General features: G+C 71.1%; 419 protein-coding genes, 3 tRNA genes, 3 rRNA genes, 1 other RNA gene, 8 pseudogenes and 2 riboswitches (1 of these 436 running past the window's edge). Of the genes and pseudogenes, 165 read left to right on the forward strand and 269 right to left on the reverse strand.

From position 1 onward, the window contains the following. The first annotated feature begins 152 nt into the window (after window positions 1–152). From G6N10_RS04615 to G6N10_RS04640, 6 genes are all read left to right on the forward strand, one after another. Entirely contained in the window at window positions 153–2,240 is a 2,088-nt protein-coding gene (locus tag G6N10_RS04615; protein ID WP_234810505.1) for an alkyl/aryl-sulfatase, read from the forward strand. Window positions 2,241–2,287: 47 nt separating this feature from the next. Beyond that, window positions 2,288–2,749 (forward strand): nuclear transport factor 2 family protein, encoded by a 462-nt coding sequence (locus tag G6N10_RS04620; RefSeq protein ID WP_085094695.1) that lies wholly within the window; start codon window positions 2,288–2,290, stop codon window positions 2,747–2,749. Between the two features lie 37 nt (window positions 2,750–2,786). Then, window positions 2,787–4,049 carry an MFS transporter gene (locus G6N10_RS04625; protein WP_085094693.1) on the forward strand — a complete coding sequence of 421 codons (1,263 nt, stop codon included), beginning with the start codon at window positions 2,787–2,789 and terminating at the stop codon, window positions 4,047–4,049. Window positions 4,050–4,059: 10 nt separating this feature from the next. After that, entirely contained in the window at window positions 4,060–5,070 is a 1,011-nt protein-coding gene (locus G6N10_RS04630; RefSeq protein ID WP_085094691.1) for an SMP-30/gluconolactonase/LRE family protein, read from the forward strand. A gap of 82 nt (window positions 5,071–5,152) precedes the next feature. Continuing rightward, entirely contained in the window at window positions 5,153–6,391 is a 1,239-nt protein-coding gene (locus tag G6N10_RS04635; protein WP_133055109.1) for an alpha/beta fold hydrolase, read from the forward strand. A gap of 9 nt (window positions 6,392–6,400) precedes the next feature. Then, window positions 6,401–7,867: a wax ester/triacylglycerol synthase family O-acyltransferase gene (locus G6N10_RS04640; protein ID WP_085094687.1), complete on the forward strand. Its 1,467-nt coding sequence runs from the start codon at window positions 6,401–6,403 to the stop codon at window positions 7,865–7,867. An 8-nt stretch (window positions 7,868–7,875) separates the two neighbouring features. On the opposite strand, the gene G6N10_RS04645 is transcribed toward G6N10_RS04640, so the two are convergent. Both G6N10_RS04645 and G6N10_RS04650 read right to left on the reverse strand, forming a co-directional pair. Next, window positions 7,876–8,358 (reverse strand): nitroreductase/quinone reductase family protein, encoded by a 483-nt coding sequence (locus G6N10_RS04645; RefSeq protein WP_085094685.1) that lies wholly within the window; start codon window positions 8,356–8,358, stop codon window positions 7,876–7,878. A 37-nt stretch (window positions 8,359–8,395) separates the two neighbouring features. Further along, window positions 8,396–9,697, reverse strand: coding sequence for a TrpB-like pyridoxal phosphate-dependent enzyme (locus tag G6N10_RS04650; protein WP_085094683.1), 1,302 nt, complete (start codon window positions 9,695–9,697; stop codon window positions 8,396–8,398). A gap of 121 nt (window positions 9,698–9,818) precedes the next feature. Between G6N10_RS04650 and G6N10_RS04655 the strand changes: the two genes are divergently transcribed. Together G6N10_RS04655 and G6N10_RS04660 are read left to right on the forward strand one after the other, a co-directional pair. After that, window positions 9,819–10,595, forward strand: coding sequence for an META domain-containing protein (locus tag G6N10_RS04655; RefSeq protein ID WP_085094682.1), 777 nt, complete (start codon window positions 9,819–9,821; stop codon window positions 10,593–10,595). Between the two features lie 176 nt (window positions 10,596–10,771). After that, entirely contained in the window at window positions 10,772–11,443 is a 672-nt protein-coding gene (locus tag G6N10_RS04660; RefSeq protein ID WP_179962873.1) for a cutinase family protein, read from the forward strand. On the opposite strand, the gene G6N10_RS04665 is transcribed toward G6N10_RS04660, so the two are convergent. The 5 genes from G6N10_RS04665 to G6N10_RS04685 all read right to left on the reverse strand — a co-directional run bounded on the left by G6N10_RS04665 (window position 11,424) and on the right by G6N10_RS04685 (window position 17,784). Further along, window positions 11,424–12,242, reverse strand: coding sequence for an acyl-CoA thioesterase domain-containing protein (locus tag G6N10_RS04665; RefSeq protein ID WP_085094678.1), 819 nt, complete (start codon window positions 12,240–12,242; stop codon window positions 11,424–11,426). The genes G6N10_RS04660 and G6N10_RS04665 overlap by 20 nt on opposite strands. Before the next feature lie 21 nt (window positions 12,243–12,263). Then, window positions 12,264–14,336, reverse strand: a complete 2,073-nt coding sequence (locus G6N10_RS04670) for a heavy metal translocating P-type ATPase (RefSeq protein WP_234810504.1) — start codon at window positions 14,334–14,336, stop codon at window positions 12,264–12,266. Between the two features lie 102 nt (window positions 14,337–14,438). After that, window positions 14,439–15,299, reverse strand: coding sequence for an alpha/beta fold hydrolase (locus G6N10_RS04675; protein WP_085094674.1), 861 nt, complete (start codon window positions 15,297–15,299; stop codon window positions 14,439–14,441). A 58-nt stretch (window positions 15,300–15,357) separates the two neighbouring features. Beyond that, window positions 15,358–16,884 carry a GMC family oxidoreductase gene (locus G6N10_RS04680; RefSeq protein ID WP_085094718.1) on the reverse strand — a complete coding sequence of 509 codons (1,527 nt, stop codon included), beginning with the start codon at window positions 16,882–16,884 and terminating at the stop codon, window positions 15,358–15,360. A 57-nt stretch (window positions 16,885–16,941) separates the two neighbouring features. Then, window positions 16,942–17,784, reverse strand: coding sequence for a DUF2249 domain-containing protein (locus G6N10_RS04685; RefSeq protein ID WP_085094672.1), 843 nt, complete (start codon window positions 17,782–17,784; stop codon window positions 16,942–16,944). A gap of 83 nt (window positions 17,785–17,867) precedes the next feature. Here G6N10_RS04685 and G6N10_RS04690 point away from each other — a divergent pair, with 83 nt between their 5' ends. The 3 genes from G6N10_RS04690 to G6N10_RS04700 are packed head-to-tail and all read left to right on the forward strand — an operon-like array spanning window position 17,868 to window position 22,316. After that, the gene (locus G6N10_RS04690) at window positions 17,868–18,578 is read left to right on the forward strand and encodes a helix-turn-helix transcriptional regulator (protein ID WP_085094670.1); all 711 of its coding nucleotides are present in this window, start codon (window positions 17,868–17,870) and stop codon (window positions 18,576–18,578) included. Continuing rightward, window positions 18,571–19,716 carry a DUF8744 domain-containing protein gene (locus G6N10_RS04695; protein ID WP_234810503.1) on the forward strand — a complete coding sequence of 382 codons (1,146 nt, stop codon included), beginning with the start codon at window positions 18,571–18,573 and terminating at the stop codon, window positions 19,714–19,716. The genes G6N10_RS04690 and G6N10_RS04695 overlap by 8 nt, the downstream gene beginning before the upstream one ends. After that, window positions 19,713–22,316 (forward strand): multicopper oxidase domain-containing protein, encoded by a 2,604-nt coding sequence (locus G6N10_RS04700; protein ID WP_085094668.1) that lies wholly within the window; start codon window positions 19,713–19,715, stop codon window positions 22,314–22,316. The genes G6N10_RS04695 and G6N10_RS04700 overlap by 4 nt, the downstream gene beginning before the upstream one ends. Window positions 22,317–22,347: 31 nt before the next feature. On the opposite strand, the pseudogene G6N10_RS04705 reads toward G6N10_RS04700, so the two are convergent. From G6N10_RS04705 to G6N10_RS04715, 3 genes and pseudogenes are all read right to left on the reverse strand, one after another. Further along, window positions 22,348–23,010 (reverse strand): annotated as a pseudogene (locus G6N10_RS04705) (phosphoribosyltransferase); the annotation flags it as partial. Window positions 23,011–23,119: 109 nt separating this feature from the next. Continuing rightward, the gene (locus G6N10_RS04710; protein ID WP_085094666.1) at window positions 23,120–23,446 is read right to left on the reverse strand and encodes a hemophore-related protein; all 327 of its coding nucleotides are present in this window, start codon (window positions 23,444–23,446) and stop codon (window positions 23,120–23,122) included. A gap of 128 nt (window positions 23,447–23,574) precedes the next feature. Further along, on the reverse strand, window positions 23,575–25,773 hold the full coding sequence (locus G6N10_RS04715) for an alpha/beta fold hydrolase (protein ID WP_133055108.1): 2,199 nt from the start codon (window positions 25,771–25,773) through the stop codon (window positions 23,575–23,577). Window positions 25,774–25,947: 174 nt separating this feature from the next. Here G6N10_RS04715 and G6N10_RS04720 point away from each other — a divergent pair, with 174 nt between their 5' ends. Beyond that, window positions 25,948–26,598 (forward strand): TetR/AcrR family transcriptional regulator, encoded by a 651-nt coding sequence (locus G6N10_RS04720; protein WP_234810502.1) that lies wholly within the window; start codon window positions 25,948–25,950, stop codon window positions 26,596–26,598. A gap of 24 nt (window positions 26,599–26,622) precedes the next feature. Here G6N10_RS04720 and G6N10_RS04725 read toward each other — a convergent pair whose 3' ends face one another. From G6N10_RS04725 to G6N10_RS04740, 4 genes are all read right to left on the reverse strand, one after another. Then, window positions 26,623–27,639, reverse strand: coding sequence for a phosphotransferase (locus G6N10_RS04725; RefSeq protein WP_085094710.1), 1,017 nt, complete (start codon window positions 27,637–27,639; stop codon window positions 26,623–26,625). Window positions 27,640–27,727: 88 nt separating this feature from the next. Then, window positions 27,728–27,961: a hypothetical protein gene (locus G6N10_RS04730; RefSeq protein ID WP_085094708.1), complete on the reverse strand. Its 234-nt coding sequence runs from the start codon at window positions 27,959–27,961 to the stop codon at window positions 27,728–27,730. Window positions 27,962–28,126: 165 nt separating this feature from the next. After that, the gene (locus tag G6N10_RS04735; protein ID WP_085094662.1) at window positions 28,127–29,140 is read right to left on the reverse strand and encodes a TIGR03617 family F420-dependent LLM class oxidoreductase; all 1,014 of its coding nucleotides are present in this window, start codon (window positions 29,138–29,140) and stop codon (window positions 28,127–28,129) included. Between the two features lie 32 nt (window positions 29,141–29,172). Then, window positions 29,173–29,763 (reverse strand): PadR family transcriptional regulator, encoded by a 591-nt coding sequence (locus G6N10_RS04740; RefSeq protein WP_085094660.1) that lies wholly within the window; start codon window positions 29,761–29,763, stop codon window positions 29,173–29,175. A 102-nt stretch (window positions 29,764–29,865) separates the two neighbouring features. On the opposite strand from G6N10_RS04740, the gene G6N10_RS04745 reads away from it, so the two are divergent. Beyond that, window positions 29,866–31,221 carry a YhgE/Pip domain-containing protein gene (locus G6N10_RS04745; protein ID WP_085094658.1) on the forward strand — a complete coding sequence of 452 codons (1,356 nt, stop codon included), beginning with the start codon at window positions 29,866–29,868 and terminating at the stop codon, window positions 31,219–31,221. A gap of 19 nt (window positions 31,222–31,240) precedes the next feature. Here G6N10_RS04745 and G6N10_RS04750 read toward each other — a convergent pair whose 3' ends face one another. Then, entirely contained in the window at window positions 31,241–32,155 is a 915-nt protein-coding gene (locus tag G6N10_RS04750) for an EamA family transporter (RefSeq protein WP_234810501.1), read from the reverse strand. Then, complete coding sequence (locus G6N10_RS04755) at window positions 32,148–32,750, reverse strand: helix-turn-helix domain-containing protein (RefSeq protein WP_085094656.1); 603 nt, start codon at window positions 32,748–32,750, stop codon at window positions 32,148–32,150. The genes G6N10_RS04750 and G6N10_RS04755 overlap by 8 nt, the downstream gene beginning before the upstream one ends. Window positions 32,751–32,905: 155 nt before the next feature. On the opposite strand from G6N10_RS04755, the gene G6N10_RS04760 reads away from it, so the two are divergent. Genes G6N10_RS04760 through G6N10_RS04775 form a run of 4 tightly spaced genes read left to right on the forward strand, consistent with a single transcriptional unit; the run spans window position 32,906 to window position 37,793 of the window. Further along, window positions 32,906–34,186, forward strand: a complete 1,281-nt coding sequence (locus G6N10_RS04760; RefSeq protein WP_085094654.1) for an acetyl-CoA hydrolase/transferase family protein — start codon at window positions 32,906–32,908, stop codon at window positions 34,184–34,186. A gap of 42 nt (window positions 34,187–34,228) precedes the next feature. After that, window positions 34,229–34,618, forward strand: a complete 390-nt coding sequence (locus G6N10_RS04765; protein ID WP_085094652.1) for a DoxX family protein — start codon at window positions 34,229–34,231, stop codon at window positions 34,616–34,618. Window positions 34,619–34,639: 21 nt separating this feature from the next. Beyond that, complete coding sequence (locus G6N10_RS04770; protein WP_085094650.1) at window positions 34,640–36,865, forward strand: 6-phosphofructokinase; 2,226 nt, start codon at window positions 34,640–34,642, stop codon at window positions 36,863–36,865. Between the two features lies 1 nt (window position 36,866). Next, window positions 36,867–37,793 carry an amidohydrolase family protein gene (locus G6N10_RS04775; RefSeq protein WP_085094648.1) on the forward strand — a complete coding sequence of 309 codons (927 nt, stop codon included), beginning with the start codon at window positions 36,867–36,869 and terminating at the stop codon, window positions 37,791–37,793. Between the two features lie 10 nt (window positions 37,794–37,803). On the opposite strand, the gene G6N10_RS04780 is transcribed toward G6N10_RS04775, so the two are convergent. The 7 genes from G6N10_RS04780 to G6N10_RS04810 form a co-directional block, all read right to left on the reverse strand. Further along, window positions 37,804–38,580: an SDR family oxidoreductase gene (locus tag G6N10_RS04780; protein ID WP_085094646.1), complete on the reverse strand. Its 777-nt coding sequence runs from the start codon at window positions 38,578–38,580 to the stop codon at window positions 37,804–37,806. Between the two features lie 89 nt (window positions 38,581–38,669). Further along, window positions 38,670–40,637: a flavin-containing monooxygenase gene (locus G6N10_RS04785; RefSeq protein WP_085094644.1), complete on the reverse strand. Its 1,968-nt coding sequence runs from the start codon at window positions 40,635–40,637 to the stop codon at window positions 38,670–38,672. A gap of 56 nt (window positions 40,638–40,693) precedes the next feature. Continuing rightward, window positions 40,694–41,803 carry an o-succinylbenzoate synthase gene (gene menC, locus G6N10_RS04790; protein ID WP_085094641.1) on the reverse strand — a complete coding sequence of 370 codons (1,110 nt, stop codon included), beginning with the start codon at window positions 41,801–41,803 and terminating at the stop codon, window positions 40,694–40,696. After that, window positions 41,800–42,627: a hypothetical protein gene (locus G6N10_RS04795; RefSeq protein ID WP_085094638.1), complete on the reverse strand. Its 828-nt coding sequence runs from the start codon at window positions 42,625–42,627 to the stop codon at window positions 41,800–41,802. The genes menC and G6N10_RS04795 overlap by 4 nt, the downstream gene beginning before the upstream one ends. A gap of 61 nt (window positions 42,628–42,688) precedes the next feature. Beyond that, complete coding sequence (locus tag G6N10_RS04800; protein WP_085094703.1) at window positions 42,689–44,353, reverse strand: phospho-sugar mutase; 1,665 nt, start codon at window positions 44,351–44,353, stop codon at window positions 42,689–42,691. A 5-nt stretch (window positions 44,354–44,358) separates the two neighbouring features. Beyond that, window positions 44,359–45,027, reverse strand: a complete 669-nt coding sequence (deoC, locus tag G6N10_RS04805) for a deoxyribose-phosphate aldolase (protein WP_085094635.1) — start codon at window positions 45,025–45,027, stop codon at window positions 44,359–44,361. Beyond that, on the reverse strand, window positions 45,020–45,586 hold the full coding sequence (locus G6N10_RS04810; protein ID WP_234810500.1) for a YceI family protein: 567 nt from the start codon (window positions 45,584–45,586) through the stop codon (window positions 45,020–45,022). Before G6N10_RS04810 ends, deoC begins: the two co-directional genes overlap by 8 nt. A 64-nt stretch (window positions 45,587–45,650) precedes the next feature. On the opposite strand from G6N10_RS04810, the gene G6N10_RS04815 reads away from it, so the two are divergent. Then, a complete protein-coding gene (locus G6N10_RS04815) occupies window positions 45,651–46,286 on the forward strand; it encodes a TetR/AcrR family transcriptional regulator (RefSeq protein ID WP_085094631.1) in 636 nt (211 codons plus the stop codon). Window positions 46,287–46,322: 36 nt separating this feature from the next. On the opposite strand, the gene G6N10_RS04820 is transcribed toward G6N10_RS04815, so the two are convergent. The 3 genes from G6N10_RS04820 to G6N10_RS04830 are packed head-to-tail and all read right to left on the reverse strand — an operon-like array spanning window position 46,323 to window position 48,836. Then, entirely contained in the window at window positions 46,323–46,886 is a 564-nt protein-coding gene (locus G6N10_RS04820) for a hypothetical protein (protein ID WP_085094628.1), read from the reverse strand. Window positions 46,887–46,893: 7 nt separating this feature from the next. Then, on the reverse strand, window positions 46,894–48,315 hold the full coding sequence (locus G6N10_RS04825) for a purine-cytosine permease family protein (RefSeq protein ID WP_179962813.1): 1,422 nt from the start codon (window positions 48,313–48,315) through the stop codon (window positions 46,894–46,896). A 26-nt stretch (window positions 48,316–48,341) separates the two neighbouring features. Continuing rightward, window positions 48,342–48,836, reverse strand: coding sequence for a MarR family winged helix-turn-helix transcriptional regulator (locus G6N10_RS04830; protein WP_085094622.1), 495 nt, complete (start codon window positions 48,834–48,836; stop codon window positions 48,342–48,344). 121 nt (window positions 48,837–48,957) lie between these two features. Between G6N10_RS04830 and G6N10_RS04835 the strand changes: the two genes are divergently transcribed. From G6N10_RS04835 to G6N10_RS04855, 5 genes are all read left to right on the forward strand, one after another. After that, window positions 48,958–49,329: a SpoIIAA family protein gene (locus tag G6N10_RS04835; protein ID WP_085094619.1), complete on the forward strand. Its 372-nt coding sequence runs from the start codon at window positions 48,958–48,960 to the stop codon at window positions 49,327–49,329. A 111-nt stretch (window positions 49,330–49,440) separates the two neighbouring features. Beyond that, window positions 49,441–51,423: a serine/threonine-protein kinase gene (locus G6N10_RS20565; RefSeq protein ID WP_085094616.1), complete on the forward strand. Its 1,983-nt coding sequence runs from the start codon at window positions 49,441–49,443 to the stop codon at window positions 51,421–51,423. Window positions 51,424–51,526: 103 nt separating this feature from the next. After that, window positions 51,527–52,765 carry a DUF7373 family lipoprotein gene (locus tag G6N10_RS04845; RefSeq protein WP_085094614.1) on the forward strand — a complete coding sequence of 413 codons (1,239 nt, stop codon included), beginning with the start codon at window positions 51,527–51,529 and terminating at the stop codon, window positions 52,763–52,765. Between the two features lie 61 nt (window positions 52,766–52,826). Next, window positions 52,827–53,537 carry a DUF4333 domain-containing protein gene (locus G6N10_RS04850; RefSeq protein WP_085094611.1) on the forward strand — a complete coding sequence of 237 codons (711 nt, stop codon included), beginning with the start codon at window positions 52,827–52,829 and terminating at the stop codon, window positions 53,535–53,537. Next, on the forward strand, window positions 53,537–55,177 hold the full coding sequence (locus G6N10_RS04855) for a serine/threonine-protein kinase PknH/PknJ (protein ID WP_085094609.1): 1,641 nt from the start codon (window positions 53,537–53,539) through the stop codon (window positions 55,175–55,177). The genes G6N10_RS04850 and G6N10_RS04855 overlap by 1 nt, the downstream gene beginning before the upstream one ends. A gap of 6 nt (window positions 55,178–55,183) precedes the next feature. On the opposite strand, the gene G6N10_RS04860 is transcribed toward G6N10_RS04855, so the two are convergent. Next, complete coding sequence (locus tag G6N10_RS04860; RefSeq protein WP_234810499.1) at window positions 55,184–56,386, reverse strand: DUF7373 family lipoprotein; 1,203 nt, start codon at window positions 56,384–56,386, stop codon at window positions 55,184–55,186. A 181-nt stretch (window positions 56,387–56,567) separates the two neighbouring features. Between G6N10_RS04860 and tenA the strand changes: the two genes are divergently transcribed. Beyond that, window positions 56,568–57,245 (forward strand): thiaminase II, encoded by a 678-nt coding sequence (gene tenA, locus G6N10_RS04865; RefSeq protein WP_407663968.1) that lies wholly within the window; start codon window positions 56,568–56,570, stop codon window positions 57,243–57,245. A 48-nt stretch (window positions 57,246–57,293) separates the two neighbouring features. On the opposite strand, the gene G6N10_RS04870 is transcribed toward tenA, so the two are convergent. Beyond that, window positions 57,294–58,325, reverse strand: coding sequence for a fused (3R)-hydroxyacyl-ACP dehydratase subunits HadA/HadB (locus G6N10_RS04870; protein WP_085094605.1), 1,032 nt, complete (start codon window positions 58,323–58,325; stop codon window positions 57,294–57,296). 107 nt (window positions 58,326–58,432) lie between these two features. Here G6N10_RS04870 and G6N10_RS04875 point away from each other — a divergent pair, with 107 nt between their 5' ends. Together G6N10_RS04875 and G6N10_RS04880 are read left to right on the forward strand one after the other, a co-directional pair. After that, window positions 58,433–58,969 carry a DUF488 domain-containing protein gene (locus G6N10_RS04875; RefSeq protein ID WP_085094602.1) on the forward strand — a complete coding sequence of 179 codons (537 nt, stop codon included), beginning with the start codon at window positions 58,433–58,435 and terminating at the stop codon, window positions 58,967–58,969. Between the two features lie 58 nt (window positions 58,970–59,027). Then, window positions 59,028–61,592 carry a DEAD/DEAH box helicase gene (locus G6N10_RS04880; protein ID WP_085094600.1) on the forward strand — a complete coding sequence of 855 codons (2,565 nt, stop codon included), beginning with the start codon at window positions 59,028–59,030 and terminating at the stop codon, window positions 61,590–61,592. 45 nt (window positions 61,593–61,637) lie between these two features. Here G6N10_RS04880 and G6N10_RS04885 read toward each other — a convergent pair whose 3' ends face one another. Next, entirely contained in the window at window positions 61,638–62,900 is a 1,263-nt protein-coding gene (locus G6N10_RS04885; RefSeq protein ID WP_085094699.1) for a hypothetical protein, read from the reverse strand. Between the two features lie 158 nt (window positions 62,901–63,058). On the opposite strand from G6N10_RS04885, the gene G6N10_RS04890 reads away from it, so the two are divergent. Further along, window positions 63,059–63,505, forward strand: coding sequence for a hemerythrin domain-containing protein (locus tag G6N10_RS04890; RefSeq protein WP_085094598.1), 447 nt, complete (start codon window positions 63,059–63,061; stop codon window positions 63,503–63,505). A 26-nt stretch (window positions 63,506–63,531) separates the two neighbouring features. On the opposite strand, the gene G6N10_RS04895 is transcribed toward G6N10_RS04890, so the two are convergent. Further along, window positions 63,532–64,482: an endonuclease/exonuclease/phosphatase family protein gene (locus G6N10_RS04895; RefSeq protein WP_234810497.1), complete on the reverse strand. Its 951-nt coding sequence runs from the start codon at window positions 64,480–64,482 to the stop codon at window positions 63,532–63,534. A gap of 97 nt (window positions 64,483–64,579) precedes the next feature. Between G6N10_RS04895 and G6N10_RS04900 the strand changes: the two genes are divergently transcribed. Next, complete coding sequence (locus G6N10_RS04900) at window positions 64,580–65,326, forward strand: alpha/beta fold hydrolase (protein WP_085094697.1); 747 nt, start codon at window positions 64,580–64,582, stop codon at window positions 65,324–65,326. A gap of 76 nt (window positions 65,327–65,402) precedes the next feature. Here G6N10_RS04900 and G6N10_RS20285 read toward each other — a convergent pair whose 3' ends face one another. Continuing rightward, window positions 65,403–67,430 carry an HNH endonuclease signature motif containing protein gene (locus G6N10_RS20285; RefSeq protein WP_244960450.1) on the reverse strand — a complete coding sequence of 676 codons (2,028 nt, stop codon included), beginning with the start codon at window positions 67,428–67,430 and terminating at the stop codon, window positions 65,403–65,405. Between the two features lie 141 nt (window positions 67,431–67,571). After that, the gene (locus G6N10_RS04915) at window positions 67,572–68,042 is read right to left on the reverse strand and encodes a DUF4262 domain-containing protein (protein WP_085100085.1); all 471 of its coding nucleotides are present in this window, start codon (window positions 68,040–68,042) and stop codon (window positions 67,572–67,574) included. A 203-nt stretch (window positions 68,043–68,245) separates the two neighbouring features. Between G6N10_RS04915 and G6N10_RS04920 the strand changes: the two genes are divergently transcribed. The 8 genes and pseudogenes from G6N10_RS04920 to G6N10_RS04960 form a co-directional block, all read left to right on the forward strand. After that, complete coding sequence (locus G6N10_RS04920) at window positions 68,246–69,052, forward strand: DUF1906 domain-containing protein (protein ID WP_085100082.1); 807 nt, start codon at window positions 68,246–68,248, stop codon at window positions 69,050–69,052. A gap of 89 nt (window positions 69,053–69,141) precedes the next feature. Continuing rightward, on the forward strand, window positions 69,142–69,399 hold the full coding sequence (locus G6N10_RS04925) for a DUF3297 family protein (RefSeq protein WP_085100079.1): 258 nt from the start codon (window positions 69,142–69,144) through the stop codon (window positions 69,397–69,399). A gap of 339 nt (window positions 69,400–69,738) precedes the next feature. Beyond that, a pseudogene (locus tag G6N10_RS20665) lies at window positions 69,739–69,870 on the forward strand (helix-turn-helix domain-containing protein); the annotation flags it as partial. 344 nt (window positions 69,871–70,214) lie between these two features. Then, the gene (locus G6N10_RS04935; RefSeq protein WP_133055190.1) at window positions 70,215–70,814 is read left to right on the forward strand and encodes a hypothetical protein; all 600 of its coding nucleotides are present in this window, start codon (window positions 70,215–70,217) and stop codon (window positions 70,812–70,814) included. A 280-nt stretch (window positions 70,815–71,094) separates the two neighbouring features. Next, entirely contained in the window at window positions 71,095–72,156 is a 1,062-nt protein-coding gene (locus G6N10_RS04940; RefSeq protein WP_085100076.1) for an IS110 family RNA-guided transposase, read from the forward strand. A gap of 62 nt (window positions 72,157–72,218) precedes the next feature. After that, a pseudogene (locus G6N10_RS20290) lies at window positions 72,219–72,966 on the forward strand (IS3 family transposase); the annotation flags it as partial. Between the two features lie 319 nt (window positions 72,967–73,285). Next, the gene (locus tag G6N10_RS04955; RefSeq protein ID WP_085101219.1) at window positions 73,286–74,500 is read left to right on the forward strand and encodes an IS110 family RNA-guided transposase; all 1,215 of its coding nucleotides are present in this window, start codon (window positions 73,286–73,288) and stop codon (window positions 74,498–74,500) included. A gap of 63 nt (window positions 74,501–74,563) precedes the next feature. Then, window positions 74,564–75,085, forward strand: a pseudogene (locus tag G6N10_RS04960) (DDE-type integrase/transposase/recombinase); the annotation flags it as partial. 58 nt (window positions 75,086–75,143) lie between these two features. Here the strand turns inward: G6N10_RS04960 and G6N10_RS04965 are convergent. Continuing rightward, window positions 75,144–75,380, reverse strand: a complete 237-nt coding sequence (locus tag G6N10_RS04965; protein WP_085097531.1) for a DUF7161 family protein — start codon at window positions 75,378–75,380, stop codon at window positions 75,144–75,146. 163 nt (window positions 75,381–75,543) lie between these two features. Here G6N10_RS04965 and G6N10_RS04970 point away from each other — a divergent pair, with 163 nt between their 5' ends. Then, window positions 75,544–76,422, forward strand: a complete 879-nt coding sequence (locus G6N10_RS04970) for a hypothetical protein (RefSeq protein ID WP_133055157.1) — start codon at window positions 75,544–75,546, stop codon at window positions 76,420–76,422. Further along, complete coding sequence (locus tag G6N10_RS04975) at window positions 76,422–76,934, forward strand: hypothetical protein (protein ID WP_133055156.1); 513 nt, start codon at window positions 76,422–76,424, stop codon at window positions 76,932–76,934. Before G6N10_RS04970 ends, G6N10_RS04975 begins: the two co-directional genes overlap by 1 nt. A 5-nt stretch (window positions 76,935–76,939) precedes the next feature. Here the strand turns inward: G6N10_RS04975 and G6N10_RS04980 are convergent, their stop codons facing one another. From G6N10_RS04980 to G6N10_RS05005, 6 genes are all read right to left on the reverse strand, one after another. Next, on the reverse strand, window positions 76,940–77,371 hold the full coding sequence (locus tag G6N10_RS04980) for a hypothetical protein (RefSeq protein ID WP_133055155.1): 432 nt from the start codon (window positions 77,369–77,371) through the stop codon (window positions 76,940–76,942). Between the two features lie 23 nt (window positions 77,372–77,394). Beyond that, on the reverse strand, window positions 77,395–78,138 hold the full coding sequence (locus G6N10_RS04985) for a hypothetical protein (RefSeq protein WP_133055154.1): 744 nt from the start codon (window positions 78,136–78,138) through the stop codon (window positions 77,395–77,397). Between the two features lie 36 nt (window positions 78,139–78,174). Continuing rightward, a complete protein-coding gene (locus tag G6N10_RS04990; protein WP_085097519.1) occupies window positions 78,175–79,116 on the reverse strand; it encodes an immunity protein Imm33 domain-containing protein in 942 nt (313 codons plus the stop codon). A 215-nt stretch (window positions 79,117–79,331) separates the two neighbouring features. Further along, window positions 79,332–79,595, reverse strand: a complete 264-nt coding sequence (locus tag G6N10_RS04995; RefSeq protein WP_085097537.1) for a hypothetical protein — start codon at window positions 79,593–79,595, stop codon at window positions 79,332–79,334. Window positions 79,596–80,344: 749 nt separating this feature from the next. After that, a complete protein-coding gene (locus tag G6N10_RS05000; protein ID WP_133055153.1) occupies window positions 80,345–82,180 on the reverse strand; it encodes a toxin glutamine deamidase domain-containing protein in 1,836 nt (611 codons plus the stop codon). 418 nt (window positions 82,181–82,598) lie between these two features. Beyond that, window positions 82,599–83,834 (reverse strand): IS256 family transposase, encoded by a 1,236-nt coding sequence (locus tag G6N10_RS05005; protein ID WP_085097510.1) that lies wholly within the window; start codon window positions 83,832–83,834, stop codon window positions 82,599–82,601. A gap of 374 nt (window positions 83,835–84,208) precedes the next feature. Between G6N10_RS05005 and G6N10_RS05010 the strand changes: the two genes are divergently transcribed. Continuing rightward, a protein-coding gene (locus tag G6N10_RS05010) for an IS3 family transposase (RefSeq protein ID WP_109750552.1) occupies window positions 84,209–85,434 on the forward strand; the annotation gives its coding sequence in 2 pieces (ribosomal slippage) (window positions 84,209–84,440 and window positions 84,440–85,434; 1,227 coding nt in all). Between the two features lie 78 nt (window positions 85,435–85,512). Here G6N10_RS05010 and G6N10_RS05015 read toward each other — a convergent pair. From G6N10_RS05015 to G6N10_RS05135, 26 genes are all read right to left on the reverse strand, one after another. Further along, window positions 85,513–86,496: a hypothetical protein gene (locus G6N10_RS05015; protein WP_133055152.1), complete on the reverse strand. Its 984-nt coding sequence runs from the start codon at window positions 86,494–86,496 to the stop codon at window positions 85,513–85,515. A 241-nt stretch (window positions 86,497–86,737) separates the two neighbouring features. Next, a tRNA-Pro gene (locus G6N10_RS05020) sits at window positions 86,738–86,814 on the reverse strand. A gap of 114 nt (window positions 86,815–86,928) precedes the next feature. Next, window positions 86,929–87,918 (reverse strand): sulfite exporter TauE/SafE family protein, encoded by a 990-nt coding sequence (locus tag G6N10_RS05025; protein WP_085097504.1) that lies wholly within the window; start codon window positions 87,916–87,918, stop codon window positions 86,929–86,931. A 211-nt stretch (window positions 87,919–88,129) separates the two neighbouring features. Beyond that, window positions 88,130–88,912, reverse strand: a complete 783-nt coding sequence (locus G6N10_RS05030; protein WP_085097501.1) for a sulfite exporter TauE/SafE family protein — start codon at window positions 88,910–88,912, stop codon at window positions 88,130–88,132. A 24-nt stretch (window positions 88,913–88,936) separates the two neighbouring features. After that, the gene (der, locus tag G6N10_RS05035; RefSeq protein ID WP_085097498.1) at window positions 88,937–90,364 is read right to left on the reverse strand and encodes a ribosome biogenesis GTPase Der; all 1,428 of its coding nucleotides are present in this window, start codon (window positions 90,362–90,364) and stop codon (window positions 88,937–88,939) included. Then, window positions 90,361–91,038, reverse strand: a complete 678-nt coding sequence (gene cmk / locus G6N10_RS05040; RefSeq protein WP_085097495.1) for a (d)CMP kinase — start codon at window positions 91,036–91,038, stop codon at window positions 90,361–90,363. The genes der and cmk overlap by 4 nt, the downstream gene beginning before the upstream one ends. Continuing rightward, a complete protein-coding gene (locus G6N10_RS05045; protein ID WP_085097490.1) occupies window positions 91,035–91,784 on the reverse strand; it encodes a pseudouridine synthase in 750 nt (249 codons plus the stop codon). Before G6N10_RS05045 ends, cmk begins: the two co-directional genes overlap by 4 nt. Next, window positions 91,781–92,494 (reverse strand): SMC-Scp complex subunit ScpB, encoded by a 714-nt coding sequence (gene scpB, locus G6N10_RS05050; protein WP_085097487.1) that lies wholly within the window; start codon window positions 92,492–92,494, stop codon window positions 91,781–91,783. Before scpB ends, G6N10_RS05045 begins: the two co-directional genes overlap by 4 nt. Next, window positions 92,491–93,327, reverse strand: coding sequence for a segregation/condensation protein A (locus G6N10_RS05055; RefSeq protein ID WP_085097484.1), 837 nt, complete (start codon window positions 93,325–93,327; stop codon window positions 92,491–92,493). Before G6N10_RS05055 ends, scpB begins: the two co-directional genes overlap by 4 nt. Beyond that, complete coding sequence (locus tag G6N10_RS05060) at window positions 93,324–94,187, reverse strand: ParA family protein (RefSeq protein ID WP_085097481.1); 864 nt, start codon at window positions 94,185–94,187, stop codon at window positions 93,324–93,326. Before G6N10_RS05060 ends, G6N10_RS05055 begins: the two co-directional genes overlap by 4 nt. A 98-nt stretch (window positions 94,188–94,285) precedes the next feature. Continuing rightward, window positions 94,286–95,248, reverse strand: a complete 963-nt coding sequence (gene xerD, locus G6N10_RS05065; protein ID WP_085097478.1) for a site-specific tyrosine recombinase XerD — start codon at window positions 95,246–95,248, stop codon at window positions 94,286–94,288. After that, window positions 95,245–95,874 carry an NUDIX domain-containing protein gene (locus tag G6N10_RS05070; protein WP_085097476.1) on the reverse strand — a complete coding sequence of 210 codons (630 nt, stop codon included), beginning with the start codon at window positions 95,872–95,874 and terminating at the stop codon, window positions 95,245–95,247. Before G6N10_RS05070 ends, xerD begins: the two co-directional genes overlap by 4 nt. Further along, window positions 95,867–97,612 (reverse strand): CTP synthase, encoded by a 1,746-nt coding sequence (locus G6N10_RS05075; protein WP_085097473.1) that lies wholly within the window; start codon window positions 97,610–97,612, stop codon window positions 95,867–95,869. The genes G6N10_RS05070 and G6N10_RS05075 overlap by 8 nt, the downstream gene beginning before the upstream one ends. Before the next feature lie 106 nt (window positions 97,613–97,718). After that, a complete protein-coding gene (locus tag G6N10_RS05080) occupies window positions 97,719–98,660 on the reverse strand; it encodes a copper transporter (protein ID WP_085097470.1) in 942 nt (313 codons plus the stop codon). A gap of 29 nt (window positions 98,661–98,689) precedes the next feature. Continuing rightward, entirely contained in the window at window positions 98,690–99,874 is a 1,185-nt protein-coding gene (gene steA / locus G6N10_RS05085; RefSeq protein ID WP_085097467.1) for a putative cytokinetic ring protein SteA, read from the reverse strand. A 116-nt stretch (window positions 99,875–99,990) separates the two neighbouring features. Then, entirely contained in the window at window positions 99,991–101,733 is a 1,743-nt protein-coding gene (gene recN / locus G6N10_RS05090; protein WP_085097464.1) for a DNA repair protein RecN, read from the reverse strand. Between the two features lie 18 nt (window positions 101,734–101,751). Further along, a complete protein-coding gene (locus G6N10_RS05095; RefSeq protein WP_085097461.1) occupies window positions 101,752–102,633 on the reverse strand; it encodes an NAD kinase in 882 nt (293 codons plus the stop codon). A gap of 16 nt (window positions 102,634–102,649) precedes the next feature. Next, complete coding sequence (locus G6N10_RS05100) at window positions 102,650–103,468, reverse strand: TlyA family RNA methyltransferase (RefSeq protein ID WP_085097534.1); 819 nt, start codon at window positions 103,466–103,468, stop codon at window positions 102,650–102,652. Between the two features lie 5 nt (window positions 103,469–103,473). Further along, window positions 103,474–103,644: a hypothetical protein gene (locus tag G6N10_RS20015; RefSeq protein WP_165757674.1), complete on the reverse strand. Its 171-nt coding sequence runs from the start codon at window positions 103,642–103,644 to the stop codon at window positions 103,474–103,476. Window positions 103,645–103,681: 37 nt separating this feature from the next. After that, complete coding sequence (locus G6N10_RS05105; RefSeq protein ID WP_179962814.1) at window positions 103,682–104,686, reverse strand: HAD-IIA family hydrolase; 1,005 nt, start codon at window positions 104,684–104,686, stop codon at window positions 103,682–103,684. Window position 104,687: 1 nt separating this feature from the next. Further along, on the reverse strand, window positions 104,688–105,566 hold the full coding sequence (locus tag G6N10_RS05110; RefSeq protein ID WP_085097455.1) for a tetratricopeptide repeat protein: 879 nt from the start codon (window positions 105,564–105,566) through the stop codon (window positions 104,688–104,690). A 191-nt stretch (window positions 105,567–105,757) separates the two neighbouring features. Further along, a 5S ribosomal RNA gene (gene rrf, locus G6N10_RS05115) occupies window positions 105,758–105,870 on the reverse strand. Window positions 105,871–106,076: 206 nt separating this feature from the next. Beyond that, window positions 106,077–109,195, reverse strand: a 23S ribosomal RNA gene (locus G6N10_RS05120). Between the two features lie 505 nt (window positions 109,196–109,700). Continuing rightward, window positions 109,701–111,218: ribosomal RNA gene (locus G6N10_RS05125) — 16S ribosomal RNA — on the reverse strand. Together the 16S, 23S and 5S rRNA genes form the textbook arrangement of a ribosomal RNA operon. A gap of 361 nt (window positions 111,219–111,579) precedes the next feature. Further along, on the reverse strand, window positions 111,580–112,872 hold the full coding sequence (gene tyrS, locus G6N10_RS05130; protein WP_085094594.1) for a tyrosine--tRNA ligase: 1,293 nt from the start codon (window positions 112,870–112,872) through the stop codon (window positions 111,580–111,582). A gap of 159 nt (window positions 112,873–113,031) precedes the next feature. Next, window positions 113,032–113,640 (reverse strand): DNA-3-methyladenine glycosylase, encoded by a 609-nt coding sequence (locus G6N10_RS05135; RefSeq protein ID WP_085094857.1) that lies wholly within the window; start codon window positions 113,638–113,640, stop codon window positions 113,032–113,034. A gap of 68 nt (window positions 113,641–113,708) precedes the next feature. On the opposite strand from G6N10_RS05135, the gene G6N10_RS05140 reads away from it, so the two are divergent. Continuing rightward, entirely contained in the window at window positions 113,709–114,233 is a 525-nt protein-coding gene (locus G6N10_RS05140; RefSeq protein WP_179962815.1) for a DUF6653 family protein, read from the forward strand. On the opposite strand, the gene G6N10_RS05145 is transcribed toward G6N10_RS05140, so the two are convergent. The 3 genes from G6N10_RS05145 to G6N10_RS05155 all read right to left on the reverse strand — a co-directional run bounded on the left by G6N10_RS05145 (window position 114,230) and on the right by G6N10_RS05155 (window position 117,981). Continuing rightward, window positions 114,230–114,430, reverse strand: coding sequence for a Trm112 family protein (locus tag G6N10_RS05145; RefSeq protein ID WP_085094841.1), 201 nt, complete (start codon window positions 114,428–114,430; stop codon window positions 114,230–114,232). The two genes, G6N10_RS05140 and G6N10_RS05145, sit on opposite strands and share 4 nt — an antisense overlap. Before the next feature lies 1 nt (window position 114,431). Then, on the reverse strand, window positions 114,432–114,917 hold the full coding sequence (locus tag G6N10_RS05150) for a hypothetical protein (protein ID WP_133055111.1): 486 nt from the start codon (window positions 114,915–114,917) through the stop codon (window positions 114,432–114,434). A gap of 85 nt (window positions 114,918–115,002) precedes the next feature. Continuing rightward, window positions 115,003–117,981, reverse strand: coding sequence for an acyl-CoA synthetase (locus G6N10_RS05155; protein ID WP_085094837.1), 2,979 nt, complete (start codon window positions 117,979–117,981; stop codon window positions 115,003–115,005). A gap of 109 nt (window positions 117,982–118,090) precedes the next feature. Between G6N10_RS05155 and G6N10_RS05160 the strand changes: the two genes are divergently transcribed. Next, a complete protein-coding gene (locus G6N10_RS05160) occupies window positions 118,091–119,866 on the forward strand; it encodes an ABC-F family ATP-binding cassette domain-containing protein (RefSeq protein WP_085094835.1) in 1,776 nt (591 codons plus the stop codon). 52 nt (window positions 119,867–119,918) lie between these two features. Here G6N10_RS05160 and G6N10_RS05165 read toward each other — a convergent pair whose 3' ends face one another. Together G6N10_RS05165 and G6N10_RS05170 are read right to left on the reverse strand one after the other, a co-directional pair. Beyond that, on the reverse strand, window positions 119,919–121,505 hold the full coding sequence (locus G6N10_RS05165) for a DHA2 family efflux MFS transporter permease subunit (protein ID WP_085094833.1): 1,587 nt from the start codon (window positions 121,503–121,505) through the stop codon (window positions 119,919–119,921). Between the two features lie 140 nt (window positions 121,506–121,645). After that, window positions 121,646–121,999 (reverse strand): nuclear transport factor 2 family protein, encoded by a 354-nt coding sequence (locus G6N10_RS05170; protein WP_085094831.1) that lies wholly within the window; start codon window positions 121,997–121,999, stop codon window positions 121,646–121,648. Window positions 122,000–122,155: 156 nt separating this feature from the next. Between G6N10_RS05170 and G6N10_RS05175 the strand changes: the two genes are divergently transcribed. Continuing rightward, complete coding sequence (locus tag G6N10_RS05175) at window positions 122,156–123,361, forward strand: ATP-binding protein (protein ID WP_085094829.1); 1,206 nt, start codon at window positions 122,156–122,158, stop codon at window positions 123,359–123,361. Here the strand turns inward: G6N10_RS05175 and G6N10_RS05180 are convergent. From G6N10_RS05180 to pheS, 12 genes are read right to left on the reverse strand one after another with little or no spacing between them, the layout of a single operon-like run. Beyond that, entirely contained in the window at window positions 123,358–124,845 is a 1,488-nt protein-coding gene (locus G6N10_RS05180) for a tetratricopeptide repeat protein (protein WP_085094827.1), read from the reverse strand. The genes G6N10_RS05175 and G6N10_RS05180 overlap by 4 nt on opposite strands. 2 nt (window positions 124,846–124,847) lie before the next feature. Further along, entirely contained in the window at window positions 124,848–126,260 is a 1,413-nt protein-coding gene (gene argH / locus G6N10_RS05185; protein ID WP_085094825.1) for an argininosuccinate lyase, read from the reverse strand. Continuing rightward, window positions 126,257–127,459, reverse strand: a complete 1,203-nt coding sequence (locus tag G6N10_RS05190; protein ID WP_085094823.1) for an argininosuccinate synthase — start codon at window positions 127,457–127,459, stop codon at window positions 126,257–126,259. Before G6N10_RS05190 ends, argH begins: the two co-directional genes overlap by 4 nt. A 38-nt stretch (window positions 127,460–127,497) precedes the next feature. Further along, on the reverse strand, window positions 127,498–128,034 hold the full coding sequence (locus G6N10_RS05195) for an arginine repressor (protein WP_085094821.1): 537 nt from the start codon (window positions 128,032–128,034) through the stop codon (window positions 127,498–127,500). Next, a complete protein-coding gene (gene argF, locus G6N10_RS05200; protein WP_085094819.1) occupies window positions 128,031–128,969 on the reverse strand; it encodes an ornithine carbamoyltransferase in 939 nt (312 codons plus the stop codon). Before argF ends, G6N10_RS05195 begins: the two co-directional genes overlap by 4 nt. After that, window positions 128,966–130,171 (reverse strand): acetylornithine transaminase, encoded by a 1,206-nt coding sequence (locus G6N10_RS05205; protein WP_085094817.1) that lies wholly within the window; start codon window positions 130,169–130,171, stop codon window positions 128,966–128,968. The genes argF and G6N10_RS05205 overlap by 4 nt, the downstream gene beginning before the upstream one ends. Next, window positions 130,171–131,079 carry an acetylglutamate kinase gene (argB, locus tag G6N10_RS05210; RefSeq protein WP_085094815.1) on the reverse strand — a complete coding sequence of 303 codons (909 nt, stop codon included), beginning with the start codon at window positions 131,077–131,079 and terminating at the stop codon, window positions 130,171–130,173. The genes G6N10_RS05205 and argB overlap by 1 nt, the downstream gene beginning before the upstream one ends. Further along, window positions 131,076–132,308, reverse strand: a complete 1,233-nt coding sequence (argJ, locus tag G6N10_RS05215) for a bifunctional glutamate N-acetyltransferase/amino-acid acetyltransferase ArgJ (protein ID WP_085094813.1) — start codon at window positions 132,306–132,308, stop codon at window positions 131,076–131,078. Before argJ ends, argB begins: the two co-directional genes overlap by 4 nt. After that, entirely contained in the window at window positions 132,305–133,339 is a 1,035-nt protein-coding gene (gene argC / locus G6N10_RS05220; protein WP_085094811.1) for an N-acetyl-gamma-glutamyl-phosphate reductase, read from the reverse strand. The genes argJ and argC overlap by 4 nt, the downstream gene beginning before the upstream one ends. Before the next feature lie 53 nt (window positions 133,340–133,392). Further along, entirely contained in the window at window positions 133,393–133,968 is a 576-nt protein-coding gene (locus tag G6N10_RS05225) for a hypothetical protein (RefSeq protein WP_085094809.1), read from the reverse strand. A gap of 39 nt (window positions 133,969–134,007) precedes the next feature. Next, window positions 134,008–136,515 (reverse strand): phenylalanine--tRNA ligase subunit beta, encoded by a 2,508-nt coding sequence (pheT, locus tag G6N10_RS05230; RefSeq protein ID WP_085094807.1) that lies wholly within the window; start codon window positions 136,513–136,515, stop codon window positions 134,008–134,010. Further along, entirely contained in the window at window positions 136,515–137,573 is a 1,059-nt protein-coding gene (gene pheS, locus G6N10_RS05235) for a phenylalanine--tRNA ligase subunit alpha (RefSeq protein WP_085094805.1), read from the reverse strand. The genes pheT and pheS overlap by 1 nt, the downstream gene beginning before the upstream one ends. A 183-nt stretch (window positions 137,574–137,756) precedes the next feature. On the opposite strand from pheS, the gene G6N10_RS05240 reads away from it, so the two are divergent. Next, window positions 137,757–139,337, forward strand: coding sequence for an FMN-binding glutamate synthase family protein (locus G6N10_RS05240; RefSeq protein ID WP_085094803.1), 1,581 nt, complete (start codon window positions 137,757–137,759; stop codon window positions 139,335–139,337). 76 nt (window positions 139,338–139,413) lie between these two features. Here G6N10_RS05240 and G6N10_RS05245 read toward each other — a convergent pair whose 3' ends face one another. From G6N10_RS05245 to infC, 5 genes are all read right to left on the reverse strand, one after another. Further along, window positions 139,414–140,307 carry an adenylate/guanylate cyclase domain-containing protein gene (locus tag G6N10_RS05245; protein WP_085094801.1) on the reverse strand — a complete coding sequence of 298 codons (894 nt, stop codon included), beginning with the start codon at window positions 140,305–140,307 and terminating at the stop codon, window positions 139,414–139,416. 156 nt (window positions 140,308–140,463) lie between these two features. Continuing rightward, complete coding sequence (locus tag G6N10_RS05250) at window positions 140,464–141,255, reverse strand: TrmH family RNA methyltransferase (protein WP_407664017.1); 792 nt, start codon at window positions 141,253–141,255, stop codon at window positions 140,464–140,466. A gap of 2 nt (window positions 141,256–141,257) precedes the next feature. Beyond that, window positions 141,258–141,647 (reverse strand): 50S ribosomal protein L20, encoded by a 390-nt coding sequence (gene rplT, locus G6N10_RS05255; protein WP_085094797.1) that lies wholly within the window; start codon window positions 141,645–141,647, stop codon window positions 141,258–141,260. Window positions 141,648–141,710: 63 nt separating this feature from the next. Continuing rightward, window positions 141,711–141,905, reverse strand: a complete 195-nt coding sequence (gene rpmI / locus G6N10_RS05260; protein WP_085094795.1) for a 50S ribosomal protein L35 — start codon at window positions 141,903–141,905, stop codon at window positions 141,711–141,713. Between the two features lie 44 nt (window positions 141,906–141,949). Beyond that, window positions 141,950–142,612, reverse strand: a complete 663-nt coding sequence (gene infC / locus G6N10_RS05265) for a translation initiation factor IF-3 (RefSeq protein ID WP_109750465.1) — start codon at window positions 142,610–142,612, stop codon at window positions 141,950–141,952. Between the two features lie 222 nt (window positions 142,613–142,834). Between infC and G6N10_RS05270 the strand changes: the two genes are divergently transcribed. From G6N10_RS05270 to G6N10_RS05285, 4 genes are all read left to right on the forward strand, one after another. Continuing rightward, window positions 142,835–143,188 (forward strand): DUF1844 domain-containing protein, encoded by a 354-nt coding sequence (locus G6N10_RS05270; RefSeq protein ID WP_085094791.1) that lies wholly within the window; start codon window positions 142,835–142,837, stop codon window positions 143,186–143,188. An 18-nt stretch (window positions 143,189–143,206) separates the two neighbouring features. Further along, window positions 143,207–143,542 (forward strand): hypothetical protein, encoded by a 336-nt coding sequence (locus G6N10_RS05275; RefSeq protein ID WP_109750464.1) that lies wholly within the window; start codon window positions 143,207–143,209, stop codon window positions 143,540–143,542. 72 nt (window positions 143,543–143,614) lie between these two features. Continuing rightward, window positions 143,615–146,926 (forward strand): bifunctional lysylphosphatidylglycerol synthetase/lysine--tRNA ligase LysX, encoded by a 3,312-nt coding sequence (gene lysX, locus G6N10_RS05280; RefSeq protein WP_163742235.1) that lies wholly within the window; start codon window positions 143,615–143,617, stop codon window positions 146,924–146,926. 148 nt (window positions 146,927–147,074) lie between these two features. Next, a complete protein-coding gene (locus G6N10_RS05285; RefSeq protein WP_085094853.1) occupies window positions 147,075–148,469 on the forward strand; it encodes an alpha/beta hydrolase in 1,395 nt (464 codons plus the stop codon). A 562-nt stretch (window positions 148,470–149,031) separates the two neighbouring features. Here G6N10_RS05285 and uvrA read toward each other — a convergent pair. Beyond that, window positions 149,032–151,941, reverse strand: a pseudogene (gene uvrA / locus G6N10_RS05290) (excinuclease ABC subunit UvrA); the annotation flags it as partial. A 106-nt stretch (window positions 151,942–152,047) separates the two neighbouring features. Between uvrA and G6N10_RS05295 the strand changes: the two are divergent. Next, on the forward strand, window positions 152,048–152,725 hold the full coding sequence (locus G6N10_RS05295) for an MBL fold metallo-hydrolase (protein ID WP_085094787.1): 678 nt from the start codon (window positions 152,048–152,050) through the stop codon (window positions 152,723–152,725). 94 nt (window positions 152,726–152,819) lie between these two features. On the opposite strand, the gene G6N10_RS05300 is transcribed toward G6N10_RS05295, so the two are convergent. Then, the gene (locus G6N10_RS05300) at window positions 152,820–153,263 is read right to left on the reverse strand and encodes a universal stress protein (RefSeq protein ID WP_085094785.1); all 444 of its coding nucleotides are present in this window, start codon (window positions 153,261–153,263) and stop codon (window positions 152,820–152,822) included. Between the two features lie 272 nt (window positions 153,264–153,535). Between G6N10_RS05300 and G6N10_RS05305 the strand changes: the two genes are divergently transcribed. From G6N10_RS05305 to G6N10_RS05315, 3 genes are read left to right on the forward strand one after another with little or no spacing between them, the layout of a single operon-like run. Beyond that, entirely contained in the window at window positions 153,536–153,916 is a 381-nt protein-coding gene (locus G6N10_RS05305) for a phage holin family protein (protein WP_085094783.1), read from the forward strand. 49 nt (window positions 153,917–153,965) lie between these two features. Beyond that, window positions 153,966–154,433 (forward strand): DUF2231 domain-containing protein, encoded by a 468-nt coding sequence (locus G6N10_RS05310; RefSeq protein ID WP_085094781.1) that lies wholly within the window; start codon window positions 153,966–153,968, stop codon window positions 154,431–154,433. Between the two features lie 57 nt (window positions 154,434–154,490). Beyond that, window positions 154,491–154,760 carry a YdeI/OmpD-associated family protein gene (locus tag G6N10_RS05315; protein ID WP_085094779.1) on the forward strand — a complete coding sequence of 90 codons (270 nt, stop codon included), beginning with the start codon at window positions 154,491–154,493 and terminating at the stop codon, window positions 154,758–154,760. A gap of 63 nt (window positions 154,761–154,823) precedes the next feature. Here the strand turns inward: G6N10_RS05315 and gcvP are convergent, their stop codons facing one another. From gcvP to secA2, 11 genes are all read right to left on the reverse strand, one after another. Then, the gene (gcvP, locus tag G6N10_RS05320) at window positions 154,824–157,676 is read right to left on the reverse strand and encodes an aminomethyl-transferring glycine dehydrogenase (protein WP_234810509.1); all 2,853 of its coding nucleotides are present in this window, start codon (window positions 157,674–157,676) and stop codon (window positions 154,824–154,826) included. Window positions 157,677–157,728: 52 nt separating this feature from the next. After that, window positions 157,729–157,838, reverse strand: a riboswitch (glycine riboswitch). Between the two features lie 2 nt (window positions 157,839–157,840). Next, window positions 157,841–157,938, reverse strand: a riboswitch (glycine riboswitch). Between the two features lie 72 nt (window positions 157,939–158,010). After that, the gene (locus tag G6N10_RS05325) at window positions 158,011–158,604 is read right to left on the reverse strand and encodes a MerR family transcriptional regulator (protein ID WP_085094775.1); all 594 of its coding nucleotides are present in this window, start codon (window positions 158,602–158,604) and stop codon (window positions 158,011–158,013) included. Between the two features lie 268 nt (window positions 158,605–158,872). Next, entirely contained in the window at window positions 158,873–159,370 is a 498-nt protein-coding gene (locus G6N10_RS05330) for a bifunctional nuclease family protein (protein ID WP_085094773.1), read from the reverse strand. An 87-nt stretch (window positions 159,371–159,457) separates the two neighbouring features. Beyond that, entirely contained in the window at window positions 159,458–160,192 is a 735-nt protein-coding gene (gene ftsR / locus G6N10_RS05335; protein ID WP_085094771.1) for a transcriptional regulator FtsR, read from the reverse strand. Then, a complete protein-coding gene (garA, locus tag G6N10_RS05340) occupies window positions 160,192–160,638 on the reverse strand; it encodes a glycogen accumulation regulator GarA (RefSeq protein ID WP_085094769.1) in 447 nt (148 codons plus the stop codon). Before garA ends, ftsR begins: the two co-directional genes overlap by 1 nt. Before the next feature lie 170 nt (window positions 160,639–160,808). Continuing rightward, entirely contained in the window at window positions 160,809–161,204 is a 396-nt protein-coding gene (gcvH, locus tag G6N10_RS05345) for a glycine cleavage system protein GcvH (RefSeq protein WP_085094767.1), read from the reverse strand. Between the two features lie 57 nt (window positions 161,205–161,261). Beyond that, on the reverse strand, window positions 161,262–162,137 hold the full coding sequence (locus tag G6N10_RS05350; protein ID WP_407663969.1) for a DUF881 domain-containing protein: 876 nt from the start codon (window positions 162,135–162,137) through the stop codon (window positions 161,262–161,264). Beyond that, window positions 162,079–162,411, reverse strand: a complete 333-nt coding sequence (locus G6N10_RS05355; RefSeq protein WP_085094763.1) for a small basic family protein — start codon at window positions 162,409–162,411, stop codon at window positions 162,079–162,081. Before G6N10_RS05355 ends, G6N10_RS05350 begins: the two co-directional genes overlap by 59 nt. A gap of 15 nt (window positions 162,412–162,426) precedes the next feature. Beyond that, entirely contained in the window at window positions 162,427–163,338 is a 912-nt protein-coding gene (locus G6N10_RS05360) for a DUF881 domain-containing protein (protein ID WP_085094761.1), read from the reverse strand. Window position 163,339: 1 nt separating this feature from the next. Beyond that, on the reverse strand, window positions 163,340–163,918 hold the full coding sequence (locus tag G6N10_RS05365) for a CDP-alcohol phosphatidyltransferase family protein (RefSeq protein ID WP_085094759.1): 579 nt from the start codon (window positions 163,916–163,918) through the stop codon (window positions 163,340–163,342). Window positions 163,919–163,931: 13 nt separating this feature from the next. Continuing rightward, a complete protein-coding gene (gene secA2 / locus G6N10_RS05370) occupies window positions 163,932–166,355 on the reverse strand; it encodes an accessory Sec system translocase SecA2 (protein WP_263993617.1) in 2,424 nt (807 codons plus the stop codon). Between the two features lie 149 nt (window positions 166,356–166,504). Here secA2 and G6N10_RS05375 point away from each other — a divergent pair, with 149 nt between their 5' ends. Beyond that, window positions 166,505–168,427 carry an ABC transporter ATP-binding protein/permease gene (locus G6N10_RS05375; protein WP_085094757.1) on the forward strand — a complete coding sequence of 641 codons (1,923 nt, stop codon included), beginning with the start codon at window positions 166,505–166,507 and terminating at the stop codon, window positions 168,425–168,427. 391 nt (window positions 168,428–168,818) lie between these two features. On the opposite strand, the gene G6N10_RS05380 is transcribed toward G6N10_RS05375, so the two are convergent. The 6 genes and pseudogenes from G6N10_RS05380 to G6N10_RS05405 all read right to left on the reverse strand — a co-directional run bounded on the left by G6N10_RS05380 (window position 168,819) and on the right by G6N10_RS05405 (window position 175,177). Continuing rightward, on the reverse strand, window positions 168,819–170,309 hold the full coding sequence (locus tag G6N10_RS05380; RefSeq protein WP_085094755.1) for an FAD-binding protein: 1,491 nt from the start codon (window positions 170,307–170,309) through the stop codon (window positions 168,819–168,821). Window positions 170,310–170,545: 236 nt separating this feature from the next. Continuing rightward, complete coding sequence (locus G6N10_RS05385) at window positions 170,546–171,133, reverse strand: LysM peptidoglycan-binding domain-containing protein (RefSeq protein ID WP_109750462.1); 588 nt, start codon at window positions 171,131–171,133, stop codon at window positions 170,546–170,548. A gap of 154 nt (window positions 171,134–171,287) precedes the next feature. Beyond that, on the reverse strand, window positions 171,288–172,454 hold the full coding sequence (locus G6N10_RS05390; protein ID WP_163742238.1) for a cation:proton antiporter: 1,167 nt from the start codon (window positions 172,452–172,454) through the stop codon (window positions 171,288–171,290). 5 nt (window positions 172,455–172,459) lie between these two features. Beyond that, entirely contained in the window at window positions 172,460–172,942 is a 483-nt protein-coding gene (locus G6N10_RS05395) for a cation:proton antiporter regulatory subunit (protein ID WP_085094847.1), read from the reverse strand. A 37-nt stretch (window positions 172,943–172,979) separates the two neighbouring features. Continuing rightward, complete coding sequence (locus G6N10_RS05400) at window positions 172,980–173,942, reverse strand: sterol desaturase family protein (RefSeq protein WP_085094749.1); 963 nt, start codon at window positions 173,940–173,942, stop codon at window positions 172,980–172,982. 30 nt (window positions 173,943–173,972) lie between these two features. Further along, window positions 173,973–175,177, reverse strand: a pseudogene (locus G6N10_RS05405) (MFS transporter). Between the two features lie 84 nt (window positions 175,178–175,261). On the opposite strand from G6N10_RS05405, the gene malQ reads away from it, so the two are divergent. Together malQ and G6N10_RS05415 are read left to right on the forward strand one after the other, a co-directional pair. Further along, a complete protein-coding gene (malQ, locus tag G6N10_RS05410) occupies window positions 175,262–177,433 on the forward strand; it encodes a 4-alpha-glucanotransferase (protein ID WP_085094845.1) in 2,172 nt (723 codons plus the stop codon). A 129-nt stretch (window positions 177,434–177,562) separates the two neighbouring features. Further along, entirely contained in the window at window positions 177,563–177,970 is a 408-nt protein-coding gene (locus G6N10_RS05415) for a hypothetical protein (RefSeq protein ID WP_085094747.1), read from the forward strand. Here the strand turns inward: G6N10_RS05415 and G6N10_RS05420 are convergent. Further along, a complete protein-coding gene (locus G6N10_RS05420) occupies window positions 177,967–178,878 on the reverse strand; it encodes an SDR family NAD(P)-dependent oxidoreductase (protein ID WP_179962817.1) in 912 nt (303 codons plus the stop codon). The two genes, G6N10_RS05415 and G6N10_RS05420, sit on opposite strands and share 4 nt — an antisense overlap. A gap of 16 nt (window positions 178,879–178,894) precedes the next feature. Here G6N10_RS05420 and G6N10_RS05425 point away from each other — a divergent pair, with 16 nt between their 5' ends. After that, window positions 178,895–179,683, forward strand: coding sequence for a hypothetical protein (locus G6N10_RS05425; protein ID WP_133055110.1), 789 nt, complete (start codon window positions 178,895–178,897; stop codon window positions 179,681–179,683). Window positions 179,684–179,791: 108 nt separating this feature from the next. Then, entirely contained in the window at window positions 179,792–180,517 is a 726-nt protein-coding gene (locus G6N10_RS05430) for a hypothetical protein (RefSeq protein WP_085094743.1), read from the forward strand. 55 nt (window positions 180,518–180,572) lie between these two features. Here the strand turns inward: G6N10_RS05430 and G6N10_RS05435 are convergent, their stop codons facing one another. Continuing rightward, the gene (locus G6N10_RS05435; protein WP_085094741.1) at window positions 180,573–180,866 is read right to left on the reverse strand and encodes a WhiB family transcriptional regulator; all 294 of its coding nucleotides are present in this window, start codon (window positions 180,864–180,866) and stop codon (window positions 180,573–180,575) included. Window positions 180,867–181,191: 325 nt separating this feature from the next. Here G6N10_RS05435 and G6N10_RS05440 point away from each other — a divergent pair, with 325 nt between their 5' ends. The 6 genes from G6N10_RS05440 to G6N10_RS05465 all read left to right on the forward strand — a co-directional run bounded on the left by G6N10_RS05440 (window position 181,192) and on the right by G6N10_RS05465 (window position 187,310). Next, window positions 181,192–182,274 (forward strand): FHA domain-containing protein, encoded by a 1,083-nt coding sequence (locus tag G6N10_RS05440; RefSeq protein WP_085094739.1) that lies wholly within the window; start codon window positions 181,192–181,194, stop codon window positions 182,272–182,274. A gap of 103 nt (window positions 182,275–182,377) precedes the next feature. After that, window positions 182,378–183,757, forward strand: a complete 1,380-nt coding sequence (locus G6N10_RS05445) for a rhodanese-like domain-containing protein (protein ID WP_085094737.1) — start codon at window positions 182,378–182,380, stop codon at window positions 183,755–183,757. Between the two features lie 48 nt (window positions 183,758–183,805). Further along, window positions 183,806–185,008 (forward strand): NAD(P)/FAD-dependent oxidoreductase, encoded by a 1,203-nt coding sequence (locus G6N10_RS05450; protein ID WP_085094735.1) that lies wholly within the window; start codon window positions 183,806–183,808, stop codon window positions 185,006–185,008. Between the two features lie 241 nt (window positions 185,009–185,249). After that, window positions 185,250–185,879, forward strand: coding sequence for a C40 family peptidase (locus G6N10_RS05455; RefSeq protein WP_163742241.1), 630 nt, complete (start codon window positions 185,250–185,252; stop codon window positions 185,877–185,879). Between the two features lie 180 nt (window positions 185,880–186,059). Continuing rightward, complete coding sequence (locus G6N10_RS05460) at window positions 186,060–186,902, forward strand: glycoside hydrolase family 16 protein (protein ID WP_234810469.1); 843 nt, start codon at window positions 186,060–186,062, stop codon at window positions 186,900–186,902. A gap of 42 nt (window positions 186,903–186,944) precedes the next feature. After that, window positions 186,945–187,310 carry a DUF488 domain-containing protein gene (locus G6N10_RS05465; RefSeq protein ID WP_085094000.1) on the forward strand — a complete coding sequence of 122 codons (366 nt, stop codon included), beginning with the start codon at window positions 186,945–186,947 and terminating at the stop codon, window positions 187,308–187,310. 98 nt (window positions 187,311–187,408) lie between these two features. On the opposite strand, the gene G6N10_RS05470 is transcribed toward G6N10_RS05465, so the two are convergent. Genes G6N10_RS05470 through G6N10_RS05480 form a run of 3 tightly spaced genes read right to left on the reverse strand, consistent with a single transcriptional unit; the run spans window position 187,409 to window position 190,744 of the window. After that, the gene (locus G6N10_RS05470; protein WP_163742244.1) at window positions 187,409–187,552 is read right to left on the reverse strand and encodes a hypothetical protein; all 144 of its coding nucleotides are present in this window, start codon (window positions 187,550–187,552) and stop codon (window positions 187,409–187,411) included. A 5-nt stretch (window positions 187,553–187,557) separates the two neighbouring features. After that, complete coding sequence (locus tag G6N10_RS05475; RefSeq protein WP_234810468.1) at window positions 187,558–189,990, reverse strand: Tex family protein; 2,433 nt, start codon at window positions 189,988–189,990, stop codon at window positions 187,558–187,560. Window positions 189,991–190,042: 52 nt separating this feature from the next. Continuing rightward, window positions 190,043–190,744 (reverse strand): DUF5078 domain-containing protein, encoded by a 702-nt coding sequence (locus tag G6N10_RS05480; RefSeq protein WP_163742247.1) that lies wholly within the window; start codon window positions 190,742–190,744, stop codon window positions 190,043–190,045. A 69-nt stretch (window positions 190,745–190,813) separates the two neighbouring features. Between G6N10_RS05480 and G6N10_RS05485 the strand changes: the two genes are divergently transcribed. Next, the gene (locus tag G6N10_RS05485) at window positions 190,814–191,329 is read left to right on the forward strand and encodes an Rv2253 family sensor-like surface protein (RefSeq protein ID WP_085093994.1); all 516 of its coding nucleotides are present in this window, start codon (window positions 190,814–190,816) and stop codon (window positions 191,327–191,329) included. Between the two features lie 113 nt (window positions 191,330–191,442). Here G6N10_RS05485 and G6N10_RS05490 read toward each other — a convergent pair whose 3' ends face one another. Next, entirely contained in the window at window positions 191,443–193,686 is a 2,244-nt protein-coding gene (locus tag G6N10_RS05490; RefSeq protein ID WP_085093992.1) for an NADP-dependent isocitrate dehydrogenase, read from the reverse strand. Window positions 193,687–193,813: 127 nt separating this feature from the next. Beyond that, window positions 193,814–194,653: an SDR family oxidoreductase gene (locus tag G6N10_RS05495; protein ID WP_085093990.1), complete on the reverse strand. Its 840-nt coding sequence runs from the start codon at window positions 194,651–194,653 to the stop codon at window positions 193,814–193,816. A 211-nt stretch (window positions 194,654–194,864) separates the two neighbouring features. On the opposite strand from G6N10_RS05495, the gene G6N10_RS05500 reads away from it, so the two are divergent. From G6N10_RS05500 to G6N10_RS05515, 4 genes are read left to right on the forward strand one after another with little or no spacing between them, the layout of a single operon-like run. Next, window positions 194,865–196,103, forward strand: coding sequence for an ABC transporter ATP-binding protein (locus G6N10_RS05500; RefSeq protein ID WP_085093988.1), 1,239 nt, complete (start codon window positions 194,865–194,867; stop codon window positions 196,101–196,103). Between the two features lie 14 nt (window positions 196,104–196,117). Then, window positions 196,118–197,308: a polyamine ABC transporter substrate-binding protein gene (locus G6N10_RS05505; RefSeq protein ID WP_085094014.1), complete on the forward strand. Its 1,191-nt coding sequence runs from the start codon at window positions 196,118–196,120 to the stop codon at window positions 197,306–197,308. 2 nt (window positions 197,309–197,310) lie between these two features. Further along, complete coding sequence (locus G6N10_RS05510; RefSeq protein ID WP_085093986.1) at window positions 197,311–198,189, forward strand: ABC transporter permease; 879 nt, start codon at window positions 197,311–197,313, stop codon at window positions 198,187–198,189. Beyond that, a complete protein-coding gene (locus G6N10_RS05515; protein ID WP_085093984.1) occupies window positions 198,186–198,986 on the forward strand; it encodes an ABC transporter permease in 801 nt (266 codons plus the stop codon). The genes G6N10_RS05510 and G6N10_RS05515 overlap by 4 nt, the downstream gene beginning before the upstream one ends. Window positions 198,987–198,995: 9 nt before the next feature. Here the strand turns inward: G6N10_RS05515 and G6N10_RS05520 are convergent, their stop codons facing one another. Beyond that, complete coding sequence (locus tag G6N10_RS05520; protein ID WP_085093982.1) at window positions 198,996–199,790, reverse strand: ketosteroid isomerase family protein; 795 nt, start codon at window positions 199,788–199,790, stop codon at window positions 198,996–198,998. Next, a complete protein-coding gene (locus G6N10_RS05525; RefSeq protein WP_085093980.1) occupies window positions 199,787–200,401 on the reverse strand; it encodes a nicotinamidase in 615 nt (204 codons plus the stop codon). The genes G6N10_RS05520 and G6N10_RS05525 overlap by 4 nt, the downstream gene beginning before the upstream one ends. A gap of 97 nt (window positions 200,402–200,498) precedes the next feature. Here G6N10_RS05525 and G6N10_RS05530 point away from each other — a divergent pair, with 97 nt between their 5' ends. Next, window positions 200,499–201,071: a TetR/AcrR family transcriptional regulator gene (locus G6N10_RS05530; RefSeq protein ID WP_234810467.1), complete on the forward strand. Its 573-nt coding sequence runs from the start codon at window positions 200,499–200,501 to the stop codon at window positions 201,069–201,071. A 40-nt stretch (window positions 201,072–201,111) separates the two neighbouring features. After that, complete coding sequence (locus G6N10_RS05535) at window positions 201,112–201,627, forward strand: RDD family protein (protein WP_085093976.1); 516 nt, start codon at window positions 201,112–201,114, stop codon at window positions 201,625–201,627. Between the two features lie 4 nt (window positions 201,628–201,631). Here G6N10_RS05535 and G6N10_RS05540 read toward each other — a convergent pair whose 3' ends face one another. Beyond that, window positions 201,632–202,576: a DUF7064 domain-containing protein gene (locus G6N10_RS05540; RefSeq protein ID WP_085093974.1), complete on the reverse strand. Its 945-nt coding sequence runs from the start codon at window positions 202,574–202,576 to the stop codon at window positions 201,632–201,634. Between the two features lie 52 nt (window positions 202,577–202,628). Next, the gene (locus G6N10_RS05545; protein WP_085093972.1) at window positions 202,629–204,134 is read right to left on the reverse strand and encodes a carboxylesterase/lipase family protein; all 1,506 of its coding nucleotides are present in this window, start codon (window positions 204,132–204,134) and stop codon (window positions 202,629–202,631) included. Window positions 204,135–204,207: 73 nt separating this feature from the next. Between G6N10_RS05545 and G6N10_RS05550 the strand changes: the two genes are divergently transcribed. Next, on the forward strand, window positions 204,208–204,930 hold the full coding sequence (locus G6N10_RS05550) for a hypothetical protein (RefSeq protein ID WP_085093970.1): 723 nt from the start codon (window positions 204,208–204,210) through the stop codon (window positions 204,928–204,930). Between the two features lie 19 nt (window positions 204,931–204,949). On the opposite strand, the gene G6N10_RS05555 is transcribed toward G6N10_RS05550, so the two are convergent. Beyond that, entirely contained in the window at window positions 204,950–205,285 is a 336-nt protein-coding gene (locus G6N10_RS05555) for a hypothetical protein (RefSeq protein ID WP_085093968.1), read from the reverse strand. 197 nt (window positions 205,286–205,482) lie between these two features. On the opposite strand from G6N10_RS05555, the gene rbpA reads away from it, so the two are divergent. Continuing rightward, window positions 205,483–205,824, forward strand: coding sequence for an RNA polymerase-binding protein RbpA (rbpA, locus tag G6N10_RS05560; protein WP_085093966.1), 342 nt, complete (start codon window positions 205,483–205,485; stop codon window positions 205,822–205,824). A gap of 102 nt (window positions 205,825–205,926) precedes the next feature. On the opposite strand, the gene G6N10_RS05565 is transcribed toward rbpA, so the two are convergent. Genes G6N10_RS05565 through G6N10_RS05585 form a run of 5 tightly spaced genes read right to left on the reverse strand, consistent with a single transcriptional unit; the run spans window position 205,927 to window position 211,087 of the window. Next, entirely contained in the window at window positions 205,927–206,688 is a 762-nt protein-coding gene (locus G6N10_RS05565; RefSeq protein WP_085093964.1) for a polyprenol monophosphomannose synthase, read from the reverse strand. Then, window positions 206,678–208,519, reverse strand: coding sequence for an apolipoprotein N-acyltransferase (gene lnt, locus G6N10_RS05570; protein ID WP_109750436.1), 1,842 nt, complete (start codon window positions 208,517–208,519; stop codon window positions 206,678–206,680). Before lnt ends, G6N10_RS05565 begins: the two co-directional genes overlap by 11 nt. Beyond that, on the reverse strand, window positions 208,512–210,119 hold the full coding sequence (locus G6N10_RS05575; protein WP_085093962.1) for an amidohydrolase: 1,608 nt from the start codon (window positions 210,117–210,119) through the stop codon (window positions 208,512–208,514). The genes lnt and G6N10_RS05575 overlap by 8 nt, the downstream gene beginning before the upstream one ends. A gap of 10 nt (window positions 210,120–210,129) precedes the next feature. Further along, window positions 210,130–210,657: an FxsA family protein gene (locus tag G6N10_RS05580; RefSeq protein ID WP_085093960.1), complete on the reverse strand. Its 528-nt coding sequence runs from the start codon at window positions 210,655–210,657 to the stop codon at window positions 210,130–210,132. 49 nt (window positions 210,658–210,706) lie between these two features. Further along, window positions 210,707–211,087, reverse strand: a complete 381-nt coding sequence (locus G6N10_RS05585; protein ID WP_085093958.1) for a PPOX class F420-dependent oxidoreductase — start codon at window positions 211,085–211,087, stop codon at window positions 210,707–210,709. 73 nt (window positions 211,088–211,160) lie between these two features. Here G6N10_RS05585 and G6N10_RS05590 point away from each other — a divergent pair, with 73 nt between their 5' ends. Together G6N10_RS05590 and G6N10_RS05595 are read left to right on the forward strand one after the other, a co-directional pair. Continuing rightward, entirely contained in the window at window positions 211,161–211,433 is a 273-nt protein-coding gene (locus G6N10_RS05590) for a type II toxin-antitoxin system Phd/YefM family antitoxin (protein ID WP_085093956.1), read from the forward strand. Between the two features lie 3 nt (window positions 211,434–211,436). Continuing rightward, window positions 211,437–211,850 carry a type II toxin-antitoxin system VapC family toxin gene (locus G6N10_RS05595; RefSeq protein WP_085093954.1) on the forward strand — a complete coding sequence of 138 codons (414 nt, stop codon included), beginning with the start codon at window positions 211,437–211,439 and terminating at the stop codon, window positions 211,848–211,850. Window positions 211,851–211,961: 111 nt separating this feature from the next. Here the strand turns inward: G6N10_RS05595 and G6N10_RS20295 are convergent, their stop codons facing one another. Then, window positions 211,962–215,708: a cobaltochelatase subunit CobN gene (locus G6N10_RS20295; protein WP_234810466.1), complete on the reverse strand. Its 3,747-nt coding sequence runs from the start codon at window positions 215,706–215,708 to the stop codon at window positions 211,962–211,964. A gap of 54 nt (window positions 215,709–215,762) precedes the next feature. Between G6N10_RS20295 and cobG the strand changes: the two genes are divergently transcribed. Beyond that, on the forward strand, window positions 215,763–217,004 hold the full coding sequence (gene cobG, locus G6N10_RS05610) for a precorrin-3B synthase (protein WP_085093952.1): 1,242 nt from the start codon (window positions 215,763–215,765) through the stop codon (window positions 217,002–217,004). Here cobG and G6N10_RS05615 read toward each other — a convergent pair. The 13 genes from G6N10_RS05615 to G6N10_RS05675 all read right to left on the reverse strand — a co-directional run bounded on the left by G6N10_RS05615 (window position 216,989) and on the right by G6N10_RS05675 (window position 234,792). Next, window positions 216,989–217,162, reverse strand: coding sequence for a hypothetical protein (locus tag G6N10_RS05615; protein WP_163742131.1), 174 nt, complete (start codon window positions 217,160–217,162; stop codon window positions 216,989–216,991). The genes cobG and G6N10_RS05615 overlap by 16 nt on opposite strands. A gap of 435 nt (window positions 217,163–217,597) precedes the next feature. Further along, window positions 217,598–219,064: a glutamate synthase subunit beta gene (locus G6N10_RS05620; protein WP_085093948.1), complete on the reverse strand. Its 1,467-nt coding sequence runs from the start codon at window positions 219,062–219,064 to the stop codon at window positions 217,598–217,600. Next, on the reverse strand, window positions 219,057–223,661 hold the full coding sequence (gene gltB / locus G6N10_RS05625) for a glutamate synthase large subunit (protein ID WP_085093946.1): 4,605 nt from the start codon (window positions 223,659–223,661) through the stop codon (window positions 219,057–219,059). Before gltB ends, G6N10_RS05620 begins: the two co-directional genes overlap by 8 nt. Before the next feature lie 268 nt (window positions 223,662–223,929). Then, the gene (eccA, locus tag G6N10_RS05630; protein ID WP_109750435.1) at window positions 223,930–225,798 is read right to left on the reverse strand and encodes a type VII secretion AAA-ATPase EccA; all 1,869 of its coding nucleotides are present in this window, start codon (window positions 225,796–225,798) and stop codon (window positions 223,930–223,932) included. A gap of 16 nt (window positions 225,799–225,814) precedes the next feature. Further along, on the reverse strand, window positions 225,815–227,407 hold the full coding sequence (gene eccE / locus G6N10_RS05635) for a type VII secretion protein EccE (protein WP_085093944.1): 1,593 nt from the start codon (window positions 227,405–227,407) through the stop codon (window positions 225,815–225,817). Then, window positions 227,404–229,056: a S8 family serine peptidase gene (locus tag G6N10_RS05640; protein ID WP_085093942.1), complete on the reverse strand. Its 1,653-nt coding sequence runs from the start codon at window positions 229,054–229,056 to the stop codon at window positions 227,404–227,406. The genes eccE and G6N10_RS05640 overlap by 4 nt, the downstream gene beginning before the upstream one ends. Further along, window positions 229,053–230,576, reverse strand: coding sequence for a type VII secretion integral membrane protein EccD (gene eccD, locus G6N10_RS05645; RefSeq protein WP_109750434.1), 1,524 nt, complete (start codon window positions 230,574–230,576; stop codon window positions 229,053–229,055). The genes G6N10_RS05640 and eccD overlap by 4 nt, the downstream gene beginning before the upstream one ends. Beyond that, window positions 230,576–231,556 (reverse strand): MinD/ParA family ATP-binding protein, encoded by a 981-nt coding sequence (locus tag G6N10_RS05650; RefSeq protein ID WP_109750433.1) that lies wholly within the window; start codon window positions 231,554–231,556, stop codon window positions 230,576–230,578. Before G6N10_RS05650 ends, eccD begins: the two co-directional genes overlap by 1 nt. A gap of 3 nt (window positions 231,557–231,559) precedes the next feature. Next, window positions 231,560–232,390 carry an ESX secretion-associated protein EspG gene (locus G6N10_RS05655; protein WP_085093940.1) on the reverse strand — a complete coding sequence of 277 codons (831 nt, stop codon included), beginning with the start codon at window positions 232,388–232,390 and terminating at the stop codon, window positions 231,560–231,562. 31 nt (window positions 232,391–232,421) lie between these two features. Then, window positions 232,422–232,709, reverse strand: coding sequence for a WXG100 family type VII secretion target (locus G6N10_RS05660; protein WP_179962818.1), 288 nt, complete (start codon window positions 232,707–232,709; stop codon window positions 232,422–232,424). A gap of 20 nt (window positions 232,710–232,729) precedes the next feature. Further along, window positions 232,730–233,056, reverse strand: a complete 327-nt coding sequence (locus tag G6N10_RS05665) for a hypothetical protein (RefSeq protein WP_085093938.1) — start codon at window positions 233,054–233,056, stop codon at window positions 232,730–232,732. Window positions 233,057–233,263: 207 nt separating this feature from the next. Then, entirely contained in the window at window positions 233,264–234,469 is a 1,206-nt protein-coding gene (locus G6N10_RS05670; protein ID WP_085093936.1) for a PPE domain-containing protein, read from the reverse strand. Next, window positions 234,469–234,792 carry a PE domain-containing protein gene (locus G6N10_RS05675; RefSeq protein ID WP_085093934.1) on the reverse strand — a complete coding sequence of 108 codons (324 nt, stop codon included), beginning with the start codon at window positions 234,790–234,792 and terminating at the stop codon, window positions 234,469–234,471. The genes G6N10_RS05670 and G6N10_RS05675 overlap by 1 nt, the downstream gene beginning before the upstream one ends. 348 nt (window positions 234,793–235,140) lie before the next feature. Here G6N10_RS05675 and G6N10_RS05680 point away from each other — a divergent pair, with 348 nt between their 5' ends. The 5 genes from G6N10_RS05680 to G6N10_RS20300 all read left to right on the forward strand — a co-directional run bounded on the left by G6N10_RS05680 (window position 235,141) and on the right by G6N10_RS20300 (window position 241,720). Next, entirely contained in the window at window positions 235,141–235,779 is a 639-nt protein-coding gene (locus tag G6N10_RS05680; RefSeq protein ID WP_085093932.1) for a precorrin-8X methylmutase, read from the forward strand. Then, the gene (locus G6N10_RS05685; protein WP_085093930.1) at window positions 235,776–237,239 is read left to right on the forward strand and encodes a precorrin-2 C(20)-methyltransferase; all 1,464 of its coding nucleotides are present in this window, start codon (window positions 235,776–235,778) and stop codon (window positions 237,237–237,239) included. Before G6N10_RS05680 ends, G6N10_RS05685 begins: the two co-directional genes overlap by 4 nt. A 35-nt stretch (window positions 237,240–237,274) precedes the next feature. Then, on the forward strand, window positions 237,275–237,565 hold the full coding sequence (locus G6N10_RS05690; RefSeq protein WP_085093928.1) for a YiaA/YiaB family inner membrane protein: 291 nt from the start codon (window positions 237,275–237,277) through the stop codon (window positions 237,563–237,565). Window positions 237,566–237,630: 65 nt separating this feature from the next. Beyond that, window positions 237,631–239,493: a hypothetical protein gene (locus G6N10_RS05695; protein WP_085093926.1), complete on the forward strand. Its 1,863-nt coding sequence runs from the start codon at window positions 237,631–237,633 to the stop codon at window positions 239,491–239,493. A 202-nt stretch (window positions 239,494–239,695) separates the two neighbouring features. After that, window positions 239,696–241,720 (forward strand): HNH endonuclease signature motif containing protein, encoded by a 2,025-nt coding sequence (locus tag G6N10_RS20300; RefSeq protein ID WP_244960451.1) that lies wholly within the window; start codon window positions 239,696–239,698, stop codon window positions 241,718–241,720. A gap of 161 nt (window positions 241,721–241,881) precedes the next feature. Here the strand turns inward: G6N10_RS20300 and G6N10_RS05710 are convergent, their stop codons facing one another. From G6N10_RS05710 to G6N10_RS05725, 4 genes are all read right to left on the reverse strand, one after another. Next, complete coding sequence (locus tag G6N10_RS05710) at window positions 241,882–242,607, reverse strand: cobalt-precorrin-6A reductase (protein WP_085099485.1); 726 nt, start codon at window positions 242,605–242,607, stop codon at window positions 241,882–241,884. Next, window positions 242,607–243,359, reverse strand: coding sequence for a precorrin-4 C(11)-methyltransferase (gene cobM, locus G6N10_RS05715; protein WP_085099537.1), 753 nt, complete (start codon window positions 243,357–243,359; stop codon window positions 242,607–242,609). The genes G6N10_RS05710 and cobM overlap by 1 nt, the downstream gene beginning before the upstream one ends. Next, window positions 243,356–244,531, reverse strand: coding sequence for a precorrin-6y C5,15-methyltransferase (decarboxylating) subunit CbiE (gene cbiE / locus G6N10_RS05720; protein WP_085099482.1), 1,176 nt, complete (start codon window positions 244,529–244,531; stop codon window positions 243,356–243,358). The genes cobM and cbiE overlap by 4 nt, the downstream gene beginning before the upstream one ends. A 123-nt stretch (window positions 244,532–244,654) precedes the next feature. Beyond that, window positions 244,655–245,404: a decaprenylphospho-beta-D-erythro-pentofuranosid-2-ulose 2-reductase gene (locus G6N10_RS05725; protein WP_085099479.1), complete on the reverse strand. Its 750-nt coding sequence runs from the start codon at window positions 245,402–245,404 to the stop codon at window positions 244,655–244,657. A gap of 35 nt (window positions 245,405–245,439) precedes the next feature. On the opposite strand from G6N10_RS05725, the gene G6N10_RS05730 reads away from it, so the two are divergent. After that, window positions 245,440–245,856 carry a F420-dependent biliverdin reductase gene (locus tag G6N10_RS05730; protein WP_085099476.1) on the forward strand — a complete coding sequence of 139 codons (417 nt, stop codon included), beginning with the start codon at window positions 245,440–245,442 and terminating at the stop codon, window positions 245,854–245,856. A gap of 52 nt (window positions 245,857–245,908) precedes the next feature. On the opposite strand, the gene G6N10_RS05735 is transcribed toward G6N10_RS05730, so the two are convergent. After that, window positions 245,909–247,039 carry a M24 family metallopeptidase gene (locus G6N10_RS05735; protein ID WP_085099473.1) on the reverse strand — a complete coding sequence of 377 codons (1,131 nt, stop codon included), beginning with the start codon at window positions 247,037–247,039 and terminating at the stop codon, window positions 245,909–245,911. Window positions 247,040–247,090: 51 nt separating this feature from the next. Between G6N10_RS05735 and G6N10_RS05740 the strand changes: the two genes are divergently transcribed. Further along, window positions 247,091–247,522 carry a nuclear transport factor 2 family protein gene (locus tag G6N10_RS05740; RefSeq protein ID WP_085099470.1) on the forward strand — a complete coding sequence of 144 codons (432 nt, stop codon included), beginning with the start codon at window positions 247,091–247,093 and terminating at the stop codon, window positions 247,520–247,522. Between the two features lie 5 nt (window positions 247,523–247,527). Then, entirely contained in the window at window positions 247,528–248,484 is a 957-nt protein-coding gene (locus G6N10_RS05745) for a 5'-3' exonuclease (RefSeq protein WP_085099467.1), read from the forward strand. A gap of 3 nt (window positions 248,485–248,487) precedes the next feature. Here G6N10_RS05745 and G6N10_RS05750 read toward each other — a convergent pair whose 3' ends face one another. The 8 genes from G6N10_RS05750 to pafA form a co-directional block, all read right to left on the reverse strand. Next, entirely contained in the window at window positions 248,488–248,943 is a 456-nt protein-coding gene (locus tag G6N10_RS05750) for a DUF1942 domain-containing protein (protein WP_085099464.1), read from the reverse strand. A gap of 108 nt (window positions 248,944–249,051) precedes the next feature. Then, window positions 249,052–249,936 carry a DUF4333 domain-containing protein gene (locus tag G6N10_RS05755; RefSeq protein ID WP_085099461.1) on the reverse strand — a complete coding sequence of 295 codons (885 nt, stop codon included), beginning with the start codon at window positions 249,934–249,936 and terminating at the stop codon, window positions 249,052–249,054. Between the two features lie 176 nt (window positions 249,937–250,112). Then, the gene (locus G6N10_RS05760) at window positions 250,113–252,839 is read right to left on the reverse strand and encodes a DEAD/DEAH box helicase (RefSeq protein WP_085099457.1); all 2,727 of its coding nucleotides are present in this window, start codon (window positions 252,837–252,839) and stop codon (window positions 250,113–250,115) included. Further along, window positions 252,836–253,729 carry a twin-arginine translocase subunit TatC gene (gene tatC / locus G6N10_RS05765; protein WP_109750603.1) on the reverse strand — a complete coding sequence of 298 codons (894 nt, stop codon included), beginning with the start codon at window positions 253,727–253,729 and terminating at the stop codon, window positions 252,836–252,838. The genes G6N10_RS05760 and tatC overlap by 4 nt, the downstream gene beginning before the upstream one ends. Before the next feature lie 54 nt (window positions 253,730–253,783). Next, on the reverse strand, window positions 253,784–254,026 hold the full coding sequence (gene tatA, locus G6N10_RS05770) for a Sec-independent protein translocase subunit TatA (protein WP_085099450.1): 243 nt from the start codon (window positions 254,024–254,026) through the stop codon (window positions 253,784–253,786). Between the two features lie 70 nt (window positions 254,027–254,096). Further along, entirely contained in the window at window positions 254,097–255,053 is a 957-nt protein-coding gene (locus G6N10_RS05775; RefSeq protein WP_085099447.1) for a helix-turn-helix transcriptional regulator, read from the reverse strand. Continuing rightward, window positions 255,050–256,051 carry a helix-turn-helix transcriptional regulator gene (locus G6N10_RS05780; RefSeq protein ID WP_085099443.1) on the reverse strand — a complete coding sequence of 334 codons (1,002 nt, stop codon included), beginning with the start codon at window positions 256,049–256,051 and terminating at the stop codon, window positions 255,050–255,052. Before G6N10_RS05780 ends, G6N10_RS05775 begins: the two co-directional genes overlap by 4 nt. A 54-nt stretch (window positions 256,052–256,105) precedes the next feature. After that, on the reverse strand, window positions 256,106–257,464 hold the full coding sequence (gene pafA, locus G6N10_RS05785) for a Pup--protein ligase (RefSeq protein WP_109750602.1): 1,359 nt from the start codon (window positions 257,462–257,464) through the stop codon (window positions 256,106–256,108). A 148-nt stretch (window positions 257,465–257,612) separates the two neighbouring features. Between pafA and G6N10_RS05790 the strand changes: the two genes are divergently transcribed. The 3 genes from G6N10_RS05790 to G6N10_RS05800 all read left to right on the forward strand — a co-directional run bounded on the left by G6N10_RS05790 (window position 257,613) and on the right by G6N10_RS05800 (window position 260,647). After that, complete coding sequence (locus tag G6N10_RS05790; RefSeq protein WP_085099437.1) at window positions 257,613–257,900, forward strand: DUF7162 family protein; 288 nt, start codon at window positions 257,613–257,615, stop codon at window positions 257,898–257,900. Next, complete coding sequence (locus G6N10_RS05795; protein ID WP_085099434.1) at window positions 257,897–259,609, forward strand: alpha/beta hydrolase; 1,713 nt, start codon at window positions 257,897–257,899, stop codon at window positions 259,607–259,609. Before G6N10_RS05790 ends, G6N10_RS05795 begins: the two co-directional genes overlap by 4 nt. Before the next feature lie 150 nt (window positions 259,610–259,759). Continuing rightward, on the forward strand, window positions 259,760–260,647 hold the full coding sequence (locus tag G6N10_RS05800; protein WP_109750601.1) for a DUF559 domain-containing protein: 888 nt from the start codon (window positions 259,760–259,762) through the stop codon (window positions 260,645–260,647). 72 nt (window positions 260,648–260,719) lie between these two features. On the opposite strand, the gene G6N10_RS05805 is transcribed toward G6N10_RS05800, so the two are convergent. The 10 genes from G6N10_RS05805 to arc all read right to left on the reverse strand — a co-directional run bounded on the left by G6N10_RS05805 (window position 260,720) and on the right by arc (window position 271,783). Beyond that, window positions 260,720–261,469: a succinate dehydrogenase/fumarate reductase iron-sulfur subunit gene (locus G6N10_RS05805; RefSeq protein WP_085099425.1), complete on the reverse strand. Its 750-nt coding sequence runs from the start codon at window positions 261,467–261,469 to the stop codon at window positions 260,720–260,722. 4 nt (window positions 261,470–261,473) lie between these two features. Continuing rightward, window positions 261,474–263,432, reverse strand: a complete 1,959-nt coding sequence (locus G6N10_RS05810) for a fumarate reductase/succinate dehydrogenase flavoprotein subunit (RefSeq protein WP_234810657.1) — start codon at window positions 263,430–263,432, stop codon at window positions 261,474–261,476. Then, entirely contained in the window at window positions 263,429–264,217 is a 789-nt protein-coding gene (locus tag G6N10_RS05815; RefSeq protein WP_085099418.1) for a succinate dehydrogenase cytochrome b subunit, read from the reverse strand. The genes G6N10_RS05810 and G6N10_RS05815 overlap by 4 nt, the downstream gene beginning before the upstream one ends. A 65-nt stretch (window positions 264,218–264,282) precedes the next feature. After that, window positions 264,283–265,548 carry a methyltransferase family protein gene (locus G6N10_RS05820; protein WP_085099415.1) on the reverse strand — a complete coding sequence of 422 codons (1,266 nt, stop codon included), beginning with the start codon at window positions 265,546–265,548 and terminating at the stop codon, window positions 264,283–264,285. Further along, window positions 265,545–266,489 (reverse strand): SRPBCC family protein, encoded by a 945-nt coding sequence (locus G6N10_RS05825; RefSeq protein WP_234810648.1) that lies wholly within the window; start codon window positions 266,487–266,489, stop codon window positions 265,545–265,547. Before G6N10_RS05825 ends, G6N10_RS05820 begins: the two co-directional genes overlap by 4 nt. A gap of 10 nt (window positions 266,490–266,499) precedes the next feature. Then, entirely contained in the window at window positions 266,500–267,246 is a 747-nt protein-coding gene (prcA, locus tag G6N10_RS05830; protein WP_085099407.1) for a proteasome subunit alpha, read from the reverse strand. Continuing rightward, window positions 267,243–268,121 (reverse strand): proteasome subunit beta, encoded by an 879-nt coding sequence (gene prcB / locus G6N10_RS05835; protein ID WP_085099405.1) that lies wholly within the window; start codon window positions 268,119–268,121, stop codon window positions 267,243–267,245. The genes prcA and prcB overlap by 4 nt, the downstream gene beginning before the upstream one ends. Next, a complete protein-coding gene (locus G6N10_RS05840) occupies window positions 268,118–268,312 on the reverse strand; it encodes a ubiquitin-like protein Pup (protein ID WP_085099401.1) in 195 nt (64 codons plus the stop codon). Before G6N10_RS05840 ends, prcB begins: the two co-directional genes overlap by 4 nt. A gap of 54 nt (window positions 268,313–268,366) precedes the next feature. After that, on the reverse strand, window positions 268,367–269,863 hold the full coding sequence (gene dop / locus G6N10_RS05845) for a depupylase/deamidase Dop (RefSeq protein ID WP_085099398.1): 1,497 nt from the start codon (window positions 269,861–269,863) through the stop codon (window positions 268,367–268,369). Between the two features lie 99 nt (window positions 269,864–269,962). Next, entirely contained in the window at window positions 269,963–271,783 is a 1,821-nt protein-coding gene (gene arc, locus G6N10_RS05850) for a proteasome ATPase (protein ID WP_085099395.1), read from the reverse strand. A gap of 147 nt (window positions 271,784–271,930) precedes the next feature. Here arc and G6N10_RS05855 point away from each other — a divergent pair, with 147 nt between their 5' ends. From G6N10_RS05855 to G6N10_RS05865, 3 genes are read left to right on the forward strand one after another with little or no spacing between them, the layout of a single operon-like run. Continuing rightward, window positions 271,931–272,428, forward strand: a complete 498-nt coding sequence (locus G6N10_RS05855; protein ID WP_085099392.1) for an MTB12 family secreted protein — start codon at window positions 271,931–271,933, stop codon at window positions 272,426–272,428. Between the two features lie 30 nt (window positions 272,429–272,458). Then, complete coding sequence (locus G6N10_RS05860) at window positions 272,459–273,073, forward strand: lipoprotein LppK (protein WP_085099388.1); 615 nt, start codon at window positions 272,459–272,461, stop codon at window positions 273,071–273,073. Between the two features lie 4 nt (window positions 273,074–273,077). Further along, a complete protein-coding gene (locus G6N10_RS05865) occupies window positions 273,078–273,371 on the forward strand; it encodes a DUF503 domain-containing protein (RefSeq protein WP_085099383.1) in 294 nt (97 codons plus the stop codon). A 38-nt stretch (window positions 273,372–273,409) separates the two neighbouring features. Here G6N10_RS05865 and G6N10_RS05870 read toward each other — a convergent pair whose 3' ends face one another. Next, window positions 273,410–274,204 (reverse strand): crotonase/enoyl-CoA hydratase family protein, encoded by a 795-nt coding sequence (locus G6N10_RS05870; RefSeq protein ID WP_085099534.1) that lies wholly within the window; start codon window positions 274,202–274,204, stop codon window positions 273,410–273,412. A gap of 86 nt (window positions 274,205–274,290) precedes the next feature. After that, the gene (locus tag G6N10_RS05875) at window positions 274,291–275,121 is read right to left on the reverse strand and encodes a tRNA (adenine-N1)-methyltransferase (RefSeq protein ID WP_234810647.1); all 831 of its coding nucleotides are present in this window, start codon (window positions 275,119–275,121) and stop codon (window positions 274,291–274,293) included. A 93-nt stretch (window positions 275,122–275,214) separates the two neighbouring features. Here G6N10_RS05875 and G6N10_RS05880 point away from each other — a divergent pair, with 93 nt between their 5' ends. Next, window positions 275,215–276,000: a thioesterase family protein gene (locus tag G6N10_RS05880; RefSeq protein WP_085099377.1), complete on the forward strand. Its 786-nt coding sequence runs from the start codon at window positions 275,215–275,217 to the stop codon at window positions 275,998–276,000. 81 nt (window positions 276,001–276,081) lie between these two features. Here G6N10_RS05880 and G6N10_RS05885 read toward each other — a convergent pair whose 3' ends face one another. The 6 genes from G6N10_RS05885 to metH form a co-directional block, all read right to left on the reverse strand. Beyond that, window positions 276,082–276,558 carry a DUF4126 domain-containing protein gene (locus G6N10_RS05885; RefSeq protein WP_085099374.1) on the reverse strand — a complete coding sequence of 159 codons (477 nt, stop codon included), beginning with the start codon at window positions 276,556–276,558 and terminating at the stop codon, window positions 276,082–276,084. An 88-nt stretch (window positions 276,559–276,646) separates the two neighbouring features. Then, entirely contained in the window at window positions 276,647–277,492 is an 846-nt protein-coding gene (gene hisG / locus G6N10_RS05890; protein ID WP_085099531.1) for an ATP phosphoribosyltransferase, read from the reverse strand. Between the two features lie 5 nt (window positions 277,493–277,497). Further along, window positions 277,498–277,779 (reverse strand): phosphoribosyl-ATP diphosphatase, encoded by a 282-nt coding sequence (locus G6N10_RS05895; RefSeq protein WP_085099371.1) that lies wholly within the window; start codon window positions 277,777–277,779, stop codon window positions 277,498–277,500. A gap of 32 nt (window positions 277,780–277,811) precedes the next feature. Next, window positions 277,812–279,260 (reverse strand): sugar porter family MFS transporter, encoded by a 1,449-nt coding sequence (locus tag G6N10_RS05900; protein WP_085099368.1) that lies wholly within the window; start codon window positions 279,258–279,260, stop codon window positions 277,812–277,814. A gap of 95 nt (window positions 279,261–279,355) precedes the next feature. Continuing rightward, entirely contained in the window at window positions 279,356–280,012 is a 657-nt protein-coding gene (locus G6N10_RS05905; protein ID WP_085099528.1) for an HAD family hydrolase, read from the reverse strand. A gap of 8 nt (window positions 280,013–280,020) precedes the next feature. Next, a complete protein-coding gene (metH, locus tag G6N10_RS05910; protein WP_085099525.1) occupies window positions 280,021–283,740 on the reverse strand; it encodes a methionine synthase in 3,720 nt (1,239 codons plus the stop codon). 297 nt (window positions 283,741–284,037) lie between these two features. Here metH and G6N10_RS05915 point away from each other — a divergent pair, with 297 nt between their 5' ends. Beyond that, window positions 284,038–284,901 (forward strand): PAC2 family protein, encoded by an 864-nt coding sequence (locus G6N10_RS05915; RefSeq protein ID WP_085099365.1) that lies wholly within the window; start codon window positions 284,038–284,040, stop codon window positions 284,899–284,901. A gap of 48 nt (window positions 284,902–284,949) precedes the next feature. Here the strand turns inward: G6N10_RS05915 and G6N10_RS05920 are convergent, their stop codons facing one another. The 3 genes from G6N10_RS05920 to G6N10_RS05930 are packed head-to-tail and all read right to left on the reverse strand — an operon-like array spanning window position 284,950 to window position 288,034. Next, complete coding sequence (locus G6N10_RS05920) at window positions 284,950–285,960, reverse strand: patatin-like phospholipase family protein (protein WP_085099362.1); 1,011 nt, start codon at window positions 285,958–285,960, stop codon at window positions 284,950–284,952. Between the two features lie 5 nt (window positions 285,961–285,965). Continuing rightward, window positions 285,966–287,207 carry a cysteine--1-D-myo-inosityl 2-amino-2-deoxy-alpha-D-glucopyranoside ligase gene (gene mshC, locus G6N10_RS05925; RefSeq protein ID WP_085099359.1) on the reverse strand — a complete coding sequence of 414 codons (1,242 nt, stop codon included), beginning with the start codon at window positions 287,205–287,207 and terminating at the stop codon, window positions 285,966–285,968. A gap of 47 nt (window positions 287,208–287,254) precedes the next feature. Beyond that, window positions 287,255–288,034: a 3'(2'),5'-bisphosphate nucleotidase CysQ gene (locus G6N10_RS05930; protein WP_234810646.1), complete on the reverse strand. Its 780-nt coding sequence runs from the start codon at window positions 288,032–288,034 to the stop codon at window positions 287,255–287,257. 48 nt (window positions 288,035–288,082) lie between these two features. Here G6N10_RS05930 and G6N10_RS05935 point away from each other — a divergent pair, with 48 nt between their 5' ends. Further along, complete coding sequence (locus G6N10_RS05935; RefSeq protein ID WP_163742250.1) at window positions 288,083–288,538, forward strand: META domain-containing protein; 456 nt, start codon at window positions 288,083–288,085, stop codon at window positions 288,536–288,538. 24 nt (window positions 288,539–288,562) lie between these two features. On the opposite strand, the gene G6N10_RS05940 is transcribed toward G6N10_RS05935, so the two are convergent. The 4 genes from G6N10_RS05940 to G6N10_RS05955 are packed head-to-tail and all read right to left on the reverse strand — an operon-like array spanning window position 288,563 to window position 291,558. Further along, window positions 288,563–289,441: an Rv2133c family protein gene (locus tag G6N10_RS05940; protein WP_085099353.1), complete on the reverse strand. Its 879-nt coding sequence runs from the start codon at window positions 289,439–289,441 to the stop codon at window positions 288,563–288,565. After that, on the reverse strand, window positions 289,425–290,009 hold the full coding sequence (locus G6N10_RS05945; protein WP_085099351.1) for an Rv2134c family protein: 585 nt from the start codon (window positions 290,007–290,009) through the stop codon (window positions 289,425–289,427). The genes G6N10_RS05940 and G6N10_RS05945 overlap by 17 nt, the downstream gene beginning before the upstream one ends. A 29-nt stretch (window positions 290,010–290,038) precedes the next feature. Beyond that, window positions 290,039–290,728, reverse strand: a complete 690-nt coding sequence (locus tag G6N10_RS05950) for a histidine phosphatase family protein (protein WP_085099348.1) — start codon at window positions 290,726–290,728, stop codon at window positions 290,039–290,041. Further along, entirely contained in the window at window positions 290,725–291,558 is an 834-nt protein-coding gene (locus G6N10_RS05955) for an undecaprenyl-diphosphate phosphatase (RefSeq protein WP_085099518.1), read from the reverse strand. Before G6N10_RS05955 ends, G6N10_RS05950 begins: the two co-directional genes overlap by 4 nt. A 154-nt stretch (window positions 291,559–291,712) precedes the next feature. Between G6N10_RS05955 and G6N10_RS05960 the strand changes: the two genes are divergently transcribed. From G6N10_RS05960 to G6N10_RS05985, 6 genes are all read left to right on the forward strand, one after another. Beyond that, window positions 291,713–292,741 (forward strand): YncE family protein, encoded by a 1,029-nt coding sequence (locus G6N10_RS05960; RefSeq protein WP_179962819.1) that lies wholly within the window; start codon window positions 291,713–291,715, stop codon window positions 292,739–292,741. Beyond that, window positions 292,738–292,989 (forward strand): DUF5703 family protein, encoded by a 252-nt coding sequence (locus G6N10_RS05965; protein WP_085099345.1) that lies wholly within the window; start codon window positions 292,738–292,740, stop codon window positions 292,987–292,989. Before G6N10_RS05960 ends, G6N10_RS05965 begins: the two co-directional genes overlap by 4 nt. After that, window positions 292,990–294,060: a quinone-dependent dihydroorotate dehydrogenase gene (locus G6N10_RS05970; protein ID WP_085099343.1), complete on the forward strand. Its 1,071-nt coding sequence runs from the start codon at window positions 292,990–292,992 to the stop codon at window positions 294,058–294,060. It begins immediately after the preceding gene. A 407-nt stretch (window positions 294,061–294,467) separates the two neighbouring features. Continuing rightward, a complete protein-coding gene (locus G6N10_RS05975; RefSeq protein WP_085099340.1) occupies window positions 294,468–296,192 on the forward strand; it encodes a GMC oxidoreductase in 1,725 nt (574 codons plus the stop codon). Next, on the forward strand, window positions 296,189–296,797 hold the full coding sequence (locus G6N10_RS05980) for a hypothetical protein (RefSeq protein WP_085099337.1): 609 nt from the start codon (window positions 296,189–296,191) through the stop codon (window positions 296,795–296,797). The genes G6N10_RS05975 and G6N10_RS05980 overlap by 4 nt, the downstream gene beginning before the upstream one ends. Continuing rightward, window positions 296,794–297,837 (forward strand): alpha/beta hydrolase family protein, encoded by a 1,044-nt coding sequence (locus tag G6N10_RS05985; RefSeq protein ID WP_085099334.1) that lies wholly within the window; start codon window positions 296,794–296,796, stop codon window positions 297,835–297,837. The genes G6N10_RS05980 and G6N10_RS05985 overlap by 4 nt, the downstream gene beginning before the upstream one ends. A gap of 7 nt (window positions 297,838–297,844) precedes the next feature. Here G6N10_RS05985 and G6N10_RS05990 read toward each other — a convergent pair whose 3' ends face one another. The 3 genes from G6N10_RS05990 to G6N10_RS06000 all read right to left on the reverse strand — a co-directional run bounded on the left by G6N10_RS05990 (window position 297,845) and on the right by G6N10_RS06000 (window position 302,429). Next, window positions 297,845–300,478: a helix-turn-helix transcriptional regulator gene (locus G6N10_RS05990; protein WP_407663972.1), complete on the reverse strand. Its 2,634-nt coding sequence runs from the start codon at window positions 300,476–300,478 to the stop codon at window positions 297,845–297,847. Window positions 300,479–300,547: 69 nt separating this feature from the next. Next, entirely contained in the window at window positions 300,548–301,075 is a 528-nt protein-coding gene (locus G6N10_RS05995; RefSeq protein WP_085099328.1) for a YbhB/YbcL family Raf kinase inhibitor-like protein, read from the reverse strand. A 19-nt stretch (window positions 301,076–301,094) separates the two neighbouring features. After that, the gene (locus tag G6N10_RS06000; RefSeq protein WP_085099325.1) at window positions 301,095–302,429 is read right to left on the reverse strand and encodes a M20/M25/M40 family metallo-hydrolase; all 1,335 of its coding nucleotides are present in this window, start codon (window positions 302,427–302,429) and stop codon (window positions 301,095–301,097) included. 127 nt (window positions 302,430–302,556) lie between these two features. Here G6N10_RS06000 and G6N10_RS06005 point away from each other — a divergent pair. Next, window positions 302,557–302,642 (forward strand) — tRNA-Leu (locus G6N10_RS06005). Window positions 302,643–302,676: 34 nt separating this feature from the next. Next, on the forward strand, window positions 302,677–302,859 hold the full coding sequence (locus tag G6N10_RS06010) for an antitoxin VbhA family protein (protein ID WP_085099322.1): 183 nt from the start codon (window positions 302,677–302,679) through the stop codon (window positions 302,857–302,859). A 56-nt stretch (window positions 302,860–302,915) separates the two neighbouring features. Here G6N10_RS06010 and G6N10_RS20305 read toward each other — a convergent pair whose 3' ends face one another. From G6N10_RS20305 to G6N10_RS06115, 23 genes and pseudogenes are all read right to left on the reverse strand, one after another. Then, window positions 302,916–303,251, reverse strand: coding sequence for an MDR/zinc-dependent alcohol dehydrogenase-like family protein (locus G6N10_RS20305; protein WP_234810645.1), 336 nt, complete (start codon window positions 303,249–303,251; stop codon window positions 302,916–302,918). Between the two features lie 2 nt (window positions 303,252–303,253). Beyond that, window positions 303,254–303,367, reverse strand: coding sequence for a hypothetical protein (locus G6N10_RS20705; RefSeq protein WP_337339129.1), 114 nt, complete (start codon window positions 303,365–303,367; stop codon window positions 303,254–303,256). A 189-nt stretch (window positions 303,368–303,556) separates the two neighbouring features. Beyond that, window positions 303,557–304,441, reverse strand: a complete 885-nt coding sequence (locus G6N10_RS20315) for an alcohol dehydrogenase catalytic domain-containing protein (RefSeq protein ID WP_234810643.1) — start codon at window positions 304,439–304,441, stop codon at window positions 303,557–303,559. Between the two features lie 122 nt (window positions 304,442–304,563). After that, entirely contained in the window at window positions 304,564–305,193 is a 630-nt protein-coding gene (locus G6N10_RS20320; protein WP_085099316.1) for a hypothetical protein, read from the reverse strand. 45 nt (window positions 305,194–305,238) lie between these two features. Next, window positions 305,239–306,027, reverse strand: a complete 789-nt coding sequence (wag31, locus tag G6N10_RS06025; RefSeq protein WP_085099313.1) for a DivIVA-like cell division protein Wag31 — start codon at window positions 306,025–306,027, stop codon at window positions 305,239–305,241. A gap of 194 nt (window positions 306,028–306,221) precedes the next feature. Then, complete coding sequence (locus G6N10_RS06030) at window positions 306,222–306,512, reverse strand: YggT family protein (RefSeq protein ID WP_085099310.1); 291 nt, start codon at window positions 306,510–306,512, stop codon at window positions 306,222–306,224. A 113-nt stretch (window positions 306,513–306,625) separates the two neighbouring features. Then, window positions 306,626–307,273 carry a cell division protein SepF gene (locus G6N10_RS06035; protein WP_085099308.1) on the reverse strand — a complete coding sequence of 216 codons (648 nt, stop codon included), beginning with the start codon at window positions 307,271–307,273 and terminating at the stop codon, window positions 306,626–306,628. 14 nt (window positions 307,274–307,287) lie between these two features. Further along, window positions 307,288–308,091: a YggS family pyridoxal phosphate-dependent enzyme gene (locus tag G6N10_RS06040; protein ID WP_085099306.1), complete on the reverse strand. Its 804-nt coding sequence runs from the start codon at window positions 308,089–308,091 to the stop codon at window positions 307,288–307,290. Beyond that, the gene (pgeF, locus tag G6N10_RS06045) at window positions 308,088–308,843 is read right to left on the reverse strand and encodes a peptidoglycan editing factor PgeF (RefSeq protein ID WP_085099304.1); all 756 of its coding nucleotides are present in this window, start codon (window positions 308,841–308,843) and stop codon (window positions 308,088–308,090) included. The genes G6N10_RS06040 and pgeF overlap by 4 nt, the downstream gene beginning before the upstream one ends. Further along, a pseudogene (gene ftsZ / locus G6N10_RS06050) lies at window positions 308,803–309,977 on the reverse strand (cell division protein FtsZ). The gene pgeF and the pseudogene ftsZ overlap by 41 nt, the downstream one beginning before the upstream one ends. Before the next feature lie 263 nt (window positions 309,978–310,240). Beyond that, window positions 310,241–311,179 (reverse strand): cell division protein FtsQ/DivIB, encoded by a 939-nt coding sequence (locus G6N10_RS06055; protein WP_085099300.1) that lies wholly within the window; start codon window positions 311,177–311,179, stop codon window positions 310,241–310,243. Beyond that, window positions 311,179–312,654, reverse strand: a complete 1,476-nt coding sequence (murC, locus tag G6N10_RS06060; protein ID WP_163742651.1) for a UDP-N-acetylmuramate--L-alanine ligase — start codon at window positions 312,652–312,654, stop codon at window positions 311,179–311,181. Before murC ends, G6N10_RS06055 begins: the two co-directional genes overlap by 1 nt. Then, window positions 312,651–313,799, reverse strand: coding sequence for an undecaprenyldiphospho-muramoylpentapeptide beta-N-acetylglucosaminyltransferase (gene murG, locus G6N10_RS06065; protein ID WP_085099295.1), 1,149 nt, complete (start codon window positions 313,797–313,799; stop codon window positions 312,651–312,653). Before murG ends, murC begins: the two co-directional genes overlap by 4 nt. Next, window positions 313,796–315,766, reverse strand: coding sequence for a putative lipid II flippase FtsW (gene ftsW / locus G6N10_RS06070; RefSeq protein ID WP_085099292.1), 1,971 nt, complete (start codon window positions 315,764–315,766; stop codon window positions 313,796–313,798). The genes murG and ftsW overlap by 4 nt, the downstream gene beginning before the upstream one ends. Before the next feature lie 6 nt (window positions 315,767–315,772). Continuing rightward, window positions 315,773–317,215: a UDP-N-acetylmuramoyl-L-alanine--D-glutamate ligase gene (murD, locus tag G6N10_RS06075; protein ID WP_085099288.1), complete on the reverse strand. Its 1,443-nt coding sequence runs from the start codon at window positions 317,213–317,215 to the stop codon at window positions 315,773–315,775. A 2-nt stretch (window positions 317,216–317,217) separates the two neighbouring features. Next, complete coding sequence (mraY, locus tag G6N10_RS06080; protein WP_085099285.1) at window positions 317,218–318,297, reverse strand: phospho-N-acetylmuramoyl-pentapeptide-transferase; 1,080 nt, start codon at window positions 318,295–318,297, stop codon at window positions 317,218–317,220. After that, window positions 318,294–319,838 (reverse strand): UDP-N-acetylmuramoyl-tripeptide--D-alanyl-D-alanine ligase, encoded by a 1,545-nt coding sequence (locus tag G6N10_RS06085; RefSeq protein WP_085099284.1) that lies wholly within the window; start codon window positions 319,836–319,838, stop codon window positions 318,294–318,296. The genes mraY and G6N10_RS06085 overlap by 4 nt, the downstream gene beginning before the upstream one ends. Then, window positions 319,835–321,364 (reverse strand): UDP-N-acetylmuramoyl-L-alanyl-D-glutamate--2,6-diaminopimelate ligase, encoded by a 1,530-nt coding sequence (locus G6N10_RS06090; RefSeq protein WP_085099281.1) that lies wholly within the window; start codon window positions 321,362–321,364, stop codon window positions 319,835–319,837. Before G6N10_RS06090 ends, G6N10_RS06085 begins: the two co-directional genes overlap by 4 nt. 72 nt (window positions 321,365–321,436) lie before the next feature. Then, window positions 321,437–323,353, reverse strand: a complete 1,917-nt coding sequence (locus G6N10_RS06095) for a peptidoglycan D,D-transpeptidase FtsI family protein (RefSeq protein WP_085099278.1) — start codon at window positions 323,351–323,353, stop codon at window positions 321,437–321,439. After that, on the reverse strand, window positions 323,350–324,561 hold the full coding sequence (locus tag G6N10_RS06100) for a cell division protein FtsL (RefSeq protein WP_234810642.1): 1,212 nt from the start codon (window positions 324,559–324,561) through the stop codon (window positions 323,350–323,352). Before G6N10_RS06100 ends, G6N10_RS06095 begins: the two co-directional genes overlap by 4 nt. Further along, a complete protein-coding gene (gene rsmH, locus G6N10_RS06105; RefSeq protein ID WP_085099275.1) occupies window positions 324,558–325,718 on the reverse strand; it encodes a 16S rRNA (cytosine(1402)-N(4))-methyltransferase RsmH in 1,161 nt (386 codons plus the stop codon). The genes G6N10_RS06100 and rsmH overlap by 4 nt, the downstream gene beginning before the upstream one ends. Then, a complete protein-coding gene (gene mraZ / locus G6N10_RS06110; protein ID WP_085099272.1) occupies window positions 325,693–326,124 on the reverse strand; it encodes a division/cell wall cluster transcriptional repressor MraZ in 432 nt (143 codons plus the stop codon). Before mraZ ends, rsmH begins: the two co-directional genes overlap by 26 nt. Before the next feature lie 258 nt (window positions 326,125–326,382). Next, window positions 326,383–326,778 carry an SCO2097 family morphological protein gene (locus tag G6N10_RS06115; protein WP_085099269.1) on the reverse strand — a complete coding sequence of 132 codons (396 nt, stop codon included), beginning with the start codon at window positions 326,776–326,778 and terminating at the stop codon, window positions 326,383–326,385. 329 nt (window positions 326,779–327,107) lie between these two features. Between G6N10_RS06115 and G6N10_RS06120 the strand changes: the two genes are divergently transcribed. Further along, window positions 327,108–327,677 carry a GNAT family N-acetyltransferase gene (locus G6N10_RS06120; RefSeq protein ID WP_234810653.1) on the forward strand — a complete coding sequence of 190 codons (570 nt, stop codon included), beginning with the start codon at window positions 327,108–327,110 and terminating at the stop codon, window positions 327,675–327,677. Between the two features lie 26 nt (window positions 327,678–327,703). Beyond that, window positions 327,704–328,396 (forward strand): LppM family (lipo)protein, encoded by a 693-nt coding sequence (locus G6N10_RS06125; protein ID WP_085099263.1) that lies wholly within the window; start codon window positions 327,704–327,706, stop codon window positions 328,394–328,396. Here the strand turns inward: G6N10_RS06125 and G6N10_RS06130 are convergent. Next, window positions 328,377–329,325: pseudogene (locus G6N10_RS06130) on the reverse strand (methylenetetrahydrofolate reductase); the annotation flags it as partial. The gene G6N10_RS06125 and the pseudogene G6N10_RS06130 overlap by 20 nt on opposite strands. A gap of 191 nt (window positions 329,326–329,516) precedes the next feature. On the opposite strand from G6N10_RS06130, the gene idsA2 reads away from it, so the two are divergent. Next, a complete protein-coding gene (gene idsA2 / locus G6N10_RS06135) occupies window positions 329,517–330,590 on the forward strand; it encodes a bifunctional (2E,6E)-farnesyl/geranyl diphosphate synthase (RefSeq protein ID WP_085099256.1) in 1,074 nt (357 codons plus the stop codon). A gap of 6 nt (window positions 330,591–330,596) precedes the next feature. Beyond that, window positions 330,597–332,132: an alpha-(1->6)-mannopyranosyltransferase A gene (locus G6N10_RS06140; RefSeq protein WP_109750598.1), complete on the forward strand. Its 1,536-nt coding sequence runs from the start codon at window positions 330,597–330,599 to the stop codon at window positions 332,130–332,132. Window positions 332,133–332,163: 31 nt separating this feature from the next. Here the strand turns inward: G6N10_RS06140 and G6N10_RS06145 are convergent, their stop codons facing one another. Beyond that, on the reverse strand, window positions 332,164–332,568 hold the full coding sequence (locus G6N10_RS06145; protein WP_085099253.1) for an Rv2175c family DNA-binding protein: 405 nt from the start codon (window positions 332,566–332,568) through the stop codon (window positions 332,164–332,166). Window positions 332,569–332,632: 64 nt separating this feature from the next. Here G6N10_RS06145 and G6N10_RS06150 point away from each other — a divergent pair, with 64 nt between their 5' ends. Further along, window positions 332,633–333,874, forward strand: a complete 1,242-nt coding sequence (locus tag G6N10_RS06150) for a protein kinase domain-containing protein (RefSeq protein WP_109750597.1) — start codon at window positions 332,633–332,635, stop codon at window positions 333,872–333,874. A 126-nt stretch (window positions 333,875–334,000) separates the two neighbouring features. Here the strand turns inward: G6N10_RS06150 and G6N10_RS06155 are convergent, their stop codons facing one another. Continuing rightward, entirely contained in the window at window positions 334,001–335,398 is a 1,398-nt protein-coding gene (locus tag G6N10_RS06155) for a class II 3-deoxy-7-phosphoheptulonate synthase (RefSeq protein WP_085099247.1), read from the reverse strand. 143 nt (window positions 335,399–335,541) lie between these two features. Between G6N10_RS06155 and G6N10_RS06160 the strand changes: the two genes are divergently transcribed. Then, the gene (locus G6N10_RS06160) at window positions 335,542–336,255 is read left to right on the forward strand and encodes a zf-HC2 domain-containing protein (protein ID WP_085099244.1); all 714 of its coding nucleotides are present in this window, start codon (window positions 335,542–335,544) and stop codon (window positions 336,253–336,255) included. 76 nt (window positions 336,256–336,331) lie between these two features. On the opposite strand, the gene G6N10_RS06165 is transcribed toward G6N10_RS06160, so the two are convergent. The 3 genes from G6N10_RS06165 to G6N10_RS06175 all read right to left on the reverse strand — a co-directional run bounded on the left by G6N10_RS06165 (window position 336,332) and on the right by G6N10_RS06175 (window position 337,745). Further along, a complete protein-coding gene (locus G6N10_RS06165; protein ID WP_085099241.1) occupies window positions 336,332–336,748 on the reverse strand; it encodes a type II toxin-antitoxin system VapC family toxin in 417 nt (138 codons plus the stop codon). Continuing rightward, window positions 336,745–336,996, reverse strand: coding sequence for a type II toxin-antitoxin system prevent-host-death family antitoxin (locus G6N10_RS06170; RefSeq protein ID WP_085099238.1), 252 nt, complete (start codon window positions 336,994–336,996; stop codon window positions 336,745–336,747). Before G6N10_RS06170 ends, G6N10_RS06165 begins: the two co-directional genes overlap by 4 nt. A gap of 62 nt (window positions 336,997–337,058) precedes the next feature. Continuing rightward, window positions 337,059–337,745 (reverse strand): DUF5134 domain-containing protein, encoded by a 687-nt coding sequence (locus G6N10_RS06175; protein WP_085099235.1) that lies wholly within the window; start codon window positions 337,743–337,745, stop codon window positions 337,059–337,061. Window positions 337,746–337,868: 123 nt separating this feature from the next. On the opposite strand from G6N10_RS06175, the gene G6N10_RS06180 reads away from it, so the two are divergent. After that, window positions 337,869–339,815 (forward strand): cytochrome c oxidase assembly protein, encoded by a 1,947-nt coding sequence (locus G6N10_RS06180; RefSeq protein ID WP_109750596.1) that lies wholly within the window; start codon window positions 337,869–337,871, stop codon window positions 339,813–339,815. A 4-nt stretch (window positions 339,816–339,819) separates the two neighbouring features. Here the strand turns inward: G6N10_RS06180 and G6N10_RS06185 are convergent, their stop codons facing one another. Continuing rightward, window positions 339,820–342,066: a heavy metal translocating P-type ATPase gene (locus G6N10_RS06185; RefSeq protein ID WP_085099232.1), complete on the reverse strand. Its 2,247-nt coding sequence runs from the start codon at window positions 342,064–342,066 to the stop codon at window positions 339,820–339,822. 103 nt (window positions 342,067–342,169) lie between these two features. Here G6N10_RS06185 and sigC point away from each other — a divergent pair, with 103 nt between their 5' ends. Next, on the forward strand, window positions 342,170–342,724 hold the full coding sequence (sigC, locus tag G6N10_RS06190) for an RNA polymerase sigma factor SigC (protein ID WP_085099229.1): 555 nt from the start codon (window positions 342,170–342,172) through the stop codon (window positions 342,722–342,724). On the opposite strand, the gene G6N10_RS06195 is transcribed toward sigC, so the two are convergent. Next, window positions 342,721–343,215, reverse strand: coding sequence for a polyadenylate-specific 3'-exoribonuclease AS (locus tag G6N10_RS06195; RefSeq protein WP_085099226.1), 495 nt, complete (start codon window positions 343,213–343,215; stop codon window positions 342,721–342,723). The genes sigC and G6N10_RS06195 overlap by 4 nt on opposite strands. Further along, window positions 343,161–344,102, reverse strand: a complete 942-nt coding sequence (locus tag G6N10_RS06200) for a hypothetical protein (RefSeq protein WP_085099504.1) — start codon at window positions 344,100–344,102, stop codon at window positions 343,161–343,163. Before G6N10_RS06200 ends, G6N10_RS06195 begins: the two co-directional genes overlap by 55 nt. A gap of 72 nt (window positions 344,103–344,174) precedes the next feature. On the opposite strand from G6N10_RS06200, the gene G6N10_RS06205 reads away from it, so the two are divergent. Next, window positions 344,175–345,458 (forward strand): glycosyltransferase 87 family protein, encoded by a 1,284-nt coding sequence (locus tag G6N10_RS06205; protein ID WP_085099499.1) that lies wholly within the window; start codon window positions 344,175–344,177, stop codon window positions 345,456–345,458. Here the strand turns inward: G6N10_RS06205 and G6N10_RS06210 are convergent. From G6N10_RS06210 to G6N10_RS06230, 5 genes are all read right to left on the reverse strand, one after another. Further along, entirely contained in the window at window positions 345,388–346,116 is a 729-nt protein-coding gene (locus G6N10_RS06210) for a lysophospholipid acyltransferase family protein (protein WP_085099223.1), read from the reverse strand. The genes G6N10_RS06205 and G6N10_RS06210 overlap by 71 nt on opposite strands. Window positions 346,117–346,225: 109 nt before the next feature. Then, the gene (locus G6N10_RS06215) at window positions 346,226–346,642 is read right to left on the reverse strand and encodes a hypothetical protein (protein ID WP_085099496.1); all 417 of its coding nucleotides are present in this window, start codon (window positions 346,640–346,642) and stop codon (window positions 346,226–346,228) included. Continuing rightward, window positions 346,639–347,904 (reverse strand): ArsA family ATPase, encoded by a 1,266-nt coding sequence (locus tag G6N10_RS06220; RefSeq protein ID WP_085099493.1) that lies wholly within the window; start codon window positions 347,902–347,904, stop codon window positions 346,639–346,641. Before G6N10_RS06220 ends, G6N10_RS06215 begins: the two co-directional genes overlap by 4 nt. Then, window positions 347,901–348,335: an SRPBCC family protein gene (locus G6N10_RS06225; RefSeq protein ID WP_085099220.1), complete on the reverse strand. Its 435-nt coding sequence runs from the start codon at window positions 348,333–348,335 to the stop codon at window positions 347,901–347,903. The genes G6N10_RS06220 and G6N10_RS06225 overlap by 4 nt, the downstream gene beginning before the upstream one ends. Window positions 348,336–348,437: 102 nt before the next feature. Then, the gene (locus G6N10_RS06230; protein WP_085099217.1) at window positions 348,438–348,821 is read right to left on the reverse strand and encodes a polyketide cyclase / dehydrase and lipid transport; all 384 of its coding nucleotides are present in this window, start codon (window positions 348,819–348,821) and stop codon (window positions 348,438–348,440) included. 116 nt (window positions 348,822–348,937) lie between these two features. Between G6N10_RS06230 and G6N10_RS06235 the strand changes: the two genes are divergently transcribed. Further along, window positions 348,938–350,749 carry an AMP-dependent synthetase/ligase gene (locus G6N10_RS06235; protein WP_085099214.1) on the forward strand — a complete coding sequence of 604 codons (1,812 nt, stop codon included), beginning with the start codon at window positions 348,938–348,940 and terminating at the stop codon, window positions 350,747–350,749. 79 nt (window positions 350,750–350,828) lie between these two features. On the opposite strand, the gene G6N10_RS06240 is transcribed toward G6N10_RS06235, so the two are convergent. The 4 genes from G6N10_RS06240 to G6N10_RS06255 form a co-directional block, all read right to left on the reverse strand. After that, on the reverse strand, window positions 350,829–351,971 hold the full coding sequence (locus tag G6N10_RS06240; RefSeq protein ID WP_085099211.1) for a glycosyltransferase family 4 protein: 1,143 nt from the start codon (window positions 351,969–351,971) through the stop codon (window positions 350,829–350,831). Between the two features lie 27 nt (window positions 351,972–351,998). After that, window positions 351,999–352,793 (reverse strand): hypothetical protein, encoded by a 795-nt coding sequence (locus G6N10_RS06245; protein WP_234810641.1) that lies wholly within the window; start codon window positions 352,791–352,793, stop codon window positions 351,999–352,001. Between the two features lie 40 nt (window positions 352,794–352,833). Further along, entirely contained in the window at window positions 352,834–353,997 is a 1,164-nt protein-coding gene (ripC, locus tag G6N10_RS06250; protein ID WP_085099206.1) for a peptidoglycan hydrolase RipC, read from the reverse strand. 168 nt (window positions 353,998–354,165) lie between these two features. After that, window positions 354,166–354,360, reverse strand: coding sequence for a hypothetical protein (locus G6N10_RS06255; RefSeq protein ID WP_109750594.1), 195 nt, complete (start codon window positions 354,358–354,360; stop codon window positions 354,166–354,168). A gap of 289 nt (window positions 354,361–354,649) precedes the next feature. Here G6N10_RS06255 and G6N10_RS06260 point away from each other — a divergent pair, with 289 nt between their 5' ends. Then, the gene (locus G6N10_RS06260; RefSeq protein WP_109750592.1) at window positions 354,650–356,467 is read left to right on the forward strand and encodes a DEDD exonuclease domain-containing protein; all 1,818 of its coding nucleotides are present in this window, start codon (window positions 354,650–354,652) and stop codon (window positions 356,465–356,467) included. On the opposite strand, the gene trpD is transcribed toward G6N10_RS06260, so the two are convergent. Next, on the reverse strand, window positions 356,451–357,524 hold the full coding sequence (gene trpD, locus G6N10_RS06265; RefSeq protein WP_085099200.1) for an anthranilate phosphoribosyltransferase: 1,074 nt from the start codon (window positions 357,522–357,524) through the stop codon (window positions 356,451–356,453). The genes G6N10_RS06260 and trpD overlap by 17 nt on opposite strands. 111 nt (window positions 357,525–357,635) lie before the next feature. Between trpD and ctaE the strand changes: the two genes are divergently transcribed. The 4 genes from ctaE (at window position 357,636) to qcrB (ending at window position 361,981) form a co-directional block, all read left to right on the forward strand. Further along, entirely contained in the window at window positions 357,636–358,250 is a 615-nt protein-coding gene (gene ctaE, locus G6N10_RS06270) for an aa3-type cytochrome oxidase subunit III (RefSeq protein WP_085099197.1), read from the forward strand. Between the two features lie 85 nt (window positions 358,251–358,335). Beyond that, window positions 358,336–359,157: a cytochrome bc1 complex diheme cytochrome c subunit gene (gene qcrC / locus G6N10_RS06275; protein WP_109750591.1), complete on the forward strand. Its 822-nt coding sequence runs from the start codon at window positions 358,336–358,338 to the stop codon at window positions 359,155–359,157. Further along, window positions 359,154–360,314 (forward strand): cytochrome bc1 complex Rieske iron-sulfur subunit, encoded by a 1,161-nt coding sequence (gene qcrA, locus G6N10_RS06280; RefSeq protein ID WP_085099192.1) that lies wholly within the window; start codon window positions 359,154–359,156, stop codon window positions 360,312–360,314. The genes qcrC and qcrA overlap by 4 nt, the downstream gene beginning before the upstream one ends. After that, window positions 360,311–361,981: a cytochrome bc1 complex cytochrome b subunit gene (gene qcrB / locus G6N10_RS06285; RefSeq protein WP_085099188.1), complete on the forward strand. Its 1,671-nt coding sequence runs from the start codon at window positions 360,311–360,313 to the stop codon at window positions 361,979–361,981. Before qcrA ends, qcrB begins: the two co-directional genes overlap by 4 nt. Before the next feature lie 140 nt (window positions 361,982–362,121). On the opposite strand, the gene G6N10_RS06290 is transcribed toward qcrB, so the two are convergent. The 5 genes from G6N10_RS06290 to ctaC all read right to left on the reverse strand — a co-directional run bounded on the left by G6N10_RS06290 (window position 362,122) and on the right by ctaC (window position 366,715). After that, window positions 362,122–363,369 (reverse strand): MFS transporter, encoded by a 1,248-nt coding sequence (locus G6N10_RS06290; RefSeq protein WP_085099185.1) that lies wholly within the window; start codon window positions 363,367–363,369, stop codon window positions 362,122–362,124. A gap of 119 nt (window positions 363,370–363,488) precedes the next feature. Continuing rightward, window positions 363,489–364,112, reverse strand: coding sequence for a DUF2561 family protein (locus G6N10_RS06295; protein ID WP_163742257.1), 624 nt, complete (start codon window positions 364,110–364,112; stop codon window positions 363,489–363,491). A 17-nt stretch (window positions 364,113–364,129) separates the two neighbouring features. After that, complete coding sequence (locus tag G6N10_RS06300; protein WP_163742260.1) at window positions 364,130–365,056, reverse strand: MmpS family transport accessory protein; 927 nt, start codon at window positions 365,054–365,056, stop codon at window positions 364,130–364,132. A 136-nt stretch (window positions 365,057–365,192) separates the two neighbouring features. After that, window positions 365,193–365,612: a cytochrome c oxidase subunit 4 gene (locus G6N10_RS06305; RefSeq protein ID WP_085101255.1), complete on the reverse strand. Its 420-nt coding sequence runs from the start codon at window positions 365,610–365,612 to the stop codon at window positions 365,193–365,195. A gap of 17 nt (window positions 365,613–365,629) precedes the next feature. After that, window positions 365,630–366,715: an aa3-type cytochrome oxidase subunit II gene (gene ctaC / locus G6N10_RS06310; RefSeq protein WP_085101252.1), complete on the reverse strand. Its 1,086-nt coding sequence runs from the start codon at window positions 366,713–366,715 to the stop codon at window positions 365,630–365,632. A 90-nt stretch (window positions 366,716–366,805) separates the two neighbouring features. On the opposite strand from ctaC, the gene asnB reads away from it, so the two are divergent. Continuing rightward, window positions 366,806–368,737 carry an asparagine synthase (glutamine-hydrolyzing) gene (gene asnB / locus G6N10_RS06315; RefSeq protein ID WP_085101250.1) on the forward strand — a complete coding sequence of 644 codons (1,932 nt, stop codon included), beginning with the start codon at window positions 366,806–366,808 and terminating at the stop codon, window positions 368,735–368,737. A 12-nt stretch (window positions 368,738–368,749) separates the two neighbouring features. On the opposite strand, the gene G6N10_RS06320 is transcribed toward asnB, so the two are convergent. Further along, window positions 368,750–369,724: a carbohydrate kinase family protein gene (locus G6N10_RS06320; RefSeq protein ID WP_085101247.1), complete on the reverse strand. Its 975-nt coding sequence runs from the start codon at window positions 369,722–369,724 to the stop codon at window positions 368,750–368,752. Between the two features lie 206 nt (window positions 369,725–369,930). Here G6N10_RS06320 and G6N10_RS20325 point away from each other — a divergent pair, with 206 nt between their 5' ends. Beyond that, window positions 369,931–371,037, forward strand: coding sequence for an Rv0361 family membrane protein (locus tag G6N10_RS20325; RefSeq protein WP_234810717.1), 1,107 nt, complete (start codon window positions 369,931–369,933; stop codon window positions 371,035–371,037). Window positions 371,038–371,120: 83 nt separating this feature from the next. On the opposite strand, the gene G6N10_RS06330 is transcribed toward G6N10_RS20325, so the two are convergent. Then, entirely contained in the window at window positions 371,121–371,510 is a 390-nt protein-coding gene (locus G6N10_RS06330; protein ID WP_085101244.1) for a HesB/IscA family protein, read from the reverse strand. A gap of 93 nt (window positions 371,511–371,603) precedes the next feature. Continuing rightward, complete coding sequence (locus tag G6N10_RS06335) at window positions 371,604–372,683, reverse strand: glycerate kinase (protein ID WP_085101241.1); 1,080 nt, start codon at window positions 372,681–372,683, stop codon at window positions 371,604–371,606. Window positions 372,684–372,755: 72 nt separating this feature from the next. Between G6N10_RS06335 and G6N10_RS06340 the strand changes: the two genes are divergently transcribed. The 4 genes from G6N10_RS06340 to G6N10_RS06355 are packed head-to-tail and all read left to right on the forward strand — an operon-like array spanning window position 372,756 to window position 375,718. After that, window positions 372,756–373,430 carry a DUF3043 domain-containing protein gene (locus tag G6N10_RS06340; RefSeq protein WP_109750663.1) on the forward strand — a complete coding sequence of 225 codons (675 nt, stop codon included), beginning with the start codon at window positions 372,756–372,758 and terminating at the stop codon, window positions 373,428–373,430. Beyond that, complete coding sequence (locus G6N10_RS06345; protein WP_234810712.1) at window positions 373,414–373,962, forward strand: bifunctional adenosylcobinamide kinase/adenosylcobinamide-phosphate guanylyltransferase; 549 nt, start codon at window positions 373,414–373,416, stop codon at window positions 373,960–373,962. Before G6N10_RS06340 ends, G6N10_RS06345 begins: the two co-directional genes overlap by 17 nt. Then, on the forward strand, window positions 373,959–374,996 hold the full coding sequence (gene cobT, locus G6N10_RS06350) for a nicotinate-nucleotide--dimethylbenzimidazole phosphoribosyltransferase (protein WP_085101238.1): 1,038 nt from the start codon (window positions 373,959–373,961) through the stop codon (window positions 374,994–374,996). Before G6N10_RS06345 ends, cobT begins: the two co-directional genes overlap by 4 nt. After that, window positions 374,993–375,718 (forward strand): adenosylcobinamide-GDP ribazoletransferase, encoded by a 726-nt coding sequence (locus G6N10_RS06355; RefSeq protein WP_085101235.1) that lies wholly within the window; start codon window positions 374,993–374,995, stop codon window positions 375,716–375,718. The genes cobT and G6N10_RS06355 overlap by 4 nt, the downstream gene beginning before the upstream one ends. On the opposite strand, the gene G6N10_RS06360 is transcribed toward G6N10_RS06355, so the two are convergent. The 3 genes from G6N10_RS06360 to gcvT are packed head-to-tail and all read right to left on the reverse strand — an operon-like array spanning window position 375,715 to window position 378,224. Beyond that, the gene (locus tag G6N10_RS06360; RefSeq protein ID WP_085101232.1) at window positions 375,715–375,975 is read right to left on the reverse strand and encodes a type II toxin-antitoxin system VapB family antitoxin; all 261 of its coding nucleotides are present in this window, start codon (window positions 375,973–375,975) and stop codon (window positions 375,715–375,717) included. The genes G6N10_RS06355 and G6N10_RS06360 overlap by 4 nt on opposite strands. Window positions 375,976–375,991: 16 nt before the next feature. Continuing rightward, the gene (locus tag G6N10_RS06365; protein WP_085101230.1) at window positions 375,992–377,098 is read right to left on the reverse strand and encodes a branched-chain amino acid aminotransferase; all 1,107 of its coding nucleotides are present in this window, start codon (window positions 377,096–377,098) and stop codon (window positions 375,992–375,994) included. Between the two features lie 31 nt (window positions 377,099–377,129). Further along, a complete protein-coding gene (gene gcvT / locus G6N10_RS06370) occupies window positions 377,130–378,224 on the reverse strand; it encodes a glycine cleavage system aminomethyltransferase GcvT (RefSeq protein ID WP_085101227.1) in 1,095 nt (364 codons plus the stop codon). A gap of 5 nt (window positions 378,225–378,229) precedes the next feature. Between gcvT and G6N10_RS06375 the strand changes: the two genes are divergently transcribed. The 7 genes from G6N10_RS06375 (at window position 378,230) to G6N10_RS06405 (ending at window position 386,168) form a co-directional block, all read left to right on the forward strand. Further along, window positions 378,230–379,339: an adenylate/guanylate cyclase domain-containing protein gene (locus G6N10_RS06375; RefSeq protein WP_085101224.1), complete on the forward strand. Its 1,110-nt coding sequence runs from the start codon at window positions 378,230–378,232 to the stop codon at window positions 379,337–379,339. A 15-nt stretch (window positions 379,340–379,354) separates the two neighbouring features. Next, window positions 379,355–380,905, forward strand: coding sequence for a leucyl aminopeptidase (locus tag G6N10_RS06380; protein WP_085101222.1), 1,551 nt, complete (start codon window positions 379,355–379,357; stop codon window positions 380,903–380,905). Window positions 380,906–381,049: 144 nt separating this feature from the next. Continuing rightward, the gene (gene sucB / locus G6N10_RS06385) at window positions 381,050–382,783 is read left to right on the forward strand and encodes a 2-oxoglutarate dehydrogenase, E2 component, dihydrolipoamide succinyltransferase (protein ID WP_163742263.1); all 1,734 of its coding nucleotides are present in this window, start codon (window positions 381,050–381,052) and stop codon (window positions 382,781–382,783) included. Window positions 382,784–382,791: 8 nt separating this feature from the next. Beyond that, window positions 382,792–383,694: a TIGR01777 family oxidoreductase gene (locus tag G6N10_RS06390; RefSeq protein WP_085100232.1), complete on the forward strand. Its 903-nt coding sequence runs from the start codon at window positions 382,792–382,794 to the stop codon at window positions 383,692–383,694. 37 nt (window positions 383,695–383,731) lie between these two features. Next, a complete protein-coding gene (gene lipB / locus G6N10_RS06395; protein WP_085100229.1) occupies window positions 383,732–384,439 on the forward strand; it encodes a lipoyl(octanoyl) transferase LipB in 708 nt (235 codons plus the stop codon). Further along, a complete protein-coding gene (lipA, locus tag G6N10_RS06400; RefSeq protein ID WP_085100226.1) occupies window positions 384,436–385,410 on the forward strand; it encodes a lipoyl synthase in 975 nt (324 codons plus the stop codon). The genes lipB and lipA overlap by 4 nt, the downstream gene beginning before the upstream one ends. Window positions 385,411–385,415: 5 nt before the next feature. After that, complete coding sequence (locus tag G6N10_RS06405; protein ID WP_085100223.1) at window positions 385,416–386,168, forward strand: DUF4191 domain-containing protein; 753 nt, start codon at window positions 385,416–385,418, stop codon at window positions 386,166–386,168. A 20-nt stretch (window positions 386,169–386,188) separates the two neighbouring features. On the opposite strand, the gene G6N10_RS06410 is transcribed toward G6N10_RS06405, so the two are convergent. Next, window positions 386,189–386,674: an RDD family protein gene (locus G6N10_RS06410; protein ID WP_085100221.1), complete on the reverse strand. Its 486-nt coding sequence runs from the start codon at window positions 386,672–386,674 to the stop codon at window positions 386,189–386,191. 198 nt (window positions 386,675–386,872) lie between these two features. On the opposite strand from G6N10_RS06410, the gene glnA reads away from it, so the two are divergent. The 4 genes from glnA (at window position 386,873) to G6N10_RS06430 (ending at window position 390,429) form a co-directional block, all read left to right on the forward strand. Beyond that, window positions 386,873–388,309, forward strand: a complete 1,437-nt coding sequence (glnA, locus tag G6N10_RS06415; protein ID WP_085100218.1) for a type I glutamate--ammonia ligase — start codon at window positions 386,873–386,875, stop codon at window positions 388,307–388,309. A 99-nt stretch (window positions 388,310–388,408) separates the two neighbouring features. Continuing rightward, a complete protein-coding gene (locus G6N10_RS06420; RefSeq protein ID WP_163742266.1) occupies window positions 388,409–388,825 on the forward strand; it encodes a DUF5313 domain-containing protein in 417 nt (138 codons plus the stop codon). 4 nt (window positions 388,826–388,829) lie between these two features. Next, window positions 388,830–389,267: a D-aminoacyl-tRNA deacylase gene (gene dtd / locus G6N10_RS06425; RefSeq protein ID WP_085100212.1), complete on the forward strand. Its 438-nt coding sequence runs from the start codon at window positions 388,830–388,832 to the stop codon at window positions 389,265–389,267. Window positions 389,268–389,277: 10 nt separating this feature from the next. Next, window positions 389,278–390,429 carry an acyl-CoA dehydrogenase family protein gene (locus G6N10_RS06430; protein ID WP_085100209.1) on the forward strand — a complete coding sequence of 384 codons (1,152 nt, stop codon included), beginning with the start codon at window positions 389,278–389,280 and terminating at the stop codon, window positions 390,427–390,429. 3 nt (window positions 390,430–390,432) lie between these two features. Here G6N10_RS06430 and G6N10_RS06435 read toward each other — a convergent pair whose 3' ends face one another. The 7 genes from G6N10_RS06435 to G6N10_RS06465 all read right to left on the reverse strand — a co-directional run bounded on the left by G6N10_RS06435 (window position 390,433) and on the right by G6N10_RS06465 (window position 401,191). Continuing rightward, window positions 390,433–391,290, reverse strand: a complete 858-nt coding sequence (locus tag G6N10_RS06435) for a TIGR03619 family F420-dependent LLM class oxidoreductase (protein ID WP_085100206.1) — start codon at window positions 391,288–391,290, stop codon at window positions 390,433–390,435. Then, on the reverse strand, window positions 391,287–391,919 hold the full coding sequence (locus G6N10_RS06440; RefSeq protein ID WP_085100203.1) for a PaaI family thioesterase: 633 nt from the start codon (window positions 391,917–391,919) through the stop codon (window positions 391,287–391,289). Before G6N10_RS06440 ends, G6N10_RS06435 begins: the two co-directional genes overlap by 4 nt. A gap of 64 nt (window positions 391,920–391,983) precedes the next feature. Beyond that, window positions 391,984–394,959: a bifunctional [glutamine synthetase] adenylyltransferase/[glutamine synthetase]-adenylyl-L-tyrosine phosphorylase gene (locus tag G6N10_RS06445; RefSeq protein ID WP_234810683.1), complete on the reverse strand. Its 2,976-nt coding sequence runs from the start codon at window positions 394,957–394,959 to the stop codon at window positions 391,984–391,986. A gap of 47 nt (window positions 394,960–395,006) precedes the next feature. After that, complete coding sequence (locus G6N10_RS06450) at window positions 395,007–396,347, reverse strand: glutamine synthetase family protein (protein WP_085100197.1); 1,341 nt, start codon at window positions 396,345–396,347, stop codon at window positions 395,007–395,009. 61 nt (window positions 396,348–396,408) lie between these two features. Then, window positions 396,409–397,917: an alpha/beta hydrolase gene (locus G6N10_RS06455; protein ID WP_085100194.1), complete on the reverse strand. Its 1,509-nt coding sequence runs from the start codon at window positions 397,915–397,917 to the stop codon at window positions 396,409–396,411. Window positions 397,918–397,987: 70 nt separating this feature from the next. Beyond that, window positions 397,988–399,481, reverse strand: coding sequence for an alpha/beta hydrolase (locus tag G6N10_RS06460; protein WP_085100243.1), 1,494 nt, complete (start codon window positions 399,479–399,481; stop codon window positions 397,988–397,990). 303 nt (window positions 399,482–399,784) lie between these two features. Further along, entirely contained in the window at window positions 399,785–401,191 is a 1,407-nt protein-coding gene (locus G6N10_RS06465; RefSeq protein ID WP_085100191.1) for a WS/DGAT/MGAT family O-acyltransferase, read from the reverse strand. Between the two features lie 158 nt (window positions 401,192–401,349). On the opposite strand from G6N10_RS06465, the gene panB reads away from it, so the two are divergent. Beyond that, window positions 401,350–402,204 carry a 3-methyl-2-oxobutanoate hydroxymethyltransferase gene (gene panB, locus G6N10_RS06470; RefSeq protein ID WP_085100240.1) on the forward strand — a complete coding sequence of 285 codons (855 nt, stop codon included), beginning with the start codon at window positions 401,350–401,352 and terminating at the stop codon, window positions 402,202–402,204. Between the two features lie 18 nt (window positions 402,205–402,222). Then, window positions 402,223–403,623, forward strand: a complete 1,401-nt coding sequence (locus tag G6N10_RS06475) for a DUF2252 domain-containing protein (protein WP_085100237.1) — start codon at window positions 402,223–402,225, stop codon at window positions 403,621–403,623. A gap of 1 nt (window position 403,624) precedes the next feature. Here the strand turns inward: G6N10_RS06475 and G6N10_RS06480 are convergent, their stop codons facing one another. After that, the gene (locus G6N10_RS06480) at window positions 403,625–404,389 is read right to left on the reverse strand and encodes an enoyl-CoA hydratase/isomerase family protein (RefSeq protein ID WP_085100188.1); all 765 of its coding nucleotides are present in this window, start codon (window positions 404,387–404,389) and stop codon (window positions 403,625–403,627) included. A 65-nt stretch (window positions 404,390–404,454) separates the two neighbouring features. Here G6N10_RS06480 and G6N10_RS06485 point away from each other — a divergent pair, with 65 nt between their 5' ends. Next, a complete protein-coding gene (locus G6N10_RS06485) occupies window positions 404,455–405,894 on the forward strand; it encodes a CYTH and CHAD domain-containing protein (RefSeq protein WP_085100185.1) in 1,440 nt (479 codons plus the stop codon). A gap of 3 nt (window positions 405,895–405,897) precedes the next feature. Here the strand turns inward: G6N10_RS06485 and rnpB are convergent. The 6 genes from rnpB to G6N10_RS06515 form a co-directional block, all read right to left on the reverse strand. Next, window positions 405,898–406,256: RNase P RNA component class A (rnpB, locus tag G6N10_RS06490), an RNA gene on the reverse strand. 65 nt (window positions 406,257–406,321) lie between these two features. Further along, entirely contained in the window at window positions 406,322–407,599 is a 1,278-nt protein-coding gene (locus tag G6N10_RS06495; protein ID WP_085100183.1) for an HNH endonuclease, read from the reverse strand. Between the two features lie 69 nt (window positions 407,600–407,668). After that, window positions 407,669–408,304 carry a class I SAM-dependent methyltransferase gene (locus tag G6N10_RS06500; RefSeq protein ID WP_085100180.1) on the reverse strand — a complete coding sequence of 212 codons (636 nt, stop codon included), beginning with the start codon at window positions 408,302–408,304 and terminating at the stop codon, window positions 407,669–407,671. Window positions 408,305–408,308: 4 nt separating this feature from the next. Further along, window positions 408,309–409,466, reverse strand: coding sequence for a bifunctional RNase H/acid phosphatase (locus G6N10_RS06505; RefSeq protein ID WP_085100177.1), 1,158 nt, complete (start codon window positions 409,464–409,466; stop codon window positions 408,309–408,311). 5 nt (window positions 409,467–409,471) lie between these two features. Continuing rightward, entirely contained in the window at window positions 409,472–410,197 is a 726-nt protein-coding gene (locus G6N10_RS06510; protein WP_085100174.1) for a zinc ribbon domain-containing protein, read from the reverse strand. Next, complete coding sequence (locus tag G6N10_RS06515; protein WP_085100171.1) at window positions 410,197–411,333, reverse strand: Nif3-like dinuclear metal center hexameric protein; 1,137 nt, start codon at window positions 411,331–411,333, stop codon at window positions 410,197–410,199. The genes G6N10_RS06510 and G6N10_RS06515 overlap by 1 nt, the downstream gene beginning before the upstream one ends. Before the next feature lie 42 nt (window positions 411,334–411,375). Between G6N10_RS06515 and G6N10_RS06520 the strand changes: the two genes are divergently transcribed. From G6N10_RS06520 to G6N10_RS06530, 3 genes are read left to right on the forward strand one after another with little or no spacing between them, the layout of a single operon-like run. Then, complete coding sequence (locus G6N10_RS06520) at window positions 411,376–412,056, forward strand: HAD-IA family hydrolase (protein ID WP_085100168.1); 681 nt, start codon at window positions 411,376–411,378, stop codon at window positions 412,054–412,056. Next, window positions 412,049–412,525: a low molecular weight protein-tyrosine-phosphatase gene (locus G6N10_RS06525; RefSeq protein ID WP_085100165.1), complete on the forward strand. Its 477-nt coding sequence runs from the start codon at window positions 412,049–412,051 to the stop codon at window positions 412,523–412,525. Before G6N10_RS06520 ends, G6N10_RS06525 begins: the two co-directional genes overlap by 8 nt. Before the next feature lies 1 nt (window position 412,526). Then, a complete protein-coding gene (locus tag G6N10_RS06530) occupies window positions 412,527–413,438 on the forward strand; it encodes an SURF1 family cytochrome oxidase biogenesis protein (RefSeq protein WP_109750631.1) in 912 nt (303 codons plus the stop codon). Here the strand turns inward: G6N10_RS06530 and G6N10_RS06535 are convergent. Next, window positions 413,410–414,366: a cobalamin biosynthesis protein gene (locus tag G6N10_RS06535; protein WP_109750630.1), complete on the reverse strand. Its 957-nt coding sequence runs from the start codon at window positions 414,364–414,366 to the stop codon at window positions 413,410–413,412. The two genes, G6N10_RS06530 and G6N10_RS06535, sit on opposite strands and share 29 nt — an antisense overlap. Window positions 414,367–414,426: 60 nt before the next feature. On the opposite strand from G6N10_RS06535, the gene G6N10_RS06540 reads away from it, so the two are divergent. Continuing rightward, on the forward strand, window positions 414,427–415,383 hold the full coding sequence (locus G6N10_RS06540; protein WP_085100162.1) for a TIGR03564 family F420-dependent LLM class oxidoreductase: 957 nt from the start codon (window positions 414,427–414,429) through the stop codon (window positions 415,381–415,383). Window positions 415,384–415,634: 251 nt separating this feature from the next. Beyond that, window positions 415,635–415,886, forward strand: a complete 252-nt coding sequence (locus tag G6N10_RS06545) for a DUF4926 domain-containing protein (RefSeq protein WP_234810682.1) — start codon at window positions 415,635–415,637, stop codon at window positions 415,884–415,886. 54 nt (window positions 415,887–415,940) lie between these two features. Here the strand turns inward: G6N10_RS06545 and G6N10_RS06550 are convergent, their stop codons facing one another. The 7 genes from G6N10_RS06550 to G6N10_RS06580 form a co-directional block, all read right to left on the reverse strand. Continuing rightward, a complete protein-coding gene (locus tag G6N10_RS06550) occupies window positions 415,941–416,558 on the reverse strand; it encodes a hypothetical protein (protein ID WP_163742269.1) in 618 nt (205 codons plus the stop codon). Then, on the reverse strand, window positions 416,555–416,812 hold the full coding sequence (locus G6N10_RS06555) for a hypothetical protein (protein WP_109750629.1): 258 nt from the start codon (window positions 416,810–416,812) through the stop codon (window positions 416,555–416,557). The genes G6N10_RS06550 and G6N10_RS06555 overlap by 4 nt, the downstream gene beginning before the upstream one ends. Further along, window positions 416,812–417,162, reverse strand: a complete 351-nt coding sequence (locus G6N10_RS06560) for a hypothetical protein (RefSeq protein WP_085100153.1) — start codon at window positions 417,160–417,162, stop codon at window positions 416,812–416,814. Before G6N10_RS06560 ends, G6N10_RS06555 begins: the two co-directional genes overlap by 1 nt. Before the next feature lie 61 nt (window positions 417,163–417,223). After that, a complete protein-coding gene (locus G6N10_RS06565; RefSeq protein WP_133055199.1) occupies window positions 417,224–417,409 on the reverse strand; it encodes a hypothetical protein in 186 nt (61 codons plus the stop codon). Window positions 417,410–417,729: 320 nt separating this feature from the next. Then, window positions 417,730–418,155: a hypothetical protein gene (locus G6N10_RS06570; protein ID WP_085100147.1), complete on the reverse strand. Its 426-nt coding sequence runs from the start codon at window positions 418,153–418,155 to the stop codon at window positions 417,730–417,732. Window positions 418,156–418,166: 11 nt separating this feature from the next. After that, window positions 418,167–420,185 carry an FtsK/SpoIIIE domain-containing protein gene (locus G6N10_RS06575; RefSeq protein WP_085100144.1) on the reverse strand — a complete coding sequence of 673 codons (2,019 nt, stop codon included), beginning with the start codon at window positions 420,183–420,185 and terminating at the stop codon, window positions 418,167–418,169. Beyond that, on the reverse strand, window positions 420,185–421,399 hold the full coding sequence (locus G6N10_RS06580) for a hypothetical protein (protein ID WP_085100141.1): 1,215 nt from the start codon (window positions 421,397–421,399) through the stop codon (window positions 420,185–420,187). The genes G6N10_RS06575 and G6N10_RS06580 overlap by 1 nt, the downstream gene beginning before the upstream one ends. A gap of 226 nt (window positions 421,400–421,625) precedes the next feature. Here G6N10_RS06580 and G6N10_RS20710 point away from each other — a divergent pair, with 226 nt between their 5' ends. From G6N10_RS20710 to G6N10_RS06620, 8 genes are all read left to right on the forward strand, one after another. Beyond that, window positions 421,626–421,829, forward strand: coding sequence for a helix-turn-helix domain-containing protein (locus G6N10_RS20710; protein WP_085100138.1), 204 nt, complete (start codon window positions 421,626–421,628; stop codon window positions 421,827–421,829). Continuing rightward, a complete protein-coding gene (locus tag G6N10_RS06590; protein WP_085100135.1) occupies window positions 421,826–422,422 on the forward strand; it encodes a hypothetical protein in 597 nt (198 codons plus the stop codon). The genes G6N10_RS20710 and G6N10_RS06590 overlap by 4 nt, the downstream gene beginning before the upstream one ends. Beyond that, window positions 422,419–423,180, forward strand: coding sequence for a DUF2637 domain-containing protein (locus tag G6N10_RS06595; RefSeq protein ID WP_163742271.1), 762 nt, complete (start codon window positions 422,419–422,421; stop codon window positions 423,178–423,180). Before G6N10_RS06590 ends, G6N10_RS06595 begins: the two co-directional genes overlap by 4 nt. A 227-nt stretch (window positions 423,181–423,407) precedes the next feature. Continuing rightward, window positions 423,408–423,590 (forward strand): excisionase family DNA-binding protein, encoded by a 183-nt coding sequence (locus tag G6N10_RS06600; RefSeq protein WP_085100762.1) that lies wholly within the window; start codon window positions 423,408–423,410, stop codon window positions 423,588–423,590. A 73-nt stretch (window positions 423,591–423,663) separates the two neighbouring features. Then, window positions 423,664–424,296 (forward strand): hypothetical protein, encoded by a 633-nt coding sequence (locus G6N10_RS06605; protein WP_133055210.1) that lies wholly within the window; start codon window positions 423,664–423,666, stop codon window positions 424,294–424,296. Further along, complete coding sequence (locus G6N10_RS06610) at window positions 424,293–425,969, forward strand: DNA primase family protein (protein ID WP_085100756.1); 1,677 nt, start codon at window positions 424,293–424,295, stop codon at window positions 425,967–425,969. Before G6N10_RS06605 ends, G6N10_RS06610 begins: the two co-directional genes overlap by 4 nt. Before the next feature lie 398 nt (window positions 425,970–426,367). Beyond that, a complete protein-coding gene (locus G6N10_RS06615; RefSeq protein WP_163742274.1) occupies window positions 426,368–426,517 on the forward strand; it encodes a hypothetical protein in 150 nt (49 codons plus the stop codon). Next, window positions 426,514–426,708 (forward strand): hypothetical protein, encoded by a 195-nt coding sequence (locus G6N10_RS06620; RefSeq protein WP_085100753.1) that lies wholly within the window; start codon window positions 426,514–426,516, stop codon window positions 426,706–426,708. Before G6N10_RS06615 ends, G6N10_RS06620 begins: the two co-directional genes overlap by 4 nt. A 65-nt stretch (window positions 426,709–426,773) precedes the next feature. Here the strand turns inward: G6N10_RS06620 and G6N10_RS06625 are convergent, their stop codons facing one another. From G6N10_RS06625 to G6N10_RS06645, 5 genes are all read right to left on the reverse strand, one after another. Beyond that, window positions 426,774–426,938, reverse strand: coding sequence for a hypothetical protein (locus G6N10_RS06625; protein WP_163742277.1), 165 nt, complete (start codon window positions 426,936–426,938; stop codon window positions 426,774–426,776). 112 nt (window positions 426,939–427,050) lie between these two features. Continuing rightward, a complete protein-coding gene (locus G6N10_RS06630) occupies window positions 427,051–427,302 on the reverse strand; it encodes a hypothetical protein (RefSeq protein WP_163742281.1) in 252 nt (83 codons plus the stop codon). Between the two features lie 10 nt (window positions 427,303–427,312). After that, on the reverse strand, window positions 427,313–427,684 hold the full coding sequence (locus G6N10_RS06635; RefSeq protein WP_085100750.1) for a hypothetical protein: 372 nt from the start codon (window positions 427,682–427,684) through the stop codon (window positions 427,313–427,315). After that, complete coding sequence (locus G6N10_RS06640) at window positions 427,681–427,941, reverse strand: hypothetical protein (protein ID WP_085100748.1); 261 nt, start codon at window positions 427,939–427,941, stop codon at window positions 427,681–427,683. Before G6N10_RS06640 ends, G6N10_RS06635 begins: the two co-directional genes overlap by 4 nt. Next, complete coding sequence (locus G6N10_RS06645; RefSeq protein WP_085100745.1) at window positions 427,938–428,885, reverse strand: tyrosine-type recombinase/integrase; 948 nt, start codon at window positions 428,883–428,885, stop codon at window positions 427,938–427,940. Before G6N10_RS06645 ends, G6N10_RS06640 begins: the two co-directional genes overlap by 4 nt. A gap of 171 nt (window positions 428,886–429,056) precedes the next feature. Between G6N10_RS06645 and G6N10_RS06650 the strand changes: the two genes are divergently transcribed. Next, window positions 429,057–429,734, forward strand: a complete 678-nt coding sequence (locus G6N10_RS06650) for a hypothetical protein (RefSeq protein ID WP_085100741.1) — start codon at window positions 429,057–429,059, stop codon at window positions 429,732–429,734. A 149-nt stretch (window positions 429,735–429,883) separates the two neighbouring features. On the opposite strand, the gene G6N10_RS06655 is transcribed toward G6N10_RS06650, so the two are convergent. From G6N10_RS06655 to G6N10_RS06665, 3 genes are all read right to left on the reverse strand, one after another. Next, entirely contained in the window at window positions 429,884–431,260 is a 1,377-nt protein-coding gene (locus tag G6N10_RS06655; protein WP_133055208.1) for an AAA family ATPase, read from the reverse strand. 542 nt (window positions 431,261–431,802) lie between these two features. Beyond that, the gene (locus G6N10_RS06660; protein WP_085100735.1) at window positions 431,803–433,140 is read right to left on the reverse strand and encodes a hypothetical protein; all 1,338 of its coding nucleotides are present in this window, start codon (window positions 433,138–433,140) and stop codon (window positions 431,803–431,805) included. 50 nt (window positions 433,141–433,190) lie between these two features. Further along, entirely contained in the window at window positions 433,191–433,844 is a 654-nt protein-coding gene (locus tag G6N10_RS06665) for a chymotrypsin family serine protease (protein WP_163742284.1), read from the reverse strand. 311 nt (window positions 433,845–434,155) lie between these two features. Between G6N10_RS06665 and G6N10_RS06670 the strand changes: the two genes are divergently transcribed. Further along, complete coding sequence (locus G6N10_RS06670) at window positions 434,156–434,380, forward strand: hypothetical protein (RefSeq protein WP_085100729.1); 225 nt, start codon at window positions 434,156–434,158, stop codon at window positions 434,378–434,380. A 125-nt stretch (window positions 434,381–434,505) separates the two neighbouring features. On the opposite strand, the gene G6N10_RS06675 is transcribed toward G6N10_RS06670, so the two are convergent. Together G6N10_RS06675 and G6N10_RS06680 are read right to left on the reverse strand one after the other, a co-directional pair. Then, a complete protein-coding gene (locus G6N10_RS06675) occupies window positions 434,506–436,818 on the reverse strand; it encodes a hypothetical protein (RefSeq protein WP_133055206.1) in 2,313 nt (770 codons plus the stop codon). Then, a complete protein-coding gene (locus G6N10_RS06680; protein ID WP_085100723.1) occupies window positions 436,818–437,015 on the reverse strand; it encodes a helix-turn-helix domain-containing protein in 198 nt (65 codons plus the stop codon). Before G6N10_RS06680 ends, G6N10_RS06675 begins: the two co-directional genes overlap by 1 nt. A gap of 95 nt (window positions 437,016–437,110) precedes the next feature. Here G6N10_RS06680 and G6N10_RS06685 point away from each other — a divergent pair, with 95 nt between their 5' ends. From G6N10_RS06685 to G6N10_RS06700, 4 genes are read left to right on the forward strand one after another with little or no spacing between them, the layout of a single operon-like run. Next, window positions 437,111–437,452 (forward strand): DUF2442 domain-containing protein, encoded by a 342-nt coding sequence (locus tag G6N10_RS06685; protein ID WP_085100720.1) that lies wholly within the window; start codon window positions 437,111–437,113, stop codon window positions 437,450–437,452. Further along, the gene (locus G6N10_RS06690; RefSeq protein ID WP_085100717.1) at window positions 437,449–438,447 is read left to right on the forward strand and encodes a UDP-N-acetylmuramate dehydrogenase; all 999 of its coding nucleotides are present in this window, start codon (window positions 437,449–437,451) and stop codon (window positions 438,445–438,447) included. Before G6N10_RS06685 ends, G6N10_RS06690 begins: the two co-directional genes overlap by 4 nt. 47 nt (window positions 438,448–438,494) lie before the next feature. Beyond that, the gene (locus tag G6N10_RS06695) at window positions 438,495–438,776 is read left to right on the forward strand and encodes a hypothetical protein (protein WP_085100713.1); all 282 of its coding nucleotides are present in this window, start codon (window positions 438,495–438,497) and stop codon (window positions 438,774–438,776) included. Between the two features lie 51 nt (window positions 438,777–438,827). Continuing rightward, entirely contained in the window at window positions 438,828–440,021 is a 1,194-nt protein-coding gene (locus G6N10_RS06700; protein WP_109750643.1) for a site-specific integrase, read from the forward strand. Between the two features lie 126 nt (window positions 440,022–440,147). On the opposite strand, the gene G6N10_RS06705 is transcribed toward G6N10_RS06700, so the two are convergent. From G6N10_RS06705 to G6N10_RS06720, 4 genes are all read right to left on the reverse strand, one after another. Continuing rightward, window positions 440,148–440,222 (reverse strand) — tRNA-Val (locus G6N10_RS06705). Window positions 440,223–440,269: 47 nt separating this feature from the next. Continuing rightward, entirely contained in the window at window positions 440,270–440,734 is a 465-nt protein-coding gene (locus G6N10_RS06710) for a peroxiredoxin (protein ID WP_085100707.1), read from the reverse strand. Window position 440,735: 1 nt separating this feature from the next. After that, window positions 440,736–441,164, reverse strand: a complete 429-nt coding sequence (locus G6N10_RS06715; RefSeq protein WP_085100704.1) for a DUF3052 domain-containing protein — start codon at window positions 441,162–441,164, stop codon at window positions 440,736–440,738. Window positions 441,165–441,240: 76 nt separating this feature from the next. Beyond that, window positions 441,241–441,804 (reverse strand): Rv2240c family protein, encoded by a 564-nt coding sequence (locus G6N10_RS06720; protein ID WP_163742288.1) that lies wholly within the window; start codon window positions 441,802–441,804, stop codon window positions 441,241–441,243. Window positions 441,805–441,955: 151 nt separating this feature from the next. Between G6N10_RS06720 and aceE the strand changes: the two genes are divergently transcribed. The 10 genes from aceE (at window position 441,956) to G6N10_RS06770 (ending at window position 455,810) form a co-directional block, all read left to right on the forward strand. Continuing rightward, complete coding sequence (gene aceE, locus G6N10_RS06725) at window positions 441,956–444,757, forward strand: pyruvate dehydrogenase (acetyl-transferring), homodimeric type (protein WP_085100698.1); 2,802 nt, start codon at window positions 441,956–441,958, stop codon at window positions 444,755–444,757. Between the two features lie 10 nt (window positions 444,758–444,767). Further along, window positions 444,768–446,051: a PucR family transcriptional regulator gene (locus G6N10_RS06730; protein ID WP_085100695.1), complete on the forward strand. Its 1,284-nt coding sequence runs from the start codon at window positions 444,768–444,770 to the stop codon at window positions 446,049–446,051. Window positions 446,052–446,145: 94 nt separating this feature from the next. Then, on the forward strand, window positions 446,146–447,051 hold the full coding sequence (locus G6N10_RS06735) for an ACP S-malonyltransferase (protein WP_407664018.1): 906 nt from the start codon (window positions 446,146–446,148) through the stop codon (window positions 447,049–447,051). 85 nt (window positions 447,052–447,136) lie between these two features. After that, window positions 447,137–447,436 (forward strand): meromycolate extension acyl carrier protein AcpM, encoded by a 300-nt coding sequence (gene acpM / locus G6N10_RS06740; protein WP_085100688.1) that lies wholly within the window; start codon window positions 447,137–447,139, stop codon window positions 447,434–447,436. Continuing rightward, a complete protein-coding gene (gene kasA, locus G6N10_RS06745) occupies window positions 447,433–448,683 on the forward strand; it encodes a 3-oxoacyl-ACP synthase KasA (RefSeq protein WP_085100685.1) in 1,251 nt (416 codons plus the stop codon). Before acpM ends, kasA begins: the two co-directional genes overlap by 4 nt. A 30-nt stretch (window positions 448,684–448,713) precedes the next feature. After that, window positions 448,714–449,967, forward strand: a complete 1,254-nt coding sequence (gene kasB, locus G6N10_RS06750; RefSeq protein WP_085100682.1) for a 3-oxoacyl-ACP synthase KasB — start codon at window positions 448,714–448,716, stop codon at window positions 449,965–449,967. A gap of 30 nt (window positions 449,968–449,997) precedes the next feature. After that, window positions 449,998–451,419: an acyl-CoA carboxylase subunit beta gene (locus G6N10_RS06755; RefSeq protein ID WP_085100679.1), complete on the forward strand. Its 1,422-nt coding sequence runs from the start codon at window positions 449,998–450,000 to the stop codon at window positions 451,417–451,419. A gap of 249 nt (window positions 451,420–451,668) precedes the next feature. Then, window positions 451,669–454,263: a glycoside hydrolase family 183 protein gene (locus G6N10_RS06760; RefSeq protein ID WP_163742291.1), complete on the forward strand. Its 2,595-nt coding sequence runs from the start codon at window positions 451,669–451,671 to the stop codon at window positions 454,261–454,263. Continuing rightward, window positions 454,260–454,796, forward strand: coding sequence for a hypothetical protein (locus G6N10_RS06765; RefSeq protein WP_085100673.1), 537 nt, complete (start codon window positions 454,260–454,262; stop codon window positions 454,794–454,796). Before G6N10_RS06760 ends, G6N10_RS06765 begins: the two co-directional genes overlap by 4 nt. An 84-nt stretch (window positions 454,797–454,880) precedes the next feature. Then, entirely contained in the window at window positions 454,881–455,810 is a 930-nt protein-coding gene (locus tag G6N10_RS06770) for a tyrosine-protein phosphatase (protein WP_085100670.1), read from the forward strand. A 32-nt stretch (window positions 455,811–455,842) separates the two neighbouring features. Here G6N10_RS06770 and G6N10_RS06775 read toward each other — a convergent pair whose 3' ends face one another. Next, complete coding sequence (locus tag G6N10_RS06775; RefSeq protein WP_085100667.1) at window positions 455,843–456,358, reverse strand: DUF3145 domain-containing protein; 516 nt, start codon at window positions 456,356–456,358, stop codon at window positions 455,843–455,845. A 231-nt stretch (window positions 456,359–456,589) separates the two neighbouring features. Between G6N10_RS06775 and G6N10_RS06780 the strand changes: the two genes are divergently transcribed. Both G6N10_RS06780 and G6N10_RS06785 read left to right on the forward strand, forming a co-directional pair. Next, a complete protein-coding gene (locus G6N10_RS06780) occupies window positions 456,590–457,048 on the forward strand; it encodes a DUF4262 domain-containing protein (protein WP_163742294.1) in 459 nt (152 codons plus the stop codon). A 223-nt stretch (window positions 457,049–457,271) separates the two neighbouring features. Beyond that, window positions 457,272–457,479, forward strand: the 5' portion of a protein-coding gene (locus tag G6N10_RS06785) for a heme-binding protein (RefSeq protein ID WP_085100661.1). The gene runs 194 nt beyond the window's last position; only the first 208 of its 402 coding nucleotides appear in the window; its start codon is at window positions 457,272–457,274; the stop codon falls past the right edge of the window.

Below are 457,479 nucleotides of genomic sequence, written 5' to 3' on the forward strand. Positions count from 1 at the left end.
TAACTCAGCTTTCGGCCGCACCCGCGGGTTTGGCGCTGATCAAAGCAACCGGGCGGCGGTGGCAGCTGCGCTTCGCATCGACTGATCCGGCGCGGCTGAAACTCTCGGAGTTGGGCTGCCTGAGGGCGGTTCCAGGTATAACGTGTGTGGGTATGGAATCGCCGAGTTCCCCGCAATCTGCGCACAACTCCCCCACCGAATTCGACGGCCGGTTGTCGCGCCGGTCGATGTTGGGCCGGCTCGGTCTCGTCGGCGTCGGCACGGTCGCGGCGTCGAGCCTGCTCAGCGCCTGCGACACCAACGGCGGCGGGTCCGGTGGCGGTGACCACCAGCTGGACAACAGCGTCAAGGGAGCCACCGAGGCCACCAAGGCCGCCAACAAGAAACTCGCCGACAGCCTGCCGTTCAACGACAAGGCCGACTTCGAGGACGCCAAGCGCGGGCTGATCGACCGGCCCGACACCTTGACCATCAAGAACGCCAACGGCGATGTGATCTGGGACCTCGAGGAATACAAGAAGTACATCGGCGACGACAAGCCGGCGCCGGATACGGTCAACCCCAGCCTGTGGCGCAACGCCCAACTGTGCATGGAGTACGGACTGTTCGAGGTGGTACCGGACAAGATCTACCAGGTCCGCGGCTACGACCTGTCGAACATCACCTTCATCCGCGGCACCACCGGCTGGCTGGTGATTGACACGCTGATCTCACCGGAAACCGCCAAGGCGGCACTGGATCTGGTGAACCAGAAGCTGGGCGCGCGTCCGCTCGTCGCGGTCGTGCACAGTCATTCGCACGTGGATCACTACGGCGGCGTGCGCGGGATCATCAACCAGGCCGACGTCGACGCCGGCAAGGTGAAGGTCATCGCCCCGGCGAATTTCGTCGAGGATGCCGTGAGCGAGAACGTGATCGCCGGCAATGCAATGGGGCGGCGCGCGGTCTACATGTACGGGGCGCTGCTGCCCCGCAACGCCGAAGGTGGGGTCAACGGCGGTCTGGGCATGACGGTGTCCACCGGGCAACCGACGTTGGTGCTGCCGACCGACACCGTCACCGCCTCCGGGCAGAAGATGACCATCGACGGGGTGGACATGGAGTTCCAGTTCACCCCGGGCACCGAGGCGCCCACCGAGATGAACACGTTCTTCCCGCAGTTCAAGGCGATGTGGATGGCCGAGAACACCACCAACACCATGCACAACCTGCTGACCCTGCGGGGTGCGCAGGTGCGCGACGGCCTGGTGTGGGCGAAGTTCCTCAACGACACCATCAACGTCTACGGACCCAACGTCGAGGTGAAGTTCCAGAGCCACCACTGGCCGATGTGGGGACACGACAAGATCATCGACTACTGGCAGCGCCAGCGAGACATGTACAAGTACATCCACGACCAGTCGGTGCGGATGATGAACAACGGCATGATCGGCTCGGAGATCGCCGAAGAGATCGCGATGCCGCAGGAGATGAGCAACTTCTGGCCCGACCGCGGCTATTACGGCACCCTGAAGCACAATTCCCGCGCCGTCTACCAGCGCTACATGGGCTGGTATGACGGCAATCCGGCCGACCTCGACGATCTGCCACCGGAACCGGCCGCCAAGAAGTACGTCGACTACATGGGTGGGGCGGACGCCGTCATCGACAAGGCCAAGAAAGACTTCGACAACGGCGAATACCGTTGGGTGGCAATGGCGATGAAGCACGTGGTGTTCGCCGACCCGAACAACACCGACGCCAAAAATCTGCTGGCCGACAGCTTCGAGCAGATGGGCTACCAGGCCGAGTCGGGCCCATGGCGCTCGGTCTACCTGCAGGGCGCCTACGAGTTGCGCAACGGTGTGCCGAATGCGGGCGGCACCGATACCGCCAGCCCCGACACCATCAACGCGATGCCGCCGGAGATGATGTTCGACTACCTCGGTGTGCGTCTCAACGGCCCGAAGGCCGCGGGCAAAAACCTCAACCTCAACGTGACGTTCGACGACCTGAAAAAGGACTACACCCTGTTCGTCGCCAACGGCGTGCTGAACTACCAGCCGGGCACCATCGCGGACGCCGATGCGAGCCTGACGCTGACCAAGGACACCATGAACCAGATCCAGATGGGGAACCTCAAACTGACCGACGGCATCGATCAGAATAAGGTCACCCTCGACGGCAACCGTCAATCGGTGGAGGACTTCGTCGGCCTGCTCGACACCTTCCCGTTCTGGTTCAACATCGTCACGCCGTAGCCGCGGCCGCCGCCCGGCCGCCTCGCTGTCCAGATGGAAGGTGCACTGTGTACGAACGCCGGCCGCCGGTACCACCGTTCACCGAAGACACCGCGCGCCAAAAGGTCCAATCGGCCGAGGATGCGTGGAACACCCGCGACCCGCAGCGGGTGGCGTCGGCCTACACGCCCGATTCGGTGTGGCGCAACCGCGACGTTTTCGTGACGGGCCGCGCGCAGATCGTGCAGTTCCTGACCGCGAAGTGGGAGCGCGAACTCGACTACGCGCTGCGCAAGAGTCTGTGGAGTTTTCACCAGAACCGCATCGCCGTCCGGTTTCAGTACGAGTGGCACGACGCCGCCGGCCAGTGGTGGCGCAGCTACGGCAACGAGCTGTGGCAGTTCGACGCCGACGGGCTGATGGAACGGCGCGAAGCCAGCATCAACGACGTCGCAATCGACGAAACCGACCGGCGAATCTTCGGCCCGCGAACCCCCAGCGAACACCGCACCGAGATCCCCCTTCGCTGAGCAACGCGCCCCGGCCGCACGACGAGAGGTCCGACCGATGGCTACCGGAAACCGGAAGCCCCAGCTGGGCTTGCGCGCCAACCTTGCCCAGTTCGCGCTGCTGGTCGCGGTCAACGCGCTCGTCGGTGGCATGGTCGGGCAGGAACAAGCCATCCTCCCGCTGCTGGCCGAACAGGAATTCCACCTCAGCGGCTATCTGTTCCTGCTCACCTACGTCCTGGCCTTCGGCATCACCAAGGCCGCGACCAACTATTTCGCCGGAACCTGGTCGGACCGCTACGGCCGCAAGCCGGTGCTGCTGGCCGGCTGGTTGATCGCGCTGCCCGTGCCGCTGCTGCTGATCTGGGCGCCGTCCTGGGGGTGGGTGGTCTTCGCCAACGTCCTGCTGGGCATCAACCAGGGACTGACCTGGTCGACCACCGTGGTGATGAAGATCGACCTGGTCGGACCCCGCCAGCGCGGCCTGGCAATGGGCTTCAACGAGGCCGCCGGGTACGGAGCCGTCGCCGTCACCGCGGTGCTCGCCGGCTACCTCGCCGCCAACCACGGCCTGCGACCGGCGCCGTTTCTGCTCGGACTGTCCTACGCGGTGATCGGCCTGGCGGTGTCGGCCCTGCTGGTGCGGGAGACCAGACAGTACGCCCAGCTCGAGGCGGACTCGCACCGCGCCGCGGTCCCCGACTACGCGATGCCCAGCAATCGGGAAATCTTCCTGCGCACCACGTTCACCGAGCCCGCGCTGTCCTCGGCCAGCCAGGCCGGATTGGTGAACAACCTCAACTTCGGGCTGTCCTGGGGACTGTTCCCAATCCTGTTCGCGTCCAGCGGTTTACCGGTGCAGCGGATCGGTCTGCTCATCGCCACCTACCCGGCGGTGTGGGGCGCGGCCCAGATCCTCACCGGCGCGCTGTCGGACCGCTGGGGCCGCAAGCATCTGATCACCGCCGGGATGCTGACCCAGGCGGCGGCGCTGACGCTGATCGCAACCAGCCACAACTTCACCGGCTGGCTCTGGGCCAGCGCACTGCTGGGCGCGGGAACCGCGATGGTGTACCCGACCCTGCTTGCGGTGATCGGTGACGTCGCCCATCCGCTGTGGCGGGCCCGGGCGGTCGGGGTGTACCGACTGTGGCGCGACGGCGGGTATGCCGCCGGGGCGGTGGTCGGCGGCGTTGCGGCGGACCTGTGGGGTTTGCGCGCCGCGGTGTGGGTCGCCGCCGCCATCAGCCTGGCCTCCGGGCTGATGGTCGCCCGGCGAATGTATGAAACGCACCCCCGACCGGACCGAGCGGTCACGTAGGCTCGCGGCGATGAGAGCCAGCCGACGACTGCTCACGACCGGGACCTGGAGCCCACCGGCGGTGCCGCCCGACCAGGGCCACACCGCCGTCACCGCCGAATTCACCATCGCCCGACGATTACCCACCGGCGGCGCGGGTCCCGAAGACGTCGCCTTCGACCAGGACGGCCACGTCCTCACCGGCCTGGACGATGGCCGCATCGTGCGCATCGACCCCGGCACCGGCCAGCGCAGCGTCGTCGGCAGCACCGGCGGGCGGCCGCTCGGCCTGCACCCCAGCCGCGACCAATCCGTGCTGATCTGCGACCACGACCGGGGCCTGCTGCGCATGTCAGCCACCGGAGACGTCGAGGTCCTCGTCGACACCGTCGCCGGCACTGCGCTGCGTTTCGCCAGCAATGTGACCGAGCACGACGACGGCACCATCTGGTTCACCGTGTCCAGCCGACGCTGGGACCTGGCGAACTACCTCGGCGATGTCTTCGAGCACTCCTGCACCGGACTGCTCGTCCAACGCGCCCCAGACGGGACCGTCACGGTGTTGCGCGGCGGGCTGAAGTTCGCCAACGGGCTGACCCTGGCCCCGGACCAATCACACCTGCTGTTCGCCGAAACCGAGGGCTACCGGGTGAGCCGCTACTGGCTGACCGGCGCGAAGGCCGGCACCACCGAGCCAGTCGTGGAGAATCTGCCGGGGCTGCCCGACAACATCAGCGTGGGCAGCGATGGGCTGATCTGGGTGTCGATTGCGGCGCCGCGCAACGCACTGCTGGATCGCCTGCTGCCCCTGCCGGGCGTCCTTCGGACGCTGGCGTGGAACCTGCCCAGCGCGCTGCGCCCGAAACCCACACCGATCGCCTGGGTGATGGCATTCGACCTGGCCGGCGATCTGATCTGCGACCTGCGTTGCGACGACGGGTCCTACGATTTCGTCACCAGCGTCGCCGAACGCAACGGCGTCGTGGTGGCCGGCAGCCTGCACGCCACCGAGATCGTCCAGATCACCCTCCCGGGACAGTAAGCGCACTGCCGGCCCGCGACACGGCTGCGGACCTTTCACCGATAACGACCGCCGTGGCCGACCGGGATGACAGGGTGGTGCGGTGCCCGACCCAGCAGCCCACCGCCGTTCGACGATGAGACTCGCGGGCTGGCTGGGCCTGGCCGCGGTGGCCACCCCCGTCCTCGCAGCCGGCGTCACCGGTGCCCGCGAGGTGGTGCGCGCGGACACCGCGCGCCGGCGCGGCGTCGCGACGCGCGACGGCGTCCCGGTGCCCGAGCCGTCGTTCGGTCTCGGGGTGGCCGCGGGCATTGACGCGTTGTTGGCGGCTCCGATGCCGCTGCTGTCCTCGCTCGGGTCGGCCGAGGACTACGCGCTGGCATCGGCCGAACTGGACGCCGCGGTCGACTACTACGGCGAGGCCGGCTGGCTGGACGATCCGCAGCGCCGGCACCGGCGCCCCGGCGCGCCCGAGCACGTTCGGATCCAAACCCTGGCGCCCGGACTGGAACTCGCGCACTTCGACAGTGGGTGGCGGCCGGAGCCGGGCGAGCCCGGCGGCCAGCGCTGGCAGAGCTTGCGCGCCAACGAGCGGGTGCCGGTGCGACTGCTGCGGCACCCCGGCGGCCCCCGGCCGTGGCTGATCGCCGTGCACGGGCAGGGCATGGGGCGGGGCTCCGACGTCAAGATGCTGCGGGTGCGCCGGTTGCACGAGGAGCTCGGTGTCAACGTGGCGCTGCCGGTGCTTCCGCTGCACGGGCCGCGGGCCTGCGGCCTGTCCCCCGCGCACCAGTTCGCGTCGAACATCTTCGCGACGAACAACGTGCTGGGGCTGACCCAGTCGGTCTGGGACGTCCGCCGGCTGCTGCAGTGGCTGCGCGACGACCAGCGGGCCCCCGCGGTCGGCCTGCTCGGGGTGTCGCTGGGCTCCTACGTGATCAACCTGCTCTCGACGCTGGAGGGCGAGCTGGCCTGTCTGCTGGCCGTCGTTCCGACCAGCGACCTGGCCGCGTCGATGCGCGACGCGGCGCCGGTCACCCGGGCGAAGCGGCGGCTGCACCGCCGGGTGCACGACGATCGCTCGACGCTGGTGCACCGGGTCGTCTCACCGCTGGCCGGGCCGTGCCTGGTGCCCCATCCGCGACGGCACATCGTGGCCGGGCAGGTCGACCGGATCGCGCCGCCGCACGGCGCCGCCGAGCTCTGGCGGCACTGGGACGAGCCGTCGATCGCGTGGTGCCCGCGCGGCCACGTCACCGCCTGGCGCGGGCCCGCCTACGACCAGCACGTCGCCGCGGTCCTCGCCTCGTCCGGGCTGCAACACCAATCCCGCGGAACCTGAAGGAGGACCATGCGCCAGCTTTCCAGCGCCGACTGGACGATGGTGTCACTCGACACCTCGACCGCGCACAACACCATCGGCATCGTCGGGATCTACGACCCGTCCACCCGCGGCGCGGCCAGCGGCCCGGTCACCGACGAGGAGGTGCTGGAGTACATCGACGCCCGCCTGCACGTCGCCGAGAGCTTCCGGGAACGGCTCGTGCACGTGCCGTTCGGGCTGGACCGGCCGTGGTGGATCCGCGACGGCGACTTCGACCTGGAGTATCACGTCCGGCACATCGCGCTGCCGGGCCCGGGCAACTGGCGCCAGCTGTGCACCCAGATCGCCCGCATCCACGCCCGGCCGCTGGATCTGAGCAAGCCGCCCTGGGAGCTGTACCTGATCGACGGGCTCGACGCGGTCGACCATCTGCCGCCCGGCGCCTTCGCGGTGTTCCTGCGCATCCACCACGCCGCCATCGACGGAGTCGCCGGCGCCGAGATCCTCACCGCGATCCACAGCCGGGAGCCCGACGACGGCCCGCCGCCGGTCCCCGACGACTACCAGTGGGAGCCGGACGCCGTCCCGTCGGACCTGGACCTGCTGGCCCGGGCCGCGCTGCACGGCGCCGCCCGGCCGGTCGATGTGCTGCGCCAGGCCGGCAAGGTGGCGCCGCAACTGCCCGCGCTGGTGTTCGACGCCCGCAACCCGGACGTGACGTCGCCGGCGTCGCTGCCCAAGGCGACCCGGTTCAACCAGGTGGTCTCGCCGCACCGGGTGTTCGGCACCGCGTACACGACACTGGAGGTCCTCAAGGAGATCCGCGCGGCGCTGCCGGAGGCCACCATCAACGACGTCGGCGTCGCCGTCGTCGGTGGCGCCATCCGCCGCTACCTGCTGGACAAGGACGAACTGCCCGAGGAGGCGATGGTGGCGATGATGCCGATCTCGATCCGGCCGACGGCCACCCGCGCCAGCGGCACGGCGGGCTCCGAGACCAGCACCGGGACCAGCGGCAACGAGTATTCGATCGCGCCGATCACGATGGCCACCGACGAAGCCGACCCGCTGGAGCGGCTGGCGCGCATCGTGACCTCGACCGCGCACGTCAAGGATTCCGGTGCGCACCCGGTCCGATCGCTGATGGCGATGTCGGAGGAGGCGTTCGGCGGGCTGATGGGCACCGTGCAGCGGGCGGCCGTGCGCGCGCTGAGCCGGCGCGGGCTCACCTTCGCCGCGCACACCCTGGTCAGCAACGTCCCCGGGCCGCAGAACCCGATGTACTTCTGCGGGGCGCGGATGGTCGACACCACCGGCCTTGGTCCGGTGCTCGACGGGATGGGGCTCAACAACGGCATCGGCAGCTACGGCAACCGGGTGACGTTCTGCTTCACCGCCGACCGCAAGGCCGTCCCCGACCCCGAGGTCTACGAACAGTGCCTGACCGGCGCCGTCGAGGAGTTACTCGAGGCGGCCCGGGCGCGGCACGGCTGACCGCGCGGTCAGCGCGGTTCGAGCCGGAAGATCGGGAACTGTCGGTTGGCGCGATCCCGGTAGTCGCCCCAGCCGGCGTACACCTGGACGGCAAGTCCGAACAGCCGCTGGTATTCATCGGGATCGACGACCTGGGTGGCCCGGAACGGCTCACCGGCGAGTTCGCAGTCGGGGTTCGCCTTCAGGTTGTGGTACCACTGCGGCTGCCGTTCCCCGCCGTAGTTCGAGGCCATCACGATCGCGGTGCGGCCGTCGTGGAAATACGCCAACTGGACCCGGCGTCGCAGGCCCGACTTGGCCCCGGTGGTGACCAACGGAGCGCTGCGCACGAAGGACATGCCGCGCCCCCGGGTCAGCCGGGACCACACCCGATCAACCCGGGGCTGGATGCGTCGTCCGACAAACTGCCCGGGGCGGCTGCGGCCGAATCGGACGCTGGCCCGGTAGACGGGTCCGTGCGTCTTGTTCGGGTCGACGTAGCGCAGGGGCACGCGGCAAACCGTACCCCACCGGGGGATCGCGCTCGGGTCAGAAATTCCCGTCGAGGAACTCCGCGTAGGCCGGCAGGTCGAGCTGACCGTGGCCGGACAGCCCGATCACCACGACCTGTTCGGTGGGATCGTCGGCGACGTGCGCGGCGGCCGCGGCGATCGCGTGAGTGGCCTCCGGGGCGGGCACGATGCCCTGGCTGCGGGCGAACTGGATACCGGCGGTGAACGCCTCGTGCTGCCCGATCGCGACGCCCTGCACCAGGCCCAGTTCGACGGTGTGGCTCAGCGCCGGGGCCATCCCGTGATAGCGCAGCCCGCCGGCGTGAATCGGGTCCGGGACGAAATCCATTCCGAGGGTGTGCATCTTGAGCAGCGGGGTCAGCCCGGCCACGTCACCGTGGTCGTAGCGGTACTCCCCCTGGGTGATCGACGGGCAGGCCGACGGCTCGGCAGCCACCACCCGCGGGTTGGACCGGCCGTGGATCTTCTCCCGCAGGAACGGGAACGCCAGCCCGGCGAGGTTTGATCCCCCACCGGCACACCCGAACACGACGTCGGCGCCGCCGGGTTCGACGGCGGCCAGCTGCTCGACGGCCTCCTGGCCGATCACCGTCTGGTGCAGCACCACATGGTTGAGCACGCTGCCGAGGGCATACCGGGTGTCCGGGTCGGCGGCGGCGACCTCGACGGCCTCGCTGACCGCCATGCCGAGGCTGCCGGTGGTGTTGGGGGTCTTGGCCAAAATTGCCCGGCCCGCCTCGGTCAGGGTCGACGGGCTCGGGTGCACGGTGCCGCCGTAGGTGCGCATCAGGTAGCCGCGGTAGGGCTTGGAGTCGTAGGACGCCCGCACCTGCCACACCTCGACGTCGATGCCGAATTGGGCGCCGGCGAACGACAGCGCGCTGCCCCACTGCCCGGCACCGGTCTCGGTGGTCAGCTTCCGGACACCGTCGAGGCTGTTGTAGTAGGCCTGCGCCACAGCGGAATTGGTCTTGTGGCTGCCGACCGGGCTGACGCCCTCGTACTTCACGTAGATCCGGGCGCCGGTGTTCAGCGCCTGCTCGAACCGCCGGGCCCGGATCAGCGGCGCCGGCCGCCACATCGCGTAGATCTCGCGCACCGGCTCGGGGATCGGGATGTAGGCCTCGGTGCTGACCTCCTGGGCGATCAGCCCGCTGGCGAACAGCGGGGCCAGATCCGCCGGGGTCACCGGCTCCCGGGTGCCCGGATGCAGATGCGGCGGGATCGGCGCGTCGAGTTCGGCGGCCAGGTTGTACCAGTGCGTCGGGATACCGACGGTGAGCAGGTCCGGGTGGGCGGTCTCGGCGTGCTGCGACATCCGATCACTCTATCCAGCCACCCGGCGGCCGACCCGGTGGCCGGGCCTTCCCCGGCTGCCGCGGGCCCGAACCCCGTCGTCCGATTCCGGACCGGCCCCGGTGACGGCGTACCCTCGGGCGATGCGCCTGATTCCGGCACTTTCCCTGATCACCCTCTCCGTCGCAGCGGCCGCGGGCTGCGGGTCCAGCGACGACGCGGAGGACCCCAGCCCGGTCGGCCGGACGTTCGTCTCGGTGCAGGTCGAGGGTGATCCGATCCCCGGCGGCGGGCCGCTGGTCGTCGGCTTCGGCGACAGCGGCCAGATCAGCGTGTTCGCCGGCTGCAACCGCGGCACCGGTGCGGCCGAGCTGGTCGACGGGGTCATCGACACCACCCTGGCCACCACCATGATGGCCTGCCCGCCGCCACTGGACGGTGCCGACGCCTGGGTGAGTCAGCTGTTCGACGGTCTGCCCAGCTGGACGCTGAGCGGCGACACCCTCACGCTGGCCACCGACTCGGTCACCGTCACGCTGCGGGACAAGGAGATCGTCGAGCCCGACCGGCCGCTGACCGACACCGACTGGTTGGTGCGCAGCACCATCTCCACCCAGGCGGTGTCCACCTCGGTGGCCCTGGAGCAGGCCGCGCCCACCCTGACCATCGCCGGCGACGGCACCGTCACCGGCTGGACCGGGTGCAACGAGTTCACCGGCCGCGCCCAGCTTTCCGAGGATCGCCGGGCCGTCGATTTCGAACCGCTGGCGGTGACCAAGCGGGCCTGCCCGCCGGGCCTCGACGAGGTCGAGAGCTCGGTGCTGCGTGTCCTCGGCGGACGCGTTCAGGTCGTCATCGACGCCGACGAGCTGCGGCTGACCCGCGACGACGGCTACGGCCTGGTGCTCAACGCGCGGTAGGCGAGAACTCGCGGAATCGGGACCGCGCATCCCGCACCGAATCCATGCCCCGGCATCGAATCCCTGCTAGAACGGAAAGGGCGACCCACGCCCACCGAACTGCCCCAGGGGGAACACTGCGCGCTGCAACGCCACTTGTCCGGGCCCTGGCGGCCGGGATCCTGCTGTTGACCGCCATGCCGGACGGCGCGCTGGCACGCGCGGTCGCCGACCCCTGTCCGGACATCGGGGTGGCGTTCGCGCGGGGCACCGCGGAGTCCCCCGGGGTTGGCAATATCGGCCAGGCGTTCGTCGACGCGATGCGGGCCCAGGCGGCCCCGCGCACCGTCGGGGTGCACGGCGTCAACTACCCGGCCAGCAACGACTTCAACGGCGCGGGGTTCCAGGCCAACATCCTCGACGGCGTCCGCGACCTGCGCGACCATGTCCGCGGCGTGGTGTCGGTGTGCCCGCAGACCCAGATGGTCATCGGCGGCTACTCCCAGGGCGCGATGGTCGCCGAGTTCGCCACCGCCGACGCCCTGCCCGAGGAGGTGCCGGGCGTGCCGCAGCCGTTGCCCACCGATGTCGCCGACAAGGTGGTCGCGGTCGTGCTGCTGGGCAAACCCAACGGTGCGTCGTCGGTCAAGTACGGCGCACCGGTGGCCGGACCCGGCCCGGGATTCGCCGGCAAGACTCTCCAACTGTGCGCCCCCGAGGACCCGGTGTGCGCCCTCGACCCCGCCGCGCCGTGGAATCCGGCCGCGCACAGCGCCTACGTGCCCAACGGGATGGTCGGTGAGGGCGCGGCATTCGCCGTCGGCCGGCTCACCGCGCCGCCCCCGCCGCTCAGATCCGCAGCCCCTTGAAGCTCGCCGAGGTGAAGTCGATCTGGGCGGCCGGGTTGGCCACCGCGGTCACCATGCCGCTGCCGAACGCACCGAGACTGTCGAACAGCGTGGCGGTGCCCACCGAAATACCGTCGACGGCGCGGTGCGAGTCCGCCTGCACGCCGATCCAGTTGTCGACCGGCAACCGGGCCAGCCCGACGGTCAGGTCGCCGTTGATGTAGCCGACCCCGCGGGTGCCCAGGTGGGTGGTCAGGCTGGTGGCCTCGGCCACCATCGCGGCCCGGACGAACGGCGAATTCGGCTGCCCGGCAACGACATCGATGGTCCGGTCGACGAAGCGGGTCCGCGAATCGTTCTGGTGGTCGGAGACCCGGCGGGTCCAGCCGACGGCGTCGCTGCCGGTGTGCGGGCGCGGCGGGTTCTCGTCGGGGTCGAGGTGCTCGGGAAACTCGAAACCCGGCGTGGCGGCCCACTGCTGCCCCGGCGGTGCCTCGGATCGGCGGTACAGCGCCAGTACGGCGTGGGCCACCGTGACACCGTGCTGCACGACGTCGCATTCGACGTTGCGGACCCGGCGCCCGTCGCGCAGGATCCGGGAGGCCACCGTGGTGGGCACCGAGCGGGCCGCCTTGAACAGGTCGACGGTCAGCCGGGTCGGCAGGAAGTCCGCACTGCCGTAGCGCAATTCGAGTTCACGAGCGACCAGGCCGACGATCGCCGGGCCGTTGAGATGGTCATCGCCCCAATGGCTGTGGGCGAACTGCGACGGCAGATACCCCTGGTCGGCGGCGGTGAAATGCGCGGGTCCGTGGTCCACCCGCGCATCCTCGCACACCCGTCAGGGCCGGTCGCGCAGCGCCAGCAGCCGCAACGCGTTGGCCACCACGATCAGCGTGGAACCCTCATGGATCAGCACGGCAGGCCCGATTCCCAGCCCCAGGATCGTCGCGGGAATCAGCACCGCGACGATGCCGAGGCTGGCCCAGAGGTTCTGCGCGATGATCCGGTTGCAAGCCCGGCCGATCCGCACCGCGAACGGCAGCGCCGTCAGGTCGTCGGCCATCAGCGCGACGTCCGCGGTCTCCAGCGCAACGCCGGAGCCCGCCGCGCCCATCGCGATGCCGACGTCGGCGATGGCCAGTGCGGGAGCGTCGTTGACCCCGTCGCCGACCATCGCCACCCGCCCGAAGCGCTGGCGCAGCGCGGTGACCGCGCTGACCTTGTCCTCGGGCATCAGATCGCCGCGGGCCTCGTCGATGCCGATCTGGGCGGCGACGGCGTCGGCAACCCGCTGGTTGTCCCCGGAGAGCATCACCGAGTGCGCCACCCCGAGCGCGGCCAACCGGGCCAGTACCGGGCCGGCCTCCGGGCGCGCCAGATCCATCACGCCGAGTACCCCGAGCCAGTGCTGCCCGGCGCGCACCACCATCACCGTGCGCCCGTCGGACTCCAGTGCGGCCGCGGCGGCGGTGATCTGGGCCGGCGGCTCGATCCCGTCGTCGAGGAACATCGCGATCTTGCCGATCCGTACCGTGCGGCCGTCGACCTCGCCGAGCACGCCGCGCCCGATGACCTCCCGGACGCCGCTGGCCCGCGGTGCGGGCTGCGGCAGGCGCGCGGTCCCGTCGCGCACGATGGCCCGGGCCAGCGGGTGGTCGCTGTGCGCCTCCACCGCGACGGCCGCGGCCACCAGCTCGTCCTCGTCGACGCCGGCCGCGGCGATCACATCGGACAGCTGCGGGCGGCCCTGGGTGAGGGTGCCGGTCTTGTCGAAGGCGACGGCGTCGATGCGGCCCAGCGCCTCCAGCGCCGCCCCGCCCTTGACCAGAATGCCGACCCGGGCGGCCCGCGCGACGCCGGAGAGCACCGCGCTCGGCGTCGCGATGGCCAGCGCGCACGGGCTCGCGGCGACCAGCACCGCCAGCGCGCGGTAGAGCGCCTCGGTGAACGACTCGTCGAGCACCAGCGGGGTCAGCAGCAGCGCCACCACCAACCCCAGCACCGCGGGCACGAAGATCCGCGGGAACCTGTCGGCGAAACGCTGGGTGGAGGAGGTGTCGACCTGTGCCTCGGAGACCAGCCGGACCACCCGCGACAGCGTCGAATCGGCGGCCAACCGGGTCACCTGGATCTCGATGGCGCCCGCGCCGTTGATGGTGCCGGCGTAGACCCGCGAATCGGCCCCGACCCGCTCCGGGTTGCGCGCCGCGGCGGCGGCGGAGGCGACCGGGCGCTTGTCGACCGGAACGCTCTCGCCGGTGACCGCGGCCTGATCGACGCTGCTGGTGCCGGTGACGACGAATCCGTCGGCGGCGATCCGCTGGTTGGGTCGCACCACGACGATGTCGCCGATCCGCAGCTGTTCGACGGGCACCTCGACGGCCTCGCCGGTGCGGTCCCGGCGCACCAGGGCGGTCGGTGGTGCCAGCTCGGCCAACGCCTCGATGGCCCGGCGCGCCCGGCCCATCGCGTAGCCCTCCAGCGCGTGGCCGATGCTGAACAGGAACAGCAGGAACGCGCCCTCGGCGACGTCGCCGATCGCCGCCGCGCCGATCGCGGCGACCAGCATCAGGGTGTCGATCTCGAAGCGCTTCTCGCGGATGCTGGCGACGGCCTCCTGCAGGGTGAAGAACGCCCCGAAGAAGAAAGCCGCCGCGTAGCAGGCCATTTCGACCCAGCGCGGGGTGTCGGCGAAGACCGCCAGCAGGAATCCGGTCAGCAGGGTCAGCCCGGCCAGGCCGGCGAAGATCAGCTCGGTGCGGGCGCCGAACAGGTTCGCTCCCCAGCCGTGCGGGTGGTCGTGCGCGTCGGGGTCCCGGCTCTGGTCGGCAACCATCGGCCGAGCCGGGTCCGGCTGGCCGTCGCCACCGGTCGGCGCCTCATCGAGGTCGATCCGCAGCTTGTCGTTCATGTTCTCCCCGCACATCGGTTGTCCACCCCCACATTCATGCATATATCGCAATATGTCAATACGTGGGGCGCGCCGACCGGCGAACGCAGTGGTCGGCGGAGGCTAGTCGCGCGGTTGTGCGGCCAGAAATTCCAGGACCGTCGCGGCGTAGCGCTCGGGCTGCTCGACCTGCGGCAGGTGGCCGGCACCGGCAAACACCCGGCGGCTGGCATGCGGCAGCACCCGGCCGATCTCCTCGAGCTGGCTCACCGACGAGATCCGGTCCCGGTCGCCCCAGAGCGCCAGCGTCGGCCGCGGGTGGCGGACCACCTCGGCCAACAGCTCCCGGCGCCAGGGCTCCCGGACCCCGCGGACATCGGCCATCAGCCGGATCGCCTCCAGCATGGTGGCCCGGTAGCCGGGCCGCCGGTTGATCGCCAGCGCGTGCTCGACCCGCGCGGCGGTGGCGTGCGACGGGTCCCCGTAGATGGTGCGCTCGAATCTCCGCAGGCCGGTCCGGGCGCCGACCCGGCTGAAGCCGTCCCCCAGCACCGGGACCGCCAGCGTCCGCATCAACACGGTGGCGCCGCGGCCGAACCCGGCGCTGTTGGACAACACCAGGGTCGCCACCCGGTCCGGGTGATCGACGAGCAGTTGCATGGACACCGCACCGCCCATGGAATGGCCGACGACGTGCACCGGCCGATCCTCGCCGAGCACGCCCAGGGTGTCCTGGACCGCCTCGGCCAGCGCCGGCAGGGTGATCGGCCCGTCGAGCGGATCGGAGAACCCGAAGCCGGGCAGCTCCACCGCGATGACCCGGTGGGCCGCCGAGAGCAGCCCGCGCTGCGGCGCCCAGTCCTCCAGGCTGCGGCCGAGGCCGTGGATCAACAGGATCGGCGCGGCATCGGGGTTCCCGTCCACCGTCACCCGGGTGCGGCGGCCGGCGACCTGCAGCTCGCGGGTGCCGCCGGGTTCGCTCACGTGAGAAAACCCTAGTCCCTGGCCGCGTCGAAAGGCGGGAAGGCGCCTCGGGCGCGGCTCACGCCGGGGCCGCGGCCACCAGTTCGGCGCCGCGGTGGGCGATCATCATGGTCGGGGCGTTGGTGTTGCCGGAGGTCAGCGTCGGCATCACCGAGGCGTCGATGATCCGCAGGCCCGCCAGCCCGTGCACCCGCAGCATCGGGTCGACCACCGCCGCGTCGTCGGTGCCCATCCGGCAGGTTCCCACCGCGTGGGCGATGCTCGATTCCCGCCCGGCCAGCCAGTCGCGATCCCGCTCGCCGGGGTTGCGGTAGCGGCCGGCCACCGCGCGCATCGCCGTGGTGCCCTCGACGACGTCGCGGGCCTGCGCCATGCCCTCGAGCAGCCGGGCGACGTCGCGGTCCTCGCCAAGCCGGGCGTACTCGATGCAGGCCCGGCCGTCGCGCAGCACGACGCGCCCGCGGGTGTGCGGATGCATCAGCACGGTGTAGACGGTGAAGCCATCGGTGCGCTCGATGCCCAGGACGCGGCCGCCGGTGTTGAGGTTGTAGTGCAACGGTCCGACGGCGATCTGGAAGTCGTCGGTGAAGAGCTGCGCCTCGAACGGGGACAGCGTCAGCGGCCCCTCCCCGCGGGTGAGCAGCGCGCGGGCCCCGGCCAGCGCCCCGAGCGGGCCGAGGGTGTTCGGGGTCGCCACCCGCGACTCCCACACCTGCGAGGCGACCAGGTGGTCCTGGAAGTTCTCCCCCACCCCGGGCAGGTCCAGTGTCACCCCGGCCGGGCCCACCCCGGACCGCAGCAGCAGCGCCGGGGTGCCGATCGCGCCGGCGCACAGGATCACCTCGCGGCGGGCCCTAATCCGGTTGCCCCGGCTCATCACCCCGACCGCGCGGCCCTTCTCGAACAGGATCTGCGACACCGTCGCGCGGGTGCGCAGCCGGGGCCGCCGGCCCGCGGGCGCGGACCGCAGAAAGCCGCGGGCCGAGGACACCCGCAGCCCGCGGCGCTGGTTGAACTGCACCCGGGACACCCCGAGCTGGCTGGCGCCGTTCTGGTCGGGGTTGAGCCGGTGGCCGGCCTGCACCGCCCCGGCGATGAAGGCGTCGTCGATCGGGTGGCGGTGCCCGCACCAGGACACCGGGATGGGGCCGGTGTCGCCGCGGTACTCGTCGGCGCCGCCGACCCAGCTTTCCAGGGCCTTGAAGTGCGGCAGCACGTCGTTGTGGGACCAGCCGGTGGCGCCGGCCGCGGCCCAGCCGTCGTAGTCGGCGGCGCGCCCGCGGACGTAGACCATGGCGTTGATGGATCCGCTGCCGCCGACGATGCGTCCGGCGGCGAACGCATCGGCGGCGCCGCCCCGGCTGGGATCCGGCGCGCACCGGTGTTTCCAGTTCGACGTCAGGTACAGCGCCGCCACCCCGGCCGGGATCCGGACGTCGGGCCGGCGGTCGGTGCCGCCGGCCTCCAGCAGCAGTACGTCGGCGCCGGTCTCGGCCAGCCGGGCCGCGACGATGGAACCCGCCGACCCCGCGCCGACGACGATGTAGTCCGCGGCGGTGTCATCCGGGCCGGTGGTGTCGCTCATCCGGTCCATGATGGGCGACGGCCCCGGAAATCTCGCATCCGGGGCCGTCGCCGCGCGTCAGATCCGGGTCAGCCGCAGCCGCCAGGCGTCCGGGCCGCGCTGCTCGTAGTCCACCGCGATCCGGCCGCCGCTGCGATCGTGCAGCTGGTGCAGCAGCGGGATTGGGTCGTGCGGCGCGATCAGGATCAGCGCGCCGCCGGCGGGCACCGCGTCGAAGGCGCCGAAGACCGTGGCGTGCCGGATCGAGTGCGGTACCTCGCGGACGTCGAGCACCGGGTCGGCGTTGTCCTGCTCGCACTGGCAGACGTGGCCGCCGATGCTGTGCTCGTGCAGTTCGGCCGGGGCGCCGTGGTCGTGGCCGCCGTGGTCGTGGCCGCCGCAGCCGTGATCGTGGCCGCCGCAGCAGTCACCGCCGCCGCCGAGCAGTTCGTGCATACCCTCGGTCACGGTGGCCAGCGACACCCCGGGATCGGCGGCCACGATCGGCAGGATCCGGTCGTTCTCGTCGATCAGGTGGGCGTTGAACGCCACCCGCAGCGCCTCGGCGGCGGCCGCGACCCGAACCGGCGAGCGATCCCGGCGAATCTGGTCCACCAGCGAGCCGATCACCCGGTGCATGGCGATCATCGATTCGATCAGCGGCCGGGCCCGTTCGGTGCGGGCCGCCGCCGGGTACAGCGACTCCTCCTCGGCCACGGCGTGCGGCATCAGCTCCTCGGTGAGGAACTCCACCAGCGCCGCGTGGGCGAGGTCGATCTCGGTGCCGCGTTCGGCCGCGACCAGCACCGATTCCACCAGCGAGCCGAGTGCGCCGGCGAGCTCGGCGTGATGGTTCTTGATGGTTTCGACCGCCTCGGCGTCGGCGGCGGTGGACGAGACGATCAGGCCATCGATGGACATGCCGGCCTCCTGTTTCCGGTGGGGCGACGCGACCCGTGCCGCGCCGCTGGATTTACCACCTCCAATTTACTACGGTTTATTCCGTGAATAAAGACCGGGTCCCCCTCGGCCCGCGGCCGACGCCGCCGCGGACCGGGTATCCGGCGCTGTCCCGGCAGCGCCTCACCGTGCTCGACCACGTCCGCGACCACGCCCCGGTCCGGGTCAGCAGCGCCGCCGCCGCGCTCGGCCTGCACCCCAACACGGTGCGCGAACACCTCGACGCCCTGGTGCACGACGGGCTGCTGAACACCGTCACCGAGACCCCCGGCGGCCGCGGGCGCCCCGCCACGCTGTACCGCCCGACCGCCGCCGACCCCGCCGTCGGCGTGCACGACTACGCCGGACTGGCCACCGCCCTGGCCGGGCACCTGGCCCGCACCAGCGCCGACCCGGAGGCCGACGCCCGCGCGGCCGGGGTGGACTGGGGCCGCGAACTGGTCGGCGAATACGCCGGCAGCGACGACCCGCGCGCCCGGGTGCTGGAGGTCCTGGCCCGCCTCGGATTCGGCCCGGACCCCGACACCGACGACCCGGCCCGCGGCATCGCGCTGCGCAGCTGCCCGCTGCTCGACGCCGCGGTCCGCTACCCCGGCGTGGTGTGCCAGGTGCACCTCGGCATTATCGAGGGCGTGCTCGATCAACTCGGTGCGATGACCGGAGCGGGTCTGGACCTGATCGCCTTCGCCGAGCCCGGCGCCTGCCGGCTGTTTCTGCCCGACCCGACGATGCCGGGCGGCGATCGTCGTGACTGACCCCACCCCGGCGCCCGCCGCCCCGGCGCGCCCGGCCCCCGCACCCCCGGCGCTGCCGCCCCGGGCGCTGTTGCTGCTGCCCGGGGCGTTCGCCCTGCTGGCCGGCCTCGACGCCGCGCTGGTGCTGCTCGGCCTGCCGGCGCCGGTCCCGGACACCCGGCTCGGCGAGGTGCACGGCATCGTGCTCGCGCTCGGCTTCGTCGGCACCGTCATCGCGCTGGAACGCGCCGTCGCGGCCGGCCGCGCGCTGGGCTACCTCGCGCCCGCCGCGCTGGGCGCCGGCGCGATCGGGCTGGTCCTCGGCGCGCCCCGGGCCCTCGCCGATCCGGTGTTGGTCGCCGGGACGGTGGGACTGCTCGGCCTGTACGTCCTGCTGTGGCGCCGGGCCGCCGATCTCGCGGTGCTGATCCAGGCCGCCGGGGCGGTACTGGCCATCGGCGCGGCCCTGCTTTGGTGGGCGGATCTTCCCGTTCCGCAACTGATTCCGTGGCTGTCCGGGTTTCTGATCCTGACCATCGCCGGGGAGCGCCTGGAGCTGGCCCGGATCGTGATGTCGAGCGGGCGGACCCAGGGGGTGCTGGCCGCCGCGGCCACCGGCTATGTCGTGGCCGCGCTGGCGGCGCTGCTCTGGCCCGCGGTGGGCTACCCGCTGCTCGGTGCGGCGCTGCTGGGGCTGACCGGCTGGCTGGCCGCCCGCGACATCGCCCGCGGCACGGTGCGCGGCAGCGGGCTGCCCCGCTACATGGCGGTGTGCCTGCTGGCCGGATACGCCTGGCTGCTGGTGCCCGCCGGGCTGTGGCTGCTGACCGGACCGGTCGTGACCGGCCGCGGCTACGACGCGGTGGTGCACGCGGTGATGCTCGGGTTCGTGATGTCGATGATCATGGCGCACGCGCCGGTCATCCTGCCCGCGGTGCTGCGCCGGCCGCTGCCCTACACCCGGTGGCTGTACCTCCCGGTGGCGCTGCTGCACGCGTCGCTGCTGCTGCGGATCGTCGTCGGCGACGGCCGGGACATCCAGGGCGCCGTCAGCACCGGCGGGGTGCTCAACATCGTCGCCATCGTCGTCTTCGTCGTCATCGCGGCCGGCTCCGCGGTGCGGGGAGCACGGCCGGCCCAGGAACGGGGCGAGCAATGAACCGCGGCGACTGGCATCTGCGGGCCGGATCGGTGGTGTTCGGCTGGCTGGCCGCGCTGGTCGTCGTCGCGGTGGCGCACCGGTTCATCCCGCTGTCCGGCTGGCTGCTGGTGCACCTGCTGGGGCTGGGCGCGGCCGGCAACGCGATCCTGATCTGGAGCAGGCACTTCACCGACGCGCTGCTGCGCCGCAAGCCCGAACCGCCCTATCCGGGCCAGGTTCTTCGGCTGGCCGCCTTCAACGTCGGCGCGGTCACCGCGATCGCCGGCATGCTGACCGCCCGGTGGCCGGTGCTGCTGGCCGGCGGCATCGTGGTCGCCGGTGTCGCGATACTGCACGCCGCCGACCTGGTGAGGTTCCTGCGCACCGCGCTGCCGGCCCGCTTCGGCATCACCGTGCACTACTACATCGCCGCCGCACTGACGCTGACGCTGGGCGCCGGACTCGGTGTGGCGATGGCGAATTCGGCGCTGCCGGGCGTGCTGGCCGACCGGTTCCGCACCGCCCACGCGGTGCTCAACCTGTTCGGCTGGATCGGGTTGACGGTGCTGGGCACCCTGATCACGCTGTGGCCGACGATGCTGCGCACCCGGATGGCCGACGGCGTCGAACGCGCCGCCCGGCGCGGCCTGCCCGCCCTGCTGATCGCGCTGGCGATCGCCGTCGGCGGCGCCCTGGCCGGGACGCCGGTGGTGATCGGGCTCGGCGCGCTGGGCTATCTGGCGGCGACGGGCTGGGTGCTGTGGCCGCACCTCGACGAGATCCGGCGCAAGCGCCCGGCGGATTTCCCGACGCTGTCGGTGCTGTGCGGCGTCGGCTGGCTGCTCGGGTCGCTGGGCTACGTCGCGGTCGGGCTGCTGCGGGCCCCGGACTGGCCGGCCGCGGTCGAGGCCACCGCCGCGGTGGCCCCCGGACTGCTGGCGGGCTTCCTGGTGCAGGTGCTGTTCGGGTCGCTGGCCTACCTGATCCCGGTGATGGTCGGTGGCCGGGCGTCGATGCTGGCGGCCATCACCGAGCTGGAGCGCGGCGCCCCGTGGCGGCTGAGCATGGCCAACGCCGGGCTGCTGCTGTGCGTGCTGCCGGTGCCCAGCCTGGTCCGGGTCGGCGCCTCGGTGCTGGTGCTGATCGCCTACGGCGGGTTCCTGTGGCACCTGGCCCGCGCGGTGGTGCTGGCCCGCCGAAATCGCGGGGTGCCGTCCAAACTCGGCCCGCCGCAGCCGGTTGCGCTGACCAAGCGGCTCGGCAGCGCCGCCGTCGGGCTGGCCGTGGTCATCCTGACCGCGACCGGGGCGGTGGCCCTGGATCCGGCCGCGGTCGGCGTGGCCACCGCGCCGCCGACCGCGGTGGCGGCCACCGGGCACACCACCGAGGTGCAGGTGCACATCGAGGGCATGCGTTTTGTCCCGAACGTCATCGTCGTTCCGGCCGGCGACCGGCTCCGAATCACCCTGTCCAACACCGGGACCGACCGTCACGACCTGGTGCTGGCCAACGGCACCCGGACCGAGCGGATCGCACCCGGGGAAACTGCGGTGCTCGACGCCGGGATCATCGGATCCGATCTCGACGGGTGGTGCTCGGTGGCCGGGCATCGCCAGATGGGCATGGTGCTCACGGTGCGGGCCACCGGGGCCGCGCCGGCCGCGGGTCCCGGAGCCGGCTCGGGCCACCATGACCCGGCCGCGCATTCGGGCTCGGGTGCACCGGGCGCCGGTGCACTGGGGGCCGCCGACGTGGCACGCAGCCTGGGCACCGTCGCGGGCCCCGATTTCGCGGCCCGCGACCCACGGCTGCCCGGCGCGGGCCCGGCCCTGCACCGGGTGACGCTGACCGTCACCGAGGCGCAACGCGAGGTGTCCCCCGGAATCACCCAGCGGCTGTGGACATTCGGCGGTACCGCGCCGGGTCCGACGCTGCGCGGACGCGTTGGCGACACCTTCGAGATCACCCTGATCAACGACGGCACCATCGGGCACTCCATCGACTTCCACGCCGGCGCGCTGGCACCGGATCGCCCGATGCGCACCATTGAGCCCGGCGAGCAGCTGGCCTACCGGTTCACCGCCACCCGCGCGGGCATCTGGCTGTATCACTGCTCGACGATGCCGATGTCGGTACACATCGCCAACGGGATGTTCGGCGCGGTCATCATCGATCCCCCGGACCTGCCGCCGGTGGACCGCGAGTACGTGCTGGTGCAGTCGGAGATGTATCTGGGACCCGAGGGCGGCGAGGTTGACGCCGACAAGGTCCTCGCCGAAACCCCGGACCTGGTGGTGTTCAACGGCTATGCGCAGCAATACGATCACCGGCCGCTGGCCGCGCGGGTCGGCGAACGGATCCGGATCTGGGTGCTGGCCGCGGGCCCGAACCGGGGCACCTCCTTCCACGTGGTCGGCGGACAGTTCGACACGGTGTGGTCCGAGGGCGACTACCGGCTGCGTCCGGGCACCGGCGGCGCGCAGACCCTGGGGCTGTTTCCCGCCCAGGGCGGCTTCGTCGAGCTGAGCCTGCCCGAGCCGGGCCGCTACCCGTTCGTTTCGCACGCCATGGTCGACGCCGAACGCGGTGCGCACGGGGTCATCGAGGTACGCCGCTGAGGTCGGCGGCGGGTCAGGCCGGATCGATCGCGGTGCCGAGCAGCCGGCGGACCTCGCCGTCGCCGACCTGGGTGAAATCCGAATACGACTGTCCCACCGCGAGAAACGGCTCCGGGCTGCTGGCGCAGACGATGTCGTCGGCGATCCCGCGGAACCGCCGGTGCATCGATGCGGGCCCGGTCGGCACCGCGATCACCAGCCGCGCCGCACCCGCCGCCCGCGGCAGCTGCGCGGCCACCGCCATGCTGGCGCCGGTGGCCACCCCGTCGTCGACCAGGATGACCACCTTGCCGGCGACCGGCAGGGCCGGGCGGCCGCCCCGGTAGGCGTTCTCCCGCCGGGTGAGTTCGCGGGTCTCCCGGTCGGTGATCGCCCGCAGCTGGGCGGCCGGGATCCGCAGGTCCGCCAGCACATCGTCGTTGAGCACCAGCCGGCCGCCGGCGGCGAGCGCACCGACCGCGAACTCCTGGTGCCCCGGGGCGCCCAGCTTGCGCACGATGACGGCATCCAGCGGGGCACCGAGACGGGCGGCGACCTCCGCGGCGACCGGGACGCCGCCGCGGGCCAGGCCCAGCACCACGACGTCGTCGCGGCCGCGGTACTCGGTCAGGAGCCCGGCCAGCACCCGGCCGGCGTCGCGGCGATCCCGGAAGACCCGCGGTCGGTGCCGATCGGTGCGTCGGGTGGATGTCATGACCGTGCCGCCATCGTCCTCCCGGCCGGCGCTCACCGGCAAGCGTGCACCGGAGAAAAAACACGCCGCCCGCGGACCCCAGGGGCCCGCGGGCGGCGTGCGCGCGAACTCAGTAGTTGTGGCAGGAACCGGCGACCTGGTTGATCACCCCGGTGTACTCGGCCATCCCCGGGAAGCCCGCCACCTGATCCATCATCACCCGGCGCTGCTCGGGCGGTGCGGCCACCAGGTTCTGCAGCCAGCCGGTGGCCAGCGGCGAGCTGTTCAGCTCGCTGGCGGTGGCCGGGGACTCGGAGTTGAGCGCCGCGATCACCTGCGGGTAGCTGCAGGTCGAGTTGGCGATGGCGTCGTAATCGGGGGCCGCCGAGGCCAGGCCGCCGGACAGACACAGTCCGGCGACGGCCGCCCCGGCCGCCACGATGAGGTTCTTGATCATGGGCGTGTCCCCTGTCGTCGGCATGAAGTGTGCTGGCACCCAACGTCGAGCACCGCGGTCGCGGCCGCCCCGGGGGTGCGCCGATCACGCTACCAGGCCCGACCCACCCGGTGGGGCGCTCGTTGTGATCAGGCCGTGATCGTTGCCAGGCCCGCCGGAACGGTGTTGGCGGCCCCCGGCTGGTACACCGCGTAGCGGAACAGCACGTCCAGAATGACCTTCGCGACGGGATCCCAGGGCATCGCGGTCACCGTGTCGGTGGAGCGGTTCCGCAGGTCGATGGCGGTGGCGGTGCCCCGCGGGGTGTCGATGACGATGGTGCCGTCGGGCCCGGCCCCGGATGGCGTCGGCTCGCCGGCGTACATGTCGTTGATCCACTGGCCGGCCAGGATCTTCACCACCTCGACGTTGCGGCCCTCGGAGAACCCCGCGACGACGTACTCGGCGACCTGCAGGATCGGGTTGCCGCCCTGCAGCGCGTCGATGTGCCGGCCGCCGGTCAGCTGCACACCGGTGAACTCCCCGGGCCGGGCCGCGGTCAGCTCGTCGCCGACCAGGCCGTCGAGGTTCCAGGTGTAGCGCTCCGAGGAGATGTTCAGCACCGGCCGGTAGTCCGCTCCGCTGAGCCGCTGCAGGCCGGCGGGGATGGCGCCGTCCATGTCGACGGGGTCCAGCAGCACCACGCCCTTGAGGTTCGCCAGCGTGTCGTCATCCATCTTGTCGGCCGCACCCATCACCAGGGTGCCGCCCAGGGAATGCCCGACCAGGACGAAATCACGTGGCAGCTGCCCGTCGAAGCCGGCCGCAGCGGCGCTGGCGCTCAGCTCCGGACGCTCGTCGCGGAACAGCTCGGCGACGTCTTGCTGCAGCGGATCACCGCCGATCCACTCGGCGTCCGGGGCGAACAGGTTCGAAGACATCGACGGAGCGACGACGATGCTGTTGGTGGTCTCGGCCAGGTAGGCCGCGGTGTAGCTGTACATCGGGCCGGTCGCCATGAACCCGTGCTGCAGGTAGATCAGCCGGGTGTCCTCGTCGACCTCGTCGGGGAAGTACCAGTCGGCGCGCACCGTCTTGCCCGAATCGGGCAGCGTCAGCGTCGAGGTGCGCACCGTGACCGTTCTGCCGGCCGGCAGCACCGGCGGGCCGGAGAAGATCTGCAGTACCGCGCCGAGCAGCGAGAACAGCACCGACCCGGCGACGTTGACCGGCCCGACCGGCTGCGGATGGCGCAGCGTGTCGATGCCCTGACGCAGCGCGGTGGTCACCCCGGTGGCGGTGGCCGACACGGTGGTGGCCACCACCTCGAGCCGGTCGCGGGTGTCGGCGACGAGCTGGCGCAACTGGGCCGTCGGGACCGCCAGAGCGACGGCGGGCACGACCGCGGCCCGCTCGCCCAGGGTTTGCTCGCCGAGGATCTGCTGGGCCGAGCTCTGCGCGGTCGCCGTCGGCGCCGCGGTGCCGGTGAGCTCGGTTTCGGCGACGTCGAGCACCGACCCGTCGCCCACCATCTGGTCCGCCGGCGCCCCCGCGCCGGGCTCAGGCGCCCCGGCCGATGCGACGACCGGAACCTGGACCCGGTCCGGCAGCGGCCCGGGAGCGGCGGCGGCGAGGTGGGCGAGCAGGTCCCGTCCGCGCGCCTCGACGTTGGCAATCACCGACCGCAGCCCACCGGCCCGGACGGCGAGCACGGTGTCGGTAATCGGGGTGTCGGACCCCGGGCTGGCGGACCCCGGGGTGTCGGCGATTGCGGGAACGGTCTGCGGTTCGGCCGGTTCGGTGCGGGTGTCTGGCACCGGAACGGTCGCTTCCGTGGCCGCTTCGGTGGCCCGGTCGGCGGCCCGGTCGGCTGGGACCCCGGCCCGGCGGGCGCCGGGCGTATCCGCCGCGCCGCGGACACGTTCGGCCAGGCGCTCGACCCGGCGATACCGGTCGGCCCGACTACTCGCCGGGGCCTCGGCATCGACCCGCCCGCGCGACGTCCGCGCCGGCGCGGTATCGGTGCTGCCCGCGTCGTTAGCCGCCGCGCTCGACCGCTCCGCACGGGACTGCCTCGGGCCCGACTGCTTGGGCGGCGACTGGTTGGACCCCGGCTCCTTGGACCCCGGCTCCTTGGACACCGCCGCCTTGGGCCCCGCCGCCTTGGATCCCGATTCCTTGGGCGCCGACTGCTCCGAGTGGGAATGCCCGGGTGCGCCCCCGGGGTCGCCGGGGTCGGCACCGGCCGGCGCGGCGACACCGGTGATCAAGCCCAGGCCCAGGCCGCTGACCAGGACCGCGAGCGCGGCCGCCGATCCCACCTGGGATCCGCGTCGATGAGGGGTCATCCGGGGTTACTCCTGCCCGTCGGCTTTACCGTCGGAGTCACGGTAACCACCCGGCCGGTGCCACGGAGCATAATTGAACAAATCCGCAAAACGTCTCATTCATGGTCGCCGCAATCGGCGCCGCGCTCGGGCATACTTGCCCGGAATCCCTACCCGGACAGGACGACAGATCTCGTGGCCACAGCCCAGCGTCGCCCCCGCGGCCGGCCCACCGGCGGCGGGATCTCCGCGGATCAGGCCAAGGACGTGCTGATGGACGCCGCCGAGGAGCTGTTCACCACCCGCGGCTACCGGGCCTCGACGATGGAGGCCATCGCCGCGCATGCGGGCTACTCGCGGGCGGCGATCTACCGGCAGTTCCCCAACCGCCGCGCGCTGGTGGCCGCGATGGTCAACCGGACCACCCAGTCGCACATCGCCGCAATGCTGCCGCGGCTGCCGCAGGGGGCCGGGCCGATGGCGATCCTGGTCGAGGCCCTGGTCATCGTCGCCACCGAACTGGTCTCCGATCCGCTGCTGATGACCATCTCCGAGCAGGCCCCCGACGGCACCGTCGCATCGCTGATCGCCGAGGATCCGGCGCTCACCCAACTGGTGGAAGCCACCATCGCCGGGATCATCGCCACCGACGCCGAGGTCATCCGGCCGGGCCTGCGGCCCTACGACGTGGCGCAGTTCGTCATCACCACCGCGTTGACCCTGCTTTTGCAGGCCGTCCCGGGGGCATCCGACCCCGCCGTCGCCCGCCGCTACCTGCACACCTTCGTGCTGCCGGCGATCGTCACCGACCCGCCGCCGCCGGGGCCGGTGTTCGACGGGCGCTAGCAGCGGCGCACCGCGCCCGGCGGGTCAGCCGCAGTCGATGGCGGCCAATGCGGCCGCGGTGTCCAGGTCGCCGTAGGCCATCGAATAGCGCTGCGCGAGCTCGAGCGCGATGTCCGGGCGTTGCCACAGCTCCCCCGCGCTGGCGGTGGCCAGCCAGGTGCACAGGCCGTGGGCAACCGATGCCCGGTAGCGCAGCCAGATCTCGTCGGCGCCGGGCAACTCGGCGGCCGGCAGGCCGAGGTTGTCGCGGTACTCGGCCAGCAGCGCGCGTTCGTGGCGGCGACGGTCCTCGGTGGTCAGCGCGCCCTGCAGGAAGTAGCCGAGGTCCAGCGACCAGTTGCCCCGGCGCAGCACCTGCCAGTCCAGAAAGCCGAGCTCGCCGCCGGGCAGCAGGTAGGTGTTGCCGATGTGCGGGTCGCCGTGCAGCAGGGTCTGCGGCGCCCGGGTCAGGCTGCGGATGAACGGTTTCCAGATGCCCTCAACCAGGCGCTCGATCGTCATCGTTCGCACCTCGGCCGGGGTGTCGGGCGCCAGCCGCGGCTGGACCGCGGGCAGCGGCGCCCACTGCATCCCGTCCCACGGCTCGAACGGTTCCACCCAGTCCAGCGCAGAGCCGGAAAGTCTTGTCCCCCAATATTGTCCGTGCATCCGAGCCAGTCCCCGAACGCCGCTGGCGGCCTGCTCGACGGTCAGCGGGCGCAGCGCGTCGCGCGGATCGGCACCGCGCGCGGTCAGGTCCTCCATCACGATGACGAAGTCCTCGGCGTCGGCGTCGATGACCGAGGCGTAGACCCGCGGGTGCTCCAGCGGCAACTCGATCCGCTCGGCGAACAACCGCGGCTCGTGGAACAGTCCGCTGGTCATTTTGATCAGTTCGCGGTGGTCGGGATCAACACCCTTGAGGAACACCGTCTCCGGGCCGCAGCCCTGCCGGTAGCTCAGCTGCAGCCGGGCCCGCCGGTTGGTGCCGTCGTCGCGCATCAGCACGGTGACGGTGTCAACGACGGCGCCGGGATACTCGGCCGCCAGCGCCGCGGTCATCCAGTCCGGGGTGAGGTCGTTCCAACTGTCGGGGACGACGAGTTCGGCAGTCACAGTCGGTGACTGTAGCCGTTACATATGCGCGTGACTATGTAAGGGGAAGGAACTGTCCGTTGGTCCACACGCCCCAGTACCCGCCCGAGGGGCCCCACCACCACACCACCGGTTGGCCCAGCCAGACCTCGGCGGGCTTGCGCGGCGCCCAGGCCGGGGCGACGGGATCGGGGTTGCCGGCGGGGTCCGCGGCGGCGACGCCGGCCCCGAGGCTCACGCTCGCCCCGATCAGCGCGCCCGCGACGGTCAGCTTGGCAATCTTCGTCATCCTCATCAACCACACACCCGGGCCTCTAGTCGGAACTTAGCTGTACGAAGTTTACCCCCGGGCGTTCACCCCGGGGTGCCCGGCGGCAGGTCGGCCCACCGGGGTGAGCGGCGGGCCAGGACGGCCGCCGCCGTCGGCGACGGTTTCCCGCAGGTCCGGCACGGCTCAGCGCGCCTCGTGCAGGGCGGTGGTCAGGGCGGTGAGCTGTGCGGCGGTCGGACGGTAGCCGGGAAAGTAGCAGCACACCTCGGTGGCGTAGCCGCCGAAGCGGCGGACAATCTCGGCGGCGCATTCGGCCGGGGTGCCGGCGACCCCGATCCGGTCGACCATCGCCGGCTCGATCAGCGCCCGCATGGCCGCGACGTCGCCGGTCTTGGACAGCCGGTTGAGCTCGGGCTGCAGATCGGCCCAGCCCTCCTCCTGCAGCACCGGCAGGTAGGCCGGGGTGGATCCGTAGAAAGCGATCAGCCCGGACACCGCCGCGGTGGCGGCGGCCTGCTCGTCGGGGGTGTCGCCCATCGCCACCATCACCTGCGCGATCACCGAGAACTCGGCCAGCCCGCGACCAGAGCGCTGCAGGCCGGCGGCCATCGCCGGCACGGTGCGTTGGGCGAAATGCCGGTCGCTGTTGAACGGCATCACCAGCAGCCCGTCGGCGACCTCCGCGGCGGTGCGGGTCATCACCGGACCCAGCGCGCCCATCAGCACCGGCGGCGGACCGAACGGGTTGGGGCCGGGATTGAAGTTCGGCGGCATCAGGGTGTGGGTGAAGTAGTCGCCGCGGAAGTCCAGCCGGGCGTGCCCCTCCCAGGCGGCGAAGATCGCCTTGATCGCCCGGACGGTCTCGGCCATCCGGGCCGCGGGCCTGCCCCAGCTGGCGCCGTAGCGCTTCTCGATGTGCGGACGGATCTGCGAGCCCAGGCCCAGCCGGAACCGCCCGCCGCTGTACACCTGCAGGTCCCAGGCACTGTGCGCCAGGTGCAGCGGGCTGCGCGGGCCGGCGATCGCGACGTTGGTCATCAGCTCCAGCGACCCCTGCCCCGCGGCGACCACCAGCGGCAGGAAAACGTCGTGCTGCCCCTCGAAGGTGAACAGCCCGTCGGCGCCGCACGCCTGGATCGCCCGGGCGTGGCCGGCGACGGCCTCCGGTGCCCCGTCAACCTGCAGATGGACCTTCATCGGGCACCTCTTTCGCCGGGGACTTGGGTCCATTACAGCAGCGCGGCGCCGGTCTCCCCGGGGACTGGCTGCCCGGCGCGCCGATCGAGCACCGTCAGCACCCGCCGGAACCAGGCGATGTTCTCCCGCTCGAACGACACCCCGCGCAGCAGGTTCAGGTACGGGCCCACTCGCGGCGCCTCGGCGAGGAAGGTGTCCTCGTCACGGCCGTCGAGCAGGTCGCGACGGCGCCGCTGGTAATTGGCCAGCTTGGTCTCCGACAGCTGCAACCGGGCGGCGACGGCCGCCGCGACGGCGTCGGCGTCGCCGCCGTCCACCGCCTGGATCGCCACCATCAGGTCCTCGCGGATCGCCCCGGGCTTGGGCGCGGCGGCGGTAAAGCCGGCCAGCTGCGCTCGGCCGGCCGCGGTCAGCGAGTACAGGTGCTTGTTGGGGCGGCGGTCTTGTTCGACCAACCGGGCGGTGATGAGGCCGGCCGCGGCCATCCGGTCGAGCTCGCGGTAGAGCTGCTGCGGGGTGGCCATCCAGAAGTTGGCCACCGAGCTGTCGAAGGCCTTGGTCAGGTCGTAGCCGGAGGCCTCACCGTCCAGCAGTGCCGCCAAGATCGCATCACGCAGCGCCATGTGCGCAGGATAACAGCCCTCACCTTAATCAATTTTTTGACTAGTTACCCCCGACGTTCTAGCGTTCCTAATTACTCAACAAATTGACTATGGAGGCTGGGGATGGGCCAACCGACCACGACCGCGGGCGCCGCGCCCGGCGAGCACCGCGCCCGGCTGCGCGTGCTGCGGGATTTCGTCACGCATCCGGGCACCTGGCTGCTGCCGATCCTGGTCGTGCTCGGGGTCGCGCTCACGGTGCCCGCCGTCTACCTCGGCGGCACCATCAACCCGCCCGGCAACGTCCGCAACCTGCCGGTCGGCCTGGTCGTCGAACCGCAGACGGTGCCGGTTCCCGGCGGCAGCCCGGCCGCGGCGCTGGCCGACCAGATCGCCGCCGGCGTCGACGCGCACGCCATCGCGTTGCAGCGCGTCGATCCCGAGGAGGAGGCCCGACTGCTCGGCAACGGCAGCCTCTACGGCGCGGTGCGCATCCCGGCCGACTTCGACGCCCAGCTGGCGGCGCTGCGCAGCGCCGAGCCCGGCGCACCCGTGCATCCCGTCGTGCACCTGGACACCAACCCCGCCACCGGGGCGATGGTCGCCGGGCTGATCGGCGGTCAGCTGTCGCCGGTGCTGACCCGGGTGGGCTCGGAGCTCGGCCACCGGTTGCTCGAAGCCGCGCCGCCGGGGTCGACGACGGCCGCGCTCTCGGCGCTGGCTGCGCCGTTCACCGTGGTCAGCGCCCCGCTGGAGCCGCTGCCGGCCAACACCGGGATGGGTACCAGCGCGTTCTACTACGCCGTCGTGCTGGTGCTGCTGGGCCTGGTCGGCGCCTCGGCGATCCACCCGCTGATCGACGCCTCCAGCGGATTCCTGCCGACCGAGATCGGGCCGATCGTGCGCCGGCGGCCCTACCTGCACCTCACCCGGCTGCAGAGCCTGGTCAGCAAGTGGCTGATCATCGTGGTGGCGGCGCCGATCGCCGCGGCGCTGGCGCAGCTGGTCGCCGGCCCGGTGCTCGGCATGCCGATCGACCGGCCGCTGGCGCTGTGGCTGTTCGCCACCTCGACCGTCGCCGCGGTCGGCGTCGGCGCGCTGACGGTGTTCGCCTGCTTCGGGGCCCTGGGACCGCTGATCAACATGTTCTTCTTCGTCGCGCTGGCCATGCCGTCGTCGGCCGGCACCATCCCGCTGGAGGCGGTCCCCGGCTTCTACCGGACGGTCGCCCGCGTCGAGCCGATGCGGCCCGTCGTCGCGGGCCTGCGTTCGCTGCTCTACTTCGACTCCGCCCCGGGATCGGGGCTGACCGGGGCGTGGTGGGCGGTCGGCGGACTGGCCGCGGCGTCGGTGCTGATCGGGCTGGTCACGGTCCGGGCGTTCGACCGGATGGCCGCCTCGGCGCGCCATCCCGAGATGAATCCGGCCCGGGCCGGCTCGGCCGCCAAGCACCGGGCCGGCGGCCGGGTCGCGGCCTGAGCCTGCCGCGGCACCGGAGCTACCAGGGTTCGGCGCCGGAGCCGGTGGCCACCGGATCGGCATCACGGCGCCGACCGCCGCGCTGGGCGGCCGCCCCGGCGCCGACCACCAGCAGCACGCCGAGCGCCTGCGGCCAGGACGGTCGCTGGTGCAGCACGATTAGGCCGATGAACGTCCCGATCGCCGGTTCCAGCGCGGCCAGGGTGCCGAACGCGGTGTGCGTCATGCGCCGCAGCGCCGCCATCTCCAGGGCGAACGGGATGACCGGCAGCAGCAGCGCCAGCCCGACCGCGGTGAGCACGATCGGCAGGTCCAGCTGCCCGGCGGCCTGCGGCACCCCGACCACGGCGGCGGTGGCCGCGGCGATCGGAATGGTCAGGGTCAGGCCCGTGATGCCGGAGAACCGGTCCCCCACCCGCTGAGTCAGCAGCAGGTAGCTGCCCCACCCGACGGCGCCGGCGGCGGCGAACCCGATGCCCGCCGGATCGATGTCACCGAGCCACGGCTCGGTCAGCAGCACCACCCCGCACATCGCCAGCACCGGCCAGGCCAGCCCGGCCCGGGAGTGGCTGCGCACCGCCGCGACGGTCAGCGGCCCGAGGAACTCGATCGCCACCGCGGTGCCCAGCGGAATCCGGTCGATCGCGGCCAGGAACACCACGCTCATCAGGCCGCTGACCACGCCCAGCGCCAGCAGGGCCGGCAGATCCGGGCGGCGGATCTCCCGCAGCGGCGGGCGGGCCAGCAGCAGGAAGATCAGTGCGCCCGCGGTCAGCCGCAGCCAGGCCGTGCCCGCCGAGCCGATCTGCGCGATCAGGCCGACCGACAGCGCCGAGCCGAGCTGCACCGACAGCATCGCCGCCACCGCCAGGGCCCACGGCGGGACGCCGCGCCGGCTCGGCCCGGCCGCGTCACCGGGGTCGGCTTCACTCATCGGAGGCGTCCGGCCGCGGCGGCGCAGTGCCGGGTTCGATTACCGCCAGGGCGAACCGCGCGGGGCTGGCATGCGGATTGGTGTAGCGGTGCTCGACGTCGCCGGGGAACGCGATGGCGTCGCCGGGGCCCAGCGCGGTGGGCCGGCCGTCGACCTCCACGGTCAGCGCGCCGGCCAGCACGTGCAGCAGTTCCCGGGTGCCCTCGGGGTGCGCCGCGCGGGTGTGCGTCTCGCCGGGCCCCAGCGTCCAGTCCCACAGTCCGACCGGACCCGGCGATGCGGTGCCGGCGACCAGCACCCCGCGCCCGCCGGCCGGACCGGTCCACCGCACCGCGGCGTCGGCGGCCCGGGTGACCCGGATCGGTTTGGGGTCGGGCGGGGCGACCAGCCTGGGCAGCCCGGTCCCCAGCGCGTCGGCCAGCCGCAGCAAGGTGCCCACGCTGGGATTGACCGCCCCCGCTTCGACGCTGACGATCATCCGCCGGCTCAGCCCGGCGGCGGCGGCCAACTGATCCAGCGTCCAGCCCCGGGCCCGGCGCCGCTGCTTGACCCGGGCGCCGATCGCGTCGGCGAGCCGGGCCGCATCCCCATCCACAGATGCACGATAGCGCCCTAACGGGGCAGCAAAAGGCGGGGTTTTCCCGGTGCCGTGGCGCCGCGGCCCGGATGTGCCACAGTGGTGCGGACTCGGGGGCAGGACCGCCGAGCATCTCGCCCCGGCACCTCGCCCCGGCCACCAGGAGATCCGTGATGACCGACCGCTCGCTGCTGCCGCCCGGACGTCCCGAGGACGTGCTGAACTTCGTCGGCGACGGCAGCCAACTCGTGGTGCCGCTGGCCCTCGGCGAGCCGCCCACCCTGATCAAGACCCTGGAAGACAACTGCGAGCGATTCACCGGGGTGCGCATCCACCAAATGGATCCGCTGCAGTCGCACCGCTACATCCGCGGCGAGTTCGGCGACCGGTTGCGGCACGTCTGCTACTACCTGGGACCGGGATCACGCCAGGCGTACTGGGACGGCACCTGCGACCTGGTGCCCAACCACTTCTCCGAAATGCCGCTGATCCTGCGCCGGGTCAAGCCGGACCTGGTGCTGGCCCGCGCCGCCGGACCCGACGAGCACGGCTACTTCAGCCTCGGCACCAACTCCGACTACACCGCCACCTTCATCGGCAACGTGCCGTTCTTCCTCGAGGTCAGCCCCGAGGTCCCGTTCACCTACGGCAGCAACCTGATTCACCACAGCCAGCTGGTCGGCTGGACCAAGACCGACGCCGGGTTCCCGGAGCACCGGCAGCGCGAACCCTCCGCCACCGACCGGGCGATCGCGGACCTGGTCGCCGAGCGGGTCGCCGACGGCTCCTGCATCCAGGTCGGCATCGGCTCGGTGCCCGACGCACTGCTGGGCGCCCTGCACGGCCACCGCGAACTCGGCATCCACACCGAGGTGATGGCCGACGGCCTGATGCAGCTGGTGGAGTCCGGCGCGGCAACCGGTACCCGCAAGCGCCACCACCGCAACAAGCACGTCGCGACGTTCGCCATCGGCTCCCCCGAGCTGATGCGCTGGCTGCACCGCAACCCGGCGGTCAGCATGTCGGCGGTGGACTGGACCAACGATCCCCGGGTCATCGCCGGAGAGCCGAACTTCGTGTCGATCAACGCCACCACCGAGGTCGATCTGATGGGCCAGGCGGCCAGCGAGACGATCGCCGGCCGGTACTGGTCGTCCTCCGGCGGCCAGGCCGACTTCGCCCGCGGCGCAATGTATTCCGAGAACGGCAAGGCCTTCTTGGTGCTGCACTCCACCACCAGCAAGGGGATCGGCCGGATCCGCGCGACGCTCACCCCGGGCAGCGTGGTCACCACGCTGAAGAACACCGTCGACAACGTGGTCACCGAGTACGGGGTGGCCGAACTGCGCGGCGCCAGCCTGCACGAACGCGCCAAGCGGCTGATCGCCATCGCGCACCCCGATCACCGCGACGAGCTGCGGTTCGAGGCCCGCAAGTCCGGAATTCTGCACTGACCGCGGCGGCGCGGCAGGCCCGGTCGCGGTAGCCTGCCCGCCATGTCCGATTCCCTCACCGCCCGCCTGGACAACTTCGCACCGGTGGTGCTGAGCGTCTTCCGCATCATCGTCGGGCTCGGCTTCCTGGCCCACGGCAGCTCCAAGCTGTTCGGCTACCCCGGTGGCCCGGCGCTGCCGCTGGCCGCCGGCTCGGCGTGGTGGGCCGGTGTCATCGAGGTCGCGGCCGGTGTTCTGCTGACCCTGGGGCTGTTCACCCGGGCGGCGGCCTTCCTGGGCTCGGGCACCATGGCGGTGGCCTATTTCACCGCGCATGCGCCCGCCGACTTCTGGCCGCTGCGCAACGGCGGTGAACCCGCGGTGCTGTACTGCTTCGCACTGTTTCTGCTGGTCTTCACCGGCCCCGGCTCGATCGCCGTGCTGCGGCGTTGAGCGCCCGGTAAGTTCGACGGCATGTCTGAGGCTGCTGCCCCGTCGCGACCGACCAGCATCGGTGTGCTCACCAGCGGCGGCGATGCGCCCGGCATGAACGCGGCGGTGCGGGCCGTGGTGCGGACCGCCGCCCACCACGGGGTGCCGGCGTGCGCGATCCACGAGGGGCTCAAGGGCCTGGTGTACGGCGGGGACCTGATCCGGCCGATGACACCCGCGGACACCGGCGGCATCCTGCACCGCGGCGGCACGGTGATCGGCACCGCCCGGTGCAAGGAGTTCCGCACCCGGGAGGGCCGCCGCGCCGCGGCCCGCAACATGGTCGACCGCGGCATCGACGCGCTGGTGGCCATCGGCGGCGACGGCACCCTGACCGGCTGCGACGTCTTTCGCCGGGAGTGGCCGGAGCTGCTGGCCGAACTGGTGGAGGCCGGCGAGCTGTCCCCCGAGGCGGCCGCCGCGCATCCCGAACTGCGGCTGGTCGGGCTGGTCGGGTCGATCGACAACGACATGTCCGGCACCGACATGACCATCGGCGCCGACACCGCCCTGCACCGCATCGTCGAGGCGCTGGACGCGCTGCGCAGCACCGCCTCCAGCCACCAGCGCACCTTCGTCGTGGAGGTGATGGGCCGGCAGTGCGGCTACCTGGCCCTGATGTCCTCCATCGCGACGGCCGCGAACTGGGTGCTGCTGCCCGAGCAGCCACCGGCCGCGGACTGGCGCGAGCAGATGTGCCGGGACCTGCGGGCCGGCCGGGAGATCGGCCGGCGACAGAGCATCGTCGTGGTCGCCGAGGGCGCCCGCGACGTCGACGGCAACCCGATCACCTCCACCGAGGTCCGCGATCTGCTGGAATCCGAGCTCGGCGAGGACGCCCGGATCACCATCCTGGGCCACGTCCAGCGCGGCGGGGCACCCAGCGCCTTCGACCGCTACCTGGCCACCCTGCTCGGCAGCGCCGCCGTCGAGCACCTGCTGGACAGCGCGCCCGGCACCCCGGCCCAGCTGATCGGGCTGAAGGAGAACCGGGTGGTGGCCTCCCCGCTGATGGAATGCGTGCAACGCACCCGGGCGGTCGCCGACCGGATCGCCGAGCGCGATTTCGACGGGGCGATGCGGTTGCGCGGCGGCAGCTTCCTGCGGTCCCACAACATCCTGCGGACCGTGCAGCAGGCCGCGCCGCGGCGCCCGGTGGAGAACCGGCGGCGCAACCGGATCGCGGTCGTGCACGGTGGCGGCCCGGCGCCGGGGATGAACGCCGCGGTCCGCGCCGCGGTGCGGCTGGGGCTGGACCGCGGCTACGAGGTGCTGGCCGTGCGCGGCGGGTTCCGCGGCCTGCGGCGCGGCGACATTCACGAGATGAGCTGGATGGACGTCAGCGGGTGGGTGTCCGACGGCGGCGCCGAGCTGGGCACCAACCGATTCGTGCCCGGCGAGGAGGACCTCGCCTCGATCGCCGAGCAGCTGGCCGCGCACCGCGTCGACGCGCTGCTGATGGCCGGCGGGTGGTCCGGCTATGAGTCCGCCTACGTGCTGCACAGCAATCGCGACCGGTTTCGTGAGCTGGACATCCCGATCGTCTGCATGCCGATGACGATCAGCAACGGGGTGCCCGGCACCGAGTTGAGCATCGGCGCGGACACCGCGCTGAACAACATCATCGCCGACGTCGACAAGATCCAGCAGTCCGCGGTCGCCACCCGCCGGGTGTTCGTCGTCGAGGTGATGGGCCAGCGCTGCGGTTATCTGGCGCTGCTGTCCGGCATCTCGGCCGGCGCCGAACGCATCTACCTGCCCGAGGACGGCGTCACCCTCGACCAGTTGACCGCCGACGTGCACGCGCTGGAGGAGAACTTCCGCTCCGGCAAGCGGCTGGGGCTGATCATCCGCGGCGAGGGCGCCGACCCGGTGTACACCACCGAGTTCATCACCTCGCTGTTCCAGAAGGAGGGCGGCGACCTGTTCGACGCCCGGCGGGCCGTGCTCGGCCACATCCAGGAGGGCGGCGACCCGTCGCCCTTCGACCGGGTGCACGCCACCAGCCTGACCGCGCACTGCATCTGGTACCTGGCCGAGCAGCTGGAGACCGGCTCAAAGGCCAGCGCGATGCTCGGGTTCCAGTCCGGCAGAATGCAATTCACCGATCTGACCAGCTACCCGGTGCTCATCGACCCCCGCACCCGGCGCCCCCGCGAGCAGCGCTGGCTGGCCCGTCGTCAACTCGCCCGAATCATGGGCAGCTGAGATGTGCGTCCAGACCGGCGCACTCGAGGATCACGACACAGCGGCCGAGGCCGGCGAGGTGCGCGCGCTGATCGACGGGCTCGGCATCCCCGGAATCATCGACGTGCACACCCATTTCATGCCGGATTCGGTGCTGCGCAAGGTGTGGCACTACTTCGACCGGGTCGGCGAGCGCGCCGCGCCGTGGCCGATCACCTACCGCCACCAGGAGGATGTCCGGCTGGCCGCGCTGCGCGGCTTCGGGGTGCAGACCTTCAGCTCGCTGGTCTACCCGCACAAGCCGGAGATGGCGGCGTGGCTCAACGGCTGGGCCGCGGAGTTCGCCGACCGCACCCTGGACTGCCTGCGGACCGCCACCTTCTATCCCGAACCCTCGGCCGCGCAGTATGTTCCGGCCGCGCTGGCCGACGGGGCACAGATCTTCAAATCGCACATCCAGGTCGGCGCCTACGATCCGCGCGACCCACTGCTGGAGCCGGTGTGGTCGGCGCTGGAGGCGGCCGGCACCCCGGTGATCATCCACGCCGGTTCCGGGCCCGAGCCCGGTCCGTACACCGGCATAGCGCCGATCGCCGAGGTGCTGGACCGGCACCCCGAGCTGGTCGCCGTGATCGCACACCTGGGCATGCCGGAGTACCGGGAGTTCCTCGACCTGGCCGAACGGCACCCAAACGTGCACCTGGACACCACCATGGCGTTCACCGGGTACGTCGAGGCGATGCACCCGTTCCCGGTGACCGAGCGGACCCGGCTGCGCGCATTGGGTGAGCGGATCGTGTTCGGCAGCGACTTCCCCAACATCCCGTATCGCTACCTCGACGCGGTCCGCTCGATCATCGACCTGGATCTCGGCGACGACTGGGCGGCCGGGGTGCTCTACGGCAACGGCGCCCGGCTGTTCGGGCCGCCGCGCGGCGCCCGGGCCTGACCGCCGGCGGCTACTGGGCCTGCCAGTCGTCGGCCTGCAGGGTGGAGAAGTCCTTGTGCGCCAGGCCCGCAACGGTACCGCCGTCGACGACGAACTCCGCGCCGGTGGAGTACGACGATTCGTCGCTGGCCAGGTACACCACCAGGTTGGACACCTCGATCGGATCGGCGGCCCGACCCAGCGCGGTCTGGAAGATGTCCTCGGGCACCCCGACGATCATCGGGGTCCGGATCAGCCCCGGGTGCACCGAGTTCACCCGGATCCCCCACTGGCCCAGCTCAAGTGCGGCGGATTTGGTGATGCCGCGCACCCCGAACTTGGCCGCGGTGTAGCCGTGCGTCATCGCGGTGCCGGCCAGGCCCTCGATCGAGGAGATGTTGACGATCGAGCCGCCGCCGGCGTCGCGCAGCGCGGGCACCGAGGCGCGCATCCCGAGGAACACCCCGGTCAGGTTGATGTCGATGATCCGCTGCCAGTCGCCCAGGTCGTAGCCCTCGACGGTGCCGACATTGATGATCCCGGCGTTGTTGACCAGCACGTCCAGCCGGCCGAAGGCCGCCACGGTGGCCGCCACCGCCGCGGCCCAGCCGTCGGCATCGGTGACGTCCAGGTGCACGTAGCGCGCGGCGTCGCCGAGTTCGGCGGCCACCGCCGCGCCCTCGTCGTCGAGCAGATCGGCGAGCATCACCGAGGCGCCCTGGGCGACCATCGCGGCGGCGTGCGAGGCGCCCATGCCGCGGGCGCCGCCGCTGATCAGCGCGACCTTGCCGGCCAGTCGTTGGGTCATGAATCCTCCTGGGTGGGAATGGGTTTGGGGGTTTGGGCGGGTCTGTGGGTCTGAAGTTCCTCGGGCCCGGAATTCTTCGGCTCCGGGGATCACCCGAAGTCGTAGTCGGCCGGGTCGGGCCGGCTGGTGCGGGCCCAGTAGTCCGAGAGCCGGCCGCCGTAGAGCGTCGGCACCTCACCGGTGGAGTTGCGGAAGTAACTGTTGACGATCTTCGGGTGGGTGTAGACCTGGGTGCGCAGCAACTCCTGGTTGGTGCGGGTGTAGTCCGCGCACACGTCGGCGCGCGGGGTCAGTGCCCGCGCGCCGGAGGCCAGCAGCATGTCGATGCAGCCCAGCGCGTAGCGGGCCTGGCATTCGGAGTTGTAGATGATGCTGGCGCCGTTGACCGCATTGGTGCCGGGGCCGTACATGCAGAACAGGTTCGGAAACTCCGGCACCGTCACCCCCAGGTAGGCGTACGGCGAATCCCCCCACGCCTCGGCGAGATCGCGGCCGCCCCGCCCGCGCACGGTGATCGGCCCGAGTTGGTGGTTGACGTCGAATCCGGTCGCCCAGATCAGCACGTCGGCGGCGCGGTGCACGCCGTCGGCCGTGCGGACCCCGGTGGCGTCGATCTCGGCGATGGGGTCGGTGATCAGCGTGACGTCGTCGCGGGCCAGGGTGCGCAGCCAGGTGCCGTCGTCCTGCAGCAGCCGCTTGCCCATCGGCGGGTACTGCGGGACCACCTTGGCCAGCAGTTCCTCGTCGCTGGTGAAGGCCTGAATCCAGGCCACCAGCAGATCCCGGAACGCCCGGTTGGCCGGCCCGCAGGACAGTCCGCCGTCATCCCAGTCCGGATCCTGCCGAGCGGTCTCGGCGCCGCCGTCGGCCAGCGGCCACCAGGACAGCAGCCGCAGCCAGCGGCCGTAGAACGGCAGGTGCCGGGTCGCCCAGCGGGCTCCGTCGCCGATCGGCTGGTGGTAGTTGATGTTCGGCGCGAACCACTGCGGGGTGCGCTGGTAGACCTCAACGTGCCCGGCGCGCTCGGCGATCGCGGGTACCAGCTGGAAACCGCTGGCGCCCGCGCCGATGACGGCGATCCGCTTGCCGGTCAGGTCGATCTCGTCGGGCCAGTCTGCGGTGTGGAAGCTCGGGCCGGCGAAATCGGCGGCGCCGGGGATGTCCGGGATGATCGGATTGCCGAACTGCCCGACCGCGCAGATCACCGCCCGCGCCGCCAGCACCGTCCGGTTCCCCTGCGCGCCAATGGTTTCCACCGCCCAGCTGGCGCTGTCCTCGTCCCAGGTCGCGGTGGTGACCTCGGTCTCCAGCCGCAGGTGCTCGCGCAGGCCGTAGCGGTCGGCGACGTCGTTGAGGTAGGCCAGGATCTCCGACTGTTCGGCGTAGTGATGCGTCCAGTGGTCGGTCGGCTCGAAGGAGTAGGTGTAGTACTGGTTGGTGATGTCGACCCGGCAGCCCGGGTAGCGGTTGGCGGCCCAGGTGCCGCCGAGGCCGCTCTGCCGGTCGACGATGACGAACGGGATGCCGGCCCGCTTGAGCCGGATCCCGGCCACGATGCCGGCCTCGCCGCCGCCGATCACCACCACCGGGAAGTCGGCGCGCTGAGCGGCAGTGGAGGTCAGCGCCGGCCCGTCCTGGTCGGCGTCGGTCAGCCGCAGGTCGGCGGCGACGTAGTCGGTGTATTCCTCGGCGACGGCGCCGACGGTCAGCACGTCGAGCATCCGGCGCAGCGCGGCGCGGTCGGGCAGCCACGGCGGCGGGCAGCCCCGGTCCCGGTAGTCCAGCGCGACCTTCAGCGCGGCGTCCCGCACGACCTGCTTGTCCGGTTCGGACATCGCGCCGTCGAGGTCCATCGGGATCAGCAGCACCGGAGTCGGCAGCTCGTCGAGCAGGCCCAGGTCGCCGGTCATGTGGACCATCGACATCAGCAGCGCCGGGACGCTGGCCTGGGCGATCGCCGCCTCGATGACCGCGTCGGAATCATCGAAGGGCAACCCGAGCAACCGGGCGATGTCCGCGGCCGACGAGACTTCCAGGACCGGGTGAGGCTGCGGCATGCCCCGTACTGTACAGATCAGGAAATCTGTTCACCCCGATTCCGGAGATCTGCGCCTCAGATCTGCACGATGCTGATCTCGGTGGTCAGCTCCGCCAGGGTGTCCAGGTCGACGACCGCGCCGCTGCCCGGGCCGGCCGGCACCTCGACGGCGCCGTCACGCAACTCGAAGAACTGGGTCAGGTCCCGGTCGAAGTACCGCCGGGTGGCCGAGATGTCGCCGGGCAGGGTGAAGTTCGGCAGCGCCGCCAGCGCCAGGTTGGCGGCCCGGCCGATGCCCGACTCCAGCACCCCGCCGCAGAACACCGGCACGCCCTGGGCCAGGCACAGGTCGTGGATGGCGCGGGCCTCCAGATAGCCGCCGACCCGGGCCGGTTTGATGTTGACGACGCTGCACGCCCCCAGCGCGAGCGCGGCCGCCGCGTCGTGCAGGCCGGAGATGGACTCATCGAGGCAGATTGGGGTGGCGACCTGGCGGGCCAGGTTGGCGTGCGCCAGCAGGTCCGCCGCCGGGAACGGTTGCTCCAGCAGCACCAGGTTGAACGCGTCGAGGCGGCGCAGCGTGGTCAGGTCGCTGGTCCGGTAGGCCTGGTTGGCGTCGACCTGCAGGGCCAGGTCGTCGCCGAACTCGCGGCGTACCGCGGCCAGCGGTGCCAGGTCCCAGCCGGGGGCGATCTTGAGCTTGACCCGCTGGTAGCCCTGCCCGAGATAGTCGGCGACCCAGTCGATCAGCTCGGTCATGTTGTCGGGGATGCCGACCGAGACACCGACCGGGATCCGGGTCCGCTCGCCGCCGAGATAGTCCACCATCGCCATGCCGTGCCTGCGCAACTCGGCGTCGAGCACCGCCGACTCGACCACCGCCCGGGCCAGCACATTGCCCGGTACCTCGCGGAAGAGGCCGTGCACCCGCGCCGCCGACAGCGGCCCGTCGGCGCCGGCGAGCAGCGGTGCCAGCACCGTCTCGATGACGCTGCGGGCCCCGTCCAGGGTCTCGCCGTAGAACGCCGGGTACGGGTCGGCCGCGCATTCGGCCCAGCCGTCGACCCCGTCCGCCCGCAGCCGCAGCACCAGCAGTTCCCGGGCGGTCTCCAGCGCTCGGGAGGTGCGGAACGGCCGGACCAGCGGCAGCGTGACCCGGCGCAACTCGATCCGGGCGCCGGTCATCGATCGCCCCGTCCGGCGAGATACGCACCGTCCCCGGTGAATCCGAGCACCCGGTAGTCCAGCCGCTCGGCACGGTGCAGCACCTCCCGCAGCGCCAACCGCCAGCGGTGCGCCCGGGTCGGGTCGGCCCGCCGGAGCGCCTCGATGTCCGTCGGGGTCTCGATCAGCCACGGCCCCGGGCCGCCCGGGGTGAGGACCGGCTCCTCGTCGTCGCCGGCGGCCAGCACCGTCTCGGCGCCGGCCGGCACCGACACCGGCGGCCGGGGATCGACGAAGTCCCACACCGCGATGAGCCGGTCGGTCAGATCCCCCGCGTTGACCGCGTCGGTCATCGGCGGATAGAAGTCGGGCACGAACTCCACGATGTGCGCGCCGAGCCGGTTGAGGTTGAAGTGCGCGTTGCGCCGGATCAGCGGGTCGTAGGTCCAGCGCATCCGGGTCGCCCCGTGCGCCAGCGCCCAATCGCGTTGCGCCAGCTTGAGCGCCACCCCGACCCCGCGCCCGGCCGCCGCGGCGGCCACCCCGGCGATCAGCGAGTACAGCTCCGGGCTGCCGGGGCGCCCGGCGATGCCGACGGTCAGGCCGATCAGCTCGTCGCCGGCGAACGCCCCGAGCACCGCACCCCCGGCGTGCCCGAGGCTCAGCAGCACGTCGCTCTGCAGCGGGGCGGCCTCGGCCGCGGTGCCCCAGATGTCGGCCAGCAGCGCGGCCCCGGCGACGCATTCGGCGCCGCTGTGCACCTCCCGCACCGTCACCCCGGCGCGCGCGCAGGCCTGCGCGACGGTGGGCAGCGGGGTCGGTGCACGGCCGGGCGGGGCAACCATGGCCAACAGTTAACCCGACCGCGGCGCCCCGCCACCCCGCAACGGTGCTCGAAAATGCGGGCTAACCTGCACCGCCCAGGCCCAGCAGCGCGGTGACCTCGTCCCCGATCTCGGCCAGCCGGTCCGCGGCGGCCGCGTGCGGCACCCGCCCCGAACAGGGCAGCACCGCCTCCAGGTAGCACTTGAGCTTGGGCTCGGTGCCCGAGGGCCGCACGATCAGCCGATCACCCGCCGCGGTCAGGTAGATCAGCGCATCGGTCGGCGGCAGCGGGCCGCCGTCGGCCAGATCCCGGGTCGCGGTCACCGGCGAGCCGGCCAGCGTGGCGATGCCGCGGGCGCGCAGCAGCGCCATCGTCGCGGCGATGTCGGCGACGTCGGACACCCGGAAGTTTCGGGCCGCGGTGGCGTGCAGCCCGTGCCGGCGGGCCAGCTCGTCGAGCAGGTCGAGCACGGTGCGGCCGCCGGCGGCCAGCTCGTCGACCAGGGTCACCAGCCGGATCATCGCCCCGATGCCGTCCTTGTCGCGCACCGCGGCCGGGTCGGTGCAGTAGCCGATCGCCTCCTCGTAGCCGAACCGCAGGCCCGGCACCCGGGCGATCCACTTGAACCCGGTCAGCGTCACCGCCGAGCGCAAACCGTGCGCCGCGGCGATCCGGCCGAGCAGCCGGCTGGACACCACCGAGGCCGCCAGGGTGTCGCCGTCGCGGCGGTCATCGGCGGCCGCCTGCTGGCCCAGCAGCGCACCGATCTCGTCGCCGGTCAGCTGCCGCCAGCCGGCCGCGCTGGGCACCGCCGCCGAGCACCGGTCGGCGTCGGGGTCCAGCGCGATCACCACGTCCGCGCCGATCCGCTCGGCCTGCCGGACCGCCAGGTCCAGCGCCCCGGGCTCCTCCGGGTTCGGGAACGGCACGCTGGGGAAGTCGGGGTCCGGGTCGAACTGTTCGACGACCGGGTGCACGTCGGGGATCCCGGCCCGGTGCAGCGCCCGCACGGCGACGGCGCCCCCGACGCCGTGCAGGGCGGTCAGCACCACTCGCACCCGGGCCGGGGTGCGCGCGTCGCGATACCCGGCGACCCGGTCCAGGTAGTCCTCCAGCAGCGCCGGATCGGCCGCGGTGATCCCGGCGGCGGCCCGCCGGATCCGGTCGGCGGCCGGCGCGGCGGCGATCCGCGCGGCGATCTCGGCGTCGGCCGGCGGCACGATCTGCACCCCGGCTCCGTCGACATCGGTGGCCCGGCCGCCCAGATACACCTTGTAGCCGTTGTCGGCGGCCGGGTTGTGCGAGGCGGTGATCATCACCGCGGCGTCGGCGCCGGTGGCCCGGATCGCGTAGGCGGTGACCGGTGTCGGCAACCGCTGGGGCAGCGCCAGCACGCCCAGGCCCGCCCCGGCCAGCACGCCCGCGGCGGCCTCGGCGAATGCGCTGGAGCCGCGGCGGGCGTCGCAGCCCAGCACCACCCGGGCGTCCGGCCCGACGACGTCGCGCAGATAGTGCGCCAGGCCCGCGGTGGCCCGGGTGACCACGGCGACGTTCATCCGGGACTCCCCCGCCCCGACCGGTCCGCGCAGCCCGGCGGTGCCGAACTGCAGCGGTCCGGCGAATCGGTCCGCCAGCTCCGCCCGGGCCCTCGGGTCGGCGGCCGCGGCGGTGATCAGGGCGTCGAGCTCGGCGCGGGTGACCGGGTCGGGGTCGTGGTCGCGCCAGCGCCGGGCCCGCGCCACCAGGTCGGTCACTGCGGCAGGCCGGCCAGCACTGCCTCGGAGGCCGACAGCCCCAGCCGGGTCGCCCCGGCGTCGATCATCGCCAGCGCGGCCTCGGCACTGCGGATGCCGCCGGATGCCTTGATCCCCAGACGCCCGCCGACGGTGTCGGCCATCAGCCGCACCGCGTGCAGGTCGGCGCCGCCGGCCGGGTGGAAACCGGTGGAGGTCTTGACGAAATCGGCCCCGGCGGCCTCGGCGGCCCGGCAGCAGCCGACGATCTGGGCGTCCGACAGCGCCGCGGATTCGATGATGACCTTCAGCAGCACCGGCGCCGGGCAGGCGGCCCGCACCGCGGCGATCTCGGCGCGCACCGCGTCGAAGTCCGAGGTGAGGGCGTTGGCCAGGTTGATCACCAGGTCGATCTCCCCGGCGCCGCGGGCGACGGCGTCGGCGGCCTCGGCGGCCTTGATCGCGGGCTGGTGGGCGCCGGAGGGAAAACCGCAGACCGCGGCGATCGCCAGGCCCGGCGGTGCCTGCACCGGCAGCAGGCTCGGCGACACGCAGACCGCGTGCACGCCCAGCGCGTCGGCCTCGGCGATCAGGGCCGCGACCTCGGCCGGGGTCGCCTCCGGCTTGAGCAGGGTGTGATCGACCAGGCCGGCGACCGCGGCCCGGGACCGGGCCGGGTCAGTCATTGCGCCCCCGGGTCACGGTGCATTCCACGGCCACCGGGTCGGCGACCTTGAGGCTGCCCATCGCCATCGAGAAGGGTTTGAGGCCGAAGTCGCTGTGCCGGACCTCGGCCCGGCCGGTCAGCCGCTGCGCACCGGCCTCGCCGGCGGTGGCGACCTCGACGGTGACGGGGTGCTCGGTGCCGTGCAGCGACAGGGTGCCGGCCAGCCGGAACCCGTCGTCGGTGACGGTGACGTCGGTGCTGCGGAACTCCGCGCGCGGGAACTTCTTGGCGTCAAAGACCTTGAGCGCGTTGGACTTCACCACCGCCTTCTCCGGCCCGGACAGCGGGGTCAGGCCGCCCTCGCCCTTGCGGACCTGCAGGGACGCCAGCTCCGTGGACAGCGTCACGCCGGTCGGGACGTCGTCGCTCCAGTCCACCGCCAGCTGCCATTCGGTCATGCCGAGGGTCAGTCGGTGGCCCATTTTCGATGCCCGGCCGGTGACCCCGGTGTGCAACGTCAGATCGCCGTCTGCCGGCCCGAACGTCCAGGTTTTGCTACTCGCCGATTCGCTGCTCACCGCTTCACTGTAACCACGACGGACCCCACACCACGGCGCCGCGATGAACTAGCATTGCCTGGCTATGGATACCGGATTGCCGCACACGCAGTCGCGGCTGTCCAAACGGCTGCGCACCCGGGCCAAGCTGATCGACGCGGCCGTCAAGCTCGTCGCCGACCACGGCTACGACAACGTCACGGTGGAACAGATCGCCGGCGTGGTCGATGTGTCACCGCGCACCGTGGCCAACCACTTCCCCAGCAAGGATCGGCTGCTGCTGGCACTGGCCGAGGAGTTCAGCACCACCATCGACGTCGAATTCGCCCGGGTGCCCGCCGTCGTCCCGCCGCTGCGGGCGCTGTTCGACGCCCACATCCGCGCCCTTGAGCTGGCCCGATCGGGGGCCGCCGGTATCGAGATCGCCCGGTTGCTGCTGATATTCCAGACCATCAACGAGGTGCCGCGACTGCGCGCCCAGACCCTGGCCCACTATCTGACCCGGACCTCGGTGGGGCTGGCCGAGCGGCTCGGCGTCGACGCCGCCGACCGGCAGGTCCGGCTGCTGGCGGCACTGTGGTCCGGGATCGTCCAGTACGCCTGGGGTGATCTGCGCGCCGCACAGGTCGGGTTCGGCACCGCCGAGACCCTGGACCTGCTGACCGCCCGGCTGACCGACGTCTACACCGGCATGCTGCAGATCGCCGCGGCCGGGGATTAGCCCGCCGCGGTCAGACCCGGGGCCACCTGCGGCCCCTCAGATCCCGGTCCAGGCCTCGTCGATCATCTCGGCGACGTGAATCACCTGCGCCTTCTTGGCTTCCGGGGCGTCGATCTGGTCGGACACGTGGGCGGCGATGAAGCGGCGGATCTCCGCGTCGACGCCACCGATGATCCGCACCACCTCGCCGCGAATCGACTTCGAGGACACATGCACGCTGATGTCCGACGGCCGGGGCTTGGCGACGTCGAGGATGAGCAGCAGTCCCTCGCCGCCGCGGGCGACGGCCCGCAGCGCGACCTCGCCGTCGACGGTGAAGCGGTACTTCTCCAGCCGCAGGTCGACGATCAGCTGAATGTCCAGCGGGATGCGGATGGCGAAGCTGATGATCTCGCCGAGACTGCGGATGGCCTGCGGCTCACGGATCTTCACCTTCGCGGTGACCCGGGCGATGCGGCCCGGTCCCTGGCCCATCGGGCCCATCTCGAACTGGTCACCGGCGATCGCCCCGAACGCCGAGGCGACCCGTTCCTCGGTCACCGCGACCTCGAAAAACCTTCGGCCCCAGTCCTCGTAGGTGATGTACTCAAAGCCGTCCATAATCGTCCTACCCTCTCATTTCGTCCGCCGCGCAGGGCGACAATCGCCGGCGGCGCGTCGGGCCGAGGATCCGCCAGCCGCCGTAGAGCACGGCCGCGACCACGAAGATGACAAAGTACGCCACGTCGGCACCGTGCCAGGCGACCGCGACCGGGCCGCGCACCAGGGTGGTGTTCATGAAGGGGATGGCCGCCAGGTAGGCCAGCACAAACGCGACGACGGCGGCCAGCGCGTCCCGGCGGTCGGTGTGTTCCCGCGCCGGGTCCAGGCTGCGCCGGCCGCGGATCCGGGCCGCCCAGTCGATCACCACGATCGCCACGAAGCCGGGCACCCAGTAGTCGACCAGCAGCAGCACGTCGGTGAAGCGGGTCGCGGTGTCGCTGGCGTTGAGCCACATGATCAGGATGAACGCCAGCGCGGTGACCACCAGGGCCGAGGCCGGCCGGCGCACCCGCACCCCGACGGTCTGCAGCGCCAGCGAGCCGCTGTAGTCGTTCATCGCGCTGGATCCGATCGCCGCCGCCGCGATGGCCAGCAGCGCCAGCACCCCCAGCACCCCGCCGCCCATCACCGACCAGACGCCCTCGGCGGTCTGGTCGGACAGCACCTCGGCGCCGGCGATGCCGATGCCCTGAACGAACAGGTAGGCGCTGACGATGCCGGCGAAGCTGAACCCGAACACCCGCCACGGCGAGGCCGACACCGGCAGGTAGCGGCTGAAGTCCGCGCCATAGCTGGCCCAGGAGATCGCCAGGCTCAGCGCGATCGTCACCTCGAGCACGAACGCGCCGGCCAGGTCCGCGCCGTGCGCGGTCGGCGCGGTGACGATCGGCTGTCCGGCAACGAGTTTCACCGCCAGCGTGACGAACATGACGAACAGCAGCACGGTGAGCACGGCCTGCACCCGGTGGATCACCTCGTAGCCGAAGAAACCGATGACGCCCTGGCAGCCCAGCACGATCAGCACCGCCAGCCAGAACGGAATGTCCAGCAGCAGGGCCAGCGCCTGCCCGCCGAACAGTCCGACCAGGCCGTCCCAGGCGATCGAGGACAGCCACTGCAGCGCCGCGGGCAGCACCACCGCCGACCCGAACGCCATCCGGGAGTTCGGCAGTTGCGCGGTGCCGGTGCGCGGGCCCCAGGTGCACAGGTACGCCACCGCGACCGAGCCGATCACGGTGCCGATCGTCATCGCCAGCAGCCCCAGCCAGAACCCCAGGCCCAGCGCGATGGCCAGCGTGCCGGTGAAGACGCCGGTCATGGTGACCTGCGGGGCGAACCACACGGTGAACAGCCGGGCTGGGCTGCCGTAGCGCTGGCCCGGCGGGATCGGGGCGATGCCGTGGCTTTCCACCGACAGGTCGCCCGCGGCCCTCGGCCGGTTACCGGAGAACGCCTCGGCGGTCCAGGCTGCGCGTTTGCTCACCACCGTATGGTGGCACGGCGCCGGCCCGGCTACCGCGGCGCGCCGAGTGTGCCCGCGGCCAGGGCCGCGGCGTTGATCCGGGTCAGCACCTCGCGCAACTGCTCCAGCTCGGACAATTCCACCCCGAGACGTTCGACGACGGTGCCGGGGATCGACTTGGCCCGCTCCCGCAGGGCGATGCCCGCGGCGGTGAGGGTGACGTCGGTGGCCCGCTCGTCGGCGGCGCTGCGGGTGCGGCTGAGCAGCCCCATCGCGGCCAGCCGCTTGAGCATCGGGGACAGGGTCGCCGAGTCCAGCTGCAGCTTGGCGGCGATCTGCTTGACCGACATCGCGCCGGTCGCGGCGGGATCGTTGTGCTCGTCCCAGAGCACCAGCAGCACCAGATACTGGGGATGGGTCAGTCCCAGCGGCTCCAGGATCGGCCGGTACACCGCCAGCACCGCCCGGTTGGTGACCGCCAGGGCGAAGCAGACCTGCTGCTCAAGGGCCAGCGGGTCCACCGCAAGCTGATCGCGTGCTGCCACCCAAATGACAGTAGCCCAACAATTAGGGCCCTATGTAATCGGCGACCCGCCGGTGCCGCGGGGCATACTCGAAACCGGCTGCACGCAGCCCACACCGAGGACTTCCGAGAGGCAGGCAGCGATGCTCGACATTGATCTGGACGCGACGAACTCCATTCTTCTGGTGCGCCCGGAGGGACCGTTCGACAAGGAGGACTTCGCCCAGCTCGCCGAGGTGGCCGATCCGCAGATCGAGGCCGCCGGCCAGCTCAACGGCTTCATCGTCGACGCCCGGTCCTTCCCCGGCTGGGACAGCTTCGGCACCTTCATCAGCCACATCAAGTTCATCCGGGACCACCACCGGCACGTCAAGAAGGTGGCGCTGGTCACCGACTCGCCGGTCGCCGGTGTCGCCGAGCACGTCGCCGCGCACTTCATCTCCGCCGAGGTCAAGCATTTCCCGGGCGGCGACGTGGCCGAGGCCCGGGCCTGGGTCACCGGCACCCCGGCCTGATCCCAGCCGAACCGGTGCCGGCAGCGCGACGCGCGGCGGATTGGCGCGCGTCGCGCCGGCGCAGGTGTGCTTGACTTTCCCGGTGTCTTCGTCATACCCCGGTGCGGCCCGATGAGCCTGCAACCCGGTTCCGTGGTCTCCGGATACACCATCGAGCGGCAGATCGGCAGCGGCGGAATGGGCTCGGTGTTCCTGGCCCGCCACCCCACCCTGCCCCGTAGCGACGCGCTGAAGGTGCTGTCGGCCGAACTGTCCCGCGACGACCAGTTCCGCTCCCGGTTCCTGCGCGAGGCCGACCTTGCCGCCACCCTCGATCACCCCAACGTGGTGCGGGTGTACACCCGGGGGCAGAGCGAGGACGGGCAGCTGTGGATCGCCATGCAGTTCGTCGACGGCACCGACGCCGATGCCGCGCTGAAGGCCGGCGCGATGACGCCGGTACGCGCCGTGCACATCATCGCCGAGGTCGCCAAGGCACTGGACTACGCGCACAGCCGCAACGTGCTGCACCGCGACGTCAAGCCGGCGAACTTCCTGCTGACCGGCGAACCGGGACCGCGGGAGCGGGTGCTGCTGGCCGATTTCGGCATCGCCCGCGCCCTCGACGACGCGACCCGGTTGACCGCCACCGGTTCGGTGATGGTGACCGTCGCCTACGCGTCGCCGGAATCGCTGCAAGGCCGCCCGGTGGACTACCGCTCCGACATCTACTCGCTGGGGTGCACGCTGTACCGGCTGCTCACCGGCCGGGCGCCGTTCGGTGCGGCCGGAACCACCTCGGCGGTGATGATGGCGCACGTCAGCGCGCCGCCGCCGCGGGTCACCGAGGTGATGCCCGGGCTGCCGCCGGCCCTCGACGAGGTGATCGCGACCGCGCTGGCCAAGGACCCGGCTCAGCGCTACGGCAGTGCCAGGGAGCTGGCCGCCGCGGCGGCGCAGGCGCTGGGCCTGGAGGACCCGACCCCGGTTCCTCCGCCGGCGCAGTTCTCCGGCCCGGTCTCGGGCCCCTACACCGCACCGACGCCGACGACGGCCCCGCCGACGCCGCCGTTCGCCCCGGCCTACTCCGGTCCGCCCGGCGCCAGTGGCCCCGCACTGACCTACCCGAGCACCGCCGCGTACCCGGGTCCGGCCGTCACGCCGAAAAAGAAGTCCAAGAAGCCGTGGATCGCCGCGGGTGCCGCGCTTGCGGTGGTGGCCGCCGTCGTCGCGGCGATCGCACTGTGGCCGGCGTCGGCGCCGGTCAAGCCGCCCTATCCGGCCCAGACCTTCACGCACGCCTACGGCACCACCCAGATCCTGGCCCGACCGAACGCGGTGGCGGCGCTGACCCTGGCCGATGCCGACGCCGCGCTGTCCCTCGGGGTGCAGCCGGTGGCGCTGGTCGCCCCCGGCGGCACGGCACCGAGTTGGCTGGCCCCGTTGATCACCGGGACACCCACGGTGCTGGGCCGGGCCGATCCGACCGCGGTGGCAGCGCTGAAACCGGACCTGATCATCGACACCGCGGCCGACCGCGCGGTCTACGACGCGCTGACCAAGGTGGCGCCGACGATCCCCCGTCCACCCGCCGGGAACAAGGCCTGGACACCGCAGACCCAGCTGAACTGGATCGCGCAGGTGCTCGGTGAACAACCGGCCGCCGCCACCCTGGCCGGCGAACTGGGTGCCGACAATGCCCAGCTGCGCCAGCAGCAGGGCTTCGACGGCACCTCGGCCGCCGTGCTGAGTTTCTCCCCGTCCGGGCTGTCCATAATGCTGCCGACCTCCCCCGCCGCCGGCTACCTCAGCGGCCTGGGGTTCCGGATCGACACCGGGCGCGCCGACACCGCCGCCGCAGGCCAGAGCGAGGTTCCGCTGCTGGAGTCGGGCATCTACGGCATCGAAGCCCAGCTGGTCCTGGTGCTGCGCAGCGACCCCGGTGCCCGGGGCGGCGGGTTCGCGGGTCTGCCGTCGGCGATAACCGCGCTACGCGGCAAGGTGGTGATCGTCGACAACCCGGAGACCATCGCCGCGCTGACCTCCGCCGGGCCCGCCGCGACCCGGTATCTGAACACCACGCTGGTCCCCCAGCTCGCCAAGCAACTCAAATAGCTCGGCAACAATGCCGCCACGGGGGCTCCCGCCGCGGCCGTAAGCTGACCACGAACACCCGATCAATCGGGCGCCGGCCCGAACGAATGTGAGACGAGAAGCGATGCCAATCCCCCTTCAGGTCCGGCTGGGCGCGGTCGTCGCGCTGGGCATGCTGGTCGGTGGCTGCACCCAGGTGCAGCCCGGTGACGCGGTCCGCGACCCGGGCTTCGACGCCACCGCGCCGGTGTTGGCGCTGCTGGAAACGGGCAACTACCCGACCACCCCGCGCGCACCGCTGGGCAATGCGGGCACCCCGGAAAAGGGCGCGATCCACGACGCGCACCGGATGTTCGAGCACCTGGTGTTTCCGTTCGACGTCGATCCCTCGCTGACCAGCTCCGGTGGGATCGGTGGCACCGGCATCATGAAGAGCCCCGAGGCCGCCGGGCTGTATCTGGAAAACAAGGGCCTGGTGCCCGCCATCGCGGCACACAACTTCGTCACCGGCATCGCGCACAGTGCCTCCGACGGCAAGGACGCCGGCAAGCGCCAGTTCCTGCGCAACGCGGTCCTGCAGTTCCGCAGCCCCGAGGACGCCACCGCCGCGGCGGCCGCGATTGCGGAGTCAACCGCGTCGCGGTACGACGAGTACAGCAAGAAGGACACCCCGCTCACGCCCCAGCCGATCCCTCGTCACCCCGATGCGGTCGGCCGCGGCTACGTCTCCGAGGGTGAGGGCCTCACCACCAGCTACATTCTGAGCGCCTACACCGCGCACGGACCCTACCTGCTGTCCCAGACCTTCATCTCGCGCACCAGCATGGACGCGGCCGCCGAGGTGATCGCCAACGTGCTGGACAAGCAGATCCCCGAGATCGACAAGTTCCAACCGACGCCGTATGACAAGCTGGCCGAGCTGCCGATCGACCCCACCGGACTGCTGGCCCGGATGCTGGAGCCGAGCGACAAGCTGCTGATGTACGGCGGTTTCGGCCCGCGCGGGTTGCTGCTGTTCGAGCCGCATCCGATCGAGTCGCAGAAGATGATCGCCGAGAACGGCGTCGACTTCCTGGGCTACGAGAACGGCTTCCTGATTCGGGCCCGCGATACCGAGGGATCCACCAAGATGCTGGACGGCTACATCCAGCAGTATCTCGACGACGGCTGGTCCGAGGCCGACGGCGTACCCGGGCTTCCTGCCGCCCGGTGCGTGGAGAAGCCGGTGACGGACAAGTACTCGCGCGCCGAAACCTGGTGCGGCGCACCGCAGGACCGCTATCTGCTGCAGCAGAGCGGCGCCCAGGGCGTCGAGGTCCGCCAGTCCCTTTCGGCCGGCTACCTGATGCTCGCGGCAAAATGAGCGCGCACCGACCCGGCCACGACACGGCCCCGCGAACCACCACCAACACCCGGGAGGGACAGTGACCGAAACCCCGAACCCCGACGCCGGCTGGTCCGCGTCGCAGCCGGAGCCGCCGATGCCGCCCGCCTCGCCCTCGGACCCGACGGCCATCGTCGCGCGCCCCGGCTCCCCGGCCGACGATCAGAAGACCCAGCAGATCAGCCCGCTGCCCGGTCCGGGGTCCGGCGGTTGGTCGGCCCCGGTACCGCCGCCGGCGCCCGGCGGGGCCTACAGCTACCCCGGCGCGGCCGTGCCGACGGGCGCCTACCCGGGCAACCCGGCCGATCCGGCCGCCGCGACCCAGGCCCATCCCGGCGCAGGCGGGATGCTGCCACCCCCGCCGCAGCATCCGTCCGGGCCCACCGGCGACGCCGAGGGAACCAAGAAATCCGGCGGCAAGGCCAAGAAGCTGGTGTTCGCCGGCCTCGGGGTGCTGGTGATCGCCGCGGCCGCGGTCGCGGTCCTGGGGTTCTGGAAGCCGGGCTTCTTCTGGACCCACACCCTGGACGTCAACGCGGTTCAGACCGGCGTGCAACTCGTCCTGACCGATCCGGTGACCGGGTACGGCGCGGCGAACGTCACCGAGGTGCGCTGCAATGACGGGCAGAATCCGGTCATCGCCTCCGGCGCGACCTTCGGTTGCGGGATGAAGATCGGCGGCATCGATCGCACGGTCACCGTGACGTTCATCGACAGCACCGGAACCTACGGCGTCGGCGCTCCGCAGTAGTGCTGCCCAGCGGTTCCTACGTCGCCGGCTACCGGGTCCAGCGGGCCGTCGGCTCCGGCGGTATGGGCACGGTCTACGCGGTCACCGATCCGGCGCTGCCGCGCACCGACGCGTTGAAGGTGCTGTCCAGCGAGCTGTCGGCTGACCCCCAGTTCCGGGCCCGCTTCCTGCGGGAGGCCGATATCGCCGCGGTCCTGGACCACCCGAACATCGTGTCGGTGTACGACCGCGGTGAGAGCAGCGACGGCAAGCTGTGGATCGCCATGCAGTTCGTCGACGGCACCGACGCCGACGAAGCGCTCAAGGCCGGGACGATGACCCCGATGCGGGCGTTGCACATCGCCGGCGCGGTGGCCGACGCGCTGGACTACGCGCACGGCCGCGGCATGGTGCACCGCGACGTCAAGCCGGCGAACTTCCTGCTCTCCGGACCGATCGGGCACGACGAGCGGGTTCTGTTGGGGGACTTCGGGATTGCCCGCGCCCTCGATGACGCCAGCCATCACACCGCCACCGGTTCGGTGATGGCCACCATGCCCTATGCCAGCCCGGAATCCATTGACGGCGCGGCCGTCGACGGCCGCGCCGACCAGTATTCGCTGGCCTGCTCGCTGTACCGGATGTTGACCGGCCGGCTGCCGTTTGAATCGGCCACCGGCGTGGCGGCGATGATGATGGCGCATCTCACCGCGCCGCCCCCCCGGATCAGTCAGAGCGCGCCCTGGCTGCCACACGGTTTGGACGAGGTCTTCGCGACCGGGATGGCCAAGGATCCGCGGCAGCGATTCGGGTCCTGCAACGAACTCGTCGCCGCGGCCGCGGCAACCTTCACCGGTGCGGTGGCCGCGATGTCCGAAGCCACCTCCATCGTGCAGCGGCCGCCGTCGCCGCCGGTCACCGAGCCGCCGAAGACCCGGCGGAGCCTGCGCTGGCCCGCGCTGGCCGGGGTGGTGCTGCTGGTGGCCGGCGGAACCACCGCGGTGGTGCTGACCACCGGCTCCGACGACGCCGACAATCCGGCCCCGCCGTCGGCGCCGAGCACCGTCGCCTCCAGCGCGGCGCCGGTGGTCCCCGACACCGCCCTGCCGGGCTTCCTGCTCAGCCCCGAAGCGGTCAGCAAAGTCGCCGGCTGGCCGCTGACCGCCAAGTCCACCGGCTCCGAGTTGCTCGACGATTCGAAGTTCACCTCGGCCACCAAGTGCGTCGGCGCGATGTATCCGCTGCAGTCCACCCAGTACACCGACAGCGGGTACACCAAGATCCACAGTCAGGAACTGACCTCGGGGACGAGCAACGGTGAAGGGGTCCGGCAGGCGGTCATCGCCTTCGGCACCGAGGAGCTTGCGGCGGCCTCGGTGCAGCGCCAATCGCAGTTCTGGCAACCGTGCGCGGGATCGACGGTCACCCTCTACGAGACCAGCACCTCCCCCAAACAGGTCTGGACCATCGGCACGGTCAATGTCACACCGGCCATGTCGACGACCACGAGCTCGCGCGCCGTAGACCCGATGAGCTGCCAGCACGCCCTGACCTCGGTGCGCAACATCGTCATCGACGTGTTCACCTGCCGCCGCGGCGAGGGCACCATCGACGTGTCGTCGACGATCGCTCGCGACATCACCGCGAAGATCACCGACTGAGCGCCGCTACCCCTGGGTGAGCAGCAGGTACTGCGCGGACAGCAGCTGGCGGGTGATGTTGAGGTCCTCGTCGGAATAGACGTCGATCGCGTAGTTGTCCACCGGCGCCACACAGTAATTCGGGCGTTCCCAGGGCATCTTGTCCGGGATCGGCTCGAAGCAGCGCGCGGACGGAAATCCGTTGATACCCGCGGAGGTGGTCCGCTTGTCGGCGGCGGCCTGGTTGGACAGGGTCTCAACCAGATCGACGGCGGCGGCGGCATCGCGCGTCTCGATGATCCGGGTCCGGCGGACCGCAACATTCTCTACGCCGGCGTTCTCGAAGGCCTGGGCCATCGCCCCGGCGTCCATCTCGTAGGCCAGTGCACCGTGCGCGGTGTAGCTGCCGAGTCGGCCCTTGAGCCGGTAGCCGATCCTGTCGTGGGCCGGCACGGTGCGGGCCAGCAGGGTGCTGGGATCCCACAGCTGGTCGGCGAGCTTGTCGATCGGGGTGGGGGTGTACCTGCCCAGCTCTGCCAGTTGGAGATCCAGCAGCTTCCCGGCCAGCGGGATGCCGGAGTCCACCGGGATGGTGCCCTGGTCGCGGCCACCGATCCCCTGGATCAGCAGCAGCGGGCCCTGGGTGGTCAGCGCCGTCAGGTAGGTGTTGTTGTAGTCGCCGTCGACGACGACCGCGCGGGTATCCGGGTGACCCGGGATCTCGGCGGGGCGCGGGTTGGTGGCCTTGGTGTCGGCGGTGGCGGCGGCCAGCAGGTCGTCGGCGGCCTTCTGGGCGTCCTCCGGTGTCTTGAACCGCAGCACTGCGTTCGCACTGTTCACCGAGGCCTGGTCACGGGATTCGGCGTACATTCCGAACCCGGCCACCACCAGATCCATATCCACCACCGAGGCGACATCGCCGCTGTGAACGAAGTCCCGCAGCCGGTCGGTGCTGGTCACCGGCCCCGATTTGCCCAGCTTGGCTCCGGAGCCGCGGGTCAGCGCCGGATCCGCCTGGTACGGCAAAATCACGTACTCCGACATCCGGATGGACTCGACCAGCGAGCCGTCGTCGCCGGCCTTACCGAGCGAGGTCGGCGCCTTGCGGGCGAACGGGCCACTGTCGAGCAGCGCCGCATTGACGGCCATCGGATCCTGGTTGGGGTCGCGGATCGCCACCCCGGTGTCGACGGTCGCGCAGCCGCCCAGCAATCCGACGGCTGCCGCCATCGCCGTGTATCGAGCCCATCTCACCCGCACCGCTACCCCATTCAATGCCCTGCCGGTCCCCCGCGGGCCCGACGATCCTCGTGTCACAGCAAATCTACCGGCCCCCGTCGGGGTGGCGATCACCGGATTCTCCGCGGGCCTGCGGCCCACCGCGGAGCCGAATGCAGGTAACTTGGCCGCGGTGAGCACCTCTTCGCCGGCCTGGTCCGCGCGGCTGTGGGCCGACATCGAGCCCATCTACGCCGCGATCCTCGAGCATCCCTTCATCACCGGGCTGACCGACGGCAGCCTGGACCCCGATGTCTTCGCCGGTTACGTCGCCCAGGACGTGCACTACCTGCGCGACTACGCCCGGGCGCTGGCACTGGTGTCGGCCAAGGCCCCCGGGCTGGCGGCCACCGCGATGTTCGCCCGGCACGCCGCCGAGGTGCACGACGTGGAGCTCGCGCTGCACGCCGAACTGCTGCCGCAGCTCGGACTCGACGGCGCCGAACTGGATGCCATCCCGGTCGCCCCGACCACCCGGGCCTACACCAGCTATCTACTGGCGACGGCCAGCACCGGCAGCTTCGCCGAGGGCCTGGCCGCGGTGCTGCCGTGCTACTGGATCTACGCCCGGGTCGGGGCCGAGCTGCTCGGCCGCGGCTCCCCCGACCCCCGCTACGCGCTGTGGATCGGCAGCTACGGCGGCGAGGAGTTTGCCGCCACCGTCGCCGAGGTCCTCGAGCTGGCCGACGGCGTCGGCGTCGGGCTGTCGGTGCTCGAGGAGGCCGCCGCGCGGCAGCACTTCGTCACCACCTCGCGGTATGAGTGGATGTTCTGGGACGGCGCCTACCGCCGGGAGACCTGGCCGGTCTGACCGGGCCGGTCTGACCGGGCCGGCCGCACCGGCGGCGGCGCAGCCCGGTCAGGAGAACCGGACGTGCATAGTCGCCATGCCGAAGATCTTCTTGTCCGACGCCTTCGCGCCGACCACGATGACACCGCTGCGGGTCTCGGGGTCCAGCGACTTGATCCGTCCGCTGTATTCGATGTCCCCGCGGCCGTCGGCCGGGACGACCGCCGGCGCGGACAGCCGCACCGAATACTTGGTGACCGCGCCCGGATCGCCGGACCAGGCGGACACGAAACCGGCGCCCAGGCCCAGGGTCAGCATGCCGTGCGCGATCACGTCGGGCAGCCCGGCCAGCTTGGCGATGCTCTCGTCCCAGTGGATCGGGTTCGCGTCGCCGGCCACGCCGGCGTAGTTGACCAGATCGCCGCGGGACAGCCGGGTGTGGTGCACCGGCAGTTGGTCGCCGACCGCCAGGTCCTCGAACCGCAACGAGCCCGGGGTCCGGGTCGCGGTGACATCGGAGACCGGCACCACCACGTCGGGCCGGACCGTCTTGACGTACTCGGCCGCGGCGTCCTCCACCGACATGATGTCGATGTCGTGCATCATCACCTTCGCCACCGCGTCGGTGATGGCCGGATCGACCTCATCGGCGGTGACCCCGACGACGGTGGTGTGCATGGTGTGCACCCGCTCGCCGTTGGCGTCGACGTAGGTGTTGGTGATGGTGATCATGTCCCGGCCGGCGACCCGGCGGACCGAGGACAGTTCCACGTCGGTCTGCAGCACATCGCCCACCACGATCGGACGGTGCTGCTCGAAGACCTCCTCGGTCTGCACGTAGGTGTCGTAGCCGACGACGACCTCCTGCAGCAGCTTGCGGTTGGCCGACATCGCCGGGATCGCGGTGAAGGTCAGCGGGGCGACCAGCCCGGAATAGCCCAGCGCCGCGGCCGCGTCGTCGTCCCAGTGCGCGGGGTGGTAGTCCTGCACCGCGCGGGCGTACTCGAGAACCTTGGTGCGCTCCACCGGGTAGGTGTGGTCTGCCTCGTAGTAATGGCCGACCCGATCCATGATCGCGGGGGCTTCCGGTGCCGTTGTCATAGTCTCTCTCACTGTTCGGTTCAGGTGGATCGTAAAGCAGTCGGCGCACCGGACGTGCACAACCCGACAGTTGCCCCGTGCGGCGGCAACGGCGCAGGCTGTGAGGGGTGTTGACCTTCGGACACGGCCGCGCCGACCGCGACCGGCTCGCGGCCCTGCTGACCGGCGCCGGCGTCGAGCACATCGTCGATGTCCGGCGCTTCCCCGGCAGCCGCGCCAACCCGGCCGCCGCGGCCGGCCAGATCGAGGCGCTGGCAACCGAGCTCGGCATCTCCTACCGGCACGAACCGCGGTTCGGCGGCCGGCGGCGGCTGACCGCCGCCGAGGCGGCCACCGCCCCGGACACCTGGTGGACGGTCCCGGCGTTTCGCGCCTACGCCGGCTGGACCCGGGGCCCGCAGTTCCGCGCCGCGCTGACCGAACTGCTCGAGACCGCCGCGCCGCGCACCACCGCGCTGATGTGTTCAGAGTCACTGTGGTGGCGCTGCCACCGGCGGCTGATCGCCGACGTGCTGGTGTGCGAGTGCGCCGTGGCCGTCGGCCATCTCATGCACAACGGCACCATCGCCGAGCATCGGCCCTGCGCCGGGGCCCGGATCGGCCCGGATGGCCGGCTGATCTGGGACGGCGCGGCCGCGCCGTGAGGCCGGTGCCGGGGCTGCCCGCCGGGCCCGCCGGCGGGTCGGGCACGCTGGTCACACGATGACGCCCGATCCCCCGGTCCCCGATCCGCCGGTCCCCGCTGCCCTGGTCGGGGACGGCGCGCAGCTGGCCGCGCTGCGGGCCCGCGGCGCCGACCCGGATGCGGTGTTCGCCGAGTTCGGCGAGTGGGCCGCGGCCCAGGGCACCGCGCTGTATCCGGCGCAGGAGGAGGCGCTGATCGAACTGGTCAGCGGCGCGAACGTGGTGCTGGCGACCCCGACCGGGTCCGGCAAATCCCTGGTGGCCACCGGGGCGATCTACGCGACCCTGGCCGGCGGTGGCCGCAGCTACTACACCGCCCCGATCAAGGCCCTGGTCAGCGAAAAGTTCTTCGCGCTGTGCGCGGTGTTCGGCGCCGGTCAGGTGGGCATGCTGACCGGTGACGCCGCGGTCAACGCCGACGCGCCGATCATCGCCTGCACGGCCGAGGTGCTGGCCAACATCGCGCTGCGCGAGGGCGCCGACGCGGACATCGCGCTGGTGGTGATGGACGAGTTTCACTTCTACGGCGACCCCGACCGAGGCTGGGCCTGGCAAGTGCCGCTGCTGGAGTTGCCGCGCGCGCAGTTCCTGCTGATGTCGGCGACCCTCGGCGACGTCGGCTTCATCCGCGCTGACCTGACCCGGCGCACCGGGCGCGAGACCGCCGAGGTGGGCGGTGTCGAGCGGCCGGTCCCGCTGTTCTACTCGTATGCGACGACCCCGATCCACGAGACCATCCAGGAGCTGCTGGACACCGGGCAGGCGCCGATCTACCTGGTGCACTTCTCCCAGGCCGCGGCGTTGGAGCGTGCCCAGGCCCTGATGAGCGTCAACGTCGCCAGCAAGGCCGAAAAGGCCGACATCGCCGAGGCGATCGGTGGGTTCCGGTTCACCTCCGGCTTCGGGGCGACGCTGTCGCGGATGGTCCGGCACGGGATCGGGGTACACCACGCCGGGATGCTGCCGAAGTACCGGCGGCTGGTGGAGCAGCTGGCCCAGGCCGGGCGGCTGAAGGTGATCTGCGGCACCGACACCCTCGGCGTCGGGATCAACGTGCCGATCCGCACCGTGGTGTTCACCGCGCTGTCGAAGTACGACGGCACCCGCACCCGGCTGCTCAACGCCCGGGAATTCCACCAGATCGCCGGCCGGGCCGGGCGGGCCGGCTACGACACCGTCGGCACCGTCGTCGTGCAGGCGCCCGATCACGAGGTGGAGAACCTCAAGCAATTCGCCAAGGTCGCCGACGACCCGAAGAAGCGACGGAAGTTGGTGCGCCGCAAGGTGCCCGAGGGCATGGTGCCGTGGAGCGCGACCACCATGGACCGGCTGGTGGCGGCCTCCCCCGAGCCGCTGCGGTCGAACATGCGGGTGTCTACGGCGATGATCCTCGATGTGGTCGACCGCCCCGGTGACCCGTTCGTGGCGATGCGCCGGTTGCTCACCGACAACCACGAGCCGCGCAAGCGGCAACTGCGGCTGATTCGGGAGGCCGTCGGCATCGCCCGCGCGCTGCTGCAGGCCGGGGTGCTCGAACGCCTGGAGCGGCCGGGCCCCGACGGCCGCCGCTACCGGCTGACCGTCGACCTGCCTGCCGACTTCGCACTGCACCAGCCGCTGTCGACGTTCGCGCTGGCCGCCATCGAGCTGCTCGACGCCGAGTCGGAATGCTATGCCCTGGATGTGGTTTCGGTGATCGAGGCCACCCTGGAGGATCCCCGGCAGATCCTGGCCGCCCAGTTGAAGCGGGCCCGGGGTGAGGCGGTGGCCCGGATGAAGGCCGACGGCATCGAGTACGACGAACGCATCGAGCTGCTCGACGAGGTCAGCTATCCCAAGCCACTGGAGGACCTGCTGGGTCACGCGTTCGAGGTGTACCTGCGGACCAACCCGTGGGCGGCCGACGGCCGGCTGTCGGCGAAGTCGATCGTGCGGGAGATGTGGGAACGCGCCATGACGTTCCGGGAGTTCGTCTCCGAGTACGGGCTGGCCCGGTCCGAGGGCGCGGTGCTGCGGTACCTGTCCGACGCCGTCAAGGCGCTGCGCTCGGGGGTCCCGGCGGCCGCCCGCACCGACGCGCTGACCGACATCGTCGAATGGCTCGGCGAGCTGGTGCGCCAGGTCGATTCGAGCCTGCTCGACGAGTGGGAACAGCTCACCGATCCGGATCGCGGCCCGGCCGCGGTGACCGCCCCGAGCCCGCCGCGCCCACTGACCGCGAACGAGCGGGCGTTCACCGCGATGGTCCGCAACGCGCTGTTTCGCCGGGTGGAGCTGTTCGCCCGCGGCCGCTGGGAGGACCTCGGTGCACTCGACGGTGACGCCGGCTGGCCGGCGCAGCGCTGGGCGGAGCTGGGCGCCGCCTACCGCGCCGAACACCGCGATGTCGGCACCGGCCCGGACGCGCGCGGTCCGGCGATGCTGATCTTCGACCGGCAGCCCGGCCGCTGGCGGGTCCGGCAGATCCTCGACGATCCGGCCGGCGACCGGGACTGGGGCTTCGAGGTCGAGGTGGACCTGGCGGCCTCCGACGAGACCGGCGCGCCGGTGCTGCGGCTGGTCGAGGCCGGCCGGGCGGACTGAGCCCGGCCGTGTGTCTGTAGCGGCCGGACCGGCGCTCGGGGGTGGTCAGGGCCGGGGCAGCAGCACGGCGATGTCGCGGGTTCGCCACAGCCACAGCACATTGACCAGCATCTGCAGCGGCGCGCGCAGCGACTCGTCGCCGGCGATCGTGGGGTGGAATCGGGTGAGTTCCGGCGTCGGGTCACCGAGGCCGGCGCGCAGCCGGCCGGGGGCGCCGAGCAGCCAGGACACCCCCATCACCGTCGCGTAACGCAGCAGCTGGCGGATCAGTTCCTCGGGGTCCAGGCCCGGCCCGCCCGCCGCGGCGTATTCGTCGACGAACACGCCAACGAGGTCGGTGATGCCGCTGTCCCACAGCGATGTTTCGGCCGCCGACAGCGAACCCCACAGTGCCATCGCGACATTCATCCGGCCGACGCAGCCCCAGTCCAGCAGCCCGCAGCTCAATGCGCCGGTCGGCTCGCACCAGAACCAGGCGTTGTCGATGTTGGCGTTCCAGTGGCACAGCGCGATGTAGTCCGGGTCGGCCGAAAGACGTTGCCAAACAACCGGTTCGGTCTCGGCGACCCGCGGCAGCCAGTCGGCGAGTCCGGACAGGAACTCGGGTTCACGCACCTGCTCCGGGAGCAGTCCCGGGTAGTCGGCGGCGAACTCGGCGAGCCGTCGCAGCTGGTGCTCGATCCGGTCGGCGCGCAGCGGTGGACGCTGGCCCACCGTCGCCGAAGCCAGGTCGACCGGAAAGTCCGCGGTGGCTTCGGGCGGGGCCGCCGGGGAACGCTGCCACCCGGCCAGCCGCGCCAGCGCGGTCACCAGGGCCCGGTAGTGCGCCGTCGCGTCGGTGAGTTCGTAGTCGCGGCACTTGTGGTGCTGCGGTTCGATGCCGTCGCGACCAAACCCGATGCGTTCGGTGAGCAGCAGCCCGGTGCCGCTGTCGCCGTGGTAGTCGGCGAACAGGCTGCGCGGCACGGTGATCGGGAAGCCCGGCGTCCTCGACAGTGCCGCCAGGCGTACCTCGGCGGCCATCTGGGTTCGGCCCAGGTCGCGGGCCGGGTCGTCGAGGTCCCGGGAGAACTTGGCGAACAGGTGTGTGGGCAGCCCCGGGTCGGGCTCGGCGTAGCGCACCGTCAGGGCCGCCTTGCGGCCGGTGCTGCCACCGGTGACGGGGCGAAACTCGGTGATCTCGGCGACCGCGTCGTGCGGGCCGAGCGCGCCGAATGCCCGCAGCGCGGCGGTCAGGAAGCCGGCCCCGGCGGCCCGCAGCGCCTGCGGCGTGAGTGGAACCGGAATCCCGGTGTCGTCACCGGGTATCGCCTTGGTGCGGTCCGCCACGAGCGCACCCTAACCGGGGGACGCACCGGGGATTCTGCGGCCGCCCCCGCCTCCGGCGGCTAACGTGGATTCCACCGACCGGTTCTGCCTACCGAGGAAGGGGGCACGTCGTGTGTCAGTACTGCGGGTGCCGGGACATGCCGTTGCTGCGCGACTACACCGCCGAGCACGAGCGGGCGGTCAACCTCGGCGGGGACGCCGTCCGCGCCCTCGATGCCGGGGATTCGGCGCGAGCCCAGGATCTCGCCGGCCGGATGGCCGAGGAACTGCGCGCGCACTGGCGCGGTGAGGAGGACGGGTTGTTCGCCGCGCTGCTGGGCAACGACGACGTGTTCGCCGAGTTCATCGAGCCGCTGGTCGCCGAGCACCGTGAGCTGGACGCCTTCCTCACCGCCCTGGACCTGACCCGCAGCGCGGACCGGGAACGGCTCCGCAGCGAGGTGTTCGACCTGCACGAGCACATCGCCAAGGAGGAGGATTCGCTGTTCCCGGCGTCGGTCACCACCCTCGACGGCGCGGAATGGGACGCCGCGATCGACGGCTGGCAGCGGGCACACCCGGGGGCGCGGCTGCTCGGCTCCTGAGCCACGCGGTCACCGCCGGACGGCGCTCAGCCGACCCGGGCCACCACCACCCGGTGGTCGGTGCCGGCGATGGCGTGGCTGGTCACCGAGGCGGCCGACAGGCCGCGCAGCAGCACGTGATCGATGCCGACGACCGGCGGATACGACCGGTCCTGCGGGTAGGTCCGCAGCCACCCCGCGCCCGCGGCCCGGGTGGCGTCGACGAACCCGGCGGTCAGGTTCCGGCGGAACAGCGCGTGATCCCAAGTGGCGTTGAAGTCGCCGGCGGCGATCACCGGCCCGTCCGGCAGCGCGTGCAACAGCTCGCGTACCCGGTCCTGTTCGGCGGCCCACCACGGGCTGCTCAGCTCGGCGGCCGGCCAGCCGATCGGCGCGACCGGATGCAGTGCCAGCACCCGCAGCGGGCCGTGCCCGGGTACCTCGAGGACCGCCGAGAGGTTCTCCAGGATGAATCCGTCCAGCGCGGCGCCGTCGCGCAACGGGTAGCGGCTGTAGATGGCGGAGCCGTTGGCGCCGGCCGCCGGCCGTTCGAACCGGTGCGGCAGGTCGACGACGATGCTCGATCGCGCGACCGCCGCGGCGGCCTCCGGCGTCAGTTCCTGCACGGCAAGCACATCCACTCGCTGCGCGCCGACGAGTGCCGCCAGGCCGGCCACGTCGCCGGTGCCGACCATCAGGTTCGCGGAGGCGACCGTCAGATGCGGCTCCGGCCGGTCGCCGCCGATGAACAGCGGCAGCTGGGTGCCAACCCCCGCGGCGAGCACCGCCACCGAGACCACCAGCCGCAGCCGATGCCGCGCCAGCACCCCGGCGAGCACCGCGATCACCGGTGCGGCGATCAGCACCGGCACCAGGGCCGCGAGTTCGACCAGCGGAACCCAGCGCACCGGCCAGAGGTGCAGCGCGACCGCGAGCGCGCCGACCAGCGTGCCCAGCAGCGCGATCACGCCGAGCAGGAACCGTCCCAGGGTCTTCACCGGGACAGTCTGCCCGACCACCGCGGCGGGCTCGCGCGGCACTGAATCGGGTCTCCCTGCGGTGGCCGCGGACACCGGGCCCTGGCACGATGGCTCCATGACTGTCGTACTGGTGCACGGAAACCCGGAAACCGACGCCATCTGGGATCCGCTGGTCGACCGGCTCGGACGCGACGACGTCGTCCGGCTTTCGCCGCCGGGGTTCGGCGCCCCGCTGCCGGACGACTTTCCGGCGACCGCGCCGGCCTACCGCGACTGGCTGACGGCCGAGGTCGCCGCGATGGGCGGCCCGGTGGATCTGGTCGGCCACGACTGGGGCGGGGGTCACGTGATGGGCCTGGTGATGACGCGGCCGGATCTGGTGCGCAGCTGGGTTTGCGACATCCTGGGCTCGTTCGATCCGGAGTACGTCTGGCATGACTTGGCGCAGCTGTGGCAGACCCCGGGCACCGGCGAGGCCGTGGTCGCGCAGATGTTCGGCGGGACGCTGGACGACCGCGCGACGGGCCTTACCGCGCTGGGCATTCCGGATTCCACCGCGCGGTCCATCGCGTCCGGGCAGGGCCCGGAGATGGGCCGGGCCCTGCTGGCGCTGTACCGCTCGGCGCCCAACACCGCGATGGCCGAGACCGGCCGGCGGCTGCCCAGTGCCGCGGCCCGTCCCGGCCTGGCGATCCTGGCCACCGAGGACGGCTACGTCGGCACCCCGGAGATGCACCGCCGGTCGGCGGCGCTGGCCGGCGCCCGGGTGGAGGTGCTCGACGGGCTCGGGCACTGGTGGATGCTGCAGGACCCCGATCGCGCGGCCGAGGTGCTTGGCCGGTTCTGGGATTCGCTGGACTGACGCGCCGCCCGGGCGTAATGCGGGACCAGCGGTTTCATCGGGCCCGCTCCCCCGCTGCTCGCCGCCCTCCCCGCCGTTATGCGGTGTGGGCGTCGGGGTCGGCGGGGTGTGGCTGGTTGGTGAGTTCGGTTGCGGTGAGCGTGGTTTCGTCTTCGTACCAGCCGGGGTCGGTGGTGTCGTCGTACCGGTCGGGGTGGTCGGCCCAGTCGGTGTCGTCGCTGGTGCCGGGGTCGCCCTCGGTGTCGTCTGCGGTGTCGTCGGTGTTGTCGGGCCGGATTTTCTGCCAGGTGCTGGGGTCGTTCCAGTCGTCGGGGTAGGGGGTGTTGTCGAGGATGAGTTGTTGGGTGAGTTCGGTGTCGGTGGGGTCGGTGTCGTAGCGGCGGTGGGCGTCGATGGCTTGGTCGAGCCAGTGCGGTTCGTCTTGGGGTGGGAGGTCCTGGTCGGGGTGGGTTTGGCGGAGGTTGCGGTAGCGGGCCAGGAGTTGTTCGGGGAAGTTGATGGTGTTGGTGCGGGGTTGGCCGCGGTCCAGGGCCGGTGGGGGGATCCATTCGACGTGGCCGTCGGTGTTGCGGATGGTGATCCAGTGGAATTTGTCGGCCATGTTGTTGTCGGCGCGGCAGGCCAGGGCGAGGTCGTCGATATTGGTGTTCCCGCCCGCCGCATCCTCGGGGGTGGGGTCGCCGCGGCTGCCGGGTTGGGGTGGGCTGGTGGTGCCGGGTTTGGGGGTCCAGGGGTCGAGGTGGTGGGCTTGGGTTCGGTAGAAGGGTTCGGGGCAGCCGGGCCGGGTGCAGCCGCGTTCTCGACTGAACAGGACCAGGCGTTGGTCGGCGGTGGCCAGGCGTTTGGAGCGGCCGAGCCATAGGGCGCGGCCGTGGCCGTCGAAGATGCTCAGGTAGTGGTGGGCGTGGCTGGCCATGCGCAGGAGGTCGCGCATCGGGACGCGGGTGCCGCCGCCGGTGATGGCCCACCCATTGTCGGGGTTCAGGGCCGGGGCCGGACCCAGGACCGCAGACCCGGGCGGGCACGACCCGCCGCCGGCACCACCACCGGAGTCGCCGTCACCCCCGTTGCCACCGGGGGCCCGAGCGCCAGTGGAGTCAGCACCACCGTTGCTGCTGCTGTTTTCTTCGGCGTTGTTGCCGTTGTTGGTCCAGTCGGGGGTGGCGTCGGGGTGGGTGGCGGCGGCGGCGTGGAGTTCGGCGAGGGTGGCGGTGATGACCACGGTCACCGGTAGGCCGTTGAGTTGTCCGAGGTCTCCGGCGGCCAGGACGGCGCGGCACAGGGCGATCAGGGCGTCGTGGCCGCGTTGGGCGGCGCTGCGCTGATCGGCGCTGATCTGCTCCTGGCTTGGGGTCCCACTGACACACGGGTGTTCGTCGTTGGGGTTGCACATGCCGGGGGCGGCGAGTTTGGCCAGGATCGGCTCCAATGTGGCGCGGGCTTCGGGGGTCAGGGTGCCGTGCAGGGCGCTCATGCCGTCGCGGCGTTGCGGGCCCAGGGTCAGGCCGCGCTGGGCGCGGCGGGCGCGTTCCTGGTAGTCGCCGTCGGGGTCCAGGATGGTCAACAAATGGGTGGCCAGGGTGCGGTATTGCTCGGGGGCGAACTGGGTGGCCAGGCCGGCCAGGTCTGCTTCGGCGGCCTGGCGGTAGTCGGGGTCCAGATTCGCCGGCAGTTGCCGGTAGATGTCGCGGGCGATGTCCACGTGTTCGGGCCCGATCGCCCCGGCGGCCACCGCCGCGGCCACCGTGGGCAGTCGCGGTTCCAGGGGTTGGCCGCCCGGGGTGGTGCGGGGGCCCAGGTCGGCGGCCTCGGCCAAACGCCGGGCGGCGGCGCGGCGGGAGATGCGGAGCCGTTCGGCGAGCACGAGTTTGAGGCTGGCTGCCCCGAGCACGCCGGGGTCGGCGGTGGCGGCCAGGTGCGCGGTCAGGGTGTGATCGAAGGCCGGGGCCGCCCAGGCCAGGGCTTGGCGGCGGGCCAGCACGTCGAGGAGCTCTTCGGGGGTGAACCCGTCGAGGCGGCAACCGGCCAGGGCGGCGGCCGCGGACTCGGCGGCGGCCAGTGCTGCCAGGACGGTGTCCCGGTCGGCGTACGCACTGCTCCCCATGTATAAAACGTTAGATCGAGCCACCGACAGAAACCGGCCCCGGAACCGACAAATCGGGACCCCAATCGTGAGGAAACTCTGAGAAAAAATCGGGGCGCCGGCTCGGTTCGCGCGATCTCCCGCGAGCCCCACGAAACCGCCTCAAGCCACGTCGGCGCGGACGCCCAGCACCGGTTGCCCGTACCGGCCGCGCCGCCATCCGCGCTCCCATGGCAGGTGCCCGCGATCGTCTGCCCAGACCAATTGCAGGGCTCGCACCCGCGGTCCGTACAGGCTGATCGCGAACGGCATATGGACGTCGGGATGCTCGACCTCAGTGACTTCCATGAGGAAGCGGTCCTCGTAATCGATGTGCATCGAGGGCTCAAGCAACACCCCGTCGTCAACGATCATGTGGGCAATCGAATTCAGCACGATGCAGGACACGTCCGACGCCATGCCGGTGATCAGCAATTCAGGCAGGCCCAACCCGTGCAACCCGATCGTGTAGGCAAACGGCATCTTCCTGCTTTCGACGGATTGAACGGCCCAGCCGTGGCCGGCGATCAGTCCACGCAGATAGTCCAGGTAGTCCTCAACGGTGCCGTCGGGGTTGTCGCACTTCCAGCACATCGCTCGCCCCTCTCTCGTTGTTGCGACCAGGATGCGCGCGGTGTCCGACAAAACCGGAAGCCAAGAACTCCACGCAGCGCGGGCGCAGCAGCGCTGGACCTGGGCGAAGAACCGGGAACGGCGCTTGCCACCGCACGACCGCGTCCGACACCAGCACCTCTGGTTAACAGGGTTCACACTCATCACTCTGGTAACATCCCGACATGTCGGAATCCCCGGAATCTGCCCATCCCCGTCGGGCGGGCACCTTCTCGCGGCGCGACGCACTGCGCTACGCAACCGCACTGACTGCCGCCGGACTCGGCACCGCGGCCGCGGGCCTGTCCGCGCCGACGGCCGCCGCCGCGGCCCCGACGCTGATCGACTTCGCCGCCCGCCAGATCCCAGCCGCGGACATCCGGGCCGCCGGCCACTCCGGGGTGATCAACTACGTGTCAACCTCGCGTCCGGGCTCGAACTTCGGCGCCAAGCCGATCACGCTGCCGTACGCCCAATCCCTGCATGCCGCGGGGTTGATCGTGGTGAGCAACTTTCAGTACGGCAAGCCCGGCGGAACGGCGCCGTCGGACTTCACCCGCGGATACGCCGGCGGCGTCGCCGACGCCCGCACCGCCTGGCAGCTGCACACCGCGGCCGGCGGCGCGAAGAACGCACCGGTCTTCTTCAGTGTCGACGACGACATCAACCGAGACACCTGGAACAACCTTGCGCTGCCGTGGTTTCGGGGAATCAACTCGGTTCTGGGCGTACAGCGCACCGGCGTCTACGGCGGCTATGACACCTGCCGTTGGGCCGCCGAGTCCGGGGTCATCGGAAACTCCCAGGTTCCCGGATACCGCTGGGCCTGGCAGACCCGGTCGTGGTCCAACGGGCAGCGGTTTCCCGCGGCGGTGCTCTACCAACACACCATCGACACCGCGTCCACCCCGGGCCCGCTCGTCGGGGGCATCCGCGTCGACGTCAACGACGTGATGGCGCAGGACTGCGGGCAGTGGAATAAGCACCTGTAGGGCACTGCGCAAAACCGGGCGCCGCACAGGTCGCGTAGATTCTCTGGGAATCAATCCAAGAACCTACTCAGCATCCGACGAAAGCCGCCATGTCTCAGGATCAGAACGCCGACGTTCCACCGAATCATCTCTCCATCGATCCGCGCAGCCCCTTCTACAGTGAAGAGGCGCTACTTCGCGGCGTAGGCATTCGCTTCAACGGCGCCGAGAAAACCAATGTGTACGAATACAACGTGACCGAGGGTTGGGTGCGGGTGGAAGTCCCCACCGCCAAGGATCGCCGCGGAAATCCGATGGTCGTCAAGCTCAGCGGTACGGTTGAACCGTACTTCCGCCAGGCGGAATAGCGGATGCCGGTAGGCTGCCGACACGCTCCAAACACATCGAAAATGTACTGATCACGATGGTAATTGCCTGTCCTGCATAGGTTTTCACGACCGTGTGCGCCGAATCGATCGTGAGCTGGCGCAGCCGAGCGGCGAGAGTGGCGCGGCTGCCGGCCCCTCTCCACGCTGCGCCCGTCGCCTCCGTGAAGCACGCTCATCGTCCCTGCGCGAAGACCATCGGTCCAGCAGGTCATCGCGGGCATGTTCGGCGGGGAAACCGGGCGAAGAAACGATCACCGTCGGCGGATACCCCGGCGTACTCCGCCCTTTGACCTGTCGTGAGTAGCCATCAGCCGGATGGGCGAAATGGAGCACGGCAATATGGGCACCAGCCGCGTCGACACCCTACGTAAGTACGTCGAAGCCACAGGCGGCGAGCTGGAGGTCGCGGTCAAACGCCCGGACGGCTCTCGCGTCGTACTGAGTATCTAATTGTCCCCCAACGGCTTACTCCGACAGCATGATTCAGCGTTGAGCCGGCCCGCGCAGCCCGGAGGAACACCAAGTCGCGCCAGGTTCAAGCATCCGGTGGCCGGATGAAGAACGCACCCCGCGCGATTGACGATGCGTCTGCTGCACGATCAGGTGAGAGTTTGCCGCAGGCGGCCGGACTGGCCGGTGTGATCACGATTCCTTCGAACGCGACTCTGAATCAGCAAGATTCCCGAGACCCCGCCCCAGCGGGACTTACCCACCGGTGAACACGTGCTGGCCTTCCGACTACCACGGGCCGTGGATGCCGCTACTCGGATCCGGTTGTCCCCTATGCTCGGAACGTGGATGCTGGCATCGCGGGGGCCACGGGGGTTCCGCCGCGGAACCTGGACCTTATCGAGTACGCGATGGGGCTGCTTTTGCCGACCCTTCCGCCGGACTGGATCAGCGTGCACGCCGTATTTGCCCCCAGAGTCGTGCCACCGGTTGCGTCCCTACACGTGCTGACCACCCACGGGTGGCAACCCCTCGCGGCTACGACGTGGGTGCTCGGCGCGGTCGCCGAGCACCAACGACGCGCGTTGGCCGCCGGGACACCGTGGGACCAGATGAGCGTCGATCGTCACCGCGATGGACGCCTCGAAGTACTCACCGAGACCCCCGGCAGCCGCATCCCCAGTCGCGGGCCTGAACGCGGGCGGCCGCCGAAGGTCATTCGCACCATTCCACGCTGGCTTCGACGAACGGTTCCGGCAATCACGATCGGCTGCTTCGCCGCAGCCGCCGTGCTGTTGATCACCGCCCGCCCCTGGGTTCCGCCGCCGCGCGCCGACATCGTCGCGGTGCCTGCCCCGGCCCCACGGCAACAGGAAGCATTTGACCTGCTGGCCCGCTGGTATGCGGCACGAAACAATGCCGACCCGGCACTGAACCACCTGTAAGTCTTGAGGAGGCTGGCCCGGTGCTGGCTGACAGGATCGGTGTCGCCGTCCTGGCTGAGTGTGACTCGTGAATCGCCTGGCCCCGCGAGGGTGATCTTCCCGGGATCTGTCCACTTGGTCGAGGACGGCGGCGCCGGCCCGGTCTTGCTTCGGTGGCTTGATTAGAAGCCTGCCCGACTCGTTGCCGCGAGTCGTGGCCCGTTACAGGCCTGCCTCGAAGTGCTCTTTCCGGGCTGGCGCCGCCGACGACGTCGTCTACTGGAAGGAAATCAACGTCGCCATGCCCATCGTCGCAGAGCACTATTCGTTTGTCATCGGAGTCGACACCCACGCCGCCACCCACTCGTTTGCGCTGATCAACGCCACCAACGGCGGCATCATCGATCAGGCAGTGTTCCCCAACTCCCCAGCAGGATTCGACCGTGCCTACACCTGGATCACCCACAGAATCAACGAGAAGCCGACGCTGGTGGTGATCGAAGGTGCGGGTTCCTTCGGCGCCGGCCTGACGGGGCGAGTCACCAACAGCGGACTGCCGGTCGCTGAGCCAGCGGCGATGCCCGCAGCGCAGCGACGTGGTGTCGGAAAGACCGATGCCTTGGACTCAGTCCGCATCGCCCGCTCAGTCCTGGCCGTCGACATCAACCGGCTGCGCACGCCCCGGGCTGACGGGCAACGGGTGGCGCTGCGCGTTCTGACGGTGGCCCGTGAGGAGATGGTCGCCGAACGCACCCGGGCGATCAACGCCTTGACCGCATTGCTGCGCACCGTGGACCTCGGGCTTGATGTTCGTAAAACACTGCCACACAGTCAATTCAAGGCCATCGCAGCATGGCGTGACCGCAAGGAAGACCCGGTCATCGCCACCTGCCGGCAGGAAGCGATCCGGCTGGCCAAGCGCATCGTCGCCCTCGACGGCGAACTGGTCGACAACCGCAAGAGTCTCGATTCCCTTGTCGAGGATGTCGCTCCGGAGCTCTGCGAGCTGCCCGGGGTGGGTTCGGTCGTCGCCGCATGCGTCCTGACGGCGTGGTCACATCCGGGGCGTGTGCGGTCCGAGGCAGCCTTCGCCGCCCTCGCTGGCACCTGTCCAATACCAGCCTCGTCGGGAAACACTTTGCGGCACAGACTCAATCGCGGAGGGGACCGCAGACTCAACCGTGCGTTGACCACCGTTGTCATCGTTCGGATGCGCACTCACGCCCCGACCCGCGCATATGTTGCCCGCCGCCGCGCCGAAGGCCGCACCACCAAGGAGATCATGCGGTCGCTCAAGCGCTACATCACCCGCCAGCTTTACCGAACCCTGACTGTGGCACACCCGGTGCGCGCAACCCCTTGACACGATATAGAAGCATCCCGGGTTTGATGCACACCTTCTTTCGAGGGAAGGTAAGGCGCATCATGCCGAAGAAGTACGACGACGAGTTCAGGGCCCGGGCGGTGCGGTTGGTCATCGACCATGCCGAGGAGTACGACACCCGCACGGCGTGTATCAGCGCGGTGGCCAAGCGGTTGGGGGTGTCGTATGAATCGCTGCGTCGGTGGGTCAACCAGGCCGAGGTCGACACCGGCCAGCGTGACGGGTGTCCTCCGATGCCGTACGGGAGTTGCGCGAGCTCAAACGCAAGAACCGTGAGCTTGAGGAGACCATCGAGATCTTGAAGGCGGCGACAAGTTTCTTCGTGCGGGAGAGCGACCCGCGACACCGTTGATCTGTGCGTTCATCGCCGAGCATCGCGCTCGGTTCGGGGTCGCTCCGATCTGCCGCGTGCTCACCGAGCACGGCTGCCAGATTGCCCCGAGAACGTTCCACGCCTGGCTGAAACGGCCGCCGTCGAAGCGTGCGTTGTCCGATATTGCCCTGACCGGGGTGCTGGCCGGCTACTACGAGCCTGATCAGGCGGGCCGACGCGCCCCGGAGTCGTTGTACGGGGCGGTGAAGATGTGGGCGACCCTGCGGCGTCAGGGCATCGAGGTGGCCCGCTGCACGGTGGAGCGGTTGATGCGGGCCAACGGCTGGCGCGGGGTCACCCGCCGGCGCAAGGTCCGCACCACGATCGCCGATCCCGCCGCCGAGCGCGCGGCTGACCTGGTCGATCGCCAGTTCGGGGCGCCCGCGCCCAGCGTGCTGCTGGTGGCCGATTTCACCTAATGGGATGGTCGCACCGAGATGAACGCGACACGGCGGCCGGTGGGTGGTCACTAAGATTTTACCGACTCAGGTCCATGCTGGATGGGTAGGTGAGCTGCCGTTGGGTGATCACTTTCCATGATTGCACGGACCGTCAAAGGCTGAACGTAGACGGTGACCCCACCGGTTCGCGACCCGTCCCGAGGTGTTTCGGCTTGTGAGATGTCGCACCGCTTGAGTGCTTCCATTAGGTCGCCGCACATCCCGGGGAGCTCACCGGCGCCTGGCAATCCCGCTCGGCGCCGATAGTTGAACTGAAGGAAACGCGAGGTGCACGATGCCAATTACATGTGGGGTGGACTGGGCTGAAGGACACCATGACGCCGCGGTCACAGACAGTGCGGGAAAGGTTGTCGCTAGGGCACGAATCGACACCGGCCCAACCGGTTTCACGCAGTTGCAGGAACTGATCGCAGCACATGGCGGCAGTGCTGCGCAGACTCCGATCGCGATCGAGACCGACAAGAACCTGCTTGTCGTCGCGCTTGCCGCGGCCGGGTACACGGTCTACCCGATCAATCCGCGCGCTGTGGCCCGCTATCGAGAGCGGTGGGGCCAGGCGGGCACCAAGTCCGATGCCGGCGACGCGGCGATCCTCGCCAATATTGTGCGCACCGACCGCCATGTGCATCGGGCGCTGCCCTCGATCAGCGATGACGCGTTGGCAGTACGCGCATTGGCGCGCCAACACCAGGAAGCGATTTGGGCCCGCGATCAAACCATTAACCGCCTCCGCTCGGTGCTGCTGGAATTCTATCCTCAAGCCCTACAGGCATTTCCGAAGCTCAAGCACCGCACGGCGATGGAGATTCTCGCTGCCGCCCCCACCCCCGGCGACGGACAGAAGCTCACCGAAGCGAAAGTCATCCGTCTGCTCAAATGGGCGGGCCGGCGTAACGACCCTACGCTGGTCGCAGCCATCCGGTCAGCGCTAGGAGCGCCAACTCTGCGGCAATCAGAACCTGTCGAGAAAGCACTCGGCCATGTGGTGGTCGGACTCACCGCCGTCATCTCGGCAATGATCGACACTGTATCGGTTCTTGAGCGCGAACTCGCCGTTGCGTTCGACGACCATCCCGATGCCCAGATCCTTCGGTCAGTGCCCGGTATCGGCGACATCATCGGCGCCCGACTCCTCAGCGAAATTGGCGATGACACAACCCGATTCGAAACAGCGGCGTCGCTACGTTCCTTCTCGGGCACGGCACCGGTCACGATAGCTTCAGGTCGCAGCAGGTACGTCAAAGCCCGCAAGGTACGCAACAAGCGGCTCGCAGACGCCGGTCACTGGTGGGCATTCGCCGCCCTCACCTGGTCGCCGGGAGCCCGAGAGTTCTACGACCACCGCAGAGCGGCCGGTGAGCATCACAACGCCGCCCTGCGTACCCTGGCCAACAAACTCATCGGACGTCTCTGGTGGTGCTTGAAGCACCACCAACCCTGGGACGAAGCGACCGCATGGCCCGCCGCAAATATAGCCGCAGCGACCTGACCTCAATGCGTCAATATTGGCAAAATGACGGTCATCCTTGACAAGTGACTAGCGTGGGATGTCTACGTGCGCCTGGCGTGCGGGATGTTCGTCTATACCGCGTTCGTCATCGACGCCTACGCCGGGCGGATCGTGGGCTGGGCATGTTCGACGAGCAAGAGCGACCTGTTGGTGCGTCGAGCGATCCGGCACGCGGCACAACTCCGCGAACGTGAGGGTAAACCATTGCAGGGCAAGGTGATTCACCACTCGGATGCGGGCTCGCAGTACACCTCTGTGTGCTGCGGGGAGACCTTGGCCCTGTCCGGGCTGATCCCGTCGATCGGCTCGGTCGGCGACGCCTACGACAACGCACTGGCCGAGACCACCATCGGCTTGTACAAGCACGAGGCCGTCCGAGCGGACTCCCCGTTCCGCCGCGGCCCGCTGCGCCGACTGGCCGACGTGGAACTGCTCACCGCCGACTGGGTCAGCTGGTACAACACCGACCGGATCATGCACCGCCTCGGCCGGATCCCACCCATCGAATACGAGCAGATCCACTACGCTCAAAACACAGCCCAATCCGCGGCTGCACACCAGTAACCAAGTGTGCATCAAACCCGGGGTGGTTCAACCAGACCGAGGTCAGCCCCCCTCGCGGCTAGGACTTGACCGCCAGACAAGTGTAATGAATCGCCGACTTCTCGTCGGGAGCATCAGGTAGATACACCAACAACTCAGAGTAAATGTTGGGTTCGTCGTCGGCGATGACGACTTCCGTCCGGTCCTCGGGCAGGTCGTAATACACGCCGGGATCAGCGACGATCTTTGCGTGTTTGCCACGCAGACCGGTCGCATCGTAAGCGATGACGTGGTATCCCGGCGGTATCCTTGACATACCGGGATTCTCCACCACCCCACCAGAGGCGCGCAATTGGTGCCGACTCGTCACCTTCCGCAACAACAACGTCGCTACCCGCCGCTGAACACTTGTCGGTCGCGCGGCTGATGAGTTCCGTGTCCGCGGCGAGTCGCGACCGGCTGTCCCCTATGCTCGGAACGTGGATGCTGGCATCGCGGGGGCCACGGGGGTTCCGCCGCGGAACCTGGACCTTATCGAGTACGCGATGGGGCTGCTTTTGCCGACCCTTCCGCCGGACTGGATCAGCGTGCACGCCGTGTTTGCCCCCAGAGTCGTGCCACCGGTTGCGTCCCTACACGTGCTGACCACCCACGGGTGGCAACCCCTCGCGGCTACGACGTGGGTGCTCGGCGCGGTCGCCGAGCACCAACGACGCGCGTTGGCCGCCGGGACACCGTGGGACCAGATGAGCGTCGATCGTCACCGCGATGGACGCCTCGAAGTACTCACCGAGACCCCCGGCAGCCGCATCCCCAGTCGCGGGCCTGAACGCGGGCGGCCGCCGAAGGTCATTCGCACCATTCCACGCTGGCTTCGACGAACGGTTCCGGCAATCACGATCGGCTGCTTCGCCGCAGCCGCCGTGCTGTTGATCACCGCCCGCCCCTGGGTTCCGCCGCCGCGCGCCGACATCGTCGCGGTGCCTGCCCCGGCCCCGCGGCAACAGGAAGCATTTGACCTGCTGGCCCGCTGGTATGCGGCACGAAACAATGCCGACCCGGCACTGATGCGATCACTGACCTGCGCGAAACCCAGCGGTAGCGTGCTGCGCGATATCGATGCGATCGAACAACAGGGCGCCTATGACAAGATCGTCTTCCCGGAGGCCATTGTGAGCTTCGAAGAGCGCAAAACCAAATTCCTGGCCACCATGGCATTCCAGGCTCAACCGGTCAACGAACAATGGAAGACCAAAACAGCCGAACAACACAATTTCGGCGGCTTCTTTCGCCACGACTGGACCCTCACCGACGAGCACGGCCTGAAAGTGTGCGATCTGCGTGAGGCCTACTCCTGATGCGTGAGGAAGAACTACAGGACAACCAGGCCGCTGATCGCCGCAGCGCAACGCCGGCAAGATCAAGAGCATTCTTCTGGATGTGGTTGGTCGCGTTGATCATCTCACTGGTCACCCTTTCAATTTCCGTTGATCAGGTCACTCAAGACAGGCCCACACTGCGAGCAATGGCTGCCGACGAGTCGATGTCCGACGCGCAAGCGCGCGCCGTCGCCGACAACACCGTCCGGGTGTGGAGTCGCGAAAAGAACGCCAAGCACCTGCTAAATGTTCGCGCCATGTCCTGCCCCGTCGCCCCACCTGGCGTACTGGCCAACGAGATCGCAGCGCTGGAAGGCCGGGGAAGAACCCCCTTTCGACCTTTCATCGTCGCAGCAACCAGCGGCTTTCAACGCGACGGCGCGTGGTGGAAATTGAACGTCTTCTCAGAAGTCGGCGGAGTTGTGTTCACCATGAACATCCTCGACGGAGAACTGCGCGTATGCCAGATCGATTCCGCGCCCAAGCTATGAGTTCCTCAAATATTTCGACGCAGCGGATCGACCGCCGGATCCCAGGTCGCATGTTCGCGGTGAGCCTGCCGATGCCGGAGCAATCGCTGGAGGGCACCGGGATCGGCGTACTCCGCACGCATGGTCCGGACCTTCGCCAGTAGTCGCCCGTCTTCGGCCACATCGCGTTCGAGCCGATCAAAGACCATACCGAGTTGCCGGAAGGACTCCCGGTATGCCTCCGCATAGGCTTGCTCGATAGCCCTGGCCAGAGCTTCGCCCGTCGTCTTCCCAGCATCCGGTTTCAGATCCAACTTGATCAGCTCCCCAAAGATCGAGACGATGATCTCGCCCACCGGGTTTGCTGCAGCAGTCGACACCGCTGCACCACCGCTCACCTTGTCAATCCATCCCTCCAACCAATCAGTTAAACCGTCGCCCAGCTCCTCAAATCCCATGGCCGCGTATCCCTCCCAGGTCGCTACGCGACATCCGCGCGATCCAGCACGATCCAGTGATCGGTGTCGTTGATGATCTGGACACCGTTCAGTTCCGGCCGTTCAGCGAGCACCTTGACGATGGATTCCCAGGTCATTCCGCCGTAGGTCAGCCCGGAACGACGCCTGCTGGTGAATACCTGAAGGAGCGAACCCACATCGCCAGCGGCGCCGGTCACAAAGACCGACGGCTCGCCATCTCTAATCTCGATCCGGGCGAAGAGTTCTTCGCTGGATCTCAATTCTTCCCGTAGCCGGTTGCTCGCTCCATCCGAGGAACCGTCGGCGATCTCAGTTATCAACGAATCCAGCCGTTGATCACCCGCATCCAGCCACCGCATGAGGCCGCAGAACTCGCTGCGCTCAATCGGCACCCAACTCTCCGAGTCGCCCCGTACGATCATCCATTGGGCTAAGGGGGTGTCGTTAGCCATCTCTAGGGTGTGCGGCCACGTGGCTCCGCCGAACTGTTGCGTCAGGTCAGGATGATCCTTGGCAACGTAGACGACGAAGGCATGACTTCCGTCCTCGAGCTGAGTCAACGGCACGTGGACCCGACGTTGACCATCGATCTCCTCGATACTGACGGGGTAGAACACCTCAGTCGATGCCAACGCCCGGAACAGCGCAACGCGGGAGGCTTCATCCCGCTGGGTGAACACCTGATCCACCAACGTGTTCAAATTGTCAACCGTCGCCACCGTGCGCCTTTCTGTTTCAGGCTTCATTTATTCTCCACCCTAGGCTAGGCCAGAAGCCGCCCATCACTGACTTTCGCGGCCTCTCTGCGCGGCGCCGGCTCCGGGCGCAGCGGCCCGCATGTTCGCCGGCATCCCCGCGCACAGCAAATTATCTAGTTCGTCATAACTCAAAGCCAGAATCCGCGCCTGCGGCTGGATTCCGCCCGCGTGCAGGATCGCGTATTGCCGCGGATCGCACGCCACCTCGTAGCGCCTGACGAACCGTGCGACGGGGGTGACGGTGATACGCGGATCCACTCCTGCCGCGTGCCACAACCGCATCAGCGGGGCCAGCCCGCACAATGACCGGAGATGCTCGCCGATCTCGAACAAGATGTACTTTCCGGCGTCGTCGGCACGGACGAAGAAACCGACGAGCTTCTCGACGGGGGCTGACGGAACTTCGGCGCGGACCCGCAGCAAATCGTAGCCCCCCTCACGTGGCGAGACGACGAAGCCGACCCAGCCCGGACCGGGGTAGCCGTAGCGAACCCAGAGTTTGCCCCCCTTCCCCGTCGGTGGGCCCCACGCCGGCCGTTCTGCCAACGCGTATCGCAGCCGCCATAGCTGGAATCGGGTACCGAACTCGTCAAAGACAGCTTCCACCGTCGAACCCTGGGATGGATACAGTTGCTCCGGCGGGATCAGTTCGCCGGTGAAGGTATCGAAGATATAGAAGCCCCTCTCGTCACGGACGAGCTGTATTCCAGTCCCCACCGGGAACCCCCAGACTGCGGCCAGGCCAGGTTCGATGACACAGACCTCGTTGAAGCCGATCACGTGCCACCGATCGGGGTTCTCCAGGTCATCGACAGTGTCGAGGTGACTCATGATCCGCCAGCCGTTGTCATCTCCGCCCTCCGACGGACGGCGCCACACCCACAGTGGTGCCCCACGGTGTTGCAATGCGTTCACGGTTGCCAGGCAGACGCCGGCGCCTGGGATGGACTGGTTGGTCGCTGTCATCGATCGCCTTTCCTCGCCCAAGCCCGATGCACCGCTCCAGATTTTGCCAAGCCCGTGTTCGACGAGCGCGTAGACGCTCCGGCCGCCGACGTATTCAACTGCCGCAGATTACCCTTCCATAAATTTTCATATTTCTGGCCATCAAACCAACAAGATCCACTCTGGTCAGCCACAATGTAATTCAAGATCGCGATCCCGCACAAATGAGGGACGTTTCACACCGGCGTTCCGCGGTTTCCGCCGGGCTGCTCCAGGAGTAGATCGTCATGTTCGCGACGACGGCATTCGTCGGCGAATTCAATTGCAGCGGTGGGGTTCTCCAAGAACTCGTGGTATCGGCCCGCGCTCAGCTCGTAGTATTCCTCGTAGTCGACGATACCGTTGCTGACAGGAATCGATACGTAGTATCGGCCGGAATTCGACTCGATCCCCAGGGAGTACCTTTCCTGCCTGGAACAGTACGTGTCCTGAAACTGCATGATCCTTCGCCCCAAAGACGGTCCGGGCGACAAGGGCAGTGACCCTGCGCCAGGAAGTCCGCGATGATCCTGCGCCAGGAAATCGGCAATCGCCTGCGCCGGCGGGACCGACGAACTCACCTCACCAACCCGCCCCTGATCGCTGACCAGGAAATACATCCGGCCTAACCGCACATCCAGGAGATCCTCCGACGGGTCCTCGGGCACATACACCCGCCACCCACCCTCAAACCGGGCGGCCAGCAACTCCCGGGCATCGACATCGAGGCCACGCTCGCGAATGTAGTCGGCCACCGCATCGATCGCCGTCGACATATCAATGGCAAACTCGGACTCCCCAAAAACCTCCGTCGACTCACTCAACGTCAACAACCGCGCCGCCTCCTCCCGCACACGATCGCCACCGTAACCATCCCACCATTCCGCAGCACTGCCATAAAAACGATGCAGATAACCTGAACGCGATGCGCGATCCACAACCACGGCAATGGCATTCCACGGCACTGCCAACCCCGAATCACGCCGCAAATCCCCCAAAATACTATTGATCCTATGTTTAGATTCGCGCGTCAACCGATTACCCAGGAGCCCAAATTTGCCGTCCGCCAGGAAGAAATCTTGCATGGACAGCACCCCCACCGCGTAATGTTCGGAGTAGAGGCACCGGTCCCAGGGGTCCTGATTGAATTCGGGATCCGAGAGCATGATCTCCACGCATTCGCGGATAACCACCTCATCGTTATCGATGCTCATCTAAATCCTTTCATGATTTCGCGGATCTGCGGCCCGGAGTGCGGCCGATGGTATTGCTGATGTGGATCATTGGAAAAGTTTTTTACGATCTTAGTGATCCTCTCGCCGCTGGCCTCATCACGGATCTGAACGTCGACCTCAACCCGTTCGGGCCGGGCATCGATGCCATCGCGGACAAGCGTGATCGTTCCTTCCGCCAACGCGCCGTGACGGACAAAATCATTCTGGTAGTTCTCATAACTGCGGTAGGCAGTGTTGTTGAAAATCGCGTCCTGCGAAAACAGGTTCCACGCACCATTGTCCAAAAACCCCAGGAACGACAGCATGTGCCCACCAGCGTCACCGGCCTGCAACACCGCCCGCCCCTGCTCAGCCAACTCCGTCCAGGGACGATCAACACGCCCAAACACTTCACGCTCGATGAACCGCACCTCGTGGGGGTGATACCGACTCGCAGTGTCAGAACCCGGCACCGGCTCCCCAAGCGCGGAGAACACCGCTTCGTTGCCACCAACAGTCACATGATATTCGCGTACGGCAAACTCCGGCCAGCGTGGATGCGCGCCCACCGGGTAGTCAAGGACTCGCAAAGAACGCGACACCTGCTGATAGTCCGGATGGGACGTATCGGTCGGGCTATCGTTGGAGACGATCTCCACCGTACGTTGACCGTAGTCAGTTTCCCGCACCGGAGTGCCGTTCTCATTAACCCCGAGATCCGGACGCTCCCGAATGATCGGGGCATCGGTAGGGCCAGGATCGACCAAGGTACGACGGGGCAACGCCCCAATGTCGCCGACCTCGTCGGCCGCACGCAGATCGGCCTCACTGCGCAGCGGCGTGAGCGGTTGACCGTCAGCGTCGAAGAACCCCGCAGCCACCCGCGACACAGCCTCGTCTCCCCAGTATGGCGGCCACCCGGACACGCGTCCCGTCTCCGGATCAGCCAGCCGAATCACCCCGCCGTCGTTCACCGCGAGATAACCGTGACCACTGGCACCCTCGGCGGACCACCTCGAGACAACCAACCCCGTCGAACCAGGCCCCTCAGCCAAGAGTCGAGCCTCGATACCCGCGTGCGTCGTACGTTCAGCACCAACTTCGAATTCCTCAAAGATAATTCGCGCGGGCCGCCCCGACGGAGACGGCTCGCCGGGCAAATCAACCGTCCTACCCAACCGCTCCCCCAACTCCGCGGCAAGATAGTCAGCACAGTCGCTCTGGCGGTCCTCTGCCAGAGCCCGGTCCGCCTCCCGCTCGCGGTGTTCAGGCGACTCCGGCAGCGGATCGGGGCTGCCGCCGCCCTCACCATGGGGTTCCTGCGCGGGCAGGTTGTGCGGGTCGGGACCGCGTGCGACATCAGCGTTTGCCAGATCCGACACATTGTAAGAGTCGGGCCCCAATCTGCCGCCATCGATGACAGCTTCAGGGGTACCGTCTGGTAAGCGTCCGCCCGGAAGCCACTGGTCATTGGCCCCCGCCTCGTTACCCGATGGCATACGCACATTGGCGTCATTCGGATGGGGAACATCGACGCGAACAACTTTGTGTGAGTCCAGGAAGTGCTCAGGTAGACCCAACTCTCTTTCCAGGGCACGCGGATCCCCCTGAGTGCGCACCAACATCGCGTCTGCATCGTCTTTGGGTATTACAAAAGACGTGCCATCGCGCTGCGCGATCCCATACTTCTCCAGGTTGCTCTCAGGCATGAACCTCGTTGCACCATCCTGAAATTTCTCCAGGTGCTGGGAAATGTATTCCGGTGCAAGATAGAGCGACGGATCAGGTCGCTGTCCGGGCTCAGTAGAAACAATCTCATCCCGCTTTTCCACGCTGAGCCCATCAGAATCACCCCCGGCCGAGGGTGGGTCGGCCCCATCCCCACGATTGCCGGTCGGGTCGTCACCCATCTGAGTGGTCGAATCAGTGGAGCCAGAGTCTGAGTCACCGCCCTGACTTCCCGATCGATCAGTGCCTGAATCGACACCCCTGGAGCTCCCGCGCTCCTGCAGCGGATCAGGGTGGCCCCTGGCACTATCGCCGTGCAGTTGCTGCGGGGGCAGCGGCGGCGGGTTGTGGGGGTCGATTCCCAGCTGGGCATTGACACTTGGACGACTGCGCGTTGAACTGTCGATGATCTCCTGGAACACTTGATTGCCGGTAAAGCCCTTTCTGGATAGTGCCCCGGGGAGTGGTGGACTTCGGATCTAGCGTGGTCAACGCTTCATGATCAACGAGTCATGTTGAACGCTAGGCGATTTGGTGTTGTTTGGCAAGCGCTGCGGCGGCTTCTTTCTTCGCGATGACGATGCGTAGTTCGTCCATGGAGACATCGGAGAGGTAGCGGCGGGTGACCTGCCATTCGTCGTGGGCCTCGATGACCACGGCGGTGGCCAGCCGCAGGAACGCCGCCGGGTTGGGGAAGATCTCGACGACATCGGCTCGGCGCTTGATTTCCTTGTTTAACCGCTCGATGGGATTGTTCGACCAGATTTTCTGCCAGTGAGCCGTCGGGAACCCGGTGAAGGCCAGCACGTCGGTCTTGGCCTCGGCCATCATCGCCGCGACCTTCGGGAAGCTCGCCGCGAGGGTGTCGGCCACCCGGTCCCACTGTGCGGCGACCTCTTCGGGGTCGGTGTGGGCGAAGATCGTCTTGACCGCCGCGGTCACCGCCGGGGCGTGCTTGGCGGAGACCGCGGTGTGCAGGTTTCGCATGAAATGCACCCGGCAGCGCTGCCACGAAGAACCGGTGAACTGTTGTGCCACAGCGGCTTTCAAACCAGCATGGGCATCAGAGATGACCAGATGCACCCCCGAAAGGCCACGCGCTCTCAACGACGCCAGGAACTCGCGCCAGAACTCGAAGGACTCACTGTCGCCGACCGCGGTGCCCAGCACCTCCCGCGTCCCGTCGATAGACACCCCGGTGGCCACCACCAGGGCCTGAGACACCACGTGCGCCCCGACACGGACTTTGCAGAACGTGGCGTCGCAGAACACGTACGGGAACTGCGTGTGGGCCAGGCTGCGGGTCCGAAACGCCTCGATCTCGGTGTCCAGGCCCGCACAGATCCGCGACACCTCGGACTTGGAGACACCGCTGTCGACGCCCATGGCGGTGACCAGGTCATCGACGCTGCGCGTCGAGACGCCGTGGACGTAGGCCTCCATGATCACCGCGTGCAACGCCTTGTCGATGCGCCGGCGGCGTTCCAGCAGCGACGGGAAGAACGACCCGGCCCGCAGCTTGGGGATCTGCACCTCGATGTCGCCGGAGGTCGTCGACACCGTCTTGGGCCGATGCCCATTGCGGTGCACGCTGCGCACCCCGGTGCGCTCGTAGCGGCCCGCGCCAATGGCCTCGGTGGCCTCGGCCTCGATCAGGGCCTGCAGGCCCGCACGGATCAACTCGGCGAACACCGCCCCGGAATCCGCGGACTTGAGCGCGTCGAGCTGGGCAAGCAGGGCAGAATGGTTCTGGGTCATCGCGTTGTGTCCTTCTGTGAGTGACTTTGGTAGGTGACTCCCTGATCACTACGCGATGGCCCACCCCAACACCGGCACCGACACGCCCAACCGAACTTTTCCGGACCGGGCCCGTGCCCCACCCCCGAAACCCCACCACCCCAGGGGACTTACCCGTTGGCGAGCTCGACCTGAAGACTCTCGAAAGTATCGAACTCGTCGACCTGGCCTCCACGATGTGCAGCCTGCATGGGCCCGTTCCAGTTCTCGGCGGCCTGCCTGATCGTTGATCCGCCCCGGTGTGTCCGGAGACTTCTCCCGTTGGGAAGGATGGGCACGTGGGTTCGAAGTCATCGAGGCGGTATCCAGACGAGTTGAAGGCGCGGGCGGTGCAGATGGTGGCCGATCTGCGCAGCGACACGACCTCGGAGTGGGAGGCGATGGGTCGGGTCGCTGACCTGCTGGGTGTCGGTACCGCTGAAACGGTGCGCAAATGGGTCCGCCAGGCCGAGATCGACGCCGGGCAGCGGGCCGGGCAGACCACCGGGGAGTCCGAGGTGCTGCGCAAGCTGCGCCGCGAGAATGCCGAACTCAAGCGGGCCAACGCGATCTTGAAGGCGGCATCGGTTTTCTTCGCCGCCGAACTCGACCGGCCCTCTCAGTAGTCGTGGAGTTCATCAGCGCCCACCAGCACCAGCGGGTGGGCGCTGATGGTCTCAAGTGGGGTGTCGAGTCGATGTGCGCCGTGCTCTCGGAGTTCGGCGTCACGATCGCCCCGTCGACGTATTACGCCCACCGCGCCCGCTGCGGCCCCTCGAAGGCCGATTGGGTTGACGCGCAGGTGATCGACGCGATCTACCGGCTCCGTCGATCCAACCCGCTGTATCGGGTCCTGGGTGCCCGCAAGACATGGATTGTATTGCGCACCAACGGACTCGATGTCTCGCGGTGTGCGGTGGAGCGGGTCATGCGGGAGATGGGATGGCGCGGTGCCTGCAAGCGGCGTCGGGTCCGCACCACCATTGCCGACCCGGCCGCGACCCGGGCACCTGACCGGGTGCAGCGGCGATTTGTCGCGCAGGCGCCTGACCGATTGTGGGTGGCCGATTTCACCTACTGCCGAACCCGCGCCGGCTGGGCTTACACCGCCTTCGTCACCGATGTCTACGCCCGCAAGATCGTCGGCTGGAAGGTGGCCACCGAGATGACCCAAAGGCTCGTGACCGATGCGATCAACCACGCCATAGATGCTAGAAAGCGTTCCGGTACAACCGATTTGGAGTCGCTCATTCATCACAGCGACGCGGGCTCGCAGTATACCGCGATTGCCTTCACCGAACGGCTGGCCGCCGAAGGCATCCTGCCGTCAGTGGGATCGGTGGGCGATAGTTTCGACAACGCCCTGGCCGAATCGGTGAACAGCAGCTACAAGACCGAGCTCATCGACCACCAACCGCTTTACCCCGGCGCCACCGAGCTGTCCCTGGCCACCGCCGAATGGGTCGCCTTCTACAACCGCCGGCGGCCCAACGGCTACTGCCAGGACCTCACGCCGGACCGAGCTGAAGCGCTCTACTACCATCGCCAGCGGCACCCTCAGACCGAGGAGGCACTCAGATAAGAGAACCTCCCGACACGCCGGGGCGGATCAACGTGGAGGCGGAGGCCCGCTCCATTGCGCGGTACATGCGTTGATTGCTCACGGAACACGGAGCACGATCTGTGTCCATGGGTGATCCCCAACTTCAGCCACACCCCGGCCATCGACGGTAATGCCGCGGAACGACGTGTGCCCGAGCGCCCATCGTCGCTGGCGAATCTCGGCGATAGATCGACGCCGCCACCGCGCGCCGTTCCAATCGGGAGGGGGTTCCCCACCAGCTGAGCGGATCCAATCCGGTGCGAGGAATACCTCTTCGCCGTACGCCATCAGCTCGTCGACATGGGCATCGTACTCGACGCGCTCTGGCTTCATCTTTTCGTCGACCTTGAGGCAGAACCACCTGTAGAACTCACGCACAGCAGCTGTATAGCGACCGATGATCGGGATCAGATCGATCGAATCGCCGTGCTTCTCCAGGTATTTGCGAACCACCGCCGTCAAGCTGTCCCACTTCAGAAGCGGCTCGACATGCAACCGAAATTGGAACTCTGCCATCGGAACCAACTGTGAGAACTGCCACGCCGGATTCAAGTACGGGAGGAACTGGTGCTGGGAGTAGTTGCGGAGTTCCTCCAGTAGTTTGGCCTCATCCGCTTCGAACACTTCTAGGCGTTTGGCGGTGTACTCGCCTTGCTCGAATTCAGAGAGTTCCTTGCCGAGCTTTGGCCAGATGTCACGCAGCACCGCACGCTGACCTGAAACGAGCGACTTGACGGAGGCGAGTAGGTTCGCGACGAGTCGCGCTAGCTCGATGCCGAAGGGATCGCCGACGTCAGGGTTGAATGGCTGGCTTTGGCCGACCGCGGGGTAGCTCAAGACGTGGGCCTGTAGTTCCTCGGCGTTCTTGCTGAATGCGTACGAGGTCAGATTGAGATCGCGCATCATCGCGATCACCTCGAACGGCCGCATTTCCATCAGCATCGCCTGGCGCCGTTTGTACTCGGCGATCCATGGGTTCACCCAGCGCCCGGCGGACTCCTGACCGTCCTCGCGGTCCCTCGCTGCCACCATGAGCTTCATGATTCCACCGGCACCCGACACTTCCCGGTGGTTCCGCTTTCGTGTCGAAAACGGCTGATGGTTCCTTCCGTGCAGAGCAAGACCGCTCGGGTTTCAAACTCGGTGACCATCGACCACGAACTCCCACGGCTACCCTCACCGATTACTTCACATATGCGGTCTGGTCCCAGTCTGGTCCCAAGCACGTCCCGGTGGGGAAGTTCGCGGAGAAGACTCTGCGCAGGTCAAAGCCTAATTCTCTTGGTCGGGCTGACAGGATTTGAACCTGCGACCACTTGACCCCCAGTCAAGTGCGCTACCAAGCTGCGCCACAGCCCGCGTGCCGGAAACGTTCTCCCCGGCAGCGTGAGGAAGCCTACCGCAGACACCCCGCGCGGCCCCAATCCGGTCGGCCGTGCGCGTCGCCCGCCGCAACCCGGCCGTCGGCCGCCCTCACCGCCCGGGCTCCTCCCCGGGTGCGGGGGCCGGCCGCCGCACCCGCGCATCGCGGGTTTCGGCCAGCTCGTCGATGAACTCCGGGTCGCGCGACACCTCGGCAGCCAGCTCGTCGGGCACGAACTCCGGGGCCCGGGAACTGCGCCAGGTGTAGCCGATCAGCGCCACCCAGGCGATCAGGATCGTCAGGTAGACCGCGGTGCTCGCACCGCCGGTGATCCCGAGGTACGTGATCAGCTTCTGGGAGTTGGTGATGACGATGACGCCACCGACGATGGTGCCCAGCAGCGCCGGGCTGACCTTGGTGACCAGCCAGGCCGCCAGCGGCGCAGCCAGCACGCCGCCGGCGGCCAGGCCCAGCACGATCGGCAGGTTGTGCAGGAACTCCTCGCGCAACCCGACCAGGAAGCCCAGCGACGCCGAAACGGCCACCAGGAACTCCGAGGCACTGACCGAGCCGATCACCGTGCGCGGGGCGGTCTTGCCGCGCGACAGCAGCGTGCTGGTGGTCACCGGGCCCCAGCCGCCGCCACCGGAGGCGTCGATGAAGCCGCCGAAGAACCCGAGCGGCGCAAGGAATTTCGCGGTGTGCGGGGTGCGGGTGCCGCGCAGCCCCGGCGGCCGGCCAAGGGAGAACCGGAGCAGCACGTAGACGCCGATGGCCAGCAGGATGCCCGCCATCAGCGGCGCGGCCCGCTCGGTGGACAGCGACGACAGCACGGTGGCGCCCAGGAATGCGCCGACGGCACCGGGCCCGCCGAGCTTGGCCACGATCGACCAGTCGATGTTCTTGAAGCGCCAGTGCGACAGGCCGGAGGCCAAGGTGGTGCCCACCTCGGCGAGGTGGACGGCGGCGCTGGCCTGGGCGGCGGCCACCCCGCTGAGCACCAGCAGGGTGGACGCGGTGACGCCGAAGGCCATGCCGAGAGCCCCGTCGACCAGTTGGGCGCCGGCGCCGACAAGGGTGAAGATGATGAGCGAACGCATGAAGTTCGAGTGCTTTCGATGAGACGGTCAGAACTGACCGAGTGGGGTTGGACGCGTATCAGCTACGCGGACAACACCGCTCATCGAAGGCCATCAGACGACGCGACGGCCAGAACGGCTCCAGGGCCTGGGCATCCGAGGGCGCGGGTGCGTTGCGCACACCTTCGGCCATCGGTCGTCCCTTCCCGCGAGTCGTCAAACTGCGCCGAGCCTACACCGTCAGCAGCCGGTACAGCCCGATCAGGCCCACCACCACGATCACCACCCGCAGCGCGTTCGGCGACAGCCGCCGCCCGTAGTGTGCCCCCAGCCAGCCGCCGATCAGCGATCCGATCGCGATCAGCCCGGCCGCCGACCAGCTGATCCGGTCGAAGGCCACGGCCGTATAGGCCACCGCCGCAACGATATTGACCAGCAGCGACAGCAGGTTCTTGGCGGCGTTCATCCGCTGCATGTCCTCGGGCAGCAGCGCACCCATCACCGCGATCAGCAGGATGCCCTGCGCCGCGGTGAAGTAGCCGCCGTACACCCCGACGGCGAACGTTCCGGCCACCAGCGCGGCCATCCGCGCGGAGCTCACATGGTCGACCGACCGGCCGGCCTGTTCGGCGCGCCGCCGCGCCCAGGTCTGGATCCGGGGGCCGATCAGCACCAGCGCCAGCGCCGCCACCAGCAGCACCGGCACGACGGTCTCGAACACCCGCTCCGGCAGATGCAGCAGCAGCCAGGCACCGATGCCGGCGCCGATCAGCGAGGCCGGAATCTGCCAGCGCAGCCGGTCCCACTGGCCGGTCAGCTCGCGGCGATAGGCCCAGGTGCCCGAGACTCCCCCGGCGACCAGGCCGACGGCGTTGGACATCGTCGCGGTGACCGGCGGGAACCCGAGGGTCACCAGGGTCGGGAAGGTGATCAGCGTGCCCGAACCCACCAGCGAGTTGATCGCGCCCGCGCCGACGCCGGCCAGGGTGATCAGGATTATCTCGGTCAGCGACACCGCTGGAACCCTACCGGCGCCGGCTCAGCGCGCCTTGTGGCCGCGCTTCTCCCGCACCCGGACGTTGATCCGGATCGGGCTGCCCTCGAAACCGAAGTCCTCGCGCAGCCGTCGTTCCAGGAACCGCCGGTAGCCAGCCTCCAGGAAACCGGTGGTGAACAGCACGAACGTCGGCGGCCGGGTGGCCGCCTGGGTGGCGAACAGGATGCGCGGCTGCTTGCCGCCGCGCACCGGCGGCGGGGTGGCCGCCACGATCTCCTTGAAGAAGGTGTTCAGCCGCCCGGTCGGGATCCGGGTGTCCCAGGAGGCCAGCGAACGCTCCAGGGCCGGCACCAGCTTGGCCACCGCGCGGCCGGTCTTGGCGGAGATGTTGACCCGAGGCGCCCAGGCCACCTGGACCAGCTCGCGGTCGATCTCCTTGTCCAGCAGGTAGCGCCGGTCCTCGTCGACCATGTCCCACTTGTTGAACACCAGCACCAGCGCCCGGCCGGCCTCGATCACCATCGACAGGATCCGCAGATCCTGCTCGGTCAGCGGCTGGGAGGCGTCGACGAGCACCAGGCACACCTCGGCGGCGTCGATGGCGCCGTGGGTGCGCACCGAGGCGTAGAACTCGTGCCCGCTGGCCTGGCCGACCTTGCGGCGCAGCCCGGCGGTGTCGACGAAACGCCAGGTCTTGCCGCCGAGTTCGATCAGCGAGTCGACCGGGTCGACGGTGGTGCCGGCGACGTCGTGCACGACCGAACGTTCCTCGTCGGCCAGCCGGTTGAGCAGCGAGCTCTTGCCGACGTTGGGCTTGCCGACCAGGGCGACGCGGCGCGGGCCGCCGGTGCGCGGGGCGATCTCGGAGACCTCGGGCAGCTTGGCGATCACCGCGTCGAGCAGGTCGGCCACCCCGCGGCCGTGGATGGCACTGATCGGATGCGGCTCGCCCAGCCCGAGCGACCACAGCGCGGCGGCGTCCGGCTCCTGGCGTTCGCCGTCGACCTTGTTGGCCGCCAGGAACACCGGCTTGCCGGAGCGGCGCAGCATCTTGGCGGCGGCCTCGTCGCTGGCGGTCGCCCCCACCACAGCGTCGACGACCAGGATGATCGCGTCGGCGGTGCGCATCGCCACGGTGGCCTGCTCGGCGACCAGTTGCTGCAGGCCCTTGGCGTCGGGTTCCCAGCCGCCGGTGTCCTGCACCATGAAGCGCCGGCCCAGCCAGCCGGCGTCGTAGGACACCCGGTCGCGGGTCACCCCGGGCAGGTCCTGGACAACCGCCTCGCGTCGGCCCAGGATCCGGTTGACCAGGGTGGACTTGCCGACGTTGGGCCGGCCGACGACCGCCACCACCGGCGGCGGCCCGGCATAGTCGTCCTCGCCGTCGCCGTCCCCGGAATCGACGTAATCCCAGTCGCTTTCGTCCGACCAGGTGCCGTCCCCGGCGAAGTCGGTGTTCTCTTCGCTCACTGCAGCACCTCGTTCTTGTTGCGGACCAGTTCGGCCAGGTGGGCGACCACCTCGGCCTGCGTCATGTCGCCGGTGTCCACGATCACCGCGTCGGCGGCGGGCCGCAGCGGCGACGCGGCGCGGGTGGAATCCAGTTCGTCGCGGCGCTGCACGTCGGCCAGCACCCGCGGGTAGTCGTCGCCGAGGCCGGCGGCGATGTTCTGGTCGTTGCGGCGCTGCGCGCGCACCTCGGCCGAGGCGGTCAGGAAGATCTTGACGTCGGCGCCGGTCAGCACGACGGTGCCGATGTCGCGGCCCTCCACCACCACGCTGCCGGCCTCGGCGGCCAGTTCCTGTTGCCGGGCCACCAGCCGGGCCCGCACCGCCGGGACGGCGGATACCGCCGAGACCGCGGCGGTCACCGCGTCCCCGCGGATCTCGGCGGAGACGTCCTCGGTGCCCAGGTAGGCGCGGCTGTCGTCGGGGTCAAAGCCCACCGACATCGGGGCGTCGACGGCGGCGATCGCGGCCGGGTCGTTCAGGTCGGCCCCGGCGCGCAGCACCGCCAGCGTGACGATCCGGTACATGCACCCGGTGTCCAGGTAGCGGGCGCCCAGCTCGCGCGCCAAACCCCGTGACACGGTGGACTTTCCGGTTCCGGCCGGTCCGTCGATGGCGACCACCGCGCCGTTCACAGTCCCACCGCCTGGTACAGCTCGCCGATCTCCTTGCGGGTCAGCGCCCGGATGCTGCCCGGACGCTGATCGCCGAGCCGCACCGCGCCGATGTCGGTGCGCACCAAAGCCTCAACCGGGTGACCGACCGCGTCGAGCAACCGGCGCACGATGCGCTTGCGGCCCTCGTGCAGCGTGACGCGCACCATCGAGCGTCCCGGCAGGGTGTCCACCAGCGCGAAATCGTCGACGTAGACCGGGCCGTCGTCGAGGTCGATGCCGTCGCGCAGCCGCTTGCCCAGGCCCTTGGGGATCTTGCCGATCACGGTGGCCACATAGGTCTTGGGCACCTCGTAGGACGGGTGCATCAGCCGGTGCGCGAGCTCGCCGTCGTTGGTCAGCAGGATCAGGCCCTCGGTCTCGGCGTCGAGCCGCCCGACGTGAAAGAGGTTCTTGTTGCCGCGAACCCGATGCTCGACCAGGTCGCCGATGCACGGGCGGCCCTGGTCATCGGACATCGTGGAGACCATCCCGATCGGCTTGTTCAGCGCCAGGTAGACCCGGTCGTCGTCGCCGAGCAGCACCCGGGATCCGTCCACCCGGATCACCGAGGTCGCCGGGTCCACCCTGGTGCCGAGCTCGGTGACGATCCGGCCGTCGACCTCGACGCGACCGTCGGTGATCATCCGCTCGGCCACCCGCCGGGAGGCAATTCCGGCCTGCGACAACACCTTCTGCAGGCGTACGCCCATGTTCGGCTCGGTCATGCGTCCTGATCCACCTCTAGGTCGGGCCGCATCGGGGCGGCGGCGGGATTGAGCTTCATGAATCGCGGCTCGGCGTCCAGGTTGTCGCTCAGGTCGTCGATGACGTCGACGTCGGGCAACAGCGGTGCGATGTCGGGCAATTCGGCCAGCGAGGTCAGCCCGAGCCGTTCCAGGAACAGCTCGGTGGTGGTGAAGGTGGCGGCCCCGCTGTCCGGATCGGACCCGGCCTCGACGATCAGGCCGCGGGCGGCCAGGGTGCGCACCACCGCGTCGACGTTGACCCCGCGCACCGCGCTGACCCGGGCCCGGGTGACGGGCTGGCGGTAGGCGATCACCGCGAGGGTCTCCAGCGCGGCGCGGGTCAGCTTGGACCGGGCGCCGTCGAGCAGCAGCCGCTCCACGTAGGGGGCGTACCGGGCCCGGGTGTACATCCGCCAGCCGCCGCCGGCCTCCCGCAGGTCGATGCCGCTGTCGCGGTCGGCGAGTTCGGCGGCCATCGCGGTGAGCCGCTCGGCGATGCGGTGCTCGGCCTGATCGGTCACCGCCGCCAGCCCGGCGACGCTGATCGGGGTGTCGACGACCAGCAGCAGCGCCTCCAGCACCCGGGCCAGCTCGTCGTCCTCCAGCACCGGAACCTCGGGAACCTCCGGCTCGGAAAGCGCAGAAAGCTCGGGGATCTCGGCGTCGGCGTCGGCCGACTGTTCGGTCATGCTCCTACCCCTTCGTCAGCGGCGACGGCCTTGACCAGCTCCTCGGCCGTCGGGCTGGCTCCGGTCCACGAAATCTGCAGCAGGCCGAGCGCTTCTGGCTGCTCGAATGCTACCGCCCGGGCGCGGTAGAGCTCGAGCAGCGCGAGGAACCGGCCGACCACCTCGATCGGCGCGCCGCAGTCGGCGACCAGATCCCCGAACGACGCCCAGTCGCCGACCCCGCGGTGTTCCAGCAGCCGCAGCAGCTTCTGGGCCTGCTCGGGCACCGATACCATCACCTGGTGCAGGTGCCCGGTGCCGACCGTCGGCACCGGCCGCGGGGTGAACGCCGCCGCGGCGATCTGGGCGAACGCGTCGGCGTCGACGCCGATCATCACCTCCGGCAGCAGCTCGGCGTAGCGGTCCTCCAGGGCCACCGCGCGCGGGTAGCTGCGCAGCGCGGCGGCCTCCAGCTCGGCGAACAGCTGCGCGACGTGCTTGAACGCCCGATACTGCAGCAGCCGGGCGAACAGCAGGTCGCGGACCTCCAGCAGGGCCAGGTCGTCGTCGTCCTCGGTCTGGCCGGCCGGCAGCAGCCGGGCCGCCTTCAGATCCAGCAGGGTGGCCGCGACGACCAGAAACGCGGTGGTCTCGTCGAGCTCCAGCTGGCTGCCGATCTGCTTGGTGTAGGCGATGAACTCGTCGGTGACCTGGTGCAACGCCACCTCGGTGACGTCGAGTCGGTGCGCGAAGATCAGCTGCAGCAGCAGGTCGAACGGGCCCTCGAAGTTGGCCAGCCGGACCCGGAACCCGGCCTGCTCGTCGGCGGGGGTCTCCGGCTCGGCGGCGCTCACGTGCCGAAGCGGTCGATGACCTCGCGGGCCAACGCCCGGTAGGCCTCGGCGCCGGTGGACTTGGGCGCCCAGCTGGTGATGGGTTCGCCGGCCACGCTGGTCTCCGGGAAGCGCACCGTGCGGTTGATCACGGTGTCGAAGACCAGGTCGCCGAACCGCTCCACCACCCGGGCCATCACCTCGCGGGCGTTGACGGTGCGGGCGTCGTACCGGGTGATCAGGATGCCGCTGATGGACAGCCGCGGGTTGAGCCGGTCGTGCACCTTCTCGACGGTGTCGGTGAGCAGGGCCAGCCCGCGCAGCGAGAAGTATTCGCACTCGGTCGGGATGATGACCCCGTCGGCGCAGGCCAGGCCGTTGACGGTGAGCAGGCCCAGCGACGGCTGGCAGTCGATCAGCACGTAGTCGTAGCGGTCCAGCAGCGGGTACAGCGCGCGGCCCAGGGTCTGCTCCCGGCCGACCTCGTTGACCAGCTGGATCTCCGCGGCGGACAGGTCGATGTTGGACGGCACCAGGTCCAGCCCGGGTACCCGGGTGTTGATCAGCACCTGGTCGACCGACACCCGCGGCTCGACCAGCAGGTTGTGCACGGTGTATTCCAGCTCGTAATGCGGCACGCCGAGGCCCGCCGACAGCGCGCCCTGCGGATCGAGATCCACCAGCAGCACCCGGCGGCCGTACTCGGCCAGCGCGGCACCCAGGTTGATCGTCGAGGTGGTCTTGCCGACCCCGCCCTTCTGGTTGCACATCGCGATGACGGTGGCCGGACCGTGGCTGGTCAGCGGCTTGGGCTCCGGGATGGGTCGCGGTGGCCGGCCGGTGGGACCGAGGGCGGGCGCGTCTGGCGCATCGTCGGTCACGGCCGCGCTCCCCCGTCCGTCGGTCGTGTATCGCACATCGCCGGAAAGTCTAGCCCCTGGCCCGGCCTGGGCCGGGCGAGCCACGGGCAAACTCGGCGCTAGTGCGCTCGGGGATGCGCGCCGGCCCACACCTCGCGCAGCGCGTGCACGGTCACCATGGTGTAAATCTGCGTGGTGGTCACCGAGGCGTGCCCGAGCAGTTCCTGCACGACGCGCACGTCGGCGCCGCCCTCGAGCAGGTGGGTGGCAAAGGAGTGCCGCAGCGTGTGCGGCGACACCGCGGCGGTCAGGCCGGCCCGGACCGCGGCATCCTGCAGCACCTGCCAGGCGCTCTGCCGGGACAGCCGGCCGCCGCGGGCGTTGAGGAAGATCGCCGGGGTGCCGCGGCCGCGGCTGGCCAACTCCGGGCGGGCGCGCACCAGGTAGTCCTGCAGCGCGGACACCGAGGGCCGGCCGACCGGGACCAGGCGCTGCTTGCCGCCCTTGCCGCGCAGCAGCACCGCGCGGGCCTGCAGGTCGATGTCGTCGACGTCCAGGCCGACGGCCTCCGAGATTCGGGCGCCGGTGGAGTACAGCAGTTCCAGCAGCGCCCGGTTGCGCAGCTGCAGCGGGCCGTCGGCCGCGCCGCCACCGGCGCCGTCGAGCAGCGCGAGCACCTCATCGAGGCTCAGCGCCTTGGGCAGCCGGCGGGCCGGGGTCGGTGGCTTGACCGCGCGGGCGACGTCGGCGTCGGTGATGCCCTCGGCGGCGGCGAACCGGTGCATGCCGCGGACCGCGATCAGCGCGCGGGCCGCCGACACCGCCGAGAGCGGTTTGCGGGCGGTGCCGCCGTCGGCCTCCTCGGCCGATTCACCCCGGCGCAGCGCGATCAGGAACTCGCTGACGTCGGTTTCGGTGACCGCCGCCAGGGTGTCGATGTCGCGGCGGTCCAGGAACTCCCGGTAGCGGCGCAGGTCGCGGCGATACGAGCTGAGCGTGTTGGCCGCCACACCGCGCTCGATGGTCAGGTGATCCAGGTAGCCCTGCAGTTGGCCGTCCAGCGCGCTGCTGCAGGTGGTCACCGGCGCTGCTCGCGCAGCCGGTCGGCCAGCCGGTGCGGGCGGTCGAGCCACGGCGCGTCCGGCTCGCGCGGGGTGGCCGCGCCGGTGGACACCGCGTGCGCGGCCAGGATCCCGGCCACCGCCAGCGCGTTGACGATCCGGCCGTCGAACACCATCGCGACCGCCTCGGCCAGCGGGAAGCGCCGCACCACCAGGTCGGCCTCCTCGTCGTGACCGGGCGGGCGGCCCACCTCGGTCAGGCCGGTGGCCAGGTAGATCCGCACGCTCTCGTCGGTGAAACCGGGGGTGGAGTCGGCGTCGACGAGCACCTGCCAGCGCTGCGCGCGCAGCCCGGCCTCCTCCTCGAGCTCGCGGGCCGCGGTCAGCGCCGGCGCCTCGCCGTCGAAGTCGAGCAGCCCGGCGGGCAGTTCCCAGAGCCGGCGGCCCAGTGCGTGCCGGTACTGGTAGACCAGCACCAGCTGCCCGTCGTCGTCGAGGGCGACGACGGCCACCGCGCCGAAGTGCTCCAGGATCTCCCGGCGCGCGCTGCCGCCGCCCGGCATGGCGACCTCATCGCGGCGCAGCGCGAAAATCTTTCCAACGAAAAGCGTTTCGCTGGAGAGAGTTTCGAACGCGTGCTCAGTCACGGGGGTCTGGCTCGGGGATCATCTCGTCAAGGTCACTGATGGCCACCCGGTCCAGGTGCTCCAGCGGCAGCCGCTCGGCGGCCTTGTAGTCGATGGCGGCCGCGATGAACGCCGCGAACAGCGGATGCGGGCGGGTGGGCCGGCTCTTGAGCTCCGGGTGCGCCTGGGTGCCGACCAGGAACGGATGCACCTCGGCCGGGTACTCGACGAACTCGACCAGATGCCCGTCCGGGGAGGTCCCGGAGAACACCAACCCGCTTTCGGCGATCCGGTCCCGGTAGGCGTTGTTCACCTCGTAGCGGTGCCGGTGCCGCTCGGAGACCTCGGTGGCGCCGTAGGCCGCGGCCACCACCGAGCCCTCGGTCAGCACCGCCGGGTAGGCGCCCAGCCGCATGGTGCCGCCGAGATCGGCATCGCCGGCGACGATCTCGCGCTGATCGGCCATGGTGGAGATCACCGGGTCGGGGGTGTCCGGATCGAACTCCTCGGAGCTGGCCCGGGTCACCCCGGCGGACCGGGCGGCCTCGATCACGATGCACTGCAGACCCAGGCACAGCCCCAGCAGCGGCACGCCGTGGGTGCGGGCGTAGCGCACCGCGCCGAGCTTGCCCTCGATGCCGCGGATGCCGAACCCGCCGGGGATCAGCACCCCGTGCACGTCGCCGAGTGCGGCGGCCGCGCCCGCGTCGGTCTCGCAGTCGTCGGAGGCCACCCAGCGCAGCTCGACGCGGGTGCGGTGTTTGAAGCCGCCGGCGCGCACCGCCTCGGCCACCGACAGGTAGGCGTCGGACAGGTCGATGTACTTGCCCACCAGGGCGATTCGGACGGTCTCGGTGGGCTCGTGCACCCGCTTGAGCAGGTCATCCCACTGGGTCCAGTTGACGTCGCGGAACGCCAGGTTGAGCCGGCGCACCACGTAGGCGTCGAGTTCCTCGCGGTGCAGCACCTTGGGGATGTCGTAGATCGATCGCGCGTCGGGGGTGGAGATGACGCCGTCGACGTCGACGTCGCACATCAGCGCGATCTTGTTCTTCAGCGGTTCGGGCACGTCCCGGTCGCAGCGCAGGATCAGTGCGTCCGGGGTGATGCCGATGCTGCGCAGCGCGGCGACCGAATGCTGGGTGGGCTTGGTCTTCAGCTCGCCGGAGGGCTTGAGGAACGGCACCAGCGAGACGTGCAGGAAGAACGAGTTGTCCCGGCCGACCTCGTGGCGCACCTGGCGGGCGGCCTCCAGGAACGGCAGCGATTCGATGTCGCCGACGGTGCCGCCGATCTCGGTGATCACCACGTCGGGCCGGTTGCCGTCGGCGTCCGGCTCGGCCATCACCATGATGCGCCGCTTGATCTCGTCGGTGATGTGCGGAATCACCTGGACGGTGTCGCCGTTGTAGTCGCCGCGGCGCTCCTTGGCGATCACCGTCGAATACACCTGACCGGTGGTCACGTTCGCCGAGCCGGACAGATCCCGGTCCAGGAAGCGCTCGTAGTGGCCGATGTCCAGGTCGGTTTCGGCGCCGTCCTCGGTGACGAACACCTCACCGTGCTGGAACGGGTTCATGGTGCCCGGATCCACGTTGAGATACGGGTCGAGCTTCTGCATGGTCACCGCCAGCCCGCGGGCCGTGAGCAGCCGGCCGAGGCTGCTGGCCGTCAGCCCCTTACCGAGCGATGACACCACCCCACCGCTGACAAAGATGTGTTTGGTGATGGTCTGCGGGTGCTTGCGAAACGATGGCAAGAACAACCTCCGTGGTCCCGGGAGCAGGGCTAGCTGGGCCTGCCGACCCACGGGAGTTCACCCTAACACCGACCCGGGCGTCGCGGCGATGGCGCGCCGCGACGCGCTACTGCGGAACAGTGACCGACGTCGCACCCTGGCCGACGCCGAACTGTCCGGTCGGGCCGCCGCCGATGAGTTCCTGCAGGCCGAGCACGGTGGTCAGCCGGCCGGCCTCGGTGTTGATGTCGTCGACGGTGCTGACCGCGGTGGCCAACCCCGGGGTCGATCGCACGACGGCGACCGCGCCGGTGCCACTGCCGCTGCCGTCCCGGCCGGCCAGCACGGTGCCCTGGCCGTGCGGGGCCAGCGCGGCGGCGAACCGGGCGACGGTGGAGCCCTTGTTACCGGCGTCGTCGCCGAGCGGGCCGCCGGTCACCACGATGGCGGTGTCCGCGGCGCCGAAGGTCTTGCCGGAAAAACCGATGAAGCCGGTGTCACGCAGCGCGGTGAGCACCACCTCGCGCTGCGCGTCGTCGACCCGCGGCGCCTCGGGGTTGCGGTCGATCAGCAGCGCGACGCCCAGCAGGTCGCCGGCCTGCGAGCCCTGGTCGACCAGGGTGGTCTGCAGCTGGGTGCCCGCCGGCAGCACCACCGAGGAGACCACCGAGGACAATTTCTCGGCGGAGTTGGCGTTGACGAACTCGTCGGTCAGCGCCAGCGTCGCGGTCACCGTGGCGCCGGCGGTGCCGACCACCCGGCGCACCGCCTCCAGATCGTCGTCGGCGGCGTCGGGGGTGCGGATGAGCACCACCGACTTGTCCCGCAGCGCATCACGGATGATCCGCGGCGCCATCTGGGTGTTGAAATCGTTTGCCGCCGTCAGCTTCTCGTTCAGCGCGTTCTGCTGCTCCTGCAGCTCGTTGATCTGCCCGTGCAGGTCGCGCTTCTCCGCGCGCAGCGAGGACAGCAGGGTGTCCGAGAGCACCCCGGAGCCGAGCACCACCCCGATGGCCAGCGCAAGGAACACCGCGGCGAGCGAAATTGCATGTGAGCGAAGCGAAATCACGACCTGACCCCTGACCCAGACTTACGGCGCTAGCTGACCAGGTGCTGGACCCACAGCGAGAAACGGTTCCAGTAGGTCACGAACCAGTCGATGACGACGGTGTCGGTGCGCGAGACCCACAGCGCCACGATGACCGCGACCAGCATCGCCAGCACCAGCATCGCCACCGCGCCGCCGGAGATCCGGCTGCGGTACAGGGTGGCCACCGCCTTGGCGTCGACGAGCTTCTCCCCCACCTTCAGCCGGGTCAGGAACGTCGAGGGGTTGGAGCGCTGCCGGGTGCGGTCGAAGAACTCCTCGATGCTCGCGGTGTGTCCGGCGGTGACGATCAGCGAGGCGCCGTGGTGGTCGGCCAGCAGCAGCGCCAGGTCGGCCGCCGAGCCGGCGGCCGGGAAGGTCATCGCGCCGACCCCGAGGTCCTGGATCCGCTCCAGGCCCGGGGCGTGGCCGTCGGCGTCGGCCGGAAGTACCACCTGCGCACCGCATTTGAGCACCTCGGCGCTGATCCGCTCGGGATCGCCGACGATCAGCTGCGGGCGGTAACCGGCCTTGCGCAGCACGTCGGCGCCGCCGCCGACGCCGATCAGCACCGGGTGGTACTCCTTGATGAACGGCTTCAGCGCGCGCAGGTCGTCGGCGGCGTCGAGTTCGTCGGAGACCACCACGACGTGCCTGCGGTACAGGTCGACGTCGATGTCGGGGATGCCGATGCCGTCGATCAGCAGCGGGCTCTCGCTGCGAATGAACTCGATGGTGTTGCCGGCGAACGCCTCCAGATGCTCGACCAGGCCGCTCTTGGCCTCGTGCATCCGCTCGGAGATCTCCTCGTCGTTGCGCTCCTGGCCGAGCACCAGCCGGCGGTCGCCGTGGTAGATGCCGCCGTTGTGCAGCCGGACCCGGGCGCCGTCCTTGACCTTCTTGAAGACCTCGGCGCCGGTGTCGTCGATCAGGGTGATGCCGTTGGTGACCAGCACCTCCGGCCCCAGGTTGGGGTAGCGCCCGGAGATCGACGAGGAGGCGTTGACCACCCCAGCGACCTGCGCGTCGACCAGGGCATCGGCGGTGACCCGATCCAAATCGAGGATGTCGAGCACCACGATGTCCCCGGGCTCCACCCGGCGCAGCAACCGGTCGACGTCACGATCGACGCGCGCCGTGCCGACCACACCTGGGCGTGAACCTGCATTCCGGGAGAGCAGCGCAGACATCTTCATGACGCCCGATTGTGTCGGTTCGGCACCAATTCATCGGGGAGGCGCGCCGTATCACACGCCACATAAGTCACATCGCGTCACATCTGCAACACGATCCGGCACGCCGGCCGGGGTTCTCAGCGCTCGGACTGCGCCGCCTCCAGCAGCTCCCGGGCGTGCGCCCGGCCGGTGTCGGAGTCGCTCAGCCCGGCGAGCATCCGGGCCAGCTCGGCGACCCGCTCCTCGGCGTCGAGCCGGCGCACCACGCTGGCCCCGCCGCCGGCCGCGGTGACCACCAGATGGGTGTCGGCGTAGGCCGCGACCTGCGGCAGGTGCGTGACGACGATGACCTGGTGGGTGCGGGCCAGCCGGGCCAGCCGGCGGCCGATCTGCACCGCCGCCCGGCCGCCGACGCCGGCGTCGACCTCGTCGAACACCATGGTGGTGCCGGCCGTCGACACCGCAAGCACCACCTCCAGGGCCAGCATCACCCGGGACAACTCGCCGCCGGAGGCGCTCTTGGCCAGCGGCAGCACGGTGTTGCCGCGGTGTGCGGTGAACCCGAACTCCACCAGGTCCACGCCGTCCGGGCCGGCCTGCACCGGCTCGCCCGAGGGCAGCGTCAGCGGCGCCGGATCGTCGGGCGCCGGGCCGAGCGCCGACACCGTGACGGTGAACTCGGCATCGGACATTGCCAGCCCGGACAGTTCCTCGGTGACCGCGACGGCCAGCCCGGTGGCGGCCCGGGTGCGGGCCTTGGTCAGCGCGACGGCGGCGGTGGCCAGCCGGGCACCGAGCTCACCGACCCGGCTGCGCAGCGCGGTCAGCGCCTCCTCGGACACGTCCATCCCGGCCAGCCGGCCGCGCGCGTCGGCGGCCCAGGCCAGCACCCCGTCGATGTCGGCGGCGTACTTGCGGGTCAGCGACCGCAGCTCGGCCTGCCGGGCCAGCTTGGTCTCCAGCGTCGAGTTGTCCGACGGCAGCCCGGCCAGATAGTCACCGATCTCCCGGCCCGCCTCCCCGACCACGGCCAGGGCCTCGCCGAGCTGGACGCCCAGGCCGGCCAGCACCGGCTCGTCGGTGCCCTCCAGCGCGGCCCGGGCCGTCGCGATCGCCGCGGCCGCCCCGGCCGGGCCCGGATCCTCGGGGTCCCCGGACAGCGCGGCGCGGGCGGTGGCGGCCGCCTCGCGCAGCGCGTCGAGTTCGGAGAGCCGGCGAATGTCGGCGACCAGGGCGTCGTCCTCGCCGGGCTCGGGTGCCACCGCGTCGATCTCGGTCAGCGCGAACCGCAGCCGGTCGGCCTCCTGCGCCAGCTCCCGGGCCTTGCCGGTGCGTTCGATCAGGTCCCGGCGGGCGGCCCGCCAGTCCGCCCGGGCCCGGCGGTAGCGGTCCAGCGGCGCGGCGGCCTCGGCGTAGCGGTCCAGCGCCGCGCGCTGCTGCTCCGGGCGCATCAGCCGCAACTGATCGTTCTGGCCGTGCAGGGTCAGCAGCTCGGTGGTGAAGCCGCCCAGGGTCTTGGCCGGCACGCTGCGGCCACCCAGCGCGGCCCGGGACGGCCCGTCCCGGTTGACCGAGCGCATCGCGATGATGCTGCCGTCGTCGTCGCGGTCGGCGCCGGCCTCGGCCAGCATCGCATCGACGCGGGCCGCCAGCGCGTCGTCCACCTCGACGGTGCTGAACCGGCCCTCCACCACCGCGCGGGTGGCGCCCGAGCGGACCCGGTCGGCGTCGGCGCGGGCCCCGCCGAGCAGGTGCAGCCCGGTCACCACCATCGTCTTGCCGGTGCCGGTCTCACCGGTCAGCACGGTCAGGCCGCGGTCGAACTCGGCGTCGGCGGCCTTGATGGCGCCGAGCGATTCGATGCGAATTTCGGCGAGCACGTTGCGTTGATCCCCTCGCTACTGACCGCGCCAGCCCGTCACCGGCAGCCGGAACTTGTGCACCAACCGGTCGGTGAACGGCGCGCTGTCGAGCCGCGCCCACTGCACCGAGGTGGCGCTGCGGGCGACCTCGAGCCGGGCGCCGGCGGGCACCACCATGGCGCGGTGCCCGTCGCAGAACACCACCGCATCGTGACCGCCCGCCTCGACCTCGATGGCGATGCCGGCCAGCGGGCTGGTCACCATCGGCCGGGCGAACAGCGCGTGGGCGTTGTTGGGCACCACCAGGATGGCCTCCAGATCCGGCCACAGCACCGGGCCGCCGGCGGAGAACGCGTAGGCGGTGGATCCGGTCGGGGTGGACACCAGCACCCCGTCGCAGCCGAACGTCGAGACCGGCCGGCCGTCGATCTCGACGACGACGCCGAGCACGCCGAGCCGGGAGCCCTTCTCCAGGCTGGCCTCGTTGAGCGCCCAGCCCCGGTCGATGACCGCACCGCGGTGCCGGACCGCGACGTCGAGGGTCATCCGGGACTCCACCCGGTAGTCGCGCCGAACGACGCGGGCCAGCACCGCGTCGATGGCGTCGGCCTCGGCCTCGGCCAGGAACCCGATCCGGCCGAGGTTGACCCCGAGCACCGGGATGCCGGCGGTGCGGGCCAGTTCGGCGGCCCGCAGGAAGGTGCCGTCGCCGCCGAGCACCAGCACCAGCTCGGCACCGGCGGCCGGATTGGGCTGCGCCTCGGTCGGCGCGGTGACGCTGCCGTCGACCACTCCCGGGGACAGCAGCCGCATTTCGATGCCGTGCTCGCCCAGCACCCTCTCAACGTGGCGGGCGACATCGGTGGCCGCCTCCCGGCCGGTGTGGACGACGAGCAGGACGCTGCGTTCGGTGGTCATAGAGCCTTCCCGGGCATCATTGCGGTCCCTCGGCGACGGCGGTCTCGACGGCGGATTCCAGCTCCGGGCCGGCCGGCAGCGCGTCGGGACCCGCGGCCTGCGCGTTGCGCAACCACAGAAAATACTCGACGTTGCCCGACGGCCCGGGCAGCGGTGAGGCGGTGACCGCCACGGTGCCCCAGCCCAGTTCGGCGGCGCGGGCCGCGACCGCGCGCACCGCGGCGGCCCGCAGCGCCGGATCGTGCACCACCCCGCCCGCCCCGACCTGCCCCTTGCCGACCTCGAACTGCGGCTTGACCATCGGCACGATGTCGGCGTGCGGTGCGGCGCAGCCGGTCAGTGCCGGCAGCACGGTGGCCAGCGAGATGAAGGACAGGTCGGCGACGATCAGGTCCACCGGACCGCCGATGGCCTCGGCGGTCAGGTCGCGAACGTTGGTGCGTTCCAGCACCGTCACCCGGTCATCGGAGCGCACCGGCCAGGCCAGCTGGCCGTAGCCGACGTCGGCGGCCACCACCTCGCGGGCGCCGCGGTCCAGCAGCACCTCGGAGAAGCCGCCGGTGCACGCCCCGGCGTCCAGGCAGCGCCGGCCGTCGACGGCGATGCCGAAGGCATCGAGCGCGCCGATCAGCTTGTGCGCGCCGCGCGAGACCCAGCTGCGTTCGCCGTCGATGACGGTCAGCGCGGCGCCGATCGGGATCGCGGTGGCCGGTTTGACCGCGGGCATGCCGTCGATGCGGACCCGCCCGGCGCCGATCAGTTCGGCGGCCTGCTGGCGGGACCGGGCCAGTCCCCGACGCACGAGTTCGGCGTCGACGCGGGCGCGTCGGGTCACACCGATCAACCCTTCTCGACCGATTCCAGGGCCGCGACCAGAAGTTCGTGGGCCGCCTCGAGCCGGCCGGCCAATTCGTCGATGTCGGCGTCGCTGGACTGCGCGGTGTCGACGTCGGGCAGCTCGGCCAACAGCTCGGCGACCTGCCCGCGAATCTGGTCCGGATCGGTACTCATGTCGGCACTAACGCTAGTCGATGACCCGAACCGGCCGTCAGGATGCCAGTGACCAGCGACGCAGCGCGGCCGCGGCCACCTCGTCGCCGGCCGCCACGGTGGCCGGCGCCCCGGCGTCGGCGGCCGCCCACAGCGCGTGGGCAACCACCCGCACCGCGGCCAGACCGTCCGGGTCGGGTTGCCCGCCGGCCAACAGGGTGACGGTGTCGCCGTCGCGCTCGGTCCGCCAGCCCGGCTGCGGGCCGATCTTGGCCTGCTCGACCGGGCCGCGGAGCCCACGCAGATCGTGGGCCAGGTAGTCGGGGCGCTCGGCCGGGATCGCGGACACCAGCTGCATCGGGTCGAGCACCCCGGTCAGCACCGCGAGGCTGGGCAGGCCGGCGGCGTTGGCGCCGGCGATGTCGGTGTTGAGCCGGTCGCCGACCACCAGCGGCGCGGCGAAATCACCGCGGCGCAGGGCCGCCCGCATCAGGCCGGGGTCGGGCTTGCCGGCCACCAGCGGGTCGGCGCCGGTCGCCGCGGCGAGCGCCGCCACCAGCGCGCCGTTGCCGGGCAGCAGCCCGCGGTCCGACGGCAGGGTCAGATCGGTGTTGGTCGCGACCCAGCGCGCACCGGCCCCGATCGCCAGGGCGGCCTCGGCCAGGTCGGCCCAGCAGATGTCGGCGGAATACCCCTGCACGACGGCGACCGGGCCGTCGTCGAAGCCGCGGACCGCGGTGAGGCCGACGGCGGCAATCTCGCCGGCCAGGGCCGCGCTGCCGACGACCAGCACCCGGGCCCCGCCGGGCAATTGGTCGGCCAGCAGCGTCGCGGCGGCCTGCGCGCTGGTGACGACGTCGGCGGGGTCGGCGTGAAAGCCCATCGAGGCCAGGTGCGCGGCGACCTGGCCGGCGTTGCGGGAGGCGTTGTTGGTCACCCACAGCGAACGGGCCGGGAAATCCGCCAGCGTATCGCACGCGCCCGGGGTGGGCAGATGACCGCAGAACACGGTGCCGTCGAGATCCAGCAGCAAGCAGTCGAAGACGTCGGCGAAGGTGCGCACCTCAGGACAGCTCGCTGATCCGGTCCTCGGCGTCGGTGAGGCCATCGACGTCGGCGCGCGCGGCGTTGAGGAACCACTGCAGCGCCTCGGCGGTGCGGTCCAGGGCCAGCAGGGTGTCGGCGTAGGCGTAGTTCAGCCGGGCGGCGGTCGAGCCGACGGCGGCCGGGTCCGGCTGCGGCGAGCCGAGCACGGCCAGGGCCTGCTCGAGCTGGCCCAGGTCCGCGCGGGCGCCGGCGACCACGATCCGCAGCTCGTCGGCGTCCTCGCCGGTCAGCTCGGCGGCCTCCGGGCTGCGGGACAGCTCGATGGCCTTCTCCGGCCGGCCGACGCCGCGTTCACAGTCGGCGATCAGCGGCAGCAGCATGGATTTGCTGCCCATTCGCCGGGCGGCGCGGAACTCGGCGAGGGCCTGGTTCCAGTCACCGCAGTGGTAGGCGGCGATCCCGACGGCCTCCCGGATCGCGGCGATCCGGCCGGACCGGGTGCGTGCGGCCTGGGCGTGCGCCAGCGCGGCCTCGGGGTCCTCGTCGAGCAGGTTGCCCGCGGCCACCAGATGCCGGGCGATGGTGTCGGCGGTGGACTTGCTCAGGGTGCTCAGTTCCCGACGGACCTCCGGCGCGAGCTGGCCGGCCTCGATCTCCGCCGGGATCCGCGGACCGTCGGCCTGTCCGTCCTGCTCGGGGCGGGGGCCGCGGGCACCGCCGTCGCCGGGACGGCCGGCACGCGCCGGTCCCCGGCCGCGCTGACCGCCGCGGTCCCGCTGCGGGCCACGGTCGCGTTGCGGGCCGCGGTCGCGCTGAAAGCCGGCGCCCTGGCCGGCCCGTCGCGGTGCACCGTCGCGGGCCGGGCGCCGATCGCCGCCCTGGCTGTTCTCGCCCATCAGCGCCCTTTCGATAAAACCAGTTGGGGAAACCCCGACGTCAAGGATACGGGGCACGGGTATCCCCGGACAAAACGCCCGGAATCCACCGCCCCGATCGCACGGCATTTCCGCTGCACATTCGCATCCGAATTTCCGGTTGAATACCCTGGGAATTACAAAACCCCCCGATTACTCGGGGGGTTTTGTGTGTTCGGCGGTGTCCTACTTTTCCACCCTGTTGGGCAGTATCATCGGCGCTGGCAGGCTTAGCTTCCGGGTTCGGGATGGGACCGGGCGTTTCCCTGCCGCTGTGGCCGCCGTAACTCTATTCACTTTTCCGGTGACCCCTGGTGTGGGGGTGGCGCGAACCCTGGGTGGGTTGCTGCCGGCCCCCTAGGTGTCCCCGGTGTGGGCTGTTTTTGGTGGGGGGTGTGGTGTTGTGGTTGTGGTGTGGTTGCGAGGCAAGAGTGTGTCTTGCAATTTTTTTGGGCTTACATTTTGTTCCCGCCACCCTTTTTGGGGTGGGGGTGTTGTAAGTTTTCGGCCGGTTAGTACCAGTTCCCTGAACACCTTGCGGTGCGTATAGGTCTGGCCTATCAATCCCGTGGTCTGCGGGGGGCCTTATCCCTCCTAGAGGGTGAGAAGCCTGGTCTTGGAGAAGGTTTCCCGCTTAGATGCTTTCAGCGGTTATCCTGTCCGAACGTAGCCATCCAGCGATGCCCCTGGTGGGACAACTGGTATACCAGAGGTTCGTCCGTCCCGGTCCTCTCGTACTAGGGACAGCTTTCCTCAAGCTTCTGACGCGCGCGGCGGATAGAGACCGAACTGTCTCACGACGTTCTAAACCCAGCTCGCGTGCCGCTTTAATGGGCGAACAGCCCAACCCTTGGGACCTGCTCCAGCCCCAGGATGCGACGAGCCGACATCGAGGTGCCAAACCATCCCGTCGATATGGACTCTTGGGGAAGATCAGCCTGTTATCCCCGGGGTACCTTTTATCCGTTGAGCGACACCCCTTCCACTCAGAGGTGCCGGATCACTAGTCCCGACTTTCGTCCCTGCTTGACATGTACGTCTCGCAGTCAAGCTCCCTTGTGCACTTACACTCAACACCTGATTGCCATCCAGGTTGAGGGAACCTTTGGGCGCCTCCGTTACTTTTTAGGAGGCAACCGCCCCAGTTAAACTACCCACCAGGCACTGTTCCTGGACCGGATATACGGTCCGAGGTTAGAGGTCCAATACGATCAGAGTGGTATTTCAACAATGACTCCACCCACACTGGCGTGCGAGTTTCACAGTCTCCCACCTATCCTACACAAACCGTACCGAACATCAATACCAAGTTGTAGTGAAGGTCCCGGGGTCTTTTCGTCCTGCCGCGCGTAACGAGCATCTTTACTCGTAGTGCAATTTCGCCGAGTCTATGGTTGAGACAGTTGAGAAGTCGTTACGCCATTCGTGCAGGTCGGAACTTACCCGACAAGGAATTTCGCTACCTTAGGATGGTTATAGTTACCACCGCCGTTTACTGGGGCTTAAATTCTCAGCTTCGCAGAACAAGTTCTGCTAACCGGTCCTCTTAACCTTCCAGCACCGGGCAGGCGTCAGTCCGTATACATCGTCTTGCGACTTCGCACGGACCTGTGTTTTAGTAAACAGTCGCTTCTCACTGGTTTGTGCCACCCACTACCGCTGCCCACCGCAAGGGTGTTGACGGTGTGTGGGTCCCCCTTCTCCCGAAGTTACGGGGGTATTTTGCCGAGTTCCTTAACCATAGTTCACTCGTACGCCTTAGTATTCTCTACCTGACCACCTGTGTTGGTTTGGGGTACGGGCCGTGTGTGCACTCGCTAGAGGCTTTTCTTGGCAGCATAGGATCACCGAATTCGCCTCAATCGGCTATGCGTCACCTCTCAGACATATGACATCCGGATTTGCCTAGATGTCGTCCTACAGGCTTACCCCAGTACAACCACTGACTGGTACGGCTACCTTCCTGCGTCACCCCATCGCTTGACTACTACCACCGAAGGTCCCACGCAGCCGGCGACCGCAACTCCCGAAAGAGAAGTCAGCCACCTTTTGGATGGTTAGTACCGATGATTCATCAGGGACGCTCACACACGGGTACGGGAATATCAACCCGTTGTCCATCGACTACGCCTGTCGGCCTCGCCTTAGGTCCCGACTCACCCTGGGAGGACTGGCCTGGCCCAGGAACCCTTGGTCTTTCGGCGGGCAAGGTTCTCACTTGCCTTATCGCTACTCATGCCTGCATTCTCACTCCCACACCCTCCACAGCTCGTTCACACGGCTGCTTCACCGGATGCAGGACGCTCCCCTACCCAATACCCATACAGGTATTGCCGCGGCTTCGGCGGTGTGCTTGAGCCCCCGCTACATTATCGGCGCACAATCACTTGACCAGTGAGCTATTACGCACTCTTTCAAGGGTGGCTGCTTCTAAGCCAACCTCCTGGTTGTCTAAGCGACTGCACATCCTTTTCCACTTAGCACACTCTTAGGGGCCTTAGCCGGCGATCTGGGCTGTTTCCCTCTCGACGCACGGAGCTTATCCCCCGCCGTCTCACTGCCACACTTACACGTACCGGCATTCGGAAGTTTGGCTGACGTCAGTAACCTAGTAGGGCCCATCGGCCATCCAGTAGCTCTACCTCCAGCACGCAACATGTGACGCTGCACCTAAATGCATTTCGGGGAGAACCAGCTATCACGGAGTTTGATTGGCCTTTCACCCCTACCCACAACTCATCCCCTCAGTCTTCAACCTAAGTGGGTTCGGGCCTCCACGCGGTCTTACCCGCGCTTCACCCTGGCCATGGGTAGATCACTCCGCTTCGGGTCCAGAACATGCCACTACACCCCTCACGGGGATACGCCCTATTCAGACTCGCTTTCGCTACGGCTACCCCACCCGGGTTAACCTCGCGACATGCCCCTGACTCGCAGGCTCATTCTTCAAAAGGCACGCCATCACCCCACCACAAAGTGGAAGGCTCTGACGGATTGTAAGCGCACGGTTTCAGGTACTATTTCACTCCCCTCCCGGGGTACTTTTCACCATTCCCTCACGGTACTAATCCGCTATCGGTCACTGAGAAGTATTCAGGCTTACCGGGTGGTCCCGGCAGATTCACAGCAGATTCCACGGGCCCGCTGCTACTCGGGGAACATTCCACGGGAGTCATCATGTTTTCGCCTACCGGGCTCTCACCGTCTACGGCAGACCATCCCAGGCCACTTCGACTAACACAATGATTTCTCACTCCCGCTCCAGTCGGCGGACTGAAGAAGAAACGCCCCACAACACCGCGCACACAACCCCCGCCGGGTATCACATGCACACGGTTTAGCCATCCTCCGCGTTCGCTCGCCACTACTAACGGAATCACTTTTGTTTTCTCTTCCTACGGGTACTGAGATGTTTCACTTCCCCGCGTTCCCCCCCAACGCCTATACATTCAGCGTTGGGTGACACGACATAACTCGTGCCGGGTTTCCCCATTCGGAAATCCTCGGATCACAGCTCGGTTGACAGCTCCCCGAGGCATATCGCAGCCTCCCACGTCCTTCATCGGCTCCCAGTGCCAAGGCATCCACCATGCGCCCTTAAACACTTACAACACAAAAAACCAAAAAATGAGAAAAAATCACACTACAACAAACCACACACCACCAACCCGACCCCACAACAGAGGACGAATCAGCCGGCCCCCGACCACAACAGGCCAGAAACCAAACGCGTGCGGCTTGATGCTCGCAACCACTATCCACAAATCAAACACCACACCCCACCACCAAGCAGGGCGACAACAAAAACCCCCAACAATCCTCACCCACAACACCGGAGACAAACCCGGCCAGGCGAGAACATCAGAAGCCAGCACCAACCCCCAACGGGGCCGGCCTGCGAGCCTGTTGCCTCAGGACCCAACAGTGTGTCTGGTGACACCGAAGCGATAAAACCCCGAACTCCGGCCAAGAAAAAATCTTGAAATGTTTGTTGCGCACCCACCCGAACACCCACTACAGGCGCCGGGCACATATCCCAACCACCACACGATTCCGTCACTGTGACGGGGGCGGGGGAACCCCAAAATTATCGGGGCAACAAATGGTGCTCCTTAGAAAGGAGGTGATCCAGCCGCACCTTCCGGTACGGCTACCTTGTTACGACTTCGTCCCAATCGCCGATCCCACCTTCGACAGCTCCCTCCCACAAGGGGTTAGGCCACCGGCTTCGGGTGTTACCGACTTTCATGACGTGACGGGCGGTGTGTACAAGGCCCGGGAACGTATTCACCGCAGCGTTGCTGATCTGCGATTACTAGCGACTCCGACTTCACGGGGTCGAGTTGCAGACCCCGATCCGAACTGAGACCGGCTTTAAAGGATTCGCTCCACCTCACGGCATCGCAGCCCTTTGTACCGGCCATTGTAGCATGTGTGAAGCCCTGGACATAAGGGGCATGATGACTTGACGTCATCCCCACCTTCCTCCGAGTTGACCCCGGCAGTCTCTCACGAGTCCCCACCATTACGTGCTGGCAACATGAGACAAGGGTTGCGCTCGTTGCGGGACTTAACCCAACATCTCACGACACGAGCTGACGACAGCCATGCACCACCTGCACACAGGCCACAAGGGAACCGACATCTCTGCCGGCGTCCTGTGCATGTCAAACCCAGGTAAGGTTCTTCGCGTTGCATCGAATTAATCCACATGCTCCGCCGCTTGTGCGGGCCCCCGTCAATTCCTTTGAGTTTTAGCCTTGCGGCCGTACTCCCCAGGCGGGGTACTTAATGCGTTAGCTACGGCACGGATCCCAAGGAAGGAACCCACACCTAGTACCCACCGTTTACGGCGTGGACTACCAGGGTATCTAATCCTGTTCGCTCCCCACGCTTTCGCTCCTCAGCGTCAGTTACTGCCCAGAGACCCGCCTTCGCCACCGGTGTTCCTCCTGATATCTGCGCATTCCACCGCTACACCAGGAATTCCAGTCTCCCCTGCAGTACTCTAGTCTGCCCGTATCGCCCGCACGCCCACAGTTAAGCTGTGAGTTTTCACGGACAACGCGACAAACCACCTACGAGCTCTTTACGCCCAGTAATTCCGGACAACGCTCGCACCCTACGTATTACCGCGGCTGCTGGCACGTAGTTGGCCGGTGCTTCTTCTGTACCTACCGTCACTTGCGCTTCGTCGGTACTGAAAGAGGTTTACAACCCGAAGGCCGTCATCCCCCACGCGGCGTCGCTGCATCAGGCTTGCGCCCATTGTGCAATATTCCCCACTGCTGCCTCCCGTAGGAGTCTGGGCCGTATCTCAGTCCCAGTGTGGCCGGTCACCCTCTCAGGCCGGCTACCCGTCGTCGCCTTGGTAGGCCATTACCCCACCAACAAGCTGATAGGCCGCGGGCCCATCCCACACCGCAAAAGCTTTCCACCACACACCATGAGGCGCATGATCATATCCGGTATTAGACCCAGTTTCCCAGGCTTATCCCAGAGTGCAGGGCAGATCACCCACGTGTTACTCACCCGTTCGCCACTCGAGTACCCCGAAGGGCCTTTCCGTTCGACTTGCATGTGTTAAGCACGCCGCCAGCGTTCGTCCTGAGCCAGGATCAAACTCTCCAAACAAAAACCCCGGCAAAACAGCCGGCAATCTTCAATCAGAAAAACATTTGACCAAAGCAAGACACCAAAAACTGGCATCAAAAAAAGCCACGCCCCAACACGGGGGTATCAAAACGTGGCAAAAAACAACAAACAAAAACCACCAAACACACTATTGAGTTCTCAAACAACAGACCCCTGTCCAGCGCGCACGAAGTCCGCGGCATTTAAGCCGCTTCGCTGAGTGCGGACTGGGGGAACTTCCTGGATGTCCAGGGTTTTCCCGAGGGAGTTCGTCGCGGCTCCGGCTTGCCGTTGTCGCGGCGACGTGCAATAAGTTACGTCGTTGCAAACAAGGAGTCAAATCGCCTGGTCAACGCTGGTTTTAGGCGCCCGCAGTGCTCCCGCCGAGCTGCGCGCCCGCGACGGCCCGCTTGCCGCGGCGCAGCACCAGCCAGCGGCCGTGCAGGTAGTCCGTCGGCGCCGGCGCCCAGTCCTCGGTGGCGATCCGGGCGTTGTTCACCGACACCCCGCCCTCGGCGATGGTGCGCCGGGCCGCGCCCTTGCTCGCCGACAGCCCGGTGGACACCAGCAGATCGACGATCGTCGGCGGCTCGCCGGCGGACACCTCGGCGACCTGGTCGCCGCCGGCCTCACGCAGCGCGGCCGCCAGGGTGGGCTCGTCGAGGTCGGTCAGCTCGGCCCGGCCGAACAGCGCCTGGCTGGCCAGCTCGACCTGCCGGGTGGCCTGCTCGCCGTGCACCAGCGTGGTCAGCTCCCGGGCCAGCCGGCGTTGCCCGGCCCGCTCGTGCGGACGCTGCTCGGTCGCCTCGGCGAGCTCGCCGAGCTCGTCGGCGCCCAGGAAGGTGAACCAGCGCAGGTAGCGGACCACGTCGGCGTCGGCGGTGTTGATGAAGTACTGGTACCAGGCGTACGGGCTGGTCATCTCCGGGTCCAGCCACAGGCTGCCGCCGCCGGTGGACTTACCGAACTTGGTGCCGTCGCTGGCGGTCACCAGCGGCACCGTCAGCGCATGCACCGATTCGCTGCACACCTGCCGGACCAGCCGGACCCCGGCGATGATGTTGCCCCACTGATCCGAGCCTCCGATCTGCAGCCGGCAGCCGTACCGCCGGTGCAGCTGGACGTAGTCGTTGGCCTGCAACAGCATGTAGCTGAACTCGGTGTAGGAGATCCCGTCGCCGTCCAGCCGGCGCCGGATGGTGTCCCGGTCGAGCATCACGTTCACCGAGAAGTGCTTGCCCAGGTCGCGCAGGAACTCGATGGCCGACAGCTCGGCGGTCCAGTTCAGGTTGTTCTCGATCACCGCGGTCGTCGGCGAGTCGTCGAAGTCGACGAACCGCTCCAGCTGCCCGCGGATCTTCTCGGCCCACTGCGCGACCACGTCGCCGGAATGCAGGTTGCGCTCCCCCACGTCGCGCGGGTCACCGATCAGTCCGGTCGCCCCGCCGGCCATCACGATCGGCCGATGGCCGGCGCGCTGGAAGCGGCGCAGCGCCAGCAGCGGCACCAGGTGCCCGGCGTGCAGGCTCGGTGCGGTCGGGTCGAAGCCGGCGTAGACCGTCAACGGGCCGCGGGCGATCTCGGCGGCCAGTGCGTCGATGTCGGTGGACTGGGCAATCAGGCCGCGCCAGTTCAGCTCGTCGAGAATCGTCATGGGGTGATCTTCGCGCATCGCCCCCGATCCCGCGGCATCCGGGATGCCCAGCGTGCAGCTGTGCACGCGACACGCCGCGCCGGGGCGTACCAGGATGAGCGCTCGCGGGAATGGGGGCGGGGAAAGGGGGGTGGGGAAGGAGGGGCGGGGATGGGGTGGTTAGGGCTCGGGTGGCGCCGGGGCCCGGGGGCTGCGCCGGTAGGCCGAGACGGCGGAGATCCCGGGCAGCCAGAACCGCCAGGGCCGGTCGACGGCCTTGCTCACCCCCACCCGCGGCCCGGCCAGCACCGCATCGGCGGGCACCGCCAGCTCCAGCCGGATCGGCGCGTCCGGGTCGAACAGGTCGACGCCGTTGTCGTCGATGGTGATGCCCAGCGCCGCGCACAGGTTGCCCGGGCCGCGGGCCAGCGCGGCATCGGCACGCAGCCCGCGGCGCTCCCGGGCGAGCTCGACACCCGCGGTGATGACCGCGGCCCGGATCAGCACCGCGGCGGCGACGCCGTCCGGGCCGCCGGCCACATTGGCGCAGACGTGAATGCCGTGGCTGCGGTAGGTGTAGAGCCGGCCGGCCGGCCCGAACATCACCGCGTTGCGGCCGGTCGGGCCGCGATAGGAGTGCGCCGCGGGGTCCGGCCACGGCCCGTCGGGCACCCCGCCGTAGGCCTCCACCTCGACGATCACCCCGGCGACCCCGCGCCCGCGCAGCGTCGCGCCCAGCACGCGCCGGGCCACCGCATCGGGGGCCGCGGCCAGGGCATCGACGTCCATCACCGGCATTCTGCCCTGCCCGAGTCAGACCCGGCCGGCGGCGGCCGCGCGCGAGGACAATCGGGGACATGAAGTTCACCGACCGGGTACTCGCGGCGATGTCACCCGACGACCGGACCTGGGCCCGGCACGCCAACCCGTGGAGCGTCTGGACCCGGTTCGCGGCAATCCCGCTGGTGGTGCTGGCGATCTGGAGCCGGGCCTGGATCGGTTGGTGGGCGCTGCTGCCGGTGGCGGCGGTCGCGGTGTGGCTGTGGGCCAACCCGCGGGTGTTCCCGGCGGTGCACACCCCGACCGCGTGGTCGTCGAAGGGGATCTTCGGCGAGCAGCGCTGGGCCCGGGACCGCACGGCGATGCCCGCCGGGTTCGGGTTCGCGCAACGGTGCTGGCTGGTGGGCGGGCTGACCGGGGCGGGGCTGCTCGGCTGGGGCCTGGTCAGCTACCGGATCTGGCCGACGGTGTTCGGCGCCACGCTGATCGGCTACGGCCAGCTGTGGCGGATCGACCGGCTGGCAATTTTCTACGACGCCGAGGTCCACGACGCCGAGGTCCATGACGCCGGGGTACCCGACGCCGGCGAGTCGGCCCGCTAGGACGCGGCCGTCAGCCGGGCGTGCTCGTCGTCGCCGACGTCGCGGGCCTCGTCGATCAGCAGCACCGGGATACCGTCGTCAATGCGGTAGGCGCGCCGCAGTCGCGGGTTGTAGAGGATCGCCTCGGCTTCGGCGTAGCGCAGCGGTCCGCGATCCTGCGGGCAGACCAGCAGCTCAAGCAGTGTCGGGTCCAGCACGTCAGCTCCGTCCGGGCATCGGGAAGGGGCTGTCGTTGTCGATCATCGGGTTGCCCGGCACCCAGTTGCCACCCGGCGCCTGGGTGTTGATGCTGCCGGGGCTGCCGCCGATGACCACCGGCGGGGCGCCCCCGTCACCGCCGAGCTGCCGCTGCTTCTTGGCCTGGTAGGCCACCGCGTTCTGCAGCGCCGCCACCAGCGGCGCCTGATTGGGTCGCTTGTCCAGGGCCGCCTTGATCGCCGCCAGGTCGCCCGGCCGCGGCCGGTAGCCCTGGGTGCGCAGGTTCATCGAGGTGCTGACCAGGTTGGCGACCTGCCCGGCGCCCGCGCCGGTGGAGTACTGCTCGGCCAGTTCGTCCAGGACGTCGGCACCGGCGACCGGGGCCAGGCTCAGCGCGCCGCCGACCAGGGCCAGGGCGGCGCCTGCCGCGGCGGCCGCCCGCCGCCAGCGCATGCCGTCCGACGGCACCATGCTGCGGGAAGACACGTGTCCGTCTCCTAATCTCGGCGCTGCCCGGGTGCGTAGCTCCCCGGCGACTCTAACAGCGGTGTCGGCCGAAGTTCGGGTGTCGTTACAGCGGCGCCGCGGGCTCGGCGGCCAGCGCGGTCCGCACCGCCGCGGTCAGCCGGACATACTCACCGGTCTCGGCATCCAGGTGCCAGGCCTGCCTGCCGGCCTTGGGCAGGCCCGCCGCACGCAACTTCCCGGACTCGGGCCGGTAGGTCGCCGACAGCGGCAGCGCGTCCACCACGTGCACCAGGTCCGGCGGCACGCCGACCACCGGCGTCGACAGTGCCTCGCGCAGGTCCGCGGCGGTGATCGACGCGCCGGGCCGCAGGGTCAGCGCGGTCACCGCCAGATCACCGGCCGGGGTCCCGACGCCGTAGCTGACGGCCAGGTCGACCGCACCGATCCCGCCGACCAGGTCGGTGATGCTGTCGCCGAAGACCGGGCCGCGCGCGGTGTGGATGACCCCGTTGCGGGTCCCGACCAGCCAGAAGTCGCCGTCGGCGTCGCGGCGGAACAGCGACTCGGTCGCCACCCAGGTGTCGGCCGGGGCGAACACGCCGCGCCGGACCGAGGCGCCCGGGTCGACCGGGCCGCGCGGCCGGGCCAGCAGCACCCCGACCTCGTCGGGTTCGGCGTGCCGGACGAAGCCGTCGTCGGCCTCCAGGATCAGGTCCGCGTCGGCGTCGTAGGCGGCCAGCTCGATCTGCCCGCCGCCGGGCAGCGGGCGGCCCTTCGAGCCGATCTTGGCGCCGGCGACGTTGGCCAGCACGGCCTGCCCGTCGGTGGTGGCGAAGAACTCGACGACGTGCGCCGGGGCGAACGCCTCGGTGACCCGGTTCCACAGCCCGGTCGGCATGCCCGAACCGATGAACAGCCGGACCGGATGGTTGCCGTGCAGGGAGAAGCCCGGATCGTCGATGACCTCGCCGAGCATCGCCCAGGTGTAAGAGACCACCGTGACGCCGTACTGGCGCACCTCCTGGACGAACCGGTCCGGCTGCAACCCCCGGGACAGCGCGATCCGGGCGCCGCCGACGACGGCACCGCCGAGCGCGACCAGCAGGCCGGACTGGTGGTGCAGCGGGGTCAGGCAGTACACCGTGTCGTTGCGGTCCAGCGACGCCGTCGAGGCGGTGCCGAAGGCCGACAGCGCCCACCGGTGGTTGGTGATCTCCTTGGCCACCAGCTTGCCGCTGACCCGGCTGAACGCGACGAACGCGCGGTCGCGGGCCAGGCCCGGGTTGGGCCGGTACCAGCCGGGCAGGTCGATGGTGTCCGGGTCGATCTGCTCCATGTCGATGACGTCGGTGCCGGCGGGCAGCCGCAGGTCGCGGTGTTCACCGCCGCCGAGCACCAGCACCTGCACCGGCAGCGCGCGGGCCCGGTCCAGGTTCGCCGGATCGGTGAGGACCTCCGCGACGCCGCTGAGCTTGGCCGCCTCGGCCAGGTCCCCGTCCGGCGACATCAGCACCGCGACGGCGCCCAGCCGCGACAGCGCGGTGATCGCGACCAGCGCGCTGGGCCGGGTCTCCATCAGCACACCGACCCGGTCGCCCTGACGGACCCCGACCGAGATCAGGCCGCGCACCACGTTGTCGATCCGGCGATCGACCGCCTCGTAGGTGTGCACCCGGCCGTCGAACAGCAGGAACTCCCCGCCCGGGGTGGCGTGCGCCTGCTCGGACAGGATCCGGCCCAGCGAGATCCGGGTGTGGTCGTTGATCTGCCCCAGCCGGGCCAGTCGAGGCAGCGTCCGCACCGTCTCGACGGCCATCGTGCGCACCGAGCGGTTGGTCGCGACGACGGCGTCGGCGGCGGTCTTGGCGACCGACAGCGCCACCTCGGAGGCGCCACCGAGGCCGGTGATCAGGCGGGCGGCCAGCGGCACGCCCTTCTCCCCGGCGTCGGGGTGCTCGCCCATCAGGTCCACGTTGACCGGCTTGGGGCCCTGCCCGGACTGCCAACGCACCCAGTCCGCGACCGTCGGCCAGGTGATCTGCGCGGCCTTCGACCCGACCACCAGACCGAAGTGCCCGGCGCGCAGCATCGTCTCGTAGACGTCGGCGTTGGGGGCCGCCCGGCGGATGCCGCGCACCGCGACCGGCTGGCCGATGTCGTCGACCTCGCCCACGAACGCCAGGATCGGGCAGTTGATGTCGGTCAGGGTGACCAGCTGGCCGTTGATGGCGAACCCGCCGGTCATCATCCGGTTGTGCGCGATGAACTGCTTGAGCAGCTCCGCGATCGCCGGGCCGGACCAGGCGATCCAGCCCTCGGAATCCAGGAACCGGCGCTGCTGCTCGCGCGACAGCAGCGCCTCGCGGTCGTGCAGCTGCATCAGGAAGTCCAGCCGGGCCTTGGCGGTCTTGATCGGGTCCATCATCTGGAAGCCGATCCGCGCCATCCAGCCCTGGATGTCGAGGTGGTTGAAGACGTGCTCGGCCATGAAGTCCGCGCCGACCGCCGCGATGTTCGGCGGAATGTTCATCGGCAGCGCGGCCAGGGTGTCCACCGGCGAGCCGAAGGTGATGACGCTGGCCAGGTCCTTGCTGCGGCGATAGGCCGCGACCTGGTAGGCCCACATCCCGCCCTGGGAGTAGCCGGCCAGGTGGACGTCGCTGCCGGTGGTCTTCTTGACGGTGTCCACCGCCTCGGACAGCGCGACGATGTGATCGGTCAGGTTGCGGCGCATGCCGCCCTCCACCTTGTCCGGCTCGCCGAAGTCGATCACCCACGGGTCCAGGCCGGCGGCGTGCAGGATGCCGACCGCGCCCTCGTCGCGGGTCACGTCGAACATGTTCGGCGACATCATCATCGGGTGCACCATCAGCACCGGCGGTCCGACCGGGGTGGCCCCGGGGCGGCTGTCCGGCGGGAAGTACCGCCGCAGCTTGTACATCGGAACGCTCTCGACGATCTGGACCGGCGAGGGCACCGCGCCGGTCTCCAGACCACCCAGGCGCAACACCTCCAGCCCGTTCTGGGCGGTCGCCATCAGACGCTCAACCGGCCGTGTCACCGCCGAAAGACTCAGATGCATCCAGATTCCCCTGCCATGACGTAGCGAACCGACGTTGCCCCGCGATTGTGGCACAGCCGCCCGGACCGAACTGCGGTCATCCGGGCAGCCCCGCTAGGGTCGGGCCTCGATGGCACATCTGCTTGGCGCCGAAGCCCTACACCTGCAATACCCGACCCGGGTCGTGTTCGACGCGGTGTCCCTCGGGATCGACGACGGCGACCGGATCGGCATCGTCGGGCGCAACGGCGACGGCAAATCGTCGCTGATGGGCATGCTGACCGGGGCGATCACCCCGGACGGCGGCCGGGTCACCCGGCGCGGCGGGTTGCGCGTCGGGGCGCTGGCGCAGGCCGACATCCTCAACGACGACGCCACCGTGGCCGGCGTGCTGGTCGGCGACCGCGCCGAGCACGAGTGGGCCGGGGAAGCCCGGATCCGCGACGTGGTGGCCGGTCTGGTCGCCGACATCGGCTGGCACGCCCGGATCGGCACGCTCTCGGGCGGGCAGCGCCGCCGGGTGCAGTTGGCCGCGCTGCTGATCGAGGACTGGGACGTGCTGGCACTGGACGAGCCGACCAACCACCTCGACGTCGAAGGCATCACCTGGCTGGCCGGGCATCTGAAGACCCGGTGGCCGCGCAACACCGGCGGGCTGCTGCTGGTCACCCACGACCGCTGGTTCCTCGACGAGATCGCCACCGTCACCTGGGAGGTGCACGACGGCATCGTCGAACCGTTCGACGGTGGCTACGCGGCGTATGTGCTGCAGCGGGTGGAACGCGACCGGATCGCCGCGGCCAGCGAGGCCAAGCGGCAGAACCTGATGCGCAAGGAGCTGGCCTGGCTGCGCCGAGGCGCCCCGGCGCGCACCTCCAAACCGAAGTTCCGGATCGACGCCGCCAACGCCCTGATCGCCGACGTGCCGCCGATCCGCAACGGCGTCGAGCTGGCCAAGCTGGCCACCGCCCGGCTCGGCAAGGACGTCATCGACCTGCTGGACGCGTCGGTCGCCTTCGACGGCCGCATCGTGCTGCGCGACATCGAGTGGCGGATCGCCCCCGGCGAGCGCACCGGGATCCTGGGGGCCAACGGGGCGGGCAAGTCGACGCTGCTCGGCCTGATCGCCGGGACGGTGCCGCCGTCGTCGGGCCGGGTCAAGCGCGGCAAGACGGTGCGGCTGTCGGTGCTCGACCAGCAGGCCGGGGTGCTCGCCGAGGTGGAGGACGACCTGGTCCGCGAGGTGGTCGGGCGGCTGCGCACCGACTACACCGTGGACGGCAAGGAAACGACCCCGACCCAGCTGCTGGAGCGGCTCGGGTTCGACCGGGCCCAGCTGTCCACCCGGGTCCGCGAGCTCTCCGGCGGGCAACGCCGGCGGCTGCAGCTGATGCTGACGCTGCTGGAGGAGCCCAACGTGCTGATCCTCGACGAGCCGACCAACGACGTCGACACCGACATGCTGACCGCCACCGAGGATCTGCTGGACTCCTGGCCGGGCACCCTGATCGTCGTCTCGCACGACCGCTACCTGCTGGAGCGGGTCACCGACCAGCAGTTCGCGGTGCTCGACGGGCGGCTGCGGCACCTGCCCGGCGGCATCGAGGAGTACCTGGCGCTGGCCGCCGCGCGGGGACCCTCGACCGGGACCGGGCAGGTGGCACCGGCGCCGGCGGCCGGGCTGTCCGGCGCCGAGCTGCGCGCGGTGGAAAAGGAGATCGCGTCGATCGACCGGTCACTGGTCAAGCTGGCCGAGAAGATCGCCGCCAAGCACCAGCAGCTGGCCGAGCACGACCAGTCCGATCACGTCGGGCTGGGGTCCCTGACCGCGCAGTTGCGGGCGCTGGAGGACCAGGTCACCGATGCCGAGACCCGCTGGCTGGAGCTGTCCGAGCAGCTGGGCTGAGCGCGGATGCTCGGGGCCGGCGGCGCCACCGGGCTCCGGCCGGGCGCTCCGATCAGCGGGACCGCGCGGCCCCCGGCGATCCGGCGCCGACCCGAATGAACGCGGTGGCGGCGAGCCCGGCCAGCAGAATGCCGGCGGCGAAGTAGCCGACGACGGTGATGCCGTGGGTCATCGCGTCGCGGGCCGCATCGGCGACGAACGCGGTCTGCGGGTTGGCGCCCAACCCGCCGATCGCGGCGCCGGCGCTGTCGGTGACCGCCCGAGTGAAGGTTTCCGAGCCCGGCACCGGGCCCAGATTGCGGCTCAGCATGGACTGCAGCACGCTGAAGAACGTCGTGGTGATGACGGCGATGCCGAGCGCCGAGCCGAGCTGACGGAAGGCGCTCTGAATGCCGGAGGCCTGGCCCGATTCGGTGTCGGGCACATCGCCGAGCACCACGTTGGTGACCTGGGCAGTGGCGAACCCGACGCCGACGCCGTAGACGAACAGCACCGCGGCCAGCTGCCACCACGGCATCGAGGTGCTGGCCAGCAGGGCCAGCGCGGCGAGCCCGGCCGCCTCCAGCAGCAGCCCGATCCGGACCAGGACCAGCGGCGTAGCCTTGTCGGCCAGGCCGAAGCTGGCCCCGCTGGCGACCAGACTGCCGACCGCGATCGGCACCAGAGCGAGTCCGGCCTGCACCGCGGTGTAGTCGAGGGTGAACTGCAGCCACAGCGGCAGCACCGCGACGATGCCGAATTCGCCGACGCCGATGATCAGGGTGGCGATGTTGCCGTTGCGAAACGAACCGATTGCGTACAGCCGGGTGTTCATCAGGGCGCGCTGCGGGTCGGCGCCGGTGCTCAGCATCCACTGGCGGACCGCGAAGCCGGCCAGGGCGACCGCCGCGATCAGCAGCGCCACCGGAACCGGCGACAGCCCACTGCGCCAGGACCAGCCACCCAGCTCCAGCGGGGCACGCAGCTGCCACCAACCGTAGGTCCGGCCCTCGATCAGCCCGAATGCCAGCAGCCCCAGACCCAGCACCGACAGCAGCGCGCCGAACACGTCAACCCGCCCGCTGCCCCGGGGTGAGCGGTCCAGGAAGGCCAGCGATGCGGCGAGGATGATGCACACCAGCGGGATGTTGATGCCGAACGACCACCGCCAGGACAGGTGTTCGGACAGCCAGCCGCCCAGCAGCGGGCCCACCGCGGCCGCCGCCCCGATGGTCGACCCCCACACCGCGAAGGCCTGATTGCGGGCCTTGCCGGTGAACGCGGCGTTGAGCAGTGACAGGGACGTCGGCAGGATCATCGCCGCGGCCGCCCCCTGGGCGAAGCGCGCCGCGATCAGCACCTGCCCGGACCCGGCCAGGCCGGCCAGCAGGCTCGACGCCCCGAAGACCAGCACACCGATGAGGAAGACCCGGCGGGCCCCGACGATGTCGGCGACCCGGCCCACCAACAGCAGCAGCGCGGCCATGATGATCGCGTAGGACTCTTGAACCCACTGCGCCTGAACGGAGTTGACCTGGATGTCGGCGATGATCGACGGCACGATGACGTTCACGATCGTGGTGTCGACCACGATCAGCGCGACCCCCAACGCGATCGCGACAAGGCCGAGCCAGGGCCGGACCGCCGCAGAGAGTCGCATCGATTGTTCTCCGTCAGACCGTAGGTTCACCGCGAAGCCATCACCGCGGCCGGCGGACCGAGCGGCGGCGCCGCCGCGACGAGGTCACCGGCGCCGAGACCCGTTGATTGGAGCTGCCTGAGCAGCTGGGCTGAGCGCGGTCAGCCCGCCAGCGGCACGACGTAGGACTCGACCTGGCAGATCCGGTCGCCGCGGAAGGTGAACATGTTGTTGTAGGCGAATCGGAACGGGCCGGCCACCCGGTGCATGCCCTCGCCGGTGCCGGTGAGCACCACGACGTCGTCGGACTCGATGATCCGGTCGACGTTCATCAGCGGGCTGCCCGCGAACTCCGGGTTCTCGATCTCCTCGTCGAACTCCGTCTTGCCGCGGGTGGTCCGCACCCCGTGGATCTGCCAGATGACGTCGTCGGTCAGGCACCCCAGGATGGCGTCGTGATCACTGGACAGGAACCCATGGATATATCGGTCGATGGTCTGCTGGCGCGCGGTCATGGTGACCTAGCCTTGTCCACCGGGTACGGCCAGGTCAAGGCCGGTTTTGCTGAGCGATCGCTCAAAATGCGGCGGCATCCCGATTGCCGCCGCGCGGCTGCCGGCACCCTTTCTAAACTGACCGGGTGAGCTTTTCCGCACCGCACGGCCGGGCCGATGTCCGCTGACCCCGACATCGACAAACTGGCCGCCACCGTCGCCGATTACCCCGACGTGCTGGAGTTGCGGCTGCGGCTGAGCCGGCTGCTGGGCGAGCGGGGCCGGCATGCCGAGGCGCTGGCCCATGCCGTCGAGGCGCTGCGGATCTCCCCCGGCAACGCCGAGGTCCTCGCGGCGGTCACCCGGCTGGCCGCCGAACCGCCGCCGGCCGCCCCGCAGCCCCCCGAACCCGGCGGCGACCCCGGATTCGACTGGGGCCGCGCCGAGGCCGAGTTGAGCGACATCGTCGGGCCCGAGTACCTCGGCGACCCGGGCCCCGAACCCGCCCGGCCGGCGCCCCGCAGCGGCACCCGGATGACCGATGTGGCCGGGATGGACACGGTGAAGGCGGCGATCGAGCTGTCGTTCATCGGGCCGCTGCGCAACCCGGAGCTGGCCCGCGCCTACGGCACCGGGGCCGGCGGCGGGCTGCTGCTCTACGGCCCGCCGGGCTGCGGCAAGACGTTTCTGGCCTCGGCGATCGCCGGGGAGCTCGGCGCCCGGTTCTATCCGGTCGGGGTCCCGGACATCGTCGAGATGGCCAGCGGCGGCACCGAGGCGGCGTTGCAGGAGCTGTTCGCCACCGCCCGCGCCACCGCGCCGGCGGTCATCTTCTTCGACGAGATCGACGCGATCGGCCAGAAGCGCTCGCAGCTGCGCGGCGCGAGTGTGCTGCGCCAGTTGGTCACCCGGCTGCTCACCGAGCTCGACGCCACGGTGTCGCGCAACGAGGGGGTGTTCGTCGTCGGCGCCACCAACCACCCGTGGGACCTCGACGCCGCGCTGCGCCGGCCGGGCCGCTTCGATCGGATGCTGTTCGTGTCCCCGCCCGACAAGCCGGCCCGGGCGGCACTGATCCGCGCGCACCTGGCCGGCCGGCCGATCGAGGGCATCGACCTGGACGCGGTGGTCGAGGGCACCGCCGGGTTCTCCGGGGCCGACGTCGCGCTGGTGTGCCGGTCGGCGGCCCAGCGCGCGATGGCAGATTCGCTGGCCGGCGAACCGCGCTGCATCACCATGGCGGATCTGCGGGCGGCGCTGGCGTCGCTGTCCTCCAGCACCGGACCGTGGTTCACGATGGCCCGCAATGTCGTCGAGTTCGCCAACACCGACGGCGCGTTCGACGAGTTGGCGCACTACCTCCGGCGCGGCCGGGGCCGCTAACCGCCCAGGGTGCTGACCGGCGGCGGCTGCGGGTCAAACCGGAATGCCGGCGTGCTGAAGGTCGGCACGGTGATCGTCGGGCCGGGGAAGTTCTCCGGCGACAGCGGCCCGACGGTGTAGACGAACTCGGTGCCCGCCGCGCGCTCGGCGCAGACGGTGACCAGCCAGCCGCAACCGGCGACGAGCAGCGCGGCCAGCGCGGCGATGATCAGCCTGTAGCGCACCGGGCGGGGCAGCCGGCCGATCTTGACCGCCCCCTCCAGGCCCAGCACTCCCAGCACGATGAGCAGCACCATCAGCGCGAACCACAGCGCGCCGGGCTGACGCGCCAGCGCCGAGAACGCCCACCCGATGCCGATCGGCAGGCCCAGGCCCAGCAGCCACACCGCCCAGTTGCCCTGCTGGTCGTCGAGGTGGGTGGCCACGTCGGTGTCGCCGCCGCGGCGAATTCGGCCAAGGTCCAGCAGCAGATGCGCGAGGGCGGCGATCAGCACCGCCGAGACCAGCACCCGGTAGCCGAACCGCACCCCGTCGGCGTTCCAGGCCAGCCGGATCAGCACCGGGGTGATGCTGGCCAGCAGCGCGGCCAGCCCGGCCAGCAGCACCCCGGCCACCGCGACCGGGTTGCGCCACAGGCGTTTCGACAGGTAGCCGGCCGGCAGCACCCGGCGCAGCCGGACGAACAGCCGGGTCCAGTGCACCAGCAGCGGTGCCATCAGCAGCGGGGTCAGATACCGCAGCACGCCCGGCGGCGTCCAGGCCGAGAGCAGCATCAGCGCGACCGCGTAGATCCACACCCCGCTGGCCAGCCGGCTCAGGGTGCCCCACACCACCTCGGACAGGGCGTGCCGGGCCTGCCGGTCGGTGGGATCGGAGGCCAGCACCCGGGTCAGCCCGGCCGCCCGCTCCGAGGTGAAGTCCCGCAGCCGGGCGTTGGCGGTGGCCAGTTCGGTGTGGCCCGGGTCGGCCTGCAGTCCCGCGGTCACCAGCCGCCGGGCCAGGTCGGGCTCGGACAGCCGCTCGGCGGCGAGGGCGGCCTGCAGCAGCAGGTCGGGGTCCTCGGGCGCGAGTTCGGCGACCCGTGCCACCGCGGCCAGTCCCGCGCGTTTGCCCGCGCCGAGGCCGACGCCGCGGGACAGGCAGGTGGCCAGCAGGGCGTGCGCCGACGGATCGGCCGGATCCTGCGCGACCACCCGGTGGGCCAGCTCGACGGCGGCGTCGGGGTCCCCGGCCAGCAGGTTCAGCCGGGCCAGCACCCGCAGCGCCGGGCCGCCGGCCGCCGGATCGTGCTCGAGGGCGGCCGTCGCGCAGCCGTAGGCGGTGACCGGGTCGCCGGCGTCCAGCGCCAGGGTCGCCAGCCCGGTCAGCAGCTCGACATCCTCGGGCCGCTCGGCCAGGCCGGCACGCAGCACGGCAGCGGCCTCGTGGTGCCGGCCCAGCTCGGCCAGCAGCTCGGCGCGCGCCAGGACCGCCGCGACGTCCACCGTCAGCGGCTCAGCCGGATGCGCAACTCCTCGACCGCCGCGCCGACGCCGGCCAGCTGCTCGGCGACCCGCTCCGGGGCGGTGCCGCCGCGGGCGTTGCGGGACCGCACCGAACCCTGCACGGTCAGCACCTCGCGGACCGCCGGGGTCAGCGCCGGGTCGATCGCGGCGAAGTCGGCGTCGGACAGCGCGTCGAGCCCGACGCCGCGGCCCTCGGCGACCTTGACCGCCGCACCGGCCGCCTCGTGCGCGACCCGGAACGGCACGCCCTGGCGGACCATCCACTCGGCGATGTCGGTGGCCAGGGTGTAGCCGGCCGGGGCCAGCTCGGCCATCCGGTCGGTGTCGAAGGCCAGCGTGCCGACCAGGCCGGCCATCGCCGGGGCCAGCAGCTCCAGCTGGGCCACCGAGTCGAAGACCGGCTCCTTGTCCTCCTGCAGGTCACGGTTGTAGGCCAGCGGCTGGGCCTTGAGGGTGGCCAGCAGCCCGGTGAGGTTGCCGATCAGCCGGCCGGACTTGCCGCGGGCCAGCTCGGCGATGTCCGGGTTCTTCTTCTGCGGCATGATCGAGCTGCCGGTCGACCAGGCGTCGTGCAACCGAACGTAACCGAACTCGGTGGTGCTCCAGATGATGATGTCCTCGGCCAGCCGGGACAGGTCCACCGCGATCATCGCGAAGATGAAGGCGGCCTCGGCGGCGAAGTCGCGGGCGGCGGTGGCGTCGATGGAGTTCTCGGCCGCGCGGGCGAACCCGAGGTCGGCGGCGATCGCGTCGGGGTTCAGGCCCAGCGACGAGCCGGCCAGCGCGCCGGAGCCGTACGGCGACACCGCGGTGCGGTCGTCGAAGTCGGCGATCCGGTCGACGTCACGCAGCAGCGGGTGGGCGTGCGCGAGCAGCTGGTGGGCCAGCAGCACCGGCTGGGCGGACTGCAGGTGGGTCTTGCCCGGCATGATGGCGTCCGGGTGCGCGGCGGCCTGGCCGGCCAGCGCGCCGACCACCTCCAGCACCCCGTCGGCGACCCGTCGCACCGCGTCGCGCAGCCACATCCGGAACAGCGTGGCGACCTGGTCGTTGCGGGACCGGCCGGCGCGCAACCGGCCGCCCAGCTCCGGGCCGACCCGGTCGATCAGGCCGCGTTCCAGGGCGCCGTGCACGTCCTCGTCGGTCGGCAGCGCCGCGAAGCTGCCGTCGGCCAGGTCTGCGCCCAGGCTGTCCAGGCCGGCCAGCAGGCCGTCGCGCTGCTGGTCGGTGAGCAGCCCGGCCCGATGCAGCACGCCGGCGTGCGCCTTGGAGGCGGCCACGTCATACGGCGCCAGCACCCAGTCGAAGTGCGTGGAGCAGCTCAGCGCGGCCAGCGCCTCCGACGGACCGTCGGAGAACCGGCCGCCCCACAGCGACCCCTCGTTGGTGCTCACTTGATCCCCAGGTCCCGCTGCGCGGAGATCTTGCTGCTCAGCCCGTGCACGTGCACGAAGCCCTTGGCCGAGGACTGGTCGAAGCTGTCGCCCTCGTCGTAGGTGGCCAGGTTGAAGTCGTACAGCGACTCCGAGCTGCGCCGGCCGTTGACCGCGATGTGCCCGCCGTGCAGCACCAGCCGGATGTCGCCGGAGACGTGCTCCTGGGTGTGCTCGACAAAGGTCTCCAGGGCGCGCTTGAGCGGCGAGAACCACAGGCCGTCGTAGGCCAGCTCGGCCCACTTCTGGTCGGTGTGCCGCTTGAACCGGCCCAGCTCGCGTTCCAGGGTGACGTGCTCGAGCTCGGAGTGCGCGGTGATCAGCACCATCGCGCCGGGCGCCTCGTAGATCTCCCGGCTCTTGATCCCGACCAGCCGGTCCTCGACCACGTCGAGCCGGCCCACGCCCTGCTCACCGGCGCGCCGGTTGAGCTCGACGATCGCCTCCAGCACGCTGACCTTGCGGCCGTCGATGGCGACCGGGCGGCCCTGCTCGAAGCTGATGATCACCTCGTCGGGGGTGTTCCAGTTCAGCGTCGGGTCCTGGGTGTAGTCGTAGACGTCTTTGGTGGGGGCGTTCCACAGGTGCTCCAGGAACCCGGTCTCCACCGCGCGGCCCCAGACGTTCTGGTCGATGGAGAACGGCGAGCGCTTGGTGACGTTGATCGGGATGGCGTTCTCCTCGGCGAACGCGATGGCCTTCTCCCGGGTCCAGGCGTAGTCGCGGACCGGGGCCAGCACGTCCAGGTCCGGCGCCAGCGAGGCGAAGCCGACCTCGAAGCGGACCTGGTCGTTGCCCTTGCCGGTGCAGCCGTGCGCGACGATGCCGCCGCCGTGCTCGCGGGCCGCGGCGACCAGGTGCTTGACGATCAGCGGCCGGCTGATCGCCGACACCAGCGGGTAGCGGTCCATGTAGAGGCCGTTGGAGCGGATGGTCGGCAGGCAGTACTCGTCGGCGAACTCGTCGCGGGCGTCGATGACGACGGCCTCCACCGCGCCGCAGTCGATGGCGCGCTGGCGCACCACCTCCATGTCCTCACCGCCCTGACCGAGGTCGATCGCGACGGCGACGACCTCGCGGCCGGTCTCCTTGCCGATCCAGCTGATGGCCACCGAGGTGTCCAGGCCGCCGGAGTACGCGAGGATGACGCGCTCGGACATGATTTCTCCTTCTGTTACCTCACCCGGGGTGAGGGGGTTTATCGCAGGTTTTCGATTGTTTCGGCGAGCTCGGCGCCGGTCAGGGGTTCGCGGGCGATCAGCAGCAGGGTGTCGTCGCCGGCGACGGTGCCGACCACCGACGGCAGCGCCGCCCGGTCGATGGCGCTGGCCAGGTAGTGCGCCGCGCCGGGCGGGGTGCGCAGCACCGCGAGGTTGCCGCTGGCGTCGGTGGAGACCAGCAGCTCACCGAGCAGCCGGACCAGCCGCTCGGTGCCGCCGGTCACCCCGCGCACCGGGCTGCCGTCCTCGGGCACCACGTAGGCGCCGACGCCGCCGTCGGCGCCGCGCAGCTTGACCGCGCCGAGCTCCTCCAGGTCGCGGCTCAGGGTGGCCTGGGTGACCTCGATGCCCTCGGCGGCCAGCAGCGCGGCCAGCTCGCCCTGGCTGTGCACCGGCTGCGCGGACAGCAGCGCCACGATGCGGGACTGCCGGCCGGCGCGAGTGGCGGCCACCTCGGGGGCGGCCTTACTCTTCGGGTCGGTCGTCTTCGGGTCGGTCGTCTTCGGGTCGGTCACCGCGAGCGCTCCAGCAGCCAGACCAGCAGCGCCTTCTGGGCGTGCAGCCGGTTCTCCGCCTCGTCGAACACCGCGCTGTGCGGCCCGTCCATCACCTCGTCGGTGATCTCCTGGCCGCGGTGCGCGGGCAGGCAGTGCAGCACCACGGCGTCCGGGGCGGCCCGGCCGAGCAGTGCGGCGTTGACCTGGAACGGCCGGAATGGGCGGACCCGGTCCAGGCCGTCGTTCTCCTGCCCCATCGAGGTCCAGGTGTCGGTGACCAGCACGTCGGCGCCGTCAGCGCCGGCCGCCGGGTCGGCGGTCAGGCTGACGGTGCCGCCGGTCTCGGCGGCCCGGGCCCGCGCGTCGGCGACGAACCGCGGGTCCGGCTCGAAGCCGGCCGGGGCGGCGATGGTGACGTGCAGCCCGGCCGTCACCCCGCCGAGCATCAGCGAGTGCGCCATGTTGTTGGCGCCGTCGCCGAGGTAGGTCAGCCGCAGCCCGGCCAGGGCGGCCGGGCCGCCCCGGCGCTCGGCCAGGGTCTGCAGGTCTGCCAGCACCTGGCAGGGGTGGAAGTCGTCGGACAGCGCGTTGACGATCGGCACCGTGGCGGTGGCGGCCATCGCGGTCAGCCGCTCCTGGGCGAAGGTGCGCCACACCACCGCGTCGACGTAGCGGGACAGCACCACCCCGGTGTCCTCCAGGGTCTCCTCCCGGCCCAGCTGGGTGCTGCGCCCGTCGACGACGACGGCGTGCCCGCCGAGCTGGGCGATGCCCATCTCGAAGGAGAACCGGGTGCGGGTGGAGTTCTTCTCGAAGATCACCGCCACCCCGCGCGGGCCCTCCAGCGGCCGCCGGGAAAACGGGGCGGCCTTGAGCTCGGCGGCCAGCGCCAGCACCTCGGCCTGCTCGGCCGGGTTCAGGTCGTCGTCGCGCAGGAAGTGCCGGGGGCTCACGCGGTGTCCCCGGCGGCGGTCTGCGCGGCGGTCAGGATCGCCGGCAGGTCGGCCAGGAAGGCCTCGACCTGCGCGGCGGTGATGATCAGCGGCGGCGCCAGCCGCACGACGTTCGGCGCGGTCGCGTTGACCAGGTAGCCGGCGTCACGGGCGGCGGCCTCGACCTCCTTGGCCGACGGCGCGGTGAGCACCACCCCGAGCAGCAGCCCGCGGCCACGGACGTGGTCGACCAGCGGATGACCGGCGGCGAGGATGCCGTCGCGCAGCTGGGCGCCGCGCTCCCCGGCCGCGGTCAGCAGGCCGTCGGCGTCGATGGTCTCCAGCACCGCCCCCGCGGCGGCCGCGCAGATCGGGTTGCCGCCGAAGGTGCTGCCGTGCAGGCCGGCGGTCATCAGCTCGGCGGCCGGACCCAGGCCGATGCAGGCGCCGATCGGCAGCCCGCCGCCCAGGCCCTTGGCCAGGGTGATGACGTCGGGGATGATGCCGTCGTGCTGGTGGGCGTAGAACGCGCCGGTGCGCCCGACCCCGGTCTGCACCTCGTCGAGCACCAGCAGCGCGCCGTGCTCGGCGGTGATCCGGCGGGCCGCGGCCAGGTAGCCCGACGGCGGGGTGATGACGCCGCCCTCCCCCATGATCGGTTCCAGGAACACCGCGGCGGTCTGGTCGTCGACGGCGTCGGCCAGCGCCTGCTCGTCGCCGTAGGGCACGTGGGTGACGATGCCGGGCAGCGGCTCGAACGGCGCACGTTTGCTGGGCTGGCCGGTCAGGGCCAGCGCGCCCATGGTGCGGCCGTGGAAGGACCCCTCGGCGGCGACCAGCTTGGTGCGCCCGGTCAGCCGGGAGATCTTGAACGCGAGCTCGTTGGCCTCGGTGCCGGAGTTGCAGAAGAACACCCGGGCACCGCGGTCGCGGGCCGGGCCGAGCCGGGCGATCAGCCGCTCGGCCAGCACCACGCCGGGCTCGGTGACATACAGGTTGGAGGTGTGGCCGAGCCGGCCGAACTGGGCGGTGATGGCCGCGGCGACCGCCGGGTGGGCGTGGCCGAGCAGGTTGACCGCGATGCCGCCGAGCAGGTCCAGGTAGTCCCGGCCGTCGGCGTCGGTGACCACCGCCCCCGAGCCCGAGGCCAGGGCCAGCGGCGGGGTGCCGTAGTTGTTCATCATCACCGTCGACCAGCGTTGCTGCAGTGAGGAATTACTCATCAGGTGGTTCCCTTCGCGCCGGGGCCCGGTGATCCGGGGATCACCTTGGTTCCGGTGCCTTCGTCGGTGAACAGTTCGACCAGCACGCAGTGCTCGACGCGGCCGTCGATCACGTGCGCGCTGGGTACCCCGCCGTCGACCGCGCGCAGGCAGGCCTCGATCTTGGGCACCATGCCCGATTCCAGCCGGGGCAGCAGCTGCTTGAGCGCGGCGGTGTCGATCTCGGAGACCAGTGATTCGCGGTCGGGCCAATCGGTGTACAGGCCCTCGATGTCGGTGAGCATCAGCAGCTTCTGCGCGCCGAGCGCCTCGGCGACCGCGGCCGCGGCGGTGTCGGCGTTGATGTTGTGCACCACGCCGTCGACGTCGGGGGCGATCGTCGAGATGACCGGGATCCGCCCGGCGCCGATCAGGTCCCGCACGGCGGCCGGGTTGACCTCGTCGACGTCGCCGACCAGGCCGATGTCGGTGGCCACCCCGTCGACGTTGACGCTGCGGCGCACCGCGGTGAACAGCTGGGCGTCCTCGCCGGTGATGCCGACCGCGTACGGGCCGTGCGCGTTGATCAGGTTGACCAGTTCCCGGCCGACCTGACCGAACAGCACCATCCGGGCGACGTCGAGCACCTCGGGGGTGGTGACCCGGAAGCCGCCCTTGAAGTCGCCGTCGATGCCCAGGCGTTTGAGCATCGCGGAGATCTGCGGTCCGCCGCCGTGCACGACGACCGGGTGGATGCCGCAGTTGCGCAGGAACACCATGTCGGCGGCGAAGGCGGCCTTGAGCGTCTCGTCGGTCATGGCGTTGCCGCCGTACTTGATGACGACGATCTGGCCGTGCAGTTGCTTGAGCCACGGCAGCGCGGTGGCCAGCACCTGCGCCTTGACCGGGGTGGGCAGCGATGCGGTCATGACGAATATGCCGAGTTCTCTTCGACGTAGGCGTGCGACAGGTCGGTGGTGCGGACGGTGGCCGTCTCCTCGCCGAGGCCGAGGTCCACCAGCACCGCGATGTCGGCGCCGGACAGGTCGACGTCGCGGGCCCCGGGCGCCCCGGCACCGTCGATGCAGACCGGGGATCCGTTGAAGGACACCGAGATCCGGTCGGCCTCCAGCGGGAACGGGGACATCCCGACCGCGGCCAGCACCCGGCCCCAGTTCGGGTCGGAGCCGAACAGCGCGGTCTTGACCAGGCTGTCGCGGCCGATGATCCGGGCGGCGGTCAGCGCGTCGTCGGCGCTGCGGGCGCCGGCGACGGTGATGCTGACCCGCTTGGTGACGCCCTCGGCGTCGGCCTGCAGCTGCGCGCACAGGTCGTCGCAGATCGCGAACACCGCGGCGTCCAGGTCGTCCTGGCTCGGCGCGATGCCGCTGGCGCCCGAGGCCAGCAGCAGCACGGTGTCGTTGGTGGAGGTGGCGCCGTCGATGTCGAGCCGGTCGAAGGTCAGCGCGGCGGCGCGGCGCAGCGCGGTGTCCAGCGCGGCGGCGTCGGCGACCGCGTCGGTGGTCAGCACCACCAGCATGGTGGCCAGCGCGGGGGCCATCATGCCCGCGCCCTTGGCCATCGCGCCGACGGTCCAGTTGCTGTCGGGGGCCACCTCGTGGTGCAGCGCAACCTGTTTCGGCACGGTGTCGGTGGTCATGATGGCCCGGGCGGCGTCCTCGCCGCCGTGCAGGCCGCCGGCCATCTCGTGCACGATCTCGCCGGCCCCGGCCAGCAGCTTGTCCATCGGCAGCCGGTCGCCGATCAGGCCGGTGGAGCAGACCGCCACCTCGATGGCGCCGGTCTCGGTGCCCCACGCCGACAGTGCGGCGGCGACGGCCTCGGCGGTGGCGTGGGTGTCCTGGAAGCCACCGGGGCCGGTGCAGGCGTTGGCGCCGCCGGAGTTCAGGATCACCGCGCGCAGCCGGCCGGTGGTCAGCACCTGTTTGCTCCAGCGCACCGGGGCGGCGGTGACCTGGTTGCGGGTGAACACCCCGGCGGCGGCGTAGTCGGGACCCTCGTTGAACACCAGCGCGAGGTCGGGTTTTCCGGAGGCCTTGATGCCGGCGCTGATGCCGGCGGCCCGGAAGCCCTCGGGGGCGGTGACGCCCTGGCTGCGCAGCAACCACTGCCGGGGGTGGTCGGTGGCGATCCTCATGGCGCGACTCCTACCGTGCTCAGGCCCTCGGTCTCCGGCCAGCCCAGGGCGAGGTTCATCGATTGCACGGCGGCCCCGCCGGTGCCCTTGACCAGGTTGTCGATCGCGCAGACCGCGACGAACACACCGGCGTCGGCGTCCACCGCGATGGCCAGCTGGGCGGCGTTGGAGCCGACCACCGAGCCGGTGCGCGGCAGCCGGCCCTCGGGCAGCAGGTACACGAACGGTTCGTCGGCGTAGGCCTTTTCGTACACCTCCCGGAACTGCTCGATGCCGGCGGTGGTGGGCGCGGTGCAGGTGGCCAGGATGCCGCGGGCGGTGGGGATCAGCACCGGGGTGAAGGAGACCGTGACCGGGTGGTCGCTGACGGCCTGCAGGCCTTGGGCGATTTCCGGGGTGTGCCGGTGTGCGCCGCCGATGTTGTAGGCCCGGGCCGAGCCGATGACCTCGGCGGCCAGCAGGTCGACCTTGGCGGCCCGCCCGGCGCCGGAGGTGCCGCTGACCGCGACGACGTTGATCGCCGGGGTGACCAGCCCGGCGGCGACCGCAGGCAGCATGGCCAGCAGCGCCGAGGTCGGGTAGCAGCCGGGAACCGCGATCCGCGTGGTGCCGCGCAGGGCGTCGCGGTGGCCCGGGAGTTCGGGCAGGCCGTAGGGCCAGCTGCCGGCGTGCTCGGAGCCGTAGTACCGCTGCCAGGCGGCGGGGTCGGTGAGCCGGAAGTCCGCGCCGCAGTCGACGACCAGCACGTCCGGGCCGAGTTGTTCGGCGATGGCGGCCGAATGCCCGTGCGGCAGGCCGAGGAAGACCACGTCGTGGCCGGCCAGGGTGTCGGCGTCGGTGGGTTGCAGGACCCGGTCGGCCAGCGGCAGCAGGTGCGGGTGGTGCTCGGCCAGCGTGCTGCCGGCGCTGGATGCGGCGGTCAGCGCGCCGATCTGCAGCCGCCCGTCGGCGTACGCGGGGTGGCCGAGCAGCAGTCGGAGGATCTCACCGCCGGCGTATCCGCTGGCTCCGGCAATCGCGACGCTGGTCATTCCAGCATTTTGCATTGTTATGCAGTCAGTTGCAAGTTCATTCGAGCTGAGTTTTACGGGTTGTCCATCGGAATCACCTCGAGGGTGCTGGTGCCGGTGAATTCCGCACCGTCCTTCGGCGTGACGGACACCGTGATTGTGTAGGTACCGGTGGCGGTCAGCCCGATCGACTTGCCCCTGATGCTGCTGGCGCTGCGGCTGCACGCATCGGTGTGCTCGGTGTGGCTGTAGTCCCCCGGACCCGTCACGGTGGCCACGACCGTACAGCTGCTGCCGCCGATCTCGGTGCCGCCCTGCAACGCCGACCAGCCGTACTTGACGTTGACCGTCGGCGTGCTGTGGGAATAGGTGCGGTCCAGCTGGTAGCGATCCGGTCCGACCCGCCCACCACCGAGATCGGTGGTGACGATCTGCACCTGGTCGATGACCGGCGCGGCCGAGGTACTCGTCGTCGTGGCCGGTGCGGGCGCGCTCGTCGGGCTGCCGGTCACGGTGACGGTGTTCTCGACGGTTTGGGTGACGGTCACCGTCTCGGTGACGGCGGTGGCGGTTTCACCGCCGGAGCAGCCGGCCACCGCCAGCGCCACCAGGGCAGCGACGGCCGCGGTGTGACGGGCGCGTTGATCCATTGCGGGATACCTCCTGCTTGAAGTGACGACGACGGGCGCTCAGCCGCGCTGGGTGGCCCCGAGCCGCGCGGCCGCCGTGGCCACCGCGGCGTCGCGCCCGGCGCTGGCGTCGTCCTCGGTCAGGGTGCGGTCCGGCGCCCGGAACCGCAGCGCCAGGGTCAGCGACTTGCGGCCCGCCCCGATCTGCGGGCCGGTGTAGACGTCGAACAGCTCGACGGCCTCCAGCAGCGGCCCGGCACCCTCGCGCACCGCGTCGATCACGTCGGCGGCGGGCACCGCATCCTCGACGATCAGGCTGACGTCCTGGAAGACCGCAGGGAACGGCGACACCCGCGGCGCGGGCAGCGCCTCGGCGACCGGAACGGCATCCAGATCCAGCTCGAGGGCGCAGCAGCCCTTGGGCAGCCCGGCGCGCTCGACGACCGCCGGGTGCAGCTGACCGGCGTGGCCGACCAGCCGCTCGTCCCCGGTGACCGGGTCGATCGCGTACACCGCGGCGCAGCGGCCCGGATGCCAGGGCAGCGGGTCGGCGGCGCGCAACCGGACCTCGACGCGGCAGGCCCGGGCGATCGCCCGGGCCGCCTCGAAGGCGTCGGCGGCGTCGGCCGCGCGGCCGGGCCCCCACGGGCCGCGGGGATCACGCAGGCCGGCCAGCACCGCGGCCACGTGCACCGGCTGGGCCGGAAGCGAGGCGTCCAGCGCGGCGATCTCGGCGTCGGTGGGTCGGCGGTCGGTCGGGATCCGCGCGACGGCGCCGGTGCCGGCACCGGGCTGCACCACCTGCGCGATGGAGAACAGCGCCACGTCGACCGCACCGCGGGCCACGTTGCGGCCCAGCGCCTCCAGCAGCGCGGGCAGCAGCGTAGTGGCCAGCTCCGGTCGGTCGGCCTCCAGCGGGTTGAGCACCCCGGTGGTGCGCCGGCGCGCGTCGTCGTCGGCCAGGCCCCAGCTGTCGAAGATCCCGGCCGGCAGGAACGGGCTGGTCAGCACCTCGACGAAGCCGGTGAGCGCCAGCGTCTTGCCGACCGCGCGGCGGCGGCGCTGCGCGGCGGTCAGGCCGCGGCCGGCCGGCGCGGTGGGCAGCACCGCATCGATCTTGTCCAGCCCCTCCAGCCGCAGCACCTCCTCGACCAGGTCGGCGGGGCCGACCAGGTCGGGGCGCCAGCTCGGCGGGGTGACCACCAGGTCGTCGCCGTCGACGGTCACCTCCGCGCCGATCTGGGTGAGCCGGGTGACCGCGGTGCCGTCCGGGTAGCCGATGCCGGCCATCCGGTCGGGCAGGTCTGCGGGCATCCGCACCGGCGCCGGACGCCAGTCGGTGCGCGCCGGCTCGCCGCGCCAGTCGGTCAGGGTCGGTTCGACGGTGCCGCCGGCGATGTCGGCCAGCAGGGCCGCGCACCGGTCCAGCGCGGCGACCGAGACCGCCGGGTCGACGGCGCGTTCGTAGCGGCGGCCGGCCTCGCTGACCAGGTGCAGCCGGCGCTGGGTGCGTGACACCGCGGCGGGATCCCACACCGCGGCCTCCAGCAGCACGTCGGTGGAGCTGCCGGGGTCGATCTCGGTGTTCCCGGCGCCCATCACCCCGCCGATCGCGGCGGTCGCGGCGTCGTCCACGATCAGCACGTCGGCCGGGGCCAGTCGGCGTTCGACGTCGTCGAGGGTGGTGACCCGCTCCCCCGGCTCGGCGAACCGGACCGCCAGCCCGCCGCGGATCTTGGCCCGGTCGTGGGCGTGCATGGGGTGGCCCAGCTCGAGCATCACGTAGTTGGTGACGTCGACGGCCGCCGAAATCGGCCGGATGCCGCTCAGCAGCAGCCGGCGCTGCAGCCACCACGGCGAGACCGCGGCGGCGTCGATGCCGGTGACCGGGCGCAGCGCGAACCGGCTGACCCCGGTGGCCGGGTCCACCCGCAGCGGCCAGGCCTCGCCGTCGGCCGGCAGGGCGGGGACCTCGGCCGGGTCTGCGAACGGCAGATCGTAGGCGCAGGCGACCTCCCGGGCGATGCCGCGCACCGACAACCCGTAGCCGCGGTCCGGGGTGATGGCCAGGTCGAACACCACGTCGTCGAGGCCGAGCACGTCGTGCCCGGAATCCCCCGGCGCGGCGGTGCCGGCCGGCAGCACGATGATCCCGGAGTGGTCGGTGCCCAGCCCGAGCTCGGCGGCCGAGCAGATCATCCCGTCGGAGGTGCGGCCGTAGGTCTTGCGGGTGGCGATGGCGAAGTCGCCGGGCAGCACCGCGCCCGGCAGCGCGACGACCACCAGGTCCCCGACGCCGAAGTTGCGGGCGCCGCAGACGATGTCCCGGGGCTCGGGCTCGCCGACGTCGACCTTGCAGGCCCGGATCGGCTTCTTGAACTCGGTGAGCTCCTCGATCTCGGCGACCCGGCCGACCGTCAGCGGCCCGGTCACCGGCCCGAGGGTGATGATGTCCTCGACCTCGTGGCCGATCCGGATCAGTGCCTGCTCCAGGTCGGCGGGCGTGGCGTCCCAGTCGGGGGCACCGGCCCGGACGGTCTCGCGCAGCCAGCTGTAGGGAAGTCGCATCAGACACCCACCCCGAACGGCAGCGAGAACCGGACGTCACCCTCGACCATGTCGCGCATGTCGGGGATGCCGTTGCGGAACTGCAGGGTGCGCTCCAGGCCCATCCCGAAGGCGAAGCCGGAGTACTTCCCCGGGTCGATGCCCGCGGCGATCAGCACGTTCGGGTTGACCATGCCGCAGCCACCCCATTCCACCCAGCCGGGGCCGCCCTTCTTGCCCTCGAACCACACGTCGAACTCGGCCGACGGTTCGGTGAACGGGAAGAAGTGCGGCCGGATCCGGGTGCGGGCGCTGGGCCCGAACTCCGAGCGGGCGAACGCGTCCAGGGTGCCCTTGAGGTGCGCCATGGTCAGGCCGCGGTCCACCGCCAGCCCCTCGACCTGGTGGAACACCGGCGTGTGGGTGGAGTCCAGCTCGTCGGTGCGGAAGGTCCGGCCGATCGAGACGATGTAGACCGGCAGCTCGCGGGCCAGCAGCGCGCGGACCTGCACCGGCGAGGTGTGGGTGCGCAGCACCTGGCGGGAGCCCTCCGGGGCGATGTGGAAGGTGTCGGACTCGCTGCGGGCCGGGTGGTCGGGGCCGAAGTTCAGCGCGTCGAAGTTGAACTGCTCGGTCTCCACCTCGGGGCCCTCGGCCAGTTCCCAGCCCATCGCGACGAAGGTGTCGGCGACGTGCTCGGCGAGGATGGTGATCGGGTGCCGGGCGCCCTGCGGGGCGCGGGTCGACGGCAGCGTGACGTCGATACGCTCGGCGACCAGCACCGCGGCGTCGCGCTCGGCGCGCAGCGCGGCCAGCCGGTCCTCGTAGCCGGCGCTGGCGGCGGTGCGGGCGGTGTTGACCCGCTTGCCCGCGTCGGCGCGGTCGGTCTTGGGCAGGGTGGCCAGCGCCTGCCGGGCCAGCGCCAGCGGGGCCCGGTCACCGAGGTGTTCGGTCTTGGCGGCCGCCAGTGCCGGCAGGTCGGCGGCGGCGCCGAAGGCGGCGACGGCGGCGGCGACGGCCGCGGCCAGCGACTCCTCGGTCAGGCCCTGACCGGGGTCCTTCTCGGATTCCTCACCCACGCTGGGGTCTCTCCTTCGCTACGGGCCCGCGGCGCGCGCGGGCGGCCCGCCGCACCGGTGCTGGTGCCGCGGGGTTCCAGCTGCGAATCTTAATGGGCCGCCGTCGTCGCACCCGGCGACGGGTTGGGCGGGTTAGGTTCTCCTGGCCCGGATCGGCGCGGGGTCCGCGATTACCCTCGCGCCATGAAGCGCGCGCTGCCCATCGGGGTGATCTGGATCGTCGGGGCCACCGCATTGTGGCTGGCGTTGACGGCCAGCCCGTGGTGGGTGGCCGTCGCGGTGCCGCTGCTGCTGCTCGCCGCGCTGGGCACCCACGATCTGCTGCAGCGCCGGCACGCGATCCTGCGGGCCTACCCGATCCTCGGGCACGCCCGCTTCCTGATGGAGGAGCTGCGCCCGGAGATCCGGCAGTACTTCATCGAATCTGACACCGCCGACACCCCGTTCGCCCGGGAGATCCGCGACATCGTCTACGAGCGGGCCAAGGGCACCAAGAGCGAGGAGCCGTTCGGCACCCAGCGCGACGTCTACGAACCCAACCACGAGTTCGTGCCGCACTCGCTGCGGGCCAGGTTCGCCACCGAGCCGGCCCCGCGGGTCCGCCTCGGCGGCCCGGACTGCACCCAGCCCTACGACATCGCGCTGCTCAACGTCTCGGCGATGAGCTTCGGGGCGCTGTCGGCCCAGGCCATCGAGGCGCTCAATGCCGGGGCCGCCCGCGGCGGCTTCGCCCACGACACCGGCGAGGGCGGGATGAGCCCGTACCACCTCAAGCCGGGCGGGGACCTGATCTGGGAGATCGCCTCGGCCTACTTCGGCTGCCGGACCGCCGAGGGTGCCTTCGACCCGGAGCTGTTCGAGGCCAAGGCCGCCACCCCGGCCGTCAAGGCGATCTCCATCAAGCTGTCCCAGGGCGCCAAACCCGGGCTGGGCGGCGTGCTGCCCGGGGCGAAGGTCACCGAGGAGATCGCCGCCACCCGGGGCGTGCCGGTCGGACAGACCGTCATCTCCCCGCCCACCCACAGCGCGTTCGGCACGCCGCTGGAGCTGGTCGAGTTCATCGCCACGCTGCGCCGGCTCTCCGGCGGTAAACCGGTGGGCATCAAGCTGTGCGTCGGCGCGCGCAGCGAGTTCCTGTCCATCTGCAAGGCCATGCTGGCGACCGGGATCACCCCGGATTTCATCATCGTCGACGGCGCCGAGGGCGGCACCGGCGCGGCCCCGCAGGAATTCGAGGACTTCGTCGGCCTGCCGCTGACCGAGGGGCTGATGCTGGTGCACAACGCGCTGGTCGGGGTCGGGCTGCGCGGGCGCATCCGGATCGGCGCCTCCGGCAAGGTGGCCACCGGCTTCGACATCGTCAGCCGGGTCGTTCAGGGCGCCGACTTCACCCTGGCGGCCCGCGCGATGATGTTCGCCGTCGGCTGCATCCAGGCCCGCAAATGCCACACCAACGCCTGCCCGACCGGCGTGGCCACCCAGGACCCGGAGCGCTCCCGCGCCATCGACGTGCCGGACAAGTCGGCCCGGGTGTACAACTTCCAGAAGGCCACCGTGGCCAGCGCGGCCCAGCTGGTGGCGTCGATGGGCCTGGGCGGTTTCGCCGAACTGACCCCGGCCATGCTGCACCGCCGGATCGACAGCCGGCGCACCGCCAGCTACGCCGAGCTCTACGACTGGCTGGACGACGGCGAACTGCTCAGCCATCCGCCCAAGCCCTGGCGCGACGATTGGGAACGCGCCCGCCCCGACGCGTTCGTCTGAGCGCGGCTCACGCGGCCTTCCCCAGGCGGCGTGCTCAGTCGGCGGGCTCAGTCGTCGTCGTCCTCAGTCGTCGTCCTCAGTCGTCGTCGTCGACGGCGTGCCGGGCGGTGGGCTGCAGCCGGTACATCAGCAGCCCGTCGGGCACCCCGCTGGGCTTGGCCGTGAACAGCTGCCTGCGCACCTTCTTCGGCCGCACCCCCAGCGCGTCGAGTTGCTCGGGCGCGATCCGGTCCAGGGTGTCCCCGGAGATCATCACGCCGCCGCGGCTGGCGCGCTCCATCACCCGGGCGGCGATGTTGACGTCGACGCCCAGCCAGTCCCCGCCGATCCGCTGCGGGTGCCCGGTGTGCAGGCCGGCGCGCATCCGTGGGGTGTAGCCGTCGACCTGCACCTCGGCCAGCGCGTCGTTGGCGGCCAGCACCCCGGCCAGCGCGACGTCGGGCCGGCGGACCACCGCCATCAGCCCGTCGCCCATCCGCTTGACGATGTGCCCGCCGCGGTCCAGCAGCGGCGGCTCGATGGCCGCGGCCACCTTGCGCAGCAGCCGCAGGGTGGCGTCGTCACCGGCGGCCAGCGACCAGGTGGAGAAGCCGACCAGGTCGGTGAACACGATGGTGACCTCGGCGTTGGACGGGGTGCGGGAGACCAGCCCGGCGACCGCCTGCCAGACCTGCAGGCCGGCCAGGCCGACCTCGCGGGAGGCCGCCTCGCGGTCCCGGATGAACCGGTCGGCGGCGCGGGCCGCGGTGCTGGGGGCGTCGTCGCCGGCGGTGGACAGCGGGTCCCCGAACTCCGGATCACCGGGCAGCATCCGGCGGGCGCGGCGGATGAAGGACACCAGGGCGGGATTGTGGTTGGTGCCGGCCAGCCACGCCGCGGCCGAGGCGACCGCGCTCCCCGCCGCCGGCTCCGGCCGCGCGAGGGCACCGGTGCCCGCGTCGGCGTCGTCCTCGCGAGGTTGCAGATCCACTCGGTCAGGGTAGGTGGTGCCCCCGGGGCCGGCCAGCGCCGGTGGCCCCCGGCGCGTCCGGCCCGATCGGAAACGGGCTGGTCAAGCCGCTGGCGTCGGCGCCGTCGGGGTGCCGGGGTGAGCTACGCCGCGTTGTCCGCCGCGCGCCGGCGTCGGTCACCGGCGGCGGCGCGCGCGGGCGCTGAGGTACAGGCAGATCGCCGCCGCCGAGGCGACGTTGAGGCTCTCGGCGTCGCCGGGCATCGCGATCCGGACGCGGTGATCGGCCGCCGCGGCCAACGCGCCGGGCAGGCCGTGGGCCTCCGGGCCGAACACCCAGGCGGTCGGGGCGGCCAGCAGCCCGTCGGCGTCATCGAGGTCGATCTCACCGTCGAGCGTGGTGGCCAGGGTCTGCAGGCCGGCGGCGCGCAGCGCGGCCAGCGCGGCGTCCGCGTCGGGCTCCACCAGCACCGGGATGCCGAAGATGCTGCCGGCCGAGGACCGCAGGCATTTGCCGTTGTACGGGTCGACGCTGTGCCCGACCAGCACCACCGCGTCGGCGCCCATGGCGTGCGCGGTGCGGATCATGGTGCCGGCGTTGCCCGGCTCGGACAGCCCGACGGCCACCAGCACCAGCCGAGGTTCGGACAGGTCGGCGACCGTGGTGTCGGGGACCGCGCAGACCGCGACCAGGCCGGGCGGGGTGACGGTCTCCGAGAGCGCCTTTGCCGCCCGCGCGGTGACCGGGTGCACCGGGATCGGCGCGCCGGCCAGCAGGTCGGCGTGCCGCTCGGCGGCCTCCGCGGTGGCGAACAGCTCCAGCGCCAGGCCGCGGGCCAGGGCGCCCTGCACCAGATTGGGTCCCTCGGCGAGAAAGCGCCCGGCACGTTTTCGGCCCGGGTGCCGCAGCAGCTTGGCTGCCGCGACCACCCGGGCCGAACGTTCGGTCAGTGCCGGCTGGGCCGTCAGGCTCAGGCCGCCTCTCCGGAGGGCGCGTTGACGTCGGCCGGCAGGGCGGCGCGGGCGACCTCGACCAGCGCGGTGAACGCGGCGGCGTCGCTGACGGCGATCTCCGCCAGGTTCTTGCGGTCCACCTCGACACCGGCCAGGCGCAGGCCCTGGATCAGCCGGTTGTAGGTGATGTCGTTGGCGCGGGCCGCGGCGTTGATGCGGGAGATCCACAGCTTGCGGAACTCACCCTTGCGGGCGCGGCGGTCGCGGTAGGCGTAGGTCAGCGAGTGCAGCTGCTGTTCCTTGGCCTTGCGGTAGAGCCGGGACCGCTGACCGCGGTAGCCCTTGGATGCCTTGAGGACGCTGCGCCGCTTCTTCTGGGCGTTGACCGCCCGTTTCACGCGTGCCATTGGGGTATTTCCTGTTCGTCGGTGACTGCTGGTCTACGGATTCGGGTACGAGTGCTCGCGGCGTCAGCCGTTGAGCATCTTGTTGATCCGCGCGTGGTCGTTGGCGGAAACCTCGGTGCGGCCGTCGAGACGACGGGTCCGCTTCGACGCCTTGTGCTCGAGCAGGTGCCGGCGGCCGGCCTTCTGGCGCACGATCTTGCCGGTGCCGGTACGACGGAACCGCTTGGAGGCTCCGCTGTGGGTTTTGGCCTTGGGCATGGCTGTCCTTCGGGTTGTTGGAGTGTGGAGTTCTGGGGCGGGTGCTAGGACCCGGTGGCGTTCCCGTCGCCGGCCGGTCCGCCGGCCTGTCCGCCGGACTGCTCGGCGGCCTGGGCGCGGGTCTTGGCCCCGCGGTGCGGGGCCAGCACCATGGTCATGTTGCGGCCGTCCTGCTTCGCGGAGGTCTCGATGTACCCGTACTCGGCGACATCGGTACCCAGTCGCTGCAGCAGCCGGAAGCCCAGTTCGGGGCGGGACTGCTCGCGGCCGCGGAACATGATGGTCACCTTGACCTTCGACCCGGCCTGCAGGAAGCGCGTCACGTGACCCTTCTTGGTCTCGTAATCGTGGTCGTCGATCTTGGGCCGCAGCTTCTGTTCCTTGACCACGGTCTGCTGCTGGTTCTTCCGGGACTCGCGCGCCTTCTGCGCGGTCTCGTACTTGAACTTGCCGTAGTCCATGATCTTGCAGACCGGCGGCCTGGCGTCGGGGGCAACCTCGACGAGGTCCAGATCGGCATCCGCGGCGACGCGGAGTGCGTCTTCGATGCGCACGATGCCCACCTGCTCCCCACCGGGGCCGATCAAGCGAACTTCAGGTACACGAATGCGCTCGTTGACGCGGGTCTCAGTGCTGATGTGGCCTCCCTGGCTCGGTCTGTCTGTGTCGGACCGGGCCGGGGCCGGAAGCCAGTGGGATCGCTCCACCGGCAATGCTGTTCGGATGAACAGAAAAGCCCTGCCGAAGCAGGGCCCAATGCCGACCAGTCGCGGCGTCAGCCGCCCGCACCCGCGATAATCGGGAGCGGAACCTGGCATCTGTCGATGCCGGTGACCGGACCGCTGCACCGGGGGTGAGCGGTGGGAGTTGGGACTCCACTTGCTGTCCTGGCGGGAACCGGGACGGTCGCACATGGGAGTCTAGCAGCCATGACCGATGATCCGAGAATCGAAGACCAGGCCCCGGTCCGGGAACTCGCCGAAATCCCCGCCGTCGAGGTGATCACCCGCTCGGCGGTGATGCTGATGAGCGCGGCCGCCGAGAAGATCGGGCTGTCCGCTGAGGATCCCGACAACAGCCCGCACCGCGACCTGGACGAGGCCCGCCGGCTGATCACCGCGCTGGCCGGCCTGGTCACCGCCTCGCTGGAATACCTCGGCCCGCACGCCGGGCCGCTGCGCGACGGGCTCAAGAGCCTGCAGCTGGCCTTCCGGGAGGCCAGCGTCGACCCCGAGGAACCGGGTCACGGTCCGGGCGAGAAGTACACCGGCCCGGTCTGGTGAGACGGGTAGCGTGGCGTCATGCCCGCTGACGATGTTCCCTCGGCACCCGAGGTCGTCGACGACGCCGTCGAACCCCTGGAAGCGACGATCGTCGACGCGGCGGTCGTGTTCGAGCCCGTCGAGACCGGCGCGTTGCCGGCAGACGCCGGTTACGACGCCCGCGGCGTGCCGACCTTCGAGATGGTCCGGGAGAAGATCGAAACCCGGTTCGGCACGTCGGTCGGCGCCACCGAGCTGGCGTCGGAAACCCCCGAGGGCCGGCGCGTCGAGGAGCAGTTCGACGCCCGCCAGCAGGCCGCCACCGAGAAGCTGGAGCAGATCCGGCGGTCGATGAAGGCCGCCGAGGACTCCTGAGCCTCGACACCACCGCTCCCGGTCGGCGCGGCCGGCCATAACTCCCAGCGCGGCGGCATATCCTCGCTGCTCATGAGGTCCGTCAGTCCCCCGCCGCAGGCCGGCCGCACCGGGGGCAGCTTCGCCTGGGTGCCCGCCGCGGTCGCGGCGTTCATCGGCGTGATCGCCACCCTGTCGCTGATCGCCAGCGTGTCCCCGCTGTTCCGGTCGGTGATCGAGGTACCGCGCGAGTACGTCAACGACTACATCTTCAACTTCCCCGACACCAGCTTCGCCTGGGCCTTCGTGCTGGCGCTGCTGGCCGCCGCGCTCGGCGCCCGCAAGCGGATCGCCTGGTGGATCCTGGTGGGCTACCTGGCCGCCTCGATCATCCTCAACATCGCCGGCCTGGGTGACGCCCACGAGGGCGCCGTGCAGGAAGCCGGCGAGATCATCGGCCTGGCCACCCAGATCGTCGCCCTGATCCTCGTTGGCCTGGCCTACCGCCAGTTCTGGGCCCGGGTGCGGCGCGCGGCGCTGGTCAAGGCCGTCGCGACGCTGATCGCGGGAATGGCCGTCGGGATCGGCCTGGGCTGGGGGCTGGTCGAGCTGTTCCCCGGCACGCTGACCCGTGCCGACCGGCTGCCGTACGTCGTCAACCGGGTGGTGGCCTTCTCCGGCTTCGGCAACGATGCCTTCGACGGGCACACCCACATCTGGGTCAACGCCCTGCTGGGATTGTTCGGGGCGCTGGCGCTGATGGTCGCCGCGATCGTGCTGTTCCGCTCCCAGCGCGCCGACAACGCGCTGACCGGCGACGACGAGACGGCCATCCGGGCACTGCTGGACCAGTACGGCAAAGACGACTCGCTGGGCTACTTCGCCACCCGCCGGGACAAGTCGGTGGTGTTCGCCCCCAACGGCCGGGCCGCCATCACCTACCGGGTGGAGGTCGGGGTCTGCCTGGCCAGCGGCGATCCGGTCGGCGACCGGCGGGCCTGGCCGGCGGCCATCGCCGAATGGCTGCGGCTGTGCCGCAGCTACGGCTGGGCCCCCGGGGTGATGGGCGCCAGTGCGGCCGGGGCCAAGGCCTTCCACGACGCCGGCGTCAACGCCCTGGAGCTCGGCGACGAGGCGATCCTGCACCCGGACCGGTTCAAGTTGTCCGGACCGGAGATGGCGCCGGTTCGCCAGGCCGTCACCCGCGCCCGGCGCGCCGGGCTGACCGTGCGGATCCGGCGGCACCGCGACCTGAGCCCCGCGCAGCTGGCCGAGGTGATCGGGCACGCCGACGCCTGGCGCGACACCGAGACCGAACGTGGCTTCTCCATGGCGCTGGGCCGGCTCGGCGACCCCGACGACGGCGACTGTCTGCTGGTGGAGGCGGTCCGGGAGGTGGCCGACGGGGCGGTGGCCGGGGAGGTGGCCGGGGAGGTGGTGGCGATGCTGTCGCTGGTGCCGTGGGGCGCCACCGGGGTGTCGCTGGACCTGATGCGGCGCTCCCGGCAGTCCCCCAACGGCACCATCGAGCTGATGGTCAGCGAACTCGCGCTGCAATCCGAACGCCTCGGCATCACCCGGATCTCACTGAACTTCGCCATGCTCCGGTCCGCCTTCGAGGAGGGGGCTCAGTTGGGGGCCGGTCCGGTGGCCCGGCTGTGGCGGCGATTGTTGATGTTCTTCTCCCGCTGGTGGCAGTTGGAGTCGCTGTACCGGTCCAACATGAAGTACGGCCCGGAATGGGTGCCGCGCTACTTCTGCTACTCCGATGCTCGGCTGGTCCCCCGGGTCGGGGTGGCCTCGGTGATCGCCGAGGGATTCCTGGTCCTGCCGTTCAGCCGCCGCAACGAGCAGCACACCGGCCAGCACTCGACGGTGCCGCGCAATGTGGCAGCCGAGGCGCCGACGGCCGATCACGGCACCGAGGACCCGGCCGTCGGCGCCGACGGCCGGCGGCTGCCCGAACAGGTGCGGGTGCGGATGGCCAAACTTCAGGAGCTGACCCGCCGCGGCGTCGACGCCTACCCGGCCGGCGAACCGCCCAGTCACACCGTCGAGCAGGCGCTGGCCGCCGCCGACGGGACCGCGGTGACCGTCGCCGGCCGCATCCTGCGGATGCGCGACTACGGCGGTGTGCTGTTCGCGCAGGTCCGCGACTGGTCCGGCGAGGTGCAGCTGCTGCTGGACGACAGCGCCGGGTGCCCGGTGCAGGACTTCACCGGCGCGATCGATCTCGGCGATCTGGTCGAGGCCAGCGGAACCATCGGCGTCAGCCGCAACGGCACCCGGTCGCTGCTGGTGACCGGCTGGAGGCTGATCGGCAAGTGCCTGCGCCCGCTGCCGGACAAGTGGAAGGGCCTGACCGATCCGGAGGCCCGGGTTCGGGCCCGCTACGTCGACCTGGCGGTCAATCCGGACTCGCGCGCCCTGATCACCGCCCGCAGCCAGATCCTGCGCGCCATCCGCGACACCCTGTTCGACGACGGGTTCCTGGAGGTGGAGACGCCGATCCTGCAGCAGATCCACGGCGGTGCCAACGCCCGACCGTTCCGCACCCACATCAATGCCTACGACCTGGACCTCTACCTGCGGATCGCGCCCGAGCTCTACCTCAAGCGGCTGTGCGTGGGCGGGGTGGAGCGGGTGTTCGAGCTCGGCCGGGCGTTCCGCAACGAGGGCGTGGACTTCAGCCACAACCCCGAGTTCACCCTGCTGGAGGCCTATCAGGCACACGCCGACTACCGCAGCTGGATCGACGGTGCCCGGGCCCTGATCCAGAACGCGGCGATCGCCGCCAACGGCAGCGCGACGGTGCTGCGGCCCGACGCCGACGGCCGGCTGTGCCCGGTCGACATCTCCGGGCAGTGGCCGGTCATCGCGGTGCACGACGCGGTGTCGGCGGCCCTCGGCGAGCACGTCGAACCGGGTACCGATCTGGCCACCCTGCGCCGGTGGTGCGACGCGGCCGGCATCGGCTATCAGGACGGCTGGGACGCCGGGGCGGTGGTGCTGGAGATGTACGAGCATCTGGTCGAGGACCGCACCGAGGCGCCGACGTTCTACATCGACTTCCCGGCGTCGGTGTCGCCGCTGACCCGGCCGCATCGCAGCCGGCCCGGGCTGGCCGAGCGCTGGGACCTGGTGGCCTGGGGAGTCGAGCTGGGCACCGCCTACAGCGAGCTGACCGACCCGGTGCTGCAGCGGCGCCGGCTGCAGGAGCAGTCGCTGCTGGCCGCCGGCGGGGATCCGGAGGCGATGGAGCTCGACGAGGACTTCCTACAGGCGCTGGAGTACGCGATGCCGCCGACCGGTGGGCTCGGCATGGGCGTGGATCGGGTGGTCATGCTGATCACCGGCCGCAGCATCCGGGAGACGCTGCCGTTTCCGCTGGCCAAACCGCGCTGATTCAGCTGGGGCGCGGCGGCCTTATCGGTTCGCAGCGCTCTCACAGCGACCGGCAAGTTTGCCGGTTCAGGATGAGGCCGTGACCCCCACCACCGGCGTGACCCTGCTGGCCGATGTGCCGCAGGTTTTTCGGCAGCACATCTCGTTGATGCACGGCTGGATTCCGGTGACCGCGCAGGTGCTGGCCGCGGTGGCGCTGGTGCTGGCGGTCGGGCTGCGGATGCGCACCCGGCGGTGGTGGCTGCTGAGCATGCCGGTCGCCGCGGCCGTCGGCGTCGGGCTCGCGTTGTTCGCCCGGTCCTACATCTCCAGCGGCGGTTACGCCGGCGACCCGGCCCCGCGCGGGCTGTGGATCTGGACCGCGCTGACCGGCCTGGCCGCGGTGGTGCTGGTGGCCGGCTGGCCCGGTTCGCGCTGGTGGCGGCGCGCCGCGGCGGTGTGCGCGGTGCCGCTGTGCCTGCTCAGCGCCGGGCTGGCGCTCAACCTGTGGGTGGGCTACTTCCCCACCGTGCAGACCGCGTGGAGTCAGCTGACCGCCGGGCCGCTGCCGGACCAGACCGATGAGGGGACGGTGTCCGCGCTGGCCGCGACGGCGGCGCGGACCAAGACGCTGCCGGCCAGGGGCAGCGTGCTCAAGGTCGACATCCCCGCCGACGGGTCTGGGTTCAGGCATCGCGACGAGCTGGTGTACCTGCCGCCGGCCTGGTTCGGCAGTGTGCCCGCGCCCGCGCTGCCGACGGTGATGATGATCGGCGGCGAGTTCAACACGCCGGGCGACTGGCTGCGAACCGGGGCGGCGATCGAGACCGTCGACGCGTTCGCCGCCGCGCACGACGGCAACGCGCCGGTGCTGGTGTTCGTGGACTCCGGCGGCCAGTTCAACAACGACACCGAATGTGTCAACGGCCCCCGCGGCCGCGCCGCCGACCACCTGGTCAACGACGTGCGACCGTACCTGATCTCGAGGTTCCAGGTCAGCGCCGCCGCCGCCAACTGGGGGGTGGCGGGCTGGTCGATGGGCGGCACCTGCGCCGTCGACCTGGTGACCATGCACCCGGACAAGTTCAGCGCGTTCGAGAACATCGCCGGGGACATCGCCCCGAACGCCGGGACCCCGGAGCAGACGCTGCGCCGGCTGTACAACGGGGACCGGGCCGCGGCGGCGTCGTTCGACCCGGCGACGGTGATGAGCCGGCACGGACGCTATGCCGGGATCTCCGGTCGCTTCGACGTCAACGGCACCAGCCGGACCGCGCACGGCCCGGCGATCATCAATGCCGCGGCCGGGACGCTGCCGGGCGCCTCCGACCAGTTGCTGGCGGCGCAGACGCTGTGCGGGCTGGGCCGGGCCAACGGCATCGACTGCGCGGTCGTCGAGCAGCCCGGCCGGCACGACTGGCCCTACGCCGCGGCGGCGTTCAAGGCGTCGCTGCCGTGGCTGGCCGGGGTGCTCGGGACCCCGGGCGTCGACCGGGTGCCGGTCGGCTACTCCGAGGTGACGCCGGATCCGGCGCCGCGGCCGGTGGAGGCCGCGGGGCGGTAAGCGGGGCGCAGCGCGGGCTCGCCACGTTGCACGTCACGGGGCGCTGCGCGGGGCTCGTCGGCTCAGGCGTCCACGCAGCCCCGGCAGCCTCAACTGGACCACGGGCCCCACATTCGGACGTAGGGGCTGAGTGCCCGGCTATGAGCGACGGATTCTCGGCGGCAGCGACACCGTCTCACCCCGAGCGACAGCCTCCCCCCGCGCGCCCGCTGCTCCCCCGCCAGCCCGCGATCTCGTGTGTGAAAATATTTTCACTGTCGAGCGCGAGAGTGAAAATATTTTCACACAGTACGGGCCGGGCGGCCGGGCGGTCGTTTCCGAAGGCGGCTCAGGACGTCTTCGACGCGGTGGTCTTGCGCGGGGCCTTCTTGGCGGCCGACGCGGTCTTCGACGCCCTCTTCACGGCAGCCTTCGACGCCGTCTTCGCGGCTGGCGCAGGTGCTGACGTCACAGCAGCAGCCGCCTTGGCAGCCGACCTCGCAGCAGCCTTCACGGCCGGCGCAGGTGCTGACGTCGCCGTCGCCTTCGCAGCGGTCGCAGGCACCGCCTTCACAGCGGCCGTCGCCGTGGCAGCCGGCGCAGTAGCCGCCACCCCCGTCGACGCGACCGCGCCGCGACCGGCCAGCATCTCGGCCAGGAACTTGCCGGTGTAGCTGGCCGGCACCGCCGCGAGGTCCTCGGGGGTGCCCGCGGCGACGACCATGCCGCCGCCCGAACCGCCCTCGGGCCCCATGTCGATCAGCCAGTCGGCGGTCTTGATCACGTCGAGGTTGTGTTCGATGACGATCACCGAGTTGCCCTTGTCGACCAGCCCGTTGATCACCTTCAGCAGCTTGCGAATGTCCTCGAAGTGCAGCCCGGTGGTCGGCTCGTCGAGGATGTACACGGTCCGCCCGGTGGAGCGTTTCTGCAGCTCGGCAGCCAGCTTCACGCGCTGCGCCTCGCCGCCAGACAGCGTCGGGGCCGGCTGGCCCAGCCGCACGTAGCCCAGCCCGACGTCGACCAGCGTCTTGAGGTAGCGGTGGATCGAGCTGATCGGCTCGAAGAACCCGGTCGCCTCCTCGATGGACATGTCCAGCACCTCGGCGATGGTCTTGCCCTTGTAGTGCACCTCGAGGGTCTCCCGGTTGTACCGGGCGCCGTGGCAGACCTCGCAGGGCACGTACACGTCGGGCAGGAAGTTCATCTCGATCTTCAGCGTGCCGTCGCCCGAGCAGGCCTCGCAGCGCCCGCCCTTGACGTTGAAGGAGAACCGGCCCGGCTGATAGCCGCGGACCTTGGCCTCCGTCGTCGCCGCGAACAGGGTGCGGATCTTGTCGAACACCCCGGTGTAGGTGGCCGGGTTCGACCGCGGGGTCCGCCCGATCGGCGACTGGTCGACCCGCACCAGCTTGTCCACCCGGTCCAGCCCGTTGATCCGGGTGTGCCGGCCCGGCACCATCCGCGCGCCGTTGAGCTTGTTGGCCAGCACCGTCGCCAGGATGTCATTGACCAGCGTCGACTTGCCCGACCCGGACACCCCGGTGACCGCGGTCAGCACCCCGAGCGGGAACGCCACGTCGATGTCGCGCAGGTTGTGCTCACGCGCCCCGACCACCGTCAGCGCCCGGGAGTGGTCGACGGGCCGGCGGATCTGCGGCACGTCGATGCTCTCCCGGCCGGCCAGGTAGGCCCCGGTGATCGAGTTCGGGTTGGCCAGCAGCTCGGCGTACGGCCCGCTGTGCACGACGGTGCCGCCGTGCTCGCCCGCGGCGGGGCCGATGTCGACCACCCAGTCCGAGGAGGCGATGGTGTCCTCGTCGTGCTCGACGACGATCAGCGTGTTGCCCAGGTCGCGCAGCCGGGTCAGCGTCTCGATCAGCCGCCGATTGTCGCGCTGGTGCAGTCCGATCGACGGCTCGTCGAGCACGTAGAGCACCCCGACCAGGCCGGAGCCGATCTGGGTGGCCAGCCGGATGCGCTGCGCCTCGCCGCCGGACAGGGTGCCGGCTGCGCGTTCCAGCGACAGGTATTCCAGCCCGACGTCGAGCAGGAACCCCAGCCGGGACTGCACCTCCTTGAGCACCTGCCCGGCGATCGCGGCCTCGCGCGCGCCCAGGGTCAGGGTGTTGAGGAACTCCGCGCAGTCCGAGATGGACAGCGCGCAGACCTCGGCGATCGACTTGGCGCCCAGCTCCCCGGCGGTCAGCGTCACCGCGAGGATCTCCGGCTTGAGCCGGGTGCCCTGGCACTGCGGGCACGGCACGTCCCGCATGAAGCCCTCGAGCCGCTCCTTCATCTGCTCGGATTCGGTCTGTTCCATCCGGCGCTGCAGGTAGGCCAGCACGCCTTCGAAGTCGGCGTAGTAGGACCGGGTCCGGCCGTAGCGGTTCTTGTAGCGGACGTGCACCTGCTCGTCGCAGCCGTCGAGGATGGCCTTGCGGGCCTTGGCCGGCAGCTTGCGCCACGGGGTGTCGACGTCGAAGCCCATCGACTCGCCCAGCCCGGCCATCATCCGGGTGAAGTAGTCGGCGGTGTGGCCCATCGACCACGGGGCCACCGCGCCCTCGGCCAGGGTGAGGTCCGGGTCGGGCACCACCAGCTCCGGGTCGACCTCCTTGCGGATGCCCAGGCCGACGCACTCCGGGCAGGCGCCGTAGGGCGAGTTGAACGAGAACGACCGCGGTTCCAGGTCGTCGACGGCCAGCGGGTGCGCGTTGGGGCAGGCCAGCTTCTCGGAGAACCGCTGCTCGCGGTGCGGGTCGTCGTCGGCGCGGTCGACGAACTCCAGCACGACGATGCCGTCGGCCAGGTTCAGCGCGGTCTCCACCGAATCGGTGAGCCGCTGCTTGGCGGTCGCCTTGACCGCCAGCCGGTCGACGACGACCTCGATGTCGTGCTTCTCCTGCTTCTTCAGTTTCGGCGGATCGGTCAGCGGGTGCACCACCCCGTCCACCCGGACCCGGCTGTAGCCCTGGGTGTTGAGCTTGTCGAACAGGTCGACGAACTCGCCCTTGCGGGTGCGGACCACCGGCGCGAGCACCTGGAAGCGCAGCCCCTCGTCCATCGCCAGCACCTGGTCGACGATCTGCTGCGGGGTCTGCCGGGCGATCCGCTCACCGCAGACCGGGCAGTGCGGGGTCCCGGCGCGGGCGTACAGCAGGCGCAGGTAGTCGTAGACCTCGGTGATGGTGCCGACCGTCGAGCGCGGGTTGCGGTTGGTGGACTTCTGGTCGATGGACACCGCCGGGGACAGCCCCTCGATGAAGTCGACGTCGGGCTTGTCCATCTGGCCGAGGAACTGCCGGGCGTAGGCCGACAGCGATTCGACGTAGCGGCGCTGACCCTCGGCGAAGATCGTGTCGAAGGCCAGCGAGGACTTCCCGGAGCCGGACAGCCCGGTGAACACAATGAGGGCGTCGCGGGGCAGATCAAGGTCGACACTGCGCAGGTTGTGCTCGCGCGCACCCTTGACAATCAGCCGGTCTGCCACCGATTCCATCTCCGATCTGCCCGGGCTTTTGATCTGCCCGGACGAAAGCCTGCAATAGCCCGCCGTCCATGCTAGGCGGCGGCCCCGACAAGTAATCTCTACGCCCATGACCGTCGTCTCGGACAGCTACACCGGCCACGTCGATGCGGGCACCGGCGCACGCCGCCGACTGCCCGGCGCGACCATCATCAAGCTCTCGGTCGGCCCGATGGACAACAACGCCTACCTGATCAGCTGCGCAAACACCGGCAAGACGCTGCTGATCGACGCCGCCAACGACGCCGACACGCTGCGCGCGGTGATCGCCGAGGACGCCCCCGATGTCGCGCTGATCCTGACCAGTCACCAGCACCTGGACCACTGGCAGGCGCTGGAGGCCGTCGCCGCGGCCACCGGCGCCCCGACCGCCGCGCACGAACTCGACGCCGGCGGGCTGCCGGTGCGGCCCGACCGGCTGGTCGCCGACGGCGACACCATCGAGGTCGGCGACCTGCGCTTCACCGCCATCCACCTGCGCGGTCACACCGAGGGTTCGGTGGCGCTGGCGCTCGGCGGCGACGCCACCGGCGGGGTCACCCAGATCTTCAGCGGCGACTGCCTGTTCCCCGGCGGCGTCGGCAAGACCTGGGCCGACGGCGACTTCGAGCGACTGCTCGGCGACGTCAGCACCAAGCTGTTCGACCGCTACGGCGACGACACGGTGATCTACCCGGGCCACGGCGACGACACCACGCTGGGCGCCGAGCGCCCGCACCTGCAGGAATGGCGCACCCGCGGCTGGTGAGCGCCGCCGGGTATGACACCGCCGGGTATGACACCGCCGGGTATGACACCGCCCCGCCGGATCACCGGGATGCGGCGGGGCGGGGTACGACGGGTCAGCTGGTGTGGACGATCAGCACGTCGCACTTGGCCTTGCGGGCCACGTTCGCCGGAACCGAGCCGAGCAGCCGGCCGGCGATGGTGCTGAGGCCGACGTTGCCGACGACGAGCAGGTCGGCGTCGATGTCGCCGGACAGCTCGACCAGGGCGTCGACCGGGGCGCCGACGATGGCGCGCTCCTCGACCGCGAACGCGCCTGCGGCCTTGGCCCGCTCGGTGGCCTCCTGCAGGATGGCGTAGATGGGGGCGTTGCCCGTCATCTTGTAGCCCTCATCCTTGAGGATGTCGGCCGCGCGCGAGTCGTCGTGGGTCGGGAAGTAGGCGGTCGCGATGACCACCTTCGAGCCCTCGCCCGAGGCGAGCGCACCGGCCCGCTCCACGGCAAGCAGCGACGAGTCCGAGCCGTCCGTGCCGACCAACACGGTCTTGTAGCCGCTCATCCATAACCTCCATGAATTCTGATGCATAAGTTTGCACAGCCAATCCGAAACATTAACCCCTTGGGCGCCGCAAGGCGGTCAATTCCGACACGGCGTACGCCCCCGCCGCCCCGGGATTACCGCATCGAGCAGGGTGTTCGCCGCCGACGCGGCCCGGACGTGAGCTTGCCGACAGGTGATCGGCGTCGCAGGCTCGCCGGTGACCTGCGATTTCGCCGGCCGGTGTTGTCGCCCCGGCCACATCACCGCCGCGGTCGTGCCAAGATCGGGCTATGGGTGATTTTCTGCTCCGCACCGCGCTGGTCGGCGTCGCACTGTGGGTGGTGTCGCTGATCGTGCCGGGTGTCAGCTTTGTCGGCGGCGACAGCACCGCCGCGCGGGTCGGCATCATCTTCGTGGTGGCGGTGATCTTCGGTCTGGTCAACGCGGTGATCAAACCGATCGTGCAGTTGCTGGCGATCCCGCTCTACATCCTGACGCTGGGCCTGATTCACGTGGTGATCAACGCGCTGATGCTGTGGATCACCTCCTGGATCACCGAGCACACCACGCACTGGGGACTGCAGGTGGACCCGTTCTGGTGGCAGGCGATCTGGGGTGCGATCGTGCTGTCACTGGTCAGCTGGGGGCTGTCCACGCTGGTCAGGGGGTAGTTCGCCAACCGGCGGACGGGGCCCGGGCAACCCGACTACCGTCAGCCGCATGTCGACGCTCAACGGCCTGCCGGCCCATGTCCTGCTCGTCCATTTCACCCTCGTCCTGGGGGCCCTGACGGCGATCCTGGCGATTCTGTGCGCGGTGTGGCCGGCCGCTCGGCGCCGCTTCGTGTGGCTCACCCTGACCCTGGCGGCGGTCACCGCGGTGCTCACGCCGCTGACCATGGAGGCGGGCGAGTGGCTGGAGGACCGGGTGACCGGCTCGGAGGCGCTGGAGCGGCACGAGGACCTCGGCAAGACCATGCTGTACGTCGCGATCGCGCTGGTCATCGCCGCGATTCTGGTCGCGGTGCTGCACCGGTGGGCGATGCCGACGGTGCCCGCGGTCCTGGTGGCCGTCGTCGTCGTCGCGCTGAGCGTCGGGGCGGCCGCGCAGTTGATGCGGATCGGCGAGAGCGGCGCCGAGGCCGCCTGGGGCGAGGTGGTGTCGGGCAGTTCGGCCGACGGCGACTGACCTCCCGATCGCGCCGATCCGCCGAGCCGGACCGGCACAGCGGCTACCCTGGGCCCGGTGAGTCCGGCAAGCATTCCCGGCGGCGTCGTGCACGACCTGCCCGACGACCTGGCCGCCGCGCTCGGCGCCAACGCGGTCGCCCTGGACGCCTGGCGCGACATCACCCCGCTGGCCCGCAACGAGTTCATCTGCTGGGTGACCGACGCCAAGCAGGCCGCCACCCGCGCCCGCCGCATCCGCCGCACCCAGGAGGAGCTGGAGGAGGGCAAGCGCCGGCCGTGCTGCTGGCCGGGCTGCGCGCACCGGGAGCGGACCGGAAAGCCCTAGCCGGCGCCACAGCGGGTACGCGTACTGCTCGAGGTGGCGCGGCGCACCGCCCGGCCCGCCGGCTCAGCTGTAGCTGGCCACCGGCGGGCAGGCGCAGACCAGGTTGCGGTCCCCGAACGCCCCGTCGATGCGCCGCACCGGCGGCCACACCTTGGGCCGGTAGCCGGCGCCCAGCGGGTAGGCCGCCTCCTCGCGGGTGTACGGGTGCGCCCAGTCGGCGACCAGCAGCGACTCGGCGGTGTGCGGGGCGCCGCGCAGCGGATTGTCCTCGACCGGCCAGAGGCCGGCGCCGACCTTGTCGATCTCCCCGCGGATGGCGATCATCGCCTCGCAGAACGCGTCGATCTCGGCCCGGCTCTCGCTCTCGGTGGGCTCCACCATCAGGGTGCCGGCCACCGGGAAGCTCATCGTCGGGGCGTGGAAACCGTAGTCGGCCAGCCGCTTGGCCACGTCGTCGACGGTGACGCCGGTGTCCTTGGTGATGCCGCGCAGATCCAGGATGCACTCGTGGGCGACCATGCCGTTCTCGCCGGTGTAGAGCACCGGGAAGTATTCGTCGAGCCGCCGGGCGATGTAGTTGGCCGAGGCGATCGCGGTCAGCGTCGCCTCGCGCAGCCCGGCCGCGCCCATCATCCGGATGTAGGCCCAGGTGATCGGCAGGATCGAGGCCGACCCGTAGGGCGCCGCCGACACCGGCGCGCCGCCGGCCAGCCCGGGAGCCATCGGGTGCCCGGGCAGGTACGGGGTCAGGTGCGCGCGCACCGCGACCGGGCCGACGCCCGGCCCGCCGCCACCGTGCGGGATGCAGAACGTCTTGTGCAGGTTGAGGTGGCTGACGTCGCCGCCGAACCGGCCCGGCCGGGCCAGCCCGACCAGCGCGTTCAGGTTCGCCCCGTCGACGTAGACCTGGCCGCCGGCGTCGTGCACGGCGGCGCAGATGTCGGTGATGTCATGCTCGAACACCCCGTGCGTGGACGGGTAGGTGATCATGATCGCCGACAGGTTCGCGGCGTGCTCGGCGATCTTGGCCCGCAGGTCGTCGAGGTCGACGTCGCCGTTTTCCCGGCAGCCGACCACCACCACCCGCATCCCGGCCAGCGCCGCCGAGGCCGCGTTGGTGCCGTGCGCGCTGGACGGGATCAGGCAGATGTCGCGGTGCGATTCGCCGCGCGCGCCGTGGTAGGCGTGGATCGCCAGCAGGCCGGCGTACTCGCCCTGCGAGCCGGCGTTGGGCTGCAGCGACACCGCGTCGTAGCCGGTGACCAGGGTCAGCCAGTCGGTGACGTCGGCGATCAGCTTGCGCAGGCCCGGGGTGTCCGAGGCCGGGGCGAACGGGTGCTGGCGGCTGAACTCGGGCCAGGTGATCGGCTCCATCTCGGCGGCCGCGTTGAGCTTCATGGTGCACGACCCCAGCGGGATCATGGTGCGGTCCAGCGCCAGGTCCTTGTCCGAGAGCGCCCGCAGGTAGCGCATCATCGAGGTCTCGGTGCGGTAGTCGTGGAACGCCGGGTGGGTCAGGTACGACGAGGTCCGGGCCGGCTCCGGGCCACCGGCCGGCGCGGCGGCCGCCGGCTCGGCGCCGAACGCCTCCAGCACGGCGGCCACGTGCGCGTCGCTGGTGGCCTCGTCGCAGGACAGCGACACGTGGTCGGCGTCGGCCCGCCACAGGTTGATGCCGCGGGCCTTGGCCGCGGCGATCACGGCGTCGGCCCGCTCGGGCACCCGGACCAGCACGGTGTCGAAGAAGTTGTCGTGCACGACGGCCGGCCCGAGCGCCGCGGCGATCCGCGCGGCATGACCGTGCACCCGGGCCGCGATCGCGGCCAGCCCGTCGGGGCCGTGATAGCTGGCGTACATCGCCGCGACGACGGCCAGCAGCACCTGCGCGGTGCAGATGTTGGACGTCGCCTTGTCCCGGCGGATGTGCTGCTCACGGGTCTGCAGCGCCAGCCGGTAGGCCGGCGCGCCGTCGGCGTCCACCGACACCCCGACCAGCCGGCCGGGCAGCTGGCGGGCGTGCCGGTCGTGCACGGCCAGGTAGCCGGCGTGCGGGCCACCGAAGCCCATCGGCACGCCGAACCGCTGCGAGGAGCCGAACGCCACGTCGGCGCCCATCTCGCCGGGCGAGGTGATCAGGGTGGCGGCCAGCAGGTCGGCCCCGATCGCCAGCAGCGCACCGGCGCGGTGCGCGGCCTCGGCCAGCGCCGACCAGTCGGTGACCCGGCCGCTGGCGCCGGGCAGCTGGGCGATGACGCCGAAGAACTCGCCGGCGGCCAGCCCGTCGGGCAGCCCGGCGTGCAGGTCGGCGGTGACGATCTCGATGCCGAGCGGCTCGGCCCGGGTGGCCAGCACCGCGGCGGTCTGGGCGAACACGTCGGTGTCCACCAGCAGTCGCTGCCGCTTGCCCTTGCCGACCCGGTGCATCAGCGTCATCGCCTCGGCGGCCGCGGTGGCCTCGTCGAGCATCGACGCGTTGGCCAGGTCCAGGCCGGTCAGGTCGGCGATCATGGTCTGGAAGTTCAGCAGCGCCTCCAGTCGGCCCTGGCTGATCTCCGGCTGGTACGGCGTGTAGGCGGTGTACCAGGCCGGGTTCTCCACGATGTTGCGCAGCAGCACCGGCGGGGTCAGGGTGTCGTAGTAGCCCTGCCCGATCATCGACACCGCGATGGTGTTGGCCCGGGCCAGCTCGCGCAGCTCGCCGAGCGCCTGATGCTCGGTGGCCGGCGGCGGCAGCTCGGCCAGGCCGGGGGCCAGGCCCCCGGCACCGAGGGTGTCGAAGATGCCGGCCGGGACGGCCTTGGCGGCCAGCTCGTCGAGCGAGGCGACCCCGATGACGTCGAGCATCGCGGCCAGGTCGGCGGCGTCGGGACCGATGTGGCGGTCGACGAAGCGGGCGACGGACGCGGTGGCGGGCAGATCGGTCACGGGCGGCTCCTCGCGGACAACGGATACGCCGAAGAACCGGCGCTCCTCCCCCTCTGTCGTCCACCCGCAACCGGGCGCCTGAGAGATTCGGCCCGCTGCGGGCGGGCCTTTCCCCATGGGCGGGCGGGCAGGGCCGCCGCTTTCCAGAGGCATCGTGGTCGGGCGCGGTCCGGGGGCCTGAGAGGTTGACGGAGAGGTGTTGCTCCTTCGGCGTCCGTGACTGGCCGTCACGAAACTCTCCCGCGCACGGGCGATGCCCGGCCAGTTTACCCGGGCTGCGGCGACCACCGCGAATCACCCGAAGCCGGGGCGCCCGGCGCCGCGGTCAGCCGGTCTTGCGGTCCCGGCCGCGCCGGCGCGAGGCCAGCTCGTCCTCCGGGGCGGCGATCGCCTCGCCACCGTCGGCGCGCTCGCCCGGGAAGTCGGCGATGGTGCCGGTGAGCTCGCGCATCGCCCCGGACACCGCGATGCCGAACACGCCCTGACCGCCCTGCAGCAGGTCCACCACCTCCTCGGCGGAGGTGCACTCGTAGACGGTGGTGCCGTCGGAGAACAGCGTGATGTTGGCCAGGTCCTGCACCCCGCGCTGGCGCAGGTGGTCGACGGCGACCCGGATGTTGTGCAGCGAGATGCCGGTGTCCAGCAGCCGCTTGACGATCTTGAGGACCAGGACGTCCTTGAAGGAGTACAGCCGCTGGCTGCCCGAGCCGGCCGCGCCGCGGATCGAGGGCACCACCAGCGAGGTGCGCGCCCAGTAGTCCAGCTGGCGGTAGGTGATGCCGGCGATCTGGCAGGCGCTGGGCCCACGGTAGCCGATCAGTTCGTCGGGCACCGAGTCGTCGGGGAACAGGCCGGGTTGTACGGCCGCACCGTGCGAGGTGCCGAGATCCAGCTGCCCCTGACGTGGCTCTTCGCCCACCGTGGTTCCTCTCGCCGATCGTGCCGGTCCGGTCGCGTCACCCGCGTCCGGGCCAGGCAGCCCGAGTGTTCAAAGCATACGCTTGTCGTCCGACCGAACCGCCCAATCTCCCGCGGGGATTCGGGGTTCGGCCGACGGTGATCAGTATGGCCGCCGCACCGCATCGCGCCGCCGTCCCGCCGGGCGTGTCGGGCCCGGCGCGGGAGTTGAGACGGTTCCGTTACGCCCGCGCAACCCGGCGGCCCGGTCGCCCGGCCGGCCGCGTCGCTCAGGTGGCCTTGAAGTCGTCCGGGGAGATGCTGTCGAGGAACTCCTTGAACTTCTCCACCTCGTCCTCGCGCACCGGGCCGGAGTCCTGCTCGTCGGACTCGTCGGGAATGAACAGGCCGGCCTCGGCCAGCACCGCCTCCTCGACGTGGATCGGCACCCCGACCCGCAGCGCGATGGCCACCGCGTCCGAGGGCCGCGCCGACACCGTGACCTCGCCGTCGTCGAACACCAGCTCGGCGAAGAAGGTGCCCTCCTGCAGGTCGACCACCCGGACGCCGCTGAGGGTATGCCCCAGCGCGGTGATCAGATCGCGGATCAGGTCGTGGGTCAGCGGCCGGGCCGGCTCGACACCCTGCTGCTTCAGCGCGATCGCCGCCGCCTCGGACTGGCCGATCCAGATCGGCAGATACCGGTCCCCGTTGGCCTCGCGCAGCAGCAGCACGGGCTGATTCTGCGGCTGCTCGACGCGGATGCCGACCACCAAAACTTCACCCATCAGTGTCCGCCCTCCGGATGCTTGCAGCGACGTCGCGACCGTGCCAGGAACAGCACCGCCGAGTCTAGCGGTCAGCGCGGCAACACGTCAGCGCTGCAACGCGTCGCGCACGGCCGACCGGATCAGTGAGGTGTGCAGGGTGATGGCCAGCGCGGCCACCTCGCGGGCCAGGTCGTCGGCCCGGTCCCGGGCGCCGGCCTTGTCGGTCTTGACCAGCGGGCCGGCGATCTGCGCGATCAGGTCCGATTGCCGGTCGGCGGCCGAGCGGAACGCCCGCAGGTGCCGGGGTTCGACGCCGAAGTCGGCCAGGGCGTTCGCGCACTGCAGGATCACCACGGAGTGCTCGTCGAACAGCACCGCGCCGCGGCCCTTGAAGATCGGGGTGATGACGCCGGCCTTGGTCAGCGCGGTCAACAGATCCTCGGCCCGGCCGCGGGCAATGCCGGACGCCTCGACCAGGTCCTCCCGACTGAGCCGGACCACCCGGGCCGGGACCGCCGGCTCGGCGCCGACCAGCCGGGGCGCCCCGTAGCTGGTGGCCGCGGCGGGCAGTTCCCCGTCCGGCTGGGCGTCCAGCTCGGCCTTGATGACCTTCAGCGGCAGGTAGTTGTCGCGCTGCGCGGTCAGGATGTAGCGCAGCCGAGCCAGGTCGTAGGCGGTGTACTGGCGGTACCGCGCCGCGGTGCGCGCCGGTGTCACCAACCCCTCGGTCTCCAGGAACCGGATCTTGGAGACGGTGACGTCCGGGAAGTCCGGAAGCAGCTCGGCGAGCACCGCACCGATCGACATCCCGGGGATTCCGGGAGTATCGGGTGCTGTCACTAGTCCGTCTTGGGGCCGGTCAGGAACACCAGTCGGAACTTGCCGATCTGCACCTCGTCACCGTTGCTCAGCACCGAGGAGTCCACCGGCTCGCGGTTGACGTAGGTGCCGTTGAGGCTGCCCACGTCGACCACCTGGAACTCGCCGTTCTCCAGCCGGAACTCCGCGTGCCGACGGCTGACCGTGACGTCGTCGAGGAAGATGTCGCTGTCGGGGTGGCGTCCCGCCGAGGTCACCGGCTGGTCCAGCAGGAACCGGGATCCGGCGTTGGGGCCGCGCTTGACGACCAGCAGGGCCGAGCCGACCGGCAGTCCCTCGACCCCGGAGACGGCCGACTCGCCGCTGCCGGCGGCCGGAGCGTCCAGCTCCTTGAGAAAGTCCTGCCGGAAGACCGAGGTGGTCTCCACCGACACCTCGTCGGAGGTGTCGTCGTTGTAGTCCGTCACACGCTGCTCCTTACTGGCTGCTGTGGCGTAATCGCCGGTGGCTTCCCGCCGTCACCCTGCGCACTCGAACTTACCGTGCGACGGCCGTCCGATGTGGCCAGTGCGGTGAAACGGCGAGGAATCCGTTGGGGTGAACCGGGATCGGGCCGGATGCCAACCCTAGCAATCACTCATTCACTCAGGGTGTTGCGGTAACCGTCGGCGTCCAACAGCGTGTCGCCGGCCGCGGCGAACGCGTCGTCGGCGACCTCCAGGTCCAGCAGCCAGCCCGCCTCGTAGGGGGCCGAGTTGACCAGATCGGGGCTGCCGTCCAGGTCGGCGTTGACCGCGACGACCGTGCCGGTCAGCGGGGCGTACAGGTCCGACACCGACTTGGTCGACTCGACCTCACCGAAGGCCTCCCCCGCGGTCACCTCGGCGCCCACGTCGGGCAGCTGCACGAAGACGACGTCGCCGAGCGCGGCCTGGGCGTAGTCGGTGATACCGACCCGGATGATGTTGTCGCCGGCGCGGCGCACCCACTCGTGCTCCACGGTGTACTGCAGATCGGCGGGGATTTCACTCACGGTGTGCTCGCTCTCTGTCGGTGACGCGGGGACCGGGTCAGCCCGACGGCCGGGCTGTCACTTGACGGGCTGAGCGTATTGGCGTTGTTTCGGTTGCCGCAAGGCGGGCACCTCGACGTAGGTCGATTGGGTCACCGTCATGGCGCCGCCGACCCGCTCCACCGCATCGGAGGCCCCGCCCGGAATGTTCATCGCCGCGGCCAGCGTCGGCGGATCACCAATGGCCACAACGGAGTACGGCGGCGTCAGGGTCATCCCGTCGACCTGCAGCTGCCCCGGGTTGCCCAGCACCCAGGTGTCCACCCCGACCCGCACCGAGGTGGCTCCGGCGTCGATCTGCATGGTCTCGGCGCCGGCGGCGCGCAGCTCGTTGATGACATCGAAGAGCACCTCCGGGGACACCCCCTTGGCCGGGTCGGTGATGGTGATGGTGACGCCCGGCCCGCCGGCGCCGACGGTGCCGGTCATGATCGACAGCGCCGCCAGCCGGGCCCGGGCGTTCTCGATGGCGGCCTGATCGGAGCTGCCCGAGGCCTGCAGCGCGGCCAGCGTCCGGCGCAGCTCGGCGACCTCGGTGTTCAGCGTGGCCTCGCGCTGCTGCAGCGAGCCCAGCAGCGCCGCCAGGTCCGCGGGCCGGGCGGTGTCCAGGGCGTCGCCGGACTCGGTCTGGCGCACCTGGGTGACGATCGCGATGCCCAGCAGCAGGCACAGCAGCGCCGCCAGCAGACCGAACAGCCGCCCGGACCGGCGCGGCGGGGCCGCGGTGGTGTCGGGAGTTTCGAGCTCGGGGGTGTCTGGGCTGTCTGGTTCGGGGCTCTCGGGGGTGTCTGGGCTGTCTGGTTCGGGGCTCTCGGGGGTGTCGGTCACGGCGTCCTCACGCCCCGAACAGCCGGCGCCGCAGCGCCGCGGCGTTGCCGAAGATCCGGATGCCAAGCACCACGATGATCGCCGTGGAGAGCTGACTGCCCACCCCGAGCTGGTCACCGACCCACACGATCAGGGCCGCGACCAGCACGTTGAACACGAAGGACACCACGAACACCTTGGCGTCGAAGATGTGTTCCAGGTAGGCGCGCAGGCCGCCGAAGACCGCGTCGAGGGCCGCGACCACCGCGATCGGCAGGTACGGCTGGACGGCGTCGGGCACGCTGGGATGAAACACCAGGCCGATCACGATTCCGACCACGAGCGCTGCGATACCGATCATCGGTCACCGATCATGTCACGGCCCCAGTGCCCGGGCCACTCGGATGTCGCGCACCGATCCGGCCGGCAGGCTCAGCCCGTCGGCGGTGCCGACGTCGACCGACGCGCCGTAGGACGCCTCCAGCAGCCGCAGCCGCAGCAGCCCGGGACCGGCCTCGAAGTCGTCGCGCAGCCGGTTCGGCGGCCCGATCGCCAGCACCTGGTACGGGCTGGACACCGGGTGGTTGTCCACCAGAATCGCCCCGCCGGCCTGCCGCATCGTCGCGTTCGGGCCGATCCGCACCCCGCCGACCGAGACCGCCTCCGCGCCGGCCGCCCACAGCGAGTTGACCACCAGCTGCAGATCGCGGTCCAGGATGACCTGCCGGGACCCCGGCACCCGCTGCTTGGCGGCATCGGTGAGGTCGCGCTCGGCACCCGGGTCGCTGACCGTCACCGACAGTCCGGGGCCGATCACCGGGGTGCTCGCCGCGGCCAGCGCCAGCCCGTCCAGGCCGTCGAGCAGGCCGCGGCCGGTGGCGTCGGTGCGCAGCTGCCGTCGGGACAGCGCGTCGACCTCGGCGGCCAGCTCGTCGCGCTGGCCGGTCAGCGTGTCGTTGTCGGCCTCGGTCCCGCGCACGTCGCGGACCAGCACCTTCTGCGCCTCGGCCAGCCCGGGCTCCAGCGAGCGGGTGGCGGCGATCGCGGCGGCGAACACCGCCGCCAGCAGCAGCGCGGCGACGATCCGCCAGCCCAGGTCCGCGGCCCGGCCGCGCTCGGTGCCGGTGCGCACCCGGCGCGCGGCCATCGCCGCGTAGCCCGGATCGAGGTGCTGGGACAGCAGCTCGCGCAGCAGGTTGGGCACCGGCAGCCGCGACACCCGGGGGGTGTCGGCGGTCAGCCCGGCGCCGGGCGCGAAGCCGCCGAGCCGGGCGTCGCGGTCGTCCATCTCAGGCCGCCCGGGGCATCCGCAACACCAGCCGGAACTGCACCAGGTAGACCACGAACGACCACAGGTACATCCACAGGCCCCAGATCAGAAAGCCCCACCCGATCGCGGCGACGACCCGGCCCCAGGTCGCGTCGGCCTGCCCCAGCAGGATCAGCGGGAACGCCGACATCAGCGAGAAGGTGGCGGCCTTGCCCAGATAGATCACCGGCAGCGCGGTCAGCCCGCGGGTCCGCAGCACCGGCAGCATCGCCGCCATCAGCAGGTCGCGGCCCAGCAGGACCGCGATCACCGGCCAGCCGATCACCCCGGCCAGCGCGAACACCACCGGCACCACGACCATGTAGATCCGGTCGACCGCGGGGTCCAGCAGCGCACCCAGCCGGGAGTACTGATCCATCAGCCGGGCGATCTTGCCGTCGGCCCAGTCCGAGAAGCCGGAGAACATCAGCACCGCCGTCGCCCAGCCGTAGGCGTGCGTCACCACCATCAGGTAGCAGAACACCGGGATCAGCGCCAGCCGCAGCACGCTCAGCGCGTTGGGCACCGTCAGCACACGGTCCGGCGTCGGGGCGGACATGGAGGTCAACCTACTAGCGGAACACCCCGGGCAGGCTGAGCGCCGACATGGTGTCGTCCTGCATCGGGTTGTCGTGCACCATGTACGTCCAGGTCGACGTCGGCCGGGCCAGCTTGGACAGGTCCAGGCCCTGCTCCTCGGTGTCGACGGCGGCGGTCTCGAAGGTCTGCTGGGCGGCCTCGATCGCGTCGGCGGTCAGCGAGGTGAACGCGTCGACGCCGAGCCGGTGGAACTCATCGAGCGGGTTCTGCCGGCCCAGCGCCCGCAGGTGGATGCTCTCCCGGATGTCGGCCAGGTAGGCCAGGTGGTCGGCCCAGCCGCGGTCCAGGTGAAACAGCATGATCTGCCGGCAGGTGCGTTCCAGCTCGTCCTCCGACATCGTCTCGGAGAGTTCCTCGAAGCGCTCCGGGGACAGCTTCTCCAGCTCGTCGCGGGCGGTCGCGGTGGACAGCAGGGTGTTGCGGCGCTCCACCAGGATGGCGCGCTGCTGGGCGATCAGCTGGTTGTAGCGCCAGGTGTTGGCGTGCACGTCGAGCATCCGGCCGTCGGCCACCCGCTGGGCGTGGTCGATCAGGCCCAGCGCCTTGGCGCTGGTGATCCGGCCGTCGTCGTCGGTCTCCATCGGCAGCTTGGCCCGGTCCAGGTGGGACACCACCAGCTCGTCGTCCCAGCTGGCGAAGAACACCGACGAGCCCGGGTCGCCCTGGCGCCCGGACCGGCCGCGCAGCTGGTTGTCCAGCCGGGCGGTGTTGTGCCGTCCGGTGCCGACGACGTGCAGGCCGCCGAGCTCGACGACGGCGGCCTTCTTGGCGTCGTCGTCGGCGACGTCGGCGCCGCCGAGCCGGATGTCGGTGCCGCGCCCGGCCATCTGGGTGGACACCGTGACCGCGCCCAGCGCCCCGGCCTCGGCGATGACCTCGGCCTCCTCCTCGTCGTTCTTGGCGTTGAGCACGATCGCGGGCACCCCGCGGCGCACCAGCTTCTCGTGCAGCTCCTCGGATTCGGCGACGTCGTGGGTGCCGACGAGTACCGGCCGGCCGGTGCCGTGCACCTCGATGATGTGCTCGATGATCGCGTCGAACTTGGCCGCGCCGGTGATGTACACCCGGTCCGGCTCGTCCTCGCGAACGTTGGGGGTGTTCGGCGGGATCTGCGAGACCCCCAGCCCGTAGAACTGGCGCAGCTGCTCGCCGGCGGCCAGCGCGGTGCCGGTCATCCCGCACACCGTCGGATACCGGTTGATCAGGCCCTGCACGGTGATGGTGTCGAGCACCTCGCCGGTGTCGGTGGTTTCGATGCCCTCCTTGGCCTCCACCGCGGCCTGCAGGCCGTCGGGCCAGCGCTGCAGCGCGGCGATCCGGCCGCGGGAGGCGTTGATCAGCTGCACCGCGCCGTCGCGGACGATGTAGTGCACGTCGCGCTGCAGCAGCACGTGCGCGTGCAGCGCGACGTTGACCTCGGTCAACGTCGTCACCACGTGCTCCTCGGAGTACAGGTCGATGTCGCCGAGGGCCTTCTCGACCTTCTGCGCGCCGGCCTCGGTCAGGTGGATGTTGCGGCGGTCGGAGTCGGCGTCGTAGTCCGCGCCGGGCACCAGCGTCCCGACCAGCGCGACGATCTCCGGGCGCGGGGTCTCCCGGTGCGTGGTGCCGGCCAGCACCAGCGGCACCAGCGCCTCGTCGACCAGCACCGAGTCGGCCTCGTCGATCAGCGCGACGTCCGGGGTCGGCGACACCAGGTCGTCGACGTCGACGACCAGCTGGTCGCGCAGCATGTCGAAGCCGATCTCGTTGACCGAGGCGTAGGTGACATTGCAGCCGTAGGCGGCGCGCCGCTCGGCGGCGGTGGATTCGGCGGTGATCCAGCCGACGGTCAGGCCCAGCGCCTCGATCAGCGGGCCCATCCATTCGGCGTCGCGGCGGGCCAGGTAGTCGTTGACGGAGATGACGTGCACGTTGCGGCCGGCGATGGCGTAGCCGGCCGCGGCGATCGCGCCGGACAGCGTCTTGCCCTCACCGGTGGCCATCTCGACGACGTCGCCGGCCATCATCCGCAGCGCGCCCTCCAGCTGCACGTCGAACGGGCGCAGGCCGGTGGAGCGTTCGGCGGCCTCCCGGGCGATCGCCAGGAACTGCGGGATGTCGGCGGAGTCGGCCAGGGCGTCCAGGTTCAGCAGCCCGGCGGCCTTGACCAGCTGTTCGTCGTCGAGGGCGGCGGCCTTCTCGTCGAACTCGGCCGCGGCGGAGACCTCGGTGCGCGAGCGAGCCAGGTTCTTGTCGGCGCTGGCGCCCAGCAGCTTCCAGAACCGGCCGCTGAGCTTCCCCGATTTCGCCGATCGACCGGCCTTCTCCGGTTTGCCGGGGTTCTCGGCCGCGGCCGGCTCGGCGCCGCTTTCGGGCTGCTCGGACTTCTCGGGGGCCTTGGAACTCTTCACCACAGCACAACCGTACTTGAGGAGATGCGCGGAACCGCCAGCCAGCTGCGGTAGCTTCGCCGCAGTACGAATGCAGCGGCGAAGCTGCAGGAATCCGCGCCGCCGGCTGCCCTCGCGCCCCGGCGGCCTCGGCAAGGCAGGAGAAACCACCGGTGGGTGATCTGGAGCCGTTCGAGTTCTCCATCAACTGGGGCAACGCCTGGTGGGAGTCACTGATCTGGATCGCCGAGGCCTGGGCCATCGCGGCGGTCGCCACCCTGATCGTGCTGTTCCTGATCGCCAAGCTGACCAGCTGGGGCAGGCAGTTCTGGCGGGTCACCCGCGGGTACTTCACCGGCCCGGGCAGCGCCCGGGTGTGGCTGTGGCTGGCGGTGATCCTGCTGATCGTGATGGCCGGGGTGCGGCTGGACGTGCTGTTCAGCTACCAGAGCAACGACATGTACTCGTCGGTGCAGCTCGCGGTCCAGGGCCTGGCCGCCGGCAACCAGGCCGTCGCCGACTCCGGCATCCACGGCTTCTGGGTGTCACTGGCCGGACTGTTCTCCCTGCTGGCCACCCTGCACGTGCTGCGCGTCATGCTGGACCTGTTCCTGGCGCAGCGTTTCATGCTGGATTGGCGCGCCTGGCTGACCGACCAGCTGACCGACGACTGGCTGGAGGGCCGGGCCTACTACCGCGCGCGGTTCATCGACGATTCCATCGACAACCCGGACCAGCGGATCCAGTCCGACATCGACATCTTCACCACCGGCGTCGGCCCGCAGCCCAACACCCCGAACTACACCGCCGAGTCCACCCTGCTGTTCGGCGCGATCACCTCCATCGCGTCGGTCATCGCGTTCACCCAGATCCTGTGGAACCTGGCCGGCGACCTGACCCTGTTCGGCGTCACCTTCCCCCGGGCGGTGTTCTGGACGGCGTTCATCTACGTGCTGGTCGCCTCGGTCATCGCGTTCTGGATCGGCCGCCCGATCATCCGGCTGGCGTTCGACAACGAGAAGTACAACGCCGCGTTCCGTTACGCGCTGGTGCGGCTGCGCGACGCCTCGGAGTCGGTGGCGTTCTACCGCGGCGAGGTGGCCGAACGCCACCAGCTGCGCAACCGGTTCGATCCGGTGCTGGCCAACTACAAGCGCTACATCAACCGGATGATGGGCTTCACCGGCTGGAACCTGTCGATGAGCCAGATCATCGTGCCGCTGCCGTGGCTGATCCAGGCGCCCCGGCTGTTCGCCGGCGAGATCAAGTTCGGTGACGTCACCCAGACCGCGTCGGCGTTCGGCTCGATCCAGACCGGCCTGTCGTTCTTCCGCAACGCCTACGACAGCTTCGCCGGCTGGCGGGCCGCCATCATCCGTCTACACGGCCTGGTCGTCGCCAACGAGCAGAGCCGGGCGCTGCCGACGCTGACCGTCGTCGCCGGCGAGGACGACAGCGTCTGCTTCGACGGCATCGAGGTCCTGACCCCGGCCGGCGATCCGCTGATCAGCAGGCTGAACATGACGCTGACCCCGGGCGACGCGCTGGTGATCACCGGCCGCTCCGGCGCCGGCAAGACCACCCTGCTGCGTGCGCTGGCCCAGCTGTGGCCGTTCACCAGCGGCGCGATGATCGCCCCGGGCGGCGAGCACGACACGCTGTTCATGTCGCAGTTGCCCTACGTGCCGCTCGGTGACCTGCGCGCGGTGGTGTCCTACCCGCAGGAGCCCGGCGACATCGCCGACGAGCTGCTGGCCGACACGCTGGTCCGGGTGGCGCTGCCGCAGCTGGCCGAACGCCTCTCCGAGATCGCCGACTGGGCCAAGGTGCTCTCCCCCGGCGAGCAGCAGCGGATCGCGTTCGCCCGGCTGCTGCTGACCCGGCCGAAGGTGGCCTTCATGGACGAGGCGACCTCCGCGCTCGACGGCGGCCTGGAGTACATGCTCTACGACATGGTGCGCACCGAGCTGCCGGAGACGATCCTGGTCAGCGTCAGCCACCGCGACACCGTCGAGCAGCATCACCGCCAGCAGCTGCGGATCCTCGGCGGCGGGGCATGGGAGCTCGACGACATCGACGCGGCCGCGGAGCGCTGAGCAGGGGCACCGGCGGCCGGGGGTGCCGGCGGCCGGGGGTGCCGGCGGCCGGGGTGCCGGCGGCGAGGCCGCACTGCCACCGGCGGCGAGGCCGCACTGCCATAAGTGTCACCGTCGCGGAGGCGATTCGGCGACGGTGACACTTATGGCTGTTTTCCAGCGCGACGGTGACAGTTCTTGCAGCGATCCCTCGCGACGGTGACACCTTTTGCAGTGAGAACGCGATTCTCCTACCAAAAGCGTCACCGTCGCGAAGCAGGCCCAACGAAAGTGTCACCGTCGCCGAAAAACACGACCAAAACCGTCACCGTCGCGAAGCAGGCCCAACGAAAGTGTCACCGTCGCGAAACCAGCGCCGCCGGCGCGGCCACCGCACCGCGGTTGCGGACAGCTAGTTTTCCGCGCGGGCGGCGGCGTGCGCCCCGGCCCGGCGGCCGAAGAACGAGCCCTCGCCGAGCTGGGTGCCGCTGGCGTAGCCCTTGCCGTCCTGGGCGATGTTCGACGCGCACGCCCCGGCCGCGTACAGCCCCGGGATCACCCCGCCGTCGGCGCGCAGCACCTCGCCGTCGATGGACACCTTGAGCCCGCCCATGGTGAACCCGGAGTACATCGCCCGGCCCAGCGACAGGTCGAAGGCCGCCCACGGGCCGTGGTCCTGCGCGGCCAGATAGTCGGGCTGCTTGTGGAAGTCGGGGTCCTCGCCGCGCGCGGCGTTGGCGTTGTAGCGATCCAGGGTGGCGGCGAGGTTGCCGGCGGGAATGCCCAGGGCGGCCTCCATCTCGGCGACGGTCTCCCAGCCGTCGATGAACCGGATCAGCGGCAGCGCCGGCATCTCGGTGTGCGCCTCGTCGACGATCAGGTAGGCCACCTGATCGGGCTGCTCCAACACAAGCGCCGAGGTCCGCGAGTGGTAGGAGTCCTCGGCGACGAACCGGTTGCCCTCGCCGTTGACGATGAGGCCGGTCAGCAGCACCTCCGGCGGGTAGGCCGCGGCGGTGATGAACAGCTGATCCAGGTCCAGCGCCACCCCGCCGGCCGAGACACCCATCCGGATGCCCAGGCCGTCGTCGTAGGGGTTGCCCAGGATGTACGGCGCGACGATGCCGTGGTGCTTGGTCTTGCGGGGCTGGCCCAGCGCCGGGGTGTACTCGGCGACCATCTCCGGGTTCATCGCGAACCCACCGGCGGCGATGACAACCGAGCGGGCCCGGACCGCGCCGGTGTCGGCGAAGCACTTCCAGGTGACGCCGACGACCGCACCGTCGTCGTCGAGCACCAGGGCGGTGGCGCCGGTCTCGTAGCGAAAGTTCACCCCGAGCTCGTCGGCGCGCTTGAGCAGCAGGTCGATCACCATCTTGGCGCCGCCGAGTTCGCCCGGGATCGGCACTGAGTGTCCGCGCGGCGCCGGGGTGGCCTGCTCGCAGTACGGCCAGACCTTCTCGTTGCCGGTGTAGGACAGCCCCTCGGTGCCGGGCGGGACGACGACCTTGCCCGGGTAGTAGCTGCGCTCGAACTCAAACCCCAGGCCTTCGAGCCAGTTGAAGTGCTCGACGCTGCCCTCGCAGTAGGCGCGGATCTTCTCGTGGTCGGCGTCGCGGGCCTGGGTGACGAGGTACTTGTACATCTCCTCGGCGGTGTCCGGGTGGCCGGTCGCCTGCTGCACGGCGGTGCCGCCGCCGAGATAGAAGTGCCCGCCGGCCAGCGCGGTGGTGCCGCCGGCCGCGGCGGCGCGCTCCAGCACCAGCACCCGGGCGCCGGCGGCCGCGGCGCTGACGGCCGCGCACCCGCCGGCGATGCCGAAGCCCAGCACCAGCACGTCGACCTGGTCGGACCACTCGGATACGTCGGCGACGTTGACGGTGGCCGGAATGTCCATGCTCACGGGTTCTCCCAATCGAGGATCGCGGGTCGCCCAGAAATTCTGGACACTAGTCCAGACACTAATAGCATGCCCCGGGTGGCGCGACGGCGGCGCCGGGATCGCCGCGGTGACACCGTCGACCCGACGACAACCGCGACCCGACGGCAACAGCGGCCCGGAACGACAACCGCGACCCCGACGACAACGGCGGCCCGACCCCGAAATCGGGGCCGGACCGCCGTCGCGAACCGGGTGGACTACTCCGGGATGGTCAGCACCTGTCCCGGCTGAATCAGATCCGGGTTGGCGATGCCGCTGGCATCGGCGATGCGCTGGTACTTGGCGCCGTCGCCGTAGAACCGCTCGGAGATCGCCCACAGCGTGTCACCGGAGACCACGGTGTAGGTGCGCGGGGCGGCCGGTGCCGGCGCGGGGGCGGGCTCCGGCGCGGGCGCCGGCGCGGACTCCTCGGCGGCGGCCAGCTCGACCTCGGGCTCGGCCGGCGGCGGGGCGTCGGTGTCGGTGCCCGAGTTCCAGGCCGGGCCGTCCGCCGCGTACAGCACGACGTTGCGGTCGTCCTGCAGCACCAGCTTGACGTCCTTCTTGCCCTTGGTGTCGGTGTGCCAGACCGGCTTGTCGGCGGTGTACAGCACGAAGTTGCCGTCGGTCTGCACCTCGGCGCGGACCACGCCCTGCCCGCCGGTGCCGGAGGCCCACACGGCTTCGCCGCGGGCCGCCAACACCAGGTTGCCATCGTCCTGCAGGGTCAGGGTGTAGGCGCCATTGTTAGAGGTCAGCGAATCTCCCTTTTGGAGCTTCTGGCCCTCGGTGAGCGTGTCTCCCACGTCACTCCTTATAGGTTGTCGGTGTGCTACCGCGGCAGTCGGCAACCCGGAGGAATCCGGGCCGCCGCGACCGCCGCGGTCGAGCATACTGACCGGCCCGGGCAAACGACAGACTTGCACCCGAGCTGAGCCGAATCCCGTCGCACCACCGCCCTCAACCCGACGGCCGCACCCCCAGCATCCCGGCGACCCGGGGGTGCCCGGCCGCCCGGGCCAGCGCCGGGCCGAGGAAGGCCAGGATGAACACGTACGGCGTCGCGATGTCCTCCACCACCTCATACGTGGCGCCGACCAGACCGATGATCACCAGGGAAAATTCGCCGCGCATCACCAGCGCGGTGCCGGCCCGCAGCTGGCCGGGCCGGCCCACCCCGTCCAGCCGCGCGGCGAACCCCCCGGCGGCCACCTTGGTCACCGCGGTGATCAGCGCCAGCGCCACCGCGACCGGCAGCATCGGCACCAGCTTCTCGGCGTTGGTGGCCAGCCCGACCGCCACGAAGAAGACCGCGGCGAACAGATCGCGCAGCGGGATCATCAGCATCCGGGCCCGCTCGGCGGTCTCCCCGGTCAGCGTCAGGCCCACCAGGAAGGCGCCGACGGCCGCCGAGGCGTGCACCCACTCGGCCAGCGCCGCGACCACCAGCGTCAGCCCCAGCACGCGCAGCAGCAGCAACTCCGGGTCCGGGTGTGCCAGCAGCCGGCCCATGTGGTGACCCCACCGGTAGGAGGCGACGAAGGCCAACGTCAGGGCCCCGACCGCGATCACCATGCTGAGCACCGCGGCCGCCGCGCTGCCGCCGGCGGCCAGCACGGTCAGCAGCGGCAGATACGCCGCCATCGAGAAGTCCTCCAGCACCAGCACGGCCAGCACCGCCGGGGTCTCCCGGTTGCCGAGCCGGCGCAGGTCGGTCAGCAGCTGGGACACCATGCCCGAGGAGGACACGTAGGTGATCCCGGCCATCGCCAGCATCCCGACCGGGTCCATCCCGAGCAGCCAGCCGGCGACCGCCCCGGGAACGGCGTTGAGCAGCACATCCACCCCGGCCGAGGGCAGCTGCCTGCGCATGCTGACGGCGAACTCGGCCACGGAGAACTGCAGGCCCAGCGTCAACAGCAGCAGCACCACCCCGATGGTGGCGCCGGTCTGCAGGAACTCGGCGGCCGCGGGGACCTGCGCGACCCCACCCTCCCCCAGCGCCAGGCCGGCGATCAGGTACAGCGGGATCGGCGACAGCTGGATCCGCCGGGCCAGCGAGCCCAGCAGCGTCAACGCGCTGAGGACCAGCCCCAGCTGCAGCAGCAGGGCCACCGAGACGTGCACGGCAGTCAGCCTCGGTCGAGGATGAACTCTGCGGCCGTCAGGCCCGCCTCGGTGCCGATGACGACCAGGACGTCCCCGGCGCGCAGCACGTCGGCCGGCATCGGTGAGGGCAGCACCGCCTCGCCGCGCAGCACCGCCACGATGGAGGCGCCGGTGCGGGTCCGGATCTGCGACTCACCCAGCGGGCGGTCGACGAACGCGGTGCCCGGCCGGATCCGGATCTGGCCGGCGTCGATGCCGGACACCTCGCGGGTGAGTTCGGCGAACCGCTCGACGATCCGGGGTGCGCCGAGGATCTGGGCCAGCCCCTCGGCCTCCTCGCCGGTCAGCCGGAACAGCGGGTCGGCGGCGTCGGGATCACCGTTGTCGTAGCGGTACACCTCGAAGTCGCCGGTGCGTTTGGCGATGACGGCCAGCCGGTCCCGGTCGGCGGTGGCGAACTCGTAGCGCAGCCCGATGCCCGGCAGCTGCACCTCCCTGATGTCCATGCCGGTCATCCTGCTCCCGGCCGCCAGGCGGCGGGGGTTATTCGCCGGAGGCGGGCGCCCAGCCGGGCGGGCCGAAGATGTAGCCGAGCCGGGCGCGCAGTCCGCGGGCCGCCCGCACGTCGCGGGCGATGGCGACGTATTCGTGGGTCTGCAGTTTCCAGATGTTGAAGGTGTTCACCGGTTTGGTCAGCCCGTAGTGCGGCCGGAACACCTCCGGGGCGAAGGTGCCGAACATCCGGTCCCACAGGATCAGGATGCCGGCGTAGTTCTTGTCCAGGTATTCCGGGTCCCGGCCGTGGTGCACCCGGTGGTGCGAGGGCGTGTTGAAGACAAACTCGATCGGGCGCCACAGCTTGTCGACGCGCTCGGTGTGCACCCAGAACTGGTAGATCAGGTTCAGCGAGAAGCTGAAGAACACCATCCAAGGCGGCACCCCCAGCAGCGGCAGCGGCAGCCACATCAGGATCTCGCCGCTGTTGTTCCACTTCTGCCGCAGCGCGGTCGCGTAGTTGAAGTACTCGCTGGAGTGGTGCGCCTGGTGGGTGGCCCACACCACCCGGATCCGGTGCGCCATCCGGTGGTAGGTGTAGAACAGCAGGTCCACGCCCAGGATCGCGATCACCCAGGTGTACCAGGCCGTCGACGGCAGGTGCCAGGGCGCCAGGTAGGCGTAGGCGGCGGCGTAGCCGAACAGCCCCAGGGCCTTCCACGCCGCGGTGGTGGCCACCGACACCAGGCCCATCGACAGGCTGGCCCAGGCGTCGGCGCGGTGATAGGCGCCGCGCGCCGGCCGGCCGGTCTCGGCGCCGGCCTCGGTCTCCGGCATGGTGGCGCGGATCTGCACGGTCCGGTCGGACTCCAGGTGCCGCAGCCGACGGGCCGCACCCCACTCCAGCACCAGCATGAGCAGGAAGAAGGGGACCGCAAAGAGCACCGGGTCGCGCATCTGTTCGGGCAATACCGAGGCGATGTCGGTGATGGGGGTCAACAGGTCAATCATGGGGGCCGCTTTCCGTCTGCAACCCAAATGCTAACCCTTGGTACCCGCCGGTACCAAAGCGGTCGGCCGGCGACGGGCCAGCACGCCGGCGCACGCCACCATGACGATCCCGGCCAGCGGCACCACCAGCAGGCCGTACCGCAGCCCGACGGCGTCGGCGACCGCCCCCACCACCGGCGGGGCAGCCAGGAAGCCGATCCGCATCAGCCAGGTCACCACCGTCAGGCCGGTGCCCGGCCGCAGCCCGGCCACATTGTCGGCGCCGTGGTAGGCCGCCGGGACCACCGTCGCCACGCCAAGCCCGGCCGCCCCGAAGCCGGCGATGGTGCCGGCCAGCCCGGGCAGCGCCAGCGCCAGGCCCATCCCGGCGGCGACCAGCAGCCCGCCGGCGCGCACCACGTTCGCCGCACCGAACCGGTCGACCAGCCGGTCCCCGAACAGTCGGCCGACGAACTGGCAGCCGACCAGCGCGATGTAGCCGAAGGCGGCCACCGACACCGGCGCGCCGAGGCCGTCGTGCAGGTAGATCGCCGCCCACGAGCTGCCGGCATCCTCGACCGCCGCCCCGGCGATCGCCAGCAGCGCCAGCACGGCCAGCACCCCGGCCGGCCGCAGCCGCCGGCCCGGCCGCGGCGCCGACGGAGTCGCGGCCGCCTCCCGCTGATGCTCGTCCGGCCCCAGCAGATGCCGGGCGGCCAGCAGACACAGCGACCCGAACACCGCCGCGGCGATGCCCAGCTGCACCCCCGGGGCACACCCGCGGCCATCGCCGCGGCCGCCAGCAGACCGCCGCCGACCGCACCCACCGACCAGGTGGCATGCAGCTGATTGATGATGGATCGGCCGTAGCGCCGCTGCACGTCGAGCCCCTGGGCGTTCTGCGCGACGTCGGTCACCGCGTCGGCGGCCCCGGCGGCCAGCAGCGCGGCGGCCAGCGCACCCGGGCTCGGTGCCAGCGCCGCGGCCAGCAGGCACACCGCGAGCGCCAGGCTGGTGGCCACCGCCACCCGGGCCGAACCGAACCGCCGCAGCGCCGCCCCGGCCGTCGGGCCGGCCAGCAGCGACCCGGCCGGGAAGGCCGCAACCACCAGACCCAGCACCGTGTTCGTCATCGCCAGATCGACCTTGAGCTCGGGGTAGCGCGGCAGCAACCCGGCGAACAGCGCACCGTTGGTGGCGAACAGCACCGCCGTGGCAATGCGGGCACGCCGGTCACGGGGGTGGGGTCCGGTCATGGCAGCCAGTCTCCCCGGCGGCGCGCGGCCATGCCCGCCGCGCACCGGCTGCGGTCCGGCAACCGCCGGGGCACAATGACCGCCATGACGCAGCCCGATCCCCTGCTGACCGAACTGGCCGGACGGTTGGGCGTGGCGACCGAGTACCACGACTGGGTCGGCCGGCTGACCGCGGTCCCGGACTCGACGCTGGTCACCGTGCTCGGCGCGCTCGGCGTCCCAGCCGGCACCGAGGCGGACCGGATGGCCGGCGCCGCGGCACTGAGCCGGCGGCACTGGTCCCAACCGCTGCCGCCGACGACCGTTGCCCGCACCGGGTCGGTGCCGACGGTGTGGGCGCACGTCCCGCACGGCGCGCCGGCCCAGCTGTGGGTCCGGCTGGAGGACGGCACCGAACGCCACGACGTGCGCCAGATCGACAACTTCAGCGGCCCCTATGACCTGGACGGCCGGCTCATCGGGGAGGCCAGCTTCGAGCTGCCCGCCGACCTGCCGGCCGGCTACCACCGGGTGCAGCTGCGCTCGGCCGGGGCACCGGGCGAGCCGCCGCTGGCCGAGGCCGACGCGGCGCTGATCATCACCCCCGCCTGGCTGGGGCTGCCGCAGCGGCTCGGGTCGCGCCGGGTGTGGGGGCTGGCCGCCCAGCTCTACAGCGTGGTCTCCGGGCAGTCCTGGGGGTTCGGCGATCTGACCGATCTGACCGACCTGGCGGTCTGGTCGGGATCACGGCACGACGCGGACTTCCTGCTGGTCAACCCGCTGCACGCGGCCGAGCCGGCGCCGCGGATCGAGCCGTCGCCGTATCTGCCGACGTCGCGGCGGTTCAGCAACCCGCTGTACCTGCGGGTGGAGGCGATCCCGGAGTACGCCGGGCTGGCCAAGCGCGGCCGGGTCGCCCGGCTGCGCGACGAGGCCAACCGGGTGTTCCACGACCAGCAGATCATCGACCGCGACGCGGCCTGGACGGCCAAGCGGCGGGCGCTGGAACTGGTCCACGTGGTGCCGCGCAGCGCCGGCCGCGAGCTGGCCTACGCCGCCTACCGGGACCGGGAGGGCGCCGCGCTGGACGCCTTCGCGCTCTGGTGCGTGCTGGCCGAGGAACACGGCAACGACTGGCGGGACTGGCCGCGCGCGCTGCGCCGGCCGGACTCCGCGGCCGTCGCCGAGTTCGCCGCGCGCCGGCAGCCCCGGATCGACTTCCACCGCTGGCTGCAGTGGCAGCTCGACGAGCAACTGGCCCGGGCCCAGTCCGCGGCGACCGGCGCCGGGATGGCGCTCGGGCTGATGACCGACCTGGCCGTCGGGGTGCACCCGTACGGCGCCGACGCGTGGGCATTGCAGGACGTGCTGGCCACCGGGGTCAGCGTCGGTGCACCACCGGACGAGTTCAACCAGCTCGGCCAGAACTGGTCGCAGCCGCCGTGGCGCCCGGACCGGCTCGCCGAGCTGGAGTACGCACCGTTCCGGGCCGTCATCGCCGCCGCGCTGCGGCACGCCGGCGGGGTCCGGATCGACCACATCATCGGGCTGTTCCGGCTGTGGTGGATTCCCGACGGCGCGCCGCCGACCGCGGGCACCTACGTGCACTACGACCACGAGGCGCTGATCGGCATCGTCGCGCTGGAGGCCAGCCGGGCCGGTGCGCTGGTGGTCGGCGAGGACCTCGGGGTGGTAGCCCCCTGGGTGCGCGAGCACCTGCGCGAGCGCGGCATCCTGGGCACCTCCATCCTGTGGTTCGAGCACGACGAGTGGGCCGGCGGCGGTCCGCTGCACGCCGAGCACTGGCGGGAGTACTGCCTGTCGGCGGTCACCACCCACGACCTGCCGCCGACCGCCGGATACCTGGCCGGCGAGCACGTCCGGCTGCGCGAGTCGCTGGGCCTGCTGACCCGCCCGGTCGCCGAGGAGTTGGCCGCCGCGGCCGCCGAGCAGGCCGGCTGGCTGGCCGAACTGCGCCGGGTGGGCCTGCTGCCCGATCCGGCCACCCCGGTCGGCGACGAGCAGGTCATCGCCGCGCTGTACCGCTATCTGGGCCGGACGCCGTCGCGGTTGCTTGCGCTCGGGCTGCCCGACGCGGTCGGTGACCGGCGCACCCAGAATCAGCCCGGCACCAGCGACGAGTACCCGAACTGGCGGATGCCGCTGGCCGGCCCGGACGGCGCGGCGATGCTGCTGGAGGAGGTCTTCGACGATCCTCGGGCGGCGGCGCTGTGCGCGGTGCTCGGCGAGATCACCACGCCGCGGCCACCGGGCTGACCCGGCGGCCGCCCGCGGCCTGAAACATTCCCCGCCCGCCCGGCAATAAACAGTTAGCCGAGCCGAGTCCGGGTGACGATCCGGGCAGACTCGGTTATGTTTCACAGCGCAGACAACGACGGAGGTCCCGTGCGCAAGATCGCCCTACTGACCGGTGGCTGCGCTGCCGTCGTCGCGATGGCGGTGCTCGGCACCGGCTCGGCCGCCGCCGAGGCGCCCGACGTCGTCGGGGAAACCTTCGCGACGGCCAGCGCCATCCTCAAGAGCCAGGGCTACAAGGCCCAGTTCGGCGGCGCGATCGGCCACGACCTGCCGCAATCGCAGTGCATGGTGGTCGAACAGACCGCCGCCGGGCGGATGCAGCGGCTGCGACTGGACTGCAACCTGGCGCCCGGTCAGACCCAGCCCGCCGCACCCAACACCCACCGGCTGGTGCCCCAGGGCGGCTCGATGCCGGGCCTGCCCGACGGCAATGGCGCAAGCCGGCCGACCCCGGGCGCGGGCACGGTGACCGTCGTCCCGGTCCCGGTCGGCTAGCAGCGCTTCTCGATCAGCGCGGCCAGTTCGGCCGGGGTCCACGGCGGCGCGTCGTGGTGGTCGCGGTAGGCCAGGATCGACGGCACCGGCCGGTCGAACCGGCCGACGAATCCGCCGGCGGCGATGAGGATCTGTCCGGTCACCCCGGCGGCCAGGTCGCTGGCCAGATACGCGTAGGTCGGCGCCACGTACTCCGGCGGTGCGGCATCCAGCGCGCCGGCCGTCGAGACGTCATCGAGCAGGCCGCGCCGGTTCAGTTCGGCGATCTGGGCCTGGTAGTCCGGCCCGGTCGACAGCCGGGTCCGCGCGCCCGGGCAGACCACGTTGGCGCGCACCCCGTGTTCGCGCAGCTCGGCGGCCACCGCCAGGGTCAGGCCGTTGACGGCGCCCTTGCCGGCCGGATAGCCGGTGCCGCCGTAGTCGCCGAGGAAGGCGAACGAGCTGGTGTTGACGATCGCACCCCGGCCCTGGCGGACCATCTGCGGTGCCACCGCCCGGCACATCTGGAAGGCGGTGCCCAGGTGCGCGGCGATCAGCTCGTCGAACTCGGCGGTGCTGATGTTCAGGATCGACGAACCGAGCGGTTCGGCGACCCCGGCGCAGTTGATCAGGATGTCGATGCGGCCGTGCGCGTCGAGGCAGGCGTCGGCCAGCGCGGCGGCCGTCGACTCCTGGGCGGGCGATCCGGCCAGGCCGATGCCGCCCAGCCCGGCGTCGGTCAGCGCGGCGACGGTCTCGTCGACGGCCTGCGGGTCACGGCCGTTGACCACCACCGCGGCCCCCAGCCGGGCCAGCAGCTCGGTGACCGCTCGGCCGACCCCGCGGGTGCCGCCGACCACGATCGCCGCGCGGCCGGACAGCAGGGGTTCCGGCGCGCAATCGGCACCGGGGGCAGCGGAGTTGGGCATGAATTGAAATACTGCCATGGTGATTCCCGATCTCGGGTTCCCCTGGCTGCCCCGGCCGCCGTGGCCGATGCGCTGGGCCGCCTCGGCCACCGGCGCCACGGCGTATCAGGCTCTGCTGTCGACCGCGAGCCTGCTGGCGACCGGGCGGAGGGTCACCGTGGCGCTGGACACCGGGGACCTGCAGCTGCGGATCGACCGGTTCGACGTCCCGGTCGCACCCACCCTGCTTGCCGCCGGCCGGCTCGGCGACCTGCGACTGAAGATTTCCGACATCCAGTGGCAGGGAAGAGTTTTCGAACGCGCCGAGGTGGTGCTCCGCAATGTCCGGGTGCACCCGAACCCGCTGCCGCTGCTGACCGCCGGCCCGGTGGACCTGACCCTGCAGGTGCGCGGCACCGAGGCCGCCGAGCTGCTGGCCGCCGTCGAGCCGCGGCTGGCCACCCGGCTCGGGCGTGACGGGCTGGCCCGGCTGTGGTGGGCGCGGCGCCCGGCGATGGGCTGGATGGAGGTCGCGCCGGAACTGCACGGTTCGGGGCTGTGGCTGCGCCCGCGGGCGCTGGGCTGGCGGGAGTACCGGCTGCGGCTGCCGGCCTGGATGCCGGCGCGGTCGGTGCCGCTGAGCGGGCTGCCGCACGGATTCCAGGTCAGCGACGTGGAATTGGGCACCGACAACCTGGTGGTACGCGGCGGGTTGCCGCACTGGCGCATCGAGTTGGCGAAGGCCCGGCTGGAGAATCTCGTTGCCGCGCTGCGGGTCACCGGACTGCCGCTGCTGAACCTGCGCGACTCGACCCGCGACGCGTGATCCGGGCCCGCCGGCCGCGGCGAATTGCCGCCGTCGACCACCTCCGGCGCATCGTAGGGTCGTAACCAGCGCCGCAGCCGGGTGGCGCCGCAGGGAAAGCGGGTCGCAATGGGTTCGGTGTCGCAGTTGGGCGCCGACGGCCGCCGGCCCCGCGGCTGCGGATGGGAGCCGCGGGTGCATTCCCGGGTGGTACCCGCCCAGCGGCTCACCCCGATGCGGGCGTCGTTCTCCTACGCCTGGCCGGTGGGCGCCGACATGTTCGAGGTGCTGTGCGTTCCCGAGGGCGACGGGGTGCGCTACCTGAGCACCGACGATGTCGCGGGCCTCAGCGAGGCCCGGCTGGATCGGCTGCGCCGGGCCGGCCGCCGCAACACCGCGGCGGCACCGATCCTGAGCGTGGAGCGGCGCAACCGGCGGGCCGGTGAGTTTCTGCTGCTGCGGGGTGAGGCGCCGTTCATCGGATCGAAGATCCTCGACCCGGCGACGATGACCGACGGCCATCTGGCCGAGCTGGATCCGGCCAGCGCGCCGCTGCGACCCGACGACTGGCTACTGGTGGGCGCCCCGGCGGCCACCGTGCTGCTGGTGCACCGGCCCACCGACGTGCGGACACTGGTCGGCGCGATCGACGCGATGGCCCGCGAATGCCGGCGGCAGCGGGATCGCAACGCCGGCCCGATCAGCACCGACCTGTACCTGTGGCGCGGCGGGCGACTGCACCGGATCACCAAGATCGACCCGGACACCGACTCCCCGACGGTGTCGGATCCGGAGATGCTGCAGACCGTGCTGAGCCGGCTGCGACAGACTCCCGACGACGAGGCCACCCGGTGACCTCACCCGGCAGCCCGCGCCACCGGGAGCAACTCCCCCGGTAGCCACGGCGCGGTCAGTCGCCACTGGGGATGCGGCGTCCGGTGCTGCGCGCCGGGTACCCGCCGAACTCGGCGAGGCTGCGCAGCTGCTTGAGGGCGAAGGTCCGGCCGCGGCCGCTCTCCGGCACGAAGACTCCGGCCCACAGGCCCTCCGCGCCGGGCGCCTCCACCGCGTCACGGGCGCACAGCCAACGGCGCGGGCAGGCCCGGCAAATGGCCTTCGCCTCATCGTCGGGCGCGTCGAACCAGCGGTCCGGATCGGTCGCACACAGACCGAGGTTCAGTTCGAGCGGCACGGCTGCGGTCATCGGGACCTCCTGAAAATCTTGTGACGCACCGGCGGTGCGCGCTGTGCTACGAGATTAACATAAAACCGTAGCAGTGCAACAGTCTTGCGCCGTAGCGCTGCGACAGAATTCCGCTTCGCCGCTTCGGCGCCGACAAAAACACCTCCGAACTGCAGTGTTATGGCAATAGCAGGCCGGCATGAGCCGGTCGACAAGCCGAAAGCAGCGATGAAAAGGGTGCAGCGACGGCCAGATTTCGTAGCACTGTCCGGCCAGTTCACCACCCGCTATGCTGCAACTACTTCGATATATGCGTAGCAAGGTGTAGCGGGAGGCGCGTCAGACCATGGACAGCACGGCAGGCCTGCGTGATCGGTCCGGACCGGGACACACCCCCGCCCTCACCATTCGGTGCGACGACCAGGTCGCCACCATCGGCCCGGAACGCGGCGAGGTGACGCTGGGCCGCGACCCGTCGTCGGTGCTGCGACTGGACCACTCCTGGCTCTCGCGCACCCATGTCCGACTGCGACCGGAGGCCGGCTACTGGGTGGCCATCGACAACAGCCGCAACGGCATGTTCGTCGACGGCACCCGGCGCGAGTCCGTCGCGATCACCGACGGGATGACCCTGCGACTCGGGGACGCCGACGGCCTGGCCGTCACGTTCGCCCTGGTCAACCACCGCCACCCGGGCGAGGGTTCCGGCGAGCACACCCTCGGCGAGGAGGAGATCGACGCGGACATCGCCCGGGCCGGCGCCGCAGTGGCGGCCCGCCGCCGCGAATTGGAGCTGACCCAGCGCGGGTTGGCCCGGGACAAGATCATCAACGCCGGGGCGCTGATCGCCTTTGAGAAGGGCCGCAGCTGGCCGCACGAGAGCACCCGCGCCCGGCTCGAGTCGGTGCTGCAGTGGCCGGCCGGGTCCATCGCCGAGATCCGGGACGGCTCGACCTCGCCCGACGAGGAGTCCACCCGGGTCATCTCCACCGCGGTGGCCACCCCGCTGATCGCCCAGACCATTCAGCTGGCGCTCAAGAGCATCGAGAGCGCCGCGGAGTCGCTGCCCGACCCCGGTGCGGCCGACTACCCGGCCCGCGCCGGTGCCATCCTGGCCGACCTGCGCAACCTGCAGGCCGTCGCCGCCGACGCCGCGCAGAACGCTCCGGGCACCCCCGCGCTGGTCATCGCCCTTGGCGCGGTTCGTCGCCACTACGACGAGCTGGCCACCCGGGTCGCCGCGGCGGCGGGCGCGCCGATGGGGCTGCGGCTCTACGCCGCGCGGCGCCGGGCGAGCCTGACCCCGGAGGACACCGCGCTGGCCGCCGGGCTGCCGGTTTCGGTCATCGACGCCGCCGAGGCCGGCAGGCCGGTGCCCGAGCATGCCCGGGGCGCGCTGGAGGCGCTCATCGAGCAGCTCGGCGGGTGACCCCGGAGCCACCCGGGCCGACTGGCAAAAAAATACCTGTGGGGGTATATTCACCAACAACAACTGATACCCCCCTAGGCATTTAGCCGGAGGTCGAAAGAGCATGAAGTTCATTCAGTACTACCTGGACTGCCTGTCGCACGCGTCGTACCTGGTCGCCGACGAAACCACCGGCCGCGCCGTCGTCGTCGACCCGCAGCGCGACATCTCGGAATACCTGGCCGATGCCGAGCGGCTGGGCCTGACCATCGAACTGGTCATCGAGACGCACTTCCACGCCGACTTCCTGTCCGGCCACCTCGAGCTGGCCGAGGCCACCGGCGCCAAGATCGTCTACTCCTCGGTCGCCGAGCCGGAGTTCGACCACCTGCCGGTCGCCGACGGGCAGCGCCACTCGCTGGGCGAGGTCACCCTGGAGTTCCTGCACACCCCCGGCCACACCCCCGAGTCGATGAGCATCGTGGTCTACGAGCACCCCGAGGACACCGTGCCCTACGGCGTGCTGACCGGTGACACCCTGTTCATCGGCGACGTCGGCCGCCCGGACCTGCTGGCCTCGATCGGCTTCACCCGCGATGAGCTGGCCACCAAGCTCTACGACTCGCTGCGCAGTAAGCTGCTGCCGCTGCCCGACGCCACCCGGGTCTTCCCCGCCCACGGCGCCGGGTCGGCCTGCGGCAAGAACCTCTCGACCGAGCTGTCCTCGACGATGGGCGAGCAGAAGGCGACCAACTACGCGCTGCGGGCCACCGACCGGTCGTCCTTCATGCAGCTGGTCACCGAGGGGCAGCCGCCGGCGCCCAGCTATTTCGTCTACAACGCGGTCCTCAACCGCAAGGACCGGCCGCTGCTCGACGAAACCAAGCTGCCCGAGGCCATGGAGTACGACCAGATCCGGGCGGCCATGGCCGACGGGGCCATCCTGATCGACGGCCGCGATCCCGCGGAGTTCGCCCAGGGGCACCTGCGCGGGTCGGTCAACGTCGCACTGGACGGCCGCTACGCCGAGTACGCCGGCTCGATCGTGCCGCACGATGTGGACATCGTGCTGCTGATCGACCGCGGCCAGGAGCTGGAGGGCAAGAACCGGCTGGCCCGGATCGGTTTCGACCGGGTGATCGGCTACCTGAACCATCCCCGGATGACCATGCTCGCCCACCCCGACGAGGTGCAGCACGCCTCCCGGCTCACCGCCCAGCAGTTCGGCGAACGCGCCCGCGACATCGACGACCTGCAGGTGGTCGACGTCCGCAACCCGGGCGAGGTGGCCGACGGCATGGTGCCGGGGGCGGTCAACATCCCGGTCGGGCAACTGCCCGAGCGGTTCGGCGAACTCGACCCGAACCGGCCCACCGTGGTGTACTGCGCCGGCGGGTACCGTTCTTCGGTGGCGGCCAGCGTGCTGCGGCAGCGCGGTTTCACCGACGTCAGCGATATCCTCGGCGGCTATCTCGCGTGGAACGAGGAGATCCAGAGCGCCTGAGCTACCAGCACGCGCCTGAGCGACAAACAGTAGGGAGACGAACCCAGCATGACGATCACGGCCAAGCATCAGATCCTCATCGTCGGCGGGGGCACCGCGGGAATCACCGTGGCGGCCCGGCTGCTGCGCGGCGGGCATTCTGACGTCGCGGTCATCGAACCCTCCAACGCGCACTACTACCAGGCGATGTGGACGCTGGTCGGTGCCGGCCGGGCCGAGGCCGCCAGCACCGAGCGCAGCGAGGCCTCGGTGATGCCGAAGAAGGCGGTCTGGATCAAGAACGCCGTCGCCGCCTTCGACCCGGATAACAACGTCGTCGAATGCGCCGACGGCGCCCGCTACGAGTACGACGTGCTGGTGGTCAGCCCGGGCATCCAGCTGGACTGGGACGCCACCGCCGGGCTGACCGACGCCCTCGGCCAGGGCGGGGTGTCGTCGAACTACAGCTTCGAGCTGGCCCCCAAGACCTGGGAGTTCATCCAGAACACCAGGTCGGGGACGGCGGTGTTCATGATGCCGGCGAACCCGATCAAGTGCGCCGGGGCGCCACAGAAGATCGCCTACCTGGCCGCCGACCACTGGCGCAAGGCCGGCGTGCTCAAGGACATCGACATCCACCTGGTGGTGCCGACGCCGCGGATCTTCGGAATCCCGGCAATCGCCGACAACCTCGACAAGGTGATCGCCGACTACGGCATCACCCTGCACACCGAGTCGGAGATCACCGAGGTCGACGCGGCCTCCCGCAAGGTGACCGTCACCGCCATGGGCGCCTCCGGCACCGGCGGCTCGCTGCCCTACGACGTGCTGCACGCGGTGCCGCGCCAGTCCGCGCCGGACTGGATCAAGTCCAGCCCGCTGTCCACCGGCGACGCCCTGGGCTACGTGGACGTCGACAAGCACACCCACCAGCACGTCCGGTACCCGAACATCTTCGCCCTCGGCGACGCGGGATCCACGCCCAACTCCAAGACCGGCGCCGCGATCCGCAAGCAGGCGCCGGTGGTGGTGCAGAACATCGGGGCGCTGCTGGCCGGCCGCGAACTGCCGGGCAGGTACAACGGCTACGCCTCCTGCCCGCTGGTGACCTCGCAGCGCGAGATGCTGCTGGCCGAGTTCAACTACGACCTGGAACTGGAGCCGTCATTCCCGGTGCTGGACCCGGTCAAACCGCACCGCGCCTACTGGTACCTCAAGCGCTACGGCCTGCCGTTCATGTACTGGAACCTGATGCTCAAGGGACTGGCCTGAGCCGGCCCTCGGGCACTCCCTGAGAAATTATTAGTTTTTATCGCAAATACTTTCCCGGGGGTCCGGATTGTGACGCCGCGGAGACCGCGACGAGACGAACCGGCCCGCCAACCCCCTCGAGCGCACCGCCGTGAACTGCGCGAACACCACGAAATGTGGCCTGCGTCAACATGATTGGACGGCGGTGACAAGCCGCACAAATTTTGACCCGGTCAGGAAATCCGCCCTAGCGTCGATCGGCATGTATGTCCTAGCCACGTTGTTGACCTTGGTGAACCAGGTGTCCGGCACGCCGTACGTTTCCGGCGGCGACACCCCCGCGGGCACCGACTGCTCGGGATTGGCGTCCTGGGTGTCCAACGCCGCATCGGGCCGCCCGGTCTACGGCAACCGGTTCAACACCGGTAACCAGGAATCCGCCCTGCTGGCCCGCGGCTTCAAGTACGGAACCGCCCCCGGCGCGCTGGTGATCGGCTGGAACAGCGGCCACACCGCCGTCACCCTGCCCGACGGCACCCCGGTCTCCAGCGGCGAGGGCGGCGGCGTCAAGATCGGCGGCGCCGGCGCCTACCAGTCCGGCTTCACCCATCACATGTACCTGCCGGTTGAGGAGATCCCGGCCGAGCCGACCGGCGCCCCGGTGATCGTCGCGGTGTCGAACAACGAGCCTGCCCCGCCGCCGCCCCCGGGCGAGCTGCCCCCGCCGCCGGCGGACCTGCCCCCATCCCCGGCGGACCTGCCTCCCCCGCCCGCCGAACTGCCGCCGGCCGGCGAGCTGCCCCCGCCCCCGGGTGAGCTGCCGCCCCCGCCGGGCGAGCTGCCCCCGCCGCCGCCGGGTGACCTCCCGCCGGCCCCGGGCCAGCCCGCCTGACCGACCCACACCGATCCCGTCGGCGCACCCGCGCCGGCGGGATTCGGGCATTTCGGGGCGCCGGCCGCACCGGCCGGCGAGGTGATGGTCACGGCGATCCGACGCCGAGCTGGGAAAACCCCGGCCGGCGACACGGCGAACCGCACCGGATTTAATAAAGGACAGCGTTCCGTTTATGGTTTGGTGGTGTCTGAGGTAGATCGTCGCAGCATGATGTTGATGTCCGGGTTCGGAATCCTGGCGGCCGCCGTTTCGGCGCCCCGGGCCTTCGCGGCCCCGGACTCCCCCGGCCAGCCGTCCGGGCCGGTGCCGTCCGGCGAGGTCGGCGGCCTGCTGTGGTCCGACGAGTTCGACGGCCCGGCCGGCTCCTCGCCGGACCGGTCGAAGTGGAACATCTCCACCGCCCGCGAGACGATCAAGAACCCGGTGTTCTGGGATCGGCCGGAAAACATGGGCCAGTACCGCGATTCCCGCGAGTACGTCTTCCTCGACGGCAACTCCAACCTGGTGATCCGGGCCGTGCGCAATGGCAACAAGTACACCAGCGGCAAGATCACCGGTACCTTCGCCGGCCAGATCGGCACCACCTGGGAAGCCCGGATCAAATTCAACTGCCTGACCAACGGCTGCTGGCCGGCGTGGTGGCTGCACAACGAGGTTCCCGGCGGCGAGGTCGACCTCGTGGAGTGGTACGGCAACCAGGACTGGCCGTCGGGCACCACGGTGCACGGCACCCTCTACGGCGACACCTTCGCCACCCACCCGTTCCCGGTCGACAACGCCTGGCACAACTGGCGCTGCACCTGGGACCAGAACGGGATGTACTTCTGGCAGGACTACGCCCCGGGTAAGGAACCGTACTTCGTGGTCCCGGCGTTCTCCCTGGATCCCTGGCCGTTCAACCTGCCCGGCTTCGCCTTCAACCCGGTGCTCAACGTCGCGGTGGCCGGCAGCGGCGGCGGCGATCCGGCCGGCGGCAACTACCCGGCCGAGATGCTGGTGGACTGGGTCCGGGTCTTCTGATCCGGCGGTGCGGGCGCGAGCCCGCCGAGTAGCGTCGCAGGCATGTCCACCAACGCGAACGTGCGGGTCAGGCGCGTCTACGACGATCCAGCAGCCGACGACGGCCGCCGGGTGCTGGTCGACCGACTGTGGCCGCGCGGGGTCAGCAAGGACCGCGCCAAATTGGACCTGTGGTGCAAGGACATTGCCCCGAGCGCCGACCTGCGGACCTGGTACGGCCACGATCCCGAGCGCTACGACGAGTTTGCCCGCCGCTACCGCGCCGAACTGTCCGCGCCCGAGCGCCGCGACGCGCTGGCGCAGCTGCGGGGTTTCGCCGCCGACGGCCCGCTGACCCTGCTGACCGGCTCCAAGGCCGTCGAGATCAGCGACGCGGCGGTGCTGCGGCAGCTGCTGACCGAGGCCTGAGCACCGCTAGGCGCGGGTGTTGACCAGCCGATCGATGCGCTGCAGCGCGGCGGTCGCGGCGGACGCGGTGTCGAAGCCGCCCCGGGTGCTGCACGCGGTCATCTCAATCGCGGCGTTGGCGGCCCCTCGGTGATCGGCGCGGCCGGCGGCACCCGGTTTGCGGTGGCCTCCTCCAGCACCCGGGTGCAGCCCGGGACCGCGACGATCAGCAGCGCGCACAGCGCCGGAACTGCCCGCCGCACCGGGCTCACCGCCCGAAGCCGGCGTCCCGCAGCGCCTGGGCCATCGAACCCTGCGGGGCGGCGCCGTCGCGGCGGCCCGCACCGCGCTGGGCCGCACCGCCCTGACGCTGCTGGGCGGCACCGCCCTGCCGCTGCGGGTCGGCCTGCCGCCGCCCGCCCTGCTGGCCGCGGCCCGCCCCGCCGTCGCGCGGCCCGCCGTCGCGCCGGCCCTCCCGATCCGGGGCGCCCCGGCCTGGCTTGGCCGGACCGCGGGTCTGCTCGCCGAGCCGCAGGGTCAGCCCGATCCGCTTGCGCTCGGTGTCCACCTCGACGACCTTGACCCGCACCACCTGGCCGGACCGGACCACCTCGTGCGGATCGGAGACGAACCGGTCGGCCATCGCCGAGACGTGCACCAGTCCGTCCTGGTGCACGCCCACGTCGACGAACGCCCCGAACGCGGCCACATTGGTGACCACACCCTCCAGCACCATGCCGACCTTGAGGTCGGCGATCTTCTCCACCCCGGCGGCGAAGGTGGCCGTCGCGAACGCCGGCCGCGGGTCCCGCCCGGGCTTCTCCAGCTCGGCCAGGATGTCGGTGACCGTCGGGACGCCGAACCGCTCGTCGGCGAACTCGGCCGGCCGCAGCGCGCGCAGCGCCCGCTCGTCGCCGATGATCTCGGCCAGCGCCACGTTGGTGCGGTCCAGGATCCGGCGCACCACCGGGTAGGCCTCCGGGTGCACCCCCGAGGCATCCAGCGGGTCGTCGCCGCCGCGGATCCGCAGGAAGCCCGCGCACTGCTCGAAGGCCTTCGGGCCCAGCCGCGGCACGTCGAGCAGCGCCCGGCGGTTGGGGAAGGCGCCGGTGGCGTCGCGGTGCGCGACGATGGCCTCCGCCAGGCCCTGCGAAACCCCGGAGACCCGGGCCAGCAGCGGCACCGAGGCGGTGTTCAGGTCCACCCCGACGGCGTTGACCGCGTCCTCGACGACGGTGTCCAGGCTGCGCGCCAGGGTGCCCGCGGTGATGTCGTGCTGGTACTGCCCCACCCCAATCGACTTCGGGTCGATCTTGACCAGCTCGGCCAGCGGATCCTGCAGCCGGCGGGCGATCGAGACCGCGCCGCGCAGCGTCACGTCCAGCTCGGGCAGCTCGTGGGCGGCGTACGCCGACGCCGAGTACACCGAGGCGCCCGCCTCGCTGACCAGGGCCTTGGCCGGGACGGCAGCGCCGGCGGCCCGAATGTCGGCGAGCAGCTCGATGGCCAGCGCGTCGGTCTCCCGGGACGCGGTGCCGTTGCCGATCGCGACCAGCTCGACGCCGTGCCGGGCGATCAGCGCCGCCAGCGTGGCCTTGGCCTGGTCCCACTGCCGCTGCGGCTGGTGCGGGTAGATGGCGCAGGTGTCAAGCACCTTGCCGGTGCCGTCGACGACCGCGACCTTCACCCCGGTCCGGAAACCGGGATCGAGCCCGAGGGTGGCGCGCTGCCCGGCCGGGGCGGCCAGCAGCAGGTCCTTGAGGTTCTTCGCGAACACCGCGACGGCCTGCTCCTCGGCGCGCTGGCGCAGCCGCACCCGGGCGTCGACAGCGGCGGAGAACGCCAGCCGGGTGCGCCAGGCGAACCCGACGGTGGCGGCCAGCCAGCCGCCGGCCGGCCCGGTCGCCGACAGGTCCACGCCCAGGGTGCGGGCCACCATCGCCTGGTAGACCTCGTCATCGCCGGCGTCGAAGCTGATCGCCAGCACCTTTTCCTTCTCGGCGCGCATCACCGCCAGCACCCGGTGCGACGGCAGCGTCTGGACCGACTCGGTGAAGTCGAAGTAGTCCCGGAACTTCTGTGCCTCGGCGCTGCGGGTCACCTCCTCGGACCACGGGGCGGTCCGCAGTGCGGCGTCGTTCCAGAACTTCTCCCGCACCGCGCCGACCAGCTCGGCGTCCTCGGCGGCCCGCTCCACCAGGATGTGCCGGGCCCCGTCCAGCGCGGCGGCGACGTCGCCGACCTGCTCGCCGAGGAAGCCGGCGGCCTCGGCCTGCGGATCCAGGTTCGGATCGGCCAGCAGCCGGTCGGCCAGCGGTTCGAGCCCGGCCTCCCGGGCGATCTGCGCCTTGGTCCGCCGCTTCGGCTTGTAGGGCAGGTAGATGTCCTCCAGCCGGGCCTTGGTGTCGGCGGCCAGCAGCGCGCCGCGCAGCACCTCGGTGAGCTTGCCCTGGTCCTCGATCGAGGACCAGATCGCGGCGCGCCGATCGTCCAGCTCACGCAGGTAGCGCAGCCGCTCCTCCAGGTCCCGCAGCTGCCCGTCGTCCAGGCTGCCGGTGACCTCCTTGCGGTACCGGGCGATGAACGGCACCGTGGCGCCCTCGTCCAGCAGGCCGACGGCGGCGCGCACCTGGGTCTCGGTGATCGCCAGTTCCTCGGCGATGCGGGCGGTCACGGGCTTGACGGCGGCGCTCGGATTCACGGGGCCAGACCCTACCGAACCCCCGCGGTCCCGTCGGCGCGGGCGCCCGCGCTCAGGACTGCGGTTGGTCCGCGACCGCGGTGGCGTCCGTGAGCGTCGCGGCCTCACCCGGAGTGGCGTCGGCAACGACATTGCTCACCGGGGTGTTGTCCGGGGCGGTGCCGACCGTCTCCGTGCCGATCTGCTGCGTGCCGATCTGCTGCGTGCCGATCTGCTGCGCGCCGACCTGCTGCGCGCCGACCTGCTCGGTGCCAGCCGGGGCGGGGTTCACCGGGGCGGGGTTCACCGGCGCATTGGGATCCGCCGCCGCGTTGGTACCGGCCGGGCCGTTGTCCACCGGCGCGGTGTTGCTCGACGGCACCCACACCGTCGGATCGACGACAGGCAGGCTGGTGCACTTGGCCGCGACGGCGTCGGCCGAGCTCTCCTGGGTGCGGAACAGCGCGGCGTACTGCGGGAAGAAGGCGCCGAGCTCATCGACTTCGGCCTGCCGGTCGGCCGGATCCTTCTGCAGGAACAGGTTCATGTGATAGATCGCGTGCTGCTGCATCCAGGGGGTCTCCTGGCTGTACTTCCAGACCACACCGTCATAGAGCGGCCGGTCGACGACCTTCGTCGCCGCCATCAGCTGGTCGAGGCTGCAGTGGGTGTCCAGCAGGGCCGGCGGGACGGCGTTCGGGTCGTCGGCGACCGCCACGCCGGTGCCCGCGAACAGCACCCCGATTCCGGCGGCCGCCACACCGGCAGCCCTCAACCAGGTCATTTTCATCGTCATCACAGGGCGTGACGCTAGCATCGGCCGCCGATCTGAGACAGTAGAACGATGTTTGCGACCAGGTTCGCCCCAGCCTCCAGAATCCTTCGCTGCGCGCTGACCGCGGGCCTGCTGGCCGGCGGCGCCGTCGTCGCCGCCCCGACCGCCGGCGCCGACGACCCGACACTGGCGGGCTGGTACCGGATCACCTTTCACACCGACCAGAAGTCGGGCAGCAGCATCGCCGCCGCCCAGCCCGAGACGCCCTACACCGCGTCCTACCTGTTCACCACGGACTGCTCCGACGGCCCCTGCATCGCCTCCGCGGTCGACGGCCCGGCGCCCAAGGAGAACGTGTCACCGAAGACCACCCTGGAGTGGGACGGTGCCCAGTGGAGCAAGTCGCGGGACTGGAACTGGGACTGCCTGCTGCCCGACGGCACCATCACCTACGACCCGGCGCACTCGGTGACCAGCTACCGGCCGCAGCCCGACGGTTCGCTGACCGGGTCCATCGACACCACCATCGACGCCGGCGCCTGCGCGGGCACCGTCAGCATCCCGGTCACCGCGCGCCCGTCCTGACCGGCGCTGCCCAAAAACAACGGCGCCCACGACAACGGCGCCCAAGACGACGGCGGCGCCCGGTACCGCGGACCGATCCCGGTCCGGGTGCCGAGCGCCTGGGCGGAAGCCCACTAAGCCTGGGCGGAAGCCCCTTCCAGTGCCGCGTTGAACGTCTTGCTCGGGCGCATCACGGCCTCGGTCAGCGCCGCGTCGGACTTGTAGTAGCCGCCGATGTCGACCGGATGGCCCTGCACCTCGGCCAGCTCGGCGACGATGGTGTCCTCGTTCTCGGCCAGCTGCGCCGCCAGCGGCGCGAACCGCGCGGCCAGCTCGGCGTCGCCGGTCTGGGCCGCCAGTTCCTGCGCCCAGTACATCGCCAGGTAGAACTGGCTGCCCCGGTTGTCCAGCTCGCCGGACTTGCGCGACGGGCTCTTGTTCTCGTCGAGCAGCCGTCCGGTCGCGGCGTCCAGCGTCCGGGCCAGGATGTTGGCCTGCTCGTTGCCGGTCTTGGTGCCGAGATCCTCCAGGCTGACCGCCAGGGCGAGGAACTCGCCGAGCGAGTCCCAGCGCAGGTGGTTCTCCTCCACCAACTGCTTGACGTGCTTGGGCGCCGAGCCGCCGGCCCCGGTCTCGTACATGCCGCCGCCGGCCATCAGCGGCACGATCGACAGCATCTTGGCGCTGGTGCCCAGCTCCAGGATCGGGAACAGGTCGGTGAGGTAGTCGCGCAGGATGTTGCCGGTCGCCGAGATGGTGTCCAGGCCGCGCACCAGGCGCTCCAGGGTCCAGCGCATCGCCCAGACCTGCGACATGATCTGGATGTCCAGGCCCTCGGTGTCGTGGTCGGCCAGGTAGGTCTTGACCTTCTTGCGCAGCTCGTTCTCGTGCGGGCGCTCACTGTCGAGCCAGAACACCACCGGCATGCCGGACTGCCGGGCCCGGTTGACGGCCAGCTTGACCCAGTCCCGGATCGGGGCGTCCTTGACGATGCACAGCCGCCAGATATCGCCGGCCTCGACCTGCTGGTCCAGCAGCACCTCGCCGGTTTCGATGTCGACGATCCGGGCCAGCCCGTTCTCGGAGATCTCGAAGGTCTTGTCGTGCGAGCCGTACTCCTCGGCCTTCTGCGCCATCAGGCCGACATTCGGGACGGTGCCCATGGTGGTCGGATCGAACTGGCCGTTGGTCTTACAGAAGTTGATCATCTCCTGGTAGATCCGGGAGAAGGTGGACTCCGGGTTGACCGCCTTGGTGTCCTTGAGCTTGCCGTCGGCGCCGTACATCTTGCCGCCGGCGCGGATCATCGCCGGCATCGACGCGTCGACGATGACGTCCGAGGGCGAATGGAAGTTGGAGATGCCGCGGGCCGAGTCGACCATGGCCAGCTCGGGACGATTCTCGTGGCAGGCGTGCAGGTCCTCGATGATCTCCTCGTGCAGCGAGGCCGGCAGCGACTCGATCTTGCTGTACAGGTCGGACAGCCCGTTGTTGACGTTGACGCCAAGGTCGTCGAACAGCTGCTGGTGCTTGGCGAAGGCCTCCTTGTAGAACACCTTGACCGCGTGGCCGAACACGATCGGGTGGCTGACCCGCATCATGGTGGCCTTGACGTGCAGCGAGAACATGACGCCGGTCTTGAAGGCGTCCTGCATCTGCTCCTCATAGAACTCGCACAGCGCCGTCTTGCTCATGTACATGCTGTCGATGACGTCGCCCTCGTCGAGCGCCACCTTGGGCTTGAGCACGATCGCCTCGCCGGAGCCGGTGACCAGCTCCATCCGGACGTCCACCGAGCGGTCCAGCGTCATGGACTTCTCGCCGTGGTAGAAGTCGCCGACGGTCATGTGCGCGACGTGGGTGCGCGAGGCCATCGACCACCGGCCCATGCTGTGCGGGTGCTTGCGGGCGTATTCCTTGACCGCCCGCGGGGCGCGGCGGTCGGAGTTCCCTTCGCGCAGAACGGGGTTCACCGCGCTGCCCAGGCACTTGGTGTAGCGGCGGCGGGTTTCCTGCTCCGCATCGGTCTTCGGATCGTCGGGGAAGTCCGGCAGCGCGTAGCCCTTGTCCTGCAGTTCCTTGATCGCGGCCTTGAGCTGCGGGACCGACGCGCTGATGTTCGGCAGCTTGATGATGTTGGTGTCGGGCAGTTGGGTGAGCCGGCCCAGTTCGGCCAGGTTGTCCGGGACCCGCTGCGCCTCGGTCAGGTATTCGGGGAACTCCGCGAGAACGCGTGCGGCAACCGAGATGTCGCTCGACTTGACGTCAATACCCGCCGCCCCGGCGAAGGTCCGAATCACGGGAAGGAAGGCGTAGGTCGCCAGCAGCGGCGCCTCGTCGGTCAGCGTGTAGATGATGGTCGGCTGCTCAGCGCTCATAGGTGTCTCCCGGCGTCAACAATTCAGATGCTTGTGGCATAGATAACTGCGGTACCAGTATCGCCCCGAATCACCCCGGGTGCGCACCAGGGTGAGGTTACCGACGAGTACCCCGCTCCCCTGCCCGCTAGTCGACGACGCCGCGCAGCGCGTCCTCGCCGTACATCTGCCCGACCAGCGAGGAAAAATCCGGCCCGCGGCGCAGCATCTGCCCGCCGTCGACGCTGATCGCCTGGCCGGTGATCCAGCCGCCCTGATCGCTGAGCAGGAACACCGCGAGGTTGGCGATGTCCTCGACCTCACCGACCCGCGGCAGCGGGGTGTTGATCCGGTAGTCCTCCTCCAGCGCCGGCATCGCGAAGATCGGGGTGACCATCTCGGTGCGGGTCAGGCCGGGGCGGATCGAGTTGAACCGCACGTTGGAGGCGCCGAGTTCGTCGGCGGCCTGCTTCATCAGGTTGTCCATCGCGATCTTGGCCACGCCGTAGGCACCGAACCAGCGGTGCGTGTTGGTCGCGGCGATCGAGGAGATCCCGACGAACGATCCACCGCCGCCGCGAACCAGCTCCCGGCCGGCGTGCTTGACCAGGTACATCGTTCCGTTGACGTTCAGGTCGATGGTGTTGCGCCACAGCTGGGAGTCGATCTGGGTGATCGGCCCGATGGTCTCCGATCCGCCCGCGCAGTTGACGACGCCGTCGAGCCGGCCGGTCCAGCCGGTGGCCGCCGCGACGGCCTCGATGACCTGCTGCTCGTCGGTGACGTCGGCCGGGTGCACCCGCACCGCCGCGGCCCCGCGCGGCGAGCGCGCGGCGACCTCACCGGCGGCGCCCTGCAGCTTGTCGGCGTTGCGCCCGAGCAGCACGACGTTGCCGCCGGCCTCGGCGATGCCCTCGGCGGTCCCCTTGCCGATGCCACTGCCACCGCCGGCGACCAGGTAAGTACGGTCGGTCAACTTCACATCCACTGCACACGCTCCCGAATCGCGTTTGTTAGGTGGTCTCGGATCTTAATCACCCCACCACCCTTTCCGCTACTGATAGTAGCGAAATGCCGCGAGGTGTGACCGCGGGGTGCCCGACAACCGCGACGGGGCGCTTGGTCCCGAGAGGAATATCCCCGGTCCGAATATCTCGGTGCCAATATCCCGGTGCTGCCCCGCCGACCCGGCGTTTACCATGATTGGTCCGCAACCCACGGCAGGAGGACCTGAACTGGCCAGCATCGGCGGGACGGCTGCAGATCCGGCGGCAGCGCCGCGAGCTCCCGAAGACACCGATCGCCCCGTCGTCGAGATCGACCAGGTCAGCAAGCGGTTCGGTGATTTCGTCGCGGTCAACGGCGCGGATTTCACCGCGGCCGCCGGAGAGTTCTTCGCCCTGCTCGGCCCGTCGGGCTGCGGCAAAACCACCCTGCTGCGGATGATCGCCGGTTTCGACACCCCGACCTCGGGCACGATCCGGCTGCAGGGCACCGACGTGTCCCGGGTCCCGCCGCACCGGCGCAACGTCAACACCGTCTTCCAGCACTACGCGCTGTTCCCGCACCTGTCGGTGTGGGACAACGTCGCCTACGGACCACGCAGCCGCCGCGGCAGGGGCAAGCTCGACAAGGCCGAGATCCGCCGGCGGGTCGACGAACTGCTGGCCGTGGTGCAACTCGACGAGTTCGCCGGGCGCAGGCCCGGGCAGCTCTCCGGCGGCCAGCAGCAGCGCGTCGCACTGGCCCGCGCGCTGGTCAACCAGCCCGGCGCGCTGCTGCTCGACGAACCACTGGGCGCGCTGGACCTCAAGCTGCGCCAGGTCATGCAGTTCGAGCTCAAACGCATTCAGCGCGAGGTCGGCATCACGTTCATCTACGTGACCCACGACCAGGAGGAAGCGCTGACGATGAGCGATCGGATCGCGGTGATGAACGCCGGATCGATCGAGCAGATCGGCACCCCAGCCGAGATATATGACCGTCCGGCAACGGTTTTCGTTGCCGGGTTCATCGGCCGGGCGAACCTGTGGCGGGCCCGGCCGACCGGCCGCGGCAGCGCCGGCCGCCTGGAGATTTCCGCGCTCGGCAGCACGCTGTGGGCCCAGGCGGGCGCCGGCGGCGGCGCGGGCAACGACCCGGTGACGCTGATGGTGCGGCCCGAACGGGTGCGGGTCAGCACCCCCGATGCCGTCCCCGCCGACGGAGCGACGGTGGCCGCCACCGTCACCGACCTGACCTTTCAGGGCCCGGTGCTGCGGCTGTCGCTGCGGGCGGCCGACGGCTCCCCGGTCATCGCACACGTCGGCCCCGAGCAGTCGCTGCCGATGCTGCGCCCCGGCGACCCGGTCCGGGCCGGCTGGTCCGCCGAGGCCGCCCTGATCCTGCCCGGCCCGCCGGGCCCCGGCTCCGCCGAACCCGATCCACCGCCGCGATGAAAGGCCCCGACGCGATGCCCCCCACCGACCGCTTCCCCCGCCCGCTCGGCCGCCCGCCGGCAACCTCGCGGCGACGGTTCCTCGGCGGCGGTGCCGCCGCGGCGGCCGCGCTGGCGCTCGGCCCGGCCGCGCTGGCCGGCTGCGGTACCCGACAGGACAACCCCGGCGGCGCCAGCACCGAAATCCCCGACGACGGCGCACCGGCCACCGGGACGCTGCGGGTCTCGAACTGGCCGATGTACATGCCCGATGACTTCGTCGCCGCGTTCGAGCAGACGACCGGGCTGCGGGTCGACTACCGCGAGGACTTCAACGACAACGAGGAGTGGTTCGCCAAGGTCAAGGCCCCGCTGGCCCGCCACCAGGACATCGGCGCGGACCTGGTGGTCCCGACCGAGTTCATGGCGCTGCGGCTGCGGGCGCTGGGCTGGATCAATCAGATCAACGACGCCCGGGTGCCCAACCTGGCCAACCTGCGGCCCGACCTGCTCAACGCGCCCGCCGACCCGGGCCGGCGCTACATCGCGCCGTACCTCAATGGCATGGTCGGGCTGGCCTACAACCGGGCCGCCACCAAGCGGGACATCCGCACCATGGACGACCTGTGGGATCCGGCGTTCCAGGGCCGGGTCACCATGCTCTCGGACATGCAGGACGGCGTCGGGATGGTCATGCAGGCGCAGGGCAACAGCCCCGCGCACCCCACCTCCGAGGCCGTCACCCAGGCCGTCGACATGATCCGCGAGCAGAAGGACCGCGGCCAGATCCGCCGGTTCACCGGCAACGACTACCTCGACGACTTCGCCACCGGCAACGTCGTCATCGCCCAGGCGTACTCCGGCGACGTGGCCCGGTTGCAGGCCGACGAGCCCGACCTGCGGTTCCTCGTCCCGGAGTCCGGCGGCATGTGGTTCACCGACACCATGGTGATCCCGAACACCACGGCCAACCAGAAGGGCGCCGAGACCTGGATCAACTACGTCTACGACCGGGACAACTACGCCAAGCTGATCGACTTCAACCCGTCGGTGCCGGTGCTGTCGGACATGGACGAGGCGCTGCGCCGGATCAACCCCGCGCTGGCCGCCAATCCGCTGATCAACCCCGACCAGCAGACCCGGGACCGGCTGGTGCACTGGGCGGAGCTGACCGATGAGCAGACTCAGGAGTACAACGCCGCGTACGCCGCCGTCACCGCCGGCTGACGATGACCGACACCGACACCGCCCGGCCCGGCGGCAGGGCCCGCTGGCGGCCCTACCTGCTGATCGCCCCGGCGCTGATCTATCTGGCGATCTTCTTCGTGATCCCGCTGGGCTCGCTGCTGCGGATGTCGCTGTCGAGTTCCTCGGGCTCGGTGTACCTGCCCACCCTGACCTTCTCCTGGGAGTTCGCCAACTACGCCCGCGCGCTGAGCGGCTACTCCGACCAGATCCTGCGGTCGTTGGGTTACGCCCTTGCCGCGACGGTGATTTCGCTGCTGCTCAGCTATCCGCTGGCCTACACCATCGCGTTCAAGGCCGGCCGCTACAAGAATCTGCTGCTTGCCCTGGTGGTGCTGCCGTTCTTCGTCACGTTCCTGATCCGGACGCTGGCCTGGAAGACGATCCTGGCCGACGACGGGTTTGTGGTGCAGACCCTGGCCGGCATCGGGATGCTGCCCGAGCAGGGCCGGCTGCTCTCGACGAGCTGGGCGGTGATCGGCGGGCTGGTGTACAACTCGATGACCTTCATGGTGCTCCCGCTGTATGTCAGCCTGGAGAAGATCGATCCCCGACTGCTCGACGCCGGCCGCGACCTGTATTCGACCGGGCCGCGGGTGTTCCGGACGGTGGTGCTGCCGCTGTCGATGCCGGGCGTGATCGCCGGCAGCCTGCTGGTGTTCATCCCGGCCGTCGGCGACTTCATCAACGCCGACTACCTGGGCAGCACCCAGACCACCATGATCGGCAACGTCATTCAGAAGCAGTACCTGGTGGTCAAGGACTATCCGGTGGCCGCGGCACTGAGCTTCGTGCTGATGGCGCTGATCCTGGCCGGTGTGCTGTCCTACTCCCGCGCCCTGGGCGGCAGGGATCTGCTGTGAACGGCGGATCGGCGGTGCGGGGACGGCTCGGCACCTGGACCCTGCGCCTGGTCTCGGCGCTGGTGCTGGGGTTCATCTTCCTGCCGATCCTGGTGATCGTGGTGTTCTCCTTCAACAAGCCGGCGGGCAGGTTCAACTACAGCTGGCAGGGCTTCACCCTGGAGAATTGGGCGGACCCGTTCAAGTATCCGGCGCTGACCGAGGCGCTGCGGATGAGCCTGCTGGTGGCCGGGCTGTCCACCGCGATCGCCCTGGTGCTGGGCACCCTGCTGGCAATCACGTTGGTGCGACAACGGTTTCGCGGCGGCTCGGTCGTCGAGACGCTGCTGGTGCTGCCGCTGACCGCACCGGAGGTGGTGCTGGGCGCGTCGCTGCTGACGCTGTTCCTGGACCTGGGCTGGGCAACCGGGTTCGCCACCATGGTGATCGCGCACGTCGCCTTCGAGATCAGCTTCATCGCGATGACGGTGCGGGCCCGGGTCCGCGGCCTGGACTGGAGCCTGGAGGACGCCGCGCTGGATCTCGGCGCCAGCCCGACGCGGGCGTTCTTCAGCGTGACGCTGCCGATGATCGTGCCCGGGATCGTGGCCGCGGCGATGCTGTCGTTCGCGCTGTCGCTGGACGACTTCATCATCAGCTACTTCGTCAGCGGGTCGACGGTGACCTATCCGCTGTACGTCAACGCCGCGGTCAAGGCCGCGGTGCCGCCGCAGATCGACGTGCTGGCCACCGCGATCCTGGCGGTCAGCCTGCTGCTGCTGGCCGCCGGCACGCTGTACCGGCGCAGGCGCGGCTGAGCCGGCGGGTCAGCAGAACCAGCGCAGCCGGGTAATCGCCGGGAGCCCCTCGGACCGGAAGTCCACCAGCAGCACCCCCCGGGAGTCGTCGGCGGTGCGGACCCCGACCGCCACGGTGGGCCCCGCGCCGATCCGCTTCGACCAGGTCGCACCGCGCAGCACGGCGCTGAGCTCCTCAAGCCCGAGCGCACCGTCGTCCCCGGCGCTGATCGGGGTGCCGCGGCCGAGCATCCGGTGCACGGTGAGCTGATCACCGCTGCTCACGGCGGTCAGCAGCGCGTCCAGCAGCGCCCGGTCGCGCCGTCCCGGCCGCCGGAAGCCGCGGGCGAATCCCAGCGTGCCCAGCGGGCCCTGGTTGCGCAGCAGCCCGACGGCGAGCCCGGCCCCGGCCGTCGCCGCACCCACGCCCTGGCGGGCGAACTGCCACAGCATCGCCGGCAGTTCCCAGTAGGCCTGCAGCTCGGCGATGGTGTGATCGCCGTTGACGACGTAGCGCAGGTAGGCCGGGATGCGCATGTCCACGCCCCCTCCCATGGACACCTGCAGCAGCACGTCGCGCAGCACGGTGGCGCCGGCGACGTAGTCGGCGTCGCGGTGAAAGACGATGTCGCGCGGGCCGATGAAGGTGTCGAAGAACTTCCCGATCTGGTGGTGCCCGACGGCCGGGCGCGAACCCACCGGATCCTCGACGGACCCGTCGGCGGCGAACAACCCCACCCAGCCGGCCCGATCATGGGCGGCCGCGGCCGCCGGGGAACGCTCCACCACCGACAGCAGATCGGCGCGTGACAGTTCACCGTTCATCGGTGGCCTCCATTCTTCGGCAGTTCCCCGACCGGCAGTTTCCCGGCCGGCACGGCGCCAACCGTCTCGACCCCGGCGGCCCGCAGCTCGGCGACGGCGGCCCGCGCCGATTCCCGGGCGACCGCGGCGGTCAGCTCCAACAGCACCCTGGTCCGCAGCCCGGCCCGGACCGCATCGAGCGCGGTGGCCCGGACACAGTGGTCGGTGGCGATGCCGACCAGATCGACCTCGTCGACGCCGCGCTCGGCCAGCCACCGCGCCAGCGAGGTGCCGTGCTCGTCGGCGCCCTCGAAGCCGCTGTAGGCGGCCGAGTGGGCGCCCTTGCCGAACACCGCCCGCACCGCGGCGGTGTCCAGGTCCGGGTGCAGGTCCGCGCCCGCGGTGCCGGCCACGCAGTGCGGCGGCCAGGAGTCGACGTAGTCCGGCGCGGTCGAGAAGTGCGGACCCGGGTCGATGTGCAGATCCTTGGTCGCCACCACCTGGTCGTACCCCCCGTCACCGCCGTCGAGCAGCGCGCTGATCGCGCGGGCGACCGCCGCCCCACCGGGCACCGCCAGCGATCCGCCCTCGCAGAAGTCGTTCTGGACGTCGACGACGATCAACGCGCGCATGACCCTCACCGTATCGCCTCGGCGAACCCGGACCGCGTCGCGCCGCCGCACCCGACGCGCTACCGCCCGCCGGGTGGTTGTAGTAGCGTCCGGACATGTGTCTAATCCGGTAGTTCGGGAGTCGACCCGTCGCCGGCTGTCGGCCAAACAGGCCGATACCGTCGACCGGCTCGGCCGGGCCGCCGTCGAGGTGCTCAGCCGGGCGGGATTCGCGGGCCTGACCATCCGGATGGTCGCCGCCCAGGCCGGCGTCGGCGCGGCCACCGCATACACCTACTTCTCCTCCAAGGAACACCTGGTCGCCGAGGTGTTCTGGCGGCGGCTGGCCGGCACCCCGACACCCCCGCACGCCTCCACCGATCCCGTCGACCGGGCGGTCGGGGTGCTCCGGCACATCGCGCTGCTGGTGGCCGACGACGCCGAGCTTGCCGGGGCGGTGACCAGCGCCCTGCTCGGCAAGGATCCCGACGTCGAGGCCCTGCGGCTGCAGATCGGCATGGAGATCAACAAGCGGCTCAACGCGGCGCTCGGACCCGACGCCGACCCGGCGGTGGTGGAGGCGCTGGAGGTGCTCTACGCCGGGGCGCTGGTGCGCGCGGGCACCGGCCACGCGTCCTACCAGGAGATTGCCGATCTGCTGGAACGCTCGGCCCGCCGACTGCTGAGCTGATCCGGCGCAGTACCCGCGCCGCGCCGGTAGATTGGCGGCCATGTCGACCGGTGGCTTCGATCCCAACATTCCCCCGCAATACCCGCAGCAGGGCTTCCCGGCGCAGGTCAAACCCGGCGGGCTCGGGCTGCGCTTCCTGGCCCGGCTGCTCGACGGGTTCGTCATCTCCCTCGCCTCCGGGCTGCTGGGCTGGCTGTTCGGCGGCTTCGGCGACTCCGAGGTCTGGGGGATGGACTCCGGGGTGATGGTCACCGGCATGTTCTCCGGCCTGCTGACCTTCCTGTACTTCCTGGTCTGCGAATCGCAGCTGGGCTGGACCCCGGGCAAGAAGATCCTCGGGATGCGGGTGCAGGGCCCGCACGGCGCCGCCCGGCCGACCGCCGGCCAGGCCGCCACCCGCAACCTGTTCACGCTGCTGCAGCTGATTCCGTGCCTGGGCTGGATCCTGGCACCGATCGCCTACATCGTGATCGCGGTGACGATCAGCAACAGCCCCACCAAGCAGGGCAAGCACGACGAGATGGCCGGCGGCACCCAGGTGCTGGAAAACGCCTGAACCGCTACAGGTTGCGGTTCCACTCCATCCAGCCGGTACCCACCCGGCCGTCGTCCAGCCGGACGTTGACCCAGGCCCGCGGGAACTGCGCGACCCGGCCGTCGTCGGCGACCAACCGGACCGGGGCGTGCGCGAGCACCTCGACGTCCCCGGCCAGCTCGCCGGGCGCCAGCCGCAGCCGGGTGCGACCGGGCAACCCGTCGGCGCCGAAATCGGTGTCGGCGCGGATGTCGGTCAGCTCGATCAGCGGCGTGCCGGTTCGCTGCGCGTAGCCGATCCCGACGGTGTCGGCCAGCCCGGGGACCCGGACCTGCACGCCGTGCAGCCGGGTTCCGTCGCGAAGATGCAGCGCGAACCACATCCAGTCCACCCCCCACCAGTCCCGCACGCCCCAGGAGTGGTCACGCTGTCCCGGCGCAGCGCCGACGGTGCGGGCTACCCCGTCGACGGCGACGGCACCGGAGACCTCGCACGGCAGCTCGTAGCGGCTGGTCGCGGTGTACCGGTAGGGCTGCCCGTCGGTGTGCCAGATCAGATCCGCCTCCACGCGGACCGGCCGGCCGGGCTCGCCGCGCAGCAGCGCCGCCGGGTCGTCGTAGGCCATCGCGGTGCCGTCGAAGCGCACCCGGTAGAGCTGCAGCCGTTCGGCGGCCCACTGGGTCAGGGTGAAACCGTCGGCCTGCACCTTGGCCGGGTCCACCGGCACCGCGGCGGTGAAGTCGTTGAGCGCGACGGTCGGCAGGCCCGGCCCGCACAGCAGCGCGTTGATCCAGGCCCGCCCCTTGTTCGGGTAGAGACCGAGCCGGACCCAGCCGCCGAGACCGGCACCGAGGTCGGCGAAGTCGAAGTACCAGCTCTCGTTCCACAGCGCCTCGGGTCCGGGCGGGTGGCCGACCTCGTCGGCGGGATCCGGCAGGTTCGGCTGCTGCAGTTCCGGTGCGTTCGACACCCAACCAACCTAGGCCACGCCGCTGCGCGCAACACCGATTCGGGCGCGGTCCTCAGCGACCGAGCGAGAAACTCTCCCAGGCCTCGCGGCGCTGCCCGTGCGGGTCCAGCTCGACGCGACTGTGCCGATCGAAGACCAGCACCGGGCGGTCAGTGGTGTTGTAGCGCGGCCAGTCCGGGCCCGGCACGCCGGTGCTGCCGAACGCCCGCCAGCGGTTTTGCAGGTCATTGCTGACCCGGCGGGCGGCCTTGCGGTCCCCGGCCGCGGTCAGCACCGACCCGAACCGGCTGCGGTAGACGTCGAACACCGCCAGCAGCTCGGTGGCGTGCGTGGCACCCAGGCCCGACCAGGTCAGCGTGCGGGGCGAATAGTCGTAGCGGTAGACGTAGGTCGGCGCGTGCACGCTGTGCGCGTCCGCCAGCTGCCACACCGCCGAGGTGAACGCGAAGTCACCGCCGAGCTGCACGCACGCCGCCGACGACGGATATTCCGGGTAGGCCGCGGTGATCCGGTCCCGTCCCTCGATGCCCTGGGTGGCCAGCAGCGACTCGATGCGCCCCTCCGACAGCGGCAGCAGTTTGAGGAACCGGCTGAACAACCGGGCCTCCTCGGCGTTGCTGCCGACGATCAGCGGCACCCGGAGCGCCCGGCCGCTGCGCATCGCCTCCAGCGGCTCGATCGGCAGCACGTCGGTGCCGTAGGTCGGTCCGAGCGGAAACGCGCCGAGCATCTCCGCGTTGGCGATCTTCAGCAGCCGGTCAACGGCGTCGACCAGCAGCGCCGGGTCGGCGGTGCGCAGCGCCGCGGCGGCGTGGCCGGGCGCCAGGCCGAGCAGCTCGGCGAACCGGCCGGCGAACACCTCGGCGGTCTCGGCGGAGCCGGTCATCCCCGCGGCCGGGCTCTCCGCGATCACCTGGGCGAACAGGCCCTCGGCGTCCGGGACCGCGAGCAGGGTGCCGACCGCGTGCGCGCCTGCGCTTTCGCCGAAGATCGTCACCCGGTCCGGGTCACCGCCGAACGCCCCGATGTTGTTCTGCACCCACCGCAGCGCCAGCAGCAGGTCGCGGACGAACAGGTTGGACTCCATCGGGTGCTCGGGGGTCGAGAGCGCCGAAAGGTCCAGGCAGCCCAGCGGTCCGAGCCGGTAGTTGACCGCGACGTACACGCAGCCGCGGCGAGCCAGCGCGGCACCGTCGTAGATCGGGGTGGCCGAGCTGCCCAGCATGTAGGCGCCGCCGTGCACGAACACCATCACCGGCAGCGGCTCTTCCCACGTTCGGGCCGGGGCCACCACGTTGAGGGTCAGGCAGTCCTCGCCCATCGGCTGATAGCGGCCGACCCCGGTGACGGTGTACATCTTCTGCTGCGGGGCGCACCGGCCGTGCGCGTGGCAGTCGCGCACGCCGCGCCACGGCTGCACCGGCTGCGGCGCCCGGAACCGCAGTGGTCCGACCGGCGCGGCGGCATAGGGAATCGCCCGCCAGCGGTGCACGCCGTCGCGGGTGAAGCCCTCCACAATGCCGCTGTCGATGGTGGCGCGAATGGTCCTTTCGTGCATGACCCGAACGTAGCCGACACGCGTGCCCGCCCGCACGCGACCTGCCGGGCACCCCGGCGGTTACCGTTGCACCATGCGGATCCCCCTGTTGGTCGCCGCGCTGGCGCTGCTGGTGGCGGGCTGCTCGCCGGGCGGCGGCGACGGAGCGGCGGGCACCCTGGGGCCCAGCCTGACGCCGCTGACCGGCAAGCCCCGGGTCTCGGCGACCACCCCGAGCAGCACCACGACGACCACGACCACCCCGTCGACCTCGGCGACCCCGACGGCGGCGCCGGCGCCCGGCAGCCCGATCGGCGCGGTGGCCGCCTGGATCGACGCGGGCACCCCGGTCGAGGCCGGCGACTTCCACAGCGCCACCCGCGATGGGGAGATGACCCCGCTGCCCGACGGGGTGGCCTTCTCGCTGCCCGGCGGCGCGGCGAAGTGCATGACCGACCCGGCGCTGGGCACCGACTCGATGTCCTGCCTGCTGACGGTGTCCAACCCGCTGCCGCAGCCGATCGGCCAAGAGGGCCACTGGGTGCCGGGCTGGGTGGACTACGACGGCGGCACCGTCCTGGTCGGGGCACTGCGCGCCGATCCGGGCCCGTTCGGTGCCGGCGCCGGTCCGGAACTGGCCTACGGCAGCGCGCTGAAGTTCGGTGACTTCCGCTGCCGCGCCGACCAGACCGGGCTGTTCTGCATGAACTACGCGCGCCAGACCGCGGTGCGACTGTCCGCCGACGGGGTGACGCCGTTCGGTTGCCTGCAGCGCGTCGACGCACCCGTGGTGGTCGGCGCCAAGTACGGCTGCTGACCGGCCGCGACCCGAGCGGTCAGCGCCAGCCGTCGGCGGCCTTGGCCGCGGCCAGCAACTCGTCGCACAACTGGCGCAGTTCGGCGGCGCCGGCGCCCTCGGCGACCGCGCCCGCGACGTCCTCGGCCGCGCAGCGCACCTGGTAGATCCGGTCCGACAGCCCCGCGGCCTCCTCCGCGGTCAGCACCACCGCGTCCTCGGGCACCGAGCTGCCCTTGACCGCGGCCCGCTGCTCGTAGGCGCGCTGACGGCAGGACTGTCGGCAGTACCGGCGCGGCCGGCCCAGCCCGGCGTCGGCGATCTCACGCCCGCACCACTGGCACGGGCGGGCCCGCACCCGCGTCGATGAACCCATGACACGACTCTAAACCGCCGGTTTTGCCTTTCCCGGTATCCTTGAGGGCAGCGCCGCGTGATCCGGGAACAGCGACGGCTTGTGCTGCGTTGACCGATGCGGCTCGAGCCGGAGCTGGGCAGGATCGCCAGGCGCGCCGAGCAGTGCCCGGGATGTGCCACACCCGCCCGGGATTTTCATCGAAGGAGTTGTTGACGATGGCCGATCGCGTCCTGCGCGGTTCACGCCTCGGAGCCGTGAGCTACGAGACCGACCGCAATCACGACCTGGCGCCGCGCCAGGTTGCCCGCTACCGCACCGATAACGGCGAGGAGTTCGACGTCCCGTTCGCCGACGACGCCGAGATCCCGCACACCTGGCTGTGCCGCAACGGCATGGAGGGCACCCTCATCGAGGGTGACGCCCCGGAGCCGAAGAAGGTCAAGCCGCCCCGCACGCACTGGGACATGCTGCTGGAGCGCCGCTCCGTCGAGGAGCTGGAGGAACTGCTCAAGGAGCGCCTGGACATCGTCAAGGCCCGTCGCCGCGGCGGCGCCTGACCCACCCGCGCGGCGCGCCGTGCGCCGCCGCCAACGAGCACAAGAAAACGCCCGGCTGGGAGACCCCAGCCGGGCGTTTCACATTTTGCGTGGGCGCCGCGCTCAGCCGCTGAACTGGTCGCCGCGGGCCCGGGCCATCCGGCCGGCGAAGCCCCACTGCGCGACCTTCGTCATCGCCTCGCGGATGTTCGACCCGCTCATCTTCGACACGCCGAGCTCACGCTCCGTGAAGGTGATCGGCACCTCGATGACGGTGAACCCGTTGTTGATGGCCCGCCAGGTCAGGTCGATCTGGAAGCAGTAGCCCTTGGAGTCCACGGCCGACAGGTCGATCTTCTCCAGCACCTCGCGCCGGTAGGCCCGGTAGCCGGCGGTGATGTCGTTGATCTTGACCCCCAGCAGCAGCCGGGAGTAGGTGTTGGCGGTCTTGGACAGCACCAGCCGGCGCCACGGCCAGTTCACCACGGTGCCGCCCTCGACGTAGCGGGAGCCGATCGCGACGTCGGCGCCGGCGTCCACGGCGTCGAGCAGCCGGTGCAGCTGCTCGGGGGCGTGGCTGCCGTCGGCGTCCATCTCCACCAGCACCGCGTAGCCGCGGCCGAGCCCCCACCCGAAGCCGGCCAGATACGCCGCGCCCAGGCCGTCCTTGGCGCCGCGGTGCATGACGTGCACCCGGTCCGGGTCGGCCAGCGCCAGCTCGTCGGCCAGCTCACCGGTGCCGTCGGGGCTGCCGTCGTCGACGACCAGGACGTGCACGTCGGGGCGTGCGGCGTGCACCCGGCCCACGATGAGCGGCAGGTTCTCCCGCTCGTTGTAGGTGGGGATGATCACCAGGGTGCGCTGGCTGGGGCGCTCACCGGTCATGGGACTCCTCGGTGCTGACGGGGACCGGCCGCCGGCGGCGACGGATCATTCGCAGGAACACACCATTCTGCATTATCCCGGCGAGCAGACCACCCACCCCGGCGGCAACCAGCACCCACTGGATCGCCGCGCCCCACCGGGTGGCGGCCGTGAGCGTGGTTTTCAGCCGGATCCCGGCATCCAGAAACGCCGGCTCGAAGAACTCCGTGCGAGCGACCTCACGTCCGTCCGGGGCGATGATCGCGCTGATCCCGGTGGTCCCGGCGACCAGCACGTAGCGGTCATGCTCGACGGCGCGGGCCCGGGCCACCGCCAGCTGCTGCTCGCTCATCGCGGCATTGAAGGTCGCGTTGTTGGTGGGGACCGCCAGCACCTGGGCGCCGTTGTGCACCGATTCGCGCGGCGCCCGGTCGAAGATGACCTCCCAGCAGGTGCTCACCCCGATCGGGACGCCGGCGGCGGTCACCACCCCGGTGCCGTGGCCGGGCACGAAGTAGCCGGCCCGCTCGGCGTACGACGACAGCCTGGCGAAGAAGGACCGCCACGGCAGGTACTCGCCGAACGGCTGGACGATCTGCTTGTCGTGCCGGTCGACCGGCCCGTCGACCGGATCCCAGACGATCACCGAGTTCGACGAGGCCGGATTCTGCCGGGTCGCCTCGGGGCGCAGCAGCACCCCGCCGACCAGGATCGGGGCGCCGATCGCGGCGACCGCCTCGTTGATCGCGGCCCGGGCGTCGGGGTTGGCCAGCGGGTCGATGTCGGAGGAGTTCTCCGGCCACACCACGAACTGCGGCTGGGGCTGACGGCCGGCGTGCACCTCGTCGGCCAGCGCCTTGGTCTGCGCGACATGGTTGTCCAGCACGGCGCGGCGCTGGGCGTTGAACTCCAGCCCGAGTCGCGGCACGTTGCCCTGTACCACCGCGGCGGTGACCACCGGGTCCTCCCCCGCCCCCGCGCCGGCCCGGCGGACCTGCGGGTAGGTCAGCGCGGCCACCATCAGCACCACGGCGATGCAGACGCCGGGCAGCACCACCGCGGGCGGCAGGTCGTGGTGACCGTGGCGCCACCAGTCGGCGATGCCCAGCGCCAGCGCGCCCAGGCTGAACCCGATCAGCGCCGCACCCAGCGACAGCAGCGGGACCCCGCCGAGCTGCACCAGCGGCAGCAGCGGGCCGGTGGTCTGGCCGAACCCGGTCACCCCCCACGGAAAACCACCGAACGGGATGCTGGTCTTGAGCCATTCGACGCTCACCCACAGCAGCGCGAACCAGATCGGCCAGCCGGGCAGGTCGCGCACCACCACCGCGGCCAGCCCGAACAGCGCGGGGAACAGCGCGCACAGCAGCCCCAGCATCACCCACGGGAACCAGCCGACCAGCCCGCTGATCCACGGCAGCAGCGGCAGATAGAACGCCAGCCCGAACAGCAGCCCGTACCCAAACCCCCCGGCATAAGTCACGGCGGGCCGGGTCACGCCGGGCCGGGCCACGCCGGTGCCAGTCGCCGCCCCCCGCGTCAGCACCCAGCCCAGCAGCGCGAACGCCAGCGGCGCGCTCCACCACCAGCCGATCGGCGGGAAACTCGCGCACATCAGCAGGCCCGCGACCACCGCGACGCCCATCCGGGCCAGCCGGGGCCGCAGCCACGCCCAGAACCGCAGCGCCACGGCGACCGCGAACAACGCCGCCCGGCGCGCCGGCGTCGGCCCGGCCGGCGTCGGCCCGGCCGGGGTCTGCCCGATCGCGGCGTCGGCCTCGGGCAGCACCGCGTCGTCGGGCTCGGGTGCGACGGTCCGCAGACCGTCGGTGTCCTCGCCGGGCTCAGTCATCGCATCCTCCGAACAGCACCGCCCCGCGGTGCACGGTCTGCCGGCAGCGCGGCAGCACGTCCTCGTCCTCCAGCGCCGGCAGGGCCGGCACCCGGGACCGCGGGTCCGTCGACCAGCGTTCCACCTTGTCCGCGGGTGCGGCGACGATCAGGTCATCGACGTCCCAGACGGCGTAGCACGCCGGGGCGCCGGCGACCAGGGTTCCGGTGATGCCGTCGCGCACCCCGGCCGCCCGCCAGGCGCCGCGAGTCGCCGCGCTGAACGCCGCGCGCGCCGAGATCGCCGCGCCGGGGGTCCGGTGGCCGGCCGCGGCCCGCACCGTCGACCAGGGATTCAGGTCGGTCACCGGGCTGTCGGAGCCGAACGCCAGCGGCACCCCCGCGGCGGCCAGCGCCGCGAACGGGTTGAGCCCCGCGGCCCGCCGGGCGCCGAGGCGGCGGGCGTACATGCCGTCGGGCCCGCCCCAGCACGCGTCGAAGTTGGGCTGCATGCTGGCGACCACGCCCCAGGACCCCAATTGGCCGGCCTGCTCGGCGTCGACCATCTCCAGGTGTTCCAGCCGGTGCCCGCAGCGCGCGACGGCCGGCACCCCGAGCCGGTCGACCACCCGGGCCAGCGCCGCCACCGCGGCGCTGACCGCGGCGTCGCCGATCACGTGGAAGCCGGCGGTGATACCGGCCTCGGTGCAGGCCATCAGGTGCGCGGTGACGGCATCGAGGTCCAGGTGCGCGACGCCGGTGCAGTCCGGAGCGTCGGCGTAGGGGCTGTGCAGCCACGCGGTGTGCGAGCCGAGGGCGCCGTCGACGAACAGGTCCCCGGCCAGTCCGGCGGCGCCGGTCGCGGCCAGCAGCGCGCGGGCCTGCTCGGCGTCGGTGACGGCTTCGCCCCAGTAGCCGGTCACCTGAACGCCGTGGTCATGCTCGCGCAGTTCGTCCCAGTCCTGCCGGCCGCCGATCTCGGGGCCGGCGCATTCGTGGACCGCGACGATGCCGTGGGCGGCGAAGGCGTCCAGGGCGGCGGCGCGGGCGGCCGCGCGCTGATCGGCGGTCAGCAGCGCGCGGGCGGCGGCGCGCACCCGGTGGTGGGCGGCGACGGTCAGCGGGCCGACGGGGTGGTGGCCGGGCGCCTCGGCCAGGTCGGCGACCCGGCGGCGCAGCCCGGTGCTGGCCAGCGCGGAGTGCGCGTCGATGCGGGCCAGGTACACCGGCCGGTCGCCGCAGACCGCGTCGAGTTCGGCGAGGGTGGGCGCGGTGCGTTCCGGCCAGCCGGTCTCGTCCCAGCCGTGGCCCCAGATCACCAGCTCCGCGCCGGCCGCCCCGACCGCGGCCGCCACCAGGTCCAGGCAGTGTCGCTTGGAGGTCGCGGCCCGCAGGTCCAGGCCGATCAGGCCCAGGCCGGTGGCGGTGGTGTGCACGTGCGCGTCGACGAAGGCGGGCGCGACGAAGGCGCCGTCGAGGTCGACGATCCGGGCGTCCGGGTGCAGGGCGCGGCCGACCTCGTCGGTGCCGAGCCAGGCCACCACGCCGTCGCGAACCGCCATGGCGGTGGCGTCGGGGTGGCTGGGGCTGTGGATCCGGCCACCCAGCAACAGCGTTGTCACACGAGTGAACCTACTGTGCCGGTGGGATCACCCGTCCCGGGAGTTGCCCGGTCGGACCGCTGGACGGCTGCTCGTCACCCAGCCAGACCGTCTCGATGACCTCGCCCTCGATGTAGTCCGCGCGGCCGGCACCGAATCCGCGGGCGCCGATGTCGGCGAACACCACCCGCTTGGTGAGGCTGCGGGCGGCCAGTGCGGTAGCCGCCGGGCGCAGCGCGGCACGGGTCGGCGACACCAGCATCGCCATCCCCAACAGGCTGCTGACCAGGCCGGGAACCGAGACCAGCACGGTGCCCAGGGCGATCAGCGCGCTGTCGGTGACCGCGCCGGCCGGGCCGCCGGTGGCCGCGGTGCGGCCGAACTCCCCCGACATCAGCCGGGCGAGCTGGCGACGCAGCTGCGTGCCCGCGACCAGCAGCCCGATCAGCATCGCCGCGATCAGCACCAGCAGGGTGGGACCGAAGCCGATCCACCAGATCAGGCCGATGACAGCGGCCAGCTCGATGAGCAGGTAGGCGGCGAGAAACCGACGGATCATGTGCTGCCAACGAGTGAGGCCGGCCGGTGGTTCCGCGCGCAGACTTCGATCACGGGACTCGCCTGATCTCCAACGCGACATTGCGCTGCTCGCCGCTGCGCAGCTTGGAGAAGAAGTTGAACACCTTGCCGACCAACCCGTAGCGCCGGCCGATCGCGTCGTAGGCGTCCTTGACCCGGTCCTTGTTGATCGATGCCAGCGCCTCGACGGCCTCGCTCTTGGGGTTTCCCCGGGCGTCGCAGACCGCGATGGTGACCCGGGGGGTGTTCCGGATCCGCTTGACCTTCCAGGAGCTCTCCTCGGTGATGACGATCAGTGCGTCGCCGTCGGGCGCGGCCCAGATCGCGGTCGGCTTGGGCCGGCCGTCCTTGGTGAAGGTGGTCAGCAGGAGGTACTTCGCGCCGGCGACATCGGCGAAGGTGAGGGCCATGAGCCCACGGTACCCACCGGGCGTGGGGATAATCGCCCACGCAAGTAGAACAAATAAGTAGTACATTGGCGGGGTGGGTGAAGTATCAATCCGGACGCTCAACCAGGAGACCTCCAAGGTGCTCGCCCGCGTCAAAAGCGGCGAGGAGATCACCCTCACCGAACGCGGCGTGGTCGTCGCGCGGATCACCCCGGCCACAGCCAGCCCGCTGGCCGCCCTGATCAGCGCGGAAAGGGTCCGGCCGGCCAGCCGAACCGGCGCGGCCCCGCGACCCACCATCCCGGCGCACGACGGTGTCGACTCCGCGGACGTGCTGAGCCGGATGCGCGACGACGAGCGCTACTGATCGATGATCTACCTGGACACCTCGGCCCTGGTGAAACTCATTCGCCTCGAATCCGAGTCCACCGCACTCGCCGACTGGCTCGACGCCCGGACCGAGTCCCGGTGGATCACCTCGACCCTGACCGAGATCGAACTGCCCCGGGCGATCCGCGCCATCGCCCCCGAGGGCCTGGCGTCGGTGCCCGGCGTGCTGGCCCGGCTCGATCGCTTCGAGATCGACGACGTCGTCCGCGCGACCGCGGCCGCATATTCGGACCCGACGCTCCGTTCGCTGGATGCGATACACCTGGCGACCGCCCAGATCGCCACCGCGGCGGCCCCGTTGATCGCATTTGTCAGCTACGACCGCCGGCTCGGCGACGCCGCTGCGGCGGCCGGCCTGGTGGTCGCTGCGCCGACAGCGGGCAAACGCCGCTGATTCGCGTCGCCGGCCGGCCAACCCCACCCGGGCCAGACGGCGACCGCGCTGGGCTCGACGGCGGCGAGGCGGTCCTCGTCCGTGCCGCCATGACGAGCAACTCGGTCAGCGCTAGCCCTCCAGCTCCCCCTCGGTCTCCAGCAGCACCCGGCGCAGTCCGTCGAGGGTGTCCCGCGAGGGTTCTGCCCACATGCCGCGCTCGACGGCCTCCAGCAGTCGTTCGGCCATGCCGTGCAGCGCCCACGGGTTGGCCTCGGCCATGAACTTGCGGTTCACCTCGTCCAGCACGTAGCTCTCGGTCAGCTGCTCGTACATCCAGTCGGCCATCACGTGCGCGGTGGCGTCGTAGCCGAACAGGTAGTCCACCGTGGCGGCCATCTCGAAGGCGCCCTTGTAGCCGTGCCGGCGCATCGCGCTCATCCAGCGCGGGTTGACCACCCGCGCCCGGAACACCCGGGTGGTCTCCTCGTTCAGGGTGCGGGTGCGCACCGCGTCGGGCCGGGTGTTGTCGCCGATATAGGCGGCCGGATCCTTTCCGGTCAGCGCCCGCACCGTGGCGACCATGCCGCCGTGGTACTGGAAGTAGTCGTCGGAGTCGGCGATGTCGTGCTCGCGGGTGTCGGTGTTCTTGGCCGCCACCGCGATTCGCCGGTAGGCCCGGTTCATGTCGTCGACGGCCGGCGCCCCATCCAGGCCGCGGCCGTAGGCGAAGCCGCCCCAGGCGGTGTACACGCTGGCCAGGTCGGCGTCGTCGCGCCAGTTGCGTGAGTCGATCAGCTGCAGCAGCCCGGCGCCGTAGGAGCCCGGCTTGGAGCCGAACACCCGGGTGGTGGCGCGGCGCAGGTCGCCGTGCTCGGCGAGATCGGCCTGGGTGTGGGCGCGCACGTGATTGTCCTGGGCCGGCTCGTCCAGCCCGGCGACCAGCGCGACGGCGTCGTCGAGCATGGTCACCACGTGCGGGAAGGCGTCCCGGAAGAAGCCGGAGATCCGCACCGTGACGTCGATGCGGGGGCGACCGAGTTCGGCAAGCGGGATCGGCTCCAGGTTCACCACCCGCCGTGAGGCGTCGTCCCAGACCGGCCGAACCCCAAGCAGCGCAAGGACTTCGGCGATGTCGTCGCCGGAGGTGCGCATCGCCGAGGTGCCCCACACCGACAGCCCGACCGAGGACGGCCAGTCGCCGTGATCGGCCCGGTAGCGCTGCAGCAGCGAGTCGGCCATCGCCACCCCGGTCTCCCAGGCCAGCTTGGAGGGCACCGCCTTGGGGTCCACCGAGTAGAAGTTGCGCCCGGTGGGCAGCACGTTGACCAGCCCGCGCAGCGGGGAGCCCGACGGGCCGGCCGGGATGAAGCCGCCGGCCAGCGCGTGCAGCACCCGGTCGATCTCACCGCCGGTGCCGGCCAACCGCGGCACCACCTCCTCGGCGGCGAACCGCAGCACGGCGCCGACCTGCGGATCGTCGGTCAGCTCGGCGACGGCGCAGGGGTCCCAGCCGCGCTCGGCCAGCCCGGCGACCAGGCCCCGGGCCCGCTCCTCGGCGTCATCGACGGCGCCGCGGGCGGCGCTGCCGTCCTCGTTCAGCCCGAGCGCCTCGCGCAGCCCCGGCACCGACTGGGTGCCGCCGAACAGTTGCCGCGCCCGCAGGATGGCCAGCACCAGATCCACTTCTGCTGCCCCGCTGGGCTTTTCGCCGAGGATGTGCAGGCCGTCGCGGATCTGGACGTCCTTGATCTCGCACAGCCAGCCGTCGACGTGCAGCAGCATGTCGTCGAAGGAATCCTCGTCGGGGCGGTCGGCCAGGCCCAGGTCGTGATCCATCCGGGCGGCCCGCATCAGCGTCCAGATCTGCTGGCGGATGGCCGGCAGCTTGGCCGGGTCCAGCGCCGAGACGTTCGCGTGCTCGTCGAGCAGTTGCTCCAGACGCGCGATGTCGCCGTAGCTTTCGGCGCGGGCCATCGGCGGGATCAGATGGTCGACGAGCACGGCGTGCGCCCGGCGCTTGGCCTGGCTGCCCTCGCCCGGATCGTTGACCAGGAACGGGTACACCAGCGGCAGGCTGCCCAGCGCGATGTCGGAACCGCAGTCGGCGGACATGCCCAGGGTCTTGCCCGGCAGCCACTCCAGGTTGCCGTGCTTGCCCAGGTGTACCACCGCGTCGGCGCGGAACTGCGGGTCGGCGCCGAACTCGCCGGATTCATCCTCGGCGAGCCTCGTGCTCGCGGAACTACACCGCTCGCCGAACTCGCCGGATTCATCCTCGGCGAGCCTCGTGCTCGCGGAACTACACCGCTCGCCGAACTCGCCGTCCAGCCAGCGGTAGGCGGCCAGGTAGTGGTGGCTCGGTGGCAGGTCGGGATCGTGGTAGATCGCCACCGGGTTCTCCCCGAAGCCCCGCGGCGGCTGCACCAGCAGCAGCACGTTGCCGGAGCGGATCGCGGCGATGACGATTTCGCCATCCGGATCGCGGCTGCGGTCGACGAACATCTCCCCCGGCGGCGGGCCCCAGTGCTCGACGATCCGCGCCGCGGCGCCGGCGGGCAGGGTGGCGAACCAGGCGGCGTAGTCGGCGGCGCGCACCCGGATCGGGTTGGCGGCGAGCTGCTCCTCGGTGAGCCAGGCCTGATCCTGTCCACCGCGCTCGATCAGCGTGTGCATCAGCGCGTCGCCGTCACCGGCCGCCACGATGGCGCCCAATTCGCCGGGCTGGCCGGGTGTTTCGCCGATGTTGTAGCCGGCCTCGGCCATCGCGGCCAGCAGCCGGATGGCGCTGGCCGGGGTGTCGAGTCCGACCGCGTTGCCGATCCGGGCGTGCTTGGTCGGGTAGGCCGAGAAGACCAGCGCCACCTGCTTGTCGGCGGGCCGGATGTGCCGCAGCCGGGCGTGCCGCAGGGCCAGCCCGGCGACCCGCGCGCAGCGTTCCGGGTCCGCCACGTAACTGATCAGGCCGTCGTCGTCGATCTCCTTGAACGAGAACGGGACGGTGATGATCCGGCCGTCGAACTCGGGCACCGCGACCTGGCTGGCCACATCCAGCGGGGACACCCCGTCGTCGTTGTCGCTCCACTGTTCGCGGCCGGTGGTCAGGCACAGGCCCTGCAGGATCGGAATGTCCAGGGCGGCCAGGTGTTCGACGTTCCAGCTGTCGTCGTCGCCGCCGGCCGAGGCGGTCGCCGGCCGGGCGCCGCCGGCCGCCAGCACGGTGACCACCATCGCGTCGGCGCCGGCCAGGGTGTCCAGCAGTTCGGGTTCGGCGGTGCGCAGCGACGCGCAGTAGACCGGCAGGGCGCGGCCGCCGGCCTCCTCGATGGCCGCGCACAGCGCCTCGACGTAACCGGTGTTGCCGGCCAGCTGCTGGGCCCGGTAGTAGAGCACCGCGACCACCGGCCCGGTGCCGGTGCTTTCGCGCTGCAGGCTGCCCCAGGTCGGGATGACGGCCGGTCCGGCGAAGCCGTAGCCGGTCATCAGCACCGTGTCGGTCAGGAACGCGTGCAGGTTGGCCAGGTTGGCCACCCCGCCCTGGGCCAGGTACAGGTGCGTCTCGACGGCGGTGCCGGCCGGCACGGTGGAGCGGTTCATCAGCTCGGCGTCGGGGGTCTGCTCGCCGCTGACCAGCACGGTCGGCACCCCGGCGGCCAGCACCGCGTCGATGCCGTCCTCCCAGGCCCGATACCCGCCGAGGATCCGCACCACCACCAGGTCAACCCCGGCGAGCAGCTCGGGCAGGTCCTCGACCAGCAGCCGGGACGGGTTGGCCCAGCGGTAGCGGGCGCCGCTGGCGCGGGCGGTGAGCAGGTCGGTGTCGGAGGTCGACAGCAGCAGGACGGTCGGGGTCTCGTCGGCGGCGGGAACGGCGGTCACCGCTCATTCGTACCGTATTGCCGCGCCCCGGTCCGCGCCACGTACCGTGGACCGGTGGCCCGCACCCGCGCCGACGACGCCTGCCCCGGCGCGCTGCAGCTGCATCAGGCGGCTGACGGCGCGCTGGCCCGCGTCCGGCTGCCCGGGGGCATGCTCGGCGCCGCCGAACTGCACGCGCTCGCCGTCATCGCCGTCGAATTCGGCTCCGGGACCCTGGAGTTGACCACCCGCTCCAGCCTGCAGGTCCGGGGCATCGCCCCCGGCGACGAGGCGGCCGTCGCCGCGGCCGTGGCGGCCGCCGGACTGCTGCCCGCCCCGGCCCACGAACGGGTCCGCAACATCATCGCCTCCCCGCTGACCGGCCGCAGCGGCGGCGACCGCGACGTCCGGGACTGGGTGCGGGATCTGGATGCCGCGATCGGGGCCGATCCCGACCTGGCCGCGCTGCCGGGGCGGTTCCTGTTCGCGCTGGACGACGGCCGCGGCGACGTTGCCGGGCTGGGCGCCGACGTCGGGGCCCGGGCGTGCACCGACGGTTCGGCGGCGCTGCTGCTCGGGGGCGCCGACACCGGGCTGCGGCTGGCGCCGGAGACCGTGGTGGACACCCTGATCGCGGTGGCCCGCCGATTCCTGGCGGTCCGCGCGACGGCCTGGCGGGTGACCGAGCTACCCGATGCCGCGGCGCTGCTCGACGGGCTGACGCCGGCCGACGGGGCGGCGATACGCACCGATCGCGGCGCTCGGGTGCCGGTGGCCGGTGGCCCGCCGGTGGGCTGGATCGACCAGGACCGGCCGGCCGGGCTGGTGAGCCTGGGGGCCGCGGTGCCGCTGGGGGTGCTGCCGGCGCGGACCGCGGAGTTTCTGGCCGCGATCGAGGCTCCGCTGGTGGTGACGCCGTGGCGATCGGTGCTGGTCTGCGATCTGACCGAGGCGATCGCCGACACCGCGTTGCGGGTATTGGCCCCAATGGGGCTGGTGTTCGACGCCGGGTCGCGATGGTTGTCGGTCAGCGCCTGCACCGGCAGTCCGGGCTGCGCGAAGTCGCGGGCCGATGTGCGCGCGGACGCCGCGGCGGTGGTGGCCGGCGGGCCGATCCACCTCGACGGCGGGGTGGTCGAGGGACCCGCGGTGAACGAGGTCCGGCGGCTGCATCTGGTCGGCTGCGAACGAGCCTGCGGCAACCCGCATGACGGCCGGCTGCTGATCGCCACCGGCTCGGGCTACCGGCCCGAACCTGACCCCGCGGCGGCGCTGGACGGCTCAGCGGCCGCCGGACCGGCTCAGCAGGCGCCGTAGCGCAGCAGGTCGGCCGCGGTCACCAGGCGTTCGTGCTTGGCGGGGAACTCCCGGGACTTCACCGGGTGCCGAAAGTAAGACCAGGCGATCCGCCCCACCCGGGACCGGGTCAATGCGTAGTCGTGCATTCGGTTGACGTGCCTTGACTTGACGCCCACGGCCATCACTCCTGCAGTCGGAACTGGTTACTGACTCACTATTTGCTGACTCGAAGTCTCAGGCTACCCAAGAACCCCGACGAGTCAATTAGAGCCCTGAACCCCGGCAAAGCGGTCCAGACACGCCGAGTAAACATTCAATGTTACGAATGTGGCTGGTGTGACTTAATCTTAAGAACAAGGCGCAGCCCTGACCTGTGATAGATGCTGGCAGAAAGCTGTTTCCATAACTTTCTCAGGGTTCCGTTATCATTTCGTTGCCCATGATGCAGCAAATGCGACTGCTAACTGGAGCAAGCACTGCGGAGTGTCCGAGCTCACACTTTCGGGTGGGTCGAGTCCGAGGTAATAGTTGCGGGGCGCAAAACGGACCGAAAACGGACAATGCAAACGGACCCGCGCGGATCACTCCGCGCGGGTCCGGAAAACAGCAGGTCAGCGCTGTGGGGCGGCCGTCGGCGCGATCGGCGCCGGCAGCGCGGTCTCCCCCATCAGGTAGCGGTCGACGCCCGCGGCGGCGGCGCGGCCCTCGGCGATCGCCCACACGATCAGCGACTGCCCGCGGCCCATGTCACCGGCCACGAACACCCCGGGCACCGAGGTCTGGAAGTCGTCGTCGCGGGACACGTTTCCGCGCTCGGTCAGCTCGACACCCAACTCGGTCAGCAGGCCCTCGCGTTCCGGGCCGACGAAGCCCATCGCCAGCAGCACCAGGTCGGCGTCCAGCTCGAAGTCCGAGCCCTCCACCTTCTCGAACCGCCCGCCGACCATCGCGACCTCGTGGGCGCGCAGCCCGGTCACCCGCCCGTTGTCGCCGACGAACTGCTCGGTGTTGACCGAGAACACCCGCTCGCCGCCCTCCTCGTGCGCCGAGGACACCCGGAACATCAGCGGGTAGGTCGGCCACGGTGTGGACTCCGCGCGGGTCTCCGGCGGCCGGGGCATGATCTCGAACTGGTGCACGCTGGCCGCGCCCTGGCGGTGCGAGGTCCCCAGGCAGTCCGCGCCGGTGTCACCGCCGCCGATGATGATGACTTTCTTGCCCTTGGCGGTGATCGGCGGCTGTCCGTCGGCGTCGGTCACCGGATCGCCGAGCTGGACCTTGTTGGCCCACGGCAGGAACTCCATCGCCTGGTGGATGCCGTCGAGCTCACGGCCCGGGATCGGCAGATCCCGCCAGGCCGTCGCCCCGCCGGCCAGCACGACGGCGTCGAAGTCCTCCCGCAGTTGCTCGACGGTCAGATCCACCCCGACGTTCACCCCGGCCCGGAACTCGGTGCCCTCGGCCGTCATCTGCTCCAGCCGGCGGTCGATGAAGCGCTTCTCCATCTTGAACTCGGGGATGCCGTAGCGCAGCAGCCCGCCGATCCGGTCGGCGCGCTCGAACACCGTCACGGCGTGCCCGGCCCGGGTCAGCTGCTGGGCCGCGGCCAGACCGGCCGGACCGGATCCCACCACGGCCACCTTTTTACCGGTGTGCACCTGCGGCGGCAGCGGCGTGACCCAGCCCTCGTCGAAGGCGTTCTCGACCAGCTCGACCTCGACCTGCTTGATGGTCACCGCGTCCTGGTTGATGCCCAGCACGCAGGACGCCTCGCATGGCGCCGGACACAGCCGCCCGGTGAACTCCGGGAAGTTGTTGGTGGCATGCAGGCGCTCGATGCCGTCGCGCCAGCGACCGCGGAAGACCAGGTCGTTCCACTCCGGGATCAGGTTGCCCAGCGGGCAACCGTTGTGGCAGAACGGGATCCCGCAGTCCATGCAGCGCGACGCCTGCACCTGCAGGGTCTCGTGGCTGAACTCCTGGTAGACCTCTTTCCAGTCCTGCAGCCGCAGATCGACCGGCCGCCGCGCGGGGGTCTCGCGGTGGGTGTGCTTCATGAAGCCGCTTGGATCACCCACGAGCGGCCGCCATGATCACGTCGTTGAGCTCGGTGTCGGTCAGCCCCGAGGCCTGCGCCTCGGCGATCGCCGTCATCACCCGTTTGTAGTCGCGTGGCATCACCTTGACGAACTTCCTCTGCTCGGTGTCCCAGTCGGCCAGCACCCGCTGCCCGACCGCGGAATCGGTGGCCTCCACATGCGTGGAGATGATCTGCTGCAGCCAGTCGGCGTCCTCGACGTCGATGTTCTCCAGCTCGACCATCTCGGCGTTGAGGTTGGTCGCCAGCGTGCTGTCGGCGTCGTAGACGAACGCCACCCCGCCGGACATCCCGGCGGCGAAGTTGCGCCCGGTGTGGCCCAGCACGACCACCCGGCCCCCGGTCATGTATTCGCAGCCGTGGTCGCCGACGCCCTCGACCACCGCGGTGGCCCCGGAGTTCCGCACCGCGAACCGCTCGCCCACCACGCCGCGGATGAACGCCTGGCCGCTGGTGGCGCCGAACAGAATCACGTTGCCGCCGATGATGTTGTCCTCGGCGACGTAGCCCGCCGGCCCATGCAGCGACGGCCGCAGCACGATCCGGCCGCCGGAGAGCCCCTTGCCGACGTAGTCGTTGGCATCGCCATGCACCCGCAGGGTGATGCCGCGCGGCACGAATGCCCCGAAGCTGTTGCCCGCCGACCCGGTGAAGGTGATGTCGATGGTGCCCTCGGGCAGCCCCTGCTCGCCGTAGGCCTTGGTGACCTCGTGGCCGAGCATGGTGCCCACGGTGCGGTTCACGTTGGTGATCGCGGTCTCGAAGGCCACCGGGGTGCCGTCGTCCAGCGCGTCGCGGCAGGCGGTGATCAGCTGCTGATCCAGCGCCTTGTCCAGGGCGTGGTCCTGCTTGGAGGTGCAGTACAGGTCCTGGTTCATGAACGCCGACTCGGGTTCGTAGAGCACCGCCGACAGGTCCAGCTTGTAGGCCTTCCAGTGCTCCTGGGCGCGCACCGTGTCCAGCGCGCCGACCTGACCGATGGCCTCGTTGAGGGTGCGGAATCCCAGCTGCGCCAACAGTTCCCGGACCTCCTCGGCCAGGAACAGGAAGAAGTTCTCGACGAACTCCGGCTTGCCGGTGAACCGCTGCCGCAGCACCGGGTTCTGGGTGGCGACCCCGACCGGGCAGGTGTCCAGGTGACAGACCCGCATCATGATGCAGCCGGAGACCACCAGCGGTGCGGTGGCAAAGCCGTACTCCTCGGCGCCGAGCAGCGCGGCGATCATCACGTCGCGGCCGGTCTTGAGCTGGCCGTCGACCTGCACCACGATCCGGTCGCGCAACCCGTTGAGCAGCAGCGTCTGCTGCGTCTCGGCCAGGCCCAGCTCCCACGGCGCACCCGCATGCTTCTGCGAGGTCAGCGGGGTGGCGCCGGTGCCGCCGTCGTGCCCGGAGATCAGCACCACGTCGGCGTGCGCCTTGGAGACGCCGGCGGCGACGGTGCCGACACCGTTCTCGCTGACCAGCTTCACGTGCACCCGGGCGGTCGGGTTGGCGTTCTTCAGGTCGTGGATCAGCTGCGCGAGATCCTCGATCGAGTAGATGTCGTGGTGCGGCGGCGGGGAGATCAGCCCGACGCCCGGGGTGGAGTGCCGGACCTCGGCGACCCACGGGTACACCTTGTGCCCGGGAAGCTGTCCGCCCTCACCGGGTTTGGCGCCCTGGGCCATCTTGATCTGGATGTCGGAGCAGTTGGTCAGGTAGTTGCTGGTCACACCGAAGCGCGCCGAGGCCACCTGCTTGATCGCGCTGCGCCGCCAGTCCCCGTTGGCCTCCCGCTCGAAACGCTCGACGGCTTCGCCGCCCTCACCCGAGTTCGACCGTCCGCCAAGGCGATTCATCGCGATGGCGAGGGTCTCGTGGGCCTCGGCGGAGATCGAGCCGTAGCTCATCGCGCCGGTGGAGAACCGCTTGACGATCTCGGCGGCCGACTCGACCTCCTCGATCGGCACCGGCGGGCGCAGACCCTCCTTGAAGGTCAGCAGGCCGCGCAGCGAATGCATCTTCTCGCTCTGGTCGTTGACCAGCGCGGTGTACTCCTTGAACACCTGGTACTGCCCGGTGCGGGTGGAGTGCTGCAGCTTGAACACGGTGTCCGGGTTGAACAGGTGGTACTCGCCCTCGCGACGCCACTGGTATTCGCCGCCGACCTCGAGCTCGCGGTGCGCGCGCTCATCGGGCCGGTCCAGGAAGGCCAGGGTGTGCCGCACCGCCACGTCGGCGGCGATCTCGTCGAGCCCGATGCCGCCGGTGGCGCAGTCCAGCCCGGTGAAGTACTCGTCGAGCACCCGACGGCTGATGCCGATGGCCTGGAACAGCTGCGCGCCGGTGTAGGACGCCACGGTGGAGATGCCCATCTTCGACATCACCTTGAGCACGCCCTTGCCGGCCGCCTTGACGTAGTTGTCCTTGGCCTTGTCGCTGCTCAGGGCCTCGATGATGCCGCGGTCGATCATGTCCTCGATCGACTCGAACGCCATGTACGGGTTGATCGCGGCGGCGCCGAAGGCGATCAGGGTGGCCATGTGGTGGACCTCGCGGGCGTCACCGGCCTCCACCACCAGACCGACCTGGGTCCGGCTGCCCTCGCGGACCAGGTGGTGGTGCACCGCGGCGGTCGCCAGCAGCGACGGGATCGGGGCCAGCCACTCGTTGGACTCGCGGTCGCTGAGCACGATCAGCCGGGCACCGTTGCGGATCGCCTGGGACACCCGCTTGCGGACGTCTTCGAGCGCCTTGCGCAGGCCCGACCCGCCGTCGGCCACCGGGTACAGGCACTGGATCACCGCGGCGCGCAGGCCGTGCCTGCGGCCGCGGATCTCGTGGGCCGGGTCGACGTTGACCAGCTTGGCCAGATCGGCGTTGCGCAGGATCGGCTGCGGCAGCACGATCTGCCGGCAGGAGTTCTCGTCGGGGTTGAGCAGGTCACCCTCCGGCCCGATCACGGCCTGCAGGCTGGTGACCACCTCCTCGCGGATGGCGTCCAGCGGCGGGTTGGTGACCTGGGCGAACAGCTGCTGGAAGTAGTCGAACAGCATCCGCGGGCGCTGCGAGAGCACCGCGATCGGGGTGTCGGTGCCCATCGAGCCCAGCGCCTCGGCCCCGGTCCGGGCCATCGGCGCGATCAGCAGGTTCACCTCTTCGTAGGTGTAGCCGAAGATCTGCTGGCGGGCCACCACCCGGTGGTGCGGCATCTTGACGTAGTTGCCCTGCGGCAGCTCCTCCAGCGTGAACAGCCCGTCGTCGAGCCACTGCCGGTACGGCTGCGCGGCGGCCAGCTCGGCCTTGATCTCGGCATCGGAGACGATCCGGCCCTGGGCGGTGTCCACCAGGAACATCCGGCCGGGCTGCAGCCGCATCCGCTTGACCACGGTGGCCGGGTCCAGGTCCAGCACACCGACCTCCGAGGCCATCACGACCAGGCCGTCGTCGGTGATCCAGACCCGCGACGGGCGCAGGCCGTTGCGGTCCAGCACCGCGCCGACGACGGTGCCGTCGGTGAAGCAGACCGAGGCCGGTCCGTCCCAGGGCTCCATCAGCGACGAGTGGTACTGGTAGAACGCCCGCAGCTCGGGGTCCATCGCCTCGTTGCGCTCCCAGGCCTCCGGGATCATCATCAGCACCGAGTGCGCGATGCTGCGCCCACCCAGGTGCAGCAGCTCGAGCACCTCGTCGAACCGGGCGGTGTCCGAGGCACCGGGGGTGCACACCGGGAAGATCTTGTTCAGGTCGTTGTGATAGCCGAAGACGTCGGTGTGGATCAGCGACTCCCGAGCGATCATCCAGTTCTCGTTGCCGTTGACGGTGTTGATCTCACCGTTGTGGGCGACCCGGCGGAACGGGTGCGCCAGCGGCCAGGACGGAAAGGTGTTGGTGGAAAAGCGCGAGTGCACGATGCCCAGCGCCGATTCCATCCGGTCGTCCTGCAGGTCGAGGTAGAACTCGCGCAGCTGCGGGGTGGTCAGCATGCCCTTGTAGACGAAGGTCTGGCCGCTCAGGCTCGGGAAGTACACCGTCTCCCGGCCGGGGCCGTCCTGGCCGGGCCCCTTGGTGCCCAGCTCGTGCTCGGCGCGCTTGCGGATGACGTAGGCCCGGCGCTCCAGCTCCAGGCCGGATTCGCCGCCGACGAAGATCTGCCGGAACACCGGCATGGCGTCGCGGGCCAGCGCGCCAAGCAGCGAGTCGTCGGTGGGCACGTCGCGCCAGCCCAGCAGCTCCAGGCCCTCGGCCTCGACGATCTTCTCCACCGCCGCGCAGGCCGCGGCGGCGTCGCGCTCGGACTGCGGCAGGAAGGCGATGCCGGTGGCGTAGCTGCCGGGCTCGGGCAGCTCGAAGGGGGCGGGCTGTTCCCGGCAGACCTCCCGGAAGAACCGGTCCGGGACCTGGATCAGGATGCCGGCGCCGTCACCGGTGTTGGGCTCGGCTCCCGCGGCCCCGCGGTGCTCCAGGTTGAGCAGTGCGGTGATGGCGTGATCAACGATCTTGCGGCTGCGACGGCCGTGCATGTCGACGACCATCGCGACGCCGCAGGAATCGTGCTCGTATGCGGGGTTGTAGAGCCCTACGCTGCTGGGCATAACCACCTGACCCTTCGATAGGTCTGCGGTCGGCCGGTGACGCTGTGGCGCGCCGCCCGTCGTCCTCAGATGTGGGGGTGGCGTCTTGGCGCGCCGCCCGTGGTCTTCAGATGTGGTCGGCGACGCTTCGTTGCGCCGCACGCGGTCCGGGACGGGCTGTGCCCCGAGACCAATCGTGTCCCCGGAACCACCATGCAGCGCTGGACGGCGGCCCGCTTCCTCGGGTCACAAATTCGCTAAAACGATAAAACACCGGGGCCCGCCAGCGCTAGTTGCCCACCGAATCGGTCCCATTGACCTGGGCGAACAGCGTGAGATGCTTCTCCGCGCAAGCCTGTGAGACGGCTGTGTGCAGGTCCGCCAGCCGCACCGTCTCCAACTCGGCGACGGTCACCGACCCGGGCGCGGACCGGTGCCGGGCGGCCACCCGGGAGTCCCGCAACCGCTCGGCTCGCTCCAGCACGTTGCGGGCGAATCGCCCGTTCTGCATGACGTCGACGCCGTTGCTGCCGTCGGCGGCGCGGTGCTCCGACAGCGCCTGGCAGGCCAGCATCAGGGCCTGGCGGGCGGCCGGCTCGATGACGGTGGCCCGCGGCGCGCCGTAGCGGACCGCGATCTCCACCAGCTCGGCCGGGGCGTAGGAGGCAAACCGCAGCCGGCGGTTGAACCGGCCGGCCAGCCCCGGGTTGACGGTGAGGAACTCGTCGACCTCGCGCTCGTACCCGGCGCCGATGAAACAGAAGTCGAACCGGTGCACCTCCAGCGCCACCAGCAACTGATTGACGGCCTCCATGCCGATCATGTCCGGGCGGCCGTCGTGATGGCGTTCGACCAGGGAATAGAACTCGTCCATGAACAGGATCCGGCCCAGCGACCGGTCGATCAGCTCGTTGGTCTTCGGGCCGGACGCGCCGATGTGCTCGCCGCAGAAGTCGGCGCGGCGGACCTCGATGATCTCCGGATGCGCGACGATGCCGAGCCCGGCGTAGATCTTGCCGAGCGCCTCGGCGGTGGTGGTCTTGCCGGTGCCGGGCGGGCCGACCAGCAGCATGTGATTGGTCTGGCCGGCCACCGGCAGCCCGTGCGCCAGTCGCAGCGCGCGGATCTCGATCTGGTCCTCCAGTTCGGCGACCGCGCGCTTGACCTCGGCCAGGCCCACCTGGTTGTTCAGCAGCGCACGGCCCTGCTCGAGCAGTTCGGTCCGGCGCTGTTCGTCGGCGCGGCCCGCCCGGTCGGCCGGACTCTGGGCGGTGCCGGCGTCCCAGCGGTCGGTGCGGCTGTCGATGGTGGCCTCGTCGGTGACGGCCAGCTGCAGGGCCGGATCGGCCAGCGCGTCGCGGGCGGCGGGCAGCAGCGCGCCGTTGACGCAGGCCTTCGACAGCGCCACCTGGGCGCCGGGTTCGTCGCCGAGCTGGCGCAGCGCCATCCCCCGCACGTACCCGAGATCGGCGGCGATCAGCGGGAACTCGGCCGGGTCGATGCTGGCGGTCAGCACGTCCGCGCCGCCGGCGTCGGTGAGCTCGCCGCGCCGGGTGTGCACCCGGTCGGCCCAGTCCAGTGCGACGCGGGCCTGGCCGAGGTGGACGGCGGCGTGCGCGGCCATGGTGTTGGTCGCCGCGGTGACCGCGGCCATCACGATCGCCTGGGGCGGCAGCACCGCGGTCGCCTCGGCGATGACCTCCGGCCAGCGGCCGGTGGCGAACATCAGGTAGCTCATCACGTGCCGCTGCCACTGGTGGTTCTCCCAGGAGTCCAGCAGTCCCGGGTCCGCCAGCACGGTGTGCGCCCGCTCGAACTGGCCGTCGTCGATCAGGGCGCCGGCCAGCGCGATCGCCGCGTGCGAGGCCTCGGTGACGGTGATCGCCAGGTACGGGCCCGCCTTGATCCGCGCGGCCAGCCGGGCACCGATGCGGTTGGCCTCGCGGTGCAGCCGGGGGCCGCAGCGGTACACCTGTTCCAGGGTGGCCAGGTCGTCGTCGCCGGCGGCGATGCGCGCCAGCCAGGCGTCGGCCATCGCCGGGTCCAGCCGGGTCGCCTCGGTGAACTGCCGCAGCGCCTCGGCGGGATCGTGGTCCATCAGGTCCATGCCGCGGTCGAAGGGCCGGCGGGCCGCGACCACGCTGGCCCCGGCGCTCATCGGTCCGCCCCGGCGCTCATCGGTCCGCCCCGGCGAGCTCGGGTTCCGGGGCAGCCTCGGATTCGATTCTCAGATAACGGTTTTCGACGCGGAACAGATCGATCCGCACCCGGTGCACCCGGCCGGCGATACCGATGTCGACGGTGTCCGGCCCGGCCTGGGTGATGACGATATCGGCATCGGCAGCGCCGGCATCGGCGCCGTCGCCGGCGGCACCGGCGGCGGGCGATGGCCCGGTCGCCTCGATCACCGTCGGCGGCCGCGGCGCCGGGGACAGCCGGACCGCCGGTTCGGCGGGCGCCGCGGCCGACACCGCGCCGTCGACCACGCTGACGGTGGTGTCCGGGGCCGGCCGGGGGCCGTCGGTGACGGTGATACCGGGCATCTGCAGCGCGGCCCAGCGGCGCCGGTCGGCGGTGTGCACGGTGATCCGCTCCCCCGCCGCGGCCGCCCGCAGCACCAGCCGCTTGGTCAGGGCGTCGTCGGCGGCCAGCCGGATCCGGGTGGGTTCGCCCGGATCGGTGAACGGCAGCGCCAGCCGGTAGCCGTCCTGCGCGGGGCCGATCAGCACCCCGCTGGCCCCGACCGGCAGGGCCAGCGCGGCCGGTACCGGACCGGTGCGCAGCCCCCGCAGCCGCACCGTCGGGCCGCACCTAGCGGCGGCGAGCGCGTCGAGTTGCTCCCCCGGCAGGCCGGTCAGCAGCACGCTGGGCGGCGCTGGCGGCGGCTGGTTGGTGCGGGTGGTCAGCGTCGCGGACAACCGCCCGTCCGGGTAGAGCGTGACGGTCTGGATCAGGCCGTCGACCCGCAGCGTCCAGGCCTGCGCCAGGTTGGCCGCGGTGACCTCGTGCGGCCGGTATGCGTAGCTGGTGTACCAGCCGTCGTCGGCGCGCACCGACCGCCAGCGGGGGTCCCGGACGCCGCCGCCGATCCGGCGGTCCAGCTCGACGATGTCGGCGGCGCTGGCCACCCGGGCTCGGACCGCGCCCCGGCGCAGCGCCGCGCCGATGCGCTGGGCGGCGGCCACCGCCGCGACGCCGGTGGAGATCCGGTCGGCGAGCGCCCCGGCGTTGGGCAGCGCGGCGATCCGCAGGATCACCCAGGTTTCCCGGGTGCCGGCATACGGCGGGGTGCCGATCAGGGTGTCGTAGACCCGCGGGTAGTCGCCGTGGCTGCGTCGCCGCGCACCGAGGGTGACCACGCTCAGCGATTCCAGGGTCAGGCCGAGCGGTTGGTGCAGCAGCGCTGCCAGCGCGGCAACGTCGAGGGTGTCGTCGCTGTGGGCGGCCGTGCTGCCGGTGAACAGGGTCGGCCGGTGCCGCCGCCCGAGCACCGCGACGGCGGCCACCGCGGTGCCGCGCAACTCGCGCACACCGCCGCCGCAGCCGTCGTTGGCCACCGTGACCGGGTCCGGCCGGGGATGCTCGCGCCGGTGCCGCCGGTACCGCGCCAGCCAGGACCACAGCGGCCGGCCCCGCCAGGGAACCACCGCGACCGGCCCGACGAGGGCCAGCGCCGTTGCCGCACCGGCGAATCCGCCGATCGCCCAGCCGGTCAGCGCGGCGACGAACACCGCGATCAGGACCGCCAGCCGCACCGGGGCGGTCATCGGGACCGCCGGGCCCGGGCCGCCAGCGCCAGGATTCCCGCCGCGGCCGCGACCACGACCGCGAAGGTCAGTGCGGCGGTGTGCGCCCGCCGATCCGGCGGTGCCGGTGGCGCCGGTGCGGCGATCACCCGCGCCTGTGCCCCGGGCGCCTGCCGCGGACCGTCGGGCACGTCGAAGGTCAGCGCCGCCAGCGGATCGACCACGCCGTAGCCGATCTTGTTGTCCACCCCGAGCGGCGGGTTGTGTGCGGTCGCCCGGATCCGGTGGATGATCTGGTGCGCGCTGAGCCGCGGAAAGCGGGCACGCACCAGCGCCGCGACACCGCTGACGTAGGCGGCGGCGAAGCTGGTGCCCCAAAATGCCATGTTGCGATCCCCGGCCCGGCTCGGCGGGAGCGCGTTGACCGCGATGCCGGTGTGCGGAGACAGTCCCATCACCCCGACGCCCGGGGCGGCCACCGCCACCCACGGGCCGGACAGGCTGGCGCCCAGCGGCGCGCCGGTGTTGTCGACGGCACCGACCGACAACACGTAGTCGGCAAACCAGGACGGCGAGGACACCGTCTTGACCCGGCCCCAGCCGCGCGGGTCGGCGGGGTTCAGCGGATCGGCCGGCGGATTCTGCGCGCAGCCCTCCTCGCCCTCGTTGCCCGCCGCGGCGACGATGACGGCGTCCCGGACGGTGGCGGCGTACCACAGCGCCGCGCCCAGCACCCGCTGATCGAGCGGGTCGACGGCGGGCATGCAGGACGTCACGCTCAGGTTGATCACCTTTGCGCCCAGGTCGGCGGCGTGCACGACGGCGCGCGCCAGGGTCGAGAGGGTGCCCGCCTTGCGCAGCAGGTCGGTTTCGCCGGGCCGCGGCGTCACGGCGGTGAACGCCCGCGAGGTCTGCCGGATCGAGATCAGCACCGCGTGCGGGGCGACCCCGGCCACCCCGTCGGGCGCCCCGGCTGCCGGCGGCGGAACCTCAGGCAGCTCGGGTCCGGGTGCGGCGTCACCGGGCGCGTTGGCCGGCACATCGTGCGGTGCAGGCGGTGGCGGCTCCGGTGGCGGCGGCGGTGGCGCGGTGACCGTCGCGGTCTGGGTCCGGATGACGGTCACCGGGGCCGGCGGTGCGGGCGGTGCCGGCCGGTCCGGCGGCGGGGGCGCGCCGCCGGTGGCCGGGACACCCTCGGGAGCCGGGAAGGCGGGCTCCGGCGGCATCCGATCGGGCATCGGGGCGCCCTGCGGTGCGGCGCCGATGATGGACGCGATGATGGTGCCGTGGGCGTCGCAGTCCGACAGCCCGTCACCGCCCATCACGTAGTCACCGCCCGGAACCACCGGCAACCGGGGGCCGGGGTTCACCCCGGTGTCGACCACCGCGACCGGGACACCGTTGCCGGTCGAGTGCGTCCAGGCGCGGGCGATGTTGAGCATGGTGAACCCGGGGGCGGTGATGCCGACGTCCGGGTCGGCGACGGTGATCGGCCGGGCGCAGCGGTTGGCCTGACGCATCGGCTCGTCCGGACCGGGCCGGCCCGCCTCCGGCAGTTGGGTGGGGTCCACCACCGGCGGGGGGATCGCCCGTGCGGGCACCAGCCCGTAACCGGCCAGCATCAGCACCGCCGCGACGGCGGCGGCGCGCTGGGCGGTGCGGGCGGTCATCGCATCCGCACCCAGGCGAACAGGCCGCCGATCCAGGCGGCCAGCGGCAGCGCGACGACGATCGCCAGCAGTTCCAGCCATTCGGCGGTCATCCGGACCAGGGGGGTGAATCGGGTCGGCGGTACCAGCAGCGCGGCGATCAGGGTGCCCGCACCGAACCCGGTCAGGACCAGTGCGCCGCCGACCAGGGCGCCGGTCGACCCCGCCGGCGCCGCCCACACGTAGCGGGCCACCCCGGCGCACACCGCGGCCGCCGCACCGCAGATCAGCGGCACCGCCTGGCGTCGGTCGGTGAAATTGCGGGACCGCAGCACGAAGATCATCACCACCAGCCCGGCCAGCACCGCGGCGGCTCCGGCCCGGGGCCGGCCGGGCAGCAACGTCGCCCACACCGCGGGCACCAGGGTGATCGCGGCGGCCACGCAGATCCCGGTCAGCACGGCGTTGGCGCGGCGGGCGGCCGCGGCGACCGCCGCCCCGCGCGGGGTGGTGTCCGGGTTCGGGTCGGCCTCCGGTTCGGCTGCCGCGCTCTGGTCCACCGGGACGACGGCGTCCACCGGCATCCCGTCGGCCCGGTGAAACAGGTCGCGGCCGGTGACCGAACCGAAGTGCGGCGGCCGGATCCGCGCCGCCCGCAGCGCGATGGTGGGCGCCAGCGTCAACAGCACCAGCAGCGCGATCAGCGTGCACATCGCCAGCCACTGCGCGGGGATCGGCCGCCACATCCGGGCCGCGGCCAGCGCGCCGCCGAGCACGCACAGCGTCACCACCGCCGCGGCGATATCGCGATGCGCGCCGGTCAGCGCGGTCAGCGCCACGGCCAGCACCGCGGCCGCCAGCGCGACGATGAACAGGTGCGGCGCGCCGAGCCCGCCGGGCGGGGCGGTGCCTGCGCCGAGCGCCAACAGCGGGACGGCCAGCCAACCGAACCCGATCAGCAGATCCGTGCGGCGCGGCCACCAGCGCCACACCCCGGCCGCCGCGGCCGCGGCCAGCAGGCCGGCGGTGCCGACCGCGACCGCGGGGACCGGGGAGTCACCGGTCAACCGGGCACGCACCCCGGCGACCGCGAGCACCGCCGCGGCCATCGCCAGAATCGCCAGCGCACAGTGCGCGACGGTCTGCGCGGTGACCGGGGGGAACAGCGTGCGCCCGACCCGCGCCAGCCCGGTGGACAGCGATTCGTACTGCGGCTCGGCGCAATCCCCGTCGGTCGCCGTCACCAACTGCAGCGCGGTGCCGTCCTCGACGCCGAGCTCGTCGAGGGACTTGCCGGTGTCCAGCCGGATGCCGTTGACCCGCTGCAGCTCATAGCCGCTGCCGGGTGCCAGGCCGGGGCGGCCGCGGCGGCGAAGTTCGGCGTCGAGTAATTCCACCGCGTCGTCGAGGAACACCTCGATGGGCAGCGCCGCCGGATACACCTGGGAGATCAGTTGGTCGCCGCAGATCACCGCGACCGCGCAGCGCGCGGGGAATGACACCATCGGCGCACCGGGCCGGGCACCGACCGCGGCGGTCATCACGCCGTCCTGTCGGCGTCCGGGATGTAACGGTCGGCCAGCGCGGCGGTGATCTCGGTGAGCCGCAACCGGGCGGCGCCGGTGCTCTGGTGCGCGACGTCGATGATGCCGCCGGCCGCCAGATGCGGGTCATACGGCATGAATTCGACGGTGGCGCCGCACTGGCTGAAGCGTTCGGTGAGGTACCGCCGGGCACCGCGGTCGTAGCGGTCCCGGCTGTCGTTGAGCACCACCATGCTGCGCGACACCAGCTCGTGGTGGCCCAGCGCACACAGCAGGTCCACCGACCGGGTCACCGGCACCGAGCTGTCCGGGGTCAGCCCGGAGACGAAGACCAGGGTGTCGGCGGCCCGCAGCACCGACTCCATCACCGGATGCTCCAGATCGTCGGCGGTGTCGACCAGGATGACGTTGTGGGTCCGGCGCAGCCGGGACAGTGCCCCGGCGAACATCGCCGCGGTCAGCGGCCGGGCCTGGTCCGAGTTCCGGTTTCCGGCAAGCACATCCAGCCCGACGGCGTTCTGGCCCAGGTGTTCGCGGATGTCGGCGTAGCCCTGCACGTCGGTGTCGTCGAGCACCGCGGCGTAGTCACCGGGCGGGTTCTCGTCGATCCGGCCGGCCAGGGTGCCGAAACCGGGCACCGCGTCGACCGCCACCACGTTCTCCGGCCGGACACCGCGGAACACCGCGCCGATCGCCGCGGTGAGGGTGGTCTTGCCCACCCCGCCCTTGCCGGCCACCAGCGCGATGACGTACTGGCGGCGGATGTGCCGCCGGATCCGTTCGCACAGTTCCCGGTGGTGGCGTTCGGCCCGCGACTGCCCCGGGTTGACGACGTGGCAGGTGCCGGTGTGCACAACCCGCCGCCAGCCCGAGCCGGGCGGTATCTTGCGCGGCGCGACCAGGTCGGAGATCCGCACCGAGCCGGACATCGGTTCCGGTGACCGACGCGGACCCGGGTCTTCCTCGGTCTCGTCCATTTCTCACACCACCTTTCGGTAGGAATACCAGTCCTGTTCGGCGGGCAGTCGGCGCAGCAGCGCCCGGACCGCGGTGACGATCGCCGAGGTGCTTCCCGGGCCGACGATCAGCCAGCGGCGACCATCGCGGTGGACCGTTTCGGCGACCAGACGTCCGGCCGGGGTGTCGATCACGGTGACCGCGCTGTCGCCGAGCACCGCCCGGGTCGGCAGCCCGGATTCCACCCCGCTCTGCACCGCGACGATCCCGGCGTGCGCCGAACGCGCCGGATCGGCCGCCAGCAGCAGCATGCCCTGCTGCTCGGCATCGATGCCGGCGCCGGCCAGCACCGCGCGCAGCCGCGCCGAGCCGCGGACCCCGGCGATCGCCCCGGCGTCGACGGTCACCGGCCGAAGTTCGGCAGGTTGTGCTGTGCCGCAAAGCCTTTCGATCTCGACCGCGATGACCGAGGTCGCCGAGTTCTCCTCCGCCGAGGTGCCCGCCGGGCCCAGCCGGACCAGGTCGCCGTGGCGTTCCAGCACCGCCCACCAGCGGGCGAACCGGGCCAGCAGCACCCGGGTCCGGGTGCGGTCGCCGGGGCGGTGCAGATCCAGCACCAGGCCGATGTCGCGCCGGCTCAGCACCGCCAGCCATTCCCGGACCGGTTCGTCGACGGTGCCGGCCTCGTCGATCACCGCGTGCTCGCGCAGTTCGGCGGCAATCGGCCGGTCCAGCGCGTCGTCGCGGGATTCGACTCGCGGCAGATGCGGACGCAGGCCCAGTTCCGGGCCGAGCACCTCGACCCCGGTGAGCACCTGCAGAACCCACAGCCCCTCGACGGTGGTGGTCAACACCGGTTCCCCCTGGTGTTGCGGAATACGTTGTCTAGCCGAAGAATCCGGCGACGGTCTGGTCGGTGACGGTGGCGTTCTCGCACACCGTGTGCACCGCATTGCCATGCAGTCCGACCGTCTCGGCGAGATGCTTGAGCGAGCGCAGCAATTCCTGCTGGTGCAGGAAGAAGCCGTCGGCGCCGACACCCTGGAAGTCAGCGACCAGCGCATTGGTCTTACGTTCGACGTCGCTGCACAGGTCGGTCAGGCCGATGCCGTGGGTCAGGGTCTGATCCGCGGCATCCAGGATCGTCGGCAGTGCGTAGGTGATCTTGTCCATCGGTGGCTCCAGTGTTCGGGTCAGACCAGGGAGGTACCGGAGGCGTTGAGCACCTCGCGGACCTTGTTGGCGGCGTCGGCCTCGTTCTCCTCGACGAACGTGGCGGTTTTGCCGAGCGCGTCGGCGAGGAACATGCCGTGCTGGACGGCACGCTGCAGATCGGCCTCGATGGTGACCGCGGTGTTGGTCGAGGTCAGCTGGGTGAGGCCCTGGAACACCCCGGGTGCGGCGATGTTCTGGTGCGTCGAGAGGTACTGGGTGGCGACCCCGCCCGCGTTCTCCAGCGCGGCGAGAATCGCATCGCGGGCGGCCCGCAGTTGCAGGGGTGGAACGTCGAATGTCGACATTGTGGTTGATCTCCCTTGGATTTTCGCTTCCCCGATCGGGGCTCTGACGGCAAGCGTAGGCCGGATTTCCCGGTTGTCACTTCACCCTCAGCAAACAATTAGATTTGCACGTTTTCGGATCAACATAGAAGTATTAGGCCTCCTGTAATGCATCAGAAGCCCGACAATTGCGTGACCGACGATCAGCGATGTTCCGTCACAGCTACCTCACCCTCGGCGCTGTTCGGCTTCGGCGAACACCCGGACCCGGCCGACCTCGCCGCTGCCGGCGCTGCCACCGGTCGGGCGCGCCAGCATCCCGGCGCCCGAACCCACCGGTACCCCGCCGGCCGGGGCGGTGCGTGTTTCCACCGCGCCGAGCACCCCGGCGCCGCGCAGGCCGGTGGGCCGGCCGCCCGGTTCCGGCGCGAAGCCGGCGGTCGGCCGGGTGTAACTGGTCAGCCCGGCCGGCGTCGCCGCACCCGCAGCGCCGCCGAGGACCGACCCGGCTCCGGGCGCCAGCGGCAGGCCCACGCCGGGCCGCACGGCCTCGGGCACCGCCTCCACGACCGGTTCGACCGCGGCGGCCTCGCCGCGATTGCCGAACGAGCCGAACAGCCCGGTCAGCGCCTGCACCGGGCCGGTCAGTGTCTGGCCGAGCTGCATCGGCATCCCGACGACGTTCTGGGCGAGTTGGCCGACGGCCTGACCACCCTGCTGCACGCCCCCGGTGACCTGCTGCATCAGATCACCGAGCATGCCTCCGGGGCCGGCGGCACCGGACGGCCCGGCCATCCCCGCCGCGGCGCCGGATGCCTGCAGCGCCGGGGCGACGGCCCCGGTCGCGGCGGCCTCGGCCACCGCGGCACCCGCCTGCACCGGGGCGGCCGGTGAGGCCGCCAGCGGGGTGATCGGCGGCGGGATGCTCAGGGCCGGAATCAGGCCCATCAGCACCGCCGAATAACCGGTCCCCACCCCGGCGTTGTTCGGCCACATCCCGCCGAAGTATTCGAGATCCTTTTCGATGATGGCCGGTGTCAGGGTTCCGAGCGCCGGAACGTTGGCCGCGCACAAGGATTCCCACTGCACCCGGTTGCCCTGGCAGACCGCCGCCGGGATCATCGCCGAGCTGGCGCTCAGGTAGGCGTTGATCGCGCTGGCGAACACCGGCGGCTTCTCCATCAGCCAGCCGGCCAGCAGCTGCAGGGTGGTGTTGAGGGTGGTGGCCGACAGCAGTGAGCCGGCGCCGGCGAGCCCGACGAAGTCCGGGGCGAGCATCCCGGCGTTGCCGATCGACATCCCGGCCGCGGTTTCGCAGCCGGAGATCTCCATGACGTAGGTCAATGCGGCCGCCGCGGTGGTGGCGATGCCGGATCCGGCCCGCAGGACCAGGTCGTTGACCTCCGGTGGGCGGGCCGCCCAGAAATCGGCCATCAGCCGATGACGGAGCCCAGCGTCGTCACCAGGCGTCGCAGGGCCTCGGTCGTCTCAAAGGTCGCACCGGCCAATCCCTGCGCACCGGAGAACAAGCCGCGCGACGCGGTGTGCTCGGCGGCGGCGCCGAGGTAGGCCGCGCCGGCGGCATTGCAGGCCGCGGCGAACGCGACCGAGGCCGGATCGGCGCCCATTGGGGTGACGGTGATCAGGGTGGCCGTGCCGCCGGCGACGACGGCGCCGAGTTCCGCGGTGATGGCCGCCTCGACGGCGGCCGACAGCCCGACCCCGGTGGGAGACACATTCAGAAGTGGTCCGGCCATTGGATTTCCCTTCCCCCGAAGGACCCATTCGCGATCGCGGGCAGCGCCGCGTCGTTCGAGCATAGGCGTCGACGTCGAAGATTCAAAGTGACGCTTGCACAAGGAAATAACTTCTCGATCGGCGCTGGATTTCGGCCCATCATCGAGCGACAAACCGTCAATCTTCACCTCAGGTTCAGTGCGCGTGTGCCCCGACACCCGGCGCGGCGGGCAGCTCCTGCGATGCCCGCGCCAGGGCCGGTGCGGGACCGCGGCCCGCCACGGTCGGCCGCCCCGTCGTCCGCCGGGCCGGCCGGCCAACGCCACGCTGCACGCCCCGCGCAATGCGCCCCGTCATAGGGTGGCTGGGTGCTCGACTACATCCGCGATGCCGCCGAGATCTACCGTCAGTCGTTCGCGACGATCCGCGCCGAGGCCGACCTGAGCCGGTTTCCCGACGACGTGTCCCAGGTGGTGGTCCGCATGATCCACACCTGCGGGCAGGTCGACCTGCCCGAGCACATCGCCTTCACCCCCGACGTGGTGACCCGCGCGCACGCCGCCCTGGTCGCCGGCGCCCCGGTGCTGTGCGACTCCTCGATGGTCGCCGCCGGCATCACCGCGGCCCGGCTGCCCGCCGACAACGAGGTCGTCTCGCTGGTCGCCGACCCGCGATCCCCGGGCCTGGCCGCCGAGTTGGGCAGCACTCGCTCGGCCGCGGCGGTGGATCTGTGGGCCGAGCGCCTGGACGGGGCGGTGCTGGCCATCGGGAACGCACCCACCGCACTGTTCCGGCTGCTGGAACTGCTCGACGAGGGCGCCGGGGTCCCGGCGGCGGTGCTCGGCGGCCCGGTCGGCTTCGTCGGCTCCGCCCAGTCCAAGGACGCGCTGATCGAAAACCCCCGCGGGATGAGCTATCTGGTGGTGCGGGGCCGGCGCGGCGGCAGCGCGATGGCCGCGGCCGCCGTCAACGCGATCGCCAGCCGTTCCGAAGGCATCTGCGCATGACCGGCACGCTCTACGGCGTCGGGCTGGGCCCCGGCGATCCGGAACTGGTCACCGTCAAGGCCGCCCGGGTGATCGGCGCCGCGGACGTGGTGGCCTATCACAGCGCCCGCCACGGTCACAGCATCGCCCGCGGCATCGCCGAACCGTATCTGCGCGACGGGCAGCTGGAGGAGCATCTGGTCTACCCGGTCACCACCGAGACGGTGGACCATCCCGGCGGCTACGCCGGGGCGATGGAGGACTTCTACACCGCCGCGGCCGCCCGGATCGCCGCGCACCTGGACGCCGGCCGCGACGTCGCGCTGCTGGCCGAGGGCGATCCGCTGTTCTACAGCAGCTACATGCACATGCACGCGCGGCTGACCGAGCGGTTCGCCGCCGTCATCGTGCCCGGGGTGACCGCGGTCAGCGCGGCCTCGGCGGCCGTCGCGACCCCGCTGGTGACCGGCGAGGAGATCCTCACCGTGCTGCCCGGCACGCTGCCGGCCGGTGAGCTGACCCGCCGGCTTGCCGACACCGACGCCGCCGTGGTGATGAAGCTCGGCCGGTCCTTCCCGAAGGTGCGGCAGGCGCTGACCGACGCCGGCCGCATCGACGACGCGTTCTACGTGGAGCGGGCCAGCACCGGCCGGCAGCGGGTCGAACCGGCCGCCGACGTCGACGGCGACACCGTGCCGTACTTCTCGGTGGTGCTGCTGCCGGGCGCACAGCGCCCGCGCACCGGGCCCGGCGCGGTGGTGGTCGTCGGGCTGGGGCCCGGTGATCCGCAGTGGCTGACCCCGCAGAGCCGACGTGCACTCGAGGCGGCCACCGATCTGATCGGCTACGGGCCCTACCTGGATCGGGTACCCGCCCGAGCCGGCCAAACCCGGCATCCCTCCGACAACACCGATGAGCCCGAGCGGGCCCGGCTGGCCTGCGCGCTGGCCGCCGAGGGCCGCACCGTCGCCGTGGTGTCCTCCGGGGACCCGGGGGTGTTCGCGATGGCCACCGCGGTGCTGGAGGAGGCGGTGAACTGGCCCGACGTCGACGTGCGGGTGCTGCCGGCGATGACGGCCGCCAATGCGGTGGCCAGCCGGGCCGGCGCCCCGCTCGGGCACGACTACGCCGTCATCTCGCTGTCGGACCGGCTCAAGCCGTGGGACGTCATCGCCGACCGGCTCGCGGCCGCGGCGGCCGCGGATCTGGTGCTGGCCATCTACAACCCGGCGTCGAAGTCACGGACCTGGCAGGTCGCCGCGATGCGGGAACTGCTGCTGGAGCACCGAAGCCCCACCACCCCGGTGGTGCTGGGCCGCGACGTGGGCGGCCCCACCGAGCGGGTGCGGGTCGTCGGCCTCGGCGAGCTGGACCCGACCGAGGTGGACATGCGAACCCTGCTGATCATCGGGTCCTCGCAGACCGTCCGGGACGGCGACCGGGTCTTCACCCCGCGGCGCTATCCGGGAGGAGTTGAGTAGTTTTGCCCACCCCGGCGCGGGTGACTATTTCTGGCATGGAAACTCCGCAGCCGTTGCTCCGCACCACCTACGCCTATTTCGTTCAGTCCGCGCTCGCCTTCGGGGTGTCATTCGGCGCGATGGCCATCGGCATCACGTTCCTGCCGATTTCGGTCTGGCAGCGTGGCTTCCTCGCTGTCTGCGGCCTGTTCATGGTCACCAGTTGCTTCAATCTGGCCAAGGTCATCCGCGACCAACATGAGGCGCAACTGATCCGCAACCGGGTGGACGAGGCGCGCATCGAGCAGATGTATGTCGACCACAACCCGCTCAAGGGTGTCGGCTGAGGAACCGCACATGCCGATCAGCGACCCGCACCGAATCGTCGGTGCGGGTCGCTACTGTCATGACGATGAACACTCCCCCGGTCGATCAGCTGGTCCTCTACAAGCACGGCATCGCGGTGGTCGGCCGCAGCGGCCCGGCCGACGGGGACTTCGAGCTGACCTTGCGCCGTGACGACATGAAGGACGTGCTCAAGTCGCTGACCGTGGAGGTATTCGGCGGCCAGGCGACGGTCGGCACCGTGGAGTTCGACACCCCGGCCGAACCACAGGCGGTGCTGGCCGCACGCCATCTGCTGCTGGATTCCGGCGCGGCACTGGTCGGACTGCTCGACGCCGTGCGGGGACGGATCATCGAGGTGGATCTCGGCGATGCGGGCCGCCGCCGCGGCGAAGTGATCGGCGTTGACGGCGAAGAGGCTCGCCGAACCCTGCTGCTGCGCACCGAATCCGGTTCGGTGACGCTGGTCGACCTCACCCAGGCGCGCCGCGTTGAGTTCGTCGAGGCACCGTCGCGCGACGACCTCGACTACCTGGTCGACCGGTCCCGGGCCGCCACCGCCGGGCCGAATTGTGCTGTGCGGGTGCAGCTTCGGGGTGAGGCCGACCGGGTTCGGGTTTCCTACCTGGTGCCGGCGCCGATGTGGCGGGTGTCGTATCGACTGGTCCGCGACGGCGAGCAACTGACCCTGGCCGCCATGGGCATCGTGCACAACCCGCTCGATGAGGACCTCACCGACATCGCGCTGACGCTGACGACCGGCGAGCCGATCTCCTTCGACATCGACCTGTATCACGGCCGTCAGGTGCGACGGACCGTCGTCGAGGAGCGCGAGCGCGCCGCGGAGGTGTCGTTCGGAGCCGCCCCGGCGCCCCCCGCCGGCCGCCCGGTGACCCGGGCGGTGGGCGCGGCGATGACCGGCTACGCCGACGCTGCCGCCAGGGTCGAGACCGGCGACCGCGGTGAACACTTTGAGTACCGGCTGTCCGATCCGGTGTCGCTCAAGCGGGGCGGGGCGGCGATGGTTCCGCTGGCGCTGGCCCCGGTCGACGACGTCCGCCGCGAAGTGGTGTGGTCCGGCGGCTCCGGCCCCGCCCCCGACATCATGCTGACATTCACCAACAGCACCGGGATCGTGCTGGAGGAAGGCCCGGCGGTGATCTACGAGCAGGGCGGCTACGCCGGTGAGGCGATGCTGGGCTTCACCGCGCGCTCGGCACCGGTGCGGTTGGCCTTCGCCAAGGACCTGGCGGTGCGCTGCGGGCAGACCAGCACCATGGAGACGGTGACCGCGCGGGTGCGACTGGCCGATGACGCTGTCGTCGAGGAGCGCCGCAACGAACGGCTGCACACCCTGCGCGCCGACAACGATCACGACGAACCGGTCGAGGTGATCGTCGAGATCCCGCTGGCGCCGGGGCATCACATCGAGCCGCGCGACGGCGCGACCGCCCTGGACGTCCGCGACGGCGCGGTGCACCGCTTTGCGCTCACCGCACCCGGGCACGGGGCAGCGCTGGCCACCGTGTTGGAGAGCTGGCCGGACTACACCCGGATCGACTACCGGCAGTTGTCCCCCGGGCAACTGGAGGAGTGGCTCGCCGGCCGGTCGCTGGACGCCGGCACCGTCGCGGCGCTGTCGGGGGTGCTCGGTCACTGGGAACAGGCCGACCGGCTCGATGACCGCTGCGCGCAGCTGACCACCGAGCGCGACGAGGTTTTCGACGCCCAGACCCGGATCTCCGATCAGCTCGGGGTGCTGGGCACCGAAGGACCCGAGGGTGAGTTGCGTGCCCGCCAGGTTGGCGAGTTGCAGCGCCGCATCGCCCAGGTCGCCGCCATCGAGTCCGGGATCGCCGACCTGCGAGGCGAAGCCGCCGCCGCCCGGAAGGCCGCGCACGACACGCTTACCGCCCTCATCGGCGGCTGATCCACCGGGGTCGACGGCGCCCCGAGCATGGCCGCGGGCTGGGCGGGCCGCAGGGGCGGTGACGGCGCGGCCCCAAGCGCTCCCCGACCGGGGCCCACGCCGCCGCCCCCGCAGATTTTCTTAGAGTTTCCTCATGGTTGGGGGCCTGATTTGTGGGTTGCGGGGCCGGTTTCTGTCGGTGACTCGATCTAACGTTCTATACATGGGGAACAGTGCGTACGCCGACCGGGACACCGTCCTGGCAGCACTGGCCGCCGCCGAGTCCGCGGCCGCCGCGCTGGCCGGCTGTCGCCTCGACGGGTTCACCCCCGAAGAACTCCTCGACGTGCTGGCCCGCCGGCAAGCCCTGGCCTGGGCGGCCCCGGCCTTCGATCACACCCTGACCGCTCACCTGGCCGCCACCGCCGACCCCGGCGTGCTCGGGGCAGCCAGCCTCAAACTCGTGCTGGCCGAACGGCTCCGCATCTCCCGCCGCGCCGCGGCCCGCCGGCTGGCTGAGGCCGCCGACCTGGGCCCCCGCACCAGCCTCGACGGCCAACCCCTAGAACCGCGACTGCCCACCCTGGCTGCGGCGGTGGCCGCCGGGGCGATCGGGCCCGAACACGTGGACATCGCCCGCGACATCTACCGGCAACTCCCGGCGAACCTGGACCCCGACTACCGCCAGGCCGCCGAAGCCGACCTGGCCGGGCTGGCCACCCAGTTCGCCCCCGAGCAATACCGAACCCTCGCCGCGCATTTGTTGACGATCCTGGATCCCGACGGCGACTACCAGGAACGCGCCCGCCGTGCCCAGCGCGGCCTGACCCTGGGCCCGCAACGCCGCGACGGGATGAGCGCGCTGCGCGGCACCCTGACCCCCGAAGCCCGCGCCACATTGGAGCCGATCCTGGCCAAACTCGCCGCCCCCGGCATGTGTAACCCCAACGACGAACACCCCTGTGTCAGTGGGACCCCGAGTCAGGAGCAGATCAGCGCCGATCAGCGCAGCGCCGCCCAACGCGGCCACGACGCCCTGATCGCCCTGAGCCGCGCCGTCCTGGCCGCCGGAGACCTCGGAAAACTCAACGGCCTACCGGTCACCGTGGTCATCACCACCACCCTCGCCGAACTCCAAACCGCCGCCGCCACCCACCCCGACGCCACCCCCAACTGGACCACCACCAACGGCAACAACGCCGAAGAAAACAGCAGCAGCAACGGTGGTGCTGACTCCACTGGCGCCCGGGCCCCCGGCGGCAACGGGGGTGACGGCGACACCGGTGGTGGTGCCGGCGGCGGGTCGTGCCCGCCCGGGTCTGCCGCCCTGGGCCCGGCCCCGGCCCTGAACCCCGACAATGGCTGGGCCATCACCGCCGGCGGCACCCGCGTCCCGATGCGCGACCTGCTGCGCATGGCCAGCCACGCGTATCACTACCTGAGCATCTTCGACGGCCACGGCCGCGCCCTATGGCTCGGCCGCTCCAAACGCCTGGCCACCGCCGACCAACGCCTGGTCCTGTTCAGCCGAGAACGCGGCTGCACCCGGCCCGGCTGCCCCGAACCCTTCTACCGAACCCAAGCCCACCACCTCGACCCCTGGACCCCCAAACCCGGCACCACCAGCCCACCCCAACCCGGCAGCCGCGGCGACCCCGGCGAGACCGCTGGTGCCCCTGGTGCGGCCGGGGAGCCCGATGCGGCGGGCGGGAACACCAATATCGACGACCTCGCCCTGGCCTGCCGCGCCGACAACAACATGGCCGACAAATTCGACTGGACCACCATCCGCAACACCGACGGCCGCGTCGAATGGATCCCCCCACCGGCCCTGGACCGCGGTCAACCCCGCACCAACACCATCAACTTCCCCGAACAGCTCCTGGCCCGCTACCGCAAACTCCGCGGAGCCCACCCCGACCAGGACCTCCCACCCCAAGACGAACCGCACTGGCTCGACCAAGCCATCGACGCCCACCGCCGCTACGACACCGACCCCACCGACACCGAACTCACCCAACAACTCACCCTCGACAACACCCCCTACCCCGACGACTGGAACGACCCCAGCACCTGGCACAAAATCCAGCCCGACACCAACACGGACAGCACCGCAGACGACACCGCAGACAACACCGACGACGACCCCGGCACCAGCGACGACACCGACTGGGCCGACCACCCCGACCGGTACGACGACAGCTGGTACGACAACGAAACCACCGACCCCGACAGCCACACCGCATAACGCCCCGGCCATACCGGCAGTGCCCCGGGGACATCACCCCGGAGAAGCGTTCGACGCCAACATGATCTACGCCCGACGATCAGCGGCCGGCATGAGCAGAAGCCGCCACGCCCGCGGTCGCGCGAGCATTCACGCCCACGGTCGGCGCGACCGAATCGCCGTCAGACGAGCCGCTGCACCCAGGCGATGGCGTCCTCGACGGTGTCGACGGTGGTGATGCCGGCGGGCAGCCCCGGCCGATCGATCATCACGATCGGGATGCCCAAATCGGTGGCCGCGTCGATCTTGGCGCGGGTCATCGCTCCCCCACTGTTCTTGGTGACCATCGCCTCGATGCGATGTTCGCGCAGCAGCGCCGCCTCGCCGTCGTAGGAGTACGGTCCGCGGGACAGCAGCAGTTCGTGGTTCGGCGGCAGCAGCTGACGATCCGGCGGCGTCACCGCCCGGATCAGGAACCAGGCGTCGCTGCCCAGAAACGCCGCGGTCCCGGATCGCCCGGTGGTCAAGAACACTCGACGGTAAGCCTTTTCGGCGACGACGGCCGCCGCCTCGGCATTCGAGTCGACGGTCAGTGCGGCGCCGGTGTCCCAGGCCGGGCGGGCCAGCAGCAGGTGCGGCAGCCCAACGCCGGCAGCCGCCGCCGCGGCGTTGGCACTGATCCCGGCGGCATACGGGTGAGTGGCATCGACGACGGCGTCGACCGGGTTCTCGCGCAGCCAGCCGATCAGCCCGTCAACCCCGCCGAAGCCACCGATGCGGACCTGCCCAACCGGCAGCGCCGGATCCGGCACCCGTCCGGCCAGTGAGCTGATCACCTCAACCCGCGGGTGCAGGCGCGCGGCCAGGGCCCTCGCCTCCGCGGTGCCGCCCAGCAACAGGATCCGCATCAGTGCTGCGTTCCACGACGCCGGCCCGAGGAATACAGATAGCTCTCGGTGAACTCCTGGGCCGCCAGCACCGCACCGACGAAGATCACCGCGGTCTTGGTGATTCCGGCCACCCGCAGCGCGGCGGCGATGTCGTCGAGGGTGCCGCGGACCACCGTCTCGGTCGGCCAACTGGCGTAGGCGACGACGGCGACTGGGGTGTCGCCGGGCAGCCCACCGGCGCGCAGCTCCGCGACGACGGTGTCGATCTGGGCGGCGGCCAGGTGCAGCGCCAGGGTGCCGTGCCCGGCCAGGGCGCTCAGGTCCTCGCCGTCGGGCATCGCGGTGGACAGCGTCGCGACCCGACTCAGGGTGACCGTCTGCGCCACGCCGGGCACGGTCAGCTCGCGGCCCAGCACCGCGGCGGCCGCGGCGAACGCCGGCACCCCGGGCACCACCTGGTAGTCGATCCCCAGGGCGTCGAGGCGCCGGCACTGCTCGGCCAGCGCACTGTAGAGCGACGGGTCGCCGGAATGCAGCCGGGCCACATCGTGGCCGGCCGCGTCGGCGGCGGCCAGCTCATCGATGATCTGGTCCAGGTTCAGCGGCCCGGTGTCGACAACGCGGGTTCCCGGCGGACACAGCGCCAGCAGGTCCTCGGGCATGATCGAGCCGGCGTACAGGCACACCGGGCAGCGCTGCAGCAGGCGCTGCCCGCGGACGGTGATCAGGTCGGCCGCGCCGGGCCCGGCGCCGATGAAATAGACGGTCACCGCGTCACCGCCCACTGGGTCACCGGCAGCGCCGGGCGCCAGCCGGTGAACGACCCGACCGGTTCGCCGGTGTAGTGCTGAAACCGGCGCAACACCCCGCCGTGTAATGAATGTTGTTGCACCAGAACTACTTCCGATTCCGCAGTGACGGCATTGGCGACCAGTCGGCCGCCCGGGCGCAGACGCTGCAGACAGTGCTCCAGCACCCCGCGGACGGTGAGCCCGCCGCCGATGAAGATGACGTCGGGGTCCGGCGCGTCGGTCAGCGCCTCCGGAGCGGCCCCGCGCACCGTCACGTCGACGCCGAACCCGGCGGCGTTCGCACCGATCCGGGCCGAGCGCACCGGGTCGCGTTCGAATGCCACTGCGCGGCAACCTGATCCGGCGCGGCACCATTCGATGCCGATGCTGCCCGAGCCGGCCCCGACGTCCCAGAGCAGTTCCCCGGGCCGCGGCGCCAGCGCGGCCAGGGTGACCGCGCGCATCATCTGCTTGGTGAGCTGCCCATCGTGGTCGAAGGCGTCGTCGGGGGCGATGGTCGACGCCCGCTGGTCGGGCAGATAGCGCACGGCAACGACGTTCAGTGCGGCGATCTCGGCCGGCGGGTCCGATGCCCACTGCGCGGCGGTGCCGTCGATCCGGCGTTCGGCCGGACCACCGAGATTCTCCAGCACGCTGAGCTCGGAGGCGCCGCGGCCGGCGCCGGTGAGCAGCCGGGCCAGTGCCACCGGGGTGGATTCGTCGCGGGACAGCACGATCGCCCGCCCGCCGCGGCGCACCGCGGTGACCGGCGCGGCGGCGGTCACCCGGATCACCTCGGTGTCGTGCGCCGGCCAGCCGAGCCGGGCGCAGGCCAGCGTCACGCTGGACACCGTCGGGATCACCCGCACCCGCTCGGCACCGAACATCGACGTCAGCGTGGTGCCGATGCCATGCAGCATCGGGTCACCGGAGCCCAGGACGTGCACATCGGTGTCGGAGTCGCCGAGCAGCCCGGTCAGCGCCGGACGCAGCGGCGACGGCCAGGGCCGACGGTCGGCGGTCACGGTGTCGTCGAGCAGGGCGAGCTGCCGCGGACCGCCGTACACGACGGTTGCGCGCCGCAGTTCCGTGCGGGCCGACTCGCCGAGCCCGGCCATCCCGTCCGCCCCGATCCCGACCACCACGATCACCGCTCGCTCCCTCGCTGCGCTCGCTCGCTCCTCATCGGAACCCCCCGCCGACTCGATCGCTCCCTCGCTGCGCTCCCTCGCTGCGCTCCCTCGCTGCGCTCCCTCGCTGCGCTCGCTCGCTCCTCATCGGGGCATCCGCCGCCAAATCGCCTGCGGCACGAACCGCATGGCGAAGCTCAGCGGCCGGATCTGCCAGGGCACCCAGACCGCGCCCCGGCCGCGCGCCAGCGCCCGGGCGGTCGCCGCGGCGACCTGCGGCGGGGTGCTGGCGAACGGCGCCGGCTCCATCCCGGCCGCCATCCGGCCGATCACGAAACCCGGCCGCACGATCAGCAACCGCACACCACTGCCGTGCAGCGCATCCGCCAGCCCGGCGGCGAACCCATCCAGGCCCGCCTTGGCCGACCCGTACACGTAGTTCGCCCGGCGCACCCGGGCGCCGGCAATCGAGGAGAACACCACGATCTGGCCCCGCCCGCGACCGCGCATCCGGGTCGCCAGCAGCGTCAGCAGGTGCGCCTGCGCGACGAAGTCGGTGTGCAGGATCGCCACCGCGTGTTCGGCGTCAACCTCGGCGCGAGCCTGATCGCCGAGAATGCCGAAGGCCAGCACCGCGGTGTCAATGCCGCCGTGCTCGGTGATCAGCTCGTCGAGCACCGCGGTGTGCGAGGCCAGGTCGTCGGCGTCGAACGCCTTCACGTGCACGGCCCGCGCACCGGCCGCGCGCAGCGCCGCGACCTGCGGATCCAGGTCGGTGTTGTCCCGGGTGGTCAGGATCACCGTCGCGCCCGCGCCGATCCGCGCCGCCAACTCAACGCCGATCTCACTGCGGCCGCCGAAGACCACCAACACCGAGGATTCCGTGTCCTTCACGTCGCTGATTATGTCCTGCGCTAGCCTGACCGGTAATGCCGCACGCAACCACCCGCCTCACCGACGACGCCTTGACCTTCCTCACCGAACGTCATCTGGCGATGTTGACGACGCTGCGCGCCGATGGGTCCCCGCACGTGGTGGCGGTCGGCTTCACCTTCGACCCCAAGACGCACATCGCCCGGGTGATCACCAACGGCGGCTCGCAGAAGGCGGTCAACGCCGAGCGCGGCCAGCTGGCGGTGCTGAGCCAGGTCGACGGTGCCCGCTGGCTGTCGCTGGAGGGCACCGCGTCGGTCAGTGCCGAATCCGAGGCCGTCCGCGACGCCGAACTGCGGTACGCCCAGCGCTACCGCACCCCGCGGGTCAACCCGAAGCGGGTGGTGATCGAGGTGCTCGTGGAACGGGTGCTGGGCTCCTCGGGGCTGCTGGACATCAGCACCGAGCAATAGCACCCAGCAAGAAGCACCCAGCAAAAAGCACCGAGCAACAGCCGGGCAGCCGCTATCCGGCGACCGGCACCACGATCAGCTCGTGCGGCCGAGCGTTGAGCGGTTCCACCCCGGTTTCGGTCACCACCACGATGTCCTCGATGCGCGCGCCCCACTTGCCGGGAAAGTAGATCCCCGGCTCGACCGAGAACACCATGCCGGCCCGCAGCGGCAACTCGTTGCCCGCCACGATGTAGGGCTCCTCGTGCACCGACAGCCCGATGCCGTGCCCGGTCCGGTGCACGAAGTACTCCGCGAGCCCGGCCTCGGCCAGCACGTCCCGGGCGGCGGCATCGATCTGCTCGGCGCGCATGCCCGGGCGCACCGCCGCCACCGCGGCCCGCTGCGCGGCCAGCAACACCGAATACTGCTGCGCCACTTCGGGATCCGGTTCACCAATGCTGTAGGTCCGGGTGCAGTCCGAGTTGTATCCGGGCTCATACGGCCCGCCGATGTCGACGACGACGATATCCCCGGCCCGCAGTTCCCGGTCGGACTGCTCGTGGTGCGGGTCGGCGCCGTGCGGGCCGGAGCCGACGATGATGAACGCCGCCTCGGTGTGCCCCTCGGCGACGATCGCGGCGTCGATGTCGGCGGCGACCTCGGCCTCGGTACGCCCCGGCACCAGCAGCTCGGGCAACCGGGCGTGCACCCGGTCGATCGCGGCACCGGCCTTGCGCAGCGCGTCGATCTCGGCCGGGCCCTTGACCATCCGCAGTTCCCGCATCACCTCGGTGGCCAGCACCGGCAGCGCGCCGAGCCGCTCGGTCAGCGGCAGCAGGTGCAGCGCCGGCATCGCGTCGGTGACCGCGGTCGCCACCGGCCCGCCACCCAGCGCAGTGGCGACCAGGCCGTAGGGGTCCTCGCCGTCGACCCAATCGACCACCGCCACACCGAGATCGGATACCGCGGACTCGCGCAGCGCGGCCAGCTCCAGTCGCGGCAGCACGATCGTCGGCGTCCCGTCGGCCGGGACGACCAGCGCGGTGAGCCGCTCAAAGGTCTGCGCCCGCGACCCGACCAGGTAGCGCAGGTCGTAGCCGGGGGTGATGATCAGGGCGGCCAGTCCGGCGCTCGCGGTGGCCGCCGCGGCCGCCGCCAGTCGGTCGGCGTACACGCTGGATTCGAAGCGCCCGGCTGTCATGGGCCCAGGTTAGCCGAGCCGGCCGATCGGCCGTCGGCCTACCATCGGGCGATGGAGCCCTGGGAACTGTCCGCCCGCGAACGCATCCGCGACACCGTCGCGCGCTACACCTGGGCCGGGGATTCCGGCCGGATCGAGGAGCTCGCGGCCTGCTTCTGCCCCGACGGCGCACTCCAGATCCGCGGCGAGCCCGCGGTGTCCGGTCGCGACGCCATCGTGGCCCGGTTGACCTCGGTCGCCGCCACCCCGGCGGCGGCCGGGCTGCGGCGGATCGTGCGGCACAACGTCACCAACGTCCGGTTCACCCTGCTGACGCCGCGGCGCGCCGAGGTCGCGTCGTACTTCACCGTGTTCACCGAGATCGGCCTGGACCATCACGGCCGCTACCGCGACGTTTTCACCCCGGTCGGCGACGAATGGCTGATCGCGCACCGGCTGGCCGCCACCGACTGGAGCGCGCCGAACTCGACCATGGTTGGCTAGGCGACATGTCGGCTCCCCTGGTCCTGCTCGACGGCGCCAGCATGTGGTTCCGTTCGTTCTTCGGTGTCCCGTCGTCAATCACTGCGCCCGATGGCCGTCCGGTCAATGCGGTCCGCGGCTTCCTGGACGCGGTGGCCACCGTCATCGCCGGCCAGCGCCCCGGCCGGCTGGCGGTGTGCCTGGACCTGGACTGGCGCCCGCAGTGGCGGGTCGACCTGATCGCGTCCTACAAGGCGCACCGGGTCGAGGCCGAGGGCGTCGGCGACGATCCGGACGTCGAGGAGGTGCCCGACGAGCTCACCCCGCAGGTCACCATGATCATGGAGTTGCTCGACGCTTTCGGCATCGCCACCGCGGGCGCACCGGGATTCGAGGCCGACGACGTGCTGGGCACCCTCGCCGCGCGCGAGCGGGTCGACCCGGTGGTGGTGGTCAGCGGCGACCGCGACCTGCTGCAGGTCGTCGCCGACGAACCGGTGCCGGTGCGGGTGCTCTACATCGGGCGCGGGCTGGCCAAGGCGACGCTGTTCGGGCCCGCCGAGGTCGCCGAAACCTACGGCGTGCCCGCCGATCGGCCGGGCCCGGCCTACGCCGAACTGGCCGCGCTGCGCGGTGATCCGTCCGACGGGCTGCCAGGGGTGGCCGGCATCGGGGAGAAGACCGCGGCCACCCTGCTGACCCGGTACGGTTCGCTGCGGGCCATCCGGGCGGCCGCGGCCGACCCGGAATCCGTTGTCGCCAAGGGGATTCGGGCGAAGCTGCTCGGTGGAGAGGACTATCTGCGGGCCGCCGTGCCGGTGGTGCAGGTGGCCACCGACGCACCGGTGCAACTGTCCACTCCCACCGACACGCTGCCCCGAACGGCGCTCGACCCCGCCCGGGTGGCCGAGTTGGCCGCCGCGTACGGGGTCGAGTCGTCGATCAGCCGACTGCAGAAGGCGCTCGACGCGCTCTCCCGCTGACGGTCAGTGCCAGCAGAGCCGGTCGGTCACGCCGTCGCTGTAGATGACCCGGGTCGGGGCCGGGCCGGTCACGTCGAAGTAGATGTTGCCCTCGGCCTTCTGGCCCTGGCCCAGGGTGGCACCGCTGAGCGCCTCATCGCCGACCGCCCAGTACAGCGGCCGGTAGTTGGTGCCGTCGGCGGCGCGGGCGTTGAAGAACGGGATGATCGGGGTGACCGAACCCTTGACCGCCTCGACCTCGACGGAGACCTCCCACAGCGTGCCGCGCACCTCGGCGTTGGTGATGGTGTCGTCAGCGGCCTCAAGCTCCTCGACGGTGTAGGCGATGGTCACGCCGCCGTCGTTGAGTTCCTGCGTCGCACCGAGTTCGGCGCGGCTCGGGTCGGCACCGGCCGGTCCGGCGAGGGCAATCGCCACACCCAGCGCCGCGGGGACCGCAAGAATTTTGAACGTCCGCATCGAAACCTCCCGTGATCAATTCGTTACTTAAATGTACTCGGTAGGCGAAGACAACTCAAAACCCGCCCAGCGGACGGGTTTTGAGTTCGACAGTGGCGCGGCGCGGGCCTACTTGGGCCGTCCGACCTCGTAGGTGCCGTCGTTGTCCTGGAAGGTCACCGTCACCTGACGCTTGGCCCCGTCGATGCTGACCTCGCAGGTGAAGGTGTCGCCCTTATTGACCTCGGGGTTCTTCCCGTTGTTGCACTTGACGTCCTTGACGTTCTTGGCGCCGTACCCGTTGGTCTCGTCCGAGAGGATCTGCTGCACACCCTGCTGGGCCTTGCTCACATCCAGGGTGGTGGTGACGAAGAAGCCGGGAATCCAGAAGCCGACCACCAGCACGACGGCCACCAGCACCGCGGCGACGGCGCCGATGATCACCAGCATCGTGCGCTTGGACGACGACTTGTCGGACTCGGCGGGTCCCTGCTGCGGGTAGCCACCGAACTGTCCGGGCTGACCGTACTGGCCGGGCTGACCGTACTGCTGTTGGGCGCCGTAGGGCTGCGAGGCCGGCTGACCGTACTGGCCGGGCTGGCCGTACTGCTGCTGGGCACCGTAGGGCTGCGAGGCCGGCTGGGCCTGCTGCGGATAGCCCGGCGCGCCCACGCCCGGAGTCGACGGCGGGGCGGTGTAGCCGGGCTGCCCGCCGTAGGCGGCGGTCGCCGGGTCCTGGTAGCCCTGCGGCTGCGGGGTGTAGCCCGCGGCGGGCTGCTGCGGTTGCTGCGGTTGCTGGCCCCAGCCCGGCGCGGCCGCGGCGCCGGGTGCGTTGGGGTTCTGCCAGGCCGGGGTCACCGTGGTGGCCTGATCGTCACCGCCGCCGGCCGGCGGCTGCTGCTGCCACGCGGACGGGGCCTGCCAGGCGGCCTGACCGGCGGGCGGCTGGTCCGGGGAACCGGGATTGGGGCCCTGACCACCCTGGGAGGGGTCGGTTCCCTGCGGTCCGCTCATCAATGTCTCCTCAAACTGTGCCGGCGGCCGATGGGTCACGGGGAACCCACAGCTGGACTCAACCGTAGCGTCTGCCTCACCCTACCCGCTGGCAACGGACGTTCATGTCGGGAAACTTCTCCGCCGCCGCGGCCGCCGGACCGCTGCCGCACCGCCCCTTCGGGCGTCCCGGGCCGCTAGCCGGCGTCGACCTCCACCACGCCGCGGCGCACCTGGCCGATCGCCCGTTTGGCCGCCGCCCGCACCGCCGGATCCGGGGCGGCGTTGCGCACCTGGTCGAGCAGATCGAGCACCTGGCGGCACCAGCGCACGAAGTCGCCGGCCGACAGCGGACCGCCGGTCTCCTCGAACGCGGTCAGCGCCTGGGTGAGGTCGCCGGTGGTGGCCCAGCGGTACATCGCCGTGACGAAGCCGGCGTCGGGTTCGCGCGAGGTCGCCAGCCGGTGCCGGTTCTCGTCGCGGCGCAGCGCCCCGGACAGCCGGCGGGTCGCGGTCAGCGCTGTGCGCAGCGCCGCGGTCGGGGCGTCGTACTGCGGTGCCGGCCCGTCCGAGCCGCGCGGTTCATAGAGCACCGCCGACACCATCGCCGCGAGCTCGGCCGGGTTCAGCCCGTTCCACGCCCCGGTGCGCAGGCATTCGGCGACCAGCAGGTCGGACTCGGAGTAGATCCGGGCCAGCAGCCGACCGTCGTCGGTGACCGTGGTGGCCGCGTCGGCGCCTGCGACGTAGCCCCGCTCGGCCAGCAGCCCGAGAATCCGGTCGAAGGTGCGGGCCAGCGAGTTCGTCGCGGCGGCGACCTTCTGCCGCAGCGCGTCGTTGTCACGTTCGATCCGCAGATAGCGTTCGGCCAGCCGCATGGTGGCATCCCGGTCGCCGCGGTCGTGCACCGAGTGGCGGCGCAGCCGTTCGCGCAGCTCGGCCAGTTGCGCGTCGACGTCGCGTTCGGGTGCCCCGCCGCGGACGGTTCGCCGCCGCGACGGCACGTCGAGCCCGGCGGCGGCCGAACGCAGCGCCGAGGCCAGGTCGCGGCGCACCCGCGGCTGCCGGTGCTCGACCCGCTTGGGCAGGGACATCGCGCCCAGCTTCGCCGACGCTCCCGAGTAATCCGCCGACGAGATCCGCCCGGCCCAGCGGTGTTCGGAGAGCACCAGCGGGCGCGGGTCCTCGGCGTCGCCGGCCGGTTCCAGCACGACGGCCAGCCCGCCGCGGCGGCCCTGGCTGATGGTGATGATGTCGCCGCGGCGCAGCTCGGCCAGTGCGTCGACCGCGGCGCGTCGCCGCGCCAGCCGCGAGGCCCGGGCCTGGGCCCGTTCCCGCTCGCCGATCTCGGCGCGCAGCCGCGCGTAGTCGAGCACCTCGGGGGCGTTGTCACCGAGTTCGGCGGTGATCTCGGTGAGCAGCCGCTGCCCGCGCTCGGCGCCGCGGACCAGGCCGACCACCGAGCGGTCGGCCTGATATTGGGCGAAGGAGCGTTCCAGCAGCGCCCGGGCCGCCGTCGGGCCCATCCGGTTCACCAGGTTGATCGTCATGTTGTACGACGGCGCGAACGAGCTCTTCAGCGGGAAGGTGCGGGTGGAGGCCAGCCCGGCGACCTCGGTGGGCTCCGCGCCGGCGTCGTCGGGACGCCACAGCACCACGGCGTGCCCCTCCACGTCGATGCCGCGGCGCCCGGCCCGCCCGGTGAGCTGGGTGTACTCCCCCGGTGTCAGGGGTGCGTGCTGCTCGCCGTTGTACTTCACCAGCCGCTCCAGCACCACCGTGCGGGCCGGCATGTTGATGCCCAGCGCCAGGGTTTCGGTGGCGAAGACGGCCTTGGTCAGCCCGGCGGCGAACAGTTCCTCGACGGTGTGCCGGAACACCGGCAGCATGCCGGCGTGGTGGGCGGCCAGGCCACGCAGCAGCCCCTCGCGCCACTCGTAGTAGCCCAGCACCGCGAGGTCGGATTCGGGCAGGTCCGCGCAGCGCCGGTCGATGACCGCGGCGATGCGGTCCCGCTCGTCGTCGTCGGTCAGCCGCAACGGCGAGCGCAGGCACTGCGCGACCGCCCCGTCACAGCCGGCCCGGGAAAAGATGAACGTGATGGCTGGCAGCAGGCCCTCGCGGTCCAGGGTGCCGATCACGTCGGGCCGCGACGGCGGCCGGTAGCCGCCGGGCCGGTGCCGCTGCCCGCGGCCGCGGGGTTCCCAGTCGAGCATCCGGTCGGCCTCGCGGCGGTGCGCGATGTGGCGCAGCAGGTCCGGGTCCACCTTCGGCTTGGCGCCCGGGGTGAGCCGGTCGTAGTCGAACAGGTCGAACAGCCGTCGTCCCACCAGCACGTGCTGCCACAGCGGCACCGGCCGGTGCTCGTCGACGACGACGGTGGTGTCCCCGCGCACGGTCTGGATCCAGCCGCCGAACTCCTCGGCGTTGCTGACCGTGGCCGACAGGCTGACCAGCCGGACCTCCTCGGGCAGGTGCAGGATCACCTCCTCCCACACCGCGCCGCGCATCCGGTCGGCCAGGAAGTGCACCTCGTCCATCACCACGTAGGCCAGCCCGGCCAGCGCGTCGGAGTCCGCGTAGAGCATGTTGCGCAGCACCTCGGTGGTCATCACCACCACCGGGGCGTCGGCGTTGATGGACACGTCGCCGGTGAGCAGCCCGATCCGCTCGCCGCCGTAGCGGCGCACCAGGTCGGAGTGCTTCTGATTACTCAGCGCCTTGATCGGCGTGGTGTAGAAGCATTTGCCGCCGGCGGCCAGCGCCAGGTGCACGGCGAACTCGCCGACCACGGTCTTGCCCGCCCCGGTCGGGGCGCAGATCAGCACCCCGTGGCCGTTCTCCAGCGCCTGGCAGCCGCGGCGCTGAAAATCATCGAGCGCGAACGGTTGCTCGGCGGCGAACGCGTCGAATTCGGTGCTCACGGCCGGGACTGATCGGCCGGGGTGTCCAGCGGGCTGGCCACATCGTCGGGCAGTTCCGGCCCGGCGTGTCGGGTCTTGCGCCGATCGTGGAACCGGGCGACCTGGATGGCCAGTTCCAGCAGCAGGGTCAGCGCGCAGCCCAGGGCCAGCATGGAGAACGGGTCCGAGCCGGGGGTGGCGACGGCGGCGAACACGAACACCGCGAAGATCAGGCCGCGGCGCCAGGCCCGCAGCCGCTGATAGCTGAGCACCCCGGCGACGTTGAGCATGATGATCAGCAGCGGGAACTCGAAGCCAACGCCGAAGACCACCAGCAGGTTGACCAGGAAGCCGAAGTACTGGTCGCCGGACAGGGCGGTGATCTGCACGTCGCTGCCCACCGTCAACAGGAAGTGCAGGGCCTTGGCCAGCACCAGGTAGGCCAGCACCGCGCCGGCGACGAACAGGACCGACGCCGAGACGACGAAGGTCCCGGCGAACCGGCGCTCCTTCTTGTACAGGCCCGGGGTGATGAACGCCCAGATCTGGTAGAGCCACACCGGGCAGGCCAGCACGATCCCGGCCGCCAGGCCCATCTTCAACCGCAGCATGAACTGGTCGAACGGGCCGGTCGCCAGCAGCCGGCAGCCGCCGTCGGCGCTGATCGAGGCGCGGGCCTCCGCGGGCAGCGCACAGTACGGACCGCGCAGCCATTCGCCGAGGCTCTCGAACCCGAAGAAGCTGTTGCTGTACCAGATGAAGCCGACCGCGGTGGTCAGCACGATGGCCGCCACCGAGATCAGCAGCCGGGTGCGCAGCTCGCGGATGTGGTCGACCAGGGACATCGTCCCGTCGGGGTTGGCGCGGCTGCGGCGATTACGGGGATCCAGCCGCCGGAATGCGGATTTCACGAATGGATGTCACCGGCGCCGCGCAGTGCGGCGGACCGACGGTGCGCGATCGGCTCAGGCCGACCGGGCATCGGGGTCGGCCGGGGCCTCAACCCGCTCGGAGGCCACCGGGGTCGGCGCGCCGGCCGGCGGATTCACCTGCGGCGGGGCGTCCTGATGGAGCTCCTTGACCTCGGCCTTGAAGATGCGCATCGACTTGCCGAGCGAGCGTGCGGCATCGGGCAGGCGCTTGGCACCGAACAGCAGAATGAACACCAGGGCCAGGATCAGCCAATGCCACGGTTGTAGTGCGCCCACTTTGGTTACCTCCAGAAGTCGCCTTGATCCTACCGCAGCGAGCCGCCCGGTCCGGGCCTGCCGCGGGTCGTCAGTCGGTCAGATCGTAGGCCCGCAGCGCCTCGGCGGCGGCCGCGCGCACCTGCTCGGCCAGGGCGGCGGGCTCCAGCACCGTGACCGCGGACCCGAATCCCAGCAGCAGCCGGCTCATCCACGCCTCGGAGGCATAGGTCATCGCCGCGTCCAGCGAGCCGTCGGCGTTCTCGGCCAGCAGCCGCATCGGGTAGTACTCCAGCATCCAGGCCGAATCCGGGGCGATCCGCAGCGTCGCCGACGGCAGCGCCGGGTCCGCGTTGAACAGGCCGGTGTCGGTTTCGGCGGCAACCGCCGGCTCCGGCGGCGCGGACGGCTCGTCGAGCATGACGGCGGCCTGGATCCGGTCGAACCGGAACAGCCGCACCCCGTCGGCCTCCCGCGACCAGGCCTCCAGATAGCTCTGGTTGTCGATCAGGGTGACCCGGATCGGGTCGACGACCCGGCTGCCGAGCGCATCCCGGGACGCCGAGTAGTACTCGATGGACAGTGCGCAGCGATCCCGGACGGCCGCGCGCACCGCCGCAACAGCGGCGCTTTCCTGAGCACCGGCCGGCGGGTGACCTTCCGGCGGCACGCCTCCGGCGGCGGCCTCCACCTTGGCCAGCGCGCTGCGGGTGGCCGCCGGGTCGACCAGCCCGGGCACGTCGGCCAGCGCCCGCAGGGCCAGCAGCAGGGTGGCGGCCTCGGTGGAGGTCAGCCGCAGCGGATGGTCCATGCCCTGGGAGTCGAGCACGTCGATGGCCAGGCCGTCGTCGTCGTAACAGATGTCGATCAGGTCCCCGCCGGCACCGCCGGGCAGCCCGCAGAAGGTCAGCTGGGCCAGGTCCTTGGCCAGCTGGTTGCGGCTGACGCCGAGGTCGGCGGCGGCCTGGTCGTAGCTGACCCCGGGGTTGGCCCGCAGGTAGGGCACCATGTTCAGCAGCCGGACCAGCCGCTCGGAGCTGCCCGTCATCGCCGATCCCCCGTCCCGGCCGCGGCCCGCAGCCGCGTCAGCACCTTCTCCCGCAGGTCCGACGGCGCCAGCACCACCGCGTCGGCGCCGTGCCCGGCGATGTCGCGCAGCAGCGATTCCCGCGGCCCGGTGTCGATCTCCAGGATCTGGCCGGGGCGCCCGGCCCGCACCCGGTCAGCGACCTCGGTGCCGATCCGGCGCAACGAGTTGGCCCGGCCGTCGGCGACCCAGACCCGCACCGGAACCGATTCCGCGCTGGGCTCGGCGGCACTGACCGCCGCCGCGGCGATCGCCCGGACGTCGGTGCCCGGCGGCGGACCGACCGCCCCGGGGGCGCCGACGGTCTCGATGTCCGACCGGATCCGGGACACCCGGAAGGTCCGGACGTCCTCCCGGTCCCGGTCGTGGCCGACCAGGTACCAGCGGCCACCGACGGTGACCACGCCCCACGGTTCGATGGTGCGCTGCGAGTACGGCACCGCCGGCGAGGACCGGTGCCGGAACCGCACCGCCTGGCCGGCCGACACCGCGGCCAGCAGCACCGCCAGCACATCCTCGGCGCCGCGCAGGCCGGGCAGCCCCATCGGGGCGCTGAACGGGATCGGGTCGGCGTCGACGTCGACTCCGGCCGCGCGCAGCTTCAGCAGCGCCCCCTCGGTCACCGTCGCCCACTCCGGGGTCTGCCACAGCGCGGTGGCGATCGCCACCGCCGCGGCCTCCTGCGCGGTCAGGTCGATGTCGGGCAGCGCGTAGGCGTCCCGGTTGATCCGGTAGCCCTCGACGGTGTCGGAGCCGGCCACCTTGCCGGTCTGCAGCGGGATGCCCAGGTCCCGCAGTTCGCCCTTGTCCCGCTCGAACATCCGGGCAAACGCCTCGTCGGTGGCGCACTCGGCGTACCCGGTCACGCTGCGGTGGATCTTCTCGGCGGTGAGGTAGCCGTGCGTCGACAGCAGCGCGATCACCAAGTTCAGCTGCCGTTCGACCTTCTGGGTTGCCACCGCTACACCCTATGGCCCGCCCGCAGCCAAGGCCGGTAGCCACACGCGCGGCGGCTACATGCTGGCGATCAGCCGATTGACCCGCTCGTCGGAGGACCGGAACGGGTCCTTGCACAGCACGGTGCGCTGGGCCTGGTCGTTGAGCTTGAGGTGCACCCAGTCGACGGTGAAATCCCGGCCGGCGTCCTGGGCGGCGGCGATGAACTCCCCGCGCAGCCGGGCCCGGGTGGTCTGCGGCGGGGTGGTGACCGCGGCGTCGATGTCCTCATCGGTGGTGATCCGCGCGGCCAGCCCCTTGCGGGCCAGCAGATCGAACACCCCGCGGCCGCGCTTGATGTCGTGGTAGGCCAGGTCGAGCTGGGCGATCTTCGGGTCGGCCAGCTCCATGCTGTAGCGGTCCTGGTAGCGCTGGAACAGCTTGCGCTTGATCACCCAGTCGATCTCGGTGTCGACCTTCGCGAAGTCCTGGCTCTCCACCGCGTCGAGTTGGCGGCCCCACAGGTCGACGACCTGCTCCAGCTCCGCGCTCGGCTCGCGGGTCTTGAGGTATTCGACCGCCCGGCCGTAGTACTCCCGCTGGATGTCCAGCGCGCTGGCCTGCCGGCCGCCGGCCAGCCGCACCGGGCGCTGCCCGGTCAGATCGTGGCTGACTTCCCGGATCGCCCGGATCGGGTTGTCCAGGGAGAAGTCCCGGAACGGCACGCCCGCCTCGATCATCTCCAGCACCAGCGTCGCGCTGCCCACCTTGAGCATGGTGGTGGTCTCGCTCATGTTCGAATCCCCGACGATGACGTGCAGCCGACGGTACTTCTCGGCGTCGGCGTGCGGCTCGTCGCGGGTGTTGATGATCGGGCGGCTGCGGGTGGTGGCGCTGGAGACGCCCTCCCAGATGTGCTCGGCGCGCTGACTCAGGCAGAAGGTCGCCGCCTTGGGGGTCTGCAGCACCTTGCCCGCCCCGCAGATCAGCTGCCGGGTCACCAAAAACGGCAGCAGCACATCGGAGATCCGGGAGAATTCCCCGGCCCGGACGATCAGGTAGTTCTCGTGGCAGCCGTAGGAGTTTCCCGCGGAATCGGTGTTGTTCTTGAACAGGTAGATGTCACCGCCGATGCCCTCGTCGGCCAGCCGCTGCTCGGCGTCGAGCAGCAGATCCTCCAGCACCCGCTCCCCGGCCCGGTCGTGGGTGACCAGCTGCAACAGGCTGTCGCATTCGGCGGTGGCGTACTCGGGATGGCTGCCGACGTCGAGGTACAGCCGCGCGCCGTTGCGCAGGAAGACGTTGCTGCTGCGGCCCCAGGACACCACCCGGCGGAACAGGTAGCGCGCCACCTCGTCGGGGGAAAGTCGACGATGACCGTGGAAGGTGCAGGTCACGCCGAATTCGGTCTCAATACCCATGATTCGTCGCTGCACACCGTCGAGCTTACGGCGTGCCGGGTGTGCCCCGCCGGGAATGGCGGCCTCCCGGCGTGGCCGACGGATCGCGCGCCGCCCGCCGCCCCGCGCCCCGGCCTGGGGATGACGGACTTCGGTGGCCGCCGCGCCGGTGCCACCATGACCCATGGCCGAGGACAACCTGGCACTGCAGTCGGCGCGGCTGGGCGCGGCGGCGACCGCGGTGCGCACCGCGGCCGCCGGCATCGCCGCCCTGGCCCGCCGGGACGGCCTGGCCCGCGCGGGCGCCCTGCCCGGCTCGGCGACCTGCGCGGTCACCGGTCCCGCCGACATCGCGCGGCGGGTCGCGGTGCTGGCCGCCGACCTGGCCAACTGGGCCGACGGGGTCAGCGGCGGCGGGCAGCGACTGACCGAGGCCGACGACGCCGCCCGACGCCGGATCGCCGGCTCGTGAGCCGGCCGACGCTGCGCCAGGCGATCAGCTGGCAACCCGACTCGCTGGAGGCCGCCGCCGGGGTGTGGGACGCCGCCGCCACCGATCTGCACCGCGACGTGGAGGTGCTGATCCGCGGTGTCGAGGGCCTGCACGAGCACTGGCGCGGCTCCACCGCGGCCGCCGCCCGCACCCGGATGACCGGGCTGACCGGCGAGGCGACCCGGCTGGCCCGGGTGTTCGTCGCGGCGGCGGCGGTGGCCCGCAGCGGCGCCCAATCGATCGGGCAGCGCCGCGACGAGGTACTCGCCGCGGTCGCCGCGGCCCGCGCCGAGGGCTACCCGGTGGCCGACGACGGCACCGCCCACGCCCCGGCACCGGCGAGCGAGGTGATGACTTCGCGGGCCGCGGAGCTCAGCATCACCGTCGCCGCGGCGCTGGATCGGCTCGGCGTCGCCGACGAGGACACCGCCCGCGACCTGGACGCCGCGTTCCGGATCGCCGAACCGGCCCCCACCACGGCGGCCGGCTGGCCGACCGGCCCGGCGGCCCTGGTGGCCGGCTGGCCCACCCTGAGCCAGGAGGCGATCGCCGCCCAGATCGCGGCATTGTCCCCCGAACAGCGCCGGCAACTCGTCGAGGCCGCGCCCCGCCAGGCCGGTAACACCGATGGAGTGCCCTGGCCGCTGCGGATCGCGGCAAACCGGCTCAACATCGCCGAGGCGATCCTGACCCAGCGGGGGCTGCTGGATCGCAGCGCGCAGGACAAGGCGCGCAGCGAGCTCAGCGGCCCACTGCCCGCGGCGCTGACCCGCGGCGCCGGGGACCCGGCGAGCCAGGAGCGAGTGCGGGCGGCGCTGCTCAGCGACCCGGCGATCCGGGCCCGCGCGGCCGCCGCGCACGACCGAAAGGTCAACGCGCGCATCGAGTTCTACCAGGGCCTGCTGGCCGACGTGCCGGACCCGACCGGCCGCAGCGAGCTGCCGGTGCCGCGGCAGTTCATCGCCTTCGACCCGCAGCGCTCCTCGCTGATCGAACTGCACGGCGACCTGCGCACCGCCACCAACCTCGGCGTACTGATCCCGGGGCTGAACACCACGCTGGCGGGCAGCGCCGCGAACGTGGACACCGCCCGCCGGTTCACCCGGGCCGGCGGCGGACGGCTGGCGATGATCAGCTACCTGGGTGGGGAGTTCCCCACCGGCACCGACCTGGTGTCCGGGATCCGGCAGGCCGCCGAACCCGGCTACGCCGAGCGGATGGCGCCGCGACTGGTCGCCTTCAGCGCGGACGTCAAACGCACGGTCGACGGGACCGGCCGGACCATCCCGGTCACCTACCTGGGGCACTCCTACGGCGGCTCCATCCTGGGCACCGCCGAGCGGGACGGGCTGACCGCCGACCGCACCGTCTACGTGGCGGCGGCCGGTGCCGGGGTCGGGGTGCACGGGCCCGGCGACTGGCACAACCGCAACCCCGACGTGCGGCGCTTCTCGATGACCGCACCGCTGGACTGGATCGAGGCCGTGCAGGGCATCCCGTTCGGACCGCACGGCGCCGACCCGGACACCATGGCGGGGGTGATCCCGCTGGGCACCGGCCGGCGCGCCAACGGGTCACCGATGATGGGCCCGGGTGCGCACAGCGGCGTGGTCAACGACCCCTCGGACGCCTGGAACAACCTGCTCGCGGTGCTGCTGGCCGGACCCGAGCCGCGCCGGCCGCGGTGACCGCGCCGTAGCCGGACGTACCGATCCCCGGCAATCCCGGATTTACGCTCCACTGGATTCCCACTGACCACAGAACTCCCAAACGGTACGTCCGGCTACGGCTGTGGATGGCTGAATACCGCTACTCACCCAACCACGCGACGATGGGCCATGGCCGTTGTCGACGAACTCACCCGCCTCGGCGGCGTGGCGACCCGAGCGGCGCTCATCGCACGCACCTCACGGCGACAGGTCGACAATGCGCTGGCCGGCGGACAGATCGTGGCGCTGGCGCGTGGCCGTTACGCGGTGCCCCAGATCCAGGCGGACATCGCCGCCGCCCACCGACTGTCCGGTGCGGTCTGCCTGCTCAGCGCCGCTCTTCGGCACGGTTGGGCGGTCAAGACCCCGCCCAAGCTGCCGCAGATCGCTGTCCCCCGTAATCGCCGGCTAACCCCGGAGCTGGCCGCCGGCGCCGAGGTGCGACGGCTTCGGCTGGTGACCGGCGATGTCGTTGACGGTGTCACGTCCCGGGACCGCACCATCATGGACTGCCTGCGCCTGCTCCCCGACGACGAGGCGCTGGCGGTCGCGGATTCGATGCTGCGGGACGGGGGCGCCCGGTCCTCGCTGGAGGCCCTGGTGCGCGACGCCCGCGGCCCGGGCACCGCGCGGATGCGGCTGCTGGTCCAGCGTGCTCGCGCCGATGCGGCCAACCCATTTGAGTCGGTGCTGCGTGCGATCGGCCACCGAGTTCCCGGGCTGAACCTGCGGCCCCAGGTGGTGATCCGGCGCCCCGACGCCAACATCATCGGTGGCGGGGCGCGGCTCGGCCGGCCGGATCTGGTCGACGAGGACCTCCGGATCATCGCCGAGGCCGACTCCTTCGAATGGCACGGCAACCGCGCGGCCCTGCAGGCCGACGCGCGCCGCTACAACGCGTTCACCGTCGCCGGTTGGCTGGTGCTGCGCTTCTGCTGGGAGGACGTGATGTTCAATCCCGATGGGGTCCGGGGCATCCTGGCCGCGGCCGTAGCCGAACGTACCGATCGGCGGTGACCCCGCACTTTGACCGCCACTTGCACACCACCGGCAGCACAAGTCCCAAACGGTACGTTCGGCTACGGCTGGTCAGTCGGCCTTGCCGCGCAGCCGGGCCCGCAGCACCTCCCGGTTGACCGCGGCGATCGCGGTCATCGGGATGTTCTCCGGGCAGACCTGCACGCACTCGCCGTAGCTGGAGCACGGCCCGAACTGCTCCTGCATCGCCCCGGTCAGCGCTTTGGCCCGCCGGCCGCGTTCGGCCCGGCCCCGGGTGACGGTGCCCAGGTGCAGCAGCTTGGCGCCGGCGAACAGGTGCGCGGCGCCGTTCGGGCAGGCCGCCACGCAGGCCCCGCAGCCGATGCAGGCGGCGAAGTCCAGCGCGTATTCGGCGGCCTCCTTGGGCAGCGGTTCGGCGTCGGCGTCCGCGGCGGTCCCGGCGTCCAGGCCGATGTGGCCGCCCGCGGTGATCATCGCGTCCAGCGCGGACCGGTCCACCACCAGGTCGCGCAGCACCGGGAACGCCGCCGAGCGCAGCGGTTCGATCCGGATGCGGTCCCCATCGGCGTAGGACCGGACGTGCTGGCGGCAGGACGGGGTGTTGGGCACCGGGCCGTGCGGCCGGCCGTCGACGGTCACCCCGCAGGACCCGCACACCCCCTCCCGGCAGTCCGAGTCGAAGGCCACCGGGTCCTGCCCCGCGGCGACCAGGGCGTCGTTGAGCCGGTCGAGCAGTTCCAGCAGCGACATCTCGGCGGTGGCGTCCTCGATCGGGTAGCGCTCGAAGCGGCCGGCCGAGGCGGGGTCGCGCTGGCGCCAGATCTCCAGGGTCAGTTTCATCGGCTCACACGTAGTTCCGGGTTTGCAGGGGGACGGCGGTGAAGTTCAGTGGCTCGTCGCGGCGCACCGGGGTGCCGCCGGAGCCGGGCGCCCAGGCGGACACGAAGCACCAGCGGTCGTCGTCGCGCTGCGCCTCCCCGCCGGGGCTCTGGTGTTCCTGCCGGAAGTGCGCCCCGCAGGATTCGTCGCGGTCCAGCGCGTCGATGCACATCAGCCGGGCCAGGCCCAGATAGTCGGCCACCCGGCCGGCCTTCTCCAGTTCCTGGTTGAACTCCCCCGCGCCGCCGGCCACCCGCAGGCCGGCGTGAAAGTCGGCGGTCAGCTCGTCGATCTCGCCGATCGCGGTAGCCAGGCCGGCCGCCGACCGCGAGACCCCGCAGCCGCGGTAGAGGATGTCGCCGAGCCGGCGATGGAAGCGGTCCGGACCCTGGGTGCCGCCGATCGCCAGCAGCGCCTCGATCCGCTCCCGGGTCTGTCCCAGCGTCGCGGTCACCGCAGGGTGATCGGCGGCCGGCGGCGCGGTGCCGAGCAGCCCGGCCAGGTAGTTGGGCACCGCGTACGGCAGGGTGAACCAGCCGTCCACGCACGCCGACAGCAACGAATTGGCGCCGAGCCGGTTGGCGCCGTGGTAGGCCCAGCCGGCCTCGCCGCCGACGAAAAGGCCGGGGATGGAGGTCATTTGGTCGAAGTCGCTCCACAGTCCACCCATCGCGAAGTGCGCGCCCGGGGCGATCCGCATCGGGACGGTGTAGGGGTCCTCGCCGGTGGCGTCGCGGTACATCGAGAACAGGTTTCCGTACCGTTCGGCGATGACGTGCCGGCCGAGCCGGGCCAGCGCGTCCCGGAAGTCCAGGTACACACTGTTTTTCAGCGGGCCGACGCCGTGCCCGGATTCGATCTGGGCGCGCGCGGCACGGGAAGAGACATCCCGCGGGGACAGGTTGCCGTAGGACGGGTACATCCGCTCCAGGTAGTAGTCCCGCTCGGCGTCGGGGATGTCGGCCGGGGCGCGGTCATCGCCGGCGCGTCGGGGTACCCAGATCCGGCCGTCGTTGCGCAGCGATTCGCTCATCAGGATGGTCTTGGACTGCCAGGGTGAGCTGACCGGCAGCGCGGTCGGATGGAATTGGATGAACGACGGCGAGGCGAACAGCGCGCCGCGCTGGTGGGCGCGCCAGGTGGCGCTGGCATTGGAGTTGCGTGCCAGGGTGGAGCGGAAGAACACGTTGCCGTAGCCGCCGGTGGCCAGCACCACGGCATGCCCGGTGGTCGCCGACACCTCGCCGGTCACCAGGTTGCGGGTGACGATGCCGACGGCGCGGCCGTCGGCGACGATCAGATCCAGCATTTCGGTACGGGTGTGCAGGTTCACCGTGCCGAGCCCGACCTGGCGCAGCAGCGCCTGGCTGGCCGCGATCTGCAGCTGCTGGCCGGTCTGGCCGCGGGTGTAGTAGGTCCGCGAGACCTGCACCCCGCCGAACGACCGGGTGGCCAGGCTGCCGCCGTACTCCCGGGCGAACGGCGCGCCGATCGCGTTCATGTGGTCGATCACCCGCGCGGACTCCTGGGCCAGCCGGTAGACGTCGGCCTCCCGGGTCCGGAAGTCCCCACCCTTGACGGTGTCCTTGACGAAGCGCGCGACGCTGTCGTTGTCGACCTTGCGGCCGCGGGCGGCGTTGATGCCGCCCTGGGCGGCGACGCTGTGCGCGCGCCGCGGCGCATCGTGGAAGGTGAAGGACTCCACCCGGTAGCCCAGTTCGCCCAGTGCCGCCGCGCAGCCCGCCCCGGCCAGCCCGGTGCCCACCACGATGACGGTGAACTTGCTCCGGTTCAGCGGGCTGACCAGCCGGTAGTCCAGCAGCCGGCGTTCCCAGGCGGTGGCCGGATCCCCGTCGGGCACACCCCCGTCCAGCGGCGCGCCGCGGCCGCGCAGCTCGCCCAGATGCACCCGGTCCACGCTCACCTCAGCCACCCGGCCTGAACCGCGATCGGGATGCTCATGTTGGCGACCATCACCGCGCCGGCCAGCAGTCCGCCGGCTGCGATGGCCAGCTGCCGGGTGCGCCGCCCGGTCACCCCGAGATCGCTGACCGCGGTGTACAACCCGTGCGCCAGGTGCGCGCCGAGCACCAGCATCGCCAGCAGGTAGAAACCGGCCACGGCGGGGCGCTCGAAGCTGGCGACCAGGTTCGCGTAGGCGGCGCTGGAGCTGGTCGTGGCCGGGGTGAACGCGCTCGATGCGGCCGGGCCGGTGCCGGTGGTCAGGTCGAGAATGTGGAAAACGATGAAGGCCAGCAACACGATTCCGCTGACCGCCATGGTGCGGGCGGTGAAGGATCGCAGCCCCCGCAGGCCGCGGCGACGGAACGGTCCGCGGGCCCGCCGGGCCCGCGCGGCGAGCACCGCGGCGGCCCCGACGTGCGCGACCAGGCAGGCCGCCAGCACCACCCGGAACAGCCACAACGCGCCCTGGTACGGCAGCAGCGGCTCGGCCAGGGTCCGCAGCCAGTGCGCGTAGGCGTCGAAATGCTCTGCCCCGGTGTAGATCTTGAGGTTGCCGATCATGTGCACGAAGACGAACAGCGCGAACACCACACCGGTTACCGCCATTACGATCTTCAGGCCGATGGTCGACGGCCGCCACCGCAGCCGCACGCCGGGGGGAATCAGCGCCGGCCGGCGGGGCACCTCGTGCCCGGCGTCGGCGGCATCGGCCACCGCAGACCCCTGCCCACCCGAGGCGGTCATTGCATCACTCCCTACGCCATCGCCTGCAACGAAAACTACACCCCGTCGTAGCGACCCGCCCGGGATCAGCGCGGAACCCGCGGGCCGGCCCCGACGGCGTCGGCGACCAGCTGGACCAACCCGCCGAGCAGCGGCGCCCGCAGCAACCAGCCGGTCACCGCCCAGCCCAGCGACAGGTGCTCCAGCGCCGCGCCGAGGGCCCGGGTGCCGTCCACGCTCAGCCCGTCGGCGCCGGTGTACCGCAGCCGGTGCAGCGCCGGGCGCACGGCATCGGCGTCGACGATCTGCAGCGCCACCGGCGCCCGGGCCGCCAGCCAGCAGCCGAGCCGGCTGCACGGGTCACAGCCGCCGGCGACATACAGCCGGGCCGGCTGCCGCAGCCGGCTCGGTGTCCACCGCGGCAGCCAGTCGGTCACGGTGCCGCGGTAGGCCGTCCAGTCGGCGCCGAACCGCCGCACCAGGTCGCCCCGTTCGCTCCAGCCGGCCAGGCCGGCGCCGAAGACCGCGCCCGCCCCGGCGATCGCCGCCAGTTCGGGGGCGGCGAACACCGCCGCCCCGATCAGCAGCAGGGTCACCGCGCACAGCTGCATCGGGTTGGCCAGATAGGCGTACGGCCCGCTGCGGACCAACCGGACCGGCGGATCCCACGGATACGGCGTCCCGCCGCCGCGGACGAATTCGGCGACCGCCGCCAGCGCGATCACCAGCACGATCAGGCCGAGCTGGGCGGCGACCAGATCGGCCGGCCCGCCGAATTGCGCCCACAGCTGCGACCAGGACCGCCCGGTGCCGGCGAAGGCGATCGCGGGCAGCAGAAATCCGGCGGTCGCACCGAACAGCGCCACCTGGCCCGCGGCGCGCAGCCGCAGGCCGGTGCCGCGGTCGGTGAGCACGCCGAGCAGCACACCGGGGATCAGGCACAGCCCGACCGTGGCGAGCTCCCCGATCCACCACCGCGGCGCCAGGGTGACCAGCGGGTCGAGCACGCCCATCACCAGGGCGTCGAAGGCCACCAGCAGGCCCGCGCACAGCGCCGGGCGCAGCCACGGGGTCAACAGGATCGGCACCGCACCCCACAGCAGCGCCCAGCCGGCGACCACGTCGACGGGAACCTGCGCCCACATCGCGCCGGCGGTGCCGAAGTGCCAAGCCCCGGCCGCCACCGCGACGGCGTTGACCGCCAGCAGGCCCACCAGGTTCCACAGCGCCGCCAGCACCGCGGCGCCGCGCCGGCGCGGATCGGGGGTGAGCAGCCAGAGCACCGCGGTCAGCAGCACCGGGGTGAGGACCGCGCCGGTGCGCAGCACGCCCACGTCCAGGCCGGTGGTCACCGTGGCGGCGACCCGGCGCCGAGGTCGATGGCGTCCAGCAGATAGTCGGCGGCGCGGCCGGCGACGAACTGCTCGATCGGCCCGAAGTACCAGCCCGGGGCCAGCCGCCGGGTGAACCGCAGGGTCCAGCTGATCTCGGTTCCACCGGCCGGCAGCGCCCGCCAGTGCACCTCGCTGGTCCGCCACGCCAGCCAGCTGGCCAGCGGGGTGTGGTCGGCGACGGTCGCGAACGTCACCGACTCCGGGCCGGACTCGGCGACCCGCAACTGCAGCGCGCTGGCGTGCTCGCCCCAGTGGTGGGCCGCCACCCCGGGCGGGCGGTGGTGCGCCCCGGCGAACCGGACGCTGCGCTGGTCGCCGGGGTCCAGCCCGCCGGCGTCGTCGATCGGCGCCGGGAAGCCCAGCGCCAGCACCCCGCCGGGCCGATGATCGGCGAATCGCAGCGGCCGGGCCAGCGCCGCCCGAACCTCGTCGGGGCTGGCCGCCACCACCCGGGATTCGGTCACCGACTGGTCATCGGGCAGCGTCAGCGCCGGGGTGACGCCCTCCAGCGCGGTCAACAGCAGCAACGCGGGCACCACAACCACCTGGGCGCGGCCCCCGCCGCGGCGCGACCACTGCACCAGCGCCGCCACCATCAGGCCGACGGCGTAGCACAGCGGCGCGGCGATCAGGACGCAGACGAAGCCCTCGCCGAGCACCGGCATGGCCAGCAGCAGCGCCAGGGTGATCCCGCGCAGGGTCATGCCAATCAGGTTCTTCGACGGTGCCGACAGCGCCAGCACCAGCGCGAAGACCGTCGGTATCCCGAGGTAGAACGCGGCGGTCTGGCCCAGCCCGATGCCCCTGATCAGCCGCACCGCGATGACGCCGACGGCCAGCGCCAGAATCAGCGCGGCCAGCCGCCATTGCGCGGGACTCGGCCGGTACGCGGTGCTCACCGGCAAAACGCTACTCGGCGGCCGGGGACTCTTCCGTCACTTCTTCGGGCGCCGGATCCGGCACCGGCAGCAGCGCTTCCAGCGCGGCGCCGGTGATCCGGCGGAACGCCCGGCGGGGCCGGTTGGCGTCGAGCACCGCGACCTCCAGGTTGCCCGCCCCGAGCACCCGTCGCTCCCCGTCGGCGCCGGTTTCCAGCGCGTGCACGGCGACACCGACTGCGTCGGCCAGCGCGGCGTTGGGCAGGTAGCTGTCCTTGAGCGCGGCGGCGATCGGCTCGGTGGAGCCGCCCATCACCACGAACTCCGGTTCGTCGGCGATCGAGCCGTCGTAGGTGATCCGGTACAGCTCAGGGGGTTTGGACTCGCCGTAGTGGGCAACCTCGGCGACGCAGAGCTCCACCTCATACGGCTTGGCCTGCTCGGTGAAGATGGTGCCCAGCGTGGAGGCGTACCGGTTGGCCAGTTGCCGGCCGGTCACGTCGCGGCGATCGTAGGTGTAGCCGAGCGTGTCGGCGAGCTGAATGCCGCCGCGGCGCAGGTTGTCGAACTCGTTGAACCGGCCGACCGCGGCGAAGCCGATCCGGTCGTAGAGTTCGCTGACCTTCTGCAGCGACCGGGACGGGTTCTCCGCGACGAACAGCACCCCGTCGGCGTAGGCCAGCGCGACGACGCTGCGGCCGCGGGAGATGCCCTTGCGGGCAAGCTCGCTGCGCTCCCGCATGGCCTGCTCGGGTGAGATGAAGTACGGGAAGCTCATGACTGCTCCCGAATGTCGGTGTGCGGGCCGTGCGTTCGGCGCACGCTGGTGCGCTCGCGGCCGGCGATGATGCCCCGGGCCAGTTCGGCGATCCGCTCGGTGGGCACCTCCTCGGCGCCGTCGGCGCCGATGGTGACCGCGGTCGGGAAGATCCCGCGGACCAGGTCCGGTCCGCCGGTCGCCGAGTCGTCGTCGGCGGCGTCGTAGAGTGCCTCGATCGCCGCGGCCAGCGCGGAATCCCCGTCGGCCACAGCCGAATACAGCTTCTTCAACGAGGACCGGGCGAACAGCGAGCCGGAGCCCACCGAGTGGTAGCCCTCGTCCTCGATGTTCCAGCCGCCCGCGGCGTCGAACGACACGATCCGCCCGGCGTCGGCACCGTCGGGATCGTCAAGGTCATAGCCGACCAGCAGCGGCAGCGCGACGAAACCCTGAAGGGCCGCACCGAGATTGCCGCGCACCATGTTGGCGAGCCGGTTGACCTTGCCCGGGAAGCTCAGCGCGACGCCCTCGAGCTTCTCGTAGTGCTCCAGTTCGACGGCGTACAGCCGGGCGAATTCCACCGCGATGGCCGCGGTTCCGGCGATGCCGGTCGCGGTGTAGTCGTCGGTGATGTAGACCTTCTGCACGTCCCGGCTGGCGATCATGTTGCCCTGGGTGGCCCGCCGATCACCGGCGATCAGCACACCGCCGGGGTATTTCACCGCGACGATGGTGGTGCCGTGCGGCAGGTCGGCCCCGCTCATCGTCGTCGATCCGGTCGGCAGCAGCTGGGGAGCCTGCCGGCGCAGCAGGTCGGTGAACGAGGACAGATCATTGGCCGATCCGGTGAACAGTGCGCTGGGGTCCGGGCGTTCGTGAGACGACCGGGTCACTGGCCACCCTTTTGCACATAGGCGCGGACGAAGTCCTCGGCGTTCTCCTCGAGGATGTCGTCGATCTCGTCGAGCAGGTCGTCGGTCTCCTCGGTCAGCTTCTCCCGACGCTCCTGACCGGCGGCCGAGCTGCCGGCCAGCTCGTCGTCATCGCCGCCGCCACCTCCGGCGCGCTGCTGCTCCTGGGCCATCGCTGCCTCCCGGTCGAGTCGTCAAGTTCCTTCACCCTACCGGGCGAGCACCGCTCAGGACGTCAGCTGGTCGACGAGTTCGGCCGCGCTGTCGACCGAATCCAGCAGCGCACCGACATGGGCCTTGCTGCCCCGCAGCGGCTCCAGGGTGGGAATCCGCACCAGCGACTCGCCACCGAGGTCGAAGATCACCGAGTCCCAGCTGGCCGCGGCGATGTCGGCACCGAACCGGCGCAGGCATTCGCCGCGGAAGTAGGCGCGGGTGTCGGTCGGCGGGTTGGCGACGGCGTCGAGCACCTGCTGCTCGGTGACCAGCCGCTGCATCGACCCGCGAGCGACCAGCCGGTTGTACAGGCCCTTGTCCAGCCGCACGTCGGAGTACTGCAGGTCCACCAGCTGCAGCCGGGGCGCCGACCAGCCCAGTCCCTCGCGGGTCCGGAAGCCCTCCAGCAGCCGCAGCTTGGCCGGCCAGTCCAGCAGGTCGGCGCACTCCATCGGGTCGCGCTCGAGCAGGTCCAGCACCCGGGCCCAGGTCGCCACGACGTGCTCGGCGCGCGGGTCCGGGTCGCGGCGGTCCAGCATCTTGGCCACCCGATCGAGGTAGATGCGTTGCAGCGCAAGGCCGGTCAGCTCCCGCCCGTCGGCGAGCGCGACGGTGGCCCGCAGGCTGGGGTCGTGGCTGATCACGTGCACGGCGTGCACCGGGCGGGCCAGCGCCAGGTCGGACAGATCCGCGCCGTCCTCGATCAGGTCCAGCACCAGCGCGGTGGTGCCGACCTTGAGGTAGGTGGAGGTCTCGGCCAGGTTGGCGTCACCGATGATGACGTGCAGCCGGCGGTATTTGTCGGCGTCGGCGTGCGGTTCGTCGCGGGTGTTGATGATGCCGCGCTTGAGGGTGGTCTCCAGCCCGACCTCGACCTCGATGTAGTCGGCGCGCTGGGACAGCTGGAAGCCGGGCTCGTCACCGGAGGCCCCGATGCCGACCCGGCCCGACCCGACGATCACCTGGCGCGAGGCGAAGAACGGCATCAGCCCGGCGATCACCGCGTTGAACGGGGTGGCCCGGCTCATCAGATAGTTCTCGTGGGTGCCGTAGGAGGCGCCCTTGCCGTCGACGTTGTTCTTGTAGAGCTGCAGCCGGGCGGCGCCCGGCACCGAGGAGGCGAACCGGGCCGCGGCCTCCATCACCCGCTCCCCCGCCTTGTCCCAGATCACCGCGTCCATCGGGTCGGTGACCTCGGGCGCGGAGTACTCCGGATGGGCGTGGTCGACGTAGAGCCGGGCACCGTTGGTGAGGATCATGTTGGCCGCACCGATCTCGTCGGCGTCGATGATCGGCGCCGGCCCCGAGGATCGGCCCAGGTCGAAGCCGCGGGCGTCGCGCAGCGGAGACTCCACCTCGTAGTCCCACCGGGTGCGCTTGGCGCGCGGCACCCCGGCCGCGGCGGCATAGGCCAGCACCGCCTGGGTGGAGGTGATGATCGGGTTGGCGGTCGGGTCGGTGGGCGAGGAGATTCCGTATTCGACCTCGGTACCGATGATCCGTTGCATGCTCCCAGGGTATCGGTGCGCGACGGCCACCGGACCGGCGGCCGGATCGGCGGGACCAACCCGGGGCCGTCGACCCCGGGCCGGACCGCCGAACCGTCGCTACAGGTACTGGCCCAGGTTCGATTCGGTGTCGATCGCCCGGCTCGCACTCGACGATTTGCCGGTGACCAGGGTGCGGATGTAGACGATCCGCTCACCCTTCTTGCCCGAGATCCGCGCCCAGTCGTCCGGGTTGGTGGTGTTGGGCAGGTCCTCGTTCTCGGCGAACTCGTCGACGATGGAGTCCAGCAGATGCTGGATGCGCAGGCCGGGCTGGCCGGTCTCCAACACGCTCTTGATCGCGTACTTCTTGGCCCGGTCGACGACGTTCTGGATCATCGCCCCGGAGTTGAAGTCCTTGAAGTACATGACCTCCTTGTCCCCGTTGGCGTAGGTGACCTCCAGGAACCGGTTGTCGTCGATCTCTGCGTACATCCGGTCGACGACCTTCTCGATCATCGCCTTGATGCAGGCGCCGCGGTCGCCGCCGAACTCGCCGAGATCGTCGGCGTGCACCGGCAGCGCCTCGGTGAGGTACTTGCTGAAAATGTCCTGCGCCGACTCGGCGTCGGGGCGCTCGATCTTGATCTTCACGTCGAGGCGGCCGGGCCGCAGGATCGCCGGGTCGATCATGTCCTCGCGGTTGGACGCGCCGATCACGATGACGTTCTCCAGCCCCTCCACGCCGTCGATCTCGGCGAGCAGCTGGGGCACCACCGTGGTCTCGACATCGGAGCTGACGCCGGTGCCGCGGGTCCGGAAGATGGAATCCATCTCGTCGAAGAACACGATCACCGGGGTGCCCTCGGAGGCCTTCTCCCGCGCCCGCTGGAAGATCAGCCGGATGTGCCGCTCGGTTTCACCGACGAACTTGTTGAGCAGCTCGGGGCCCTTGATGTTGAGGAAGTAGGACTTGGCTTCCTTGGCGTCCTCGCCGCGCACCTCGGCCATCTTCTTGGCCAGCGAGTTGGCGACGGCCTTGGCGATGAGCGTCTTGCCGCACCCCGGCGGCCCGTAGAGCAGCACCCCCTTGGGCGGGCGCAGGGCGTATTCCCGGTAGAGATCCTTGTGCAGGAACGGCAGCTCGACGGCGTCGCGGATCTGCTCGATCTGCCGGGTCAGGCCGCCGATGTCGCTGTAGGAGACGTCCGGCACCTCCTCCAGCACCAGATCCTCCACCTCGGCCTTGGGGATCCGCTCGAAGGCGTATCCGGCCTTGGTGTCCACCAGCAGTGAATCGCCGGGGCGCAGCCGGCGGGCCCGCTCCTCGTCGGTCAGCGGGGCCAGCGGGTCGGCCTGCGGATCTTCCTCGACGATCAGCGGTTCGGCCAGCCAGACGATGCGTTCCTCGTCGGCGTGCCCGACGACCAGCGCCCGGTGCCCGTCGGCGAGCACCTCACGCAGCGCGCAGATCTCCCCGACCGACTCGTAGGCGCCGGCCTCCACGACGGTCAGCGCCTCGTTGAGCCGCACGGTCTGGCCCTTGCGCAGGGTGTCCGCCTCGATGTTGGGCGACAGCGTCAGCCGCATCTTGCGCCCGGAGGTGAACACGTCGACGCTCTCGTCGTCGGCGACCGACAGCAGCACGCCGTAGCCGCTGGGCGGCTGGCCCAGCCGGTCGACCTCCTCGCGCAGCGCGAGCAGCTGCTGGCGGGCCTCCTTGAGGGTGTCCATCAGCTTGGCGTTGCGGGAGGTGAGGGAGTCGACGCGGGTCTCCAGCTGCTGGATGTCGCGGGCACTGCGCAATCCGCTGCCGGTTCCGACCACGCTTTCGAGCTGCGTGCGCAGCGCGGCGGTCTCCCGGCGCAGCCGTTCCAGCTCGGCGGCATCGTCGGGCCCCGCGGGATCGCGGAAGTTATCTGAACGCTCAGACGGGCTCATGGTGCGCTCCTCCCCTCACCTTCAAGTTGGTGCGGTAACACCGTCAACGCTACCGGCGATTCAGTCCATGTGTGTGCTCTGGGAACTCGACACACCCCAGAAACTGTTAGCCTCGAAACAATCGCTTGGCCTTTGGGAAGGACCGCCGTGACCAAGAAAAACATCCTGACCGGCATCGTTACCGGTGCAGCCGCCGTGGCATTCACCGTAGGTGGCGCCGCGGGCATGACCTCGCTGACCGCCGCGCCGTCGACCCCGGCGGTGGCGCCGGTGGTGTGGGATATTCCGATGCCTGCCGCGCCGGCCCCCGAACTGCAGTCGGCGCTGACCCAGACCCTGAGCGGGCTGGCCGCGGGCGGTTCGTTCGCCAGCAAGCAGTCCTACATCGAGGGCGGCCTCGGCCGCATCGCGACCCGCGCCGCGGACGCCAAGTTCCAGCAGAAGCAGGCCGAGGGCGTCTTCCCGCTGACCTTCAACGTCATGGATATCGACCAGAACGGCCCGCTGGCCACCGCCAATGTCACCGCGACCTCGGCCACCGGCAATGAGGCGTCGATGCCGCTGACCTTTGTGCAGGGCCCCAGCCCCAGCGGCTGGCAGCTGTCGAAGGGCTCGGTGGGCGCCCTGATGTCGGCGATGAACTAGCAAAAGACCGGACGCCGGAGTACCGCACTGGTGCATCGCTACCCGACGATCATCCTGAGCGCCGCCACCGTCGTGGCGGCGCTTGGGCTTTCCGGCTGCACGACGGCGGGCCCGCCCGCGGCGACGCCGAGCAGCGTGGTCAGCGCCGCCACCCCGGCCGGGGCACCGCTGCCGGACCCGGCCGCCCTGATCGACGTGCTGGCCCGGCTGTCCGACCCGGCGGTGCCGGGGGTGCAGAAGCTGGCCCTGGTGGAGGGCTCCACCGAGGCTGACGCCGGTGCACTGGACGCCTTCGCCCGGGCGCTGGCGGACAATCACGCGCTGCCGCTGGGCATCGCGGCCACCGACCTGGCCTTCTCGGATCGGGATCCGGCGAACGTGACCGCCGAGGTGACGATCACCCCGGCCGGCGCCGAGCCGGACCGGGCGTTCTCCTTTCCGATGGAGTTCACCCCGGCGGGCGCGGCGTGGCGGTTGTCGCGCCAGACCGCCAACCTGCTGCTGACCATCAACGCCGGGCCGCCGGCGCCGCCGCCGGGTGCCCTGCCGCCACCGGGCGGCGCGGGCGAGCCGGTTCCGGCCGGCCCGCAGGCCCCCGCCCCGGCGCCGCCGCCCGGTCCCGCACCCGAGTCCCCGCCGGGCTGAGCCGATGTGGATCGGCTGGCTGGAGTTCGACATCCTGCTCGGTGCGGTGGCCTCGCTGAAGCAGAAACGCTCGGTGGTCCGGCCCATCGTGGCCGAGCTGCGCAAACGCTTCGCGGTTTCGGCCGCCGAGACCGGCCACCTGGACCTGCACCGGCGGGCCGGCATCGGGGTCGCGGTGGTCGCCGCCGACGCCGCGCACGTCACCGAGGTGCTCGACGCCGCCGAGCACCTGGTGGCCGCCCGACCGGAGATCGAACTGCTCTCGGCCCGCCGCGGGCTGCGCCGCAGCGACGACTGAGCGCCGCCGCGGCGCCGAAGCTCAGCCCGGCGCTCCGGTCACAACTGCCGCTGGGTGAACTCGGGCTTCTCCTTGGCCAGGCCGGCCTTGCGCGCGGCGGCGTGGTTGCGGCCGCGCAGCAGCCGGATCTGCAGCGCCTGTTCGACCGGGAACGACAGCCGGGAGCCGTTGTACCAGGTCTGCTCGAACAGCGCCTTCGCCGCGGCGACCGCATCCGGGGATCGTTCCCGCACCGTCGCGATCAGCTCGTCGGCCGCCGCCTGCGGATCGTCGGAGACCCCGGAGACCAGGCCCCACTGCAGCGCCTGCGCGGCGTCGAAGGTTTCGCCGGTCATGGTCAGCCGCTTGGCGACGTCGATGGTGGTCAGCTCGGCGATGCTGGCCGACAGCGACATGTCCGGGATCAGGCCCCAGCGCGATTCCATGATGGAGAAGTCGGCGTCGGTGGCCGCGAACCGGAAGTCCGCGCCGAGCGCGATCTGGATGCCGCCGCCGTAGCAGTGCCCGGTCACCACCGCGATCACCGGGACCCCGACGCTGCGCCAGGCCCAGCCTGCGGCCTGAAAATTGTTCGCCGCGGTCTGCCGCTTGGGGATCAGGTTGCGCATGATGCGGCCGCGTTCCTTGCTCGCCGAGGCGAAATCCAGTCCGGAGCAGAAGGATTCGCCGACCCCGCGCAGGACCACGGCGCGCAGTGACCGATCCTTGGCGGCCCGATCGGCGGCCTTGGCCAGATGGTCGATCATGTCGAGGGTCAGCGCGTTGTGCTTCTCCGGCCGATTCAGCCGAACGTGCGCGACGTCGCCGATCACCTCGTAGTCAATGTTGGTCATCGCACCAGTGTTGGCCATCGCTCCGGTGTTCGCCACCGCACCGGTGTTCGCCACCGCACCGGTGTTCGCCAAACGCCGTCGCGGGGCTAGATGTGCTTCTTGCGGCGCAGCGGCGTGGGCGTGACGGTGCCCGGCGCGAGCCGCCGGGCCGACACCAGGAACGCGGTGTGCCCGCGCATGTTGTGTTGCGGGCGGACCGCCAGGCCGACGACATCCCAGCCGCGCTGCAGGGTCTCCCAGGACCGCGGCTCGGTCCAGCACTGCTGCTCGCGCAGCGCCTCCACCACCCGCGACAGCTGGGTCACCGTCGCCACGTAGACGATCAGCACCCCGCCGGGCACCAGCGCCTTGGCGACGAGGTCGAGTACCTCCCAGGGCGCCAGCATGTCCAGCACCACCCGGTCGGCCTGCGGTCCGTCGTAGTCGGCCAGGTCGGCGATCACCAGGTCCCAGTTGTCCGGGCGCTCGCCGAAGAAGGTGTCCACGTTGCGGGCGGCGTGCACGGCGTGGTCGTCGCGCACCTCATAGGAGATCACCCGGCCGGTGGGTCCGACCGCGCGCAGCAGCGAGCAGGTCAGCGCCCCGGAGCCGGCGCCGGCCTCCAGCACCGTCGCACCGGGGAAGATGTCGCCCTCGTGGACGATCTGGGCGGCGTCCTTGGGGTAGATGACCTGGGCGCCGCGCGGCATGGACAGCACGTAGTCGATCAGCAGCGGGCGCAGCACCAGAAACGGGTCACCGTTGGTGGAGTTCACCACCGACCCCTCCGGCAGCCCGATCACCGCGTCGTAGGCGACGGCGCCGCGGTGGGTGTGGAACTCCCCGCCGGGGGTGAGCACCATCGTGTAATGACGCCCCTTGGCGTCGGTCAGCTGTACCCGGTCGCCCACCTGGAACGGACCCGTTTTCTCGGACACAACCGATCAGCCTGCCATGCCGGGGCGCCGCCGCCACACGGTGGCGGTCCGCCCCGTAGATTGGCCTGTCAGAAAGCCAGCGAGGAGCCCGCGTTGACCGACTGCTACTACCACCGGCTCGATGCCGCCGCCGACGGCGCGGTGTTCGCCTCCACCGACCTCACCCGCAGCAACTGGGGACCGCAGATCCAGCACGGCTCGCCGCCGATGGCGTTGCTGACCAAGGCGATCGAGGACCAGCTGGCCGGTTCCGGGCTGCGGATCGGCCGACTGAGCCTGGACATCCTCGGCGCGGTGCCGGTGACCGAGATACTGGTGCGGACCTCGACGCCGCGGCCCGGCCGGCGCATCGCGCTGGTGGCCGCCGAGATGGCCCCGGTCGCCGACCCGGATCGGCCGGTGGCCCGGGTGACCGGGTGGGCGCTGGCCCCCTCCGACACCGTCGAGGCGGCCACCGATCGTCATCCCGCGCTGACCCAGGGCGATGCGCGACCCGCGCCGGACTACTGGTGGACCGACCCGGGCTATCTGAGCTCGGTGCAGTGCCGCTGGGACGACGAGCAGGCCGGCGCCCGGGTGGCGTGGATGCGGTCGACGGTGGGCCTGGTCGATGATGAGCCGACGACGGCGCTGCAGCGGCTGACCATGGTGGTGGACTCGGCCAACGGGATCGGCGCGGCGCTGCGGCCGGACCGGCACATGTTCATGAACACCGACACCGTGGTGCACCTGCACCGGCTGCCGGCCGGCGACGAGTTCGCGATGCGGGCCCGCGCCTCGATCGGCCCGGACGGCATCGGGGTGACCACCGCCGAGCTGTTCGACCACGACGGGTTCATCGGAACCTCGGCGCAGACGCTGCTGGTGCAGGCGCGGTAGTCCGGCAGGGCCCGCCAGTCCGGCAGCCCGGCAGGGCCCGGCAGTCCGGCAGGGCCCGGCAGTCCGGCAGCCCCGGCAGTCCTAGAGCACCGCGGTCAGCGCCGCGATGCCCAGGCCGGCGCCGATCGCGACCAGCCCCTCCACCGCGGCCACCACGAACTCCCGGCGGTGCGCCACCAGCCGGCAACGCACACTGTGGCTGACGGTGGTGGCCAGCGCCGCCCCGAGCAGGCCGGCGCCCAGCCCGCTCCAGGGATAACCCCAGGCGGTGCCGAGGGCGGCGCCGGCAAATGCGCCGGTGGCCAGCCGGGTGGCGTACAGCGTCGTGGTGGTGCGGTCCGGGATGCGGGCGAGCAGGTCACTGATCAACTCGACGGCGGCCAGCAGGGTCAGCAGCGCGACGGTGATGACCTGGCCGAGCCAGGACGCCCAGGTGTCGTCGAAGTTCAGCCAGTGCAGCGCCGCGGCCCAGGCCACCGCCGCCGGTGCCGTGAATGCCCGCAGACCAGCGACCATGCCGATCAGCAGAGCGAGCAGCAGCACCAGCGAATGCACCATGCCCGGACGTTAACACGCCGGAGCCCGCCGACCGCCGCGGTGGAAAGGGGTGGGCGGCCTGCGCCGAGGCCCCAGCCGTCCGGCGGGCTCAGAACCGGCAGAACCGGATGTCGGAGGCCAGAATCGCCTTGGCGCCGATGGCGGCCAGCTCGTCCATGGTCGAGTTGACGCTCTTGCGCGGCACCAGCGCGCGCACCGCGACCCAGTCCGGGTCGGCCAGCGGCGCGATCGTCGGTGACTCCAGGCCGGGGGTCACCGCGGTGGCCGCCGCCAGCACCGAGCGCGGGCAGTCGTAGTCCAGCATCAGGTACTGCTGACCGAACACCACACCCTGCACCCGGGCCGCCAGCTGGTCGCGGGCCGGGTCCGCCTCGATGCCGGCCCGTTCGATGAGCACCGCCTCCGAATCGCACAGCGACCCACCGAAGGCCACCAGATTGTGCAGCCGCAGCGTGCGGCCGGAACCCACCACGTCGGCGATCGCGTCGGCCACCCCCAGCTGGATGGAGATCTCCACCGCGCCGTCGAGGCGGATCACGGTGGCCTCGATGCCCCGGGCGGCCAGGTCGTTGCGCACCAGGTTCGGGTAGGCGGTGGCGATCCGCTGGCCGGCCAGGTCGGCCACCGTCCAGTCCCGGCCCACCGGCGCGGCGTAGCGGAAGGTCGAGGAGCCGAACCCCAGTGCCAGCCGCTCGTGCACCGGTGCGCAGGATTCGGCCGCCAGGTCGCGGCCGGTGATGCCGAAGTCCAGCTGCCCGGAGCCGACGTAGATCGCGATGTCCTTGGGCCGCAGGAAGAAGAACTCGACGTTGTTCGCCGGGTCCACCACCGTCAGATCCTTGGGGTCGGTGCGGCGCCGGTAACCGGCCTCGGACAGGATCTCGGCGGCCGATTCGCTCAGTGCGCCCTTGTTGGGCACCGCTACCCGCAACATGGTGTTCACAGCTTCCGGTAGACGTCGTCAAGGGTCAGGCCGCGGGCCAGCATCAGCACCTGCGTCCAATACAGCAGCTGGCTGATCTCGCCGGCGAGCTCGTCGTCGCTCTCATGCTCGGCGGCGATCCAGACCTCGCCGGCCTCCTCCAGGATCTTCTTGCCGACGGTGTGCACGCCGGCCTCCAGCGCCGCAACGGTGGCACTGCCCGCGGGGCGGTCTTTCGCCCGCTGCGCCAGCTCGGCGAACAGGTCCTCGAAGGTCTTCACGGGTACCGATTGTTTCATGTGCCGGTCGGCGTCCCGACGGCGCTCGACGGTCAGTCGGTCAGCAGCTCGGCGTGCATGTCCTCCAGTGACACGCCCTTGGTCTCGCGCACGTACCTCCAGACGAAGACAAACGACAGCGCCGCGCAGATCGCGTAGAAGCCGTAGGCGCCGCCGAGGAAGTCACGCAGGCCGGGGAAGGTGGTGGTGATGATGGCGTTGGCCACCCACTGCGCGGAGGCCGCCAGGCCCAGCGCCGCGGCCCGGATCCGGTTCGGGAACATCTCACCGAGCAGCACCCAGACCACCGGGCCCCAGGACATCCCGAACGCCACGACGAACAGGTTCGCCGCGACCAGCGCGACGATTCCGGTGGCCCCGGGCAGGCTGACGGACCCGTCCGCCGCGGTTTCGGCGAAGAACCCGAAGACGGCGGCCATCACGCCCAGCGACAGCGCCATGCCCGCCGACCCGATCAGCAGCAGCGGCCTGCGGCCGATCTTGTCGATCAGCGCGATCGCGATGAGCGTGGTGACGATGTTCACGATCGAGGTGATGACGGTGATGGTGAACGACGAACTCTCGTCGAAGCCCACCGCCTGCCACAGCACGTTGGAGTAGTAGAAGATCACGTTGATGCCGACGAACTGCTGGAACATCGACAGCCCGACGCCGACCCAGACAATGCCGTAGAGCCCGCCCGCCGGCTTGCGCAGGTCACGCCAGGTCGGCGGCCGGTCGGCGGCCAGCGACTCCTGGATCCGGCTGATGGTCAGCTCCAGGTTCTTCTCCCCCAGCAGCATGGTGAGCACCGTGCGCGCCTCCGGGATCCGGAACTTGGCCACCAGATAGCGGGGCGACTCGGGAATCGTGTAGGACAGCCCGCCGTAGACGATCGCCGGCACCGCCATCATCAGGAACATCCATCGCCAGGCCTCCAGGCCCAGCCACAACTCCTCGCCGGATCCGCCGGCCAGGTGCGCCAGTGCGGCGTCGATGGCCAGCGAGATGAAGATGCCGCTGACGATCGCCAGTTGCTGCAGCGAGCCGAGCCGGCCGCGGATGTGCGGCGGTGAGGTCTCGGCGATGTAGGCCGGTGCGATCACCGAGGCCACCCCGACGCCCAGTCCCCCGACGACCCGGAACAGGCCGAACACCCAGACGTCGTGGGACAGCCCGGTGCCAAAGGCGCTGAGCAGGAACAGCAGCGCGGCGATCTTCATCACCGACAGCCGGCCGATCCGGTCGGCCAGCCGGCCGGCGACCATCGCACCGGCGGCCGCGCCGAGCAGCGCGGCCGCCACCGCGATGCCGACCGCAAGGTTGCCGATCTCGAACTTCCTCTGCACGGCGTCGACGGCACCGTTGATCACCGCGCTGTCGTAGCCGAACAGCAGGCCGCCGAGCGCGGCAACCGCGGCGATCCGCACCACCCGCCCCGAACCGGGCTCGGCCGCACCGTAGTCGGCGTACTCCTCGCTACCTACCGGACCGTGGGACATCACCGGTGCCTTTCGCCGCGCTGCCTGACCCGTCTCAGGGTAGTGAGTCCGCGCGCGCCGGTAGGGGTTATTGCGCGCCCGGCGCCCCGCGGCTTTCACAGCCCGGCGTGGATGTCGCGCAGGTCGGCGACGGTCAGGCCGAGCAACGATTCGGTGAAGGCCCGCCGCGGCGCCGGCGGCACCCGCACCGCGTTGGGGATCACCAGCACCGCGCAGCCGGCCAGCTGCGCCGACGTCGACCCGGTGACCGAGTCCTCGACGGCCAGGCAGTCGCCCGGGGCCACCCCCAGCAGTTCGGCGGCGCGCAGGTAGGGGTCGGGCGCCGGCTTGCCGCGGGGCACCTCGTCACCACACACCGTCACCGAAAAGTATTGCCGACCAATGCTGTTGAGCGCCTTCTCGGCGAGATCGCGCTGGGTGTTGGTGACCAGCGCGGTCGGTACCCGCGCCGCGGTCAGCTCCGCCAGGATGGCCTCGGCACCCGGGCACCACGGCAGGCCGGCCTCAAACAGTTCACCGACGTAGCCGTGCACCCAGTCGGCGGTGCGGGCCATCTCGGTGGCGTCGGGATCCAGGCCGAGGTCGGCGTAGAGGATCTGCATCAGCGAGTCGCTGGACCCGCCGACGGTGGACTCGCGGACCTGCGCGGTGAGCACCCGGTCGTGTTGCCGGTAGAGCTCCTCGACCGCCAGGTCCCACAGCTTTTCGGAGTCCACCAGGGTGCCGTCCATGTCCCAGAGCACCGCGCGCAGGCCCACCCTCAGTCCTCCGGGTTGTAGCCGAGGCTGGAGCTCAGCCAGCGCTCGGCCTCGGCCAGGGTCCAGCCCTTGCGCTTGGCGTAGTCGGCGACCTGGTCCTGGGCCATCCGGCCGACGACGAAGTACTGCGACTGCGGGTGCGCGAAGTACCAGCCGCTCACCGCGGCACCGGGCCACATCGCCATCGAGTCGGTCAGCTCGATGCCGGTGCGCTCCTGCACGTCCATCAGCGCCCAGATGGTGGTCTTCTCGGTGTGTTCGGGGCAGGCCGGATAGCCCGGGGCCGGCCGGATTCCGACGTAGCGCTCGCCGATCAGCGCGTCGTTGTCGAGCTGCTCGTCGGGCTGATTCGCCCAGAACTCGGTGCGGACCCGCTGGTGCATCCGCTCGGCGAACGCCTCGGCGAGCCGGTCGGCCAGCGATTCCAGCAGGATCGCGCTGTAGTCGTCCAGCGCCTCCTTGAACTCCATGATCTTGGCGGTGCTGCCCAGGCCCGCGGTGACCGCGAAGGCCCCGACGTAGTCGGCCAGCCCGGTGTCCTTGGGCGCGATGTAGTCACCGAGCGAGCGGTTCGGGATGCCCTCGCGGTGCTCGCCCTGCTGGCGCAGGTTGTGCAGCGTGGTGCGCACCTCGGTGCGGGTGTCGTCGGTGTAGACCTCGATGTCGTCGCCGACGGCGTTGGCCGGGAAGAAGCCGATCACCCCGTTGGCGGTCAGCCACTTCTCCCGGATCAGGGTGTCCAGCATGTCCTGGGCCTCGTCGTACAGCTTGCGGGCGGTCTCGCCGGTCGCCGGGTTGTTGAGGATGTCGGGGAACCGACCCTTCATCTCCCAGGCGTTGAAAAACGGCTGCCAGTCGATGTATTCGCGCAGCTCGGCCAGGTCGTAGTCGAGGAACTCCCACACCCCGGTGCCGATGGCCGGCGCCGGCGGGGTGTAGCCGTCCCAGTCGATCGGGGTCCGGTTGGCCCGCGCCTTCTCCAGGGTCAGCATCGGCCGCTCGTTCTTCTGCGCGTGCCGTTCCCGCAGCGCCGCATAGTCTTTCGCGGTCTCCTCCAGCAGCGCCGGGCGCTGCCGGTCATCGAGCAGCGCGGCGGCCACCGGCACCGAGCGGGAGGCGTCCTTGACCCAGACCACCGGGCCGGCCCGGCGCGGCGCGATCTTCACCGCGGTGTGCGCGCGCGAGGTGGTCGCCCCGCCGATCAGCAGCGGGATCTCCAGGCCCTCGCGCTCCATTTCGGCGGCGAAGTTGACCATCTCGTCCAGCGACGGGGTGATCAGGCCGGACAGTCCGATGATGTCGGCGTCGTGTTCGGCAGCGGCGGCCAGGATCTTGGCGGCCGGCACCATCACCCCGAGGTCGATCACGGTGTAGTTGTTGCACTGCAGGACCACCCCGACAATGTTCTTGCCGATGTCGTGGACGTCGCCCTTGACCGTCGCCATCACGATGGTGCCGTTGCTGCGGTCGACGTCGCCGGGTTGCTTCTCGGCCTCGATGTAGGGCAGCAGGTAGGCGACGGCCTTCTTCATCACCCGCGCGGACTTGACCACCTGGGGCAGGAACATCTTGCCCGCCCCGAACAGGTCGCCGACGACGTTCATGCCGTCCATCAGCGGGCCTTCGATCACCTCGATCGGGCGCCCGCCCGCCGCGGCGATCTCCGCGCGCAGCTGCTCGGTGTCCGCGTCGACGTGCGCGTCGATGCCCTTGACCAGGGCGTGGGTGATTCGCTCGCGGACCGGCAGGTCGCGCCACTGGGCGGCGGCCGGGTCTTCCGAGGCCTGGCCCTTGCTGTTGAACCGTTCGGCGATCTCCAGCAGCCGTTCGGCCGCATCCGCGCGCCGGTTGAGCACCACGTCCTCGATGCGGTCCCGCAGTTCCGGGTCGATCGAGTCGTACGGGACCAGCGCGCCGGCGTTCACGATGCCCATGTCCAGGCCGGCCTTGATGGCGTGGAACAGGAACACCGCGTGGATCGCCTCGCGGACCGGGTTGTTGCCGCGGAACGAGAACGACACGTTCGAGATGCCGCCGGAGATGTGCACGCCCGGCAGGTTCTCCTTGATCCAGGCGCAGGCCTGGATGAAGTCCAGGCCGTAGTTGGCGTGTTCCTCGATGCCGGTGGCCAGCGCGAAGCAGTTCGGGTCGAAGATGATGTCCTCGGCCGGGAAGCCGACCTGCTCGGTGAGCACCCGGTAGGCGCGACCGCAGATGTCCTTGCGGCGCTGCAGATTATCGGCCTGGCCCTGCTCGTCGAAGGCCATCACGACGACGGCGGCACCGTACTTGCGGCACAGCCGGGCCTCCCGGATGAACTTCTCCTCGCCCTCCTTCATGGAGATCGAGTTGACGATCGGCTTGCCCTGCACGTTCTTCAGGCCGGTCTCCAGGACCTCCCACTTGGAGGAGTCGATCATCACCGGGACCCGGCTGATGTCCGGCTCGCCGGCGATCAGCTTGGTGAACCGGTCCATCGCGGCGACGCCGTCGATCATCCCCTCGTCCATGTTGATGTCGATGACCTGGGCGCCGACCTCGACCTGCTGCAGCGCGACCGACAGCGCGGTGTCGTAGTCGGCGGCCTTGATCAGGTTGCGGAACCGGGCCGAGCCGGTGATGTTGGTGCGCTCACCGATGTTCACGAACAGCGAGTCGTCGGTGATGTTGAGCGGCTCCAGACCGGCCAGCCGGGTGGCGACCGGGATCTGCGGCACCTGCCGCGGTGCCTTGCCCTCGACGACCGCGGCGATCGCGGCGATGTGCGCCGGCGCGGTCCCGCAGCAGCCGCCGACCAGGTTGACCAGCCCCTCGTCGGCGAACTCCGCGAGGTAGCCGGCCTGATGTTCCGGGGACTCGTCGTACTCACCGAAGGCGTTGGGCAGCCCGGCATTCGGGTAGCAGGACACGAAGGTGTCCGCGATGCGCGCCACCTCGGCGATGTAGGGCCGCATCTCCGGTGCGCCCAGCGCGCAGTTCAGGCCCACCGCAATGGGTTTGGCGTGCCGGATCGAGTTCCAGAACGCCTCGGTGACCTGCCCGGACAGCGTGCGCCCGGACGCGTCGGTGATGGTGCCGGAGATGATCACCGGCCAGCGCCTGCCGCGCTGCTCGAACAGTGTCTCCACGGCGAACACCGCCGCCTTGGCGTTCAGCGTGTCGAAGATCGTCTCGACGATGAGCAGGTCGGCGCCGCCGTCGACCAGACCGGCCGCGGCGTCCAGGTAGGCGGCGACCAGTTGGTCGTAGGACACGTTGCGGGCCGCGGGGTCGTTGACGTCCGGGGAGATCGAGGCGGTGCGGGTGGTGGGCCCCAGCGCACCGGCGACGTAGCGCGGCTTGTCGGCGGTGCTGATCTCGTCGCAGGCCGCGCGGGCCAGCGCGGCACCGGCATAGTTGAGTTCGTAGCTCAGCTCCGCCATGCCGTAGTCCGACAGGGAGATCGCGTTCGCGTTGAAGGTGTTGGTCTCCAGGATGTCCGCGCCGGCCTGCAGGTACTCGCGGTGGATCTCGGCGATGATGTGCGGCTGGGTCAGGGTGAGCAGATCGTTGTTGCCGATCAGATCGCTGGGCCAGTCGGAGAACCGCTCGCCCCGGTAGCCGGCCTCGTCGGGCCGGTCCCGCTGGATCGCCGTGCCCATCGCGCCGTCGATCACCAGGATCCGCCGGCGCAGCGCCGCGGTCAGCTCCTCGGTGCAGTCCGGTCGGACGTTGGGCACCAAGGGGTTCGGCTCGGTGGCGTTCGGCCCGGTGGTGTTCGGTCCGGTGGCGTCCGGCTCAGCGGCGTCCGGCTCAGCGGCGTTCGAATCAGCGGCGTTCGAATCAACGACGTTCACGTGCTTCCTCCCTGACGGAAGGCGTCCTTGACTCTGCCGAGCGTGGCGGATACCGCGATCCGTTGCAACGCCTCTCGACCGATCGAGTCTACGTGGCCGCCCGATCCGGCCGTCCGCCCGGCCGTGAGCTGGAACTTCGCGTCGTTGCGCACCACCGTGGGGCGCAGATCGTAGGCTGGACGGGTGCCCCAGACGGACCTCGGCGACCTGCCCGAACTCCACGACACCGTCGTCGTGGTGGCCTTTGAGGGCTGGAACGACGCCGGCGATGCCGCCACCGATGCCGTCGAACACCTGGACACCCTCTGGAGTGCCCGGCCGCTGGTCGACATCGACGACGAGTCGTTCTACGACTACCAGGTGAACCGGCCGGTGATCCGCCAGATCGACGGGGTGACCAGGGAAATCCTGTGGCCCTCGATGCGGGTGTCGCACTGCCGTCCGCCGGGCACCGAGCGCGACGTCGTGCTGATGAGCGGCGTGGAACCGAACATGCGCTGGCGGACCTTCTGCGCCCAGCTGCTCGACATCGTCAACGCCGTCCACGCCGACACCGTCGTCATTCTCGGCGCGCTGCTGGCCGACACCCCGCACACCCGCCCGGTCCCGGTGTCCGGCGCCGCGTATTCGCCGGAGTCGGCCAAGCACTTCGGGCTGGAGGAGACCCGCTACGAGGGCCCGACCGGCATCACCGGGGTGTTCCAGGACGCCTGCGTGGCGGCGGGCATCCCGGCGGTCACGTTCTGGGCGGCGGTCCCGCACTACGTCTCGCAGGCGCCGAGCCCGAAGGCGACGGTGGCCCTGCTGCGCCGGCTGGAGGAGGTGCTCGACGTCGAGGTGCCGCTCGGTGAACTGCCCGCCCAGGCCGAGGAATGGGAACAGATGGTCACCGAGATGACCTCCGAGGACGACGAGATCGCCGAGTACGTCGCGTCGTTGGAGGAACGCGGTGACGCCGAGGTGGACCTCGGCGAGCAGCTCGGCAAGATCGACGGGGACGCGCTGGCCGCGGAGTTCGAGCGCTACCTGCGGCGCCGACGGCGCTGAGCCGGCAACGGGAACCAGCGCGGTCCGGGATTCAGCGCGGCCCGGGAATCAGCGCGGCCCGCGGAACCGGGCCTGGTAGTCCTCGAAGTCCCAGCCGGACAGGAACTGCCGGGCGGCGCCGTAGCCGTCGTCGTACAGGGCGGCCTTGCCGTGTTCGGACACGTCGAACTCCAGCACCCCGACATCGGAGGTGTCCACCGCGATGGTCCGCGCGGCCACCCACGGCAGGCTGAGCTTGGTCTGATCGTTGCCGACCAGGATGGTGGTGACCACCTTCTCCATCAGGGTCGGCGGGCGCACCCGGTGCAGCAGCCGCAGCGCCGGGAAGATCTCTTCGTTGTGGTCGGGCAGGCTGGGCATCAGGGTCACCCCGAAGGTCGGCCAGCGCGGCGGTTCGCGGTCGGGCCGGTCGAAGGTGTAGATCGGGTAGTTGGCCAGCAGGCCACCGTCGACGAGGGTGGACTCGCCGCCGTCGGGCCTGGTCAGGGTGGCCGGCTGGAAGAAGAACGGGATCGCGGTGGAGGCCCGTACCGCGTCGGCCACCGACTGCTCGTCGGGATCCAGGCCGTAGACCGAGGAATAGTCCCAGGGCAGCCGGACCAGCCGGCCCAGGCTGACGTCGGCGACGTTGACGACCAGCCGGTAGCGCTGTTCGGGCGGCAGGTGCGGGTCGTCCAGGGCCAGGTCGGCGAAGGTACGCACCCCGTAGGCGGCGAGCTGCTCCTCGATCCAGGCGTGCAGCGCGTCGCCGCGGTAGATGCCCTCCCCGGACAGCACCCCCCAGGCCGGGCCGAGCAGCGGGATCCGCTCCAGCGGCGCCTGGTCCAGGAAGGACGCGTAGTCCACGCTGAGCGCCAGCTGCTCGAGCTGGTGCACGGCCAGTTCGTCGGCGGCGGCCGCGGCCGCGAGCACCGCGCCGACCAGCGCCCCGGCCGAGGTGCCGGAGATCCGGTGCGGGGAATATCCGGCGTCCAGCAGCGCCGCCACCGACCCGACCAGGGCAATGCCCTTGACTCCCCCTCCGGAGAGCACCAGGTCGACGGGCTTGGTCTCGGACATCGTGGTCAGGCTATCCGGATGCCGAGCAGGGCGTCGACGGCGGTGGCCAGCGCGGCTGGCGCGGCGGCGTCGTGGCCGCCGTACTCCAGCGCGTCGGTGACCCAGCCGTCGACGGCGGCCAGCGCCATCGGGGTGTTCAGGTCGTCGGCCAGGTAGCGGCGCAGCCGGGCCAGCAGGTCGGCGGTGTCGGGGCCGGCCGGCAGCGCGGCGGCCGAGCGCCAGCGGGCCAGTCGCTGCTGCGCGGTCGCCAGCACCTCATCGCTCCAGTGCCGGTCCTGGCGGTAGTGCCCGGCGAACAGTCCCAGCCGGATCGCCCCCGGGTCGACGCCGTCGGCACGCAGCCGCGAGACCAGCACCAGGTTGCCGCGGCTCTTGCTCATCTTGTGGCCGTCCCAGCCGATCATCCCGGCGTGCACGTAGTGCCGGGCGAACCGGCGGGCGGCGGTGACGCATTCGCCGTGCGCGGCGGAGAACTCGTGATGCGGGAACACCAGGTCGGCGCCGCCGCCCTGAATGTCGAAGCCGACGCCGAGGCGATTCAGCGCGATCGCCGAGCATTCGATGTGCCAGCCGGGCCGGCCCGGGCCGAACGGTGCGTCCCAGCTGGGCTCGCCGTCGCGGGCGGCCCGCCACAGCAGCGCATCGAGCGGATCGGCCTTGCCGGGGCGGTCCGGGTCGCCGCCGCGTTCGCCGAACAGCTCCAACATGGCGGCGCGGTCCAGGCCGGATTCGTAGCCGAACTGGGCGGTCGCGCCGACCCGGTAGTACACGTCGGGGTGCTGCGGATCGTCGACGACGTAGGCCGCACCGTCGGCGACCAGCTTCTCCACCATTTCAACGACCTCGCCGATGGTCTCGGTGGCGGTGACGAAGTCGCGCGGCGGCAGGGCCCGCAGCGCGGCCATGTCGTCGCGGAACAGCTGGATCTCACGGTCGCCGAGCGTGCGCCAGTCGATGCCGTCGCGCGCGGCCCGCTCAAACAGCGGATCGTCGATGTCGGTGACGTTCTGCACGTAGTGCACCCGGTGCCCGCCGTCCAGCAGCACCCGGTGGATCAGATCGAAGCTCAGGTAGGTGGCGGCGTGCCCGAGATGGGTGGCGTCATACGGGGTGATTCCGCAGACGTACATGGTCGCCGTCGGGCCCGGCGCCACCGGCCGGACCTGCCGGTCGGCGCTGTCGTAGAGCCGCAACTGCGCTCCCCGCCCGGGCAGCACCGGAACGTCGACACCAGACCACGCCTGCATCCTTCGACTCTATGCGGTCACCGCCGCGGCACCGGCGGCCGGGCGCGTCAGCGCGGCTTGGCTCCGATGGCGGCCAGCAGCGGCTCGGCGAGTTCCGGGCGGCACATCAGCAGGTCAGGCAGGTACGGGTCGGGCCGGTTGTAGAGCATCGGGGAGCCGTCCAGGCGGGAGGCGTGCAGGCCGGCGGCCAGCACCACCCCGGCCGGGGCCGCCGAGTCCCACTCCCACTGCCCGCCGGCGTGCACGTAGGCGTCGACGTCGCCGCGGACCACCGCCATCGCCTTGGCGCCGGCCGAACCGATCCGCACCAGCTCGACGTCCATCCGCTCGGCGATCCGGAACAGCACCGCCGGGGGCCGATTGGAGGACGCGGTGATCCGGATCGGCCCGTCACCGCGCGCGGGACCCGCGACGACGGTGTCGGTGCGGTAGACCTCGTCGTAGGCGGGCAGCGCGACCGCGGCGTCGGTGATCCGGCCGTCCGGGCCGCCGACCCGCTGCCACAGCGCGATGTGCACGGCCCAATCACGGTGCCCGGGCAGCGAGTACTGCCGGGTGCCGTCGACCGGATCGACGATCCACACCCGATCTCGGCCAAGCCGGACCAGGTCGTCGGGGGCTTCCTCGGACAGCACCGCGTCCTCGGGACGTTCGTCGCGCAGCCGGGCCAGGATCCGGGCGTTGGCCCGGGCGTCGCCGGCGTCGCCGAGATCCCAGGTGTAGTCGAAGCCCATCTCCTCGCGGACCGCCAGCAGCAGCCGGCCCGCGTCGACGGCCAGGTCCGCGGCCAGGTCGGCGTCGCTGCGATCCTCGGGCCCGGTGCTCACCCTCCCAGTATTGTGGGTGGTCCGATACACCGATGAATGGAGGGTCCGGTGGCTTCGATCCGAGCCGCGGCGGGAGCCGCGGGACTGTTGACCGCGGCGGTGCTGCTGAGCGGCTGCCAGCCGGCCGCCGCGACCCCGAATCTGGCGGGCAGTTCCTGGGAGTTGGTGCAGATCCAGTCGATGGACGACGCGCAGGGTGTGACCACGATTCCCGATCCGAGCGCGTTCACCGTGACGTTCGGCCCCGACGGGCGGGCCGGCTTCCAGCTCGACTGCAACCGCGGCAACGGCAGCTATACCGCCGCCCCGGCCGACGACGGGCAGTCCGGGTCGCTGAGCTTCGGGCCGATCGGCGTGACGATGATGCTCTGCCCGCAGCCGTCGCTGGATTCCCGGGTGTCCACCGAGTTGGAGCGGGTCACCGGCTACCTGTTCGCCGACGGGCAGCTGCACCTGTCCACGAAGCTGGACTCCAGCGTGCTGACCTGGCGCCCGGCGCCCTAGCTTTCCCGCTGGCGCGGCACCCGCTCAGAACGCCGGCCAGGGTATTGGCCGCGCCCGCTGGTCCGGGCCGGGCAGCGCCGGGTCGGCCAGCAGCCCGCGGGCCCGGTCGCCGAGCGCGGCGAGCTCGGCGTCGGTGAGGTGCTCGGCGAGTTCCGCGCCGAATTCGCCGTCCAGCGCGGCGAGCAATTTCGTTATGTCGCAGAGTGTTTCGCCGCCGATCGGCTGGCCGGCCCAGCCCCACAGCACGGTGCGCAACTTGTCCTGGGCGTGCAGGCACAGGCCATGGTCCACGCCGTACACTCGGCCGTCGGTCCCGGCCAGCACGTGACCGCCCTTGCGGTCGGCGTTGTTGACCAGCACGTCGAACACCGCCAGTCGGCGCAGCCGCCGGTCGTCGGCGTGCACCAGCGCGACCTCGTTGCCGTCGTAATCCTGGGCGCGCAGCACCGGCAGGTAGCCGTCCGGCACCGCATCGACGGGGCAGATGTCGACGAGATCCGGTGCGACCTCGGCGTCCTCCGGCGGCTGCGGGGACCCGGCCAGGCCGTCGCCGGGCTGGTTGACCCAGCGCTGCACCATGCCGGGACCGGCCGGGCCGTCCCGGATCACCGTGTCGGGCACCAGGTTCCAGCCCAGCCGGTCAGAGATCAGGAACGACGCCCGCTCCCGGCCGGCCAGGGTGCCGTCGGGAAAGTCCCACAGCGGCTGCTCCCCCGCGATCGGTTTGTACACGCAGTGCAGCACCGCACCGCCGGCCCCGCCGCCACCGGCCCCGCCGCCGTCTGGCCCGTCGCCGAGTCGCGCCTCGCACAGGAACGTCGCGTTGCTGGCCGATCGGATCCGGCCGAGTATCGTCAGCGCGCCGTGACGCAGGATCCGCGCGGCCTCAGCCGGACTGGTCATCGCCGGGACCGAACGCCTCGCGGCGGTAGCCGTTGCTGCGCACGCAGATGTGCCCCTCGGCGTCCAGCGGCTCCTGGCACAGCGGGCACGGCGGCCGGCCCGCCGAGATCACCCGGTTGGACCGGGTGGCGAATTCCCGGGCCGACTCCGGGGACAGGAACACCCGCACCGCGTCGGGGCCCTCGTCGGTGTCCTCCAACACCACCGAGGCGTCGAACTCGGTGTCGCTGACCGCGAGCAACTCCACCACCACCGATTTGGCCTCGGCGTCCCAGCCCAGCCCCATGGTGCCGACCCGAAACTCCGCATCGACGGGGGTGATCAGCGGCGACAGGTCGCCCAGGTCGCTGATTTCCGGGGGCAGCGGGGTGCCGAACCGGCGGTTGATCTCGACCAGCAGCGCGGCGATCCGCTCGGCGAGCACTGCCACCTGCTGTTTCTCCAGCATCACCGACACCACCCGGCTCTCCCGCACCACCTGCAGGTAGAAGGTGCGGTCGCCGGGCTCCCCGACGGTCCCGGCGACGAACCGGTCGGGGCTGCGGAAGACGTGAATTGCGCGGGCCATGGCCTCTCCAAAGTACCGGTAGGCCCCGGTCAGTCGGTCGAGCCGCCGACCGGGGCGTCCCCGGCGGCCGGTCCGGGCGTCTCGGCGGTCTTGCCCAGCACCGCGGCGAGTTCGGCGCCGGTGTGGTTGACGTGCAGGACGAAGGGCCGGGCCGGGGTGTACCGGATGACGCTCATCGAGGCGGGGTCGGCGACGATCCGCTGAAAGCTGTCCAGGTGCGCGCCGAGCGCGTCGGCCAGCACCGATTTGATGACGTCGCCGTGCGTGCAGGCGATCCACAGCACGTCGTGCCCGGCGGCCTCGGCCAGCCTGCCGTCATGCTCACGGACCGCGGCGACCGCGCGGCTCTGCACGGCGGCCAGCCCCTCGCCGTCGGGAAACACCGCGGCGCTGGGCTGCTGCTGGACGACCCGCCACAGCGGCTCGGTGGCCAGTTCGGCCAGCGACCGGCCCGTCCAGGCCCCGTAGTCGACCTCGACCAGCCGGTCGTCGAGCACCGGGTCCAGGCCCAGCTGCGCCGACAGCGGTTCCAGGGTGGCCCCGCAGCGCCGCAGCGGCGAACGCACCAGCGCCGCGATCGGCAGCCCGGCCACCCGGTCGATCAGGTCGCGGGCCTGCGCTCGGCCGCGGTCGTCGAGGTCCACCCCCGGGGTGCGCCCGGCCAGCGTGTGCGCGGTGTTGGCGACCGAACGACCGTGTCGCAGCAGGATGACCGTCATGTCGCCGCCAGCACCCCGGTGCCCAGCAGCACCAGCACCACGGTCCCGAGCAGGATCCGGTAGCCGACGAACCAGTACATGCTGTGGTTGCTGACAAAGCGCAGCAGCCAGGAGATCGCCGCGTACCCGATGACGAAGGTGAGCAGCACCGAGACCAGCAGCTGCGGGCCCGTCGCGCTCATCCCCTCGGTCACCGGCCGCCAGGCGTTGGGCAGTTCGTGCAGGCCCGAGGCGAACACCGCGGGAATCCCCAGCAGGAAGCCGAACCGGGCGGCCAGCGCGCGGTCCATGCCGAGGAACAGCCCGGCGCTGATCGTCGCCCCCGACCGGGACACCCCCGGCACCAGCGCCAGGCACTGGGCCAGGCCGACCAGCAGGCCGTCGCGCGCGGTGAGGTCCTCAACGCGGCGGGTCTGCCGGCCCAGATATTCCGCGGCGGCGATCACCAGGGAGAACCCGATCATCGCGCTCGCGACGATCCACAGGTTGCGCACGTCGCCACGGATGAGCTGCTGGAACGCCACCCCGATGATGACGATCGGGACGCTGCCGATGATGACGTACCAGCCCAGCCGGTAGTCGGGGTCGCTGCGTCGCGCCGGGTTCCGCAAGCCGGCGAACCAGGCCCGCACGATCCGGACGATGTCCTTGGCGAAGTACGCCAGCACGGCCAGTTCGGTGCCGAGCTGGGACACCGCGGTGAACGACGCCCCGGCGTCGGCGGAGAAGAACAGCCGGGAGGTGATGGCCAGGTGCCCGGACGAGGAGACCGGCAGAAACTCGGTGAGGCCCTGCACGACGGACAGCACGATCATCTGCGTCCACGACATCGCCGCCACGGCTGTATCCACGCCGACGACCGTACCGCTCGATTCCACCGGCGTCGCAGCACCGGCGCCGGAGCCGCTTCGGACGCTCGGCCGCCGGGCATCGGGGCCCGGCGGCATAGACTCGACCGGACCCGTCACCGACCCGGAGAACGCCGTGCCCTTTTACGCCGCCCGCACCGCCCGGCTGGCCGTTGCCGGCCTGACCGCGCTGGCATTGCTCACCGGTTGTTCGGGCAACGAGCCGCTGGCCACCCCGCGGACCATCGAGCCGGGCCGGGCCGCCGATTCCCCGGCGACCGTCGTCACCCCGGCCGGCCAGATCCGCCCCATGCAGGGCACCGCGCAGTCGGCGATCTTCGATCCGGGTACCCGCTCGCTGGTGGTGCTGGCCGGCGGCCCGACGCCGGCGTTGCGGCTGTTCGGCGAGCAGCCCGCGGCGCGCACCGTCGCGCTGCCCGGCGGCGACGCGTCGGTGACCGCGCTGGCCGGCGACGGACCCGGCCGGGCCCTGCTGGCCGCCCGCGGCGGCTATTTCACCGTCGACCTGACGGCCGGCTCGGCGACCCGGGTGGACGTCCAGGGTCGGCCGGACGCCGAATTCACCGCCATCGTGCGGCGCGCCGACGGCGCACTGGTGCTCGGCGCGGCCGACGGCACGGTGGTCGTGCTCGACGGCCCCTCGGCCGTCGCGCACTCCTCGAAGATCTTCGCCCGGGTCGACATGCTGGCGGTGCACGACGACACCGTGCTGGTGCTCGATCGCGGGCAGACCCTGGTGACCGAGCTCAAGTCCGACGGCGGTCAGGACCAGGCGCTGCGGGCCGGGGAGGGCGCCACCATGATGGTCGCCGACCCGGTCGGCCGGGTCCTGGTGACCGACAGCCGCGGCAACGAACTGCTCGCGTTCGGGGTCGACCCGCTGATCATGCGGCAGCGCTACCCGGTGCACAGCGTGCCCTACGGGCTGGCCGGCTCGGCCACCCTGACCTGGGTCTCCACCACCGCCAACAACCAGATCGTGGGCTATGACCTGTCCACCGGCATCCCGGTGGAGAAGGTGCGCCATCCCAGCGTGCGGCAACCGGATCTGCTGGCCTACGACGACGGCACCGACACCCTGTATGCGGTGTCCACCCGCGGTGACGGGGTGCAGGTGATCCCGAACGCGTCGGGCCGCCAGTGAGCTCGGCGTACCGGGGGCGGCTGCCCGCGGCCTGGGCAGCCGAGCTGTCCGAGGACTACGAGTGGATACCGCTGCGGCTGCCCGCGGACGTGACCCGGCTGACCGCGTCCACCCGACTGTCGATCGAGGCGCAGTACCGCGGCTGGGAACTGACCCGGGTGCGCCTCTACAGCGACGGATCTGGCCGAGTCCTGTTGCGTCGCAAGAAAACCCGAAACCCGTTGGCCGATCAGGTGGTGGGACCCTAGATGTATGAGTTGCTGCGCTCGGCGATGTTCCGGGTGCCCCCGGAGCGCATCCACACGATGGTGTTCGCGGCGCTGCGGGCGGCCACCGCACCCGCCCCGGTGCGCGCCCGGCTCACCGCCCGGCTGGCCCCCACCGACCCGATCCTGGCCAGCACCGTCTTCGGGGTGCGGTTCCCCGGCCCGCTGGGTCTGGCCGCCGGCTTCGACAAGGACGGCCACGGACTGAACGCCTGGGGCGCCCTCGGATTCGGCTACGCCGAGGTCGGCACCGTGACCGCGGCCGCCCAACCCGGCAATCCGTCGCCCCGGTTGTTCCGGCTGCCGGCCGATCGGGCGCTGCTCAACCGGATGGGCTTCAACAACGACGGCGCCGCCGCGCTGGCCACCCGGCTGGCCGGCCACCACCCGGATGTGCCGATCGGGGTGAACATCGGCAAGACCAAGCTCACCGCGCCGGAACACGCGGTCGAGGACTACCGGGCCAGCGCCCGGCTGCTGGGCCCGCTGGCGTCCTATCTGGTGGTCAACGTCAGCTCCCCGAACACCCCGGGGCTGCGCGACCTGCAGGCGGTGGAGTCACTGCGCCCGATCCTGGCCGGGGTGCTGGCCGAGGTCGCCGCCGCGGGCACCCCGGTGCTGGTGAAGATCGCCCCGGATCTGTCCGATGAGGACGTCGACGCGGTGGCCGACCTGGCCGTCGAGCTGGGGCTGGCGGGCATCGTCGCCACCAACACCACCATCTCGCGGGACGGTTTGCGCACCCCGGGCGCCGCCGAACTGGGGGCCGGCGGGATTTCCGGCCCGCCGGTGGCCCGCCGGTCACTGGAGGTGCTGCGCCGGCTGCACGCCCGGGTCGGCGGCCGGTTGACCCTGGTCAGCGTCGGCGGCATCGAAACCGCCGATCAGGCCTGGGAACGCATCACCGCCGGCGCGGCGCTGCTGCAGGGCTACACCGGCTTCATCTACGGCGGCGGCCTGTACGCCAAGCGGATCCAGGACGGCATCGCCGAACGCCTGCGTGCGGGGGGTTTCGCCGCGCTGAGCGAGGCGGTCGGGTCGGCCGCACCCTGACCCTCGCGGCCCCGCCGCGGCCCTCGCGGCCTCGCCGCGGCCCCCGGCGCGGCCGTCTGTGGCGGCCCGATCCGCGGCCCGCAAGGCCGCGGTTTCGTTCCCGTCGAAAACAGGTAGTGACTACGCATGCCACCCGACCGATGGCTACGTAATCTTCTTTTCAAGGCACAGCGGACGGTTTGTTGAGGGGCAGGACGGCCGGGTCGCAGAGCTGGGGGGCGCGTAAGCCGCGTCCGTCCGCCGTCCGGTGTGCCCCAACGTGGACCGGGCGATACCGACGAGGGGTCGCCCGGTCCACGTTGGGTTTTCCCCACCTCAGCTGCGGGTATTGCCAAAATCCCGGAGCTTTGTCGGTGCCGCGCGGTTAACTTATTTCCGGCAGTTTGGGGATTGGCCAGGGGGTCGGGATGAGCTTTCACATCGGCGAAGTTCCCGCGAACACCGACGTGCTGGTGATCGGATCCGGGTTCGGCGGTTCGGTCGTCGCGGCCGAACTCGCGGCCGCGGGTACCCGGGTGACGGTGGTCGAACGCGGCAACCACTACCCGCCGGGCAGCTTCCCCCGCGGACCGGCCGGGTTCGCCACGAATTTCTGGGACCCGAAGGCCGGTCTGCACGGAATGTTCGACGTGTGGAGCTTCCGCGGGCTGGAGACCGTGGTGGCCGCCGGGCTGGGCGGCGGTTCGCTGATCTACGCCAACGTGATGCTGCGCAAGCCCGACGCCTGGTTCCGCAACCAGCCCCATCCGTACCGGCCCGGGGTCAGCGAAACCTGGTCGTTCACCCGCGCCGACCTCGATCCGCACTACGACGCCGTCCAGGCCGTCCTCGACGTCCAGGAACTGCCCACCGGGCCGGAGCCGCTGGATCCGGCCTTTCGGCTGCCCAAGACCGCCGCCTTCCGCCGCGTCGACGGGGCCCGCGCCGCGCCGCTGGCCGTCCAGTTCCGCGCCGGCCCCGACCGGCCCGCGATCGGCGCCCCGGTGCCCGATCCCGGCTACCCCAACCTGTTCGGCCAGCCCCGCCGCACCTGCCGGATGTGCGGGGAGTGCGACGTCGGCTGCAATGAGGGCGCCAAGAACAGCATGGACCACACCTACCTGTCCATGGCCGCCGCGCGCGGCGCGGTGCTGCACACCCGCACCGAGGTCACCGGCATCGCCCCCACCGACGGGGGATTCGAGGTGGCGCTGCGGGTGTATCCGGCGCCGCCGGCGGATCCGGCCGAACCCAGCCCCCCGCCGTCGGAGCACGTCATCACCGCCAGGCAGGTGGTGCTCGCCGCAGGCACCCTGGGCAGCACCTACCTGATGCTGCGCAACCGCGCCGCCCTGGGCCTGCACAACCCGGTGCTGGGATCCCGGTTCTGTGGAAACGGTGACCTGCTCGGTTTCATCCTCGGCACCACCGCGTCGCTGACCGGCTGGCGGGGGCCGGTGATCACCTCCTACCTCGGGTTCCCCGACGACACCGAGACCGGCGATCCCACCGACTTCGGCATGTACCTGCAGGACGCCGGATACCCGGAGTTCGCGGCCTGGCTGACCGACACCGCGGCCTCGCTGCGGCGGTTGCCGAAGATGGCGAAGGTGATTGTCGGCGAGGCGCTCGGGCGCCGGTTTCACCGCTCGGACACCTCGCTGTCGGCCGAGCTCAGCGAATTCCTCGGCCGGCCCACGGTGACCTCGCACGGCCTGCCGGTGCTGGGCATGGGCCTGGACGTCGCCGACGGCACCCTGTACCTGGACCGCGCCCGGCCGGCGATGATGAACAACACCTGGTCCACCCGATCCTCCGCGGAATACTTCGACATCCTGGTGGATCGGATGCGCCGGCTCGCCGAACAGCTCGGCGGCCGGCTGACGCTGAACCCCACCTACCGGTTCCGCCGGGTGATCAGCGTGCATCCGCTCGGTGGTTGCCCAGCCGACACCGACCGGTCAGCGGGGGTGGTCGACGGGTTCGGCCGGGTCCGCGGTGTCCCCGGCCTGCGGATCTGCGACGGATCGGTGTTCCCGGGCCCGGTCGGCGCCAACCCGTCGATGACGATCGCCGCGTTCGCCCGGCGCGCCGCCCGGCAGCTGATCGAGCACGGCGATCCGGCCGACTGGCCACCGGTGGTGCAGCCGTGAGCGTCGCCTTCACCGAGACCATGCGCGGGTTCTACGCACCCGGCGCACCGGGCTACGACACCGGCGATCTGCTCGGGCGCGCGGACGGCTTTCGGCTGGCGTTCCGGTTGACGATCAGCGCCCCCAACGTCGCCGCGGTCATCGCCGACCCGAACCACCAGATGGCCGCCACCGGCACGATCCTGGTCAAGGAATTCGGGCCCACCCCGCGTCCGGTCGCCGACGGCGGCACCTTCGGGCTGTTCGCGCCGGCCCGGCGCGGCCGCTACACCATGCGCTACCGGCTGCCGTTCCACACCATGACCGGCACCGCCATGACGCTGCTGGGTCACAAGGACGTCGGCGACGACCACGGCCCCGACCTGTGGCCGGACACCACCACGCTCTACACCCGGCTGCTGCGCGGCCACGTCGACTGGCCGCAGGACGAGGCCGGGCGGACCGATGAGTACGGCCGCGGCATTCTGCGGCTGACCGCACCGATGTTCGCCCGGCAGCTGACCACGCTGCGCGGCGAGTCTGCCGAGCTGGCCCGCTTCGGGGTGTTCTTCGGCCGCCAGCTGTTCGCCGCGTACCGCGGCCCGTACCGGCGGTATTCGGTGTGACCGTCGCCGCGCCCGTCACCGACACCGTCGATTTCGTCGCCGGGGACGGAATGCCGTTGAACCTCAAGCGGGTTCGCGGACCGAAGCCCGCCCGCAAGGGGCCGGTGCTGCTGATCCCGGGCGCCGGTGTCCGCGCGGCACTGTTCCGGCCGCCCGAGCCGGTGACCGTCGTCGACGCGCTGCTCGACGACGGCTGGGACGTCTGGCTGGAGAACTGGCGGGCCAGCATCGACGTGCCGCGCAACGAATGGAACCTGGACCAGGCCGCCTTCTATGACCACCCGCGCGCGGTGCGCAAGATCCGGGAGCTCACCGGCGCCGACACCGTCAAGGCGGTGGTGCACTGCCAGGGATCGAGCAGCTTCATGCTGGCGGTGACCGCGGGCCTGCTGCCCGAGGTGGACAACATCGTCGCAAACTCGATGTCGCTGCACCCGGTGGTGCCGCCGTGGTCACGGTTCAAACTGAGCTGGTTGGTGCCGGTGGTCGCCCCGCTGCTGCGTTACCTCGACACCCGCTGGGAAGAGCCCGGCCATCCCTCGCCGAACCTGGTGGCCCGGGCGCTGGTCGCCGTCGTGCACGCGTCGCACCACGAATGCGAGAACAGCTCGTGCCGGATGATCAGCTTCACCTACGGCTCCGGCCGGCCCGGGCTGTGGTCCCACGAGAACCTCTCCGAGGCCACCCACGACTGGCTGCGCAACGAGTTCGCCGACGTGCCGATGAGCTTCTTTCGCCAGATGGCGCGTTCGGTGCGGGCCGGCCGGCTGGTGCCGACCGGGCAGTTCGCCGTGCTGCCCCCGGATCTGCTTGACCACCCGCCCCGCACCGATGCCCGGATCGCGCTGCTGACCGGCGACGAGAATCGCTGTTTCCTGCCGCTCAGTCAGCACGCCACCCTCGCCTACCTGCGGCGCCACCGCCCGGCCGGGCAACAGTCGGTGCAGGTGCTCCCGGGCTACGGCCACCTCGATATGTTCCTGGGCCGCTACGCCGCCCGCGATGTGTTCGGCTACATCCTCGAGCAGCTCAACGCCTGAGCGGCGGTCAGCGCGGCGCCTCGGCGGCACCGAGCGCGCCGCCGCTGACGGCGGCGGCCAGGCCGAGCCGATCGGCGACACCGAGCTTGGTGCAGGACCGGTAGACGTGGCCCTCCACGGTGCGCACCGACAGGCACAGCTGCTCGGCGATCGCCTTGTTGCTGAGTCCCTCGGCGATCAGCACGGCGATGCCGCGTTCCCGCTCGGTCAGCGGCAGCGGGGCCAGCGCGCGTTCCAGCGCGGGCGTGACCGGCGAGCCGCAGGCCGCCGACCACATCGCCGCGGCGTTGCGGGCCCGCAACTCCCCCGGCGCGGATCCGGCCGCGGCGTGCCGCAGGCTGGCCTGCGCGGCGGCGTCGGCGGCCGCGGGCAGCTGGCCGTCGGCGGCGAACTCGTCGGCCACCTGCTCCAGCGCGGCGGCGTCGCCGTCGGCCAGCGCCCGCGCGTACCGGGCGATCCGGGCCGGCAGCTCGGCGGCCAGCCGGCCGGTGATCCGCGGAGCCCAGTCCGCGGCCCGGCCGTCGCCCAGCCGGACGGCGTCGAGCAGGGCGAGAGCGGCCACCCCGAGCTGACCGGAGCGCTCCGCGGCGACGACGGCGGCGCGCGCCGAGGCGATCGCCGCGGGCAGGTCGCGACGGGCGGCATGGGTCCAGGCCCGGGCCAGCTCGAGCTCCGGGCCGTACATCGCCGAGCGCATCCCGAAGACTTCCTCGGCCCGCTCCAGCACCGCGGCGGCGGCCGCGTGGTCGCCGCGCTGGCCGAGCACCCGGGCCTGCAGCATCAGTGCCAGCGGACCCCAGGAGTACCCGGTGTCGGTGAGCGCCACCGCGCTCTGCACCAGCAGGGCCGAGGCCTCGGCCAGTGCGCCGCGGGCCACCAGCACGGTGGACAGCAGGATGTCGGCGATGGCGCGGCCGGGCTGCTGGATCCCGGCGAACTCCAGACAGCCGCGGGCCATCGCCTCGGCCTGGTCGACGTCGCCGTGCAGCAGGGCGGCGGTGGTCTGGCCCAGCCCGATGGTGAAGCGCAGCAGGCCCGGTGGCAGCATCCGCAGGCCCCGTTCGGCCAGCGCGGGAACCGGTTCGGGCCGGCCCATCCGGGCGTTCGACAGGGCCGCGGTGGCCGACGCCCAGGCGATCGCGAGATCCTCGGCACTGTCGGAGATCAGTACCCGCTCTGCGGTGTGCAGCGCGTCGACCACCTCCCCGGAGTTCAGCGCAAAGGTGGCCGCCAAGGCGTCAATCACGTCGCGACCGCCGGGGTCGCTGACCCGGGCCCGGATGTCGGCGAGCAGTTTGCGGGCGTGCTGGGACTGGCCCTGCATCCAGAACTGGTTGGCCGCCTTGGGCAGCACCCAGGCCACCAGGTCTCCCTCGGACAGTGTGTCGATGTCGATCTCGGCGAGCACCGCGTCGGCCTCCGCGCCGCGGCCCTGCCAGGCCAGCGAATGCGCCAGCGGCAGCCGCGCGTACAGGCTGTCCTTGCCGTGCAGCGCGCCCAGCGCCAGGGTCTCGACCAGTTGCAGGTCGCCCAGGCGCATCGCCTCCCAGGCCGCGCCGAGCAACTCGTAGCCCTCCAGCGGGGCGTCGGTCTCCAGCGACAGCTCGGCCAGCCGAAGCCGGTCGCTGACGTGCTCGGGGCCGCGGTCGGCGATCTGGGCGACCAGCTCGGTGCTGATCCGCCGCCGGGTGAGCACCCCGAGCTCGCTGCGGATGCACTCGGCGTAGAGCGGGTGCTTGGGCAGCACCATCTCCCCGTCGCCGCGCACCGTGACCGTCACCGCCCCCGCGGTTTCGGCCTGCTCGACGGCGTCGGCGCCGGTCAGGGCGACCAGATCCCGCACCGCCAGCGGTGCGTCGATGGCCAGGTAGCGCAGCACGTTGAGCGCGCCCGGTGGCAGCAGGTCAAGGCGGCGACGGATCAGCGTCGCCAGCGGCATCGACAGCGTCGTCTCGCCGCGCAGTTGCCAGACGCCGTGCACACTGCGCAGCGCTTCGGTGCGCACCGCCTGGTCCACCAGGTGCCGGAGGAACAGCGGGTTGCCGTCGCTGATCGCGAACAGCCGGTCGGCGGTGCTGCTCTCCAGCGGACCGCCCAGCACCGATTCCACCAGCTCGGTGGTCTCCGCGGCGGCCAGCGGGCCGATGTCGATGCGAGTGACCAGTTGGTCCTTCCACAGCGCGGTGACCGCATCCGGCGGGACGCCGTCGTCGTCGCGCAGGGTCAGCACCAGCCGGATCCGGGAGTGGAACATCAGCTGGTGCAGCAGCGTCGCCGACATGGCGTCGAGGTGCTGCGCATCGTCGACGACGATCAGCATCCGGCGTTCGTCGACGTTCTGACACAGCGACACCCGAGCGGCCCGCAGCAACGCCGCCGATTCGGCGGCCGGGGCCAGCTCGAGCAGGTGGCTGAACGCCCCGAACGGGATGTGACTGGCCGAGGCGGTGGCGGCGATCCAGCGGGTGACCGCGCGCGGGTCGGCGGCGTGCCGGTCGGCCAACTGCCGGGCCAGCGCGGTCTTGCCGACCCCGGCCGGGCCGATCAGCGCGACGCCGCGATGCTCGGGGCGCGACAGCACGGCGTCGATCTGCGCCCAGACCGCCGGTCTCGGCGCCGTCCGCCAGCAGAGCTCTGTCACCATCCGAGGGTAAATCCTCGGCACCCGAAAGTTGTCGAGACCCCGCCGAATGCGCCGCCGGGGAACCGCCTACTGCTGGTAGGTGCCGTGAAGCAGGGCCCGCGCGATGGCGTTGCCGAACAGGTTGAAGCCCAGGAACGCCGGAGTGGCGTCGGCGGGGATGTCCAGGCGTTCCACGCCGACGGCGTGCACGGCGACGATGTACCGGTGCACGCCGTGGCCGGCCGGCGGGGCGGCGCCCAGGTAGCGGCGCAGGCCGGCGTCGTTGGCCAGGGTGAGCGCGTCACCGGGCAACAGGCTGCCGTCGCCGACACCGGCGGGCAGATCGGTCACGGTGGCGGGCAGGTTGGCCACCGCCCAGTGCCAGAAGCCCGACGCGGTCGGGGCGTCCGGGTCGTAGACCGTGACGGCGAAGCTGCGGGTCTGCTCGGGGAAGCCCGACCAGCTCAGCTGCGGGGACACGTCCTGGCCGCCGGCCCCGAAAATTCCGCTGACCTGCGGCAGCGCCAGCGGCGCCCCGTCGGTGATGGACTCGCTGGTGAGCGTGAAGCTCGGCAGCGCGGGCAGGAACTCATACGGGTCGTACGGAAACGCCACGGGCGCACCCTTTCTCGTGTCAACAGTGCTGCAGGAACCGGGCCAGCACCTCGGTGCCGAAGATCAGCGAATCCACCGGGACCCGCTCGTCGACGCCGTGGAACAGCGCCGCGAAGTCCAGCTCCGGCGGCAACCGCAGCGGGATGAAGCCGAAGCAGCGGATCCCCAGCCGGGCGAAGTGCTTGGCATCGGTTCCACCGGAGAGCATATAGGGCACCGTGCGCGCCTCGGGGTCGGTGGCCAGCAGCGCGTCGTTCATCGCCTCGACCAGATCACCGTCGAAAGTCGTTTCATACGAGGATAATTCGGTGATCCACTCGCGCTCGACATCGGGCCCGAGGATCTCATCGAGCTCACGCTCGAAGGCGGCCCGTCGCCCCGGCAGGATCCGGCAGTCCACCACGGCCTCGGCGGTGGCCGGGATGACGTTGGCCTTGTAGCCGGCGCGCAGCATGGTCGGATTGGCCGTGTCGCGCAGGGTCGCGCCGATGATCCGGCCGATCGGGCCGAGCTTGGCGACGGTGCCGTCGAGGTCCGGGGACTGCGGATCGAAGGCGTGACCGGTTTCCTGGGCCACCGCTTCGAGGAACTCGCGGACCGGGTCGGTCAGCACGATCGGGAACTGGTGCCGGCCCAGCCGCGCCACCGCCTCGGCCAGCGCGGTGACCGCGTTGTCCTCGTGCACGAACGAGCCGTGCCCGGCGTGCCTGCGGGCGGTCAGCCGCATCCACTGCATGCCCTTCTCGGCGGTTTCGATCAGGTACAGCCGGCGTTCCCCACCGTCGGCGCGCGGCACGGTCAGGGAGAAGCCGCCGACCTCCCCGACCGCCTCGGTCACCCCGTCGAACAGGTCGGGACGGTTCTCCACCAGCCATTTGCAGCCGAAGCTGCCGCCGGCCTCCTCGTCGGCGACGAAGGCGAACACCAGGTCCCGGGGCGGCACCACCCCGGCGCTCTTGAAGTGCCGGGCGACGGCGATCATCATCCCGACCATGTTCTTCATGTCGATCGCGCCGCGGCCCCACACATAACCGTCGGTGACGGCGCCGGAGAACGGGTGCACGCTCCAGTCCGCGGCCTCGGCGGGCACCACGTCGAGGTGACCGTGGATCATCAGGGCGCCCCGGTCACGGTCGGCACCCGGCAGCCGCGCGAAGACGTTGCCGCGTCCGGGCGCCCCGGATTCGACGTAGCTGGTCTCGTAGCCGGCGGCCTGCAGCTGGGCGGCCACCCAGTGCGCGCAGTCGGCCTCCCCCTTGGTGGTGGCCGGCTCCCCGGTGTTGGTGGTGTCGAACCGGATCAGGGTGCTGACGAGTTCGACGACCTCATCGGCGGGCCGGGCGGGGACGGTCACAGTATCTTTCCTACCACCCCGGGGTCGGGACGTGCGCCCGAAGCGGACCGGCGGTCCGGCCCGGCTGGTTTGGGCTTCGCGGGGGCCATCCGATAGCCTTAGCTGCCCGCTGCACGAGGCGGGCAATGTCCGAGTGGCGGAATGGCAGACGCGCTAGCTTGAGGTGCTAGTGCCCTATTAACGGGCGTGGGGGTTCAAGTCCCCCCTCGGACACAATTTCTTCACCATGCGAATGGAAAAGCCTGCTATGACCGAAGCGGAGCAGACGGAGCGCCGCGCCAAGGTCATCCGCTCGATTCGGCGCAGTTCCGAACTTGAAGGCTCGCGCAGCACCGCGGACACTCGTGCGGATCAAGACGACTATGTCCGCGGTGCCATCACGGCCGCCGAGCTGGGCGATCGTGTTCGTCGTCGCTACAAGATTCAGTAACCGGTCCACCAGTGGCGCACCCCTGGGACACCGGTGATCTCGGGCGCACTTGGCCCTCAGTTCATCGTGAGAACCATGCGGAAGCGCGCATCGCCGCTCATCATCCGGCCGTAGGCGGCCTCGGCCTGGCTGAGCGGCATCGTCTCGACCATCGGCCGTACCCCGGTCAGCGCCGAAAAGCGCAGCGTGTCCTCCGAGTCCTGCGAAGTTCCGGACGCGCGGCCCTGCACAGCGATCGACCTCATGATCAGTGCGATCGGCGGCACCTGTATCGGATCGGCGGACGCCCCAATCACCAGCAGTTGGCCTGGCGGCTTCAACCCATCCAGCACAGACGTCATCGCACCGGGGGCGGTGACCGTCGACAGCATCACCTTGGCGCCACCGAGCATCTTCAGTTTCGCGAGACGTCGGATGCCCTCGAATCGATGTAGTGGTGCGCGCCAAGCTCTTTGGCCAGTGGTTCCTTGTCGTGACCGCGTGCGATCGCGACAACTTCCAACCGCATCTTGGCAGCAAACTGAGTACCGAGGTGGCCGAGGCCGCCGACCCCGAGTATCCCGACGAGGTCCCCCGGCCGCGCGACTGAGTTGCGCAGGGCATTGAACGTCGTGATGCCCGCACAGAGTAGCGGGGCGGCGTCCACATAGGACAGGGTCGCGGGAATTCGTGCGAGCGCTTCCGCAGGGGCGACCAGCTACTCGGCGTAGCCGCCGTCGTAGCTGGCTCCGGCCGTCTTGCGATCCTCACAGGAAATGAAATCACCTCGGCGGCACGGCTCGCAGGTGAAGTCGCAACCACCGAATGCGCCGACGCCGACCCGGTCACCGACTCTCCACACGGTCACGCCGTCACCGATGGCGTCGACCTCGCCGGCGACCTCATGGCCCGGGGTGCGCGGGAAGGTGTTGCCGAGCGTCCCCTGCACCGTCATGGAATCGGTGTGGCACACCGCCGAGCGCGGTGGCGGATCAGCGCCGGGATGTTCAGCGCCTTGGAGGCGATGAAATAGGACTCCCCGGTGACCGCGACGACGCCGTGGTCGAGCCGCTGCAGGCTCATCGGCTCGGCGTCGGTGTTGCGCTGGCCGGCCTGGTAGAGCAAGGTCGAGATCACGCCCGGCGACGTCCTGGTCACCGACGGTGTGCACGGTGGTGGGCAGGTCCCGGCTCAGCCCGGCAAGCAACCCACCGAACGCCGGTCGGGCATAACTCATCGACACCATGGCGCCGACCTCGGGCGGGTTGAGCCGGGTGCGGATCTGGGCGAGCAGTTCGGCGTCGTCCAGGTCGGCCGGCCGCGCGGCGGTGCGGCCGGCGAGCAGCCGGCCGAAGTGGCCCTCGACGACCCGCGGCCAGTCCTGGGCCGGCAGCTGCGCGCACTGCAACTGCAGGTTGTACAGGCGGTACTGCATGCCGTCGCTGCCGACGAACCAGTCGTCGCCGGGGGCGTCCTCGGGTGCGGGCGTCACGGTGATGCCGCGGCGGGCCAGCGCGTCGGCAGCCGCGCGGCGCACCGCGGCGTGGCGCTGCTCAAGGGTCGGGGTGCCAGTCTCGGAGCTGCGGGAGAATCGACGGGACATCGGACTTTTTGCCCTCCACGTCGGCGAATCGGCCGGACGATGGTGACCGGCGCCGATCTCAGGCTACGACGGCGCAGGGCGGGTCGACCGCGGCAATCTGCGGCGGCCGAGGCCGGGCGGTGCTACTTGCCGTCGGCCGATTCGGCGTCGGTCTCGGCGGCGTCGTCGGCGGCCGCCTCGGCGTCGGCTGAGGCATCCTCCGCCGCGGCTTCCGCCTCGCCGGCTTCAGCGTCGGCAGATTCAGCATCCTCTGCTGCTGCATCGTCTGCTGCTGCATCGTCTGCTTCAGCGTCGTCTGCTTCAGCGTCGTCGACGGCCTCGGAAAGCGCATCGCCGGCCTCGTCGGACTCGACCTCAGCGTCCTCGATCGCCTCGGCCTGCGGCCCCGGGTCCGACTCCTTGGACAGCTCGACCGGATCCACGGCGTCCTCCGAATCCGCTGCCGCGGAATCGATTTCGTCGGCAGCACCGGAATCAGCCCCGGCACCCGGGAAGTCGGCGTCGAAGGTCTCGTAGGTGTCCTCGACGGTCTCGTCGTCGACATCGGCCGCCTCGTCGGACTCCTCGGACTCCTCGGTGACGGCCGGGGCTTCCCCGCGCTGACGCTCCCGGATGGCGTCGATGATCAGCAGGATCACCCCGAGCACACTGGATCCGATGCAGATCCAGGCCACCAGTTCATTGCTGGTGACAACCGCGGTGACCAGGGCCGCCAGGCCGATGACGGCAAGCACCAGTGCAACGATCAGCATTGGGGGTTCATCCCTTCCCGGGGCAACCTGAAAACGCGAGTGGGGCTAGTTCGCGCCGCGGTTGAACTGGTTGAAGCCACCATCCTGGCCGGCACCGGAGTCGACCGGCGCGGCCGAGCCGCGCTGACCGAGTTCCTCCAGCTGGGACTCCAGGTAGGTCTTCAGCCGGGTGCGGTACTCGCGCTCGAAGGTACGCAGCTGCTCCAGGCGGCCCTCCAGCACGGTGCGCTGCTGGTTGATGGTGCCCATGATCTCGGCGTGCTTGCGCTCGGCGTCGGCCTGCAGTGCGTCGGCCTTCTCCTGAGCCTGACGCAGCTGGGTCTCCGACCGGGTCTGCGCGTCGGCCAGCATGGCCTCCGAGCGGCTGCGGGAATCCGCCAGTGTCGTCTCGGCGGTCGACTTGGCCTCGGTGACCATCGCATCGGCGTTGGTCCGGGCGTCGCTGAGCAGCTTGTCGGCCTCGGCGCGGGCGCTGCCGGTCAGCCGGTCCGCGGTGTCCTGAGCCAGCGCGAGCACCTTGGCGGCCTTGACGTGGGCCTCTTCGCCGGGGACGGCGGCCGGGGCCGGGGTCTCGACGACGGGGGCCGGGGCCGGCTCGGGCTCCTTGTACAGCGGGATGGCCTGGGTGCTGCCGCCACCGGCACGGGCCGAGACGACTTCCTGGTCGAGCTCGCTGACCCGCTGACGCAGATCCGCGTTCTCCTCGATCAGCCGCGAGAGCTCGGCCTCGACCAAGTCGAGGAAGGCGTCGACCTCGTCCTCGTTATAGCCACGCTTACCGATCGGTGGCTTGCTGAACGCGACGTTGTGAACGTCGGCGGGTGTGAGCGGCATCCCTGCCCCCTTGAAGTCAATTGCGGTCGGACCGATCAACGAGTTTAGAACGACAGCCGATGGCTAGCCGATCTGTAACTGGAGTCCATCCTGTCACACCTGACCCGCCGGTCGCGATCAGACCAAGAATTAAGACGGATTCTTCGGATTTCCACGGGCCGGGCCGGCGGCGAATCCCCCGCCGCCCTCGGCCGCTATCGGGCGGCGGAGAAGGCCATGTTCATCCCGATGTAGGCCACCAGCAGCAACACCATGATGGACAGGTCCAGCCGGACGTTTCCAATGGTCAGCTGCGGGATCAGCCGGCGCAGCAGCTTCACCGGCGGATCGGTGAGGCTCATGATGACCTCCAGGATCACCACCACCGCGCCGCTGGGCCGCCAGTCCCGGCTGAACGAGCGGATGAACTCGATGACGATGCGGGCGATCAGCAGCAGCCAGAACAGGAAGAGCGCGAAACCCAGAATCTCGAAGAAGACAGCCACCTGTTACGTCCTATTCCATGGATCCGAGTCACCCGCCATACGGCAACCGGCCGGGGCTGTGGGCCCCGGCCGGAATCGAGCCTACCGACCGTCGTCGGCGCGGCCCGCTGCCACTAGTGCGAGTAGAACCCGGCCTCGGCCATCCGGCGACGCTCCTCGGGGGTGACCTCGACGTCGGCCGGCGACAGCAGGAACACCTTGGTGGCGACCTTGTCGAAGGATCCGCGCAGCGCGAAGGCCAGGCCGGCGGCGAAGTCAACGAGTCGCTTGGCGTCGGCGTTGTCCATCGTCACCAGGTCCATGATGACCGGGGTGCCGTCGCGGAACCGTTCGCCGATGGTGCGGGCCTCGCTGTAGTCCTTGGGGCGCAGGGTGGTGATCTTCGACAGCGGGGAGCCCTCTTCGAACAGCGTCTGCATCCGGCGGGGGTCACGCGCCAGCGCACCGTGGGTTGCGCCGCGCAGCGGGGCGAACCGCTGGGCCGGGGCGGGCCGGTCGAACTCGCGCGGCGCGTGGTAGCGCGGGTCGTCCTCGTAGCCGCCGCGGTAGCCGCCAGACGGCGGGTAGTCGCCGTCGTGGCGCGGGCCCTGGTCGTACTCGTGGTCGTAGCGGGGGCCACGGTCGTAGCCCTCCTCGGCGAAGCGCTCCTCACGGCGGGCGTAGCCACCCCGCGACGAGCGGTCGTCCTCGTAGTACTCGTCCTCGTAGTCCTCCAACGGGGCCATCCCGAAGTAGGCCTTGACCTTGTGCAGTGTGCTCATCGTGATGACCCTTCTCAAAAGAGCGGTGGCTCCGGTGACCCCGGCGGCAACTCTGGTGTGTGTGATGAAGATGTGACTGGAGTGACAACTGCCGGTGACGTTAGTGGCCGTTGCCCCATAAGCGCGGTTCCGACACGCACACACGTCGATCCGTATTTGACGGCAATTTCCAGATCGCCGGACATTCCGGCCGACAGCCGGTCGGCCTCCGGATGCGTCGCCAGCACCCGGTGCTGCTCGGCGGACAACCGGGCGAACGCCGGCGCGGGATCACGCCCGCGCGGCGGTACCGCCATCAGGCCCAGCAGCCGCAGACCCTCGGCGGCGGCCACCGCGTCACACACCGCGTCCACCGCGGCGGGATCGGCGACGTCGACACCGCCGCGGGAGACGTCGCCGTCGAGGCTGAGTTGGACGTAGGCCCCCAGCGGGCCGGGCCGGGTGTCGACGGCGGCCCGGCTCAGCGCCTCGGCGAGCCGAACACTGTCCACCGAGTGCACGACGTCGGCCCACCGCGCCACCGAGCGGACCTTGTTGCGCTGCAGTCGCCCGATCATGTGCCAGCGCACCTCGGCCGGCAGCCGGCCGGCCAGCTCGGCCGTCTTCGCCGCGGCCTCCTGGTCGCGGGATTCGCCGAACGCGCGGCAGCCCAGCGCCGCGAGGGCCTCGACGTCGGAGGCCGGAAAGTACTTGGTGACCGGCAGCAGCTCGATGCCGGCGGGGTCGCGCCCGGCCGCCGCCGCGGCATCCTCGAGTCGGCGCCGCAGGGCGGTCAGCGCGTCGGCGAGCGCGACCCGGCGGGCCCGCGGGGCGGTCATTCCATCCACACCAGCGACGCCAGCCGCCCGGTGGGCGCGCCGCGGCGGTGGCTGAACAGATTGCGGTCGGCGAATGTGCAACGCGTGTCGACGTCGATCGCGGTGACGCCGAGATCGACCAGCTGCCTTGCGATTCCGGCGCGCAGGTCCAACCCCGGGGTGCCCGCAGCGGTGCGGGTTCGGCTGCCCGGCAGGGCGGCCTCGACCTCCTCGGCCATCGCCGTGGGCACCTCATAGTTGGCGCCGCTGACGGCCGGGCCCAGCAGCGCCGAGATGTCCTCGGGGCGGGCACCAGCGGCGATCATCGCCTCCACCGTTCGGGCCACCACACCCTTGGCCGCACCGACCCGGCCGGCGTGCACCGCGCCGATCACTCCGGCCCGGACGTCGCCGAGCAACACCGGCACGCAGTCGGCGGTGATGACCGCCAACGCGAGCCGCGGTTCGGTGCTGATCAGCGCGTCGGTGCCGTCGACGGCGGTGTCGCGCGGTTCATCGACGCGCACCACTCGATCACCGTGCACCTGGTTCATCCACACCACCCGGTCCGGCGGCAGGCCGATCGCCTCGGCCAGCCGACGCCGGTTGGCTGCCACCGCGGCCGGATCGTCCCCGACGTGGTCGCCGAGGTTGAAGGTGTCAAACGGTGCGACCGACACCCCACCGGCCCGAGTGGTGGTTACCCTGCGAAGCCTCGCGGTCACCGCGGCACTAGTGCCGCATGAAGGGCGGGACGTCGACGTCGTCGTCATCGTCGCCGCCCCGCCGATGCTGACCGTCGCCCCGTTGGAGTAGGCCGGCGCGGGCGTCGGGTCGTTGGCCGGGAAGGCCGGCGAGCTCGCCGGGCGTCCGACGTCACCGGCCCGCGCGGTGCCGAACAATGCGCCGCCGGGCGCGGCGGCGGCGGCCGGCGCACCGGCCTGGGTACGGCTGTTGGGCGAGCCCGCCTCGAAGCCCGCGGCGATGACCGTCACCCGGACCTCGTCGCCGAGCGAATCGTCGATCACGGTGCCGAAGATGATGTTGGCGTCGGGGTGTGCGGCGTCCTGCACCAGCGAGGCCGCCTCGTTGATCTCGAACAGGCCCAGGTCACTGCCGCCGGCGACCGACAGCAGCACGCCCTGGGCGCCCTCCATCGAGGCCTCCAGCAGCGGCGAGTTGATCGCCATCTCGGCGGCCTTGAGCGCCCGGCCGTCGCCGCGCGCGGCGCCGATGCCCATCAGCGCGGTGCCCGCGTCGCTCATCACGCCCTTGACGTCGGCGAAGTCGACGTTGATCAGGCCGGGGGTGGTGATCAGGTCGGTGATGCCCTGGACACCGTTGAGCAGCACCTCATCGGCGCTGCGGAAGGCGTCCATCAGCGAGACGGCCGCATCGCCCATCTGCAGCAGCCGGTCGTTGGGGATGACGATCAGGGTGTCGCAGCTCTCCCGCAGCGCGGTGATGCCGGCTTCGGCCTGGTTGGAGCGGCGCTTGCCCTCGAAGGAGAACGGCCGGGTGACCACGCCGACGGTCAGCGCGCCCAGCTTGCGGGCGATGGTGGCAACCACCGGTGCGCCGCCGGTGCCGGTGCCGCCGCCCTCGCCCGCGGTCACGAAGACCATGTCGGCGCCGCGCAGCAGCTCCTCGATCTCATCCTTGGCGTCCTCGGCGGCCTTGCGCCCGACCTCCGGGTCGGCGCCGGCACCCAGGCCGCGGGTGGACTCGCGTCCCACGTCGAGCTTGACGTCGGCGTCGCTCATCAGCAGCGCCTGGGCATCGGTGTTGATGGCGATGAACTCCACGCCCTTGAGGCCCTGCTCGATCATCCGGTTGACGGCGTTGACGCCGCCGCCGCCGATGCCGACCACCTTGATCACGGCGAGGTAGTTGTGCGGGGGGGTCATTGGTCGTCTTCCTCCCAGAAATTTTTCTTCACGGTCTGCGGTCGAACCCCTTGCAAAACCTTCAACCTCAACTGTAGGCTTAGAGTTATGTCAAGTAGTTCTGTATGAGTCAGAACCGTAGGGCGATAACCGGAACCCGTTGCGCAGGCGCGCCGGAGTGTCCGGCGTGTTTTTTCCGATGATTTCGGCTCGCGGGTGCCGTCGCGTCCAGATCCGCGGTCCCCGCTGCCCGCAGCGGGGCCGCAACTCCCCCGGCGCCGCGACTATTTGACGGTCGGCAGGTCCGGGCTGGAGACGTCGTAGGTCTGCCCGGGCTGGGTCAGCAGCGCGGCCAGCTTCCCGGCCTTCTCCGGGGTGCGGTCGGTGGTCCCCCAGATCACCACCCGGCCATCGGTGAGCGTCAACGTCACCGAGGCCACCGACGCCGCGGCCACCCGGCCGACCTGACCGGCGATCTCCGGGCGCAGCGCGGTGAGCACCTGCAGCGCCGCCATCGTCGACGGATCGTTGGGACCCGGGTTGTCGACGTCCAAGTAGGGCAGGTGCACCGGCGGCGCGGCGAGGACGAAATCCACCCCGTCGCGGTCGTAGACCCGCGGTCCGTCGGGAAAGTCCCTGGTGGCCACCGGAATCCGCTCGGCGACGGTGATTCGCAGCGCCGACGGGTACTCGCGCTGCACCCGCGCGCTGGCCACCTGCCGAATGCCGGCCACCCGGGCCGCGACGGCGTCGGTGTCCACCTGCAGCAACGGTGTTCCGATCGGTACCGCGGCGGTCTCCAGCACCTGCTCCCGGGTGACCTCGCCGGTGCCGATCACCACGATGTCGCGCACCGACAGCAGGGGGGTCAGATACAGCACCACCCCGACGCCGATGACCAGAAGCGTCACCAACACGCCCCACACCATGACCTTGAGCCCGCGCACCACCCCGCGCGACGGGCCCCGCACCTGCTCGGTGCTCGCCTGGTGCACCTTGCGTTTGGCCTCCAGCCGCGCGGTCTCGATCTCGCGGGCCTTCTCCGTCAGCGCCCGCCGCTCGGCCCGCTCCCGCCGGGCCCGCCGGCGCGGGCCCTCGAAGTCGGCACCACCCTCGGCGTTGTCGCCGGGTGCGTCGGTCGCGTCCGGGGCGGCATCGCCGGCCGGGCCCGCGGCGGATGCGGCGGGCCCGGCCGGCTCCGGCGTGGGTTCGCCGTCGCTCATCACACGCCTCCGGGACGCCCCGGTGCACCGCGCTCGGCGCGGGCGTTGATCGCGGTCAGAATCTCCGGGCCCAGCATCGTGACGTCACCGGCGCCCATCGTGACGACCACGTCCCCGGGCACGGCGACCTCGGCGATCCGGCCGGGCAGCGCGGAGAAGTCCGGGACATAGCCGACCGGCACGGTGACCCGGGAGGCGATCGTCTCGCCGCTCACCCCGGCCATCGGCTGCTCGCGGGCGGCGTACACATCCAGCACGAACACCGCGTCGGCGGTGTCCAGCGCGGCGGCGAACTCGTCGGCGAAAGTCTTTGTGCGGGAATACAAATGCGGCTGGAAGACGGCCAGGGTGCGTCCCCCACCGCTCTGCTCGGTCAGGGTCCGCAGCGCCGAAAGCGCGGCGCGCACCTCGGTCGGGTGGTGGGCGTAGTCGTCGAACACCCGAACCCCGGCGGCGGTCCCGACCAGTTCAAAACGCCGCCGCACCCCCTCGAAGGTGGCCAGCCCCTCCAGCACCCGCTGCACCGGGGCGCCGGCCGCGCGGGCGGCCAGCAGCGCCGCCAGCGCGTTGAGCGCCATGTGCCGGCCCGGCACCGACAACCGCATCGCCCGCCGGTGGGATTCCCCGGACAGCGCGATCTCGGCGACCGCACCGGTGCCCTGCTGCTGCCAGTCCAGCAGGATGGCGCCGGCCTCGGTCCCGAGGGCGGCGGCCGCTTCGGTGTCACCGCCGTAGGTCAGCACCCGGATGCCGCGGGCCGCCGACCGTCGGGCCAGGGCCGCGGCGCCGGGATCGTCGGCGCAGGCCACCAGCAGTCCGCCGGGGGTGATCCGGTCGACGAACGCGTCGAACACCGCGACGTAGGACTGCTCGTCGCCGAAGAAGTCCAGGTGATCGGCCTCGATGTTGGTGACCACCGCCACGTCGGGGTGGTATTCCAGCAGCGACCCGTCGCTCTCGTCGGCCTCGGCGACGAAGATGTCGCCGCTGCCGTGATGGGCGTTGGTGCCCGCCCCGCCGAGTTCCCCACCGACGGCGAACGACGGGTCCAGACCGGCGTGCTGCAGCGCCACGATCAGCATCGAGGTGGTGGTGGTCTTGCCGTGGGTGCCACTGACCAGCAGGCTGGTCCGTCCGGCCATCAGCTTGGCCAGCACCACCGGGCGCATGATCACCGGAATGCCGCGACGACGGGCCTCCACCAGCTCCGGGTTGTCCTTGGGGATCGCCGCGCGGGTGGTGATGACGGCCGTCGCGCCGCCGGGCAGCAGATCCAGGGCCGACGGGTCGTGCCCGATCCGGACCTCGGCGCCGCGGGCCCGCAGCGCGGTCAGCGCGCGGGAGTCCTTGGCGTCCGAGCCCGACACCAGCGCGCCGCGGTCCAGCAGGATCCGGGCGATGCCGGACATTCCGGCGCCGCCGATGCCGACCATGTGTACCCGGGTCAGTTCCTCGGGCAGCGGGGCGGCCATCAGCGCCCGGCCTGCGCGGCGATGTCCAGGGCCAACCGGGCGACCCGCTCGGCGGCGTTGCGCCCGCCGAGGACGGCTGCGGCGGCGGTCATGGCGGCCAGCCGGTCGTCGTCCAGCAGCAGGTCGGCGACGCTGCCCGCGACGTATTGCGGGGTCAGTTCGGCGTCGTCGACCAGCAGGCCCGCGCCGGCGTCGACCACCGGCAGCGCGTTGAGCCGCTGTTCGCCGTTGCCGATCGGCAGCGGCACGTAGACCGCGGGCAGCCCGACGGCGGCGACCTCGGCCACCGTCATCGCGCCGGAGCGGCAGATGGCCAGGTCGGCGGCGGCGTAGGCCAGGTCCATCCGGTTCAGGTAGGGCACCGCGACGTACGGCGGGTCACCGGGGTTCGGCTCCGGCAGCTCCAGGGTGTTCTTCGGTCCGTGCGCGTGCAGCACCGCGATCCGGCGGCCGGCCAGGTCGGTGGCCGCGCCGGAGACCGCGCGGTTCAGCGACGCCGCACCCTGGGAACCGCCGAACACCAGCAGCACCCGGTCCTCGGGGCCAAAGCCGAAGTGCGCCCGGGCCTCGGCGCGCAGCGCCGACCGGTCCAGCCCGGTGATCGCCGCGCGCACCGGCATGCCGACCACCTCGGCGCCGGCCAGCCCGGAGCCGGGCACCGCGGCCAGCACCCGGGCCGCGCCGCGGGCGCCGACCTTGTTGGCGATGCCGGCGCGGGCGTTGGCCTCGTGGATGAGCACCGGGACGCGGCGACGGCGCACACCGCGGCGGGCGGCCAGGTAGGCCGGCAACGCGACGTACCCGCCGAAGCCGATGACCACGTCGGCGTGCACGTCGTCGAACACCGCGCGGGTCTCGCGCACCGCGCGCCGCACCCGCAGCGGCAGCCGGGCCAGGTCGGCGTTGAGCTTTCGGGGCAGCGGAACCGGGGTGATCAGTCGCAGGTCGTAGCCTCGCTCGGGGACCAGCCGGGTCTCCAGGCCGCGTTCGGTGCCCAGCGCGGTGATCCGCACGCCGGGCGCCAGGGTGCGCAGCGCATCGGCGACGGCCATCGCCGGTTCGATGTGACCGGCGGTGCCGCCGCCGGCGAGCACCACCGAGACCGCCGGGCCGCTCCCGGCGGCCTGGCTTCCGACCGCGTCATTCACGCGTAACGCTGACCTTCCAATGTGGCTCTGCCGCGCGCCCGGCGGGCGTCCGCGGCCGGCAGTTCGCCGTACTTCGCCGTCCCACCGGAACGCCGCGGGGTCGCGGCGGACCGGGCCGAACGGCCCGTGGCGACCTTAGCCGATGGCTCCGCACCGGCCTGCGCCGAGCGGCCCTGCGCCGCCCGCCGTGAACCCGACCCCGCACCGGCGGTGCCGGCGGCCGGGCGCTGCGCGCGCGACGGCCGGGCGGCGCCGGTTCGGGTGCCCGCGCCGCGGGCCGGCTCCGGCGCACCGCCGCGGCGGGTGCGCCCGGTCCGGTCGGCGGCGGCGGTGTTGGGCGCCTTGGCCGCCGAACGCCGTCCGGTCGCGGTGGCCGGGCCTGCCGTCTTGGCTGTCTTGGTCACCGGCGCCGGTTTGGCCGCCCGCGCCGGTTTGGCCGGCGGGGCCGGGCGCCCGGCCGACTTGGGCCCGGCCTTCTTGGGGGCGGCGTTCTTCGGGACCGCCTTCTTCGGCGCACCGTTCTTCGGCGCACCGTTCTTCGGCACCGCCTTCTTCGGGGCCCCGGTACCCGGTCCGGGCCGCGTCTTGGCGCGGCCAACCCCGGCGTCGTGCACCTTCGGGTCATAGGGCACCGGCAGCGGCAGCCGCAGGATCCGGTTCATCCTGTCGTCGCGGCCGGCCCGCAGCGCCGCGACCGCGTCGGGTTCATGTCTGGCGGCGTTGGCCATCAGCCCGATCATCACCAGCGTGGTGGCCGTCGAGGTGCCGCCGGCCGAGATCAGCGGCAGCTGCAGGCCGGTCACCGGCAGCAGGCCGATGACGTAGCCGACGTTGATGAAGGACTGGCCGATGATCCACAGCGTGGTGGTGGCGCACAGCAGCCGCAGGAACGGGTCGTTGGAGCGCTTGGCGATCCGCATTCCGGTGTAGGCCAGCAGCGCGAACAGCAGCAGCAGTCCCAGCGCGCCGACGAAGCCGAGTTCCTCGCCGATGATGGCGAAGATGAAGTCATTGTGGGCGTTGGGCAGATAGTTGTATTTGGCGGTGCCCTGGCCCAGCCCGTTGCCGAACACCCCGCCGTTGGCCAGCGCGAACTTGGCCTGACGGGCCTGATAGCCGGCGCCCTGGGCGTCCGAGCTGGGATCGAGCCAGGACTGCACCCGGGCCGAGCGGTAGCCCGCCGAGACCGCCATGAACGCCGCCGCGCCGACCACGGCGCCCATCGAGGTGACGAACACCTTCAGCGGCAGCCCGGCGTACCAGAGCAGGCCGAGCATGATGATGCCGAAGGACACCGTCTGCCCGAGGTCGGGCTGCGCGACGATCAGGCCGCAGGCGATCGCGGCGGCTGGGACCAGCGGGATCAGCAGCTGCCGCATGGAGGCGTGCTTGGTGCGGCGGGTCGCCAGCAGGTGCGCGCCCCAGACCGCGAAGGCGATCTTGGCCAGCTCCGAGGGCTGCATGGACATCCCGGCCACCACGAACCAGCCGCGCGAACCGTTGGACAGCGTGCCGATGCCCGGGATCAGCACCAGGATCAGCAGGAACACCGTGGCGACGAAGCCGGTCAGCGACAGTCGGCGCAGCAGGCCGATCGGCATCCGCAGCGCCATCCAGAACGCCAGCAGCCCGATCGCGGTCCACAGCACCTGCTTGCCGAAGATCCGCCACGGCGAACCGTCGAGGTCGTAGGAGTACACCCCGGATGCCGAGAGCACCATGATCAGGCCGAGGGTGACCAGCAGCGCGGCGATCGCGATGACCAGATGGAAGGAGGTCATCGGCTTGCCGAGCCACTGGCCGAAGCGGGAGTCGGCCAGGCTCACCCGGGCGCGACCGGCATCGGTGCTCGAGGTGCCGGCGGCGGACTGGCCGGTTGATGCGGCATCGGGCGACTGCTCGGCGGTCTCCGCGCCGGGCGCGGCGGCCGCCGGCTGCCGGCGCAGTCGGTCCAGGAGGGCGGGCACCGGGGTCTACCGGCTGAGATCGTGGACGGCGGCGGCGAAGGCGTCGCCGCGATCGGCGTACCCGGCGAACTGGTCGAAGGACGCCCCGGCCGGGGCCAGTAGGACGGTGTCGCCCGGTTTGGCCAGCCGGCGGGCGGCCGCGACGACCGCCGCCATCACCTGGGCCCCTAGGGTTTCTCGGGCACCGTCAACAACATGAGTCACATCAGCCTCAGAAGTCCCATGCACCACAGCATCCTCCCCCGCCACAACATGGATGACGGGTACATCGGGGGCGTGTCGTGATAACGCCTTGGCAACCTCGGCGCGGTCCCGGCCGATCAACACCGCGCCGCCCAGCCGATCGGCCACCCGGCACACCAGCTCGTCGACCGAGGCGCCCTTGAGCAGTCCGCCGGCCACCCAGATGCTGCGCGGGTAGGCCAGCAACGACGCCTCGGCGGCGTGCGGGTTGGTGGCCTTGGAGTCGTCGACGTAGCGCACCCCGTCCACGGTGGCCACCGGCTCGGCCCGGTGCCGGCCCACCCGAAACGACGCCAGCGCCGCGGCGATCGCCGCCGGCCCGACCCCGACGGCCCGGGCCAGCGCGGCCGCGGCCAGCGCGTCGAGCACCCCGACCGGACCGGCGACGGTGATGTCCGCGGCCCGGGCCAGCGCCAGCTCGCCGTCGCCGAACGCCCGGTCGACCAGCACGCCGTCGCGCACCCCCAGCTGTCCGGGTCCCGGGGCGCCCAGGGTGAACCCCACGGTGACCGGCGCTTCGGCGGCCGCCAGCAGTTCCCGGGCGCCGCCGTCATCGATTCCGGCGATGGCGACCCGGCCGTGCAGGGCGACGGCCTTGGCCGCGGCGTAGGCGTCCATCGAGCCGTGCCAGTCCAGGTGATCCTCGGCGATGTTGAGCACCGCGCCGGCCTCCGGGCGCAGTGACGGCGCCCAGTGCAGCTGGAAGCTGGACAGTTCGATGGCCAGCAGTTCGCTCGGGGTGGACAGCACGTCGATCACCGGCCGGCCGATGTTGCCGCACAGCAGCGAGGTGCGCCCGGCGGCGGTCAGCATGTCGTGCAGCATCGAGACGGTGGTGGTCTTGCCGTTGGTGCCGGTCACCACCAGCCAGCGCCGCGGCGGTCCGTAGTGTCCGGCCGCGTCCAGCCGCCAGGCCAGCTCGACGTCGCCCCAGATTGCGGTCCCGGCGGCCGCCGCGGCGGCGGGCACCGGTGCCGTCGGCGCCAGCCCGGGGCTGGTGACCACCAGGTCGTACTCGGAGATCCGGGCGACGGCCTCGGCGGTGCCGAGCACCCGCGCGCCGGGCGAATCTGCCAGCGCGGCGGCATTGTCGTCGGTGAGGTCGGCGGACACCCCGAGTCCGGCCAGCGCCCGGCAGACCGCCTGCCCGGTCATTCCCGCCCCGGCGACCAGCACCCGGGTGCCCGGGCCCGGCACGGTGTCCATGCTCAGTCGCCGATCGCGGTGAGCCACTCGCTGTAGAACAACGCGACACCGAGCCCGCAGGCGATCGCGGTCAACAGCCAGAACCGGATGATGACCGTCGTCTCGGCCCAGCCGACCAGCTCGAAGTGGTGGTGGAACGGCGCCATTCGGAAGACCCGGCGCCCGGTGGTGCGGAAGGCCACGATCTGCACGACGACGGAGACGATCTCGGCGACGAACAGTGCGCCCAGCACCACCGCCAGCAGCTCGGTGCGGCTGGTGACCGACAGCCCGGCGATGACGCCGCCCAGCGCCAACGATCCGGTGTCACCCATGAAGATCTTTGCCGGCGCGGCGTTCCACCACAGGAAGCCGATGCAGGCGCCCGCGGTGGCGGCGGCGATCAGCGCCAGGTCCAGCGGATCACGGACGTTGTAGCAGCCGGCCTCCGGCGCGGTCGCGCACGGATTGCGGAACTGCCAGAAGGTGATGATCACGTACGCGCCGCTGACCATCGCCATGCAGCCGGCGGCCAGGCCGTCGAGCCCGTCGGTGAAGTTGACCGCGTTCGACCAGGCCGACACCAGGATCACCACGAACACCACGAACAGCACCGGCCCCAGGGCGACGGTGGCGATGTCGCGAACATAGGACAGCTGCGTACTGCCCGGGCTCAGGCCCCGCGCGTTGGCGAACTGCAGCACCAGCACACCGAAGATGACCGCGGCGCCGATCTGGCCCACCGTCTTGGCGGTCTTGTTCAGGCCCAGGTTGCGGGACCGGCGGATCTTGATCAGGTCGTCGGCGAAGCCGACGGCACCCAGCGAGCTGGCCAGGCCCAGCACCAGCAGCCCCGAGGCGGTCGGGCCGTCGCCGCCGAGGCCGGCGCTGACCAGCGTGGTGACCAGGTAGCCCGCCCAGATGCCGGCCAGGATCGCCACGCCACCCATCGACGGGGTGCCGCGTTTGGTCTTGTGGCTGGGCGGCCCATCCTCGCGGATCTCATGGCCGAAGCCCTGCTTGGTGAACAGCCGGATCAGCACCGGTGTCAGCAGGATCGACACCGCCAGCGAAACGCCGACAGCGATCAGGATCAGTCTCATCGCGGAGCATCATCCCGCACCGGGCCCGGGTGCCGCGCACCCGGGTCGCCAGCGATGTCGGCCGCGACCGTCTCGGCGAGCGCGCCCAATCCCGCCGAGTTCGACGCCTTCACCAGCACCACATCACCGGGCCGCAGTTCGGTGCGCAGCAGCTCGAGGGCGGCCGCGGCGTCCTCGACGGCGATCGCCTCGCTGCCCCACGAGCCCTCCATCACCGCGCCGTTGAACATCGCGCCCATCGGCCGGGAGGTGCCGACGACGATCAGCTGGGACACGTCCAGCCGCACCACCAGCCGGCCGATCCGGTCGTGTTCGGCGATCGCGTCCTCCCCCAGCTCGGCCATCTCGCCGAGCACCGCGATGCTGCGCCGCCGCTCGGCGCCGGGTTCCCCGCGGGCCATCCAGGCCAGCGCCTTGAGGCCGGCGGTCATTGAATCGGGGTTGGCGTTGTAGGCGTCGTTGACGACGGTGACGCCGTCGGCACGGGTGCTGACCTGCATCCGGCGGGCCGACACCGGCCCGGCGCCGGCCAGCGCGTCGGCCACCTGGGTCAGGTCGGCGCCGCATTCCAGCGCGACCGCGGCCGCGCACAACGCGTTGGACACCTGATGGTCGCCGTGCACGGCCAGCGCGACCGGCACGGCGTCGCCGTCGGGCCGGTGCAGCCGGAACCGCGGGCGGGCCAGCCCGTCGAGCACGACGTCGGTGGCCCACAGCCCGATGCCGGTCCCGGGCGCCCGGGACACCCGGATCACCCGGGCGGCGGTCTGCTCGGCCATCGCGTCGACGGCGGGATCGTCGGCGTTGAGCACCACCGCCCCGCTGGCCCCGACGGCCTGGACCAGCTCGGCCTTGGTGTCGGCGATGGCCTGGCGCGAACCGAACTCACCGAGGTGGGCGGTGCCGACGTTGAGCACCACCCCGATCGACGGCGGCGCGATCCGGGCCAGCGCCGCGATATTGCCGGGGTGCCGGGCCGACATCTCCAGGATCAGGTAATCGGTCGAGGTGGTGGCGCGCAGCACCGTCCAGGGATGGCCGAGCTCGTTGTTGAACGATCCGGGCGGCGCGATCACCTCCCCCAGCGGCGCCAGCACGGCGGCCAGCAGGTCCTTGGTCGAGGTCTTGCCCGACGAGCCGGTCACCCCGATGATGGTCAGCCCGTCGGCGGTCAGCCGGCGGGCCACCTCGGCGGCCAGCTTGGCCAGCGCGGCCAGCACCGCCGCGCCGGAGCCGTCCCGGTCGTGTTCGAGCACCCCGGCCCCGGCGGGCCCGGCCGCCGGCGGGGCGATGATCGCCGGCACCCCGACCGGCCGGGCGGCCAGCACCGCCACCGCACCGGCGGCGATCGCCGCGGCGGCGTGATCGTGGCCGTCGGTGCGCGCACCCGGCATCGCCAGGAACAGGCCGCCGGAAGTGACGGCGCGGGAATCGAATTCGACGGTCCCGGTGACCCGGGTGGCCGCCGCGGCGGCGTCGTCGATGTCCGCGAGCCGGCCGCCGACGATGTCGGCGATCTCGGCGAGGGTCAGCGCGATCACAACGGTGTCCCTCCCTGGCCGCGGCGCCGGCCCAACGCGGCGGCCAACTCGGCTCGATCGTCGAACGGACGGGTCTGCCCGCCCGCGGTCTGGCCGCTCTCGTGTCCCTTGCCGGCGATCAGCACGACGTCGCCGGGCCGGGCCCAGGCCACCGCGGCGGCGATCGCCTCGGCCCGATCGCCGATCTCCCGGACCTCGGTGGTCGCGGCCGCATCGATCCCGGCGAGCACCTCGGCGCGGATTGCCGCGGGGTCCTCGTCGCGCGGGTTGTCGTCGGTGACCACGACCAGGTCGGCCAACTCGGCGGCGACCGCACCCATCGGCGCCCGTTTGCCGGTGTCCCGGTTACCGCCGGCGCCGAACACCACCGCGATCCGCCCGGTGGCCCGGCGGCCGCGCAGCGTCTCCAGCACCGCGCGCAGCGCGCCCGGCTTGTGCGCGTAGTCGACCACCGCCAGAAAGTCCTGGCCGGCGTCGACGGGTTCCAGCCGGCCCGGCACCCGGGCCTCCCGCAGGCCCGGCGCGGCCTGCTCCGGGCCGACCCCGACCGCGTCCAGCAGCGCAAGCGCCAGTAGGCAGTTGGCGACGTTGAACTGGCCGGGCAGCGGGATCGCGATGCGGTGGTGCCCCCCGCCGGGGGCCACCGCGGTGAACTCCTGGCCGCCGGTCGCGGTGGCCGCCGGATCGGCGGCGGTCCAGTCCGCCGGGCCGGTCGCCGAGACCGTCACCGGGTCGGTGGCCCGGGCGGCCATCGCCACGCCGGCGTCGTCGTCGACGCAGACCACGGCGGCGCCGGCGTGCACCGCCGAGGCCGGGTCGAACAGCCGGGCCTTGGCCTCGAAGTAGTCGGCCATGCTGGGGTGGAAGTCCAGGTGATCGCGGGACAGGTTGGTGAACCCGCCGACCGCGTACCCGGTCCCGTCGACCCGGCCGAGTTCCAGGGCGTGGCTGGACACCTCCATCACCACGGTGTCGACGCCGCGTTCGGCCATCACCGCCAGCAGGGCCTGCAGCGCGGGCGCCTCCGGGGTGGTCAGGGCGCTGGGCACGTCGACCCCGTCGATCCGGATCCCGACGGTGCCGATCAGCCCGGCGACCCGGCCGGCCGCCCGCAGGCCGGCCTCCACCAGGTAGGCGGTGGTGGTCTTGCCGGAGGTGCCGGTGATGCCGATGAGTGTGAGCCGGCGCGACGGGTCGCCGTAGACCCGGGCGGCAACGGCGCCGAGCACCGCGCGCGGGTCGGGCACCACCAGCACCGGGACACCGGCGTGCTCGGCGCGCTCGGCCCCGGTGGGATCGGTGAGGATGGCGACCGCGCCGCGGGCCACCGCGTCGGCGGCGAAGTCGGCGCCGTGCGCGGCGGTGCCGGGCAGCGCGGCGAACAGGTCGCCCGCCATGACGTCCTGGGCGCGCAGCGTCACCCCGGTCAGCAGCAGATCGGTGCCTGGTCCGCTGCCGGCGGCCTGCTCGGTGAGTTCCGCCAGGCGCACGCCCGCAACATGTTTGGGACGAAGGGGTGCGGGCATCGGGACAGCTTAGCCAGTGACCGGTGTCGCGGTCATCGGGTTGCTCGGCCTCGGCCGGTGCCCGGGCACCCGCTAAATGACCTCGAGCAGCAGCGGCGGGCCCGGATCGGCCGACAGCGGGACGTTGGCGCGCTGCATCAGCCACGCGGAGATGTTGTGGAACAGCGGGGCCGCGGAGTAGCCGGGCGTGCCGTCGGCGTTGCGGCTCGGGGCGTCCATCATGATGCCGATCACGTACCGCGGGTCGTCGGCGGTGGCCAGTCCGGCGAAGGTGATCCAGTAGACGTTGTCGTAGTAGCAGGCGCAGGCCGGGTTGATCTGCTGGGCGGTGCCGGTCTTGCCGGCCATCTGATAGCCCTCGACCGAGGCCGACGGCCCGGTGCCCTGCTGGTAGCCCATCGGGTCGCGCTGGACCACGGCCCGCAGCATGTTGCGCACGCTGCGCGCGGTCTCGGCCGAGACCACCCGCACGCCCTCCGGGCGGCGCTCCTCGGTGCGGTTGCCGTCGGCGTCGATGGTGGCCTTGACGATGCGCGGCGGAATCCGCATCCCGTCGTTGGCGATGGCCTGGTACATCCCGGTCATCTGCAGCAGCGTCATCGAAAGGCCCTGCCCGATCGGCAGGTTGGAGAAGGTGCTGCCCGACCACTGATCCATCGGCGGCACCAGGCCGGCGCTCTCGCCGGGCAGCCCGACGCCGGTGCGCTGGCCGAGGCCGAACTTGCCGAGCATGTCGGCGAACCGCTCCGGGCCGACCCGCTGGGCGATCATCAGGGTGCCGACGTTGGAGGACTTTCCGAGGATCCCGGTGGTGGTGAACGGCACGGTGCCGTGCCCCCAGGCGTCCTTGATGCTGACCCCGCCCATCTGGATGGTGCCGGGTACCTGGAAGACCTCGTCGGGGTTGGTCAGCCCCAGTTCGATCGCGGTGGCCATGGTAATGATCTTGTTGACCGAGCCCGGCTCGAACGGCGCGGACACCGATGGGTTGCCCATCTGCCGGTGTTCCTGCCGGCCGATGTCCTGGGACGGGTCGAAGGTGTTGTCGTTGGCCATCGCCAGCACCTCGCCGGTGCGCGAGTCCATCACGACGGCCGAGACGTTCTTGGCCCCGGACAGGTCGCGGGCCTGCTGGACCTGCTGCTGAACGTAGAACTGGATGTCGTTGTCGAGGGTGAGCTGCACCGTCGAGCCGTCCACGGCGCTGTGCTTGTTGCGGTAGCTGCCGGGGATCACCACGCCGTCGGAGCCGCGGTCGTAGGTGATCGAGCCGTCGGCGCCGGCCAGCACCGAGTCCATCGCGCTTTCCAGACCGAGCAGGCCGTGACCGTCCCAGTCGATGCCGCCGACGATGTTGGCCGCCAGCGCGCCGCCGGGGTACTGGCGCAGGTCCTGTCGTTCCGCGCCGACCTCCGGGTATTCCTTGGTGATCGCGGTGGCGATGGCGGGATCGACTGCGCGGGCGAGGTATTCGAACGGCTTGGTGCTGCGCAGCTTCTTGAGCACGGTGACGTAGTCCGGCTTGTTGTTCAGTCGGGTCGACACGCCCTTGGCGATCTCCCGCAGCCGCGCATCAGGTTCGGGTTCGGTGCTCGACTTGTCGCGGGCGACCTGCAACTGCTTGCGGACCACGTCGGGCTGGAAGGTCAGCGCGCGGGCCTCGACGGTGAACGCCAGCTTGGCGTTGTTGCGGTCGACGATGGCCCCGCGTACGGCCTGCTCGACGTCGGTGACCTTGAGCTGGCTGGCGGCCTGGGCCTGCAGCGCCGGGGCACCGGGGACCTGCAGGTAGAACAGCTGGGCGGTGGCGATGACCAGCACCAGCGCCATCACGATGTTGCCGGCCCGGCTGCGGAACGCGAACGACGCGGTGCTGCTTACCGTTTCGGTTGCCTCACGGGTTCGGCGCTGATCGGCCTTGTGACCGGCGGTCAACGCCCGGCCCTCGGCCGCCGGGGGCGCCGGCCGGCGCTGCCGGTCGCGGCTCATGCCGCGGCTCCGGGCACCGGCGCGACGGGTGCCGGCGCGACGGGGACGACGGGGTCGACCGCCGGGGCGGTGGGCGCGGGACCGGGCAGCGCCGGGCCGGGTGCGACCGGCGCGCCGGCCAGCGGGGAAACCGGCTGCGGGACAACGGCTCCGGGCAGCGGCGCGGCGGCCGGCGCCGGAGGCAGGGCCAGCCCGGGCACCGGCCGGGGCACCGGCGCCAGCGCGTCGCCGTGCGGGGTGACCGGGACCGGCACCTCGGCGCCGGGGGTGACAGCGCCGGGGGCACCGGGGATCGCCGCGCCGGGCACCGGAACACCGGGTACCGGCGAGCCGGCCAGTGGCACGGTGGGCGCGCCGGCCGCGGACGGTCCGGGCACCACGACCGGGCGTTCCAGGGCCGCGGCCGGGTCGGGCTTGCGGGCCGGCGGCGGGGCCGGCTTCTCGTCGGGCAGTTTGACGTTCAGCGGCGGCGGCGACACCCCCTCGGCAGGCTTGGGCGTACCGACCACCATCCAGGCCCCGGCGGCATCCTGCACCAGGTGCGCGGTGTTGCGCGACGGGATCATGCCCAGCTCGCGGGCGGCCTCGGCCAGCGCGGGCGCGGCCTGCGCCTCCAGCACATCGCGCTCCAGCGATTCCTTCTGCTGCGACAGCGCCTGATTGAGCTGCCGCTGATTGCCCAGTTGGTAGGACCGTTCGGCGGCGTCGGTGGACAGCCACAGCGTGGCGGCCAGACCGAAGCCCAGCGAGCCGATCACCAACACCACAAAGGGCACCTTGGCGGCCAGGGTGCGCGGGTTCAGGTCGATCGAGGACAGCCGGTTGATCAGCCGAACCCGCAGCGGAACCCGAACCAGCTTGGGCGCCTTCGCCTTACGCGCCTTGGCCCGAGCCTTCGCCTGGCCCGCGCTGTTGGCCCGAGTCCGGGCCGGCGCCGCGGCAGTGCGCGGCGCGCGGGGTCGACCCTCGCGGGCCGGCGCCGGGGAACCCGGGGTGCGCGCCCGGCCGGCGCGTTCGGCGGGCGGACGCTGGCCGCGCACCGGGGCGTCGGCGCCGCGCCGGGACGCCCCACCGGCAGCCGCGGCCTTGCGACGGCCGGGCTGCTCGGCGCGCCCGGATCCGCTGCGGCCCTGCCGAACCGGCTCGCCGCGACGCCCGCGGGCGGCCGCCGGTGATTCCCCCGCCTGGCTCTTGCGCCCGGTCTTCATCGCCCGTCCCCTTCCATCCGGCGCTGCACGGCACGCAGTCGTACCGGCGCACTGCGCGGATTGCGTTCGATCTCGTCGTCGTCGGCACGCTCGGCCCCCCGGGTCAGCGCGGTGAACTCCGGTCCGTAGCCAGGCAGTTCGACCGGCAAACCGGCCGGCGAGCGACTCGCCGTCGCGGCGGCGAAGACCTGTTTGACGATCCGGTCTTCCAGCGACTGATAGGCCATCACCACCACCCGCCCGCCGGGGCGGACGGCCTCCAGCGCCGCCGGCAGGGCCTGCCGCAGCGAGTCGAGTTCGGCGTTGACCGCGATCCGCAGCGCCTGGAAGGTGCGCTTGGCCGGGTGTCCGCCGGTCCGCCGGGTCGCGGCCGGAATCGCTTGGTAGAGCAGCTCGACCAGCTCACTGGTGGTCCGAAGCGGGGCGCTGGCGCGGCGGCGCACCACCGCGCCGGCGATCCGTCCGGCAAAGCGCTCCTCGCCGAATTCCCGCAGAATCGCGGCGATTTCGCCCTGCGGATATTCGTTGAGGATGTCGGCGGCGGTGACCGAGAGGCCATCATCCATCCGCATGTCCAGCGGCGCGTCGGCCGAGTAGGAGAAGCCGCGTTCGACGCGATCCAGCTGCATCGAGGACACCCCGAGGTCGAACAGCACCCCGTCGATGGAAGCGGTTGCCGGCAAGCCGGATTCGGCCAGCGCCCGGCCAATCTCGTCGTAGCGGGCGTAGACGGCGGTGAACCGGTCACCGAAGCCGGCCAGTCGCTGCCCCGCGATCGCCAGCGCCGAGGGGTCGCGGTCCAGGCCGATCACCCGCAGTCCGGGATAGCGCGTCAGCAGCGCCTCGGAATGGCCACCGGCACCCAGGGTGGCGTCGACGATGACGGCCCCGGTGCCGTCGGACTGGGCAGCGGTCAGCGCCGGCGCGAGCAGTTCGATGCACCGGTCCAGCAGCACCGGAACATGCCCGTATCGCCCGGGATCGTCGGCCACCGCACCACCTCCACATCGATTCCGAATCCCGGCCCGTGCACCGTGGCCCCTGTCCGACGTCGCGCACCTGGCGTTGGGGAAGTACGCCAGGGTCGGTTCGGACAGAGACCGCGGTGCGCGGTCCGGGTTGACCTCCAGATCAGATGCTGTCGCGAAGTGCTTCATCGCCGGCCGCGGAGAAGTTCTCTTCGTGGGTCTGTTGGTAGTCCTGCCAGGCCTGGGCGTCCCAGATCTCCAGGTAGTCGACCGAGCCGATCACTACGCAGTCCTTGGACAGGTCCGCGTACCGCCGGTGGTCGGCGCTCAGGGTGATCCGGCCCTGCGCATCCGGATGCTGCTCGTCGGCCGCTGCGGCGAACACCCGCAGGTCGGCCCGCTTTTCCGGGTTGGCCTTCGCGTCGGCGACGGCCTTGCGGGCGCGTTCCTCGAACTCGGCCCGGGGAAACACGGCGAGGCTGTGATCTTGGCCCTTGGTGACCATCAACCCTCCTGCCAGTGCGTCGCGGAACCTGGCCGGCAGCGTCAGCCGGCCCTTGTCGTCGAGCTTGGGCGTGTAGGTACCGAGAAACACTCGACACCTCCCCGCCTTGGGCCCGGGGAGCGAGGGCCGGGATCCATTCGGCCGCTCGCTCCGATGTCAGCCACGATACCCCACAATGCCCCACATCGCTCCATATAGATCCACTCAGAACGTGTCGCGCCCCACTTTTCCCCCGAAGTTGGCCCAGGAACCCGCCCGGGGCCCGATCTGACCGCCGGCAGAAATGACGAAAGCCCAGGTCATAGACCTGGGCTTCGCGTGGGGGGAGAAGTGGGGCGCGGTGGCCGACTACTCCTCGAAACGGCGCCGGAACCGATCTTCCATGCGGTTACTGAACGATCCACCGTGTCCCTTGCCGCGCTTACCGGCGGCGGAAATGTCGGTGACGTTCGGCGCGGTCGGTTTCCGGGAGCCGGTGACGGCGAACAACGCGCCGCCGAACATCACCAGGAAGCCGAGCACCGACAGCACCGGGAAGTCGCCGATCCGGGTGGCCGTGACGGCCACCCCGGTCACCAGCATCGCCAACCCCAGCACGACCAGTCCGGCGCCCCACAGGCGCCGCAGCGCCGACGGCGCACGCATCGAGCCGCCGCGCACGCTGGAGGCGAACTTGGGGTCCTCGGCGTACAGAGCGCTCTCGATCTGGTCGAGCATGCGCTGCTCATGCTCGGAGAGTGGCATTCTTCCCTCCTTGCCGGGGCGGCGGTCGTTTTTCCGATGACGAGGTTGTCCGAGCAATGCCGGACGGTTGGCTCCATGATACGAGGTGATCCAGCGCTGTACCACCTTGTTCCTCAGTGATTCTAGTCCGTCGGGCGCCAGCTCCAGACGCCGAGTCACTCCGGCACCGTGCGTACCGTGTGGACAGCTCCGGTCCGGACCCGACGATAATGGGAAGCCACGGCGCCCGACGGTGCCATCGTCCCCGCCCACCAGGTCTATCGGGAAGGCCCGCGATCGTGACAGGCTCCTCGACCACCCTCTATCTCATCGATCTGTCGGTCGACGATATGGCCGGCCGGTTACGGGAGGCGCTCGGCGTCTACGTGCAGGCGATGCGCTATCCGCGCGGCACCGAGAACCAGCGCGCCGCGCTCTGGCTGGAACACTCCCGCAGGCCGGGCTGGAAGGGTGTCGCCGCGCTGGAGCTCGACCGGGCGTTCGGACCCGAGGCGCCCCCGGCGGACGCCGACCTGCGCCGGGGCCGGCTGCTCGGGGTGGCCTACGGCTACCGCGGTGCCCCCGACCACTGGTGGCAGCAGCAGGTGCTGGCCGGGCTGCGCCAGGCCGGGCTGCCCGAAGCTCAGATCGCGGCGCTGATGACCAACTACTTCGAGCTCACCGAGTTGCACGTCGAACCCGGCGCCCAGGGCCGCGGACTGGGCGAAGCCCTGGTCCGCCGGTTGGTGCAGGGCCGTACCGAGGCGAACGTGCTGCTGTCCACCCCGGAGATCGACGGCGAGGACAATCGGGCCTGGCGGCTGTACCGCCGGCTGGGATTCGGTGACGTCATCCGCGGCTATCGCTTCGCCGGCGATCCCCGGCCGTTTGCCATCCTCGGCCGGTCTCTGCCGCTCTGAGACCCCCGATCTGGCACGATGGCCGGGTGCGCGCCCCCCGTCGAGCCCGTCGAATCCGCCTGCTGGCGCTGGTCGCTGCGCTGCTGCTGCTGTCCCCGCTGGCCGCCGGCTGCGTGCGCGTCCGCGCCACACTGACCGTCTCCCCCAACGACACGGTGTCCGGCTACATCATGGCCGCGGCCAAGCCCCGCAATGACGCGGACCCGGGGCCGCAGTTCAGCAAGGACCTGCCGTTCGGCCACAAGGTCGCCGTCACCAGGTACAAGCGGGACGGCTTCGTCGGCTCGGAGGCGGTGTTCTCCAACCTGACCTTCGCCGAGGTCCCGCAGCTGGCCGACCTCAATTCCGACGCCGCCGGCGTCGACTTGGCGTTCCGGCGGGCCGGCGAACTGGTGATCCTGGAGGGCCGGGTCGACCTCACCTCACTGGGCACCGACGACAACGAGGTCAAGCTCAGCGTGGCGTTCCCCGGCGAGATCACCTCCACCAACGGCGAGCGGGTGTCCACCTCGACGGTGGAATGGCAGCTCAAGCCCGGCATCGTCAACACCATGACCGCCCAGGCCCGCTACACCGACCCGAGCACCCGGCTGTTCAACGGCGCCGCCAGGTGGATGGCGCTGGCCGCGCTGGCCGTCGCCCTGGCCGTCGGCGCGTTGGCCTGGAAGACCCGGGATCAGTCGCCGCGGGTGACCGCACCCGAGCCGACCCGGGACTGAGTCAGCCCGAGGTTCGTCAGCACCTCGCTGGTCGCCTTGGCGAAGTTCAGCGTGCAGAAGTGCAGGCACGGCACGCCCTCGTCGATCAGCCGTCGGCTCATCTCGGTGGCCAGCTCGATGCCGGCCCGACGCACCGCATCCCGGTTCTCCGCCGGCCCGTCGCCGGCGGCCCGGCTCAGCCGCTCCAGCACCGACGTCGGGATCTGCGAATCCATCAGCTCCACCATCCGGCTGACCGACCGCAGTGAGGTGATCGGCATCAGGCCCGGGATCAGCGGCTTGGCACCCTGCTCGGGGTCCGCCGCGCAGACCCGGTCCCGCAGCCGCAGGAAGTCCTCGACGTCGAAGAACATCTGGCTGATCGAATACTCCGCGCCGGCCCGCAGCTTGTTGACCAGGTTCGCGGTGTCGGCGGCCAGGTTGATCGCGCGCGGATGCCCCTCCGGGAAGGACGCCACCCCGACGTGGAAACCGCCGGCGGCGGTGATCAGCTCCACCAGTTCGACGGCGTATGCCAGCCCCTCGGGGTGCTGCACCCACTCCTGGCGGACCCCGCCCTGCGGGTCGCCGCGCAATGCCAGCACGTTGTGCACCCCGACCGCGGCGAAGTGGTCGATCAACTCGCGAAGCTCCGCGACGCTGTGCCCCACCGCGGTCAGATGTGCCACCGGCAGCAGCGACGTCGTCGCGGCCAACTCCCCCACGATCCGCGCGGTGCGGTCCCGGGTGGTGCCACCCGCCCCATAGGTGACCGAGACGAACGCCGGGTCCAGCGGCTCGAACGCGCGCGCGGCACGCCACAGCTGCGCCTCGCCGGCTTCGTCGCGCGGCGGGAAGAATTCGACCGAGAAGGGCGTCCGGGCTACGGCGATCTCGGCAATCCGGTCCACCACCGACACCGTCGGGCCATCGGGATGCTGGGCGCTCACCCCGCCAGCATAGGAGGCCTCGCCGGCCGGGCTGGGCCGGCGAGGCCCTTCCGCCGGCAACGATCCCGGGCGAAATTGCGCCGATCCCCGGCCGTCGTTCGAAAAAATCCCCGACGATCTAGGCTGTAGAGCGCAATACCGCAGGAGAAAGGGGCGCTGCTCTGAGCGACAACGCAGCGGCACCGTCGGTCATGGAACTGGCCGGTGCCGTCACCGAGCAACTCCGGACATATCTGTCGACCCGGCGTCGGGATGCGGCGTACATGGGCCCGGACTACCACCGGCTGATCGGCGCCCTGGAGGACTTCGTCCTCAACGGCGGCAAGCGGGTGCGCCCGGCCTTCGCCTACTGGGGCTGGCGCGCCGTCGTCGAGGAGACCGCCGACGGCGACGCACCCTCGGACGCCGCGGTGCTGCCGCTGTTCGCCGCGCTGGAACTGCTGCACGGCTGCGCACTCATCCACGACGACGTCATCGACGACTCCGGCACCCGGCGCGGCATGCCCACCATCCACGTCCGCTTCGCCGACCTGCACCGCAGCAACGATTGGGGCGGCTCGTCGGAGAAGTTCGGCATGTCCGCGGCCATCCTGCTCGGCGACCTGTCGCTGGTGTGGGCCGACGACCTGGTCGCCACCCTCGACCTGCCCGACGACGCCCGCCGACGGGTGCAGCGGATCTGGTCCGACATCCGCACCGAGGTGCTCGGCGGCCAGTACCTGGACATCGTGGTGGAATCCTCCGGCGCGCCGACCATCGAGTCCGCCATGCAGGTCGCCACCTACAAGACCGCGTCCTACACCGTCGCCCGGCCGCTGCAACTCGGCGCCGCCGCGGCCGCCGACCGCCCCGACGTGCAGGCCCTGTTCCACGGGATCGGCAACGACCTGGGGGTGGCGTTCCAGCTGCGCGACGACCTGCTCGGGGTGTTCGGCGACCCGGCGGTCACCGGCAAACCGTCCGGCGACGATCTGCGGTCGGGCAAGCGCACCGTGCTGCTGGCCGAGGCGGTGGAACGCGCCGCGGCGACCGACCCGGCCGCGGAGCGGCTGCTGCGCAGCTCTATCGGCACCGACCTCAGCGACGCCCAGGTGCGCGAACTCTGCGCGGTCATCGACGCGGTGGGCGCGCACGCGGCGGTGGAGGACCGGATTCGGATGCTGAGCACCCGGGCCCTGGACCAGCTCGCCGCCGCCCCGATCAACCCGCAGGCCAAGGCGGGACTGACCGACCTGGCGCGGCTGGCCGCCCACCGCAGCGCCTGAGCCGCCATGACGACCGGCTCCTCCCCCGACGTCCACACCGGCACACCGGCCGGGCAGTGGCAACGGCTGCGCGAATTCACCCGCTCCGACCGGTCCCGCCCGGCGATGCTCGGGCTGGCCGGCGCGGTGGCGGTCACCGCGGGCGGCCTGGGCGCAGGCAGCACCCGGGTGCACGACCCGCTGCTGGAGACCCTGCACCTGTCCTGGCTGCGGTTCGGCCACGGGTTGGTGGTGTCCTCGGTGCTGCTCTGGGGCGGCGTCGCGGTGATGCTGGTGGCCTGGCTGTGGCTGGGCCGGCGGATGCTGGCGGGCCGCACCGACGACTACACGATGATCGCGACGACGGGATTCTGGCTGGCCCCGCTGCTGCTGTCGGTGCCACTGTTCAGCCGCGACACCTACTCCTACCTGGCCCAGGGCGCGCTGCTGCGGGACGGTTTCGACCCGTACGCGGTCGGCCCGATCGAGAACGACAACGGGCTGCTCGACGACGTCAGCCCGATCTGGATGACGACCACCGCCCCGTACGGCCCGGCCTTCATCCTGGTCGCCCGGTTCGTCACCACGATCGTCGGCGACAACGTGGTGGCCGGCGCCATGCTGCTGCGACTGGGCATGCTGCCCGGGCTGGTGCTGCTGATCTGGGCCGCCCGCCGGATCGCCCGGCACGTCGGCGCCAACACCACCTCGACGCTGTGGGTGTGCGTGCTCAACCCGCTGGTGATCCTGCACCTGATGGGTGGCGTGCACAACGAGATGCTGATGGCCGGGCTGATGGCCGCCGGGATCGCGCTGATCTTCGCCGACCGAGCGGTTACCGGGTTCACCCTGGTGGCGCTGGCCACCGCGGTCAAGGCCACCGCGGGCATCGCCGCGCCGTTTTTGGTCTGGGTGTGGATGCGCAACCTGGCCCGCCGGCGCGGCTACCGCTCGCCGGTGGCCTTCCTGGTCGCCGGGGCGAGTTCGGTACTGATCTTCGTCGTCGTGTTCGCGGTGTCCTCGCTGGCCGCCGGCGTCGGACTGGGCTGGCTGACCGCCCTGGCCGGCTCGGTGAAGATCATCAACTGGCTGACCATTCCCACCGCCGTGGCGAATCTGACCAACGCCATCGGCGGGCTGTTCATGACGGTGAACTTCTACGCGGTGCTGGAGGTCACCCGGATCGCCGGCCTGCTCATCATCGCCGCCGCCCTGACGGTGCTGTGGTGGCGGTACCGGCGCACCGACCGGGACGTGCTGATCGGGATGAGCCTGGCCATGGTCGTGGTGGTGCTGTTCGTGCCGGCCGCGCTGCCCTGGTACTACAGCTGGCCGCTGGCCGTCGGCGCGGCGCTGATCGCCTCGCGGTCCGCGATCGCGCTGGTCGCCGGGTTCTCCACCTGGATCATGGTGATCTTCAAACCCGACGGCAGCCACGGCATGTACTCGCTGCTGCACGTCGCGCTGGCGACCGGCTGCGCGATCGGGGCCTGGTATTACCTGTCCCGCCCCGAGCAGGCCGGCGACGACGCGGCGGCGCAGCAGCCCGCCGCGGCGAGCTGACGCCGGCCGACCCCTCCCTGCCCGGGAGGTTTCAGAAGGCGCGTGCCTGCGCGCGGCGCATCACCTCGCGGGCCTGATGGGAATGCAGCGCGTCCACCGGGCGGGCGTTGTGCACCGGTTCGGCGGATCCATCGAGGGTGATCGTCAACGTGTCGTCCGCGGTGAACAACCAGCGCAGGATCTCGGTGTCGTCGTAGCCGCCGTCGTTCAGCACCGCCAGCAGGCCCGGCAGCTGCTTGACCACCCGGCCCGGTGGGGTGAAGAACGCCTGCGGGATGACGATCACCTTGTCGCGCCGCACCGCGACGAGATGGCGGTCGCGCAACTGCTGATGCACCTTGGTCACCGGGATACCGAGCATCTCGGCGACCTCGGGCAGCGTGTAGGTGGGCTCGTCGGGATCGAGCACGTCCTGACCGGCGGGAATGCTACTCACCGGGCAAGTGTAGGGCCAAGCCCGCAGACTCGGCCCCTACGATGGGTCCGTGACACCGGAAGAGTTGCAGGGCGCCACCCTCGACGGCCGCTACCAGGTGCAGAACGTCGTCGCCTCCGGCGGCATGTCCACCGTCTACCGGGGCGTTGACCTGCGGCTGGACCGCCCGGTGGCGCTGAAGGTGATGGACTCCCGCTACGCCGGCGACCAGCAGTTCCTGACCCGGTTTCAGCTGGAGGCCCGGGCGGTCGCCCGGATGTCGCACCCGGCCCTGGTGGCGGTCTACGACCAGGGCGTCGACGGGCGTTCGCCGTTTCTGGTGATGGAGCTCGTCGAGGGCGGCACGCTGCGGGAACTGCTGCGCGAACGCGGTCCGATGCCGCCGCATGCCGTCGCGGCGGTGCTGCGCCCGGTGCTGGCCGGGCTGGCCGTAGCGCATCACGCCGGGCTGATCCACCGTGACGTGAAACCGGAGAACGTGCTGATCTCCGACGACGGCGAGGTCAAGCTGGCCGACTTCGGGCTGGTCCGGGCGGTCGCGCAGGCCGGCATCACCTCCACCAGCGTCATCCTCGGCACCGCCGCCTACCTGTCCCCCGAGCAGGTCAGCACCGGCGACGCCGATCCGCGCAGCGACATCTACGCCGTCGGGGTGCTGGTGTTCGAGCTGCTCACCGGCCACACCCCGTTCGACGGCGACTCTCCGCTGGCGGTCGCCTACCGGCGCATCGACACCGACGTCCCGGCGCCGAGCAGCCTGATCGGCGGGGTGCCCGTGCAGTTCGACGAGCTGGTCGCCCGCGCCACCCGCCGCGACCGCGACGAGCGCTACGCCGACGCCGACGAGATGGGCGCCGACCTGGAGGCGATCGTCGAGGAACTGGGGCTGCCACCGTTTAGGGTGCCCGCTCCGCGCGACTCCGCCGAGCACGCCAGCGCCGACCAGGTCGGCACCGAGCGCGTCGGCACCGAGCCGGCACGCCATCGCACCCGGCACCTCACCCGCGGTCCCGGCGACTGGGCCGGCACCGCCGACGAGCGGGAAACCGACCGCCATCCCCGCGGGCGGGTGGCGCACGACGTCACCGCGATCGCCGAGGACGGCTACGGCGACTTCGAGGTGGATCCCCGCGAAACCGGTTATGCCCGAACCCGGTTCGCCGGTGTCGAGATCGCCGATCTGGCCTGGGAGCGGCACCGCGGGCAACGCAACCTGCTGATCTCGGTGCTGGTCGTCGCGGTGCTCACCGCGCTGGTGGCGGCGGCCGGCTGGGCGCTCGGCGCGAACCTGCCCGGATACTTCTAGTCAGCCGCGCAGCATCTCGGCGGTGTCCGAACGCCGAGCCTGCCGCGCTGGTCGCTGCGCTCCTTAACCGCGCAGCATCTCGGCGGTGTCCGAACGCCGAGCCTGCCGCGCTGGTCGCTGCGCTCCTTAACCGCGCAGCATCTCGGCGACGAGAAACGCCAGTTCCAGGCTCTGCTGGGTGTTGAGCCGCGGATCGCACGCGGTCTCGTAGCGGCCGCCCAGGTCGTCGTCGGAGATGGCCTGCGCGCCGCCGAGGCATTCGGTGACGTTCTCACCGGTGATCTCGACGTGGATGCCGCCCGGGTGAGTGCCCAGCCCGTGGTGCACCTCGAAGAAGCCCTGCACCTCGTCGACGATCCGGTCGAAGTGCCGGGTCTTGTACCCGGTGGACGACTCGTGAGTGTTGCCGTGCATCGGATCGCACTGCCAGACCACCAGGTGGCCGGAGGCCTGCACCTTCTCGATGATCGGCGGCAGCACATCGCGGACCTTGCCGTTGCCCATCCGGCTGACCAGCGTCAGCCGGCCCGGGACATTGTGCGGATCCAGGCGTTCGACGTACTCGACGGCCTGCTCCGGGGTGGTCGTCGGGCCGATCTTGACGCCGATCGGGTTGGCGATCACCTCGGCGAACGCGATGTGCGCACCGTCGAGCTGACGGGTCCGCTCGCCGATCCACAGGTAGTGCGCGGACAGGTCGTAGAGCTTGAGGTTGCCGCCGGCCTCGTCGGAGTCGTCGGCCAGCCGCAGCATCGCGCGCTCGTAGTCCAGCACCAGCGCCTCGTGGCTGGCGAACAGGTCCGCGGACTCCAGGTTGCGGTCGTTGACCCCGCAGGCGGACATGAACCGCAGCGCGCGGTCGATCTCCCCGGCCAGCGCCTCGTAGCGGGCCCCGGCCTTCGAGGTGCGGACGAACTCCCGGTTCCAGTCATGCACCAGGTGCAGCGAGGCCAGTCCCGAGGAGGTCAGCGCCCGCACCAGGTTCATCGCGGCGCTGGCGTTGGCGTAGGCCCGAACCAGCCGCGACGCGTCGTGGTCGCGGACCGCGGCCTCCGGCGCGAAGCCGTTGACCATGTCGCCGCGGTACGACTTCAGACCCAACGCGTCGATGTCGGAGGACCGCGGCTTGGCGTACTGCCCGGCGATGCGGGCGAGCTTGACCACCGGCATGCTGGAGCCGTAGGTCAGCACCACCGCCATCTGCAGCAGCGTGCGGATATTGGCCCGAATGTGCGGTTCGGTGTTGTCGGCGAACGTCTCGGCGCAGTCGCCGCCCTGCAGCAGGAACGCCTCACCGCGGGCCACCTGGGCCAGCTGAGCGCTGAGCTTCTCCACCTCCGAGGGCACCGTGATCGGCGGCACGCTCTCCAGCACGGTGCGCATGGCCTTGGCCTGCTCCGGGTCCCAGCTGGGCTGCTGCACCGCGGGCTTGTCCAGCGCCGCCTCCAGCCGCGCGCGCAGATCCTCCGGCAGCGGGGGCAGGGAGGGCAGCTGTTCGATGGGAACGTCGACAGTCCAGTTCACCCGTCCATGGTAACCGTGATGCACCAGCGAATTTCCCGGCGGCGGGGCCAGCGGAAAACCCCGGGAGAAAACCCGGCCCCGCGCCCGACCAATAGTCATGCGCGAACCGTCGCGCCACCCGACCCGACCTAGGATTGACAGCCATGAACTGCGACGTCGCCCGCGAGGCGCTGTCGGCCCGCATCGACGGCGAGCGCGAACCGGTGCCCGCCGCCCGGGTCGACGAGCACTTAGCCGGCTGCGCCGACTGCACCGACTGGCACATCCGGGCGCGTCGGCAGGCCGAGCTGCTGCGGGGACTGGTGGGCCGGGGCGGCCCCGCTTTGACCGCGCTGAACCCCGACGATGACGACCGCGCCGCGCCCGCCCGGCCATCCCGGCGGGAGCCCGCGCTGCGGATCGCCCTCGGCGTGGTCGGGGTGACCCAGATCGGGTTGGCGGGGCTGCAGGCCGGCACCGGCGACCTGGGCATCGGCCACGGCGCCGGCCATGGCGCCCACCTGCTCAACGAATCGACCGCCTGGACGCTGGCGCTCGGGGTGGCGATGCTGGCCGCCGCGCTGCGCCCGGTGGCCGCCGCGGGCCTGGCCGTCGTGCTGGCGGCGTTCACCGTCGTGCTCGGCGGCTACGTCGTCGCCGACGCGATCGGCGGGGCGGTGACCCCGACCCGGGTGCTCTCGCATCTGCCGGTGCTGATCGCGGCGGTGCTCGCCGTGCTGCTGTGGCGTTCCACCGGCCACGGAGGTTCGGGGACGCCGGTGGGCGCCCAGGATTCCTCGGCCCCGGTCGTCGTCCCGGACCGGGCCTCCCCCGGCCGTCGTCGGCACCTCTGGCCGACCGACGGCTCCGCCGCATGAGAAGGCCGACCGACGGCTCCGCCGCCTGAGAAGGCCCCCGGACCGCTTCCGCCGCCTAGGAGGCCTCGCCGGAACGTCAGGAAGCCGACTCCCAGGGATTCAGCAGGCGCACGCCGGTACGTTGGAAGTCCCTGACGTTCCGGGTGACAAGCACCAGGTCGCGCACGATGGCCGTCGATGCGATGAGGGCATCCATCTCCGGCAGCGGGTCCGGGATGTGCAGCCCGGCGGCCGTGATCGCCGTCGGCTCATCCACCGGAAGCAGGCGCCCCTCGAACATGGGCCGGACGTCCTGCTCAAGCCAGAGACGGAGCGGCCGTGCACCGCTGGAGTCGGTGCGCTCCTTTCTCCGGACACCCCGTTCGAGCTCCAACATGGTGATCACGCTGAGCGCCAGGTTCCCGATCTCCTGGCCTGCCAGCCAGGACATCAGCGCCGAGGACCGCTTCAGTCGGGCATCGCTGATGACGTTCGTGTCGAGGAGGAGCTTCACAGGTCGAGCTCGCGCGGCGTCTCCACGCGTCGTTCCGGCAGCTCCAACTCGATGTCTTCGGTACCCCGCGCCCACAGTCGGTCGCCGACGAGGTCGCCGCCGCCGGTCAGGCGGTCGAAGTCCTCCGCGGTCAGCAGGACGTGCGAACGCCGCCCATGGTCGGTGATCGTGACAGGCCCGTGCTCGGCGGCTCGCTTGGCCGCTGAAACGTCGCGGTTGAACTCGCGACTGGTGATTGTGGTGCCCACACCGCCCCCTATGTACCTACTGTAGGTATTTTAACAGGTTCCGGGGCCGAGAAGGCAGAGCTCTACAGCATCACGGCGAACATGATCGCCATGCCGGCGGCCATCATGGCCTGCCCGAGCACCCCGGCGTCGTCGGCACTGAGCTCGGGCGCCGCGCTGCGGTGCTGCCGCCGGCCGTCGAAGTAGCGGTACGCCAGGATCACCGCGGCGACGGCGAAGAACCCGGTCCAGAACCAGTTCACGCCGGTGATCCAGCCCGGGTCCGCCGCGGCTGCACCGGCCGGATCGGGCATCGCGCCCATGCCCAGGTGACCGGCCATCGCGTGCTCACCGGCCATCGCGTGCTCGCCGTGCTGTCCGCCACCGTGCTGTCCGCCGCCATGGTGTCCAGACCCGTGCTGCCCCGGCACCAGCGCGCCCATCACGGCGTACATCCAGGCCATCGCGGCCATCATCGCGGCGTGGTACCAGGCGATCGGCCCGCCGCACATCGCGCCGCTCCCGCAGGCTCCACGCAGCAGGAACCATCCGGTGGCGAGCAGGAAGAACACCATCCCCGCCGCGTTGGGCACCCCCAGCCCCCACGGCCAGGCCATCACCGCCATCGCCACCGCCATCACCACGTGCAGCAGTTCGCTGACCCGGCGCGGCCCGGACGCTCGCCCGGAGGCCAACGCGGTCACGAAAATGCCGGCGGCGACGACGAACAGCACCGTCACCACCCAGCGCAGCAGCGGATCGGCGATCATGCGGCGGGACCCCGGCGGGCGGCGGGCACGGTGTTGGTATCCACATCGCTATGGTCGACTACAGGAGGCGCACGGTTCCCCGCGGGTCGGAGATCTACGACGCCGCGTCGTAAAATCGGAGGCATGATGCGTCGCTCGTGGCCCTTGATCGGCGGATACACGGCCTCAGCGATTGCCCTCGCGGTCTACGCCCTGCTCACCGCCGAGCGCCGGTTTGCCGAGTCCCGGGTCGCCATACCCGGCCCGCTGACCACCATCGCCGGACCGGTCGGCTACTTCACCGCAGCCCTGGCCGGCGCCCTGACCATCGGCGCGCTGCTCTACGTGGTGATCACCGGCCGCCCCGATGACAACGGCACCATCGACGCGCCGGCGTTCCGGCTGCACCGCCTCGCCGAGATCAGCTCCGGGATCTGGCTGCTGGCCGCGGTGCTGATGGTGCCGGTGCAGGCCGCCAACGCCGTCGGCACCGACACCCTGACCGTGCTGAGCAGCGGCCGGCTCTCCGACGCGCTGGCGGTATCGGAAATGGCCCGCGCCTGGGTCGTGGTGGCGGTGTGTGCGGCGGTGCTCGCCGTGACGCTGCGACTGACGCTGCGCTGGGTTCCGCACGCGGTGCTGCTGATCCCGGCGGCCGTCGCGGTGGTCGCGCTGCCGGTCAGCGGAAACGCCGCCCAGGGCGCCGACCACGACTACGCCAGCAGCGCCGCGATCGTGTTCGCCACCATGGTGGCGGTCTCGGCCGGACTGCGGGTCGCGACCATGATCGGCCGTCCCGCGGCCGAACTCCACAAGCGCATCACCACGGTACTGCTGGTGGTCGGCGCGATCGCGCTGCTCTACGGCGCGATGCTGGCCGCGGTGCTGCTCGGCTCACCGGCCGATCTGACCCAGACCGGCTACGGCCGGCTGCTGACGCTGGCCGCGGTGCTGATGATCGGGGTCACCGTCAACGACGCGATCAACCGGTACCTGCTGCGGGACAAGCCGGCGTTCGGGCCGGGCTACCCGATCGGCACCGGGCTGGCCATGATCGCCGTGCTCGCCGCGGTGACCGCGATGGCGGTCCGCGCGGCACCGCGGCTGTTGAACTTCGACGCGACGATCTGGGACATCTTCCTGGGCTACGAACTGCCGGGCGCGCCCACCGCGCTGCGGCTTGCCACGGTGTGGCGCTTCGACACCTTCATCGGGGCGGCCGCCCTGGTCGCGGCCGGGCTCTACCTGGTCGGCTACCTGCGGTTGCGGCGCCGCGGCGACGCCTGGTCGATGGGCCGGCTGCTGTCCTGGCAGATCGGCTGCCTGCTGCTGGTCATCGGCACCGGCTCCGGGCTGCGGTCCTACGGGTCGGCGATGTTCAGCGTGCACATGGCCGAGCACATGCTGCTGAACATGTTCGTTCCGGTGCTGATGGTGCTCGGCGGTCCGGTGACCCTGGCGCTGCGGGCGCTGACCCCGGCCAGCCACGATCAGCCGCCGGGCCCGCGGGAATGGCTGCTCAAGCTGGTGCATTCCCGGGTGACCGGGTTCCTGGCGCACCCGGTGACGGCCTACATCCTGTTCGTCGCGTCGCTCTACGCGGTCTACTTCACCCCGATCTTCAACACGCTGGTCCGCTACCACTGGGGCCACGAGTTCATGAGCCTGCACTTCTTCCTCACCGGCTACCTGTTCTTCTGGGCGATCATCGGCATCGACCCCGGCCCGCGGCGACTGCCGTTCCTCGGCCGGCTGGCGCTGCTGTTCGCGGTGATGCCGTTCCACGCGTTCTTCGGCATCGCGCTGATGACGATGAAGGAAATCCTCGGCGGCCCGTTCTACGGGTACCTGGACCTGCCGTGGGTGCCGAACCTGGTCGACGATCAGCACCTGGGCGGCTCGATCGCCTGGGGCTCCTCGGAGCTGCCCATCGTCGTGGTGGTGATCGCGCTGGTGGCGCAGTGGGCGCGTTCGGATGAACGTCAAGCCCGCCGGGCCGACCGGCACGCCGATGCCGGCTACCCCGACGAGGGCGATGACCTCGACGCCTACAACGCGATGCTCGCCGAGTTGGCCAAGCACCGGCAGTAGCCGGTCAGCGGGTGCCGAACTTGCGCAACCGCAGGCTGTTGGACACCACGAAGAACGACGAGAACGCCATCGCCGCGCCGGCGATCAGCGGGTTGAGCAACCCGGCCGCCGCGATCGGGATGGCCGCCACGTTGTAGCCGAACGCCCAGGCCAGGTTCACCTTGATGGTGCGCATGGTGGCCCGGGCCAGATCCAGCGCCTGCGGCACCACGTCGAGGTTGTCCCGGACCAGGATGACGTCGGCCGCGCCGATCGCCACGTCGGTGCCCCGCCCGATCGCCAGTCCCAGGTCGGCCGACGCCAGCGCCGGGCCGTCGTTGATGCCGTCGCCGACCATGGCAACCACTCGGCCCTGCTCGCGGAGTTGCTCGATGACGTCGACCTTGCCCTCCGGCAGCACGTCGGCGATCGCCTCCTCGATGCCGACCTGCTCGGCGACCGCGCCGGCGGTGGCGGCGTTGTCCCCGGTCAGCAGCACCGTCCGCAGGCCGCGTTCGTGCAGCGCGGCGATCGCATTCGGCGCCGACTTCTTGACCGTGTCGGCGACCGCGATCGCGCCGCACACCTCGTCGTCGACGGACACATAGACCAGCGTCTCGCCGCGATGCTCGGCGCAGCGCCGGGCCGCCGACAGGCTCGCCGGCGCGTCGCCGCCCCGGGTCACCCAGGCCGGCCGGCCGACCTCGACGCGGCGCCCGTCGACCAGCCCGGACACCCCGCGGCCGGCGGTGGCGACGAATTCGGTCACCTCCGGCGGCTCGGCGTCGGCCAACGCGGTGGTGATCGCCACCGCGACGGCATGCTCGCTGGCGCTCTCCACCGCTGCGGCCACCGCCAGCACCTCGGAACGCTGCCAGCCCTCGGTGACGGTCACCTCGGTGACGGTGGGCCGCCCGATCGTCAGGGTGCCGGTCTTGTCGAACACCACGGTGTCCACCGCCCGGATCGCCTCCAGCGCCCGGTAGCCCTTCAGGAAGATGCCCAGCTGAGCGCCGCGCCCGGAGGCGACCATCATCGCCGTCGGGGTGGCCAGGCCCAGCGCGCACGGGCAGGCGATGACCAGCACCGCCAGCGCCGCGCCGAAGGCCTTGTCCGACCCGGCGCCGGCCAGCAGCCACCCGGTCAGGGTGGCCGCGGCGATCACGAACACCGCCGGGACGAACACCGCCGAGATCCGGTCGGCCAGCCGCTGGGCGTCGGCCTTCTGGGCCTGGGCCTCCTCGACCAGCCGGACCATCCCGGCGAATCGGGTGTCGGCGCCGACCGCGGCGGCCTCCACCACCAACCGGCCGTCGAGCACCACGGTCCCGCCGATCACCTGGTCGCCGGCGTCGGCGCGCACCGGGGTGGCCTCGCCGGTCATCGCGCTCATGTCGATGGCGGCCCCGCCGTCGACGACGAGGCCGTCGGCGGCGATGGTCTGGCCCGGCCGGACCACAAACTTCTGCTGTTCCTTGAGCTCGCCCGCGGGGATCACCAGCTCGCTGCCGTCGGGCATCAGCACCGCGGCGTTCTTGGCGCTCAGCGCGGCCAGCGCCCGCAGCGCGCTGCCGGCCTGGGACTTCGCCCGGGCCTCGAAATAGCGGCCGGCCAGCACAAACACCGTCACGCCCGCGGCCACCTCGAGGTAGATCGAGTCGCTGCCGGTCAGCGCCGCCCAGATCCCGTCGGGCCTGCTGGTGTCGGCGCCGGACGGCCCGAACATGGTGTACAGCGACCAGACCGTCGCCGAGGTGACCCCGACCGAGATCAGCGTCTCCATTGAGGCGGTGCGGTGCCGCGCGTTGCGCAGCGCGACCCGGTGGAACGGCCAGGCACCCCAGGTCACGATCGGCGCGGCCAGCGCAAGCAGCACCCACTGCCAGTGGTCGAACCGGCTGCTGGGCACCACCGCGAACATCACCGACAGGTCGGCCAGCGGAACGAACAGCACCGCGGCCACCGCCAGCCGGCGCATCAGCTCGCGGGCGGTGTCGGAGTCGGTGTCCCGGCCGGGTCCGGCGCCCTCGACGTGTGGGCTGGCCTCATAGCCCGCCTTGGTGACGACCTCGCACAGCGCGTCCTCGTCGAGGCTGCCGGGGGCGTCGATGGTGGCGACGCCGGTGGCGAAGTTCACCGACGCGTGCACCCCGGGCTGCCGGTTGAGTTTGGTCTCCACCCGCGCGGCGCACGCCGCGCAGGACATCCCGCCGACATCGAGGCGGACCCGGTGTGGCGCCGCATCCGGTTCGGCGATGACCTCGGCGGTCACTGGCACTCCTGACAAAAGGTGGTCGTTTTTTGCTGCTCGCCTCATTGGTCGGCCCGGTGTGGCCCCGGGTTCCCGGAACGCGGCGGTCGGTTAGCATCAGCGGGTGGATTTCTCCGGTGACACCGACCAAGTTACCTGGTGGGCGCTTGCCGCGGGCCGGGGCGACCCGGCCGCCCTTGAGCAGTTCATCAAGGCCACCCAGCGCGATGTGTGGCGTTCGGTCGCCTATCTGGGCGACCCCGGCACCGCCGACGACCTGACTCAGGAGACCTACCTGCGGGCCATCCGCTCGCTGCCCCGGTTCACCGGCCGGTCCTCGGCGAAGACCTGGCTGCTGTCCATCGCGCGCCGCGTCGTGGTCGATCAGATCCGGCACAATCAGGCCCGTCCGCGCGCCGCCTACAGCGTCGACGTGGACCGGATGCTCCAGCGCCACGGCCCGACCGCGCGGTTCGAGGAGTTCGTCGAGGTCGGGATGCTGCTCGACGGGCTGGACACCGACCGTCGGCACGCCCTGCTGCTGACCCAGGTGATGGGGCTCAGTTACGCCGAGGCCGCCGAGGTGTGCGGGTGCCCGGTGGGCACCATCCGCTCCCGGGTCGCCCGGGCCCGCGAGGACCTGCTGGCCGCGGCCTCCCGCGACGAGGCCACCGGTTAGCTCGGCCGCCGGCGAAAGCCGCTGATCGCCGCGTATTTGGCCAGGTTGTGCCGGGCGTCGACCAGGGCGTCGTGGTTGTCGTCGGGCAGCGCCGGCAGCGGCGGGCGGCCCGCCTCGTCCCAGAGCTGCTTGAGCTCCCGGGTGAACCGCGGGATTCCCGCCGGCAGGCCGGTCATCGGCCCCCACAGCTGGGCCAGCACGACGTGGTCGTAGGCGCCGACCCAGGCCCACAGTTCGACCGGTTCCGGGCCGTCGATGCCGAAGAAGCCCTCCAGGTCCTCCCGGATCTGCCGACGCGAGCGCCACAGTTTGGACGCCGGTGACGGCAGCTTGGGCAGCACGTTGGCCCGCACCCACGGCCCGGCGTCGGCCGGGTTGAATTCGGTGGACACCGCGTAGTACTCGCGGCCGTCCTCGGCGACCACGCCGATCGAGATCAGCTCGATGGTGCGGCCGTCGTCGATGAACTCGGTGTCGTAGAAGAAACGCACGGCTGCGACCCTACCGGCGGGCGCGGCGCGGCGGCGGCGTGGATCTCGCGGTCCAACTCGGCCTCCACGGCGCCGTCCTCGGGGAATCGCGGCATCCCGGCCAGCACGCTCTGCAACCACAGGTTGGTCTTGACCAGCGGACGGCGGATCCGTCGCTCACGTTCCAGCGCGCGACGCATCCGGGCCGGGTGGTCGGTGTAGTGCCAGCGGGCCCACGGTGCGTGCGGACGCGACAGCCGCAGCGCCGCGACCACCAGCAGCGGCGGAAAACCCATGCCCAGCAGGCCGGTCCACAGCTTGCCCTTGAGCAGGGCCACCACCGCCAGGGCCAGCGCCAGCACCGCCCAGCCGACCACCAGCAGCCGCGCGCCGACCGAGGCGTCCGCACGCCAGATGCTGAGATCGAAGAACGACAGCGGGTTGAAGCCCAGCACCAGCAGTCCCGCAACGGCGATCGCGACGAACACCGCGTCGACCGAGGTCCGGCCGTCCTCGGCCCAGTAGACGTCCTCCAGGTGCAGGATCAGCGCGAACTCATCGAGCACCAGCGCCGCGCCGATCCCGAAGAGCACCGCCGCGACGGTGAATCCCGCCGCCGGGCCGCCGCCGGACATGGTGACCATGGCGACCCCGGACACCAGCACCAGGATCACCCCGAACACGACGTGGTGCAGGTGGAAGCCGCCGATGGACAGGTTGTGCGGCCGCCACCGGCGCGCCGGGCCGGGCCGGTCGGTCCCGGCCTGCGCGCGGATGTAACGGACGACGCCGCGGGTGACAAAGAAGGTGAGGATGAACGCGATCAGGCACAGCAGCAGCGGCAGCCGGTCGGGCGCGATGAGTTCGACGTGCCAGGACCAGGCCCCGTCGATCTCGCCCGCCGCCACCGTCACGTGCCGAACTTACGCCAGTGCGACCTGCGGCGCGGACCACCGCACGGATACCCTTGGAGGAACATGATGACTCGGCTGCCCGACACGGGTGCGAATGTGACTTCCCGGCGGCGCGGCCCGCGGTGGGTGTGGCAAGCGGCGATCCTGATCGCGTTCGGCGCGGTCTCCTGGTGGCTGTTCACCCACACCAACTACCGGATCGACATCGACGTGTACCGGATGGGCGGACGGGCCTGGCTCGACGGCAAGGAGCTCTACGCCGCCGGTTCGTCGTTCCACACCCAGGCCGGCATCGACCTGCCGTTCACCTATCCCCCGCTGGCCGCGATCGTGTTCGCGCCGTTCGCCTGGCTGGGGTTGCCCGCGGCCAGCGCGCTGATCACCGGTATCACGCTGGTGCTGCTGGTGGTCTCGACGCAGATCGTGCTGGCCCGCCTGGGTGTGCCGGCCGGCGGCACCGCCGCCCGGTGGTGGCTGGCCGCGGCGATCACCGCGCCCGCCGCACTGCTGCTCGAACCCCTGCACGCCAACTTCGACTTCGGCCAGATCAACGTGGTGCTGATGACGCTGGTCATCGCCGACTGCGTGCCCCGGCGCACCCCGTGGCCGCGGGGGCTGCTGATCGGTCTTGCCATCGCCGTGAAACTGACCCCGGCGGTGTTCCTGCTCTACTTCCTGCTGCACCGCGATTTCCGGGCGGCCCGCACCGCCCTGCTGTCCTTCCTGGCCGCCACCGCGCTCGGGTTCGCCCTGGCCTGGCGGGATTCGGTGCAGTACTGGACCACCACGATCCACGACACCGACCGGATCGGCACCGCGACGCTGAACACCAACCAGAACATCTCCGCGGCGCTGGCCCGGCTGGGCCTGGCCGAGGGGCCGCGATTCCTGCTGTGGGCGGTGCTGTGCGTGCTGGTGCTGGCCGTCACGGTGTGGGCGGGCCGGTACACCGAGCGGGCCGGCGAATCGCTGCTGACGCTGATCGCCGTGGCGATGTTCGGTCTGGTGGTCTCGCCGGTGTCCTGGTCGCATCACTGGGTGTGGGTGTTGCCGACGCTGCTGACCCTCGCGGTGCTGGCCCGCCGCTGGCGCAGCGCCGGGTTGGCCGTGCTGACCGCCGCCGGACTGCTGCTGTTGACCAGCTACCCGCTGCTGCTGATGCCCGAGCACCGGGAGGCCGAGGCGGCGTGGTGGCGCCAGCTGATCGGCACGTCGTATCTGTGGTGGGCGCTGGCGGTCATCGTGGTGATCGGCGTGGTGTGCCGAACTCGGGCCCGGATCAGCCCGCCGCCGACTCCGGCAGGCGGGACCCCGACGGGGCCGGCCGCGCCGGCGCTGCGACCTCTTTGAGCGTGGCCGCGTAGATGTCGACGTACTCCTGACCGGACAGTTCCATCAGCGAGTACATCACCTCGTCGATGACGGCGCGCTCGATGAACCGGTTGCCGGCCATCCCCTCGAACCGGGAGAAGTCCATCGGCTTGCCGAACCGCACCTCGACCTTGCCGAACCGCAGGCTCTTGGCGCCGGGCGGGTTGACCACGTCGGTGCCGACCATCGCGACCGGGATGACCGGGACGCCGGTCTCCAGGGCCAGCCTCGCCAGGCCGGTCTTGCCCTTGTACAGCCGACCGTCCGGGCTGCGGGTGCCCTCCGGGTACATGCCGAGCAGCTTGCCCTGGCTCAGGATGCGCTCGGCGGTCGCCAGCGCGGCCTGCGCGGCGTCGGCGTCGGCGCGGTCGATCGGTACCTGCCCGGCGACGGTGTAAAACCAGGCCAGCAACCGGCCCTTGACGCCGGTGCCGGTGAAGTACTCCTGCTTGGCCAGGAAGGTGATCCGGCGCCGCACCATCAGCGGCAGGTAGAAGCTGTCCATCACGGCCAGGTGATTGCTGGCCAGGATTGCCGGTCCGTCAACCGGCAGATGCTCCATGCCGCGTGTTTGCGGGCGGCCGATGACGTACAGCAGCGGTCCCAGGAAGATGTACTTGAACAGCCAGTACCACATGCAGCCTCCCAGATTCTTCGGGCCAACTTTACCCACCGGGTACCAAGGCCGCGCACCGAAGCCGACCGCCGCCGGGCTCCGTCCCCGCCGGGCTCAGTCCTCGACGGGCTCAGTCCTCGACGGTGACCGGGATCGTCTGATACCGGCCGTTGGTGTTAGTCGTGTTGGTTGTCTCGGTGTTCGTTTTGCTGTCGTGTTCGGCCTCGGGCACCGGACCGCTCGGGTGTTCCGGGGCCGGCGGGGCCGGCGGTTCAGCAGCGCCGGCCTGATCCGGTGTCCCGACCATCATCCGGACGACGGCCAGCAGCGCGACGCTGTGCTCGGCGACGACGCTCAGCAGCGGATGTTGCTCGCCGTTGATCAGCGCGGCCAGCGCGCAAACCGGGCACCACACCTGCCGGCAGGCCCCCGGCTGCTCGCTGACCGCCCGGGCGGCGGCCGCCCGCACCGCCGGATCGATGCGGTCGAGGATGAGCTGCGCGAGTTGGCGCAGCTCCGGACCGATATCGCCGTGTGTACCGGTCATGCGGGCCACACCTCCGGATTCGGTCGAAATCGCACGGTCAGTTCGGTGCCCCGCAGGGCGGCGTCGACGACGATGCAGCGCCGCAGCACCGATGCCAACCGGACGCGGCGTCGCATTCCGCCCACACCGATCACCAGATCGTCATCAACTCGGCCCAGGGTCAGCGAGCCGGAGTCCACCTGCGGCAACTCTAGTCGCATCCGGTAGACGGCGGTCAGCCCCGACCCCGATTCCCGGTCCACCACCGGCCGCAGCGGCCCCGGAGGCGCGGCGCCACCGCGGTGCCGGACGTTGTCGAGCAGCCGGGCCAGCGCACGCGGCCCGATCGGCTCCCCCGGCTGGTGCGGTGCCAGCACCAACTCGATGTCGCCGATGGAGGCGGCGAGTTCGTCGAGCACCCGGCACTGTTCGGCGATCCGCGCGCTGTACCAGTCGAAGGCCGGGTGATCGGGCAGGTTGGTGTAGGCGTAGGACTCGTCCTGCAGCAGCACCTGGTTCACGATCAGCTGCGCGATCCGCACGCCCATCAGCGACAACGCGCTCAGGGTGCGTGTCGCCTCTGCCGCGACCACCTTCTCCGGGGTGAGCACCAGGTGCGCGGCGACCCGGTCACCGGCGGCCAGCAACTCGGCGAGCCGGTCCATCCCGGCGGTCATCCGCTCCAGCAGGTCGACCAGCCGGGCCGTCGGGCCGTCGGTGTCGGTGCTGAGCCGACGGTGCCGGGGCCAGGCCCGCTCCAGGTACAGGCCGAAGGTCGCAGGCAGGGTCAGCATCCGCAGCGCGTCGGCGGTGGAGGCGCAGTCGACGATGACGTGGTCCCAGGCCCCGGAGGCGGCGAGGTCGCCGACGGTGTGCAGGCCGAGCACCTCCTGGACGCCCGGTAGCGCGGACAACTCCTGGGGCGCCAGGTCGCCCAGCTCCGAGTCGGGAAACCGCGGGCCGACGGCGCCGGCCACCTCGACCCAGCCCTGTTCCAGCAGCGCCAGGGTGTCCAGCGCCAGCGCGTCGAGCAGGCCGCCGGGCGTCCCGGCCGGCGACGACGGGTCGGTGAACACCCGCACCGGATCGGGCAGCCCGGTCGGGGGCACCGAAACGCCGAGCACCTCGCCGAGCGAATGCGCCTGGTCGGTGGACACGATCAGCACCCGCTCGCCGCCGCTCGCGTCGCGCACGGCCGTCGCGCAGGCCAGCGTCGACTTACCGACGCCCCCCTTGCCGAGGAACAGGCTGATCCGGGCGGGCGCCGGCGGCGGCGAACTCAGCCCTCGGCCCGCTTCTTCAGGTCCTTGAGCGCGGTGTCGGTCAGCCGCCGCTCGGCCTTGCGCTTGAGCAGGCCGATCATCGGGATCATCAGGTCGACCGACAGCTCGTAGGTCACCTCGGTGCCGCTGCCCTTGGGGGCCAGCTTGTAGGCCCCGTCCAGCGCCTTGAGCAGCGAGCTGGACACCAGCGACCAGCGCACCGAGGCGCGGTCGGCGGGCCACTCGTAGGCCAGCACCATGGTGTCCTTGAGCACCGCGGCGTCGAGCACCAGCCGCGCGGTCTTCGGGTTTCCGGCCTCGTCGACCTGGAGAACCTCGGTCTCCTTGTACTCCTTGACCCAGTCCGGGTAGGAGGCGATGTCGGCGATGACGTCCATCACCGCGCTCGGCTCCGCCTCGATGTAAATGGTCTGTGCCGTCTTGTCCGCCACGTTCGCGCTACCTGCCTGTTTCTGCCCGGCACTGCGCCGGTTTCCCGGCAGAAACGCTACCCGCCCGGCGGCCGCGGCGTCCGCGGCCCACCCCGATCGCGGTCAGACCCCCGGTGCGCAGCCGACCGGCCGGCCGGCCTCCAGCTCCGCTTTGACCTCGAAGGACATCTTCTTGCCCGCCACCCGGCGCCGATGGTTGAGCGCCGCGAGATCCAGGTTCGCGACATCGGTGCTGCCCGTGGGTTCGGCGTGCAGGTAGTAGTGCAGGATCACCCCGTCCAGCATCGGTTCCAGCCAGATCTCCATGGTCCCGGTCAGCGACCCGGCGACCTGCCAGCGCACTCCGGCCGGGCCGCGTTCCTCGATCACCGCCAGCCTCAGGTCCGGCCACCACCGCCGCCAGCGCGCCGGATCGCCGACCACCGCTCCGACAAGCGCACCGTCTGCCGCCACAAACGTTTCGTCGGCCACCTGGATGCTGTTCACCGCCCTAGCTTCACACATCGGCTCCGGCCCTCCACCAATGGGTGAAGCCGCTCACATCCGCCCGGCCGAGGTGTCTAAGCTGTGCGTGAACCACAACATCGGAAGAGGTCCATCCCGTGCGCGAATTCAACGCTCCCGCATCCTTCGTCGTCGACGAAAAGGACAACGCGGTATCGGCGGTGTTCGAACACGAAAAGAACGACCCGCACTACCCGATTTTCCAGCGCCTGGTCGACGGGGTATGGACCAACGTGACCTGCGCGCAGGCCGCCGCCCAGATCCGGGGCGCCGCCCAGGGCCTGATCGCCCGCGGCGTTCAGCCCGGGGACCGGGTCGCGATCCTGTCCGCGACCCGCTACGAGTGGGCCATCCTCGATTACGCGGTGCTGTCGGTCGGCGCGCTGACCGTGCCGATCTACGAGACCTCCTCGCAGGACCAGATCCGTTGGGTGCTGCAGGACTCCGGTGCGGTGCTGCTGATCGCCGAGACCCCCGAACATGTTGCGATCGCCGCCGAGCTGCGCGCCGACCTGCCGGATCTGCGCGACGTGCTGACCCTGGAGGTCGCGCCGGGCGGCGACGCGCTGGCCGTGCTGACCGCCGACGGCGCCGACGTCGATCCGGCCGAGGTTGATCGCCGGGTCGCCGCGCTGCGCGCGTCGGATCCGGCGACGATGATCTACACCTCGGGAACCACCGGCCGGCCCAAGGGCTGCCAGCTCACCCACTCCAACCTGATCTACGAGCTGCGCGGCGCCAAGGACGCGCTGCCGGACCTGCTGAGCCGCAATCAGCGACTGCTGGTGTTCCTGCCGCTGGCCCATGTGCTGGCCCGCGCGCTGGCCATCTCCGCCTTCCACAACCTGGTCACCGTCGGGTTCACCAGCGACATCAAGAACCTGGTACCGATGTTCTCGGTGTTCAAGCCGACCGTCGTGGTGTCGGTGCCGCGAGTGTTCGAGAAGGTGTACAACACCGCCGAGCAGAACGCCTTCAACGACGGCAAGGGCAAGATCTTCCGGATCGCCGCCGACACCGCGATCGCCTGGAGCGAAGCGCAGGACACCCCCGGCGGCCCGAGCCTGCTGCTGCGCGCCAAGCACGCGGTGTTCGACAAGTTGGTCTACCACAAGCTGCGGGCGGCCCTCGGCGGCGACTGCGGGGCCTCGGTGTCCGGTGGCGCGCCGCTGGGCGCGCGGTTGTGCCACTTCTACCGCGGCGTCGGACTGACCATCTATGAGGGCTACGGGCTGACCGAGACCTGCGCGGCCATCACCGTCAACCGGATCGGTGACATGCGGGTCGGCACCGTCGGAAAACTGTTGGGCGGCAACAGCATGCGCATTGCCGACGACGGCGAGGTGCTGGTCCGCGGCGGCGTGGTCTTCCACGGCTACTGGCAGAACGAGAAGGCCACCGCCGACGCGGTGCACGACGGCTGGTTCTACACCGGCGATCTCGGCTCGGTCGACGAGGACGGCTTCCTGACCATCACCGGCCGCAAGAAGGAAATCATCGTCACCGCCGGCGGCAAGAATGTCGCACCGGCGATCCTGGAGGATCAGCTGCGCGCACATCCGCTGATCAGCCAGGCGATGGCCGTCGGCGATGCGCAGCCGTTCATCGCCGCGCTGATCACCATCGACCCGGAGGCGTGGGGCCCGTGGAAGGCGCACCACGGCAAGCCGGCCGAGGCAACGGTCGCCGAGCTGTCCACCGACCCCGATCTGACCGCCGAGATCGACCGGGCCATCGAGCACGCCAACCAGGCGGTGTCGCACGCGGAATCGATCCGCAAGTTCGTGATCCTGCCGGTGGACTTCACCATCGAGACCGGTGAGCTGACGCCCACCCTCAAGGTCAAGCGCAACGTGGTGGCCGAGAAGTTCGCCGACGACATCGCCGGGCTCTACGGCGGCCGCGGCTAGCCGGTCAGCAGTACTAGCCGGTGCTCATACGGCCAGGCCCGCTGCGCAAACCCTCCGTACCTCCGGGTTTGCTTGCGACCTAGCCGGTCAGCAGCCCGGCGAGCCGGTCGGTCCACAGGTCCCAACGCCACTGCCGGCACACCCACTCCCGGCCGGCGGCGCCCATCGCGGCGGCCCGGGTCGGATCGGCCAGCAGGTCAGCGACCGCCACGGTGATCTGCTCCAGGTCCCGGCCGTCGACGACGGTTCCGGTCTCGCCGTCGAGCACGGTTTCCGGCGCGCCACCGGAATCGCCTGCGACGACGGGGATTCCGGACGCCGACGCCTCCAGAAAGACGATGCCCAGGCCCTCCACGTCCAGGCCCGCGCCGCGAGTGCGACACGGCATGGCAAAGACGTCACCCATCGCGTAGTGCGCCGGCAGCTCGTGCCCGGGCACCCCGGCGGTGAACACCACGTGCTCGGCCACGCCGTGCGCGGCGGCCAGGGCGTGCAGGTGTTCGGCGTAGGGGCCTCCGCCGACGATCACCAGGGCCGCACCCTCGACCCGGCGGCGGATCTCCGGCAGCGCCCGGATCAGCATGTCCTGGCCCTTGCGCGGCACCAGTCGGGAGACGCACACCACGGTGGGCCGACCGCCCAGCCGGTAGCGGTGGCGCAGTTCGGCGCGGGCGACCTGGTCGGGGGTGAACCGGTCGGTGTCGACGCCCGGCGGCAGGTGTTCCAGGGCCGCGTCGGGCCCGAACGCCGAGGCGAATCGTCCGCGGGTGTAGCGGCTGACGAAGGTCACCGCGTCGGTGCCCTCGCCGATCCGGCGCAGCGCCGAGCGCGCCACCGGCAGCATCGACCAGCCGACCTCGTGGCCGTGGGTGCTGGCGATGACCCGTCGGGCACCGGCGCCGCGAGCCCGCCCGGCCAGCAGCGCTAGCGGCGCGGCCGCCCCGAACCAGACCGTCTCGATGTCCCGTTCGGCGATCAGCGACCGCATCCGGGCGTCGACCGTCGGCTCCGGCAGCATCAGCGTGGTGGGGTGCCGAACCACGTCGTAGCCGCCAGTGCGCGCCGCCGCGTCGTAGTCGGCGCTGCCCTTCCATTTGGGGGCGTACACCGTGAGCCGGTGTTCGCCTTCGGCGGCCAGTCGGGTGACGAATTGCTCCAGGTAGGACTGGATGCCCCCGGGCCGGGGTGGGAAGTCATTGGTAACCAGCAGAACCCGCGTCATCGGAGGACAGGCTAGTCCAGCCGCGGATCAGGCCGTCGCACGCCACTGCGCGAACAGCTCCGCGGGGTCGACCCCCAGCGTCCGGCGCAGCGCGGTGTCGGGGTCGGGATGGCCCGGTCCGGCGCCGGCCGCGTACAGGGCCCGCAGCCGGTCGGGGCCGTAGCGCTCGGCGATGAACCGGGCCAGCAGCCAGGCCCGGTCGTAGCCGGCCGACAGCGCGGCTCCGGTGCCGGTGAAGTCGGCGTCGTCGGGCAGCCGGTCCGGTACCGCCGGGTGCCGGGGGGCGGGCCGGGCGACGTAGTCGGCGACGCCCTCCTGCAGCCAGCGCGGGGCGTCCAGGGCGGTGTGCGCGCGGGTGGCGTAGTGGAACAGCTCGTGGGTCAGCACGGTCTGCAACGCGTCGTCGCCGATGCCCGCCGCGCCGGGGGCGATGACGATGGCCTGGCCGGCGGCGATGCCGCGGGCGGGGTCGACCCAGCCGGCGACCGCGGCGGCCGCCATCGGCTCGCTCAGCCCGGTGCGGGCGGTGAACTCCCGGTCGCTGTCGACGGTCTCGATGACGATCTCGGTCGGCCAGTCGGTGCCCCAGAAGCCGTCGACGGCGGTGATCGCGGCGCCGATGTGCGCGGTCACCCGCTGCCGGATCGGGCCGGGGGCACCGCCGACGATGATGCGGCGGCCCTCGATGGTCGGCGGGACCGGTTCCGGCGCGGCTGCGCCGGCGGGGGCGGGCGGCGCGGCGCGGGGCGCCGGGTCCGGCGGCGCCGCGCCGAGCTGGGTCAGCGCGGCCAGCCCGGTGGCGACGAGCACGGCGGCCAGCACCGGCCGGGCCCACCCGGGGCGGGCGGGCGCGGCGGCGGGCTCAGTACCGGCGGGCGTTGTAGAACGGGCCGGCGGCATCGAGCGGCACGACGCGGACGGGCACACCGTAGGTCGAGGCGTGCACCACCATGCCGTCACCGATGTAGATGCTGGTGTGCGAGGCGTCGGAGTAGTGGTTCACCACGTCGCCGGGCTGCAGCTGATCCCGGGACACCGCCTGGCCGCCGGCGGCCAGCGCGTAGCTGGAGTGCGGCAGGCCGATGCCGGCCTGCTGGTAGGCCCACATCACCAGGCCGGAGCAGTCGAACGCGCCGGGGCCCGAACCGCCCCAGCTGTACGGCGAGCCGATCCGGCTCAGCGCGGCCTGCACCACCGTCGAACCGACCGGGTTGCCGCCGGGCATCGGGGCCACGTCACCGGGCGGCAGATCCCCGGGGGCGCCCGGGCCGGGGTCGGCGGGCGGCTGCGCCTCGGGCGGCAGGCCGGGAGCCGGCGGGGCGGCAAGAATGTCGGGGCCGGGCGGGGCCGGCGGCGCGGGCACCGGTCCGGGATCGGCGAGCGCGACGCGCTGCTGCGGGGTCAGCAGGTTGTACTGCGAGCGGACCACCGCGATCTTGAGCTGCAGGTCGCTCTGCTTGGCCATCAGCCCGGCCCGCACGGTGGCGGCCTGCTCGGCGGCGGTCTTGGCGTCGGCGGCGGACTTGGCCGAGGCGGCCTCGGCCTTGGTGGTCTCTTCGCGCGCGGCGCGGAAGTCCGTCATGGTCTGGGTCATGTAGGTGCCGATGGCGTGCTGGACGCTCAGCCGATCGATCAGGTTCTGCGGTGAGGTCGCAACCAGCACGGCGTTCATGTCGTCGGTGCGACCGCCCATATAGCTGGCGACAGCGAAGTCGTCGACGCTGGTCTGGTAGTTCCCGAGCCGGGTGCGCGCGCTCTCCAGCGCGGCCTGATCACCGACATGCTGCTGCTCGGCGGCGGTCTGCTCGGCAAGCTTGGTGGTGAGGTCGATCTGGGCGGCGTTGACGGCCTCACTGACCTGCTCGGCCTGCCGGGACAGCTCGTTGAGTTTCGCCAGCGCGTCCTGTGCCGGGTCGGCGTAGCCGACCGTGATCAACGAGGCGGAAAGTACGCCGACGCCGACGAATACACCGACCGCCGGTCGTTTGAGCACGCGTTTGACCAGGTCAGAGCTAACAAGCCTCAAGAGTGTGTGTCCTTATACTGCCTTCGGCACGACGCTGACGCGTCACCACCGAGCCGCCTTAGGTCTCAAATAGGTTACGAAACGGTATCGGCGTTGTCCATCCCGCAGCTCCAATCTAACCCACGGTGACCTGGCCTGCCAGCCGACGCGAACACCCCCAGCACTCTCTCAGGCAGCGCCGGAGCGGCCACCGGGATGGATCGGTACCAGCCGCAGCCGTGGTGCCATGCCCGCCTCGGCGAGCACCTCCAGTGCCGCCCGCTCATCGGCCAGCAAACTTTCCGGCGTGCCGAGCAGCACACTGACCACGCACTCGCGGCAGCCCGGGCCGCGCACCGCACAGTCATCGCAGTCGATCAGCATCGGCTCGTCGTCGCCGGCGCGGTCCTGCTCGCGCGGGGGTTCGGGGGGTCGGATCTGCTCGGGGGGTCGGATCTGCTCGGGGGGTCGGATCTGCTCGGGGCGTCGGGTCTGCTCGGGGCGTCGGATCTGCTCGGGGCGTCGGATCTGCTCGGGATGTCCCATCTGCACTGTCCCTTCGTCTGCGGCCCGGCCGATCCGGGTCTGCGCGGCTGTTCGGGACGCTAGATGAGGGCACCGACAGCCCCGGGTGCGGCGAGCTTGTCGGCCCGGGCGATTAACGTCACCGACCGTGCCCCGCGATGGCAGCGCGCAGCTGAGTTTCGCCGACCTCGACGCCGACCTCGGCCTGATCGACACCACCTTCGTGGTGGTCGACCTGGAGACCACCGGTGGCAGCTCCAAGACCGACGGGATCACCGAGATCGGCGCGGTGAAGGTGCGCGGCGGCCGGGTGCTCGGCGAGTTCGCCACCCTGGTGGACCCGGGCCGCGCCATCCCGCCGCAGGTGGTGCAGCTGACCGGGATCACCACCGCCATGGTCCGTGACGCACCGACCATCGACGCGGTGCTGCCGATGTTTCTGGAGTTCGCCCACGGCGCGGTGCTGGTGGCGCACAACGCCGGCTTCGACATCGGGTTCCTCAAGGCCGCCGCGGCGGACTGTGAGATCGACTGGCCCCGGCCGCAGGTGCTGTGCACGGTGAAGCTGGCCCGCCGGGTGCTGTCCCGCGAGGAGGCACCCAGTGTTCGGCTGGCCACCCTCGCCGGATTGTTCGGCACCGCCTGTCAACCCACCCACCGCGCCCTCGACGACGCCCGCACCACCGTCGAGGTGCTGCACGCGCTGATCGAGCGGGTCGGCAACCAGGGCATCCACAACCTCGCCGAGCTGCGCGGATACCTGCCCGACGTCACCCCGGCGCAACGCCGGAAGCGGACGCTGGCCCAGGGGCTGCCGCACCGGCCCGGGGTGTACCTGTTCCGGGGGCCCGGCGGCGAGGTGCTCTACGTCGGCACTGCGGTCGACCTGCGGCGACGGGTCGGCCAGTACTTCACCGGCGCCGACCCGCGCGGCCGGATCAAGGAGATGGTCAACCTCGCCGAGGCGGTCGATCACGTGGAGTGCGCGCACGCCCTGGAGGCCGGGGTGCGCGAGCTGCGACTGCTGGCCGCGCACGCCCCGCCCTACAACCGGCGGTCCCGATTCCCGCACCGCTGGTGGTGGGTGCGGCTGACCGACGAACCGTTTCCGCGGTTCTCGGTGGTGCGACGGCCCGGCCACGACCGGGTGATCGGGCCGTTTCGGGCACGCTCGGACGCCGCCGACACCGCGGCGCTGCTGGCCCGGTTCACCGGGGTGCGCAGCTGCACCGGACGGCTGGGCCGCGGCGCCCGGCACGCCTGCCCGGACCGGGAGGTGGCGCCGTGCCCGGCCGGCCGGGACCTCACCGCCACCGAGTACGCCACCGCGGTGGCCACGGCCGGCGACGTCATCGAGGGCCGCTGCGCCGGCCCGCTGGCCGCGGCGATCGCCCGGGTGGGTGAGCTGGCGGCCGCCGGCCGCTACGAGAACGCCGCCCGGCTGCGCGATCAGGCCGCCACCGCGGCGGAGGGACTGTGGCGCGGCCAGCGACTGCGCACCCTGGCCGGGCTCGACGAGCTGGTGGCGGCCCGGCCCGCGGACGGCGGCGGGTGGGAGCTGGCGGTGATCCGCCGGGGCCGGCTGGCCGCCGCCGGGAACGCGGCGCGCGGTGTACCACCGATGCCGGTGATCGACGCGTTGTGCGCGGCGGCGCAGACCGTGTTGCCGGCGGCTGAACCGTTGGGCGGCGCGCTGGTGGAGGAGACCGGGCTGCTGGTCCGCTGGTTGACCGGACCGGGTGTGCGCATCGTGCGCGCCACCGACGGCTGGGCCACCCCGCTGGGCGCCGCCGGGCGCTGGGCGCAGTGGGCGGCCACCGCCCGGTCCGCCCGGCTGGCCGCCGAGCAGGCCCTGGCCGGGCAGTCCCCCGACGAGCTGCCCCGACGGACGCATCCCGGCGCGCAGGCGGCGCCGTGGCGCGGCCCGACCGAGCGCCCGGGCCCGACGACTAACGCCGCTGGGTGAACGTGGCCCAGCGGGCGAGCAGCCGGCCGGCCGCACCGGAGTCGATGGCCTCGGCGGCCTTGGCCAGTCCGCGCTCCCAGGACGGCACCCAGCCCGCGTCCGAGGACAGCCCGGCGTAGGCGACCAGCGCGCCCGCGGCGTTGAGGATCACCGCGTCGCGCACCGGACCCGTCGCACCGGAGAACACCGCGCGCGCCTCGGCCGCGTTCGCCGCGGCATCCCCGCCGATCAGCTCCGACACCTGCGCCCGCGGAAAGCCGAACCCGGCCGGGTCAAAGGTCAGCCGGTCGATGGTCCCGGCCTGCACCCGCCAGATGGTCGAGGTGGTGGTGGTCGTCAGCTCATCGAGGCCGTCGTCGCCGTGCACCACCAGCACGCTGCAGCGCCGCGCGGCGAACACCCCGGCCATCACCTCGGCCAGGTCCCCGAACGCGCAGCCGATCAGGCCGGCCCGCGGGGCGGCCGGGTTGGTCAGCGGACCGAGCAGGTTGAACACCGTCGGCACGCCGATCTCCCGGCGGGCCACCGCGGCATGCCGGTAGGACGGGTGCACCAGCGGCGCGAACGCAAAGCCGATGCCGATCTCCTCGACGCACCGGGCCACCTCGTCGGGCTCCAGCTCGACCCGGACGCCGAGCGCCTCCAGGGTGTCCGCACCGCCGGACAGCGAGGATGCCGCCCGGTTGCCGTGCTTGACCACCGGGACGCCGGTCGCGGCGACCACGATGGCGGCCATCGTGGACAGGTTGACGGTGTTGGCGCCGTCGCCGCCGGTGCCCACGATGTCGACGGTCTCGTGGCCGATCCGGTCGGTCGGCAGCCGCCGCGCGTGCGCGAGCATGGTGTCGGCCAACTCCCCCACTTCGGCCGAGGTGGGGCCCTTCATCTTCATCGACACGCCGAAGGCGGCAATCTGAGCCGGGCTGGCAGACCCGGTCATGATCTGCTCCATCGCCCAGGCCGACTGGCCCGGTAACAGCGTCTGAGATTCGGTCAATCGGCCCAGGACCTGCGGCCATGTGGTCTGGATGTCGGGTTCCCGGGGGGTCACACTCACCGGTAAATCGTCGCACGGAGCCGGGAACCACCGGCCCTCGGCACCCGACTTCCAGAACTAATTCCATCCCCGGGTGGAGTTCACCAACTACATAGCGTCATACTTGCTCCTGTGACGAGCGCTGTGGGAACTTCGGGTACGGCAATTACGTCGCGCGTACATTCGCTGAACAGGCCAAACATGGTCAGTGTCGGCACCATCGTGTGGCTCTCCAGCGAGCTGATGTTCTTCGCTGGTTTGTTCGCGATTTACTTCACTGCGCGCGCCCAAGCAGGAGACGGTGGCTGGCCGCCGCCGCCAACCGAGTTGAACCTCGGTTTGGCGGTACCGGTGACGCTGGTGCTGATCGCCTCCTCCTTCACCTGCCAGATGGGCGTGTTCGCCGCCGAGCGCGGCGACGTGTTCGGCCTGCGGCGCTGGTACTTGCTGACCCTCCTGATGGGCACGTTCTTCGTGTTCGGGCAGGGCTACGAGTACATCCACCTGGTCCAACACGGCACCACCCTGGCCAGCAGCGCCTACGGCACGGTGTTCTACCTGGCCACCGGCTTCCACGGCCTGCACGTGATCGGCGGCCTGGTTGCCTTCGTGCTCCTGCTCATCCGCACCAAGTTGAGCAAGTTCACCCCGGCGCAGGCCACCGCGGCGATCGTCGTGTCGTACTACTGGCACTTCGTCGACATCGTGTGGATCGCACTGTTCGCCATCATTTACTTCGTCCGGTGAGGTCGCAGTGACCCACGAGACGAATCCCCTGACCAAACAGCCCCAGCCCCCAACGGACAGGAGTGCTCGGTTGAAGAGTTCGCGGTTGTTCCCATCGACCGGCGGAGCCCGGTCCCGACGCCGGCTGCGACGCCGGCTGACGGCCGGCGTACTGCTCGTCGCTGCATTGGGCTTCGCCGGCGGCCTGGCCGCGGTGTTGACCCCGCAGCCCCAGGTCGCCGTCGCCGACGAGTCCCAGTCGGCGCTGCTGCGTGAGGGCAAGCAGCTGTTCGAAACCTCGTGTGTGTCCTGCCACGGCGCCAACCTGCAGGGGGTGTCCGATCGCGGGCCCAGCCTGATCGGTGTCGGCGAGGCCGCGACGTACTTCCAGGTCTCCACCGGCCGGATGCCGGCGATGAGCCTGAACTCGCAGGCCCCCGCCAAGGACCCGGCCTTCGACGACCACCAGACCGACGCCCTTGGCGCCTACATCCAGGCCAACGGCGGCGGCCCGCTGGTGCCCCGCGACGCCGACGGTTCGATCTCCTCGGAGTCGCTGATCGGCCCCAACGTGGCCCGCGGCGGTGACCTGTTCCGCCTGAACTGCGCGTCCTGCCACAACTTCACCGGTAAGGGCGGCGCGCTGTCCTCCGGCAAATGGGCACCGGATCTGGGCAACATCGCCCCGGCCGGCATCTACACCGCGATGCTGACCGGCCCGCAGAACATGCCGAAGTTCTCCGACCGTCAGCTGACGCCGGAGGAGAAGAAGGACATCATCGGCTACGTCCACGACGCGACCATCAGCCCGAGCCCCGGCGGCTACGGCCTGGGTGGCTTCGGCCCGACCTCGGAGGCCACCTTCATGTGGTTTGTCGGCATGGTCGCCATGATCGGTCTGGCCATGTGGATCGGAGCACGAGCATGAGTGACAGCCACGACATCCCCACCGACGAGCAACTCGCCGCGATGTCGCGGGAAGAACTGGTCGAGCTCGGTGGCCGGATCGACGGCGTCGAAACCGTCTTCAAGGAGAACCGCTGGCCCGTCGAGGGCACCCGCGCGGAGAAGCGTGCCGAGCGCCTGGTCGCGCTGTGGCTGCTGATCGGCGGCGTCGCCGGCCTCGCGCTGCTGCTGATCTTCCTGTTCTGGCCGTGGGAGTACAAGGCCGCCGGCGAGGAGGGCAACTTCCTCTACAACCTGGCCACCCCGCTCTACGGGCTGACCTTCGGACTGTCCGTGCTGGCCATCGGCGTCGGCGCGGTGCTGTTCCAGAAGAAGTTCATCCCGGAGGAGATCTCCATCCAGCAGCGCCACGACGGCGCGTCCCCCGAGATCGACCGCAAGACCATCGCGGCCAACCTCACCGACGCGCTGGAGGGTTCGACCATCAAGCGGCGCAAGATGATCGGCGCCTCGCTGGGCCTGGCGCTGGGCACCTTCGGCCTGGGCACCGTGGTGGCCGGCGTGGGCGGCCTGATCAAGAACCCGTGGAAGCCGGTCGTGCAGACCGCCGAGGGCAAGAAGGCCGTGCTGTGGACCTCGGGCTGGACCCCGCGGTTCCACGGCGAGACCATCTACCTGGCCCGGGCCACCGGTGACAGCCACTCCCCGTTCATCCGGATGCGGGCCGAGGATCTCGATGCCGGCGGCATGGAGACCGTCTTCCCGTGGCGCGTCTCCGACGGCGAGGGCACCGATTCCGAATCGCACGGCAAGCTGGCCGGCATCCTGATGGGTGTCCGCAACCCGGTGATGCTGATCCGCATCCGCCCCGAGGACGCCCACAAGGTCGTCAAGCGCAAGGGCCAGGAGAGCTTCAACTTCGGCGACCTGTTCGCCTACACCAAGGTGTGCTCGCACCTGGGCTGCCCCTCCTCGCTCTACGAGCAGCAGACCTACCGGATCCTGTGCCCGTGCCACCAGTCGCAGTTCGACGCGCTGAGCTACGCCAAGCCGATCTTCGGCCCGGCCGCGCGGGCGCTGGCACAACTTCCGATCACCATCGATCAGGACGGGTATCTGGTCGCCAACGGTGACTTCATCGAACCCGTCGGACCGGCCTTCTGGGAGCGCAAGTCATGAGTTCGAAAATTGGTGAGCGGTTGGCCAAGCAAGGCAACGAAATCGATTCCCGGTACCACCCGTCGGCCGCGGTACGCCGCCAGCTGAACAAGGTGTTCCCCACCCACTGGTCGTTCCTGCTGGGTGAGATCGCCATGTACAGCTTCATCGTGCTGCTGATCACCGGCGTGTACCTGACCCTGTTCTTCGACCCGTCGATGGCCGAGGTCACCTACAACGGTGTGTACCAGCCGCTGCGCGGCATCGAGATGTCCAAGGCCTACGCCTCCACGCTGGACATCAGCTTCGAGGTTCGCGGCGGCCTGTTCGTCCGCCAGGTGCACCACTGGGCGGCGCTGATGTTCGCGGCGTCGATCATGGTCCACCTCGCCCGGATCTTCTTCACCGGCGCGTTCCGGCGCCCGCGTGAGGCGAACTGGGTGATCGGCACCCTGCTGCTGATCCTGGCCATGTTCGAGGGCTACTTCGGCTACTCGCTGCCCGACGACCTGCTGTCCGGCATCGGTATGCGGGCCGCGCTGTCGTCCATCACCCTGGGCATGCCGGTGATCGGCTCCTGGCTGCACTGGGCGCTGTTCGGCGGTGACTTCCCCTGTGGCGGCGTCGGCTACGAGTGCGAGGCGTCTGGGGCGGGCATCATCATCCCCCGGATGTACGCCCTGCACATCCTGTTGATCCCGGGCATCATCCTGGCCCTGATCGGCATCCACCTGGCGATGGTGTGGTTCCAGAAGCACACCCAGTTCCCCGGCCCCGGCCGTACCGAGCAGAACGTCGTCGGCGTTCGCGTCATGCCGGTGTTCGCGGTCAAGTCCGGTGCGTTCTTCGCGATCACGGTCGGCGTGCTGGGTCTGATGGGTGGGTTGATGACCATCAACCCGGTCTGGACACTCGGGCCCTACAAGCCATCGCAGATTTCGGCGGGCAGCCAGCCGGACTTCTACATGATGTGGACGGAAGGCCTGGCGCGTATCTGGCCGGCGTGGGAGTTCTACCCGTTCGGCCACACCATCCCGGCGGTGGTCTGGGTTGCGGTCATGATGGGCGTGATCTTCGTGATGCTCGGCGCGTGGCCGTTCCTGGAGAAGAAGTTCACCGGCGACCGTGCGCACCACAACCTGCTGCAGCGTCCGCGTGACGTGCCGGTGCGCACCGGTATCGGCGCCATGGCGATCGCGTTCTACATGGTGCTGACGCTGTCGGCCATGAACGACGTGATCGCGCTGAAGTTCCACATCTCGCTGAACGCGACGACCTGGATCGGCCGGATCGGCATGATCGTGCTGCCGGTGATCGTCTACTTCGTCACCTACCGGTGGGCCGTCGGCCTGCAGCGCAGTGACCGCGAGACCCTGGAGCACGGCATCGAGACCGGCATCATCAAGCGGACGCCCGAGGGTGCCTACATCGAGCTGCACCAGCCGCTCGGCCCGGTCGACGAGCACGGCCACCCGATTCCGCTGCCCTACGAGGGCGCTGCACTGCCCAAGCGGATGAACAAGCTGGGTGCCAGCGGCAAGCCGGGCTCCGGCAGCTTCCTGCGGGCGGATCCGCCGGCCGAGGACCAGGCGCTGGCCCGGGCCGATCACGAGTCCCACCATCGGGCGCTGACCGCGCTCAAGGAATACCAGGACGACGAGACCGCCGCGCGCGACGGCGATCACTGATCGTTCACCAACGACGGTGGCCCGGGGAGCAATCCCCGGGCCACCGTCGTTTCTGCCACTCCCCTCCCCCACCGGCCGTCGGCAACCAGCCGACGCTCTCAGCCGCCAGCGGCCGGCCACCGGGTCTCAGCAAGCCGGTCTCAGAGCGCCGGCCGCGGTCCGGTCAGGGTGGCCGGCCGGCAGCACAGCGCCGTCAGGGCGCACAGCACCGCGGCGACCACGAACGCGGCCTGCACGTTGAGCAGATCCGCGGTGCCGCCGAGCAGTGCGGCCGCCAGCGGGCGGGAACCGACAAAGCCGACCAGCCACAGCGCCATGATTCGACCGCGCAGTTCCTCGGGGGCCCGCTCCTGGACCACGGTGGCCAGGCCGGTGGTCGCCCAGCCGAAGCCCAGGCCGGTGACCGCGAACCCGACGGCCGCGGCGGTCGGTGAGGTCACCAACGCCAGCATCGCGCAGCCCGCGGTGACCCCGGACAGACCCACCGAGGAGACCCGGGCCGACGCGAGCCGACCACCCAACAGGGCCAGCACGCCCATCCCGACGGCCGCCCCGATGCCGAACGCCGCGGACAGCAGTCCGACCAGCCGGGTGCCGCCACCGAGTTCCTCGGCCATCGACGGCGTCAGGGTGATCGGCGGGTCCGAGGCGATGCCGACCACCGTCACCGCCAGCAGGGCCAGCAGCAGCGGGCGGTCGCGCCAGACGTAGCGCAGCGCGGCGCGGACCCGGTCGTCGACCCCGCTGGAGCGCTCCGGGGGCGCCGGAAACCGGACCGCGACCAGCAGCAGGGCGAACACCAGGTGCAGCCCGGCGCTGACCGCGAACCCGCTGCCCACGCCCAGCTGGGCGGCCAGGTAGGCGCCCGACACCGGGCCGACGATCCGGCCGATGGTCATCGGGATGCTGTTCAGGGCCATCGCGGTGGGCAGTTCGCCGTCGCGGATCAGATTCGGCACGATGGACTGCATGGCCGGGCCACCCACCACGAACCCGAAGCCGACGATCAGCGAACCGACCAGCACGGGGATCGCCGCGATGGATCCGGCCAGGTCGGAGTCGAGGTAGAACCAGGCGGCGGTGAAGCCGGAACCGAGGACGCAGATCACCCGTCCGAGCAAGATCTGGCGGGCCGGGTCGCCGCGGTCGGCCCACTTTCCGCTGGTGGGCGTGAGGATCAGCTGCGGCCCGAACTGGACAACCCCGACCAGCCCGACCATCAGCGCCGATCCGGTGGCGTCGTACATCACGATGGCCGCGACAATGCCGTGCGTCCACACCGCGATGACCGAGGCCATCTTGCCCCAGAACAGTGCACCGAACGCCGGCGTGAAGATCAGTCTCAGCGCCCCGCGGGGTCGCGGCGGCGCGGTCGCTCCGGCGGTCATCCGGAACCGTGGCCGGCCCGCGCGGAGCCGCGTCGCCGGCCGGTCAGAGCATCACACACCACAGATATATACATAGCATATGAATATATCTGTGGGTGGCCCGGCCGCAGCCGGGCCGATCAGGCCGGGATCTCGATATCCTCGTCGAGGTCGGCCACCGCGGTCTTGAGTTCCTTGACGAACAACTCGGGGATCGCGATCAGCGCCAGCGTGATCACCCCGGCCACCCCGATGCACACCCACGCGCCGGTGTCGTATCCCTCGGCCATCAGCAGCGTGCCCAGCGCCACCAGGGCCATGCCCAGGCCGGCGCCGGTCATCACACCGACGCCACCGCGCAGCAGGATGCGGTCCAGCGTCTCGGCCGGCAGGCCGGCCCGCTGCGGGGCGCCGGAGCGCTCCGGCGGGTCCCGGTCGACGGCCTTGCGCAGCACCGGACGGCTCACCGCTCGACGCGCCGGTTCGGACTCCGCCGCGCGACGGGCCCGGACCAGCAGCGGGATCGATCCGGCGATGATCACCGCGGAGACGGCGATGATGACCCACAGCCACCAGGTGGAGACGGCGCCGCCGGTCTCCTCCACGCCGGCCTGCTCCGGGGTCGCCATGTCGACCAGGCCGACAATCGCGGCGACGCCCAGCGCCAGCGCGATCAGCCAGACCACCGCGCAGGTGATCACGCCGGCCCGGTCGGCGGTCTCGGACGGATCCGTGAGCATGCCCAGCGGTTTGCGATCAGCCATGTTCGTACCCCGTTCCATCAGCAGGCCGTCTGTGCGGAATTGCTCTGATTCGACGACAGCGTCTGCCCGTCGCTGGTGGTGATCGAGCAGTTCAGCCTGCTCACCAGGAACAGGCTGGAGGCCTGCACCGAACCGATTTCGGACTGCGAAATAGGTGTCACCGTATATGACCACGGGATGTAGACGTTCCGCAGTGTCTTGCTGCGTCCGTTCGCGTCGACATAGGTGACGGTGATGATGTCACCCGGCGACTTGGTGCCGGTCACCGAATAGGTGACCTGCCGGGGCGCGGCCCTGGTCGTGGTGGTCGGCGGCGGCGTCGTGGTTGTCGGCTCCGGCTCCGGCGCCGGCTCCGGCTCCGGCTCCGGTTCGACGACCGGCGGCGGCGGGGTCACCGTCACCGTCTCCGGGGGTGGTGGCGGAGGAGGAGGCGGGGGTGGCGGTTCCTCGCTCGGCGGCGGCGGGGGCGGCGGCGGGGGTTCCGGCGGCGGGGTGTGCTTGGTGATCTCGTCCTGCACCGGCGGTCCGGCGACGGTCGTCGTCGACTGGTTCGCGGTGTCCCTGGTCTCGGTGCGGGTCACCAGCACCGACACCGACACCACCAGCGCGATCGCGGCGACGATCGCGGTGACACCGACCACCCACGGCCAGCGCGGCGGCCGGACATCCTCGTACTCGGTGACCCGGTCGTAGTTGTCGTAGTCGTAGAGCGCGATCTCGGCCGGCACATACGGTGCGCTGGTGATGTGCTCGGATTCCGGCGCCGAGTAGGCGTGATAGGTCTGCGGATCCGGATCCTCAACCTCGGCGGCCTCGGCGAAGTCGTCCAAGTCGTTGGTGCCCAAGTCGTCTGCACCGACGATTTCGGTGGCGTCGTCCGCCGGCCCGGAGTTCGGATCCCGATGACGGCCGCCGGCCGCATCGCCTGGCTCCGCCTCGCTCATTCTGGCTGTCCTTCTCGACGACATCGGCCTGCCGACGGCAGGTGCTCCTGCCGCGTCACCCTACCCAATCGCGGGCCCAGGACCCGGGATTGGTTGCGGTGCGGCAGCCGACTGAATCGGCCGGCCACGAACGGGGTCAGTGCTTCTCGGGTCCCACGTGGTACTCGGTGACCAGGCCGCCGACCGAGCCCAGCACGAAGACGATGCCGGTGATCAGCAGCCACGGCATCCACAGCGCGCCGCCGACGGCGGTGACCGAGGCGGACAGCGCGATCAGGATGGGCCACCAGCTGTGCGGGGCGTAGAAGCCCAGCTCGCCTGCGCCGTCGACGATCTCGGCCTCGTCATAGTCCTCGGGCCGGGTGTCCAGCCGTCGCGCGACGAACCGGAAGAAGGTGCCGATGATCAGCAACAGGCCGCCGGACAGCGCCAGGGCCACCACACCGACCCACTCGATGCCGCCGGTGGCGAACATGTCGGTCAGCACGACGTAGGCGATGGTGGAGACGACGAAGAATCCGGCGAGGATCTCAAAGATCCGGGCTTCGATATGCATGTCTGTGTCCTCAGTCCCTAGCTCTTGGGCTCCGGCGCCAGCTCGCCGCGCCGGCTGTCGAACGGATGGGTCACCGTCGAAACCGGCGACTTGCCGATGGCGACCAGCGCGTCGGCGTTGGACAGGCCCTGCTCACGCTTGCCGATGTAGGTCTTGAATTCGTCCGGGCTGACCGCGAGAACCTCGAAGTTCATCATCGAGTGGTAGGTGCCGCACATCTCCGCGCAGCGGCCCACCACCGGGCCCTCGCCCATGCCGGTGATCTGGAAGCGGTTGACCTGGTTGTTGGCCTTCGGATGCGGCATCACGTCGCGCTTGAACAGGAACTCCGGCACCCAGAACGAGTGCACGACGTCGGAGGCGTTCAGCACGAACTCGACCCGCTTGTTGGCCGGGATGACCAGCACCGGGATCTCCGAGCTGGTGCCCAGGGTCTCGATCCGGTCGAAGTTCAGGAAGCTGCGGTCCTCGGAGTTGTTGCCGTGCAGGGCGCCGCGGCGCTCCTTGCCGTGCTCATCCTGCCCCTCGGGCTTGGACACCATGGCGGCCTTGCGCTCCGGGTCGGCGCCGTCGTAGGTGAAGCTGCCGTCGGCGTAGTCGACGCTCTGGTAGCCGAACTTCCAGTTCCACTGGAACGCGGTGACGTCGACGACGACCTCGGGATCGTCGGTCAGCTCCGTCATCTTGTCCTGCACGATGACGGTGAAGTAGAAGAGCACCGAGATGATCACGAACGGGATGACCGTCAGGACCAGCTCCAGCGGCATGTTGTAGCCGAACTGCCGGGGCAGCTCGGTGTCGCCCGGCTTGTGCCGGTGGAACGCCGTGGTCCAGAACATCAGCACGATCACGATCAGACCGACGACGGCCGACGTGATGACGACGCCGAGCCAGAAGTTGTAGTTCGCGTGCGCCTGGTCGGTCACGCCCTTGGGCCAGCCGAGCCCCGCGGCGTCCTGCCAGGTGCAGCCGCTCAACCCGACCGCCAGAATCCCCAGCATGCCGGTCAGAACGATTGGCCGGAGCCGGCGTGAGCGGCGTCCGGAAAAGCCTTGCCCGCGGTCTCTCACGGTGGCGCCTCCTGTGTGCAATTCCAGTCGCATGGGCTGCGTCGCGAATCGAATACTACGCAGCGTAGACCACAAGGGTTAGGCAGACGCGACACACCTACCCAATCGGGCATACTTGCGTCGATGTGCGGTCTGCTTGCCCTGGTATGTGCCCCGGAGACGCCGGTCACCGATGATTTGATCGACGCCGTCGCCGGCGCGTCGCACTTGATGCGGCACCGCGGGCCCGACGAGCCCGGCACCTGGTCGGACGGCCGCGCCGTGCTCGGCTTCAACCGGCTGTCGATCATCGACATCGCGCACTCCCACCAGCCGTTGCGCTGGGGGCCGCCGGAGTCCCCGGACCGCTACACGCTGGTTTTCAACGGCGAGATCTACAACTACCTGGAGCTGCGCGCGCTGCTCGCCCGCGACCACGATGTGACGTTTGCCACCGAGGGCGACGGCGAAACGATCGTGGCCGGCTACCACCACTGGGGCCCCGACGTACTCACCCGGCTGCGCGGCATGTTCGCCTTCACGATCTGGGACACCGTCACCGGCGAGCTGTTCTGCGCCCGCGACCCGTTCGGCATCAAGCCGCTGTTCGTGGCGACCGGCCCGGGCGGCACCGTGCTGGGCAGCGAGAAGAAGTGCCTGATGGCGCTGGCGGATCGGCTCGGCATCGACACCGACATCGACGTGCGCGCCGTGCAGCACTACACCGTGCTGCAGTACGTGCCCGAGCCGGAAACCCTCAACGTCGGGGTGCGCCGGCTGGAGTCGGGCAGCTATGCCCGGATCCGGCCCGGCGGCCGCCCCGAAATCACCCGGTACTTCCGGCCGCGGTTCTCCGCGGTGCCGTTCCGCCCGGACGACGAGCAGGCCCGCTACGACGAGATCACCGCGGTGCTGGAGGACTCGGTCGCCAAGCACATGCGGGCCGACGTGACCGTCGGCGCGTTCCTGTCCGGCGGCATCGACTCGACCGCGATCGCAGCGCTGGCAATCCGGCACAACCCGCGGCTGATCACCTTCACCACAGGGTTCGAGCGGGAGGGCTTCTCCGAGATCGACGTGGCGGTGGCGACCGCCGAGGCGATCGGCGCCCGTCACATCACCAAGGTGGTCTCCCCCGCCGAGTTCGTCGAGGCCCTGCCGGAGATCGTCTGGTACCTCGACGAGCCGGTCGCCGACCCGGCCCTGGTGCCGCTGTTCTTCGTCGCCCGCGAGGCCCGCAAGCACGTCAAGGTGGTGCTCTCCGGGGAGGGCGCCGACGAGCTGTTCGGCGGCTACACCATCTACCGCGAGCCGCTGTCACTGAAGGCGTTCGACTATCTGCCGCCGAAGGTGCGCCGGTCCGTCGGCAAGATGTCCAAGCCGCTGCCGGAGGGGATGCGCGGCAAGAGCCTGCTGCACCGCGGCTCGCTCACCCTGGAGGAGCGCTACTACGGCAACGCGCGCAGCTTCTCCGATGACCAGTTGCGCACGGTGCTGCCGCACTTCCGCCCGGACTGGACCCACGTCGATGTCACCGCCCCCATTTATGCGGAGTCGGCGGGCTGGGACCCGGTGGCCCGGATGCAGCACCTGGACCTGTTCACCTGGCTGCGCGGCGACATTCTTGTCAAGGCCGACAAGATGACGATGGCCAACTCGCTGGAGCTGCGGGTCCCGTTCCTGGACTCCGAGGTGTTCGCGGTGGCCTCCCGGCTGCCGTTGGAGCAGAAGATCACCCGGACCACCACCAAGTACGCGCTGCGCCGCGCGCTGGAACCGGTGGTCCCGCCGCACGTGCTGCATCGGGCCAAGCTGGGCTTCCCGGTGCCGATCCGGCACTGGCTGCGGGCCGGCGAGCTGCTGGACTGGGCCAATCACATGATCAACACCTCACAGGCCGGGCACCTGATCGACCTGGCCGGGGTGCGCCGGATGCTCGACGAGCACCGCACCGGCGAGATCGATCACAGCCGCCGGTTGTGGACCGTGCTGATCTTCATGCTGTGGCACGCGATCTTTGTCGAGGGCACCGTGGTGCCCACCATCTCCGAGCCCAGCTACCCGGTCCAGCTGTAACTACGGCCGCGGCTACAGCAGGGCGGCCGCGATGGCACTTGCCGCGGCGGGGCCGTAGGCGCCGCGGACCCGTTCGATCCCGGCTTCCTTGTTCCACGCCCATTCCTGGGTGCCGGTGGTCTCCAGCACCAGCACCGCGACCAGTGAACCCAGCTGCGCGCTGTGCTCCAGGCTCAGGCCGGCACTGCGCCCGGTGAGGAAGCCGGCCCGGAACGCGTCCCCGACGCCGGTGGGGTCCACCTTGGCGGTCTCCGGCACGACGTCGACGTGCAGCGTGGTGCCGTCGGGTTCGACGATGTCGACGCCCTTTTCACCCAGGGTGGTGATCCGCAGGCCGATCTGCGCCATCACCTCGGCCTCGGTCCAGCCGGACTTGCTCAGCAGCAGGTCCCACTCGTAGTCGTTGGTGAACAGCATCTCCGCGCCGTCGATCAGCTGCCGGATCTCCGCACCGGACAGCCGCGCGAGCTGCTGGGAGGGGTCAGCGGCGAAGCGCAGACCCAGCGTGCGGCACTCCTCGGTGTGGCGGAACATCGCCTCCGGGTCGTTGGCGCCGATGATGACCAGCTCCGGGGTGCCGCTGTGCTCGACCAGCGTGGCCAGCGAGATGTCGCGGGCCTCCGACATCGCACCCGGATAGAACGACGCGATCTGTGCCATGTCCTCATCGGTGGTGCAGACGAAACGGGCGGTGTGGGCGACCTCGGAGATCCGCACGTGGTCGCAGTCCACGCCCGCGGCCTCCAGCCAGGCCCGGTAGTCGGCGAAGTCGACGCCGGCGGCGCCGACCAGGGTCGCGTTTCCGCCGAGCACGCCGATCGCATACGCCATGTTCCCGGCCACCCCGCCGCGGTGCACGATCAGGTCATCGACCAGGAAGCTCAGCGAAACCTTCTGCAGGTGCTCGGCGAGCAACTGTTCGGCGAACCGGCCGGGAAAGCGCATCAGGTGGTCGGTGGCGATGGAACCGGTGACGGCGATGCTCACGGGATGGGCCGCCCTTCGTGTTGTGGGTGTCGGCCCCGGTCGGGGCGCATTCGGCGAACGTTACCCAAGATCGGCGCCCCGGCGGCAATCGCCCGCGTTGCGCTAACCTGCCTAGCAGAGCCGGTGCCACGCCCGCCCGGGGCTGGCTCCGACGCAGGCCGGAGGCCGTTGCGTCCCGCCAAACCGTCCCCGACCAGGAGCTTTTGATGACTGATGCGCACCCGCCGTCACCGGAACCCGGGGTGGAGCCGACGCCCGCCGGGGAGCCGCAGGCCGGGCAGGACGCAGCGACCGGCGCCGGGCAGGACACCGGGCAACACGCCGCGGCCGACGCCTCAAACAACGCCGCCGACGCCGCGCTGACCCCCGAGCCGGCCGAGCAGGCACCGCAGCCGCAGGAACCCGCGCAGGCAGCCCCCGCCGAGCCGGCCGTGGAGTCCGGGCCGGCGACCGATCCGCACCTGGCCATCCCGGCCGCGGTCGCCAATTCGGGCGCGATCCCCGTTCCGGGCGCGCCGCTGCCGTATCCGCAGACCCCGGACGACCCGCGCACCGGGCCGCAAGCGCTGTCCGGCCCGCACGCCCTGTCCGGGCCGCAGGCGCTGTCGGGTCCGCTGTCCTACCCGAGCGCCCCGGCGCCGGCCCAGCCGTACTTCCCGCCGCCGGCGGCCCCCGGCTACCCCGGTTTCCCTCCGGGTCCCGGTGCGCCCCCGCCGCCGATGCCGTACCCGGGCTCACCGGAGTACCGCCAGATGTACGGGTCCAACCCGGCACCGGCGTATCCGGGGATGCTGCCACCGGCCGTGCCCTATCCGCCCCGCCCGCCGCGGTGGAAGTCCTGGGGGCTGCCCGCAGCGGTGCTGCTCGCGGTGGCCGCGATGCTGATCGCCGTCGTCGTCGCGGTGCGCGGCGACTCCACCGTCGACCCCGCCCAGGGCATCACCGAGGCCTCGGCCACCCAGGCCATCCAGACCTTCCTCAACGCCCTGGCCGACCAGGACCTCGACGAGATCGCCCGCAATTCGCTGTGCGGGCTCTATGACCAGGTCACCGATCTGCGCGGCGAGCTCGCGGTGTCCAAGCTGGCCGCCCAGGCCTACGACAAGCAGTTCTCCAAGACCGAGGTCACCTCGATCGACAAGATGGTGTTCGTCTCCCCCAGCAACGCCCAAGTGCTGTTCACCATGCGGACCACGCCGGGTTCGGCGGTCCGCGGCACCGGCACCGCCGAGCGTCAGGCCATCGTTCAGCTGCAGGAGTCCGACGGCCAGATCCTGGTCTGCTCGTATGTGATGCGCGGCGGATCGTTCTGATCGCAGGCCGTCGGCACGGCAAAACGCGGCCGCCCCGGTATCCCGGGGCGGCCGCGTTTTTCGTCGGAGCTGGTGCTGCCCGATCAGTTGAACGAATCGCCGCAGGCGCAGGAGCCGGTGGCGTTCGGGTTGTCGATGGTGAAGCCCTGCTTCTCGATGGAGTCGACGAAGTCGATGGTGGCGCCCTGCACGTACGGCGCGCTCATCCGGTCGACGGTCAGCTTCACGCCGGCGAAGTCGACGACGAGGTCACCGTCGAGGCTACGGTCGTCGAAGAACAGGTTGTAGCGCAGGCCGGCGCAGCCGCCGGGCTGCACCGCGATGCGCAGGGCCAGATCGTCACGGCCCTCCTGATCGAGCAGCGACTTGGCCTTGGCCGCCGCCGCTTCGCTCAGGGTCACGCCGTGCGCCTCGGTCGCGGTGTCGGTCTGCGCGGCGTCGGTCTGCACTGCCGAGTCGTCCTGCAGGGTCATTACGTCTCCTTGATTCCGCTGTGCGGGCTGCGGTCGGACCGGCCCGCGACTGTGCTGAGGGTCCTAGTGGCTTAACCGTACCCCTGCCGGGAGTTATTCCCGATCTTCGAGGTGTCCGAGGTCCGCCGCCGTGCGCGCGGCCAGGCCCTGCAGTTGACCGGCCGCATCCGCGATCGCCAGCTCCGTCGACCCGGCGTAGTCGGCCAGCGCCGCGGCCGCGGCGATGCCCGCGGCGGCCAGCGCGGCGTCGTCGAGCTCCAGCTGGCCTACCAGCGCGATCAGCGGCACGTGGCGGGCCCGGGCCGCACCGCCGAGGGTGCCGATCACCTTGCCGTGCAACGACTGGTCGTCCAGGCGGCCCTCGCCGGTGATGATCAAGTCGGCGGCGGCCAGGTTCTCGTGCAGGCCGGTGTGTTCAGCGATGACCGCCGCCCCGGATTCCCGGCGCGCCCCCAGTGCCAGCAGCGCCGCGCCCAGCCCGCCGGCGGCCCCGGACCCGGCCTGCTCGGACACCGGGGTGCCGGCCAGCCGGTCCAGTACGGCCGACCAGTCCCGCAGCCGTCGTTCCAGCAGCGCCACGGTGGCCGGGTCGGCGCCCTTCTGCGGGCCGAACACCGCCGCGGCGCCCATCGGGCCGAGCAGCCGATGCTCGACGTCGGTGGCCGCGATCAGCTCCACCCCGGTCAGCGCCGCGGCCGCGGCCACCGGCCCGCCCAGCGCGTCGATCATGGCCCGCCCGCCGTCGGTGCAGCAGCTGCCGCCCAGCCCGACCACGATCCGCCGCGCGCCGGCGGCCAGCGCGGCGCCGATCAGCTCACCGACCCCGCCGCTGTGTGCGGCCAGCGCGGTCTGCGGCGTCGGCGGCCCGTCCAGCGCGGCCAGCCCGCAGGCCTGCGCGGACTCGATGTAGCCGGTGCGGCTGTCCGCGTCGTAGACCCAGGCCGCGGTGCGCAGGTCCGCCAGCGGGCCGCGCACCGGCGTCCGCCGCAGCGTGCCGGACCCAGCGGCGAACACCTCCAGGAACCCCGGGCCGCCGTCGGACTGCGGGGCGAGGATCAGCCGATCGTCGGGGCGCGCCGCCCGCCAGCCGGCGGCGATCGCCCGGGCGGCCTGCGCCGCGGTGAGCGTGTCACCGAAGCAGTCCGGCGCGATCAGCACCCGCAGGCCCGTCATGGGCTCACCGTAGTGCCGGGGGCGCTCGGGTGCCTGCCGGAGGACCGCGTCGCCCGACGTACCCTGGTCGGCGTGAGCTTGTTGGGCCGTAAGAAGACACCCGCCGACGACGCGACCGATGTCGCCTCGACCGCCGCCGAGTTGACCGGCGCCGAGGACGTCCGTTCGACCGGCGCCACCCCGCCGAAGGGCCGGCCCACCCCCAAGCGCGATCAGGGCCGCCGCGGCCCCGTCGCGCCGGCCCCGCAGAGCATGTCCGAGGCCCGGGCCCGGCGGAAGGCACTGCGCGGCCCGAAGCTGTCCAAGGAGGACCGCAAGGCCGCCCGGCTGGAGCGGCGCGCCCGGATGGATGACCGGCGGGCCCGGATGATGGAGGGCGACGAAGCCTACCTGCTGGACCGGGACAAGGGCCCGGTGCGCCGCTACGTCCGCGACATCGTCGACTCCCGCCGGTTCAGCCTGCTCGGACTGTTCATGTACGCCGCGCTGGCGATGCTGGTGGTGATGTTCGCGATGCCGCAGCGGTTCGCCACCATGGGCTCCACCCCGATGCTGATGTTGATGCTGCTGATGCTGATCGACGCGATCATGCTGGGCCGCCAGGTCGCCAACCGGGTCGACGAGAAGTTCCCCGACAACGCCGAGGGGAAGTTCCGGCTCGGCCTGTACGCCGCGGGCCGGGCCTCCCAGCTGCGCCGCATGCGGGCCCCGAAGCCGATGGTCAACCGCGGTGACATCATCGACTGAGGCCCCCCGACTGCTGGTGCTCGGCGGGATCCGGTCCGGTAAATCGGCGTTCGCCGAGCGGGCGGTCACCGCGGCCGCCTCCGACGGCCCGGTCCGCTACCTGGCCACCGGGGGCACCGGTCGCGACGACGACGGCTGGGCGGCCCGGGTGGCCGCGCACCGGGACCGCCGGCCGGCCGGCTGGCAGACCGTGGAGAGCACCGACGTCGCCGGTGTGCTGACCGCCGCCGATCCGCTGCCCACCCTCGTCGACGACGTCGGCGGCTGGCTGACCGCGGTCTACGACGCCGGCGACTGGGCCGCGGGGACCGCCGAGCCCGCCATCACCGCGCTGGTCGGGGCCGTCGCGGACTACCGGGCGCCGCTGGTGCTGGTCAGCCCGGAGGTGGGGCTGAGCCTGGTGCCCGCCAGCGAATCCGGCCGGATGTTCGCCGACGCGCTGGGCGAGGTGAATCAGCGCCTGGCCGCGGCCTGCGACCGGGTGGTGCTGGTGGTCGCCGGCGTCGCGGTGCCGATCAAGGGAGCACGATGACCGAGTCCTGGCCCGAGGTGAGCCCGCCGGATCCCGACGCCGCCGACGCGGCCCGGGCCCGGCAGCACCGGCTGGCCAAACCCGCCGGCGCGCTGGGCCGGCTGGAGGAGCTGTCGATCTGGCTGGCCGGCTGCCAGGGCAACTGTCCGCCGCGGCAGTTCGCCCGAGCCCGGATCGTGGTGTTCGCCGCCGACCACGGGGTGGCCACCGCGCGGGTGTCGGCCTATCCCCCGGAGGTCACCGGGCAGATGGTCGCCACCATCGGTGCCGGCGGCGCGGCGATCAACGCGCTGGCCCGGATCGCCGATGCGGGGGTGCGGGTCGTCGACGTCGCGGTGGACACCGAGCCCGGCGCCGAGGCGCCGCACCGGATCCGGCGCTCCAGCGGCAACATCGCCGTCGAGGACGCGTTGACCGCCGAGCAGACCGCCGCGGCGGTGGCGGTCGGGCGGGCGATCGCCGACGAGGAGGTCGACGCCGGCGCCGACCTGCTGATCGCCGGCGACATGGGCATCGGAAACACCACCGCGGCAACGGTTCTGGTCGCCGCGCTGACCAAGAACGAGCCGGTGGTGGTGGTCGGGCGCGGCAGCGGGATCGACGACGCGGGCTGGGCCCGCAAGACCGCCGCGGTGCGCGACGCGCTGTTTCGGGCCCGCCGGGCCGAACCGGTGGACCTGCTGCGCATCGCCGGGGGCGCCGACCTGGCCGCGATGGCCGGGTTCCTGGGCCAGGCCGCGGTGCGCCGCACCCCGGTGCTGCTGGACGGGCTGGTGGTGACCGCGGCGGCGCTGGTCGCCGCCCGGCTGGTCCCGGGCGCGCCGCAGTGGTGGCGGGCCGGGCACCGCTCACCGGAACCCGCGCACGACCTGGCACTGAAATCTCTTGGGCTGGAACCGATCCTGGATCTGGGCATGCGGTTGGGCGAGGGCACCGGGGCGGCGGTGGCGCTGCCGGTGCTGCGGGCGGCGGTCGAGACGCTGGCCACCATGGCCACCTTCGACTCCGCACACATCTCGGCTCCGGCCCCGTGATCGGCCCGGTGGCGGCCGCCTTCACCTTCGGCACGGTGTTGCCGATCCGGTCCCGGACACCGTTCGGGCGGGCCGCGCTGGCCGCGCTGCCGCTGGTCGGCATCGTGTTGGGCGCCGTCGCCGCCGGGGTGGCGATCGGCGGCCGGGAACTGTTCGGTGCGGCCAGCCCGCTGTCCGGGGTGCTTGCGGTGGCCGCGCTGGCGTTGTTGACCCGGGGCCTGCACCTCGACGGGTTGGCCGACACCGTCGACGGGCTGGGCTGCTACGGCCCGCCGGAGCGCGCGCTGGCGGTGATGCGCGACGGCGGCGCGGGCCCGTTCGGGGTCGCTGCAGTGGTGATTGTGCTGCTGCTGCAGGCATTTTCGTTCGCGGCGCTGCCGGTGGCCGGGATCGTCGCGGCGGTGGCCGTCGGCCGGGTTGGCGCGCTGCTGGCGTGTCGCCGCTCGGTGCCCGCCGCGCCCGGCAGTTCGCTGGGCGCGCTGGTGGCGGGCAGTCAGCCGTGGTGGGTCATCGCCGGCTGGGTGTCGGCGGCCGGGGTCGCGACCGCGTTCCTCACCCCGCGGCCCTGGCAGGGCCCGGTGGTCGTCGTCGCGGCGCTGATCCTGGTGGCGGTGCTGGTGAGGCACTGCGTGCGACGATTCGGTGGCATCACCGGGGATGTGCTCGGCGCCGCGGTCGAGACGACGACGGTCCTGCTCGCACTGGGTTTGGCGGCCGGTTAGCTTCCGTCGAGCACCGAAGAGGCATCGCGCTCGTAGTACAACAGCTCACCATGGTCGACCGGCTTGCCCGTGTCGCGCATCCGCTCCGCTGCCCGCTTACCGATCGCCAGCAGCCGAACAGCCAGATCCTCCTGCCGCAGCCTGACCAACCGTTCCTCTACGGACGTGGCTACGGCTTGCGCCGGAGATTCTCCGGTCAGCTCGGCGAGCCGCTTCACCCGGTCGTGCACGACTGGGTCCTCGATATTCAGCGCCATCGTGGTACCTCTTGCGTCAACCCAGCCGGGTCATCCAGCCGTGGGTGTCGGCGAAGGTGCCGCGCTGGATGCCGGTCAGGGTGTCGCGCAGCGCCATGGTGATCTCGCCGGGGGTGCCGTCGCCGATGGTGAACTCGCCACCCTCGTATTTGACAGTGGAGACCGGGGTGATGACCGCCGCGGTGCCGCAGGCGAACACCTCGGTGATCTCCCCGCTGGCCGCGCCCTTGCGCCACTCCTCGACGTCGATCTTGCGTTCCTCGACGGCGAATCCGGCGTCAACGGCCAACTGCAGCAACGAATCCCGGGTGATGCCGGGCAGCAGTGAGCCGGACAGCTCCGGGGTGACCAGCCGCGCCGAGCCGCCGCTGCCGAGCACGAAGAACAGGTTCATCCCGCCCATCTCCTCGACGTAGCGCCGTTCGATGGCATCCAGCCAGACCACCTGGTCGCAGCCCTGCTCGGCGGCCTGGGCCTGGGCCAGCAGCGAGGCGGCGTAGTTGCCGCCGAACTTCGCCGCGCCGGTGCCGCCCGGGCTGGCCCGGACGTACTCGGTGGACAGCCACACGCTGACCGGCTTGATCCCGCCGGAGAAGTACGCGCCGGCCGGCGAGGCGATCACCAGGTAGCGGTACTGGTTGGCCGGGCGCACACCCAGGCCCGACTCGGTCGCGATGGTGAACGGGCGCAGATACAGCGCGGCCTCTCCGCCCGCGGCGGGCACCCAATCGGCCTCGACGGCGATCAGCCGGCGCAGCGACTCCAGGAACACCTCGTCGGGCAGGCCCGGCATGGCCAGCCGGTGCGCCGAGGCCCGCATCCGCGCGGCGTTGGCCTGCGGCCGGAACGACACGATGGAGCCGTCGGGCCAGCGGTAGGCCTTGAGTCCCTCGAAGATCTCCTGGCCGTAGTGCAGCACCACCGCCGACGGGTCCAGCTGGATCGGCCCGTACGGCAGCACCTGCGCATCGTGCCAACCGCGGTCAACGTCGTAGTCGATCGACACCATGTGGTCGGTGAAGAACTTGCCGAAGCCGGGGTTGGCCAGGATCTCGCGCCGTACCTCGTCGCTTGCCGGGTTGGGATTGCGGGCAAGCGTGAAATTGAGGTCGGCTTGGGTCATGCTGCGATTGTATAACCGCGGGTCCAGCTGATTATTTCGGTGCTGCGGCCACAAACGGCGGCTTGAGCACCTCGCACTCCACCGCCCGCCCGCGCACATCGACGCTGACCCGGTCGCCGTCGGCGATCCCGGCGGCCGAATCGATCAGGGCAAGGGCGATACCGACTTTCAGCGTCGGGGAGAACGTGCCCGAGGTGGTGACGCCGACCGGGCGGTCGCCGGAGAGCACGGTCAGGTCGGCGCGCAGCACCCCGCGACCGACGGCGCGCAGGCCGCGCAGCCGACGTGCCGGGCCCGCGGCCTTCTCCGCCAGCATCGCCTCGCGGCCCCAGAACGCGTCCTTGCGCCAGCCGACGGCCCAGCCGCAGCCGGCCTGCAGCGCGGTGATGTCCAGCGACAGTTCGTGCCCGTGCAGCGGGTAGCCCATCTCGGTGCGCAGCGTGTCGCGGGCGCCGAGCCCGGCCAGCTGCCCGCCGGCGGCGGTCACCGCCGGCTCCAGCGCGTCGAACACCGCGCCGGCGTCCGCCCAGGCCGGCAGCAGCTCGTAGCCGTGCTCGCCGGTGTAGCCGGTCCGGCAGACCCGCACCGGCACCCCGGCGCATTCCCCGTCGGTCCAGGACATGTAGCCCAGGTCGGTGGGCACGCCGAGGCCGGCGAGCACCTCGGTGGACCGCGGGCCCTGCACGGCCAGCACCGCGCGGGACCGGTGTTCGTCGGTGACGGTGATGCCCGCCGGGGCCACGGCCGCCAACGCGGCGACGACGGTCGCGGTGTTGGCGGCGTTGGGGATCAGGAAGATCTCGTCGTCGGAGACGTAGTAGGCGATCAGGTCGTCGATCACCCCGCCGCGGTCGGTGCAGCACAGCGTGTACTGGGCCTGCCCGGGGCCGACCCGGCCCAGGTCGTTGGTGAGGGTGGCGTTGACGAACGCCGCCGCGCCGGGCCCGCGCACCAGCGCCTTGCCCAGGTGGCTGACGTCGAACAGGCCGACCGCGGTGCGGGTGGCGTGGTGTTCGGAAACCGTCCCGGCGTAGGACACCGGCATCAGCCAGCCGCCGAACTCGGCGAAGCTGGCACCGAGGGCGCGGTGGCGATCTTCCAGGGGTCCGTGTTGCAGTTCGCTCACGACAAATGACCCTAACCGGCAGACTGGTTTGGGTGGTCGATTGGGATGCGCTGGAGGCCGCGGGCGTCGCCGACGCCCGCGCGCGGATGCCGCTGATCAACTATCTCGACAGCCTGGGCTTCAGCGTTGAGCAGATGGCCGAGGCCGAGCAACGCGGCCGGCTGTTCGGGCTGGCCGGCGATGTGCTGGGCTGGTCCGGGCCGCCGATCCACAGCCTGACCAGCGCCGCCGTCGAACTCGGCGTCCCGGTTGCCGACGTGGAGCGGGCCTGGTCGCTGCTGGGCCTGAGCGTTGCCGATCGCGATACCCCGGCGCTGAGCCACGCCGATGTCGATGCGCTGGCCACCTGGGCGGCCATGCGGGACCGGCTCGGCGACGCCGTCGAGGGCTTCCTGCGGGTGCTCGGTGCGACGATGGCCCGGCTGGCCGAGGCCGAATCATCGATGATCCGGATCAGCCAGCCCGACGTGTGGCTGGGCCACACCCAGGACGAACTCATCACCGCCCGGGCGTGGCGGTCGACCGCCGCGTTCATCCCGCGGATCGGTGCGGTGATCGACGTGGTCCATCGCCATCACCAGGTCAGCACCCGGACCTTTCTGGAAGGTCTGGCCGCCGGTCCGTCGGCGGGCATCGTGGTTGGCGTCGGGTTTGCCGACCTGTCCGGTTTCACCGCGCTGACCCGGGTGCTGACCTACCAGCAGCTCTCGGCGCTGCTCGCCGAGTTCGGCAGCACCGTCGCCGAGGTGGTGCAGGCCAACGGCAGCCGGGTGGTGAAGTTCATCGGCGACGAGGTGATGTGGGTGAGTTCGACGCCGCAGCAACTGGCCCGGACCGCAATCGAGCTGGTCACCCATCCGGACGCCGATGCGGCCGGCCTGCGGGTGCACGCCGGCCTGGCGTTCGGCGAGGTCGTCCCCATGCTCGGCGACTATTTCGGCAACCCGGTGAACCTGGCGTCCCGGCTGGCCCATGCCGCCGGCCCCGATCAGATCCTGATCACCGGGGACCTGCGCGAGCTGCTGGCCGATTCCCCGGCCCGCGAGTTGGATCCGCTGCACCTCAAGGGTTTTGACGAGCCGGCGGCGGTCTACGACCTGAACGGGACGGGTTGACCTACTGTTGACCGGGTGAGCAGCCACCTCGACCGCCAGTCCCCCGCCGTCTCCGTCGCCGCGACCCTCGCCGAGGCCGTCGCGGCCATCGACGAGGCCACCGACACCGCCGCCGTTCTGCCCGAGCCCCGGCCGCGGGCGCTGGTCGTCGGGATCGTCGCCGGGGCCGACGGCGGCCCCGCCGTCGTGCTGGCCAACCCGTTCCTCGACGCCGAGGCCACCGGGCAGATCGAGAGCCAGCTGAGCGCGCTGGGCGCCAAGACCGGCGCCGAGCAGGTGACCCGGCTGGTGGTCCCGGCGCTGCCGTTCGACAGCGTGCTGGCGGTCGGGCTGGGCAAGAGCGCCGAGGAGTTGCCCGCCGATCTGATCCGGCGCTGCTCGGGCGCGGCGGCGCGGGCGGCCTCCGGGGTACCGGTGCTGGTCACCGCCCTGGCCGAGGTCGACGTGGCGGCGGCGGTGGAGGGCACCCTGCTCGGCGGCTACCGGTTCGCCGAGTTCCGCAGCACCAAGACCGCCCCGACCGAACCCGGGCTGGACACCGTCGTCGCGCTGGCCACCGCCGCGGGCGCCGCGGCCGCCGCGGACCGGGCCGCGCTGGTCGCCGACGCGGTGGCCGTCGCCCGCGACCTGGTCAACACCCCGCCGAACGCACTGTTCCCCAAGTCGTTCGCCCGCCGCGCCGAGGCGCTCGGCGAGGAGTTCGGCCTGGAGGTCGAGGTCCTCGGCAAGAAGGAGCTGAAGAAGGCCGGTTACGGCGGCATCGTCGGCGTCGGGAAGGGTTCGGACCGCTCGCCGCGGCTGGTGCGGTTGCGGCACCGCGGCGCGGGCGGCAAGAAGGTCGCGCTGGTCGGCAAGGGCGTCACCTTCGACACCGGCGGCATCTCGATCAAGCCGGCCGCCTCGATGCATCACATGACCTCGGACATGGGCGGCGCGGCGGCGGTCATCGCGACCGTGGTGCTGGCCGCCCGCCTGGAGCTGCCGATCGAGGTGACCGCGACCGTCCCGATGGCCGAGAACATGCCCTCGGGCTCGGCCCAGCGCCCCGGCGACGTGCTCACCCAGTACGGCGGCACCACCGTGGAGGTGCTCAACACCGATGCCGAGGGCCGGCTGATCCTGGCCGACGCCATCGTGCGGGCCTGCGAGGACGAACCGGACTACCTGATCGAGACGTCCACGCTGACCGGCGCGCAGTTGGTCGCACTGGGGTCCCGGATGCCCGGCGTGATGGGCAGCGACGAGTTCCGCGACCGGGTGGCGCGGCTGTCGGCCGGGGTCGGCGAGAACGCCTGGCCGATGCCGCTGCCCGACGAACTCGCCGACGACCTGAAGTCGACGGTGGCCGATCTGGCAAACATCAGCAGCCAGCGGTTCGCCGGCATGCTGGTCGCCGGGGTGTATCTGCGGGAGTTTGTCGCCGACGGCGTCGACTGGGTGCACATCGACGTCGCCGGCCCGTCCTACAACACCGGCAGCGCCTGGGGTTACACGCCCAAGGGCGGCACCGGGGTGCCGGTGCGGACCATGTTCGCGGTGCTGGAGGACATCGCCGCCAACGGGTGACCGACCGGGTGCCTGAGCCCGCGCCAAAGCTACCGCCCAGTAACAAAAATCGACCGCAACCTGAGTGGATAGACCCCCGACCGCAGTGACAGGATGGGGGCGACCGCAGTGGACGATCGACCGATCTTCGAGGAGCCAACAAACATGGCCGTCTCCGTACAGATGCCTGCACTCGGTGAGAGCGTGACCGAGGGGACCGTCACCCGGTGGCTCAAGCAGGAGGGCGATACGGTCGCGGTCGACGAGCCGTTGCTCGAGGTCTCCACCGACAAGGTCGACACCGAGATCCCGTCCCCGGTCGCCGGTGTGCTGACCAAGATCGTCGCGCAGGAGGACGACGTCGTCGAGATCGGCGGCGAGCTGGCGGTCATCGGGGAGGCCGGCGAGCAGGCCCCGAGCGCGCCGGAACCCGCCGCCGAACCGGCCGCCGAACCGGACCCCGAGCCCGCCGCACCGGCTGCCGCCGAACCGGCCGCCGAACCGGCCGCCGAACCGGCCGCGCCGGCCGCACCGGCTGCCGAGTCCGCGGCCGCCGCGACGTCGGTGGTCATGCCGGAGCTCGGCGAGTCGGTCACCGAGGGCACCGTCACCCGCTGGCTGAAGAAGGTCGGCGACCCCGTCGCGGTCGACGAGCCGCTGGTGGAGGTGTCCACCGACAAGGTCGACACCGAAATCCCGTCCCCGGTTGCCGGCGTGCTGGTGGCGATCTCCGCCGAGGAGGACGACGTCGTCGCCGTCGGCGGCGAACTGGCCCGGATCGGCGACGGCTCGGCCCCCGCGGCCCCAGCCCCGGCCGCCGCCCCGCCTGCCGCCCCCGCCCCGGCCCCCGCCGCCGCGGAGCCGGCCTCGGTTCCGATCCCCGAGCCGGAGACCCCCGCACCCGCCGCCCCGGCGGCCAAGGCCGAGCCCGCCGCCGAGGGCAGCCCGTACGTGACGCCGCTGGTGCGCAAGCTGGCCGCCGAGCACAACGTCGACCTGAGCACGGTCACCGGCACCGGCGTCGGCGGCCGGGTCCGCAAGCAGGACGTGCTGGCCGCCGCCGAGGCCCAGCAGCCCGCCGCCCCGGCGGCGGCCCCGGCGGCGGCCCCCGCCCCGGCCGCGGCCGCCCCGGCTCCCGCGGCGCCGGCCGCCGCGGCCCCGAGCCCGCTGGCTCATCTGCGCGGCAGCACCCAGAAGGCCAACCGGATCCGGCAGATCACCGCCAAGAAGACCCGGGAGTCCCTGCAGGCCACCGCGCAGCTGACCCAGACCCACGAGGTCGACATGACCCGCATCGTGTCGCTGCGGGCCCGGGCCAAGGACGCCTTCGCCGAGCGCGAGGGGGTCAACCTGACCTACCTGCCGTTCATCGCCCGCGCGGTGATCGACGCGCTCAAGGCGCACCCGAACGTCAACGCCAGCTACAACGAGGCGACCGCGGAGATCACCTACTTCGACGTGGAGAACCTCGGCTTCGCCGTCGACACCGAGCAGGGTCTGCTCTCCCCGGTGGTGCACAACGCCGGCGACCTGTCGATCGGTGGCCTGGCCCGGGCGATCGTCGACATCGCCGCCCGCGCCCGCTCCGGCAACCTCACGCCCGACGAGCTGTCCGGCGGCACCTTCACCATCACCAACATCGGCAGCCAGGGCGCGCTGTTCGACACCCCGATCCTGGTTCCGCCGCAGGCGGCGATGCTGGGCACCGGCGCGATCGTCAAGCGCCCGCGGGTCGTCGTCGACGAGGGCGGCAACGAGTCCATCGGCGTCCGGTCGATCTGCTACCTGCCGCTGACCTACGACCACCGGCTGATCGACGGCGCCGACGCGGGCCGCTTCGTCACCACCATCAAACGCCGCCTGGAAGAGGGCGCGTTCGAGGGCGAACTCGGGCTCTAGGCACCCGGTTGTCTCAGCCCCCCGCCATCGCCGTCGCCGGATCCTCCGGGCTGATCGGCTCGGCACTGACCGCGGTGCTGCGCGCCAGCGACCAGCCGGTGCTCCGACTGGTCCGGCACGCCCCGAACCAGCCCGACCAACGGTTCTGGAATCCCGACGTCGGGCAACTGGATCCGGCTGCGCTGCAAGGTGTTTCGGCCGTGGTCAACCTGTGCGGCGCGCCGATCGCCGGGCAGCGCTGGTCGGGTTCCTACAAGCAGTTGCTGCGTGACAGCCGGATCGGCCCGACCGAGGTGCTGGCGGCGGCCTGCGCACGGGTCGGTGTCCCGACCCTGATCAACGGCAGCGCGATCGGCTACTACGGCGACACCGGCGCGACGCCGGTCGACGAGACCGCACCGGCCGGCAGCGGGTTTCTGGCCGGACTGTGCCGGGACTGGGAGGCCGCGACGGCGCCGGCCGCCGCGGCGGGCACCCGGGTGGTCACCGTCCGCACCGGGCACGTGCTGTCGGCCACCGGCGGCCTGCTGGGCCGGCTGCGGCCGCTGTTCGCGCTCGGCCTGGGCGCCCGATTCGGCAACGGGCGCCAATACCTGTCCTGGATCAGCCTGGAGGACGCCGTGCGGGCGCTGCGCTTCGTGCTCACCGAGGACACCATGGCCGGTCCGGTGAACCTGACCGGGCCGGCCCCGGTCAGCAACGCCGAGTTCACCGCAGCCCTGGGCCGCGCCGTGCACCGGCCGGCGCTGCTGCGGGTGCCGGGCTTCGCCGCCAAGCCGCTGCTCGGCGAGTTCGCCGAGGAGGGCCTGCTGATCGGCCAGCGGGTCACCCCGGGGGCCCTGACCGGTGCCGGGTTCGCGTTCCACCACAGCACCCTGGACCGGGCGCTGGCCTACGCCGGCGGCGACTGAGGCAACCGCGGCGGCGGGGGCGCGTAGCGTGACCGGCATGACGCCCTCCATCCGGCGCTCGACCGACCCGATCGACGTCCGCAACCTGGATCGCATCGACTACACCGATGCCTGGGCGCTGCAGCGCGAACTGGCCGACGCCCGGGTGGCCGGCGGACCCGATGTGCTGCTGCTGCTCGAGCACCCGCCGGTGTACACCGCCGGCCGGCGCACCGAGGCGCACGAGCGGCCACTGGACGGGACCCCGGTCATCGACACCGACCGCGGCGGCAAGATCACCTGGCACGGCCCCGGTCAGCTGGTCGGCTATCCGATCGTCGGGCTGACCGAGCCGCTGGAAGTGGTGAATTTCGTTCGGCGCCTTGAGGAAGCCCTGATCGCGGTGTGCGCATCGTTCGGCCTGCCGGCCGGCCGGGTGGACGGCCGGTCCGGGGTGTGGCTGCCCGCCGACGGCCCGCGCCCGGAACGCAAGATCGGCGCGATCGGCATCCGGGTGGCCCGCGGGGTCACCCAGCACGGCTTCGCACTGAACTGCGACTGCGACCTGAACGCCTTCGGCGGCATCATCCCGTGCGGCATCGTCGACGCCGGGGTGAGTTCGCTGTCGGCCGAGCTGGGCCGCCGCGTCGGGGTCGGCGAGGTGCGCGAGACCATCGCCGATGCGGTGTGCCGCGCCCTCGACGGTGCACTACCCGTCGCCGAGCACCGCCTGGCCGATCCCGGCCGCGTACCATCGCAGCTGTGAGCGTCGACCCCGGAAACCGCAAGCTGCTGCGCCTGGAGGTCCGCAACGCCGAGACCCCGATCGAGCGCAAGCCGCCCTGGATCAAGACCCGGGTCCGGATGGGCCCGGAGTACACCGAGCTCAAGTCGCTGGTCCGCCGCGAGGGCCTGCACACGGTGTGCGAGGAGGCGGGCTGCCCCAACATCTACGAATGCTGGGAGGACCGCGAGGCCACCTTCCTGATCGGCGGCGAGCAGTGCACCCGGCGCTGCGACTTCTGCCAGATCGACACCGGCAAGCCGGCCGACCTCGACCGCGACGAGCCGCGCCGGGTCGCCGAGAGCGTCGCGGCGATGGGGTTGCGCTACTCGACGGTGACCGGGGTGGCCCGCGACGATCTGCCCGACGGCGGGGCCTGGCTCTACGCCGAGACGGTGCGCGCGATCAAGGAGCTGAACCCGGGCACCGGGGTGGAGCTGCTGGCGCCGGACTTCAACGGTGACGCCGAGTTGCTGCGTGAGGTCTTCGAGTCCCGGCCCGAGGTCTTCGCCCACAACCTGGAGACGGTGCCGCGGATCTTCAAGCGGGTCCGGCCGGCGTTCCGCTACCAGCGCAGCCTCGACGTCCTCACCGCGGCGCGCGAGTTCGGCCTGGTGACCAAGTCCAACCTGATCCTGGGCCTGGGTGAGACCCCGGAGGAGGTCCGCGACGCGCTGGTCGACCTGCACGAGGCGGGCTGCGACATCGTCACCATCACCCAGTACCTGCGGCCGTCGCCGCGGCATCACCCGGTGGAGCGCTGGGTCCGGCCCGAGGAGTTCGTCGAGCATCAGCAGTACGCCGAGCAGATCGGGTTCGCCGGGGTGCTGGCCGGGCCGTTGGTTCGCTCGTCGTATCGGGCCGGCCGGCTGTACACCCAGGTGATGGACGCCCGCCGGGCGGCCGAACCCGATGCCGCCCGGGTGGCGCCGCACGGCGCCGCCGTATCCTGATCCCCATGGCGAAGACGCGTAACAAGGCCGAGTTGAAGGCCGCCAAGGCCGAGGCGAAGGCGACCCGCAAGACGGCATCCAAGCAGCGCCGCCAACAGCTGTGGCAGGCCTTCCAGATGCAGCGCAAGGAGGACCGCCGGCTGGTCCCCTACATGGCGCTGACGTTCCTGGCGATCACCGCGATCTCGGTGGCCATCGGCGTCTGGTCCGGCGGCCTGTCGATCGTGCTGTTCAGCATCTTCGGCGTGGTACTGGGCGCGCTCGTCGCGTTCATCATCTTCGGTCGCCGCACCCAGAAGTCGGTGTACGCCAAGGCCGAGGGCCAGTCCGGGGCGGCCGCCTGGGCGCTGGACAATATGCGCGGCAAGTGGCGGGTGACCCCCGGCGTCGCCGCCACCGGTCATCTCGACGCGGTGCACCGGGTGATCGGCAAGCCGGGGGTGATCTTCGTCGGCGAGGGCGCACCGGCGCGGGTCAAGCCGCTGCTGGCGCAGGAGAAGAAGCGCACCGCCCGGCTGATCGGCGACACCCCGATCTACGACATCATCGTCGGCAACGGCGAGGGCGAGGTCCCGCTGGCCAAGCTGGAGCGGCACTTGACCAAGCTGCCGGGCAACATCTCGGCCAAGGAGATGGATTCGCTGGAATCGCGGCTGACCGCGCTGAGCACCAAGGGCGGCCCGGGCGCGGTGCCCAAGGGCCCGATGCCGCCCGGGGCGAAGATGCGCGGCGTGCAGCGCGCCGTCCGACGCAAGTAAGGTCGGCGCAAGAAAAGACTTCAGCGCCGCACGACGGCGGTGCCGGTCACCCGGTCCTGAATGCCGCGGCCGTCGGAGTCGGTGAACAGCGCGGGCACCACCAGGCCCACCAGCACCCCGCGTGCCAGCGCCCGCCCGATGCCGACCTGCTGGCGGTTGTCGATGGAGGCCACCCGCATACCGAGCAGCAGCTGCCCGGGGCTGAAGCCGTAGAGCCGCACCGACACCGCGCCGAGCAGCAGCCAGATGCCCATGATGAGGCTGGGCCCGACCGGGCTGTACAGCAACTGCTCACGGCTGATCAGGCCGACGCCGACGGCCAGCCCGGCCAGCCCGTAGGCGATCATCCAGTCGGCCAGCATCGCCGCGATGCGCCGGCCCATGCCGGCAATCGAGCCCGCTCCGCTGCGCGGCAGGCCGAGTCGCTGTCCGGGGAATTCGCTGTGCCCGGCGGCCGAATCGGGCAGATTCGTTCCGGACAACCAGTCGCCATAGGGTCGGCTCATGGTTCACAGGCTAGTCGGCGCGGGTCGGCCTGCGCCGAACGTGCCCGCCGAACCCGGCGATGCCCGTAACGTCAGCGCAACATTTGGTTGACTGCGGCGCAACATGGGCTTCATAGCGTCAGCCGCGAGTCACCCGCACGCCTGTGCCCGAAGCCGTGCACGCAGAATGGGCGGGTACCCAAGCAAAAGGAGCAGTCCGTGGCAGAAACGACCGCCGACGACATCTTCAAGCTGATCAAGGACGAGAACGTCGAGTACGTCGACATCCGGTTCTGTGATCTGCCCGGTGTCGTCCAGCACTTCTCGATCCCGGCCAGCGCATTCGACAGCAGCGTGTTCGAGGACGGGCTGGCCTTCGACGGATCATCGGTGCGCGGGTTCCAGTCCATCCACGAGTCCGACATGATGCTGCTGCCGGATCCCGCCACCGCGGTTCTCGATCCGTTCCGCAAGGCCAAGACGCTGAACATGATGTTCTTCGTGCACGACCCGTTCACCCGCGAGGCGTACTCCCGCGATCCCCGCAATGTCGCCCGCAAGGCGGAGAACTACCTGGCCAGCACCGGTATCGCGGACACCGCCTACTTCGGCGCCGAGGCCGAGTTCTACATCTTCGACTCGATCGCCTTCGAATCGAAGATCAACGGCTCGTTCTACGAGATCGACTCCGAGTCCGGCTGGTGGAACACCGGCCAGCCCACCGAGCCGGACGGCTCGCCGAACCTCGGCTACAAGGTGCGTCCCAAGGGCGGCTACTTCCCTGTCGCACCCTATGACCACTACGTGGACCTGCGCGACGAGATGTCGACGAACCTGACCAACGCCGGATTCACCCTGGAGCGCGGTCACCACGAGGTCGGCACCGCCGGGCAGGCCGAGATCAACTACAAGTTCAACACCATGCTGCACGCGGCCGACGATGTGCTGCTGTTCAAATACATCATCAAGAACACCGCCTGGGCCAACGGCAAGACCGTCACCTTCATGCCCAAGCCGCTCTTCGGCGACAACGGGTCGGGCATGCACGCCCACCAGTCGCTGTGGAAGGACGGCAAGCCGCTGTTCCACGACGAGGCCGGCTACGCTGGCCTGTCCGATCTGGCCCGGCACTACATCGGCGGCATCCTGCACCACGCGCCCAGCCTGCTGGCGTTCACCAACCCGACGGTGAACTCCTACAAGCGCCTGGTCCCCGGCTACGAGGCCCCGATCAACCTGGTCTACAGCCAGCGCAACCGGTCGGCCTGCGTGCGCATCCCGATCACCGGCAACAACCCGAAGGCCAAGCGCCTGGAGTTCCGCTGCCCGGACAGCTCGGGCAACCCGTACCTGGGCTTCGCGGCGATGCTGATGGCCGGCATCGACGGCATCAAGAACAAGATCGAGCCGATCGCCCCGATCGACAAGGATCTCTACGAGCTGCCGCCGGACGAGGCCGCCAACATCCCGCAGGCGCCGACCTCGCTGGGCGCGGTCATCGACCGGTTGGAGGCCGACCACGAGTACCTCACCGAGGGTGGGGTGTTCACCGAGGATCTGATCGAGACCTACATCTCCTACAAGCGGGACAACGAGATCCTGCCGGTGCAGATCCGACCGCACCCCTACGAGTTCGACCTGTACTACGACTGCTGAGGCAGTGCCGACCCGGGCCGGGCGCCGCGACAGCGGAGCCCGGCCCGCGCCGTCGGCGGTTAGTTAGTGCCCTAACAATATTTCGGATAGAGTGGCGGGGTGACCGGCGCGGAACCCAACCTCTGGCAGCGAATCACCTACATCTACGGGCGCCGCCTGCCCGACTCGATGGCCGACTGGGTTCGCCAGGATCTCACCGGCAAGGGCGCGATCCGTCGGCACATGCTCCGGATGTCCATCCCCCCGGCGCTGGTGCTGGCGCCGCTGTGGCTGCTGCCCGCCTCGCTCTACGTGCACATCGAGATGACGGTGCCGATCTACGTCTGGGCGCTGCTGATGGCGCTGGCACTGAACAAGCCGTGGCGGCGACACCGGCTCGGCCAGCACGGCCTGGACATCAACCTGGTGGACACCCGCAAGTCCAAGCGGGCCCTGCAGATGCAGCAGAACTACGTCGAGAAGTACGGACCCCGCCCCGAGGAAGCGCGCTGGCAGTCCAACAGCAGCCCGTTCTGACCCGGTGCGGGTCCTGGTCCAGCGGGTCAGCTCGGCGCGGGTGCGGGTCGACGGCCGGGTGATCGGCGCGATCGAGCCGGACGCCCAGGGGCTGGTCGCGCTGGTCGGCGTCACCCACGATGACGACCCGGCGATCGCCGCCAAACTCGCCGCCAAACTGTGGCAGCTGCGCATTCTCGACGGTGAGCGCAGCGCCGCCGACATCGCCGCCCCGGTGCTGGTGATCAGCCAGTTCACCCTGTACGCCAACACCGCCAAGGGCCGCAGGCCGGCGTGGAACGCCGCCGCGCCGGGGCCGGTCGCCGAGCCGCTGGTGGCCGCGTTCGCCGACGCGCTGCGCGGGCTGGGCGCCGAGGTGGCCACCGGGGCGTTCGGGGCGCACATGCAGGTCGAACTGGTCAACGACGGACCGGTCACGGTGCTCCTCGAACTGGAAAACTAGGGTGATACCCATGGCCACCAAGCACATCCCGTCCTGGTACGACGACGAGGTCAGCGCGCTCTACGAGCTGGCCCTCGGCTTCTTCGAGCGCGAGGTCGTCGCGCACAACGAGAAGTGGGACGCGCAGCGCCACATCGACCGCAGCGTCTGGCTGGAGGCCGGCCGGCTTGGCCTGCTGCTGTGCTCGGTGCCGACCGAGTACGGCGGTGGCGGCGGCACCTACGCCCATGACCTGGCAGTTTTCACCGCGCAGGGCTATGCCGGCGACCTCGCGGTCGGCATCGGCGTGCACAGCGGAATCACCGCGCACTACGTGCTGGCCTACGGGTCCGAGGAGCAGAAGAAGTACTGGCTGCCGCTGATGGCCACCGGCGAGGTGCTGAGCGCCATCGGCATGACCGAGCCCGGCGCCGGCTCGGACCTCAAGGCGCTGCGCACCACCGCGGTGCGCGACGGCGACGAGTACGTCATCAACGGCTCCAAGACGTTCATCACCAACGGCGGCTCGGCGGACATGATCGTGCTCGCGGTCAAGACCGACCCGAAGGCCGGCGCCCGGGGCATCTCGCTGCTCGTCGTCGACCTGCGCGACTGCCCCGGATACCAGGTGACCCGGGTGCTGGACAAGGTCGGCATCCACGGCGGCGACACCGCCGAGCTGGCCTTCACCGACGTCCGGGTTCCGGTCAGCGCGTTGCTGGGTCCCGAGGAGGGCAAGGGCTTCGGTCAGCTGATGGCCCAGCTGCCGCAGGAGCGGCTGTCGGTCGCCGCCTCGGCGATCGGCGAGATGGAACGCGCCGTCACCGACACCGTCGCCTACACCAAGTCCCGGGACGCGTTCGGGCACAGCCTGTTCGAGTTCCAGAACACCGCCTTCGAGCTCGCCGAGTGCCAGACCATCACCCGGACCTCGCGGATCTTCTTCGACCACTGCGTGCAGTCACACCTGCGCGGCGAGTTGAGCGACACCGACGCGGCGATGGCCAAGTACTGGCTCACCGACCGCCAGTGCGAGGTGATCGACCGCTGCGTGCAGCTTTACGGCGGCTACGGCTACATGCGCGAGTACCTGATCGCCCGGATGTACGAGGACGCCCGGGTGCAGCGCATCTACGCCGGCGCCAACGAGGTGATGAAGCAGATCATCGCCCGCTCGCTGTAGGGCTCAGTCCAGGCCGTTGTCGGCCCGGAACCGCGCCAGCCCGTCGATCTTCTCGGCCAGCGTGGCGTCCGGGGCGCAGTAGAACATCCACGGCGCGGTCAGCACCGCGCTGACTCCCCCGGCCTCCGCGCGGGCGTAGTGCTCGGGGGTGTAGGCGTCGGCCAGCGGCGTGATGACGGTGAAATCCTCCATGCCCAAGCCCTTTTCGGCACGCAGTTCCCGGATTCGGCCGATCGAGCTGAGCACCTGGTCGGTGGTCAGCAGGTCGCCGATCCAGCCGTCGTGCCGGGCGGCGCGGCGCAGCGCCACGTCGGCCTGGCCGCCGATGTAGATCGGGATCCGCGGCGGGGTGGGCTCCATCTCCAGCCGCGGGGTGCGGTAGAAGTCGCCGTCGAACTCGGTCCAGCCCGGCGACCACAGCCGGCCCATCAGCTCCAGCATCTCGTCGGTCCGCCTGCCGCGGTTCTCGAAATCCTGTTCCATCAGCGCGAATTCGTCGGCGCACCAACCTACCCCGGCGCCGAGCTCGAGCCGGCCGCCGGCCAGGGCGGCTGCGGTGCCGATGGACTTGGCGGCCAGGTACGGGTTGCGCAGCGCCGGCACGTAGACGGTGGTGACGAACCTGATCCGGGTGGTGACCGCGGCCATCGCACCGATCAGCACCCACGGGTCGGGCCACGGGGTGAACGGCTGCCAGCGCGGTTTGCCGTCGCTGGTGTAGGGGTACGGCGTGGCCAGCGTCTCCAGGTTCACCACGTGGTCCGGGATGGCAATCCCGTCATAACCCAATTCGTCTGCCGCACGGGCGATCTCCACCGCCTCGTGGACCTCCATAAAGGGCGTTCCGACGTAGAACCTCACCAATTCTCTCCTCGCGCCCATGCGGGTGTGATGAACACGCCCTCGGCCTGTACGGTCGGACCGTCGGCGTCGGCAATGTGCCCGCGCGCGTAGGTCTTGATGCCGTCGACGCGCTCGATGAACGCCTCGGCGCGCAGCGCACCCAGCGGGGTGGCGCGCAGGTAGCGGCAGCTGATGGTCCCGGTGAAGGTGGGTGTGGTCAGCCCGTTGCTGGCCGCCTCCCCGAGCAGGTGGTCGAGAATCAGCGCACTGATCCCGCCGTGCACGTGACCCGGCGGCCCCTCGTACGGCGCGCCGAGGGTGAACTCGGTCCACACCCGGCCGTCGTCCGCGCGGTTGATCAGTACCGGTGGCGCCATCGGGTTACGCTCGCCGATCACCGGGTTTCCCCAGCTCACCCCGCGTCCGTCGGTGGTGAACCGGACCCCGTGGGTGCCGGTGATCTGACGTTCGCGCAGCGTCGCGGTCAGCGCCTCGACGGCCCGGGTGGCCTCGGCGACGGTCTGCTCGTCGGCCTCGGTGCGGATGGTCGCGTCGATCAGTTCGCGCACCGACCTCGTCAACGGTTCGTAGCGGGCGCGCAGTCGCTCGTACTCGGTGTCGTCGATGGTTTCCTCGGAGAACCTCACCGGACATTCATAACACCCGGACCGCACCGGATCACCGCGCCGCGACGATTGCGGCAGCCGCCGTTCAGGTGTCGAAGACCTCGCGGACGACGGCCTTGGCCCGGCGGGTGACCCGCAGATAGTTGTCCAGGAAGGCGCCGCCGTCGTCGTCGGACCAGCCGGCGGCCACCGCGACGGCGTTGAGGAACCGGCCCGGTCCGGGCAGCTGATCGGTGGGCCGGCCCTTGACCAGGACCAGGGCGTTGCGGCTGGCGGTCGCGGTCAGCCAGGCCCAGCGCAGCTTCGACACCTGCTCGGCCTCGAGCAGGCCGGCCCCTTCGATGACGTCCAGGCACTCCAGGGTGGAGGTGTTGTGCAGGCCCGGAACCTCGTGGGCGTGCCGCAGCTGCAGCAGCTGCACCGTCCACTCCACGTCGGCCAGTCCCCCGCGGCCCAGCTTGGTGTGGGTGTTGGGGTCGGCGCCGCGCGGCAGCCGCTCGGCGTCGACCCGGGCCTTGATCCGGCGGATCTCCTGCACGGTCTGCGCCGAGATGCCGTCGGCCGGGTAGCGGAACGCGTCGACCATCAGCAGGAACCGCCGGCCCAGGTCGAAGTCACCGGCCACCCGGTGCGCGCGCAGCAGCGCCTGCACCTCCCAGGCCTGCGCCCACTGCCGGTAGTAGGCCTGATAGGAGGCCAGCGTGCGGACCAGCGGGCCGTTGCGGCCCTCCGGGCGCAGGTTGGTGTCCACCTCCAGCGGCGGGTCGGAGCTCGGGGCGCCCAGCAGGGTGCGGACCTGCTCGGCGATCAGGGTCGCCCATTTCACCGCCACCAGGTCCTCGACGCCGTCGGTCGCCTCGCAGACGAACATCACGTCGGCGTCGGAGCCGTAGCCCAGTTCCGCGCCGCCGAGCCGGCCCATCCCGATCACCGCGATCCGGGCCGGCACCGGGGCATCCTTGGGGGCGTGCGCGCGGACCACCGCATCGAGTGCGGCCTGCAGGACCGCCACCCAGACCGCGGTCAGGGCCCGGCACACCCCGCGCACATCGAGCATGCCGAGCAGGTCCGCCGAGGCGATCCGGGCCAGTTCGCGGCGGCGCAGCGACCGCGCGGCCGCGATCGCCCGGACCGGGTCGGCGTGCCGGCCGGCCGCGGCCACCAGGGACTTGGCCACCCCGTCGGGCCCGGTGTCGAGCAGCTTGGGGCCGGTCGGGCCGTCGGCGTAGGACTGAATGACCTCCGGCGCCCAGATCAGCAGCTCCGGCACGTAGGCCGAGGTGCCCAGCACCCGCATCAACCGCTTGGCGACCGCGCTCTCGTCGCGCAGCGTGGCCAGAAACCAGCGCTGGTCGGCTAGCGCCTCGGACAGCTTGCGGTAGGACAGCAGCCCACCGTCGGGATCCGGGGTGTCCGAGAGCCAGTCCAACAGGGTCGGCAGCAGCACGGTCTGCACCCGGCCGCGCCGGCCGCCGGCGGAGGTCAGCGCCGCCAGGTGCGTCAGTGCACTGCCCGGGGCCTGGTAGCCCAGCGCCGCCAGCTGCCGCTGCGCCGCCTCGGCGGACAGCCGGGACGGGAATTCCATTGAGCCACCGACGGATTCCAGCAGCGGCTGGTAGAACAGCTTGGCGTGCAGCCGGGACACCCGCATGCTGTTGCGCTTGAGCTCCTGGCGCAGCACGCCGAGCGCGTCGTGATTGCCGTCGGGCCGAATGTGCGCGGCGCGGGCCAGCCAGCGCAGCGCCTCGACATCGTCGGGGGCGGGCAGCAGGTGGGTGCGCTTGAGCCGCTGAAGCTGCAGCCGGTGCTCCAGCAGCCGCAGGAACTCGTAGGAGGCGGTCAGGTTCGCGGCGTCGTCGCGGCCGATGTAGCCGCCGGCGCCGAGCTCGTGCAGGGCCTCGACGGTGGAGGCCACCTGCAGCGCCTCGTCGTTGCGGCCGTGCACCAGCTGCAACAGCTGGACCGCGAACTCGACATCGCGCAGGCCGCCGGTGCCCAGCTTGAGTTCCCGGCCGCGCACGTCGGCGGGCACCAGCTCCACGACCCGACGGCGCATGGCCTGCACGTCGGTGACGAAGTCGTCGCGCTCGCGGGCCTTCCACACCATCGGCATCAGCGCCTCGACGTAGTCGCGGCCCAGCTCGGCGTCCCCGGCGGCCGGCCGCGCCTTCAGCAGCGCCTGGAACTCCCAGGTCTTGGCCCAGCGCCGGTAGTACGCGACGTGCGAGTCCAGGGTGCGGACCAGCTGGCCGGCCTTGCCCTCCGGGCGCAGCGCCGCGTCGGTCTCGAAGAACGTCTCGGTGGCAAAACGCATCAGTTCGCCGGCCACCCGGGTGGTGACCGCATCGGCCTGCTCCGCCACGAAGATGATGTCCACGTCGCTGACGTAATTCAGTTCCCGCGCACCGCATTTGCCCATCGCGATGACGGCCAGCCGGGGCGCGGGCTGCTCGTCCCCGCAGACCGTCGCGACGGCCACGGTCAGCGCGGCCTGCAGCGCGGCGTCGGCCAGATCCGACAGGTGCCGGCCGACCGTCGCGAATTCCAGCACCGGCTCGTTCTCGACGGTCGACGCCACATCCAGGGCGGCCAGCACCAGCAGCTCATCGCGGTAGCGCCGGCGCAACGCGGGACCCGCTGCGGCGCCGAGGTTTTCCTGCGCGCAGGCCACCAGCCGGGCGCGCAGCTCGGTGGCCGACGGCAGGGTCACCGACCCGGCCAGCAGCCGCCAGGAATCCGGGTGGGCCACCAGGTGATCACCGAAGCCCAGCGATGAGCCAAGCACCGCGAACAGCCGGCCGCGCAGGCCGACGTCGACCCGCAGCGCGGCGGCCAGTTCGTCCCAGTCCGGCCCGAGCACCTCCGAGAGCCACACCAGCGCGCGCAGGGCCGCGTCGGCGTCGGGGGCTCGCGACAGCGCCCACAGCATTTCGACGTGCGCGTTGGTCACCCAACCGAGTTGTTCGAGGCTGGCCCGGGCGTTGGCGTCGACCAGGCCCAGCCGCCCGACGCTGGGCACCGTCGGCCGACCGGTGGCCGGACCTGCGGGGACCTCGAACACGTCAGCCACCGTAACGCACCGCGGCCGCGCGCAGGCCGATGCCGCCGCTACAGCGACAGGTAGTGCTGCAGCTCGTAGGGGGTCACGTTGCTGCGGTAGTTCTCCCATTCCCGGCGCTTGTTGCGCAGGAAGAAGTCGAAGACGTGCTCGCCGAGCGCCTCGGCGACCAGCTCGCTTTTCTCCATCGCCTCCAGGGCCTGCCCGAGGCTGCTGGGCAGCTCCCGGTAGCCCATCGCCCGGCGCTCCCCCGGGGTCAGGGTCCACACGTTGTCCTCGGCCTCCGGGCCGAGCTCGTAGCCCTGCTCCACCCCGCGCAGGCCGGCGGCCAGCAGCACCGCGAAGGTCAGATACGGGTTGCAGGCCGAGTCCGGGCTGCGGACCTCCACCCGCCGCGACGACGACTTGTTCAGCGTGTACATCGGGACCCGCACCAGCGCCGAGCGGTTGGCCGCACCCCAGCAGGCCGCCGTCGGGGCCTCACCGCCGTGCACCAGCCGCTTGTAGGAGTTCACCCACTGGTTGGTCACGGCGCTGATCTCGTTGGCGTGCTCCAGGATTCCGGCGATGAACGACTTGGCGACGGTGGACAGCTGCAGCGGATCGTCGGGACTGTGGAAGGCGTTGGCCTCACCCTCGAACAGGCTCATGTGGGTGTGCATGCCGGAGCCGGAGTACTCGGTGAACGGCTTGGGCATGAAGGTGGCCCGCACGCCCTCGGCCAGCGCCACCTCCTTGACCAGGTGCCGGAAGGTCATCACGTTGTCGGCCATCGACAGGGCGTCGGCGTAGCGCAGGTCGATCTCCTGCTGCCCGGGCGCGGCCTCGTGGTGGCTGAACTCCACCGAGATGCCCATCTTCTCCAGCGACTCGATGGCGTTGCGGCGGAAGTTGGGCGCCGAATCGTGCACGGCCTGGTCGAAATAGCCGCCGTTGTCCGACGGCACCGGGACGCTGCCGTCGTACGGGCCGGCCTCCAGCAGGAAGAACTCGATCTCGGGGTGCACATAGCAGGAGAAGCCCAGATCGCTGGCCTTGGCGAGCTGGCGGCGCAGCACATGCCGGGAATCCGCCCAGGACGGCGAACCGTCGGGCATGGTGATGTCGCAGAACATCCGGGCGGTGTGCAGGTGCCCGTTGTGGGCCCGCCACGGCAGGATCTGGAACGTCGACGGGTCAGGCCGGGCCACGCAGTCGGACTCCGACACCCGGGCGAACCCCTCGATGGAGGATCCGTCGAAGCCGATGCCCTCCTCGAAGGCGCCCTCCAGCTCCGCCGGGGCGATCGCCACCGATTTGAGGAATCCGAGCACATCGGTGAACCACAGCCGGACGAAGCGGATGTTCCGTTCCTCCAGGGTGCGCAGCACGAACTCCATCTGGCGATCCATGGTGGCGACCCTAGGCTTTGGCTGTTAATTCCGTGTTACGTCGGGCGGATTCGACGGCCGGTCACGGGCAGCGCAGATCCGGCGGGGGCGCCACCGCGTCGATCAGGAAATCCAGCGTTGCGACATCGATGCACTCATAGCCGTTGAACACCACGGTGTGCTGGGCGCCCTCGAAGGTGACCAGCGAGGCGCCCAACTGCCGGGCCAGATTGACCCCGGCCTGATACGGCGTGGCGGGGTCGCGGGTGGTGGACACCACCATCACCTGGCCGGGCGCCGCGGGCTTCGCCGGCGCCGGGGTCGAGGTGGCCGGCACCGGCCAGAACGAGCAGATGTCCCGCGCCGCGTAGCCGGTGAACTGCCCGTAGGAGGAGAACGGCGAGACCTGGCGGATTCGCTGATCGGCGGCGGCCCACACCGCCGGATCCCGCGACCAGGTCGCATCGACGCAGCGCACCGCGTTGAACGCGTCCTGATCATTGGTGTAATGCCCGTTGCGGTCTCGGCCCTGGTACTGGTCGGCCAGCATCAGCAGGTCGCCGGGGTCGGACCCGCGGGCCAGGCCGAGCAGGCCGCTGGTCAGGAACTTCCAGTACTGCGGGGTGTAGAGCGCGTTGAAGGTGCCGGTCACCGCGTCGGCGTAGGACAGCCCGCGGGGATCGCTGGTGCGGGCCGGTCGGGTGGCCAGCGGGTCGATCAGGGCGCGGTAGCGGGCCACCGATTGTGCGGGGTCGGTGCCCAGCGGGCAGTCGGTCGACTTCGCGCAGTCCGCGGCGTACACCTCGAACGCGGACTGGAAGCCGGCCATCTGGTCGATGGTCTGCGCCACCGGGTCGGCGGACGGGTCGATGGCACCGTCGAGCACCATCCGGCGCACCCGGTTGCCGAACTTGTTGAGGTATTCAGTGCCGATCCGGGTGCCGTAGCTGAAGCCGAGGTAGTTGATCTGGTCGTCGCCGAGGATCTTGCGCACCTCGTCCATGTCCCGGGCGGCCTCCCGGGTCCCGACGTGGCCCAGCACATCCTTGCCCATCCGGGCCACGCACTGGTCCACGTAGCGCTGGGTGAGCGCCTCGATCTGCGCGACGCCCGCCGGGCTGTAGTCGACCATCGGCTCCCGGCGCCAGGCGTCGAACTCCGCATCGGTGCGGCAGCGCAGCGCCGGGGTGGAATAGCCGACGCCGCGCGGGTCGAAGGCGACCAGGTCGAAGGCCTCGTTGATCGGGCTGCCGGCCAGCGCCGCGCCCATCCCGACCGCGGTGTCCACCGCCGAGGAGCCGGGCCCGCCGGGATTGACGAACAGCGAACCGATCCGGGTTCCCGCGGCCGGGATGCGGATGACGGCGATCGCCATGGTGCCCGACGACGGGTTGTCGTAGTCGACCGGGACGGCCAGCATCGTGCACTGCGCCCCGGGCACGTCGTCGGCGTTCTGCACCGCCGGCGCGCAACTGCCCCAGTTGACCTGTGGAGCAGCCGAATTCGGTGCGGCGGCGGCGATCGGTGCGGTACCGGCCGCCACCAGCGCGAGCGAAAGCAGCGCAGGGCCCAGCCAGGAGGTGCGCTGCATGGCTAAATGGTCGCACGCCGGTACGACCACGGCCGTACCGGAAAGGTCACGCCTCGGTGTCGATCCGCGGCTACGGGCAGCGGGCGCCCTCGGGCGGCAGCGTCCCGTCGATGAGATAGGCGGTGGCGTAGTCGTCGACGCACTGCTGGCCCTGGAACACCACGGTGTGCTGGGTGCCGTCGTAGGTCAGCAGCGCACCGCCGAGCTGGCGGGCCAGCTGCACGCCGGCCTCGTACGGGGTGGCCGGGTCGCCGGTCACCGAGACCACCAGCGGCGGCGCCAATCCCGGCACCGACACCTCGTGCGGCACGCTGGTCGGCGGGACCGGCCAGAACGCGCAGGTTCCCATCGGTGCGTCACCGGTGAAATCGCCGTAGCTCAGGAACGGGGCCGCCTCGCGGCTGCGCCGATCGGCCTCGATCACCTTGTCACGATCGGTCACCGGCGGGCGGTCCACACAGTTGATCGCCACCCGCGCGTCGGTGGAATTGTCGTAGCGCCCCTTGGAGTCCCGCCGCATGTAGATGTCGGCCATGGTCAGCAGGGTGTCGCCGCGGCCGTCGCGCAGCTCGGTGAGCCCGGTCTTCAGATGCGGCCAGAAGCTCTTCGAGTACATCGCCAAGATGGTGCCGACGATCGCGTCGTTGTAGGACAGCCCACGCGGATCGGTGGTCGTCGCCGGATGCTGGACCAGCGGTTCCACCATGGCCAGGTAGGCCTCGACGGCCTTGGCCGGGTCGGTGCCCAGCGGGCAGTCCTCGTCCTTGGCGCAGTCCGCGGCAAAGTCGTTGAACGCCTTCTGGAATGCGGCGTCCTGGGCGATGTCGGCCTCGATCGGGTCGGCGTTCGGGTCGATCGCACCGTCGAGGATCATCGCGCGCACGTTCTGCGGGAAGGCCTCGGCGTAGGCGGCGCCGATCCGGGTGCCGTAGGAGTAGCCCAGGTAGGTCAGCTTCTCGTCGCCGAGACCGGCGCGCAGCACATCGAGGTCCCGGGCCACGTTGTCGGTGCCGACGTTGGCCAGGAAGTCATCGCCCATCTTGTCCACGCAGCGCTGAATGAACGCCTTGGTCTCGCCCTCGATGTGCGTGACGCCCTCGGGGGTGTACTCGACGGTCGGGTCGGCACGCAGCCGGTCGTTGTCCTCGTCGGAGTTGCACCACAGCGCGGGCCGGGACATGCCCACCCCGCGCGGGTCGAATCCGACCAGGTCGAAGCGTTCCCGCACCGGGGCGGGCAGGGTATCGACCATGTTGATCGCGGCCTGGATGCCGGATTCGCCCGGGCCGCCGGGATTGATCACCAGCGAGCCGACCTTGGTTCCGGTGGCCGGGATCCTGATCAGCGCGAGGGTGGCCTCCCGGCCGGTCGGGTCGTCGTAGTCCACCGGGACGGCCATCGTCGCGCACTCGCCGGAGCGCACCGAGTCGGGCGCCTGCTCGGTGAACGGGCAGGGTCGCCACTGCACCGGCTGCGGAACCCAGGCGGCGGGGGTGCGGTGATCCCGATCGACCAGCAGCGACAGCGTCGTTACGCCGCCGACCAGGGCGACCGTCAGCACCATCGCGGCCGCCACGACGGCCCAGGTGCGGCCGCGCCGCCGGGGCGGCGCGGTAAAGGCCGGTGTGGCCTCGGGCAGCTCGGGGGTCCCCGGCGCGGGGGGCTCGAACGGCACCGGAGAGCCAAGGCCCCCCGAATCGGGTGGTTGAGTCACTGCGGCGCTCCTAGGCGACGGCCGGGTGGGAGTCTCTGCGGCGCACGACGGCAGCTGTCCGGGGCGCGAAAAAGCGCTGGACCTGTGCAACGCTCCGCAGGTTCATCGCAGACCATGCTGCCATGCGCTGACGGGAAAGCCCGCCAGCGCCGGTCAGGCGCGGGTCGCGGCGACCAGCTCGGCCATCCCGACGGCGAAGTCGTCGGCCATGTCCCACAGGTCCGGCAGCAGGTCCGGGCAGGAGATCAGCCCGACGTCGAGCTGGCCGGCCAGCGACATGACGGTGATGTTGAGCCCGGACCCGTGGAACACCGGGCCCAGCGGGTACATCGCGGTGACCTCCGCGCCGAGGAAATACAGCGGCTCCTGCGGCCCCGGCACGTTGGACACCACCAGGTTGTGCACCGGGCGCGCCTCGGTCAGCCGGGAACTGGCGTACACCCGCATGGCCGCCCCGAACACCGCGGGCGCGGCGAACTGGCTCCAGTCCTGCAACAGGCTGGCCGGGATGGCCGAGCTGTGTTCCTTGGCCACCACGCTGCCTTCGGCGATCGCCCGCAGCCGGTCGCCCGGATCGGCGATGTCGGTGTGCAGGCTGGTGAACATGCCCGACACCTTGTTGCGGCCGGGCCGGTCGGAGCGGCCGTGCACCGACACCGGGACCATCGCGACCAGCGAGGCATCCGGCAGTTCGTCGCGCTCCAGCAGGTACTGCCGCAGCACCCCGGCGACCAGCGCCATCACCACATCGTTGACCTTGACCCCGAAGTGGTTCTTGACCAGCTTGACGTCGTCGAGGTCCAGCCGCGCGTAGGAGACGTTGCGCCGCCGGGTGATCTTGGCGTTGAAGGCGGTCTGCGGCGCGTTGAACGGGCTGGCCATCGCCTGCCCGCTGAGCGCGCGACGGGCGGTGTCCACCACGGTGTTGACGGTGTCGGGCAGCACCCGGGTGGCCAGGTTGATCGGCCGGGTGGCGTACCGGGCCAGGCCGCGGGCGGCGATCGTCAGCGGGCCTGCGCCACCGGGTGCCTCCACCGGCTCGGGCGCCGGGGCGTCCGGATCCGTCGAGCACAGCTGCGACATCAGGTTGGCGCCGGTCACGCCGTCGACCGCGGCGTGATGCACCTTGGTGATCACCGCCAGCCCGCCGCCGTCGCGGGCATCGGTGCCGGCGACGTTCTCGATCACCAGCATCTCCCACAGCGGGCGACTCCGGTCCAGCGGCAGCGACGCGAAATGCCCGGCGATCTCGGACATCTCGGCGCGCCCGCCGGGGGCCGGCAGCCCGATCCGGTGCACGTGGTGCTCGACGTCGAACTCCGGGTCCTCCACCCACACCGGGTGGTCGATGTTCAGGAAGCTGTCGCTGAGCTTCATCCGGAACTCCGGCATCGCCCGCACCCGCGCGGCCAGCAAATCACGCAGCTTGTCGAAGGTGTAGCCACCCGGCATCGTCGAGGTGTCGAGCTCCAGGATCGAGCAGACATGCAGCGGCTGGTTGGCCGTCTCCAGGTACAGGAACGTTGCGTCGAGGCCACTGAGCCTCTGGTATCCGGACATGTCCCGATGCTATGCCCTCGGCTTTAGCCGTTGTGAGGAAGTCCACTGATCAGCGGGTTCAGCTCGGGGTGCCCGCAATGGCACACTGAGGGGGTCAGACGACCCGGGGACCCGTGACGGGCCTCGAGGATCGACCCGACGAGCAACCGAGGACAATGATGTCTGCGCATTCCGAGACCCCCGTGTACGGCGCCGCGAACACCGACGCCGCCCCGAAGCGGACGAAGGTTCGCACCCACCACCTGCAGCAGTGGAAGGCCGAGGGGCACAAGTGGGCGATGCTCACCGCCTACGACTTCTCCACCGCCCGCGCCTTCGACGACGCCGGGATCCCGGTGCTATTGGTCGGCGACTCCGCGGCCAACGTGGTCTACGGCTACGACACCACCGTGCCGATCTCGGCCGACGAGCTGATCCCGCTGGCCCGCGGCGTGGTCCGCGGTGCCCCGCACGCGCTGGTGGTGGCCGACCTGCCGTTCGGCAGCTACGAGAGCAGCCCCGAGCAGGCGCTGGCGACGGCCACCCGGTTCCTCAAGGAGTCCGGTGCGCACGCGGTCAAGATCGAGGGCGGCGAGCGGATCGCCGACCAGATCGCCACCCTGACCCGGGCCGGGATCCCGGTCGTCGGGCACCTCGGCTTCACCCCGCAGAGCGTCAACAGCCTGGGCGGCTTCCGGGTGCAGGGCCGCGGTGACACCGGCGAGCAGATCATCCACGACGCGATCGCCGTCGCCGAGGCGGGCGCGATCGCCGTGGTGCTGGAGATGGTGCCCGCCGAGCTGGCCACCCAGATCACCGGCAAGCTGACCATCCCGACGGTCGGGATCGGCGCCGGGCCCAACTGCGACGCCCAGGTGCTGGTGTGGCAGGACATGGCCGGCATGACCGCCGGGCGGACCGCCAAGTTCGTCAAGCGCTTCGGGGACGTCGGCGCCGAACTGCGCCGCGCGGCCAGCGACTACGCCCACGAGGTGGCCGGCGGGACCTTCCCCGCCGAGCAGCACAGCTTCTAGGTGCCCGGGGCCGCGCCGGTGACCGGTCTGAACCTGCGCGACCGGGACGCCGAGGTGGAGGACCCGGCCGCCGACCTCGCGCGCGGCCGGGCGCTGCGCGCGCAGACCCCACGCCGGGCCCTGGCCGAACTCGGCAGCTGCGGTCGCAGCGCGACGGAGATCCTGCTCGAGCAGAACCTCGGGCGGGTGCCCGACCTCGTCGGGCTGCGGATGGCCCGGATGCTGGTCAGCCCGCTGCACTTCTTCCGGGGTGCGGCCGCGGTGATGGCCGCCGACCTGGCCGCCGGCCCGAGCAGCAACATCGACGTGGTGTCCTGCGGGGATGCTCACCTGTCGAACTTCGGCGTCTTCGCCTCCCCCGACCGCGCGCTGGTGTTCGACCTCAACGACTTCGACGAGGCCGCCCAGGCGCCCGCCGAATGGGATCTCAAGCGGCTGGTCACCAGCGTCATCCTGGCGGCGCGCCAGCGGCAACTGCCCGAGCCGACCGCCCGCGACATCGCCGAGTCGACCGCCGCGGCGTACCGCCGCGCGCTGGCGGCGGTGCTGCAGATGAGCGTGCTCGACCGGTTCTATCTGCGCGCCGCGCTGACCGACCGGCCCGAGCTCGGCGCCGACGGGCTGGCCGAGGTGACCCGGCGAACGATCGAGCGGGCCCGCAGGCGCACCTCCGAACGCGCCTTCGCCAAGCTCACCGAGCCCGACGCGGCCGGCACTCCCCGTTTTCGGGAGTCGCCGCCGCTGACCCGGCACGTCCCGCTGGCCGATGAGGCCGCGCTGCTGGCCGCGGTCGCCGAGTACACCGCGTCGGTCCCGGTCGATGTGCGCGTGCTGCTGTCGCACTTTCGGGTGACCGACATCGCGATGCGGGTGGTCGGGGTCGGCAGCGTCGGCACCCGCTGCTACCTGGCGGTGCTCGTCGATGCCCGCGGCACCCCGCTGATCCTGCAGATCAAACAGGCCAACCGGTCCGTCCTGCAGGATTACGGCGGCCGGGTCCAGCCGCAGTCCCTGCAGTCCGCGATCGCCGCGCACGGCCAGGGCCGGCGGGTGGTCGACGGCCAGCGGATCCTGCAGGCGGTGTCTGATCTGCTGCTGGGCACCGTGCGGATCGACGGCGACGACTTCTACCTGCGCCAGTTCCACGACATGAAGGGCAGCGTCAACATCGACGAGCTCGACGCGACCGGGCTCGGCGCGTACGGCCGCGATTGCGCCGCGGTGCTGGCCCGGGCGCACGCCCAGAGCGCCAACGCCTCGGTGTTTCACGGCTATTTCGGCGGCGGCGGCAAGGCGATCGACGCCGTCGTCAGCTGGTGTTTCCGCTACGCGGACAAGACCGTCGCCGACTTCGACCAGCTCACCGAGGCCGCCCGGGCCGGGGCGGTCGAGGTCGCCGACCATCCGCTGCTCGGGTAGGTCAGCCGAACTGCGGGCTGCGCTTGTTGAGGAAGGCGTCGATGCCCTCCTTGCCGTCGGCGGCGTCGGCGTTGGCCGCGATCAGCGCCGCCTCCAGCGCGAGCTGCTCGGCGTAATCGTTGCGGTAGGTCTCCCGCAGCAGCCGCTTGACCGCGCCGTTGGCGGTGCCCGAGCCCGCCACGATCTCGGCGGCCAGCTGATCGGCGCGGGCCGGCAGGTCCGCGGCCACCTCGGTGACCAGCCCCCAATCCAGCGCCTCGGCCGCCGACAGGGTGCGGTTGGTCAGGATCAGTTCCTGGGCTCGGCGCAGCCCGACCAGCCGGGGCAGCAGGTAGGAGCTGCCGCCGTCGGGGCTGAGCCCGGCCCGGGTGTAGGCCATGGTGAACGACGCGGACTCATCGGCCAGCACCAGATCGCCGCTGACCGCCAGGCTGAAGCCGGCTCCGGCGGCGGTTCCGTTGACGGCGGTGATCAAGACGGCATCCATCCGGGCGAAGATCTGCATGGCGGTGTGCAGGTCGTCGGCGATGCCCTTGACGAACGCGCCGGGCCCCAGCGGGGAGGCCGCCATCGCGCGCAGATCGCCGCCCGCACAGAAGAATCGGCCCGAACCGGTGAGCAGGACAACCTTCGCCTCGGAGCACCGGGCGGCCGCGTCGGCGAGCTCGGCGCACAGCACGTCATCGAGTCCGTTCGCGGCGTTCGGCCGGTTCAGGGTGATGCGGGTGATGGTGCCCGGCTCGAACAGCAGCGTCTGGTATTCCATAGCCCGACGTTAGCCGGTCGCTCAAGGCCGGTGGGCAGCGACCTCGCTGTGGATAAGGTGGGTCTATGGCGGCCAAAAGATCCAAGGAAGTGGAACGCAAGTACGACGTCACGGACACCACGGTCTCCCCGTCGTTCGAGGGCCTGGCCGCCGTCGCCCGGGTGGAGCAGGTCGCCCCCCAGCAGCTCGACGCGGTCTACTACGACACCGCCGGCGGCGACCTGGCCCGGAATCGAATCACGCTGCGGCGCCGCACCGGTGGCACCGACGAGGGCTGGCATCTGAAGCTTCCCGGCGACGGGGACGCGCGTACCGAGATCCAGGCGCCGCTGGCCGACACGCTGCCCGACGAGTTGCGCGACGTGGTGCTGGCGATCGTCCGCGACCGTGAACTGGCTCCGGTCGCCCGGATCCGCAACGCGCGCCAGCTGCAGCGCCTGTACGACGCCGCCGGCGCGCTGCTGGCCGAGTTCTGCGACGACCATGTCACCGCGACGGCCGGCGACGGCGACGAACAGCGTTGGCGGGAATGGGAATTGGAGTTGGGCACCGGCAACAAGGCGCTGCTGAACCGGCTGGGCACCCGGCTGCTCGACGCCGGCGCGACCCCGGCCGGTCACGCCGCCAAGCTGGCCCGGGTGCTCGGCGATCCGCCCCCGTCGCCGCCGGTCACCGACGACCCGATCCACCGGGCCGTCGCGCAGCACGTCACCGAATTGGCCCACTGGGATCGGGCGGTGCGCGCCGACGAGTGGGATTCGGTGCACCAGATGCGGGTCACCATCCGCAAGCTGCGCAGCCTGCTCAAGGAGTCCGAGGAGTCCTTCGGGCTGACCGAGGATTCCTGGGTGCTCGACGAGCTGCGCCAGCTCGCCGCGATCCTCGGCGTCGCCCGGGACGCCGAGGTGCTGGCCGAAAAGCACCAGCAGACCCTCGATGAACTGGATCCGGACCTGATCCGCGGCCCGGTGCGCGAGCGGCTGGTCGACGGGTCTCGGCGGCGCTACGACGTCGGGCTGCGCCGGTCGGTGACGGCGATGCGCTCGGCCCGGTACTTCCGGCTGCTCGACGCGCTCGACGAGTTGGCCACCGCCGAGCCGATGCCGGCCGAGGAGCACGCCGCCGAGCCCGGCAATCTGGGCGGGGCGTACAAGCGGCTGCGCAAGTCGGTGAAGACCGCCAAGGCCGCCGAGCACACCCCGGACCGCGACGAGGCGCTGCATCGAATCCGCAAGAGCGCCAAGCGGTTGCGCTACACGGCCTCGGCGATCGGCCGGCGCAAGGTGTACGAGGCGGCCAAGACCGTCCAGACCCTGCTCGGTGACCATCAGGATGCCCACGTCAGCCGGACCCATCTCGCGCAGCAGGCCGACGCCGCCCACGCCGCCGGGGAGGACACCTTCACCTACGGGGTGCTCTACCAGCGTGAGGACGACCTGATGCAGCAGCGGCGCGGCGAGCTGAACGCCGCCCTGGATCAGCTGAAGAAGGCCATCGGGCACTGAGGGCGAACGAGTTGGTCTGTAAGCCGGATTCTGTTCTGCACCGGTGGTGCAGCGGCGACCATCCATCTGGACACACCGTCGCCGGGTGCCTCAAGCGGCCTACCCGCAGGCATGGGCGAGCAACCCGCCTGCGCAGTCGCCGTAGCGACCTCTTGGCCTTGCTTCGGGTGGGGTTTGCCTAGCCATCCCGGTCACCCGGGATGCTGGTGCGCTCTTACCGCACCGTTTCACCCTTACCATTTCTGGCGGTCTGATTTCTGTGGCACTGTCCCGCGAGTCACCTCGGATTGCCGTTAGCAATCACCCTGCTCTGTGAAGTCCGGACTTTCCTCGAATTTCTCCGCGGCCGCCCGACCAACTCGTTCGCGCAGGTAATCCTAGTTCGGCTCGGCGCCGCGGCCAAACCCCGGTTCAGGCGCCGCCCGGTTCAGGCGGCCGCAGGTTTTCGGAGCAGGTTGCGCAGCGCGGCTTCCATCGGGCCGTCGGGTGGACTGCCCGGCAGGATCGGCGGCGCGGTGCTGAGGTAGCTGTGACCGGTGGGGGTGGTGGTCACGGTGGTGTGCCGGCCGGTGCCGGTCGTCGTGACGCGGACACGCCAGCGGGGTGCCTGCTTGTTGTAGTTGCAGGCCTCGCACAGGCCGTCGCCGTTGGGGTAGCTGGTGGGCCCGTCGTCGGCGGCGGGACGGATGTGGTCGGTGTGCCGGATCTCGGCGTCGCAGTAGGGGGTGCGACATTGTTGATCGCGGAACCCGATCAGCATTGCCAGGGCCTTGGGGAACAGCCGGGACCGGGACTGCATCGCCACCAGCGCGCCGCTGCCCGGCCGGGCGTACAGGTTGCGCAGCGTCGCCCGCGATGCCGGGTCGGTCACCGCGTTGGTGATCAGGCCTCGCGCGATGGTCGCGGGCACCGGTCCGACCCCGGGAATCAGCGCGGGGCCGGTGCCACCGGTCAGGGTGTCATCGGAGAGCACCAGGCTCACCGCGATGGGTTCGGGCACCTCGGCCGGGCGTCCGGTGATCCGTTCGATCAGGGTGTCGGCCATCACCTGTCCCCGGCTGCGGCCGTCGCCGCAGCTGTCGGCCTCCCGGCGCAGCGCGGCGTACACCGAGACGCCCTTGACCATCGGCAGCAGGGCACTGAGATAGACCATGTTGTCCGGGGCCGGCCGGATGCTCACCCGCCGGTCCTTCTCGGCCCGGACCGCCCGGTCGACGACGGCGTGCGGGTCCAGCCGGTAGGCGATGGCCTTGGCCTCCGCGGCGATGCGCTTGTTGCCCCGTCCCGCCAGACCGGCGACGTCGGCGCACATCTCGGCGTCCAGGGCGCGCCGATCCGCAACGTCCAGGCAGGCCGACTCGCGGACCAGCAGGGTGGCCCGCCACTCACTCAACGCCCCGGATTCCAGGGCGGCCAGGGTGTGCGGCATCTCGTTGATCAGCGCCTGGGCGAAACCCAGATGCCGGTTGCCGCTGTGCGGGGAGTCGTACCGGGCCAGGGCGACCTCGGCGGCCAGCCCCCGACCGCGCCGCGCCGCCGGCAGTCCCGCGGCAGCCTCGGCGTCGTGGCGCACCGTCGCCAGCTGGGCGGTCAGTCGGGCCTGCAGGGCGGCGGCCCGGGATTTGGCGCGTTCGAGTTCGGTGATGCCGGTGACCAGCGCCGCCTCATCGGAGAGATCCACTCCGGACCCAACCAAGTCGAACATACGTTCGACTGTACGCGCCTTTTTTCACCACCACAAGCCCCCACCGCAGCGCGGTGATCCGGATCGGATTCAGCCGCCGTGCTGCCCCCGGCGCACCACGATCACGTTGTCGACCAGGTGCGCGGGCTGCCCGTCGGGCCCCACGGCGTCACGCTCGGCCGACCCGCAGCGCAGCACCTGCCAGCCCTGCCCCAGCTCCAGCCCGTCGAGCACCCGCTGCGCGCTGGGGAACTCGTGGTGGTGGGCCTGCAGCGCCGACGCCCACGGCGGAGCCTCGCCGTGGTCGACGATCAGCAGCGTGCCGCCCGGCGCGATCGCCGCCGCCGCGCGCCGCAGAATCCGCTCCCGGTCCAGGTCGGCATGCGAGTGCAGGAACTGCGCCGACACCAGGTCGAACTCCCCGTCGGGAAAGTCCGTGTTCAGGTCGCAGGGCCGGAAGTCGATCCGCGCGGCCAATTGCCCGGCGTCCGCGGCGCCGCGGGCCAGCGCGGTTTCGGAGACATCGACGGCAACCACCTGCCAGCCGCGGGAGGCCAGCCAGATCGCGTCGGCGCCCTCCCCCGCACCCAGGTCCAGGGCGCGGCCGGGCGTCAGCTCGCCGGCGATCTCGGCCAGCCGGGCATTGACCCGGCCGCTCCAGATCCGGTCGGACTCGCCGTAGCGCCGCTCCCACGCCGTGCGGGCGTCCTCATCCGATTCGGTCATTGGCTCACCTGCCCAGATAGTCGGTCTGATTGACCAGTCGCACCGACGACAACCCGTCGGAGTAGTACTCGGCGATGCTCAGCGACGCCAGGTCCAGGTGCAGCCGGTAGAGGATGTCCGGGCCGGCGTTGAGCGCCATCCGCAGCAGCGTCTTGATCGGCGTGACGTGCGAGACGACCAACACCGTCGCACCGCCGTACTGGGCGATCAGCCGGTTGCGGGCCCGGCGGACCCGATCGTGCACCGCATCGAAGCTCTCGCCGCCCGGCGGCACGACGGCGGTGTCGGCCAACCAGCTCCGGTGCACCTCGGGGTGCGCGGCGGCCGCCTCACCGAAGGTCAGGCCCTCCCAGCTGCCGAAGTCCGTCTCGATGAGGTCCTCATCGACGGTGACGGGCAGCCCCAGCGCGTCGGCCGTCGCGGTGGCGGTCTGCCGGGCCCGCTCCAGCGGGGAACTCACCACCGCGGCGATGCCGCCGCGCGAGGACAGATAGGAGGCGGCCGAAAGTGCCTGCCGTCGACCCAATTCGGTCAGTTCCGGGTTCCCGCGTCCGGAATAGCGGCGCTGCACCGACAGTTCGGTCTGACCGTGCCGCAGCAGCAACAGCCGGGTCGGCACGCCTTGGGCTCCGGTCCAGCCCGGCGCCTTGAGCGCCGAATCTTCCTTCGTACCAGCCGGTTCCGCCGCAGCCGGTTTGGCCGCAGCCGGTTCGGCCGCAGCCGCGGGCTTCTTGGCGGCGGGGTTCTTGACCGGCAGCCCGGCGGCGGCATCCATCGCCTCGTTGGCCAGCCGGTCGGCGTGCTTGTTGCGTTCCCGGGGAATCCAGCGGTAGGAGACGGTGTCGAACCGGGCCGCGATGGCGCGGGCCTGCCGGTGCAGTTCGGCCAGGTCGGGGTGCTTGACCTTCCACCGCCCGGACATCTGCTCGACGATGAGTTTGGAATCCATGTACACCTCGACCGTGGAGGCGCCGAGGTCGGCGGCCTCGGTCAAACCCGCGATCAGCCCGCGGTATTCGGCGACGTTGTTGGTCGCCCGCCCGATCGCCGATTTGCTCTCGGCCAGCACCCTCGAGCGGTCCGCGGAGAACACCACCGCACCGAACCCGGCCGGCCCCGGATTGCCCCGCGATCCGCCGTCGGCCTCGACGATTACCCGCACCGCGGTCAGTCCTTGATCCGCAACAGGATTGCCCCGCACTCCGGGCAGCGCAGCACGTCGTCGTCGGCCGCCGCGGCAATGCGGGCGGACTCGCCGCGGTCGATCTCGATCCGGCAGGCACCGCAGTGCCGGCCCCGCAGCACCCCGGCGCCGACCCCATTGGCCGCGCGCTGACGCTCGTACAGCGCCAGCAGATCCGCGTCCAGCTCCCCGGTCAGCTCGGCCCGGGAGTTCTCCCAGTGCGCCCGAACCTCATTCACCTCGGTGCGGGCCCGGTCGCGCGCCCCCTCGGCATCACGCAGGTCATTGCGGGTCTGGTCCAGTTCGTCGGTGGCCTCGGCGTGCCGCGCCGCAAGCGACTCACGCTGCTCCATGATCTCCAGCTCGGCGTCCTCCAGATCGGACTGCCGGCGCTCCAGGGTCTGCAGCTCGTGGGCGAGTTCGGCCTGCTGCTTGTCGTTGACACCGGAGTCCAGCAGCGCGCGGTCCCGATCTTCCCGCTTGCGCACACCGTCGATCTCGTTCTCCAGCTTGGCAATCGCGCCGTCGAGATCGGCCAGCGCAATGCTGACCGCCGCGACCGCGTCCTCGGCGGCGGTGACCGCGATCAGCAGCTCATCGACCCGCTGCTGCTCCACCAGGGTCTTCGCGCGATGCCCGATCCGGGCCAGCTCGGCATCGTTGTCGACCAGTTGACGCAGACGACGCTGTTGCGTCACTTCGGCTTTCATCAGAAGTCCCCTCGGGATTGGGCGTGCAGGTTCCAGGGATCGGTACGGATATCACAGACGTCGACCGGCAGCCGGTCCCCGAACGCGCCGCGCAGCAGCCCGGCGGCCTGCGCGCACCACGGGAATTCGCTGGCCCAGTGCGCGACGTCGACCAGCGCCATCGGCGCGGTGCGGCGCTGCTCGTCGGCGGGATGGTGGCGCAGGTCGGAGGTGAGGTAGACATCCACCCCGGCCCGGGCGGCGGCACCGAGCATCGAGTCCCCGGACCCGCCGGACACCGCGACGCGCGAGACCAGCGCGTCGGGATCACCGCTGGCGCGCACCCCCCAGCTGGTGGCGGGCAGCCGGGCGCCGGCGCGGGCGACGAACTGGGCCAGCGACTCCGGCTCGGGCAGCTCACCGATCCGGCCGATCCCGACACCCGAGGGCAGGCCGGCCAGCGCGAAGACGTCGAACGCGGGCTCCTCGTAGGGGTGTGCGGTGCGCAGGGCGGCCAGGATCGGCGCCCGCAGCCGGGCCGGGGCGATCACCTCGATGCGGTCCTCGGCCAGCCGTTCCACCCGCCCGACGGTCCCGACGGCCGGCGCGGCGCCGTCGTGCGGCAGGAACTGCCCGGCGCCGGCGACGCTCCAGCTGCACCGCGAGTAGTCGCCGATCTGGCCGGCGCCTGCCCCGAACATCGCCGCGCGCACCGACTCGGCGTCGGCGGCCGGCACGAAGACCACCCACTTGTCCAGGTCGGGCCCAGCCGGGACGGGCTCCAGCACGCCGGTGACGGTCACACCCAGGGTTTCGGCGAGCGCATCGGAGACCCCGGGCGCCGCGGCGTCGGCGTTGGTGTGCGCGGTGAACAGCGCCCGCGAGGTGCGGATCAGCCGGTGGATCAGCGCGCCCTTGGCGGTCGAGGCGGCGACGGTGTCGACGCCGCGCAGCAGCAACGGGTGGTGGGCCAGCAGCAGGCCGCCGTCGGGCACCCGCGCGATGACCTGCTCGGTGGCGTCGACGGCGACGGTGACCGAGGTGACCGGCTCGGCCGGGTCTCCGCACACCAGACCCACCGAATCCCAGGACTGCGCCAGCGCCGGCGGATAGGCCGCCTCCAACACCGCGATGACCTCGGAAAGACGGATGGACACCTTGCAAACAGTAGTGGTCGCCGCATCGGGGACAATGGAGGCGTGACCGATCTGCGCTGCGACACCCGACCCGATCTGGTGCTGTTTGATCTCGACGGCACGCTCACCGATTCCGCACCCGGGATCGTGGCGAGTTTCCGTCATGCCATGACCGAGGTCGGCGCCGACGGCGTCGTTGCCGACGACGATGCCGCACTGGCCACCCGGATCGTCGGGCCGCCGATGCACGAAACCATGACTGAGCTGGGCCTCGGCGGCGCCGACGGGGCGGCGATGGCGGCCTACCGCGCGCATTACACCAGCCACGGCTGGTCGATGAACGCCCCGTTCGACGGGGTGGCCGAGCTGCTCGTCGACCTGCGGGACGCCGGGGTGCGGCTGGCGGTGGCGACCTCGAAGGCCGAGCCGGCCGCGCGCCGCATCCTGGCGCACTTCGGCCTCGACGGGCACTTCGAGGTGATCGCCGGGGCCAGCGTCGACGGCGTCCGCTCGGCGAAGACCGATGTGGTGGCGCACGCGCTGGCCCAGCTGGGGCCGCTGCCGGAGCGGGTACTGATGGTCGGTGACCGCAGCCACGACGTGGCGGGGGCCGCCGACCACGGCATCGACACCGTCGTCGTCGAATGGGGCTACGGCCGGACCGATTTCGACGGTGACGAGCCGGCACCGGGGGCCGGGTTCGTCGCCGACGTCACCGAGCTGCGCGAGGTGCTCGGTGTCTGAGCTGCATGTGACGTTCGTCTGCTCGGGCAACATCTGCCGTTCCCCGATGGCGGAGAAGATGTTCGCCCACCAGCTGGCCGAGCGCGGGCTGGCCGACCGGGTGCGGGTGTCCAGCGCCGGGACCGGCGGCTGGCACGCCGGCGACGGCGCCGACGACCGGGCCGTGCAGGTCCTTGTCGGGCACGGCTATCCGGGCGAGCACCGGGCGGCCCAGCTCGACGAGGATCACCTGTCGGCCGATCTGGTCATCGCGCTGGGCCGCAACCACGAGCGGCACCTGCGCCATCACGGCGTGGACCCGCAGCGGCTGCGGATGCTGCGCTCCTTCGACCCGCGCTCCGGCGCGCACCCCGACGACGTCGAGGACCCCTACTACGGCGGCCTGGCCGACTTCGAGGAGACCTTCACCGTCATCGCCGCGGCACTGCCCGGGCTGCACGCCTGGGTGGACGAGCGCCTGGGGCAGTGACATGCGCCGGCTGAAGATGCTGTTGCAGCCGAGTTGGCTGGCGCTGGCGGCGGTCGCGTTGCTGTTCACCTACCTGTGTTTCACCGTGCTGGCGCCCTGGCAGCTGGGCAAGAACGCCCGGGTGTCCAAGGAGAACCACCAGATCGACGTGTCGCTGACCGCCGACCCGGTTCCGGTGACCGATCTGCTGCCGCACCAGGATTCGACCGCGCCCGAACAGCAGTGGCGCCGGGTGACGGCGACGGGTCACTACCTGCCGGACAAGCAGGCACTGGCCCGGCTGCGGGTCATTCAGGGCGCCCCGATGTTTGAGGTGCTGGTGCCGTTCGCCGTCGACGGCGGACCGACGGTGCTGGTCGACCGCGGCTGGGTGGCCCCGCTGGAGGGCTCCCGGCCGCCGGCGATCGAGCCCGCGCCGGAGGGTCGGGTGAGCATCGCGGCGCGGCTGCGTGACGCCGAGATCGCCCCGCCGGACAAGAAGCCGTTCACCGCCGACGGCTCGCTGCAGGTGTACGCCATCGATCCGACCCAGCTGTCCGGGCTGGTCGACGTGCCGCTGGCCGGGGCCTACCTGCAGTTGGAGGCCGACCAGCCCGGCGGCCTGGGGGTCATCGAGCTGCCGCACCTGGACGCCGGGCCGTTCCTGTCCTACGGCATCCAGTGGATCGCGTTCGGCATCGTCGCCCCGATCGGGCTGGGGTATTTCATCTACTCCGAGGTCAAGGTGCGCCGGCGGGAACGGGAAAATCGGGAACTCCTCGATGCCGCCGCCGACGACGAGGCCAACCGCCCCAACACCGACGACGAAGACGCCGCTCCGGGCACCGAGGACACCCGGGCACCCGCCCCGGAGTCGGTGCAGCAGGCCCGCGTCGAGCAGAAGCTCACCGACCGGTACGGCCGGCGCCGATAGCCAGCAGCAGTCCCGCCGCAAGCGCGGCGGCCGCGCACTGGACCAGGGTCGACAGTCGCGCCGCCCGGCGCAGGTCGGCCGACCCCGGCGGGTCACCGTCACCGAGGGTGGGCCGGATCTCCAGGCCGTGGTGGTACGGGGTCGGCCCGCCCAGCCGAACGCCCAGCGCCCCGGCGAACGCGGCCTCCACCACCCCGGCGTTCGGGCTGGGGTGCCGGGCCGCGTCGCGGCGCCAGGCCCGGATCGCCGCCGCCGGTGAGCCGCCCACCGCCGGCGCGCACGCGACGACCAGCGCCGCGCAGACCCGGGCCGGCAGGTAGTTCGCCAGGTCGTCGAATCGGGCCGCGGCCCAGCCGAACCGGGTGTAGCGCGGCGAGCGGTAGCCGACCATCGCGTCCAGGGTGTTGGCGCCGCGGTAGACCAGCACCCCGGGCACCCCGCCGACCGCGGCCCACACCAGCGGCGCGACGGCGGCGTCGGAGGTGTTCTCGGCGACCGATTCCAGCGCGGCCCGGGCCAGCCCATCGGCATCCAGGGTAGCCGGGTCGCGCCCGCACAGCGACGGCAGCAACCCGCGCGCGGCGTCCAGATCCCCGGCGTCGAGCAGGTCCGCCAGCTGCGTCCCGGTGCGGGCCAGCGAGCGTCCACCCAGGGCGACCCAGGTGGCCGCGGCCAGCGCGGCGGCGGCTCCGGCCGGCCGGCGTCCGGCGGCGCTCTCGGCCGCCGCTCCCCCGGCCGCCAGCGCGCCGAGCAGCACCGCGACGTGCAGCACCCCGGCCCCGCGACTGTCCCGGTAGGTCAGTGTCTCCAACCCCGCCGCGGCGGCCCCGAAGCCGGCCACCGGATGCCCGCGGCGCGGATCACCCAGCGCCCGGTCGGCGAGGTAGCCGGTGAGCAGGCCGATCGCCCGGGGTCTCGTCGCTGGCACCGGGGCAGCTTCTCACAGCCGCGCGGGGCATCGGCCGGCCGGAACGTAGGTTCTTCAACCATGAGGATCGGTTTGATGGTCGGCTCCGACCGGGAGCGTTCGCGCGCGGATCGGCTGTCCGGGCTGTTGGAGGATGCCCGCGGCGCCGAGGCGGCCGGCCTCGCGTCGTTCTGGATGCCGCAGGTCCCGGGTTACCTGGACGCGCTGACCGCCGTCGCGCTGATCGGTCAGGTGACCGAACACATCGAACTCGGCACCGCGGTGCTGCCCATCCAGACCCGGCACCCGCTGATCATGGCGCAGCAGGCGCTGACCACCGACCTGGCCTGCGGCGACCGGCTCGCCCTCGGCCTGGGCCCGTCGCACCACTGGATCATCAGCGATCAGCTGGGCCTGTCCTACGACCGGCCGGCCCGGCTGGTCCGGGACTATCTCGAGGTGCTGACCGCATCGGTCACCGGGCCCGGACCGGTGCGGGTGCGCAACGACAGCTATGCCGTCGACGCGACGATCGACGTCGCCGAGGCGCCGACGATGCCGATTCTGCTTGCGGCGCTGGGGAACACGATGTTGCGGCTGGCCGGCGAGCGGGCCGGCGGAACCATCCTGTGGATGGCCGACGAGCGCACCATCGCCGACCATGTGGTGCCGCGCATCACCGCCGCCGCCGACGGTGCCGGCCGGCCGGCACCGCGGATCGTCGCGGGCGTGCCGGTCGCACTGTGCGCGGCCGGCGAGGTCGACCGGGCCCGCCGGTATGCCAGCGAGGTGCTCGGGCACGCCGAGCTCTCGCCGAACTACCTGCGGCTGTTGGAGCACGGCGACGCCCGGGACGTCGGCGACACCATGGCCGCCGGCGACGAGGCCGCCGTGGCCGCCCGGCTGCGTCGCTACCGGGATGCCGGGGTCACCGACCTGGCCGCCCGGATCGTGCCGCTTGGCGACGACGCGGCGGCCCGGGCCCGATCACGCGCACGCACCCAGGAGTTCCTGGCCTCGATCGCCGCCGGCCGGTAGCTCATTACTGCGCCCGCTCAGCAGACCGGCGAATGATTCCTTCGAACTGCACGAACATTGGTGGGCGCGACAGGTATCGAACCTGCGACCGCTGGTGTGTAAAAGCCACGATACGACGTTTCCGCAGGTCGCCGCTAAACGCCGCGTGCTGGCGACCTGGGCTTTTGCGTCGGATCGTCCACCGCGCCCGGACAAAATGGGTCATCGGTGGGTCATCGGTGGGTCATCGGTGGGTCATCGGTGGGTCATCGGTGGGTCACCCGTACCGTCGCATCAACTCCTTTCTCCCCCAAACCCTGGAGGCCCCGATGTACCCCGAACTCTCCCGCGTCGCCCTCACCCGCCCGGTCCCCGCATATGGCCTCCCCGCTGGCACCGTCGGCGCCGTCGTCGGCGCGTACTCCGACGGGGTCGGCTATGAGGTGGAATTCGTGGCCGCCGACGGCCGCACCATCGCCGTGCTCACCCTGACCGCCGACGACCTCGCCGCGGTGCCGGGCTGAGAACAGAGACCGGCCCGGATCCAGCAGCGGATCCGGGCCGGTTCTGGGTGGCGGTTAGGGCACGGGCAGGCAGCGGCCGCGGGCCCGGTCCCACGCGTAGTTCCAGCCGTCGGGCCGCTTGCAAACGCCCTCGCCCAGCGGCTCCGCGGGCAGCTGCTCCGCGCCACCGCAGCGCTCATCGCCGGCGACGACCCGGTCGGTGCCGTGCTGCAAGTACCCGCCGACCGGATCATCGAGCAGCCAGCGGCGGCCGTCGATCACGGCGTAGTCCACGCACTTCGACGTCTGCGTGTCCCAGCCGCTCATCACCCGCGCGGAGTCCGCGCCGGTCGGATCCTCGCCCTCGGCGGGGACGCAGCCCATGTTGGGCAGCGGGTCCAGCAGCTGCACCCGCGTATCCGCGCGACTGTCCAGAAAAACCCCGTAAACCTGCGCGCCGAGGTGCAGCTCAAACCGCGAGCCGCAGACGCCGTCACTGGCCCGCAGCACGGGCCCATCCGGGAACACTGGCAGCGCGACGACGACCTCCTCCCGCCCCGCCTGGCGCCCCTGCTGCTTGCCCACCGCCAGCCCCGCCGCCAGGACCCCTCCGACCACCGCGACGGCCAGCACCGCGGCGGCCGTGGCGCGCACCCGAGGCCGGCGCGCGAACCCCATCACCTTCTGCATCACTTTCCCTCCTCCTTTGTGTTGCAACAGTTGCTGGGCCAGGCCCCGGCGGGCAGCGCATCCGGCACCGCCGCCGCCCCCGCCGGGGGCACCACTTCCACCTGCACCGGGGCCTGCCGGTGCGTGGCGTTCAGCGTGATGCTCGCCGCCAGCAACGCGGCGATCAGCACCAGCAGCAGGGCCGTCAGCGGCCGGCGGCGTACCACCGCGCCCAGCCCCCGCAACTCAGTACGCGCGTTGCGCATCACGTCGCGCATCAGGCCACCTCCCAGCTGCGGGCGGCCGGCTCGGAAACCGGCTCGGGATCGGGTGCCGGATCGGGCTCCGGATCGGTCTCCGGGGCGAGGCCCAGCAGCAGCTCCAGCTGCGCGATGCCCCGCAGCCTTTCGACCGCGGCCTTCACGTCGCGCGGGCGCTGCGCGGCGGCGGCTTCCCTGCCGGCCGATGCCCACGCGGCGGCGACCAGTTCGGCGACCGCGGCGTGCACAGCGCGGCGGCTGGCTCCGGCATCAACCAGCTGCACTACGGCGGCCGCGTCAACGCCCGCCGGGAGCGGGGTGGTCAGCAACAGCCGCGCGACTCGTTCCGGATGGGGCTGCGTGTTCATTTCAGTACCTCTTTCTGTTCGTGTTTTCGGTCGGTCTGCGGTGGTGGCGTGCGGGGAGGCATCAGTCAGGGGCCACCTCCACTCGGCGGATCAGCAGGATTTCCGCCGGCCGAAGTCGCACGAAAGCCCGCCACCTGCCCAGCCCCCGCAGCGTCAGCAGCTCGCGCAGCACCTCCGCCAACCGGACGGGGTCGGAGCCGACCGGGGGCGTCACGGTCGCCAGCACGTGCATGGGGGTCGGCGTCACGGCGAGGCGGTAGCGGCCGGTGTCGGCGGGGGCCAGGGCCGCGGTGACGGCGGCGGCCAGCAAACCCGCCGCAGAACCCGTATCGACCCGCGTATCTACCCCTGTAGCCACCCCCGTATCGGGGGCTGTATCGGGGGTTGTAGCGGGGGTTGTATCGGGGGTTGTAGCGAAAAACGGGGGTGCATCCGGTATGCGATTCTGCTCCCGATTCGCACACCGCGTGCCAATACTCGCGCGCGCGCGCGTTGGGCCCATATCGCCCGGCCGAAGTCCCCCGAGCGGAGATAGCGCGGCGGTCACGCGGCCCGTGCCGGCGGCGATCATCGCGCCGCCCCCTCGCCGCCGAAGCCCATGCGATTCACGCGCCAGCAACCATCCGCGCCGGGGTTCAAGTCCTCACCGCGCGCCGCGGCCAGATCCGCCACCGGGGCCAGCAGCCGATCCAGCGACGCCGGCCGGATGCCCAACGCACGCGCCACCGCGCTGCGGGTGATGCCACCCACCAGGCACCACGCGATATACGTCGCCAGTGCCTGATCCACCTGCCGCTGGGCCTGCCGCAGCTGCACCGCCGCGGCGAGGGCAGCGCGCGGATCAGCGGCGTGCACGGCGGGCCGGGTGGCCACCTGCTGCAACGGCTTGGAAGATTCCGCCACGGCCATCACCACGGCGCGGGCGGCGGGGCCGATGCTGGCGGCATACGCGGCGCGGCTGCGCGGGTCGCGGGTGCGGATTTGGGGGCTCATGCGGAGGCCTTTCAGTAGCTGGCGGGGGCGATGTGGTCGGGGTTCAGCAGTGGAACTCCGGGGTCATAGGCATCGGATAGCGGGTCCCAGCGGCCCGCTGCGCGGTCGGGCCGGCCGTCGATCCCGTCCAGCACCACCACCGGCAGTTGGGCCACCGTGGGCAGCTCGCCGGTGGTGCGATCGCCCGGGAAAAGCGACCATCCCTGCCACTCGCCGGAGCCGTCCAGCGGGAAGCGCCAGCCCCACCGACGGACACGCGGGGTGCGCTCCAGGGCATCGCGGGTGCGCGCCCAACTGGCGGCCAGTTCGGCGTCCCCGGCGGTCTCCGGATGCTCCGCCGGGGTGTACCCGTAGTGCGCCTGGAACTGTTGCACTTTGCCCGCGGCGTCAGCCACGATCCCGCGGCCGCGCATCCCGTCGGTGATGCCCTCGGCGGCCTCAACGGCGGCCGCCTTGTCGTCCTTGAACAGCACCTCGATCGGCCCGGCGGGGCCGGGCTTCGGGCGGCCGAAAACGATGCGCGTGGCGGCGTTCTGGGCGATGCGACCGGGTATCGCGCTGGCGTAAGTGTGCTGCGTCGACAACACCAGGTGGAGTGCGAAACTGCGGCCCTGCGCGAAGATTTTGCTGGCCACATTGACCATCGCGGCACCCGCCCCGCGCTCCGCGGGATCGGCGGATCCGAGCAGCTCGTCGAGGCCCTGGCCCCACTCATCGATAAACACGACGACGGGTTCCCACACCGGCCGGCTGATGCCCCGCCGGGCCAGCAGCGGCATCAACGCCGACCGGCGCTCCAGCTCATCCCGCAGCCACAGCAGCAACCGCGAAATGCCGCCGATCGTGGTGCTGTAGTGCACCACCCCCGGCATCCGCGCGCCGTAGAGAAACTCCAGGTCAGGGTCCACCTTGAACGCCCCGATTGCGACCGCTGCCCCCTGTAGAGCCAGTCCTGTGATCATGGTCAGGATGGATCGGGTTTTGCCTGCACCGGACGTGCCCGCGATCACCACGTGAGGCCGCTTCGCGAGCGGCACTTCGATGCGCTCACCCGCCGCGGTAACCCCCACCGGCAGAACCAGTTTCGGCGCTACCACGAACCGCTGCTCCGGGCTGTGCGGAAGCCAGAACTGCGTGGGCTCCATGTGCACGAACTTCGGGAACGCGACCGCCGGACGAGTGTTCAACTTGATGCGCAGATGGGTGCCCTCGGCCTCGCAGCGGAGGTCCGGGCAGCGGAACAGGGACGCCAGCGTGCCTTCGGCTTTCACCGCGTCGCGGACGCTGAGACCGCCCGGGAGCCGCACCAGAAGCTCGGGGCCGCGGGGTCCGATTTCACGCGCCAAGATGCGCGGCGCGAGAACACTGCCGTCGGACTTCTTCACCGTCAGACCGGCCCGCTCGAACAGCAGGCGCGACACCTTTTTCCCCTCGGCGGTGTCCTGCGCGTAGATCGCGGCGGCCGTCTTTCCGGCTGCCCGCCACGGCTGCGCGGGGTCCTCGCCGACGATGCCGCGCGTGAGGGTGAAGCGGCTGGCATCGACCGGCGCGGCGGCGTAATCGCCCCATTCCCAGGCTCGGATCAGCCCCACAACGCCGCGCGCCGCATCGACCAGGACGGTGCCCAGCGGCACCCGAACCTGGACCTGAACACCGTTCGCGCCGTGCGGGATTGCGCGCAGCCGCGACCCGGCCGGCAGCCCCAGCCGCGTCACCTGCTCGACGGTGGTGTAGCGGTTCCAGCGGTCGATCACGTGCTCGCGGGCGGTGACTTCGGCGGGCTTCTCGTCGGCCTGCGGGCCCTGCACCTGCCCGCAGCGGGAGACGCGCTCGGCGAGTTCCGCGAGTTCCGCGGCCTGCGCGGCGAGGCGGCGAGCCTGCTCGGCTTTGGCATCGGCTTCGGCCGCGCGGTCGACGAACTCCGGCGCCGGATCCGGCTGCGGCGCGCGGGTTTTCGGGCGCGGTTTCGGCGCCGGTTCAGGTGCGGAAAGGTCGTCGCCGAGGCCGAAAAGGTCATCGAACTCGGACATCAGAAATCCCAATCATCAGCAGGAGCAGCCGCAGCCGGGCCGGCAGCTGGGGCAGCGGAGCCGCCGCCGTTGCCGTTGGTGAACCGCGCGGTGATCCGCCCGTCGGACTGCCGCGTCACAAAGCCTCCGGCGATCTCGCGCACCCGGAGTTCGCGCAGCAGCGGGCCCTGCAATTGGCCGAAGCTCTGCGCCGTTTTGGCCGGATCATCTACCCGCCAGACGACCAGGACGTCGCCGCCGTTGAGCAGCTCAACATCCTCGATCACCGCCCACGGGGTGAACTCCCCGCTCTCCGGATCGGTGTCGCCCGCCTTCAGCGCCTGCGCCACCCGCAGCCACGCCGCGCGAACCGGAGCGTCACGCCCGTCGATCCCCAGCATCACGCTGGCGGCGCTCCCCTCTGGCGCCTCGAAGCCCGCGGTCAAGCCCAGGGCGTGCGCATCAGCGGTGTCCAGCTGCGGCTCCGGCGGCGGCTTCTGCCCGGCCATCTCGGCCGCGCCAGCCGCCCTTTCCCAACGCTCACCGGCGATCTCGTAGCCGGCCTTCGCCACCCCCAGCCACCGCAAACGCGCGACGACTCCCCACCCGGCCAGCCCGCCGACAACCACCGCCAGCACGGCGGGGCCCGCGGCCCCGAAGCCCAGCAGCATCAGCGCCGGGGCGGCCACCACGCCAAGCCATCCGGCGGTCGCCGCCTGCTGCGCGGCGGTGGTCCGCACCCCGGCCGCGGGGCCGTCCGGCGCCCGGTGCGGCGGCAGATCAGCGAGCGGGTCGCGCCGGCGTCCGGCGGAGTAACCGCCGGCCAGCAGCGCGGCCAGCCCGATGAGAAACGGCCAGCTGGTGAGGCCTGCTACCCACGGCTTTTCAACCTGCGGCGGGGCGGCGTGGTAGGCGGCGAGATCGCGCTGATGCTGGCGGGTTTCGCGCTCATACTGCGCCCATTTTTCAAACGCCGCGGCGTATTCCGCCTGCGCCTCCTCGACCGCGCGCTGGTGCTCCGTCGACCGCCGGGTTAAGCAAGATTGGAAGCCGAAATCGCCGGAGCGGCCGCACGAACTGAAGCTGAGGGGCGGCACCGATGCGTGGGTCGGCTTCGCCACCCGCACCGGCGGAACCGGGGCCGGCGCGGTGGTCTGCAGCGCCCCGCAACCGGACAGCGTGAGGGCGCCGGCGATGGTCGCGGCGGCGGCGAAACGGCGGGGGAAACGGCTCATGGCAAACAGTGTGAGCTTTTCGCACACGGTGTGCGAATGGCGAATGTCTCGGTTTCAGAGAAGGTTCCGGCACCAGACGGTTCGGGACGGCCCGCGACGGGCAAAGCCGTTACCAAACTGTGACCCCAGGGGGTGTCGCCGGACCGCGCCCTCTTCGACGGGTGGAGCTGGGGCGTGATGGCATGTGCAGCAGTAGGACGGCTAAGGAAGGCGAATTGCTGTGGAAATGTTGACGATTCGGCAGGTTGCGGGGCTCGCGCGGGTGAGCGTGAGCACCGTAGAAAGGGCAGTGCGCCGCGGCGAGCTGCGGGCTTTCAAGCTCGGGCGCGCGACGCGGATCAGCTCTGCGGACGCGCGCGCATGGCTCACCGCGGCCCCTGTGCAGGTGCAGGTTCGGGCCACCAGCGACGCCGCGGAGGGTGCCGCGTGAGCGCCCGCGCGGCCGCGGCGGCAGTCGCGGATCACGCCATCGCGAACGAGATGCCGCTACCGTGGGTGACGGTCTACGCCGCCGAGGCCTACTTGCTTCTCGGCTGCGAGCCACCCCTTGCGCATGGGCCCGCGATTGCCATGGCGCGGCGGGAGATCGGCGTCGAGGGCGAGACGCAGGTGCTCGCCTGGCTCGCCGACCACCGCGACTGGATCACGGCCGCGGGCGCGGCGTTGACGGCGCTCGACGACCTCGAGACTGATCCCATCCCCGATACTCCCCGCGAGGCCGCCCTGATCGGTGCGGCCGCCGAACGCGCGGCCCTGGCTGCGGGTGCGCCGCTGGCCGAGGTCATCTGGCACGGCACCTGCGCGACGGCGCAGGCGCAGGCGCGCTTCTGGGGCATCGAACCGGGCATCACCCGCATCTGCGGCGCAGATCCCATCGCCGGCGCGGCCGCCCGCTGGGCCGCGCTGCCCAACGCGCGGCTCATCGAAATCGCCAACGCGGTGCATCAGCGGCTGCGGGAGTTTGCGGCGGCCGCCGAGGCCGCCGAGGCCGACAAGGCTGCCGCAGAGGAGGCGGGCCGGTGAGCGCGCGCCGCTACTGGGCCTGGGTCCTCGCCGCCGCCGTCGCCGTCTCCGTGGCGGGCAATGTTGGCCATGCGATCCTCACAGCGAACCCCGCGCTGCGCACACCGGCCGCCGTCGCAGCGGCGCTCCCGCCGCTCGCCTTGTTGGCCGTGACCGAGGGGCTCGCGCGTAGCCACGGCCGCGGCGTCCGCCGCAGGGTCTACCGCGCCGGTGTCGGCGGAGCTGTGGTCATCGCCGCCTTGGCGTTCGTGCTCAGCTTCGCCGCCCTGCGCGATTTGGCCGTGATGCTGGGCCAGCCGGCCGCCGTGGCCGCCGGGTGGCCGTTGCTGGCAGATGCAACTATCGCGGTCGCCTCGATCATGGTGCTGGCGCTGAAGCCTGACGAGGCGGCGACCACCCCGGCCGCCCCGGTGGCCGGGGCCGTGGCCGGGGCTGTGGCCAGCGGCAACACCTCCGCGGCGGCGGCCGGGGTGGACGGGGAGGCGACCGGGGAGGCCGGGGAGGCGGCCGGGGTGGACGGCGAGGTGGTCGGGGTGGACGGCGGGGTGGCCGGGGTGGCCGGCGGGGTGGCCGGGGAGTTCCGGGAGCTGGCCGAGCAGCTGGTGCGGGAGGGGCGGGTGCGGGCCCCGGCGGCCACGGTGGCCGCCGCACTGGCCGCCCTGGCCGGCGGGCGGTCGCTGCGGGCGACCGCCAGCGCGACCGGGTTGCATCGGACAGCTGTGCGGCGGCTGGCGGGCCTGGCGGCGGAGGTGGGGTGACGGACGGGGTGCCGGGGGGCGTTTGATAACAGTTCGATAACGATCTCTATCGAGTCACACCCGCCACTCCAGTCCCTAGGCGTCCAGGGGAGTCCAGAGCGTCCACAGCGGCGTCCGTGCCGTGCACGCCGTACTCCGGGTGAGTCGACGCTGCGGATTGGCCCGCTGGACACCCCGAAAACTGCTGGTCAAAGTGGTAGCCATCCGACGAGAACCAAGGAGATCCGATGACGACTACCGCAATCGAGCCCGAGCTGATCTCGGTCGATCAGCTCGCCGCCCGCTGGAGTGTCCACCCGGACACCGTCCGCGCCCTCATCGCCGGTGGCCGCCTGAAAAGCGTCCGCGTCGGCCGCCTGCTGCGCATCCGCCGCGAGGCGGCCGAGGCGTACCTGGCGGGTGCCGCCTGAAATAGCAGAGGCCACCCGGGACGGTGGCCTCTGCTGAGTTTTCTCGCCCTCTAAAGCAAAGAAAGTTCTCACGATGACTGTATCAAATTCTCCGGCCAGCGCACAGGTTCCGACGCGCCCGGTCGACCCCGACCTCGCCCGGCGCGTCATCTGGCGGATGCTCCTCGACCTCGCCGCCGCCGACCCCGCCGCCGTCCTGCGCAGCGCGGAGCTGGTGCCCACCGAGGAAGTCCGGCAGCTGCAGCCGGCCGCCGGAGCCGCCTACGCGCTGATGGCCTCCGTGGCCGAGGCCGGCGAGGATCCGGCCGCAGACAACTTGATGGCCGCCGCGCTCCGCGACGGCCTGCTGGCCGGGCAGCAGGGCGAGGCGCTGAAGCGCGTCCTCCTCGCGCTGGCAACCGCCCACGGCGAGGCCCTGCGCCTCCCCACCAGCCGCGCGGACGTCGCCGGGCTGATCCTCCGCGCGCGCGCCGAACAATTCGCCTACGCGCTCGGATTGAATGCAGGAACCCTCGGCGAGGCCGAACTGGTGCGGGCCATCCGGGGCGGCTGCGCGGCCCTGCTTGGCTCAGCGGCAGAGTTCGCCCGGGCCCAGCTGGCCGCAGGCGCTACCGCCGACGACGCGGGCGCCGAGCCCGCCGAGGTTGCTGAGCTTGAGGCTGAGCAGTTGGAGCTCACCGCGGGCAGCGGAGAGGTGGCCGCATGATGACCGGAACTGACGGCTGGGATCCGTACGAAGACGTGCCGCCGCTCGGCGACGACGACGCGCCGCCTGAGTGGGAGGGCGCCCCTGATGCGGTGGTCGTGCCGTTCGACCGGGCTGAGCGGCAGGATAGGAAGGGCGCGGGCGCCAAGACTAAGCATCTGCCGAGGGCGCTAGTGCTGCCGCCGCCCGATTGTCCCCTGCCCGTCGCACGGGAGCTGATTCGCGCGCTCTGGACGGACGCCGAAGGCCGCGAGTTGATCGCCAGCTGGCGTGGGCAGTGGGCCGCCTACGCGGGTACGCACTGGGAAGTTGTGAGCCGCGCAACGATCCGCGCGATCTTGCAGCGCGCGGTAGAACAAGCGGTAGTTCAGCAGGCGAACGGCGAGGTCAAGCCCTGGAATCCGAACAGCCGCCGCATGGCCGACCTGATGGAGGCTCTGGCGTCGGCGGTACACCGCGACGACGAGGCAGAGGAGGACCGCGTAGGCCGGGTCGCGATGGGGAACGGGATCCTGGACCTGGAGACGCTGGAGTTGGCCCCGCACACTCCGGAGTGGTTCAGCTTCACCTGTCTGCCCTATGACTACGCCCCGCTCGCTGGCGAGCCGATTGCCCTGCTCGCCTTTTGCCGGAGCGTATGGGGGGACGACGCCCCGTCGATAGGGATGCTGCAGGAGTGGCTGGGGTACGCCGTCAGCGGCAGCCTGGCCAAGCAGAAGGCGCTACTCCTCGTCGGGGCCAGGCGCGCGGGCAAAGGGACGATCCTGAAGCTGCTGACGGCGCTGGTCGGCGCCAAAAACTGCGCGCCGCTCACCCTCGACGCGCTGGGGCGCCAGTTCGGTCTCCAGCGTGCGATCGGCAAGACTCTCGGGCTTATTGCGGACGCGCGCCAGGACGGCCGATCGCCAGCCCTCCTGATAGAGAGGCTGTTGATGATCATCGCCGGCGACGCCATCGAGGTGGACATCAAGAACCGCGAGCCGTGGCACGGGCAGCTCGCCCTCCGCCTGGTCATGGCGAGCAACGAGGTGCCCCGGTTCCGGGATAACTCCGGAGCAGTCGCATCGAGGTTCCTGATCCTGCGCTTCACTCGCTCGATGCTTGGCAAGGAGGATGAGGCCCTCGACGCGCGCCTCGCGGCCGAGATGCCTGCCATCTTCAACTGGGCGCTTAGCGGCCTGCGGCGCCTGGAGGAGCGGGGGCGCTTCTCCGAGCCAGAGTCGGCGATGGAGGACCGTGAACTGCTGGACGACCTCGCCAGCCCGGTGAACATCTTCGCCCGCGAGATCCTCGACGTCGGCGAAGGGTTCGAGGAGAAAAAGGATGTCGTCTACGCGTTTTGGCGGGCTTGGTGCGAGAAGAACGGGCATGAGCCTGGCTCAACCACTAGCTTCACTCGCAGCCTCCGGGCAGCCTTTCCCTCGGTGACCGCGCGCGGCCGGGCGAAGGCTGCGGAGGGCTATGGGGACCGCCCCCGCGTGTACGGAGGCGTCCGGCTCAAGCCGGGTGTCGCCACTCACCCCGACGCCGAACCCGTCGTCGTCGGCCGGTGGAGCGACGGCGCCCCCGCAACCGTCGACCGCTGCCTGAAGTGCGGCGACCTGCTCGGCCCGGGCGAGCACGGCTGCGTGTTCGACGCCCCGCCACCGGAGCCGCTCGACCTCGGCGTTTAACCTGCCGCAAAGAGGCCCCCACCACACGGCCGGTGGGGGCCTCTTTTGTGCTGCCAGCAAAGTGGGACAGGCGGCAGGGAAGTGGGACAAAGTGGGACAGATCCGCTCAAAGTGGGACGGCGCAACGCTTAGACGCCCCGATGGACGGCAGGCAACTCCGCCCCGAGCGAGTTCCTGTCCCACTTTGAGCGGATCTGTCCCACTTTGTCCCACTTCCTGTCCCACGCAAAAACCAGCTCTGAACTGCGATGTCCCACTTTGTCCCACTTTTAAACAGGTTATTTCTGCTCAAAGCAGCGCATAGAGGCCAGCTCTTGGGTGCGCGAAATGCGGGACAAAGTGGGACAGCAAACAATCGACCGCCCCCCCTGTCACCCCCACCTGCAACACTCGCCGCCATGGATCAGCTCACCACCCTGCTCGCCGAGATCTGCCGCCAGCACCCGGACGCCGAGACCGTCGCCGTCGCCCCGTCCGCCTGGACGCACGTCGCCCTGCGCCTGCAGGACGGCTCCGGGCTGTACCTGCACGCCGAGCTGGCCCGATGACCCCGGCCCAGCACCCCCGCGCCGCCTTCCTCGAGTGGCTCGCCGAGCAGCTGGCCGCCCGCGGCTTCACGGTGACCCCGCCCGCGCACCCGAACCCGGCCGAGCTCGCCGTCACCGGCCCCGACGGCCAGCGCTACCGGCTGCGGGTGGTCCGCACCGCCCGCCGCGGCGGCGACCCCGCCACCGCGTGACCCCCCGCCCCGCAACGAGAACACCCCGGCCGCTGTGGCCGGGGTGTTGTTGTTGTTGCTGCGGGTCAGGCTCCGCGGAGCGCGATGGTCAAGTCACCGACGCGGACCCGCTCGCCGCCCATCCCGCCGAGGACTTCGCAGCCGGCGGCGGTCAGCCGCTCTACCGCCGCGGCGAGGTCCGGCACGGTCACCTCGATCAGCGCGGGGCAAGCAACTTCGCCCTCCGCCACCTCGATGCTGAGGCCGGCACCGACACCGCGGCCCGGCGGCGCGGGGTGCGGGGTGTGGAAACAGAAACAGCCCCGTCGCGGTGACGGGGCTGCTCCTGTTGCTGTTGCGCCGCTAGCTGGCTGCTGCAGCTGCCCGGGCGGGCAACACGAATTCGATGTTGCAGGCCGAGCAGCAGGCGACCCGGTCATCGTCGGTGACGATCACCGGGGCCGGGTTGCACCGGTCGAGCGGCCCGCCCAAGGTCACGCCGCAGATGTGGCAGTCTTCAAAGTCGCCATCAAACATTTCGATCCCCTCTCTGCGCACCGCGCCCTCGGCGGATTGCGGGCCCAGCACAACACCTCCGACCGCCGCGGCGCGCACGCGGCGCGGGTCAGCCCACAAGCTCGGCCGGCCCCCACTCCCCGCCCGGCCACCGCGCAGCCACGACGTTGCCAGCGCTGATCGCAACGTCGAGTTCGCGCTCGCCCTCCGGGGCCATCACGGTCACCCGCCGCACCTCAGCAGCAGCGGCAGCCGCCGCGGCCCCAGTGTTGGGCTTCGGGGCCAACCCCACCACCCAGCCCTGCGCAATCCCGGCACCGGCGGCTATGAGCAGCATGGCCGCGCCGAGGATGGTCATGGTCTCGGCGCCCAGGACGTGTCCGGCGCCGGCGAGTGCCATGCCCGCGGCGGCGAGCGGGGCGATCCACCAGCCGGCGTCGGTGTTGGGGGTGCCGGGGGTGCTGGTGTCGGTGTTGTTCATGCCTTCTTCTCCTGTGTAGTGGCGGCGGGTGCCTGCTGCTGCGTCGCGGGGCGCCAACCCTCGCCCGGCAACCGGCCAGCGACCAGCTCGCCGCCTGCGAACCTGAGCTCCATCTCGCCGACGCCCGCGGAGCTGGCGACGGTGACGGTGATGACGCCGTCGGTCACGCGGCCGCCGGCGACGACGGTGAAGACGGGCTGTGCGGCGGGGGCGGGTGCGCGGCGGGCCAGCAGGGTGCGGGCGAGGTTGCGGATCATGTTCGTCTCTTTCTCGTCGGTGGGTCGGCCAGTAGCTCGGTGGCCGCTTGGACCGCCGCGAAGCTCGGCCGCGCGTACCGCTGCAGGCTGCGCAAGTTGGCGTGCCCGCTTTTCGCCATGAGCGTGGTAGTTCCGACCCCGGCTTCGGCCAGATGCGTGAGGCTGCTGTGCCGCAGCTGGTGCAGGGTGATCTCCCCGCCGGTGTACCGCTCGATCAGCGCCCTCGCCCGCCCATAGCTCAGCCGGGTGCGCCCCGTCTCATCGATGTCGCGGGACTTCGCCGCCGCCGCCCGCTGCGGCCCCGCCGGCAGATCTGTGAGGAACACCGGGCCGGAGGTGCGGCCGGCGACGAGCCGGCCGAGGATCGCGGCGGTCCCGTCACCCCACGCCACCTGAATCTGATGGCCGCCCTTCTGCCGAATCGTGGCCGATCGGTTGCGCAGGTCGAGATCCTCGACGTTGAGCTGCAGCACAGCGCTCGCCCGCGATGACGTCTCGTACAGCATCCGGAACAGGCACTTGTCCCGCAGCGGAACATCGCGCCGGCTGCAGAGCCGGTCGATGGTGTGCCAGTCGACGGCCCGCGTCTCGGCTCGCTTCTCTCGGCGGCGCTTCACCGTCCGCGGCAGCTCCGGGCAGGCCCAGCCGCTGTCGGCGCACCAGGTGAGCCAGCTGGTGACCACCGCGCGGTTGCGGTTCCAGGTGGACTCCGCGGCGCCGCCCCACAGATCCGTGAGCGCATCGGCGAGCTGCTGCCCGGTTACTTCGGCCAGGGCCCGGTCACCACCGACGGCCGCGGCGACCTTCTCCAACGTCGACGTGTAGGCGCGGCGGGTGTTCGCGCTGCCGGTCACGGTGGGCGATGCGAGGAACCGGTCGACGCTCTGCGCGACGGTCGGGGCACCGGCGCCGCGGCGGGCGCCGATCGCGGTGACGGTGGCCATCTGGGCCCTCCTCCGGCGAGTTGGACGATAACGTGCAATCCCGCGACGGTGCGGCACAGATGAATCCGCAGGTCGCTCACCGCCAATCATAGCCTAGTTGGACGATAATTGTCCATTATCGTCTAGGTCTAATTCGGCCCCTGCCCCTGAGCGGTGAAATAAAGTGCTTCCGTGCGCGACTCGGACGAATTTACGGCCCAGGCGGCGACCCCAGACGAAACGCAGGCCGGCACAGCGGCCGTTGATGAAACCGAAATGTTGATCCCTCCGGGACCGGCCAGCACGTCAGCAGGGCAGGCGCGGGCCTGGTCCGAGGGCGCAGCCGAGGACGAGTTCATCGACGTTCGCGAGATGCACTCGTGGAGCGCGGCCACCGGTTACGCCGCCGCGCTCACTTCGGTTGGTGCAATCGCAATCGCAATCGCGGTGGGATGGACGCTGCTCCGCCAGGACCGGCCGCCTAATCCTCCGAGCATGTCCACCATCGCCGGGCAACCGGCATCAGGGTCCCCGTCGCACCTTCCCGCCCCACCGCCGGTCACGGTGGATCCGTCCACTGTGGCGATGCCGACAGCGACGAGCCCGGCGGATCGTTCAACCTACGACAACACTTTTCTGCGGTTGATGGCCCGGGAAGGCTGGGGCTGCACGGACGGCACGGTAGGTGAACGCTGCGACGAGCAACTGCTCGCATTCGCATACCAGGCATGCAGCTATTCAGGGCAGTCTTACAGGTTTCTGTACGAAACTTTGGGTTTGCCGTCCTACCTCGGGCCGAGGATGATGCGCCGGGCATTGGCGAACGCGTCGCAGGCCTATCCGAACTGCGAGTTCACCGGCACCCCCTAACTGGCAACCGGATTCCTCACTGCCCCATCCCCCCGTCCGCCAATCGGGACGGGTTTTCGGCACTCCGCGACCTGCGCGAACGCAGCCGCCCGCGCGGATCCCCATCAGAGGTGTGGTGGAGACGGTGTTTCCACCGCCCCCTCCGAGCGCTACAGGTAGACGCCCACCCCAGTCGCCTCTGCCTGCCGCCCGGTCAACGCCGCGCGCAGCCCAGCCGTATTCACCGACCCGTCGACCAGCACGCACCGGCGAACGGCTTCCCGCAGATCGGCACCCGTCGTCTCCGGCGGCGCCGCCTCCGCCACGGCGGCAGTGTCGACGTCGCCGGAGATCCGGGCGCACAGCGCGTCCAGAATCGCCGCCCGCGCGGCGAGGTCCGGGTAACCCACCTCGACCGTGGCGTCGAACCTGGCGGCGCGCACCGCCGCAGGATCCAAGGTCTTCGTCGTGTTGGCGGTGGCCAGCAGCAGGATCGGCTCGTCGCGGTGCTCGTCCATAGCGGCGAGGAACTGCCCGAGAGCGGCATCGATGCTGCCGCCGCGCGAACCCCCGACCGCGAGGTCGATGTCTTCGATGATCAGCAGGATCGGCCCGCCGATCTGCACGAGTTCCGCGGTCACACTCTGCAGGTTGTACGCGGCTGAGCGCCCGTCGAGGTAGACGACGGTGGCCGTGCCCGCGAGCTCGCCCGCGATCACCTCCACGGCGGCGGACTTGCCGGTCCCGGGCGGCCCGGTCAGCAGGACACCTCGGCGGCCGCCCAGCGCGAGTTCCCGCATCCGGACGGCCTCGGTCGTGATCGACGCGGCGGCCAGGTCCAGCTCGGCCCACACTGCCGGGTCGACCGCGACATCGGCGCGGGTCAGCGCCGGCGCGGGGCGGGCCTCCAGCGTCGCGTAACTGCCGCCGCCGTCCGCGCGCCAGACCCCGCCGCGGTACGGATCATGCCCCTCTCGGCCGCGGCGGATCAATTCGTCGAGCGCCCCAGCCGCGGTGCCCTCGTCGCAGGCGATCACCTCCACGTGGATGCTGCGGTCGCCCGCCTCCCACGCCACCACCACGGCGCCCTCGGCCAGGGCGTCGGTCGCCAAGGCGACCTCGTGGGGGTACGTGTACACCCGCCTGTTCGGCCCCTCGATTCGCAGCCAGGTCAGCGCGTCATTCAGCTCGGCATACCTCCGCCGGCCGTAGCGGCGCGGACCGATCTGCGCGGGCTGCGCCGCATGCACCAGCTCACCGAGGGCCAGGCCCGCACGGACACCGTCGACGGGCCCGAGACCGCGCTTCATCCGGCACACACGCGCCAGGTCCACGCCGCCGAGCTGCGCGGCGATCCATGCGTCGCGGGTACCGGGCTCGGGCACGTCGGGGTCGGGCACCACCGCGCCGCCGGAGAGCAGCTGCCCCAGCGCGGCCAAGGTCTCGCGGACCGTGATCGGCTGGCGATCCAGCCAATCAGCAAGTGATGCATTGATTTTCGCGTCCGCGGCCAACGCAGGCGCGGTGCCGTTCAGAGTGTCAGGCATGAAGAATCCTCAGCAGTTCGGGCGGCCCCGGACGGGGCTAGCGTGGCTGAGGCATGGGGGCGACAGTAGCAGCGTCTGACGACAACCGGCCCCCGCTGAGCCCGTCGCGACGACCGCGCCCCAGGCCCCCACCTACGGTGACGTGCAGCCGCCGGGATGCCGGAAACCCGGTAGCCACACCCCATTCGGAGAGTAACGTCACCCTCTTCGCACCCCCGCGGAGCCCCACCCCGGAGCCGCCGATGCCCGCCCAGCCCAGCCGCGCCCCCGCGACGCCGCCTACTACGCGCAGTTCAGCCGCGCCGCAGTGCTCCAGCATCTCCGGGGTCGGGAGGTCGACGAGCCGGCCCACCCCGCCGCGCCCCGCGACCGTGACCGGCCCTGACGCCGCGGTGACCGCAGCCTCCCGCGCCTATCTCGCCGCGCACCCGCTCACCGACGCGGAGCTGGCCGCGCTCGCTCGCTTCCGCGCCGGCGACTGCGCCGGCTTGTGGCGGCGCGTCGAGGGCGGGGCGTGGGAGCAGCTGCAGACGGGCGGCTGATCAACGCTTCCGCGGCCCGCGCTTCCGCGGGTCCTCGTCACCTTCGTCGCCGCGGATCAGCGTCCCGCCGCGCACGGCCTCGGCGCGCGTGTACGCGCCGGTGGCGATCAGCTCGGTTTCGCTGGCCCGCCGATACGGCACTACTTTCTCCGGCGCCTTGTTCCCTGCGCCCTGCTGGCCGCCCCCGCCGTAGCCCGGCGCGACCGGCACGCCGCCGCCGCCCATCGGCGCGGCGCCCGTGCGCTGCCCGGCGGCGCGCGTGTCCTGGACGGGCTCGGCGCCGCTGAGCGTCACCCGCGGCGCCGCCTGCTGTCCGCCGCTGACGTTAGTGCTGGTCGTCGCGCCGCTGAAGCTGGTGCCACCGACCTGCGGCTTGGGGGCGGCCGGAGCGATCGGCGCACCGCCGGCCGCGGCGGGGGTGACGGCGGCTGCTGCGGCCAGGGGGGCGAAGTCGGCGGCGCGGTTGCGGGCGGCGTCGTCGAGCGCCTGCTGAAGGGCGTCGCCGCCGGACTCCGGCTTCTCCGCGGGCTTGCCCTGCGCAGCTGCCGGCGACGCTGCGGGTGCACCGGCCGCGACCGGCTGAGGCTGCTGCTGCTGTTGGGGCTGCCCCTGCTGCTGGAGTTCCTTCAGCAGGTCGGCGATGCGCGCCTGGGCCTCCGGGCTGCGCGACGGTGCAGGCCCGGGCGCCGCACTGGCCGGCGCGATGCGCGGCGACGCGGGGCCGCCGGGGGAACCGTGACTGCCGCGGAGGTGATTGACAGCGCAGTCGGGGGCGCCGGCGGGGGTGCCGTCAGAATCGATGATCGGCAGAATCAGCGTCTCGCCCAGGAACTTGGCCGATTCCGCCAGGTTCGTCGCGATGCGCGCCATGTCCGCGGTCAACGCCGCGTCCGCGGACTCGCGCTCCCGGATCTTCTTGGCCAGATCCGTCGTGGCGTCGCGGGCTTCCGCGCCTTCCTCGGCGGTGGGCTCCCGACCGTCGTTCACGGCGTCGGCGATCACGGCCTGCGCGGCTCTGCTGCGGGCCTCGGCGGCCTCCATCCCCGCGGCATTGAATCCGCCGGTTTCGGCCTTGGTGTGCCACCCGTACACCGCGCTATGCAGCTGGTTGAAGCCGCCTTCGCCGACGCGGTAGAGATCCTGCGCCTCCCGCAGGGTCTCCACCGCGGGCATCAGGGTGTGCTCGAAAACCTCGTCGGGGGTCGCACCGGAAACTGTGTTGTCCAGCTGGTCCAAACCGGTGCGGATCTCCGAGGGCGAGTACGCCGCCCGCAGATTGGCGAACAGCTGCCCGCCGCCGCCGTCGACAAATTCTTTACCAGGATCTTCCCAAGCCATGTCGGGGATGCTGACACGTCGGAGGCCTGGGGGCCGCGCGCGGCGCGGTGTCAGAACGCGGTGATCGGCTGGATTTTCAGCCGCCGCAGGGTGCGGGCGAGGATAGACGCGCCAGCGGGGTCGTCGACGACACCAATGAGGATCGCGTTGCCGTCTCCATCGACAAGGAACATCGGGGAACCGGAGTCGCCGTCGATGCCGCCGCCCGATCCGATATAACCCCCCGCACCCCAGAAGCTGGAGCACCAGCTGCCGGTCGTTGCGCCAAAGTTGCACACCGGCACCCCCGCGGCGTCGTTGTCCATGGTCGATCGGGGCAGTGCATGTAGTTCTGTCTCGCTCAGCGCGCCGATCACAGGGCGGCCGGCGACGTAGGCTGCGGCCTTCTCCCCGGCGCGCGGGGTCCAGATGATGCCGGAGTCCTCTGCGGGGGGCCTTTCCCCGACGGGTGCGTCGGCGTCTTCATCACGCGTGACGCGGATCTCTTCCACCTCGCCCAGATACTCGCCGTCGACCGTCACCGTCCCCGCGCAGTGCCCCGCGGTGAGGAAGCCCGTGCGCCCTGTCGACGGCTGGCGCACCGCCGGGCCCAGCGTGCAGTTGCCGCCGCTGCCGTCCGCCTGCGTGACGTGAATCTTCGCGCCCGGCACAGCGCCGTGCTTCACCGGCGGCTGATACGGGATCGACACGTACACCGACTCCACCGGCGCCGGCTCCCCCGCCGCCGGCTCCCCCGCCGCCGCCGACGCATCTGCAACTCCCGCCGGTTCTGCACTCTCGTGTGCGGCCCCCCCGCTGCTGCAGCCAGCCAGTAGCAGCGCCACCGCGGCCGCCGCGGCCGCCGAACTCCCCCAGGTCATGCCACCTATTCTCCCATTCGCCGCAACCCCGCGGCGAATGCGCATTTTCGCGCACAAAATGTGCAACACCGCGGCTGTTGCACATGCCTTTGCATGACGTAAATATGCAACTGTTTTCGCAGGTCAGAGGCGGTTTTTGGTGCTACCGTGATGGCATGACAACAGCAACTGAAACCCTGGAAATCACGTACTCCGAATTCAGCGGCACCCGCGACCTGCTGGAGGAACTGGAGCTGCTCGCGCGCGAGGCCCGCCGGGCGGCCGACACCCTCGACGGCCCGGCCTCCTTGGGCATGACCACCCAGGAGCGGTACGCGGCCACCGAGCGCATCTGGCGGGACCTGCTGGCAGAGATCTACGCAATGGACTCCGGCCGCTAAAGCTGAAGCGGCCCCTGCACCCGAGGGGGAGGGGATGCAGGGGCCGCGCGGATAGGGAAGTATCCGCCGCCGATTCTCCGCCCCCGGAGGCCCGGGCGGCGAGCGCGACACGGTTCGCCGCGGCTCTAGCCCACGGCGCCGGGGTCCATCCGCCGCGGCGCCACGCTGGGCTGGGTGCCGCCGCTGCCGGTGCTCGTCTCCGCAGCGTTGGCGGGGCCGGTGCCGGGCTTGCCCACGGTGGGCAGGCCGGGCGTGCCGCCGGAGGTGAACCCGCCGCCACCGCCACCGCCGCCGCCGCCGCCGTCGTCATCGCCGCCGCTGCGTCCCAGCGGCGGGACCGCCGTGGGTTCTACGGCCGGTTCAGCACCGCCGGGCACCGGGTAGGTCACGTCCGCCGGGGCGGGACCGGACACCGGGCCGCCGAGGGCGGCGCCGCCGCCGGCGTCGGGCAGCCGGAAGTACCCGCCGCGCTCACCCAACTGGGTGGGCACCGCGTCGGCGCCCACCACGTCGTATTTCTGCAGGTCGTAGAATTCGCCGTCGCCGAGCACCATGAACCGCTGATCCCCCGCGACGAGGATGTCGCCGGGCGCGGACTTGGCCGGCGGGATCTGCTGGCCGAGGTCCTGGCCGGGCACCGGCGGCTTGAGGCCCGCCTGCGCGGCGGCGTCGGCCAGGCTCAGCGGTTTGGCCGGGTCGGCGCCGGCGAGCAGCTGCGCCATCTTCGCGGTCTTCGGATCCGGGAACTCGACGCCCTTCTTGCCCTTGACGTCGACTTTCGTCTCGGGCTTGGCCTCGGCGGCCTTGGCCTCGGGCTTGCTCTGCCCGGTTCCGGGGCCGGGGGCCGGCATCGCGGCCGCCGGAGCGGGCCCCGGCTGCGGCGCCGCCGCGGCCGGCTGCTGCTGCTGGCGGCTGTTGTCGAGGCCGGTCAGCGGCCGGATCTCCCGCCGCTGGTCCTTGGACTTGTCGTCGGCGGGGTCTTTGAGCTTCTTCGGCTCCTCCGCCTGCTTGCCGAGGTCCTTGAGCCCGGCCGGCGCCGGGGTCTGCTGGCCGAGGCCGCTCAGCGGGCTGCCCCCCAGCGGGCTGGCCCCCAACGGGTTGCCGGTTGCCGGGGTGCCCTGCTTGCCGAGCTGGTCGAGCAGCTTGTCGACGCCGGAGTCCGGCTTCGGCTGCGGGGTCGGGGTCGGGGCCGGCTGCGGGGCGGGTGTGGTGTCGGGTTTCGTCTCCGGCTTCGGCTTCTCGTTGCTGGCGTTGCTGGCGGTGCGGGCGCCGTAGACGGCGGTCAGTGGGGTGAGCTGCTCGGTGAACAGGCCGTCGATGCTGCCGGTGGCGGCGCGGATCTTGGCGGCGTTCTGGACCACCGCGTCCTCCAGCGTGCGGGTGGCGCCGGTGCTGCCGTCGAGCTTGCCGGAGTTGGCGGCCCAGCTCTCGCGCAGTTCCCGGTTGGCGGTGCGGAACGCGCCGTGGCTTCCCCCCGCCGCATCCGCTGCGTGCTTGAGCTGCGCCATGATCAGCGGCGCCTGGTCGGGCAGCGCTCGCATCGCGGCGAAGGTGGGGGCCAGCTTCTCCCGGTACTGCAGGAAGTAGTCCTCGCCGGAGTTGCGCAGGGCCTGGTCGACGGCGTCATAGGCGTCAGCGATGCCGGCCAGCCACGCCGTGACGGCGTCCTTCACGGCAGGGGTGTCCAGGGGGATCGGCTGATCCACCGTGCCGCCCTGCTGCCAGGAGACGCCGTCGGGGCCGTCGCTGTAGCCGTACAGGTTGCGCTGAATGCTGGTGAGGATCGCATCGGCGGTCTTGACGTTCTGCTCCTCGGAGCCGGGCAGGGTGAAGGTGTTCCGGCCGTCGGGTGCGGCCCAGGCGTTGTAGCTGCCACCATCGTCATTTACAAGGAGATTGAGGCCCATCCCGATCCACCCGACCGGGCCGGGGACCGCGCCGAGCGCGCCGAGGGCGGCGTCCACGTAACGGCCTTCGTTCAGCGCCTTGACCGCGAGGACGGCGCTTGCGACGTTGCCGGCCACCGGCACGAAGCGGAACCCCTTCTGGAGCGCGCCGATGGGGACCTTCTTCAGGCCGGGGGTGTCGTGCTTGACCGCCGCCTGCTGCAGTTTGCCGGCGGTCGCGTCGGTCAGCTTGTGCCCGACGTCGCGCTGCCAGCGGTAGAAGCCCCTTGCGCGGTCGCCGGCATCGGCGGCCGCGGCCTTCGCGGCGCCCTTCTTGCCGTCGCCGTCACCCTTGCCGTCGCCCTTCTTGGCGCCGTCACCCTTGTCCTTACCGCCGCCGTCACCCTTCTTGCCGGCGTCGCCCTTGCCGGCCTTCGCATCAGCGGCGGCGGCGGCCTTCTCTTGCGCGTTGAAGATGCGCGCGGCCTCGGCGCGGATGCGCGCCTCCCGCGCCTCCGCCGCGCGTTCGGCCTCGAACTCCGATCGCAACATCAGCGCACCTCCCCGGCGGCGGCGTCGCGGTAGCGCCGCACCGTGCTGGCGCTCACTTGAAATTCGGCGGCCAAGGCCTCGACGCGCTCGCCTTCCAGGGCCCGGCGGCCGATCTGCGCGCGGACCGCGGGGTTGCTGATCCTGTGCTCAAAGCTGCGGCCGGGAACACCCCGGCTGAGCTGCATGTTTGCGTTCATGCTGCCGTGGTACCACGCGGCGCGGTGCCACGACGGGTAGGGCGCGGTCCGGCGACGCGGCGCAGCGGTCGGTGCCCCGTGGCAGCATCAAATGCATGAGCAAGCCGTACGACGAGGCCCAGAACGCGGCGATGTGGGCCCAGCTGCCGCCGTGGCCGGCCTGGAAAGTCGTCGCCGTCGAGGTGGTCGGCGAGTTTCGGGTCCGCGTCACTCACGAGGACGGGACGGTCGGAGAGCACACGTTCGCGCCGGAGGACTTCCGCGGGGATTTCGCCTCGATTGCCGACCCCGAGGTGTTTGCGACGGCAACGATCGTCGATGGTGACACTTTGGGGTGGGTTCTGCCCGGCGGTGTGATCTACGACGTCGCTCCCGATGCCTTGTGGTTGCATGCGCACGGGCATTGCGATCACAGCTGCGGCCACCCGCCGCGATGAGCCCCGCCAACTTCGCCGCCCTGACCACCCTCCGCGTCGGCGGCCCCGTTGCCCGGCTGATGACGGCGACCACCGCCGAGGAACTGGTCACCGCCGCGGCCGATCCTGATGCGCTGCTCGTCGGCGGCGGCTCCAACCTGCTGGTTGGCGATGACGGCTTCCCCGGCACAGTGGTCTTGGTGCGCACCACCGGCGTCGAGGTCGACGGCGACTTGGTCACCGTCGCGGCCGGCGAGAACTGGGACGGCTTCGTCGCCGAGATGCTCGCTGCCGGGCGCGGTCAGTTGTCCGCCCTGTCCGGCATCCCCGGGACGGTGGGGGCGACGCCGATTCAGAATGTCGGCGCGTACGGTGCGGACGTGTCGCAGTTTCTGACGGGCGTCACGGTCTACGACCGGGAGCTGCAGAAGGTCCGCGACATGTCCGCTGAGGATTGCGGTTTCGGATACCGGACCTCGATCTTCAAACGCAACTCGCGCCGGGTCGTGCTGTCCGTGACGTTCCGGCTGCCGGTGTGCGAAACCGCCAGCGTGACCTATCCGCAACTAGCCGGCCGGCTCGGCGTTCGGGTCGGGGACGACGCTCCGGCGGGTGCGGTGCGGGACGCGGTGCTGGCGCTGCGCCGCAGCAAGGGCATGGTCCTCGACGCCGAGGATCGCGACACGTGGAGCGTCGGCTCATTCTTCATCAACCCCGTCGTCGCCGAGGTCCCGGCCGCGGCGGATGGTGGGCCGGCACACCCGGCCCCCGCGGGGGTGAAGCTGTCTGCGGCATGGCTGATCGAGAACGCGGGATTCGGTCCGGGATTCACCGTGCCGGGAAGCGGGGGCCGGGCGGCGCTGTCGACGAAGCACACCCTGGCGATCACTAACCGCGGCGGCGCCACCGCCGCCGATGTCCTGGAGCTGGCTGGGCACATCCGCGACGGGGTGTGGGAGCGGTTCGGGGTGCAGCTGGCGCCGGAGGCGACGCTGGTGGGCTGCGAGCTGCGCTGACCGCGCCCCGCCCCGTCGCACGCCGCCCGCGGCTGCACGCTGCGAGCATGGACATCTTCAGCGACCCCGGCCCCGCCCGCCGCGAGGCCCTGGCGGCCCGCTACCGCGCGCTGCTGACCGATGCGCGCCGCGCCGGCGGCGTCATCCCCGGGCACCTGTCCGGAGGGGAGCGGGAGGTGCTGGCCGCGCTGCTCAGCGGCGCCGAGCCCGACGCCGCGGTCTGCCAGCGCCTGGCGCCCGGCATCTTCGGGCTGCGCGCCGCCGAGGCTGATCCGGCTGCGGCAGAGGCGCGGGCGAGAGTGTGGCTTCAGGACGTGGCGCGGGGCTGATTCTGGACCTCGGGACCGCCGCGGTCAGCGGCGCGTGGCACGCTGCTGTGCATGGCACGGCGACCGGACTGGGTGAAGCCTGTCGAAACGTCAGCGGGGCGCCGGTACGAGGTGCGGGTACATGCCGAGCGGGCGGACGGCACACGGTTCCAGCACAAGAAGCGGTTCCGCACGGTCGAGGAGGCCGTGAAGTGGCGCAGCACGGTGGTCTCCGAGGTCGCTCACGGCACCCACATCGCGCCCTCCGATCTGACCGTGCGGCAGGCCGCCGACGCGTGGCTCGCGGGCCAGCGCATCCGGACCAGCACCCGTGAGGGCTATGTCGCAAATCTGCGCCCCCTGGTCGACATGCTGGGTGACCGCGCAGCGCAGAGCATCACCAAGGCCGACATCGAATTGCTGGTGCAGAAACTGCGGCGGGGAGGGCTGCCATTCGGCGACTGGCACGCACCGGAGAAGCTGCTGAAAGCGACCCGGAAGAAGCGAGATCCGCTGGCGCCGCGCACGATCAACGCCTGCCTGATCCGGGTGCGCGCGGTGTTCGACGACCTGATGCAGCAGGGCGCTCTGATCCGAAACCCCGCAGCGCACGTGAAGTCGCTTCCCGTGACTCGCCCGGCACTGTCCACGCTCGACGCAGACCAGGCCGCGACGCTGCTCGAATGGACGGCCGCCGAACGCTTCCACATCGCGTGGCGATTGGCGCTGTCAGGGTTGCGCCGCGGTGAGGTCCTCGCACTGCGGTGGGACGGCGTCGACTTCGACGCGAACACCGTCGCGATCGACGCGGCTCGCGTCGCGGTTTCGGGTGGCAGTGAGACCGGCGCGACGAAGACGAAATCCAGTGAGCGAACTCTGCCACTGCCGCCCGATCTCGCCGCGGCGCTCAAGCGGGAGAAGCAGCGTCAGCGGGAGCTGAAACTGCAGCTCGGATCGAAGTGGCCGAACAGTGGGCTGGTCGTTGTCGACGAGTTCGGGAACCCCCCGCATCCGGACACCCTCAGTAAGGCGTGGCGCGAGGCCCTGGAGGCCGCGGGGCTCCCGCACGTTCGGCTGCACGATGCGCGGCACAGCTGCGCCACTCTCATGCACCTCGACGGGGTGCCGGCCGCGGTGATCGCGGCGTGGCTGGGGCACACCGACGCGCGGTTCACGCTGAGTGTCTACGCGCACGCGACGAACGACGCCCTCGCCGACGCCGCAGCGTCGCTGTCCAGGGTGACCGGAAAGCGGAAAGCTGACTGACCCCGCGTGGGTCATCGGCGGGTCATCGGCGACCGATTAATTCTCGAATGGGTCACTCTGGGTCATCGGAGCACTTTCCGAAAATCCCGGTTACAGGTAAAACATACCTTCGAACTGCACGAACATTGGTGGGCGCGACAGGTATCGAACCTGCGACCGCTGGTGTGTAAAACCAGAGCTCTACCACTGAGCTACACGCCCGGACCGCTGCAGGCTACACGCCGCGGCGGCGGTGACTCAAAACCGCGTCAGCCCTCGTCGAGGGCGGCCAGCGCCGCAGCCCACACGTGCTGATCGCGCACCTCACCGGGCTGCTTGCATTCGGCGAACCGGATGATGCCGGCCTTGTCCACCACGAAGGTGCCGCGGTTGGCGACCCCGGAGACGTCGTTGAACACCCCGTAGGCCTGCGCGACCGCGCCGTGCGGCCAGAAGTCCGACAGCAGCGGGAAGGTGAACCCGTTGTGCAGCGACCACACCTTGTGGGTGGCCGACGACCCGACCGAGATGGCCAGCGTCGCGGTGTCCTCGTTCTCGTAGACGGCCAGGTTGTCCCGGATCTCGTCGAGTTCGCCCTGGCAGATGCCGGTGAACGCCAGCGGGTAGAACACCAGCAGCACGTTGCGCTTGCCGCGGAAGTCCGAGAGCCGAACAACCTGGTTGTTCTGGTCCTTCAGGGCGAAGTCGGGAGCCGCACTCCCCACGCTCGCCATCTCAGCTGTGTCTTCCGGCTGCCTTGGACTTGCGCTGCACCAACCGGCTGCCGATCCAGCCGCTCAGGTTGGCCGACGAGGTCTGCATCAGGCCCGCAGTGGGCGCGGACTCGGCGATGTCGGCGGGTCGCACATGCCCGGGCTGCCCGGTCTTGGGGGTGAGCACCCAGATCTCGCCGTCGTCGGCGAGCGGGCCGATCGCGTCCATCAGGGCGTCGACCAGGTCACCGTCGACGTCGCGCCACCACAGCAGCACAACGTCGACGACCTCGTCGGCGTCCTCGTCGAGTAGTTCGGATCCGCAGGCGTCTTCGATGGCGAAGCGAATGTCGTCATCGGTGTCGGTGTCCCAGCCCAGCTCCTGGACCACCTGATCCTTGCGAATGCCCAGTCGCTGGGCGTAGTCCGGGGCGCCGTCGGCCGCCTCCACCGTGAGGTCCTCCTTTTAAGGTCCGTGCAAGATGCGGGTTTATCGTCGCACAACCGACGTCGCAGCGTCATCGGCATCACCGATACGTGGCGTCGCAGAGCTCCAGCGCGCGTTGACGCGCGGAGTTCATGGTGGCCACCGAGGTGTTGAACGCGACCGGGTCGACGGCGGCGGCGATGTTGCCCGCCGTGGCCCGCGACGAGGTCACCCAGGCGCTGAGGCTGTCGCGCAGTTCGCCGGTGACCTTCGCGGTGATCGCGGGTTCGACGGTGTCGGCGCTGTTGTTCAGCGCATCGATGGCGGGCTGCTTGCTGGCCTCGACGTCGCCGTCGCCGTTGACCGCGGCCACGTAGGTGTTGACGTTGCTGACCGCCTCGGCACTGCTGATGGCCATCGTCTCGCACACGCTGTGGATGGCCTTGGTGGTCTCGGCGGCGGCGCGCTCGGAGGCCCGGATGCTCGACGTGGCGGCCGACGCCGCCACCGACGACGACGCCGAGGTGCGGTAGGCGGGCGCATCCTCGCTGTCGGAGACCGCCTTCCCGTCGGTCATCACGGTGCAGCCGATGACGGCCATCGCCACTGCGGCCGCCCCACCGATGGCCTGCGCTCCCGCCCGAACGCGGCCCAGTTGGATCACCCGGCAGAGGTTACCGGTAGGGCTACGGAAAAGGTTACTGGCGAGTACCCCGGGACCGGCTAACGATATTGCCGGACTTGCGGTTTGATGGGACGAGGACGCCACAACATCCCCGTGGTGTCGCTCACTTCACCCAACCAAGGAGCCGAAGTTGACCACCGAGTTCGACCGCCAAGACCTGGCCCACAACTCGGGTACCGCTGCCGAACACGATCGCGTCCGGGTGATCCGTGAGGGCGTCGCGTCGTACCTTCCCGACATCGATCCCGACGAGACCGGGGAATGGCTGGAGTCATTCGATGCGATGCTGGCCCGTTCCGGCCCGGCGCGCGCCCGCTACCTGATGCTGCGGCTGCTCGAACGCGCCGGCGATCAGCGGGTCTCGATTCCCGCGCTGACCTCAACCGACTACGTCAACACCATCCCGACCGAGCTGGAGCCGTGGTTTCCCGGCGACGAGGACGTCGAGCGCCGCTACCGGCAGTGGATCCGGTGGAACGCCGCGATCATGGTGCACCGGGCGCAGCGGCCGGGCGTCGGCGTCGGCGGCCACATCTCCACCTATGCCTCCTCGGCGAGCCTCTACGAGGTCGGCTTCAACCACTTCTTCCGCGGCAAATCCCACCCCGGCGGCGGCGACCAGGTGTTCGTCCAGGGCCACGCCTCCCCCGGCATCTACGCCCGAGCCTTCCTGGAGGGCCGGCTGACCGAGGACCGGCTCGACGGTTTCCGCCAGGAGCACAGTCATCCCGGCGGCGGGCTGCCGTCGTATCCGCATCCCCGGCTGATGCAGGACTTCTGGGAGTTCCCGACGGTGTCCATGGGGCTGGGCCCGATGAACGCCATCTATCAGGCCCGGTTCAACCACTACCTGCACGACCGCGGCATCAAGGACACCTCCGACCAGCACGTCTGGGCGTTCCTCGGCGACGGCGAGATGGACGAACCGGAGAGCCGCGGCCTGCTGCAGGTGGCCGCGAACGAGGCCCTGGACAACCTGACCTTCGTGATCAACTGCAACCTGCAGCGGCTGGACGGCCCGGTGCGCGGCAACGGCAAGATCATCCAGGAGCTGGAGTCGTTCTTCCGGGGCGCGGGCTGGAACGTCATCAAGGTGGTGTGGGGCCGGGAATGGGACATGCTGCTGCACGCCGACAAGGACGGCGCGCTGGTCAACCTGATGAACAACACCCTCGACGGTGACTACCAGACCTTCCGCGCCAACGACGGCGGCTTCATCCGGGAGAACTTCTTCAACCGCGATCCGCGCACCAAGGAGCTGGCCAAGAAGCTCTCCGACGAGGACATCTGGCGACTCAAGCGCGGCGGCCACGACTACCGCAAGATCTATGCGGCCTACCGCGCGGCGATGGACCATCAGGGCCAGCCGACGGTGATCCTGGCCAAGACGATCAAGGGCTACACCCTCGGCAAGCACTTCGAGGGCCGCAACGCCACGCACCAGATGAAGAAGCTGATGCTCGACGACCTCAAGGCGTTCCGGGACACCGCGCGGGTGCCGATCAGCGACGCCCAGCTGGAGGCCGATCCGTACCTGCCGCCGTACTACCACCCCGGCCCCGACGCCCCGGAGATCCGCTACATGCTGGACCGCCGCAGCGCGCTGGGCGGTTTCGTGCCGGAGCGTCGCACCAAGGCCAAGGTGCTGTCGCTGCCCGGCCCGGACACCTACGCGTCGCTCAAGCAGGGCTCGGGCAACCAGGAGGTGGCCACCACGATGGCCACCGTGCGCACCTTCAAGGAGCTGCTGCGGGACAAGAACATCGGCTGGCGGATCGTGCCGATCATCCCGGACGAGGCGCGCACCTTCGGCATGGACTCGTGGTTCCCCAGCCTCAAGATCTACAACCGCAACGGCCAGCTGTACCGGTCGGTCGACTCCGAGTTGATGCTGGCCTACCGCGAGTCGGAGGTCGGCCACATCCTGCACGAGGGCATCAACGAGGCGGGCTCGTCGGCGTCGTTCATCGCCGTCGGCACCTCCTACGCCACCCACAACGAGCCGATGATCCCGATCTACATCTTCTATTCGATGTTCGGGTTCCAGCGCACCGGCGACAACTTCTGGGCGGCCGCCGACCAGATGGCCCGCGGCTTCGTGCTCGGGGCGACGGCCGGGCGGACCACCCTGACCGGTGAGGGCCTGCAGCACGCCGACGGGCATTCGATGCTGCTGGCCGCCACCAACCCGGCGGTGGTGGCCTACGACCCGGCGTTCGCCTACGAGGTCGCGCACATCATCGAAAGCGGCCTGCAGCGGATGTTCGGCGAGAATCCGGAGAACATCTACTTCTATATGACGATCTACAACGAGCCCTACCAGCAGCCGGCCGAGCCGGAGGGCCTCGACCTCGACGGGCTGCTCAAGGGCATCTACCGGTACCGGGCGGCCACCGCGCGGCGCGGCAACACCGCGCAGATCCTGGCCTCGGGGGTCTCGATGCCCGAGGCGCTGCGCGCCGCGGACCTGCTGGCCGAGAAGTGGGATGTGGCCGCCGACGTCTGGTCGGTGACCAGCTGGGGCGAGCTCAATCGCGAGGGCGTCGAGGTGGAGCGCACCCTGCTGCGTCATCCCGAGCTGCGCGCCAAGGGCGATCCGCCGGTGCCGTACATCACCCGGGCGCTGCGCAACGCCACCGGCCCGGTGATCGCGGTGTCGGACTGGATGCGGGCGGTGCCCGAGCAGATCCGGGCCTGGGTGCCGGGCACCTACATCACCCTCGGCACCGACGGGTTCGGGTTCTCCGACACCCGCCCGGCGGCTCGGCGCTACTTCAACACCGACGCCGAGTCGGTGGTGGTCGCGGTGCTGGAGGGGCTGGCCCGCGACGGTGCGGTCGACCCGTCGGTGGCCGTCGCGGCGGCCCGCGAGTACCGCATCGACGACGTGCTGGCGGCCGCGGTGTCCTTCCGGGACACCGGAAGCGCGTAGCTTTTAGGACGTGCCCGACACCCGCTTCGTGCCGCCACGTTCCGCCCTGCAGCTGCTGGAGAACGTGCCGGAGTCGACGCTGCGCCGACTCAAGCAGTATTCCGGGCGGCTGGCCACCGAGGCGGTCGGCGTGATGGCCGAGCGGCTGGCGTTCTTCGGCGACCTGGAGGCCGCCCAGCGGGCCGGGGTGCAGCTGGTGGTGCAGACCGCGGTGGTCAACTTCGTCGACTGGATGTCGGATCCGCAGCGCGACATCGTGCCGACCACCGAGGCCTTCGAGCTGATGCCCCAGGACCTGACCCGGCGCATCTCGCTGCGCCAGACGGTGGAGATGGTGCGGGTCACCATGGAGTTCTTCGAGCAGGTGGTGCCGCTGCTGGCCCGCTCCGAGGAACAGTTGACCGCGTTGACGGTGGGGATCCTGCGCTACAGCCGCGACCTGGCCTTCGTGGCCGCGTCCAGCTACGCCAACGCCGCCGAGGCCCGCGGCAACTGGGACGCCCGGATGGAGGCCAGCGTCGTGGACGCGGTGGTGCGCGGTGACACCGGCCCGGAGCTGCTGTCCCGGGCGGCGGCGCTGAACTGGGACACCACCGCGCCGGCGACCGTGCTGGTCGGCAGCCCGGCGCCCGGGGTCGAGGAGGTGCTGGCGATCGAATCGGTGCGGGCGATCGCCACCCGGCACGGCCGCGCGGCCCTGACCGACCTGCACGGCACCTGGCTGGTGGCGATCGTCTCGGGGCCGTTGAGCCTGACCGACAAGTTCCTCGCCGAGCTGTTGACCGCGTTCAGTGAGGGTCCGGTGGTGCTCGGGCCGGCCGCCCCGAGCCTGTCGGCGGCCTATCACAGCGCGCAGGAGGCGCTGTCGGGCATTCACGCGGTGGCCGGCTGGAGCGGGGCGCCGCGTCCGGTCGCGGCCCGCGAATTATTGCCGGAGCGCGCGTTGATGGGCGACGCGGCGGCGATCGCGGCGTTGCACACCGACGTCATCCGGCCGCTGAACGACGCCGGCCCGGCGCTGACCGAGACCCTGGACGCCTACCTGGACTCCGGCGGGGCGATCGAAGCTTGCGCACGCAAGTTGTTCGTTCACCCCAACACGGTGCGGTACCGGTTGCGCCGGATTGCGGACTTCACCGGTCGCGATCCGGCGGTCCCGCGGGACGCGTACGTGCTGCGGGTGGCCTGCACGTTGGCGCGGCTCAACCGCGGTTCTTATGATTTGGAGCACCGAGGAGCCAAAAGACCGGGTGACGGAGGCCACGATCCGACCTCCCCACGTGCATTTTTGTAGGATCTCTACAAAAAAATAAGACGACATTCATAATGTCCCACACCGCACAAAACCGCGATCACAGTGTTCTCTTAATAACGTGCCTCAACCGACTATCGCGCTGCTCGCTCCCGGTCAGGGTTCTCAGACCCCCGGGATGCTGAGCGCCTGGCTGGACCTGCCCGGCGCCGCTGACCAAATCGCCGCCTGGTCGGCGGCCAGCGGCCTGGACCTCGCTCGCCTCGGCACCACCGCCGAGGCCGAGGAGATCACCGACACCGCCATCACCCAGCCGCTGGTGGTGGCCGCCACCCTGCTGGCCGCCCAGCAGCTGTCCAACCGCGGACTGCTGGCCGACCGCCCCAAGATCGTCGCCGGTCACTCCGTCGGTGAGATCGCCGCCTACGCGATCGCCGGTGTGATCAGCCCGGACGACGCCGTCATGCTGGCCGCCACCCGCGGCCGGGAAATGGCCAAGGCCTGCGCCGACGCCCCCACCGGGATGTCCGCGGTACTCGGCGGCGACGAGACCGAGGTGCTCGCCGCCCTGGCCGACCTGGACCTGGTGCCGGCCAACCGCAACGCCGCGGGCCAGATCGTGGCCGCCGGCCGCCTCGAGGCCCTCGCCAAGCTCGCCGAGAACCCGCCGGCCAAGGCCCGGGTCCGCCAGCTGGCCACCGCCGGCGCCTTCCACACCGCCTTCATGGCCTCGGCGCACGACGGCTACGCCGCCGCCGCCGCGGCCGTCGCCACCAACGAGCCGTCGGCAACCCTGCTGTCCAACGCCGACGGCCAGCCGGTCGCTTCGGCCGCCGACGCGATGGAGAAGCTGGTCGCCCAGCTGACCCGCCCGGTTCGCTGGGACCTGTGCTCGGCGTACCTGCGCGACAACGCCGTCGCCGCCATCGCCGAATTCCCGCCGGCCGGAACGCTGGTCGGGATCGCCAAGCGCGAGCTCAAGGGCGTGCCCACGCTCGCGATCAAGGCCCCCGCAGACTTGGACGGGGTTGCCGACCTCTAGTCGACAACCCGGTCCGGGAGAACACCCCAGGTTTCACCAAGCGCGCCTCGACCGAGGTGCACAAACAGATGAAGGGAGCCACACTGTGGCCGCCAGCCAGGAAGAAATCATTGCCGGTCTCGCCGAGATCATCGAAGAGGTGACCGGTATCGAGCCGTCCGAGGTCACCCCGGAGAAGTCCTTCGTCGACGACCTGGACATCGACTCGCTGTCGATGGTGGAGATCGCGGTGCAGACCGAGGACAAGTACGGCGTGAAGATCCCGGACGAGGACCTCGCCGGCCTGCGCACCGTGGGTGACGTCGTCTCCTACATCCAGAAGCTCGAGGAAGAGAACCCCGAGGCCGCCGCCGCCCTGCGCGACAAGTTCGGTTCCGACTCGTGACCAGACCTTCCACTGCCAACGGGGGATTTCCCTCGGTCGTCGTGACCGCTGTCGAGGCCACCACGGCGCTCGCGGCGGACGCCGAGAGCACGTGGAAGGCCCTGCTCGCCGGCGAGAGCGGTATCCGCGTCCTCGAGGACGACTTTGTCACCAAGTGGGACCTGCCGGTGCGCATCGGTGGCCACCTCGTGGACAACATCGACGACCACATGACACGCATCGACATGCGCCGGATGTCCTACGTCCAGCGGATGTCGAAGCTGGTGTCCGGCCGACTCTGGGAGAACGCGGGTAAGCCCGAGGTTGACCCGGACCGGTTCGCGGTCGTCATCGGTACCGGTCTCGGCGGCGGCGAGAAGATCGTCGAAACCTATGACGCGATGAACGAGGGCGGGCCCCGCAAGGTGTCCCCGCTCGCCGTTCAGATGATCATGCCCAACGGCGCCGCGGCGGTCGCCGGCCTGGAGCTGGGCGCCCGCGCCGGGGTCATCACCCCGGTGTCGGCCTGCTCGTCCGGGTCGGAGGCCATCGCGCACGCCTGGCGGCACATCGTCATGGGTGATGCCGACTTCGTCGTCTGTGGCGGCGTGGAGGGCGGAATCGAGGCGCTGCCGATCGCGGCGTTCTCGATGATGCGTGCCATGTCGACCCGCAACGACGATCCGGCCGGCGCGTCGCGCCCGTTCGACAAGGACCGTGATGGGTTCGTGTTCGGCGAGGCCGGCGCGATGATGATCATCGAGACCGAGGAGCATGCCCTGGCCCGCGGCGCCAAGCCGCTGGCACGCCTGATGGGCGCGGGTATCGCCTCGGACGCCTACCACATGGTGGCCCCGGCGCCGGACGGTCTGCGGGCCGGCCACGCGATGAAGCGGGCGATGGAGACGGCGGGCCTGTCCGCCAAGGACATCGACCACGTCAACGCGCACGGCACCGCCACGCCGATCGGCGACACCGCCGAGGCCGCTGCGATCCGGGTTGCCGGATGCGAGAACGCCGCGGTGTACGCGCCCAAGTCGGCGCTCGGCCACTCCATCGGGGCGGTCGGTGCACTCGAGTCGGTGCTGACGGTGATGGCGCTGCGTGACGGCGTCATTCCCCCGACGCTCAACTACGAGACGCCGGATCCCGAGATCGACCTGGATGTCGTCGCGGGGGAACCGCGTTACGGCGACTACAAGTACGCGATCAACAACTCCTTCGGCTTCGGCGGGCACAACGTCGCGCTGGCCTTCGGAAAGTACTGATAGAAAACGGGGAAAGGAACACCGCCTGCCATGGCCTCGCCAACCACGGGAAACGGGCTGCCCAATGTCGTCGTGACGGGAGTCGCGATGACGACAGCCCTGGGCACCGATGCCGAAACCACCTGGAAGAACCTGCTTGACGGTCAGTCGGGGATACGCACCCTGACCGACTCGTTCATCGAGGAATATGACCTTCCGGTGCGCATCGGTGGCCACCTGCTCGAGGATTTCGACGGCGAACTCAACAAGGTCGAACTGCGGCGGATGTCCTATCTGCAGAAGATGGCGACGGTGCTCGGCCGCCGGGTCTGGCAAAACGCCGGGTCCCCGGAGGTCGACACCAACCGTCTGATGGTGTCGGTCGGCACCGGGCTCGGCTCCGCCGAGGAGCTGGTCTGGGCCTACGACGGCATGCGGTCCCGCGGTCTGCGGGCGGTGTCACCCCTCGTTGTTCAGATGTACATGCCCAACGGCGCGGCCGCCGTGATCGGGCTCGAACGCGGCGCCAAGGCCGGGGTCAGCACCTCGATCTCGGCGTGCGCATCGGGCTCGGAGGCCATCGCCAACGCCTGGCGCAACATCGTCTACGGCGAGGCCGACATCGCGATCTGCGGCGGTGTCGAAACCAAGATCGAGGCCGTGCCGATCGCCGGCTTCGCGCAGATGCGCATCGTGCTGTCCAGCCACAACGACGACCCGCCGGGCGCCTGCCGCCCGTTCGACCGGGATCGCAGCGGCTTCGTGTTCGGTGAGGGCGGCGCGCTGCTGGTCATCGAGACCGAGGAGCACGCCAAGGCCCGCGGCGCCAACATCCTGGCCCGGATCATGGGCGCCAGCGTCACCTCCGACGGCTTCCACATGGTCGCCCCGGACCCCAACGGCGAGCGCGCCGGGCACGCGATGTCCCGCGCCATCGAGCTGGCCGGCCTGCAGCCCACCGACATCGACCACATCAACGCCCATGCCACCGGCACCAGCGTCGGTGACGTCGCCGAGGGCAAGGCGATCAACAACGCCATGCGCGGCCACCGCCCGGCCGTCTACGCGCCGAAGTCGGCGCTGGGCCACTCCGTCGGCGCCGTCGGCGCGGTGGAGTCCATCCTGACCGTGCAGGCTCTGCGCGACGGGATCATCCCCGCCACGCGCAACCTGGAGAACCTCGACCCCGAGATCGATCTCGACGTCGTGGCCGGCGCCCCGCGCACCGGCGACTACAAGTACGCCATCAACAACTCATTCGGATTCGGCGGGCACAACGTCGCCATCGCATTCGGAAAGTACTGAGCGAAACGAAAAGCTAGGAGAAGGACAGCGATGACAGCCATGGCCCCGGACGCGGTGAACGAAACCATTGATCCTCGTGACCCGCTGCTGAGGTTGTCGACCTTCTTCGACGACGGCACCGTCGAACTGCTGCACGAGCGCGACAAGTCCGGTGTGCTGGCCGCCGGCGGCAACGTCAACGGTGTGCGCACCATCGCGTTCTGCACCGACGGCACCGTGATGGGCGGCGCGATGGGCGTCGACGGCTGCGCGCACATCGTCAACGCCTACGACATCGCCATCAACGAGCAGAGCCCGATCGTCGGCATCTGGCATTCCGGCGGCGCCCGGCTGGCCGAGGGCGTGCGCGCCCTGCACGCCGTCGGGCTGGTTTTCGAGGCGATGATCCGGGCTTCGGGCTTCATCCCGCAGATCTCCGTCGTCGTCGGCTTCGCCGCCGGCGGCGCGGCCTACGGACCGGCGCTGACCGATGTGATCGTGATGGCCCCGGACAGCCGGGTGTTTGTCACCGGGCCCGACGTGGTCCGCAGCGTCACCGGCGAGGACGTCGACATGGAGTCCCTCGGCGGCCCGACCACCCACCACAAGAAGTCCGGCGTCTGCCACATCGTCGCCGACAGCGAGCTCGACGCCTACGAGCGCGGCCGCCGCCTGGTCGGCTACTTCTGCCAGCAGGGGCACTTCGACCGCAGCAAGGCCGAGGCTGGCGACACCGATCTGCACGCTCTGCTGCCCGAGTCCCCCAAGCGCGCCTACGACGTGCACCCGCTGCTGCTGGCCCTGCTCGACGACGATGTGCCGTTCGAGGAGTTCCAGGCCAAGTGGGCCCCGTCGATGGTCGTGGGGCTGGGCCGGCTGGCCGGCCGCACCGTCGGCGTGCTGGCCAACAACCCGCTGCGCCTGGGCGGCTGCCTGAACTCCGAGAGCGCCGAGAAGGCCGCCCGGTTCGTCCGGCTGTGCAACGCGTTCGGCATCCCGCTGGTCGTCGTCGTCGACGTGCCCGGCTACCTGCCCGGCGTGGACCAGGAGTGGGGCGGCGTGGTGCGTCGCGGCGCCAAGCTGCTGCACGCGTTCGGTGAGTCCGCGGTCCCCCGCGTCACCCTGGTGACCCGGAAGATCTACGGCGGCGCCTACATCGCGATGAACTCCCGCTCGCTCAACGCCACCAAGGTGTTCGCCTGGCCGGACGCCGAGGTCGCCGTGATGGGCGCCAAGGCCGCCGTCGGCATCCTGCACAAGCGCAAGCTGGCCGCCGCGCCCGAGGACGAGCGCGAGGCCCTGCACGAGGAGCTGGCGATCGAGCACGAGCGGATCGCCGGCGGCGTCGACGCGGCCGTCGAACTCGGCGTGGTCGACGAGAAGATCGACCCCGCGCACACCCGCTCCAAGCTGGCCCAGGCGCTGGCCGAGGCACCGGCGCGACGGGGTCGGCACAAGAACATCCCGCTGTAGACAGCGTTACGCACATCGCCCGGGCTCATTGAGCCCGGGCGATTGCGTTTTGGGGGTGTTCATTGAGCTGGCAAGCCTGACACGCCTGTGGTTGGTGTGATGAATGTGACAATTGAGCCCACGGGGCATACGCTTCGCATCGACTCTCCCAAATCCCTGCGCGGACGCGGCGAGAGGCCAATAATTTGCTGTGGCCGGGGCTTAGCCAGGAGGAACAGACGCGTGCGTTCGTCTACATATGTCGGTCGAGTGGGCACTCTCGCGGTGGCGCTGGGTATCGGTGTCGCGATGACGACGGGCAGCGGTGTCGCCCTGGCCGATGACGACGCGTCGGGGACGGGCTCCGGCGGCACCTCGAACACCGGCAATGCCACCAGCGGCAATGCCAAAGACGGCGGGCCGAAGTTCGGCAGCAAGCGCTCGGCGAGCACTGATTCGGACGCTTCGAAAACCCCCGCCGCCGGCGGCGGTGTCGGCAACCGGATCGGCGCGGCCGTCCGGGCGGCGGTCGAGAAGGCCGGCTCCGACCTCGGCGGGACGACGGCGCGCCGCACCTCCGGCAACCGGGCCGATGCGAGCCGCACCGACGCCGACACCGGCAGCGACCCGGTGTCTCGCGTCCACGAGCGACTCTCCAAGTTCGCCCGCCAGGTGCAGGACCGTCAGACCAGCACCGATGACGTGCCGGACAAGCAGCCCCCGGCCGACCCGAGCACCCCGGCCGACCCCAGCACCCCGGCCGACCCGAGCACCCCGGCGGCCAAGCGCAACGCCGACCCGGCGCCGGCCGGCGCCTCCGAGAGTCCCAAGCAGCCGCGGTTCTTCGACAAGCTGAAGGCCCGCTTCGACACCGGCACCTCGGCGCTGACCGACACCGTCACCGGGTTCTCCCCCGCCGGGCCGCGGACCTCGACCAAGGACCTCAGCCCGGGCACCGACCGATCGCCGAACCCGCTGTTCGTGCGCCCGCAGCCGGCGAGTGCGCTGCCGAAGCTGGCACGCGAGTCGAGCACCGTCGCGCTGACCCTGCGCGAGGTCGGCACCGCCACCCGGCAGCAGGTCGCCGAGCTGCGCGACACCGTCACCGTGGCGACCGCGCGGGTCGTCAACTCGGTGAGCGCCCCGGCGACGTCGTTCGCCACCGCGGACACCACCGCGCCGGCGAGCACGTTCTCCGAGATCGGCTCCACCCCCAAGGCCGCCGCCGCGACCGTGGTGTCCAGCCTGCTGCTCGTGGCCGGGCTGTCCCCACTGGCCGGTAACGGCCCGGCGCTGCCCGCGCAGTCCCCGCTGGCCTGGGCTCTGGCCGCGTTCACCCGCCGCGAGGCCGCGAAGGATCTCAGCGGCAAGGACGAGAAGCCGCAGTCCGCGGTGGACGCGGAGGTCCCGGTCGCCGGGGGCGAGCCGGGGGTGCAGAGCCCCGAGGTCCAGCTGATGGCCGCGGTCACCCAGGCCGCCAATCCGAGTCCGGGGCAGGCCCCGGCACCCAACGTCCCCACCGGGACGCTGCCGGTGAAGAACATGGGTGCGGTTACCGGTACACCGACCGCACCGTGGGTGGTCGGCGGCACCGACCTCGGCATCATGTGGGACAGCGGGTACACCGACGAGGGTGGTAATCCGGTGGTCTTCGCGCTGTTCGGCGACACCTTCAACGAGGCGGCCATGCAGACCGGCTGGCGCAACAACGTGCTGTTCAAGACGTCCGACAGCACTCTGACGGATGGCCTCGACCTGCAGCACGGAATCGTCACGCCCGGCGGCGACGGTCCGGGCACCCTGCCGCAGAACAACATGTGGTGGGGCCCCGGCTCCGGCGGCGGCCCGATCGGCGCCGCGCAGGTCATCCTCGATCCGTACCGGGTGGCAACCGGCGAGTACGCCCACAACGATATGACCTGGGGATTCACCCAGTACGGCAAGGCCTACACGATGATCCCGACGGCCGGGATCGCCATTCCCAACGACTCCGGCAACATCGCTGCCGGCGAATCGGAGATGGTCCAGTACGCCACCGTCATGTCGATCAAGGAATGGGGTAACCCGGGCTACTGGAGCACCAACTACTCCGCGATCGCCAAGTCCACCGACGGCGGCAAGACCTGGGCAGTCCTGGAGGACACCGTCCGCCCCTCCAGCGGCGGCAATGTGAATTTCCAGCAGAACGCTCTGACCTATGGGGACCCCGCCGATCCGGACTCCTGGGTGAGCGGGATCCCCGAGGACGGTGACCGCTACGTCTACGTCTACGGCACGCCGTCGGGCCGCCAGGGGTCAGCGCATCTGGCCCGAGTCGCGGAAAGTGACTTCGAAAACCTCGATAAGTACGAGTACTACGCCGGTGGCGACAACTGGGAGGCTGGCGATCCCTCCAAGGCCGTCGTGGTGTTCGACAGCATGGAGCCACTCACCTCGATCTTCCCGGAATCCGGGTTCTTCGGCGTCATCCTGAGCCCGGTGGTGACGTTCCTGAAGCTCGTTTACCCGGCAGGGTTCAAACCCGGTGGTGTATTCGCCAGAGGTGGCCAGGGCAACGTCAGCGAGATGTCGGTGCAGTACAACGACTACCTCGATGCCTATGTCGTGATGTACACCGACGGCGGGAACAACGTGGTGATGAAGGTGTCCGAGACCCCGCAGGGTGAGTGGTCAGACTCGGTCGTTGTACAGAAGAACGTATCCGGTTACTACGCACCGATGATTCATCCGCTGTCGGGCAGCGACGGAGCCGCAGGCACGGGCGGCGATCAATACCTCTACTACAACCTGTCGCATTGGAACGGCTACAACGTCGACCTGATGCGGACTGACCTCACGACCGTCAAGGACTCGATGCAGGCATGAGCCGTCGCACGCTTTACCTGGCCGTGGCCACCGCTACGGTGGCCGTGGTCGGAGGCGTCACGCTGGCACTGGCCCAAGCCGAACCGGAAACTCAGGGCCCGTCGGCGCCCGCCGGACCACCGACGCTCTACGCGTCGTGCCAGGAGCAGCTCGACGGGGCGGTCACCGCGCTGCCCCCCGGGCCCGGCGATCCGCCCAATCGCAAGAACCTGCTGAAATGCAGTGAAGGCAGCTGGACGACGTTCCGCGCCGAGTACCCCAGCTCGGATCGCTGGCTCTCGACGGGTGCCGCCATCACACTGCACGGTCAGGGTGTGCGCAACGCCGAACTGTTCAGCGGACATTGGACCGGCACCCCGCAGTCGGAAGACACCACCTGCGGGGTCGAGTACGTCGACGCTACGGGCGGCCAACTCGCCGATCCAAAGACCGTCGACGCCGACCCCGGCCAGCCCGTGGAGTTCGATGCCTCGCCCTACCTGTTCACCGTCACCCTCTCCGGCTACTGCCTGTGGGAGCGCCAGGCCGACTAGCGACGCGGCGAAAGCGGCCCGGCAAGATCGCGCACCCGCCGTGTTCTGCCGCACCCAGGACATCTGCACGGAAATGAGGCCGCGATGACGACAACCCACGCCCCCGCCAGGCGGTGGTTCGCCCGGATCCTGAGCCTGATCACGCTGACCACCCTGGGGCTCGGCACGGGTCTGGGCGTCGCGGCGGCGGCACCGACCGTCCCGGTGCTGGCCCCCGGGGCCAGCCTGGGCCTGGAGCTGGGGCTGACCGCCGCGCACAACCTGCGCGACCTGGGCGGCTACCAGACCGTCGACGGCCGCACCGTCGTGCACGGCAAGGTCTACCGCTCGGATCAGTTCAATCCGATGAACGACGCCGACAAGGCGAAGCTCGCCAGCACCCCGATCCGCACCGTGTTCGATCTGCGCACCGTTGCCGAGCGCGACGCCGCGCCCGACGAATTGCCCGCGGGCTGGCAGCACCGGCCGATCAATGTGCTTGCCGATGAGGCCAGCGCGATGGCCGCGGAGGCCGGGGCGATCATGCACGACCCGGCAAAGTTGACCGCGGAGTTCGGCCGGCCCGGTCTGGTCGACGAGATCTTCGAGCAGACCTATCGGCAGCTGGTGTACCTGCCCAGCGCCCTGCAGGGCTTCGGCGATCTGTACCGCGCGCTGGGCGATCCCGCCCAGCAGGCCGGCGTCTTCCACTGCGCCACCGGCAAGGACCGCACCGGCTGGGCCGCCGCGGCGCTGCTGACCCTGCTGGGGGTGCCACGCGAAACGGTGTACGCCGACTACCTGCGGTCCAACGAGTACCTGCTGCCGCACTACGCGCCGATGATCGACAAGTTCGTCGCCGCCGGCGGCAGCCGGGATCTGATCACCACGTTCCTCGACGTCCGGACGCCGTGGCTCGACGCCGCGTTCGACGAGATGACCAAGCGCTATGGCACCGTCGAGAACTACTTTGCCACCGGCCTGGGCATCGACGCCGGGCAGCAGGCAGCGCTCAAGGATCAGCTGCTGCGGTAGCCGGCCGGCGCGACGGGCGGGTTCCCGGCGACCTAGGTGCCGACGGCCCGGTCCAGCCAGCCCGCCTCGGCGACCTCGCCGCCGTTGCGGTACGGCTCCAGCGCCTCGTCCCAGGCGCCGCCCAGGGCGTTGTCGAGTTCGCTGGCCAGCGACTCGGCGCTGTTCTCCATCATGGCGCGCAGCTGATTCTCGCCGACCACGATGTCGCCGTTGGCGCTCACCGTGCCGCTCCACAGCCCCAACTGCGGGGTGTGCGAATAGCGCTGGCCGTCGACGCCGTCGCTGGCGTCCTCGGTGACCTCGAACCGCAGCACCGTCCAGGACCGCAGTGCGTCGGCGAGCCGGGCGCCGGTGCCCACCGGGCCGACCCAGTTGACCACCGCGCACAGCTGGCCGGGCAGGGCGTCCTGCGCGGACCACTTGAGATTCGCCCTGGCGTTCAGGGTCGACGAAAGGGCCCACTCCACGTGTGGGCAAACCGCCGCGGGTGAGGCGTGGATGTACACCACGCCCGAGGTCGCGTCGGCGAATTGGTTCGACGCACGCATTGGCTGCTCCTTCAGTTCGACGAGGGACGTCTTCCCCAACGGCCTCTGCGAACTCAAAGCATCACAACTTGTGTGTCGCGCGTGTCTATTGTGCCTCCTGAGGCAGCTGTTGCGCTAGTCTCCCGCCGATTCTCTCAGAAGCCCATCAGAGTTCCTCCGCCGAAACAGACCTGTCGTACCCCCGGCGGACCCTGAACTCAACGACGAGAGAAAGGCACCACCATGTGCTGGTTGTGCGATAACCGCGGAGCTGCCAAACGCGACGCCCTCGACAAAATCCGCGCCAAGGTCGACAAGTTCGGCTGGACGATTGAGCATGTCCGGTCCCGAGATCCGCGGTCCTACACCATCGGACTGCGCGAGTTCGGCGAGCCGGAACTGATGGTCACCGGCCTGCCGCCGGATGCCGCCGAGGACATCCTGACCCGCGTCGCCCTGGCGATCCTGGAAGGCATGTGGCTGCATCCGGGCTCGCAGCTGACGCTCGATCACGATCTGCTGCTGGAGGTGGTCGCCGTCGACCAGCCCTACCTGCACCTGTGCATCGCCGTCGCGATCGAAGGCCCGATCGAAGCCCGCCAACTGGTCTGGTCCGACCCGCACGGGCTGCTGCCCTGGGATCCGGAATATGGCCACGGTCACCTGATCCAGCCGGTCCTGGGCCGACGGGAGCAGCCATACGCGGCATAACCACCGCTCAGACGCGGCCGCGGGCCCGCGGCCGGATGCGGCCCCTGCGTGGCCGGCCACGCAGGGGTTTGCAACCCGATGAATCCGGGAACAGACGTTACGGATCGTGATAGTCGCCGGCACGCGGGCGACCGGTCGCTCGTCCACCGCCCTCAACCGGGGCGCTGAGACGAAGCACCCGAGCGTCACGGTGTAGCTCACCCCCAATCGAAGGACAAAATCCATGACGAAAATCTGCATCCACTCGCTGCCGAAGATCCTGTCCACGGCCGGTTTTACCGGCCTGATCGGCGGCGTGGCCCTGATGGCCGCCCCTACGACGAACGCGGCACCGGGCCAAGACTGCAGTGCCAGCACCGTCGCGGGCACGGTCAGTTCGGTGTCCACCCAGGCGCGTCAGTACCTCGACGGCCATCCCGGCGCGAACCAGG

The sequence above is a fragment of the Mycolicibacterium fallax genome (assembly GCF_010726955.1).
In the GTDB taxonomy this organism is placed as follows: domain Bacteria; phylum Actinomycetota; class Actinomycetes; order Mycobacteriales; family Mycobacteriaceae; genus Mycobacterium; species Mycobacterium fallax.

Excerpts from the sequence above, each read along its gene's own strand:
- G6N10_RS04615 (WP_234810505.1), top strand. The coding sequence starts at position 153 with ATGGAATCGCCGAGTTCCCCGCAATCTGCGCACAACTCCCCCACCGAA.
- G6N10_RS04625 (WP_085094693.1), top strand. The coding sequence starts at position 2,787 with ATGGCTACCGGAAACCGGAAGCCCCAGCTGGGCTTGCGCGCCAACCTT.
- G6N10_RS04630 (WP_085094691.1), top strand. The coding sequence starts at position 4,060 with ATGAGAGCCAGCCGACGACTGCTCACGACCGGGACCTGGAGCCCACCG.
- G6N10_RS04640 (WP_085094687.1), top strand. The coding sequence starts at position 6,401 with ATGCGCCAGCTTTCCAGCGCCGACTGGACGATGGTGTCACTCGACACC.
- G6N10_RS04650 (WP_085094683.1), bottom strand. The coding sequence starts at position 9,697 with ATGTCGCAGCACGCCGAGACCGCCCACCCGGACCTGCTCACCGTCGGT.
- G6N10_RS04655 (WP_085094682.1), top strand. The coding sequence starts at position 9,819 with ATGCGCCTGATTCCGGCACTTTCCCTGATCACCCTCTCCGTCGCAGCG.
- G6N10_RS04660 (WP_179962873.1), top strand. The coding sequence starts at position 10,772 with ATGCCGGACGGCGCGCTGGCACGCGCGGTCGCCGACCCCTGTCCGGAC.
- G6N10_RS04670 (WP_234810504.1), bottom strand. The coding sequence starts at position 14,336 with ATGAACGACAAGCTGCGGATCGACCTCGATGAGGCGCCGACCGGTGGC.
- G6N10_RS04680 (WP_085094718.1), bottom strand. The coding sequence starts at position 16,884 with ATGAGCGACACCACCGGCCCGGATGACACCGCCGCGGACTACATCGTC.
- G6N10_RS04685 (WP_085094672.1), bottom strand. The coding sequence starts at position 17,784 with ATGTCCATCGATGGCCTGATCGTCTCGTCCACCGCCGCCGACGCCGAG.
- G6N10_RS04700 (WP_085094668.1), top strand. The coding sequence starts at position 19,713 with ATGAACCGCGGCGACTGGCATCTGCGGGCCGGATCGGTGGTGTTCGGC.
- G6N10_RS04710 (WP_085094666.1), bottom strand. The coding sequence starts at position 23,446 with ATGATCAAGAACCTCATCGTGGCGGCCGGGGCGGCCGTCGCCGGACTG.
- G6N10_RS04715 (WP_133055108.1), bottom strand. The coding sequence starts at position 25,773 with ATGACCCCTCATCGACGCGGATCCCAGGTGGGATCGGCGGCCGCGCTC.
- G6N10_RS04725 (WP_085094710.1), bottom strand. The coding sequence starts at position 27,639 with ATGACCGCGGCGCTGGCGGCCGAGTATCCCGGCGCCGTCGTTGACACC.
- G6N10_RS04730 (WP_085094708.1), bottom strand. The coding sequence starts at position 27,961 with ATGACGAAGATTGCCAAGCTGACCGTCGCGGGCGCGCTGATCGGGGCG.
- G6N10_RS04735 (WP_085094662.1), bottom strand. The coding sequence starts at position 29,140 with ATGAAGGTCCATCTGCAGGTTGACGGGGCACCGGAGGCCGTCGCCGGC.
- G6N10_RS04740 (WP_085094660.1), bottom strand. The coding sequence starts at position 29,763 with ATGGCGCTGCGTGATGCGATCTTGGCGGCACTGCTGGACGGTGAGGCC.
- G6N10_RS04745 (WP_085094658.1), top strand. The coding sequence starts at position 29,866 with ATGGGCCAACCGACCACGACCGCGGGCGCCGCGCCCGGCGAGCACCGC.
- G6N10_RS04750 (WP_234810501.1), bottom strand. The coding sequence starts at position 32,155 with ATGAGTGAAGCCGACCCCGGTGACGCGGCCGGGCCGAGCCGGCGCGGC.
- G6N10_RS04760 (WP_085094654.1), top strand. The coding sequence starts at position 32,906 with ATGACCGACCGCTCGCTGCTGCCGCCCGGACGTCCCGAGGACGTGCTG.
- G6N10_RS04765 (WP_085094652.1), top strand. The coding sequence starts at position 34,229 with ATGTCCGATTCCCTCACCGCCCGCCTGGACAACTTCGCACCGGTGGTG.
- G6N10_RS04770 (WP_085094650.1), top strand. The coding sequence starts at position 34,640 with ATGTCTGAGGCTGCTGCCCCGTCGCGACCGACCAGCATCGGTGTGCTC.
- G6N10_RS04775 (WP_085094648.1), top strand. The coding sequence starts at position 36,867 with ATGTGCGTCCAGACCGGCGCACTCGAGGATCACGACACAGCGGCCGAG.
- G6N10_RS04780 (WP_085094646.1), bottom strand. The coding sequence starts at position 38,580 with ATGACCCAACGACTGGCCGGCAAGGTCGCGCTGATCAGCGGCGGCGCC.
- G6N10_RS04785 (WP_085094644.1), bottom strand. The coding sequence starts at position 40,637 with ATGCCGCAGCCTCACCCGGTCCTGGAAGTCTCGTCGGCCGCGGACATC.
- menC (WP_085094641.1), bottom strand. The coding sequence starts at position 41,803 with ATGACCGGCGCCCGGATCGAGTTGCGCCGGGTCACGCTGCCGCTGGTC.
- G6N10_RS04795 (WP_085094638.1), bottom strand. The coding sequence starts at position 42,627 with ATGGTTGCCCCGCCCGGCCGTGCACCGACCCCGCTGCCCACCGTCGCG.
- deoC (WP_085094635.1), bottom strand. The coding sequence starts at position 45,027 with ATGACTGACCCGGCCCGGTCCCGGGCCGCGGTCGCCGGCCTGGTCGAT.
- G6N10_RS04815 (WP_085094631.1), top strand. The coding sequence starts at position 45,651 with ATGGATACCGGATTGCCGCACACGCAGTCGCGGCTGTCCAAACGGCTG.
- G6N10_RS04820 (WP_085094628.1), bottom strand. The coding sequence starts at position 46,886 with ATGGACGGCTTTGAGTACATCACCTACGAGGACTGGGGCCGAAGGTTT.
- G6N10_RS04835 (WP_085094619.1), top strand. The coding sequence starts at position 48,958 with ATGCTCGACATTGATCTGGACGCGACGAACTCCATTCTTCTGGTGCGC.
- G6N10_RS20565 (WP_085094616.1), top strand. The coding sequence starts at position 49,441 with ATGAGCCTGCAACCCGGTTCCGTGGTCTCCGGATACACCATCGAGCGG.
- G6N10_RS04845 (WP_085094614.1), top strand. The coding sequence starts at position 51,527 with ATGCCAATCCCCCTTCAGGTCCGGCTGGGCGCGGTCGTCGCGCTGGGC.
- G6N10_RS04860 (WP_234810499.1), bottom strand. The coding sequence starts at position 56,386 with ATGGCGGCAGCCGTCGGATTGCTGGGCGGCTGCGCGACCGTCGACACC.
- G6N10_RS04870 (WP_085094605.1), bottom strand. The coding sequence starts at position 58,325 with ATGACAACGGCACCGGAAGCCCCCGCGATCATGGATCGGGTCGGCCAT.
- G6N10_RS04880 (WP_085094600.1), top strand. The coding sequence starts at position 59,028 with ATGACGCCCGATCCCCCGGTCCCCGATCCGCCGGTCCCCGCTGCCCTG.
- G6N10_RS04890 (WP_085094598.1), top strand. The coding sequence starts at position 63,059 with ATGCCGTTGCTGCGCGACTACACCGCCGAGCACGAGCGGGCGGTCAAC.
- G6N10_RS04900 (WP_085094697.1), top strand. The coding sequence starts at position 64,580 with ATGACTGTCGTACTGGTGCACGGAAACCCGGAAACCGACGCCATCTGG.
- G6N10_RS20285 (WP_244960450.1), bottom strand. The coding sequence starts at position 67,430 with ATGGGGAGCAGTGCGTACGCCGACCGGGACACCGTCCTGGCAGCACTG.
- G6N10_RS04915 (WP_085100085.1), bottom strand. The coding sequence starts at position 68,042 with ATGTGCTGGAAGTGCGACAACCCCGACGGCACCGTTGAGGACTACCTG.
- G6N10_RS04920 (WP_085100082.1), top strand. The coding sequence starts at position 68,246 with ATGTCGGAATCCCCGGAATCTGCCCATCCCCGTCGGGCGGGCACCTTC.
- G6N10_RS04925 (WP_085100079.1), top strand. The coding sequence starts at position 69,142 with ATGTCTCAGGATCAGAACGCCGACGTTCCACCGAATCATCTCTCCATC.
- G6N10_RS04940 (WP_085100076.1), top strand. The coding sequence starts at position 71,095 with ATGCCCATCGTCGCAGAGCACTATTCGTTTGTCATCGGAGTCGACACC.
- G6N10_RS04955 (WP_085101219.1), top strand. The coding sequence starts at position 73,286 with ATGCCAATTACATGTGGGGTGGACTGGGCTGAAGGACACCATGACGCC.
- G6N10_RS04965 (WP_085097531.1), bottom strand. The coding sequence starts at position 75,380 with ATGTCAAGGATACCGCCGGGATACCACGTCATCGCTTACGATGCGACC.
- G6N10_RS04975 (WP_133055156.1), top strand. The coding sequence starts at position 76,422 with ATGCGTGAGGAAGAACTACAGGACAACCAGGCCGCTGATCGCCGCAGC.
- G6N10_RS04980 (WP_133055155.1), bottom strand. The coding sequence starts at position 77,371 with ATGGGATTTGAGGAGCTGGGCGACGGTTTAACTGATTGGTTGGAGGGA.
- G6N10_RS04985 (WP_133055154.1), bottom strand. The coding sequence starts at position 78,138 with ATGAAGCCTGAAACAGAAAGGCGCACGGTGGCGACGGTTGACAATTTG.
- G6N10_RS04990 (WP_085097519.1), bottom strand. The coding sequence starts at position 79,116 with ATGACAGCGACCAACCAGTCCATCCCAGGCGCCGGCGTCTGCCTGGCA.
- G6N10_RS04995 (WP_085097537.1), bottom strand. The coding sequence starts at position 79,595 with ATGCAGTTTCAGGACACGTACTGTTCCAGGCAGGAAAGGTACTCCCTG.
- G6N10_RS05005 (WP_085097510.1), bottom strand. The coding sequence starts at position 83,834 with ATGACCCAGAACCATTCTGCCCTGCTTGCCCAGCTCGACGCGCTCAAG.
- G6N10_RS05015 (WP_133055152.1), bottom strand. The coding sequence starts at position 86,496 with ATGAAGCTCATGGTGGCAGCGAGGGACCGCGAGGACGGTCAGGAGTCC.
- G6N10_RS05025 (WP_085097504.1), bottom strand. The coding sequence starts at position 87,918 with ATGCGTTCGCTCATCATCTTCACCCTTGTCGGCGCCGGCGCCCAACTG.
- G6N10_RS05045 (WP_085097490.1), bottom strand. The coding sequence starts at position 91,784 with ATGACCGAGCCGAACATGGGCGTACGCCTGCAGAAGGTGTTGTCGCAG.
- scpB (WP_085097487.1), bottom strand. The coding sequence starts at position 92,494 with ATGACCGAACAGTCGGCCGACGCCGACGCCGAGATCCCCGAGCTTTCT.
- steA (WP_085097467.1), bottom strand. The coding sequence starts at position 99,874 with ATGAAGATGTCTGCGCTGCTCTCCCGGAATGCAGGTTCACGCCCAGGT.
- G6N10_RS05095 (WP_085097461.1), bottom strand. The coding sequence starts at position 102,633 with ATGACCACCGAACGCAGCGTCCTGCTCGTCGTCCACACCGGCCGGGAG.
- G6N10_RS20015 (WP_165757674.1), bottom strand. The coding sequence starts at position 103,644 with ATGAGTACCGATCCGGACCAGATTCGCGGGCAGGTCGCCGAGCTGTTG.
- G6N10_RS05110 (WP_085097455.1), bottom strand. The coding sequence starts at position 105,566 with ATGGGCGAGAACAGCCAGGGCGGCGATCGGCGCCCGGCCCGCGACGGT.
- tyrS (WP_085094594.1), bottom strand. The coding sequence starts at position 112,872 with ATGACGATTCTCGACGAGCTGAACTGGCGCGGCCTGATTGCCCAGTCC.
- G6N10_RS05135 (WP_085094857.1), bottom strand. The coding sequence starts at position 113,640 with ATGGACGTCGATGCCCTGGCCGCGGCCCCCGATGCGGTGGCCCGGCGC.
- G6N10_RS05140 (WP_179962815.1), top strand. The coding sequence starts at position 113,709 with ATGAAGTTCACCGACCGGGTACTCGCGGCGATGTCACCCGACGACCGG.
- G6N10_RS05155 (WP_085094837.1), bottom strand. The coding sequence starts at position 117,981 with ATGCATCTGAGTCTTTCGGCGGTGACACGGCCGGTTGAGCGTCTGATG.
- G6N10_RS05160 (WP_085094835.1), top strand. The coding sequence starts at position 118,091 with ATGGCACATCTGCTTGGCGCCGAAGCCCTACACCTGCAATACCCGACC.
- G6N10_RS05165 (WP_085094833.1), bottom strand. The coding sequence starts at position 121,505 with ATGCGACTCTCTGCGGCGGTCCGGCCCTGGCTCGGCCTTGTCGCGATC.
- G6N10_RS05170 (WP_085094831.1), bottom strand. The coding sequence starts at position 121,999 with ATGACCGCGCGCCAGCAGACCATCGACCGATATATCCATGGGTTCCTG.
- G6N10_RS05175 (WP_085094829.1), top strand. The coding sequence starts at position 122,156 with ATGTCCGCTGACCCCGACATCGACAAACTGGCCGCCACCGTCGCCGAT.
- G6N10_RS05190 (WP_085094823.1), bottom strand. The coding sequence starts at position 127,459 with ATGTCCGAGCGCGTCATCCTCGCGTACTCCGGCGGCCTGGACACCTCG.
- G6N10_RS05205 (WP_085094817.1), bottom strand. The coding sequence starts at position 130,171 with ATGAGTAATTCCTCACTGCAGCAACGCTGGTCGACGGTGATGATGAAC.
- argB (WP_085094815.1), bottom strand. The coding sequence starts at position 131,079 with ATGACCGCATCGCTGCCCACCCCGGTCAAGGCGCAGGTGCTGGCCACC.
- argJ (WP_085094813.1), bottom strand. The coding sequence starts at position 132,308 with ATGAGGATCGCCACCGACCACCCCCGGCAGTGGTTGCTGCGCAGCCAG.
- argC (WP_085094811.1), bottom strand. The coding sequence starts at position 133,339 with ATGACCAGCGTCGCGATTGCCGGAGCCAGCGGATACGCCGGCGGTGAG.
- G6N10_RS05225 (WP_085094809.1), bottom strand. The coding sequence starts at position 133,968 with ATGGATCAACGCGCCCGTCACACCGCGGCCGTCGCTGCCCTGGTGGCG.
- pheT (WP_085094807.1), bottom strand. The coding sequence starts at position 136,515 with ATGCGACTTCCCTACAGCTGGCTGCGCGAGACCGTCCGGGCCGGTGCC.
- G6N10_RS05240 (WP_085094803.1), top strand. The coding sequence starts at position 137,757 with ATGAAGCGCGCGCTGCCCATCGGGGTGATCTGGATCGTCGGGGCCACC.
- rplT (WP_085094797.1), bottom strand. The coding sequence starts at position 141,647 with ATGGCACGCGTGAAACGGGCGGTCAACGCCCAGAAGAAGCGGCGCAGC.
- rpmI (WP_085094795.1), bottom strand. The coding sequence starts at position 141,905 with ATGCCCAAGGCCAAAACCCACAGCGGAGCCTCCAAGCGGTTCCGTCGT.
- G6N10_RS05270 (WP_085094791.1), top strand. The coding sequence starts at position 142,835 with ATGACCGATGATCCGAGAATCGAAGACCAGGCCCCGGTCCGGGAACTC.
- G6N10_RS05275 (WP_109750464.1), top strand. The coding sequence starts at position 143,207 with ATGCCCGCTGACGATGTTCCCTCGGCACCCGAGGTCGTCGACGACGCC.
- lysX (WP_163742235.1), top strand. The coding sequence starts at position 143,615 with ATGAGGTCCGTCAGTCCCCCGCCGCAGGCCGGCCGCACCGGGGGCAGC.
- G6N10_RS05285 (WP_085094853.1), top strand. The coding sequence starts at position 147,075 with ATGCACGGCTGGATTCCGGTGACCGCGCAGGTGCTGGCCGCGGTGGCG.
- G6N10_RS05295 (WP_085094787.1), top strand. The coding sequence starts at position 152,048 with ATGACCGTCGTCTCGGACAGCTACACCGGCCACGTCGATGCGGGCACC.
- G6N10_RS05300 (WP_085094785.1), bottom strand. The coding sequence starts at position 153,263 with ATGAGCGGCTACAAGACCGTGTTGGTCGGCACGGACGGCTCGGACTCG.
- G6N10_RS05305 (WP_085094783.1), top strand. The coding sequence starts at position 153,536 with ATGGGTGATTTTCTGCTCCGCACCGCGCTGGTCGGCGTCGCACTGTGG.
- G6N10_RS05310 (WP_085094781.1), top strand. The coding sequence starts at position 153,966 with ATGTCGACGCTCAACGGCCTGCCGGCCCATGTCCTGCTCGTCCATTTC.
- G6N10_RS05330 (WP_085094773.1), bottom strand. The coding sequence starts at position 159,370 with ATGGGTGAAGTTTTGGTGGTCGGCATCCGCGTCGAGCAGCCGCAGAAT.
- G6N10_RS05355 (WP_085094763.1), bottom strand. The coding sequence starts at position 162,411 with ATGATCGGTATCGCAGCGCTCGTGGTCGGAATCGTGATCGGCCTGGTG.
- G6N10_RS05360 (WP_085094761.1), bottom strand. The coding sequence starts at position 163,338 with ATGGACGACCGCGACGCCCGGCTCGGCGGCTTCGCGCCCGGCGCCGGG.
- G6N10_RS05365 (WP_085094759.1), bottom strand. The coding sequence starts at position 163,918 with ATGTCCGCCCCGACGCCGGACCGTGTGCTGACGGTGCCCAACGCGCTG.
- G6N10_RS05395 (WP_085094847.1), bottom strand. The coding sequence starts at position 172,942 with ATGGACATCAGGGAGGTGCAGCTGCCGGGCATCGGGCTGCGCTACGAG.
- G6N10_RS05400 (WP_085094749.1), bottom strand. The coding sequence starts at position 173,942 with ATGATTGACCTGTTGACCCCCATCACCGACATCGCCTCGGTATTGCCC.
- malQ (WP_085094845.1), top strand. The coding sequence starts at position 175,262 with ATGACGCAGCCCGATCCCCTGCTGACCGAACTGGCCGGACGGTTGGGC.
- G6N10_RS05420 (WP_179962817.1), bottom strand. The coding sequence starts at position 178,878 with ATGCCCAACTCCGCTGCCCCCGGTGCCGATTGCGCGCCGGAACCCCTG.
- G6N10_RS05425 (WP_133055110.1), top strand. The coding sequence starts at position 178,895 with ATGGTGATTCCCGATCTCGGGTTCCCCTGGCTGCCCCGGCCGCCGTGG.
- G6N10_RS05430 (WP_085094743.1), top strand. The coding sequence starts at position 179,792 with ATGGGTTCGGTGTCGCAGTTGGGCGCCGACGGCCGCCGGCCCCGCGGC.
- G6N10_RS05435 (WP_085094741.1), bottom strand. The coding sequence starts at position 180,866 with ATGACCGCAGCCGTGCCGCTCGAACTGAACCTCGGTCTGTGTGCGACC.
- G6N10_RS05440 (WP_085094739.1), top strand. The coding sequence starts at position 181,192 with ATGGACAGCACGGCAGGCCTGCGTGATCGGTCCGGACCGGGACACACC.
- G6N10_RS05445 (WP_085094737.1), top strand. The coding sequence starts at position 182,378 with ATGAAGTTCATTCAGTACTACCTGGACTGCCTGTCGCACGCGTCGTAC.
- G6N10_RS05450 (WP_085094735.1), top strand. The coding sequence starts at position 183,806 with ATGACGATCACGGCCAAGCATCAGATCCTCATCGTCGGCGGGGGCACC.
- G6N10_RS05455 (WP_163742241.1), top strand. The coding sequence starts at position 185,250 with ATGTATGTCCTAGCCACGTTGTTGACCTTGGTGAACCAGGTGTCCGGC.
- G6N10_RS05465 (WP_085094000.1), top strand. The coding sequence starts at position 186,945 with ATGTCCACCAACGCGAACGTGCGGGTCAGGCGCGTCTACGACGATCCA.
- G6N10_RS05485 (WP_085093994.1), top strand. The coding sequence starts at position 190,814 with ATGTTTGCGACCAGGTTCGCCCCAGCCTCCAGAATCCTTCGCTGCGCG.
- G6N10_RS05490 (WP_085093992.1), bottom strand. The coding sequence starts at position 193,686 with ATGAGCGCTGAGCAGCCGACCATCATCTACACGCTGACCGACGAGGCG.
- G6N10_RS05500 (WP_085093988.1), top strand. The coding sequence starts at position 194,865 with ATGATTGGTCCGCAACCCACGGCAGGAGGACCTGAACTGGCCAGCATC.
- G6N10_RS05505 (WP_085094014.1), top strand. The coding sequence starts at position 196,118 with ATGCCCCCCACCGACCGCTTCCCCCGCCCGCTCGGCCGCCCGCCGGCA.
- G6N10_RS05510 (WP_085093986.1), top strand. The coding sequence starts at position 197,311 with ATGACCGACACCGACACCGCCCGGCCCGGCGGCAGGGCCCGCTGGCGG.
- G6N10_RS05520 (WP_085093982.1), bottom strand. The coding sequence starts at position 199,790 with ATGAACGGTGAACTGTCACGCGCCGATCTGCTGTCGGTGGTGGAGCGT.
- G6N10_RS05525 (WP_085093980.1), bottom strand. The coding sequence starts at position 200,401 with ATGCGCGCGTTGATCGTCGTCGACGTCCAGAACGACTTCTGCGAGGGC.
- G6N10_RS05535 (WP_085093976.1), top strand. The coding sequence starts at position 201,112 with ATGTCGACCGGTGGCTTCGATCCCAACATTCCCCCGCAATACCCGCAG.
- G6N10_RS05545 (WP_085093972.1), bottom strand. The coding sequence starts at position 204,134 with ATGCACGAAAGGACCATTCGCGCCACCATCGACAGCGGCATTGTGGAG.
- G6N10_RS05550 (WP_085093970.1), top strand. The coding sequence starts at position 204,208 with ATGCGGATCCCCCTGTTGGTCGCCGCGCTGGCGCTGCTGGTGGCGGGC.
- G6N10_RS05555 (WP_085093968.1), bottom strand. The coding sequence starts at position 205,285 with ATGGGTTCATCGACGCGGGTGCGGGCCCGCCCGTGCCAGTGGTGCGGG.
- rbpA (WP_085093966.1), top strand. The coding sequence starts at position 205,483 with ATGGCCGATCGCGTCCTGCGCGGTTCACGCCTCGGAGCCGTGAGCTAC.
- G6N10_RS05565 (WP_085093964.1), bottom strand. The coding sequence starts at position 206,688 with ATGACCGGTGAGCGCCCCAGCCAGCGCACCCTGGTGATCATCCCCACC.
- lnt (WP_109750436.1), bottom strand. The coding sequence starts at position 208,519 with ATGACTGAGCCCGGCGAGGACACCGACGGTCTGCGGACCGTCGCACCC.
- G6N10_RS05580 (WP_085093960.1), bottom strand. The coding sequence starts at position 210,657 with ATGATCCGTCGGTTTCTCGCCGCCTACCTGCTCATCGAGCTGGCCGCT.
- G6N10_RS05585 (WP_085093958.1), bottom strand. The coding sequence starts at position 211,087 with ATGGCCCTCACCTTCGCCGATGTCGCCGGCGCGAAGTACCTCCTGCTG.
- G6N10_RS05595 (WP_085093954.1), top strand. The coding sequence starts at position 211,437 with ATGATCTACCTGGACACCTCGGCCCTGGTGAAACTCATTCGCCTCGAA.
- gltB (WP_085093946.1), bottom strand. The coding sequence starts at position 223,661 with ATGCCCAGCAGCGTAGGGCTCTACAACCCCGCATACGAGCACGATTCC.
- eccA (WP_109750435.1), bottom strand. The coding sequence starts at position 225,798 with ATGAGCGCCGGGGCCAGCGTGGTCGCGGCCCGCCGGCCCTTCGACCGC.
- eccE (WP_085093944.1), bottom strand. The coding sequence starts at position 227,407 with ATGACCGCCCCGGTGCGGCTGGCGGTCCTGATCGCGGTGTTCGTCGCC.
- G6N10_RS05640 (WP_085093942.1), bottom strand. The coding sequence starts at position 229,056 with ATGACCGCCCGCACCGCCCAGCGCGCCGCCGCCGTCGCGGCGGTGCTG.
- eccD (WP_109750434.1), bottom strand. The coding sequence starts at position 230,576 with ATGACCGCCGCGGTCGGTGCCCGGCCCGGTGCGCCGATGGTGTCATTC.
- G6N10_RS05650 (WP_109750433.1), bottom strand. The coding sequence starts at position 231,556 with ATGGACGAGACCGAGGAAGACCCGGGTCCGCGTCGGTCACCGGAACCG.
- G6N10_RS05660 (WP_179962818.1), bottom strand. The coding sequence starts at position 232,709 with ATGGACAAGATCACCTACGCACTGCCGACGATCCTGGATGCCGCGGAT.
- G6N10_RS05665 (WP_085093938.1), bottom strand. The coding sequence starts at position 233,056 with ATGTCGACATTCGACGTTCCACCCCTGCAACTGCGGGCCGCCCGCGAT.
- G6N10_RS05670 (WP_085093936.1), bottom strand. The coding sequence starts at position 234,469 with ATGGCCGATTTCTGGGCGGCCCGCCCACCGGAGGTCAACGACCTGGTC.
- G6N10_RS05675 (WP_085093934.1), bottom strand. The coding sequence starts at position 234,792 with ATGGCCGGACCACTTCTGAATGTGTCTCCCACCGGGGTCGGGCTGTCG.
- G6N10_RS05685 (WP_085093930.1), top strand. The coding sequence starts at position 235,776 with ATGACCGGCACGCTCTACGGCGTCGGGCTGGGCCCCGGCGATCCGGAA.
- G6N10_RS05690 (WP_085093928.1), top strand. The coding sequence starts at position 237,275 with ATGGAAACTCCGCAGCCGTTGCTCCGCACCACCTACGCCTATTTCGTT.
- G6N10_RS05695 (WP_085093926.1), top strand. The coding sequence starts at position 237,631 with ATGAACACTCCCCCGGTCGATCAGCTGGTCCTCTACAAGCACGGCATC.
- G6N10_RS20300 (WP_244960451.1), top strand. The coding sequence starts at position 239,696 with ATGGGGAACAGTGCGTACGCCGACCGGGACACCGTCCTGGCAGCACTG.
- G6N10_RS05710 (WP_085099485.1), bottom strand. The coding sequence starts at position 242,607 with ATGCGGATCCTGTTGCTGGGCGGCACCGCGGAGGCGAGGGCCCTGGCC.
- G6N10_RS05730 (WP_085099476.1), top strand. The coding sequence starts at position 245,440 with ATGCCGCACGCAACCACCCGCCTCACCGACGACGCCTTGACCTTCCTC.
- G6N10_RS05735 (WP_085099473.1), bottom strand. The coding sequence starts at position 247,039 with ATGACAGCCGGGCGCTTCGAATCCAGCGTGTACGCCGACCGACTGGCG.
- G6N10_RS05740 (WP_085099470.1), top strand. The coding sequence starts at position 247,091 with ATGGAGCCCTGGGAACTGTCCGCCCGCGAACGCATCCGCGACACCGTC.
- G6N10_RS05745 (WP_085099467.1), top strand. The coding sequence starts at position 247,528 with ATGTCGGCTCCCCTGGTCCTGCTCGACGGCGCCAGCATGTGGTTCCGT.
- G6N10_RS05750 (WP_085099464.1), bottom strand. The coding sequence starts at position 248,943 with ATGCGGACGTTCAAAATTCTTGCGGTCCCCGCGGCGCTGGGTGTGGCG.
- G6N10_RS05755 (WP_085099461.1), bottom strand. The coding sequence starts at position 249,936 with ATGAGCGGACCGCAGGGAACCGACCCCTCCCAGGGTGGTCAGGGCCCC.
- G6N10_RS05775 (WP_085099447.1), bottom strand. The coding sequence starts at position 255,053 with ATGACGGGCAGCTCCGAGCGGCTGGTCCGGCTGCTGAACATGGTGCCC.
- G6N10_RS05790 (WP_085099437.1), top strand. The coding sequence starts at position 257,613 with ATGGCCGAGGACAACCTGGCACTGCAGTCGGCGCGGCTGGGCGCGGCG.
- G6N10_RS05800 (WP_109750601.1), top strand. The coding sequence starts at position 259,760 with ATGGCCGTTGTCGACGAACTCACCCGCCTCGGCGGCGTGGCGACCCGA.
- G6N10_RS05805 (WP_085099425.1), bottom strand. The coding sequence starts at position 261,469 with ATGAAACTGACCCTGGAGATCTGGCGCCAGCGCGACCCCGCCTCGGCC.
- G6N10_RS05815 (WP_085099418.1), bottom strand. The coding sequence starts at position 264,217 with ATGACCGCCTCGGGTGGGCAGGGGTCTGCGGTGGCCGATGCCGCCGAC.
- prcA (WP_085099407.1), bottom strand. The coding sequence starts at position 267,246 with ATGAGCTTCCCGTACTTCATCTCACCCGAGCAGGCCATGCGGGAGCGC.
- G6N10_RS05840 (WP_085099401.1), bottom strand. The coding sequence starts at position 268,312 with ATGGCCCAGGAGCAGCAGCGCGCCGGAGGTGGCGGCGGCGATGACGAC.
- dop (WP_085099398.1), bottom strand. The coding sequence starts at position 269,863 with ATGCAACGGATCATCGGTACCGAGGTCGAATACGGAATCTCCTCGCCC.
- arc (WP_085099395.1), bottom strand. The coding sequence starts at position 271,783 with ATGAGCCCGTCTGAGCGTTCAGATAACTTCCGCGATCCCGCGGGGCCC.
- G6N10_RS05865 (WP_085099383.1), top strand. The coding sequence starts at position 273,078 with ATGTGGATCGGCTGGCTGGAGTTCGACATCCTGCTCGGTGCGGTGGCC.
- G6N10_RS05870 (WP_085099534.1), bottom strand. The coding sequence starts at position 274,204 with ATGACCAACATTGACTACGAGGTGATCGGCGACGTCGCGCACGTTCGG.
- G6N10_RS05885 (WP_085099374.1), bottom strand. The coding sequence starts at position 276,558 with ATGGTGCATTCGCTGGTGCTGCTGCTCGCTCTGCTGATCGGCATGGTC.
- hisG (WP_085099531.1), bottom strand. The coding sequence starts at position 277,492 with ATGTTGCGGGTAGCGGTGCCCAACAAGGGCGCACTGAGCGAATCGGCC.
- G6N10_RS05895 (WP_085099371.1), bottom strand. The coding sequence starts at position 277,779 with ATGAAACAATCGGTACCCGTGAAGACCTTCGAGGACCTGTTCGCCGAG.
- G6N10_RS05900 (WP_085099368.1), bottom strand. The coding sequence starts at position 279,260 with ATGTCCCACGGTCCGGTAGGTAGCGAGGAGTACGCCGACTACGGTGCG.
- G6N10_RS05920 (WP_085099362.1), bottom strand. The coding sequence starts at position 285,960 with ATGTCCGAGACCAAGCCCGTCGACCTGGTGCTCTCCGGAGGGGGAGTC.
- mshC (WP_085099359.1), bottom strand. The coding sequence starts at position 287,207 with ATGCAGGCGTGGTCTGGTGTCGACGTTCCGGTGCTGCCCGGGCGGGGA.
- G6N10_RS05940 (WP_085099353.1), bottom strand. The coding sequence starts at position 289,441 with ATGACCAGTCCGGCTGAGGCCGCGCGGATCCTGCGTCACGGCGCGCTG.
- G6N10_RS05945 (WP_085099351.1), bottom strand. The coding sequence starts at position 290,009 with ATGGCCCGCGCAATTCACGTCTTCCGCAGCCCCGACCGGTTCGTCGCC.
- G6N10_RS05950 (WP_085099348.1), bottom strand. The coding sequence starts at position 290,728 with ATGACGGTCATCCTGCTGCGACACGGTCGTTCGGTCGCCAACACCGCG.
- G6N10_RS05955 (WP_085099518.1), bottom strand. The coding sequence starts at position 291,558 with ATGTCGTGGACGCAGATGATCGTGCTGTCCGTCGTGCAGGGCCTCACC.
- G6N10_RS05970 (WP_085099343.1), top strand. The coding sequence starts at position 292,990 with ATGTATGAGTTGCTGCGCTCGGCGATGTTCCGGGTGCCCCCGGAGCGC.
- G6N10_RS05975 (WP_085099340.1), top strand. The coding sequence starts at position 294,468 with ATGAGCTTTCACATCGGCGAAGTTCCCGCGAACACCGACGTGCTGGTG.
- G6N10_RS06010 (WP_085099322.1), top strand. The coding sequence starts at position 302,677 with ATGACCGAAGCGGAGCAGACGGAGCGCCGCGCCAAGGTCATCCGCTCG.
- G6N10_RS20305 (WP_234810645.1), bottom strand. The coding sequence starts at position 303,251 with ATGCTCGGTGGCGCCAAGGTGATGCTGTCGACGGTCACCGCCCCCGGT.
- G6N10_RS20705 (WP_337339129.1), bottom strand. The coding sequence starts at position 303,367 with ATGCGGTTGGAAGTTGTCGCGATCGCACGCGGTCACGACAAGGAACCA.
- G6N10_RS20315 (WP_234810643.1), bottom strand. The coding sequence starts at position 304,441 with ATGTCCCGTCGATTCTCCCGCAGCTCCGAGACTGGCACCCCGACCCTT.
- G6N10_RS20320 (WP_085099316.1), bottom strand. The coding sequence starts at position 305,193 with ATGCTGATCGTTGCACTGGTGCTTGCCGTCATCGGCCTGGCGGCCCTG.
- wag31 (WP_085099313.1), bottom strand. The coding sequence starts at position 306,027 with ATGCCGCTCACACCCGCCGACGTTCACAACGTCGCGTTCAGCAAGCCA.
- G6N10_RS06035 (WP_085099308.1), bottom strand. The coding sequence starts at position 307,273 with ATGAGCACACTGCACAAGGTCAAGGCCTACTTCGGGATGGCCCCGTTG.
- G6N10_RS06040 (WP_085099306.1), bottom strand. The coding sequence starts at position 308,091 with ATGACCGCCCCGCGGGCCCGCCGGGTCGCGCTCGCCGACGCGCTGACC.
- pgeF (WP_085099304.1), bottom strand. The coding sequence starts at position 308,843 with ATGACGACGACGTCGACGTCCCGCCCTTCATGCGGCACTAGTGCCGCG.
- G6N10_RS06055 (WP_085099300.1), bottom strand. The coding sequence starts at position 311,179 with ATGAGCGACGGCGAACCCACGCCGGAGCCGGCCGGGCCCGCCGCATCC.
- murD (WP_085099288.1), bottom strand. The coding sequence starts at position 317,215 with ATGGACACCGTGCCGGGCCCGGGCACCCGGGTGCTGGTCGCCGGGGCG.
- mraY (WP_085099285.1), bottom strand. The coding sequence starts at position 318,297 with ATGAGACTGATCCTGATCGCTGTCGGCGTTTCGCTGGCGGTGTCGATC.
- G6N10_RS06090 (WP_085099281.1), bottom strand. The coding sequence starts at position 321,364 with ATGCCCGCACCCCTTCGTCCCAAACATGTTGCGGGCGTGCGCCTGGCG.
- G6N10_RS06095 (WP_085099278.1), bottom strand. The coding sequence starts at position 323,353 with ATGAGCCGCGACCGGCAGCGCCGGCCGGCGCCCCCGGCGGCCGAGGGC.
- G6N10_RS06100 (WP_234810642.1), bottom strand. The coding sequence starts at position 324,561 with ATGAAGACCGGGCGCAAGAGCCAGGCGGGGGAATCACCGGCGGCCGCC.
- rsmH (WP_085099275.1), bottom strand. The coding sequence starts at position 325,718 with ATGAAGCACTTCGCGACAGCATCTGATCTGGAGGTCAACCCGGACCGC.
- G6N10_RS06115 (WP_085099269.1), bottom strand. The coding sequence starts at position 326,778 with ATGCCACTCTCCGAGCATGAGCAGCGCATGCTCGACCAGATCGAGAGC.
- G6N10_RS06120 (WP_234810653.1), top strand. The coding sequence starts at position 327,108 with ATGGCCGGCCGGTTACGGGAGGCGCTCGGCGTCTACGTGCAGGCGATG.
- idsA2 (WP_085099256.1), top strand. The coding sequence starts at position 329,517 with ATGGAACTGGCCGGTGCCGTCACCGAGCAACTCCGGACATATCTGTCG.
- G6N10_RS06140 (WP_109750598.1), top strand. The coding sequence starts at position 330,597 with ATGACGACCGGCTCCTCCCCCGACGTCCACACCGGCACACCGGCCGGG.
- G6N10_RS06160 (WP_085099244.1), top strand. The coding sequence starts at position 335,542 with ATGAACTGCGACGTCGCCCGCGAGGCGCTGTCGGCCCGCATCGACGGC.
- G6N10_RS06175 (WP_085099235.1), bottom strand. The coding sequence starts at position 337,745 with ATGATCGCCGATCCGCTGCTGCGCTGGGTGGTGACGGTGCTGTTCGTC.
- G6N10_RS06180 (WP_109750596.1), top strand. The coding sequence starts at position 337,869 with ATGATGCGTCGCTCGTGGCCCTTGATCGGCGGATACACGGCCTCAGCG.
- G6N10_RS06205 (WP_085099499.1), top strand. The coding sequence starts at position 344,175 with ATGACTCGGCTGCCCGACACGGGTGCGAATGTGACTTCCCGGCGGCGC.
- G6N10_RS06210 (WP_085099223.1), bottom strand. The coding sequence starts at position 346,116 with ATGTGGTACTGGCTGTTCAAGTACATCTTCCTGGGACCGCTGCTGTAC.
- G6N10_RS06215 (WP_085099496.1), bottom strand. The coding sequence starts at position 346,642 with ATGACCGGTACACACGGCGATATCGGTCCGGAGCTGCGCCAACTCGCG.
- G6N10_RS06240 (WP_085099211.1), bottom strand. The coding sequence starts at position 351,971 with ATGACGCGGGTTCTGCTGGTTACCAATGACTTCCCACCCCGGCCCGGG.
- G6N10_RS06255 (WP_109750594.1), bottom strand. The coding sequence starts at position 354,360 with ATGCTGATCGACTGCGATGACTGTGCGGTGCGCGGCCCGGGCTGCCGC.
- qcrA (WP_085099192.1), top strand. The coding sequence starts at position 359,154 with ATGAGTGACAGCCACGACATCCCCACCGACGAGCAACTCGCCGCGATG.
- qcrB (WP_085099188.1), top strand. The coding sequence starts at position 360,311 with ATGAGTTCGAAAATTGGTGAGCGGTTGGCCAAGCAAGGCAACGAAATC.
- G6N10_RS06290 (WP_085099185.1), bottom strand. The coding sequence starts at position 363,369 with ATGACCGCCGGAGCGACCGCGCCGCCGCGACCCCGCGGGGCGCTGAGA.
- G6N10_RS06295 (WP_163742257.1), bottom strand. The coding sequence starts at position 364,112 with ATGGCTGATCGCAAACCGCTGGGCATGCTCACGGATCCGTCCGAGACC.
- G6N10_RS06300 (WP_163742260.1), bottom strand. The coding sequence starts at position 365,056 with ATGAGCGAGGCGGAGCCAGGCGATGCGGCCGGCGGCCGTCATCGGGAT.
- G6N10_RS06305 (WP_085101255.1), bottom strand. The coding sequence starts at position 365,612 with ATGCATATCGAAGCCCGGATCTTTGAGATCCTCGCCGGATTCTTCGTC.
- ctaC (WP_085101252.1), bottom strand. The coding sequence starts at position 366,715 with ATGCGACTGGAATTGCACACAGGAGGCGCCACCGTGAGAGACCGCGGG.
- asnB (WP_085101250.1), top strand. The coding sequence starts at position 366,806 with ATGTGCGGTCTGCTTGCCCTGGTATGTGCCCCGGAGACGCCGGTCACC.
- G6N10_RS20325 (WP_234810717.1), top strand. The coding sequence starts at position 369,931 with ATGACTGATGCGCACCCGCCGTCACCGGAACCCGGGGTGGAGCCGACG.
- G6N10_RS06330 (WP_085101244.1), bottom strand. The coding sequence starts at position 371,510 with ATGACCCTGCAGGACGACTCGGCAGTGCAGACCGACGCCGCGCAGACC.
- G6N10_RS06335 (WP_085101241.1), bottom strand. The coding sequence starts at position 372,683 with ATGACGGGCCTGCGGGTGCTGATCGCGCCGGACTGCTTCGGTGACACG.
- cobT (WP_085101238.1), top strand. The coding sequence starts at position 373,959 with ATGACCGAGTCCTGGCCCGAGGTGAGCCCGCCGGATCCCGACGCCGCC.
- G6N10_RS06360 (WP_085101232.1), bottom strand. The coding sequence starts at position 375,975 with ATGGCGCTGAATATCGAGGACCCAGTCGTGCACGACCGGGTGAAGCGG.
- G6N10_RS06365 (WP_085101230.1), bottom strand. The coding sequence starts at position 377,098 with ATGACCCAAGCCGACCTCAATTTCACGCTTGCCCGCAATCCCAACCCG.
- G6N10_RS06375 (WP_085101224.1), top strand. The coding sequence starts at position 378,230 with ATGACCCTAACCGGCAGACTGGTTTGGGTGGTCGATTGGGATGCGCTG.
- sucB (WP_163742263.1), top strand. The coding sequence starts at position 381,050 with ATGGCCGTCTCCGTACAGATGCCTGCACTCGGTGAGAGCGTGACCGAG.
- lipB (WP_085100229.1), top strand. The coding sequence starts at position 383,732 with ATGACGCCCTCCATCCGGCGCTCGACCGACCCGATCGACGTCCGCAAC.
- G6N10_RS06405 (WP_085100223.1), top strand. The coding sequence starts at position 385,416 with ATGGCGAAGACGCGTAACAAGGCCGAGTTGAAGGCCGCCAAGGCCGAG.
- G6N10_RS06410 (WP_085100221.1), bottom strand. The coding sequence starts at position 386,674 with ATGAGCCGACCCTATGGCGACTGGTTGTCCGGAACGAATCTGCCCGAT.
- G6N10_RS06430 (WP_085100209.1), top strand. The coding sequence starts at position 389,278 with ATGGCCACCAAGCACATCCCGTCCTGGTACGACGACGAGGTCAGCGCG.
- G6N10_RS06450 (WP_085100197.1), bottom strand. The coding sequence starts at position 396,347 with ATGGATCGCCAGATGGAGTTCGTGCTGCGCACCCTGGAGGAACGGAAC.
- G6N10_RS06455 (WP_085100194.1), bottom strand. The coding sequence starts at position 397,917 with ATGCAGCGCACCTCCTGGCTGGGCCCTGCGCTGCTTTCGCTCGCGCTG.
- G6N10_RS06460 (WP_085100243.1), bottom strand. The coding sequence starts at position 399,481 with ATGGTGCTGACGGTCGCCCTGGTCGGCGGCGTAACGACGCTGTCGCTG.
- G6N10_RS06465 (WP_085100191.1), bottom strand. The coding sequence starts at position 401,191 with ATGTCCGGATACCAGAGGCTCAGTGGCCTCGACGCAACGTTCCTGTAC.
- panB (WP_085100240.1), top strand. The coding sequence starts at position 401,350 with ATGTCTGCGCATTCCGAGACCCCCGTGTACGGCGCCGCGAACACCGAC.
- G6N10_RS06480 (WP_085100188.1), bottom strand. The coding sequence starts at position 404,389 with ATGGAATACCAGACGCTGCTGTTCGAGCCGGGCACCATCACCCGCATC.
- G6N10_RS06485 (WP_085100185.1), top strand. The coding sequence starts at position 404,455 with ATGGCGGCCAAAAGATCCAAGGAAGTGGAACGCAAGTACGACGTCACG.
- G6N10_RS06495 (WP_085100183.1), bottom strand. The coding sequence starts at position 407,599 with ATGTTCGACTTGGTTGGGTCCGGAGTGGATCTCTCCGATGAGGCGGCG.
- G6N10_RS06500 (WP_085100180.1), bottom strand. The coding sequence starts at position 408,304 with ATGACCGAATCGGATGAGGACGCCCGCACGGCGTGGGAGCGGCGCTAC.
- G6N10_RS06510 (WP_085100174.1), bottom strand. The coding sequence starts at position 410,197 with ATGAAAGCCGAAGTGACGCAACAGCGTCGTCTGCGTCAACTGGTCGAC.
- G6N10_RS06530 (WP_109750631.1), top strand. The coding sequence starts at position 412,527 with ATGCGCCGGCTGAAGATGCTGTTGCAGCCGAGTTGGCTGGCGCTGGCG.
- G6N10_RS06540 (WP_085100162.1), top strand. The coding sequence starts at position 414,427 with ATGAGGATCGGTTTGATGGTCGGCTCCGACCGGGAGCGTTCGCGCGCG.
- G6N10_RS06555 (WP_109750629.1), bottom strand. The coding sequence starts at position 416,812 with ATGCGCGACGTGATGCGCAACGCGCGTACTGAGTTGCGGGGGCTGGGC.
- G6N10_RS06560 (WP_085100153.1), bottom strand. The coding sequence starts at position 417,162 with ATGAACACGCAGCCCCATCCGGAACGAGTCGCGCGGCTGTTGCTGACC.
- G6N10_RS06570 (WP_085100147.1), bottom strand. The coding sequence starts at position 418,155 with ATGAGCCCCCAAATCCGCACCCGCGACCCGCGCAGCCGCGCCGCGTAT.
- G6N10_RS06575 (WP_085100144.1), bottom strand. The coding sequence starts at position 420,185 with ATGTCCGAGTTCGATGACCTTTTCGGCCTCGGCGACGACCTTTCCGCA.
- G6N10_RS06580 (WP_085100141.1), bottom strand. The coding sequence starts at position 421,399 with ATGAGCCGTTTCCCCCGCCGTTTCGCCGCCGCCGCGACCATCGCCGGC.
- G6N10_RS20710 (WP_085100138.1), top strand. The coding sequence starts at position 421,626 with ATGTTGACGATTCGGCAGGTTGCGGGGCTCGCGCGGGTGAGCGTGAGC.
- G6N10_RS06600 (WP_085100762.1), top strand. The coding sequence starts at position 423,408 with ATGACGACTACCGCAATCGAGCCCGAGCTGATCTCGGTCGATCAGCTC.
- G6N10_RS06605 (WP_133055210.1), top strand. The coding sequence starts at position 423,664 with ATGACTGTATCAAATTCTCCGGCCAGCGCACAGGTTCCGACGCGCCCG.
- G6N10_RS06610 (WP_085100756.1), top strand. The coding sequence starts at position 424,293 with ATGATGACCGGAACTGACGGCTGGGATCCGTACGAAGACGTGCCGCCG.
- G6N10_RS06615 (WP_163742274.1), top strand. The coding sequence starts at position 426,368 with ATGGATCAGCTCACCACCCTGCTCGCCGAGATCTGCCGCCAGCACCCG.
- G6N10_RS06620 (WP_085100753.1), top strand. The coding sequence starts at position 426,514 with ATGACCCCGGCCCAGCACCCCCGCGCCGCCTTCCTCGAGTGGCTCGCC.
- G6N10_RS06635 (WP_085100750.1), bottom strand. The coding sequence starts at position 427,684 with ATGAACAACACCGACACCAGCACCCCCGGCACCCCCAACACCGACGCC.
- G6N10_RS06640 (WP_085100748.1), bottom strand. The coding sequence starts at position 427,941 with ATGATCCGCAACCTCGCCCGCACCCTGCTGGCCCGCCGCGCACCCGCC.
- G6N10_RS06645 (WP_085100745.1), bottom strand. The coding sequence starts at position 428,885 with ATGGCCACCGTCACCGCGATCGGCGCCCGCCGCGGCGCCGGTGCCCCG.
- G6N10_RS06655 (WP_133055208.1), bottom strand. The coding sequence starts at position 431,260 with ATGCCTGACACTCTGAACGGCACCGCGCCTGCGTTGGCCGCGGACGCG.
- G6N10_RS06660 (WP_085100735.1), bottom strand. The coding sequence starts at position 433,140 with ATGGCTTGGGAAGATCCTGGTAAAGAATTTGTCGACGGCGGCGGCGGG.
- G6N10_RS06670 (WP_085100729.1), top strand. The coding sequence starts at position 434,156 with ATGACAACAGCAACTGAAACCCTGGAAATCACGTACTCCGAATTCAGC.
- G6N10_RS06675 (WP_133055206.1), bottom strand. The coding sequence starts at position 436,818 with ATGTTGCGATCGGAGTTCGAGGCCGAACGCGCGGCGGAGGCGCGGGAG.
- G6N10_RS06680 (WP_085100723.1), bottom strand. The coding sequence starts at position 437,015 with ATGAACGCAAACATGCAGCTCAGCCGGGGTGTTCCCGGCCGCAGCTTT.
- G6N10_RS06685 (WP_085100720.1), top strand. The coding sequence starts at position 437,111 with ATGAGCAAGCCGTACGACGAGGCCCAGAACGCGGCGATGTGGGCCCAG.
- G6N10_RS06690 (WP_085100717.1), top strand. The coding sequence starts at position 437,449 with ATGAGCCCCGCCAACTTCGCCGCCCTGACCACCCTCCGCGTCGGCGGC.
- G6N10_RS06695 (WP_085100713.1), top strand. The coding sequence starts at position 438,495 with ATGGACATCTTCAGCGACCCCGGCCCCGCCCGCCGCGAGGCCCTGGCG.
- G6N10_RS06700 (WP_109750643.1), top strand. The coding sequence starts at position 438,828 with ATGGCACGGCGACCGGACTGGGTGAAGCCTGTCGAAACGTCAGCGGGG.
- G6N10_RS06710 (WP_085100707.1), bottom strand. The coding sequence starts at position 440,734 with ATGGCGAGCGTGGGGAGTGCGGCTCCCGACTTCGCCCTGAAGGACCAG.
- kasB (WP_085100682.1), top strand. The coding sequence starts at position 448,714 with ATGGCCTCGCCAACCACGGGAAACGGGCTGCCCAATGTCGTCGTGACG.
- G6N10_RS06755 (WP_085100679.1), top strand. The coding sequence starts at position 449,998 with ATGACAGCCATGGCCCCGGACGCGGTGAACGAAACCATTGATCCTCGT.
- G6N10_RS06765 (WP_085100673.1), top strand. The coding sequence starts at position 454,260 with ATGAGCCGTCGCACGCTTTACCTGGCCGTGGCCACCGCTACGGTGGCC.
- G6N10_RS06770 (WP_085100670.1), top strand. The coding sequence starts at position 454,881 with ATGACGACAACCCACGCCCCCGCCAGGCGGTGGTTCGCCCGGATCCTG.
- G6N10_RS06775 (WP_085100667.1), bottom strand. The coding sequence starts at position 456,358 with ATGCGTGCGTCGAACCAATTCGCCGACGCGACCTCGGGCGTGGTGTAC.